The sequence below is a fragment of the Streptomyces sp. NPDC016851 genome, assembly GCF_055562795.1.
The window spans coordinates 1-343,127 of sequence record NZ_JBVHEP010000006.1; the positions used below are offsets into that span (position 1 = coordinate 1).

At 70.7% G+C, this 343,127-nt stretch carries 311 protein-coding genes, 2 tRNA genes, 5 pseudogenes and 1 riboswitch; of the genes and pseudogenes, 193 read left to right on the plus strand and 125 right to left on the minus strand.

All coding sequences use genetic code 11. The features are described 5' to 3' along the window. On the minus strand, nucleotides 1–362 hold a 362-nt coding region (locus ACZ3I3_RS11585), incomplete at its 3' end, for a biotin carboxylase N-terminal domain-containing protein (RefSeq protein WP_467364293.1). Nucleotides 363–706: 344 nt separating this feature from the next. Here ACZ3I3_RS11585 and ACZ3I3_RS11590 point away from each other — a divergent pair. After that, entirely contained in the window at nucleotides 707–1,186 is a 480-nt protein-coding gene (locus ACZ3I3_RS11590) for a hypothetical protein (RefSeq protein WP_467364541.1), read from the plus strand. Here ACZ3I3_RS11590 and ACZ3I3_RS11595 read toward each other — a convergent pair. From ACZ3I3_RS11595 to ACZ3I3_RS11610, 4 genes are all read right to left on the minus strand, one after another. Then, entirely contained in the window at nucleotides 1,155–1,775 is a 621-nt protein-coding gene (locus ACZ3I3_RS11595; RefSeq protein ID WP_436731365.1) for a Maf family protein, read from the minus strand. The two genes, ACZ3I3_RS11590 and ACZ3I3_RS11595, sit on opposite strands and share 32 nt — an antisense overlap. Nucleotides 1,776–1,807: 32 nt before the next feature. Then, complete coding sequence (gene mmpB / locus ACZ3I3_RS11600; RefSeq protein WP_010045609.1) at nucleotides 1,808–1,936, minus strand: morphogenic membrane protein MmpB; 129 nt, start codon at nucleotides 1,934–1,936, stop codon at nucleotides 1,808–1,810. 161 nt (nucleotides 1,937–2,097) lie between these two features. Next, nucleotides 2,098–2,307, minus strand: a complete 210-nt coding sequence (locus ACZ3I3_RS11605; protein ID WP_031132777.1) for an acyl-CoA carboxylase epsilon subunit — start codon at nucleotides 2,305–2,307, stop codon at nucleotides 2,098–2,100. A gap of 23 nt (nucleotides 2,308–2,330) precedes the next feature. Next, nucleotides 2,331–3,935, minus strand: coding sequence for an acyl-CoA carboxylase subunit beta (locus tag ACZ3I3_RS11610; RefSeq protein ID WP_467364294.1), 1,605 nt, complete (start codon nucleotides 3,933–3,935; stop codon nucleotides 2,331–2,333). 110 nt (nucleotides 3,936–4,045) lie between these two features. Between ACZ3I3_RS11610 and ACZ3I3_RS11615 the strand changes: the two genes are divergently transcribed. Both ACZ3I3_RS11615 and ACZ3I3_RS11620 read left to right on the plus strand, forming a co-directional pair. Then, nucleotides 4,046–4,912, plus strand: a complete 867-nt coding sequence (locus tag ACZ3I3_RS11615; RefSeq protein ID WP_467364295.1) for a biotin--[acetyl-CoA-carboxylase] ligase — start codon at nucleotides 4,046–4,048, stop codon at nucleotides 4,910–4,912. Nucleotides 4,913–5,224: 312 nt separating this feature from the next. Then, complete coding sequence (locus tag ACZ3I3_RS11620; RefSeq protein WP_467364296.1) at nucleotides 5,225–6,328, plus strand: adenylate/guanylate cyclase domain-containing protein; 1,104 nt, start codon at nucleotides 5,225–5,227, stop codon at nucleotides 6,326–6,328. A 30-nt stretch (nucleotides 6,329–6,358) separates the two neighbouring features. Here the strand turns inward: ACZ3I3_RS11620 and ACZ3I3_RS11625 are convergent, their stop codons facing one another. Continuing rightward, nucleotides 6,359–6,991, minus strand: a complete 633-nt coding sequence (locus ACZ3I3_RS11625) for a hypothetical protein (protein WP_467364297.1) — start codon at nucleotides 6,989–6,991, stop codon at nucleotides 6,359–6,361. Between the two features lie 215 nt (nucleotides 6,992–7,206). Here ACZ3I3_RS11625 and ACZ3I3_RS11630 point away from each other — a divergent pair, with 215 nt between their 5' ends. From ACZ3I3_RS11630 to hutH, 3 genes are all read left to right on the plus strand, one after another. Further along, nucleotides 7,207–8,007 carry an enoyl-CoA hydratase/isomerase family protein gene (locus tag ACZ3I3_RS11630; RefSeq protein ID WP_467364298.1) on the plus strand — a complete coding sequence of 267 codons (801 nt, stop codon included), beginning with the start codon at nucleotides 7,207–7,209 and terminating at the stop codon, nucleotides 8,005–8,007. A 234-nt stretch (nucleotides 8,008–8,241) separates the two neighbouring features. After that, complete coding sequence (locus ACZ3I3_RS11635; RefSeq protein ID WP_467364299.1) at nucleotides 8,242–9,393, plus strand: GGDEF domain-containing protein; 1,152 nt, start codon at nucleotides 8,242–8,244, stop codon at nucleotides 9,391–9,393. A gap of 98 nt (nucleotides 9,394–9,491) precedes the next feature. Continuing rightward, on the plus strand, nucleotides 9,492–11,030 hold the full coding sequence (gene hutH, locus ACZ3I3_RS11640) for a histidine ammonia-lyase (RefSeq protein ID WP_467364542.1): 1,539 nt from the start codon (nucleotides 9,492–9,494) through the stop codon (nucleotides 11,028–11,030). A 92-nt stretch (nucleotides 11,031–11,122) separates the two neighbouring features. Here the strand turns inward: hutH and ACZ3I3_RS11645 are convergent, their stop codons facing one another. Next, complete coding sequence (locus ACZ3I3_RS11645) at nucleotides 11,123–11,437, minus strand: hypothetical protein (RefSeq protein ID WP_467364300.1); 315 nt, start codon at nucleotides 11,435–11,437, stop codon at nucleotides 11,123–11,125. A gap of 109 nt (nucleotides 11,438–11,546) precedes the next feature. Here ACZ3I3_RS11645 and ACZ3I3_RS11650 point away from each other — a divergent pair, with 109 nt between their 5' ends. From ACZ3I3_RS11650 to ACZ3I3_RS11660, 3 genes are all read left to right on the plus strand, one after another. Continuing rightward, nucleotides 11,547–11,879, plus strand: a complete 333-nt coding sequence (locus ACZ3I3_RS11650; protein WP_467364301.1) for a hypothetical protein — start codon at nucleotides 11,547–11,549, stop codon at nucleotides 11,877–11,879. Between the two features lie 261 nt (nucleotides 11,880–12,140). Continuing rightward, on the plus strand, nucleotides 12,141–13,406 hold the full coding sequence (locus ACZ3I3_RS11655) for a L,D-transpeptidase (RefSeq protein WP_467364302.1): 1,266 nt from the start codon (nucleotides 12,141–12,143) through the stop codon (nucleotides 13,404–13,406). A gap of 317 nt (nucleotides 13,407–13,723) precedes the next feature. Beyond that, entirely contained in the window at nucleotides 13,724–17,038 is a 3,315-nt protein-coding gene (locus ACZ3I3_RS11660; RefSeq protein WP_467364543.1) for a S8 family peptidase, read from the plus strand. An 87-nt stretch (nucleotides 17,039–17,125) separates the two neighbouring features. Here the strand turns inward: ACZ3I3_RS11660 and ACZ3I3_RS11665 are convergent, their stop codons facing one another. Next, entirely contained in the window at nucleotides 17,126–18,046 is a 921-nt protein-coding gene (locus ACZ3I3_RS11665; RefSeq protein ID WP_467364303.1) for a helix-turn-helix domain-containing protein, read from the minus strand. 180 nt (nucleotides 18,047–18,226) lie between these two features. Here ACZ3I3_RS11665 and ACZ3I3_RS11670 point away from each other — a divergent pair, with 180 nt between their 5' ends. Together ACZ3I3_RS11670 and ACZ3I3_RS11675 are read left to right on the plus strand one after the other, a co-directional pair. Next, nucleotides 18,227–19,267 carry an NAD(P)-dependent alcohol dehydrogenase gene (locus tag ACZ3I3_RS11670; RefSeq protein WP_467364304.1) on the plus strand — a complete coding sequence of 347 codons (1,041 nt, stop codon included), beginning with the start codon at nucleotides 18,227–18,229 and terminating at the stop codon, nucleotides 19,265–19,267. Between the two features lie 181 nt (nucleotides 19,268–19,448). Continuing rightward, nucleotides 19,449–19,844, plus strand: a complete 396-nt coding sequence (locus ACZ3I3_RS11675; protein ID WP_467364305.1) for a VOC family protein — start codon at nucleotides 19,449–19,451, stop codon at nucleotides 19,842–19,844. Between the two features lie 19 nt (nucleotides 19,845–19,863). Here the strand turns inward: ACZ3I3_RS11675 and ACZ3I3_RS11680 are convergent, their stop codons facing one another. From ACZ3I3_RS11680 to ACZ3I3_RS11690, 3 genes are all read right to left on the minus strand, one after another. Continuing rightward, nucleotides 19,864–20,790, minus strand: coding sequence for a DUF5829 family protein (locus ACZ3I3_RS11680; RefSeq protein WP_467364544.1), 927 nt, complete (start codon nucleotides 20,788–20,790; stop codon nucleotides 19,864–19,866). Between the two features lie 95 nt (nucleotides 20,791–20,885). Then, complete coding sequence (locus ACZ3I3_RS11685; protein WP_467364306.1) at nucleotides 20,886–21,587, minus strand: DUF4389 domain-containing protein; 702 nt, start codon at nucleotides 21,585–21,587, stop codon at nucleotides 20,886–20,888. Between the two features lie 120 nt (nucleotides 21,588–21,707). After that, on the minus strand, nucleotides 21,708–22,835 hold the full coding sequence (locus tag ACZ3I3_RS11690; protein ID WP_467364545.1) for an AI-2E family transporter: 1,128 nt from the start codon (nucleotides 22,833–22,835) through the stop codon (nucleotides 21,708–21,710). Between the two features lie 109 nt (nucleotides 22,836–22,944). Here ACZ3I3_RS11690 and ACZ3I3_RS11695 point away from each other — a divergent pair, with 109 nt between their 5' ends. Beyond that, nucleotides 22,945–23,775, plus strand: coding sequence for a hypothetical protein (locus tag ACZ3I3_RS11695; protein ID WP_467364307.1), 831 nt, complete (start codon nucleotides 22,945–22,947; stop codon nucleotides 23,773–23,775). Further along, the gene (locus ACZ3I3_RS11700; protein WP_467364308.1) at nucleotides 23,772–25,997 is read left to right on the plus strand and encodes a UvrD-helicase domain-containing protein; all 2,226 of its coding nucleotides are present in this window, start codon (nucleotides 23,772–23,774) and stop codon (nucleotides 25,995–25,997) included. Before ACZ3I3_RS11695 ends, ACZ3I3_RS11700 begins: the two co-directional genes overlap by 4 nt. 37 nt (nucleotides 25,998–26,034) lie before the next feature. On the opposite strand, the gene msrA is transcribed toward ACZ3I3_RS11700, so the two are convergent. Next, nucleotides 26,035–26,703 carry a peptide-methionine (S)-S-oxide reductase MsrA gene (msrA, locus tag ACZ3I3_RS11705; RefSeq protein WP_467364309.1) on the minus strand — a complete coding sequence of 223 codons (669 nt, stop codon included), beginning with the start codon at nucleotides 26,701–26,703 and terminating at the stop codon, nucleotides 26,035–26,037. Between the two features lie 132 nt (nucleotides 26,704–26,835). After that, nucleotides 26,836–27,957: a hypothetical protein gene (locus ACZ3I3_RS11710; RefSeq protein ID WP_467364310.1), complete on the minus strand. Its 1,122-nt coding sequence runs from the start codon at nucleotides 27,955–27,957 to the stop codon at nucleotides 26,836–26,838. A 142-nt stretch (nucleotides 27,958–28,099) separates the two neighbouring features. On the opposite strand from ACZ3I3_RS11710, the gene ACZ3I3_RS11715 reads away from it, so the two are divergent. After that, the gene (locus tag ACZ3I3_RS11715) at nucleotides 28,100–29,257 is read left to right on the plus strand and encodes a cystathionine gamma-synthase (RefSeq protein WP_467364311.1); all 1,158 of its coding nucleotides are present in this window, start codon (nucleotides 28,100–28,102) and stop codon (nucleotides 29,255–29,257) included. Between the two features lie 13 nt (nucleotides 29,258–29,270). Here ACZ3I3_RS11715 and ACZ3I3_RS11720 read toward each other — a convergent pair whose 3' ends face one another. The 3 genes from ACZ3I3_RS11720 to ACZ3I3_RS11730 all read right to left on the minus strand — a co-directional run bounded on the left by ACZ3I3_RS11720 (nucleotide 29,271) and on the right by ACZ3I3_RS11730 (nucleotide 30,799). Beyond that, on the minus strand, nucleotides 29,271–29,522 hold the full coding sequence (locus tag ACZ3I3_RS11720) for a hypothetical protein (RefSeq protein WP_467364312.1): 252 nt from the start codon (nucleotides 29,520–29,522) through the stop codon (nucleotides 29,271–29,273). Further along, the gene (locus tag ACZ3I3_RS11725; RefSeq protein ID WP_467364313.1) at nucleotides 29,519–30,022 is read right to left on the minus strand and encodes a SigE family RNA polymerase sigma factor; all 504 of its coding nucleotides are present in this window, start codon (nucleotides 30,020–30,022) and stop codon (nucleotides 29,519–29,521) included. Before ACZ3I3_RS11725 ends, ACZ3I3_RS11720 begins: the two co-directional genes overlap by 4 nt. A 270-nt stretch (nucleotides 30,023–30,292) precedes the next feature. After that, on the minus strand, nucleotides 30,293–30,799 hold the full coding sequence (locus ACZ3I3_RS11730) for a MarR family winged helix-turn-helix transcriptional regulator (protein ID WP_356928033.1): 507 nt from the start codon (nucleotides 30,797–30,799) through the stop codon (nucleotides 30,293–30,295). Between the two features lie 163 nt (nucleotides 30,800–30,962). Between ACZ3I3_RS11730 and ilvA the strand changes: the two genes are divergently transcribed. The 3 genes from ilvA (at nucleotide 30,963) to ACZ3I3_RS11745 (ending at nucleotide 34,176) form a co-directional block, all read left to right on the plus strand. Further along, entirely contained in the window at nucleotides 30,963–32,192 is a 1,230-nt protein-coding gene (gene ilvA, locus ACZ3I3_RS11735; RefSeq protein ID WP_467364314.1) for a threonine ammonia-lyase, read from the plus strand. A gap of 152 nt (nucleotides 32,193–32,344) precedes the next feature. Continuing rightward, the gene (locus ACZ3I3_RS11740; protein WP_467364315.1) at nucleotides 32,345–33,322 is read left to right on the plus strand and encodes an ATP-binding cassette domain-containing protein; all 978 of its coding nucleotides are present in this window, start codon (nucleotides 32,345–32,347) and stop codon (nucleotides 33,320–33,322) included. Further along, nucleotides 33,319–34,176: an ABC transporter permease gene (locus tag ACZ3I3_RS11745; RefSeq protein ID WP_356927969.1), complete on the plus strand. Its 858-nt coding sequence runs from the start codon at nucleotides 33,319–33,321 to the stop codon at nucleotides 34,174–34,176. Before ACZ3I3_RS11740 ends, ACZ3I3_RS11745 begins: the two co-directional genes overlap by 4 nt. A gap of 58 nt (nucleotides 34,177–34,234) precedes the next feature. Here the strand turns inward: ACZ3I3_RS11745 and greA are convergent, their stop codons facing one another. Further along, complete coding sequence (gene greA / locus ACZ3I3_RS11750) at nucleotides 34,235–34,732, minus strand: transcription elongation factor GreA (RefSeq protein WP_086842376.1); 498 nt, start codon at nucleotides 34,730–34,732, stop codon at nucleotides 34,235–34,237. Nucleotides 34,733–34,911: 179 nt separating this feature from the next. After that, nucleotides 34,912–35,310 carry a DUF4307 domain-containing protein gene (locus ACZ3I3_RS11755; protein ID WP_467364316.1) on the minus strand — a complete coding sequence of 133 codons (399 nt, stop codon included), beginning with the start codon at nucleotides 35,308–35,310 and terminating at the stop codon, nucleotides 34,912–34,914. Nucleotides 35,311–35,458: 148 nt separating this feature from the next. On the opposite strand from ACZ3I3_RS11755, the gene mca reads away from it, so the two are divergent. Further along, nucleotides 35,459–36,340, plus strand: a complete 882-nt coding sequence (mca, locus tag ACZ3I3_RS11760; RefSeq protein ID WP_467364317.1) for a mycothiol conjugate amidase Mca — start codon at nucleotides 35,459–35,461, stop codon at nucleotides 36,338–36,340. Beyond that, nucleotides 36,333–36,620: a hypothetical protein gene (locus ACZ3I3_RS11765; RefSeq protein ID WP_467364318.1), complete on the plus strand. Its 288-nt coding sequence runs from the start codon at nucleotides 36,333–36,335 to the stop codon at nucleotides 36,618–36,620. Before mca ends, ACZ3I3_RS11765 begins: the two co-directional genes overlap by 8 nt. Nucleotides 36,621–36,722: 102 nt before the next feature. Here the strand turns inward: ACZ3I3_RS11765 and ACZ3I3_RS11770 are convergent, their stop codons facing one another. Continuing rightward, entirely contained in the window at nucleotides 36,723–39,920 is a 3,198-nt protein-coding gene (locus ACZ3I3_RS11770; protein WP_467364319.1) for a tetratricopeptide repeat protein, read from the minus strand. Between the two features lie 227 nt (nucleotides 39,921–40,147). On the opposite strand from ACZ3I3_RS11770, the gene ACZ3I3_RS11775 reads away from it, so the two are divergent. The 5 genes from ACZ3I3_RS11775 (at nucleotide 40,148) to ACZ3I3_RS11795 (ending at nucleotide 48,858) form a co-directional block, all read left to right on the plus strand. Beyond that, nucleotides 40,148–42,181 carry a thioredoxin domain-containing protein gene (locus tag ACZ3I3_RS11775; protein WP_467364320.1) on the plus strand — a complete coding sequence of 678 codons (2,034 nt, stop codon included), beginning with the start codon at nucleotides 40,148–40,150 and terminating at the stop codon, nucleotides 42,179–42,181. 137 nt (nucleotides 42,182–42,318) lie between these two features. After that, the gene (locus ACZ3I3_RS11780) at nucleotides 42,319–43,608 is read left to right on the plus strand and encodes a glycosyltransferase (protein WP_467364321.1); all 1,290 of its coding nucleotides are present in this window, start codon (nucleotides 42,319–42,321) and stop codon (nucleotides 43,606–43,608) included. Continuing rightward, on the plus strand, nucleotides 43,605–45,254 hold the full coding sequence (locus ACZ3I3_RS11785) for an ArnT family glycosyltransferase (protein ID WP_467364322.1): 1,650 nt from the start codon (nucleotides 43,605–43,607) through the stop codon (nucleotides 45,252–45,254). Before ACZ3I3_RS11780 ends, ACZ3I3_RS11785 begins: the two co-directional genes overlap by 4 nt. Further along, complete coding sequence (locus ACZ3I3_RS11790; protein ID WP_467364323.1) at nucleotides 45,251–46,444, plus strand: glycosyltransferase; 1,194 nt, start codon at nucleotides 45,251–45,253, stop codon at nucleotides 46,442–46,444. The genes ACZ3I3_RS11785 and ACZ3I3_RS11790 overlap by 4 nt, the downstream gene beginning before the upstream one ends. A 68-nt stretch (nucleotides 46,445–46,512) precedes the next feature. Further along, a complete protein-coding gene (locus ACZ3I3_RS11795; RefSeq protein ID WP_467364546.1) occupies nucleotides 46,513–48,858 on the plus strand; it encodes a galactose oxidase-like domain-containing protein in 2,346 nt (781 codons plus the stop codon). Between the two features lie 89 nt (nucleotides 48,859–48,947). On the opposite strand, the gene ACZ3I3_RS11800 is transcribed toward ACZ3I3_RS11795, so the two are convergent. From ACZ3I3_RS11800 to trhA, 4 genes are all read right to left on the minus strand, one after another. Then, the gene (locus ACZ3I3_RS11800; RefSeq protein ID WP_467364324.1) at nucleotides 48,948–49,679 is read right to left on the minus strand and encodes a Mut7-C RNAse domain-containing protein; all 732 of its coding nucleotides are present in this window, start codon (nucleotides 49,677–49,679) and stop codon (nucleotides 48,948–48,950) included. Nucleotides 49,680–49,683: 4 nt separating this feature from the next. Continuing rightward, entirely contained in the window at nucleotides 49,684–50,346 is a 663-nt protein-coding gene (locus ACZ3I3_RS11805) for a TetR/AcrR family transcriptional regulator (RefSeq protein ID WP_467364325.1), read from the minus strand. A 5-nt stretch (nucleotides 50,347–50,351) separates the two neighbouring features. Further along, complete coding sequence (locus tag ACZ3I3_RS11810) at nucleotides 50,352–51,908, minus strand: MFS transporter (RefSeq protein WP_467364326.1); 1,557 nt, start codon at nucleotides 51,906–51,908, stop codon at nucleotides 50,352–50,354. 101 nt (nucleotides 51,909–52,009) lie between these two features. Next, nucleotides 52,010–52,723: a PAQR family membrane homeostasis protein TrhA gene (gene trhA / locus ACZ3I3_RS11815; protein ID WP_467364327.1), complete on the minus strand. Its 714-nt coding sequence runs from the start codon at nucleotides 52,721–52,723 to the stop codon at nucleotides 52,010–52,012. Nucleotides 52,724–53,049: 326 nt separating this feature from the next. Between trhA and ACZ3I3_RS11820 the strand changes: the two genes are divergently transcribed. Both ACZ3I3_RS11820 and ACZ3I3_RS11825 read left to right on the plus strand, forming a co-directional pair. Beyond that, complete coding sequence (locus ACZ3I3_RS11820; RefSeq protein ID WP_467364328.1) at nucleotides 53,050–54,879, plus strand: phosphoenolpyruvate carboxykinase (GTP); 1,830 nt, start codon at nucleotides 53,050–53,052, stop codon at nucleotides 54,877–54,879. Between the two features lie 333 nt (nucleotides 54,880–55,212). Continuing rightward, nucleotides 55,213–55,413, plus strand: coding sequence for a DUF397 domain-containing protein (locus ACZ3I3_RS11825; protein ID WP_467364329.1), 201 nt, complete (start codon nucleotides 55,213–55,215; stop codon nucleotides 55,411–55,413). A 57-nt stretch (nucleotides 55,414–55,470) separates the two neighbouring features. On the opposite strand, the gene ACZ3I3_RS11830 is transcribed toward ACZ3I3_RS11825, so the two are convergent. The 4 genes from ACZ3I3_RS11830 to ACZ3I3_RS11845 all read right to left on the minus strand — a co-directional run bounded on the left by ACZ3I3_RS11830 (nucleotide 55,471) and on the right by ACZ3I3_RS11845 (nucleotide 62,018). Continuing rightward, nucleotides 55,471–55,956 (minus strand): hypothetical protein, encoded by a 486-nt coding sequence (locus ACZ3I3_RS11830; protein ID WP_467364330.1) that lies wholly within the window; start codon nucleotides 55,954–55,956, stop codon nucleotides 55,471–55,473. Then, nucleotides 55,956–59,813, minus strand: a complete 3,858-nt coding sequence (locus ACZ3I3_RS11835) for a DNRLRE domain-containing protein (RefSeq protein WP_467364331.1) — start codon at nucleotides 59,811–59,813, stop codon at nucleotides 55,956–55,958. The genes ACZ3I3_RS11830 and ACZ3I3_RS11835 overlap by 1 nt, the downstream gene beginning before the upstream one ends. A 459-nt stretch (nucleotides 59,814–60,272) precedes the next feature. Then, entirely contained in the window at nucleotides 60,273–60,695 is a 423-nt protein-coding gene (locus ACZ3I3_RS11840; protein ID WP_467364332.1) for an SCO4983 family protein, read from the minus strand. Nucleotides 60,696–60,806: 111 nt separating this feature from the next. Next, complete coding sequence (locus tag ACZ3I3_RS11845) at nucleotides 60,807–62,018, minus strand: pyridoxal phosphate-dependent aminotransferase (protein ID WP_356927985.1); 1,212 nt, start codon at nucleotides 62,016–62,018, stop codon at nucleotides 60,807–60,809. A 126-nt stretch (nucleotides 62,019–62,144) separates the two neighbouring features. Here ACZ3I3_RS11845 and ACZ3I3_RS11850 point away from each other — a divergent pair, with 126 nt between their 5' ends. The 4 genes from ACZ3I3_RS11850 to ACZ3I3_RS11865 all read left to right on the plus strand — a co-directional run bounded on the left by ACZ3I3_RS11850 (nucleotide 62,145) and on the right by ACZ3I3_RS11865 (nucleotide 65,786). Continuing rightward, a complete protein-coding gene (locus ACZ3I3_RS11850; protein ID WP_467364333.1) occupies nucleotides 62,145–62,882 on the plus strand; it encodes a hypothetical protein in 738 nt (245 codons plus the stop codon). A gap of 102 nt (nucleotides 62,883–62,984) precedes the next feature. Further along, a complete protein-coding gene (locus ACZ3I3_RS11855) occupies nucleotides 62,985–64,256 on the plus strand; it encodes an MFS transporter (RefSeq protein ID WP_467364334.1) in 1,272 nt (423 codons plus the stop codon). A gap of 61 nt (nucleotides 64,257–64,317) precedes the next feature. Continuing rightward, on the plus strand, nucleotides 64,318–64,722 hold the full coding sequence (locus ACZ3I3_RS11860; protein WP_467364335.1) for a MerR family transcriptional regulator: 405 nt from the start codon (nucleotides 64,318–64,320) through the stop codon (nucleotides 64,720–64,722). A 137-nt stretch (nucleotides 64,723–64,859) separates the two neighbouring features. Then, nucleotides 64,860–65,786, plus strand: coding sequence for a S1 family peptidase (locus ACZ3I3_RS11865; RefSeq protein ID WP_467364336.1), 927 nt, complete (start codon nucleotides 64,860–64,862; stop codon nucleotides 65,784–65,786). Between the two features lie 30 nt (nucleotides 65,787–65,816). On the opposite strand, the gene ACZ3I3_RS11870 is transcribed toward ACZ3I3_RS11865, so the two are convergent. Together ACZ3I3_RS11870 and ACZ3I3_RS11875 are read right to left on the minus strand one after the other, a co-directional pair. Further along, nucleotides 65,817–67,427 carry an N-acyl-D-amino-acid deacylase family protein gene (locus tag ACZ3I3_RS11870; protein WP_467364337.1) on the minus strand — a complete coding sequence of 537 codons (1,611 nt, stop codon included), beginning with the start codon at nucleotides 67,425–67,427 and terminating at the stop codon, nucleotides 65,817–65,819. Between the two features lie 13 nt (nucleotides 67,428–67,440). After that, nucleotides 67,441–68,718 carry an amino acid deaminase gene (locus ACZ3I3_RS11875; protein WP_467364338.1) on the minus strand — a complete coding sequence of 426 codons (1,278 nt, stop codon included), beginning with the start codon at nucleotides 68,716–68,718 and terminating at the stop codon, nucleotides 67,441–67,443. Nucleotides 68,719–68,863: 145 nt separating this feature from the next. Between ACZ3I3_RS11875 and ACZ3I3_RS11880 the strand changes: the two genes are divergently transcribed. The 5 genes from ACZ3I3_RS11880 to ACZ3I3_RS11900 all read left to right on the plus strand — a co-directional run bounded on the left by ACZ3I3_RS11880 (nucleotide 68,864) and on the right by ACZ3I3_RS11900 (nucleotide 73,223). Beyond that, nucleotides 68,864–69,898: a sugar kinase gene (locus tag ACZ3I3_RS11880; RefSeq protein ID WP_467364339.1), complete on the plus strand. Its 1,035-nt coding sequence runs from the start codon at nucleotides 68,864–68,866 to the stop codon at nucleotides 69,896–69,898. Further along, nucleotides 69,895–70,656, plus strand: a complete 762-nt coding sequence (locus tag ACZ3I3_RS11885) for an IclR family transcriptional regulator (RefSeq protein WP_436727914.1) — start codon at nucleotides 69,895–69,897, stop codon at nucleotides 70,654–70,656. The genes ACZ3I3_RS11880 and ACZ3I3_RS11885 overlap by 4 nt, the downstream gene beginning before the upstream one ends. Next, complete coding sequence (locus ACZ3I3_RS11890; RefSeq protein ID WP_467364340.1) at nucleotides 70,653–71,063, plus strand: RidA family protein; 411 nt, start codon at nucleotides 70,653–70,655, stop codon at nucleotides 71,061–71,063. The genes ACZ3I3_RS11885 and ACZ3I3_RS11890 overlap by 4 nt, the downstream gene beginning before the upstream one ends. Nucleotides 71,064–71,168: 105 nt before the next feature. Further along, complete coding sequence (locus ACZ3I3_RS11895; protein ID WP_467364341.1) at nucleotides 71,169–72,647, plus strand: GntP family permease; 1,479 nt, start codon at nucleotides 71,169–71,171, stop codon at nucleotides 72,645–72,647. A gap of 102 nt (nucleotides 72,648–72,749) precedes the next feature. Beyond that, nucleotides 72,750–73,223 carry a hypothetical protein gene (locus ACZ3I3_RS11900; RefSeq protein ID WP_467364342.1) on the plus strand — a complete coding sequence of 158 codons (474 nt, stop codon included), beginning with the start codon at nucleotides 72,750–72,752 and terminating at the stop codon, nucleotides 73,221–73,223. Between the two features lie 12 nt (nucleotides 73,224–73,235). On the opposite strand, the gene ACZ3I3_RS11905 is transcribed toward ACZ3I3_RS11900, so the two are convergent. Further along, a complete protein-coding gene (locus ACZ3I3_RS11905; protein WP_467364343.1) occupies nucleotides 73,236–74,588 on the minus strand; it encodes a M14 family metallopeptidase in 1,353 nt (450 codons plus the stop codon). A 263-nt stretch (nucleotides 74,589–74,851) separates the two neighbouring features. Between ACZ3I3_RS11905 and ACZ3I3_RS11910 the strand changes: the two are divergent. From ACZ3I3_RS11910 to ACZ3I3_RS11930, 5 genes and pseudogenes are all read left to right on the plus strand, one after another. Beyond that, nucleotides 74,852–75,763: pseudogene (locus tag ACZ3I3_RS11910) on the plus strand (ATP-binding protein); the annotation flags it as partial. 972 nt (nucleotides 75,764–76,735) lie between these two features. Continuing rightward, nucleotides 76,736–78,007, plus strand: coding sequence for a LuxR C-terminal-related transcriptional regulator (locus ACZ3I3_RS11915; protein ID WP_467364547.1), 1,272 nt, complete (start codon nucleotides 76,736–76,738; stop codon nucleotides 78,005–78,007). Beyond that, nucleotides 78,004–78,915 (plus strand): anti-sigma factor RsbA family regulatory protein, encoded by a 912-nt coding sequence (locus ACZ3I3_RS11920; protein WP_467364344.1) that lies wholly within the window; start codon nucleotides 78,004–78,006, stop codon nucleotides 78,913–78,915. Before ACZ3I3_RS11915 ends, ACZ3I3_RS11920 begins: the two co-directional genes overlap by 4 nt. Before the next feature lie 81 nt (nucleotides 78,916–78,996). Beyond that, nucleotides 78,997–79,479: an ATP-binding protein gene (locus ACZ3I3_RS11925; protein WP_467364345.1), complete on the plus strand. Its 483-nt coding sequence runs from the start codon at nucleotides 78,997–78,999 to the stop codon at nucleotides 79,477–79,479. A gap of 157 nt (nucleotides 79,480–79,636) precedes the next feature. Beyond that, nucleotides 79,637–80,953 (plus strand): Nramp family divalent metal transporter, encoded by a 1,317-nt coding sequence (locus tag ACZ3I3_RS11930; protein WP_467364346.1) that lies wholly within the window; start codon nucleotides 79,637–79,639, stop codon nucleotides 80,951–80,953. Between the two features lie 83 nt (nucleotides 80,954–81,036). On the opposite strand, the gene ACZ3I3_RS11935 is transcribed toward ACZ3I3_RS11930, so the two are convergent. From ACZ3I3_RS11935 to ACZ3I3_RS11955, 5 genes are read right to left on the minus strand one after another with little or no spacing between them, the layout of a single operon-like run. Further along, nucleotides 81,037–82,725, minus strand: coding sequence for a chitinase (locus ACZ3I3_RS11935; RefSeq protein WP_467364347.1), 1,689 nt, complete (start codon nucleotides 82,723–82,725; stop codon nucleotides 81,037–81,039). 31 nt (nucleotides 82,726–82,756) lie between these two features. Then, nucleotides 82,757–83,146: a hypothetical protein gene (locus ACZ3I3_RS11940; RefSeq protein WP_467364348.1), complete on the minus strand. Its 390-nt coding sequence runs from the start codon at nucleotides 83,144–83,146 to the stop codon at nucleotides 82,757–82,759. After that, nucleotides 83,146–83,577 (minus strand): DUF3592 domain-containing protein, encoded by a 432-nt coding sequence (locus tag ACZ3I3_RS11945; protein ID WP_356928003.1) that lies wholly within the window; start codon nucleotides 83,575–83,577, stop codon nucleotides 83,146–83,148. Before ACZ3I3_RS11945 ends, ACZ3I3_RS11940 begins: the two co-directional genes overlap by 1 nt. 2 nt (nucleotides 83,578–83,579) lie before the next feature. Then, nucleotides 83,580–84,134, minus strand: coding sequence for a hypothetical protein (locus ACZ3I3_RS11950; RefSeq protein WP_467364349.1), 555 nt, complete (start codon nucleotides 84,132–84,134; stop codon nucleotides 83,580–83,582). A 19-nt stretch (nucleotides 84,135–84,153) separates the two neighbouring features. Then, nucleotides 84,154–85,713 carry a hypothetical protein gene (locus ACZ3I3_RS11955; RefSeq protein WP_467364350.1) on the minus strand — a complete coding sequence of 520 codons (1,560 nt, stop codon included), beginning with the start codon at nucleotides 85,711–85,713 and terminating at the stop codon, nucleotides 84,154–84,156. A gap of 383 nt (nucleotides 85,714–86,096) precedes the next feature. On the opposite strand from ACZ3I3_RS11955, the gene ACZ3I3_RS11960 reads away from it, so the two are divergent. From ACZ3I3_RS11960 to ACZ3I3_RS12035, 16 genes are all read left to right on the plus strand, one after another. Continuing rightward, nucleotides 86,097–86,930: a hypothetical protein gene (locus tag ACZ3I3_RS11960; protein ID WP_467364548.1), complete on the plus strand. Its 834-nt coding sequence runs from the start codon at nucleotides 86,097–86,099 to the stop codon at nucleotides 86,928–86,930. A 124-nt stretch (nucleotides 86,931–87,054) separates the two neighbouring features. Further along, nucleotides 87,055–87,762 (plus strand): Flp pilus assembly protein CpaB, encoded by a 708-nt coding sequence (cpaB, locus tag ACZ3I3_RS11965; protein WP_467364351.1) that lies wholly within the window; start codon nucleotides 87,055–87,057, stop codon nucleotides 87,760–87,762. A gap of 9 nt (nucleotides 87,763–87,771) precedes the next feature. Beyond that, nucleotides 87,772–89,025 (plus strand): AAA family ATPase, encoded by a 1,254-nt coding sequence (locus tag ACZ3I3_RS11970; RefSeq protein ID WP_467364352.1) that lies wholly within the window; start codon nucleotides 87,772–87,774, stop codon nucleotides 89,023–89,025. Continuing rightward, nucleotides 89,022–89,426, plus strand: a complete 405-nt coding sequence (locus ACZ3I3_RS11975; RefSeq protein ID WP_467364353.1) for a TadE/TadG family type IV pilus assembly protein — start codon at nucleotides 89,022–89,024, stop codon at nucleotides 89,424–89,426. Before ACZ3I3_RS11970 ends, ACZ3I3_RS11975 begins: the two co-directional genes overlap by 4 nt. A 1-nt stretch (nucleotide 89,427) precedes the next feature. Beyond that, a complete protein-coding gene (locus ACZ3I3_RS11980; protein WP_150482778.1) occupies nucleotides 89,428–89,787 on the plus strand; it encodes a TadE/TadG family type IV pilus assembly protein in 360 nt (119 codons plus the stop codon). Nucleotides 89,788–89,843: 56 nt separating this feature from the next. Beyond that, entirely contained in the window at nucleotides 89,844–91,181 is a 1,338-nt protein-coding gene (locus ACZ3I3_RS11985; protein ID WP_399407142.1) for a CpaF family protein, read from the plus strand. Between the two features lie 11 nt (nucleotides 91,182–91,192). Then, on the plus strand, nucleotides 91,193–92,137 hold the full coding sequence (locus tag ACZ3I3_RS11990) for a type II secretion system F family protein (protein WP_467364354.1): 945 nt from the start codon (nucleotides 91,193–91,195) through the stop codon (nucleotides 92,135–92,137). A gap of 18 nt (nucleotides 92,138–92,155) precedes the next feature. Further along, a complete protein-coding gene (locus ACZ3I3_RS11995) occupies nucleotides 92,156–93,043 on the plus strand; it encodes a DUF5936 domain-containing protein (RefSeq protein WP_279544213.1) in 888 nt (295 codons plus the stop codon). Between the two features lie 12 nt (nucleotides 93,044–93,055). Beyond that, nucleotides 93,056–94,651: a sensor histidine kinase gene (locus ACZ3I3_RS12000; RefSeq protein ID WP_467364355.1), complete on the plus strand. Its 1,596-nt coding sequence runs from the start codon at nucleotides 93,056–93,058 to the stop codon at nucleotides 94,649–94,651. A gap of 61 nt (nucleotides 94,652–94,712) precedes the next feature. Beyond that, the gene (locus tag ACZ3I3_RS12005; protein ID WP_467364356.1) at nucleotides 94,713–95,690 is read left to right on the plus strand and encodes a response regulator transcription factor; all 978 of its coding nucleotides are present in this window, start codon (nucleotides 94,713–94,715) and stop codon (nucleotides 95,688–95,690) included. Between the two features lie 214 nt (nucleotides 95,691–95,904). Beyond that, complete coding sequence (locus ACZ3I3_RS12010; RefSeq protein ID WP_150482783.1) at nucleotides 95,905–96,102, plus strand: Flp family type IVb pilin; 198 nt, start codon at nucleotides 95,905–95,907, stop codon at nucleotides 96,100–96,102. Further along, nucleotides 96,102–96,710 (plus strand): pilus assembly protein TadG-related protein, encoded by a 609-nt coding sequence (locus ACZ3I3_RS12015; protein ID WP_467364357.1) that lies wholly within the window; start codon nucleotides 96,102–96,104, stop codon nucleotides 96,708–96,710. Before ACZ3I3_RS12010 ends, ACZ3I3_RS12015 begins: the two co-directional genes overlap by 1 nt. A 31-nt stretch (nucleotides 96,711–96,741) precedes the next feature. Then, nucleotides 96,742–97,317 carry a hypothetical protein gene (locus ACZ3I3_RS12020; RefSeq protein ID WP_467364358.1) on the plus strand — a complete coding sequence of 192 codons (576 nt, stop codon included), beginning with the start codon at nucleotides 96,742–96,744 and terminating at the stop codon, nucleotides 97,315–97,317. 11 nt (nucleotides 97,318–97,328) lie between these two features. Further along, nucleotides 97,329–97,970 (plus strand): OmpA family protein, encoded by a 642-nt coding sequence (locus ACZ3I3_RS12025; RefSeq protein WP_467364359.1) that lies wholly within the window; start codon nucleotides 97,329–97,331, stop codon nucleotides 97,968–97,970. A 261-nt stretch (nucleotides 97,971–98,231) separates the two neighbouring features. Next, the gene (locus tag ACZ3I3_RS12030) at nucleotides 98,232–100,784 is read left to right on the plus strand and encodes a hypothetical protein (protein ID WP_467364360.1); all 2,553 of its coding nucleotides are present in this window, start codon (nucleotides 98,232–98,234) and stop codon (nucleotides 100,782–100,784) included. Further along, on the plus strand, nucleotides 100,781–101,824 hold the full coding sequence (locus ACZ3I3_RS12035) for a hypothetical protein (RefSeq protein ID WP_467364361.1): 1,044 nt from the start codon (nucleotides 100,781–100,783) through the stop codon (nucleotides 101,822–101,824). Before ACZ3I3_RS12030 ends, ACZ3I3_RS12035 begins: the two co-directional genes overlap by 4 nt. Nucleotides 101,825–101,828: 4 nt before the next feature. Here ACZ3I3_RS12035 and ACZ3I3_RS12040 read toward each other — a convergent pair whose 3' ends face one another. Together ACZ3I3_RS12040 and ACZ3I3_RS12045 are read right to left on the minus strand one after the other, a co-directional pair. Continuing rightward, on the minus strand, nucleotides 101,829–102,023 hold the full coding sequence (locus tag ACZ3I3_RS12040; protein WP_467364362.1) for a hypothetical protein: 195 nt from the start codon (nucleotides 102,021–102,023) through the stop codon (nucleotides 101,829–101,831). 91 nt (nucleotides 102,024–102,114) lie between these two features. Beyond that, nucleotides 102,115–102,240, minus strand: a pseudogene (locus ACZ3I3_RS12045) (hypothetical protein); the annotation flags it as partial. Between ACZ3I3_RS12045 and ACZ3I3_RS12050 the strand changes: the two are divergent. From ACZ3I3_RS12050 to ACZ3I3_RS12060, 3 genes are all read left to right on the plus strand, one after another. Continuing rightward, the gene (locus tag ACZ3I3_RS12050; RefSeq protein WP_467364363.1) at nucleotides 102,193–102,528 is read left to right on the plus strand and encodes a hypothetical protein; all 336 of its coding nucleotides are present in this window, start codon (nucleotides 102,193–102,195) and stop codon (nucleotides 102,526–102,528) included. The pseudogene ACZ3I3_RS12045 and the gene ACZ3I3_RS12050 overlap by 48 nt on opposite strands. 114 nt (nucleotides 102,529–102,642) lie before the next feature. Next, complete coding sequence (locus tag ACZ3I3_RS12055) at nucleotides 102,643–103,380, plus strand: hypothetical protein (RefSeq protein ID WP_467364364.1); 738 nt, start codon at nucleotides 102,643–102,645, stop codon at nucleotides 103,378–103,380. 220 nt (nucleotides 103,381–103,600) lie between these two features. Next, nucleotides 103,601–104,215, plus strand: a complete 615-nt coding sequence (locus ACZ3I3_RS12060; RefSeq protein WP_467364365.1) for a hypothetical protein — start codon at nucleotides 103,601–103,603, stop codon at nucleotides 104,213–104,215. A gap of 41 nt (nucleotides 104,216–104,256) precedes the next feature. On the opposite strand, the pseudogene ACZ3I3_RS12065 reads toward ACZ3I3_RS12060, so the two are convergent. Then, nucleotides 104,257–104,560 (minus strand): annotated as a pseudogene (locus tag ACZ3I3_RS12065) (IS5 family transposase); the annotation flags it as partial. A gap of 486 nt (nucleotides 104,561–105,046) precedes the next feature. After that, nucleotides 105,047–105,298, minus strand: coding sequence for a hypothetical protein (locus tag ACZ3I3_RS12070; protein ID WP_467364366.1), 252 nt, complete (start codon nucleotides 105,296–105,298; stop codon nucleotides 105,047–105,049). A gap of 601 nt (nucleotides 105,299–105,899) precedes the next feature. Between ACZ3I3_RS12070 and ACZ3I3_RS12075 the strand changes: the two genes are divergently transcribed. From ACZ3I3_RS12075 to ACZ3I3_RS12085, 3 genes are all read left to right on the plus strand, one after another. Next, complete coding sequence (locus ACZ3I3_RS12075; RefSeq protein ID WP_467364367.1) at nucleotides 105,900–107,219, plus strand: hypothetical protein; 1,320 nt, start codon at nucleotides 105,900–105,902, stop codon at nucleotides 107,217–107,219. A gap of 142 nt (nucleotides 107,220–107,361) precedes the next feature. Beyond that, on the plus strand, nucleotides 107,362–108,378 hold the full coding sequence (locus tag ACZ3I3_RS12080; RefSeq protein WP_467364368.1) for a hypothetical protein: 1,017 nt from the start codon (nucleotides 107,362–107,364) through the stop codon (nucleotides 108,376–108,378). Nucleotides 108,379–108,382: 4 nt separating this feature from the next. Continuing rightward, nucleotides 108,383–109,450, plus strand: coding sequence for a hypothetical protein (locus ACZ3I3_RS12085; RefSeq protein ID WP_467364369.1), 1,068 nt, complete (start codon nucleotides 108,383–108,385; stop codon nucleotides 109,448–109,450). Here the strand turns inward: ACZ3I3_RS12085 and ACZ3I3_RS12090 are convergent. Together ACZ3I3_RS12090 and ACZ3I3_RS12095 are read right to left on the minus strand one after the other, a co-directional pair. Continuing rightward, nucleotides 109,419–109,610, minus strand: coding sequence for a hypothetical protein (locus ACZ3I3_RS12090; RefSeq protein ID WP_397617319.1), 192 nt, complete (start codon nucleotides 109,608–109,610; stop codon nucleotides 109,419–109,421). The genes ACZ3I3_RS12085 and ACZ3I3_RS12090 overlap by 32 nt on opposite strands. A 12-nt stretch (nucleotides 109,611–109,622) precedes the next feature. Continuing rightward, entirely contained in the window at nucleotides 109,623–110,474 is an 852-nt protein-coding gene (locus tag ACZ3I3_RS12095) for a helix-turn-helix domain-containing protein (protein ID WP_467364370.1), read from the minus strand. A 268-nt stretch (nucleotides 110,475–110,742) separates the two neighbouring features. On the opposite strand from ACZ3I3_RS12095, the gene ACZ3I3_RS12100 reads away from it, so the two are divergent. The 6 genes from ACZ3I3_RS12100 to ACZ3I3_RS12125 all read left to right on the plus strand — a co-directional run bounded on the left by ACZ3I3_RS12100 (nucleotide 110,743) and on the right by ACZ3I3_RS12125 (nucleotide 116,188). After that, the gene (locus tag ACZ3I3_RS12100) at nucleotides 110,743–111,246 is read left to right on the plus strand and encodes an ATP-binding protein (RefSeq protein WP_467364371.1); all 504 of its coding nucleotides are present in this window, start codon (nucleotides 110,743–110,745) and stop codon (nucleotides 111,244–111,246) included. A 168-nt stretch (nucleotides 111,247–111,414) separates the two neighbouring features. Then, nucleotides 111,415–113,730 carry a Tox-REase-5 domain-containing protein gene (locus ACZ3I3_RS12105; RefSeq protein WP_467364372.1) on the plus strand — a complete coding sequence of 772 codons (2,316 nt, stop codon included), beginning with the start codon at nucleotides 111,415–111,417 and terminating at the stop codon, nucleotides 113,728–113,730. 15 nt (nucleotides 113,731–113,745) lie between these two features. Next, the gene (locus ACZ3I3_RS12110) at nucleotides 113,746–114,486 is read left to right on the plus strand and encodes a hypothetical protein (RefSeq protein ID WP_467364373.1); all 741 of its coding nucleotides are present in this window, start codon (nucleotides 113,746–113,748) and stop codon (nucleotides 114,484–114,486) included. A 61-nt stretch (nucleotides 114,487–114,547) separates the two neighbouring features. Then, nucleotides 114,548–114,979, plus strand: coding sequence for a hypothetical protein (locus ACZ3I3_RS12115; protein WP_467364374.1), 432 nt, complete (start codon nucleotides 114,548–114,550; stop codon nucleotides 114,977–114,979). 118 nt (nucleotides 114,980–115,097) lie between these two features. After that, nucleotides 115,098–115,475: a hypothetical protein gene (locus ACZ3I3_RS12120; RefSeq protein WP_467364375.1), complete on the plus strand. Its 378-nt coding sequence runs from the start codon at nucleotides 115,098–115,100 to the stop codon at nucleotides 115,473–115,475. Between the two features lie 161 nt (nucleotides 115,476–115,636). Further along, on the plus strand, nucleotides 115,637–116,188 hold the full coding sequence (locus tag ACZ3I3_RS12125; RefSeq protein WP_467364376.1) for a hypothetical protein: 552 nt from the start codon (nucleotides 115,637–115,639) through the stop codon (nucleotides 116,186–116,188). Between the two features lie 228 nt (nucleotides 116,189–116,416). On the opposite strand, the gene ACZ3I3_RS12130 is transcribed toward ACZ3I3_RS12125, so the two are convergent. Then, the gene (locus ACZ3I3_RS12130; RefSeq protein WP_467364377.1) at nucleotides 116,417–116,785 is read right to left on the minus strand and encodes a DUF192 domain-containing protein; all 369 of its coding nucleotides are present in this window, start codon (nucleotides 116,783–116,785) and stop codon (nucleotides 116,417–116,419) included. Nucleotides 116,786–117,104: 319 nt separating this feature from the next. On the opposite strand from ACZ3I3_RS12130, the gene ACZ3I3_RS12135 reads away from it, so the two are divergent. The 9 genes from ACZ3I3_RS12135 (at nucleotide 117,105) to ACZ3I3_RS12175 (ending at nucleotide 124,218) form a co-directional block, all read left to right on the plus strand. Continuing rightward, nucleotides 117,105–117,764, plus strand: coding sequence for a hypothetical protein (locus ACZ3I3_RS12135; RefSeq protein ID WP_467364378.1), 660 nt, complete (start codon nucleotides 117,105–117,107; stop codon nucleotides 117,762–117,764). A 92-nt stretch (nucleotides 117,765–117,856) separates the two neighbouring features. Continuing rightward, entirely contained in the window at nucleotides 117,857–118,789 is a 933-nt protein-coding gene (locus ACZ3I3_RS12140) for a hypothetical protein (RefSeq protein ID WP_467364549.1), read from the plus strand. A gap of 124 nt (nucleotides 118,790–118,913) precedes the next feature. Further along, nucleotides 118,914–119,237 carry a hypothetical protein gene (locus ACZ3I3_RS12145; RefSeq protein ID WP_467364379.1) on the plus strand — a complete coding sequence of 108 codons (324 nt, stop codon included), beginning with the start codon at nucleotides 118,914–118,916 and terminating at the stop codon, nucleotides 119,235–119,237. Beyond that, nucleotides 119,234–120,610, plus strand: a complete 1,377-nt coding sequence (locus ACZ3I3_RS12150) for a hypothetical protein (protein WP_467364380.1) — start codon at nucleotides 119,234–119,236, stop codon at nucleotides 120,608–120,610. Before ACZ3I3_RS12145 ends, ACZ3I3_RS12150 begins: the two co-directional genes overlap by 4 nt. Further along, nucleotides 120,607–121,272, plus strand: a complete 666-nt coding sequence (locus tag ACZ3I3_RS12155) for a hypothetical protein (protein WP_467364381.1) — start codon at nucleotides 120,607–120,609, stop codon at nucleotides 121,270–121,272. Before ACZ3I3_RS12150 ends, ACZ3I3_RS12155 begins: the two co-directional genes overlap by 4 nt. Before the next feature lies 1 nt (nucleotide 121,273). Continuing rightward, a complete protein-coding gene (locus ACZ3I3_RS12160) occupies nucleotides 121,274–121,921 on the plus strand; it encodes a hypothetical protein (protein ID WP_467364382.1) in 648 nt (215 codons plus the stop codon). A 79-nt stretch (nucleotides 121,922–122,000) separates the two neighbouring features. Next, on the plus strand, nucleotides 122,001–122,879 hold the full coding sequence (locus tag ACZ3I3_RS12165; protein ID WP_467364383.1) for an LLM class flavin-dependent oxidoreductase: 879 nt from the start codon (nucleotides 122,001–122,003) through the stop codon (nucleotides 122,877–122,879). A gap of 86 nt (nucleotides 122,880–122,965) precedes the next feature. Further along, nucleotides 122,966–123,421 (plus strand): GNAT family N-acetyltransferase, encoded by a 456-nt coding sequence (locus ACZ3I3_RS12170; protein ID WP_467364384.1) that lies wholly within the window; start codon nucleotides 122,966–122,968, stop codon nucleotides 123,419–123,421. Beyond that, entirely contained in the window at nucleotides 123,418–124,218 is an 801-nt protein-coding gene (locus ACZ3I3_RS12175) for a class I SAM-dependent methyltransferase (protein WP_467364385.1), read from the plus strand. Before ACZ3I3_RS12170 ends, ACZ3I3_RS12175 begins: the two co-directional genes overlap by 4 nt. A 28-nt stretch (nucleotides 124,219–124,246) precedes the next feature. Here the strand turns inward: ACZ3I3_RS12175 and ACZ3I3_RS12180 are convergent, their stop codons facing one another. Further along, nucleotides 124,247–125,458 carry a winged helix DNA-binding domain-containing protein gene (locus ACZ3I3_RS12180; protein WP_467364386.1) on the minus strand — a complete coding sequence of 404 codons (1,212 nt, stop codon included), beginning with the start codon at nucleotides 125,456–125,458 and terminating at the stop codon, nucleotides 124,247–124,249. A gap of 564 nt (nucleotides 125,459–126,022) precedes the next feature. On the opposite strand from ACZ3I3_RS12180, the gene ACZ3I3_RS12185 reads away from it, so the two are divergent. From ACZ3I3_RS12185 to ACZ3I3_RS12200, 4 genes are all read left to right on the plus strand, one after another. Continuing rightward, entirely contained in the window at nucleotides 126,023–126,796 is a 774-nt protein-coding gene (locus tag ACZ3I3_RS12185; RefSeq protein ID WP_356929348.1) for an isoprenyl transferase, read from the plus strand. Between the two features lie 721 nt (nucleotides 126,797–127,517). Next, complete coding sequence (locus ACZ3I3_RS12190) at nucleotides 127,518–128,843, plus strand: PhoH family protein (RefSeq protein ID WP_356929349.1); 1,326 nt, start codon at nucleotides 127,518–127,520, stop codon at nucleotides 128,841–128,843. Nucleotides 128,844–129,259: 416 nt separating this feature from the next. Then, nucleotides 129,260–129,961: an aggregation-promoting factor C-terminal-like domain-containing protein gene (locus tag ACZ3I3_RS12195; RefSeq protein WP_467364387.1), complete on the plus strand. Its 702-nt coding sequence runs from the start codon at nucleotides 129,260–129,262 to the stop codon at nucleotides 129,959–129,961. A gap of 137 nt (nucleotides 129,962–130,098) precedes the next feature. Continuing rightward, nucleotides 130,099–131,406, plus strand: coding sequence for an AI-2E family transporter (locus ACZ3I3_RS12200; RefSeq protein WP_467364388.1), 1,308 nt, complete (start codon nucleotides 130,099–130,101; stop codon nucleotides 131,404–131,406). Nucleotides 131,407–131,561: 155 nt separating this feature from the next. On the opposite strand, the gene ACZ3I3_RS12205 is transcribed toward ACZ3I3_RS12200, so the two are convergent. Both ACZ3I3_RS12205 and ACZ3I3_RS12210 read right to left on the minus strand, forming a co-directional pair. Further along, on the minus strand, nucleotides 131,562–132,095 hold the full coding sequence (locus ACZ3I3_RS12205; protein ID WP_467364389.1) for an alkyl hydroperoxide reductase: 534 nt from the start codon (nucleotides 132,093–132,095) through the stop codon (nucleotides 131,562–131,564). A gap of 6 nt (nucleotides 132,096–132,101) precedes the next feature. Continuing rightward, nucleotides 132,102–132,656, minus strand: a complete 555-nt coding sequence (locus tag ACZ3I3_RS12210) for a peroxiredoxin (RefSeq protein ID WP_020276563.1) — start codon at nucleotides 132,654–132,656, stop codon at nucleotides 132,102–132,104. A 139-nt stretch (nucleotides 132,657–132,795) separates the two neighbouring features. Here ACZ3I3_RS12210 and ACZ3I3_RS12215 point away from each other — a divergent pair, with 139 nt between their 5' ends. Further along, nucleotides 132,796–133,740, plus strand: a complete 945-nt coding sequence (locus ACZ3I3_RS12215; protein ID WP_467364550.1) for a LysR substrate-binding domain-containing protein — start codon at nucleotides 132,796–132,798, stop codon at nucleotides 133,738–133,740. A 28-nt stretch (nucleotides 133,741–133,768) separates the two neighbouring features. Here the strand turns inward: ACZ3I3_RS12215 and ACZ3I3_RS12220 are convergent, their stop codons facing one another. The 5 genes from ACZ3I3_RS12220 to ACZ3I3_RS12240 form a co-directional block, all read right to left on the minus strand. After that, nucleotides 133,769–136,102 (minus strand): ABC transporter permease, encoded by a 2,334-nt coding sequence (locus tag ACZ3I3_RS12220; protein WP_467364390.1) that lies wholly within the window; start codon nucleotides 136,100–136,102, stop codon nucleotides 133,769–133,771. Beyond that, nucleotides 136,099–136,788: an ABC transporter ATP-binding protein gene (locus tag ACZ3I3_RS12225; RefSeq protein ID WP_467364391.1), complete on the minus strand. Its 690-nt coding sequence runs from the start codon at nucleotides 136,786–136,788 to the stop codon at nucleotides 136,099–136,101. The genes ACZ3I3_RS12220 and ACZ3I3_RS12225 overlap by 4 nt, the downstream gene beginning before the upstream one ends. Continuing rightward, on the minus strand, nucleotides 136,785–137,309 hold the full coding sequence (locus tag ACZ3I3_RS12230) for a PadR family transcriptional regulator (protein ID WP_467364392.1): 525 nt from the start codon (nucleotides 137,307–137,309) through the stop codon (nucleotides 136,785–136,787). The genes ACZ3I3_RS12225 and ACZ3I3_RS12230 overlap by 4 nt, the downstream gene beginning before the upstream one ends. A gap of 112 nt (nucleotides 137,310–137,421) precedes the next feature. Beyond that, a complete protein-coding gene (locus ACZ3I3_RS12235; RefSeq protein ID WP_467364393.1) occupies nucleotides 137,422–137,667 on the minus strand; it encodes a type II toxin-antitoxin system antitoxin in 246 nt (81 codons plus the stop codon). Then, on the minus strand, nucleotides 137,664–138,599 hold the full coding sequence (locus tag ACZ3I3_RS12240; RefSeq protein ID WP_467364394.1) for an SPFH domain-containing protein: 936 nt from the start codon (nucleotides 138,597–138,599) through the stop codon (nucleotides 137,664–137,666). The genes ACZ3I3_RS12235 and ACZ3I3_RS12240 overlap by 4 nt, the downstream gene beginning before the upstream one ends. 261 nt (nucleotides 138,600–138,860) lie before the next feature. On the opposite strand from ACZ3I3_RS12240, the gene ACZ3I3_RS12245 reads away from it, so the two are divergent. Beyond that, nucleotides 138,861–141,161, plus strand: coding sequence for a transglycosylase domain-containing protein (locus ACZ3I3_RS12245; RefSeq protein WP_467364395.1), 2,301 nt, complete (start codon nucleotides 138,861–138,863; stop codon nucleotides 141,159–141,161). A gap of 64 nt (nucleotides 141,162–141,225) precedes the next feature. Here ACZ3I3_RS12245 and ACZ3I3_RS12250 read toward each other — a convergent pair whose 3' ends face one another. The 4 genes from ACZ3I3_RS12250 to ACZ3I3_RS12265 all read right to left on the minus strand — a co-directional run bounded on the left by ACZ3I3_RS12250 (nucleotide 141,226) and on the right by ACZ3I3_RS12265 (nucleotide 148,132). Continuing rightward, nucleotides 141,226–143,370: a SpoIIE family protein phosphatase gene (locus tag ACZ3I3_RS12250; RefSeq protein ID WP_467364396.1), complete on the minus strand. Its 2,145-nt coding sequence runs from the start codon at nucleotides 143,368–143,370 to the stop codon at nucleotides 141,226–141,228. 301 nt (nucleotides 143,371–143,671) lie between these two features. After that, entirely contained in the window at nucleotides 143,672–144,364 is a 693-nt protein-coding gene (fomD, locus tag ACZ3I3_RS12255; RefSeq protein WP_467364397.1) for a cytidylyl-2-hydroxypropylphosphonate hydrolase, read from the minus strand. A gap of 83 nt (nucleotides 144,365–144,447) precedes the next feature. After that, nucleotides 144,448–145,836 (minus strand): class II fumarate hydratase, encoded by a 1,389-nt coding sequence (locus tag ACZ3I3_RS12260; RefSeq protein ID WP_467364398.1) that lies wholly within the window; start codon nucleotides 145,834–145,836, stop codon nucleotides 144,448–144,450. A gap of 601 nt (nucleotides 145,837–146,437) precedes the next feature. Beyond that, complete coding sequence (locus ACZ3I3_RS12265) at nucleotides 146,438–148,132, minus strand: fumarate hydratase (RefSeq protein ID WP_467364399.1); 1,695 nt, start codon at nucleotides 148,130–148,132, stop codon at nucleotides 146,438–146,440. A 188-nt stretch (nucleotides 148,133–148,320) separates the two neighbouring features. Between ACZ3I3_RS12265 and ACZ3I3_RS12270 the strand changes: the two genes are divergently transcribed. Further along, on the plus strand, nucleotides 148,321–149,007 hold the full coding sequence (locus tag ACZ3I3_RS12270) for a DUF1707 SHOCT-like domain-containing protein (protein ID WP_467364400.1): 687 nt from the start codon (nucleotides 148,321–148,323) through the stop codon (nucleotides 149,005–149,007). Nucleotides 149,008–149,181: 174 nt separating this feature from the next. Continuing rightward, nucleotides 149,182–149,556: a WhiB family transcriptional regulator gene (locus tag ACZ3I3_RS12275; protein ID WP_078945338.1), complete on the plus strand. Its 375-nt coding sequence runs from the start codon at nucleotides 149,182–149,184 to the stop codon at nucleotides 149,554–149,556. A gap of 89 nt (nucleotides 149,557–149,645) precedes the next feature. Here ACZ3I3_RS12275 and glpX read toward each other — a convergent pair whose 3' ends face one another. Next, a complete protein-coding gene (gene glpX, locus ACZ3I3_RS12280) occupies nucleotides 149,646–150,680 on the minus strand; it encodes a class II fructose-bisphosphatase (protein WP_175434507.1) in 1,035 nt (344 codons plus the stop codon). A 127-nt stretch (nucleotides 150,681–150,807) separates the two neighbouring features. Between glpX and ACZ3I3_RS12285 the strand changes: the two genes are divergently transcribed. After that, nucleotides 150,808–151,332 (plus strand): DUF4245 domain-containing protein, encoded by a 525-nt coding sequence (locus ACZ3I3_RS12285; RefSeq protein WP_467364401.1) that lies wholly within the window; start codon nucleotides 150,808–150,810, stop codon nucleotides 151,330–151,332. 84 nt (nucleotides 151,333–151,416) lie between these two features. Here ACZ3I3_RS12285 and ACZ3I3_RS12290 read toward each other — a convergent pair whose 3' ends face one another. From ACZ3I3_RS12290 to xseA, 3 genes are all read right to left on the minus strand, one after another. Next, nucleotides 151,417–152,007, minus strand: a complete 591-nt coding sequence (locus ACZ3I3_RS12290; protein ID WP_467364402.1) for a malonic semialdehyde reductase — start codon at nucleotides 152,005–152,007, stop codon at nucleotides 151,417–151,419. 139 nt (nucleotides 152,008–152,146) lie between these two features. After that, entirely contained in the window at nucleotides 152,147–152,392 is a 246-nt protein-coding gene (locus ACZ3I3_RS12295; protein WP_086604576.1) for an exodeoxyribonuclease VII small subunit, read from the minus strand. Between the two features lie 9 nt (nucleotides 152,393–152,401). Beyond that, complete coding sequence (gene xseA, locus ACZ3I3_RS12300; RefSeq protein ID WP_467364403.1) at nucleotides 152,402–153,610, minus strand: exodeoxyribonuclease VII large subunit; 1,209 nt, start codon at nucleotides 153,608–153,610, stop codon at nucleotides 152,402–152,404. Between the two features lie 445 nt (nucleotides 153,611–154,055). On the opposite strand from xseA, the gene ACZ3I3_RS12305 reads away from it, so the two are divergent. Together ACZ3I3_RS12305 and ppgK are read left to right on the plus strand one after the other, a co-directional pair. Further along, nucleotides 154,056–155,081 (plus strand): 4-hydroxy-3-methylbut-2-enyl diphosphate reductase, encoded by a 1,026-nt coding sequence (locus tag ACZ3I3_RS12305; protein WP_467364404.1) that lies wholly within the window; start codon nucleotides 154,056–154,058, stop codon nucleotides 155,079–155,081. Nucleotides 155,082–155,161: 80 nt separating this feature from the next. Continuing rightward, nucleotides 155,162–155,908: a polyphosphate--glucose phosphotransferase gene (gene ppgK, locus ACZ3I3_RS12310; RefSeq protein ID WP_467364405.1), complete on the plus strand. Its 747-nt coding sequence runs from the start codon at nucleotides 155,162–155,164 to the stop codon at nucleotides 155,906–155,908. A gap of 6 nt (nucleotides 155,909–155,914) precedes the next feature. Here the strand turns inward: ppgK and ACZ3I3_RS12315 are convergent, their stop codons facing one another. Next, nucleotides 155,915–156,520, minus strand: coding sequence for a DUF6542 domain-containing protein (locus ACZ3I3_RS12315; RefSeq protein WP_467364406.1), 606 nt, complete (start codon nucleotides 156,518–156,520; stop codon nucleotides 155,915–155,917). 169 nt (nucleotides 156,521–156,689) lie between these two features. Here ACZ3I3_RS12315 and ychF point away from each other — a divergent pair, with 169 nt between their 5' ends. The 3 genes from ychF to ACZ3I3_RS12330 all read left to right on the plus strand — a co-directional run bounded on the left by ychF (nucleotide 156,690) and on the right by ACZ3I3_RS12330 (nucleotide 158,485). Further along, complete coding sequence (gene ychF / locus ACZ3I3_RS12320) at nucleotides 156,690–157,778, plus strand: redox-regulated ATPase YchF (RefSeq protein WP_467364407.1); 1,089 nt, start codon at nucleotides 156,690–156,692, stop codon at nucleotides 157,776–157,778. Nucleotides 157,779–157,952: 174 nt separating this feature from the next. Then, entirely contained in the window at nucleotides 157,953–158,234 is a 282-nt protein-coding gene (locus ACZ3I3_RS12325) for a type II toxin-antitoxin system Phd/YefM family antitoxin (RefSeq protein WP_467364408.1), read from the plus strand. After that, nucleotides 158,231–158,485 (plus strand): Txe/YoeB family addiction module toxin, encoded by a 255-nt coding sequence (locus ACZ3I3_RS12330; RefSeq protein ID WP_467364409.1) that lies wholly within the window; start codon nucleotides 158,231–158,233, stop codon nucleotides 158,483–158,485. The genes ACZ3I3_RS12325 and ACZ3I3_RS12330 overlap by 4 nt, the downstream gene beginning before the upstream one ends. Before the next feature lie 156 nt (nucleotides 158,486–158,641). On the opposite strand, the gene ACZ3I3_RS12335 is transcribed toward ACZ3I3_RS12330, so the two are convergent. Both ACZ3I3_RS12335 and ACZ3I3_RS12340 read right to left on the minus strand, forming a co-directional pair. Further along, on the minus strand, nucleotides 158,642–159,838 hold the full coding sequence (locus ACZ3I3_RS12335; RefSeq protein WP_467364410.1) for a serine/threonine-protein kinase: 1,197 nt from the start codon (nucleotides 159,836–159,838) through the stop codon (nucleotides 158,642–158,644). Then, entirely contained in the window at nucleotides 159,838–161,592 is a 1,755-nt protein-coding gene (locus ACZ3I3_RS12340; RefSeq protein ID WP_467364411.1) for a hypothetical protein, read from the minus strand. The genes ACZ3I3_RS12335 and ACZ3I3_RS12340 overlap by 1 nt, the downstream gene beginning before the upstream one ends. Before the next feature lie 272 nt (nucleotides 161,593–161,864). Here ACZ3I3_RS12340 and ACZ3I3_RS12345 point away from each other — a divergent pair, with 272 nt between their 5' ends. Continuing rightward, nucleotides 161,865–163,793 carry a P-loop ATPase, Sll1717 family gene (locus tag ACZ3I3_RS12345; RefSeq protein ID WP_467364412.1) on the plus strand — a complete coding sequence of 643 codons (1,929 nt, stop codon included), beginning with the start codon at nucleotides 161,865–161,867 and terminating at the stop codon, nucleotides 163,791–163,793. Nucleotides 163,794–163,853: 60 nt separating this feature from the next. On the opposite strand, the gene ACZ3I3_RS12350 is transcribed toward ACZ3I3_RS12345, so the two are convergent. Beyond that, a complete protein-coding gene (locus ACZ3I3_RS12350; protein WP_467364413.1) occupies nucleotides 163,854–164,639 on the minus strand; it encodes a sulfite exporter TauE/SafE family protein in 786 nt (261 codons plus the stop codon). 186 nt (nucleotides 164,640–164,825) lie between these two features. Next, the gene (locus tag ACZ3I3_RS12355; RefSeq protein WP_467364414.1) at nucleotides 164,826–165,731 is read right to left on the minus strand and encodes a LysR family transcriptional regulator; all 906 of its coding nucleotides are present in this window, start codon (nucleotides 165,729–165,731) and stop codon (nucleotides 164,826–164,828) included. 104 nt (nucleotides 165,732–165,835) lie between these two features. On the opposite strand from ACZ3I3_RS12355, the gene ACZ3I3_RS12360 reads away from it, so the two are divergent. From ACZ3I3_RS12360 to ACZ3I3_RS12370, 3 genes are all read left to right on the plus strand, one after another. Next, nucleotides 165,836–166,666: an SDR family NAD(P)-dependent oxidoreductase gene (locus ACZ3I3_RS12360; RefSeq protein ID WP_467364415.1), complete on the plus strand. Its 831-nt coding sequence runs from the start codon at nucleotides 165,836–165,838 to the stop codon at nucleotides 166,664–166,666. A 125-nt stretch (nucleotides 166,667–166,791) separates the two neighbouring features. Further along, the gene (locus ACZ3I3_RS12365; RefSeq protein WP_467364416.1) at nucleotides 166,792–167,397 is read left to right on the plus strand and encodes a dihydrofolate reductase family protein; all 606 of its coding nucleotides are present in this window, start codon (nucleotides 166,792–166,794) and stop codon (nucleotides 167,395–167,397) included. A gap of 231 nt (nucleotides 167,398–167,628) precedes the next feature. Next, entirely contained in the window at nucleotides 167,629–169,209 is a 1,581-nt protein-coding gene (locus ACZ3I3_RS12370) for a S8 family peptidase (RefSeq protein WP_467364417.1), read from the plus strand. 20 nt (nucleotides 169,210–169,229) lie between these two features. On the opposite strand, the gene ACZ3I3_RS12375 is transcribed toward ACZ3I3_RS12370, so the two are convergent. Then, nucleotides 169,230–170,447, minus strand: coding sequence for a serpin family protein (locus ACZ3I3_RS12375; protein WP_467364418.1), 1,218 nt, complete (start codon nucleotides 170,445–170,447; stop codon nucleotides 169,230–169,232). Nucleotides 170,448–170,545: 98 nt separating this feature from the next. Here ACZ3I3_RS12375 and ACZ3I3_RS12380 point away from each other — a divergent pair, with 98 nt between their 5' ends. From ACZ3I3_RS12380 to ACZ3I3_RS12415, 8 genes are all read left to right on the plus strand, one after another. Continuing rightward, nucleotides 170,546–171,709, plus strand: coding sequence for a DUF4190 domain-containing protein (locus ACZ3I3_RS12380; protein WP_467364419.1), 1,164 nt, complete (start codon nucleotides 170,546–170,548; stop codon nucleotides 171,707–171,709). 147 nt (nucleotides 171,710–171,856) lie between these two features. Then, on the plus strand, nucleotides 171,857–172,609 hold the full coding sequence (locus ACZ3I3_RS12385; protein ID WP_467364420.1) for a GntR family transcriptional regulator: 753 nt from the start codon (nucleotides 171,857–171,859) through the stop codon (nucleotides 172,607–172,609). A 341-nt stretch (nucleotides 172,610–172,950) separates the two neighbouring features. Then, nucleotides 172,951–173,145, plus strand: a complete 195-nt coding sequence (locus ACZ3I3_RS12390; protein ID WP_399407027.1) for an SPOR domain-containing protein — start codon at nucleotides 172,951–172,953, stop codon at nucleotides 173,143–173,145. Between the two features lie 76 nt (nucleotides 173,146–173,221). Then, nucleotides 173,222–173,662 carry a (deoxy)nucleoside triphosphate pyrophosphohydrolase gene (locus ACZ3I3_RS12395; RefSeq protein ID WP_467364421.1) on the plus strand — a complete coding sequence of 147 codons (441 nt, stop codon included), beginning with the start codon at nucleotides 173,222–173,224 and terminating at the stop codon, nucleotides 173,660–173,662. Between the two features lie 136 nt (nucleotides 173,663–173,798). Further along, complete coding sequence (locus tag ACZ3I3_RS12400) at nucleotides 173,799–174,230, plus strand: ATP-binding protein (RefSeq protein ID WP_467364422.1); 432 nt, start codon at nucleotides 173,799–173,801, stop codon at nucleotides 174,228–174,230. 252 nt (nucleotides 174,231–174,482) lie between these two features. Then, complete coding sequence (locus ACZ3I3_RS12405) at nucleotides 174,483–177,119, plus strand: SpoIIE family protein phosphatase (protein WP_467364423.1); 2,637 nt, start codon at nucleotides 174,483–174,485, stop codon at nucleotides 177,117–177,119. Between the two features lie 67 nt (nucleotides 177,120–177,186). Continuing rightward, nucleotides 177,187–178,353: a glycosyl hydrolase family 18 protein gene (locus ACZ3I3_RS12410; protein WP_467364424.1), complete on the plus strand. Its 1,167-nt coding sequence runs from the start codon at nucleotides 177,187–177,189 to the stop codon at nucleotides 178,351–178,353. Then, nucleotides 178,350–179,345 carry a phosphotransferase family protein gene (locus tag ACZ3I3_RS12415; RefSeq protein WP_467364425.1) on the plus strand — a complete coding sequence of 332 codons (996 nt, stop codon included), beginning with the start codon at nucleotides 178,350–178,352 and terminating at the stop codon, nucleotides 179,343–179,345. The genes ACZ3I3_RS12410 and ACZ3I3_RS12415 overlap by 4 nt, the downstream gene beginning before the upstream one ends. On the opposite strand, the gene ACZ3I3_RS12420 is transcribed toward ACZ3I3_RS12415, so the two are convergent. Genes ACZ3I3_RS12420 through ACZ3I3_RS12435 form a run of 4 tightly spaced genes read right to left on the minus strand, consistent with a single transcriptional unit; the run spans nucleotide 179,320 to nucleotide 183,232 of the window. Next, nucleotides 179,320–180,096 (minus strand): succinate dehydrogenase/fumarate reductase iron-sulfur subunit, encoded by a 777-nt coding sequence (locus ACZ3I3_RS12420; RefSeq protein ID WP_467364426.1) that lies wholly within the window; start codon nucleotides 180,094–180,096, stop codon nucleotides 179,320–179,322. The genes ACZ3I3_RS12415 and ACZ3I3_RS12420 overlap by 26 nt on opposite strands. Continuing rightward, on the minus strand, nucleotides 180,093–182,033 hold the full coding sequence (locus tag ACZ3I3_RS12425; RefSeq protein ID WP_467364427.1) for a fumarate reductase/succinate dehydrogenase flavoprotein subunit: 1,941 nt from the start codon (nucleotides 182,031–182,033) through the stop codon (nucleotides 180,093–180,095). Before ACZ3I3_RS12425 ends, ACZ3I3_RS12420 begins: the two co-directional genes overlap by 4 nt. Nucleotides 182,034–182,049: 16 nt before the next feature. Beyond that, the gene (locus tag ACZ3I3_RS12430; protein WP_467364428.1) at nucleotides 182,050–182,886 is read right to left on the minus strand and encodes a hypothetical protein; all 837 of its coding nucleotides are present in this window, start codon (nucleotides 182,884–182,886) and stop codon (nucleotides 182,050–182,052) included. Between the two features lie 55 nt (nucleotides 182,887–182,941). Further along, nucleotides 182,942–183,232 carry a hypothetical protein gene (locus tag ACZ3I3_RS12435; protein WP_020277543.1) on the minus strand — a complete coding sequence of 97 codons (291 nt, stop codon included), beginning with the start codon at nucleotides 183,230–183,232 and terminating at the stop codon, nucleotides 182,942–182,944. Between the two features lie 288 nt (nucleotides 183,233–183,520). Between ACZ3I3_RS12435 and ACZ3I3_RS12440 the strand changes: the two genes are divergently transcribed. The 7 genes from ACZ3I3_RS12440 (at nucleotide 183,521) to ACZ3I3_RS12470 (ending at nucleotide 194,401) form a co-directional block, all read left to right on the plus strand. Further along, entirely contained in the window at nucleotides 183,521–185,731 is a 2,211-nt protein-coding gene (locus tag ACZ3I3_RS12440; protein ID WP_467364429.1) for an ABC transporter family substrate-binding protein, read from the plus strand. A gap of 273 nt (nucleotides 185,732–186,004) precedes the next feature. Then, a complete protein-coding gene (typA, locus tag ACZ3I3_RS12445) occupies nucleotides 186,005–187,912 on the plus strand; it encodes a translational GTPase TypA (RefSeq protein ID WP_086848907.1) in 1,908 nt (635 codons plus the stop codon). Nucleotides 187,913–188,516: 604 nt separating this feature from the next. Next, the gene (locus tag ACZ3I3_RS12450) at nucleotides 188,517–190,157 is read left to right on the plus strand and encodes a peptide ABC transporter substrate-binding protein (protein ID WP_467364430.1); all 1,641 of its coding nucleotides are present in this window, start codon (nucleotides 188,517–188,519) and stop codon (nucleotides 190,155–190,157) included. A 145-nt stretch (nucleotides 190,158–190,302) separates the two neighbouring features. Beyond that, complete coding sequence (locus ACZ3I3_RS12455; protein ID WP_356928466.1) at nucleotides 190,303–191,229, plus strand: ABC transporter permease; 927 nt, start codon at nucleotides 190,303–190,305, stop codon at nucleotides 191,227–191,229. Then, entirely contained in the window at nucleotides 191,222–192,190 is a 969-nt protein-coding gene (locus ACZ3I3_RS12460; protein ID WP_467364431.1) for an ABC transporter permease, read from the plus strand. Before ACZ3I3_RS12455 ends, ACZ3I3_RS12460 begins: the two co-directional genes overlap by 8 nt. Nucleotides 192,191–192,201: 11 nt before the next feature. Further along, nucleotides 192,202–193,260 carry an ABC transporter ATP-binding protein gene (locus tag ACZ3I3_RS12465; protein ID WP_467364432.1) on the plus strand — a complete coding sequence of 353 codons (1,059 nt, stop codon included), beginning with the start codon at nucleotides 192,202–192,204 and terminating at the stop codon, nucleotides 193,258–193,260. Beyond that, nucleotides 193,253–194,401, plus strand: coding sequence for an ABC transporter ATP-binding protein (locus tag ACZ3I3_RS12470; protein ID WP_467364433.1), 1,149 nt, complete (start codon nucleotides 193,253–193,255; stop codon nucleotides 194,399–194,401). Before ACZ3I3_RS12465 ends, ACZ3I3_RS12470 begins: the two co-directional genes overlap by 8 nt. 187 nt (nucleotides 194,402–194,588) lie before the next feature. Here the strand turns inward: ACZ3I3_RS12470 and ACZ3I3_RS12475 are convergent, their stop codons facing one another. Then, the gene (locus tag ACZ3I3_RS12475) at nucleotides 194,589–196,712 is read right to left on the minus strand and encodes a S9 family peptidase (protein WP_467364434.1); all 2,124 of its coding nucleotides are present in this window, start codon (nucleotides 196,710–196,712) and stop codon (nucleotides 194,589–194,591) included. 177 nt (nucleotides 196,713–196,889) lie between these two features. On the opposite strand from ACZ3I3_RS12475, the gene ACZ3I3_RS12480 reads away from it, so the two are divergent. The 8 genes from ACZ3I3_RS12480 to ACZ3I3_RS12515 all read left to right on the plus strand — a co-directional run bounded on the left by ACZ3I3_RS12480 (nucleotide 196,890) and on the right by ACZ3I3_RS12515 (nucleotide 204,893). Next, entirely contained in the window at nucleotides 196,890–197,084 is a 195-nt protein-coding gene (locus ACZ3I3_RS12480) for a hypothetical protein (RefSeq protein ID WP_030842840.1), read from the plus strand. A gap of 26 nt (nucleotides 197,085–197,110) precedes the next feature. Further along, nucleotides 197,111–197,971, plus strand: a complete 861-nt coding sequence (gene mshB, locus ACZ3I3_RS12485; RefSeq protein WP_467364435.1) for an N-acetyl-1-D-myo-inositol-2-amino-2-deoxy-alpha-D-glucopyranoside deacetylase — start codon at nucleotides 197,111–197,113, stop codon at nucleotides 197,969–197,971. After that, on the plus strand, nucleotides 197,968–198,378 hold the full coding sequence (locus ACZ3I3_RS12490; protein WP_467364436.1) for a DUF6113 family protein: 411 nt from the start codon (nucleotides 197,968–197,970) through the stop codon (nucleotides 198,376–198,378). Before mshB ends, ACZ3I3_RS12490 begins: the two co-directional genes overlap by 4 nt. A 156-nt stretch (nucleotides 198,379–198,534) precedes the next feature. After that, nucleotides 198,535–201,324 (plus strand): peptidoglycan binding domain-containing protein, encoded by a 2,790-nt coding sequence (locus ACZ3I3_RS12495; RefSeq protein ID WP_467364437.1) that lies wholly within the window; start codon nucleotides 198,535–198,537, stop codon nucleotides 201,322–201,324. A 146-nt stretch (nucleotides 201,325–201,470) separates the two neighbouring features. Next, entirely contained in the window at nucleotides 201,471–202,382 is a 912-nt protein-coding gene (locus ACZ3I3_RS12500) for an ABC transporter ATP-binding protein (RefSeq protein ID WP_467364438.1), read from the plus strand. Continuing rightward, a complete protein-coding gene (locus ACZ3I3_RS12505) occupies nucleotides 202,379–203,119 on the plus strand; it encodes an ABC transporter permease (RefSeq protein WP_467364439.1) in 741 nt (246 codons plus the stop codon). The genes ACZ3I3_RS12500 and ACZ3I3_RS12505 overlap by 4 nt, the downstream gene beginning before the upstream one ends. Then, nucleotides 203,116–204,282 (plus strand): sensor histidine kinase, encoded by a 1,167-nt coding sequence (locus ACZ3I3_RS12510; protein ID WP_467364440.1) that lies wholly within the window; start codon nucleotides 203,116–203,118, stop codon nucleotides 204,280–204,282. Before ACZ3I3_RS12505 ends, ACZ3I3_RS12510 begins: the two co-directional genes overlap by 4 nt. After that, nucleotides 204,279–204,893 (plus strand): response regulator, encoded by a 615-nt coding sequence (locus tag ACZ3I3_RS12515; protein WP_467364441.1) that lies wholly within the window; start codon nucleotides 204,279–204,281, stop codon nucleotides 204,891–204,893. The genes ACZ3I3_RS12510 and ACZ3I3_RS12515 overlap by 4 nt, the downstream gene beginning before the upstream one ends. 92 nt (nucleotides 204,894–204,985) lie before the next feature. On the opposite strand, the gene ACZ3I3_RS12520 is transcribed toward ACZ3I3_RS12515, so the two are convergent. Together ACZ3I3_RS12520 and ACZ3I3_RS12525 are read right to left on the minus strand one after the other, a co-directional pair. After that, nucleotides 204,986–205,837, minus strand: coding sequence for a transglutaminase family protein (locus ACZ3I3_RS12520; RefSeq protein WP_467364442.1), 852 nt, complete (start codon nucleotides 205,835–205,837; stop codon nucleotides 204,986–204,988). 30 nt (nucleotides 205,838–205,867) lie between these two features. Next, nucleotides 205,868–206,884 (minus strand): GNAT family N-acetyltransferase, encoded by a 1,017-nt coding sequence (locus ACZ3I3_RS12525; RefSeq protein WP_467364443.1) that lies wholly within the window; start codon nucleotides 206,882–206,884, stop codon nucleotides 205,868–205,870. 140 nt (nucleotides 206,885–207,024) lie between these two features. Between ACZ3I3_RS12525 and fdxA the strand changes: the two genes are divergently transcribed. Together fdxA and ACZ3I3_RS12535 are read left to right on the plus strand one after the other, a co-directional pair. Continuing rightward, nucleotides 207,025–207,342: a ferredoxin gene (fdxA, locus tag ACZ3I3_RS12530; protein ID WP_010047804.1), complete on the plus strand. Its 318-nt coding sequence runs from the start codon at nucleotides 207,025–207,027 to the stop codon at nucleotides 207,340–207,342. Between the two features lie 127 nt (nucleotides 207,343–207,469). After that, nucleotides 207,470–208,561 carry a bifunctional succinyldiaminopimelate transaminase/glutamate-prephenate aminotransferase gene (locus tag ACZ3I3_RS12535; protein WP_467364444.1) on the plus strand — a complete coding sequence of 364 codons (1,092 nt, stop codon included), beginning with the start codon at nucleotides 207,470–207,472 and terminating at the stop codon, nucleotides 208,559–208,561. Nucleotides 208,562–208,709: 148 nt separating this feature from the next. On the opposite strand, the gene ACZ3I3_RS12540 is transcribed toward ACZ3I3_RS12535, so the two are convergent. After that, complete coding sequence (locus ACZ3I3_RS12540; RefSeq protein WP_467364445.1) at nucleotides 208,710–209,156, minus strand: ATP-binding protein; 447 nt, start codon at nucleotides 209,154–209,156, stop codon at nucleotides 208,710–208,712. A 346-nt stretch (nucleotides 209,157–209,502) separates the two neighbouring features. Further along, nucleotides 209,503–210,486, minus strand: a complete 984-nt coding sequence (locus ACZ3I3_RS12545) for a VldE C-terminal domain-containing protein (RefSeq protein WP_467364446.1) — start codon at nucleotides 210,484–210,486, stop codon at nucleotides 209,503–209,505. Nucleotides 210,487–210,570: 84 nt separating this feature from the next. Here ACZ3I3_RS12545 and dapE point away from each other — a divergent pair, with 84 nt between their 5' ends. Together dapE and ACZ3I3_RS12555 are read left to right on the plus strand one after the other, a co-directional pair. Beyond that, the gene (gene dapE / locus ACZ3I3_RS12550; protein ID WP_467364447.1) at nucleotides 210,571–211,650 is read left to right on the plus strand and encodes a succinyl-diaminopimelate desuccinylase; all 1,080 of its coding nucleotides are present in this window, start codon (nucleotides 210,571–210,573) and stop codon (nucleotides 211,648–211,650) included. 118 nt (nucleotides 211,651–211,768) lie between these two features. Beyond that, nucleotides 211,769–212,527, plus strand: coding sequence for an LOG family protein (locus tag ACZ3I3_RS12555; protein WP_467364448.1), 759 nt, complete (start codon nucleotides 211,769–211,771; stop codon nucleotides 212,525–212,527). 167 nt (nucleotides 212,528–212,694) lie between these two features. Here ACZ3I3_RS12555 and folP read toward each other — a convergent pair whose 3' ends face one another. Next, a complete protein-coding gene (folP, locus tag ACZ3I3_RS12560) occupies nucleotides 212,695–213,555 on the minus strand; it encodes a dihydropteroate synthase (RefSeq protein WP_467364449.1) in 861 nt (286 codons plus the stop codon). Nucleotides 213,556–213,690: 135 nt separating this feature from the next. Here folP and ACZ3I3_RS12565 point away from each other — a divergent pair, with 135 nt between their 5' ends. Both ACZ3I3_RS12565 and ACZ3I3_RS12570 read left to right on the plus strand, forming a co-directional pair. Then, a complete protein-coding gene (locus ACZ3I3_RS12565) occupies nucleotides 213,691–214,092 on the plus strand; it encodes a DivIVA domain-containing protein (protein ID WP_467364450.1) in 402 nt (133 codons plus the stop codon). Then, nucleotides 214,089–214,673, plus strand: coding sequence for a DNA-3-methyladenine glycosylase I (locus ACZ3I3_RS12570; protein WP_467364451.1), 585 nt, complete (start codon nucleotides 214,089–214,091; stop codon nucleotides 214,671–214,673). The genes ACZ3I3_RS12565 and ACZ3I3_RS12570 overlap by 4 nt, the downstream gene beginning before the upstream one ends. 40 nt (nucleotides 214,674–214,713) lie before the next feature. On the opposite strand, the gene chcB is transcribed toward ACZ3I3_RS12570, so the two are convergent. Then, nucleotides 214,714–215,517: a 2-cyclohexenylcarbonyl CoA isomerase gene (gene chcB / locus ACZ3I3_RS12575; RefSeq protein ID WP_467364452.1), complete on the minus strand. Its 804-nt coding sequence runs from the start codon at nucleotides 215,515–215,517 to the stop codon at nucleotides 214,714–214,716. 385 nt (nucleotides 215,518–215,902) lie between these two features. Between chcB and ACZ3I3_RS12580 the strand changes: the two genes are divergently transcribed. Continuing rightward, nucleotides 215,903–216,070 carry a DUF3117 domain-containing protein gene (locus tag ACZ3I3_RS12580; protein WP_003966491.1) on the plus strand — a complete coding sequence of 56 codons (168 nt, stop codon included), beginning with the start codon at nucleotides 215,903–215,905 and terminating at the stop codon, nucleotides 216,068–216,070. Between the two features lie 118 nt (nucleotides 216,071–216,188). Here the strand turns inward: ACZ3I3_RS12580 and ACZ3I3_RS12585 are convergent, their stop codons facing one another. Continuing rightward, nucleotides 216,189–216,887 (minus strand): O-methyltransferase, encoded by a 699-nt coding sequence (locus ACZ3I3_RS12585; protein WP_280117579.1) that lies wholly within the window; start codon nucleotides 216,885–216,887, stop codon nucleotides 216,189–216,191. Nucleotides 216,888–217,049: 162 nt separating this feature from the next. Between ACZ3I3_RS12585 and sigE the strand changes: the two genes are divergently transcribed. From sigE to ACZ3I3_RS12610, 5 genes are all read left to right on the plus strand, one after another. Then, nucleotides 217,050–217,820: an RNA polymerase sigma factor SigE gene (gene sigE, locus ACZ3I3_RS12590; RefSeq protein ID WP_356928443.1), complete on the plus strand. Its 771-nt coding sequence runs from the start codon at nucleotides 217,050–217,052 to the stop codon at nucleotides 217,818–217,820. A 68-nt stretch (nucleotides 217,821–217,888) separates the two neighbouring features. Continuing rightward, nucleotides 217,889–218,866, plus strand: a complete 978-nt coding sequence (locus ACZ3I3_RS12595; protein WP_467364551.1) for an anti-sigma factor family protein — start codon at nucleotides 217,889–217,891, stop codon at nucleotides 218,864–218,866. Between the two features lie 132 nt (nucleotides 218,867–218,998). Beyond that, nucleotides 218,999–221,134 (plus strand): S1C family serine protease, encoded by a 2,136-nt coding sequence (locus tag ACZ3I3_RS12600; RefSeq protein WP_467364453.1) that lies wholly within the window; start codon nucleotides 218,999–219,001, stop codon nucleotides 221,132–221,134. 193 nt (nucleotides 221,135–221,327) lie between these two features. Next, nucleotides 221,328–221,768 (plus strand): sec-independent translocase, encoded by a 441-nt coding sequence (locus ACZ3I3_RS12605; RefSeq protein WP_467364454.1) that lies wholly within the window; start codon nucleotides 221,328–221,330, stop codon nucleotides 221,766–221,768. A gap of 234 nt (nucleotides 221,769–222,002) precedes the next feature. Then, entirely contained in the window at nucleotides 222,003–222,674 is a 672-nt protein-coding gene (locus tag ACZ3I3_RS12610) for a hypothetical protein (protein ID WP_467364455.1), read from the plus strand. Nucleotides 222,675–222,850: 176 nt separating this feature from the next. Here ACZ3I3_RS12610 and ACZ3I3_RS12615 read toward each other — a convergent pair whose 3' ends face one another. From ACZ3I3_RS12615 to ACZ3I3_RS12625, 3 genes are read right to left on the minus strand one after another with little or no spacing between them, the layout of a single operon-like run. Next, entirely contained in the window at nucleotides 222,851–223,984 is a 1,134-nt protein-coding gene (locus ACZ3I3_RS12615; RefSeq protein ID WP_467364456.1) for an Mrp/NBP35 family ATP-binding protein, read from the minus strand. 43 nt (nucleotides 223,985–224,027) lie between these two features. Further along, nucleotides 224,028–224,627: a DUF1003 domain-containing protein gene (locus ACZ3I3_RS12620; RefSeq protein WP_467364457.1), complete on the minus strand. Its 600-nt coding sequence runs from the start codon at nucleotides 224,625–224,627 to the stop codon at nucleotides 224,028–224,030. Further along, nucleotides 224,617–225,903: a magnesium transporter MgtE N-terminal domain-containing protein gene (locus ACZ3I3_RS12625; protein ID WP_467364458.1), complete on the minus strand. Its 1,287-nt coding sequence runs from the start codon at nucleotides 225,901–225,903 to the stop codon at nucleotides 224,617–224,619. Before ACZ3I3_RS12625 ends, ACZ3I3_RS12620 begins: the two co-directional genes overlap by 11 nt. Before the next feature lie 237 nt (nucleotides 225,904–226,140). Between ACZ3I3_RS12625 and ACZ3I3_RS12630 the strand changes: the two genes are divergently transcribed. Then, complete coding sequence (locus tag ACZ3I3_RS12630) at nucleotides 226,141–226,899, plus strand: hypothetical protein (RefSeq protein WP_467364459.1); 759 nt, start codon at nucleotides 226,141–226,143, stop codon at nucleotides 226,897–226,899. Nucleotides 226,900–226,912: 13 nt separating this feature from the next. On the opposite strand, the gene ACZ3I3_RS12635 is transcribed toward ACZ3I3_RS12630, so the two are convergent. After that, nucleotides 226,913–227,425, minus strand: a complete 513-nt coding sequence (locus tag ACZ3I3_RS12635) for a hypothetical protein (RefSeq protein ID WP_467364460.1) — start codon at nucleotides 227,423–227,425, stop codon at nucleotides 226,913–226,915. A 23-nt stretch (nucleotides 227,426–227,448) separates the two neighbouring features. Continuing rightward, nucleotides 227,449–228,564 (minus strand): magnesium and cobalt transport protein CorA, encoded by a 1,116-nt coding sequence (locus ACZ3I3_RS12640; RefSeq protein WP_467364461.1) that lies wholly within the window; start codon nucleotides 228,562–228,564, stop codon nucleotides 227,449–227,451. Between the two features lie 460 nt (nucleotides 228,565–229,024). Between ACZ3I3_RS12640 and ACZ3I3_RS12645 the strand changes: the two genes are divergently transcribed. Next, on the plus strand, nucleotides 229,025–229,609 hold the full coding sequence (locus ACZ3I3_RS12645) for a suppressor of fused domain protein (RefSeq protein WP_467364462.1): 585 nt from the start codon (nucleotides 229,025–229,027) through the stop codon (nucleotides 229,607–229,609). A 30-nt stretch (nucleotides 229,610–229,639) separates the two neighbouring features. Here the strand turns inward: ACZ3I3_RS12645 and ACZ3I3_RS12650 are convergent, their stop codons facing one another. After that, nucleotides 229,640–230,863, minus strand: coding sequence for an MFS transporter (locus ACZ3I3_RS12650; protein WP_467364463.1), 1,224 nt, complete (start codon nucleotides 230,861–230,863; stop codon nucleotides 229,640–229,642). A 159-nt stretch (nucleotides 230,864–231,022) separates the two neighbouring features. Between ACZ3I3_RS12650 and ACZ3I3_RS12655 the strand changes: the two genes are divergently transcribed. From ACZ3I3_RS12655 to ACZ3I3_RS12665, 3 genes are all read left to right on the plus strand, one after another. Next, complete coding sequence (locus tag ACZ3I3_RS12655) at nucleotides 231,023–231,664, plus strand: DUF6758 family protein (RefSeq protein ID WP_467364464.1); 642 nt, start codon at nucleotides 231,023–231,025, stop codon at nucleotides 231,662–231,664. Between the two features lie 196 nt (nucleotides 231,665–231,860). After that, entirely contained in the window at nucleotides 231,861–232,718 is an 858-nt protein-coding gene (locus tag ACZ3I3_RS12660) for a PHP domain-containing protein (RefSeq protein ID WP_467364465.1), read from the plus strand. A gap of 188 nt (nucleotides 232,719–232,906) precedes the next feature. Continuing rightward, a complete protein-coding gene (locus ACZ3I3_RS12665) occupies nucleotides 232,907–233,512 on the plus strand; it encodes a MarC family protein (RefSeq protein WP_467364466.1) in 606 nt (201 codons plus the stop codon). Between the two features lie 25 nt (nucleotides 233,513–233,537). Here ACZ3I3_RS12665 and ACZ3I3_RS12670 read toward each other — a convergent pair whose 3' ends face one another. Together ACZ3I3_RS12670 and ACZ3I3_RS12675 are read right to left on the minus strand one after the other, a co-directional pair. Next, entirely contained in the window at nucleotides 233,538–235,637 is a 2,100-nt protein-coding gene (locus ACZ3I3_RS12670) for a trypsin-like serine peptidase (protein ID WP_467364467.1), read from the minus strand. A 135-nt stretch (nucleotides 235,638–235,772) separates the two neighbouring features. Further along, a complete protein-coding gene (locus ACZ3I3_RS12675; protein WP_167337993.1) occupies nucleotides 235,773–235,949 on the minus strand; it encodes a hypothetical protein in 177 nt (58 codons plus the stop codon). A 204-nt stretch (nucleotides 235,950–236,153) separates the two neighbouring features. On the opposite strand from ACZ3I3_RS12675, the gene ACZ3I3_RS12680 reads away from it, so the two are divergent. After that, nucleotides 236,154–237,047 carry an NYN domain-containing protein gene (locus ACZ3I3_RS12680; RefSeq protein WP_399406929.1) on the plus strand — a complete coding sequence of 298 codons (894 nt, stop codon included), beginning with the start codon at nucleotides 236,154–236,156 and terminating at the stop codon, nucleotides 237,045–237,047. Here the strand turns inward: ACZ3I3_RS12680 and ACZ3I3_RS12685 are convergent. Next, nucleotides 237,044–237,943 carry an alpha/beta fold hydrolase gene (locus tag ACZ3I3_RS12685; RefSeq protein WP_467364468.1) on the minus strand — a complete coding sequence of 300 codons (900 nt, stop codon included), beginning with the start codon at nucleotides 237,941–237,943 and terminating at the stop codon, nucleotides 237,044–237,046. The genes ACZ3I3_RS12680 and ACZ3I3_RS12685 overlap by 4 nt on opposite strands. 147 nt (nucleotides 237,944–238,090) lie before the next feature. Further along, nucleotides 238,091–240,751 carry a DEAD/DEAH box helicase gene (locus ACZ3I3_RS12690; RefSeq protein ID WP_467364552.1) on the minus strand — a complete coding sequence of 887 codons (2,661 nt, stop codon included), beginning with the start codon at nucleotides 240,749–240,751 and terminating at the stop codon, nucleotides 238,091–238,093. A gap of 476 nt (nucleotides 240,752–241,227) precedes the next feature. Here ACZ3I3_RS12690 and ACZ3I3_RS12695 point away from each other — a divergent pair, with 476 nt between their 5' ends. After that, nucleotides 241,228–241,983 carry a ferritin-like fold-containing protein gene (locus ACZ3I3_RS12695; protein ID WP_208641468.1) on the plus strand — a complete coding sequence of 252 codons (756 nt, stop codon included), beginning with the start codon at nucleotides 241,228–241,230 and terminating at the stop codon, nucleotides 241,981–241,983. 99 nt (nucleotides 241,984–242,082) lie between these two features. On the opposite strand, the gene ACZ3I3_RS12700 is transcribed toward ACZ3I3_RS12695, so the two are convergent. The 4 genes from ACZ3I3_RS12700 to ACZ3I3_RS12715 all read right to left on the minus strand — a co-directional run bounded on the left by ACZ3I3_RS12700 (nucleotide 242,083) and on the right by ACZ3I3_RS12715 (nucleotide 244,033). After that, complete coding sequence (locus tag ACZ3I3_RS12700; protein ID WP_356928425.1) at nucleotides 242,083–242,352, minus strand: hypothetical protein; 270 nt, start codon at nucleotides 242,350–242,352, stop codon at nucleotides 242,083–242,085. A 238-nt stretch (nucleotides 242,353–242,590) separates the two neighbouring features. Then, on the minus strand, nucleotides 242,591–242,818 hold the full coding sequence (locus ACZ3I3_RS12705; protein WP_086604288.1) for a DUF3107 domain-containing protein: 228 nt from the start codon (nucleotides 242,816–242,818) through the stop codon (nucleotides 242,591–242,593). A gap of 135 nt (nucleotides 242,819–242,953) precedes the next feature. Beyond that, nucleotides 242,954–243,601, minus strand: a complete 648-nt coding sequence (locus ACZ3I3_RS12710; RefSeq protein WP_020269805.1) for a TetR/AcrR family transcriptional regulator — start codon at nucleotides 243,599–243,601, stop codon at nucleotides 242,954–242,956. 207 nt (nucleotides 243,602–243,808) lie between these two features. Further along, entirely contained in the window at nucleotides 243,809–244,033 is a 225-nt protein-coding gene (locus ACZ3I3_RS12715) for a hypothetical protein (RefSeq protein WP_467364469.1), read from the minus strand. A 301-nt stretch (nucleotides 244,034–244,334) separates the two neighbouring features. On the opposite strand from ACZ3I3_RS12715, the gene ACZ3I3_RS12720 reads away from it, so the two are divergent. The 7 genes from ACZ3I3_RS12720 (at nucleotide 244,335) to moeZ (ending at nucleotide 253,240) form a co-directional block, all read left to right on the plus strand. After that, the gene (locus ACZ3I3_RS12720) at nucleotides 244,335–245,369 is read left to right on the plus strand and encodes an alpha/beta fold hydrolase (RefSeq protein WP_467364470.1); all 1,035 of its coding nucleotides are present in this window, start codon (nucleotides 244,335–244,337) and stop codon (nucleotides 245,367–245,369) included. Between the two features lie 8 nt (nucleotides 245,370–245,377). After that, the gene (locus ACZ3I3_RS12725) at nucleotides 245,378–247,039 is read left to right on the plus strand and encodes a DUF3152 domain-containing protein (RefSeq protein ID WP_467364471.1); all 1,662 of its coding nucleotides are present in this window, start codon (nucleotides 245,378–245,380) and stop codon (nucleotides 247,037–247,039) included. A 241-nt stretch (nucleotides 247,040–247,280) separates the two neighbouring features. Then, entirely contained in the window at nucleotides 247,281–249,053 is a 1,773-nt protein-coding gene (locus ACZ3I3_RS12730; RefSeq protein WP_467364472.1) for a DUF3492 domain-containing protein, read from the plus strand. Further along, the gene (locus tag ACZ3I3_RS12735; RefSeq protein ID WP_467364473.1) at nucleotides 249,050–250,183 is read left to right on the plus strand and encodes a hypothetical protein; all 1,134 of its coding nucleotides are present in this window, start codon (nucleotides 249,050–249,052) and stop codon (nucleotides 250,181–250,183) included. The genes ACZ3I3_RS12730 and ACZ3I3_RS12735 overlap by 4 nt, the downstream gene beginning before the upstream one ends. A gap of 118 nt (nucleotides 250,184–250,301) precedes the next feature. Then, entirely contained in the window at nucleotides 250,302–251,261 is a 960-nt protein-coding gene (locus ACZ3I3_RS12740; RefSeq protein ID WP_086560583.1) for an NAD-dependent epimerase/dehydratase family protein, read from the plus strand. Next, the gene (locus tag ACZ3I3_RS12745; RefSeq protein ID WP_467364474.1) at nucleotides 251,249–251,998 is read left to right on the plus strand and encodes a spherulation-specific family 4 protein; all 750 of its coding nucleotides are present in this window, start codon (nucleotides 251,249–251,251) and stop codon (nucleotides 251,996–251,998) included. The genes ACZ3I3_RS12740 and ACZ3I3_RS12745 overlap by 13 nt, the downstream gene beginning before the upstream one ends. A gap of 63 nt (nucleotides 251,999–252,061) precedes the next feature. Next, a complete protein-coding gene (gene moeZ, locus ACZ3I3_RS12750; protein WP_467364475.1) occupies nucleotides 252,062–253,240 on the plus strand; it encodes an adenylyltransferase/sulfurtransferase MoeZ in 1,179 nt (392 codons plus the stop codon). Between the two features lie 92 nt (nucleotides 253,241–253,332). Here the strand turns inward: moeZ and ACZ3I3_RS12755 are convergent, their stop codons facing one another. The 3 genes from ACZ3I3_RS12755 to ACZ3I3_RS12765 all read right to left on the minus strand — a co-directional run bounded on the left by ACZ3I3_RS12755 (nucleotide 253,333) and on the right by ACZ3I3_RS12765 (nucleotide 259,546). Beyond that, complete coding sequence (locus tag ACZ3I3_RS12755) at nucleotides 253,333–254,802, minus strand: alpha/beta hydrolase (RefSeq protein WP_467364476.1); 1,470 nt, start codon at nucleotides 254,800–254,802, stop codon at nucleotides 253,333–253,335. Between the two features lie 134 nt (nucleotides 254,803–254,936). Further along, on the minus strand, nucleotides 254,937–256,484 hold the full coding sequence (locus tag ACZ3I3_RS12760; RefSeq protein WP_467364477.1) for an alpha/beta fold hydrolase: 1,548 nt from the start codon (nucleotides 256,482–256,484) through the stop codon (nucleotides 254,937–254,939). Nucleotides 256,485–256,591: 107 nt separating this feature from the next. Further along, complete coding sequence (locus tag ACZ3I3_RS12765) at nucleotides 256,592–259,546, minus strand: lysylphosphatidylglycerol synthase domain-containing protein (RefSeq protein WP_467364478.1); 2,955 nt, start codon at nucleotides 259,544–259,546, stop codon at nucleotides 256,592–256,594. A gap of 186 nt (nucleotides 259,547–259,732) precedes the next feature. Here ACZ3I3_RS12765 and ACZ3I3_RS12770 point away from each other — a divergent pair, with 186 nt between their 5' ends. From ACZ3I3_RS12770 to nudC, 5 genes are all read left to right on the plus strand, one after another. After that, a complete protein-coding gene (locus ACZ3I3_RS12770) occupies nucleotides 259,733–260,155 on the plus strand; it encodes an MGMT family protein (protein ID WP_467364479.1) in 423 nt (140 codons plus the stop codon). A 284-nt stretch (nucleotides 260,156–260,439) separates the two neighbouring features. Beyond that, nucleotides 260,440–263,796, plus strand: a complete 3,357-nt coding sequence (locus tag ACZ3I3_RS12775) for an ATP-dependent helicase (protein WP_467364480.1) — start codon at nucleotides 260,440–260,442, stop codon at nucleotides 263,794–263,796. Between the two features lie 91 nt (nucleotides 263,797–263,887). Then, nucleotides 263,888–267,478 carry a UvrD-helicase domain-containing protein gene (locus ACZ3I3_RS12780; RefSeq protein ID WP_467364481.1) on the plus strand — a complete coding sequence of 1,197 codons (3,591 nt, stop codon included), beginning with the start codon at nucleotides 263,888–263,890 and terminating at the stop codon, nucleotides 267,476–267,478. Between the two features lie 10 nt (nucleotides 267,479–267,488). Continuing rightward, a complete protein-coding gene (locus ACZ3I3_RS12785) occupies nucleotides 267,489–268,892 on the plus strand; it encodes a dipeptidase (RefSeq protein ID WP_467364482.1) in 1,404 nt (467 codons plus the stop codon). Between the two features lie 165 nt (nucleotides 268,893–269,057). Beyond that, nucleotides 269,058–270,002 (plus strand): NAD(+) diphosphatase, encoded by a 945-nt coding sequence (gene nudC, locus ACZ3I3_RS12790; protein ID WP_467364483.1) that lies wholly within the window; start codon nucleotides 269,058–269,060, stop codon nucleotides 270,000–270,002. A gap of 167 nt (nucleotides 270,003–270,169) precedes the next feature. Here nudC and ACZ3I3_RS12795 read toward each other — a convergent pair whose 3' ends face one another. Further along, on the minus strand, nucleotides 270,170–270,412 hold the full coding sequence (locus ACZ3I3_RS12795; protein WP_004983675.1) for a mycoredoxin: 243 nt from the start codon (nucleotides 270,410–270,412) through the stop codon (nucleotides 270,170–270,172). Nucleotides 270,413–270,597: 185 nt separating this feature from the next. On the opposite strand from ACZ3I3_RS12795, the gene ACZ3I3_RS12800 reads away from it, so the two are divergent. From ACZ3I3_RS12800 to ACZ3I3_RS12820, 5 genes are all read left to right on the plus strand, one after another. Continuing rightward, nucleotides 270,598–272,793 (plus strand): ATP-dependent DNA helicase UvrD2, encoded by a 2,196-nt coding sequence (locus tag ACZ3I3_RS12800; RefSeq protein WP_467364484.1) that lies wholly within the window; start codon nucleotides 270,598–270,600, stop codon nucleotides 272,791–272,793. A gap of 164 nt (nucleotides 272,794–272,957) precedes the next feature. Continuing rightward, the gene (locus ACZ3I3_RS12805; RefSeq protein WP_467364485.1) at nucleotides 272,958–273,284 is read left to right on the plus strand and encodes a hypothetical protein; all 327 of its coding nucleotides are present in this window, start codon (nucleotides 272,958–272,960) and stop codon (nucleotides 273,282–273,284) included. A gap of 174 nt (nucleotides 273,285–273,458) precedes the next feature. Next, the gene (locus tag ACZ3I3_RS12810) at nucleotides 273,459–273,827 is read left to right on the plus strand and encodes a WhiB family transcriptional regulator (RefSeq protein ID WP_010047663.1); all 369 of its coding nucleotides are present in this window, start codon (nucleotides 273,459–273,461) and stop codon (nucleotides 273,825–273,827) included. Next, nucleotides 273,824–274,147 carry a hypothetical protein gene (locus ACZ3I3_RS12815; protein WP_467364486.1) on the plus strand — a complete coding sequence of 108 codons (324 nt, stop codon included), beginning with the start codon at nucleotides 273,824–273,826 and terminating at the stop codon, nucleotides 274,145–274,147. Before ACZ3I3_RS12810 ends, ACZ3I3_RS12815 begins: the two co-directional genes overlap by 4 nt. Before the next feature lie 191 nt (nucleotides 274,148–274,338). Continuing rightward, the gene (locus tag ACZ3I3_RS12820) at nucleotides 274,339–274,557 is read left to right on the plus strand and encodes a hypothetical protein (RefSeq protein ID WP_467364487.1); all 219 of its coding nucleotides are present in this window, start codon (nucleotides 274,339–274,341) and stop codon (nucleotides 274,555–274,557) included. Between the two features lie 38 nt (nucleotides 274,558–274,595). On the opposite strand, the gene ACZ3I3_RS12825 is transcribed toward ACZ3I3_RS12820, so the two are convergent. Together ACZ3I3_RS12825 and ACZ3I3_RS12830 are read right to left on the minus strand one after the other, a co-directional pair. Further along, nucleotides 274,596–275,966: an ABC1 kinase family protein gene (locus tag ACZ3I3_RS12825; RefSeq protein ID WP_467364488.1), complete on the minus strand. Its 1,371-nt coding sequence runs from the start codon at nucleotides 275,964–275,966 to the stop codon at nucleotides 274,596–274,598. Next, nucleotides 275,959–277,173, minus strand: a complete 1,215-nt coding sequence (locus ACZ3I3_RS12830; protein WP_467364489.1) for a TOMM precursor leader peptide-binding protein — start codon at nucleotides 277,171–277,173, stop codon at nucleotides 275,959–275,961. Before ACZ3I3_RS12830 ends, ACZ3I3_RS12825 begins: the two co-directional genes overlap by 8 nt. 252 nt (nucleotides 277,174–277,425) lie before the next feature. Here ACZ3I3_RS12830 and ACZ3I3_RS12835 point away from each other — a divergent pair, with 252 nt between their 5' ends. From ACZ3I3_RS12835 to ACZ3I3_RS12850, 4 genes are all read left to right on the plus strand, one after another. Continuing rightward, complete coding sequence (locus ACZ3I3_RS12835) at nucleotides 277,426–278,034, plus strand: M48 metallopeptidase family protein (protein ID WP_467364490.1); 609 nt, start codon at nucleotides 277,426–277,428, stop codon at nucleotides 278,032–278,034. Between the two features lie 248 nt (nucleotides 278,035–278,282). Then, nucleotides 278,283–280,019: a TerD family protein gene (locus ACZ3I3_RS12840; protein ID WP_467364491.1), complete on the plus strand. Its 1,737-nt coding sequence runs from the start codon at nucleotides 278,283–278,285 to the stop codon at nucleotides 280,017–280,019. A gap of 11 nt (nucleotides 280,020–280,030) precedes the next feature. Then, entirely contained in the window at nucleotides 280,031–280,711 is a 681-nt protein-coding gene (locus ACZ3I3_RS12845) for an AIM24 family protein (RefSeq protein WP_467364492.1), read from the plus strand. A 17-nt stretch (nucleotides 280,712–280,728) separates the two neighbouring features. Next, nucleotides 280,729–281,484 carry an AIM24 family protein gene (locus ACZ3I3_RS12850; protein WP_467364493.1) on the plus strand — a complete coding sequence of 252 codons (756 nt, stop codon included), beginning with the start codon at nucleotides 280,729–280,731 and terminating at the stop codon, nucleotides 281,482–281,484. 167 nt (nucleotides 281,485–281,651) lie between these two features. Here ACZ3I3_RS12850 and ACZ3I3_RS12855 read toward each other — a convergent pair whose 3' ends face one another. After that, nucleotides 281,652–282,179 carry an NUDIX hydrolase gene (locus tag ACZ3I3_RS12855; protein ID WP_467364494.1) on the minus strand — a complete coding sequence of 176 codons (528 nt, stop codon included), beginning with the start codon at nucleotides 282,177–282,179 and terminating at the stop codon, nucleotides 281,652–281,654. Continuing rightward, on the minus strand, nucleotides 282,176–283,642 hold the full coding sequence (locus ACZ3I3_RS12860) for a zinc-dependent metalloprotease (RefSeq protein WP_467364495.1): 1,467 nt from the start codon (nucleotides 283,640–283,642) through the stop codon (nucleotides 282,176–282,178). The genes ACZ3I3_RS12855 and ACZ3I3_RS12860 overlap by 4 nt, the downstream gene beginning before the upstream one ends. 192 nt (nucleotides 283,643–283,834) lie before the next feature. Here ACZ3I3_RS12860 and ACZ3I3_RS12865 point away from each other — a divergent pair, with 192 nt between their 5' ends. From ACZ3I3_RS12865 to ACZ3I3_RS12880, 4 genes are all read left to right on the plus strand, one after another. Continuing rightward, nucleotides 283,835–284,956, plus strand: coding sequence for an SDR family oxidoreductase (locus ACZ3I3_RS12865; protein WP_467364496.1), 1,122 nt, complete (start codon nucleotides 283,835–283,837; stop codon nucleotides 284,954–284,956). Between the two features lie 154 nt (nucleotides 284,957–285,110). Then, complete coding sequence (locus ACZ3I3_RS12870) at nucleotides 285,111–285,572, plus strand: molybdenum cofactor biosynthesis protein MoaE (RefSeq protein ID WP_467364497.1); 462 nt, start codon at nucleotides 285,111–285,113, stop codon at nucleotides 285,570–285,572. A gap of 163 nt (nucleotides 285,573–285,735) precedes the next feature. Beyond that, on the plus strand, nucleotides 285,736–285,933 hold the full coding sequence (locus tag ACZ3I3_RS12875; RefSeq protein ID WP_467364553.1) for a hypothetical protein: 198 nt from the start codon (nucleotides 285,736–285,738) through the stop codon (nucleotides 285,931–285,933). Nucleotides 285,934–286,002: 69 nt separating this feature from the next. Then, nucleotides 286,003–287,094, plus strand: coding sequence for a YlbL family protein (locus tag ACZ3I3_RS12880; RefSeq protein WP_467364498.1), 1,092 nt, complete (start codon nucleotides 286,003–286,005; stop codon nucleotides 287,092–287,094). A 42-nt stretch (nucleotides 287,095–287,136) separates the two neighbouring features. On the opposite strand, the gene ACZ3I3_RS12885 is transcribed toward ACZ3I3_RS12880, so the two are convergent. Then, complete coding sequence (locus ACZ3I3_RS12885) at nucleotides 287,137–287,679, minus strand: PPA1309 family protein (protein ID WP_467364499.1); 543 nt, start codon at nucleotides 287,677–287,679, stop codon at nucleotides 287,137–287,139. Between the two features lie 163 nt (nucleotides 287,680–287,842). Here ACZ3I3_RS12885 and ACZ3I3_RS12890 point away from each other — a divergent pair, with 163 nt between their 5' ends. The 4 genes from ACZ3I3_RS12890 (at nucleotide 287,843) to ACZ3I3_RS12905 (ending at nucleotide 293,231) form a co-directional block, all read left to right on the plus strand. Further along, a complete protein-coding gene (locus ACZ3I3_RS12890) occupies nucleotides 287,843–290,794 on the plus strand; it encodes a UPF0182 family membrane protein (RefSeq protein WP_467364554.1) in 2,952 nt (983 codons plus the stop codon). Nucleotides 290,795–290,850: 56 nt separating this feature from the next. Next, nucleotides 290,851–290,924: transfer RNA gene (locus ACZ3I3_RS12895), tRNA-Met, on the plus strand. 234 nt (nucleotides 290,925–291,158) lie between these two features. Next, a complete protein-coding gene (locus ACZ3I3_RS12900) occupies nucleotides 291,159–292,982 on the plus strand; it encodes a tetratricopeptide repeat protein (protein WP_467364500.1) in 1,824 nt (607 codons plus the stop codon). A 175-nt stretch (nucleotides 292,983–293,157) separates the two neighbouring features. Continuing rightward, a tRNA-Met gene (locus ACZ3I3_RS12905) sits at nucleotides 293,158–293,231 on the plus strand. A gap of 49 nt (nucleotides 293,232–293,280) precedes the next feature. On the opposite strand, the gene ACZ3I3_RS12910 is transcribed toward ACZ3I3_RS12905, so the two are convergent. The 6 genes from ACZ3I3_RS12910 to hisN form a co-directional block, all read right to left on the minus strand. Continuing rightward, on the minus strand, nucleotides 293,281–294,444 hold the full coding sequence (locus ACZ3I3_RS12910) for an ABC transporter substrate-binding protein (RefSeq protein WP_467364501.1): 1,164 nt from the start codon (nucleotides 294,442–294,444) through the stop codon (nucleotides 293,281–293,283). Then, nucleotides 294,441–295,304 (minus strand): ABC transporter permease, encoded by an 864-nt coding sequence (locus ACZ3I3_RS12915; protein WP_467364502.1) that lies wholly within the window; start codon nucleotides 295,302–295,304, stop codon nucleotides 294,441–294,443. The genes ACZ3I3_RS12910 and ACZ3I3_RS12915 overlap by 4 nt, the downstream gene beginning before the upstream one ends. Beyond that, complete coding sequence (locus tag ACZ3I3_RS12920) at nucleotides 295,301–296,068, minus strand: ABC transporter ATP-binding protein (protein ID WP_467364503.1); 768 nt, start codon at nucleotides 296,066–296,068, stop codon at nucleotides 295,301–295,303. Before ACZ3I3_RS12920 ends, ACZ3I3_RS12915 begins: the two co-directional genes overlap by 4 nt. 140 nt (nucleotides 296,069–296,208) lie before the next feature. Further along, nucleotides 296,209–296,625, minus strand: a complete 417-nt coding sequence (locus tag ACZ3I3_RS12925) for a Fur family transcriptional regulator (protein WP_467364504.1) — start codon at nucleotides 296,623–296,625, stop codon at nucleotides 296,209–296,211. A gap of 153 nt (nucleotides 296,626–296,778) precedes the next feature. Beyond that, nucleotides 296,779–297,171 carry a CBS domain-containing protein gene (locus ACZ3I3_RS12930; protein WP_467364505.1) on the minus strand — a complete coding sequence of 131 codons (393 nt, stop codon included), beginning with the start codon at nucleotides 297,169–297,171 and terminating at the stop codon, nucleotides 296,779–296,781. A gap of 195 nt (nucleotides 297,172–297,366) precedes the next feature. Beyond that, nucleotides 297,367–298,167, minus strand: a complete 801-nt coding sequence (hisN, locus tag ACZ3I3_RS12935; protein ID WP_399406809.1) for a histidinol-phosphatase — start codon at nucleotides 298,165–298,167, stop codon at nucleotides 297,367–297,369. 413 nt (nucleotides 298,168–298,580) lie between these two features. Between hisN and ACZ3I3_RS12940 the strand changes: the two genes are divergently transcribed. Next, nucleotides 298,581–299,189 (plus strand): TetR/AcrR family transcriptional regulator, encoded by a 609-nt coding sequence (locus tag ACZ3I3_RS12940; protein WP_467364506.1) that lies wholly within the window; start codon nucleotides 298,581–298,583, stop codon nucleotides 299,187–299,189. A 7-nt stretch (nucleotides 299,190–299,196) separates the two neighbouring features. Here the strand turns inward: ACZ3I3_RS12940 and ACZ3I3_RS12945 are convergent, their stop codons facing one another. The 4 genes from ACZ3I3_RS12945 to ACZ3I3_RS12960 form a co-directional block, all read right to left on the minus strand. Beyond that, complete coding sequence (locus ACZ3I3_RS12945; protein ID WP_467364507.1) at nucleotides 299,197–299,520, minus strand: DMT family transporter; 324 nt, start codon at nucleotides 299,518–299,520, stop codon at nucleotides 299,197–299,199. Nucleotides 299,521–299,666: 146 nt separating this feature from the next. Beyond that, on the minus strand, nucleotides 299,667–300,677 hold the full coding sequence (rsgA, locus tag ACZ3I3_RS12950) for a ribosome small subunit-dependent GTPase A (protein WP_467364508.1): 1,011 nt from the start codon (nucleotides 300,675–300,677) through the stop codon (nucleotides 299,667–299,669). A gap of 17 nt (nucleotides 300,678–300,694) precedes the next feature. After that, entirely contained in the window at nucleotides 300,695–302,011 is a 1,317-nt protein-coding gene (aroA, locus tag ACZ3I3_RS12955) for a 3-phosphoshikimate 1-carboxyvinyltransferase (protein ID WP_467364509.1), read from the minus strand. Between the two features lie 93 nt (nucleotides 302,012–302,104). Further along, entirely contained in the window at nucleotides 302,105–302,827 is a 723-nt protein-coding gene (locus ACZ3I3_RS12960) for a M50 family metallopeptidase (RefSeq protein WP_467364510.1), read from the minus strand. A gap of 251 nt (nucleotides 302,828–303,078) precedes the next feature. Between ACZ3I3_RS12960 and ACZ3I3_RS12965 the strand changes: the two genes are divergently transcribed. After that, nucleotides 303,079–303,756, plus strand: a complete 678-nt coding sequence (locus tag ACZ3I3_RS12965; protein WP_467364511.1) for a TetR/AcrR family transcriptional regulator — start codon at nucleotides 303,079–303,081, stop codon at nucleotides 303,754–303,756. Between the two features lie 198 nt (nucleotides 303,757–303,954). On the opposite strand, the gene ACZ3I3_RS12970 is transcribed toward ACZ3I3_RS12965, so the two are convergent. The 5 genes from ACZ3I3_RS12970 to ACZ3I3_RS12990 all read right to left on the minus strand — a co-directional run bounded on the left by ACZ3I3_RS12970 (nucleotide 303,955) and on the right by ACZ3I3_RS12990 (nucleotide 307,663). Further along, on the minus strand, nucleotides 303,955–304,083 hold the full coding sequence (locus tag ACZ3I3_RS12970; protein ID WP_467364512.1) for a BBE domain-containing protein: 129 nt from the start codon (nucleotides 304,081–304,083) through the stop codon (nucleotides 303,955–303,957). Between the two features lie 325 nt (nucleotides 304,084–304,408). After that, on the minus strand, nucleotides 304,409–305,350 hold the full coding sequence (locus tag ACZ3I3_RS12975; RefSeq protein ID WP_467364555.1) for a class I SAM-dependent methyltransferase: 942 nt from the start codon (nucleotides 305,348–305,350) through the stop codon (nucleotides 304,409–304,411). Beyond that, on the minus strand, nucleotides 305,317–305,487 hold the full coding sequence (locus tag ACZ3I3_RS12980) for a hypothetical protein (protein WP_467364513.1): 171 nt from the start codon (nucleotides 305,485–305,487) through the stop codon (nucleotides 305,317–305,319). Before ACZ3I3_RS12980 ends, ACZ3I3_RS12975 begins: the two co-directional genes overlap by 34 nt. A 27-nt stretch (nucleotides 305,488–305,514) precedes the next feature. Beyond that, nucleotides 305,515–306,594, minus strand: coding sequence for an alkene reductase (locus ACZ3I3_RS12985; RefSeq protein ID WP_467364514.1), 1,080 nt, complete (start codon nucleotides 306,592–306,594; stop codon nucleotides 305,515–305,517). Nucleotides 306,595–306,892: 298 nt separating this feature from the next. Continuing rightward, nucleotides 306,893–307,663, minus strand: coding sequence for a DsbA family oxidoreductase (locus ACZ3I3_RS12990; RefSeq protein WP_467364515.1), 771 nt, complete (start codon nucleotides 307,661–307,663; stop codon nucleotides 306,893–306,895). A gap of 593 nt (nucleotides 307,664–308,256) precedes the next feature. On the opposite strand from ACZ3I3_RS12990, the gene ACZ3I3_RS12995 reads away from it, so the two are divergent. The 4 genes and pseudogenes from ACZ3I3_RS12995 to ACZ3I3_RS13010 form a co-directional block, all read left to right on the plus strand. Then, nucleotides 308,257–308,904: a ScbR family autoregulator-binding transcription factor gene (locus ACZ3I3_RS12995; RefSeq protein WP_467364516.1), complete on the plus strand. Its 648-nt coding sequence runs from the start codon at nucleotides 308,257–308,259 to the stop codon at nucleotides 308,902–308,904. A gap of 511 nt (nucleotides 308,905–309,415) precedes the next feature. After that, nucleotides 309,416–309,721 carry an AMP-binding enzyme gene (locus tag ACZ3I3_RS13000; protein WP_467364556.1) on the plus strand — a complete coding sequence of 102 codons (306 nt, stop codon included), beginning with the start codon at nucleotides 309,416–309,418 and terminating at the stop codon, nucleotides 309,719–309,721. Nucleotides 309,722–309,817: 96 nt separating this feature from the next. Then, nucleotides 309,818–311,290, plus strand: a complete 1,473-nt coding sequence (locus ACZ3I3_RS13005) for an MFS transporter (protein WP_467364517.1) — start codon at nucleotides 309,818–309,820, stop codon at nucleotides 311,288–311,290. 359 nt (nucleotides 311,291–311,649) lie between these two features. After that, a pseudogene (locus ACZ3I3_RS13010) lies at nucleotides 311,650–311,880 on the plus strand (3-oxoacyl-[acyl-carrier-protein] synthase III C-terminal domain-containing protein); the annotation flags it as partial. Here ACZ3I3_RS13010 and ACZ3I3_RS13015 read toward each other — a convergent pair. Next, on the minus strand, nucleotides 311,839–313,590 hold the full coding sequence (locus ACZ3I3_RS13015) for a response regulator (protein WP_467364518.1): 1,752 nt from the start codon (nucleotides 313,588–313,590) through the stop codon (nucleotides 311,839–311,841). The pseudogene ACZ3I3_RS13010 and the gene ACZ3I3_RS13015 overlap by 42 nt on opposite strands. A 91-nt stretch (nucleotides 313,591–313,681) precedes the next feature. After that, entirely contained in the window at nucleotides 313,682–313,888 is a 207-nt protein-coding gene (locus ACZ3I3_RS13020) for a hypothetical protein (RefSeq protein WP_467364519.1), read from the minus strand. Between the two features lie 137 nt (nucleotides 313,889–314,025). On the opposite strand from ACZ3I3_RS13020, the gene ACZ3I3_RS13025 reads away from it, so the two are divergent. Together ACZ3I3_RS13025 and thyX are read left to right on the plus strand one after the other, a co-directional pair. After that, nucleotides 314,026–314,514 carry a MarR family winged helix-turn-helix transcriptional regulator gene (locus tag ACZ3I3_RS13025; protein WP_467364520.1) on the plus strand — a complete coding sequence of 163 codons (489 nt, stop codon included), beginning with the start codon at nucleotides 314,026–314,028 and terminating at the stop codon, nucleotides 314,512–314,514. A gap of 69 nt (nucleotides 314,515–314,583) precedes the next feature. Continuing rightward, the gene (gene thyX / locus ACZ3I3_RS13030) at nucleotides 314,584–315,360 is read left to right on the plus strand and encodes an FAD-dependent thymidylate synthase (RefSeq protein ID WP_467364557.1); all 777 of its coding nucleotides are present in this window, start codon (nucleotides 314,584–314,586) and stop codon (nucleotides 315,358–315,360) included. Nucleotides 315,361–315,719: 359 nt separating this feature from the next. Here the strand turns inward: thyX and ACZ3I3_RS13035 are convergent, their stop codons facing one another. After that, on the minus strand, nucleotides 315,720–316,349 hold the full coding sequence (locus ACZ3I3_RS13035; protein WP_467364521.1) for a TetR/AcrR family transcriptional regulator: 630 nt from the start codon (nucleotides 316,347–316,349) through the stop codon (nucleotides 315,720–315,722). Nucleotides 316,350–316,453: 104 nt separating this feature from the next. On the opposite strand from ACZ3I3_RS13035, the gene ACZ3I3_RS13040 reads away from it, so the two are divergent. The 13 genes from ACZ3I3_RS13040 to ACZ3I3_RS13100 all read left to right on the plus strand — a co-directional run bounded on the left by ACZ3I3_RS13040 (nucleotide 316,454) and on the right by ACZ3I3_RS13100 (nucleotide 328,835). Then, on the plus strand, nucleotides 316,454–317,392 hold the full coding sequence (locus ACZ3I3_RS13040; protein ID WP_467364522.1) for a DMT family transporter: 939 nt from the start codon (nucleotides 316,454–316,456) through the stop codon (nucleotides 317,390–317,392). A gap of 22 nt (nucleotides 317,393–317,414) precedes the next feature. Continuing rightward, nucleotides 317,415–317,570, plus strand: coding sequence for a hypothetical protein (locus tag ACZ3I3_RS13045; RefSeq protein ID WP_467364523.1), 156 nt, complete (start codon nucleotides 317,415–317,417; stop codon nucleotides 317,568–317,570). A gap of 87 nt (nucleotides 317,571–317,657) precedes the next feature. Further along, nucleotides 317,658–318,350, plus strand: a complete 693-nt coding sequence (locus ACZ3I3_RS13050; protein WP_467364524.1) for a DsbA family oxidoreductase — start codon at nucleotides 317,658–317,660, stop codon at nucleotides 318,348–318,350. A gap of 411 nt (nucleotides 318,351–318,761) precedes the next feature. After that, nucleotides 318,762–319,577, plus strand: a complete 816-nt coding sequence (locus tag ACZ3I3_RS13055; protein WP_467364525.1) for an SOS response-associated peptidase — start codon at nucleotides 318,762–318,764, stop codon at nucleotides 319,575–319,577. 10 nt (nucleotides 319,578–319,587) lie between these two features. Then, a complete protein-coding gene (locus ACZ3I3_RS13060) occupies nucleotides 319,588–320,244 on the plus strand; it encodes an alpha/beta hydrolase family protein (protein WP_467364558.1) in 657 nt (218 codons plus the stop codon). Nucleotides 320,245–320,500: 256 nt separating this feature from the next. Beyond that, nucleotides 320,501–321,187: an RNA polymerase sigma factor SigR gene (sigR, locus tag ACZ3I3_RS13065; RefSeq protein ID WP_356926659.1), complete on the plus strand. Its 687-nt coding sequence runs from the start codon at nucleotides 320,501–320,503 to the stop codon at nucleotides 321,185–321,187. After that, nucleotides 321,184–321,495, plus strand: coding sequence for a mycothiol system anti-sigma-R factor (gene rsrA, locus ACZ3I3_RS13070; RefSeq protein ID WP_033314427.1), 312 nt, complete (start codon nucleotides 321,184–321,186; stop codon nucleotides 321,493–321,495). The genes sigR and rsrA overlap by 4 nt, the downstream gene beginning before the upstream one ends. Before the next feature lie 152 nt (nucleotides 321,496–321,647). Continuing rightward, nucleotides 321,648–322,979 carry an HD-GYP domain-containing protein gene (locus ACZ3I3_RS13075; RefSeq protein WP_467364526.1) on the plus strand — a complete coding sequence of 444 codons (1,332 nt, stop codon included), beginning with the start codon at nucleotides 321,648–321,650 and terminating at the stop codon, nucleotides 322,977–322,979. Continuing rightward, a complete protein-coding gene (locus ACZ3I3_RS13080; RefSeq protein WP_467364527.1) occupies nucleotides 322,886–324,223 on the plus strand; it encodes an HD-GYP domain-containing protein in 1,338 nt (445 codons plus the stop codon). Before ACZ3I3_RS13075 ends, ACZ3I3_RS13080 begins: the two co-directional genes overlap by 94 nt. A 117-nt stretch (nucleotides 324,224–324,340) precedes the next feature. Further along, nucleotides 324,341–325,321 carry a tetratricopeptide repeat protein gene (locus tag ACZ3I3_RS13085; protein ID WP_467364559.1) on the plus strand — a complete coding sequence of 327 codons (981 nt, stop codon included), beginning with the start codon at nucleotides 324,341–324,343 and terminating at the stop codon, nucleotides 325,319–325,321. Nucleotides 325,322–325,436: 115 nt separating this feature from the next. Continuing rightward, the gene (gene def, locus ACZ3I3_RS13090) at nucleotides 325,437–326,087 is read left to right on the plus strand and encodes a peptide deformylase (protein ID WP_467364528.1); all 651 of its coding nucleotides are present in this window, start codon (nucleotides 325,437–325,439) and stop codon (nucleotides 326,085–326,087) included. A 295-nt stretch (nucleotides 326,088–326,382) separates the two neighbouring features. Continuing rightward, nucleotides 326,383–327,468, plus strand: a complete 1,086-nt coding sequence (cyc1, locus tag ACZ3I3_RS13095; RefSeq protein ID WP_467364529.1) for an epi-isozizaene synthase — start codon at nucleotides 326,383–326,385, stop codon at nucleotides 327,466–327,468. Then, complete coding sequence (locus ACZ3I3_RS13100) at nucleotides 327,465–328,835, plus strand: bifunctional albaflavenone monooxygenase/terpene synthase (RefSeq protein WP_467364530.1); 1,371 nt, start codon at nucleotides 327,465–327,467, stop codon at nucleotides 328,833–328,835. Before cyc1 ends, ACZ3I3_RS13100 begins: the two co-directional genes overlap by 4 nt. Before the next feature lie 12 nt (nucleotides 328,836–328,847). Here the strand turns inward: ACZ3I3_RS13100 and ACZ3I3_RS13105 are convergent, their stop codons facing one another. From ACZ3I3_RS13105 to ACZ3I3_RS13135, 7 genes are all read right to left on the minus strand, one after another. Further along, on the minus strand, nucleotides 328,848–329,810 hold the full coding sequence (locus tag ACZ3I3_RS13105; RefSeq protein ID WP_467364531.1) for a GlxA family transcriptional regulator: 963 nt from the start codon (nucleotides 329,808–329,810) through the stop codon (nucleotides 328,848–328,850). Between the two features lie 248 nt (nucleotides 329,811–330,058). After that, nucleotides 330,059–331,066, minus strand: coding sequence for a ribonucleotide-diphosphate reductase subunit beta (locus tag ACZ3I3_RS13110; RefSeq protein WP_467364532.1), 1,008 nt, complete (start codon nucleotides 331,064–331,066; stop codon nucleotides 330,059–330,061). Next, on the minus strand, nucleotides 331,066–333,423 hold the full coding sequence (locus ACZ3I3_RS13115; protein WP_467364533.1) for a ribonucleoside-diphosphate reductase subunit alpha: 2,358 nt from the start codon (nucleotides 333,421–333,423) through the stop codon (nucleotides 331,066–331,068). Before ACZ3I3_RS13115 ends, ACZ3I3_RS13110 begins: the two co-directional genes overlap by 1 nt. Nucleotides 333,424–333,544: 121 nt before the next feature. Continuing rightward, nucleotides 333,545–333,673: riboswitch (cobalamin riboswitch) on the minus strand. A 52-nt stretch (nucleotides 333,674–333,725) separates the two neighbouring features. Next, nucleotides 333,726–334,232: a GNAT family N-acetyltransferase gene (locus tag ACZ3I3_RS13120; protein ID WP_467364534.1), complete on the minus strand. Its 507-nt coding sequence runs from the start codon at nucleotides 334,230–334,232 to the stop codon at nucleotides 333,726–333,728. Between the two features lie 72 nt (nucleotides 334,233–334,304). Then, nucleotides 334,305–335,933 carry a monocarboxylate uptake permease MctP gene (gene mctP / locus ACZ3I3_RS13125; protein WP_467364535.1) on the minus strand — a complete coding sequence of 543 codons (1,629 nt, stop codon included), beginning with the start codon at nucleotides 335,931–335,933 and terminating at the stop codon, nucleotides 334,305–334,307. Next, on the minus strand, nucleotides 335,930–336,196 hold the full coding sequence (locus ACZ3I3_RS13130) for a DUF3311 domain-containing protein (RefSeq protein ID WP_399406767.1): 267 nt from the start codon (nucleotides 336,194–336,196) through the stop codon (nucleotides 335,930–335,932). Before ACZ3I3_RS13130 ends, mctP begins: the two co-directional genes overlap by 4 nt. Nucleotides 336,197–336,338: 142 nt before the next feature. Then, nucleotides 336,339–337,103, minus strand: a complete 765-nt coding sequence (locus ACZ3I3_RS13135) for a GntR family transcriptional regulator (protein WP_279545326.1) — start codon at nucleotides 337,101–337,103, stop codon at nucleotides 336,339–336,341. A gap of 308 nt (nucleotides 337,104–337,411) precedes the next feature. Here ACZ3I3_RS13135 and ACZ3I3_RS13140 point away from each other — a divergent pair, with 308 nt between their 5' ends. From ACZ3I3_RS13140 to ACZ3I3_RS13165, 6 genes are all read left to right on the plus strand, one after another. Next, on the plus strand, nucleotides 337,412–338,695 hold the full coding sequence (locus tag ACZ3I3_RS13140; RefSeq protein WP_467364536.1) for an extracellular solute-binding protein: 1,284 nt from the start codon (nucleotides 337,412–337,414) through the stop codon (nucleotides 338,693–338,695). A 70-nt stretch (nucleotides 338,696–338,765) separates the two neighbouring features. Continuing rightward, nucleotides 338,766–339,752 (plus strand): carbohydrate ABC transporter permease, encoded by a 987-nt coding sequence (locus ACZ3I3_RS13145; protein WP_467364537.1) that lies wholly within the window; start codon nucleotides 338,766–338,768, stop codon nucleotides 339,750–339,752. After that, nucleotides 339,749–340,588, plus strand: a complete 840-nt coding sequence (locus ACZ3I3_RS13150; protein WP_467364538.1) for a carbohydrate ABC transporter permease — start codon at nucleotides 339,749–339,751, stop codon at nucleotides 340,586–340,588. The genes ACZ3I3_RS13145 and ACZ3I3_RS13150 overlap by 4 nt, the downstream gene beginning before the upstream one ends. A 9-nt stretch (nucleotides 340,589–340,597) precedes the next feature. Beyond that, entirely contained in the window at nucleotides 340,598–342,148 is a 1,551-nt protein-coding gene (locus ACZ3I3_RS13155) for a glycoside hydrolase family 3 protein (protein ID WP_467364539.1), read from the plus strand. 54 nt (nucleotides 342,149–342,202) lie between these two features. Further along, a complete protein-coding gene (locus ACZ3I3_RS13160; protein ID WP_397859564.1) occupies nucleotides 342,203–342,451 on the plus strand; it encodes a helix-turn-helix transcriptional regulator in 249 nt (82 codons plus the stop codon). Beyond that, nucleotides 342,448–342,972, plus strand: a complete 525-nt coding sequence (locus ACZ3I3_RS13165) for a hypothetical protein (protein WP_467364540.1) — start codon at nucleotides 342,448–342,450, stop codon at nucleotides 342,970–342,972. Before ACZ3I3_RS13160 ends, ACZ3I3_RS13165 begins: the two co-directional genes overlap by 4 nt. 7 nt (nucleotides 342,973–342,979) lie before the next feature. Here ACZ3I3_RS13165 and ACZ3I3_RS13170 read toward each other — a convergent pair. Continuing rightward, nucleotides 342,980–343,127: pseudogene (locus tag ACZ3I3_RS13170) on the minus strand (IS481 family transposase); the annotation flags it as partial.

Here is a 343,127-nt window from a genome sequence, read left to right on the forward strand (position 1 = left end):
ATGTGCCGGGCGGCGACCTTGTCACCCAGGTCGCGGATGGCCTGCGGGGGCGGGCCGATCCAGATCAGGCCCGCGTCCAGGACCGCCTGCGCGAACTCCGCGTTCTCGGAGAGGAACCCGTAGCCGGGGTGGATCGCGTCCGCGCCCGACTCTCGGGCGGCCTTCAGCACCTTCTCGATGTCGAGGTAGCTGGTGCCCGGCGTGTCACCGCCCAGGGCGAACGCCTCATCCGCGGCGCGGACATGCAGAGCGTCCCGGTCCGGGTCGGCGTAGACAGCAACGCTCGCGATGCCGGCATCCCGGCAGGCCCGGGCCACACGGACAGCGATTTCGCCACGGTTGGCGATGAGCACCTTGCGCACGATGAGGCTCCCTCCTTGAAACAAGCCGAGTTTAGGGACTGCCGACACGGCACTTCGACCCGTCCCCAGTGGTGAGCTTGCCCACACGGAGCGTGATGCGAGGCTCGCTCGACCCGCGAAATCCCTTGTCGCACCGCGGTACGCAGTACTCCTCCGGGAAACCCTAGCCCTCCCCTGTGGTCAAGGTCTCTGTCATCACGTGCTGCGGGCCACTCGGTTTCTTTGTGGAGTCCCTACGAATGGCCCAATGATTCTTTGCCCGCCGCAGAACCCTTGTCCCAGGGTTTACTCGTTAGTAGCGTTCGCGATGTCTCGAACGTACTAGGGGTAAGTGGGTGGGCCCGGTGGTGCGCAGGCCGGTGGCGTGGATCGTTGCGGTGGTGCTGTTCGGTGAGGCGATCGGCATCGCCGCGCTGAACTGGTTCCTCGGCGTCGTCGTCGACCGGCAGGACATGTCCCTGGCCGGGCTCGACCCGCACATGATGTCCGTGTCGTCGAAGATCGGCGGGATCGCCTTCGGCCTCTACTTCGCGCTGTGCGGCCTGGTCGCCCTGCTGGTGGCGCTGCGGGACCGGCCCCCGGCGGGCTTCGGGCGGGTGCTGATGATCAGTGCCGCGGTCGTGCACGGGCTGCTCGGCGCGTTCACCTGGGGGCTCGTGGGCTGGCCCGCGTTCCTGTTCATGGTGCTGGTGCTCGGCCTGATCGTGCTGCTGCTGATGACGTACGACCGTCCGGCGGCCGAGCCCGCCGGCGCCGCGCCCCAGGACGGGACGGGCGGCGACGGATCCCCGGTCACTTCCCCGCCGGCTCCCACAACTCCGTGATGCCGACGCCCAGTTCGGCGAGCAGTCGCCGGACGAGGGGCAGGCTGATGCCGATCACGTTGCCGTGGTCGCCGTCGATGCCGTCGATGAACGGGGCCGAGCGGCCGTCCAGCGTGAACGCCCCGGCGACGTAGAGGGGTTCGCCGGAGGCGACGTAGGCGGCGATCTCCTCGTCGGTGGGCTCGCCGAAGTGGACGACGGTGGACGCCGTGGCGGAGGCGTAGCGGCCGGAGAGCGTGTCGTAGACGCAGTGGCCGGTCTGCAGGGTGCCGGCGCGTCCGCGCATCGCCTTCCAGCGGGCGGTGGCCTCCTCGGCGTCCTCGGGCTTGCCGAGGGCCTGGCCGTCCAGGTCGAGCACCGAGTCGCAGCCGATGACGATCGCGCCCTTGGCCTCCGGCCGGGCCGCCACGACGGAGGCCTTCGCCTCGGCCAGGGCGAGCGCCAGCTCGGCGGGGGTGGGTGCGGTGACGGCGTCCTCGTCGACGCCGCTCACGATCACCTCGGGGGCGAGACCGGCCTGGCGGAGCAGCCCGAGCCGGGCGGGGGACTGGGAGGCGAGGACGAGTCGGCGGCGCGGCTGATCTGTCATGCGTTCAGCGTATCGGCGTCACCTGTCGCGACTCACCTCACGCCGATCACGATCATCGCCAGCACCATGGCCAACGCCATGAGAACGCCCAGCCGCCGAAGCATGTCCTGCGTGTCCCGCAGCTCTTTCGGCGGTTCGTTCTCGGGGTCGGACCACAGCATGCCTTCCATGGTCGGACGGGGGCGGGGGCGGCGCCTGAGTACGAGTACTCAAGTTGTCCGGCCCCCACCCCTAGGGGGTGTCCGCGAAGTCCCGTTGTCTGCCCGGAGGGCGTGCCGGGCGTCGCGCGGCAGGCGGGACTTTGCGGACACGCCCTAAGGGGTCAGCCCGGCCAGTACGTGCGGCCCCAGGCCGCCGGCCCCGGCTGGGGCAGGCGGTGGGCCGCGATGCGGGACGGGTCGGACCAGGAGTCGCGGGTGGCCGGCGCGCCGGGCGGCGTTGCTGCCGCCGCCGCGGCGCGGGCCCTGACCACCGCCAGGGCGGCGGCCAGCTCCTCGGGGGTCGGGTTGCCCCGTACGACCTTGATCGTCATGTGGGCCTCCTGGGCTCGCCGGTCTAGAGGGGGATGTTGCCGTGCTTCTTCGGAGGCAGGGATTCCCGCTTCGTCCGCAGTTGACGCAGACCCCGTACGACGTGCCGGCGGGTCTCGGACGGCATGATCACCGCGTCGACGTAGCCGCGCTCGGCCGCGACGTAGGGGTTGAGGAGGGCGTCCTCGTACTCCTGGATCAGCCGGGCGCGGACCGCCTCCAGGTCCTCGCCGCCCGCCTCGGCCTCGGCGATCGTGCGGCGGTGCAGGATGTTGACCGCGCCCTGGGCGCCCATGACGGCGATCTGGGCGGTGGGCCAGGCGAGGTTGAGATCGGCACCCAGGTGCTTGGAGCCCATGACGTCGTAGGCACCGCCGAAGGCCTTGCGCGTGATGACCGTGATGAGCGGAACGGTCGCCTCGGCGTAGGCGTAGATCAGCTTGGCGCCGCGCCGGATGATGCCGTCGTGCTCCTGGCCGACGCCGGGCAGGAAGCCGGGGACGTCGACGAAGGTGATGACCGGGACGTTGAAGGCGTCGCAGGTCCGCACGAAGCGGGCCGCCTTCTCGCTGGCCTTGATGTCCAGGCACCCGGCGAGCTGCGTCGGCTGGTTGGCGATGATGCCGACCGGATGACCCTCGACGCGGCCGAAGCCGGTGACGATGTTCGGCGCGTACAGCGGCTGCGTCTCGAAGAACTCGGCGTCGTCCAGGATGTGCTCGATCACCGCGTGCATGTCGTACGGCTGGTTCGCGCTGTCCGGGACGATCACGTCCAGCTCGCGGTCCTCGTCGGTGACCTCGAGGTCGGCCTCCTCCGGGAAGGCCGGCGGCTCGGAGAGGTTGTTGGACGGCAGGTACGACAGCAGCTGCTTGATGTACTCGATGGCGTCCTTCTCGTCGCCCGCCATGTGGTGGGCGACGCCGGACGTCGAGTTGTGGGTCCTGGCTCCGCCCAGCTCCTCGAAGCCGACGTCCTCGCCGGTGACGGTCTTGATGACGTCGGGTCCGGTGATGAACATGTGCGAGGTCTGGTCGACCATGACCGTGAAGTCGGTGATGGCGGGGGAGTAGACGGCCCCGCCCGCGCACGGGCCGACGACCAGGCTGATCTGCGGGATGACGCCCGACGCGTGGGTGTTGCGGCGGAAGATCTCGCCGTAGGCACCGAGGGAGGCGACGCCCTCCTGGATCCGGGCGCCGCCGGAGTCGTTGATGCCGATGACCGGGCAGCCGGTCTTCAGGGCGAAGTCCATGACCTTGACGATCTTCTGCCCGTAGACCTCGCCGAGGGCCCCGCCGAAGACGGTGAAGTCCTGGGAGAACACGGCGACGGGGCGGCCGTCGACGGTGCCGTATCCGGTGACGACCCCGTCCCCGTACGGCCGGTTCTTGTCGAGGCCGAAGTTGGTGGAGCGGTGCCGGGCGAACTCGTCGAGCTCGACGAAGGAACCCTCGTCGAGCAGGAGCTCGATCCGCTCACGGGCCGTCAGCTTGCCCTTGGCGTGCTGCTTCTCGACGGCGCGTGCGGAGCCGGCGTGCGTCGCTTCCTCGATGCGGCGCTGGAGATCCGCGAGCTTGCCCGCGGTCGTGTGAATGTCGGGCTGCTGCAACTCTTCCGGCTCGGACATCGGGATGTGGCTCCCTGCCTGCTCAAAAGGGGGGACGGTTACTCATCCGTAGACTAGTGGGGTGCCTCCGCATCGGCAGTGCGGCGTTTACCACACCTAGGGTGGCTTGCATGACGCCGCGAGATGCATCAGAGCCGAACGGAAGCCGTTGGTCCGACCTGGACCGTCCGCCCCTCAACATCACCGCCCTGCGCCGGGGCTTGGTGCACGAGGGAGGGCTGTGGTCCGAGGTGGACGTCGTGCAGCGCACCGGCTCCACGAACTCCGACCTGGTGGCCCGGGCCGCCGAGGGCAGCGCCGCCGAGGGCGCGGTGCTCGTCGCCGAGGAGCAGACGGCCGGGCGCGGGCGTCTCGACCGGCAGTGGACGGCGCCGCCCCGCTCCGGCCTGTTCTTCTCCGTGCTGCTCACGCCGGGCGAGGTGCCCGTGGAGCGGTGGGGGTGGCTGCCGCTGCTCACGGGGGTCGCGGTGGCGACGGGGCTGTCGCGGGCGGCGGGTGTCGACACGGCGCTGAAGTGGCCGAACGACCTGCTGGTCACCGTGCGGGGCGAGGAGCGCAAGGCCGGGGGGATCCTGGCCGAGCGGGCCGGTGACGGCGGGGTCGTCATCGGCGTCGGCATCAACGTCACGCTGAAGGAGGACGAGCTGCCGGTGCCCACGGCGGGGTCGCTTGAGCTGGCCGGGGCCGTGAGCACGGACCGGGATCCCTTGCTGCGGGGGGTGCTGCGGGCTCTGGAGGAGTGGTACGGGAAGTGGCGTGCGGCCGGGGGCGACGCGGGTGCGTGCGGGTTGCTGGAGGCGTACGCGGCGGGGTGCGCGACGCTCGGCCGGGAAGTGCGGGCGGAGTTGCCGGGAGATCGTTCCGTGGTGGGGGAAGCGGTTGCGGTGGACGGGGACGGGCGGCTGGTGCTGGCTACGGGGGAGGGGGTGCAGGAGCCTGTCGGCGCGGGGGACATCGTGCACCTGAGGCCGGCTTGAGGCTGAGGTCGGGGTGGGTCCGCAACCCGGCGGAGCGGGGTGCCGCTGCGCCCACCCGTGCCGCCCCTAGCGGCACGACTGCCCGCAGCTAGGTACCACCCAGCCCGTCCGGCGATTGAGGACGAGGCCGTTCAGGCCGATCGGGGGTCCAGGGGGCGGAGCCCCCTGGGGACGGTGGGGCAACGCCGGGTGCCCGTGCAACGCCGAGCACCTCACCCCCTGGCTCCACCTAACGGAGTGAGCTGGCGCACACCTGCCGTAGAGTTGAGGCCGGTCGATACATGACCGTGACAGATCGGAAGGGCAGCACGCGTGACCGTCGACGACTCGGGTTCCGGCGAGGACGCGCAGGGCGCCGACTCCGGCGAGGATCCGCTCGCCCTGCGCCTCGAAGGGCTCATCCTGGGCGCCGAGCGCCGCTACACCCCGTTCCAGGCGGCCCGCAGCGCCGGCGTCTCCATGGAACTGGCCTCCCGCTTCTGGCGGGCCATGGGCTTCGCCGACATCGGCCAGGCCAAGGCCCTCACGGAGGCGGACGTCCTCGCGCTGCGGCGCCTCGCCGGCCTCGTCGAGGCGGGGCTGCTGAGCGAGGCGATGGCCGTACAAGTGGCCCGGTCCACCGGGCAGACCACCGCGCGGCTCGCCGAATGGCAGATCGACTCCTTCCTGGAAGGGCTGACCGAGCCGCCCGAGCCGGGCATGACGCGCACCGAGGTGACGTACCCGATCGTCGAGCTGCTCCTGCCCGAGCTGGAGGAGTTCCTGGTCTACGTGTGGCGGCGGCAGCTCGCCGCCTCGGCCGGGCGGGTCGTGCAGGCCGCCGACGACGAGGAGATGGTGGACCGGCGGCTCGCGGTCGGCTTCGCCGATCTGGTCGGGTTCACGCGGCTGACCCGCCGGATGGAGGAGGAGGAGCTCGGCGAGCTGGTCGAGGCGTTCGAGACCACCGCCGCAGACCTGGTCGCCGCGAACGGCGGCCGGCTGATCAAGACCCTCGGCGACGAGGTGCTGTACGCCGCCGACGACGCGGGCGTGGCCGCCGAGATCGCCCTGCGGCTGATCGAGACCATGGCGCACGACGAGACGATGCCGGAGCTGCGCGTCGGCATGGCGTTCGGCACGGTGACCACCCGTATGGGTGATGTGTTCGGTACGACCGTGAACCTGGCCTCCCGGCTCACCTCGATAGCTCCGAAGGACGCCGTCCTCGTCGACACCGCCTTCGCCGAGGAGCTGATCCGCACGCAGGACGCCCCGTCCTCGGAGGCGGAGGCGGCCGAGGAGGCCGCGGCTGCGGAGAAGGAGGGCGAGGAGCCGCCGACGTACCGGTTCGCGTTGCAGCCGATGTGGCAGCGGCCGGTGCGTGGGCTGGGCGTCGTGGAGCCGTGGCTGCTCACGCGGCGGGACAACGGCTGACGCGGCCGGCGTGGACGGCCGCGGGGCCGCTCAGTCCAGCGGGTCCACGCACACCCCGATGACCGGCACGCACAGGCCCGGGTCCTGCGGTTTCTTCGGCTTCTCGGGCTCGGGTGCCGGGGCGGGCGTGGTCCGGTCCGGCCGTGAGGGCGGGGTCGGGGCCGGGCGTGGGGCTTCGCCCCTGGCCGTCGGTGCCGGGGGGTTCGTGGTGCCGGGGATGGTCGTGGAGCGGGGAGTCGCGGCCGTGTCCGCGCGGCGGGTGTCGACGGACGTGGACGCGGCCCGAGTGGGCGAGGCGGTGGCCGGGGCGCGCGTGCCCGGGGACGGGGGCAGACCGCCCAGGGCGGTGGGTGACGAGGGGCTCGCCTCGGGGGTGGCGGGAGCGGTGGCGGCGGTGTTCGTCGCCTCGTCCGTGCCCGTCGTGACCGGGTCCGGGCGGGGCTCGGCCTCGACCGTGCCGACGGTGTCCGTGCCGGGGCCGGAGGTCAGGCGTACGAGGCTCAGGGCGCCGGCCGCCAGGGCGAGGCCGCCGGCGGCGAGCAGGGCCTTGCGGGGGCGTGGTTTGCGGTGGCGGCCGCCTCGGGCGCGAGGTGAGAAGGAGTCGGTTTTCCCCGGTGCTCCGGTGTCCCGCTGCGGCATCGCCGGCTTGTTCGTCGTCGTCATGGTCCCTCCCCGGTACGCACGCGCCCCCAGTGCGCCGTGGCGGATGCACGCTATGCGCTGCCATGGGCGATCGGACCGGAGTTGGGGTGATGTCACTCGAACGGGTGGGCGGGATCGTGGTGCGGGAACCGGACGCGTCCGCTCTTTCGCGGGTGGGGTGGGGCTGCGATGATCGGATCGGTCATGTAGTTAACCCGCGTTAACCGGAGGGTGTCATGAGTGAGGAACGGTTCGGGGAGTTCGTGCTGGTGCGGCGGCATGAGCAGGGGCATGTCGCGGAGCTCGTCCTCGACCGGCCCAAGGCCATGAACGCGGTGTCGACTCAGATGGCGCGGTCCATCGCCGGGGCGTGTGCGGCGCTGGGGGAGGACCGGGACGTACGGGTGGTCGTACTGACCTCGTCGCACGAGCGGGCGTTCTGCGTCGGGGCCGATCTGAAGGAGCGGAACTCGTTCAGCGACGCGGAGCTGGTGCGGCAGCGGCCGGTGGCGCGGGGGGCGTACACCGGGGTGCTGGAGCTGCCGGTGCCGACGGTGGCGGCGGTGCACGGGTTCGCGCTGGGGGGCGGGTTCGAGCTGGCGCTGGCGTGTGACGTGATCGTGGCGGACCGGACCGCGGTGGTGGGACTGCCGGAGGTGTCGGTGGGGGTGATTCCCGGCGGTGGGGGGACGCAGTTGCTGCCGCGGCGGGTGGGGGCGGCGCGGGCGGCCGAGCTGATCTTCTCGGCGCGGCGGGTGGAGGCCGTCGAGGCGGGGGAGTTGGGGCTGGTCGATCAGGTGGTGGAGGAGGGGCGGGACCGGGAGGCGGCGCTGGAGCTGGCTGCCCGGATCGCCGGGAACTCGCCTGTGGGCTTGCGGGCGGCGAAGCGGGCGTTGCGGTTGGGGCAGGGGCTGGACCTGCGGGCCGGGCTCGAGGTGGAGGACGCGGCCTGGCGGGCTGTGGCGTTCTCGGGGGATCGGGCGGAAGGGGTCGCCGCGTTCAATGAGAAGCGCAAGCCGGAGTGGCCGGGGGAGTGAGGCCAGGTCGGTTGTCCCGTGCTCGGCGTTGGTGCTGGGGTCGTGGGTGGGTCCGCAGCCCGGCGGAGCGGGGTGCCGCTGCGCCCACCCGTGCCGCCCTGGGGGTACCTCCCAGGCCCTTGAGGCACTGGGGGAGGCACGATTGCCCGCAGCTAGGTCTCCGTTGCCCGCAGCTGGGTCCCCGTTCGCGCCGTCAACCGGACCAAATGGCTGGAAACTGCCTAGCCTGGGGTGATGGGTGAGGACAGACGGCTCGAAGCTGTCGTCGCGTTGGCTCAGGGGATGGCGGCCGCGCACGGGTCGCGTGAGGCGTGGCGTGCGGCGGCGGCCGGAGCGTGCCGGGCGCTGGGCGGGAGCTTTGCCGCGCTGTCGGTGTGGGAGCGGGAGCTCGGGCGGCTGAAGGTCCTCGTGAACGTCGGTGAGCTGGCCGAGGGCGAGGAGGAGTTCCCGGAGGACGAGTCCTACCCCGTGCACCAGTTCGCGGAGATCACCGAGTTCCTGCACGAGCAGTGGGCCGGTGGCGGGGAGCCGGACGCCTGGGTGGAGACCGCCGAGGGGCCCGCCGCCGGGCGGCGTCCCGGGTACTGCCATCAGCGCGTGGCCGCCCTGCGCCGCCGGGGCCGCGGCTGCTGCGTGGTCGCGCCCATCGTGCTGCACGGCCGGGCCTGGGGCGAGCTGTATGTCGCGCGGCCGGTCGGGGAGCCCGTCTTCGGGCGGGGCGACGCCGACTTCGCCACCGTCCTGGCCGCCGTCGTCGCCGCCGGCATCGCCCAGACCGAGCGGCTGGAGGAGGCCCGGCGCCTCGCGTTCACCGACGCGCTGACGGGGCTCGCCAACCGCCGTGCCGTCGACGTACACCTGGAGCAGGCGATCGAGCGGCACCGCAGGGAAGGAGCCGTCGTCAGCCTCGTCGTCTGCGATCTGAACGGGCTCAAGCGGGTCAACGACACCCACGGGCACGCCGCCGGCGACCGGCTCCTGGAGCGTTTCGGCTCGGTGCTGTCGCTGTGCGGGGCCATGCTGCCGGGAGCCCTGGCGGCACGGCTCGGCGGGGACGAGTTCTGTCTGCTCGCGGTCGGGCCGCCCGCCGACCAGGTCGTGAAGGCGGCCGGTGAACTGTGCCGCCGGGCGGCGGAGTTGGAGCTCGGGGACGGCGTGGCCTGCGGGGTGGCGTCCACCGAGGACCCGATCGGTCCGGTGCGCTCGGCCCGGCGGCTGTTCCGGCTCGCCGACGCGGCCCAGTACCGGGCGAAGGCCGAGCGGTCCACGCGGCCGGTCGTCGCCGGCCGGGCCGGGCCCGACGACCCCGTCGTGCGGCTCGCGGACGAGCCGTCCCAGGAGGCCGACGGCGAGCGCCGGCGCTTCCGGGGGCGGCACGCGCCGTAGGGACGGCGGGGGCGTGCGTGTGACGTATCGGTAAGGGGTGAACCGGTGCCCCAGTGGTGACATCATCGAATTCACTGCGTACGCTCCTGAATATGGATATGCACACTGTGGTGGTGGGGACGTCCGGGGTGACCGCGTCCGACGTGCTCGCCGTGGCGCGCGGCGGCGCCCGCGTCCAGCTCTCCGAGGAGGCGCTGGCCGCCCTCGCCGCGGCCCGCGAGATCGTGGACGCGCTGGCGGCCAAGCCCGACCCCGTGTACGGCGTGAGCACCGGTTTCGGCGCCCTGGCGACCCGGCACATCAGCCCGGAGCTGCGCGCACAGCTCCAGCGCAACATCGTCCGCTCGCACGCCGCCGGCATGGGCCCGAGGGTGGAGCGGGACGTCGTACGGGCCCTGATGTTCCTGCGGCTGAAGACCGTCTGCTCCGGGCACACCGGCGTACGGCCCGAGGTCGCGCAGACCATGGCCGACCTCCTCAACGCCGGTATCACCCCGGTCGTGCACGAGTACGGCTCCCTCGGCTGCTCCGGCGACCTCGCCCCGCTGTCCCACTGCGCGCTCGCGCTCATGGGCGAGGGCGACGCCGAGGGCCCCGACGGTGTCGTGCGCCCGGCCGCCGAACTGCTCGCCGCGCACGGCATCCAGCCGGTCGAACTGCGTGAGAAGGAAGGCCTCGCCCTCCTCAACGGCACCGACGGCATGCTCGGCATGCTGGTCATGGCCCTGGCCGACCTGGACATGCTCTACCGGTCCGCCGACGTCACGGCCGCGCTGTCGCTGGAGGCCCTGCTCGGCACCGACAAGGTCCTCGCCCCGGAGCTGCACGCCATCCGGCCGCACCCGGGGCAGGCCGCCAGTGCCGCCAACATGCTGGCCGTGCTGAGGGGTTCGGGCCTGACCGGGCACCACCAGGACGACGCGCCCCGCGTCCAGGACGCCTACTCGGTGCGTTGCGCCCCGCAGGTCGCCGGGGCCGGGCGGGACACCATGGCCCACGCCCGGCTGGTCGCCGACCGCGAGCTGGCCTCCGCGGTGGACAACCCGGTCGTGCTGCCCGACGGGCGCGTGGAGTCCAACGGCAACTTCCATGGCGCGCCGGTCGCCTACGTCCTGGACTTCCTCGCCGTCGCCGTCGCCGACCTCGGTTCCATCGCCGAGCGGCGCACCGACCGGCTGCTCGACAAGAACCGCAGCCACGGCCTGCCGCCGTTCCTCGCCGACGACGCCGGTGTGGACTCGGGCCTGATGATCGCTCAGTACACCCAGGCCGCGCTGGTGAGCGAGCTGAAGCGGCTCGCCGTGCCGGCGTCCGCCGACTCGATCCCCTCCTCCGCCATGCAGGAGGACCACGTCTCGATGGGCTGGTCGGCGGCGCGCAAGCTGCGCACGGCCGTCGACAACCTCACCCGGGTCCTGGCCGTCGAGCTGTACGCCGCCACGCGTGCGATCGAACTGCGCGAGGGGCTGACCCCGGCGCCCGCGACGCGGGCGGTCATCGACGCCCTGCGGGAAGCGGGGGTTCAGGGTCCGGGGCCGGACCGGTTCCTGGCTCCCGACCTGGCCGCGGCGGACGCGTTCGTGCGTGACGGTCGGCTGCTGGCCGCGGTGGAGACGGTCACCGGACCGCTTCAGTAGACGCCCTTGGGTGAAGAGAAGGCCGCTCGGGGGCCCGCTACGCGGCAGGGCCCCGGGCGCGCGGCCTCAGAAGCCGGTCTCAGAAACCGGCCTCAGAAACCCAGCCGTTCCCGGCGGACCGAGTACGCGACGAAGCCCGCGCCCAGCGTGAGGAAGAACGTGCCGCCGATGACGTACGGCGTGCTGTCGAAGCTGCCCGTGTCGGCGAGGCGGGTGCCGGTGACGGAGTCGCCCGCGGTCGTCGCCGCGATCCGCGCCTGCTCTGTGACCTGCGGCGACGGGCTCGCCGCGACCGCGTCTCTCACCGGCGAGTGTGACGTCGCGTTGGCGGACGGGACGAACCACAGGGCGCCCAGCAGGGTCGCCGCGGCGGTGGCGGTCAGCAACGGACGGCGAGCGGATGACACGGAATATCGATCCCCTTGTGGCGCTGGCGAATTGGCCGTGTGGGGCGATGTTAGTGAAAGTCGCGGGTCACGGGAAAGTCACGGGAGGACCTGGACGTACGCTCGCGCCATGAGCACTCCAGAGACATCACGTTTTGTCCGGCTTCGAGTGGAACTCGTTCTCGAGGTTCAGGACGCGGACGGGATCACCAAGGCCGCGCTGCGCCGGATCGCCGACGACGGTGAGATGCCGGCGGCGGAACGGACCCACGGCGAGGCCGCTGTGACGGAAGACACGGCCGAGGCCCTCGCGTACCTCGTCGACCCGTTCGACCTGGTCAGCCAGGTCCCGGGGGTGGAGCTCCAGCAGGCCTCCTGGAGCAGCGAGCGGATCGACTACGACCCCGATGCGCCGAACTGGGATCTCGACGAGGATGATGTCGAAGACGACAGTGACAACTGAGGCACTTGAGAAAATAGTGACCCCGGGCGGCAACCGTCGTCCGGGGTCACTGCGTCTCAAGCGGCGCACCGCCCTGAGCCGCACCGTCCGCGCCTGTGCGCCGAGGACGGGTGCGGACGTGGTGATCCCCACACGTGCGCGACATGGGGAACCGGACGAACCGGTCGTAGCGTTGAAAGTTCCGGACGAGGACTCACGAGTCCTGACCGGGGCACTTGGACTGCGACGGGGACACCCGGGGTTTTGGGGAAATCGGCAACGATGGAGAAGCGTGTGATGACGGTCAGTAAGCGGCGCAAGGGCCTGACGGTCGCGTCCGCACTGCTCGGCGGAGTGCTGATGCTCTCGGCCTGTTCCGGCGGCGATGACAACGCCTCTGGGAGCGACGGCGGAGACAGCTCCCAGTCGAAGGTCGACGAGGCCGCGGCCGAGAAGGCCTCCAAGGCCCAGATCAAGATCACACCTGAGGACGGCTCCGACAACGCCTCCATCAACAACTCCGCAGCCGTCACCGTCAGCAAGGGCACGCTCACGAGCGTCAAGATGACGACGTCCGACGGCGCGGAGGTCAGCGGCCAGATATCCGCCGACAAGACGAGCTGGAAGCCCAGCACGCAGCTGGAGCGCTCCACCACCTACAAGCTGGCGGCTGAGGCGAAGGACTCCGACGGGCGCGTCGCCCACGAGAACGCCTCGTTCACCACGGTCTCCCCGGCCAACAGCTTCATCGGCAACTTCACCCCGGACGACGGCACCACCGTGGGCGTCGGCATGCCGGTCTCGATCAACTTCGACAAGGCGATCACCAACAAGGCCGCCGTCCAGAAGGGCATCAAGGTCAGCACGACCAGCGGCCAGGAGGTCGCCTGCCACTGGTTCAACGCCAACCGCATGGACTGCCGCCCCGAGGACTACTGGAAGGAAGGCTCCACCGTCACGCTGAAGCTCGCGCTCGACGGTGTCGAGGGAGCCAAGGGCGTCTTCGGCGTCCAGCAGAAGACGGTCACCTTCAAGATCGGCCGCAACCAGGTCTCGTACGTCGACGCGAAGACCAAGCAGATGAAGATCACGCAGGACGGCAAGGTCGTCCGGACGATCCCCATCTCCGCCGGCTCGCCGGAGAACAAGACGTACCAGGGCATCATGGTGATGTCCGAGAAGTTCAAGGAGACGCGCATGAACGGCGCGACCGTGGGCTTCACGGACGACGACGGCAAGGGCGAGTACGACATCAAGGACGTGCCGCACGCCATCCGCCTGTCCAGCTCGGGCACGTTCATCCACGGCAACTACTGGGGCGCGAAGTCCATCTTCGGCAGCGTGAACACGAGCCACGGCTGTGTCGGCCTCCAGGACGCCAAGGGCGCGAACGACCCGAACACCCCGGGCGCGTGGTTCTACAACAACTCGATCCTCGGTGACGTGGTGGTCGTCGAGAACACCGGCGACAAGACCGTCGCGCCGGACAACGGCCTCAACGGCTGGAACATGAACTGGGCCGACTGGAAGGCCGGTTCCGCGGTCTGACGGATCGGTAGCCGCACACACAAGGCGAGCCGCCGCCCTGCCCCCGTCCCGGGGCGGGCGGAGGCTCGCCTTTGTGTGCGACCGTGTCAAGGGGAACGCGCGTGCCCAATCGTCCTTCCCTGTAACGGAGTTCCCGCGGCCTTGTAACAGCCTGCCGACGGATCTCTTACCTCCCTCTCATCTATTGAGTGACTGATCACACCTCGGCATACTGCGTAATTCCGGGGGGTGTACGCCCATGCGTACGAGACCACCCCCGGCCGGGTGAACGGGGAATTCGCCCGGTACTTCTGCAAGGGGGAAACTTGCGCAGACAAGTGAAAAGGGCGTGCGCGGCCACGGTCGCCACAGCTGCAGCCGTGGCCCTGGCGGCGGGTATGACCAGCCCGGCGTCGGCGAACGGCGAGCAGACGACCGCAGCCGCGAAGCCGGCGTCGGTCACCGCCAAGCACCGGGTCACACTGATCACCGGCGACCGGGTCGCCCTGGACGCCAAGGGCCGGGTCATCGGCCTGGAGCGGGCCAAGGGACGCGAGGACATTCCCTTCCAGGTCCGCAAGCTCGACGGCCACACGCTCGTGATCCCGGCCGACGCGGCCCGCCTGGTCGCCACCGGCAAGCTCGACCAGCGGCTCTTCGACGTCACCGAGCTCAACAAGTCCGCGACCCGCAAGGCCCAGAAGAAGGGCCTGAAGGTCATCGTCGGCTACCAGGGCAGCGCCGCGGCCACCAAGGCCGACGTGCGCGACGCCGGCCGGCTGAGCCACTCTCTGAAGACCGTGAACGCCGATGCGGTGCAGACGCCGCAGGAGGACGCGCCCGAGCTGTGGGACGCGGTCACCAACGGTGACAAGACCGCCTCCGGCATCGCGCACGTCTGGCTCGACGGCGTCCGCAAGGCCAGCCTCGACAAGTCCGTCCCGCAGATCGGCGCCCCCAAGGCGTGGGCCGCCGGCTACGACGGCAAGGGCGTGAAGATCGCCGTCCTGGACACCGGTGTCGACGCCACCCACCCCGACCTCAAGGGCCAGGTGATCGGCGCCAAGAACTTCACCACCGCGCCCGACACCACCGACAAGGTCGGCCACGGCACGCACGTCGCCTCCATCGCCGCCGGTACCGGCGCGAAGTCCGGCGGCAAGTACAAGGGCGTCGCGCCCGGCGCGAAGATCATCAACGGCAAGGTGCTCGACGACGGCGGCTTCGGCAGCGACTCCGAGGTCCTCGCCGGCATCGAGTGGGCCGCCGCGGAGGGCGCCGACGTCGTCAACATGAGCCTGGGCGGCGGCGACACGCCCGAGATCGACCCGCTGGAAGCGGCGGTGAACAAGCTGTCCGAGGAGAAGGGCATCCTGTTCGCCATCGCGGCCGGCAACGAGGGCGACTTCGGCGAGCAGACCATCGGCTCTCCGGGCAGCGCCGAGGCGGCCCTGACCGTCGGCGCCGTGGACGACAAGGACGTGCTGGCCGACTTCTCCAGCCGCGGCCCCGGCATGGACGGCGCCCTCAAGCCGGACGTGACCGCGCCCGGCGTGGACATCACCGCGGCCTCCGCCCCCGGCAACCAGATAGCCGCCGAGGTCGGCGAGAAGCCGGCCGGCTACATGACGATCTCCGGTACGTCGATGGCCACCCCGCACGTCGCGGGCGCCGCGGCCCTGCTGAAGCAGCAGCACCCGGAGTGGAAGTACCCCGAGCTGAAGGGCGCCCTCACCGGCTCCACGAAGGGCGGCAAGTACACGCCGTTCCAGCAGGGTTCGGGCCGTATCCAGGTCGACAAGGCCATCAATCAGTCCGTGATCGCCAACCCGTCCACGGTGAGCTTCGGCGTCCAGCAGTGGCCGCACACCGACGACAAGCCGGTCACCAAGGAACTGACGTACCGCAACCTCGGTACGAAGGCCGTCACGCTGAAGCTGGCGTCGACCGCCACCGACCCGAAGGGCAAGGCCGCTCCGGCCGGCTTCTTCAAGCTCGGCGCCACCTCGGTGACCGTCCCGGCCGGCGGCAAGGCCTCCGTCCCGTTCACCGTGAACACCAAGCTGGGCGGCACGGTCGACGGCGCCTACTCGTCGTACGTGACGGCGACGGGCGGCGGCCAGACCGTCCGCACGGCCGCCGCGGTGCAGCGCGAGGTCGAGTCCTACGACCTCACGCTGAAGTTCCTCGACCGTGACGGCAAGCCCTCCAAGAACTACAGCGCCGACCTGGCCGCGGTCTCGGGCCTGGGCAAGGGCAAGTTCTACGCGCCGTACGACGCGGACGGCACCGTCACCATCCGGGTGCCCAAGGGCGGTTACCTCCTCAACACCAACGTCTTCGTGGGCGACGACCCCGAGAAGTTCCAGGGCGTCGACTGGCTCGCCCAGCCCAAGCTGGACGTCACCAAGAACACGACGGTCACGATGGACGCCCGCAAGGCCAAGCCGGTGAACATCACCGTGCCGGACAAGGCCGCCAAGTCGGAGTTCGCCTCGCCCGACTACACGGTGGAGACCAAGGACTCCAGCTACGGCTTCGGCTGGTTCCTCGACTCCTACGCCGACATCCGCACCGCGCACGTCGGCCCGCAGATCACCGACGGTTCCGTGACCCAGCAGTGGGACGGCCACTGGACCAAGGGTGACAAGGAGCAGTACGACGTCACCGGCGGCGGCAAGGTCAAGCAGCTCGCCACCGGCTACACCAAGCACTACAAGGCGAGCGAGTTCGCCACGGTGAAGGCGGGCCTCGGCGCCGCGGCGAAGGGCAAGAAGGGCGCCATCAGCGCCGTCGGCTGGCTGCCGTGGAGCAACAGCGCCTCCTCGATGGGGATCCAGCAGTCCCTGCCCAGCACCCGGACACTGCACCTGTCCACCGCGGGCGATGTGAAGTGGGGGCTGGACTTCTCCCAGTCCGGCGGTGTCGACGAGGACGGCTTCCCGATCGACGAGGCCAGCTACGCGATGGGCACGCACGAGTTCGCCGCCGGCAAGACCTACTCGAAGACCGTCAACACGGCCGTCTTCGGACCGCGTCTCAACGCCGAGTTCGGCCTCTTCCGTGAGGGCGACCAGCTCTACGGCTCCCTGCCGCTGTTCGCGGACGGCAAGGGCAACGCGGGCTACTCGACCTTCTCCGCGGTCGACACGACGCTGTACCGCAACGGCAAGAAGGTCGGCAGCAACGACGACCCGCTGTTCGGCGAGAAGCAGTTCAAGGTCCCGGCCGGTGACGCCGAGTACAAGCTGACGACGTCGGTCAAGCGCAGCGTCAAGGTCGCGGCGGCCTCCACCCGCATCGACGCGAGCTGGACGTTCCGCTCGAAGAAGACCTCCGGCATCAAGCAGCTGCCCGCCTCCACGGTCCGCTTCAACGCGGTCACCGGGCTGGACAGCAAGGTCCCGGCCGGCAAGACGGTCAGCGTCCCGGTCACCGTCGAGGGCGCGGCCAAGGGCAGCAACCTGAAGTCGCTGTCGGTCTACGTGTCGTACGACTACGGCAAGACCTGGAAGAAGCTCACCGTCAAGAAGGGCAAGGTCAGCTTCAAGAACCCGGCGAAGGGGAAGGCCATCTCCTTCCACGCCAAGATCGCCGACAAGAAGGGCAACAAGTCGACGATCTCGATCTACAACGCGTACTACGGCAAGTGAGCCGTCGCCCTGCGCCGCAGGGTGAGCTGTAGTGCCTGTCAGTGAGCGGCCCGTCGGTAGCCTCGGCTTCCGGCGGGCCGTTCCCGTTCACCGGGCCGGCGTGCCGCTCCCCGCGCGGGTCGCGTCCGCGCCCCAGCTCGCCAGCAGCCGCAGGGCCTCCGCCGACGGGGAGCCCGGTTCCGCGTGGTACGTGAGCAGGGACTGTTCGCCGTCGTCGACCAGGCGGAACGTCTCGAAGGACAGGGTCAGGTCGCCGACGAGCGGGTGCCGCATCCGCTTGACGCCGTAGCTCTTCTCCTTGACGTCGTGCGCGGCCCACAGCCGGCGGAACTCCTCGCTCTTCACGGAGAGCTCACCCACCAGGGCGGACAGCCGCGGGTCGTCCGGATGGCAGCCCGCGTCCATGCGCAGATAACCGACGATGTCGGACGCCTTCTGGTCCCACTCGACGAACAGCTCGCGGTAGTCGGGCCTGAGGAACACCAGCCGTGCCCAGTTCCGCTCCGGCGCCGGCAGCTCCGCCCAGTCGCCGAAGAGGGCCGCGGCCATCCGGTTCCAGGCCAGGATGTCCGAGCGGCGCCCGACGACGTACGCCGGGACGGCGTCGATCGAGTCCAGCAGATGCTGCAATGCGGGCCGTACCTGCTGGGCCCGCGCCGCCTGCTTCTTCTTGTGCTGCTTGGGCTTCGCCAGGTGCATCAGGTGGGCGTGCTCGGCGCCGGTCAGCCGCAGGGCGCGCGCGATCGCGTCCAGCACCTCCGCCGAGACGTTGCGCCCGTTGCCCTGCTCCAGGCGGGTGTAGTACGCCACGGACACCCCGGCCAGCTGGGCGAGCTCCTCGCGGCGCAGCCCGGGCACCCGCCGCCGCCCGAAGTCGGGCAGCCCCACGTCCTCCGGCTTCAGCCGGGCCCGCCGGGTGCGCAGGAACTCACTGAGCTCGGCACGCCGGTCCAGGCCCCCGCCGGTCTGCGGTGCGGGCTCCTGTACGGGTTCGGGCTGTTCGTCCATGCCCTCCAGTATTCACGGTCGTACGCACACGAGCCTGACCCCGCCAGTGGTACGCACGCTGTGCGTACGCAAAACCGTGGCCTGGGTAGACGCTCGCGGGTTTGGCACGCTCGGGATCGTGCCCGGTCAGAACATCCAGAAGGCAGCCGGGCACGGAACCCCGCTAGGAGAACCCCCGGCATGACCACTGTTGCTGCGTACGCCGTCCCCGCGCCCAAGGCCCCGCTGGAGCGCACCACCATCGAGCGCCGCGAGGTCGGCGAGTACGACGTCCTGATCGACATCAAGTTCGCCGGAATCTGCCACTCCGACATCCACCAGGCCCAGGAGGGCTGGGGTGAGGGCATCTTCCCGATGGTCCCCGGCCACGAGATCGCCGGTGTCGTCTCCGAGGTCGGCCCGGGCGTCACGAAGTTCGCCGTCGGCGACCGTGTGGGCGTCGGCTGCATGGTCGACTCCTGCCGCGAGTGCGAGAACTGCAAGGCCGGCCGTGAGCAGTACTGCGTCAAGGGCAACGTCCCGACGTACAACGGCATAGGCAAGGACGGCGAGCCCACCTACGGCGGCTACTCGCAGAAGGTCGTCGTCGACGAGAACTTCGTCGTCCGCATCCCCGACGGCCTCTCCCTCGACGTCGCCGCGCCGCTGCTGTGCGCCGGCATCACCCTCTACTCCCCGCTCAAGCGCTTCGGCGCCGGTCCCGGCAAGAAGGTCGCGATCGTCGGTCTGGGCGGCCTCGGCCACATGGGTGTGAAGATCGCCCACGCGCTGGGTGCCGAGGTGACGGTGCTGTCGCAGTCCCTGCGCAAGCAGGAGGACGGCCTGAAGCTGGGCGCGGACCACTACTACGCCACCAGCGACCCGAAGACCTTCGAGGAGCTGGCCGGCACCTTCGACCTGATCGTCTCCACGGTCTCGGCGCCGCTGGACTTCAACGCCTACCTCTCGCTGCTGAAGACCGAGGGCACGCTGGCCAACGTGGGCGCCCCCGAGGAGCCCATCGCCCTCAACCTCTTCTCGGTGATCGGCGGTGGCAAGACCCTCGCCGGTTCCATGATCGGCGGCATCGCGGAGACCCAGGAGATGCTGGACTTCTGCGCCGAGCACGGCCTCGGTGCCGAGATCGAGCTGATCAGCGGTGACCAGATCAACGAGGCGTACGAGCGGGTGGTCGCCAGCGATGTGCGCTACCGGTTCGTGATCGACACCGCGACCATCTGAGACCGATCGGTTTTCCGTCTTCGCCCCCAGGGCGTGTCCGTGAAGTCCCGTCGTCCGCCCGGAGGGCCCCGGCAGCGCGCCGGGGCCCTCCGGGCGTTCGTGATGCACGAGGAGGTGCCCACGGGGTACACATGGGGGAGTGCTCCGGGGGGTTCGCCAGGTACGTCAGGGGAGGCCCGCCATGACCGTGCAGCTGAACCACACCATCGTCGCCGCGCGTGACAAGCGCGTCTCGGCCCGGTTCCTCGCCGACATCCTGGGGCTGGACGTGGCCCCGCCCTACGGCCCGTTCCTCCCGGTCGAGATCCCCAACGGCGTGACCCTCGACTACATGGACAGCCCCGGCGCCATCACGCCGCAGCACTACGCCTTCCTCGTCTCGGAGGAAGAGTTCGACCAGATCTTCGCCCGGATCCAGGAGGCCGGTCTGACGTACTGGGCGGATCCGTTCCACAGCCGTCCCGGCGAGATCAACCACCACGACGGCGGCCGGGGCGCCTACTTCGACGACCCAGACGGCCACCGCCTGGAGATCATCACCCGGCCGTACGGCAGCGGCGGCCGAGCCGTCGGCTGAGCCGTCGCGTCCCCCGGTGTCAGCGGGCCGCCGACTGGTCCCGCTGGTCCTGCTCGCCGAAGGTCCACACGGCGCGGGGCCCCGGGCCGACGACGAGGGCCGAGTGACCGATCCGCTCCTCGTGCCGGTACGACACCGGCGTGTTCAGCGACATCTCGACCTGCCGCAGACCCACCTGGTCGAGCGGCACGGCGTCGAACCGCAGTGTGGTGCCGCCGCCCTTCGCGACGGCGCCCCCGCCGGGCAGGGACCGGACGGCGAACCCGCCGGCCTTCAGCAGCGGCAGCGTGTTGGCGAGGTCCCGGGCGGTCACCGCGAGCCGGACGCCGGTCACGTCCCGCATCAGGTGGTCGCGGTAGCCGTCGGACAGGTAGCGCTCCCGGCCCACGTCACCGGGGCGCGCGGCGGGCTCGGTGTTGCTGCGCGGGTCGGCGAAGTACTCCGGCCGGTACTCCATGCCCCAGGCGCCGAAGAGGTCGTACTCCGCGGTGGTGAAGACGGCGTCGAACCAGGGCACGGGGACGCCGTCGCCGAAGTCGCGGGTCTGCCGGAACTCGACGGGGTCGCTGATCCCCAGCTCGCGCAGCCGCGCGGTCACCGTCGCCAGGTCGCCCTCCCGCTCGGCCGACACGCCCATGCCGGTGGCGCCGAGGGTGCCGTCCTTGCCGGGGACGTCGCCGATCCCGAACAGCTCCAGGTAGGTCTCGCGGCCCAGCAGGTAGCGGCCGGTCCAGGTCTGCCCGCCGGCCCCGGTCGTGGTGCGGACCTGGAAGTTCGCGAAGTCCCGGAGGTAGTCGGAGTGCTCGATGGCGTCGGCGGTCTCCCGGTCGAGGACACCGTAGGCGTGGTTGTAGAACAGGAGCTGCCGTCCGCCGTCCTCGGCATGCGCGGAGCTCACCCCGCCCTGGAGCGCCCCCGCGAGGGCCAGGGCGACGACCATGATCATCTGTAAGGCTCGTCCGACCGTCATGCGCAGGAGCGTAGAGCGGGAGGAATCGCTTCCGCTGAGCATTGCGGCGTTTGTCGGGTCAGTGGCCCTGCTCAGTGGTCCTTGCGCAGTGGGTCGTGGGTCAGTGGCCCTCGGTCAGGGGGCTCCTGCCCGCCCATGTCGAGGCGGAACGGCGGGTACTGGTCGGTCATCAGGGCGGCGTACGCGGTCACCCGGGCACACCAGCGGGCGAGGCCGAGCAGGAAGTCGAAGAGGTGCCGCGGATAGCGGGCGGTGAACAGCAGGACGACCACCGCGACCAGCGAGAGGAAGGGCATCAGCCCCGTGCCCCGCCAGCCGTCCCCGTCGTCCCAGCCCCAGCCCCAGCCGCCGCCCACGAACATCGCGACGACGATGTACTGCGGGATCGCCAGCAGCCACCACTTGACCAGCACCAGGCCGCGCGAGAGCCGCTCGGGGTAGGCCACGTCGAAGCGGGCCGGATAGCCGGGCACGTCGGCCAGGGTGAACGGCGGGTACCGGTCGGTGCCGAGCGCGGTGTGGGCGTAGTAGCTGACCCGCCAGTTCCACCGCAGCACGCCGACGTTGAAGTCGAAGAGGGGCCGGGGATACCGGGCGGTGAACAGGATGGCGAAGAACGCGACGACGCTCACGAGGGCGAACGCGATCCACAGGAAGAACAGCACGATGTAGTGCGGGACGGCGAGCAGCCACTTCACCAGCCACAGCCATCGGGACAACCGGTCGTCGACGGACGCCTCCAGGCGCACGGGCGACGTGGTGACAGGAACCATGGGGCGGCACTCCCTTCGCCTGCAGGCTCGCAAGCGAAGGGGAGCCCCGCGACCCGGGCGGGGCCGTTCGTGCGTTCGGGTTCTTTCCTGTGTTCGGACCGGTTCGTGCGGCCGGGACCGTTACGACGGGACGGGGGCGGCGCTGTCCGGCTCGTCGGTGCCGTCCGGTTCAGCGGCGCTGTCCCCCGGTTCCTGCGGCGGTTCGCCGAGCTGCTCGCGCACGTAGTTCCAGACCACCGCGATCAGCGCGGCGACGGGGACGGCGAGCAGGCTGCCCACGATGCCGGCCAGGCTGCCACCCAGTGTCACCGCCAGCAGCACGACGGCGGCGTGCAGGCCCAGCCCCCGGCTCTGGATCATGGGCTGGAAGACGTTGCCCTCCAGCTGCTGCACCACGACGATGATGATCAGCACGATCAGCGCGTCCGTCAGGCCGTTGGAGACGAGCGCGATCAGGACCGCGACGAAACCGGCGAACAGGGCGCCGATGATCGGCACGAACGCGGACACGAAGGTCAGCACCGCCAGCGGGAGCACCAGCGGCACGCCCAGGATCCACAGGCCCAGCCCGATCAGGACGGCGTCGAGCAGGCCGACGGCCGCCTGGGACCGTACGAAGGCGCCCAGCGTGTTCCAGCCGCGCTCGAACACCGTCGGGACGTCGGCGGCGAGCCGGCCGGGCAGCTGACGGGAGAGCCACGGCAGGAACCGCGGGCCGTCCTTGAGGAAGAAGAACATCAGGAAGAGGGCGAGGACGGCGGTGACCAAGCCGTTCACCACGGTGCTCACGCCCGTGACGACAGCGCCGACCATGCTGCCGACACCCTCCTGGGCGCGGGCGACGGCGGTGTCGAAGGCCTTGTTGATCTGGGCGTCCCCGATGTTCAACGGCGGCCCGGCGGCCCACTCGCGCATCTTCTGGATGCCCTCGACCACGCCGTCGGTCAGCTGACCGGACTGAGATGCCACGGGCACGGCGATCAGCGCCACGACACCCGCGGCGACCAGCAGGAACAGCACGGTCACCACCGACGCGGCGAGCGCGGGCGGCCACCCGCGCCGACGCAGGAAGCGGGCCGCGGGCCAGGTCAGCGTGGTCAGCAGCAACCCGACGACGAGCGGCCAGACCACCGACCACATCCGCCCCAGCAGCCACAGACCCACTGCAAGCATCACAAGCACCAGCAGCAACTCTGCGGAGACGCGGGCGGATATCCGGAGCGCGTCACGGGTTTTCGTGGAACTCAAAGGCGCAGTCACGGAGGCACTTTATTGCCACGAAGCCCTCTTGCCACGGCCGATCACTCCGATACGGTAGCGGCGCGGTGCGAACCATACGGGGTGAAGGGACGCAACGATGGCTGAGCCGTTCGCTGAGTACCGAGAGGTCAAGGCCGCCGATCCGTTGCGGCAGGGAGACGTCCTGGAGGCCGCGGACGGGGGAGCGACGATGTGGCGGCGCCACCTCCTCGTCATGACGGCCGACTGCGACTTCGCCTACGCCAAGCACCAGGGGCGTGTCACCTGTGTCCCCCTGCTCGCCGCGGACGAGTACCTCCTGGAGATGCAGATCCCCAAGATCCGCGAGCAGCTCGTCAAACAGCAACTGAAGGAACTGCGCCAGATCTTCTCGAAGACCACGGTGCCCGCCATCGGCGACCGGCGACTGAGGGAGTGGGCGAGTGAACAGGCGCCCGCGGACATCGTCAGAATGCTCGAACTGGGTCAGGCGGACGCGCAGAAGGCAAGGGCCGCCCTCGAAGCCATCGGCATCATGGACGCGCTGCCGCACAGTCTCAAGGAGAGTGTCGACCTGCTGGTGAAGGCGCAGCTCGTCGGTGCCGGCCCGCCGAAGCACGACAGCGCGGTGAAGAAGGTCGTGAACCACTTACGAGGGGTGTACGCACAGCCACCGGGCGACGCACTCTTCCTGTCGGCGATCGGACCCGGACAGGAATCCGGCTACTTCGCTTATCTCCGTCAGATCGAGCAGGTCTGGGAGCCCGATATCGCGCGCGGGCCGTCGCACACGGAGGTCGCGTACCGCCGGATCTCGCGGATGCGGGACCGGTTCACACACGCCCTCGTGCAGAGATTCGCGATGGTGTTCATGTCGATCGGTCTTCCGCAGCAGTACGAAGAGCTTCGTGATCTGCATGCAGCGATTCAGGGGGACAGTCTCGGATGAAGCCGCTGGTCACCACCGTTCGCGCGCTGAGTGAGCTTGCCACCGGGCTGTCGCCCGACGCCGTCGCGTCGTCAGCGGTGCTCTTCGAATACAGCACGGACGAACTGGACTTGCTGATCGCCGCGGACGACGACGAAGGAGTCCAGCGCATCGTCGTGATGCGCGACAAGAACGTCAAGGAGCGTTTCGTCCCGGAGCATCTCGTCGGCATGAGGAGAGACGTTCTGAGCCGCATGGCGAGTTTCGCCGAGCGGGCGCGGAGCACCGGGCCGCTCTCTTTACCGCGCCAGTGGCACCAGTACAAGTACAACAACTTCATCGCCTTCCGGTCGGCGCCGAGGTTCGACGCCCAGGCGAGCCGCTGGATCACGGAGGTGACCCCCGGCGAGCGCGCGGACATCATCTTCTGGGGAACCACCACGTCGGACAAGAAGTCGTCGCTGGAGGACTTCGGCTCCAAGCGGCCGACCCCGCCCGCGCTGGACGGCGCCTGGACAACGGCCGTCGCAGCCGCACGGGAGCACTTCTCACAGGCGCGCTCTCAACCCGCTGACGTGGAGATCAGCCTTCCGGCTCTCGAACAGTCGACGACCAAGGGCTGGACCTTCGAGCAGTGGAAGGAGGCCGTCAGCCAGGAGCAGCGTGCGTTCATCGACGCGAACACCGACAAGTCGATACGGCTGCGCGGCCCGGCGGGATCGGGCAAGACGGTCGCCCTGACGCTGAAGGCGATCCGCGAGGTCCTCAACTCCCGCGAAACCGGTGCGGATGTACGGGTCCTCGTCGTGACGCACAGCTGGGCATTGGCGGCTCAGATCTCGGACTCCATCGACTCGATGGGCCTCGGACTGCTGCAGGAGATCGATGTCTTCCCCCTGCTCGAAATAGCGAGGATGATTTCCCCTCAGTACGTCCAGGACGTCTCCTCCGGTTTCAGTCTGATCGGCGAGGACAGCCTCAGCGGAAAACAGGCTCAGCTGGACGAGATCCAGGACGTGCTGGCCGAGTTCATCACCGGGGACTGGATCACCTACAAGGCGAGCGTCAGCGAAGGGCTGCGCGAGAGATTCGACTCGCCGCAGGAGGGCGAACGGCGCGCTCTCGCCTGGGATCTGCTCATCGAGTTCGGATCCGTCATCGGCGCCGCGGCCATCTTTCCCGGGGCCGGGTCCGACCTGCGCTATTTCCAACTCCCGCGCGCTTCCTGGATGCTTCCCCTCAACACCCGGGAAGACCAGCGCGTCATCTTCGAGTTGTACACGCGCTACTGGGCGAGCCTCGACAAGCGCTCACGCACCACGTCCGACCAGGTGCTGGCGGACTTCCTGATCCATCTGTCGACCAACACCTGGAATCGTGCCCGTCGGGTGCAGGGCTACGACCTGGTGTTCGTGGACGAGTTCCATCTGTTCAGTCCGCTGGAGCGGCAAGTGCTCCACTATCTGACCCGGGACACCTCGGTCTACCCACGCGTCTTCATGGCCGTGGACCCCCGGCAGTCACCTTCCGAGGCCTTCATCGGACTGGCCGCCGACGAGACGAAGTCGTCGAGCGGGGTGCCGACGGACGACAACCTCGGTGACGTCGCGAACTTCGAGCTGACGACCGTCCACCGCTTCACCCCGCAGATCCTCGAACTCATCAAGCACGTCCATCACGAATTCCCCACGCTCGATCTCGGCGAGGAATGGGACATCGACTTCACCAGGGTGGAGTCGGCGCAGGCGGACGGCTCCCTGCCGCGCCTGGTCTCCGCGGCTTCGCGGAGCGGCGAGGACGATGACATCGTCCGTGCGGTACAGGCCCTCTACCCGTCGGGCCGGCTGGCGCTCGCGGTGGTCGACTCCCGGCAGTGGACGAGGTTCAGCGCGCTCGCTTCCCGGATCGGGCACTCCGGCAAGTTCCACGTGTCCACCGTTTCCGGGCGGTCCGACATCGAGGGACTCGGCTATCGGCGCCGTGGGCTCGTCGTCGGGACTGCGGAGTACCTCGCGGGACTGCAGTTCGACTCGGTGCTCGTGGCCGGAGTCCCGGATCTGAACGCGTCCGCCCAGAACGCGAACGAACGCATCCGGTACCTGTCGTTCCTCTACCTCGCGCTCAGCCGGGCGCAGGAAGAGGTACGCGTCTTTGTGAACGAGGACGACGGCGGGGCGCCCGAGGTCCTCCTCCGAGCAGTCACCAACGGGCTGATGCGGTCGGACCGGGGGAGTCTCGTCTAGGCGCCTGCGGAGTCTCGTCCAGGGGTGACGCCGGTCGTCACCCCTCGGCCTTGGCCACGCCGATCGGGCAGGACACGCCCGTACCGCCGATGCCGCAGTAGCCCGCCGGGTTCTTGTCCAGGTACTGCTGGTGGTAGCCCTCCGCCGGGTAGAACGGACGGCCCTCCGCCGGGACGATCTCCGTGGTGATCTCGCCGTGCCCGGACGCGGTGAGGACCCTCTGGTAGGCGTCGCGGGAGGCCTTGGCGGTGGCCGCCTGCTCCGGGGTGTGGGTGTAGATCGCCGAGCGGTACTGCGTGCCCACGTCGTTGCCCTGGCGGAAGCCCTGCGTCGGGTCGTGGGACTCCCAGAACGTCTTCAGGAGGCGCTCGTACGAGATCACCTCGGGGTCGTAGACCACGCGGACGACCTCCGTGTGGCCGGTCAGGCCCGAGCAGACCTCCTCGTACGTGGGGTTCTCCGTGTGACCGCCCTGGTAGCCGGCCAGGGTCGTCCACACCCCTGCCGGGAGCTGCCAGAACTTGCGCTCGGCGCCCCAGAAGCAGCCCAGGCCGAAATCGGCGGTCTCAAGGCCCTCGGGGTAGGGACCGAGCAGCGGGTTGCCGAGAACGGTGTGGCGGTCGGGGACCGAGAACGCCGGCTCCGGGCGGCCGGGCAGCGCCTGCTCGGGGGTCGGCAGCTGGGGCGTACGGCTGTGCAGGAACATGCGGTCTCCAATCGGCACGACACCCACGCGGGGCGACGCCCTGTTCAACGCGCGAGGGGCGGGTGGAATTCCGGCCGGAGACCCTGCCCAGGGGGCCGGGCCCACGCCCCGGGCCTTCGCCCCGCTCGCGGTTCAGTGCGGGAGGCTCGCCGGGCTGCCGCCGTTCGCCTCGTAGCCCGCCACCGCCAGAGCCCGGTACACCGCGAACTCCGCCGCCGGGTCGGCGGACAGCGTCCAGGGCAGGGCGCCGACATGGCCGTCGATGTGCACCAGCTGGCTCATGGCCTCCGACCAGCGCTCGCTGCGGACCAGGAAGAAGACCAGCATGTGCCGTACGTGCGCCAGCATCGGGTCGTCGGCGCGGGCCGAGTGCACCGCGTGCAGCGCGCCGTGGACCGCCTTCGTGACGACCTCGGTCTGCCAGAAGCTGCTGACCAGGGTCACCTCGGGGAGGTGCTCGAACACGGCGAAGAGGGGCATCGCCGCCAGGAGGGAGCCCTTGGGCGCGCGGGCCGCCGCGGCCTCCGCGAACTCGTACGCCAGCGCACGCGAGCCGTGCCACTTCTCGCACCAGAAGTGCAGCGCGGCCAGGTGCGCTCCCATGTGGGCCGGGGCGCGGTCCAGGATCTTCAGCCAGAGCTGCTCGAAGTCCTTCTGGGAGTAGCCCAGCCCGCGGGCCACCGACAGCTCCACGATGTACGGGATCGGGTCGCCGGGAGCCAGCAGCGCCGCCTCACCGCACGCCGCCTTCGCCTCCTCCATGATGATCCGGAACTCGTCCGTCCCGGGCGTCGCCGTCCGCCACGCCTGCTGCACCAGGAACTCGGCGTGCACCGCGGCCCCGCCCGCGTCCTTGGGGGCCTCGGTCCGCCACACCCGCAGCCACTGCCCGCCCGGCGCCTCGCTCACCCCGCCGGGACGCTGTTGCAGTTCCAGCGAGGCCGCGCCCGCGAAGGCCTGCACGCGCTGCCAGCGGCGCTCGCCCTCCGTCTCCGTACCGGCGAGGAGCTGCTGGGCCGCGCGGTAGTCCTGCGTGCGCTGCACCACGTCCAGCACGTCCAGCAGGTCCTGGTCGGGGCCGGGCATGCGGATGTCCAGCTCCTCCTCGCGGACGAAGCCGTAGTTCGCCGGGTCCGCGGCGTCCGGGTGGTCGGGCGAGACCAGACCGATCGCGGCCCCGCGCCTGCGCCGCAGGAAGGGGAGCAGCACGAAACCCAGCATGACCAGCGCGATCAGGACCCAGAGAATCTCCATGCAACAAGCGAACCAGACCGCGCCGACAATTGGCCAACCTGGTCCGCGAACCTGTGGAAAACCGGGCCCAGCCCGTCCCGCTGCCCTGTGGAAATCCCCGCTCCCGGGCACTCAGTGCGTCGGCGCACTACCCTCGGTGCTCATGAGCGACAGGCATATCAGTCAGCACTTCGAGACGCTCGCGATCCACGCGGGCAACACCGCCGACCCCCTGACGGGCGCGGTCGTCCCGCCGATCTACCAGGTGTCGACGTACAAGCAGGACGGCGTCGGGGGCCTGCGCGGCGGCTACGAGTACAGCCGCAGCGCCAATCCGACCAGGACCGCGCTGGAGGAGAACCTCGCCGCCCTGGAGGGCGGCCGCCGGGGTCTCGCGTTCGCGTCCGGGCTGGCGGCCGAGGACTGCCTGCTGCGTACGCTGCTCAGGCCCGGTGACCACATGGTCATTCCCAACGACGCCTACGGCGGCACGTTCCGCCTCATCGCCCAGGTCGTCGCCCGCTGGGGAGTGGAGTGGTCGGTCGCCGACACCAGCGACCCGGCCGCCGTACGGGCCGCGATCACCCCGAAGACCAAGGCCGTGTGGGTGGAGACCCCCTCCAACCCGCTCCTCGGCATCACGGACATCGCCGCCGTCGCTCAGGTCGCCCGGGACGCCGGCGCCCGCCTCGTCGTCGACAACACCTTCGCCACGCCCTACCTCCAGCAGCCGCTCGCGCTCGGCGCGGACGTCGTCGTGCACTCGCTGACCAAGTACATGGGCGGCCACTCGGACGTCGTCGGCGGCGCCCTGGTCACGGACGACCCGGAGCTGGGCGAGGAGCTGGCCTTCCACCAGAACGCGATGGGCGCGGTCGCCGGGCCCTTCGACTCCTGGCTGGTGCTGCGCGGCACCAAGACCCTCTCCGTGCGCATGGACCGGCACAGCGAGAACGCGGCGAAGATCGCCGACATGCTCACCCGGCACGCGCGCGTGTCGAGCGTCCTGTACCCGGGCCTGCCGGAGCACCCCGGTCACGAGGTCGCCGCCAAGCAGATGAAGTCGTTCGGCGGCATGGTCTCCTTCCGCGTGGCGGGTGGCGAGGAGGCGGCCGTCGAGGTCTGCAACCGCGCCAAGGTGTTCACGCTGGGCGAGTCCCTGGGCGGCGTCGAGTCGCTGATCGAGCACCCCGGCCGGATGACGCACGCCTCCGTGGCCGGCTCGCTCCTGGAGGTGCCCGGCGACCTGGTGCGGCTGTCCGTCGGCATCGAGAACGCCGACGATCTGCTGGAAGACCTCCAGCAGGCGCTCGGCCAGTAAGAACCGGGCGGGGTCACCAGCCGGTGAGGGGTGGGGTCGTGTCCGACGGCGGCTCCACCCACGGGCGGGCTGTCAGCGCCCACACCGTGAACGCCACGGCCGCCGCGAACATCAGCAGCCACAGCAGGCGCCGGGCGACCGTCCTGCGCCGCAGCATCCGGTTGCCCCGGCGCACCGCCTCCGCGTGAATCTCGGGCGGCACGGGCCGCGACGGCGCCTGCTCCAGCAGCCGCCGTACGGCCGCGTCGCGGTCGTTCCCGCTCATGACGGCACCGCCTTCGCGGCCGTCACTGCCGGGGCCGGGCCCCGCGCGCGGTGCAGCAGGGTCGTCGTCGCCCGGTGGCAGACGGCCCGTACGCGCTCCGGAGACAGGCCGAGCAGGGCCGCCGTCTGCTCCTCGGCGACGCCCTCGTAGAGCATGAGCACCACGATGAGCCGCTCCTGCGGGCCGAGCGGGGCCAGGGGGCTCGCCGGGTGCGGCCGGGAGCGGCCGGGACCGCCGTAGTGGTGCCACGCGCCGCGCGCGAAGCGGGTCGCCAGATACTGCCGGGTGCGGTCGTACGGATCCTCGCCGCGCAGCCGGTCCCAGCACGCGTACGTGTGCGCCAGCGACAGGGTCAGCAGGCGCCGCGCGCGGGGGTTGTCGTCCGGGCCCTCCGCGGTCAGCAGGGTCGCGGCGTGCAGCAGCCGCCCGGCCGCGCCCGCGACGAACGCCTCGAACTCCCGGGCCCGGCGGGTTGCCCGGGACGCGTGCCGCTCTCGCATCGCGCCTCCCGCCCGACGGCGACCTTGAGGATGCGGGCCCGGCCGGGTACACGCGCGACGGCCGCGTACGACGGGGACCCGGTCTCATATCAGGCCAGGGGTGGCCCCGAGGTCAAGAGCCGCGCACCGAGTGGGACGGCGGACGGCGGCGACAGAAGCGGGCCGGAACCCCACCCGGGCCCGACCGGCCGCCTGCCACAGGTGTGTCGCGGCCCGCCGGCGGACGGCGTCGGCGTCCCGCCCGCTGCACCGGCCACGCGCGCGTGGGGGTCAGGACGGCGACTGCGCCTCCGGCTCCGGCACTCCCTGGACCGCCATCCGGGCGGACAGCGCGCTGTTGAAGCGCGTGAGCAGCGAGCAGAACGCCTCGCGCTCCTCCGGCTGCCAGTCCTCGGTCAGCTCGGCCATCAACTGCCGCCGGGACGAGCGGACTTCCTCCAGCCGCGCCTGCCCGCGCGGGGACAGCTGGAGTACCACCGCACGCCCGTCCTCGGGGTGCGAGGTGCGCTTGACGAGGCCGGTGTCGACGAGCGGAGCCACCTGCCGGGTGACCGTCGACGAGTCGATCCCCATGCTCGCGGCGAGGGCCTTGACGCCCATGGGGCCTTCCTTGTCGAGACGGTTGAGCAGCAGGTACGCGGCGCGGTCCATGGAGTTGCGCACCTGCCCGACCCCGCCGAGCCGGGTCTGTTCGGCACGGCGCGCGAACACCGCCACCTCGTGCTGGAGGGTGTCGAGAAGACCGGTGTCACCGACGGTCGTCATGTCCATCGACATTTCAGGTGTTGTGGGCATGGCCGGGGGCTCACTTCGTGAAGGGCTGGCTGATTGGGGGACAGGGTACGCGGCCGGGAGGCGGGCCGTACCGGCGCTGCGCAAAGCGGGTCTCGGACGTTGGTCACAACGGCCGTTCCCGTTCGTGAACTGCGATGCTGGAGTCATGAGCTACAGCACGGCGGACTCCTTGCGGCCCGTCACCCTCGACGACGTGCGCGGCGCCCAGAAGATGCTCTCGGGCGTGGCGCGGGTGACCGCGATGGAGGGCAGCAGGCACCTGTCCCAGATGGTCGGCGCGCCGGTGCACCTCAAGTGCGAGAACCTCCAGCGGACCGGGTCGTTCAAGCTGCGCGGCGCCTACGTCCGGATCGCCGGTCTGCTGCCCGAGGAGCGCGCCGCCGGTGTCGTCGCCGCGAGCGCCGGCAACCACGCGCAGGGCGTGGCCCTGGCGTCCGCGCTGCTCGGCGTGCGCTCCACGGTGTTCATGCCGAAGGGCGCCCCGCTGCCCAAGGTCAGCGCCACCCGGGACTACGGGGCGGAGGTGCGGCTGCACGGCCAGGTGGTCGACGAGACGCTGACCGCCGCGCAGGAGTACGCGGCCGAGACGGGCGCGGTGTTCATCCACCCCTTCGACCACCCCGACATCATCGCGGGCCAGGGCACGGTCGGCCTGGAGATCCTGGAGCAGTGCCCCGAGGCGCGCACGATCGTGGTCGGCATCGGCGGGGGCGGGCTGGCCGCCGGGATCGCGGTGTCGGTGAAGGCGCTGCGGCCGGACCTGCGGATCGTGGGCGTCCAGGCGGAGGGCGCGGCGGCCTATCCGCCGTCGCTGGCGGCGGGCCGGCCCGTCACGGTGGAGAATCCGGCGACGATGGCCGACGGCATCAAGGTCGGGCGGCCCGGCGACGTGCCGTTCGGGATCGTCGGCGATCTGGTCGACGAGGTGCGGACGGTCAGCGAGGACGAGCTGTCCGCCGCGCTGCTGCTGTGCCTGGAGCGCGCCAAGCTGGTCGTGGAGCCGGCCGGGGCGAGCCCGGTCGCGGCGCTGCTGAGCCGGCCCGACTCCTTCGAGGGGCCGGTCGTCGCCGTGCTGTCCGGCGGCAACGTCGATCCGGTGCTGATGCAGCGGGTGCTGCGGCACGGCATGACCGCGCAGGGCCGCTACCTGGCCGTCCGGCTGCGGCTGACGGACCGGCCCGGAGCTTTGGCCACACTTCTGGGCGTGTTGTCAGTGGTCGACGCTAACGTCCTCGATGTGAGCCATGTACGGACCGACCCACGGCTCGGGCTCACGGAGGCGGAGGTCGAGCTGCACCTGGAGACGAAGGGCCCGGCGCACTGCGCCGAGGTGGGCCAGGCGCTGCGCGAGGCGGGCTACACGGTCATGAGCTGACCGCCTGCCGAGCCCGACGCGCCGGGCTCAAGATCCTTTCGTCGCAGGAGTACAACGCGGAAAGCCTCATTGTGAGACGCGATACATCGCGTTATGGTGTGTCGTGAAGCGTGATCCCCTGTCCGGCACTCCCCGAAGACGCGGAGATTCATATGCCAGCCGCCATCCATGCCGAAGGGCTGGTCAAGACCTTCGGTGACGTAAGGGCCTTGGACGGAGTCGACCTCGACGTGCCCGAGGGCACGGTCCTCGGCCTGCTCGGGCCGAACGGCGCGGGCAAGACGACCACCGTCCGCTGCCTGACCACCCTGCTGCGCCCCGACAGCGGCCGGGCGGTCGTCGCGGGCATCGACGTGCTCAAACAGCCCGACGCCGTCCGCCGCTCCATCGGCCTGTCCGGCCAGTTCGCGGCCGTCGACGAGTACCTGACCGGCCGCGAGAACCTGTACATGGTCGGCCGGCTCTACCAGATGAAGGCGAAGGCGGCGAAGGAGCGCGCGGCCGAACTGCTGGAGCAGTTCCACCTCGCGGACGCGGCCGACCGCCCCACCAAGACCTACTCCGGAGGCATGCGCCGCCGGCTCGACCTCGCGGCGGCCCTCGTCGTCTCGCCGCCCGTGATGTTCATGGACGAGCCGACGACCGGCCTCGACCCCCGCAACCGCCAGCAGCTGTGGGAGGTCATCAAGCAACTGGTCTCCGGCGGCACGACGCTGCTGCTGACCACGCAGTACCTGGAAGAGGCCGACCACCTGGCACACGACATCGCGGTGGTCGACCACGGCAAGGTCATCGCCCAGGGCACCTCCGACCAGCTCAAGGCCCGCACCGGCGGCGAGCGCGTCGAGGTCGTCGTGCACGAGCGCGAGCACATCCAGGCCGCCGCCGAGGTGCTCACCGGCTTCGGCAAGGGCGACACCACGATCGAGGAGCACATGCGCAAGCTCACCGCGCCCGTCACCGGCGGCGCCAAGCTCCTCGCCGAGGTCATCCGGGAGCTGGACACCCGGGGCATCGAGATCGACGACATCGGCCTGCGCCGGCCGACCCTCGACGACGTCTTCCTGTCGCTGACGGGACACGTCGCCGAGGCGAAGAACGAGGACGACGACGAGGAGGCCGTGAAGTGAGCGCCGTCACCGACACCGTGCGGGTCGCGCCGGCCGCGAACCCGGTCAGCCAGTCGATCCGTGACTCGCTGGTCGTCGCGCAACGCAACCTGATCCGCATGTCCCGGATCCCGGAAATGATCATCTACGGACTGATCCAGCCGATCATGTTCGTGGTGCTGTTCACCTACGTCTTCGGCGGTTCCATGCAGATCGGCAGCAGCACCAGCGCCGTCGACTACAAGAACTTCCTGATGGCGGGCATCTTCGCGCAGACCGTCACGTTCGCCACCGCCAGTTCCGGCGCCGGTATCGCGGACGACATGCACAAGGGCCTCATCGACCGCTTCCGCTCCCTGCCCATGGCGCGCGGCGCGGTGCTCACCGGGCGCACCCTCGCCGACTCCGCGCAGACGGCCCTCACCCTGGTCGTCCTCGCGGTCGTCGCCCTCCTGGTCGGCTGGCGCGTCGGGTCGGACGGCGACACCAACGCCGGCAAGGTGCTCGGCGCCTTCGGCCTGCTGCTCCTGCTCGGCTACGCGTTCACCTGGATCGGCGCCCTGATCGGCATGTCCGTGCGGACCCCGGAGGCGGCCACGTCCAGCGGGCTGATCTGGCTCTTCCCGGTCACCTTCATCTCGAACGCGTTCGTGGACACCAGCCACATGACCCCGTGGCTGCGCCACATCGCCGAGTGGAACCCCTTCAGCGCCACGGTCCAGGCCTGCCGCGTGCTGTTCGCCAACCCGGGCCAGTCCTCGTCGGACGCCTGGCCCATGCAGCACCCCGTGTGGGCCTCGCTGATCTACTCGATCCTGATCCTGGTCGTCTTCCGGACACTGGCGGTGCGCAAGTACCGGTCCGCGACGGCATGACGACGCCCCCGGCGCCGCGAGGACGCCGGGGGCGGGTCAGGCCTTCGGCAGGGGCGGTTCAGCCCTCGTACGGCTCGGCCTTGAGGATCTTCACCGAGGCCTTCTTGCCGTTCGGCAGTTCGTACTGCGCGTCCTCGCCGACCTTGTGGCCGATCACGCCGGTGCCCAGCGGGGACTGCGGGGAGTACGTCTCGATGTCGGCGCTCGCGTACTCGCGCGAGGCGAGCAGGAACGTCAGTGTGTCGTCCTCGTCACCGTCGAAGGCGATCGTGACGACCATGCCGGGCGCCACGGCACCGTCCGCCGCGGGCGCCTCGCCGACCTTGGCGCTCTCGAGGAGCTGGGTGAGCTGGCGCACACGGAGTTCCTGCTTGCCCTGCTCCTCCTTGGCTGCGTGGTACCCGCCGTTCTCACGCAGGTCGCCCTCCTCGCGCGCGGCGGCGATCTTCGCGGAGATCTCAGCCCGCGCGGGACCAGTAAGGTACTCAAGCTCAGCCTTGAGCTTGTTGTACGCCTCCTGGGTCAGCCAGGTGACGTTCTCGCTGGTCTGGGTCACAGGTGCTCCTCGTAGGTACTGGGAATACAAAGCATCGCCCTACCCAGAAGCATGTTCCTTCACGGATGGGCGAAACCACGAGCCTAACAATTCAGGGGCAGAAGGGGGAGGACATAAGCCACCAGTTTCACGTCAACGCAGGTCAGGCGCTACGTATTCCAGGTGACCCGGGCGGGGTCTCAGCCGGTGTGGCAGCCCAGCAGCTCGGCCGTCGTCCCCGGGGAGGTCGTACGGAGCGTGACGACCTTGTCGATGCGGGTGGCGTCCCCGTCGAAGCGGAAATCGGCCCGGCCGACCTCGGCGCCGTCCTCGGCCTGCGAGCGCACGGTGCAGTAGCCCTCGGCACCGGCGTCCTTGCGGACCTCCAGGTGCACCTGCACGGACTCCTTGCCGGGCTCGAAGCTGATCACCTCGGCGCTGATCTCGCTCTGGGCGACGTAGTGGTAGCCGAACCAGCCGACGAGCCCCAGCAGCGCCGCCGCGAGGACAGCGCCGACGATCTTGAGCGTGCGGTCGGCGCGCTCGTCCGAGGCACGGCCGTAACGCCCCTCGGGCAGTCGCGTGCTCGCCGTACTCATGATCGTCCTCCAGACAGGGCCGGGACGAACGCCCCGTAAAGGCGACCCGGGACCGGGGCCCGGAATTATTCGCCCCCCGGTTCGGTCACTATAGAAGCCGCTGATTGCGCCGACGCACACAGGGCGCCGACTTACTGAGGAATGAGTCTTGACTGACCAGTTGCGACTGATGGCCGTTCACGCCCACCCCGACGACGAGTCGAGCAAGGGCGCGGCGACCATGGCCAAGTACGTGTCCGAGGGGGTGGACGTGCTGGTCGTGACCTGCACGGGCGGGGAACGCGGCTCCATCCTCAATCCGAAGCTCCAGGGGGACAAGTACGTCGAGGAGCACATCCACGAGGTACGCAAGAAGGAGATGGACGAGGCCCGGGAGATCCTGGGCGTCAAGCAGGAGTGGCTCGGCTTCGTCGACTCGGGCCTGCCCGAGGGCGACCCGCTGCCGCCGCTGCCGGAGGGCTGCTTCGCCCTGCAGGACGTCGACCACGCGGCTGGTGAGCTGGTGCGGAAGATCCGCGCCTTCCGCCCCCAGGTGATCACGACCTACGACGAGAACGGCGGCTACCCGCACCCCGACCACATCATGACCCACAAGATCTCGATGGTGGCGTTCGAGGGGGCGGCGGACACCGAGAAGTACCCGGAGGCCGAGTACGGCCCCGCGTACCAGCCGCAGAAGCTCTACTACAACCAGGGCTTCAACCGCCCCCGCACCGAGGCGCTGCACCAGGCGATGCTCGACCGGGGTCTGGAGTCGCCCTACGGGGACTGGCTCAAGCGCTGGGACGAGTTCGGCATGAAGGAGCGCACGCTCACCACGCACGTCCCCTGCGGCGATTTCTACGAGATCCGTGACAAGGCGCTGATCGCGCACGCCACGCAGATCGACCCCGACGGCGGCTGGTTCAAGGTCCCGATGGACATCCAGCAGGAGGTCTGGCCGACGGAGGAGTACGAGCTGGCGAAGTCCCTCGTCGATACCTCCCTCCCCGAGGACGACCTCTTCGCGGGCGTCCGCGACAATGCCTGACATGAGCGCAAGCGCAAGCCTGGCAATGACGCACCTCGTCACCTTCGCCAAGGAGGTCGACGAGGACAAGGTCACCCCCGGCGTCCTCGGCTTCATCGTCTTCGCGGCGATGGCCCTGGCGGTGTGGGCCCTGATGAAGTCCATGAGCCGGCACATGAACAGGGTCGACTTCACACAGGTCCCGGACCCCAAGGCCGAGCAGGCGGAGCAGGCCGAGCAGACGGAGCCGGAACCCGCGGACGCGGAGGCCTCCGGCCAGGGCAAGCAGAAGCAGGACTGACGTCCCTCCCGGGGCGGGGCGATGCGCCTCTCCCCGGGAGGACACCCGTCGGCGGCCGACCGCCGCCGACGGGTGCGTCGCGCGCCCGCCCTGAGGGTGTCCCTAGGCCTTCGACTCCACGGCCACCCCCATCACCTCCCGCGCATGCCGGTTCGGCACCATGCCCAGGCGCCAGGCCTGCCAGCCCGCCTCCAGGGTCACGCCGCGTTCCAGCAGCAGGGCGTACGCGTCGAGGTAGTCGTCCAGTTTCCGGTCGCGCAGCGGATGGCTCGCGCGGGACAGCTGGGCCAGTTCCTCCTGGGCCACGGCCGTGCCGACCTCCATGCCGCCGGGGGCCGCGTACGGCAGCAGGGTGCAGCGCAGGAAGCGGGCCCAGTCCTCGCCCCGGCGGTCGCCGTACGACGCGAAGAGGCCGGCCGCCTCGTCGCACAGGGCCAGGGCCTGCTGGGTGCGGGCGTTGCCCGCGTCCACCACCGCCAGCTCCAGGCAGGTCCACGCCTCGCCGTGGGCGACGCCGATGCGCTGGAAGTCGGCGCGGGCGTCCACCAGCAGCTGGCGGGCGAAGCCGGAGTTGCGCAGGGAGCCCGTCTGGGCGGCGCGCTGGTCGCGGGTGACGCGGGCCGAGTGGTGGCGGGCGCAGGCCAGGCCGTAGACGTCCCGCATGCGGGAGAACATCGTGCGGGAGCGTTCCAGTTCGCGGACGGCCTGGTCCAGGTTGCCCGTCTCCTCCAGGGCCTGGCCCAGGTAGTAGAGGGTCCAGGCCTCGCCGCGCGCGTCCTCGTTGTCCCGGTGCCGGGCGGCCGCGCCGCGCAGTTCCTCCACGGCCGGCGACGCGTCACCGGCGACCAGCAGGGCGCGGGCCAGCTGGGTCAGGGCCCAGGCCTCGCCGCGGGCGTCGCGGGTGCGGCCGTACAGCTCCAGGGCCGCCCGCAGCTCGGCCTCGGCGCGCGGGACGTCGCCCATGCGCAGGCCCAGCTGGCCGAGCTGGAAGTGCGCCCAGGCCTGGCCGTGCACGGACTCGCCCCGCCGGTGCAGCACCAGCGACTCGGTCAGCAGGTCCAGCGCCTCCGCCACCCGGGCCCGGTCCCGCTCCACCGCAGCCAGGGCATGCATCGTCCACGCCCGGTCCGTCGCCAGCTCGAGGGAGGACTGCAGGGCCAACGCCTCGCGGAGCTTCGCCGACGCCTCCGTCAGATTGCCCTGGTGGTGCAGGGTGATGCCGAGGGAGCACAGGGCCCGGGCGGCCCCCGCGTCGTGATGGGCCTCCCGGTACAGGTCGACGACCGAGGCGAGAGTCGTCCGCGCCTTGTCCAGTTCGCCGAGCTGCCGTGCCGCGATGCCGGTGCGCCACTGCACCGAGCGGACCAGCAGGCCCTCGTCCACCGCCTGGGCCAGCTCGCTGATCTCGCCCAGGCGGTAGAGGTCGCCGCGCAGCAGGCAGTAGTCGCACAGGGCGCCCAGGAGGTTCAGGACCGCCGCCTGGTCCACGCCCTCGGCGTGCCGCAGCGCCGCCGTGATGAAGCTCGACTCGTCGTCCAGCCAGCGCAGCGCCTCGTCGAGGGAGGGGAAGCCGTACGGGCTGAAGCGGTTCGTGCGCGTCGACATGTTGCCGTCGACCATGCGCAGCACCGAGTCGGCCAGCTCGGCGTAGTTCACGATCAGCCGTTCCTGGGCCGCCGTGCGCTCGGCTGATTCCTCCTCGTCGAGGAGCCGGGCCTGGGCGAAGGCGCGGACCAGGTCGTGCAGCCGGTAGCGGTCGCCGCGGACGTGGTCGATCAGGCCCGCGCGGGTCAGGGCCTGGAGGTGGCGTTTCGCCTCCGCCTCGTCGGTGGCCAGCAGCGCGGCGGCCGCGGCGGCGCCCAGCGAGGCCCGGCCGGCCAGGGCCAGGCGGCGCAGCAGCCGCCGTACGGGCTCCGGCTGGTCGGTGTAGCGCAGCCACAGGGCGCGCTCGACCGGATCGACCGGGCCGTACGCCTCGAGGTCCGTGGCGAGCGCGCGCGGGGAGCGCGGGCCGAGGCAGGAGCCGGCGATGCGCAGCGCCAGCGGCAGCCCGCCGCACAGCTCCCGGACCCGGTCGGCGGACTCGGCGTCGTACGGCCCGGAACGGTCCTGGGCCGCCGCGCCCAGCAGTTCCTCCGCACCCGCGGCGTCCAGCGGCGCCACGGGCAGCTGGTGCACCCGCGCGGGCAGCTCGCCCAACTCCAGCGGGCCCCGCGCGGTCACCAGCACCAGGCTGTCGGACCGCTCCGGGACCAGGGCGCGGACCTGCCCGGCGTCCGAGGCGTCGTCCAGGACGACCGTGACCGGCAGGCCGGTCAGATGCTGGTGGTACAGCTCGCTCAGCCGTTTGACCTGCTGGTCGGGGGAGGAGCGCTCGCGGAACAGCAGTTGCTCGCGGGGTGCTCCGAGCCGGTTGAGCAGGTGCAGCAGGGCGTCGCGGGTGGACAGCGGGGACTCGCCCGGGCCGTCGGCGCGCAGGTCGACGACGCAGGCGCCGCGGAAGTAGTCCTTCAGTTCGTGCGTGGCGTGCACCGCGAGGGTCGTGCGGCCGCTGCCGGGCGTGCCGTGCAGGACGACCACCGTCGGCTGGGTCTCCGTGCTCGCCCGGGCCGCCTGCACCCACTGCCGGATCTGCGCCAGCTCGTGCCGCCGCCCCGCGAACGGCTCAGCCGGTTCGGGGAGCTGCGCGAAGGACTGCTCCAGCACATTGCGCCCGCGTGCCGCCGCGCTCTTGTCGGCGCCCCGCAGCCGCGGCCCGGTCTTCTTCGGCCCCGTGGAGGCGGCGAGCACCCGCTGCTGGTCCAGGAACGGCCGGATGCCCCGCACCTCCAGTGCCGTCAGCCACTGCAGCCGCAGCTGTTCGGGCCCGCCCGGCTGGCTCGCGGCCCCGGCCCGGTGGTGTGCGGCCGGCAGATGCGAGCCGACGACCTTCACGACGGTCGCCGCGGCGCCCACGACACCCACGGTCAGGCCCGCGCCCAGCGCCGTCCCGGTGTCCGTGCCGAGGGCCATGTCGGCGACGACGGCCGCGACCGCCGCGACCCCGGCCACCAGGAGCGGTGTCCCGCCGCCCTCGCGGGCGTAGCGCTGCCCGAAGGTGAGCTGACCGGCCGCCGCCTCGTCCAGGGCGCGCGTGTAGGCCTCGTACTCCTCGGCCGCGCTCTGCGCCATGGCGTCGAGCGCCCCGCGCGCCCGCGCGAGCAGCACCTTCCCGTCCGTGCGCCCGCCCGTCCGGCGCACCTCCTCCTCCACGGCCCGTGCCAACAGCCGCTCGGCATCCGCCCGATGACTGTCCCGCATGTCACGTCCCCCTCCGGCGGCACCGGCGTACCTGAGTCGTCGTACCGGTCGTTTCCTTGGTCAAGTGTGCTGCCCGCGGCGCATCGGGGCGAGGGGGCGTGCCCGGCCCGATTATGTGAAGACCCGGGCGGGTTGAGGCGCCGCGCGTCCGTCGGGCGGGCGCCCCGGACGGCGCCCGTGCGGCGCCTGACGCGTGCCGGACCGGGTACTGCGGCAGGATGGGAACCATGCCGAACCGACTGGCGCACGAGACGTCCCCCTACCTCCTTCAGCACGCCGACAACCCCGTGGACTGGTGGCCCTGGTCGGCGGAGGCCTTCGAGGAGGCCCGCAAGCGGAACGTGCCCGTGCTGCTCAGTGTCGGCTACAGCAGCTGTCACTGGTGTCACGTCATGGCACACGAGTCCTTCGAGGACCACGAGACCGCCGAGTACCTCAACGCGCACTACGTGAGCGTGAAGGTCGACCGCGAGGAGCGCCCGGACGTCGACGCGGTCTACATGGAGGCCGTGCAGGCGGCGACCGGCCAGGGCGGCTGGCCCATGACCGTCTTCCTCACCCCGGACGCCGAGCCGTTCTACTTCGGCACGTACTTCCCGCCCGCCCCGCGCCAGGGCATGCCGTCCTTCCGGCAGGTGCTCCAGGGCGTCCACCAGGCGTGGGAGGAGCGGCGGGACGAGGTCACCGAGGTCGCCGGGAAGATCGTCCGGGACCTGGCCGGGCGGGAGATCTCCTACGGCGACGCGCAGACGCCCGGCGAGCAGGAACTCGCGCAGGCGCTGCTCGCGCTCACCCGGGAGTACGACCCGCAGCGCGGCGGATTCGGCGGGGCGCCGAAGTTCCCGCCGTCCATGGTGCTGGAGTTCCTGCTGCGGCATCACGCCCGCACCGGTGCCGAGGGCGCCCTGCAGATGGCGCAGGACACCTGTGAGCGCATGGCCCGCGGCGGCATCTACGACCAGCTCGGCGGCGGCTTCTCCCGCTACTCGGTCGACCGCGACTGGATCGTGCCGCACTTCGAGAAGATGCTGTACGACAACGCGCTGCTGTGCCGGGTCTACGCCCACCTCTGGCGTGCCACCGGCTCGGAGCTCGCCCGCCGGGTCGCCCTGGAGACCGCCGACTTCATGGTGCGTGAACTGCGCACGGCCGAGGGCGGCTTCGCCTCCGCGCTGGACGCGGACAGCGACGACGGCACCGGCAAGCACGTCGAGGGCGCGTACTACGTCTGGACGCCGGAGCAACTGCGCGAGGTCCTCGGCGAGCAGGACGCCGAACTCGCCGCCCAGTACTTCGGCGTGACCGAGGAGGGCACCTTCGAGCACGGTCAGTCCGTCCTCCAACTGCCGCAGCAGGACGGCCTGTTCGACGCCGGGAAGATCGCCTCCATCCGGGAGCGGCTGCTGGCGGCGCGGGCCGGTCGTCCCGCTCCGGGCCGGGACGACAAGGTCGTCGCCGCCTGGAACGGGCTCGCGATCGCCGCGCTCGCCGAGACCGGCGCCTACTTCGACCGGCCCGACCTCGTCGAGGCCGCCCTCGCCGCCGCCGACCTCCTCGTCCGGCTGCACCTCGACGAGCAGGCCCGGCTCACCCGCACCAGCAAGGACGGTCACGCCGGCGCCAACGCGGGCGTGCTGGAGGACTACGGCGACGTGGCGGAGGGTTTCCTCGCGCTGGCGTCCGTCACCGGGGAGGGTGTCTGGCTGGAGTTCGCCGGGTTCCTGCTCGACCACGTCCTGGCGCGTTTCACCGACGAGGAGTCGGGCGCGATGTTCGACACGGCGGCCGACGCCGAGCGGCTGATCCGCCGCCCGCAGGACCCGACCGACAACGCCGCCCCGTCCGGCTGGAGCGCAGCGGCGGGCGCCTTGCTGAGCTACGCCGCGCACACCGGGTCGGAGCCCCACCGCACCGCCGCGGAGAAGGCCCTCGGCGTCGTCAAGGCGCTCGGTCCGCGCGTGCCGCGCTTCATCGGCTGGGGGCTCGCCGCCGCCGAGGCCGCGCTGGACGGGCCGCGCGAGGTCGCGATCGTGGGGCCGTCCCTCGAACAAGAAGGGACGAGGGCCCTGCACCGCACGGCACTTCTGGGTACCGCGCCGGGCGCGGTCGTCGCCGCCGGCGCCCCCGGGAGCGAGGAGTTTCCGCTGCTCGCGGACCGTCCGCTGGTCGGCGGTGAACCGACCGCGTACGTCTGCCGTAACTTCACATGTGACGCCCCGACGACCGAAGTTGAGAGGTTGCGGGCGACGTTGACCGACTGAAGTCGGGAATCAACGGAAACATGCTCTTTATCTGAACAGGCCCCAGGCTTCACAGTTCCCCCTTAATCTCTGCACAGTGCCGTGACGGATGAGGCAAGCCGTCACGGCGGGGGGTTCTGGGATCTGGGGGGATCTGTTTGCTGACGTCTGTCTTCATCGCTGCCGTTTCACTGGCCCTGTTCTGGATGGCGGCGTTCACCCTGTGGTGGCAGATGCACGCCTGGCGCACGCCGGAAGTGCTCGCCTCCACGCGGTTCAGCAGTCCGGACGGGGACGAGCACGTCTCGTTCTCGCTGCTGCTGCCCGCGCGGCACGAACAGGCGGTGCTCGACCACACGATCCAGCGGCTGCTGGAGTCGAGCCACACCGACTTCGAGATCATCGTGATCGTCGGACACGACGACCCGGAGACCACCGCCGTGGCCGAGCAGGCCGCGGCGCGTGATCCACGGGTCCGCGTCGTCGTCGACACGCACGAGAAGAAGAACAAGCCGAAGGCCATGAACACGGCGCTGCCACACTGCCGCGGTGACGTCGTCGGCGTGTTCGACGCGGAGGACCAGGTCCACCCCGAGCTCCTCGCGCACGTCGACCACGCCTTCCGCACCACCGGCGCGGACGTCGTCCAGGGCGGGGTGCAGCTGATCAACTTCCACTCCAGCTGGTACAGCCTGCGCAACTGCCTGGAGTACTTCTTCTGGTTCCGCTCGCGGCTTCACCTGCATGCGCAGAAAGGTTTCATCCCGCTCGGCGGCAACACCGTCTTCGTCCGCACCGGCGTCCTCAGGGACGCCGGCGGCTGGGACCCGGACTGCCTCGCCGAGGACTGCGACCTGGGCGTCAGGCTCTCCAGCGTCGGCAAGAAGGTCGTCGTCGCCTACGACTCCGACATGGTGACCCGGGAGGAGACCCCGGGCTCGCTGATGTCCCTGCTGAAGCAGCGCACCCGCTGGAACCAGGGGTTCCTGCAGGTGTACCGGAAGAAGGACTGGAAGCAACTGCCCACCCTCGGGCAGCGGCTGCTCGCCCGCTACACCCTGATGACCCCGTTCATGCAGGCCTTCACCGGCCTGATCATCCCGCTGAACGTGGCGATCGCGCTGTTCCTGGACGTGCCCGTCGGCATCGCCTTCATCACCTTCCTGCCGGCCGTCACCGCCCTGGTCACCTTCGTCTTCGAGATCGTCGGACTGCACGACTTCGGCAAGCAGTACGGGCTGCGCGTGCGGTTCGCGCACTACCTGAAGCTGGTCGTGGGCGGCCCCTTCTACCAGGTCCTGCTCGCCGGGGCGGCCGTCCGTGCCGTGTGGCGTGAGCAGCGCGGCCGCAACGACTGGGAGCTGACGAGCCATGTCGGCGCGCATCTCGACGAGACTGCCGTGACGCGGCAGGGCGTTCCCGTGACCCGAGAGGACGTTCCCGCGTGACCTCCACCCTTCCCGCGGTGACCACAGCGAAGGTCCCCGCGCAGCGCCGACCTGTGCCCGGCACCGGTGCGCACCGGCGAGCGGAGCCGCCGAAACGGCTGCGCTCCTCCCGGCCCGACCTGCTCCTGTGCGGTGTCCTCCTCGTGGCGATCCTCGTCGTGCAGGGCTGGAACATCGCCGACTACCCGGCCCTCAGCGACGACGAGGGCACCTACCTCGCCCAGGCCTGGTCGGTGCAGCAGGGCGACGGCCTCGCCCACTACACCTACTGGTACGACCACCCGCCGCTGGGCTGGATCCAGATCGCCGTGCTGACCTGGATCCCCGCGCTGATCAGCCCCGAGTCGATGACGGTGGGCACCATGCGCGCCACGATGCTGGTGATCAGCGGCATCAGCGCGGTCCTCGTCTACGTCCTGGGCCGCCGCCTCGCCCTGCCCCGCTGGGCGGCCGCGCTCGGCATGGTGTTCTTCGGCCTCTCGCCGCTGTCGGTCGTCCTCCAGCGGGAGATCTTCCTCGACAACCTCGCGGTGATGTGGACGCTGCTGGCCTTCACCCTGGCCGCCTCCCCGAGCCGCCACCTCTGGCACCACTTCGGCGCCGGGATGGCGGCCGCCACGGCCGTCCTCACCAAAGAGACGATGCTCATCGTCCTGCCCGCCCTGTTCCTCACCATGTGGCGGCACAGTCACAAGGACACCCGCAAGTTCGCCCTCACCGGAGCCGTCACGGCCTGCGCCCTGATCGGCTTCGCGTATCCGCTGTTCGCCCTGCTCAAGGGCGAGCTGCTGCCGGGCGCCGGGCACGTCTCCCTCTGGGACGGCGTCAAGTACCAGATGACCAGGCCCGGTTCGGGCTTCATCCTGGACCAGGGCTCCGGCTCCTGGGGCGTGCTCCAGTCGTGGCTGTACTACGACAAGATCCTGCCCCTCGGCGGCCTCGCGGGCGCCCTGCTGCTCCTCGTCACCTGGCGCTGGTCGGTCACCGCCCGCGCCCTGGCCGGACCGGCCCTCGCCGTCGCGATCTTCGCCGCGCTGGCCCTGCGCCCCAACGGCTACCTGCCCGCGATGTACGTCATCCAGGCCCTGCCGTTCCTCGCCCTCGTCCTCGCCGGAGGAACCGCCTCCGTCGCCCACGCGGTGCTGAGCCGCTGGCGCTCCGAAGCGGAGAAACGATACGTCAGCGTGGGCCGGTACGCGCTCGCGACGGTCCTCGCCCTCGCCGCCGGCGCCTACGTCCTACCGCACTGGTACGACGGCGCCCGCACCGCCGTCACCACCGACGCCAACGCCCCCTACAAGGCCGCCTCCAAGTGGCTGGCCACCGAGGTCGAGAACCCGGAGCGCACCCGCGTGCTGGTCGACGACGCCCTCTGGCTCGACCTCGTGCACCAGGGCTACCGGCCGGGGCTCGGCGTCATCTGGTTCTACAAGGCCGACCTCGACCCGGCGGTGACGAAGACGATGCCGCGGGGCTGGAAGGACCTCGACTACGTCGTCGCCTCGCCGACCGTGCGGCGGGACGCGGCCGACCTGCCCAACGTCAAGGCCGCCATGGAGCACTCGGCCCCGGTCGCCACCTTCGGCACCGGTCCGGACCGTATCGAGATACGCCAGATCCAGACCACCGCCGGAGGCACGCGATGAGCCAGGAGTCCACCGTCCCCGGAGAGGTCGTCGAGACCGCCGAGATCCCCGAACCGGGCGCCGTCACCATCGTCGTACCGACGTTCAACGAGTCGGCGAACGTACGGCAGCTGCTCCGCCAGATCACCGAGGCCGTACCGGCCCGGCTGCCCTGCGAGGTCGTCTTCGTGGACGACTCCACCGACGACACGCCCGAGGTCATCGAGAAGGTGGCGCAGGACTGTCCCTTCCCGGTGACCGTGCTGCACCGTCAGGAGCCGGTGGGCGGGCTCGGGGGCGCGGTCGTCGAGGGACTGAAGGCGGCCACGTCCGACTGGATCGTCGTCATGGACGGTGACTGCCAGCACCCGCCGTCCCTCGTGCCCGACCTGGTCGCCACCGGTGAGCGGGCGAACGCCGGGCTGGTCGTCGCCTCCCGGTACATCAAGGGCGGCAGCCGGGCCGGGCTCGCGGGCAGCTACCGCGTGGCCGTCTCACGCGGGGCGACCTGGCTGACCAAGGCGCTGTTCCCGCGCCGGCTGCACGGCATCAGCGACCCGATGAGCGGCTTCTTCGCGATCCGCCGCAGCGCGGTCACGGCCGACGTCCTCCAGCCGCTCGGCTACAAGATCCTCCTCGAACTCGCCGTCCGCAGCCGCCCCCGCACGGTCACCGAGGTGCCCTTCGTCTTCCAGGACCGGTTCGCCGGGGAGTCCAAGTCGACCGCGCAGGAGGGCCTGCGGTTCCTGCGCCACCTGGCCGGGCTGCGCGCCGCCTCGCCGGTCGCGCGCATGGTCGGCTTCGGCCTGATCGGGCTCACCGGCTTCGTACCGAACCTGCTGGGCCTGTGGGCGCTGACCGCCGCCGGCATGCACTACGTACCGGCGGAGATCCTCGCCAACCAGCTCGGCGTCGCCTGGAACTTCGTGCTCATCGAGCACCTGCTGTTCCGCGAGCGGCGCCGGCACCGGCGCTGGTGGGACCGGGCCGGGCGGTTCGCGCTGCTCGCCAACGCCGATCTGGCGCTGCGCATCCCGCTGATCGCCCTGTTCGTGCACCAGCTGCACCTGGGCGTGCTGTCCGCCACCGCGCTCGCGCTGGTGACGACGTTCGTCCTGCGCTTCGCGGCCACCGAAGCGCTGGTCTACCTGCCGCGCCGGGGCCCTGAGAAGCCCGTGCGCGAGAGCCGCACCGCGAGGAGAGCCGCGTGAACAAGTACCTGGACAAGTACCGGAGAAGAACCGCACTCGTCGGCGTGGGCGCACTCACGGCCGGCCTCATGCTGACTGCGCCCCAGCCCGCCTCCGCCGCCAACCTCATCAGGAACCCCGGCTTCGAGACCGCAGGCGCCGGCGACATGCCGTACTGCTGGGAGAAGTCCGGCTGGGGCGACAACGACTTCACCTTCACCACCACCAACGACGCGCACACCGGCGGCAAGGCCATGAAGGTCGAGCTGACCCGCCGAGCCGACGGCGACCGCAAGGCGCTGATCACCGAGTCCGCCGAGTGCGCGCCGGTGGTGACGCCGGGCAAGCAGTACGACCTCGGCCTCTGGTACAAGACGACCACGCCCGACGCCTCGGTCACCCTCTTCCGGCACGACAAGACGGCCGGCTGGCAGTACTGGACGGACCTCAAGACGCTGGACCTGGCGAACGACTGGACCGAGGCCACGGTCCGCACCCCCGAGGTCCCGGCCGGCACCGACCGCATCTCCTGGGGCGTCTCCGTCTACGGCACCGGCTCCGCCACCACCGACGACTACCGGATGGACCAGGTCCCCGACCCGGTCCTGCCGCCGAAGTGCACCGGCACGGCCGAGCAGTGCGCGAACGGCAAGTGGGACGTGCTGCCCACGAAGAACCCGGTCCGTTCCATGCACTCCGTCGTCCTCAACAACGGCAAGGTGCTGTTCATCGCGGGCTCCGGCAACGACGAGTCGATGTTCAAGGCGGGCACGTTCACCTCCGCGGTCTACGACCCGGCGAACGGTTCCTACAAGGTCGTCCCCACGCCGAAGGACATGTTCTGCGCCGGCCATGTGCAGCTCCAGGACGGGCGCGTGCTGGTGATGAGCGGCAACAAGGGCTATCCCACGGCGGACGGCCGCGTCGGCTACCAGGGCTACAAGGACTCGTACATCTTCGACCCGGAGACCGAGACCTACACCAAGACCAACGACATGAACGACGGCCACTGGTACCCGTCGGCCACGATCCTCGGCAACGGTGACGTCATCTCCTTCGGCGGCCTGAAGGAGGACTCCACCGGCTCGGTCACCGCAGAGCTGTTCTCCGAGGCCGAGCAGCGGTGGCAGCCGCTGTGGAAGGTCAACCAGACCTGGTCCTACTGGGGCCTGTACCCGTCGATGATCCTCATGCAGGACGGCCGCCTCTTCTACTCGGGCAGCCACGTCTTCGGCAACAACATCCCCGGCACCGGCTCGGCGATCTACGACTACGGCGCCAACACCACCACCCAGGTGCCGGGTCTGCAGAAGAAGGACGAGCGCGACCAGTCGGCCAGCGTGCTGCTGCCCCCGGCGCAGGACCAGAAGGTCCTCACCCTCGGCGGAGGCAACATCGACTCCAACCCGGAGGCGAACCGCCTGACCGACATCATCGACCTCAAGCAGCCGAACCCGTCCTACGTGGCCGGGCCGCCGATCCCGCAGGGCACGGTCGACCTCGGCAACGGACCCGTCCCGCAGACCGGGAACCAGGGCAAGATGTACCTCTCCGCCGTGCTCCTGCCCGACGGCAAGGTGCTGGAGACGGGCGGCGCGCTGCACAACCGCGCCAACCCGGTCTACGAGACGTCGATCTTCGACCCGGAGTCGGAGACCTTCGACCCGGTGGCCGTCGACCCCGAGGCGCGCGGCTACCACTCCTCGGCGTTCCTGCTCCCCGACGGCCGCGTGATGACCACCGGCGACAACCCGGGCAACGGCTCCTGGAACCACGACGTGTCGGTCTACAGCCCGCCCTACCTGTTCAAGGGACCGCGACCGGCGATCACCTCGGTGATCGACACCGAGTGGAACTACGGCGACACCCAGCGGATCACCGTCGACCGGCCCATCGCCAAGGCCGAGCTGATCCGCCCGGCCGCCGTCACGCACTCCTCCGACCCGAACCAGCGGTTCGTGGACCTGCCGCTGTCCGTCGACGGCAACAACGTCGACCTGAACGTGACGAGCAATCCCAACCTGGCCCCGCCCGGCTGGTACATGCTCTTCGCGGTCGACGCGAACGGGGTGCCGTCGGTGGCGAAGTGGGTGCACCTGAAGGGCCCGCAGGCCCTCAAGGCGACGGACGCCTCGGCGCACGTCCACGACTTCGCGGACGCGCCGGAGGGCAAGGTCGCGGGACCCGGCAAGAAGCGCACGTCGCAGAAGGTCAGCCCGACGATCTCCGGCTGCGACCGCCACTACGGCTCGGCCAACGTCTGCGTGCCGACCGACTTCCCGGCGGAGGTGAAGAAGACGACGGCGTCCCGCTGCGCATGGCTCAAGGCGAACGACTACGGCCGCCTGAAGGTCAACGGCAAGGACGACCCACTGGGCCTGGACCCGAACGGCGACGGAATTGCCTGCGGCAAGAGGGACCTGACCAGGCGTTGAAACCGCCCTCAGAGGGGCGCCCCTTCAGGGGCGCGGGGAACTGCGCGACCAGCCACAACGGTCCCGCAGTTCCCCACGGCGCTCACCACTCAACGGCGCTCGGAGCGAAGCGCCATCGCCCGCTCCACGATCGCTTCCAGCTGCTCGTGATGCGCGCCCTTCCAGTACGCCCGCCCGCACTGGGTGCATTGCGCGAACACGTCGTACGTCGCATGCGTCCCGTGCTTCAGCTGGTCGGCGACCTCGTCCTTGGTCGCCTTGCGCAGCAGCCCGTTGCAGGCCGTGCACCGCGTCCAGGGCCGCAGTTCGGGCTGGAACCGGTCCAGGACGTCCCGAAGCTGCTCCTCCGGCCGGGTGCTGTACACGAACGCCCCCGCCCACAGTTCGCGCCTCCGCAGCAACCCCCGGTCGCGGCTCAGCATGACCCGCTGTTCCGCCGCCGAACGAGCGGCCAGCGCCGGGTCGCCGATGTCGGTCGACTCGTACGCCGTGTCCACACCGAGCAGCCGCAGCCGGCGGGCCAGTGTGCCGAGGTGTACGTCGAGGAGGAACCGCAGGGGCGCGCCCGGCACCCGCTGGGGGCGGGCGACGGTCCGTACGGTCACGGACTCGCCGGCCGCGGGGACGTGCGAGACGGGCACTTCGCGGCCGTCCACGACCAGGGCGCCCACCTCGGTCAGCGGCACACCCAGCGACTCGACGACATGGCCCAGGCTGGAGGCGCCGTCCGTGGTGGCCCGCAGGGTGCCCGACCGCCGGGCCTGGGGGACGAACACGTGCAGCTCGGGGGCGAACTCGACGTGGATCTCGGGACCGTTCACCCGGTCAGGATGTCACGGGGGGCTCGGCAGCGGCCTGCCGTTTCGGCAGGTCCTTGAGGGTGTCGAGGGTGCGGTCGACCAGTTCCGGCAGGTCGTCGCGGAAGTCCCGTTCGACCCAGTAGATCATCGCCTCCAGCAGGGCGCCCATCAGGCCCATCGCGTAGACGCGCACTTCGAGCTCGTCCTGGTCGCGGCCGGCGCGTTCCGCCAGCGCCCGGCACAGCAGGCGGCCGGTGACGGACATGCTCTCCATCATCCGCGCGCGCAGCGCGGGGACCTCGACCATCAGCCGGACGCGAAGGATCATCTCGTCCTGTTCGACGGCAGAGCTGTCGGCGATGGCCGCGGTCAGTCCTTGGCGGATCGACCAGCGCAACGACTCCAGGACCGGTTCGTCCTGGGGCCGTGCCCGCAGCAGGTCCTCCACCAAGGGGTCGTACTCGTCCGTCAGGACGATGTCCTCCTTGGTGGGGAAGTAGCGGAAGACCGTGCTCGGCGAGACCTCGGCGCGCTCCGCGATCTGCTCGACCGTGGTGGCCTCGTACCCCTGTTCCTTGATCAAGGCGTACGTGGCGTCCCTGATCGCGATCCGGGTCTTGATCTTCTTGCGCTCCCGCAGGCTCAGATGCCGCGCGGCCTCGGGAACAGGGGTCCGTGCCGTGGTCATACGGCTCATTGTCGGTCATCCGCCTCCAGCCGGGCCACGGCCGGGGCGGAGGCCGGCTCGGCCCGCGGGTCGGGCAGCAGCAGCGCCGTCAGCGCCGCCGTCACCAGGGCCGCGATTCCGCAGACCACGAGGACTGCGGACATGCCGTCCACATACGCGGCGTCGGCGGAGCGGGCCAGCGCCGGAAGCCCCAGCTGCTCGGCCACGGCGTGGGCGCCGCTGAGCGAGTCGCGTGCCGCGTCCGCCGCCCGCGGGGGTAGTCCGGCGGTGTCGAGCCGGTCGTCGTAGGCGCCCGCGACGAGGCTGCCGAGCAGCGCGATCCCGAGGGCGCCGCCCACCTGGCGCAGCGTCATCAGCAGTCCGGAGCCGCTGCCCGCCTCCTCGGCGGGGATGCCGCCGAGCGCCGCGTCCATCGCGGGCACCATCGCCAGGCCGAAGCCCAGACCCGCGATCGTCAGCCACAGGGCGGTGAAGCCGTAGCCGGAGCCGGGCTCCGTGCGGGAGCCGAGCAGCGCGGCGAAGCACAGCACCACCAGGCCCGTGGTGATCACCGAGCGCGGTCCCATGCGCTGCGCCAGCAGAGTGCTCAGCCGCGCGGAGACCATCAACCCGCCCATCATCGGCAGCAGTCGCAGCCCGGTGCCGAAGGCGTCGCTGCCACCGACCTCCTGCAGGTACGTGGGCAGCATGAACAGCAGCCCGGAGAAGACGAACGTGCCGAGCGTCGCCGCCAGGCTGTTGAACAGGAACCCCCTGCGGCCGAGCAGTTTCAGGTCCAGCATGGGCCGCACCGCGCGGCGTTCCCGGGCGACGAGGGCGGCGAGCAGCACGGCGGACACCGCGAACGAGCCGAGCACCGGGCCGCTGCCCCAGCCGCGCTCGGGCGCCTCGATGATGCCGAAGACCAGGGCGCTGAGCCCCAGCGCGCTGGAGGCGGTCGACAGGGCGTCCACCCGGGGCGAGGAGGGGTCCCGGGACTCGGGCAGCAGGAGCAGACAGGCGGCGATGCCGAGCGCGGCCATGGGGATGTTGATCAGGAAGATCGAGCCCCACCAGTAGTGGTCGAGCAGCAGCCCGCCCACCAGCGGACCCAGCGGCATCCCCGCGGCCATGGACGCGGTGACGGCGGCGACGGCCTTGCCGCGCTCCTCCTCGCCGAACATCGACGGCAGCACGGACATGCCGAGCGGAATCACCAGCGCGGCGCCGAGCCCCATCAGGGAGCGTGCCGCGATCACCAGCTCCGGGGTGTCGGCCACCGTACCGGCCAGCGACCCGGCGAGGAACACCGCCAGGCCCGTGACCAGCATCCGGCGGCGCCCGAACCGGTCGCCGAGCAGCCCGGCGGGCAGCATCAGCGCCGCGAACACGACGACGTAGGAGTCCACGATCCACTGCAGCTCACCAGTGCTCGCGTCCAGCTGCGCGGCCATCGTCGGCAGCGCCACGTTGAGGATCGTCAGATCGAAACCGAGCGTGAGCATGCTCGCGACCAGGGCGCCGAGCGCCCACCAGCGGCGGGGGTCCCGGTGCCCGGAGCCCTGCTGAGTGACAGTAGCCATGAAATGAGAGTTACTCTCAAAAGAGTCACACTGTCAATGTCTGAAGGCATGAAAAAGGGCCACGGCTCGGAAAGCCGTGGCCCTGGGCTGCGCGGCAGCTGTCAGCCGTGCTGGTACGCCACCAGCGAGATCCCCACGTAGTGCGCGATGAAGGCCGCCAGGGTGAGGGAGTGGAACACCTCGTGGAAGCCGAACCAGCGCGGTGACGGGTTGGGCCGCTTGATCCCGTAGATCACGCCGCCCGCGCTGTAGAGCACACCGCCGACGATGACCAGGACGAGGACGGCGATGCCGCCGGTCCGCATGAAGTCCGGCAGGTAGAAGACGGCCGCCCAGCCCATCGCGATGTAGCACGGCGTGTACAGCCAGCGCGGGGCGCCGACCCAGAAGACGCGGAAGAGGATGCCGGCCGCCGCCGCGGCCCAGATGCCCCACAGCAGCCACTCGCCCTTGGCGCCGGGCAGCAGCAGCATGGCCAGCGGTGTGTAGGTGCCCGCGATGATCAGGAAGATGTTGGCGTGATCCAGACGGCGCAGCACGCCGTCCATGCGCGGACTCCAGTTGCCGCGGTGATACAGCGCGCTCACGCCGAACAGCAGGCACGCCGTCAGGGCGAAGATCCCGCAGGCGATGCGCCCTCTGGTCGAGTCGGCGAGGGCGGTCAGTACCAGGCCCGCGACGAGGACGGCCGGGAACATACCGAGGTGGAGCCAGCCGCGCAGCTTGGGCTTGACCGGGTGCGGCAGAGAGAGCGCCGTGGGACCACGGCCGTCGGCCGGCGTGTCCGAAGGCGCGTCGGGGGCGAACGCAGTCATGGCCGAATGGTAGCTACGGAACCGTAAGTGACCTATCAGTCGGGTCGATTGGCCGATGAAGAGTGGCCATCCTCTCACCGTGGCCGAACGATGGTTACGCAAACGGACGGTCAGGTGAACCCAACGTGCATGTAAAGGGGTGCGAGAAACCGTGGCGATCCTCACGTTGCTCACCTGTGCGCTCCTCTGGACAGATGGGCGCGAGCGTCGGATGATCAAATGAGTGCGGTCGGCACCGGATGAGCGCCAAGTTTCACCGTGAAGCATCCGGGTCGCAGCCCCCACGGGGCCTCCACATCAAAAAAATCCCTCATTTAGGAGCAATCGTGGCGCGCGACATCGCGGCTCCCACCGTCCCCACCACCCACCAGGGCCTGATCTCGTGGGTCAACGAGATCGCCGAGCTGACGCAGCCGGACAACGTGGTCTGGTGTGACGGGTCCGAGGCCGAGTACGAGCGACTGTGCGGGGAGCTCGTCCAGAAGGGCACCTTCCGGAAACTCGACCCGATCAAGCGCCCCCACTCCTACTACGCGGCCTCCGACCCCACCGACGTCGCCCGCGTGGAGGACCGGACGTTCATCTGCTCCGAGAAGGAGGCGGACGCGGGCCCGACCAACCACTGGAAGGCCCCCGCCGAGATGCGGGAGATCTTCCAGGGCTCCGGGGGCCAGGGCGGCCTGTTCCGCGGCTCGATGCGCGGCCGGACCATGTACGTGGTGCCGTTCTGCATGGGCCCGCTCGGCTCGCCGCTGTCCGCGCTCGGTGTCGAGATCACCGACTCGGCGTACGTCGCCGTCTCCATGCGCACGATGACCCGCATGGGCCAGGCGGTCCTGGACGAGCTCGGCTCCGACGGCTTCTTCGTCAAGGCCGTGCACACCCTGGGCGCCCCGCTGGAGCCCGGCCAGGAGGACGTCCCCTGGCCCTGCAACACGACCAAGTACATCTCGCACTTCCCCGAGGACCGCGAGATCTGGTCCTACGGCTCCGGCTACGGCGGCAACGCCCTGCTCGGCAAGAAGTGCTACGCCCTGCGCATCGCCTCCGTGATGGCCCGGGACGAGGGCTGGCTGGCCGAGCACATGCTCGTGCTGAAGCTGACCCCGCCGCGCGGCGAGGCCAAGTACGTCGCCGCCGCCTTCCCGAGCGCCTGCGGCAAGACCAACCTCGCCATGCTGGAGCCGACCATCCCCGGTTGGACGGTCGAGACCATCGGCGACGACATCGCCTGGATGCGCTTCGGCGAGGACGGCCGGCTGTACGCCATCAACCCCGAGGCGGGCTTCTTCGGTGTCGCGCCCGGCACCGGCGAGCACACCAACGCCAACGCGATGAAGACGCTGTGGGGCAACGCGGTCTTCACCAACGTCGCGCTGACGGACGACGGCGACGTCTGGTGGGAGGGCATGACAGAGGAGCCGCCCGCCCACCTCACCGACTGGAAGGGCAACGACTGGACGCCCGAGTCGCAGACGCCGGCCGCGCACCCGAACGCCCGCTTCACCGTCCCCGCCGCCCAGTGCCCGATCATCGCGCCGGAGTGGGAGGACCCCAAGGGCGTGCCGATCTCGGCGATCCTCTTCGGCGGCCGCCGCGCCACCGCCGTACCGCTGGTGACGGAGTCCTTCGACTGGAACCACGGCGTCTTCCTCGGCGCCAACGTGGCCTCCGAGAAGACCGCCGCCGCCGAGGGCAAGGTCGGCGAACTGCGCCGCGACCCCTTCGCGATGCTGCCGTTCTGCGGCTACAACATGGGCGACTACATGGCCCACTGGATCGACGTGGCCAAGGACAAGGACCAGTCCAAGCTGCCGAAGATCTACTACGTCAACTGGTTCCGCAAGGACGACGAGGGCAAGTTCGTCTGGCCCGGCTTCGGTGAGAACTCCCGCGTCCTGAAGTGGATCGTGGAGCGCCTGGAGGGCAAGGCGGAGGGCGTCGAGACCCCGATCGGCGTCCTGCCGGCCAAGGACGCCCTCGACACGAACGGCCTGGAACTGGCCGACTCCGACCTGGACTTCCTGCTCACCGTCGACAAGGAGGTCTGGCGCGAGGAGGCCGCCCTGGTCCCCGAGCACCTCAACACCTTCGGCGAGCACACGCCCAAGGAGCTGTGGGACGAGTACCGCGCGCTGGTGCAGCGCCTGGGCTGATCCCACCCCCTGTACTCCGCGGCCGGCTGGAACCGACAGTGCCCTGACCAGCAACATCGTCACGGCCGGCCGCGGAACCGACTGGCGGGGCCCGCACAACGGCGTGCGGGGTTCCGGGCCCGTCGCCGCCCTCCGTCCGCCCCGACGGAACCCTGCGGCGAAAGACCCACTCCCGCCCGCTTCGGCGCGGCCCGCCCCGCGGGCTCACGAACGTGCCGATGAATGACCGAGCGCTCCGGCCGACGGGATACGTCGACCGGGGCGCTCGGGCGTCGCGTGGGAGCGCATCGCGGAACTGGCGCGGCGCCGCCGGATCGTTCCCCAGATCCTTCCGTGGAACTGCGGGGGGCAGCGGTCTGGCGCAAGAGCACCTACAGCAACGGCGACGGCGGCAACTGCGTCGAAGTCTGCGACGCCCACACTGCCGTCGTCCCCGTCCGTGACTCCAAGGTCCCCCACGGCCCGGTCCTCACCATCACGGCCCCGGCCTGGACGTCCTTCGTCACGTCCCTCAAGTCGGTACGTGTCGCCTGACCGCCACGTGGCACAGTGACGCTCGGCTGGGACACCCCAGCCGAGCGCCTGCTGTGTCTACGGTTTCACCGGGTCGCCGTTCCCGATGGCCAGCCACCACACTCCGTCGTCGCGGGTGAGGTCGAGCGTCTGGCTGCTGTCGTTCCCGAAGCGGAGTTCGACACTGGCCAGACCCGGTGTGACAGGGTCCGCGACCACGGCCTTCACCGGACGGCCGGCCTGGGCGCCGAACTTGGAGATCAGACTCCGCGCGGCGGCCTCCCTGCCCGTGTACCACGGAGCACCGATGTCAGCCAGGTCCTCGGCGTCACCGTCCTGGAGGCGCTGGACGTACACCTTGAGAACCAGTTCGGCCTCATGGGCGACCTCCTCGGCCTCGGGATAGGTCGACGTGGCGGCTCTGACCGTCAGGTGCACCTCAGGGGTGTCCCGCAAGGCGTACGGTGCCTCATCGCGCTGTGACCACCAGACCAGGGCGCCCACGACCACGCAGAGAGCGACGACCACGGCGATGAGCCACCGCGCTTTCGCAGTCCGGGGCATCAGTACCACTCCGGAATGACTCGGTGGATGTTCGCCCACGTTCCCCTCTGACTGTTGATGTAGGTGTCGAGCCGCTGGTTCAGGCGGTTGTTGTTGTGGGCGCTCACGTAGGCCTTGCCGTTCTTCATCTTCGTGATGACGCCCGCGTGGTCCCAGCCGCCCTTGCCGCCCCAGTTGAAGAAGACCACGTCACCGACCTTGGCCTCTTTCTGCTTCGACTCGGTGTTCACGATGCCGGCGCTGTGCTTGGAGAGGAAGGTCTCCATCTTGTCGGCGACGGTCCACGTGTGGGACCACAGATAGTAGAACCCGCCCCCGGAGTGCGCTGGCGACGAGTGCTTCGTGCGCCACCAGTTGTTGGTGCTCTTCCTGTCCTTGCCCACGCCCTTCATGCGCATGCCGCCGCCGTGATACAGCGCCTTGGACACGAAGTTGGTGCAGTCCTGGCTGTACTCGTGCCGGTCGTTCCAGTGCTTCTTCGCCCACTCGGACGTGCCGCTGCGGCTGATGCTGCCGAAGGCTTCGTACTGCGCCGTTCCCAGGCCGAGTGCGGCTGGGCTGTCGGGGACCTGCCGTGTGAGCGCGGTGGGCGAGATGTCGCTCTCCACGCTGCCGTACGTCACGGTTCCGAGGGCGTCGTCCCCCTTGGACAGGCGCTGCTCGTACTGCTGCGCGTTGAGCTTGCTGCGCAGTACGGGCGCGTCCTGCCCGGAGAAGGTGTAGAGGAGGGCCGTCTCGTTGGTCTCCGGTTCCTCGGGGCTGTCGGCGAGCGTCCGCTGCTCGTTCACGGTGGCCCGGACGGCCACCGATCCGTCGGAGGAGGGCATGACCAGGACATCCGACAAGGTCGACGTCATGGCCGTGTAGACGAGGCCGTCCGCCCCCAGGGACCTACGGGTGTCGAGCAGCCAGAACTCCTCGGCCTTCAGCAACCAGGAGTACTTCGAGGCATGCGGCTTGTCCTGCGTCGCGGCACCGGCTGTGCTGTGCGCACCGGTGGTCAGAGCGGCGACGGCGGCAAGGTACTCGTCGAGCGCCGCGGTGTAGGTGGCGGTGCTCAGCAGGGCCTTCACCGGCGTGGCGGCATCGCTGGTGACGGTGGTGCTGGTGCCGTACGGGCTCGATGCCTTGACCCGGAACGTGTAGGGAGCGTCGTTGCTGAGGCCGGTGATCACGGCGTCGGTGCCGCTCGTGCTGCGTGTGGCCGCCACGCCACCGGAGGAGTCGATCGCGGACACCTCGTAGGTGAGCTCCGTGTCGTTGTAACCGCTGTCCTGGCTCGGGTTCCACGTCACCAGTGCGCCCTGGTCACCGGGCTGGGCCCGCAGATCCCTGGGCGGTGACGGTGCCGTGGCCGGCCCGTACTCGATGGTGAGTGCGGCCGAGGTGAAGCTGATGCCTGCCGTGTCGGCCGCGCCTTGCGCCCTGCGCAGGACGAGGCCGTGGTTGGCGTTGGCGCCGTCGGTCCACCCGGTGACCAGGCCGGTGACGTCGATCTTCCAGGGTGCGGTGGCATCCAGATTGACGCCTGGGGCGGTGGCGCTGTCCAGCTCCGCTCCGGTCCCACCGGTGGCCCAGGCCGCGTTGAGCGCGTGCACCGCGAGGTCCGGTGCGGTCGCGGTCGACTGCAGTTGCAGCGTGGCATCGGTGATGCGGGCCCCGGCCGGGATCTTCGACAGATCGGCCTTCAGATGGCTTCGCCAGTTCTTGCCGGAGACGTTGCCGACCTTCAGTGCCGTTGCCGTCTGGCCGACGCAGTCGGCTGTGTCGGTGCAGACCGTGGCCTTGGTGAGCGGAACACTCACCGACATGGACGGGGCCGTCTCGGCTGGCGACGTGGCGGAACCCGCGGAAATCGCCGACTTCTCCGACCACGCGGAGCACTTGCCCTCGAAACAGGCCCTCATCGACCAGTCGAAAGGCCCTGACGAGGTGAGCTTGTCGGCGGGGATCTGGAAGCCGGCCCGTTCGCCGTTGGGCACGATCTGACTGCCCAGGAGCTGGGTTCCACCCGCGTTGCCGAGCCGGAACTGCGCTTCGATCATGCCGCCGTTGGGTGAACTGACGACACCGGTCACCACAGGGGAAGCGGTGTCGGTCGCCCCGGCCTGGAGCTGCCTGGGCAGGTCGGCGGGCTGTACGGCGCTCGCGTCGACGAGGAACGTCGTCCAGCCGGACCACGCCGACGTGTCGATACCGTCACTGGTGCGTGCCCGCACTCTCAGATGGCTGCCGTCCGGCACCGCGGAGGCGGTCGGTATCTGCGTCGTGGCCGTGGTGCCCGGCGTGAACTCCACCGTCTTCCCCGTCCACGTGTACGTGGTGTCGGCGTGCGCGGGGTCAGGCTGGACCTGGAACTCGGTGGTCAGCGCAGAGCCCGCGTCGCTGTCGTCGACCTTCGCCTGAAGGGTCGGCGTAAGTGAACCGATCGTCAACGGGGTCTCTGCCTTGCGCGGGGTCACACCCAGCTGCGCGGGCACGGCCGGGGCCGCGTTGTAGGTGACGATCAGCGAGGGCTCCGTCGCGGAGTCGTGCGAGCCGTCGACGTAGTTGGCGGACCGGTAGCGCCGCCAGGTGAGCGGATCGGTCTCGTCGACGGCCGCCAGACGGACTCCGTAGTCGGGCTGACCGTCCGCCCACGCCTGGACGATGCCCGCGACGTCCCACGACACATGACCGGCCGGGCAGCTCGCGCTGTAGCCCTTCGCCGCCTTCGACACCGGGGCCGCCGTGGTCGTGGTGCTCGGCTGGGCCGACCAGGAGATCGCCGAGGGATCCCAGTCGGAAGTCACCCGCCGGACCTGGACTCCGGCGTTCTCCGTCGAACAGGTCGACGACCAGTGGGAGAACAGGCGCAGATCGGCGTCGAGGATCCGCTTGCCACTGAATCGGTCCGTATTGAACTTGAGGTAGGAGCGCGCCTTCTCCTTCCCGTCGTACGTGCCGGCCTTGAGCTCGGTGGAGCCCCGCTGTGACGACGGATACGCCGCGTCCTGCACCCAGGTGTCCGTGAGCGGGCCGAGCAGGGTGTTGGTCGGGTCCACTGTCACCGGATACTGCAAGCCCGGATCCTCGAGAAACGACTTGGCCGGCTTGAGCACCAGAGTCTGCTGGTTACCGCTGGCCTCGACCGACACGGCGACATCGGACACGTCTTCCGGTTCACGTGAACCAGCGTGTTCCTCCGCTCCCCACATGACGGGAACGGGTGCGGTGGCCACGTCTCTGCCGTCCTTGCCCTCCCAGAGCAGACGCTCGTCACTGGTCTGACGGAGCTTCACGCCCTCGGTCGACACGGGGATGCGCAGCTCCACCTGTTCGGTCGGCCGCTCCTTGAGCACGAGGAGGTGCGAGAAACCTTCCGGCAGCGCGGACACCACCAGGTCGGCGCCCGGCTGGACGTTCTCGTAGGTCGCGGTGTTGCCCCGGAGGACTGGCTCGGGAAGCTCACCTTCCCAGCCGATGCCCAGGCTCTGACTGCCCTCACTCACCTGGGCGAGCCGGCCGGAACCCCCGGCGGAGATGCTGATGTCCGCCGCGGCCTGCTTGGGCTGGACGACGCCGTCACGCAGCACGAGCGTGGTGTCCACGTCGCGCCAGGCGCCCTTCTCGTCCTTGACCCTGATCGGGCCGGTGGACGACTCCTCGGTCACCGAACCGTCGGGGTTGACGTAGACGGTCGAACTCTCCGTGCGCAGGGCGGGCACTTCCACCCTCTTGCCGAGAGCCGCGGCCCGGACGCGAGCCGCACCGACCGCCGCGTCGTCGCTGGCGGCCCCCGTCGCCGTCAGCGATGTGTCAGCGGATCCCGTGGCACCGGCGGGATGTGCCGGTGCGCCCAGCCCCGCGGCCAGCATGCCCGCAAGCAGGCATGCGCTGACCCCGAGAGTTCTTGAACTCCCGGGTCTGAAAGGTTTCTTCACTTTTCCCCCATCAAACTCACAGAAAGAAGGCGAATCTTCACAGGAGGATTCCGGGCTGTCCAGGCAGTGAGAGAAACCGCACAGTGAAGCTCTTCGGGGCCTCACAGGAGACGGCGACCGGGGGTACTGGACACCGGCCTGTGTCGGGCCGAGGCATCGTCCCGGTCGTGCCGGCACGTGGTGTGCGCCGGAAGCGCCGTCGTCCGGCAGCCCGGGGCAAAGTCGCCACCCGGGCGACAGTAGGGGGTTGGGGGAATCGCATCGCGGTCCCGACAGGCGTGAGGGCCGTCGGTACGGGTGCCCGACGGCCCTCACGGAGGGTCAGTGGCGCCCGGTCCGCGCGTCGCTGCGGGTGCGCGCGGACCGGGGCCGTCAAGGGGAGCCCGGCAGGGCTCAGCGGGACGCGAGTTCGCGGGGCTCCAGGGCCGCCGTGTGGGCGTCCATGCGCTCGGCGGCCAGGATCGCGGCCGCCGTGTCGGCGCGGGAGGCGGCGACGACCAGCGCGCGGCCCGCCAGCGCGTGCGCCCGCCGGTGCAGGGCCGTCACGCCGCGCTCGCGCCGGGTGCCGCTCATCGGTGCGCGGACCGGCGTACGTCCTCCCCGCAGCCGGCTCACCTGCTCCGCGAGCCGCTCCGCCGCGGTGTCCAGGTCGGTCGAGCTCTTCGCTGCCCGCAGCTCGTCCGTGACGGCGAGCAGGGCGGCGAGATGGCCCGCGAGCTGGATGTCCAGCTCTTCCTCGCGGGAGCGGTGGGGAAAGTCGGGGGCGGGGCCGTCCACCGTGCTGTGGACCGACTTGGTGCGGATCGGTTCGTACATGGAAGGCCTCCTGTGTGCTTACAGGAAGCCATCCTAGCTTAGATTTCGTCTAAAGTTGAGTTGTTCGCAATTCCGGACTGGCCGTACACGTACCGTGAGCGAGGTGTCCGGTCAGGCCTGGCTGTAGCCGTCCAGGAAGTGCCCGATCCGGCCCACCGCGTCCCGCAGGTCGCCGACCGTCGGCAGGGTAACCACGCGGAAGTGGTCCGGCTCCGGCCAGTTGAAGCCGGTGCCCTGGACGACCATGATCTTCTCGCGCCGGAGCAGGTCCAGGACCATCCGCCGGTCGTCCTTGATCTTGAAGACCTTGGGATCCAGGCGCGGGAAGAGATACAGCGCCCCCTTCGGCTTCACGCACGTCACGCCCGGGATCTGGGTCAGCAGCTCGTAGGCGACGTCCCGCTGCTCGCGCAGCCGGCCGCCCGGCAGCACCAGGTCGTTGATCGTCTGGCGTCCGCTGAGCGCCGCGACGACGCCGTGCTGTCCCGGCATGTTCGCGCACAGGCGCATGTTCGCCAGGATCGTCAGGCCCTCGATGTAGGAGTCGGCGTGCGCGCGGGGCCCGGAGATCGACATCCAGCCGACCCGGTAGCCGGCCACCCGGTACGCCTTCGACATGCCGTTGAAGGTGAGGGTCAGCAGGTCGGGGGCGACGGCGGCGGTCGGGGTGTGCGCGGCACCGTCGTAGAGGATCTTGTCGTAGATCTCGTCCGAGCAGATCAGCAGGTTGTGGCGGCGGGCGATGTCGGTGAGCCCCTTGATCATCGCCTCGTCGTAGACGGCCCCGGTCGGGTTGTTGGGGTTGATGATCACGAGCGCCTTGGTGCGGTCGGTGACCTTGCGCTCGATGTCGGCCAGGTCCGGCATCCAGTCGGCCTGCTCGTCGCACCGGTAGTGCACGGCGGTGCCGCCGGACAGGGAGACGGCGGCGGTCCACAGCGGATAGTCCGGGGCGGGCACGAGCACCTCGTCCCCGTCGTCCAGCAGGCCCTGCATCGCCATGACGATCAGCTCGGAGACGCCGTTGCCGATGAAGACGTGCTCGACGTCGGTCTCGATGCCGAGGGTCTGGTTGTGCATGACGACCGCGCGGCGGGCGGCCAGCAGGCCCTTGGCGTCTCCGTACCCATGTGCGGAGGACACGTTCCGGAGGATGTCCTCCAGGATCTCGGGCGGACACTCGAAGCCGAACGCGGCCGGGTTGCCGGTGTTCAGCTTGAGGATGCGGTGACCGGCGGCTTCCAGCCGCATCGCCTCCTCGAGCACCGGGCCCCGGATCTCGTAACAGACGTTGGCGAGCTTGGTCGACTGGATCACCTGCATGTCTGGGAGCTTACGGCGCGGTAATGCGCCACGGGTCGTGTTTTCCGCCACGTGAGACGCGTCGCTTTGGGTGGATATCGCCGCGCGCTGTCCCACCAGCACCTTCGGTGCCTAGAATGCGCCGCCATGTCCAGGCCATCCGAGTACGCCGACGGAGCGACGGGCGGCGCCCCCCAGGGGCCGCCGAACGTGTACCTGCCGCAGGCCGACCCGCCACCGCCCTACGACGCGTACGCCGATCCGGCGGCGGCGCACGGTTGGCAGGACGTGTACGACCCCATGGACGGCCAGGACGCCGCGCGCGGCACCGGCGAGACGCGGGACATGGGCGACACGCGCGAGCTGCCGCCGGTGCCGGGGCCGGTGCACGGCCCTGCCGGTGGGGGCCGCCACTCCCGCCGGAGACGGGCGCCGTGGCGTGCCCGCCGGGTGGCGGTCGCCGTCGGGGCCGTGGGCGCCGTGTCGGCGGTCGCGCTGATCGCCGGTCTCGGCTTCTCCGACGGGCCCTCCGGCGGGGCGCGCGAGGGCGGTGCGGACCATGGCGGGGGCGGCCGGACGGGATCGTCGGCGGGGGAGTCGCCGACGGCGCCCTCCAGCGGTGGCGGCCGGACACCGACCCCCGCGACCCCGCTCGTCGGCGCCCCGGAGGATCCTGACGAGCCGTCCGGCGCCGCGTCCGCGAGCCCATCCACGGAGGGGGACCCCACCCCGTCCGAGCCTGGGCCGGACACCGAGAGTCCCTCGGCCGGCATCTCCACGGACAGCACCCCGACCACGTCCGCTCCCGCCGCCACCGCCACGCCCCCCGGCCGGGCCGACGGAAAGCCCAGGCACGGTCCCGGCGGCACGAAGGGCCCCAAGTAGTCGGTCTCCACGGCCCTGTCACCACCGCTCTGGTCCCGCGCTCCTGTCCGCCGAAGCCGCCGGCTTGACGTTCACGCCGACGTGAACGTCGAGGGTGGCGCCATGAATCGTTCGGAACACGACGCCGGCCGTCCCGCACACAGCGGATCGGCGTGGGCGCTGACCATCCTGACCTTGTGCGCGTTCACGCTCGGGACCGGCGAGATCATGATCGCCGGAATACTGCCGGACCTCGCGGCGGCTGCCGACATCTCGTTGTCCACCGCCGGCCTGCTCGTCAGCATGTTTGCGCTGACCGTGGTCGTGGGAGGCCCGGTACTGGCTCTGACCACGACGACCGCGCGCCGCAGCCGATTGTTGGGCGTGCTGCTGCCGCTGTTCGTGCTGGGCACTGCCCTGTCCGCGCTGACCTCGTCGTTCGCCGTCATGACCATCGGGAGGATCGCGGCCGCCCTCGCACACTCGGCTCTGATGCCGCTGTTCTTCGGCCTCGCAGCCGACGCGGTGCCCGCCCACAAGCGCGGCACCGCGGTGGCCCGGGTGTCCCTGGGGCTCAGCCTCGCCATGCTCCTGGGCCTGCCGATCGGGACGGCGCTGGGCCAGTGGCTCTCCTGGCGGGCCCCCTTCGCCGCCGTAGCCCTGCTCGCCCTCGCCGCCACCGGTCCGGTGCTCACCCTGGCCAAGAGGACGCCTGCCGCCGAGGAGCCCGGCGCAGCGGCGAACCGCACCGCGGAGATCCGCGTGCTCGCCGAACGCCGGGTCCAGGCAGTCGTCGTGGTCACCACGCTGACCGCCGCCGCCGCATTCACCGCCTACACCTACATCACGCCGCTGCTCACCGGCGCCGTGGGCTTCACTCCTTCCAGCGTGACGATCCTGCTGCTGCTCTTCGGGATCGGCGGCACGGTCGGCAACCTCCTCGGCGGCAAGCTCACCGACCGGTCCGTGACCGGGGCAGCGTGCCTGGCCGTGGCGGCGCTCGCAGGCTCCTTGCTGCTCCTGGGAACGACGGTCACCGTCAAGCCGCTCGCCGTACTGTTCCTCTTCCTCTTCGGCGCCGCCTACTACGCCGTCATCCCGGCGGTGAACACCCGCATGCTGAACGTGGCTTCGCGCCGGGCACGGACTCTGGCCCTGACCGTGCAGAGCTCCGCGTTCAACCTGGGCATCGCCGCGGGCGGCTGGGCGGGCGGAGAAGCCATCGCCGGCGGCGCGGACCTGAGCCGGCTTCCTCTCCTCGGCGGGCTGATCGCAGTCCTGGCACTGGTCATCGTCTGTGCCGAACACCGGGCCGGCCGACGAGGGGAAGCACTCGGTGACACCGAGCAGGACGCCCCGCGGCGCCGCGTCGGCAGCGCTCACCCCCCGGTTTGACCTTCACGTAGACGGCAAGGTTTACGCTCCCTCCCGACCGCGTGGATCAGGAGGGAGCAGGATGCGCATCGGGGAACTCGCCCGTGTCACCGGTGTCACGACCCGGGCGCTGCGCTACTACGAGGAACAGGGCCTGCTGCGACCCGACCGTTCCCTCAATGGCTACCGCAGTTACCCGGACAGCGCCGTACGCGTCGTCGAGAACATCCGGCTGTTCCTGGCCGCCGGGCTGACCACGGACGACCTGCGTCTCCTCGACGACTGCCTGCGTGACGAGCTGGTCGGGGACCATGCCTGCGCCGACCCGACTCCCAAGATCGACGTCTTCGAGCAGCGCCTCGCCCTTCTCCAGCAGCGCATCGATGGCCTCGTCGCCGTCCGCGAGCAGCTCCTCGACCGTCTGTCCGACATCCGCCCGGCGGCACCGAGGGACCCAAGTGATCCGGCCGCCAGGGCCGTTGAGTAGGGTCGGGCCGGACGGGCAGGTCCCCCGCGCGAAACAACTCCTTGCCCCATCCGCCTTGCGGCGATCACAATGCGCATGACAACAGTGCAGGCGGCCGGAAGTTTTCCGGCCGCCTCCGTCGCAAGAGGGGACCCCCCATGAGAAAACCTCTCGCAGCCGCGTTCTGCGCCCTGGCGATAGCCGGGGCCGGCGCGGCTCCCGCGACCGCTGCCGATGCCGCCCCCACGGGCGTCGGCAAGGCCGCGGACACGGGCGCGGTCACGTCCGCCGTCTCGGACGTGGTCACGTCCGCAGCGGAGACCGTGTCCGGGCTCACCAACCCCGCGCCCAAGGGCGTGAACTTCGCCGGCACGGTCGCGCTCAGCAACTGCTCCGGCTCCGTCGTCCGCATGCCGGACTCCGAGGCCGACGACCCGGCGCTGGTGATGACGAACGGACACTGCCTGGAGTCCGGCTTCCCCGGCCCCGGCGAGGTCCAGGTCGACAAGGCGTCCAGCCGCACCTTCAGCCTGCTCAACGCCTCCGGCTCGCGCGTGGCGACCCTGCGCGCCGCCAAGCTCGCGTACGCCACGATGACCGACACGGACGTCGCGTTCTACCAACTCACCACCAGCTACGGGCAGATCAAGAGCTCGTACGGCATCAGCCCGCTGACGCTGAACGACACCCACCCGGTCGCCGGCACCGCCATCAGCATCCCCTCCGGCTATTGGAAGCGGATCTACAGCTGCGACATCGACGGGTTCGCGCACACCCTGAAGGAAGGCGACTGGACCTGGAAGGACTCGGTCCGTTACACCTCCGCCTGCAACACCATCGGCGGCACGTCCGGCTCGCCCGTCGTCGACCAGGCCACCGGCAAGGTCGTCGCCATCAACAACACCGGCAACGAGGACGGCGAGCGCTGCACGGTGAACAACCCCTGTGAGGTCGACAAGAGCGGCAACGTGACCGTCCGCAAGGGCATCAACTACGCCCAGCAGACCTACCAGATCCCGTCCTGCTTCGGCATCGACAACAAGCTCGACCTGAGCGCGAGCGGCTGCACCCTGCCCAAGCCGTAAGGCCGGGGCAGGTCCCGTCGGGTCGGGCGGTCACGCGGGAGTCCTGCGGACCGCCCGGCCCGCCAGGGCGTCCGTGCGACGCCCGTCCTCGATCACGAACCGCCCGCCGACCAGCACGTACGGGATGCCCGTCGGCAGCACGCGCGGCTCGGCGAAGCTCGACCCCGCCGCGACCGTCGCCGGGTCGAAGAGGACCAGGTCGGCGACGTACCCCTCGCGCACCAGACCCCGGTCCGGCAGCCGCAGCCGGGCCGCCGGGCGTGAGGTGAGGTGCGCGACGCACTCCTCCAGCGACAGCACTCCCAACTCCCGCACGTAATGGCCGAGGTAGTGCGGGAACGTGCCGTACGCGCGCGGGTGCGGCTTGGCGCCCTGGAGGATGCCGTCCGAGCCGCCGGTGTGCACGCGGTGGCGCATGATCGCCCGGACGTTCTCCTCGTGGCCGACGTGCTGGAGGATCGTCGGCGCCAGCCGGTCGGCCAGCAGCAGCCCGCGCGCGGTCACCCAGGGGGCCTCGCCCCGCACGTCCGCCGACTCCTGGACCGTACGGCCGACGTAATCGGCCAGGGCCGGGTCGCCCACGCCGGAGATCTCGATCGTGTCCCACTCGATGGGCACGCCGTGGCAGCCGTCCGAGCCGGTGACCTCCAGATCGTGGCGGATCCGCTCGGCCGTCTCCTCGTCCGCCAGCCGCTCGACGACCCGCTCGGGGCCGCCCTCGCTCGCCCAGCTCGGCAGCATGGCCGCCAGCGTCGTACAGCCCGGGGTGTAGGGGTAGGTGTCGAGGCTGATGTCCGCCCCGTCCGCCAGCGTCTCGTCCAGCAGGGCCAGCAGCTCGGGCGCCCGGCCCTTGTTCACGCCGAAGTTCATCGTGGCGTGGGCGAGATGCAGGGAGCAGCCCGCCTCCCGGGTCAGCGCGACCATCTCCTCGTACGCCTCCAGGGCGCCCGCGCCGTAGGAGCGGTGGTGCGGGCAGTAGTAGCCGCCGTACGCCGCCACCACCCGGCACAGCTCGGTCAGTTCGGCGTCCTTCGCGTACATGCCGGGCGTGTACGTCAGCCCCGACGACATGCCGACGGCGCCCTGTTCCATGCCCTCGGCGACCAGCTGCCGCATCCGGTCCAGCTCCCGCGGGGTCGCCTCCCGGTCCTCCCAGCCGACGGCGAGCGCGCGGACCGTGCCCTGGGGGATGAGATAGGCCGCGTTCACGGCGATCCCGCGGTCCAGGCGGTCGAGGTACTCGCCCACCGTCCGCCAGTCGAAGTCGATGTCGTCGCCGGAGCCGTTCCACCCGGCGATCGCCCGGCGCACCTCGCCGAGCGTGCGGTCGTCGACCGGCGCGTACGACAGCCCGTCCTGGCCGATGACCTCCAGCGTGACGCCCTGCGCGGCCTTGGCGCTGTGGTCGGGGTCGCGCAGCAGGGCCAGGTCGCTGTGGGCGTGCATGTCGACGAAGCCGGGCGACAGCACGAGGCCCTCGGCGTCCAGCTCCCGGCGTGCCTTCGGCCGCTGGCAGCCGGCCGCCGCGGCCTCCTTGACGATGGACACGATCCGGCCGCCGTCGACCACGACATCGGCCCGGTAGGAGTCCGCGCCGGAGCCGTCGACGACGTCCGCGTCCCGGATGACCAGCTCTTCCATCGCTTCCCGCCTCCTAGAAGAACGTACGGACGTAGTCGACGACCGTGCCGTCCGCCTCGGCGACCGGGATCAGCGGCCACTTGTCGAACGACGTGCACGGATGGGACAGCCCCAGACCGACCCAGTCGCCCACCTCCAGATCCGCCTCCGGCGTGGTGCTCAGCCAGGCGTGCTGGTCGGACAGGGCCGTCACCGACACGCCGGTCGCCGGGCGCTCGGCGCCGTCCCGGCGGATCACCTGGGCGAAGGGCAGGTCGAGGTCGTAGGCTGCGTCCCGCTTGCCCGCGTTGACGAAGGCCTGCTCGGTGGTGGGCCGCGACACCACCTGCGTCCACAGCCGGAACGCCGGCTCCAGGGCGCCCTCCTCGGGCACCCGGTTGAACGGGGTCAGCTTGCGGTAGTGGCCGTCGTCGTGCGAGACGTAGGCGCCCGAGCGCAGCAACTTCAGGACGGGCCGGGAGAGTTCGGGGATCTCCGAGAAGACGTCGGCGACCGCGTCGAACCAGGCGCTGCCGCCCGCGCTGACGACGATCTCGTCCACACCGGAGAACCGTCCGGCCTTGTCGAAGTCGGCGGCCAGCGCGACCAGCCGCCGCAGCCAGGCGGTCACCCGCTCCGTGTCGGCCTTCGGCACCTCGCCCTCGTAGCCCGCGACGCCGACGAGCCGCAGGGTCCGCGTGCCCGCCACCGCGTCCGCGACCGCCGCGCACTCCGCCTCCGTACGCACACCGGTACGGGCGCCCTCCCCGGCGGCGAGTTCGACGACGACGTCCAGCGGGCGCCGGGCCTCGCCCAGCGCGGCGTCCATCAGGTCCACCCCGCGCACCGAGTCGACGTAACAGACGAACCGGAACTCCGGATCGGCGTCGAGCTCGGCGGAGACCCAGCGCAGGGCCGCCGCGTCGACCAGCTCGTTCGCCAGGAACACGCGCCGGGTCCCGAACGCGCGCGCCACCCGCACCTGATGCGGCACCGCCAGCGTGATGCCCCACGCCCCGTGCTCGATCTGCCGTTGGAACAGCTGCGGCGCCATGGAGGTCTTGCCGTGCGGAGCGAAGGCCAGGCCGTGCCGGTCCGCGTAGGTCTCCATGAGTCTCAGGTTGTGCTCCAGGCGCTCGGCGGACAGCGCGAGCACGGGCGTGGCGAAACCGCCGGTGAACAGGTTCCGGCGCTGGGCGGCCAGCTCGCCCACGGTCAGGCCGTCGGCGTCCGGCGGGAGGCCCTTGAAGCGGTGGTCGACGCGCTCGGAGGCGAGCCGGGCGAGGGACTCGGCGGCGGTATCGGCTGTCATGGAGCCTCCCTGATCAGGGGTGTTGCACTGCATGCAACACTCATTGCGTATATCGCTCAACGCTGTCTAACATCTCGGCCACCCGGGGTCAACGAAAGCGGCCGCACCCGCCGCCCCCGCCGAGCAACCAGGAGCTACGAGCATCGTGACCCCCACCGGACCCTGCAACGCCCCCGACGTCGTGGACGTCGTCGCGCTCGGCGAGTCCATGGTCACGTTCCTGCCGTCCCGGCCGGGACGGCTCGCCGACGTCCCCTCCTTCGACCGGGGCATCGGCGGCGCCGAGTCCAACACGGCGTGCGTGCTGGCCGCCGCCGGGCACTCCGTGCGGTGGGTCAGCCGGGTGGGGGACGACCCGTTCGGCGACCACCTGGTCGAGGCCGTCGGCGGGTACGGGGTGGACGTGGCACACGTCCGGCGCGACCCCGCCCGCCCCACCGGCATCTACTTCCGCACCGCCGGGGACCGGGCCACCGACGCGCACGAGGTGGCGTACTACCGGGCCGGATCGGCGGCCTCGGCCATGTCGTCCGACAACGTGGACCTGGACGCGGTCCGCGCCGGCCGCGTGCTGCACCTGTCCGGGATCACGGCCGCGCTGTCCGGGACCTGCCTGGACCTGATGCGCGAGCTGACCGCGCGCCGGCCCGGTCGCCCCCTGGTCTCCTTCGACGTCAACCACCGGCCCGGCCTGTGGCGCGACACGGACGCCCCCGAGGTGCTGCGGGACCTCGCGCGCGGCGCGGACCTGGTGTTCGTCGGGCAGGACGAGGCCTGGGGGCTGCGCGGCGCCGAGGCCGTCCGCGCCGCCCTCCCCGAACCGGAGGTGCTGGTCGTGAAGCAGGGCGCCGCGGGAGCCACCGTCTTCGACCGGCGGGACGTCACCTTCGTGCCCGCCCCGCGGGTCGACGTGGTCGCCGCCGTCGGCGCCGGGGACGCCTTCGCCGCCGGGTTCCTCTCCGCCACCCTGCGCGGACTGCCCGTCCGGGACCGGCTGCGGCACGGGCACCTGATGGCCGCCGCCGCGCTCACCGCCCCCGGCGACCTCGCCGCGCCGCCCGCCCGGGAGCACGCCGACCGCCTCGCCGCCCTGGACGACGCCGCATGGGGGAGACTGCGACTCGGCCCCGGCTGGACCGATGACACACAGCGGGCCCCCGAGGAGGTACGTACGCCATGAGCCAGACCGTCGACCGCGCGCTCAGCATCCTGCCGCTGCTCGCCGAGGGCCCCGCCGACCTGGGGCAGGTCGCCGACCGCCTCGGCGTGCACAAGTCCACGGCCCTGCGCCTGCTGCGCACCCTCCACGAGCACGGCCTCGTCTACCGCCAGTCCGACCAGCGCTACCGCCTCGGCGCCCGCCTCTTCGCGCTCGCCCAGGAAGCGATGGAGAACCTCGACGTCCGCGAGATCGCCCATCCCCACCTGGTCCGCCTCAACGAGAGCTGCGGACACACCGTGCACCTCGCCGTGTACGAGGAGAACGAGGTCCTCTACATCGACAAGGTCGAGAGCCGCTACCCGGTGCGGATGTACTCGCGCATCGGCAAGCCCGTCGCCATCACCGTCGCCGCGGTCGCGAAGCTGCTGCTGGCCGACCTGCCCGAGCACGAGCGGCGGGCGGTGGCGGAGAAGCTCGACTACCCCGCGTACACGGCCCGTTCGACCCCCAACGCCACCGCGTTCCTGCGCGAGCTGGAGAAGGTGCGCGAACAGGGCTGGGCCACCGACCTCGGCGGCCACGAGGAGTCCATCAACTGCGTCGCGGCGCCCATCCGCGGCGCCGACGGCCGGGTCGTCGCCGCGATGTCGGTCTCCGCGCCGAATGTCGTCGTCACCGCCGACGAACTCCTCACCCTCCTGCCGCTGGTGCGCCGTACGGCGGACGCCATCAGCGGCGAATACTCCGGCAGAACACCAGTGAAGGGCACCACATGACGGACAAGACCGCGCTCACCCCCCGGACCCACACCACCCCGCCGGCGAAGTTCTCGCACGGTGTGAAGAAGGGCAACATCCTCCAGGTCGCCGGACAGGTCGGCTTCCTGCCCGCGGAGGAGGGCAAGCCGCCCACGCCCGCCGGGCCGACCCTGCGCGAGCAGACCCTCCAGACCCTGGCCAACGTCAAGTCCGTCCTCGAAGAGGGCGGCGCCGGCTGGGACGACGCGATGATGATCCGCGTCTACCTCACCGACGTGGCCCACTTCGCCGAGTTCAACGAGATCTACAACGCGTACTTCGAGGAGCAGGGCCTCACGCAGCCGCCCGCCGCGCGCACGACGGTCTACGTCGGCCTGCCCGCGGGTCTCCTCGTCGAGATCGACGCGCTGGCCGTCCTGGGCTGACCCACCCCCCACTCCCGCACGTCCGTGAGGCGCGGCGCCCCCGATGCGCCGCGTCGCGCTTCCCCCTACCCAGAAGCTGAATGCATTTACGTAGAGGACCCCCAAATGTCCCATCCGCTCGCCGCGTCCGCCCCCGCCGAGACCCCACCCCACACCGGAGGCCTGCTCCTCCTGGTCGACGGTACGGCCGGACTCCTGCTCACCGCCGCGCTCGGCATCGGGCTGCTGCTGTTCCTCATCATCAGAATGAGACTCCAGCCGTTCGTCGCCCTGCTCGCGGTCTCCATAGCCGTCGGCCTCGCGGCCGGGCTGTCGGTCACCGAACTCTTCGGCACCGTCCAGAAGTCGGACGCCGTCTCCACCATCGAGTCCGGCATGGGCGGCATCCTCGGCCATGTCGCCATCATCATCGGCCTGGGCACCATGCTCGGCGCGATCCTCGAAGTCAGCGGTGGCGCCGAGGTGCTGGCCGGTCGCCTCCTCGGCATGTTCGGCGAGAAGCGCGCCCCGCTCGCCATGGGCCTCACCGGCCTGATCTTCGGCATCCCCGTCTTCTTCGACGTCGGCATCTTCGTCCTGGCGCCCATCGTGTACGCCGCCGCCAAGCGCTCGGGCAAGTCGATCCTGCTCTACTGCCTGCCCCTGCTCGCGGGCCTCTCCGTCACCCACGCCTTCCTGCCCCCGCACCCGGGCCCGGTCGCCGCGGCCGGTCTCCTGCACGTCGACCTCGGCTGGGTCATCCTCATGGGCGTCGTCTGCGGTCTGCCGGCCGTCGTGGCCGCATGGGCGTACTCCGCGTGGATCGGCCGCCGCATCTTCGTCGCCGTGCCGCAGGACATGGTCGAGGCCGCCGAGGAGGCCAAGCAGGCCGTCGTCGACGAGCAGCGGGCGGCCGGCACGGAGCCGCGCGAGCAGCCCGTCTCCCTCGGCACGGTCCTCGGCATCATCGGCACCCCGCTCGTCCTCATCCTGGCCGCGACGTTCTCCTCGATCGCCCTGGACCCCTCCACCCTCCGCTCGGTGATCGAGTTCTTCGGCAACCCGTTCGTGGCGCTCACCCTCGCCCTGTTCCTCGCGTACTACCTGCTCGGCATCCGGCGCGGCTGGTCCCGCAAGTCCCTGGAGACGGTGTCGACCGCGTCCCTGAAGCCGGTCGGCAACATCCTGCTCGTGGTCGGCGCGGGCGGCATCTTCGGCGCCGTCCTCAAGGCCAGCGGCGTCGCCCAGGCCCTGTCGGACACGTTCAACGACGTGGGCCTGCCAGTGCTCGTCCTGTCGTACCTGATCTCCGTGGTGCTGCGCGTCGCCCAGGGCTCGGCGACGGTGGCGATCGTGACGACGGCGGGCATCGTGGCGCCCCTGCTGTCTGAGGGGAACCACTCCCAGGCCTTCGTCGCCCTGGTCATCATGGCGATCTCGGCCGGCTCCATCTTCGCCTCGCACGTCAACGACGGCGGCTTCTGGATGGTCGCCAAGTACTTCGGCATCAGCGAACGGGACACGCTCAAGTCGTGGACCGTGCTGGAGAGTGTGCTGTCGGTGGTCGGGTTCGTGGTGGCCGCGGTGTTGAGCATCTTCGTGTAACGATGCGGGGGCCGACTGTGTGCGGCACAGGTTCGTCGACCATACTGCTCCGCTGTGGAGCAGCGCATAGGTTCGAGCAGCCAGCCCCTTAAGGCAGAGCCCGTGAAGGGCGCCGGATTCGACCCGGCCTTCATCCCCGGGCTCACGTCACCCGCGTCCGGAAGGACGGAGGACGACGGGCCGGAGAAGGATCCGGAGGCCGCCGAGGCCGAGGAAGCCGAGGAGGCCGCCCCCGAGCAGGAGGAGACGGCTCAGACGTCCCCCTCCGAGCCGGAGGAGGCCGATGCCGACGGCCCCGTCTTCGAGGCCTCCGACCGCCGCGCGAGAATAGTCGCCGACCACAGAGGCGTACGCCTGTCCCTGGACGACCAGGAATGCGAGTTCCGCTGGGACGAGATCGGAGCGGTCGAGACGGAGACCGCCCGCTTCGGCAAGCGCTACACCGTCACGGTCCACACCCCTGACCGGCGCTGGTACCCGATCGAGATCGAGGCGCCGGCCAGGAGCCGTTTCACGGAGTGGGACGAGCAGTTGGACGCGGTACTGGACGCCTACTTCGACGAAGACGCCGAGTAACCGGCCGGGCGGCTACCGGCAGTACTGGGTCTCCTTCCCGATGGCCCGGTACATGCAGTCGGCGTTCTCCAGGAGTTGCAACACCGCGTCCCGGTTACGGGAGGTCTCCCGCTCGATCACCTCGTCGGGCGGGTAGAACCCGCCACCGCCGGACCTCGGATACATCTCGAACGTGTACCCGAAGATCTTGTGGGCGCCCCAGAGGTAGTCGTCGATCGAGCCGTCCGTGATGTACAGGTCGCTGGACTGCTCCGCCGTGTAGCCGTTGCTGGCGGCCATCTTCTGCCCGACCGCCTTGAACGCCGCGTGGTCGTCCGCGGTCATGCCGGTCGTCGTGTCGGAGTACGTGTAGCCGAACGGCCACAGCACCAGTTCGCTGTACGTGTGGAAGTCGATGCCGGCCTTGATCTGCTGCACCCCGCCGACGACCCGGCTGCGCACGAAGTCGGCGACGACCTTCACCTCGGGTGCCGACTCCGCCGCCCGGCCCCGGTAGGTGTCGGAGGACGGTGAGCCCGAGGAGCCGCCGCAGCAGCCCCAGCGGTAGTTCCAGTTGCGGTTGAGGTCGGTGCCGACGTACGAACTGCCGCTGTTGGGCTGGCGGTTCTTGCGCCACGAGCGGTACGACCCGGTGGCGATGTCGTACTCGCCGCCGTCCGGGTTGATGTCCGGGACGATCCAGATCTCACGGTTGTTCACCAGGCTGGTGACGCGCGAGTCCGAGCCGTAGTCGGAGGTCAGCTCGCGCAGCAGGTAGAGCGCCATCTCGACGGTGAGGTGCTCGCGGGCGTGCTGGTGGTGCGTGAACAGCACCTCCGGCTCGGACTCGTCGCTGCCGACGTTGTCGCTGATCTTGACGGCGACGATGTCCCGGCCCTGGTACGACTTGCCGATCACGCGCCGGCTCGCGATGGACGGGTTGGCCGCGACGATCGAGTTGATCTCGCTCGTCATCTCCGCGTAGTTGTGGTAGCGCGAGTCGGCGGACGGGAAGTCGAAGACCCGGACGTCGTCCTCGCCGGCGGACCGGTCGGGGACCGCGCCGAGCGGGGTGACCTCGTAGCCCAGCGCGCGCAGCTTCTTGATCTGGTCCGCGCGTCCGGAGACGACGACACCGTGGTCGTGGGCCTCGTCCACGGTCACTCCGGTGCGCTGGAGTGCCGTGCGGTCCTCGGCCGTCGCGTGCAGGTGGATCTCGTACTGCCGGACGTCGTCGGCGGAGGGGGCCTCCTTGCGGACGCTGTCGGCGGTGGCGTCCGAGGTCGTCGCGGACAAGGGTGCCGCGAGGGCGAGTGCGAGAAGGGCGGCGAGGGCGGCGGTGCGTCTGCCGGTGCCGGCACCGGAGCCTCGTATGCGAAGTCGCATGAAATCTCCTTGTGGGAGGTGGGGTTGTTCCGTGCGACGTACGTGGTGCGGGTGGCGCACATCGTTCTGCCAATGGCATGAGCAGGTCAAGACGGAAAGCGGTCGCGCATAGTACGCGGGCGGCGCGGCGGTCGAGCTGTCCTGGTCGAAGTACACCCACGGGTGTGACCCGAGCGTGCATATATGTACGCAACGGGGGAGAGTGAGGACCCGCGCTAGGGCCTGTCGGCCCTCGGACCACACCCCCAGAGGACTGGCTGATCATGGGCGGATCAGCGCCACGACGGGACCACCAACTGCCGGTCGAGACGACCAGCTTCGTCGACCGGCGTGGCGAACTGACCCAGGGCCGCGAGCTGCTGGCCCGCGCACGGCTGGTGACGCTGACCGGGCCGGGCGGCGTCGGCAAGACCCGGCTCGCCGCGCGCATCGCGGCCCGGGTGCAGCGGGCCTTCCCGGACGGCGTGCGCTTCGTGCACCTCTCCGGGCTGCACGACCCGGCGCTCGTGCCGCTCGCCGCCGCCGACGCGCTGGGGCTGCACGACCACTCCGCCCAGCCCCCGCTGGACGCCCTCGTCGAGCAGGTCCGGGACCGGCGGTTGCTGCTCGTCGTCGACAACTGCGAGCATCTGGCGGGCGCGTGTGCGCAGCTCGCCGCCGCCCTGCTGCACGGCACCGAGGGCGTCCGCGTCCTCGCCACCAGCCGGCACCGGCTCGGCCTCACCGAGGAGCACCTGCTGGAGGTGCGGCCCCTGCCGGTGCCCGACCCGGACGGCGACCTCTCCGCCGCCGAGGGCTACCCGGCCCTCACCCTCTTCGCCGACCGGGCCGCCGCGGTCGTCCCCGGCTTCCGCCTCACCCCGGACAACCGCGCCTCCGTGGCCCGCCTGTGCCACCGCCTCGACGGCCTCCCCCTCGCCATCGAACTCGCCGCCGTCCGGATGCGCGTCCTCGACGTCGACCAGCTCCTGGACCGCCTCGACGACCGCTACCGCTTCCTCACCACCGGCAGCCCCGCCGCCCTGCCCCGCCACCAGACCCTGCGCGCGGCGGTCGCCTGGAGCCACGACCTGTGCACCGGCCCCGAGCAACTCGTGTGGGCCCGGCTGTCGGTCCTGGCGGGCGGCTTCGACCTGGCGACGGCGGAGGCGGTGTGCGCGGACGACACGGCGGAGCCCGACGCCGGGCGGGGAACGGGCCCGGCACCGGCGGAGGCGCTCCTGTCGGGCGGGGCGTTCGCGGGTGGTGTCCAGGGCGGGGCACGTCTCGATGTGTCGTCGGGCGGCGCCCGGTTCACGGACGGCTCCGGTGAACGGGCCCTGCCCCTCCCGGTGTTCGCGGGGACGGCGACGCTGCCCACGCTCCACGGCGACCCGGGGAACGTGGTGCCGCCCATGCCGGCTCCGGCAGGCGGGCCCGTGCCGTTGCCCGTGATGCGCCCCGAGCCCTTGATCGTCCCGAGCCCCGGCACCGGCCCGGGCGGCGGTCCGATGCGGCCCCCGTCCTTGTCCGACCCCGGCACTGGTCCGGGCGGCGGCCCGATGCGGCCCCCGTCCTTGTCCGACCCCGGCACTGGTCCGGGCGGTGGCCCGATGCGGTCTTCGTCCGGGCCCGACCCTGGGACCGGCCCGGGCGGCGGCCAGATGCGGCCCCCGTCCGTGTCCAACTCCGGCGGCCCGGGCGGCCTGACGCGGCCCCCCTCCGTGCCCGAACCCGGGGCCATGACCTCGTTCCCGCCCTTGCCCCCGTCCGTGCAGGGCCCGGGAGATATGCCGCTATCCCGGCTCGGCGGCCTGACGTGGCCCGTGTCCGTGCCCCATCCCGGGGCCACGGCCTCGTTTCCGCCCCTGCCCTACTCCGGCAGTCCGATGCTGCCCCCGCCCCTGCCCGACCCGGCAGGCCCCGCCGCATCCCCGCCGGCCGCGGACGCGGCCGGTACCTGGCTTGCCCGGCCCGGCCAGGGCCTCCGTGCCGACGACGTGCTCGACGCCGTCGCCGGGCTCGTCGACAAGTCCGTGCTGTGCCGGGAGCCGGGGCCCGGCGGGGTGCGGTACCGGATGCTCGACACGCTGCGGCAGTACGGGCTGGAGCAGTTGCGGCGGACCGCCGGGGAGGAGGGCGCCGCCCGGCGGCGGCAGCGGGACCGGATGCTGCGGTGGGTCGAGGAGTGCGAGCGCGGCTGGTTCGGGCCCGGGCAGCCGGAGACCGTCGCCCGGCTGCGCGCCGACCGGGACAACCTGCGCGCCGCCCTCGACTTCAGCCTCTCCACCCCGGGCGAGGCCCGCGCAGGGCTGCGGCTCGCCGGCACCCTCTGGTTCTACTGGCACGCCTGCGGCGCCCCGCGCGAGGGCCTGTACTGGCTCGACCGGGCCCTGGCCGCCAACCCCGAGCCGACCCCGGAACGGGCCCGCGGCCTCTGGGTCGCCGGGCTGCTCGCCGCCGCCACCCAGGACTTCCCCCGCGGCCGCCGCCACGCCGAGGACGCCCTCGCCCTAGCCCGGGTCCTGGGCGACGGCGCCGAGGCCGCCCACGCCGAGTACGTCATCGGCGTCCTGAGGCTGTTCGGCGACGACCTGCCCGGCGCGCTGCGGCACTTCGAGACCACCGTCGCCCGCGGCCCTGTGCCCGGCCAGCACCTCAGCGTCGTAGGCCTCGACCAGGTCGAACTCGCCTGCGTGCTGAGCTTCCTGGGCGAGGCCGACCGGGCCGTCGAGGTGTGCGAGCGGGCCCTCGGGCTGTGCGAGCGGCACGGCGAGCAGTGGGTACGGTCGTACGTGCTGCGGATACTCGCCCTCGCGCACAGCGTGCGCCGCGACTGGGCCCGGGCCGAGCGGCACGCCCGCGAGGCCCTGCGCCTGAAGCTCGCCGTCCACGACGTCATCGGCATCGCCCTCACCCTCGACCTGCTCGCGTCGATCGCCACCGAACGCGGCGCCCACCGGCACGCGGCCGTGCTGCTCGGCGGCGCCGACCGGGTCTGGGCGGACATCGACGCCGCCCGCTGGGGCGCGCGCACCCTCAACGCCGCACGCCGGGACAGCGAGGAGCGGGCCTGCCGGGCCCTGGGACGGGAGGCGTTCGAACGGGCCCACCGGCGCGGCGCCGGACTCGGCCTCGCCGAACTCGTCGGCCAGGCGCTCCAGGAGCCGGTCCACCCGCACCCCCGCGAGTCCGGGGCCCCGCACGACGACACCCCGGTCCGTCTCACCCGCCGCGAGACCGAGGTCGCCCGCCTCGTCGCCGAAGGGCTCGCCAACCAGCAGATCGCCGACCGTCTGGTGATCGCCCGCCGCACCGCCGAAGGCCATGTGGAACGCATCCTCAGCAAGCTCGGCTTCAGCAACCGCAGCCAGATCGCCGCCTGGGTGACCGCCCAGCGCCGACCCGCCCGTACCGCGACCCCCGAGGGAAACCCATGACCACCCGACAGCCCCCCACACCCGCCGCGTTCGACCACCGCATGGCCGTCTTCGGCACCGACGACGACTTCGTGGCCGCCGCCCTGCCCTTCCTCGGCGAAGGCCTCGCCGCGCCAGGGGAACCACCCCCCGTGGCCATCGCCGACCCCCGCAACCTGGACCTCCTGCGGGACGCCCTCGGCGGGGACGCCAAGGACGTCACCTGCATCCCGCACACCGACTGGTACACCGGATCGGCCGCCAACGCCGTCGCCCAGGCCGCCTCCTACCTGACGGCCCACGCCGGTCCCGGGGGCAGGATCCACCTCCTCATGGAGCCCGTCTGGAGCGGCCGGGCCGGCCGCTCGGCCCGCGAGACCACCGAGTGGATCCGCTACGAGGCCCTCGCCAACCTCCTCTTCGCGCCCATGGCCACCACCGCCCTGTGCGCGTACGACACCCGCACCGCCGGCCCCGCCGTCGTCGCGGCGGCCCGCCGCGCCCACCCCGCCACGGAGGTGTACGAGGAACCGGTGCGACTCGCGGCCGAACTCGACGCCGTGCCGCTGCCGCTGCCCCCGGCGGACGCGCAGCCGCTCGCGGAGCCGCACGCCGCGGCCGTGCAGGCCTGGGCGCAGGCACGGGGGCTGCCCGCCGCCGACGCCGAGCTGTTCGCCGCGGCCGTCGCGGAGACCGCGGCGGCCCTGGCGCCCCTCGACGGCACGGCCTGGCTGTGGGGCGAGGCACCCGCCTGCGTGTGCGAACTGCGGTCGTCCCGCCCCGTCGGCGACCCGCTCGCCGGCTTCGTCCCGCCGCCGCCCACCGGCCCGGAACCCGGCCCTGGCCTGTGGTACGCGCGGCAGGTCTGCGCGTACGTCGACATCCGTGACGACGCCCAGGGAGCCACCGTCCGCCTCCAGTACGCGTAACCCGCCCACCTGCGCAAGCAGGTAGGGGATCGGGTAGTCCTCCCCCTGCGCCGAAGCGGCCCCGGGGACACCCTTGGAGCCATGCTGCAACTCTCCGGGCCCCACCTCCCGGACCCCGACGCCCGGTACGGCCCGTTCCCGCAACCACCCCTGGGAGCAGGCCACCTGAGCGTCGAGTACGACCCCGAGCCCTCCGCCGTCCCCGAGGCACGCGCGCAGGTGCGCAGGCAGCTGGAGGGCTGGGGGCTCGCGGAGCGCGGTGAGGTGGCGGACGTGGCGGAACTGCTCGTCGGCGAACTGGCCACCAACGCCTTGGTGCACGCCGAGAGCCGCTTCAGGCTCACGCTCTTCGCCGCGCACGGCGTACTGCGCTGCGAGGTGGCCGACACCGAGCGCCGCGTACCCCGGGTGCTGGACGCCGGCACCGGGGAGAACGGCCGTGGAATGTTCCTGGTGGACGCGCTGGCCCAGCGCTGGGGCTGCCACCGGGACGGGCCGGGCAAGACCGTGTGGTTCGAGCTCGGCACGTGCGGATCGGACGGCTGTGGTCGGCGACAGCCGTGACGCTCCGCTGGTCGGGCCTTGGCGGTATGCCCAGCCGCCTGGGCCCGGCTTCGGTCTGCGGGCTCGTCGTGGCCGTTCGCGCAGTTCCCCGCGCCCCTAGGGTGACTTCGCTCAGGCCCTCTTGTCGGCCCGGCCTCATTGCGGTTTCTTGACCCTCATGGCGGACACCACAGGAGACACGACGGAGAACGCGGCCCACGAGCCCCCTCCGATGCGTAAGGCGAGTTGGAAGTACATCGGTCCGGGCATCGTCGTCGCGGCGACCGGTGTCGGCGCGGGCGACCTGGTCGCCACACTGATCGCGGGCAGCAACTTCGGCTACACCCTCCTGTGGGCCGCGATCATCGGCTGCCTGGTGAAGATCTCCCTGGCCGAGGCGGCGGGCCGCTGGCATCTGTCCACGGGCCGCACGCTGTTCGACGGCTGGGCGAGCCTCGGCCGCTGGACGACCTGGTTCTTCGCCGTCTACGTCGTGGTCTGGGGCTTCGTCTACGGCGCGGCGGCGATGTCGTCGAGCGCGCTGCCGCTCCAAGCGCTGTTCCCGGACGTGATGGACCTGAAGTGGTGGGGCATCGCCTGCGGACTGGTCGGTCTGGTCTTCGTCTGGTTCAACAAGTACGCGGTGTTCGAGAAGGTCATGACCGTCCTGGTGGGTGTCATGTTCCTGGTGACCGTGTACCTGGCGATCCGGGTCACGCCCAACATCCCCGACGCCTTCGCGGGCCTCCTCCCGGTGCTGCCCGACGAGAAGGACTCGATCCTCAACACCCTGGGCCTGATCGGCGGCGTCGGCGGCACGATCACCCTCGCGGCCTACGGCTACTGGGTCAACGCCAAGGGCTGGACCGACACCGGCTGGATGAAGGTCATGCGCCTGGACAACCGCGTCGCCTACGCCACGACCGGCATCTTCGTGATCGCCATGCTCTTCGTCGGCGCGGAACTCCTGCACTCGGCGAACGTCGCGATCGCGAGCGGCGACAAGGGCCTGATCCAGCTGGGCGACATCCTGGAGGACGAGTACGGCGCGGCGACGGCCAAGTTCTTCCTGATCGGCTTCTTCGCCACGTCGTTCACCTCCCTGATCGGCGTCTGGCACGGCGTGAGCCTGATGTTCGCCGACTTCGTGACCCGGCTGTCGGGCACGGGCCAGGCCAAGGGCGAGGAGGTCGCCTCGGGGACCCGCGAACGCTCCTGGCCCTTCCGCGCCTACCTGCTCTGGCTGACCTTCCCGCCCATGATCCTCCTCTTCGAGGGCCAGCCCTTCCGCCTGATCATCATCTACGGCGTCCTCGGCGCGGCCTTCCTGCCCTTCCTCGCCGGCACGCTGATCTGGCTCCTGAACTCCTCCCGCACGCCCAGGGAGTGGCGCAACGGCCCGCTCAGCAACGTGATGCTCGCCGTCGCGGGCCTGCTGTTCCTGGTCCTGTGCGTGAAGCAGGTCTGGGACCAGCCGTGGGGGGAGTTCTTCTAGGGCACTACCGCCCGTAGGGCACTACCGCCCGGCGGGGTGAAGGGACAGGACCGCCCTCACCCCGCCGGCCAGGTCAGCGGTGACTACGGCAGCCCGTGCACATGCGGCCCCACCGCGCTGGACCACGCGTTGCCTGCCGTCGCGTCCCAGTTGGTCGACCAGGTCATCGCGCCCCTGAGGTCCGGATACGTCCGGGGCGGCTTGAACGAGCCGCAGCCCGAGCCCCTGGTCAGGCAGTCCAGGGCGCTGTTCACCACGGACGGTGCCACGTACCCGCTGCCCGCCGCCCGGGTCGAGGCCGGCACGCCCAGGCCGACCTGGGACGGGGCGAGACCGTTCTCCAGCTGGATGCAGGCCAGCGCGGTGAGGAAGTCGACCGAGCCCTGGCTGTAGACCTTGCCGTCGCAGCCGAGCATGGAACCGCTGTTGTAGTACTGCATGTTGACGACCGTGAGGATGTCCTTGATGTTCAGCGCCGTCTGGAAGTAGGAGTTCGACGTCGACTGCATGTCGATCGTCTGCGGGGCCATCGTGATGATCAGCGACGAGCCCGCCTTCGCCGAGAGCGACCGCAGCGCCTGCGTCATGTAGGTCGCGTTCAGACCGTTCTCCAGGTCGATGTCGACGCCGTCGAAGCCGTACGTCCGCATCAGTGAGTACACGGAGTTCGCGAAGTTCGCCGCGGACGCAGCGTCGTTCACCGCCACCGTGCCGCGCTCACCGCCCACCGAGATGACGACCTTCTTGCCGGCCGCCTGCTTGGCCCTGAGGTCCGCCTTGAACTGGTCGACCGTGTAGCCGTTCAGCCCGGCCGAGTCCAGGGTGAAGGTCACCGCACCCGGCGTGGAGGTCGCGTCCGCGAACGAGACGGCGATGATGTCGTAGTGGGAGGGCACGTCGGACAGCTTCTGGACCGCCGCGCCGTTGTTGAAGTTCTGCCAGTAGCCCGTCACCGCGTGCTTCGGGAGCGCGGGGCCCGGGCCGTTCGGCTTGTTCGTGGTCCCGGTCACCGCCGCCGACTTCGGCGACTCGCCCGCCGCGTTCGTGGCCGTGACCTGGAAGGAGTACGAGGTTGAGGCCGCGAGGCCGGTCACGGTCGCCGACGTGCCGGTCACCGCCGTCACCTTCGTGCCGTCGCGGTAGACGGTGTAACCCGTCGCTCCCGAGACCGCGTTCCAGGCGAGGGAGACCGAGGAGGACGTCGTGCCGGAGACGCTCAGGCCGCCCGGCGCGGACGGGACCGTCGGGCCCGGGTCCGTGCCGCCGCCCCCGTCGGGGCCGAACACCGACACGTCGTCCGCGTAGTAGGCCGCCTGCCCGTACCAGCCGTGCGTGTACACCGTCACCGACGTCGTCGACGAACCCGTGGTGAAGGTCGTCGACAGCTGCTTCCAGGAGGCGGAGTCCGGCGTCCAGGTGGACACGTCCGTCGTGCCCGTGCCCGAGACACCGAGGTAGGCGTAACCGCCCCGGACCCAGGCGCCCAGTGTGTACGTCGAGCCGGGCTTCACCCTGACGGTCTGGCTGCACCGGGCGTTGTCCTGCCCCGCCGGGGTCGCCTTCAGCGCCGCCGTGCCGCTGCGCACCGGGGAGGAGACGGTCGTCCCGCTGCCCGCGGAGCAGGTCCAGTCGCTCAGGCCCGACTCGAAGCCGGCGTTCCTGGCGTTGTTGACGTCGGCGGCGGACGCCTGGCCGACGGTCGTGACAGTGAGGGCCAGGGCCGCCGTGAGGGCGCCCGACCACAGCCGCAGGGATCGTCTGTGTCTGGACATGACAAGAAAATGGTCCAGACCAGCGGCACTGTCAAGAGGTCCAGACCAACCTGTCCAGCAGGAGCCCGACCGCACATCCCGCCAGCAGCACGCCGGTCGACATCCACAACGCCGGCCCCGCCGGGTCCAGCACACCCGGCCGCAGCGCCAGCAGCAGCACCTGCGCCGCCGCAGGAGCCGCGCACGCCGCGGCCAGGTGCCGCGCCGGCATCTCCCGCCACGGCTGCGGATGCACCCGCGCCGCCGCCCAGGTGGCGAGCACGACGCACACCAGGTTCGGCAGGTGCACCAGCGCCAGCGCGGCACCGAACGAGCCGACGCCCCGCGGGCCGACGAACGGGCCGTACACCAGCGTCATCTGGACGTACTCGCTGACGACCAGGACGACGATGCCGACGGCCCAGCAGCGTACGAGCGCCATCAACCACTCCCGAAGATCTCGACGTAGAGGAGGACCGCGAAGCCCAGCGCGGCCATGCCGCAGCCCGCGACCAGGGCGAGCGCCTGGAGCACCGGGGACCAGCTGCCCCGGCCCGCCACCGTCGCCGTGCCCTGCGGATCGCGCGGGTCGTAGGTGACGGTGACCCGGGTGCCCTCCGTCGTCGACCAGCCCGCGAGGTCCTCGAACTCGACCGGCGTGCCGTCGGCCGTACGGAAGGCGAAGAAGTGCCGCCGGGCGTCCGAGCGGTGGTACGGCTCCGTCTCCACCCGGACGCACTCGCCCTCCGCCCGCGCCCCGCGCCGCAGCACCCGCGCCACCGTCACCAGGCGCCGCGCGTACTTCCACGACAGCGCGCCGAACAGCGCCACGAGCAGCGCGAGCACGACGTAACCGGCACCCGGCACCTCCATGGCTAGTGCACCTCGACCGAGTCGATGATCCGGTCCAGGTCCCCGTCCGGCAGCGACCCCCGCTGCGCGTCGACCCGGACCGCGAAGGCGGTGTCGGCCGAGTCCAGCCCTGCCAGGATCACGCCCTCGACCGGGGTGCCCTTCGGCGGTCCGCCGTCCTCGCCGGTCGCCTTGAAGGTGAAGTCGATCCGCTTCGCCTCGTCCGCGCCGGCCAGCTCCACGTCCTTCTGGCCCTTGACGTCCGCGCCCATCTGGATGCCCGCCTCGGCGGCGATCGCGGCCTGCTCGGCGGAGTTCGCCTCGGTGAACCCGAGCTGCACGGTGATGACCGAGACCTTCCTGCCGCCCTCCGTGCGCACCGCCGCGGCCGCGTTGTGCTTGCCGCGCTCACCGGCGCTCTGCTCCTCGTACCCCTTCGGATACGAGACGTCGACGCCCTTGCTCCTCAGGGTGCCCCAGCCGTCGGGCACCGAGCCGGCGTCGGAGCTCCCGCAGCCGGTCAGGGCCACGGAGGCCGTCAGCAGGGCGGCGGCCAGGAGGGCACGGCGGGTCTTCATCGGCTTGGACTCCGTCTCGTCAGTTCGCACAGTAGCTGTAGGGAAGATAGGAGCGACCGTCCCCGCGGGGCGCCCCCAGGAACTGGGCGTCGGTCAGCGTCTCCGACTTCTTCTCCGTGCTGATCGTCATGCCCAGACTGAGCCCGAGATTCAACTCGAAGCCGTACTCGGCCGCGTTCACCTCGCCCGTGTACGTCATCCGGCTCGACCTGCCCTTGTCGAACATCAGCTGCCCGAAGGGGTCGTCGGCGCCCGGCCGGGAGGTCGGCGCGTGGTCGTCGAACATGTACTGGAAGGGCGTGGCGATCTGCTCGTTGTTGCTGTCCAGCCACCGCTCGGCGACCGCCCGGTCCGCGTCGCCCCCGGGACCGGGGTCGAAACTGACGGAGTTGGTGACGATCTCGATGCCGGTCTGCGAGTCCGTGCCCTTCACACCGGCGTTCCCGCCCCGCCTGTCGCCGTCCTGCTTGCCGTTGTCACCGCCGGCCTTGGCGCCGTCCTTCTGGCCGCCCTCCTCGACGGTGCGGGTCATGTCGACGCGGACCAGCTTGCCGGTCTTCTTGTCGTAGGTGACCGTGATGGTGCCGGTCTGCGTCGTGTTCGCCGCGTACTCGCCGCTGAGCGGGCCCGCCTCGTAGCCCACCTTGGAGCCGTACTCGATGGACGAGGAGTACGTGTACGACTTGGTGTTCTTGTAGGCGTTGTCCGTCCAGGTGACCTCGGGGGAGTACTTGAAGGTGCCGCCGAGCGCGGCGCTCAGCTTCTTCTCGTCGCCCGCCGAGATCTTCAGGCCGGCCGACGCCGAGGCCTCCAGGCCCACCTTGCCGTAGGTGATCTTCCGGTTGTCGCCCAGCTGGTCCTTGATCCGGTTCTGGGTGTCCTCCTCGTCCTTGAGCGGACCGGTCCCGAAGAGATAGGCGATGCTGTCGCCGAGACTGGCCTCCGCGCCCCCGGGCATGGTGCGCCGCATCTCGTACATCTGCAGCTTCTCCACGTCGTCCCGGAACCGCTGGGCCTCCTCCGGGCTCTGGAAGACCCAGGTGTCGCCGTTGGTCACCTTGATGCCGAGCCCGAGCTCCACCTTGTCGCTGCCGAACTTGCCGACCTTCATACCCGGTGTGAAGTCCTTCTTCGCGGCGACGGACGCGGCGTCCGTGAAGGTCAGGTAGACCAGCTGGTCCTTGCCGTCGACGGCGCCGTCACCGTTGACGTCCGTGTTCGCCTTGATGTGCTGCTCCTGGAAGCCGTACTCCTTGCCGATCTCCCAGAAGAAGATCTTCGCCTTGGAGCCCGCCTTGTCCGTGACGGAGGAGACCTGGCACAGCGCCGGCTCGAAGTCGGCGTCGGTGAGGGGCTTGCCCGGCCCGGGCCCGCCCGAGGCGCAGTCGCCGCCACCGGCCACCTTGCAGATCTGCGCGGCGATCTTGTCGTAGACGAGCTGCCCGACGCCGGTGGCCGAGACGGCCAGGACGATCGCGGCGCTGACGACGACCATGCCGAGGTACTCGGTGCCGGTCGCGCCGCGATCGTCGAAGACCGGTCTGTGCCCGTACGCCCGTATGCCACCCCCGCCGGCCATACGACACCCCTCCTTGCCCGAACCACGTGCCTTGGACGGCGAGAGTAGGTACGCGCACCGGTGGGAGGCGTGGGCCTCAGGGCCCAAACGGAGGCCCACCGTCAACACTGGGCCCTCCGGGACCACCGGCCCGGACCACCCGAGCCCTCGCCCGCGACCGGCAAGATGCTCAACCTGCCCCGTTTTGACGCATCTTGTGCAACGACAGTTGCTCTACAGCTACACAAACGCTGTTCTCCGGCCACAGAGCCGTGGATACAGTGCTGAGGTAGTCACGCAGTGAAGTCACCGAGGTGGGCCGCAGTGGCAAGGCGGCGCGCCGACGGGCATGGGGAAACGGGGAGCTGCGCGTGCCAACTGCCATTGCCGTGACCAGTGCCGACATGGCACTGCCGCCACAGGACGAACGCACCCTGCCCGCCGTCGTGCTGCGGGACGTCGACCGGCGCCCGCTGGAGCAGGCCCTCGCCGACATGCAGACCCTGGTCGAACACCACGGGCATGTGATCGTGGTCTGTTCCCAGGCCGCGCCCCTCGCCGTGCAGCGACGGCTGTACACCCTGCGCTCCCTCATGGAGACCGACCGGATCGCCCTCTTCCATCCCGATCTGCCCCCGCTCGGACTCGCCGTCCTGGCCCGCCAGTTACGACAGCTCGCGTCCTGCGACATCAGCCCCGGCGTGCTCGCCTCGGCGGGGCGACTGCTCGTGCACTACATCCACGCCGGCGCGCTGCTCAACTCCGTCGCCCGGCTCGACCGGGTCCCCGTCGGCCTGAAGTCGCACGCCAAGTCCTGGGTGCCCGGCAGCCAGTTCGGCGTCCTCGCCCACCCCGAGCCGCAGCTCGTCAGGATCACCCCCGAAGCCACCCTGCCCGGCCCCGAGTTCGGCACCTGGATGCTGGTCGCCAAGGGACAGCTCCAGTCCGACTGGGTCACCGGCACCCTCGCCCCGTCCTGGAAGGTGCAGGGCCTGCGCGAGACCCCGCTCCCGGCCGAGTCAGCGGGCTGGTGGGGCACCGGCAAGCTGATCGAGTTCTGCAGTTACCTGCCCGACCTGTCGGTCCTCTACCAACTCGTCACCTCCGTACGGCGGACCCGCTGCCACTGGTGCGGCATCGACGTCATCGGCGACCGCTGCGTGTTCTGTTCGGCCACGCCGCCCGTCCACGACCAACCCCGCCAGAGTCCGCACGAGAACCAAACCCCCGTCGGGTGAGTCCTGAACCACGGGACGCGCCACGGGACTCGTGTCCCGGGGTCCTGGTCCCGGCCCGTACGGACCACCGCTCACACCCATTCGTTTCCGCTCGACCGATATCCCCAATGAGGTTGTACGGTTCATGAACTCCCGTCAGCGCCGCGGCGTGATTCTCCTGCTCCTGTCGGTCGTCTGCGCCCTCGGCGCCTTCACCGGCGTGCTGTCCGTCATCAGCGACGTGAAGTCCAAGGTCGGCCCCGAGGTCACCGCCTACCGGCTCAAGTCGGACGTACCGCCCTACACCACCCTCAGCACGGGCCAGTTCGAGAAGATCAAGATGCCCGAACGGTGGCTGTCGGACAACGCCGTCACCGACCTGCGCGAGATCCAGGGCAAGATCGCCGTGACCACGCTGCAAGCGGGCTCCCTGCTCCAGTCCGACATGATCGTCCGCCAGCCGGCCCTCCAGCCCGGGCAGCAGGAGGTCGCCATCATGATCGACGCGGCGACCGGCGTGGCCGGCAAGATCACGCCCGGTGCCTCGGTCAACGTCTACGCCACCTTCGAGGGCAAGCGCGAGGGCGACCCCGACCAGTCGAAGATCATCGTCACCAACGCCAAGGTCCTCGACGTCGGCCGACTCACCGCGCTGAAACCGGACGAGAGCAACCGCACCCAGCAGCCCACCGACGCCGTCCCCATCACCTTCGCGCTGTCCGCCCTCGACGCCCAGCGCCTCACCTACGCCGAGTCGTTCGCCCAGCGCGTCCGGCTCGCCCTGGTCGCGCCCGGCAGCGACACCACCGTCCCCGAGCAGGACCGGACGTACGAACTCGCGAAGGACAAGTGAGAGGCTCGCATGCCCACGAGGATCCTCCCGGCAGTCGGTGACGCGGACGCGGTCCGGTCGATCACGACGCTCCTCAGCCAGCTCCCGGACGCCGAGCCGGTCGCCCCGGTGGTCGACTCCACCCAGCTCATCGACACCCTCGCGCGGCTGGCCGCCGAGTCCGTCGACGAACTGCCCGAAGTCGTGGTCGTGCACGAGCGCATCGGCCCGGTCCCCGCGCTGGAACTGATCCGCGAAGTCGCCCTGCGCTTCCCGGCCGTCGGCGTCATCCTCGTCACCTCGGACGCGAGCCCCGGCCTCATGCAGGCCGCCATGGACTACGGCGCCCGCGGCATGGTCGCCCTGCCCCTGAGCTACGAGGAACTCGCCAGCCGCGTCCAGGCGGTCGCCCAGTGGTCCGTCGGCGTACGCCGGCACCTGGGCGCCGGCGCCGACGTGTTCACCGGTGTCGGAGGCACGGTGGTCACGGTGAGCGGAGCCAAGGGCGGCGTGGGCACGACCCTGACGGCGATCCAGCTGGCCCTCGCCGCCCAGGCCTCCGGCCGCAGCACGGCGCTGGTCGACATGGACCTGCAGACCGGTGACGTGGCCTCGTACCTGGACGTCCAGTTCCGCCGGTCCGTGGTCGACCTGGCCGCCATCACGGACATCTCCCCGCGTGTCCTGGCCGACGCGGTCTTCCGCCACGACACCGGACTCGCCCTGCTCCTCGCCCCGGCCGAAGGGGAACGCGGCGAGGACGTCACCGACCGCGCCGCCCGCCAGATCGTCAGCGCCCTGCGCTCCCGCTACGAGGTCGTCGTCATCGACTGCGGCGCCCAGCTGAACGGGGCGGGGGCGGCCGCCGTGGAGATGGCCGACAGGGCCCTGCTGATCACGACGCCGGACGTGGTCGCGGTACGGGGCGCCAAGCGGGCGGTGCGGATGTGGGACCGGCTCCAGATCCGCAAGGCCGAGGAGACGACCGTCGTCGTCAACCGGCACTCGCGCGCTACGGAGATCCAGCCGCCGCTGATCCAGAAGATCACCGGCACGGCCGTCGCGGCCACCGCGGTCCCCGCCAACTTCAAGGAACTCCAGAGCGTCGTGGACGCGGGCCGCATCCACGAACTGGAGAGCAAGAGCACGGTGAAGCAGGCCCTGTGGGGCCTGGCCGGCGAACTGGGGCTGGTCAAGGTCCCCGACGGCGCCCAGAAGGCGGGCCGGTTGCGGGGGGACCGGGGGCCGGTGAACTTCCGGCGGCGGAAGGAGGGAGGGGGATGAGAATGCCCGGGTCCGCGAGACGGCGGTCCGTGAGACGGCGGGACGACGGCCAGGTCACCATCGAGTTCCTCGGCATGATGCCGACGATCATCGTGACGCTGGTGGTGCTGTGGCAGCTCGTGCTGGTGGGCTACACGTACACGCTCGCGGGTAACGCCGCGGATGAGGCGGTGCGGGCGGGGACGGCGGCGGAGCCGGGCGAGCGGGACGGCGCATGCCGGGCAGCGGGACTGGACAAGCTGTCGGACGCGTGGAGTGCCGGCGCGAAGGTGGGCTGCACCACCGGTGGCGGCTATGTCACCTCCGACGTCGCACTCGAGGTCCCCGTCCTCTTCCCGGGCACGATCTCCTTCCCGTTCACGGTCAGGGGCCACGCGGGTGCGGTCGAGGAGGCGAAGTGAGATGGCGTACGTCCGTAGAGAGCGCGACCGCGGCCAGGTCGCCATCGAATACCTCGGGTTCCTCCCGATCCTGCTGCTCGTCGCCATGGCGGCCGTACAGCTCGGGCTGATCGCGTACACGGCGCAGCAGGCGGGGACGGCGGCACGGGCGGGGGCGCGCAGTGCGTCGCTCCAGCAGGGCAGCGCCCAACAGGCCTGCACGACCGCGGTCAGCAGCTGGCTGGCCGACGGAACCGACTGTCCCGAGGCGCCGGGAGGCGACGAGGTCACGGTCACCGCCACCGTCGACATCCCGTCCATCGTCCCCGGCTGGGACTTCGACCCGGCACGGAAGACCGCCACCATGCCGCTCGACCACTGAGGCCGTCGGCAACGACCACTGAGGCTGTCGGCAACGAACGAGGAGCACGGGAGACCATGAGCCTGCGAGCACGCATCAACTCCCCGGAGGAGAACGGCAACCGGGGCGAGGACGGCCACATGGTCGCCTCCTACCGGGCCAAGCTCCTGGAGGAGATCGACCTCGCGGAGATGAGTTCGCTGGTCGCCGCCGAGCGCAGGGCGCGGCTGGAGCGGGTGCTCGGGCACATCATCAGCCGTGAGGGCCCGGTGCTGTCGACGGTGGAGCGTTCGCAGCTGATCCGCAGGGTGGTGGACGAGGCACTGGGCCTCGGCATCCTGGAGCCGCTGCTCGAGGACGCCTCCATCACCGAGATCATGGTCAACGGCCCGGACGCGATCTTCGTGGAGCGCGGCGGCCGGGTGGAGCAGCTGCCGATGCGCTTCGCCTCGAACGACCAGCTGATGCAGACGATCGAGCGGATCGTCTCGACCGTCAACCGCCGCGTGGACGAGTCGAACCCGATGGTCGACGCCCGCCTCCCCTCCGGCGAGCGCGTCAACGTCATCATCCCGCCCCTGTCCCTGACGGGCGCGACCCTCACCATCCGCCGCTTCCCGCGCTCCTTCACACTCCAGGAGCTGATCGGCCTGGGCTCGCTGGACGAGCACATGCTGTACCTGCTGGCGGGCCTGGTGCAGGCGAAGTTCAACGTCATCGTCTCGGGCGCGACGGGCACGGGAAAGACGACCCTGCTGAACGCGCTCTCCGGGCTCATCCCCGAGGGCGAGCGCATCATCACCATCGAGGACTCGGCCGAACTCCAGCTCCAGCAGGCGCACGTGATCCGCCTGGAGTCCCGCCCCGCGAACGTGGAGGGCAAGGGCCAGATCACGATCCGCGACCTGGTCCGCAACTCCCTCCGCATGCGCCCCGACCGCATCGTCGTCGGTGAGGTCCGCGGCGGCGAGTCGCTGGACATGCTCCAGGCGATGTCGACGGGCCACGACGGCTCGCTGGCCACCGTCCACGCCAACAGCGCGGAGGACGCGCTGATGCGCCTGCAGACCCTGGCCTCCATGTCGGAGGTGGAGATCCCCTTCGTGGCGCTGCACGACCAGATCAACAGCGCGGTCGACGTCATCGTCCAGCTCACCCGCTTCGCGGACGGCGCCCGCCGCATCACCGAGATCGCGCTGCTGGAGAGCCACGGCAGCGAGCCGTACCGACTGGTCACGGTCGCCCGCTTCAACGCCCGGCCCATGGCGGCGGACGGCCGTATCCACGGCGCCTTCGAGTACCACCCCCTCCCGCGCCGCACCGCCGACCGCCTCTACATGGCGAGCCAGCCCATCCCCCAGGCCTTCGGCATCGCCCAGTCCGCGGACCAGCTAGCCACCCGAGAAGCCAGGTAGGAACCGTCCCCATGGAACTGCACACGCTCATCACGCTCACGACCGGCATCACCTTGCTGACCTGCGTCCTGACGGTCATGGGCCTGCACTCCTACGCCATGGGCAAGGCGCAGCGGCAGGCGCTCGTCGACCGCCTGTCGGCCACCGGCCAGATCCAGGTCGGCGGTCGGCGCCGGAACTTCCGCGGGATCGACCGCCGCCTGCGGCGCACCAAGCTCGGCAAGAAACTGGAACTGCGCCTGGCCGCCACCGGCCTGGACATCACCCCGGGTGAGTTCTTCGTCTACATGCTCGCCACGGTGGCGGGCCTGTGGCTGATCGGCCAGGCGGCCCTGGCCCCGTTCTTCGGCCCCCTGGCCGGTCTGCTGGGCATCTGGGTGGCCCTGCAGTTCCTCAACTGGCAGCGGCAGAAACGCATCGAGAAGTTCATCAACCAGCTCCCGGAACTGGCCCGCATCCTCGCCAACGCGACCCAGGCCGGACTCGCGCTGCGCACGGCGATCGGCATGGCCGCGGAGGAACTGGAGGCCCCGGCGGGCGAGGAACTCGGCAAGGTGGCCGACCAACTGGCGATCGGCGCGTCGATGGACGACGCCCTGGGTGAACTGGCGGACCGCCTCCCCTCCCGGGAACTGGTCGTCCTGGTCACCACGCTGGTGCTGTCCAGCCGCGCGGGCGGCCAGGTGGTCAGCGCGCTGCGGAACCTGACGGAGACGCTGGAGGAGCGCAAGGAGACGCGACGGGAGGTCCGCACCCAGCTGTCGCAGGTCAGCATGACCTCGTACGCGGTGCCGGTGCTGGGCGTGGGCTCCCTGTTCCTGATGAACGGCGTGAAGGACGGGGCGCTGGAACGCATGACGGGCTCAGCGTTCGGACAGGGGGCGGTCATCATCGCCTTCTCCCTCTACGCCGTCGGCTTCATCCTCATCCGCCGCCTGTCCCGCATCGACGTCTGAGAAGGCCGGAGCAGAATCATGGGACTTCTTCTCGCACTGGTCATGGGCCTCAGCGTCTGGGGCGCCTTCGCCGGCATCCGCATGTACCGGGCCGAGGCCAAACTCCCCGGCGATCTCGCGCTCGCCCTGGAGGTCGGCTCCACCCGTACCGGCGCGGTGGACTCGCTCATCGACCGCCTGGGCATGCGCTACGCCCCCGCGGTCCTGCGCCTGATGGGCCCCAAGCAGGTCGCCAAGTACCGACGCAAGATCGACCTCGCGGGCAACCCCGGCGGCCTGACCATCGACCGCTACGCCGCCCGCCGAGCGGTCTACGGCTTCCTCGGCGGCGTCGGCTTCCTGGTCTTCCTGATGCGCGGCCAGCTCGTCGTGGCGCTGCTCCTGCTCGCCTTCGGCGCGTTCTGGACGGAGGTCGGCATCTGGGCGGCGATCCGCATCCGCAAGGACGTGATCGAGCGGACCCTGCCGGACTTCCTGGACGTGCTGGCGGTCGTGGTGAGCGCGGGCCTGGGCTTCCGCCAGGCCCTGGACCGCGTCGCCTCGAAGTACGAGGGCCCCTGGGCCGACGAACTGCGCATCACCCTGCGCCAGATGGACCTGGGCATGAGCCGCCGCCAGGCCTTCGCGGAACTGCGCCGCCGCAACGACTCCGAGCAGGTCGCCATGTTCGTCACGGCGTTGCAGCAGGGCGAGGAACTGGGCGCCCCGATCGTCGACACGCTGGTGGCCCTCGCCAAGGACATGCGCCGTACGGATGCCCAGAACGCCCGCCGCAAGGCCGCGCGCGCGGTCCCCAAGGCCACCATGATGATCACCACCTTCATGGTTCCGGCCACGATGCTCCTCCTCGGCGCCGGACTGATCCTCGGCTCGGGTACCGACTTCGGCGTTGTCACGGGCGAGTAGGGGGGCGACACCATGTCGATGACGGGAGAACGCACTGGGCGGCTGCGCCGCCGCCCGAGAACACCGGAGATCACCACCCCACCGGCAGGCACCGTCCTGCCGGCCCACGTCCGCACAGGCGCCCCCGACATCCCGGTGACGTCGGTGACACCGGCGCTGCCGCCGGGGTGGGAGCGGGCGGACGCGCCGGGTGGCAGGGCGGACACGGTCATGCCGGTACCCGTGAACGGCGGTCCGGCCGCCGACGGCGCTCAGCCCCCACCGGGGCCACCCGCACCCGGCAACGAAAGCCGCACGGGTGGTGCTGGCGGTGCCGCTGGGAAGCCGATCCCGGCCGAAGGCCGGGCCAAACCCGCACCGGCACCGGCACCTGAACACCCGGCGATACCCATCCAGATCAACGCACTCCAAGCCATGTGCCGGCAGGTCTTCGGCTTCCGGCTGGCCATGATCGCCCTGGCCACCCCCACCGCCCTCATCAACGCCAACGACGGCCTCCCCACCCGCCTGGTGGGCGCGGCCGTGGTCGTCACCTTCATGACCTCCTACGTCCTGTTCAGGGACTGGGAACGCTTCGGCCCCCTCCTCCTGCGTCATCCCACTCTCCTGGCCGCGGACACCCTCTTCGGCGCCCTCCTGCTCATCTCGGCGGGCCCGGGCAGCACCCTCGCCTACGTCAGCGTCTGCACCCCTCTGCTCGCCGGCCTGGTCTACGGCTGGCGCGGAGCAGCCGTGTTCGCCTCCCTCCAGGCCCTGCTGCTCCTCCTGATCCAGGCGGCGATGGAGGACCCCCAGCCCGGCATCGCCGAGTCGTCCCTCCTGCCCGGCCTCTGCGTCATCGCCGGAGCCGTCGGCTCCAGTCTCCGCAACCTCATGCTCCGCTTCGGCGCGGCCACCCAGGCGCTGACGACGGTCCAGGCCCGCCTGGCCGTCACGGAGGCGGTCGGCGCGGAACGGGCCCGACTGGCCCGCGAGATGCACGACTCGGTCGCCAAGACCCTGCACGGCGTCGCCCTGGCCGCGGACGGCCTGGCGGGCTCGGCGGGCGCCGCCCACATGGACGTTGCCCTGGTGAAGCAGCAGGCCGACCTGGTCGCCCGGTCGGCCCGCCGAGCCGCCGCCGAATCCCGCGAACTCCTGGCGGACCTGCGCCGCGAATCGGACCCCGGCCAGGGCACGGACGTACTGGTAGAACTGGCCGCGCGCACCCGGGACTTCAGCGCCCGCACGGGCCTCCCGGCGGTCTACCGCCCCACCGGTGACCACTCCGTACCCCCCGTGCCACCCGCCGTGGCCCGCCAGCTCCTCACCATCGCCTCGGAGGCCATGGAGAACGCCCACCGCCACGCGGGCCCGACCCGGGTCGACGTCCGCGCGGGCGTCCACGGCGACCTGCTCCGCATCAGCGTCTACGACGACGGCCGCGGCCTCCCGCCCGGAACCACCCTCGAACAACTGCGCCGAGCGGGCCACTTCGGCCTGGTCGGCATGGTCGAGAGGGCCGCCTCGGTGGGCGCCCGCATCCGCGTCGGCCGGGGCGGCCACCCCAAGGGAACGGAAGTCCGCCTGGAGCTACCGCTGGCGGCCCTGACCGCACCCCACGGCTGACCCGGCCGACCACCCATGACCACACCGCACACGTCCCCCACGACACGAGAGGAGGCAGCCGATGCCGGACCAGACGACCCCTCACCCCGGCGCCTCACAGCCGCCACCGCCACAGAACCCGTTCGACTTCCCGCAGCCCGCACAGCCGAGCCGCCTCAGGGTCGTCGTGGCCGACGACAACCCGGTGGTCCGCGCCGGCCTCACCGCCCTGCTCTCCGGCCGCGAGGACATCACGGTCGTGGCGGAGGCGGCCGACGGCCGCGAGGCCTACGAGGCCGCCCAACAGCACCGGCCCGACGTCGTCCTCCTCGACGTGCGCATGCCCGGCGTGGACGGCATCTCGGCGCTTCCGTACCTGGTGCGGATCGCCCCGGTCGTCATGCTGACCTACAGCAGGGAGTCGGAGATCGTCCAGGAGGCCCTCCGCCGAGGGGCGGGCGGCTACCTGGTCCACGGCGAGTTCACGGCCGGTCAGCTGGTCGACGCGGTCAGGGACATCAAGCAGGGCCGGGCCCACTTCACGCCCACGGCGGCGGGAGCGCTGCTGGCCCAGCTCCGGCAGGGCCAGGGCCAGGGTCAGGGCCAGGCTCCGGGGGACTCGCCGCTACCGGATGGACTGGGACAGGCGAATGCGAATGCATACGGAAATTCCGCTTCCGCATGGCCGCATAATCAATCCCAACTACCCGGTTATGCAGCGAGTATGAGCCTCCCGCACGTCCCGCCCCCACCCACTTCTCCAGAAAACCTTTCGCAAGTGCAATCGGATGTGGGACAGTCTTCGTCTGGGTGGACGAGTGGCCGTCCGGCCGCTCCCGACAGGTCGCGGTTCCAGCTGAGTACGAGGGAGGCGGAGATCATGGACCTCATTGCGTCCGGCATGAACAACCAGCAGATCGCCGCCACCTGCTTCATCAGCGAGAAGACGGTCAAGAACCACATCAACCGCATCTTCGCCAAGCTCCACAGCACCAGCCGCTCCGAGGCCGCGGCGAAGTGGCTCGGCACGGCACCGGGCTCACACCGAGGACTGGGGTGACCTTCGGTGACGGAATGGGGGGAGAGTTCGTTGGGCCCGCGCGATTGGGCCCTGGATTGGGCCCTGGGGCCCTCTGGTGGACCGGGGGTTCCGCCGTACGTTTCTGGTGTCGAAAGCGGTACCGGCAAGGAGGAAGCCGGTAACGCCAGTAGCGCCCAAGAGACTTGTACGTCGGCCGGTAGGCGGCCGGCCGGTACCGGAGGGGAACACCACCATGAGCAACTGGATCAACACCACCGTCTCGTACCTGCAGGCCCGCGCCGCTCGCAACGACAAGGGGCAGACCGCGGTCGAGTACCTGGGGATCATCGCGGTGGTCGTGGCGATCGTTCTGGCGATCACGGGTACGGACATCGGCAATTCCATCTACACCGCGATCACGGACCAGATCTCCCAGGTCACCGGCGGCTGATGAGGACCCGTAAGTTCGGCGACGCAGGGCAGGCCTTCCCCATCTACATCATGGTGGTGGTGGGCCTGCTCTTCCTTGCGTTCGCGTACCTTGCGGTCGGCCAGGCCGCGGCAACACGGAACGGCGCGCAGACGGCGGCGGACGCCGCTGCCCTTGCGGCCGCGCAGGACAAGCGGGACCAACTTACGGGCAGGTGGCTGGACAACCTCCTGAACCCGGACCTCTGGGAGGACATCCTCGAGGGCGAGGTGGACGGGCTCGAACCCTCCTGTTGGCGGGCGCAGCAGCTCGCCGACGAGAACGACGCACATGTCGTGGGAGGCGGCTGTGAGCCCGAGTGGGACCCACTGGGCTACGAGGTCGAGGTCAAGACGAACGATCCCGTCGGCGACAGCATCGTCCCCGGTACGGAAGACACGTACGCGACGGCAAAAGCCAGGGCCGTGATCGAGCCGCGCTGTTCCTTGCAACCGCCCGAGGAGGGCAACGACAACGACGAGGACCTGCCAAAGCTCAACTGCGGGGGCAAGAACTGGGACCTCGACGCAGACGATCCCTCGGATCTGCCCGGTCCCGATGACCTCTTCGACGTCCATCTGGCCGACTGACAAAGAACGACGAACAAAGGAAGCGGAACTCATGAGCATTCGGTTCACCACGACGGCCCGCAGGGGGATGGCCGCAGCGGCAGTTGCGGTCAGCCTGGCCCTCGGTGTGGCCGGCTGCAGCAGCGGGGACGACAAAGGCGGAGACGCGTCGGCGTCCGCCTCAAAGGACAGCGGATCGAAGCCGAGTGCTCAGGAAGGTCAGTCGGAGGAGCCACTGGCTGAACTCAAGGGACAAGACGGGCTGCTGCTTTCCATCACTTCGGCGGAGCGTGATTCGGGGGGCTTCGTCACTGTGAACGGTGAGCTGAAGAACGATGGTTCCCAGAATGTCACCGTGCCAGCTGCGGTGAGGGGGAATGAAACCGAGGTCCTCCAGAACGGCATGTCCTTCGGTGGCGCCACTCTTGTGGATTCCGAGGGAAAGAAGCGTTACTACGTGCTGCGCGACACCGATGGCCGGCCCCTCACGACCACGGGCTTCACGAGGGTCAAGTCGGGTGACTCGATGGCTGTCTTCATGCAGTTCCCTGCCCCTCCGGACAGCACGACCGAGGTGAGCTTCCAGCTCCCGACGTTCGCCTCCGGCACTATCAAGATCTCCGGCTGAGGCAGACCACCATGACCCACACCCGGACCCGAGCCCCACGCCTGACGGTCGTCCTCACCGCAGCCTCAGTCATGGTCGCCACGAACCTCTTCGGCGCCGTATCCGTCCATGCGGCCGACGGCCCGAGCTACCCGCCGGGCACCGAACCGAAGGCGAGCGCGCCGGTGAAAGTCGACGCGAACGACCCCGACCTGAAGCTGGTCGACGGCGCGACTCTCGCGGAGCCCAAGATCCTCGACATCAAGTCCGTCATAGAGGACCAGGGAGGCGAGGAACGCCGCGAAGACACCAACTCGGACGTGAAGTTCGCGCTGCAGGCGGAGGTGCTGTTCAGCAAGGACAGCGCGAAACTCAGCGGTCGGGCCAAGGCGCGCATCGCTGACATCGCCGAAGAGATCAAGGCGCAGAACGCGCAGAAGGTCCGCGTCTTCGGCTTCACGGACAACCTGGGTTCGTCGGCCCACGGTGACGTGCTGTCCCGCCAGCGCGCGTCGGCCGTACACGGTGTCCTGGACGACGAGCTCGCGGACTCGGGCATCACGTACGAGGTGCGCGGCTACGGTGAGCAGTACCCGATCGCGGACAACTCCACGGAAGCGGGCCGCAAGAAGAACCGCCGTGTCGAGGTCTCCTTCCCGCGCACGGAGAACTGAGTCACCAGCCCCCACTCACCCGGGGCCCGTCTCGCGCCACCGCAGGCAGGGACGGGCCCGGGCCCTGCGGTTCAAGTTGGGCCAAGGGTGGGCCCGGGGGCCCATGTGTCAGTGTTCGATTTTCCATAACCTCAGCCGGGTGCCCGTCTTGAATGCCCGCCCGCTGAACTGAGGTCACGCATGTCCGGTGCCGGTAACTCGATACCTCCGACCGGGATTTGGAGTGCACAGAACACCCCCTCCTGGGACCGGCGTTCGCCGTTGCCACGCGAACTGGGCTGGGTGCAGGTACTCCTGTGGGTGCAGTTCGCGCTGACGGCGCTGTACGTGGTCACCGTGCTGTCGGTGGTGACGTACTACTCCGGGGAGATCCTCGGGATCCTGGTGTACGACTCGCTGCCCAGCCTGGCGGGGATCTACCTGGCCCGGCGCCTGTGGCGTGGCGGGGTGTGGACGAGCCGCGCACTGATCGCCGTACAGGCGTGGATCGTGTGGCTGTCGCTCGGCACGCTGTTGCACGGTGACCTGCGGGGCTTCACGCAGGCGGCGATGCCGGTCGCGGTCATCGTGCTGTTGCGTCGGGCCCGGTCGCGAGAGTGGTTCGAAACCCCTCCCCAGGGCAGGGAGGAGCGCCGGGCGTTCAACCTGGCGAGGATGATCCGCTGGCGGCGGGACGAGGGCCAGACCGCGGTGGAGTACGCGGGGCTCATCGCGGTCGTCGCCGCGATCATCGTCGCGCTGTCGGTGGGCGGCCTCGGCGGACGCATCGCCGACGGCATCCAGTCGGCGGTCTGCTCGGTGACGGGCACGGCCTGCCCCGCTCCGCAGGGCGATGGCACCGAGACGGGTGCGGCCGGGGACAACAACGACGATGCGCAGCAAGACGGTTCGGACACCGGCACCGGCACTGGCACCGACGGCGGCAACGACGCGGACCCGGACGGCGGCGCGAACGCGAACGCGGACGATGGCGCGGGGGCGGACGGCGCCGGGGGCGCGAACGGCGAGACAGGTACGGAAGGCGACTCGGGCACCCAGGCCGGTCCCGGTGGCCAGGAAGGCACGAGCACCGGCGGTGCTACAGGCGGCAACAACACCGACGGCGGTCCGGCCTGGTCGACTCGGATCATCACCTACGAGGGCGCGGGGACGAACGACACGGTCCCCCTCGCTCCGGGGCCGTTCGACGAGAGGTCGCTCTGGGACGACGTACACGACCAGGAACGCCACGACAGGACGTTCATGGACCACGTCCGTGGCTTCTTCGTGGCCCCGACCAAGAGCTTCCTGGCCAGCACCATGGACGTCGTCAGCGACCCCGTCGGCTCGATCAAGGACAGCTGGAACGGCCTGAAGGGCTACACCACGAACTGGTGGGGCGACAAGTCCGACGAGCTGGGCAAGGAGTGGGACAAGGGGAACTACGTCTCCTCCGTATGGGGCTGGGTCAACTCGCCCGAGGACTTCGTGTCCGACCTTGCGACCGACACGTTCGTGGACAAGGAGAACTGGGAGAAGGGCAACTACGGCGCCTCCATCGGCAACACCGTCGTCGGCGTCGTCGGCATCTTCAGTCCGAAGACGATCACGAAGTTCACCAAGTTCAAGAAGCTGGCCGAGGTCGGTGAATCCCTCGACAAGGCGGCGGACGCGGCGGAGAAGGCCCGCAAGGCGGCGAAGGCGGGCGACTTCGCCGGCGCGAAGAAGGCTGCGGACGAGGCCCAGAAGCACGCCGACGAGACCAAGAAGAAGGCCGAGAAGAACGGCAGCTGCACCATCGCGTTCGGGCGCGTCCCGTACGGGGGTGGGAGCAGCCTGCGCGGAGTCCCGGGCAACGGCACCGGCGTCCTGGCGGCCCCGCAGGGCGGCCGGATCGTCGTCGCCGCAGGAGGCGGCAAGGAGTGCACAGGCGACGACGCCGACGACGCACGCCAGGCCCAGCAGGAGGCTTTGGATGCGCGGTCCGACCTGCTGCGGGAGCAGATCAAGGCCCACAAGAAGCTCCCGGGGGACGAGAAGGTCAACCTGCAGGAGGCCCAGCTCGAGAACCTGCTCAGGCGGGCCAAGGACGACGTCGACCCGAACTCCAAGGACATCAGCAAGAAGGAGGCGGCAGACGCGATTGCCGACGTCTCGGAGCTGCTGGAGCAGAAGAACATCCACAATGGCAGCCGGCAGAAGCTCGCGTCCAAGGTGCTGGGCTCACGGGACAAGGACGGGCTCGCCCAGAACCTTGCCGAGGTGCACGCCACCAAGCGGGTGGCGCAGAACGAGGCGGCGGACGGCAGCACGGTGTACTCCGACATTGGTGACGGCCCCGATCGGAAGAAGGGCGATCCGTCGGTATGGCCGGACGGCCTGGGAGGCGAGATCGACGTCAGGGGCATCCCGGACGCCGACGTGGCTTACCGTGGCAAGGACGGCAAGGTCCATGTCGTGGAGGTCAAGAACACGGGGAATGCGACGACCAAGGGCTCCATCGCCACTCAGATCGGCAGGTTGGGCAAGTGGCAGAAGGCGGAACCCGGCCGGGTCGCCCGCTACGAGATCGCCTCCACCAAGGGGTGGCAGAAGATCTTCGACGGGTTCAAGCCCGTGAAGCGGGGCGAGGAAGCTCCTACGGGAACCCCGGCCTCCCGCATGGCCCAGGACGAAGTCGGCGCCCGCATCGCCGGCCAGGAGGTGACTCCTGCGCAGCTCAGGGCGATGAATGACGCCTGGAATGCCAAGAGCGAGGCTGAGAGATACGACGCTCTGCGCTCCGGCAAGATGAAGGACCCGAAGACCGCGATGGAATACCTGGGGGCCTCATGACGGACGACGAGGAGCACGCGGAGGCTCAGGAGGACCGTACAGCTGCGCTCCTCGATGAGTTGGAGGCGGCGATCGCCGCCCTTCCGCCGAGAACGAGCGGTTGGCCGGACGAGCTGGAGGATCTCTGGGAGCGGGCCCAGGACGAACCGGGTCTCCCGCTCACCGACGGGCAGCGTCAGCACTTCGCGGCCCGGCGGGAACGTTTGGGGGCGTCGAACAAGGTCCAAGGATTGCTCTGGTCGCTGCGGGAAGCCGTGCGGCGCTGTGAGCCCTTGGATGCCGCCCGGGCCGCCGCGCTTGCCGAGCTGGGCGTACACGCCGGTATGGGCGGCCACGACAGCATCTGGCTTCTCCACGAACTCGGCCTCCCGCACGGCGAGCGGACGCTGGCGCGCCTCGTGAAGGACGAGTCCGTGGGCGAAAGCCACCGACAGGAGGCGCGCGAGTGGCTCGCGAAGCTGAGGGAGCCGGAATACGAGGCGCGGGCGGCTCGTCCTACCGACGGTGAGGAATTGCTCCTGCCCAAGGTGGTAAGGGATCTGACATCCGGGTGGTCTGGCGGCTGGGAGATCGAGAACGAACCGACGCTGGAACGCTTCGCCCAGGCGCGGGCCGTTCTCGAAGCGCTGCTGCCTGACAAACGGTTGGTGTCGGAGGAACCTCCCGTATGGGAGGGAAAGTGGCTGGAGGATGCGGAGGACCGGCCGGCGTGGCTGGAAGTCCACATGGTCCTCGTTCCCCTGATGCCCGACGCCCGACTGGTGACGCGGGAGCGTCTGATCTGGGCTTGGTACGAGTGCGAGCGGTTGGGCATCGACCTGGAGGACACGACCCCAGAGGCGTTCGCTGAGCGGTGGGTCGCCCGAATCGCCGCACACCTGGCACGGGGAATGCTCGAATGGCTGTGGCGCGAGGACTGCTTCGACCCCTGGGCCCAGGACCTCGCCATGCGCTGCATCGACCGGAACGTCGCGGTGGCCGAAGCGACGCGCCTGCTCTCCGAGGCGGCGGAGGCCGGCTACCGTAGCCCGCCGCAGTGAGGGGCTACAGCAGATGGTCGGCCTTGCCCGCCTTGATGTCCCGGATGAGGGTTCGGAGGGCATCGCGGCTGTCGGTCAGGTGGTGCTCCTCCTGTCCGGCGACGGCGATGTAGGCGTTGCCTTCGGTGTCGGTGCCTATGCGGAAGCAGTTGTTGCCTTCGCCGCAGAAAGGGTCCTCCCAGGCGATGCCGGTGGTCATGGTGTCGCCTCCAGAGTTCGCGGGCGATGTTACGGAGGAGGTCACGTGAGGCCGCCGGAGGCAGCGCCGCGTCGTCCATCCAGTCCAAGTGGGCACGGTACTTGGTGAGCTGAGTCTCGGCCCCGGTGAATTCCGGTGGGTGTGCTGAGTCCAGCTGCACGGTGTCCGGTTGGCGCACAGCAAAGACGGCACCGTGTACGTCAAGGAGGTCAAGCACGTCGGCTCGGCCACGCGCAAGGCGGAGTTCGCCAATCAGGTCGAGAGGCTCAAGGAGTGGGCGAGCGAGGAGCCGGGCCGCAAGGCCACCGTGGAGATCGAGACGGCGGACCGCTGGACGTCGGTCTTCAGCGAGGTCAAGCCCGCCCGGAACGGCAAGCCGGCGAGCGACACCAGAACGGCGGCCGGTGAGATGGCCAAGAACGGTGTGGACGTGAAGGTGGCGGGCCAGGGTCTGTCCGCCGACCAGCTCGGCAGGTGCAGCGTGCCATCGACGAGCGGACGGTGAACGGCAGGATGGACAGGAGGAAGATGAAGGACCCGGACAGCGCAAAGGCGTATCTGGGCATCGCATAAGACGAACGAGTGGACGACAGCCACGAGACGCGGCAGGACAGCGGAAATGAGCGAGTCGGACGCGGAGCTGAGTGCCGAGGAGATGTGGGATCCGCAGGTCGCGCGATGGCGTGATCCGGAGGGTGACTACGTTCTGCCCCGCGCCCTTCGAACCTTGCCACAGCCTTGGGACGAGGGCGACTGGGATCGGATCGGGGACCTGCCGCGCACCGATGAGCGGGTGGCGGAGGCTCGGCAGGTGGTGACCGAGCTGCTGGAGGCCCCGGAGTTGGCGCCGGATGTGCCTCAGCCGCCGTCTCCGGGCCTGTTGTGGCACGTGTGGGAGGAGTTCCACCAGGCGGTGGGGGAGAGGATGCCCCGCACGAGCCAGGTGACGTGGGCCGGTGTGGACGAGCTGGTGCGCGAGTGGCGGGGACGGGAGAGGCTGTACCCGCTTCAGCGGCATGTCGTTGATCACGTCGAAGCGGCGATACTCGCCATGATCCCGCGGCTGCGGGACGACACCGCCGACTCGGTGTTCCGCTGGCTGGCCCTGGACTCCGACCCCGGCCGTTTCGCCGACTGGGCGGTGGATATGGCCGAGCGCTGCGTGGTCGAGGACATCGGCGCGGACTCTGCCATCGAGCTGCTGGGCGCGATGGGGAGTCCTGAGGCCAGAGCAGCTCTGGATCGCCTGTCGGTGAAGCCGGGTGGCCCGGCGAGTTGGGACAACGCGGAGGCGGCACAGGGGAAGCTCTTCGATTTGGGGACGGAGAGGCGGAGCGGTAGTAGGCGCGGAAGCTGAAGAAACGGCATCTTCCGTGCATGCACCAAGCCCGGGAACGACGAGAAGGCCGAGCGCTGGTGGTGGTGTCGGCGTCCAAGGCATGTTCCATGGTGAGCCCGCGAGGACGAGAAGGAGCGCGGCACGCCCTTGGAGCGGAACTGCTTACTGTCCTCTCCCGACGTTATGAACCGGTGACGCTCACACCTGCGCACCTGCACTGGGCCTTAGCATCAACTCAGTGGGCGCAGACATAGATGGTGTGATCGAGACTCGCTCGGCCGACGGACACTGGGAGATGGCGGTCGACCTTCTGGACCTGCAACTGGGGCGGGACCACGAGGCGTGGGGGTGTCTTTTCAACTTCGGCGGGACGGAGAGTTTGGATCGTTCGCTCTTTGCCGACCGCGGGCTTCCGAGCGACCCCTCGGATCCGGTACGGGATACCGGAGGCGAGGACTATCAGCACAGCCACACGTATGCCACTTGGGCCGAAGTCGCCGTGGTCGACTGGGACGCCCCGCTCGCCGACGAGCCTGCTTATCACTGGGCGGGCCTGTGGCGGCCTGGTGACGACGGCGAGCTCGTCCAACACGACATCGTGTGGGCCTCAGCCACGCCCGGCCTGGATGAGGCCGCGGCCGATGCTTTCGGCGAGGATGTGTACAGCCCATCGGAATGGCCGCAGGGCGGCGAGGTCCACCTGGACGGCGCCGTGTACCGCCCTGTGATTCTCACAGCGCGGATGCTCGCTCCTCCGGACCAGGCACCCTGGTTCCGGGTCTGGAATGCGATGCGGGACCTCGCCGACAAGCACGGGGACGACAACGTACGTCTGGTCGTCTGGTTCGGTTGACAACGGCTCCGGCGTGCCCCGGGGCCTGTGTGGCCTCGTGATCAATCGGCTGCTTCCAGGAGATCTCCGAGCCAGATCATCGAGGCGCGGAGTTCGAGGCCGGCGAGGTAGTTCTCGGGCGTCTTGTCGAAGCGTGTGGCGATGCCGCGCCAGTCCTTCATCCGGTTGATCAGTCGCTCGACAGTGTTGCGACCACGGTAAAGACCGGCTTCGAAAGTGACGGGACGGCCGTTCCGGCTGCCCTTCTTCTTTTCGCGGGAACTGAGCCCGGCCGGGTGCGGGGCCGGCCCCGACCGGCAGACGAACCCGGATCTTCTTCAGCACGGGGACGAACTGAGGGCTATCCGCCCCGGCCATCGCGGGCGGCTGGGCATCGACGTGGAGGAAACGGATCCGGAGGCTTTCGCCGCATGCTGGGCAACCCGCATCGGGCAGTTTCTGGCACGGGGGCGTGCTCGAATGGCTGTGGCGTGAGGACTGCTTCGCCCCCTGGGCGCTGGGTCTGGCCATGCGCTACATCGACCGGAACGTCGCCGTCGCCGAAGCGACCCGCCTGCTGACCGAGGCGGCGGAGGCCGGCTCGCAGAGGGGGCCTACGGCAGATGGTCGGCCTGGCCCGTCTTGATGTCCCGGATGAGCGCCCGGAGGGCATCACGGCGAAGTGAAGAACACGGTGAACTTGACGTGTCAGCCGGACAATCATCGGGGAGATCAACACACTCTCCGAGTGGAAGAAGGCGAATCCGAGCACGGCTCGAGTTGAGATCGACAAGCCTGATAAATGGATAGCCGTCACACCGTGACGCACGACTGATGCCGCCAGGATTCCGTTCAGCCGCCGAACCAGACGACGAGGCGGACGTTGTCCTCACCGTGGAGTTCGGACAGCGTGCCCATCACATTCCACACAGGTTGCCATGGTCCGTCGGTCGGTACCAGGTCGCGATAAGGGGGGACGACAGGTCGGTACACCTCGTCGCCGAGCAGGAGTTCTCCGTCGGCGGGCCACCGGGCGGGGGCGATGTTGCCTTCTCCGAACTTGGCGGCGGCCGAGTCGTACAGCTCATCCGGGAGTGCGGCCAATCCGTTGGGTACGAAGGATCCTTCATGGGTGCGGGACCAGCGCCGGACCCAGTACCGAGACGGACCGTCGGTGCAGGGGGCATTCCAGTCGACAGCCGACAGCTCACGCCACGAGAACCACGAATTACTGTGGCCAGCGAAATCGTCCGCATCCCTTTGTACCGTGTCCGACATATCTACAGGGGCTCCGCGCTCAGGGAAGTGAGCTCTGACAGGCTCCACACTCCGGACGTCGAAGAGTGCTGACCACGACATGTAATCGCGGGCCCAATGAAGGTGCCGGAGTTCGGAGAAGGCCTCCCACAGCACGTGTTCAGTGCCATAGCGCCCAGGCTGGGGCCTGCATTCCAGCCATCCATACATGTTGGTACTCATAAAAGCGACTGTATCCAATGCTGCCGCTGCTGAGTGTTCTCATGGTTGCGTCCAGCGCAACACGAGCACGGCATGCTTGAAGACGCCCAGCGTGCGAGTTCCCTTGAGGCAGGCTGGGACCATGGATGGTCCAGGACGAAGACCCCGAAGGAAGCGATGGATTACCTGGACGTCTCGTGACGCCAGCGCCTCGAGAAGCTGCCGGGGCAGCGACGGAGAGCGACTTGTGGACACCTACCTGCTGCCCGCTGCCATACGCGAGCTGCCACCGCCCTGGCACGATCTGACATACCGCAAGTCTCAGGCTCTGGAGGCACTTGCTCCCACGGAGGAGAGACGTGAGCAGGCCCGGCACGTGCTGCGTGCGTGCCTGCCCGACCGACGGCAGAGTGTGCACGACTGGGACGAGGAACTACGGGACTTCTACGACGACCGTGATGACCACACCGTGGACGAGGCAGACGCCTGGTTGACCCGGATCATGCCGACCACTTCCCAGGTCACTCGGGAGCGGGTGGAGCAGGTGGTCGGAGCCTGGGCCGACATAGGGATTCCCGTGGTGCCTGAGCCACCGACTGAACAGTGGGTCGACAGGGTGGCGGCGGAGTGGGCCGCCTCGGTGCGGCAGGCGCTGGCGTACGACGCCTTCGCTTTCATCGAGCGTGCAACCACCGCCGGATTGCTGAACGATGGGGAGGCTGAAAACGCCGCGCTGCTCGCAGCGGCGTTCGTGCGGGTCGGCATGGCGGTCGAGGCGGCGGTGCGCCTGCTTGTCTCGCTCGGTCGTCCGCACGGCGAGAAGGCCCTGAGAGAACTCGTACACGACGACCAGGTCCGGGACTTCCGCCCGTATGTGCGTTCCCGGCTACTCGGGCTGCGCCGTTCGGTGTACGAGGATCGGGCCCGGGAAGTCACCCGCGACGAGGAGCCGCTGCTGCCCGAAGGGCTGCAGGGCCTTCCGCATTCCTGGCAGAACGACTTCGGCTGGGACGCGACCGCGCCCGATTCACACAGCCTCGCCCAGGCGCGTTCAGCACTGGAGGCGTGTCTGACTGTCGAACGGGTGCCGGATGACGCGCAGATGTGCAGTGACGCTCCGGCGGATTGCAGTGCCATCGCTGAGGTGGTGCGCGCCCTGATGCCGTACCCACGGCTGGTCACTCGCGAGCGAATGAACGAGGCGTGGCGCGAGTGCCAGTCGTTGGGGTTCGAGTTGGAAGGCATCGGCGCCGCGTGCTTCGCCAAGGTCTGGTGCAAGAAGATCGCTGACCGAGTCACCGCAGCCGTCTTCCGCTGGCTCGCTGACCTCCCGCAAGGCGGAGGGGCGGCAGGCGACAAGAAACCGGCTGTTCTGTCGGCGACGGCCCTCTGGGCCGCGGAATTAGCCGAGCGGTGCGCCCGGCGCGGCAGCGCGGTAGAGGAGGCCATCTGGTTCCTCCATCGCACGGATGACGTGCCGGACAGCCGGGAAGCCCTGGCGCGACTGGCCTTCGATCCGAGCCTGCCGGCCACGACGAGGAACGCCGCGCAGGAGTGGGCGCCATGAGGCCCCTACACCCGTTGCTGACCGCAGAAGGTGTACGACGGGGCGAGGGGTTGGTAATGCTCTACAGCGGCTCCTCCCAAGTGATGCCGTCGGTCATGGTGGCTCCTCCAGAGTTGACCGCGATGGAGTATCTGGGAGTCTCATGAGCGACGATCGGCAGGTGCCCAAGATCCTCGGGGAACTGGCGGCGGCGATGGCCGACGCTCCGCCGACCACAGACGGCTACTGGACGTCCGAAGAATTGCACGACCTCTACGAGCGGTTTGAGAAGGAGCCTGACCTGCCGCTCACCGACGGCCAGCGGCGACTCTTCATGGCCCGACGCGCCTGCAATGCGGCGTCGTCACGTGTCCATGGTCTGTTGCGCTCGCTGGGGAAGGTTGTGGAGCACGGCCAGGTGACCACCCTCCCAGAGGCCGCCGTTCTTGCTGAGGCGTGTGTGCGCGCCAGACTTGCGGGGTTCGATGCGATCAGCGTTCTCTACCGCCTGGGTGTGCCGTATGGCGAGCAGGCGCTGGCACGACTGGTGCCCGACATGCATGTGGGCGCCAGCGATCGACGCTGGGGCCGCTGGTGGCTGAGGCGCCTGCGGGAGCCGATGCACCGGGGGATGGCTAGCCGTCCTGTCGAAGGTGAGGAGCCGTTGCTGCCAGAGCTGGTACGGAACCTGACAGTCGGTTGGCAGGGCGGCTGGGAGGTCGAGGAAGAACCGGCGCAGGAGCGCTTCGCTCAGGCCCGCGCCATTCTCGAAGCGCTCTTGCCCAGCACGAGGCTGCCGTTTCCGGAGCCCATTCCGGAATGGGAGGGGGACTGGGACGAAGACGAGGATGAGCGCCCCGATTGGCTGGAGATCCGCATGGTGCTGCGAGATCTGATGCCGGATGTCGGGCTGGCTACCCGAGAGCGCATGGCCGAGGGCTGGTACGAGTGCAGGCAGCTGGGGCTGGATTTGCGTGAAGGGCCTGAGGAATTCGGTGCTCGGTGGGCCACGCGCATTGGTGCCTGGACCGCGGAAGGCATTCTGTCCTGGCTTTGGCGAGAGGACCAGTTCTCCCCGTGGGCCCAGGACCTCGCCAGGCGCTACATCGACCGGAATGTCGCCGTGGCCGAGGCAACTCGCCTGCTGTCCGAGGTGGCAGCGGCGGAGAGCGGCTCCTGAATCCGTGGCATACAACGAGGATCACGCGGAGGCTCCCGACGACCGCACGGCTGCGCTCCTCGGAGAGTTGGAGGTGGCGATCGCCGCTGCGCCGCCGGGAACGAGTGGTTGGCCGGAGGAACTGGAGGACCTCTGGGATCGGGCTCAGGAGGAGCCCGGTCTCGCGCTCACCGATGAGCAGCGTCGGCTCTTCGCGGCCCGGCGGGAAAGCTGGGAGGCTTCGTTCAAGGTGCAACGGTTGCTGCGTTCCCTGCAGGAAGCCGTGAGACGTGGCGAGGTACTGGACGTCGCCCGAGCTGCTGCGCTGGCCGAGACATCCGCACGCTCCGGTCTCGGTGTCAGTCAGGACATCGTATTGCTCCGCGATCTAGGCTTCCCGTACGGCGAGCAGGCGCTGGCGCGCCTGGTGCAGGACGAGTCGGTGGGCGAAAGCGACCGGCAGGATGCCCGCGAATGGCTCGCCAAGCTGCGGAGACCGGAATACGAGGCACGGGCGGCTCGTCCTACCGACGGCGAGGAGCTGCTCCCCCCCAAAGTGGTACGCGATCTGACATCCGGCTGGGCCGGCGGCTGGGAGATCGAGGACGAACCGACACCGGAACGCTTCGCCCAGGCCCGGGCCATTCTCGAAGCGCTGCTGCCTGACCAACGGCTTGCATCGGAGGAGCCCCCGCATTGGGAGGGAAAGTGGATCGAGGATGCGGAGGACCGGCCGGCGTGGCTGGAAGTCCAGATGGTCCTCGTCCCCCTGATGCCCGACGCGCGGTTGGTCACACGGGAGCGTCTGATCTGGGCCTGGCATGAGTGCGAGCGACTGGGCATCGACCTGGAGGACGCGACCCCCGAGGCTTTCGCCGAGCGGTGGGCTGCGCGCATCGCCGCAAATCTGGCACAGGGCATGCTCGAATGGCTATGGCGCGAGGACTGCTTCGCACCCTGGGCTCAGGACCTCGCCATGCGCTACATCGACCGGAATTTCGCAGTCACCGATGCGACGCGCCTGCTCACCGAGGCAGCGGAGGCCGGCACGCAGTGGCGGCCTACAGCAGATGGTCGGCCTTGCCCGCCTTGATGTCCCGGATGAGCGCTCGGAGGGCATCGCGGCTGTCGGTCAGATGGCGCTCCTCCTGCCCGGCGACGGCGATGTAGGCGTTGCCTTCGGTGTCAGTGCCTATGCGGAAGCAGTTGTTGCCTTCGGCGCAGTAGGGCTCTTCCCAGGTGATCTCGGCCATGGTGACTGCTCCTCAGAGGGCTTGGGCAATGCGGTGGATGAAGTCCCGTGATGCCTGCTGGTCCAGCGACTTGGCGTGCCACCAGTCCATGTGTGCACGGTACTTGGCCAACTGGGCCTCGGCGTGAGTGAACTCTCCGCCGTGTGCGGAGTCGAGCTGCACGGTGTCGAGTTGGGGCACAGCCGCGCTGGCGTACAGGACCGCGTGCCCCGCCCCTGGGAACACACCAACCTCGACGGGCAGGACCCGTACGTCGACGTTGTCGTGCTCGGACATCTCGCACAGGTGGTGGAGCTGCTCCCTGGCCGTGCGCCGCCCGCCGAACTGCATGCGCAGTGCCAACTCGTGGACGTACGCGACGTATTCGACAGGCCCTTCCCGCTCGAGAACCTGCTGCCTCTGCATGCGCTGGGCAACTCGCAGCTCTACCTCCGACTTGGGGAGCGGTGGCAGTGCGGAGTCGAAGACGGCGCGGGCGTACCCGCTCAGTTGCAGCAGTCCGGGTACGTGCACGGTTTGCAAGGACCGCAGCTTTTCGGCGAACCACTCCAACTCGGCGACGTCCAGCAGACCCTGGGGGAGTATGCCGCGGTACTGCTCCCACCAGCCCCGCTTGCGGGAGTCGGCCATGGCGACGAGAGCTTCGACGTAAGCCTGGTCGGCGCAGTCGTAGTTGCTGGCGAGGACCCTGATGCGCTCAGGCGAGGTGGCGCGGATCCCCGCCTCCATGTTGGAGACCTTCGTCCGGTCCAGCCCGAGCAGCCCGGCGGCGTACTCGGTGGTCCTGCCCGCGGCCAGCCGCATCTTCCGCAACTCGGCACCCAGACGCCGTTGACGTTCGGTGGGCATGGTCCGTGTCGGCATTGGCACCTTCCTCCCCTGTGGTCCGACTCATTCTGCCCCTGGTAAGCAACCGAGCCAACTCAAAGGAGGCAATGTCGAGGAACAAGTGGCACTAGTGCCGCCAACTGCTCTACCGTCAGTGACAGATCGACTACACAATTCTCCGCCGAAAACGGAAGCGCATCACGCGCGCCCGCCCACACACTCCTGCCCTGGGAGGGGTGGGCCCGCGTCAGGGAGACGAGCCACCCGGCGGAGCGCAAAAACCCCGACGACCAAGGGAGTTGCCATGCCCGCGTCCGTGACCACCTGCTCGTCCCCGGCCACCGCCCCCACACCCTCGACGCCCGAAACCCTCGCCTACAGCCTCACGCTCCCTGCCGCACTCCAAAGCCCGGCCATCGCCCGCACGGCGACGCGGACGATCCTGAGAGCTCACGGTCTGGAGGACGTCACCGATGCAGCGGTGCAAGCGGTCGGTGAACTCGCGGCCTGTGCCTGTCGGTTCACCCCCTCCACAGAGGTCTACTTCTCACTGCGCTACCGGGAGTCCGCCCTGCGCGTGATCCTCTACGACGGCCACCCGCGTCACACGAATCCCCACCTGGCGGCAGTGTGCGACACCCGGCGCCGAGCGGCCCTGCGGGTGCTCGCCTGTGTGGTCCGGGCGTGCGGCGGCAACTGGGGTTTCGGTGAGACGCGCGAGCCGGGCGGCGGTACGCGCATGTGGGCCGTGCTTCCGCACCACGGCGCCCGGGCTTACGTACGCGGCGGCGGCGTACTCAAGCGATAGTTCCCGCCATTTGGGCCCCGTTTTGGGGCCACGGGCCCATCCCGTCCCGTCGTCCCCTTCCTACCCTCGGGCCGTGTCGTAGAGCGAAGGTGGGGGGACATGGCCTCGATCGGGGGAGCGCCGGAGTTCGGGGCCGGGTGGCCGTCGGGGCCTGGCCGGCGGAGGGACATGCCGGGTTCGCTCGCGACGGCGCTGGTGCTCGTCCACACCCTCTTCGCGGTCACGGTCGTCGGTGGCCTCGGCCTCCTGCTCACCGCGGCCTCGTACGACGCCCTGGACGGCGGAGTACTCGCCCTGACCGCCTACGCCGCCGCCCCAGGAGCAGTCGGCTGGTGGTTGGCCCGGCGTACCTGGGAGGGCGGAGCGAGGATCAGGGGCGGCCTGATCGCCGTACAGATCTGGCTGATCCTCGGCTCGATATCCAACATCACCGACGGATCACCGCGCGGCTACACCCAGCTCTTCCTCCCCTCGCTGATCCTCTACTTCCTCACCCGCCGGGACAGCCGCGACTGGTACCTCCTCCCCGAGTCGGCCAGGGCCGAACGCCGCCCCTTCTCCCTGGCCCGGATGATCAGCTGGCGTCGGGACGAGGGTCAGACCGCAGTGGAGTACGCGGGGCTGGTGGCCGTGGTCGCGGCGATCATCGTCGCTCTGCTGGTCGGCGGTCTGGGAACGCAGATATTCACCGGCATTCAGTCGGCGGTGTGCAAGGTCACCGGAACGTCGTGCCCGGCGGAAACAGGAAACGGCGGCGAGGAGGTTCAGGCCGGCGACGGCGCGGACGGGACCGACGGTGAAGACGCAGCCGGCCAGAGCCAGGGCCAGGACGGTCAGGACGATGCCGGCCAAGGCGCCGAGAACGGCGGATCCGCTGACCACGGCACCGGGAACGGCGGCACAGGCAACGGCGATACCGGGAACGACGGCCCCGGCGGAAACGGGCCCGGCGGAGCCGATTCCGGAGACCAGGACACCCCCGGGTCCAGCTCGGGCGGCCAGGTAGGTGAGGAGGGCGCCGACAGCGGCTCCGCCTCGCAGGGCAGCGAGGACACCACCGTCTCGTACCCCGAGGAGACCGACGAGGAGAAGAACGACGCAGCTGAGGGCGAGCCTGGATGGGAGGAGGACGAGCAGGCCGCTGGGGACAGCGGCGACGGTGACGACGGCGACGACGGCTGCACCTCCGGCGTCGGGGCCTTCTTCGGCTGTGTGGGGGACCAGTTCAAGCAGGTGGGACAGGGCCTGTTCGTCGACGGCATCTGGGGTGACGTCACGGGAATCTGGGACACGGTCACCAACCCGGGTGAGGCGTGGGAGGGCCTGAAGGACTACGGCAGCTCGCTGGGCGACCAGTGGTCCGAGGACGCCAAGGACGCAGGCGAGAAGTGGGAGAACGGCGACTACTTCGACGCCCTCACCGACTGGGGCGGCGCGTCGTGGAACACGGGCGTCAAGGTCCTGGACGACACGTTCGTGGGCGACGAGGTCCGTGACCAGTGGAACAACGGCGAGAAGACCCGCGCGGTCACCAATGTCGTCTGGAACGTCGGCTCGCTCTTCATCCCCGGCTACGGCGAAGCCAAGATCGTTCAGAAACTCGGCAAGCTGGGCAAGCTCGGCAAAGTCGGCAAGCTCACCGAGAAAGCCGCGAAGGCGGCGGAGGACGCCAAGAAAGCGGCCAAGGCCGGTGACGCCGACGCCGCGGCGAAGGCGGCGAAGGAGGCCGACGAGGCGGCGGACGAGGCCGAGGAGAAGGCGAGAAAATCCGGCTGCACCATTGCCTCTGCTCCCGGCCGCCGTGTCCCGTACGGCGACATCCCGGGCCTGACCGGGTCCGCTGGCAGCGGCACCACGGTCCTCGCCGCCGGCGGGTCCCGCGCCCCCTATGTCGTACTGGCCGAAGGCGGCTGCGACGAGGAGGCCAAGAAACAGGCGGAGGAAGCCCGCAAGCAGGCCGAGGAGGCCGAGGCGGCCGAAAAGGAGGCGAAGAAGGAAGAAAGCCGCAAGAAGGTCGCCAAGTGGAAGAAGCCGTCCTGGTACAACGACCTGAAGAACCCGCGAAAGGGCTCCAAGGACGGCGGTGACGGCCAGTGGAAAGCCAAGAAAGCGGTGGCCTACTGGCCGAGCATGGAGCGCTGGATGCGCTACCAGGAGCAGGTCACCCATGTGAAGCGGGGCAAGGAATACGCTGTCAAGGATCCGAGGACGGGCAGGGACGTCGACTTCGATGGCTGGGACTCGTCACGGCAGACTTACATCGAGGCGAAGTTCGGATACGGCAAGAAGGTCGGCGAGGACGGGACTCTTCAGAAGGCGCAGGCGGACAAGTTCATCGAGCAGGCGCAGCGCCAGCTGCGGGCTGCGAACGGCAAGCCCGTCGAATGGAACTTCTCCAACAAACGGGTGGCCGAGGCGACACAGAAGGCGTTCGACGACGCCGACCTGGACGTAGTGGTCAAGCACATCCCGGCGGAGAAGTAGGAAAGAGGAGCGCGTATGTCGGGCGAAGTGGTCGTGAAGGTCTCCTGGGGGCCCAGGCCGGAGACGCCTGTGCAATTGGCCCAGCGGTGGCTGGAGCTCCTGACCGGGCTGTCGGAGCTGTCGGAGCTGTCGGAGGGGGCGCCGGCCGAGTGGCGCTGGGAGGAGGATTCCGGCCCGGGGCAGCCCGTACCCGTGGAATCCGAGGCTTTCGCGGCGGCACTGGAGGCGGCCAACACCCAGGACGACCGGGACATCCTCGGCTACACGGCCAACGTCGTGGCCACCCAGTCGGACGGCGCATACCTGCGGGCCAGGGTGATCGCGGGAGGCTCGAACGAATACTCCCCGTTCACGGCGGTGGTGCACCTGTTCCCCGCGTCCGGTTCGGCGGCCGTACCCCTGACGGGCCGGTTCACCGAGGTGCTGGCGCTTCTGGCGGACGTGTGGGACGCGGACCATGGGCTGACTTACGACCGGCCGCTGTACAACGAGCTCAGGTCGGCCTATGGCCTGCGGGCCTCCCATCCACGCGCGGGGTGGGCGGTGTACCTGTCGGAGAGCCGCGCCGCGCGCGTCCCGGACGACTTCTCCGCTCTCCGGCGCCTGCCCGCCAGGCACGGCGGAGTCGTGCTGGAGATCGCGGACAGCTCCGGCGGAACGCCGTCCACCCAGGCGGTGCTCGCCGCTCACAAGACGCTTGCCGGGACCGGTGCTCTGGACCCCCTGCCGGTCCCGGCCACGGAGGCGAAGCTGTGACGGTGCGGGTCGGTGAGCGGCTCAAGATCTCGGTGAACGACGAAACAGTGAGTGCCCCTCGATGAGCGTGCAGCAGTACATCGCCCGCATCGACGACCTCCTGGCCCGCCCCCTGACCCGCGGCGACGCCTACCACCTCGTGACCCTGCACGAGAGCCGGGACTTCGCCCCGCCGAACGACGACTGGGACGAACTCATGCGGACCGGCGAGGAGTTCGAGGCGGAGCTGAAAGACCTGGCAGCGGCGTTGGACGCCCGGTGGGGTCGGCACGGGTCCATGTCCATGGAGGACTACGCCAACGCCTTCCTGGACCCGGACGACGACCTCCCGCCCTTCTTCCAGGAGCTGTGCGAGAGCGGATACTTCGGTGACCTCCTGTACTGGCGGGTCGGCGACCGTCTGGTCGCGGCGAGCGTCGGCCATGAGGACAAAGAGGAGCCGGTCGTGCTGTTTGCCGGGGTGACCGGTTCCGATGAGGGGTTCCCCGACTAGGACGCCCACGGGGGCTTTTCCATCGCAGCGTTGTTCCCATCGCCGGATAGATAGCTTTGGTGCGGCAAGAGCGGGTGACGCCGTCAAGGACGCCGTACTCGCTGACAACGCCGAGCGTATGCGCTCGGTCAACGCGGCGATCGCGGGAACGGACCCCGAGGCGAAGGCGCTGAACTTCTACAACACCGGCAGGGCGTTGGAGGCGGCCGCGATCTGGGTGGACAAGTTCAAGAAGGCCGATCTCGGCATCACGGGCACCATCCGGTACTACGACCGGACCGTGACACTCGATGGCAGCAAGGCAGCCTCGGTCGTGTTCTGCGCCGATGAGAGCAAGGGCTACGCCAAGGACCTCAAGACGAACAAGCCGAAGTTCACCACGCCCTCCGATGAGGACTTCATCCTTTACAACACGCGGCTGGAGAAGAACAGCGACGGGGTCTGGCAGACCACGCGCATCGTTTCGACTGCGGGAGCGACGCAGTGCTTGAAGTGAAGCGGAGCGCGCTCGGAGGCCTGGGGGTCTGACCAGGATGTCGTTGTCCGGGACCTAGCCGCGGCTGCCGGGCGCATGACGGCAGCGACACGAGGGAATACTGCCTGCCGAACACCGGAGCCGAGGCACGCACGCCGGAGCACAGCACACGGGGGAACACCATGGCCGCGACGACAGCACGCGGACTGCGCAGAAGTGGAGTTGTCCTCGCCGCATTGATCGCCCTGACGGCGGCGGCCGGCTGCGGCAGCGACTCGGACGAGCCCGCGAAGGCGTCGTCCCCATCCGGTGAGCAGCCCTCGAAGGCCGACTCCACGAAGCAACCCAAGCCCACTCCCGAGCCCAAGCCCTCGGTGTCCGCCGCGGACGGCCGTGACATCACCGCCTGCGCGGACGGCAACTGCGAAATCGCGGTTTCGGAGCCGGTGAAAATCCCCTTCAAGGGTCCGCGCGGCCCGGCCACCCTGTCCGTCACCGAGGTCGGCCCGAACAGCATCGCGTACACGGTGAAGTCGGGCAGCGGCCAGTCCAAAGGCAGCGCGAGCGGCCCGGGGCAGGGCTGCATCACCGTCCTCCGCAGCAACGGCAGCGGCAACTCGTGCGGCGGCCTCGGGGACGCTGGTCGCCCGAGCCCGCAGCCGGACGCGGTGGTGATCCAGGCGGCGACCGGGGAGGACGGTACGGCCGTCCTCCAACTCGTGTCGGACCGATGACCGCGCGGCTTTCCGCGCTTCATGGCTTCATGCTGAAGCCCTGCCGGCCTGAGCTGCCGGGCGGCCGAACGTACGCGTCGGGCGGGCCGCCGTGCCCCAGGCGAGATCTGTCCCGGGGCCCGGGCCGTGTCGGAGCAAGCCCCGGCCAAGAAGGTTGAACTCGACATCTACGTGGAGGACGCCCTGGTCAATAGGAGAGTCCGTCCGCGCCCGGCTGGGGGTGAAGTGCTAAGTGATGACCTCGACGGACACACCTCCCCGCACCCCCCACCCCGCCATCACCCCTGCCTCCGCCTCCACTACATGCCGGGCACGCAGCCGCGGCATCCCCAACCGCCCCGGCCGCATGGTCCGCACGGTGATGACGCGAAGGTGCCGATCGAGATAGGCGACATCGATCGGCATGCGCATGCGAAAGGTGTGCACGCTGTTGGCGGGGGAGAGGAGGATCGCCCCCTCGACGGAGTCCCGCCCCAACAGCCCCTTCGTCCGGGCGTGGTAGGAGGTGGCGATCTCCAAAGGAACAGTGACAGGCGGCCCTTCACCACCCCCATGCACGACCAGCTCTCCGCGACCGTCCCGCCAACGCCGCCCCATACAGGCCCCCTCCGACTGTGCCGCCTGCCACCTGCCAACGGCTGTACGAACCCGAACGTATCCATAGGGGCGTAGGCCTCACATGGGTCTACGGGCCCATGCCCTTTGCTGGTTCGTGAGTGAAATGCCCTGCGTGCCGTCACACCTGACGGACGGATTGGCGCGTTATGCAACCGTTACGGCTTGAACTGGTCGGCGAAACGCCGATTCCTCCCCATACAGCCCCGTGAGTTGACAACCTTCACTCTGGTGCGGCTCCACACCGCTGTATAGCTTTGGTTCGCTCAAGAGAAGCCTCGCCTCTTAACGGGAGCCGACCGTGAACCGCCGCCCCACCCTCCTCGCAGCGCTCACGCTGACCGTCGCTGCGGCCTTGACGCTGTCCGCGTGCGGGAGCGATGACAGCTCCGAGGGCAAGGACAACGACAAGATCGCGGGAGCCGACACGGGAAGCGAGGCCTCGGCGTCCCCGCCCAAGTCCGACCCGGTTGCCGCCGAACGTCCGAAGATCGACCTGCCGTCAGACCTGTCCTACACCTTCGACTGGCCCAAGACCGGGGACAAGGAGAAGGACGCGGTCCTTTCGGACAGCGAGCAGTCCATCAAGGCTGTGGACTTGGCGATCGTCAACCAGAACGCGCTCGACAAGCCGTACCTCTACTACTACGAGGGCGAAGCCGCCGCTGCGACGCAGAAGTTCATTCAGAACTACGTCGATCACAAGGCCGCCATCACTGGCGCCTACCGCTTCTACGCCCCCCAAGTAGCGGTCGACAAGGACGGTACGGCGTCGCTCAGTTACTGCGAGGACCAGGGCAAGGCGTATGTGAAGTACCTCAAGACCGACAAGGTCAAGAAGACGACGGTCACTGCCAAGAGCTACGTCATCTACCACACGTCGCTCAAGAAGAACGACAAGGGTGTCTGGATGATCCAGAAGGTCGTTTCGCAGAGCGGGAGTCCCAAGTGCCAGCCCTGACACGCCCGTTGCCGACGCTCTCGACGCTGGCCGTAGCCGGCGCGTGCTGGTCCCTCCTTGCATTTCCGGGCGTCGCCCACGCTGACGACACACTGGGTGACGGCACACAGGGCGCCGAGCAGGGCGCCAACGCCGGTAAGGACGGCACCCTTTCCGTCACTGCGGGCGGCGTCGTCTTCGACCGTTCGAAGAACGGAAGCGGTAACTCCGCGGGCGCACTGACGTCGTCCACGTCCTGGACGCCCCCGCCGTGCTGGTACGCCCCGAAGTACACCCCGGAACAGCTGCAGAAGTACCTCGAGCCGACCTGGGAGGCTGGTTCGACGGGCTACGAGTGGGACGCCAAGCAGCGTGACCGCTACGTCAAGGGGCATCCCTACAAGGACTTCAACAAGGACAAGACCGGCAAGGGCTACTTCTGGGACTCCTTCGTCAACAAGGACTTCCCCCCGGGCTGGGACTCCTGCGACGAAGAAATCTTCTGGGTGGACCAGGGCGACCCCCCGCCCGCGAACATCAAGAATGCCGTCACCCCGAAGATCCTCGCCGAACTCGCCTACGCGGAGATCCGCGTCCCCAGCACCAAGGTGACCCTGGCCCCCGCCCAAGCGACCAAGGTCAACCTGCCGACCTGGGCCTGGCTGAACGGCACCGAGTTCCAGCCGGTCTCCGTGACCGCGTCCGTACCGGTGCTCGGCATCCAGGCGACCGCGACGGCGGAACCGGTGTCGCTCAGGATCGAACCGGGCACCAAGGACGCCGTGACCTACCCGGCCTCCGGCGTCTGCGACATCGACAACGGCCGCATCGGCGAGCCCTACGCCAAGGGCAAGGCGGACCAGACCCCGCCCTGCGGAGTGAAATACCTGCGCTCCTCGGGTGACGGCACCTACCCGCTCCAGGCCACCGTCACCTGGGAGATCCGGTGGACCGGCACCGGCGGAGCGGGCGGCGACCTGCCCGACGGCACCTTCGGCGCCACGCAGAACGTGGTCGTCCAGGAGGTCCAAGCCGTCAACCGCTGACCCCAGCCATGAGTCCCACTGACGGGCGGCCACTCGCGCGAGTGGCCGCCCGGCCTGCTTCACAAGCGGAACAGTTAGAGTCACTTGCTGGTGGAAGCAGGGAACGTGGAGAGGGAGCGGCTGCATGGCGGAGCGGCTGGCCGTTGACGACGATGAGCTCGCGCACTTCATGAAATTGCTGAAGAAATCGGGCAGTTCCTTGAAAGGGCTGCACAAGGCGCTGAGTGACGCGTCGGTGACCGGCCTGGGCACGGACGACCTGGACGCCGCGTGCGAGAGCTTCCAGGAGGACTGGAAGTACGGCACCGAGCAGATCGGCGAGCAGACCGAGGACCTCGCCAAGATCATCGGGCAGAGCAAGGACAGCTACAACGAGGTGGACAAGGCGCTGGAGGAGGCGCTGAAGAAGGCCCGGAAGGGCAAGGGCGGGTCGGCGGGTTCGGCATGACCTACACCGCTGGTTCCGAGCGTCCGGCTACCGCTGCCGATCCGCGGTACAACACGGACCTCGACAAGCCGCAAGGACTCCAGTCGGGCAGAAGCATCCCGAACCCCGACTACCCGCACCTGGGCTTCAATCCCGCGCCGGGCAGCACGGACACGGTCCGCGAGTTGCGCAAGAAGCTGGTGAACTGCGCCAAGGTCCTGGAGGAAAGCCATGGCCTGGTCACCGAGTTGATGGACGGCAGCTACTGGAAGGGCGACGCGGCCGTCGCCTTCCGGGAGGAGCTGGACGGCGGGACGCTGCCCCTGAACCTCAAGAACGCCGCGCACTCGATCCGCAAGGCAGCCCGGCAGCTGGATCGCTGGGAGGGCGAACTGGAGGACTTCCAGCGCCGCGCCGGGCGCCTGGAGAAGGACGCGAAGGAGGCCCAGGCGGTCCTGGACGCCGCGAAGGGCCGTGCGAGCAAGGCGGAGAACGCCCCGGGTCTGGACAAGAAGGGCGCTCGCTACGACGAGGCCCAGAAGACCCTCACCCACGCGAACACCGCGGTGGAAGAGGCCCAGGCCGAACTCGACAAGATCCTCGGCAAGGCGAAGAGCCTTGCCGAGGAGCACGAGCAAAAGGCCCGGTACCGCGCCGGCAAGATCGGCGACGCCACGACGAAGCTTGCCCCACACGAACCGGGTGCATGGGACAAGTTCACGGACTGGGTGGGTGACAACCTGCCGGATATTCTCAGTGGCATCGCGGCGGTTCTGGGGGTAATCGCCTTGTTCGCCACAGGCCCGCTCGCGGTTCCACTCCTCTTGCTGGGTGCGGGACTGCTGAGCGGCACGGCCCTCACCCTGCGCTTGCAGGACGACGAGGTGTGGGCTTCCCTGAGTGACGGAATCAAGAACGGCGAACTGGACCTGGACTTCTGGAGCAATGCCATCTCGGTCGCCGGGGACGCGCTGGGAATCGTGCCAGGGCTCGGCGCGGTGACCAAGGGGCTGATGAAGGCGCCGGAAGCCTTGAGCGCCGCTGCCCGTACCGCGGACGAGGCCCTGACCTTCGGGCAGAAGGCCGCCACTGTCGGTGCTTCGATCCGCGAGGAAGCCGTGGCCGTCTCCGCCGCGCCGAGCCTGTTCGAGCGAGTGCGGGTCTTCGGCGCCCACACGGACCAGGTGTTGCCGAAGGTGGAGGCTGGGGCGACGTGGTTGGGAGCCGGCACAGCTGCGTACGGGATCGCGGGCAGCCTCTACGACACACTGGACTCCGACGGGGCCAAAACTGTGACTGGCACGCTGGACGGAGTGAGGACCAGCGTGATCGACGGGGCGGCGACAGCCGGGGTGCTCAAGTACCTGTTCGGGGGAGTGGCTGCCGCCTCATGAGCTCGGACACCTTCGTCATCGACCCGTCCGCCAGGATGCCGGACGCGGACATCTGGTTCGCGCTGCCTGCGGGCTTCGTGCCGATCCCGCTCATGGAACTCGTCGCGGCGGAGGAAGTGCCGACGAGCGCCGAGGGCCAGGGGCGCTCACTCGAGGCGCTTGCCGAGATGCTGACCGGCCCCGAGAACAGCCGACAGCTCCTGGAACTGTTGGCACCGGTCCGACGCTTGGCTCAGGTGCTGGCCTACAGCGGTGTCATCCATTGCTCTGCGGGGATGCATCGCGACGATGAAGGGGACGGAAGTCTCCTGCTGTCCTTGTTCACCCTCGGCTGGCAGGAGACATCCTGGGCACCACGTGGCGTGCTGGCTGCTCGTGCCGCCGCGGGGATGGCAGACGCCAGTCATGTGGAGTCCCTTGATCTGCCGTGCGGCCCTGCGACGCTCGTGGAGATCCGTACCAGCCATCAGGTTGCCGATGTGTCGCAGGAACTGCTGCAGGAAGTCGCCTATGTGCCGTTTCCGGATGCCCGCAAACTGGCCATCCTGACGCTGTCGACAATTGCCGTCCACCGTTCTGGCCATTATCGGGACCTACTCCGGGAAACGGCCCGCATGGTCACTTTTGACAACCCGTTGCCGATGGAACATGGCGAGGCGTGAAATGGATACCGTGCATCACCCCACAGGTTCGGCTTCTGCCTGGGACGACTCCGCCACCCAGAGTGCTTGGAAGAAGCTGTTCACCTTCGCCGTTGTCGGTCAGATTCTCTGGCCCGCAGTGTGCGTCGGTGCCTTCGCTTTCATGATTCTCGTGGGGCGATGGTCGATGTGGGTCATGCTACCCGTCGTCGTGTATGCCCTTTATCGATCATTTCTTCAGCGCCAATACATCGTTGCGGCTGTTCAGGCGCGTCGCATCCTGCAGGTGTATCCCTGGCAGACGCACAAGACACCGGAGAGCGGGATCGGGCAGATTCCCGGAGCGAAGCTCGGCGACGTTTGGCTGGAGTTCCCCAACCCGGACCGGCCTGACGATGGTGTTCACGTCATCCTTCACGGTCATGCGCGGTCCGCATGGTGGCGCCGTCGTCTCGGGCGCGGCTATGAGACCGAGAAGACAGCCCAGGTGGCCGACATCTGGTTCGCGGGTGACCCACGATTCGCCGGTGTCATCGCGGTACCCGGTCCCAAGCGCCTCTTCGTGCTTTACCAGCTCGCCGGGCTGAACGCCCGTACCGACGGGGAGCGGAGTGCTTCTCCTGAAGCGCTGGAGCGGGCCCGCCGTGCCGGAGTTCGTCTCTCCAGCTGACATCGGCGTCCGCCGGGCCGTTTTCTCAGCTCGTGCAGGTGTTGTTCGACGTCTTTCGGACTGGGGTATGAAGGGCCCCATGACCACACTCGGCGCCGTCTTCCGACCCCAACTCGCCCCCGAGCGCCTGCGATCGGTCTGCGAAGTCGCAGACAGTGCAGGCCTCGAAGAGCTCTGGCTCTGGGAGGACTGTTTTCGGGAGGGGGGTATTTCGACCGCGGCCGCTGCCCTCGCCTGGACCGAGCGCGTGCGGATCGGTGTCGGGCTGTTGCCCGTGCCGTTGCGGAACGTTGCCATCACCGCCATGGAGGTGGCCTCGCTGCACCGGATGTTTCCGGGGCGGGCCGTCGTCGGTGTGGGGCATGGCGTGCAGGACTGGATGGGGCAGGTGGGGGCGCGGGTCGAGTCGCCGGTGACCTTGTTGCGGGAGCATCTCGTCGCGCTGCGCGCACTGCTGGGCGGGGAGCGGGTGACCACCGACGGGCGGTACGTCAGGCTCGACGACGTCGCCCTCGACTGGCCGCCGGAGGGTGGCGGGGGTGGCGTGCTGGCCGGGGCCACCGGGCCGCGTTCGCTGCGGCTCACCGGGGAGGCCGCCGACGGCACCATTCTCACCGCCTCCACCAATCCGGAGGGCGTGCGGAAGGCGCGGCAGCTCATCGAGGAGGGCAGAGAGGCGGCCGGTCGCGGGGCGGGGCGGCATCCTGTCGTCGTGTATCTGCTCACCGCCACCGGGGCCGACGCCGCCGACCGGCTGCGTGCCGAGCTGGCCGACGAAGGGCTCGAATCCGTTTCGGATCTCGGTGTCGCCGGGGACGCCGGTGCCGTGGCCAAGGCCGTCGAGCGGCTGGCCGAGGCCGGGGCCGACACGGTGGTCCTCCAGCCCACCGGTGACGAACCGGACCCCGAGGGTTTCGTGCGGTTCGCTGCGGAGGAAGTACGGCCGCTCGTTCCGTAGGCCCAATGCCCTGAGGCAAGGTGGGCCCCGGCGGTGCGACGGCTTCCGCGGGGTCGTTGTCAGTGGCCGGTGCCACACTCATCGGCATGACTACCGAAGACGTGCGGCTGCGTGATGTCGTGGAAGACGATCTCGAGGCGTTCTGCGCCTACGAGCAGGATCCCGAGGCAACCCGGCGGTCGAGGTTCACGCCCCGGCCGCGGGAGGCCTTCATGGCGCACTGGAAGCGGCGGGTCCTCGGCGACGACGCCAACTGCGTGCAGACCGTGACCGTGGACGGTGAGGTCGCCGGCAGCTTCGTCGCCTGGTGGGAGGAGGACCGCCGCTTCCTGGGGTACTGGCTCGGGCGCGCGTACTGGGGACGCGGCATCGGCACCCGGGCCCTGGAACTCTTCCTGGAGCAGGAGCAGAACCGGCCCCTGCACGCCGATCCCTTCAGCGGGAACACCGCTTCCGTACGTCTCCTCGAGAAGCACGGCTTCCGTCCCGCCGGCACCGTCAAGTACGAAGACGACGAGCACGTCCTGCTCGTTCTGACGTGACCGTGCGCCGCACCTTCGAAGACCTCGTCGCCGAAGGGGCCTGTGTCCCCACCGAAGGCTGGGACTTCTCCTGGTTCGAGGGGCGGGCCACCGAAGCCCGGCCCTCCTGGGGGTACGCGACGTCGGCGGCCGCGCGGCTGGGGCGTGCCTCGGCCGTGCTCGACATCCAGACCGGCGGCGGGGAAGTGCTGGACTTCGCTCTCGCCAGGACCCCGAAGCGGCCCCTGCTCGTCGTCGCCACCGAGGGCTGGCCGCCGAACGTGGCCAAGGCGACCGCCCTGCTCCGTCCGCGCGGAGTCGCGGTCGTCGCCGCGCCCGAGGACGCCCCGTTGCCCTTCGCCGACGGCGCCTTCGACCTGGTCGTGAGCCGGCATCCCGTCCGTCCGCACTGGGGCGAGATCGCCCGCGTCCTCCAGCCCGGAGGGACGTACTTCGCCCAGCACGTCGGACCGGCCAGTGTCTTCGAACTCGTCGAGCACTTCCTCGGGCCCCAGCCGGACGAGGCGCGCAGTGGCCGGCACCCCGAGCGCGAGCGGGCCGACGCCGAGGCCGCGGGGCTCGACGTCGTCGATCTGCGCGCGGAGCGGCTCCGCATGGAGTTCCACGACATCGGCGCGGTCGTGCACTTCCTGCGGAAGGTGGTGTGGATGGTGCCCGGCTTCACCGTCGAGGCGTACGAGCCGCAGCTGCGCGCACTGCACGAGCGGATCCAGTCCGACGGGCCCTTCGTCGCCCACAGCACCCGGCACCTCTTCGAGGCCCGCAAGCCGGGCAGTCCCAGTGCCCCACCCACCTGACCCAGCCGCGGCTCACCGCAGCCGTCCCTCACGCATGCGGGCCCACCGTCACCTGTCCCACCACCAACTCCGCCTTCGCCTCCAGCACCTCGCCCACCCGCTCCACCTGCTCACCCAGCTCCCGTTCCTGCCGTGCCGTCAGCCGGACGAGTGGCTCGACGGTGACGGTCGTACGACGGCCCTGGCGCCGCTGGTGCCAGACGCCCGCCACCACCCCGTCGACCAGCAGCACGGGATGGTTGCCCGCCTGGCCGCCCGCCAGGGCACGCTCGTAGGCCGCACCGGGGAACAGCCGCTCGCGGGGCTGCGCGGCGATGACGTACGCGTCGAAGTACGGCAGCAGCCGCACGCCCCGCGGGGGCCCGTCCGGGAAGTCGGTGTCACCCGCGGCCACCCACGCCCGCGTGCCCTCGAAGTCGACCTCCTCGATACCACCCGCGGCGGCCAGCTCCCGGAACACGTTGCCGGCCCAGCCGGCGGGCGCCGCCAGCCACTTCGCGAAGTGCTGCGGGGTCGCCGGTCCGTACGCATACAGGTAGCGGCGCACGAACGTCTCCAACGCGCCGCCTGTCCCACCGCCCGTCCCCGTGGCTGGGTCCGTGGCCGGGGCCATGGCCGGGTCCGCGGCGGGCGGGCGCGTGTACGTCGGGCGCGTGTACGTCGCCTTCCGGCCGCGGTTCGGGCCAAAACACAGCGTGCCCGCCCAGCCCGCCCGGTGCAGCACCTGCCGCCAGCGCGGCCAGAGGTCCTGGAAGGCCGGCATCACGCGGTCGCCGGCCCACGGGCCCGTCCGCGCGACGATCTCCCCGGTCAGTTCGTCGAGCGTCAGGCACGTGTCCTCGAGTGCTTCCCCGATCGCCGCCACGACCTGTGCGGACTGTTCCTCGGTGAGCCGCACGTCGGGCGGGAAAGGGCTCGGCCCGGCCGGGATCGCGGTCAGGGCGGCCGACCAGAGGGGGAGTTCCCTTGCCGGGAGGAGATGTACGGTGCCGCGCGGACCGTACGTCTTGATCAGCGACCGTTCGTCCCAGAGAGCCGTCCGTACGTCCGCCCTGGTCAGCCCGGACGTCCGCACGCCCACCGACACCTCGGCCGCGGACAGCACCTGCGCGTGCGCCCCCATCATCGCCCCGACCACGTCCGCGACCGGCGTCCCGTCCCCCGCCGGCCCGGCCAGGAACTGCCGCTCGGCCCGCCGTGCGCTCGCCGCGTCCCACGTGATCCCAGAGATCGTCGTCATGGCACGACGCTAGTCCTGCATGAGGACAGAAACTGACCTACATCGAGGTGTGGGGTCAAGGGCATGTCCGGGTGGACGTCACCCGTTGGGGGGATACGGGGACAAGTCGGCGAGTGAGCCCCAAGGTGCGGCAAATCATCCGGATCCTGCCTCAGGGCACACGATTCCCCTGCGTATGGGCAGCGTACGGGCTGTCTGGGGGCTGCGTTTCGGCCAGAGGTGAGCCGTGAGCGAGAGGTTCCGCGGGCATCAACGCGTCGTCGGGTGGCTCCGGAGAGTAGTTGTGGCACGCCGGTGCACGCAGCATCACTTACAAAGGGTTATGGTGGAAACCCCCCCTCGGGCCGGTCCGTCTCCCCCCCACGGACCGGCCCGTTTTTTTGTGCGCCGAGACCGCCCGGAACACCGGCCGGAATTCTCCGTTCCGCACCCGTGAGCGGCCCACGGCGGCAGCGGGGGTAGGCTTCGCCTCCGGGGACTGCCACACGGACAGGGACCGCCCGCGGCCACGACCGGGCCGCATGCCGCGGCCTGTCCGATCCGTACGGAGGGGCTGACGATCACGTGAACCTGCGCGACAAGCTGCGTGGCCTGCTGGTCAGGCTGTACGCACGCCGGGTGGAAGGCCACCTGGACCACGCTCAGGTGCCCAAGCACATCGGCGTCATCATGGACGGCAACCGGCGCTGGGCGAAGGCCGCCGGTTCCAGCACCGTCCACGGCCACCGGGCCGGAGCCGAGAAGATCGAGGAGTTCCTCGGCTGGTGCAGTGAGACCGACGTCGAGGTCGTGACCCTCTGGCTGCTGTCCACGGACAACTTCGACCGGCCGCAGGAGGAGCTCGTCCCCCTGCTCGGCATCATCGAGGACGTCGTGCGCACCCTGGCCGCCGACGGCCGCTGGCGCGTGCACCACGTGGGCACGCCCGATCTGCTGCCCTCCGGGATGCAGACGGTGCTGAAGGAGGCCGAGGAGGCCACCGCGCATGTCGACGGGATAGTGGTCAACGTCGCCATCGGCTACGGCGGCCGCCAGGAGATCGCCGACGCCGTGCGCTCCATGCTGCTCGACGCCCAGGACCGGGGCACCTCGATGGAGGAGCTCGCCGAGGCCGTCGACATCGACATGATCGGGCGTCACCTCTACACGAGCGACCAGCCCGACCCCGACCTGGTGATCCGCACCAGCGGTGAGCAGCGCCTGTCCGGATTCATGCTCTGGCAGACCGCGCACTCCGAGTACTACTTCTGCGACGTGTTCTGGCCGGCCTTCCGCAAGGTCGACTTCCTGCGCGCCATGCGCGACTACGCCGCCCGCCACCGCCGCTTCGGCGGCTGAACCTCGCTTCACGCCCGCTCCCGGTGGTCATGACGGCTGGACCGCGCTTCACCGCACTCTCCGGGCGGCGACGACGGCTGAACCGCTCTACGCCATTGACTGGACCTCGCTGCGCCGCCCGCCCCCGGCGGCCGCGACCGCTGGACCGCGCTTCACCGCCCGCTCCCGGTGGTCATGACGGCTGGACCGCGCTTCACCGCACTCTCCGGGCGGCGACGACGGCTGAACCGCTCTACGCCATTGACTGAACCTCGCTGTGCCGCCTGCCCCGGCGGCGGCGACCGCTGAACCGCGCTTCACCGCCCGCCCCCGGCGCCAACGCAGGCTGACCCGCACTCCGGCGCGCGCTGCCGGATGCGGGACTTCGCGGGGCCGCGCGGGCCGCCGGGTACCGCGGTCGCGGCACGTCGCAAACCTTCCCGGTACCCCTCCGAAGGCGCGCGTAACGCGGAGTTCACCGGACCGCCGTCATATGCCGTGGCATGGCGACGCCCGTTCGAGGGCATAAGCCAGTCAGGTCGACGCCCGATCCCCGGGTGTCGGATCTCAGCGGACGGCACGGGGCCGTCCGCCCGGGAGGCCCTTTGCACCAGCCCGATCGTGCGGTCACAGCACGGACGAAGAGGCGGAGGGCCGGTTCTCGGCCCGCGCAGGGCGGCCGACGACCGGTCCAGCTCCACTCCGTCGCTCCCCGACCTCATCCGAGGGGGTACGTCCTTCCGTGGTGACCAGCACAAAGCGCCACAAGCCCGACCGGCGCACCTATGTTCTCGACACCAGCGTCCTGCTGGCCGACCCGAACGCCCTGAGCCGCTTCGACGAGCACGAGGTCGTGCTTCCCATCGTCGTGGTGACGGAACTGGAGGCCAAGCGGAACCATCCCGAACTCGGCTACTTCGCCCGGCAGGCCCTGCGTCTGCTCGACGACTACCGGGTGCGGTACGGCCGCCTCGATGCCCCCATCCCCACCGGGGACCTCGGCGGAACCGTCCGTGTCGAGCTCAATCACTCGGACCCCAGTGTGCTGCCGAGCGGCTACCGCCTGGGGGACAACGACTCCCGCATCCTCGCGGTCGCCCGCAACCTCCAGGCCGAGGGGTTCGACGTCACCGTCGTGTCCAAGGACCTCCCGCTCAGGATCAAGGCGTCCTCGGTCGGGCTCCTCGCCGAGGAGTACCGCGCGGAGCTCGCCATCACGGACTCCTCCGGCTGGACCGGAATGTCCGAACTGACCCTGACCGGTGAACAGGTGGACATCCTCTTCGAGGAGGGGCATGTCTACGTCCCCGAGGCCGCCGACCTGCCGGTGCACACGGGCCTGATGATCCAGTCGGAGCGCGGCAAGGCGCTCGGGCGGGTCACGGCCGAGGGCAACGTCCGTGTCGTACGCGGGGATCGCGAGGCGTTCGGCATCAAGGGCCGCAGCGCCGAGCAGCGGATCGCGCTCGACCTGCTGCTCGATCCGGACGTCGGGATCGTGTCGATGGGCGGTCGGGCCGGCACCGGAAAGTCGGCGCTGGCGCTGTGCGCGGGTCTGGAGGCGGTGCTGGAGCGCCGTCAGCACCAGAAGGTGATGGTCTTCCGTCCGCTGTACGCGGTGGGCGGGCAGGAGCTCGGCTATCTGCCCGGCTCCGAGGCGGAGAAGATGAGCCCCTGGGCGCAGGCGGTGTTCGACACGCTGTCGGCCGTCACCAGCCGGGAGGTCATCGAGGAGGTCACCGCCCGCGGGATGCTGGAGGTGCTGCCGCTCACCCACATCCGCGGCCGCTCGCTGCACGACGCGTTCGTGATCGTCGACGAGGCACAGTCCCTGGAACGGAACGTACTTCTTACCGTTCTGTCCCGTATCGGGGCCAATTCACGGGTGGTTCTCACCCATGACGTGGCGCAGCGGGACAACCTGAGGGTCGGCCGGTACGACGGAGTCGTCGCCGTCGTCGAGAAGCTGAAGGGGCATCCGCTTTTCGCGCACGTGACCCTGACCCGGTCCGAGCGGTCGCAGATCGCTGCTCTTGTGACCGAAATGCTCGAAGACGGACACATCTGACCGTCCTGCCCCAAACGGGGGCGGTTACGCAGTAGTTGGCGCCGTCCGGAAAGGCGAAGAGCCTAGCCGGGCGGCGCCTTCGCGTGTGGCCTTTCTGTGAATCTCCCGAGCCAAACGGGATGTGAGCTTTCACACGCAACTGGGAATTGCCTTGCCCCATCGAGTTGCGGCAGAGTCTCACTCCTGTCAGGCCCCGCATACGACACACCTGTACCCCCAGCGGTACGGCACCACTAAGAGCACAGCTTCAACTTCATAGCGATGTCGTATGCCGCCCGAGCATTACGCGGCACTCCCGTGAGGGAGTTGCCCACCGGGCCCGCGCCTCCCGTGACCCGCAGTTGGGGAGGCCAGTGCCAGGGGCACGATTGCGTCCGCGAGGGTCACCGAAGCGGGCGATGCTGGAAGGAAACCGTGTGAGCCGGATCTCGGTCCGGGGATTCGCAGTGGCTTCGGCCACGGCGGTCACCGCTGTCGGAAGCGTCGTCGGAGTTGCCTCGGGCAGCACCGCGCAGAACAACGACGCCGAAGCGACGGCCAGCGGCACCACGCTGCTCGCAGACATTCCCGCGGGCCAGCAGGCCCAGGTGCAGACGGCGTCGCTGACCCAGCAGGCCGACGCACAGGCCATCGCCGCTGACGCGAGCGCCAAGAAGGACGCCGAGGAGGCCGCCCGCAAGGCTGCCGCCGAGACGGCCATCGCCAAGAAGAAGGAAGCCGCCGAGAAGGCCGCCGCGGCCGAGAAGGCCGCCAAGGAGCGCGCGGAGGCCAAGGAGGCCGCCAGCCGCTCCAAGGACGTCTCCGACTTCCCCGTCGCGACCTCCTACTCCATCGCGCAGATCCAGGCGATGGCGCGGCAGATGGTGCCGGCGGGTCAGTTCCAGTGCTTCAGCAACATCGTGGACCACGAGTCCGACTGGAACTACAAGGCGGTCAACCCTTCCTCCGGGGCCTACGGCATGTTCCAGGCGCTGCCCGGTACCAAGATGTCGTCCGCCGGTGCCGACTGGCGGACCAACCCGGCCACCCAGATCAAGTGGGGCCTGAACTACATGAATGACCGCTACGGCAGCCCGTGTGACGCCTGGTCGTTCTGGCAGGCCAACAACTGGTACTGAGCCCGCGGTCCTTCAGCCGCAGCCATCCTCAGCGCGAGCCCCTCACCGTCGTACGGTGAGGGGCTCGCGCCATGTACGGTCTTGACGGACGACTCCAGGGGGGAGTGGTGCGGAGAGACGGGGGAAAAGGACGGATCATGTCGCGAGTGCCAGGGTGGCTCGGCCGGCTCGGTGCCGGACTGACCGAGATGAGCGAGCGGTGGAACGAACGCCGCGCCGAGGCGGAACGGGAGCGGGACGAGACCGAGTCCCGGGCGTCGTCCGACGAACACGTGCCGCCGCCCCCGGACTACGCGCCCGACGTACCCGCCCGGCCCGATCCCGCGCTGGCCGTGCCGTGGGGGGTGCGGGTCGCGGCGGAGGCCGGCTGGCGGCTGCTCGTCCTCGCGGGCACGCTGTGGGTCCTGATGCGGATCATCAGCGCCGTCCAGCTGGTGGTGCTGGCGTTCGTGAGCGCGCTGCTCATCACCGCGGTCCTCCAGCCGACCGTGGCGCGGCTGCGACGGCTCGGGGTGCCGCGCGGGCCGGCCACGGCGCTGACCGCGATCCTCGGCTTCGTCGTCATGGGGCTGATCGGCTGGTTCGTGACCTGGCAGGTCATGGAGAACATCGACGACCTCTCGGGCCAGATCCAGGACGGCATCGACGAGTTGCGGAACTGGCTGCTGAACAGCCCCTTCCACGTCACGGACAAGCAGATCAACGAGATCGCCAAGAACCTGCGGGAGGCGGTCGGCGCGAACACCGACCAGATCACCTCGGCGGGACTGGAGGGCGTGACGGTCGTCGTCGAGTCGCTGACGGGGATTCTGCTGGCGGTCTTCTCGACGCTGTTCCTGCTCTACGACGGCAAGCGGATCTGGGAGTGGACGCTGAAGCTGGTGCCGGCGGCGGCGCGGCCGGGGGTGGCCGGGGCCGGGCCGGCGGCATGGCGGACGCTGACGGCGTATGTGCGGGGCACGGTGATCGTCGCGCTGATCGACGCGATCTTCATCGGGCTGGGGATCTACTTCCTCGACGTCCCGATGGCCGTGCCGCTCGCGGTGTTCATCTTCCTGTTCGCGTTCATCCCGCTGGTGGGTGCGGTGATGTCCGGGGCGCTGGCGGTGGTCGTGGCGCTGGTCACCCAGGGGGTGTTCACGGCTGTCATGACCCTGGTGGTGGTGCTGGCGGTGCAGCAGATCGAGGGCCACATCCTGCAGCCGTTCATTCTGGGGCGGGCGGTGCGGGTGCATCCGCTGGCCGTGGTGCTGTCCGTGGCGTGCGGGGGGATGGTCGCCGGGATCGGGGGTGCGGTGGTGGCCGTGCCGTTGGTGGCCGTGACCAACACGGTGGTGGGGTATCTGCGGGCGTACTCCAGGAAGTCGGCGTTGCGGCATTCCGTCCGCCCGCGGGGTGCTACGGCGATGAGTGCGGAGCCCCAACAGGAGCCACCGTCGGAGTAGCCCGGCTCCCAGGGGGCTCCGCCCCCTGGACCCCCGGGCCTATGCCCACCCGCCGCCCGACACGGTCGGACAAGAGGCTTGACTCGAAAGGCGACAGGGCCCCGCCCACCGGTCAGGTGGGCGGGGCCCTGCAATGGGGGGCGTACAGCCGAGGGTTACTCGGACAGCACAGCCTCGGCGTCCAGCGTCACGCCGACCGCCTGGATCACGGACGCGATCTTGAACGCCTCCTGGATGACCTCGCGGTCGAGGCCGGCCTTGCGCAGGACCTGCTCGTGGGAGTCCAGGCACATGCCGCAGCCGTTGATGGCGGAGACCGCGAAGGACCACAGCTCGAAGTCGACCTTGTCGACGCCCGGGTTGCCGATGACGTTCATCCGCAGGCCCGCGCGCAGGTTGCCGTACTCGTGGTCCGACAGGAGGTGCCGCGTGCGGTAGAAGACGTTGTTCATCGCCATCACCGCGGCGGCGGACTTGGCGGCCGTGTACGCCTCGGGCGACAGGTTGGCCTTCGCCTCCGGCTCCAGCTCGCGCAGCACGATCGGGGAGCGCGAGGCGATCGCGGTCGCCAGGACCGTGCCCCACAGCTGCTGGGCCGGAAGGTCCGAGTTGCCGATGACCGAGCCCAGGTTGAGCTTCAGGTCCTTGGCGTAGTCCGGTACGGCGGACTTGAGTGCGTCGAGGGACATGTCAGATCACTCTCCGGCGAGCAGCGCGACCGGGTCGAGGGTCTCGTCGCCCTTCGACCAGTTGCAGGGGCACAGCTCGTCCGTCTGGAGGGCGTCCAGGACCCGCAGGACCTCCTTCGGGTTACGGCCGACCGAACCCGCGGTCACCATCGAGAACTGGATCTCGTTGTTCTGGTCCACGATGAACACCGCGCGCTTGGCGAAGCCGTCCTCGCCCTCGATGCCGAGGTCGCGCATCAGCTCGTGCTTGGAGTCGGCCATCATCGGGAACGGCAGGTCGCGCAGGTCGTCGTGGTCCTTGCGCCAGGCGTGGTGGACGAACTCGGAGTCGCCGGAGAAGCCGAGGACCTGGGCGTCGCGGTCGGCGAACTCGTCGTTCAGCTTGCCGAAGGCGGCGATCTCGGTCGGGCACACGAAGGTGAAGTCCTTGGGCCACGCGAAGATGACCTTCCACTGACCCTCGTAGGTCTTGTGGTTGATCTGCTGGAACTCCTTGCCCTTCTCCAGCGAGACGCAGGCGGTCAGATCGAACTCGGGGAACTTGTCACCGACAGTGAGCACACGCTCTCCTTGCAGCGAAGAAACACCCGGATTGCGGGTGTTTCCCATGGGTTGGACGTTATTGATGTTGGCACAGGGTCGATTGATTACGGAAATAGCTACACTCGGTCGAGTTGATCGGAGGTAGTTATCAGTGACTGTGGGTAATAAGCGCAGGCAGCCCAGCCTCGCCCAGCTGCGGGCCTTCGCGGCGGTCGCCGAGCACCTGCACTTCCGGGACGCCGCAGGGGCCATCGGCATGAGCCAGCCCGCCCTCTCGGGCGCCGTCTCGGCGCTGGAGGAGACACTCGGAGTGACGCTCCTCGAGCGTACGACGCGCAAGGTGCTGCTCTCACCCGAGGGCGAGCGGATCGCCGTACGGGCCAAGGCGGTGCTGGCCGAGGTGGGCGCGCTCATGGAGGAGGCCGAGGCGGTCCGGGCGCCGTTCACGGGCGTGCTGCGGCTGGGGGTCATCCCGACCGTGGCGCCGTATCTGCTGCCCACCGTCCTGCGGCTCGTCCACGACCGGTATCCGCACCTCGACCTCCAGGTGCACGAGGAGCAGACTTCCAGCCTGCTCGACGGCCTCACCAACGGCCGGCTCGACCTGCTGCTGCTCGCCGTGCCGCTGGGCGTGCCGGGCGTCGCCGAACTGCCGTTGTTCGACGAGGACTTCGTGCTCGTCACCCCGCTCGACCACCCGCTCGGCGGACGCGAGGGCATCCCGCGCGAGGCGCTGCGCGAGCTGAACCTGCTGCTGCTGGACGAGGGGCACTGCCTGCGCGACCAGGCCCTCGACATCTGCCGGGAGGCCGGCCGCGAGGACGCGCCGGTCACCACGACCGCCGCCGGGCTGTCCACCCTGGTGCAGCTCGTCGCGGGCGGGCTCGGCGTCACGCTGCTGCCACGCACCGCCCTCAAGGTCGAGATCTCCCGCAGCAGCCAGCTCCTCACCGGGTACTTCACCGACCCGGCCCCCACCCGCAGGGTCGCTCTCGCGATGCGGGCAGGGGCCGCGCGCGGCGCCGAGTACGAGGAACTGGCCGCCGCCCTGCGGGAGGCACTGCGGCCGCTGCCCGTAAGGGTCCTAGCCCGGGACGCCTGACGGTCTGGCGCGGAAGAGCCTGAGGCTCCTACTCGGTCCGCAGCCCGTCCGGCCGCATCATCCTCAGCAGTGGCGGCAGGCTCAGCAGCGTCACCACCAGGACGACACCCGCGCCGATGCCGGTCATCGACAGCACACTCGGCCAGTCGACCCGGACCGCCGTGTTGGTCATCCGCAGCAGGACCGCGCCCAGGACCATGCCCACCGTCGCGGCGAGCAGCAGGCCCAGTCCGATCGGGATCGCCGTCTGCCACAGCACCGACAGGCTGAGGGTGCGGCGCCGGGTGCCGAAGGCGACCAGGGACGACAGCAGCTTGCGGCGCTCGCGCAACTGCTCCAGCTGCGAGACCAGCAGACTCGCGCCGATCAGGGCCAGCACGCACGCGGCGCCGACGAACAGGCCGGTGCGGATGGTGGCGTAGCGGCTGTTGCTCTCGACGGAGTTCCACACCATGGGGTCGACCATGGGGTCGATGCGCGCCGCCGCGTTGCGCACGTACTCGTACGCGTCCGGCTCCGAGGGGGCGAGGCTCAGGTAGAGCTCTCCCTCGGCGAACGACGCGAGCTTCGGGAGCGGCCCGCCCGGCGTGAGCAGGATGCCGCCGCGCTCGGTCCCGGTCGGGTCCTCGCGGGGCTGGGCCTGCCGGATGTCCCGCGGCACGCTCCAGGAGAACTGCTCTCCGGGCCGGCCCTCGTTCGCGCTGTCGAACCACAGCTTCTTGCCCGGCTTGGCCAGCCTGGCCGTGTCGGTGTCGTACTGCGCCCCGTGCACGGCGAAGACGTCGCCGTCGCGGCAGGAAGGCAGCGTGGCCACCTCGCGGAGCGCGGCGCAGTCGCCGATGGTGACCTGGACGAGGGAGTCGGAGTCGGTGCGCTTGTCGGCGAGGTAGGTCTCGGCCAGGGCGGTGACCTTGCGGACGCCCCGGGTGTCGCGGAACTTCTCGGCGGTGGCGGCGAGTTCGACGCCGTCCGGCACGTGCACCTGCATCTGGGCCCGCGAGACGTCGTACCGCGACGCGGCGGTGTAGGTGCCCTCCACCCCGGCGAACAGCATCTGGAGCGCGATCGCCCCGGCCACCGCCACCGCGATGCCGTTGACCATGCGAGCCGCCGCGCCACTGCTCAACTGGAGTCGGCGCACGGCCAGTTGCCAGGCGATCCCGCCGGAGCCGAGCCGGGCGACGACCCTCTCCACGATCCAGGGCAGCAGCGCGGTGACGCCGACGAGCAGGAGCATGACGCCGCCGACGACGAGGTACTGATTGAACTCTCCGCCGTCGTCGCCCTGCCCGATCATCGGAAAGAGCATCGCGAGCCCGCCCAGCGGCAGCAGCAGCCGCCACCACAGCCGGCGCCGCGCGGGCCTGGCCGTACGCACCACGCCGAGCGGCTCGATCACCACCCCGCGCAGGGCGAGGAGGGTCACCAGCACCGCGGCCGTCGGGACCGCCAGCGCGACCAGGGCGGCCAGCAGCGGAGAGGGGTCCAGATAGCTCGGGAACACACTGACGTGGTACACCTCGAAGGTGGCCGCCAGTTGGCGCCCGAGCAGGAAGAACCCGGTGCCGAGGACGAGCCCCAGCAGGGATCCGGCGAGGGCCTCGCCGGCAGCGATCCGCCTGGTCATCCGGCTGTCGGAGCCGACCAGCCGCAGTGCCGCCAGCCTGCGGTCGCGCCGCTCGCCGCCGAACCGCACGGCCGCTGCGATGAACACGGCGACCGGCATCAGCAGCACCACGAAGACGACCAGGACCAGCAGGAGCAGGACCGGGTCCCACGGGTCGGACGGTGCCAGGTCCGGATTGCCGAAGCTTTCGATCCGGGCTCCGCTGACGTGGTCGAGGCGGTCCGCGAGCCCCTTGCCGCCCGCGAAGTAGGCGAGTTCCTGGGAGCCGACGAGACCCTGCTCGCCGATCGTGCCCGTGATCCGGTAGGGCAGCCGCTCCCGCAGCAGTTTCCCGCTGCCGGAGGCGAGCAGCTCCTTCAGCGCCGGGGAGACGACCATCTCGCCCTTGGCCGGGAACTCCGAGAGCCCCGGCGGCAGCGGAGCCCGCGGGCCCTCCGCCTCCAGCATGCGCCCCCGCACGTCCCGGTCGCGGAACGTGGTGTCCGTGTCCAGCACGATCAGGGTGTTGTCGGCCTTCGGTACCACCTGCTGGCTGAAGGTGTGGTCGCTGCGCGCCGCCTCACGCCGGTCCCGTTCCGCCAGCGCGTTCGGGACGGCGGTGGTGAGCAGCAGCAGCGCCACTCCGAGCCCGACGCCGACGGCTGTCAGCAGCGCCCGGATCCACCCCTCGCGTCCGCCCGCGAAGGCGAACCGGACCCCCATGGAAAGATCGGCGGCCCACTGCCGTGCACTCATACGACGCGCTCCATGTCCCGGGACTTGCCGTCGCGTACGACGATCTCGCGGTCGGAGTACGCGGCCACCCTGGCCTCGTGGGTGACGAGCACCACGGCGGTGTTGGCGGACCGGGCGGCGTCCGTGAGCAGCTCCATCACGCGCTCGCCGTTGAAGGAGTCGAGCGCGCCGGTCGGCTCGTCGGCGAACACCACACGCGGGTTCGTCACCAGCGCGCGGGCGACGGCGACCCGCTGCCCCTGGCCGCCGGACACCTCGCCGGGCCGCTTCTTGCGCAGCTCGTCGACCTCCAGCCGCTCCATCCACGCCAGCGCGGTCCGCTCGGCCTCCTTGCGGGACGACCCGTTCAGGCGCAGCGGCAGCGCCACGTTCTCCACGCAGGTGAGTTCGGGCACGAGCTGGCCGAACTGGAACACGAACCCGAACTCGGAGCGCCTGAGCGCACTGCGCTCGGCGTCGCTCATCGACGTCACCTCACGCCCGTTGTACGTGATCGAGCCCGAGTCGGGCGGCACGATCCCGGCGAGGCAGTGCAGCAGCGTCGACTTGCCCGACCCGGACGGACCCATCACGGCGACGACCTCGCCAGGGTGGATGGAGAACTCGGCACCGTCGAGCGCGGTGGTCGGCCCGTACGCCTTGCGCAGGTCCTGGGCGGTGAGCAGCGAACCAGCGGGAATCGTCATCGGGCCACCGCCTCACGGAGCTTGTCCAGGCGGGCGGCGGTCAGTTCCAGCCAGCGCAGGTCCGCCTCCAGGTGGAACAGGGCGTGGTCGCAGATCAGCTGGTCGGCCAGGTCGCCCTTGCGCTTGCGGTCGGTGAGGATCCGCATGCTGCGCAGGTGCTCCGAGCGCTGCGTGTCGAGGATGTCGGCGGCGTCGCGGTGGGTGAGCAGCGCGAGGACGACCTTGGTGTAGAGGGTCGACTGGAGGTACGGCTCCGGCTTCTCCGGCGTCGCGAGCCACCGAGCGACGTCGGTGATGCCTGCCTCGGTGATCGCGTACCGCTTGCGCTCGGGGCCGCCGCCGGCCTCGATGCCGTCGACCTCGACGAGCCCGTTCTTCAGCAGCCGGGACATCGTCGAGTAGACCTGGCCGTAGTGCAGGGGCCGGTCGTGACCGAACTTCTCGTCGAAGGCCCGCTTCAGGTCGTAACCGTGGCGCGGGCCGGACTCCAGGAGCCCCAGGAGGGTGTGACCGATGGACATGACCAGGACTGTACACGGGGTGTATACGCGGCGTGTATACGCCGAGTGTGCAGTTCATGGCGGGCGGTACGCCCCCGCAGGTCGGGGGCTGTTGTCACGGTTCCGCAACAGGCTATTGCTCAGAGTCCCCGGGCGGCCTGCCCCGCCGGGGCATCGGCCCGGTCTCCCGCGGCAGCCGGCCCGCCTCGGCCAGCGCCTTCCGCAGGAGGAACTCGATCTGCGCGTTGGCCGACCGCAGTTCGTCCCCGGCCCACCGCGCCAGCGCCTCGTACACCGCCGGGTCCAGCCGCAGCAGCACCTGCTTGCGCTGCTGCTGCGGCCGGCGCCGGGAACCCGGACCCTCGGACGGCTCCGTCACTGGTACAGCGACCCGGTGTTGAGGACCGGCTGCGCGGCGCGGTCCCCGCACAGCACCACCATCAGGTTGGAGACCATCGCCGCCTTCCGTTCGGAGTCCAGCTCCACGATGTCCCGCTCGGTGATCCGGGCGATCGCGGCCTCGACCATGCCCACCGCCCCGTCGACGATCTGCCGCCGGGCCGCGACGACCGCTCCGGCCTGCTGCCGCTGGAGCATCGCCGAGGCGATCTCGGGGGCGTACGCGAGGTGCGTGAAGCGCGACTCGATGATCTGCACCCCGGCCGCCTCCACGCGCGCGTGCAGTTCGACGGCGAGCTTCTCGGTGATCTCCTCCGCGTTGCCGCGCAGCGAGAGGCCGTCCTCCTCGTGGGCGTCGTAGGGGTACTCGATGGCGATGTGCCGCACGGCCGCCTCGGTCTGCGTGGAGACGAACTCGACGTAGTCGTCCACCTCGAAGATGGCCTGGGCGGTGTCCTCGACGCGCCACACCACGACCGCGGCGAGCTCGATCGGGTTGCCGTAGGCGTCGTTGACCTTCAGGACGGCGGTCTCGTGGTTGCGGACACGCGTCGAGATCTTGGTGCGCGAGGTGAGGGGGTTCACCCAGCGCAGGCCGTCCTGCCGGATCGTCCCGCGGTAGCGGCCGAAGAGCTGGACGACCCGGGCCTCGCCGGGCGCCACCATGTTCAGCCCGCACATGGCCAGGAACGCCGCGAGCCCGACCAGGATGCCGCCGATGATCAGTGCGGCCTTGGCCCCGCCCCCGTCGACCGATGTGGCGGCCGCGATCAGACCGGCGCCGGCCAGCAGGCCGAGCAGACCGAGCAGCAGGGCGAGCCCGCCGCCGATGCTGTGCGCGGTGAACTCCCGCACACGGGGCGCCGGCATCTCGGGCACGTCTGCGGTCACCTGCGGTTGGTGTGTGGACATGAGTGATCCCCCGTTTCTCCCGGGAAGCGATTCCTGCATAGCTTCCATCTATCTAAGTGATATCACTTTTTCGCGTCATGGCAACCCTGCGCGTGTCTCGAACGTCGGTTCCGTTGGGATGGGTGCTGATTGTCACGCCCGCAAAGGGCCGGATCGGCAGCCCTCTCTCTTATCTCCCGGTGTTAGCTTTCTGAGCTGACCTGAGCGGCGAACCCGTGTGACATGTGAGCACACACGAACGAAGCGGAGCGGATCGGACCCATGGGACGAGCGGAAGAGAGACGCGCCAGACAGCGCGGTGGGCGCCGGGCGGCACCCAAGCGCCGCCGTTCGTCGGGCGCGGCCGGGAAGAGCGGCATACGCAGGCTCTTCACCTGGAAGAAGATCCTCGGCACCTTCTTCGGCCTGTGCCTGCTGGGCATGGGGGCCTTCATCGTGCTGTACATGATGATCGGCATCCCCGAGGGGAACGCCGACGCCAAGCGGCAGAGCAACATCTACAAGTACAGCGACGGCGCCATCATGGCCCGCGACGGCAAGGTCAACCGCGAGGTCGTCGACCTGTCCAGGGTCTCCAAAGAGGTGCGGCTCACCTTCGTCGCGGCCGAGAACAAGACCTTCTACAAGGACGCCGGCGTCGACCTCAAGGGCACCGCCCGCGGCCTGTTCAACACACTCGCGGGCAGGGGCGCGCAGGGCGGTTCGACGATCACCCAGCAGTACGTCAAGAACTACTACCTGACGCAGGAACAGACCGTCTCCCGCAAGCTGAAGGAACTGGTCATCTCCCTGAAGCTGGACCGGGAGAAGTCCAAGGACTACATCCTCGCCGGCTACATCAACACCAGCTACTACGGCCGCAACGCCTACGGCATCCAGGCCGCCGCCCAGGCCTACTACCGCACCGACGCCGAGAACCTCACGGTCGCGCAGGGCGCCTACCTCGCCGCGCTTCTCCAGGCCCCGAGCCAGTACGACTGGGCGGCCGCCTCCCCGACGGGTAAGAAGCTGGTGAAGGCCCGCTGGAACTACGTCCTGGACAACATGGTCGACGAGGGCTGGCTGAGCCAATCCGAGCGTGCGGGCATGAAGTTCCCCGTGCCGAAGGAGCCCAGGCCCGCCCCCGGCATGGAAGGCCAGAAGGGCTACCTGGTCAACGCGGCCAACGCGGCACTGGAGAAGCAGCTCGTCGCCGAGGGCACCGCGAGCAACGCCAAGGAAGCCGAGGCGATGGTCAGCGCCGGCGGCTGGACCGTCACACTCAACATCGACAAGAAGAAGCAGGCGGCGCTGGAGAAGTCCGTCAAGCAGCAGCTGACCAGCAAGCTGGACCCCCAGAAGCGCAAGGTCGACGGGGACATCCAGGCCGGTGCCGCGTCGGTGAACCCGAAGACGGGCGCCGTGGTCGCGATGTACGGCGGCGTGGACTACTTCGAGCACTACACCAACAACGCCACCCGCTCCGACTACCAGCCCGCCTCCACGTTCAAGCCGGTCATCCTCGCCGCGGCCCTGGAGGAGCAGGCCGAGACGCAGGACGGCAAGCCGATCACCGCGAACACGGTCTACGACGGCACGAGCAAGCGCCAGGTCGTGGAAGACGGCAGCGAGGTCGGCTTCGCCCCCGAGAACGAGGACGACCGGAACTACGGCCCGATCTCCGTTCAGACGGCGATGAACAAGTCCGTCAACTCCGTCTTCGCGCAGATGGGCGTCGACGTCGGCATGACCAACGTGGTCGACGTCGCCGGCAAACTCGGCATGGACACCAAGAACATGGAGGCCGTGCCCGCCCAGACCCTGGGCAGCATGGGCGCGAGCCCCCTGGAGATGGCGGGCGTCTACGCGACCCTCGCCAACCACGGCAAGAAGGTCACCCCGGCCCTCGTGAAGTCGGCGGAGCACCTGAACAAGTCGGTCACCATGCCCGACCCGGTCGGCGACCAGGCCGTCAGCCGCGAGGCCGCCGACTCGGTGACCTCGGTGCTCACCGGCGTGGTCGACGACGGTACGGCGCAGGCGTCCGTGCGCAACAACCCCAAGCGCGACGGCCAGCAGGTCGCCGGCAAGACGGGTACGTCCGACAACAACAAGTCGGCCTGGTTCACCGGCTACACACCGAACCTGGTCACCTCCGTCGGCCTGTTCGGCGAGGACCCCAAGACCCACGCCCAGGTCCCGATGTACAAGGCCGCCGGCGAGCCCCGGATCAACGGCGGTGGCTTCCCGGCGCAGATCTGGGCGTCGTACACCTTCGGCGTGATGGGTGACGTCAGCAAGTTCGACCTGGACACCCAGCAGGGCGCGGCCGTCCAGCCGACGTGGACGCCGACGCCCACGCGGGAGCCGACCAAGGAGCCCACGCAGGAGCCGACGACCGAGGAACCGTCGTCGTCACCGCCGCCGACGACGGAGGAGCCGAGCAGCTCCCCGCCGGCGAGTCCCTCGACGACACCGTCCACCATCACCCCGCCCACGTCCCCGCAGACGACACCGCCGGACGACGGTGGTGGCGACCCCTTCGACCCGGTCAAGCCGGGTGACGACCGACAGGACGAATAGCAGGAGGCACACCGAAGGGCGCCCGGCGGACACCGGGCGCCCTTCGGCTCGTTCGTACGGTGTCTCAGTTGCGGTTGAGCTCGAACCAGACGACCTTGCCCGTGCTGAGCCGGGTCGCGCCCCAGCGTCGGGCCAGGCGGTTCACCAGGTACAGCCCGCGTCCGCCCTCGTCCGTGGCGCGTGCCTGCCGCAGGCGCGGCAACTGCGGGACGTCGTCGCCCACTTCGCAGCGCAGCACGTCCGTGCGCAGCAGCCGGAGCGTGACCGGCCGGGAGGCGTACCGCACGGCGTTCGTCACGACCTCGCTGACCAGCAGCTCGACGGAGTCGCTGAGCTCCTCCAGGCCCCAGCGCTGCAGTGCGCGCCGGGCCAGGCGGCGCGCCCGGCCGGGCGCGGCGTCCTCCGGCTCCAGGAACCAGTACGCCACGTCGCTGGGCGCGATGCCGTCGAAGCGGGCGGCGAGCAGCGCGATGTCGTCGTCCCGGTCGCCCGGGCCGAGCATGTCGAGCACCTCGTCGCACAGCGCTTCCAGGGGCGGCGGATGGTCCGGCCCGGTGAGCTGCGCGGTCGCGGCGAGCTTCTCCCGTAGCTGCTCGATGCCGGTCCACACGTCCCGCAGCCGGGACTCGACCAGGCCGTCGGTGTACAGCAGCAGGGTCGCGCCGGCGGGCGCGTCCAGTTCCACGGCCTCGAAGTCGACGCCGCCGACCCCGATGGGGGCACCGGCCGGCACGCGCAGCACCTCGGCACGGCCGCCCAGGTGGAGCAGGACGGGCGGCGGGTGACCGGCGTTGGCGATGGTGATGCGGTGCGATACCGGGTCGTACACGGCGTACAGGCAGGTCGCCATGCGGTCCACGCCGAGGCGCTGGGCCTGTTCGTCGAGGTGGTGCAGGACCTCCTGCGGCGGCAGGTCGAGACCGGCCAGGGTCTGGGCGGTGGTGCGCAGCTGGCCCATGATGGCGGCCGAGGTCATGGAGTGGCCCATGACGTCGCCGACGACGAGGGCGACCCGGCTGCCCGGCAGCGGGATGGCGTCGTACCAGTCTCCGCCGACGCGCGCGGTCTCCGCGGCCGGCAGATAGCGGGAGGCGAGCCGCACGCCTGTGGGGCGGGGCAGCGTCTCGGGCAGCATCGTGCGCTGGAGCTCGTCCGCGATGTAGGCCTCGCGGCCGTACAGCACGGCCTTGTCGATGCCGAGGGCGCTGTGCGTGGCGAGCTGGGCGGCCACCAGCAGGTCGTCCGGCTCGAAGGCCATCCGCTCGGGACGGCGCAGGAACAGGGCGGCACCGATCACCCGGCGCCGGCCGCGCAGCGGCGCGAGGATCGCGCGCTGTCCGTCCGGTACGGCGAACTCGCCGCCCTCCCCGAGCAGTTCGGGCAGTGCGGCACGGGCCGCGGGCGCGTCGGTGAACACGGGGCGCACACCCCGCAGCACCTCGGCCAGCGCGCTGCCGGGCCGCACCTCGCACAGCTCGGCGCCGACCGCGTCCAGTTCGTTCGGCTCGGGCTGCGTGGCCGGCAGGAAGCCGTTCTCCGTGTCGCGTTCGGCCGGTATCCGGTCCGTGCGGCGCAGCCGCAGCACCAGCGGGCCGGTGGGCCGCTCGTCGCCGACGGGCAGCGGGTCGCGCAGGTAGACCAGGATCGCGTCGGAGAACGTGGGCACGGTGGCCCGGCACAGCCCCATCACGATCTCGTCGAGATCGATGCCGCGGGCGATCCGCCGGGTGGCGGCCCCCACGAAGCGCAGCCGGTCGCCGTCCCGCCGCATGGGCGTGGGCCGGCCGGGCGGCAGGCTCTGGCCGCTGCGGCGCTCCTGCCCGTCGGTGCCGGGCGCCGGCCGGTCCTGTTCGTCGGCCGGCTGGACCGGAATGCCCTCGGGGGCGGGCCGCGGCCGAGGGGTGTCGCGCTCGGCGGTCTGCTCGGTACCCGGCTGGGAGTGCTCGGAGGCGGGGTCGCTCACGGTGTCCTTGCCCTTGCCGAACGGCGTGGAGGTGCCCGGCTCCGACGTGCCTGGCGTGGTGTGCGCCGTCGTGAGCGGAGCGGTGACGTCGCCGCCGCAGCGGCCCTGTACGGGTAAGGCGCCCGCGCCGGGCGCACGCGCCGGTGTGGGGGTATGCAAGAGCCCCCCGCGGGGATCCGCGGGGTCGACGCCCGGTTGCGGGCGTTCGAAGGAGGTCGGCTGCTCCGTCACGCGTGTCGCATCCATCCGTCCGGGGCTGCACGCCAGAGGTGCAGTAGGTCCCGCCGAAACTCCGATACCCGGAATACGTGTCCCAGGAACGGAATTCCCGCGTGGTCAGAGGTTGTTCCTGTGCCACCGGCAGACCGTCTGCGGCCCTGACGGCCTGTGGCGCAGGCCGTCCCGGTGTTGCCCTCGTACCCCTCGCTCACGTCCTGCCGCCCCTCGGTGACGATCGGTCAAGCCCAGCGCGTGCTCCGTCAGTTGCCGCCGCGCGCCCTTGCGGAGGACGATCCTACGTTTCTTGCCCGGGGGCGCATCAAGGGTCTCATGAGGACACATGCGCGGGCGTACGGTCCCAGTCCTCCGGCAGTGACGGTACCGCCCAGGACGGATCCGGGCGCCAGTGCTGCCAGCCTTCCGAGAACGGCGGCCCCCAGGCGCGGATCACCTCCACGGCCGCCCGCCCGGCCGCCCGTACCTTCTCGGCCTGCTGATCGTCCATCAGCCCGTCCCGCAGGGCCTGGGCGAACTCGTCCTCGTCGCGCCAGTGCCACGTGCGGTCCGGGTGGACGGAGATGTCCAGGAAGTGGTCGACGGAGTCCACACCGCCTTCCCAACGGGCCAGCGGCTCCTCCAGGTTCACGTACCAGTTCTTGAACCGCCAGCCCGGCTCCCAGAACAGCCACACCGACCAGGGCTCGCCGGGCCGCGCCAGCTTCAGCACGCCCGTGCCGAACCAGCGGTCGCGCTGCACGGCCCGCGGCTTGGTGTAGCGGGACTCCAGCGGCTCCAGGTGCACGGGGGTGCCGTCGGCGAGCACGGGCCGTACGCACTCCGTGCCGGGCGCCAGCCACACGGCGAGCAGCTCCGCGTCGTCCCGTACGACGGTGACCGGACGCGCGATGTGGAAACGCGCGCCGCCGTTCTCCCGGTACCGCCACAGGATCTCGCTCCCGGGCTCCCAGAAGCCTGCCGCACCACCCGTTTCCACGCGTCTCACCGCTTCACCGTCTGCCATGCACAGATATTAGGTGCCCTGGGCATACGACGCTGCGGCGCGTGTCACGGTTCACGCGCCGGGCGCGCCAGGGCGGCGGATCGTCACGGGTGTGTCATCCGCAGGACATCCAGCGCCTCGTCGAGCTGCTCCAGGGTCAGGTCCCCGCGCTCCACGTACCCGCTGTCCAGGACGACCTGACGGATGGTCTTCCGCTCGGCCAGCGCCTTCTTGGCGACCTTGGCGGCCTCCTCGTAGCCGATGTACTTGTTGAGCGGTGTGACGACGGACGGGGAGGACTCGGCGTACTCCCGCGCCCGCTCGCGGTTCGCGGTGATGCCGTCGACGGTCCGGTCGGCGAGCAGCCGCGTGGCATGGGCGAGCAGCCGCACGGACTCCAGCACGTTCTTCGCGATGACGGGCAGCATGACGTTGAGCTCGAAGTTCCCGGCCGCGCCGGCGGTGGCGACGGTGGCGTCATTGCCCACGACCTGGGCGGCGACCATCAGCACGGCCTCCGGAATGACCGGATTCACCTTGCCCGGCATGATCGAGGAGCCGGGCTGGAGGTCGGGCAGGGCGATCTCGGCGAGGCCGGTGCGCGGCCCGGAGGACATCCACCGCAGATCGTTGGCGATCTTCGTCAGCCCGACCGCGATGGTCCGCAGCTGCCCGCTGGTCTCGACGATGCCGTCCCGCGCGCCCTGCGCCTCGAAGTGGTTCCGGGCCTCGGTGAGGGGCAGCCCGGTGGTCCGGGCGACCTCCTCGATCACGGCGGCGGAGAAACCGGGCGGGGTGTTGATCCCCGTGCCGACGGCCGTACCCCCCAGGGGCAGTTCGGCAAGCCGGGGAAGGGACGCCTCCAGCCGCTCGATCCCGTACCGCACCTGGGCGGCGTACCCGCTGAACTCCTGCCCCAGCGTCACGGGCGTGGCGTCCATGAGATGGGTCCGCCCCGACTTCACGACATCGGAGAACTCCTCGGCCTTGCGCTCCAGGGAGGCGGCGAGGTGGTCCAGGGCGGGGATCAGATCACGGGTGACGGCGGCGGTGGCGGCGATGTGGATGGAGGACGGGAACACGTCATTGGACGACTGGGAGGCGTTGACGTGGTCGTTGGGGTGAACACTGCTGCCCAGCCGCTCGGTCGCGAGCGTGGCGATGACCTCGTTGGTGTTCATGTTGGACGAGGTCCCGGACCCGGTCTGGAACACGTCGACGGGGAAGTGCTCGTCCCACTTCCCCTCGGCCACCTCGCCGGCGGCCTCCTGGATCGCGCCGGCGACGTCCTCGTCGAGCACCCCGAGCCGCGCGTTCACCTTCGCCGCGGCGCCCTTGATACGGGCGAGAGCCTCGATGTGCGCCCGCTCGATCCGCTGCCCGGAAATCGGAAAGTTCTCGACAGCACGCTGCGTCTGAGCCCGCCACTTGGCGTCGGCCGGGACACGTACTTCGCCCATGGAATCGTGCTCGATGCGGTATTCGTCGCTCATACCCGCTATAGCGAACGAGGGGGCGGTGATGTTCCTGGGTGGGGCGAATGGGGGCTGAGGACCTGCGAAGGCACCGGCGCGCTCCAGGAGGCCGCCGGTGAGGTGGCCGGGGCTGAAGACTCGCGGGGGCCTGTGCCTGTGCCTGTGCCTGTGCCTGTGCGTGTGCCTGGCCCGTTCCTGTGCCCAGGGGCGTGGAGGGGGCGAGTATCCGCGGCCCGGAGGGCGGGAGGGGTCTGACGGATCGTGGGCGGCGGGCCTGAAGACACGTAGGCGGCGGTGGCCTGCGACTCGGGAGGCGGGGCGGGTCCGAGGCCCTAAGGGATCCGGCCCGAGGCTCATGGGGAGGTCGGGCCCGAGGCTCATGGGGATGCCGGGCCCGAGGCCCATGAGGGGTCGGGGGCCCGAGGCCCCTGAGGGGTGCAGGGGACGCAGTCCCCGCCGGGGCCCGGGGCTCCTGTCCGACCGTGTCGGGCGGTGGGTGGGCAAAGGCCGGGGGTCCAGGGGGCGGAGCCCCCTGGCGGGGCCGAAGGGGCAGAGCCCCTGGGGACGGGAAGGGTAGGGGCGGCGGGGGCGAGAACCACCCCCGCCGCACCCCGGTGCACTACGCCAGCCCCGGCCCCCGCACCGGAATGCTCGTGAACGTGGGCGCCGGCGCCGGATCCTGGAAGAAGTCGTTGCCCTTGTCGTCGACGACGATGAACGCCGGGAAGTCCTCGACCTCGATCTTCCAGACGGCCTCCATGCCGAGCTCCTCGTACTCGACGACCTCGACCTTCTTGATGCAGTCCTGGGCGAGCCGGGCCGCCGGACCGCCGATGGAGCCCAGGTAGAAACCGCCGTGCGACGCGCACGCGTCCGTGACCTGCTTGCTCCGGTTGCCCTTGGCCAGCATCACCTTGGACCCGCCCGCCGCCTGGAACTGCTCGACGTAGGAGTCCATCCGCCCGGCCGTCGTCGGGCCGAACGAGCCCGACGCGTAGCCCTCGGGCGTCTTGGCCGGACCCGCGTAGTACACCGGGTGGTCCTTCAGGTACTGCGGCATCTCCTCACCCGCGTCCAGCCGCTCCTTGATCTTGGCGTGCGCGATGTCACGGGCGACGACCAGCGGACCGGTCAGCGACAGACGGGTCTTGACCGGGTACTTCGTCAGCTCGGCCAGGATCGTGTCCATCGGCTGGTTGAGGTCGATCTCGACGACGTCACCGGCCCCCGCGGCGGAGCCGCTGTTGGACTCTGTGAGGTGCTCGTCCGTGGTCTCCGGCAGGAACCGCGCCGGGTCCGTCTCAAGCTGCTCCAGGAAGACGCCCTCGGCCGTGATCTTCGCGACGGCCTGGCGGTCGGCGGAGCAGGACACGGCGATCGCGACGGGGCAGGAGGCACCGTGCCGCGGCAGCCGCACCACCCGCACGTCGTGGCAGAAGTACTTCCCGCCGAACTGCGCCCCGATCCCGATCTTCTGCGTCAGCTCGAAGACCTGCTGCTCCAGCTCCTTGTCCCGGAAGCCGTGTCCGAGCTCCGACCCCTCCGCCGGGATCTCGTCCAGGTAGTGCGCGGAGGCGTACTTCGCGGTCTTCAGCGCGTACTCGGCGCTCGTACCGCCGACCACGATCGCCAGGTGGTAGGGCGGGCACGCCGCCGTGCCCAGCGAGCGGATCTTCTCCTCCAGGAACTTCATCATGGAGGCCTCGTTCAGGACGGCCTTCGTCTCCTGGTAGAGGAACGACTTGTTGGCGGAGCCGCCGCCCTTCGCCATGAACAGGAACTTGTAGGCGCCGCCGTCGGCCGCGTACAGCTCGATCTGCGCGGGCAGGTTGGAGCCGGTGTTCTTCTCCTCCCACATGGTGAGCGGAGCCATCTGCGAGTAGCGCAGGTTGAGGTTCTGGTAGGCGTCGTAGATGCCGCGGCTCAAGGCCTCCTCGTCGCCGCCCTCGGTCAGCACGTTCTGCCCGCGCTTGCCCATCACGATCGCCGTACCGGTGTCCTGGCACATGGGGAGCACGCCCGCCGCCGCGATGTTCGCGTTCTTCAGCAGGTCCAGCGCCACGAACTTGTCGTTGCCCGACGCCTCGGGGTCGTCGATGATGCGGCGCAGCTGCGCGAGGTGGGCCGGGCGCAGGTAGTGCTGGATGTCGTGGATGGCCTCCTCGGCGAGCTTGCGCAGCGCCTCCGGCTCCACCTTGAGGAAGGTCCGCCCGTCCGGTCCCTCGACCGTGGAGACGCCCTCGGAGGTCACCAGCCGGTACGGCGTGGTGTCCTGCCCTTGGGGAAGCAGATCGGTGTACGCGAACTCAGGCATCTCAGCCCATTCCTCACTCGACAGACGGCGGCCCGCCTCCTTTGGCGAGCGCCAACAGCCTAGAACCTGCCTCCGGCACTGACCCCCTGAGGTAAGGCTCACTTCGTCACACTCGGCCGCGGCACAGAGGTGGCATAGAGGTATCACGGGGGGTGTCGCGATCTATCGTGTTTGGGTACGCTGCTGCCGTGGACCTTCAGAAGCAGACCGCGCCCGCAGTCTCCGAGCTCCGTGCCTCCGACGCCGAGCGCGACCGCGTCGCCGACATCCTGCGCGACGCCCTCGCCGAGGGCCGTCTCACCGCGGACGAGCACGCCGAGCGCGTCGAGGGGGTGCTGCGTGCCAAGACGGTCGGCGAACTGGACGTCTTCATACGGGATCTGCCCGCCGCCCACCGCCAGGGCCCCGGCCCCTCACCGGCCCCGGCCCCGTACCGCCCCACGGTCGGCGCCATCCCGATCGACCCGGACGACAATGTGGTCGCGATCTTCAGCAGCGCCGTCCGCAAGGGCCGCTGGCGCACGGGCCGCCGCATCCACGCGTACTCGATCTTCGGCAGTGTCGAGATAGACCTCAGCGAGGCGCTCTTCGACCACCAGCAGGTGATGATCAAGGCGTTCTCGGTCTTCGGCAGCGTCGAGATCCGCGTCCCGGAGAACGTGTCGCTGCGCGGCATGGGCGGCGGCGTGCTCGGCAGCTTCGAGGTGGACACGCTCGACTCGGGCGACCCGGAGGCCCCGATCGTCTACGTCGACGGCTGGGCCGTCCTGGGCAGCGTCGAGGCGCGGCCCCGGCGCGGCAAGGTCGTCGCGGACATCCTCGACCGGGTGCAGCGCAAGGTCGACAAGAGTTTGCGCAAGCACCTGAACCATTGACAGTCGCGAATCCACCGGGATCCGGAGCAAATCGGTCCACCGGTGACGCCGCTCCACGGAACCCGAAAACGGGGGCGAAACCAGCGCTTCGGAACTCAGTGCATAGGCGCGCGCACAGCGGGTAGGCCTTGCTGCATCGTCTCTCGCTCGCGAAGCCGTCGTCAGGAGTAGACCGTGCTGCAACCGCCGCATTCGTCCCTGGTAGCTGCCGTTCCGGCCCCGCGGGTGCCAGCGCGAGACAGGGACCAAGACGCCCCGTGGCACACCGAGGCGGTGTGCCGGCGCGACGAGGCGGGCCTGTTCTTCGCCCCCTCCAAGGAGCCGACCGCCGCCCGGCTCTCCCGGGAGGAGGCGGCGAAGCGGGTCTGCGCCCGCTGCCCGGTGATGGTCGAATGCCGCGAGCACGCCCTGCTCCAGCCCGAGCCCTACGGCGTCTGGGGCGGCCTCACCGCCGCCGAACGCCGCGTGGTCCTGGCCCGACGCCGCCGCCGGGACCTGGAGTTGAAGAAGGCGGCCCGCTCGGCGAGCACGATAGCCGCGGCAGGCTGACCGGCACGCACGTCGAAAAGGGCGCCCCCACCGCACCGGGGGCGCCCTTTCGTCGCGGGGTGGGCTGCCCGAGCCCACCCCTGCGCGCGCTACTTCCCCTTGTCGAAGTCGATCGCGCTGTAGGCCCGCAGCTTGCTCAGCCGGTGCTCCGAACTGATCCTGCGCACCGTCCCCGACCGCGACCGCATCACGATCGAGTCGGTCGTCGCGGTCTCGGCCCGGTACCGAACCCCCCGCAGCAGCTCCCCGTCGGTGATCCCGGTCGCCACGAAGAACACGTTCTCCCCGGTGACCAGGTCCTCGGTCGTCAGGACCCGGTCGAGATCATGGCCCGCGTCGATCGCCCGCTGCCGCTCCTCGTCGTCCTTGGGCCACAGCTTGCCCTGGATCGTGCCGCCCAGGCACTTCACGGCACACGCCGAGATGATGCCCTCCGGGGTGCCGCCGATGCCGAGCAGCAGGTCGACCCCGGTGCCCTCCCGCAGCGCCAGGATCGAGCCGGCCACGTCGCCGTCGGAGATCAGCCTGATCCGCGCACCGGTCTCCCGGATCTCGTTGATGATGCCCTCGTGCCGGGGCCGGTCCAGGATCACCACCGTCACGTCCTCGGGCGCGGACCGCTTGGCCTTGGCGACCCGGCGGATGTTCACCGACACCGGCGCGTTGATGTCGACGAAGTCGGCGGCCTCCGGCCCGGTGACGAGCTTGTCCATGTAGAAGACGGCGGACGGGTCGAACATGGACCCGCGCTCGGCGGCGGCCAGCACCGCGATCGCGTTCGTCATGCCCTTCGCGGTCAGCGTGGTGCCGTCGATCGGGTCGACGGCGATGTCGCACTCGGGCCCGGTCCCGTCGCCCACGCGCTCCCCGTTGAACAGCATCGGGGCTTCGTCCTTCTCGCCCTCGCCGATGACGACGACGCCGTTCATCGAGACGGTGGAGACGAGGGTCCGCATGGCACGCACCGCGGCACCGTCGGCGCCGTTCTTGTCACCCCGCCCGACCCAACGGCCTGCGGCCATCGCCGCTGCCTCGGTGACCCGGACCAGTTCCAGGGCGAGGTTGCGGTCGGGGGCCTCGGAGGGCACATCGAGTTCGGACGGCAAGTGATGATGCTCGGTCATCGGAGCGCACCTTTCTGTACGACGACGGCCGGATGAGGGTGTTGTTGCCCGACTCTATCGCCGAGACCTCAAAATGAGCAGGGGCCCCCACGGATGAGCGCACCGGAGACCTGCGACGATAGGGGGCGTGGCAGGCACGAACGGCAAGCAGAAGACGGCGCGGGACATGATCCTCTCCATGGGAGTCATCGTCCTCGTGGCGGGTGTCATATACCTCTTCATCCCGCACGACGACAGCGCTCCCGACCTCAAGCGCGTCGACTACCGGGTCGAGCTGCTCACGGCACGCCGCGCGGCCTCGTACCCCATCGCCGCGCCGCAGGGCCTGCCCGACGCGTGGAAGGCCACCTCCGTCCGTTTCCAGGGCGACGAGTTCGACGCCTGGCACCTCGGCTTCCACGACCCCGAAGGGGAGTACGTGGCCGTCGAGCAGTCCACTCAGCGGCGCCCCGTCTTCATCGACGAGGCCACCCAGGGCGCGCGGGAGACCGGCAGCACCGAGAAGATCGACGGCCGGACCTGGACCCGCTACGAGGGCGGCCGGTACGACGCGCTGGTCCTGGAGGACACCAAGGGCTCGACGACGGTCGTGACGGGCACCGCGTCGTTCGCGCAGCTGACGAAGATGGCGGACGCGCTGAAGACGGAGTGAGACCCCCACCCACGACGAAGGCCCCCGGCGTGCACCGGGGGCCTTTCTCGTGTCCGTGCTTGCGGCCGTTCGTGCGTCCGTCGGTCAGACGATCGTGACGACCTGGTCGAACTCCAGGCGCGGGGAACGCGGGTACCAGGCGTCCGGGCCCGGACGGCCGATGTTGACGACCATCAGCGGGGTGTGGTCGTCGTCCAGGAACTCCTTGCGCACGCCCTCGGGGTCGAAGCCGGTCATCGGGCCGGCGGCGAGACCGGCGGCGCGGACGCCGACGATGAAGTAGGCGGCCTGGAGGGCGGCGTTCAGCGTGGCGGCGTTCTCGCGGACCGGGCGCTCGGCGAAGAAGAGGTCCTTCACCTGGGGCATGGCCGGGAACAGGTGCGGCAGCTCCTCGTGGAACTCGTTGTCCGCGGAGAGGATCGCGACCAGCGGGGCGGCGGCCGTCTTGGGCCGGTTGCCCTCGGCCATGTGCCCCACCAGGCGCTCGCGGGCCTCGGGGGAGCGGACCAGGGTGATGCGCAGCGGGGTCTGGTTGAAGGCGGTCGGGCCGTACTTGACCAGGTCGTAGATCGCCTGCACCTGCTCGTCGGTCACCGGCTCGTCGGTGAAGGTGTTGGCGGTGCGGGCCTCGCGGAACAGCAGGTCCTGCGCGGCGGGGTCAAGGGCGAGAGACATGGGTGAACCTTTGGACCTTCTCGAGCGGGTACGTCTGATGTCTCCGACCGTACGGGAGCGAAGTTCAACGTTCAACCAACTGTGAGGTGTCGTGCCTCATCTCACAGTGAACCGCCCGTACTGCTCCGCGCCCGCTCCGCTACTCGGCGTCCGCTTCGTCCGAGGTCTCCTCCGCCAGCGCCGCGTCCAGCCGCGCCCGCGCCCCGTCCAGCCAGCGCCGGCACACCTTGGCCAGCTCCTCGCCGCGCTCCCAGAGCGCGAGGGACTCCTCCAGCGTCGTACCGCCCGCCTCCAGGCGGCGGACGACCTCGATCAGCTCGTCCCGCGCCTGCTCGTACCCGAGCGCCTCGGACATGCCCGGTGTCTCATCAACCTCGCTGGTCATCCACCCACCCTATGTGTCCACTCGTACGGAGAACTCACCCTCGGAGACCCGCGCGCGCAGGGCCTCGCCGGCCTCCACCTCGCCGGGGTCGCGGACGGCGTGCCCGTCCGCCTTCTGGAGCACGGCGTACCCGCGCTTCAGGGTCGCGGCGGGGGAGAGCGCCACCACGCGCGCGTGCGTGTGCGTCAGCTCCGAGTCGGCCCGGTCGAGCTGGTGCCGCAGGCAGCGCCGGCCCCGGTCGAGCAGGTCCGCCACATGGTCGGCACGCTCGTCGATCATCCGGTGCGGGTCCTCTATCGACGGCCGCGCCAGAGCGTGGGCCAGCCCGCGCTCCTCCCGCTCCACCAGCGCCGCCACACACCGCCGCGCCCGGTCCCGCAGCAGCCGCACGCGCTCGTACTCCTCGCCGACGTCCGGCACGACCTTCTTCGCGGCGTCGGTCGGCGTGGAGGCGCGCAGGTCGGCGACGAGGTCGAGGAGCGGGTTGTCGGGCTCGTGCCCGATCGCGGACACCACGGGCGTACGGCACTCGGCCACCGTCCGGATCAGCTGCTCGTCGGAGAACGGCAGCAGGTCCTCCACGCTGCCGCCGCCGCGCGCGACGATGATCACGTCCACGGCCTCGATGGTGTCGAGCTCCTTCACGGCCTGCACGACCTGCGGCACGGCGTGCACGCCCTGCACGGCGACGTTGCGCACCTCGAAGCGCACGGCCGGCCAGCGGTGCCGGGCGTTCTCCAGCACGTCCCGCTCGGCCGCCGAGGCCCGTCCGCAGACCAGCCCGACGAGCTGCGGCAGGAAGGGCAGCGGCTTCTTCCGCTCCGGCGCGAACAGGCCCTCGCGCGTGAGGGCCTTCTTCAACTGCTCAAGGCGCGCGAGCAGCTCACCGACCCCGACGGGCCTTATCTCGGCGGCCCGCAACGACAGCTGCCCCCGCGGGGCGTACCACTCGGGCTTCGCCAGGACGACGACCCGGGCACCCTCGCTCACCACGTCCGCGACGGCGTCGAACACCTGCCGGTAGCAGGTGACGCTGACCGAGATGTCGTACGACGGATCCCGCAGCGTCAGGAACACCACACCGGCCCCCGGCCGCCGCGACAACTGCGTGATCTGCCCCTCGACCCACACCGCCCCGAGCCGGTCGATCCACCCCCCGATCAGCCGCGACACCTCACCGACGGGGAGCGGGGATTCCGGAGACGTGTTCACAGCCATGCCGCGAGAGTAGTGGCCCCCACCGACAACACACCTCACCCACCCGGCGACGCGGGCGGGTGCCCTGCACCGCCTGCCCACCGCTCTCGGGCCGTTTCGGGGGCGACGCCGTCCCCGGCTGCCGGGCCCGGCCCGCACCGTCGGCCGGGGCAGCTGGTCCCGCTGCCTCCGCGCCGCGGCCAGCCCCAACGGCCGAGCGCCGCAGCGCCACTCGGGACACCCGGCGTCCGCGCGGGACGGCACGTGCGGCAGCGGCCGGTTCCCCACCATCGCGAACAGCAGCCGACGCTCCGGGGCCTGTGGGACGACTCGACGAAGACGGCCCGCGCCCCGCCCGAGGGGGAAGGCACCCGCACCATCCGGGCGTCACTCACATCGCCCCCTGTCAGTCTTCCCGGGGACTCCACACGGATGCGATCTTCGACCCGCGGGACGCGGCCTTACGATGGGACGCATGTCTGCTTCGCCTGGCCGCCGTGTCCTGCTCGCCGCCCCCCGTGGCTACTGCGCGGGTGTGGACCGCGCCGTGATCGCCGTCGAGAAAGCGCTGGAGCAGTACGGGGCTCCGGTCTACGTCCGGCACGAGATCGTCCACAACAAGTACGTCGTGCAGACCCTGGAGAAGAAGGGCGCGATCTTCGTCGAGCAGACGGAGGAAGTGCCCCCGGGGAACATCGTCATGTTCTCCGCGCACGGCGTGGCCCCGGTCGTCCACGAGGAGGCCGAGCGGGGCCGCCTCGCCACCATCGACGCCACCTGCCCGCTCGTCACCAAGGTCCACAAGGAAGCCGTCCGCTTCGCGAGCGAGGACTACGACATCCTCCTGATCGGCCACGAGGGACACGAGGAGGTCATCGGCACCTCCGGCGAGGCCCCCGACCACATCCAGCTCGTCGACGGGCCGGGCGATGTGCAGAAGGTCGAGGTCCGCGACCCGTCCAAGGTCGTCTGGCTCTCCCAGACCACGCTGTCCGTCGACGAGACCATGGAGACCGTCGACGCCCTGAAGGACAAGTTCCCGCAGCTCATCTCCCCGCCCAGCGACGACATCTGCTACGCCACGCAGAACCGCCAGCTGGCCGTGAAGCAGATGGGCGCCGAGTCCGACCTGGTCATCGTGGTCGGCTCCCGCAACTCCTCCAACTCCAAGCGGCTCGTGGAGGTCGCCAAGATCGCCGGAGCGCGCGAGGCGTACCTCGTCGACTTCGCCGACGAGATCGACGAGGCCTGGCTGGAGGGTGTCTCCACGGTCGGCGTCACCTCGGGCGCCTCCGTCCCGGAGGTCCTGGTCGAGCAGGTCCTGGAGTGGCTGTCCCAGCGCGGCTTCGAGGACGTCGAGATCGTCAAGGCGGCCGAGGAGTCCATCACCTTCTCGCTGCCCAAGGAGCTGCGCCGCGACCTGCGCGAGGAGGCGACGGCGCTGGCCGCCGAGCGTGGCGGTGCCGGAACCGGTGAGGATTCCGGGGAGTGATCGGGGAGTGATCGGGGAGTCGCCGGGCGGGGTTCGCCATCCGGCCGGTGACTGTCAGTCCCTCGTCGTAACGTAGGGCCATGCAGATCTTCGGCGTGGACATCGGCGGTTCCGGGATCAAGGGTGCCCCGGTGGACCTGGAAAAGGGCGACCTGGCGCAGGAGCGCCACAAGGTCCTCACCCCGCAGCCGGCCACGCCCGACGGGGTGGCCGACGGCGTCAAGCAGGTCGTCGACCACTTCGGCTGGACGGGCCCGGTCGGGGTCACGTTCCCGGGCGTGGTCACCGACGGAGCGACGATCCGGACAGCGGCGAACGTCGACGACAGCTGGATCGACACCGACGCGCGCGTGCTGCTCGGCGAGCGGCTGGGCGGACTGCCGGTGACGGTGGTGAACGACGCGGACGCGGCGGGCGTCGCCGAGATGAACTTCGGCGCCGGCCGCGACCGCCGGGGCACGGTGATCGTGCTCACGTTCGGCACGGGCATCGGCAGCGCGGTCTTCGTCGACGGCGTCCTGGTCCCCAACACCGAGCTGGGCCACCTGGAGCTCGACGGGCACGACGCGGAGAAGCGGGCCTCCAGCAAGGCCCGCGAGGACCACGACATGACGTGGGAGCACTGGGCGGTCCACCGCGTGCGCAAATACCTCGCCCACGTCGAGATGCTGTTCTCGCCGGAGCTGTTCATCATCGGCGGCGGCGTCAGCCGCAAGTCACAGAAGTTCCTGCCGCACATCGAGGGCATCAAGGCGGAGATCGTCCCGGCACAGCTGCAGAACAACGCGGGGATCGTGGGGGCGGCGATGCGGGCGGCAGGGCATTAGAGCCGGTCAGAGCCGGGGCGTCACACCGGCGGACGGGCGGGCCCCGGCCGCCGTCCGTCGCCGGTGCACCAGCCGGATCCGCCGGGTGATCACGATCAGCCCGGCGATGAGCGTGCCGCCGTACAGCCACCCGGCCTGCGTGGCGAGCGCCGTCACCAGGCCCATCAGCTTGCCACCGGTGCCGTCGTCGCCGTCCGCCACCGGCACCAGCCCCACGGCGAAGGCGATCGGCACGACGACGGGCGCGGTCATCAGATCCCCGCGCCGCACCCAGACGGCGGTCAGCGCGCACACCGGCAGGAACAGCACCCCGTACGCCGTCAGCGACGCCCCGAACAGCACGGCGCACAGCCCGCCGAGCAGGAACATCACCAGCGCGCAGAACAACCCGCTGCCCAGCCCGGTCAGCCGGGGGTTGGGAAACCTCGCCGCGGCGGGCGCCGGGGCGGGGGCGGGCCGCCGTACCGCCGGGTGGCGCCGCTGCGGTCCCGGCTGCCGGACCGCTCGCACCGCACCGCCGCCCGCTCCTCGTCCCGCCTGCGGCGGCAGGGACGATCTCGGCCGGTCACGTCGCGGTCCGTACTGGGCAGGTCGCGTCCTGTATTGCTCCACTGCACCAACTTAGGTCGTTCAATATGCCGAATAGGCCTTCAGACACGCCGTGGACCGAGGCTTGGCCAAGCGTTCGATACGCCGCCGGGGTGGTTTCGGGTACGCCGTAGACTGGTGGATCGGCCGGTCTCCCGGCCCCCTGCCCTCTCCACTCACGGGAAGTCGCAACGTGTCGCTCACGATCGGAATCGTCGGTCTGCCGAATGTCGGCAAGTCGACCCTGTTCAACGCCCTGACCAAGAACGACGTGCTGGCGGCCAACTACCCGTTCGCCACGATCGAGCCGAACGTCGGTGTCGTCGGCGTCCCCGACCCGCGGCTCGGCAAGCTGGCCGAGATCTTCAAGTCGGAGCGGATCCTCCCGGCCACGGTCGACTTCGTCGACATCGCGGGCATCGTGCGCGGTGCGTCCGAGGGCGAGGGCCTGGGCAACAAGTTCCTCGCGAACATCCGTGAGTCCGACGCGATCTGCCAGGTCATCCGCGCCTTCAAGGACGAGAACGTCGTGCACGTCGACGGCAAGGTCTCGCCCAAGGACGACATCGAGACGATCAACACCGAGCTGATCCTCGCCGACCTCCAGACCATCGAGAAGGTCCTGCCGCGTCTCCAGAAGGAGTCACGGATCAAGAAGGACATCCAGCCCAAGGTCAAGGCGGTCGAGGAGGCCAAGGAGATCCTGGAGAAGGGCGACACGCTCTTCGGGCACGGCATCGTCCAGGGCAGCGAGCGCGCCGAGCTCCTGCACGACCTGCACCTGCTCACGACCAAGCCCTTCCTCTACGTCTTCAACGTCGACGAGGACGAGCTGACCGACGAGGACTTCAAGAACGAGCAGCGCGCCCTGGTCGCCCCCGCCGAGGCGATCTTCCTCAACGCCAAGCTGGAGGCGGACCTCGCCGAGCTCGACGACGACGAGGCCCTCGAACTCCTCCAGTCCGTCGGCCAGGAGGAGCCCGGCCTCGCGACCCTGGCCCACGTCGGCTTCCGCACCCTCGGCCTCCAGACCTACCTGACGGCAGGCCCCAAGGAATCCCGCGCCTGGACCATCAAGAAGGGCGCCACGGCCCCCGAGGCCGCCGGCGTCATCCACACCGACTTCCAGAAGGGCTTCATCAAGGCGGAGGTCATCTCCTTCGACGACCTGGTGGAGTCCGGCTCGGTGGCCGAGGCCCGCGCGAAGGGCAAGGCCCGCATGGAGGGCAAGGACTATGTGATGCAGGACGGGGATGTGGTGGAGTTCCGGTTCAACGTGTGAGCGAGTGAAATAACACCACGTTGGCAGCCTGGCAAACTTGCAGGTCGAATGGGGTCGGCTCTTCCGGGAGGCGGCCCCTTGCTGTTTCCCGTGCTGGGATGGCGTCGGGTTTCCATTTGACTGGACTGCAAAGTGGTACGCTATCCGGTACCACTTGATGTTAGGGAGCCAGTCATGTCCATAACTGCGAGCGAAGCCCGCAAGGCTCTCTTTCCGCTGATCAAGAAGGTCAACGATGATCACGAGGCCATCGAGATCGTCTCTAAGCATGGCAACGCCGTGCTTGTCTCGGCCGAGGACTACGCGGCGCTGCGCGAGGGCTCGTATCTCCTGCGCTCGCCTGCGAACGCGCGGCGGCTGCTCAAGGCGTACGAGAACGCTCTGAGTAACATCAACGTGTCGGAGCGCGAGCTGATCGATCCGGATGCGGCGGATCCTGCTGCGGGTGCCGTGTGAGGCTTGTCTTCGAGGATCAGGGCTGGGAGGACTACACGTCCTGGCTCAAGAACGACCGCAAGGTGCTTGCTCGAATCAACAAGCTCATCGAGGACGTCAAACGTGACCCCTTCACGGGGATCGGCAAGCCCGAGCCGCTCAAGTACCACTTGCCTGGTGCGTGGTCGAGGCGGATCGACGACGAGCACCGCCTCGTTTACCTGGTCACGGACAAGGAGGTAGTCATCCTCGCAGCTCGCTATCACTACTGACCGCCGGGCTGTCTGTGCTGGGGTCGCCGCTCTCGTGCCGGAACGACCATGGGGCGCTCCAAGGGGGAACTTCGTTTCCGCAGGCGGAGGCCAGGATTCGGCAGGTAGCACTCCAGGTGCTCCGTCACGGGCCATCCTCATCACACGGCGCATGCACTACTGGGTTGACCCGCTTCGGGCGCTGACCCATCGCGCCATGCCTTCAAAGGCGTCGAGCGTGCGGCCGTGGCCCGGGCCGAACCAGGCGCTGCAGTCCCGACCGAGCCGGTCGTACAGCTCGGCGGCTCCGCGTACGTCACCGCTGTGCCCAGTGAGGTCGGCCAGCTCCATGCGTGCCGTGATGACCAGCGCATGGTCTTGGCCGTGTTTCCAGATGAGCCGCCGTACGGAGAGTTCGGCAGCGCTCAGTTGATCCGCGAAGCCGTTGTCGGACATGGATGCGCCTGGGGCCGGTGCGGGGCCGTCGGCACGCCGCTCCGCTCCGGACGCATCGAGGTCCCGTTCGATCTCCTTGATCGCGTGGACGACCGCGCGCGCGTTGTGGGGCCGCTGCTGGGGATCCTTGGCAAGGAGGGCCATGATCAGTTTTTCGACTGTCGGCGGCACTCCGGCCACCTGTGCCCGCGGCGGCGTGGGCGCCTTGTTCTGGTGGGCTTGGGCGAGGGCGACGGGATCGGCGCGGGTGTCGCCGAAGGGTGGCCATCCGGTGACCATTTCGTACATCACGCAGCCGAGTGAGTACAGGTCGCTGCGTTCGTCGCCCGGCTCGGCGCGGCAACGCTCCGGTGACATGTACAGCGGTGTGCCGGCCGCGCTCCGCGTCTCGGTGGCGTCGACGAAACGTGACAGACCGAAGTCGACAATGCGTACGTCGCTGTCGGCCTCCCGAACGAGCACATTGCCGGGTTTGATGTCACGGTGGACGACGCTCTGGTCGTGAGCGGCGGCGAGGCCCTGGGCGATCTGACTGCTCCAACGACAGGTACGTGCCAGTGGCAGGGGGGTGACGCCCACATGGGCATTCAAAGGCTCACCGTCCACGTACTCCATGACGAGGAATGGCGTCTCGTCGCCCATGTCGCAATCGTAAATCCTAGCGACGTACGGGCTATCGACCTTGGCGGCGATCAGGCTCTCGCGTGCGAACCGGTCACGTATTTGCGGGACGCGCTCTGGATCCGGCCGCGGCCCGGCCAGCCGGTCCAAGGCGAGGAACTTCAGAGCTACTTCGCGGCTGAGCATCCCGTCGCGGGCACGCCACACGTCTCCGAATCCGCCGCTACCGATGTGGTCAACCAGTTCGAAGCGGCCGCCGCGACCGACAAAGCGGCGGCCGTCCCGCGGACCCGTCATCACTCGTTCCCCCTCTTGTCGCCGCTTGCGTCCCGAGTGCCTCCTTCGAGCGCGCCCGCCTCGCCTCTCCACGCCTGGTTCGCCCAGGTTGCAAGCTGGGGAGCAACATCGAGGTTCTCGCGCCATGCCGTGAAGAACGTGATGCGCTGGGTCAGCGCCCGGTTCAGGACGGCGGTGGCGGCCTGAGCACTGTCCTGGCCTTCGCGGCTGAGTTCCTGCTTGCGCGCCGGGACTCGCCGCCACTCGGTGATCGCCAGAATGACGGCAGCGGTTGCGAGGGTGGAGGCGATGACTCGCGGTGCCCCCTGTGGTAGGAGGAACGCCATGATCGTGCTCACTCCGGTCGCTACGACGGCGGCGAGAAACCGGAACCGATTAAGTTGGACGGATTCGACCTCTTGGTGGGTGCGCTCCTCTATCAGCTCCCGTACTTCGTCAACCAGTTGCTGTTTTGGCACGGCCACGGTCGGGTCTGCGGGTAGAGGGCGATTCCACTCACCCCAGCTGACGTCGATCTGCCGGGGGAGCATTGACCGGGAGCGTTGCACATAGGCCTCTGACGCGCTCAGCACGTGAGGCCACACCGCACGGAGTGCCAACAAGCGTGCCTCTTCTCCCAGACGCACGGCTTCCGGCATGAAGACGGCGTTCACCAGCAGTGTCCGGAGGTTTACCGGCCTTGCGGCATTCCGCTGTTCCGAGTGCTCCTGGCGTGCTGTCTCCTCGTCGCCGCCGTGCTCGACGACCAGTTCGAGATAGCGGATGCGCGACGCGAGCTGAGCCTCGTCGGCGTCGTGTCGGTCGATGAGCGCGTCGAGAGCACTGTCGGCGTGTCCTGCCGGGCCGTCGTCGAGGTCGCCGGGGAAGGCGCGGCGCAGATGGGCGAGCGTGGCCTTCGGGATGGTCGCCCACTCCCAGCCGCTGCGCAGGACGCCCCAGTTGTCGGCACACAAGCTGCTTAGATCCTGGTACCGCTGCGCGGGTAGGGTCTTTCCCAAGTCACCCATGCTACGAGCGACTTGAGTCTCCAGTGTGGTCGCCTGGGCCAGGTCCAGACGGCTGAGCCACTGCCGCATCGCCTGCCGGGTGTATGCATGGGCTTGCGCTCCCAGCTCGTTGCAAGCGACGGCGTCGAGTACGACGTGGAAGTCCTCGTCCAAGGCGTAGGGGTCGAGTGACTGCAGATAGCGGTCCATCCAGCGGGCGGCTTCGTCCAGTTCGCCCAGGCGGGTACAGGTCAAGGTAAAGAAGAGGTTGGCACGGGCCGGGTCGATGGAGTAAGCCTGAGCCCGGGCCCGGTGCATCTGCGGTTCTTTGTCAAGATGGCGGGCAGCGAGAGCGACCACGGCCGGACCGAGCCAGAAGCCGCGGTCCATGAGCATGCGTTCCTGGGCACATGCGGCCATCAGGTCTTTGTCCACCATCCCTTTCTCCAGAGCGTCTTTCGTCAGCGCGTGGACGAGTCCGTGAGCCAGGGCACGGGTCTGTCGGCGCTGTTCGAACTGTGCGTGCCACTCGGTCGTCAGCCGGGTCAACTCTGCCTCGGCACGTGCCCGTGCCTGATCTTTGGCGTACCGGTCTGTGAACTCATCCCACTTTTGGCCAAGTTGGCGTATGGAGTCCTCGACCAGGTCGATGGTGTGTGACACGTCACTGAGTTCAGAAGCCATGGTCCGCAACTCGCCGCGCAGAGCCGTGACGTCGCCCTGCACTGTTGCGACCTGCGTCCCCAAGACGTCGACCTCGCCGTCCAACCGCCGTAACGCTCCTGCAACTTCACTGAGAGGTGCCTCTGCGTCCCCGTACTCGCCCACTTCGTCCCCCGAAATTGGCTGAAGCCTCCGTCGACCAGGCTTCTCACTCGGCATCACAAATAACTCGGGTCTGTCTTGCTCATTATGTGTACGCCTCCGTCATCTGGCTTCTGAACGGCTAATCTGAGCGGGCTGTTGGCGCGGATCCGTACCGCAGGGCCTGCCGAGGCACCCATCAAGGAGCCACCGACACAGGAGGAGTCGCGGACATCGTGGATCAACTGCACCAGCCGGTACGTGATCTCTTCTTCGGGCGTGATGACGCCGAGCACGACTTCGCCGACGGCCTGCTGAGGCAGGGCTTCCAGCGGACCCTCGCCTACGAAGCGGCACTCCATGGGCGCAAATCGCTGGTCATCGGCCGAAAGGGCTCGGGCAAGAGCGCCATCTGTGCTCAACTCGCCCACGGAGGGCTGTATCCCGGTCCCACAGCTGAGATCATGCCGGACAACGCTGCGGGCGATGAGATCCGCCGATTCGACCTGCAGGGCATCACGTCGGACACCGCCAAGTCGCTGATTTGGCGCTATCTGTTCGCCGTACAGGTCGCCCGTTACGTGGTCGAGCATGCGCGCGCCCAGCACAGCCGGTCGCTGCGCCAACCTGCGCCTGTCCGTGCGCTGCGCGAATTTCTGCGGACCAACGGCGAGGAGCACGAGGCACGCCTCACGGACAGGCTCAGACGTGGCACGAGTCGCCTGCAGTCGGCGACGCTGTCCGTGAAGATGTTCGGGATCGAGGCCAGTGTGGAGACTGGTGAGGGCACGGCAGGGCCCGGCTCCGAAGGTGCCCGCGCGATGCGTCAGCTCGAGGCGCTCGAAGCCGGCGTTCGGGCGGCTCAAGGAGCGCTGGACTGCGCCACCGCCGGGCACCCGCCTCTGCTCGTCCTGGTCGACCAGCTGGAACTGGTATGGGCGGCGGACCCCGACAGCCATGCCCTAGTCACGGGGCTGCTTCTGGCTTCCAAGCACCTGGCAAGGACCTTTGGCACGTCGGTGCGCTGCGTGCTGTTCATCCGCTCCGACATCTACGACACCCTCAACTTCGCGGACGGTGACAAGTTCCGCAGTGAGGAAATGCAGATCACCTGGACCCCGGAAGCCCTGCGTGACTTGGCGCTCGCCCGAGCGTCCGTTTCCTTGAGGCGACAGCTCACCCATGAGCAATTGTGGGGCGATGTTTTCCCCAGCGCCGTCGGTGGCGAGCCGACGGCCGACTATCTCGAACGCCACTGCCTGCCTCGCCCGCGCGACGCCATCCAGTTCCTCACCCTCTGCCGTGACGTCGCCTGGGAACGGGGGCACGGCACGGTGCGCGAGTCCGATGTCCTGGCCGCGACCAAGCGTTTCTCCCAGTGGAAGCTGGAGGACCTTGCCAGGGAGTACAACGTCGGATTCCCGTTTCTGCGCGAAGTCTTCGCCCTGTTCGAGAACGGCGACCACCGGGTCTCCCGGGACGAGTTCGGCGAACGTTTCTCCGCCATCCGTGCAGACCTGCACGGGGCGTACTCCGCCTACACCGAGCACCTCACCGCACAGGCCTTGGTGGCGGCCCTCTTCGCCATCGGTTTCCTTGGGGTGAGGCGGGGCGACAGCGTCGCGTACGCGGGTTCGACGTCGTTGCCTGTCCAGCTGTATGAGGACGATCTGTACGTCCATCCCTGTTTCCGCCAAGCGCTGCACTGCAGGGAGGGCACAATGGCACGATCGACGGCGTCTGGCCTGGCCCTGCAAGCCTCCCTACCGAGCGGCACACACACGAGTTTCCTGCGTAGCATCACCGTTACGGACGCAGGGTTCACTGTTGACCGCGACGTGCGCCTCCTCGAGGAGGTCGAACGTGTGATGCAGCGTCTGCTGCGCCACCTCGGGCGATCGGGGCTCCCGGCGCATGTACGCGAAGACACGAGACTCGCCCTGTCGGCACTGAACGGGCAGGACCAGGCCTTCGCAGAGGAGGGCGAAAGCGTTGAGGTGCGGGTGCGCTCCGCCATCACTCTCCTGGAGACACTCGCCGACCATCTCACCCGCGAGGGGTATGACGGCGAGGCTGTCACTCTGCGCTTGGCCGACGAAGCACGCAGGCTTGAGCGTGTGCTGGGCGGTGCAGTCGGCGGCGGAGACTCCGACTCCTCCGGGTGAGGCTACGCCTCGGAAAGTCGATCCGGGGCGTCAGGGTCGGTCTCTACGAGGCTCGGGCGGTCAGCCCAGGCTCTGGGCGGCGTACAGCGTGCCGACGGCCGTGGCGAGGGTGCCGAGGAGGAGGCGCAGGGCCCGGTCGGGCAGGCGGGGCTGGAGTCGGGCGCCGAGGTAGCCGCCGATGAGGCCGCCCGTGCCGCAGGCGAGGCCGAGCCACCAGTCGGGGGCGACCTCTCCGGAGCTCATCAGCGACAACAGCGCGTAGGCGGTGGCGCCGACGAGCGACGTGGCGAACGTGGCGGCGAGCGCGGCCGGGGCGACGCGGGCGACGGGCAGGCCGCGTCCGACGAGGACCGGGCCGAGCAGGGAGCCGCCGCCGATGCCGTAGATGCCGCCGACCACGCCGACCGCCAGCGCGAGGCCGGTCAGCGTGCGCGGGGCCAACTCAGCCGCGGGCGACGGGCGGTGGCGTGCCGGGGCGAGGGCGCGCAGGAACAGCCACAGGCCGAGCGGCAGCAGCAGGGCGGAGGCCAGGAGCCGGAAGACGCCCGGGCCGGGGAGCGCGAAGACCCGGACGGTGGCGCCGAGGAGGACGCCGGGCAGCGTGCCCAGCACCAGACGCCGGGCGAGGTCGCCGCGCAGGGCGCCGTCGTGGCGGTAGCGCCACAGGGCTCCGGGTCCGGCCACGACGTTGTACAGCAGGTTGGTCGGGGTGACCGCCGGGTTGGGCACACCGAAGACGCTCAGCTGGACCGGGAGCAGGAACACCGCGCCGGAGACTCCGACCGGGGCGGTCACGGTCGCGATCACCAGCCCGGCGGCCAGCCCTCCCCACACGGTCCAGCCCACCGTCGCCCCGCTTCCCCCGGCCCTTCGAACGTCCGGTCAGTATCAGCGGCCCGGAGGGCTACGGGGGTGGCGTGCAACGAGATGTTCATGAGCGGCGGGCGTGGGCGTCGACGGGGGGCGTCGGCCCGGCCGGAGGCGGAGCGGCTCGGCCAGGGCCGGAGCGGCTCGGCCAGGGGAGCAGCTCGGCTACTCCCGGCCCGTGACCCGCCGGCAGGCCTCCGCGTACGCCCGGACCAGCGGACGTCGCCCGTCCTCCCGGCGCCAGGCCAGGACATAGCGGCTGGGTGTGACACCCCGCACCGGGCGGGCGGTCACGCCGCCCAGGGTGAGCAGGGGGACGTTGCCCGCGGCCACGAGGCACACGCCGAGACCGGCGGTCAGCGCCTCGTACGTCTCCTCCGTGCTCGCGATCTCGGCGCCGATCCGGGGAGGGCGGCCGTCGCGGGCGTCCAGGGCCAGCCAGAAGTCGCGCAGCGGGCCCGTGCTCTCGGGCAGCGCGAGGAACGGCTCGTCGAGCAGGTCCGTGAAGTCGACCTCGGTGCGGTCGGACAGGGGGTGCGTGTCCGGGAGGGCGACCATGAGCGGTTCCTCGGCGACGACCGTCCAGTCGTAGCGCTCCTGGCCGGGCAGCGGCAGCCAGACGAAGGCCACGTCCGCGGCGCCGTCGGCGAGGCCCGCGGTCGGGTCCTCCCAGTTGACCTGCCGCAGCCGGAGGAGGGTCTCCGGGTGCGCGGCCGTGAAGCGGGAGCGGATCGCGGGCAGCAGGCCGCCGCGGACCGGGCTGGTGCTCATGCCCACGACCAGCGTGCTGCGCCGCGCCGCCCGGGCGGTGTCCATCGCGGCCGCACCCTCCTCCCACGCGTCCAGCACCCGGCGCGCGTGCGGCAGCAGTGCCGTACCGGCGTCGGTGAGGGCCACGCCGTGCCGGTCGCGCCGGAACAGCTCGATGCCCAACTGCCGCTCCAGCGCCCGGATCTGCTTGCTCAGCGCGGGCTGTGACACGTACAGGCGCTCGGCGGCGCGGGTGAAGTGCAGTTCCTCGGCCACCGCCACGAAGTAGCGCAGGTCGCGCACATGAACGTCCAGGGTCATAGCCATTGGTTATCACCAAAGGTCTTGGACCGGGCGGCGGGACGGGCGAGAGGCTGATCGGCGTGACGACACGAGCGCGTGACGACGTGAGACGGGGAGCTGTCATGAACAAGGTGTGGCTGATCACGGGTGCGAGCAGCGGTTTCGGCCGGGCGATCACCGAGGCGGCCCTCGCCGCGGGCGACGTGGTGGTCGGCGCGGCCCGGCGCCCCGAGGCGCTGGACGACCTGGTCGCCGCCCACCCCGACCGGGTGGAGGCACTGCGCCTGGACGTCGCCGACACGGGCGCCGCCGAGGCCGCCGTACGGGACGTCGTGGCGCGGCATGGACGGATCGACGTCCTGGTCAACAACGCGGGCCGGACCCATGTCGGTGCCTTCGAGGAGACCACCGAGGAGGAGCTGCGGGCGCTGTTCGAGGTGCACGTCTTCGGCCCGGCCGCCCTCACCCGGGCCGTGCTGCCGTACCTGCGCGAGCGCCGGTCGGGCGCGATCGTCCAGATGAGCAGCATGGGCGGACAGATGTCCTTCGCGGGCTTCTCGGCGTACAGCGCGACGAAGTTCGCCCTGGAGGGCATGTCCGAGGGACTCGCGGACGAGGTCGCGGAGTTCGGCGTCAAGGTGCTGATCGTCGAGCCGGGCGCCTTCCGCACGGGGCTGTTCGAGACCGGGCGGGCCGGTACCAGTGCGGACAGCGGCGTGTACGGCAAGGTGAGCCGGACCCGGGGAGCGGTCGCCGGCGGTGACGGCACCCAGCCCGGCGACCCGGCCAAGGCCGCCGCCCTCATCCTGGCCGCGCTCGACGCCGACACCACGCCGCTGCGTCTGCCCCTCGGCGACGACGGCGTCAGCGCCGTCCTCGGCCATCTCGACCAGGTACGCGACGAGGTCCTGGCGTGGGAGAAGCGGGCCCGGGCCACGGGGTTCGACGACTGACCGTCGCCCCCTCGTGCACATCCGCGACCCTCGCCCCCGGATGCTCGGGCGTGCCGCGCCGCGGACGTTCCGCCGATGATTTTCCGACGGTGGCGCGGTCTACCAGTCGACGAAGGGAGCACACCATGCGCAAGATCATCGTTTGCACGTTCCTGACGCTGGACGGCGTCATGCAGGCGCCGGGCGGTCCGGACGAGGACCCGGAGAGCGGCTTCGAGCACGGCGGCTGGCAGAAGCCGGTGGTCGACGACGAGGTCGGCTCGGCCATCGCCGGTTGGTACGAGCACTCCGACGCGATGCTGCTCGGCCGCAAGACGTACGAGATCTTCGCGTCGTACTGGCCGACCGCCGATCCCGGCAACCCGTTCACCGGCCGGATGAACAGCATGCACAAGTACGTGGCGTCCCGGACCCTGACGTCCGTCGAGTGGCAGAACTCCACGCTGCTGGAGGGCGACACCGTCGATGCCGTACGCGAGCTGAAGGAGTCCGACGGCGGCGACATCAACGTCGTCGGCAGCGGTGACCTCGCCCAGACCCTCATGCGGCACGGCCTCGTCGACGAGTACCGGCTGACCATCCACCCGGTGATCATCGGCACCGGCAAGCGGCTGTTCGCCGACGGGGCGATCCCCTCCGCGCTGGAGCCGGTCAGCGTCTCGACGACGAAGGGCGGCACCGTCGTCGGCGTCTACCGGCCGAAGGGTGAGCCCGGCTACGACAGTTACTAGGCGGTCTCGCACCATTCCCGACCAGGCCGGAGGAGTTCGGCGCCCTGGCGCAGGGCGCTGATGTCCCCGGCCTCGGCCGTGCAGGACCCTTGTGCAATTCCTGTGGAGGCCTCAATCTTTCGGCTGACGCACAGGAGTCACCCAGGTTTGACATGACCATGACTCTAGGGTGGCTTCGACGGGCGTGCACCACACCCCACAGCGCACCACCGATTGAGGAGGACCCCTCAGATGGCAGTGATGCGTACTCCCCACGGATCCACCCGGCGAAGACTGGCCGCGCTCGGCGCGACGGCCACAGCGGCGCTCGTCGCGAGCCTCGTCTCCGCCCTCCCCGCCGGCGCGGCACCGGCCGCCTCCGAAGGGCGCGTTCAGTACGAGGGCGCGGCGAACGCCGTCGCCGACAGCTACATCGTCACCCTGAAGACGCAGAAGGCCGGCTCCGCCGCGGGCCGGGCCCTGGCGGCCAAGTACGGCGCCGACATCGAGCGGACGTACACCAAGGCCCTGAACGGCTACGAGGTCGAGGCGTCCGAGACCGAGGCGAAACGTCTCGCCGCCGACCCGGCCGTCGCCTCCGTCGTCCAGAACAGGACGTTCCGCATCACCGGGACGCAGCCCAGCCCGCCGTCCTGGGGCCTGGACCGCATCGACCAGAAGAACCTGCCGCTGAACAGCTCCTACACCTACCCGGACAAGGCGGGCGAGGGCGTCACCGCGTACGTCATCGACACCGGCGTCCGCATCACGCACAGCGACTTCGGCGGCCGTGCCTCCTACGGCTACGACGCCGTCGACAACGACAACACCGCCCAGGACGGCCACGGCCACGGCACACACGTCGCCGGCACGGTCGCCGGCGGTGCCTACGGCGTCGCCAAGAAGGCCAAGGTCGTCGGCGTCCGGGTGCTCAACAACTCCGGCCAGGGCACCACCGCCCAGGTCGTCGCGGGCATCGACTGGGTCGCCCGGAACGCCGTCAAGCCGGCCGTCGCCAACATGTCCCTCGGCGGTCCGGGCGACACCGCCATCGACACGGCCGTACGCAACGCCATCACCTCCGGCGTCACCTTCGTGGTCGCGGCCGGCAACGAGTCCACCAACGCCTCCACCCGTTCGCCGGCCCGCGTCACCGAGGCCGTCACGGTCGGCGCCACGACGTCCAGTGACGCCAAGGCGAGCTACTCCAACTACGGTTCGGTCCTGGACCTGTTCGCGCCCGGCTCGTCCATCACCTCGGCCTGGAGCACGAGCGACTCGGCGACCAACACCATCTCCGGTACGTCGATGGCGAGCCCGCACGTCGCCGGAGCCGCCGCCCTCCACCTGGCCGATAACCCCGCGGCCACTCCCGCGCAGGTCTCCGCCGCGCTGACGGCCGCCGCCACCACCGGCGTCGTCACCGGCCCCGGCACCGGCTCACCCAACCGGCTCCTCAACGTCGGCGGCGGTACGACCACCCCGCCCGGCCCGCGCTTCGAGAACACCGCCGACCAGGCCATCGCCGACAACGCCACCGCCGAGTCCCCGGTGACCGTCTCGGGCGTCTCCGGCAACGCGCCCTCGGCCCTGGCCGTCGAGGTCCACGTCGTCCACACCTACATCGGCGACCTCCAGGTCCAGCTGATCGCCCCCGACGGCACGGCGTACACGCTCAAGGCGTACGGCACCGGCGGCAGCGCGGACAACATCGACACCACGTACACCGTGAACGCCTCCTCGGAGACCGCGAACGGCACGTGGAAGCTGCGGGTGAGCGACAACGCCCGCTTCGACACCGGGCGGATCGACGCCTGGGCGCTCCAGTTCTGACCTCGTACCGTGACCGGCCGTCAGTCTCCTGACGTGGCCGGCACGTAGGCGTCCTCGTCCTCCGGGAAGGGCTTCGGGTCGGCGACCCAGCCCGCCGCGAGGACGAGGCTCGTCTCGCGGTGGACGGCGAGCAGGCCGAAGGGCCGCTCGAAGACCGCCACCGCCCTGACCGTCTCGTACGGCGGTTCCTCCCGCGACCGGCCCCGGTAAAGGGCACTCATCGTGGTCACCGCCGCCGCCTTGAAGCCCTCCGCGCCGAACGTGGCCGTCATGGTCTGCCGCGCCGAGCGCAGCACGAGCGGCGTGGGGCTCACTCCCGGGAAGGGGAGGGGGCCCGGGGTGTCCCGGGCGGCCGTGGTCAGGCCGAAGAGCCCTCGCGACGCCAGCAGATCATGCTCGGCCCGCAGGGCGAACTCCACGGTGAACAGGGTCAGGGACGGCGGCTCGGCGGTGTGGGTGCGCCGCTTGTGGACGGACACGCCCGGGCCGGCGGCACCCTCCGGGAGGCGGCTTCCCGGGACCGCGTCGAGCGTGCCCGCCAGCAGGTCCGTCCCGGCCGCCAGCACCTCTCCCGGCCCCATCCGCTCCGTGCCGAGCAGCAGATGGACGTCGACGCCCATGTCCCCGCGCACGACCACCCGCGTCACGGCTCCCGGCCCGGCCCGGGCCACCGAGACGCCGTCGATGTCCGGCACCTCCCGCACGAGCCCGGCCGAGCCGTAACGGCCCAGCCAGCCGCCGAAATGCCCCTCGAACGGCACCTCCCAGTCCGTCCGCAGGACCAGCGCACTCACCAGCACCAGAGCCGTGTCCGGCCGCAGCGCCGCCGGCAGGTGCTCGATCGCCCCGCCCGTCCGCCGCGCGGCCCACGCGTCCAGGGCCCGCCGGTCGGCCTCCGGTTCGCCCGTGAGCACCCCGTGCGCTCCCACCGGGAGGTGCGCCGCCCACTCCTCCCGCAGTTCCACGGTCCGCTCGGTCCACAGCCCCAGCGCGGATTCCAGGCCGTCCACCTCCGCCAGCACCCCGAGCAACTCCCGCCCGGCCGCGCCCGCCCGGTCCGCCGGCAGGCCGAGTGCCTCGGTCAGCTCCTCGCGTGCCCGGCCCGTCGCCCCGGCCGTGAGGAAGGCCAGCAGTGGCCAGACCCCGGCCGCCGAGAACACCGTGCCCGCGCGGATCCCCGCCGCCCAGCGTGCCGTCAGGCGGTTCACCGCTCCTACCGACGTGTCGATCGTCCGCATTCCGCCCTCGTCACCGTGCCGCTTACGATGCGGCCAGCCGTACGTCGGTTTCCGCACGGCCGCTCTCTCCCACCGCCTCAGCCAGGAGCACCGTACCCGTGTCGATACCCCCGCCCCCCGGGAACCAGCAGCCCCGGGACCCGTTCGGCCCGCCGCCTGCGAACTGGCCCCAGGGAGCCCAGGGTTACAGCCCCTACGGTCCCTACGGCCCCACCGGCCGCCCGTACGGCGCCCCGGCCCCGGTCTCCGTCAACGCGCTCGCCGTCGCCGCGCTCGCGCTCGGCGTGCTCTGCTTCCTGCCCGCCGCGGGGCTCGTGCTGGGGCTGATCGCGCTGCGGCAGATCAGGCGGAACGGGCAGAGCGGCCGGGGGCTGGCGATCGCCGGGGCCGTGCTGTCGTCCGTCGGGATCGCGCTGTGGGCGGCGGCGCTGTCCACGGGCGTGCTGTCCGAGGCCTGGGAGGGGTTCAAGGACGGCGCGCAGGGCAACGAGAGCCTCTCGCTGGGGAAGGGCGACTGCTTCGACGCGCCCGGCGGTCTGGAGGGCGACACCTACGACGTCGACCGGGTGTCCTGCGCGGGCGGGCACGACGGTGAGGTGTTCGCGGTCGTGACCCTGCCGGGCGGCGCCTTCCCGGGCGACGCCGAGATCACCGACATCGCCGACGAGAGGTGCTACGCGCTCCAGGACCAGTACGCCATGGACTCCTGGGCGATGCCGGCCGACGTCGACGTGTACTTCCTCATGCCGTCCCGGGACAGCTGGCGTTACGGCGACCGCGCGATCAGCTGCGTCTTCGGCCACAGCGACGCGAAGGCGAAACTGACCGGCTCCCTGCGCGGCGACCCCACCACGCTCGACACCGACCAGGTCGTCTTCCTGTCGGCGGCCAACGCCGTCGACGCGGCGCTGTACGAGGAGCCCGAGGACACCCCCGAGGACGACCTCGCCGGACACCGGGCCTGGGCCGCCCAGGTGCACGATGTGATGGGCGAGCAGATCGAGGCACTGCGCGGGCACTCCTGGCCGTCCGGCGCCCAGAAGCCCGTCGCCGGCCTGGTGAAGGACATGGAGGACGCCCGTGAGCAGTGGGCGAAGGCGAGCACGGCCGGTGACCCGGACACGTACTACACGCACTACGACAAGGCCTACGCGTACGTCGACGGCCCGGCGACCGTCACCGCGCGCAAGGCCCTCGGGCTCGCGACGGCCCCGCCCACCCCGGGGGAGACCGAGGGCGGGGACTCCGAAGCCGAGGTGTGACGGCGGCTATAGCGGGGAGAAAGTGCCTGCGTAAAGCCCTCGGGGCCCCCATGTCATCACATCGAGTGATTCTCTGGCCTTTGCTTGCACCGCACAACCTACGGTTGCCACGCTGTTGCTGTCTGTACAACCTGATGGGAGCGGCCAGTGACATTCGGTGAGCAGCCGGCGTATCTGCGCGTCGCGGGTGATCTCCGCCAGAAGATCGTCGACGGACAGCTGCCACCGCACACCCGCCTTCCCTCCCAGGCCAGAATCCGCCAGGAGTACGGCGTCTCGGACACCGTCGCCCTGGAGGCCCGCAAGGTGCTCATGGCGGAAGGCCTGGTCGAGGGCCGCTCCGGCTCGGGGACGTATGTGCGCGAGCGGCCCGTGCCCCGGCGCATCGCCCGCTCCGGATACCGCCCGACCGGCGGGGCCACGCCGTTCCGCCAGGAACAGGCCGACGGCGAGGGGCGCGGCACCTGGGAGTCCAGCAGCGAGCAGGCCGAGGCCAGTGTCGCGGTCGCCGAGCGGCTGGGCATCGAGCCGGGCGAGCGCGTGATGTGCACGAAGTACCTCTTCCGTGAGGGCGGCGAGGCGATGATGCTCTCCACCTCCTGGGAGCCCCTCGCCCTCACGGGCCGTACGCCGGTGATGCTGCCGGAGGAGGGGCCGCTCGGCGGCATGGGGGTCGTCGAGCGCATGCGCGCGATCGACGTGATCGTGGACAACGTCACCGAGGAGGTGGGCGCCCGCCCCGGCCTCGCCGAGGAGCTGCTCGTCCTCGGGGGCGTCCCCGGCCATGTGGTCCTGGTCGTCCAGCGCACGTTCTACGCCTCCGGCCGCCCGGTCGAGACGGCCGACGTGGTCATCCCGGCCGATCGGTACCGGGTCGCCTACCACCTTCCGGTCAAGTAGCGAACGCTCACTTCAGTCCCGCGGCGCGCCCCCCGCGCGCCCCGCTCACACGATCACCGCTCCGGCCGTCCCCGGCCGGATCGGTCGTTGTCCCCGAGCCGGCCGCCGTTCTCGCAGGTCGGCGGCGGCGTATGCGGTATGCCTCCGGCCGGGTGCGTCGAGGTACACGGACGGCGCGTTCGTTGTCGTGCGCCCCCTGTGTTCTGGCCGGTTGCGTACCTCTTTGTGAAAAGCCGTATTCGCTGCGTGAAGGTTAGGCGTAGGCTCGGGCATATGCGCATTGCGGTTTCCTTATCGGGTGGGGCACGGCACAGGCCGCGAGTGGGAAGTGGAGGGGCGCGATGAACGACAGCACGATCACTCTTCCCTGGCTCGTGATACGCGAGGACGACAACGGCAACCGCTACCGCGTCGGCCGGTACGCGACCCGGGCCGAGGCCCAGAAGATCGCGGACAGCCTGGACGGCCGCGGCCACAAGCAGTTGTACTGGGTCGAGCGGCTCGGCCAGAACGGGTCGGGGGCGGCGCACGACTGACCTGGGCCCTGTCGTCCGGATCGGATCGCGGTCGGAGCGGTCGGAGCGGTTGTAGGAGTCGTCGTAGGCTCCCCGCATGAGTGAGCGGATCGTCGTCGTGGGTGCCGCGCTGGTCGACGACGGGCGGCTGCTGGCCGCCCGGCGCAGCGCGCCGGTCGAGTTGGCCGGGCGCTGGGAGCTGCCCGGCGGCAAGGTCGAGCCGGGGGAGACGGCCGACGCGGCGCTCGTGCGGGAGCTGCGCGAGGAACTCGGCGTCGACGCCGAGGCCCACGGGCGCGTCCCGGGGGAGTGGCCGCTGAAGTCGCCGTACGTACTGCAGGTGTGGACCGCGCGACTGCGGCCCGGCTCCGCCGCTCCCAAGCCCCTTCAGGACCACGACGCGCTGCGCTGGCTCGGCCCCGACGAGATCTGGGACGTGGACTGGCTCGACCAGGACGTGCCCGCGCTGCGGCAGACACTCGCACACCTGGGACCTCTCGACGGCGGCTCCCGTACCGGAGAAGTGCCCGGCGCCTGAGGCAGGCCGAGGGCGTGTGAGGTCCGAAGACGGCTGTGCTCGCGCCCTGTACGCCTTTCGTGCCACAGTGCGCTGCCCCATGCGGTACTCCGCCCTGGATATCGGGTATGTGCCCATTAACCCCATGAAACAGGACATGGGTGAGCCCGCTGCCGGGGAAGTGATCGGCGTGATCGACACCGAAGGTGACCGCGCCGAGTGGACGTTTCCCGCCGAGCCGGGCGCCGTGCGCACCGCACGCCAGGCCGTCCGCGGCCGGCTCCTCGGCTGGGGCCTCGACAGCCTGGCCGACCTCACGGCGCTGTTGGTGAGCGAGTTGGTCACCAACGCCCTGCGGCACGCCACGGGCCCCATCGGTGTCCGCCTGGTCCGCCCCTCCGAACTGAACGGCGTCCTGCTGGTGGAGGTCTCCGACCCGCTCCCCGACCCGCCCCGCGAGCGCGCCGCCAGACCCGAGGACGAGAGCGGCCGCGGGCTCCAACTCGTGGCCTCCTCCTGCCGCCGCTGGGGCACGCGGCCGGGCAGCGTGGGAAAGACCGTGTGGTTCGAACTCGCCGTTCCGGAGTGAAAAATCGGTGTACGTCCGCCCGGACGCTGTCGAGCGAATGGTTCAGGCCAGTGGCGGTTGCCGACGGACGGGATTCGACGACGTGTCCCCTGGTTAGAAGACTGGAAGTGTTGTCACGGTCCGGACCGAAAACCATCGGGACCGTGCTGTGATCGTGAACACCGTGTTGTGCGGCACCGTAGTGCTGGATACTGCGGGCAGCCGCCCCCGGTGACCGGTGCCGGACGCGGTGAGCTGGAGGGGACGGTTCGCGTGAGCGAGATACCAGCGAAGGCCACGGAGTCCGAGGACCCGTCGGAGGGCGCGAGGGCGATGGCCGCGGACGGCCTGGCCTCCGCGGTGGGAGGTGCGCTCGCGGCCGACGGGGTGCAGCCCGGGGACGCCATGTGGCAGAGCAGTCCCCCCGGATCCATCTACGACTACATCAAGGTCGCGTCCTTCTCCATCGGCCCCGACGGCCTGGTCGACCAGTGGAGCCTGCGCGCCGAGCACCTCTTCGGCATCCCCGCCGAACGCGCCGTCGGCATGGACCCCATAGCGGCGTTCATCGACCCGAGCCTGCGCGAGCGGGGCATGCGCAAGATGGCCGAGATCCTCGACGGCCGCGAGTGGACCGGCGTGGTGCCGTTCCGTATGCCCAAGGACGCCGAGGGGGAGTGCGGGCGCGAGGGACTCGCCGAGGTGTACGTCATGCCGACGCGCACCGAGGACGGCGAGAAGGCCGCCGTCTGCATCGTCGTCGACGTCCGCACCCTGCGCAGCATCGAGACCGACCTCGCCGCCTCGCAGGCCATTTTCGGTCAATCCCCGTTCGGTTTCCTGCTGATCGACTCCGATCTGCGGGTCCGCCGCGCCAACCACCGGTTCGCGTCCGTCTTCGGCGGCGAACCCGACGACCACCGCGGCAAGGGCGTCCACGACTACCTCCAGCGCGGCGAGGCCGAGCGGGTCGCCGCCACGCTGCGCCGCGTCCTGGAGACCGGCAACTCCATCACGGACATGCACGTCACGGGCTTCGTGCCGGGCTCCGACGAGCGCCGCCACTGGTCCGTCAACCTCTATCGCGTGCACAGCGGTTCGGGCCGGCCCATCGGCATCGCCTGGCTGGGCACGGACATCACCTCGCGCCGCGCCGCCGCCCGCGAGGCCGCCGCCGCCCGCCGCAACCTCGCCCTGCTGAACGAGGCCGGCGCCCGCATCGGCAACTCCCTCGACCTGGAGACCACGGCCCGTCAGCTCCTCGACGTCGTCGTGCCCGGCTTCTGCGACCTGGCCACCGTCGACCTCTACCAGGGCCTGCTGGTAGGCGACGAGACCCCGCCCGGGCTCGCCGACGGCAGCGCCGAACTGCGCCGCGTGGCCTTCGCCAGCGCCGTCTCCGACGCGCCCTTCACCGGCACCGGGGTGCCCGTCGCGGTCGGCGCCGTCCACCACTACCCGTTCAACTCGCCCTGCGCGGACGCCCTGCGCACGGCCCGCCCGCAGACCGTCCCCGGCGAGGACGGCGGACTCGTGCAGTCCACGCTCGCCGTGCCGATGGTCGCCCACGACACCGTCGTCGGGCTCGTGCAGTTCGCCCGTACGAAGGGCAGCGAGCCGTTCGGCGACCGCGACCGGGACCTGGCCGTCGAACTCGCCGCGCGCGCCGCCGTCTGCATCGACAACGCCCGCCTCTACCGGCGGGAGCACCAACGCGCGTTGATACTGCAACGGTCCCTGCTCCCGCCCGGCGACCCGGAGGCCTCCGGCCTCGACATCGCCTGCCGCTATCTGCCCGGCAACGCCAACACCGGCCGGCCCAGCGAGGTCGGCGGCGACTGGTTCGACGTCATCGAACTCCCCGGGCACCGCACCGCGCTGGTCGTCGGCGACGTCATGGGCCGCGGCCTGCGCGCCGCCGTCGCCATGGGCGAACTCCGTACGGCCGTACGCACCCTGGCGCAGCTCGACCTCGAACCGGCCGAGGTGCTCTCCCAGTTGGACGAGATCGCCCGCGGCCTCGGCGCCCCGGGCGGAGTGCAGCAGGCGACCCGGGCGGCCCGCCGCCCCCGGGAGGCGGACCTGTCGGAGGTGTACCTCGCCACCTGCGTCTACGCCGTCTACGACTCCGTCACCCGGCGCTGCACCTTCGCCAACGCGGGCCATCTGCCGCCCGTCCTGGTCGAGCCGGGTGAGCCGGCCCTGATGCTCGACGTGCCGCCGGGCCTGCCGCTGGGCGTCGGCGGCGAGCCCTTCGAGGAGGTCGAGGTCGAACTCCCCGAGGGCGCCCTGCTCGCGCTCTACACGGATGGACTGGTCGAAAGCCGCGATCACCCCCTCGACGAGGGCCTCCAGGCCTTCGTCAGCACCCTCTCCGACCCCACCCAGCCCCTGGAGGACGTGTGCGACCACGTCCTCAACACCCTCGACACCCATCACGGCGAGGACGACATCGCGCTGCTGATGGCACGTGTACAGGGTCTGCCCACCGAGTCCGTCGGCGACTGGACCCTGCCGCGCGAGCCGCGCAGCGTGGGCCGGGCCCGCGAGTACGCGCGCGCCCAGCTGCTCAGCTGGGACATGGAACCTCTGGTCGACACCACGGAGCTCCTGGTCAGCGAACTCGTCACCAACGCCCTGCGCTACGGCGAGGGCGAGATCCGGCTGCGGCTGCTGCTGGACCGCACCCTGGTCTGCGAGGTCTGGGACTCCGGCCTGGTCCAGCCCCGCCGCCGCCGCGCCCGTGACACCGACGAGGGCGGCCGGGGCCTCCAACTGGTCGGCCTCCTCAGCGCGGCATGGGGCTCCCGCCGCACGCCCCGGGGCAAGACGGTGTGGTTCGAACTGCCCCTGCCGGGTGGCGAAACGAGCCTGACGGACCCGGCGGAGGCACTGCTGAGCCTGTTCTGATCGCAACCGAACACCGGTACGGATCGTCCTCCCCACCGACACTGATCGATCACCGGGGGGAGACGGCATGGACCGCGTGGAGGGCACGACCTCGAGCGAAGCCGGAACCGAAGCCGCAGCCGCCGACGGTGAGAAGCCCCCACAGGGGCCACCCGCACCTGACGACGATGGCCGCACGGGTGGTGCGGGTGGGAACAGTCCGGCCGAAGGCGAAGCCGAGGCCGCACGCCCGCGCCGCCGCTGGATCAGACGCACCACGCTCGCCCTGCTCCTGGCCCTGTTCCTCCCCCTCCTGACCGCCGAAACAGCCCTCTACATCAACTACCAGGGCGACCCCGCACAAGGCACTCACACCAGAAACCGCGACGCCCTCTGGCTCGGCCACGCCTGGGTCGACGGCCGCAAGAAGGACGCCGACGTCACCGCCCTGGCCCGCCGCCTGCAAGGCACCGGCATCCGCGACCTGTACGTCCACTCCGGCCCGCTGGAACACGACGGCACTCTGCCCAAGTCGGTCTATCCAAGGGCCCGCTGGTTCATCGACGCCGTACACGACAAACTCCCCGGCGTCCGCGTCCAGGCCTTCCTGGGCGATGTCCTGGCCACCGAGGGACCCGACGGCATGCGCCTGGACAACGCGGACACCCGAGCCGCCGTCGTCCGCTCCTCCCGCCAGGTCCTGGACACCGGCTACGACGGCATCCACCTCGACCTGGAGCCCCTGCATTCCGACGACCGGAACTACCTCACCCTCCTCGACGCCCTGCGCCGCGAGACCCGCTCCCGGGACGCCCTGCTCTCCGTCGCCGCCCACCAGATCGACCCGCTCCCCGCCCTCCACTCCGTGGCCGGGACGTTCACCGACCACCCCAAGTGGTGGTCCCAGGAGTTCTTCGGCCAGGTCGCCCGCCGCGTCGACCAGATCGCCGTGATGTCGTACGACACCGCGCAGCCCCTGGAGAGCACCTACGGCGGGTACGTGGCCCAGCAGACCTCCCTCGCCCTGGAGGTCACCCCGCCCTCGACCGACCTGCTGATGGGCCTGCCCTTCTACTGGGAGAGCAACTTCGACCACTGGGGCCACGCCGAAACCGTGCCCGCCGCGGTCCGGGGCGTCCGCCTGGGCCTGTCCCGCACGGACGCCGACCGGGCCCGCTTCGGCGTCGCGCTGTACATCGACTTCGCCGCGACCGAGGCGGACTGGCGCGCGTACAAGGAAGACTGGGTGCGGTGACCCAGACCCGAAGGCCGCTCACCCGCACCGACCTCGCCCCCCTCGCCCGCGCGGCCCTGGGCCCCGGCCGCACCCTCACCGGTGTGGAACGGCTGCGCGGCGGCACCAAGAAGGGCGTCTACCGCCTGACCCTCGACGACGACTCCACGGCTGTCGCCTACGTGTGGTCGGCCGCCGAGGACTACTGGGACCAGCCCGAGCCCGACCCCCGTGACGTCTTCTCCCACGGCACCGGCCTCGGCCTGTTCACGGCGGCCCACGACCGCCTGGCCGCCTCCGGCGTCCGCACCCCACGCCTGCTGTACGCGGACGCCACGCACACCGACCTCCCGGCCGACGCGGCCGTGGTGGAGGACATGACCGGGGGCAGCCTGGAGGACGCTCTCGCCCGGGACCCGCACGAGGCACCCAGGCTCATGGACCGGATGGCGGAACTCCTCGCCACGCTGCACTCCCACACCGGCCCCCGCTTCGGGAAGGTCGCCGTCGTCGACAACGGCGGTTCCTCCCACGGCGCCTCCTGCGAACAGCGCATCACCGGCGGCGCCCTGCGCTGCATCGCGGAAGCGGCCCGGCGCGAACCCCGTGCCGCCGCCGTACGCCGCGAACTGGAGGACACGATCCACGCCCTGGCCGCCGAGGTCCGGCCGCGCGACCGCCAGACCCTCCTGCACGGCGAACTGGGCCCCGACCACGTCCTGCTCACCCCCGACGGGCAGCCGGCGCTCATCGACATCGAGGGCCTGATGTACTTCGACCTGGAGCACGAGCACGTCTTCCTCGAGCTCCGCTTCGGCCCCCACTACGACGCCCTGCGCGCCCCCGGCCTGGACGAAGCACGCATGCGCCTCTACCGCCTCTCGATGCACCTCGGCCTGGTCTCGGGCCCGCTGACCCTCATCGAGGGCGACTTCCCGCACCCGGAGCGGATGCGGGAGATCGCGGAACACAACCTCCAGCAGACGCTCAGCCTGCTGAAGAACGCCGTTTGATCTTCGAGCCCAGCCACACCAGAGGGTCGTACTTGCGGTCGATCGCCCGTTCCTTCAGAGGGATCAGCGCGTTGTCCGTGATCTTGATGCCCTCCGGGCAGACCTCCGTACAGCACTTGGTGATGTTGCAGTAGCCCAGGCCGTGTTCGTCCTGGGCGGTGGTCTTGCGGTCCAGGCCGGACTCCGCCGCCGCGTCCAGCGGGTGCATGTCCAGCTCCGCCACCCGCATCAGGAAACGCGGCCCGGCGAAGGCCTGCTTGTTCTCCTCGTGGTCGCGGACCACATGGCAGGTGTCCTGACACAGGAAGCACTCGATGCACTTGCGGAACTCCTGCGGACGGTCCACGTCCTCCTGCATCATCCGGTACTCGCCGGGACCGAGGTCCGCGGGCGGGACGAAGGCCGGGACCTCTCTGGCCTTGGCGTAGTTGAAGCCGACGTCGGTGACGAGATCGCGGATGACCGGGAACGCCCGCAGCGGCGTCACCGTGATCGTCTCCTCCCGGCCGAACACCGACATGCGCGTCATGCACAACAGCCGCGGCCGGCCGTTGATCTCGGCGGAGCACGAACCGCACTTGCCCGCCTTGCAGTTCCAGCGCACCGCCAGATCGGGGGCCTGGGTGGCCTGGAGGCGGTGGATGATGTCGAGCACCACCTCGCCGTCGTTGACCTCGACCTTGAAGTCCTCGAGGCCGCCGCCTCCCACGTCACCGCGCCACACCTTGAAGTGGGCCGTGTAGCTGCTCATTCGTACAGCTCCTCTTCGGCGAGGTACTTGACCAGCTCCTCCTTGTCGAAGAGGGCGAGCAGGTCGGCACGGATGGGTTCGGTGGTCTCGCGGGCGAGGGTGATCTGGCCGCGGACCGGGTCCGTGGCCGCGAGACCGCCCGTCGGGTCGGTCAGCGCGCACAGCAGGTTGATCCGGCGCCACTTGCGGTCCATCCCCGGATGGTCCTCGCGGGTGTGCCCGCCGCGCGACTCGGTGCGCTCCAGCGCGGCCCGCGCCACGCACTCGCTGACCAGCAGCATGTTCCTGAGGTCCAGGGCGAGGTGCCAGCCCGGGTTGAACTGCCGGTGCCCCTCGACGCCGGCCCGGCGGGCCCGTGCCCGCAGCTCGCCCAGCTTCTCCAGGGCCTGCTTCATCTCCGGCTCGCGGCGGATGATGCCGACCAGGTCGTTCATCGTCTGCTGGAGTTCCTGGTGCAGGGTGTAGGGGTTCTCCGGCGGGCCGCCCTTCGGCTCCTCGGTCTCGGCCTCGGCGGAGAAGGGGCGCAGGGCCTCGGCGGCGGCGGCGTCGATCTGGCCGTCGTCCACGACGGGCCGCGCCCCGGACAGCTCCGCCGCGTAGTCGGCCGCGTGCCAGCCCGCGCGGCGCCCGAACACCAGCAGGTCCGACAGGGAGTTGCCGCCGAGCCGGTTGGAGCCGTGCATGCCGCCGGCCACCTCACCGGCCGCGTACAGCCCGGGCACGCCGCGGGCCGCCGCCGTGTCGGACTCGACCGCGATGCCGCCCATCACGTAGTGACAGGTGGGCCCGACCTCCATCGCCTCGGCGGTGATGTCGACGTCGGCCAGCTCCTTGAACTGGTGATACATCGACGGCAGCCGGCGCTTGATCACCTCGGCGGGCATCCGGGTCGACACGTCGAGGAACACGCCCCCGTGCGGGGAGCCGCGCCCCTCCTTCACCTCGGAGTTGATCGCCCGCGCGACCTCGTCGCGGGGGAGCAGCTCGGGGGGACGCCGGTTGTGGTCGGGGTCGTCGTACCAGCGGTCGGCCTCGTCCTCGGTCTCGGCGTACTTGTCCTTGAAGACGTCGGGGATGTAGTCGAACATGAACCGCTTGCCGTCGGAGTTGCGCAGCACACCACCGTCGCCGCGCACCGACTCGGTGACGAGGATGCCCTTCACCGACGGCGGCCAGACCATCCCGGTCGGGTGGAACTGCACGAACTCCATGTTCAGCAGGGGCGCGCCCGCGAGGAGCGCCAGCGCGTGACCGTCGCCGGTGTACTCCCACGAGTTCGACGTCACCTTGAAGGACTTGCCGATGCCGCCCGTGGCGATGACGACGGCCGGTGCCTCCAGGACGAAGAAGCGGCCGGACTCGCGCTCGTAGCCGAAGACGCCGGAGACACGCCCGTCCTCCTTGAGGACGCGGGTGACCGTGCACTCCTGGAAGACCTTCAGCCGGGACTCGTAGTCGCCGGTCTCCTTGAAGTCCTCCTGCTGGAGCGCGACGATCTTCTGCTGGAGGGTGCGGATCAGCTCCAGGCCCGTGCGGTCGCCGACGTGCGCCAGGCGCGGGTACTCGTGGCCTCCGAAGTTGCGCTGGGAGATCCGGCCGTCCTTGGTGCGGTCGAACAGCGCCCCCCAGGTCTCCAGCTCCCACACCCGCTGCGGCGCCTCCTGCGCGTGCAGCTCGGCCATCCGCCACTGGTTGAGGAACTTGCCGCCGCGCATGGTGTCGCGGAAGTGGACCCGCCAGTTGTCGTTCTCGTTGGCGTTGGCCATCGCCGCCGCGATACCGCCCTCGGCCATCACCGTGTGCGCCTTGCCGAACAGCGACTTGCAGATCACGGCCGTACGGGCGCCCCGCTCGCGGGCCTCGATGGCGGCGCGCAGTCCGGCGCCGCCCGCCCCCACCACGACGACGTCCCACTCCTGCCGGTCGACCACGGACATCAGAACGCACCCCTCATCAGAAGAACCGCGGATCGTCGAAGGCACCGGACGCGACCAGGTAGACGTAGAAGTCGGCGAGCGCCACGCTCACCAGCGACGCCCAGGCGAGCTGCATGTGCCGGGCGTTGAGCCGGCCCGTCCACTGCCACATCCGGTAGCGCACGGGATGCTTGGAGAAGTGCTTGAGCTTGCCGCCGACGATGTGCCGGCACGAGTGGCAGGAGATCGTGTACGCCCAGATCAGCACGATGTTGACCAGGAACACGAGCGTGCCGAGGCCCATGTGGCCCCAGTCGTAGTGCTCGTCGCGGAAGGCGAGCACGGTGTCGTAGGTGAGGATCCCGGCGACGACGATCGCGGCGTAGAAGAAGTACCGGTGGATGTTCTGCAGCACCAGCGGGAAGCGGGTCTCACCGGTGTACTTCTTGTGCGGCTCCGCCACCGCGCAGGCCGGCGGTGACGCCCAGAAGCCCCGGTAGTAGGCCTTGCGGTAGTAGTAGCAGGTCAGACGGAAGCCGAGCGGGAAGATCAGGATGATGATCGCGGGGGAGATCCCCCACCAGCTGCCGAAGATCTCCCAGTTCGGCCCGGCCTTCATCGGCTCGCAGCGCTCCGCCAGGCACGGCGAGTAGAAGGGCGAGACGTACGGCGCCGCGTAGTAGTCGGTGTCGGCGAAGGCCCGCCACGTCGAGTAGACGATGAAGGCCAGCAGCCCGGCGACCGTGCCGGCCGGGGCCAGCCACCAGCGGTCGGTGCGCAGGTGCGGGGCGTCGATCGCGGCGCGCGCACCCGCCCGTACGCCGCCGCTTCGGGGTTGGGGTTCCGTGGCGGGAGGTTCCGTACCAGTGGCCACTTGACGACTCCGGTCGGGGTTCGGGGGACGTGTCGGTCGCTCGACGCCCTCCCGGTCAGGGAGCGCGCCGGTCCCGGGCGCCGAGCCCCTCGTCGTCCGAGTCGACCCACAGCGACGGGTCGTACGGCGCGTCCGAGATGGTGACGAGGTCGGGGCGCTTGGGTGCGGCCGGTGTGGCGGCGGCGTCGCGCAGCAGGGCGACGCTCTCGCGCAGGTGGTTGGCGTCGGCACGGACGCGGCGCATCTCCAGGCCACCGGTGCCGAGCTGCTTCTCCAGGCGTCCCAGCGAGCGGAACAGCTCGTCGAGGCTGCGCTGGACTGACGTCAGTTCGTCGTGAACGGACATGACTTGCCCTCACTTCCGCGGGTCCTTCGAGGCCCAAGGCGGCAACGTTCATGCGCCTGCGAGTGTTGCGCGTCACACCTTGTGCTGTGAAGGGATGTGCATCGATTGGCCGAGGCGTGCAGGTGCATCCTGCGGTGCGCTGCGCCGCACGGGTGACTTCCCGCCCGTGACCGCCGTGTCGCTCTGTGTTGCCGAACCCTTTCCTCTTCAGTGGCGGCATACATCAGATGAACTCCAAATACCGCCAAAAGTGATCATAACGCCCGCGGCTTCCCGGAGGTAGCACAGATGTCCCAGCACGGCGTCGGCCCGCGTGCGGTCACGCGCTCGGTCGCCTTCCTCACCGCGGGTGTGCTCGCGGTGCCCGCGCTCACCGGATGCGGCTCCGAGGACCCCGCGGGCAAGCCGCTCGCCGCACCGGACATCCAGCCCGCGGGCCGCGACCGGATCGCCGACGGCGGCACCCTGCGCTGGGCCGTGGACTCCGTGCCCGACACCCTGAACACCTTCCAGTCGGACGCCGACGCCACCACCCTCCGCGTCGCCCAGGCCGTCCTGCCGTCGATGTTCCGGATGAACGCCTCCGGCCGTCCCGAGCGCAACCCCGCCTACCTGGAGTCCGCCGAGGTCGTCGAGACCGAGCCCAAGCAGGTCGTCCTGTACAAGCTGAACCAGCAGGCCGTCTGGAGCGACGGCCGGGAGATCGGCGCCGCCGACTTCGCCGCCCAGTGGCGCGCCCTGTCCGGCAAGGACACCGCCTACTGGACCGCCCGCAACGCCGGCTACGACCGCATCCAGAAGATCGAGCGCGGGGACAACGCCCTGGAGGTTCGGGTCACCTTCAGCCGCCCCTACGCCGACTGGCGGTCGCTGTTCTCGCCGCTGTACCCCAAGGACGTCATGGGCACCCCGGACTCCTTCAACGACGGGGCCCGCAAGAAGCTCAAGGTCACCGCCGGTCCCTTCACGGTGAAGAAGGTCGACCGCGACGACGACGAGATCACCCTCGCCCGCAACCCGCGCTGGTGGGGCGAGCCCGCCAAACTCTCCGAGATCGTGCTGCGCACCGTGCCGCGCGACAAACGGGCCACCGAGCTGGCCGCCGGCACCCTCGACGTGGCCGAGATCGACCCCTCCGCGGCCCGCCGCATCACCGTCGCCGCCCGCCCCCAGAGCTCCAGCAGCCCGCTGATGGGCCCCGGCGCCGACCGGTCCGCCGCGGACGCCCTGCACTCCTGGGCCGTAGCCAACGGCACCGACGAGGACGCCGCCGACGAGGAGACCGTCGCCCGCAAGAAGCTGCGCAAGGCGGCCGTCAAGTACGCCCGGCAGCAGCAGGCCCTGCGCGGCTTCGAGGTGCGCAAGTCCCTGGAGCCTGCCTTCACCCAGCTCGCCCTGAACGGCGCCGAGGGCCCGCTCGCCGACGAGCGCGTCCGCAGGGCCGTCGCCCGCGCCCTCGACCGCAAGAAACTGGCCGAAACCGTACTGAAGCCCCTGGGCCTGCCCGCCGTCCCGGTCGGCAGCCACCTGGCCCTGTCCGGCCAGGCCCACTACGCCGACAACAGCGGCGCCCTCGGCGGCCAGGACACCAAGGAGGCCCAGGCCCTGCTCGCGGACGCCGGGTGGGTGCGCGGCGGCCCCCTCAAGGAGCAGAAGAAGAAGGAGAAGGAAGAGGAGAAGGCGGCCGGCGCGGAGGGCGAGAAGGCCTCCGGCTCCTCGGGCTCCTCCGGGAACGAGCCGGACGGCGACGACGGCACGTACGTCGTCGGCGAGGACAACAAGGCGCGCGGCGGACAGGACCCCGCCGACCACCTCGCCCACGACGGCACCCAGTACAAGCACCCGGCCCGGGGCGGTGCCCCCGGCGCGTACGCCCCCAAGGGCACCGCCGCCCCGGCGAACCGCGAGGCCGCCCCGCTCGCCAAGAACGGCAAGCCCCTCACGCTCCGCTTCGTGCTCCCCTCCGGACCCGGCTCCCAGACGCTGCGCGCGGTCGCCGACCGCATCTCCCGCATGCTGGAGCGCGTCGGCATCGGCACGGACATCTCCAAGGTCTCCGACGAGTCCTACTTCAAGGACCACATCGCCTCCGGCCAGTACGACCTCGCCCTCTACTCCTGGCCGGCCACCGCCTTCCCCGCCACCGACGCCCGCCCCGTCTACGCCAAGCCCGTCCCGGCCGCCGACGGCTCCCTGAACGTCGAGCAGAACTACACCCGCGTCGGCACCGACCAGGTCGACCAGCTCTTCGACGAAGCCGTGTCCACCCTCGACGAGGGCAAGTCCCGCTCCCTGATCCGCAAGGCCGACTCCCGCATCTGGGCTGCGGCCGGCTCCATCCCCCTCTTCCAGCGCCCCCAGCTCATCGCGGCCCGCAAGACGCTCGTGAACACGGGAGCCTTCGGCTTCGGCACGCCGGTCTACGAGGACATGGGCTTCCTGAAGAAGGGCGCGAAGCCGGCGGCGGGCCCGTCGGCGAAGGGATCAGCGGCCCCATAGGCGCGGGGCGGTCACTCCCAGCCCGTCCGGCGCTTGAGGACGAGGCCGTTCAGGCCGAAGCGGGGGTCTGGGGGCGTCAGCCCCCAGGAGGCCCGGGCGCTGACGCCGAGCACCAATAAACAGGACCTGACCTGCACCGACGTATCCCGGCTAACCCCAACCGTAGCGGACCCGTACCATGGGGTGAGGCCGTGGCATGTTGAGCCCGGCAGGGCCCGCGCACCACCGACGTACGCGCAGGGCATTCCTCACACTCCGGGAGTACGCCTTCTTATGGCCACGCGCCACGACATCCGCAACGTCGCCATCGTCGCCCACGTCGACCACGGCAAGACCACCATCGTCGACGGCATGCTGAAGCAGGCCGGCGCCTTCGCCGCGCACCAGCTCGAAGGCGTCGACGACCGCATGATGGATTCGAACGACCTGGAGCGTGAGAAGGGCATCACGATCCTGGCCAAGAACACGGCGGTGAAGTACCACCCGAAGGACGGGGGGGAAGTCATCACCATCAACATCATCGACACCCCCGGCCACGCCGACTTCGGCGGTGAGGTCGAGCGCGGTCTGTCGATGGTCGACGGCGTCGTCCTGCTCGTGGACGCCTCCGAGGGCCCGCTGCCGCAGACCCGCTTCGTGCTGCGCAAGGCGCTCCAGAAGCGGCTGCCCGTCATCCTGTGCATCAACAAGACGGACCGCCCTGACTCCCGGATCGACGAGGTCGTCAACGAGACCTACGACCTCTTCCTCGACCTGGACGCCGACGAGGAGCAGATCGAGTTCCCGATCGTCTACGCCTGCGGCCGCGACGGCATCGCCTCGCTGACCAAGCCGGACGACGGCACGGTCCCGGCCGACTCCACCAGCCTGGAGCCGTTCTTCTCCACGATCCTGGAGCACATCCCGGCCCCGACCTACGACGAGGCCGCCCCGCTCCAGGCGCACGTCACCAACCTGGACGCCGACAACTTCCTCGGCCGTATCGCCCTGCTCCGCGTCGAGCAGGGCGAGCTGCGCAAGGGCCAGACGGTCGCGTGGATCAAGCGCGACGGCTCCGTCAGCAACGTCCGCATCAGTGAGCTGATGATGACCGAGGCGCTGACCCGCAAGCCGGCGGAGCTGGCCGGCCCCGGTGACATCTGCGCCGTCGCCGGTATCCCGGACATCATGATCGGCGAGACCCTGGCCGACCCGGAGAACCCGGTCGCGCTGCCGCTGATCACGGTCGACGAGCCCGCGATCTCCATGGTCATCGGCACCAACACCTCCCCGCTGGTCGGCCGCGGCGCCACCGGCAAGGGCGCCGACAACAAGGCGGCCGTCAAGGACCGCAAGGTCACCGCCCGCCAGGTCAAGGACCGCCTCGACCGCGAGCTGATCGGTAACGTCAGCCTCCGGGTGCTGGACACCGAGCGGCCGGACGCCTGGGAGGTGCAGGGCCGCGGTGAGCTGGCGCTGGCCATCCTGGTCGAGACGATGCGCCGTGAGGGCTTCGAGCTGACCATCGGCAAGCCGCAGGTCGTCACCAAGGAGGTCGACGGCAAGGTCTACGAGCCCGTCGAGCGCATGACGATCGACGTGCCCGAGGAGCACATGGGCGCCGTTACGCAGCTCATGGGCGTCCGCAAGGGCCGTATGGACAACATGTCGAACCACGGCTCCGGCTGGGTCCGCATGGAGTTCGTCGTGCCCTCGCGCGGCCTCATCGGCTTCCGGACCGAGTTCCTGACGCAGACCCGCGGTACGGGTATCGGCCACTCCATCCACGAGGGCTTCGAGCCCTGGTTCGGCACGCTCCAGACCCGTAACAACGGCTCCCTGGTCGCCGACCGCGCCGGTGCGGTCACCGCGTTCGCGATGACCAACCTGCAGGAGCGCGGCGTGCTGTTCGTGGAGCCGGGCACCGAGGTGTACGAGGGCATGATCGTCGGCGAGAACTCCCGCGCCGACGACATGGACGTCAACATCACCAAGGAGAAGAAGCTCACCAACATGCGGTCGTCCACGGCCGATGTGACCGAGTCGATCGTCCCGCCGCGCAAGCTGTCGCTGGAGCAGTCCCTGGAGTTCTGCCGCGACGACGAGTGCGTCGAGGTCACCCCGGAGGCCGTGCGCATCCGCAAGGTGAACCTGGACGCCCGCGAGCGCGCCCGCGCCGCGAGCCGCGCCAAGCACGGCTGACGCCTGCCGTTCGACGACACCGGGCACCCCGCCTCGCGGGGTGCCCGGTGTCGTAGTGAAGCGGAGGTAACGCGAAGGGAAGGGGTAGGGAAAACCCTCGATTTGCCGGGGACTGCCGTCCGGAGCGCTCTGTTCGCACTACCCTGCTGCGGAAGCGCCGCGCTCTGCCCGCGCACAGGCCCGTACAACGGCCTTGCGGCGATGGCCTCTTGAGCGAGCGACAGCCATGGTCGGCAGCCTGCACGGCAGCCACGGTAGCCGCAAGCGGTTTATCTCACTCTCGCGTCCGGAATGCGGACACGCGCCACCGATAGATGTGTAACAAGTCCGTTTCGCAGGGATCTTTCACCAAACCCTTTGTCCGGATTTTGGAAGATGTAGGCGCGAGCTGTGATCGAACCGAGACCTCGAGAGTGTGGTTCGCTCCTGGCGCATGGCAGATAGTTAGGCGCGTAGAGCTCGGATGAACAGGTCACCCGCTTCAGGCGGCGCCGACTCACGAGCGCGGGGGCATTAGACGATTTCCGGCACCGGCGACGGGCTGTGGCGGTGGTCTGTCCTGTGCCCCCTTTGCGGTGAACCAATGACTTCATAGGAGGAACCCATGCGCGGTGCCAAGAGCGCCAAGTGGGTCGCGGGGGCGATAGTCGTCGCTCTGGCCGCCACCGCCTGCGGCGGCGGCGACGACAGTGCCGGCGACGACATGAACAAGGGGAAGGCCGACCCGAACGGCATCGTCACTGCGCAGCTGAGCGAGCCCCAGAACCCGCTCCAGCCGGCCAACGCCAAGGAGAGCCAGGGCAGCCGTGTCCTGCGCACGATCTTCGCCGGCCTGGTCGACTACGAGCCCGGCACCGGCAAGCTCGAGTACGTCAACGCCGAGTCGGTCACGCCGAACGACGACTCGTCCGAGTGGACCGTCAAGCTCAAGCCGGGCTGGAAGTTCCACGACGGCACGCCGGTCACCGCCAAGTCCTACGTGGACTCGTGGAACTGGTCGGCCAACATCAAGAACAACCAGACCAACTCCAGCTGGTTCTCCGACATCGTCGGCTTCGAGGACGTGCACCCGGAGAAGGGTGACCCGAAGACCGACAAGATGTCGGGCCTGAAGGTCGTCGACGACAACACCTTCACCATCAAGCTGACGCAGCCGGTCTCGTACTTCGCGTACAAGCTGGGCTACGACGTGTGGGCGCCGCTGCCCGAGGCCTTCTTCAAGGACCCGAAGGCGTTCGGCGAGAAGCCGGTCGGCAACGGCCCGTACAAGTTCGTCTCCTGGGAGCACAACAAGCTCATCAAGGTCCGCAAGTTCGCGGACTACAAGGGCCCGAACGTCGCCAAGAACGGCGGCATCGACTTCAAGAACTACACGACCGCCGACGCGGCGTACTCGGACCTGCGCTCCGACAACGTGGACTGGATCGAGCAGGTCCCGACCACCGCGCTGACGAACTACAAGACGGACCTCGGCGACCGCGCCATCGACCAGCCGTACTCGGCCGTCCAGTCGATCGTCCCGGCGTTCTACACCAAGCAGTTCAAGGACATCGACCCCAAGGTCATCCAGGGTCTGTCCATGGCGATCGACCGCCAGACGATCACCAAGACCGTCCTCCAGGGCACGCGTACCCCGGCCGACTCCTACGTCGCCCCGGGCGTCCTCGGCTACAAGAAGGGCGCGCTCGGCGACATCGTCAAGTTCGACGCGGCCCAGGCCAAGAAGCTCATCCAGGAGGGTGGCGGCGTCCCGGGCAACAAGATCCAGATCCAGTACAACGCCGACCAGGACCACAAGCCCTGGGTCGACGCGGTCTGCAACTCGATCCGCAAGTCCACCGGCGTGGAGTGCACCGGCGACCCGAAGCCGACCTTCCAGGCCGACCTCGACGCCCGTGACAACGACCAGGTCAAGTCCATGTACCGCGGTGGCTGGGTGCTCGACTACCCGGTCAACTCGAACTTCATGCGCGACCTGTACGGCACCACGGCGGCCGGCAACACCAGCGGCTACTCCAACAAGGAGTTCGACAAGCTGAGCTCCGAGGCGGACAAGGCCAGCTCGATCGACGAGACGGTGGCCAAGTACCAGGAGGCGGAGCAGCTCCTCGCCAAGGACATGCCGGCCATTCCGCTCTGGTTCTACAAGGTCAACAGCGGTCAGTCCAAGAACATCCTGGGCAAGATCGAGTACGGCCAGGACGGTGACCCGATCTTCGACACCATCCAGGTCAAGCAGAAGTAACAAGACGACCGCAGGCCGGTGCCGCCCCTCCCGGAAAAGGGGAGCGGCGGCACCGGCCCGTAGGCACAGGCCTCCACCTCACCCCCTCACCTGCGGTAGATGAGTGCGCAGGCCTCGCCGACCCCTCACGGCATGGAGGCGCAAGATGGGGCGCTACGCCGCCAGGCGACTGCTCCAGATGATCCCGATCTTCATCGGGACAACTCTGTTGATCTTCTTGATGGTCCACATCCTGCCGGGCGACCCGGTCCGGGCCATCTACGGGGACAAGGCTCCCGATCCCGCACAGATCGCGCAGATCAAGCGCGAGTACGGCTTCGACAAGCCCGTCCTCGAGCAGTACTTCCACTACATGCTGAATCTCCTCAAGGGAGACTTCGGCAGCAACCTCGCGGGGCGCCCGGTCGCCGACCTGATGGCCGACGCCTTCCCGGTGACCCTGCGCCTGACGCTGCTGGCCATCACCATCGAGATCATCATCGGTGTGGGCCTCGGCGCGTGGGCCGGTCTGCGGGCCGGTAAGGCCGCCGACACGGGCGTGCTGGTCTTCACCCTGACGGTGATCTCCATCCCGGTGTTCGTGCTGGGCTTCATCGCCCGGTTCATCTTCGCCGACGAACTCGGCTGGCTGCCGCCCAACGTCCAGGACTCCACGAGCTATTCGCAGTTGTTCCTGCCGGCGTTCGTCCTGGCCATGCTGTCCATGGCCTACGTGGCCCGGCTGACCCGGACGACGTTCGCCGAGAACCTGCGGGCCGACTACATGCGCACCGCGCTCGCCAAGGGCCTGCCCCGGCGCCGCATCATCGGTGTCCACCTGCTGCGCAACTCGCTGATCCCGGTCGTCACCTTCGTCGGCACCGACGTCGGCGGCTTCATCGGCGGCGCGGTCATCACCGAGGGCATCTTCAACATCCAGGGTGTCGGCAACCTCCTCTACAGGGCGATCCAGACGAGCGAGGGCTCGACGGTCACGGGTGTGGTGACGGTGCTCGTCCTCGTCATCCTCCTGATCAACCTGCTCATCGACCTGCTGTACGCGGTCCTGGACCCGAGGATCCGGTATGCCTGACGTGACCAAGGCCCAGACCACCGACGCCGCGACCGTGGACGCCGTGGCCCCGCCCGCCGTCGACTCGGCCGGCAAGCAGAGCGCGCAGAAGAGCGAGAAGCCCCGCTCCCTGTGGGGCGACGCCTGGTACGACCTGCGGCACCGGCCCATGTTCTGGATCTCCTCGGTGCTGCTGGTCCTGCTGCTCGTGATCGCCGCGTTCCCCGGCATGTTCACCAGCGTCGACCCGCGCGACGGCGACCTGGTCAACCACTACCTGGGCAAGCCGGAGCTGGGTCACTTCTTCCAGCCCGACTGGTTCGGCTACGACCAGCAGGGCCGCTCCATCTACGCCCGCGTCATCTACGGCACCCGCGCCTCGATCCTCGTCGGCGTGTGCGTCACCGCGGCCGTCACGCTGATCGGCGGTCTGCTCGGCATGCTGGCGGGCTACTTCGGCGGCTGGATCGACTCGGTGATCTCCCGGATCGTCGACATCTTCTTCGGCCTGCCGTTCCTGCTCGGCACCATGGTCGTCCTGAACGCCTTCACCGAGCGCAAGGTGTACGTGGTCATCCTGGCCCTGGCCTTCCTGGGCTGGACCTCGATCGCCCGCGTCACGCGCAGCTCCGTCATCACGGCCAAGCAGGCCGACTACGTGACGGCGGCCCGGGCGCTGGGCGCCGGCACCACGCGGATCCTGTTCCGCCACGTGATGCCGAACGCCGTCGCGCCGACCATCGTCGTGGCCACGATCGCCCTCGGCGGTTACATCTCGGCCGAGGCGACGCTGTCGTTCCTCGGCCTCGGCCTCAGCGACCCGACGATCTCGTGGGGCATCGACATCTCCGAGGGCAGCAAGGTGATCCGGGACAACCCGCACACGCTGCTGTTCCCGGCGGGCATGCTCAGCCTCACGGTCTTCGCGTTCATCATGCTCGGCGACGCGGTCCGCGACGCCCTTGACCCGAAGCTGCGCTGAGGAGGGCGTACGTGACCACCATCGACAAGACCAGGAACGTGCCCGAGCCGCGAGGCGCGGCCGAGGGCGATGTTCCCCTGCTCGAAGTGCGCGACCTGCACGTCGAGTTCCACACCCGTGACGGTGTGGCCAAGGCCGTCAACGGCGTCAACTACACCGTGAGCTCCGGCGAGACGCTCGCCGTGCTCGGCGAGTCCGGCTCCGGCAAGTCCGTGACCGCGCAGGCGATCATGGGCATCCTCGACATGCCGCCCGGGCGGATCCCGCAGGGCCAGATCCTGTACCGGGGCGAGGACATGCTCACCATGTCGGGCGACGCCCGGCGCAAGATCCGGGGCAGGAAGATCGCCATGATCTTCCAGGACGCGCTGTCCGCGCTGAACCCGGTGCTGTCCGTCGGCTACCAGCTCGGCGAGATGTTCCGCGTCCACCAGGGCCTGAGCAAGAAGGACGCCAAGGCCAAGGCCATCGAGCTGATGGACCGCGTGAAGATCCCGGCCGCGAAGGAACGCGTCGGCGACTATCCGCACCAGTTCTCCGGCGGTATGCGCCAGCGCATCATGATCGCGATGGCGCTCGCCCTGGAGCCGGACCTGATCATCGCCGACGAGCCCACCACGGCCCTCGACGTGACGGTCCAGGCGCAGGTCATGGACCTGCTCTCGGACCTGCAGCGCGAGTACAACATGGGCCTGATCCTGATCACCCACGACCTCGGCGTCGTCGCCGACGTCGCGGACAAGATCGCGGTGATGTACGCGGGCCGGATCGTGGAGACCGCGCCCGTGCACGAGCTGTACAAGCGGCCCGCGCACCCCTACACCAAGGGTCTGCTCGAGTCGATCCCGCGCCTGGACCAGAAGGGCCAGGACCTGTACGCCATCAAGGGTCTGCCGCCCAACCTGACGCGTATCCCGTCCGGTTGCGCCTTCAACCCGCGGTGCCCGCAGGCGCAGGACATCTGCCGTACGGACGTCCCGCCCCTGCATCCGGTCACCGAGCGGGACGGCGGCGAGCTGGTCGGCCGCGGCAGCGCGTGCCACTTCTGGAAGGAGACGATCCATGGCTGAGCAGGACAAGAAGGGCGAGTCCATGGACGCCACCCCCAACGTCACCGAGGTGGAGACGGTCGAGGCGGCCACCGACGAGGAGGCCGTCGCGGCGATCGAGGCGCCGGTCGAGCGCGGTGAGCCGATCCTGCAGGTCCGCAACCTGGTCAAGCACTTCCCGCTGACCCAGGGGATCCTGCTCAAGCGTCAGATCGGCGCGGTCAAGGCCGTGGACGGGATCTCCTTCGACCTCTACCAGGGCGAGACGCTCGGCATCGTGGGCGAGTCCGGCTGTGGCAAGTCCACGGTCGCCAAGCTGCTGATGATGCTGGAGAAGGCGACCGCGGGCGAGATCTTCTACAAGGGCCAGGACATCACCAAGCTGTCCGGCCGCGCCCTGAAGGCCGTACGCCGCAACATCCAGATGGTCTTCCAGGACCCGTACACCTCGCTCAACCCCCGTATGACGGTGGGCGACATCATCGGGGAGACCTTCGAGATCCACCCGGAGGTGGCGCCGAAGGGCGACCGCCGCCGCAAGGTCCAGGACCTGCTGGACGTGGTCGGCCTCAACCCCGAGTACATCAACCGCTACCCGCACCAGTTCTCGGGCGGTCAGCGCCAGCGCATCGGCATCGCCCGCGGCCTGGCGCTCAACCCCGAGATCATCATCTGCGACGAGCCGGTCTCCGCGCTGGACGTGTCCGTCCAGGCGCAGGTCATCAACCTGATGGAGAAGCTCCAGGACGAGTTCAACCTGTCCTACCTCTTCATCGCGCACGACCTGTCGATCGTCCGGCACATCTCGGACCGGGTGGGGGTGATGTACCTGGGCAAGATGGCCGAGATCGGTACGGACACGGAGATCTACGACCACCCGACCCACCCCTACACGCAGGCCCTGCTCTCCGCGGTTCCGGTCCCCGACCCGGAGTCCCGCGAGGGCCGCGAACGCATCATCCTCACCGGAGACGTCCCGTCCCCGGCCAACCCGCCCTCGGGCTGCCGCTTCCGCACCCGCTGCTGGAAGGCAGAGGACAAGTGCGCCCAGGAGACCCCTCTCCTGGCCATCCCCGAGCGTTTCAAGGGCGAGGACACCCCGGCGGCCCACGAGTCGGCCTGCCACTTCGCCGAGGAGAAGGACGTGGTCCACGCGGCCTGACGGCCGGCTGTGTGTGCCGCCGAGGTGGCACACACAGCCGCACAAACCCCCGCGAACCGCGTTAACACGCAGGCAACTTCGCCGACCCGATTCCGATATACGGACGCGTCAGGCTGAACAGCGTACGGCCGTGCGGGTGCCGTAAACGGGCCGGGGCAGCGCCATGTCGCCCCGGCCCGTTGCATGTTCAGGCGCCGGTGATGCCCAGGGACCGCTTCAGGAAGTCGACCTGGAGCAGGAGCAGGTTCTCCGCGACCTGTTCCTGGGGGGTGATGTGGGTGACCCCGGACAGCGGCAGCACCTCGTGCGGGCGGCCGGCGGCCAGGAGGGCCGAGGACAGGCGCAGGGCGTGGGCGACGACCACGTTGTCGTCGGCGAGGCCGTGCACGATCATCAGCGGGCGGTGCGGCTCGGCGGGGGAGGACAGGCCGTCCGCCGTGACGAGGGAGCTCCGCGCGTACGCGTCCGGCTGCTCGGCCGGGTCCCCCAGGTAGCGCTCCGTGTAGTGCGTGTCGTACAGGCGCCAGTCCGTCACCGGCGCACCCGCGATCCCCGCGTGGAAGACGTCCGGCCGGCGCAGCACCGCGAGGCCCGCCAGCCAGCCGCCGAAGGACCAGCCGCGGATCGCCACCCGGGACAGATCCAGCGGATACCTCTTCGCCAGGTCCTCCAGGGCCTCCACCTGGTCGTCCAGGGAGAGCGTGAAGTCGTGGTGGATCCCCTTCTCCCAGGCGGGGGAGCGGCCCGGGGTCCCCCGGCCGTCCGCGACGACCACCGCGAATCCCTGGTCCGCGAACCACTGCGAGGTGAGGTGCGGGTTGTGGGCCGCGAGGACCCGCTGCCCGTGCGGTCCGCCGTACGGATCCATGAGCACCGGCAGGGGGGTGTCACCGGCGTAGTCCCGAGGCATAAGCACGGCGCACGGGATGCGGCGTGCGCCCCCCTCAGTGAGCGTCACGCGGGGGGACATACCAGGATCTTCTGCGTACGAGGGGACAACAACCGTCGGTTTCCCGTCGCGCAGTACCTGCACCCGCGCACCTGGCCGATCCAGCGCCGCCGAGACCAGAACCGTCACGTCCCCGGCCCGCACCGCCGCGTGCACACCCGGCTCCCGCGACACCCGCTCCACGCCCAGCTCGTTCACCCGGTACACATGCACCTGGCCGGTCTCCGCCTCGGCGGCCTCCTCGCCCGCCGACGCCGAGATCAGCACGTCGTCGTCGGAGACGTCCAGCACGGCCCGCACATGCAGCTGCGCCCCCGTCAGCGGCCGGTCCCCGACCGCCAGCAGTCGCGCACCGCCCTCGTCCGCGATCCGCACCAGCCGCCCGGCCGGGCTCCAGCACGGCACCCCGGGGAAAAGATCAAGCCAAATCCGATCTTCGTCGGCGTGCACCATCCGGGTCGCGCCCGACTCCGGATCCACCGCGAGGATCAGCTGGCTGCGCTGGTCGCGCGCCTGGACGAGCAGCAGCGGCGCGCCCGCCGCTGACCAGTGCACACGTGCCAGATACGGGTACCGCGCCCGGTCCCAGGCGACCTCCGTGCGCGCCCCGTCCAGACCGATCACGAACAGCCGTACGTCCGCGTTGCCGGTGCCCGCCGCCGGATACGCCACCCGCTGCGGCTCGCGTTCCGGATGCGCCGGGTCGGAGATCCACCACCGGTCCACCGGCGTGTCGTCCGCGCGCGCCACGAGCAGCCGGTCCGACTCCGGTGCCCACCAGAAGCCGCGGGACCGCCCCATCTCCTCGGCCGCGATGAACTCGGCCAGCCCATATGAGACATTTTCCGACTCCGGCTCGGCGAGCGCCCGGTCGTCGTCCCCCTCCGCGCCCACGACGCGCAGCGCACCCTGCGCGACGTAGGCGACATACCGCCCGTCGGGCGACGGACGCGGGTCGATCACCGGCCCGGGCGTGGGTAGTTCACGCGCCGTCCCGGCCCGCAGCTCGGCCGCGAAAAGCCGCCCTGACAAGGCGAAAGAGGCCAACTCGACTGCCGTGTCGGTGGCGTACCCGACGATGCCGGCGCCGCCCTCCCGGCTGCGCTCACGCCGGGCGCGCTCCTCGGGCGAGAGGTCCTCCGAGGCACCGCCCAGCAGGGCGCGCGGGTCGGCGGCCACGCGCTCCCCGCCCTCCTCCGTGTCGAGGACCCACAGTGAGTTCGCCCGGTCCGTACCGGAACTCGAGCGCAGGAACACGACACGTGAACCGTCGGGCGCCACAGTGAACGAACGCGGCGCGCCGAGCGTGAAGCGCTGGGTACGGGCGTGCCGCCGGGGGAAGGAGTCAGGCTCGGTCGTCATGCCCTGACCATATTGGCCATGCGCCCCCTTGTGCGGCCGTGCGCCGATCGATGCGCACGGACGGATAGTTATGATCAATGTCGCATAGTGGGTATGAACCTGCTGGCTGCTGTACGGATTTGATGCCCCCATAGTCCGACTCCCCGCGCCCTCGTGGATCTTTGGAGGTGAGCCGCCGTGGCACTCTCGATTTCGGCGGTGGTGCTGCTGGCGATCATCGTCTTCCTGCTCATCAAGAAGTCAGGGCTGAAGGCCGGGCATGCGATCGTCTGCATGCTGCTGGGCTTCTACCTCGCCTCCTCGACCGTGGCTCCCACGATCAACGAGCTGACGACCAACATCGCGGGCATGATCGGCAGCATCAAGTTCTGACCGCGGGACCTCGTAGGCTGGGTCCCATGACGGAACTGCCCGACCGGCGTCTGCTGCTGGTGCACGCGCACCCGGACGACGAGTCGATCAACAACGGCGCGACCATGGCCAGGTACGCGGCCGAGGGTGCCCACGTCACCCTCGTCACGTGCACCCTCGGCGAACGCGGCGAGGTCATCCCGCCCGAGCTCGCGCACCTGAGCGGTCCCGCCCTGGGCCAGCACCGCCGCCGGGAGCTCACCGCCGCCATGGCCGAGCTCGGCGTCCATGACTTCCGCCTGCTCGGCGGCGCCGGACGCTACAGCGACTCCGGGATGATGGGCCTGCCCGACAACGACGACCCCGGCTGCTTCTGGCAGGCCGACGTCGACGAGGCCGCCGCACACCTCGTCGAGGTGATCCGCGAGGTACGCCCCCAGGTCCTCGTCACCTACGACGACAACGGCGGCTACGGCCACCCCGACCACATCCAGGCCCACCGCGTCGCCATGCGGGCCGTCGAACTGGCCGCCGAGTCGGGCCGGACGATCCCCAAGGTCTACTGGAACCGGGTCCCCCGGCCGGTTGTGGAGGAATCCTTCGCCCGGCTCCGCGAGGACCTGCCCGGCACGCCCTTCACCAAGGCGGCCGACGTCGACGACGTCCCGGGTGTCGTGGCCGAGGAGCGGATCACCACCGTCGTCGACGGCACCGCGCACGCCGCCGCCAAAGCCGCCGCGATGCGCGCCCACGCCACCCAGATCAGTGTGTCCGGGCCGTACTTCGCGCTGTCCAACGAACTCGCCCAGCCGATCCTCACGACCGAGTACTACGAGCTGGTGCGGGGCGAGCGGGGACCCGGCGAGCGGGAGACGGACCTGTTCGCCGGTGTCGAGGAGTCCTCATGAGCGACCGGAGTCCGATGCTCGCCCAGCCGATGCGGCCGCCCTCCGCCGGACGGGCCGCCGCCTATGCGGGGTTCTTCGTGCTCGGGGCCGTGATCGGCGCGGCCGGGGCACTCGTGCAGCCCGCGTGGTTCCCGGGCGGGCTGCTGCTCGCCCTCGCCGGTGAGGCCGGGCTCGTCCTCGGTGCCGCGCGGGTCACCCACGGGCGGGCCGGGGGCGTCGCGGCCGCCGCCGGCTGGATGCTCTCCGTGGTCCTGCTCACCGCCAGCCGCCCGGAGGGCGACTTCCTCTTCGCGGCCGGCTCGGGCTCCTATCTCTTCCTGCTCGGCGGCATCGCTGTGGCTGTGATCTGCGCCACCCTCGCCCCGAGGCGGCAACCGGACGGCGACCCCGTCCGACTTGGGAAGTGACGTACCACTTCGCCAGGACGCGCCCGTGGGGGTCCGGTGTGAGTTTCCCCAGCGGTCCTGAGATACGGGTGAGAAGTGGCCAGTATGGTGGTGCGCGCCGCCGAGCTGCCCGCGTGAGGTTGTGTCGGGCGGCGGAGCCAACCGGGAGAACCTGCCTTGAGTCGTGAAACTGACACTCCGTCCTCCGGGCCCAACGGGCGCGGCGGAGCCGCCTACCCGTCGGGTACGCCGCCGTACGGGACCCCGACGGTGTCCGACGGCGGTACGGAAGCGGGCCGTTCGGCCGCGCGGCCGGAGGAACGCAAGACCGAGACCACGCTGACGACCCGGATCCGGATCAACATCCCCGGGTCACGGCCCATTCCGCCGGTGGTGGTGCGCAAGCCCGTCGCGGACGCGGAGGGCTCCGGCGACACCAGTACCGGTTCCGGCGCGAGAGCGGGCAACGAAGCGAAGGCTCCGGGCGCCGCCACGCCCGGGGGCACCGGCACGGTCGAGCCCACCGCCGAGTCCAGCCAGTCCGGTCCGTCGGGCCAGTCCGGCGAGGACAAGCCGACCAGTGACTGGTTCGCGCCGCGCAAGTCCGGCTCGGGCAAGCCCGGTCAGGGCGGCGGCTCCACCAACGGGGCCGGTCTGCCGGGCGGTTCGGGTCCGGCCGCGGGCGGTTCCGGTGGTACCGGTTCGGGCGGCTCGGCAGCGCGCGGTTCCGGTGCCGGGCGGCCCGGTGGCGTGGTCGGTTCCATGAGCAGGCCGGGCGGCTCCCGGTCCGGCGGCACGAATGGCGCGGGGCTTCCCGGCGGGGCGACCGGCGGCCCCGTCGCGCCCGGGCACGGCGGCGGCACGGGCTCCTTCGACGTCACCGAGGCACTGGCGGCGGGCCCCCTCGGCAACGGCTCGCGTCCGGTCCCGGGCGGTGACGGCGGCGAGACGCGCCGCGACGACCTGCCGTACTTCTCGGAGAACGACCGCCTCGGCCAGAACGGCCAGGGCGGCTACGGCGGCCAGGGCGCTCCCTACGGCTACGGCGACGCGGGCGGGCCCGGCACCCAGGGCCCGGCCGGCCCGACGGGCGGCCCGGTCACCGGCGACGGCCCGATGACCCCACCGGCAGGCGGCCCCGGCGTCCCGGGCGGCTTCGACGAGCAGGGCGGCGGCCCCGGCGGGCCCGGCGCTTTCAACGATCAGGGTCGCTCGGGTGGCCCTGGGGGCTTCGACGATCCCGGTCGCTCGGGTGGCCCCGGCGGCTTCGACGAGCACGGCAGGCCCGGTGGCCCTGGCGCTTTCAACGAGCCCGGTCGCTCGGGTGGCCCCGGCAGCTTCGCTGAGCCCGGTGGTCCCGGTGGTCCCGGCGGCTTCGATGAGCCGGGCAGGCCCGGTGGTCCCGGCGGCTTCGGCGAGCCGGGTCGCTCCGGTGCCCCCGGTGGCTTCGATGAGCCGGGCAGGCCCGGTGGCCCCGGTGCCTTCGACGAGTCCGGTCGCCCCGGTACGCCCGGCCGCCCCGGCACGCACGGTGGCCCCGGTGCCCCCGGCGCCTTCAACGACCCCGGCCGACCGGGTGGCCCAGGCGCCCCTGCCGGCCCAGGCGCCCCTGCCGGTCCCGGCGCCATAGGCGGCCCCGCCGGCACGGGCGGACCCGGAGGACCTGCCGGTACGGCGGGGCCCGGAGGCCCTGGCCCCGGAAATCCTGGTGGCGCCCCCGGCCCCGCCGCTCCCACCGGCCACGGCGCCGCGGGCCACGGCCCCGGCGGCGGGATGAGCGACGACACCGCCATCCTCACTCCGCAGAAGCCGGCCCCCGAGCCGCCGGACGGCCAGGGCTACGGCCCCCGGCACGACAACGTCTCCGGGCACACCGTCACCAGCGGCATCCCGGTCGTACCGCCCGGCGCGGCCTCGTCGTTCGGTCCGGGCGCGCCCGGTGACGGCCCGGTGCCCCACACGGCCCCGAAGCTGCCCGAGCCGGTCTCCCCGCCCCCGGCGAGCTCCTCGAAGGCGCCGAAGAAGAAGGGGCGCAACAAGCTCGTGCTGCTCGCCGCAGGCCTGGTGGTCGTGGCCGGTGGCGTGTACGGCGCCGGACTGCTGATGAACCGCACCGACGTGCCCAAGGGCACCAGCGTGCTCGGCGTGGACATCGGTGGCACCACTCGCGACGGCGCGGTCAAGAAGCTCAACGACGCCTTCGACGGCCGGGTGGGCAAGCCGCTGAAGCTGTCGGTGGCCGGCAAGACCGTGTCCCTCGACCCGGACAAGGCGGGACTCCAGTTCGACATGGACGCCACGGCCGACGCGGCGGCGAAGAGCGACTACAACCCGGTCTCCGTGATCGGCTCGCTCTTCGGCAACCACCGCGTCGTCAAGCCCGTCATCCCCGTCGACGAGGAGAAGCTGCACGCGTCCCTGGAGAACGCCGCGGGCGGCTCCGGCTCGGCGACCGACGGCACGATCAAGTTCGAGGACGGCAAGGCCGTCCCCGTGTACGGCAAGACGGGCAAGGGCATCGACGTCGCCAAGTCGACCGCGGCGGTCGAGGAGGCATACCGCACCCAGGTGGAGACCGGCGCGGCCGGCACGGTGAACCTCCCGACCACGACCCGGCAGCCGACGGTCTCGAACGCCGAGGTCGACCGGGTGCTGAAGGACTTCGCGCAGCCCGCGATGTCGGCCAAGGCCATCGTCCAGACCGACGCGGCGCACAGCATCCCGTTCGGCGCGCTGTCGCTGCCGAAGATCCTCAGCTTCAAGGCCGTGGACGGCAAGCTCGTGGACACGTACAACCTCAAGGCCCTCCAGGAGGCGTACGGCACCACGTTCGAGGGCGTGAAGATCGAGGGCGCGAGCGGCAAGCGCGATGTCCTGCCGCAGGACGTCGTCACCGCGCTGCGCAAGGCCCTGCGCGGCAAGACGCCGGCGGAACGCACCGCAGTGATCGACACCACCCCGAACTGACCTCCGGCCGTCCGGCCGCGCGAAGCCCCTGCCCACACCGGACAGGGGCTTTCGTCGCTGTCACCCGAGAGGCATGACATCTGTCACGCGCCACTCCGGACGCCCGACACTGCCTCCGTCCCCACCCCGGAAGCCACGCTGTCCGTATGACAACGACAGCCCCCGTGGTCGAGTTCGACCAGGTGAGCAAGGCATACGACGCCGTCCGGGCGGTGGACGGACTGACCCTGGCCCTGCGCCCGGGGCGGACCGTGGCGCTGCTGGGCCCCAACGGCGCCGGCAAGTCCACCACCCTCGACCTGCTCCTCGGCCTCAAGAAGCCCGACAGCGGCACGGTCCGCCTCTTCGGAACCAGCCCCCGGGACGCCATCGTCGCCGGGCGCGTGGGCGCCATGCTGCAGAGCGGCGGGCTGATGGACGAGGTCACGGTCGCAGAACTGGTGCGGCTCGCCTGCGACCTGCACCCGAAGCCGTACCGGCCCTCCGAGGTCCTGTCCCGCGCGGGCATCGAGCAGATCGCCGACCGCAAGGTCAACAAGCTCTCCGGCGGCCAGGCCCAGCGGGTCCGCTTCGCCCTCGCCACCGCAGGCGACAGCGACCTCATCGTCCTGGACGAGCCCACCACCGGCATGGACGTCACCACCCGCCAGGCCTTCTGGGCCACCATGCGCGAGCAGGCCGGCCAAGGCCGGACCGTCCTCTTCGCCACGCACTACCTCGAAGAGGCCGACGCCGTCGCCGACCGGGTCCTCGTCCTGCACCGCGGCCGGCTCCTCGCCGACGGTACGGCCGCCGAGATCAAGGCCAAGGCGGGCGCCCGCCGCATCTCCTTCGACCTCGCGGACACCGTCGACGAGGCCGCCCTGCGCGGCCTGCCCTTCCTGACCTCCCTGACGGTCTCCGGCCCGACCGTCCGCATCCAGTCCACCGACGCCGACGCCACCGTCCACGCCCTGTACGGCCTCGGCGTCTACCCCCGCAACCTCGAAGTCGCCGGGCTCGGCCTGGAGCAGGCCTTCGTCGCGATCACGGCCGCCGAGGAGGCGAAGTCGAAGTGAACAGCCTGATCAAGCTGGAACTCACCCGCGCCCTGCGCAACCGCAAGTTCCTGTTCTTCTCCGTGATCTACCCGTCGGTCCTGTTCCTGATCATCGCGGGCAACGCCGACAGCACCACGAAAGTGCCCGGCAGCGCCCTGACCCTCCCGACCTACATGATGGTCTCGATGGCCTCCTTCGGCGCCCTCACCGCCGTCCTCATGGGCAACAGCGAACGCATCGCCAAGGAACGCGAGGGCGGCTGGGTACGGCAGTTGCGTCTGACGACGCTGCCGGGCCGCGGCTACGTCCTCGCCAAGACCGCGAGCGCCGCCGTCGTCAGCCTGCCGTCCATCGTCATCGTCTTCGCCGTCGCGGCGGCCGTGAAGGACGTACGCCTGGACGCCTGGCAGTGGCTCGCCCTGACCGGCGCGATCTGGGCCGGCAGCCTCGTCTTCGCCGCGCTCGGCGTCGCCCTCGGTTACCTCGCCAGCGGCGACGCGGTCCGGCCGATCACGATGATCACCTACTTCGGCCTGTCGATGCTCGGCGGCCTGTGGATGCCGACGACGACGTTCCCGGGCTGGCTTCAGGACATCGCGAAGTGGCTGCCCACGCACGCGTACGCTGCCCTCGGGCAGGCCATCGAGCAGAGCCGCGCCCCGCACGTCCAGGACCTCGTCATCCTCGTCGTGTCGTTCGCCCTGTTCGCGGGCGGCGCGGCCTGGCTGTACCGGAAGGACACCTTGAAGGCGTGAGCGGCGTCGGAGTCGGTATCGGGCAGCGCCCGGTGAACCGCTGGCAGCGGGCGGTGAAGTCGATGTGGACCGGCATCTGGCTGGTCTACCTGAGCGCACCCGTCACCGACCTGCTGCACGGCGGCCACAGCACGGGCGTGCGCGTCCTCGGCTGGATCGGCCTGGCCGCCTTCGTCACCTGGTACATGCTGCTGGTGTTCCGCACCGGCCGGGGCGAGCGCAACGGCGTGGTCCTCGGCTCGCTCGGGGTCCTCGCCGCCCAGTCCGCGCTCCTCGCCGTCACCCTGGGCCGCGAGTGGCTGGTGCTGTTCGTGTACGTGTCGATCGCGTCCGGCGCGGCCCTGCCCCTGCGCATGGCCCGCTGGACCATCCCGGCCGCGTGCGCGCTGCTGACCGCCGTCGCGCTCGCGGTGCCGGGCGGCCAGTCCTACCTGGCGAGCCTCCTCATCCCGGCCCTGCTCGGCGGCTTCGCGATGACCGGCGTACGCGAACTCGTCCGCACCACCATCGCGCTGCGTGAGGCCCGCGCCACCGTCGCCCAGCTCGCCGCCAACGAGGAGCGCCTGCGCCTCGCCAGGGACCTGCACGACCTGCTCGGCCACTCCCTCTCCCTGATCACGCTCAAGAGCGAACTGGCCGGCCGGATGCTGCCCGACCACCCCGGCAAGGCGGCCCAGCAGGTCGCCGACATCGAGCAGGTCAGCCGCCAGGCCCTGGTCGACGTGCGCGAGGCCGTCACCGGCTACCGTCGTCCCCGTCTCACCGCCGAACTCGCCGGTGCCCGGGTCGCCCTGACCACGGCCGGCGTCACCGCCGACCTGCCCGCCGAGCCCGACCTCACCGGCGTCCCCGAGGAGAGCGAGTCCGCCCTCGCCTGGGCGCTGCGCGAGGCCGTCACCAACGTCGTACGGCACAGCGGCGCCCGCCGCTGCGCGGTCGAGCTGCTGCACCGCCAGACCCTCGACGGCCCGATGCTCGAACTCGCCGTCGAGGACGACGGCTCGGGCGGCCCGGGCGACGGTCACGGCAACGGCCTCACGGGCCTCACCGAACGCCTCACCAAGGCGGGCGGCACCCTGGAGGCGGGCCCGCTCAAGCACGGCTTCCGCCTGGTCGCCCGCGTGCCCTCGGCCGGACCGGCGGACGTAGGATCCCCGGCATGAGCCGCACGATCAAGGTCCTGCTCGCCGAGGACCAGTCGATGGTCCGCGAGGCCCTGGCCGCCCTGCTCGGCCTGGAGGAGGACATCGAGGTCGTCGCCCAGGTGGCCCGCGGCGACGAGGTCCTCGGCGCGGCCCGCGAGCACGCCGTCGACGTGGCGCTCCTGGACATCGAGATGCCCGGCGCCACGGGCATCGAGGCCGCGGCCCGCCTCCACGCCGAACTCCCGCACGTCAAGCTGGTGATCCTCACCACCTTCGGCCGCCCCGGTTACCTCCGCAGCGCCATGGAGTCCGGCGCCGACGCCTTCCTGGTCAAGGACGCCCCCGCCGCGCAACTGGCCGAGGCGATCCGCAAGGTCCTGACCGGCGAACGCGTCATCGACCCCACCCTCGCGGCAGCGGCCCTGGCGGAAGGCGCCAACCCCCTCACAGACCGCGAACGAGAAGTCCTCCGAGCAGCATCGGACGGCTCCACCAACGCCGAACTGGCCCAAGCCCTGCACCTCTCCCAGGGCACGGTCCGCAACTACCTCTCCACCGCGATCCAAAAACTGGCAGTGAGAAACCGAGCGGAAGCGGTCCGAGCAGCCCATGAAAAAGGCTGGTTGTAGACCGACTCTTTTTAGGGGCGCGGCGAACTGCGCGACAAGCCACAACGCACCCGCACCCGCGCGACGACACCAACCCCTACGGCGAGAACGCCTCAGTTGAGCATCGCCCTGGCCGCGTGAGCCTCCCCCCGCACCCGCTCAGCGGCCCCCTCATCCACGGCCCGCACAACCTCCGCGTAGGCCTCCAACTCCACCGCCCCACCCAGAAAATCCCCCCGCCCCACCAGCAACTGCGCCCGCTCGTACCGCAACCGAGCCGGATGCGAGGGCAACAGCAACGACAACTCGACCGCCCACAGCGCCACATCCGACCGCTCCGGGCGAGCCGCCGCCCACGCCCGCACGTTGTTCAGGATCCGCAACACCACATCCAGCGGATCGGCCGGCCGCAGCATCGACGGATCGAGGTGCGCCCCCGTCGCCCCGGCGACCAGCAACTCCGCGTCCGCCCCCGTCAGCACCCGCCCGCCGTCGAACGGGTCGGCGAGCACCTGCCCCTCGTCGGGCCCGAACCCGACGACGAAATGCCCCGGCAGCGCCACCCCGTACACCGGCGCCCCGGCCCGCCGGGCCACCTCCATCCACACCACGGACAGCAGGATCGGCAACCCACGACGCCGCACCAGCACCTCATGCAGCAGTGAGGACTCCAGGCGCTGGTAGTCGGCCGGGGCGCCGTGAAACCCCAGCCGGTCCCCGAGCAGCTCGCGCAGGGCCACCGCCCACGCCTGCGGACGGCCGGGCCGGAACGGCAGCAGCCCGGCCAGCCGGTCCAGCTCGACCTGCGCGGCGTCCATGCCCGCCTCGTCCAGCGCGCCGTCCGCCTCCGCGCCCATCAGCAGGCACAGCGTCGACAGATCGGGCCGCTCGGACCGGGCCTCTTCGGCGAACCGCCGCCGCAGCTCGGCGGAACGCTCGGGGGACGGGGGATTCGGGGGACGCATGGCTGGCTCGTGCCCTCTCACGACGATCGGTTACCGGCCGGAGTCGCGGTCGTCCGGTTCCCGGTAGTGGTGGTAGGCGTGGTGCGCCGCGAAACCCATCCCGGCGTACAACGCCCGCGCTCCCTCATTGTCGGCCTCGACCTGGAGCCACGCGGCCGACGCGCCCTCGTCGAGTGCCCGCCGGGCCAGCGCCGCCATCACGGCCGTGCCCAGCCCCTGCCGCCGCTGCTCCGGATCGACCTCGACGGCGGCGAACCCGGCCCACCGCCCGTCGACGACGCACCGCCCTATGGCGGCCGGAGCCGCTGCCTCCGCCGCACCGGGCACGGTCGCGAACCACACCGAAGGCCCGGCCCCCAGCACCTGCAGCGCGACCTCGCTCACGCCCTTGCGCTGGTACCGGGCCAGCCACGCCTCGTCGGCCTCCCGGGACAGCACGACCCCCGACGGCTCGGCGAGGTCGGCGACCGGCGCCAGCGGCCCGACCCACAACTCGGCCGTCACCTCCCGCACCCAGCCCCGCTTCTCCAGCTCCGCGCAGAGCAGCTCCTGCGCGCCCTCGGCACCGGTCGCGGTCTGGACGTAGGCGGGCAGGCCGCGCTCGCCGTACCACCGCCGGACGGCGTCGAGAGCCTCGTCCAGGGACACGCCCGGGTCACCGAGCGGCAGCACGGAGTTCGCCCGGCGCGTGAACCCGGACGCGGCCCGCAGCTCCCAGTCCCCGAGCCGCTCGCTCTCCACGGGCGGCCAGGCCCGCGCGGCGACCCGGGCCAGTTCCTCGTAGGAGGCGGCCGGACCGCGGCGACGCGCCGGCGCGGCGGGCACGAGCTTGCCCGCGACCAGCGCGGATTCCGCGATACGGACGCTCTCGCCGCTCTTGCGTGTGATCAGCAACACACCGTTGTCCCATGATGTGAGAACTCCGACCGTGTCGGTGAACTTCTCACCCGGAGCCGCATGTTCGATCATGCTCCGTACGGAGACCCGTTTGCCCACGTCAGCAGTGGTGATACGGACCTCGAGCCGCCCGGCGGCAGAGATTTCCACTGGTCGGTTCACCCCTCCTGTTCGGATCATGCCCAGGAACGGAGATACTAGGGGCGGGCATCGACGACGCCGCGCTCCCGCGCGCCAGGCGGCGGAGCCTGAGGAGGCCCGCCAGCGCCCTATCGAGGAGGAACGACAGCGTGACCTACGTCATCGCGCAGCCTTGTGTCGACGTCAAGGACAAGGCGTGCATCGAGGAGTGCCCGGTCGACTGCATCTACGAGGGCTCCAGGTCCTTGTACATCCACCCGGACGAATGCGTCGACTGTGGTGCCTGTGAGCCGGTCTGCCCGGTCGAGGCGATCTTCTACGAGGACGACACTCCGGAGGAGTGGAAGGACTACTACAAGGCGAACGTCGAGTTCTTCGACGAGCTCGGCTCGCCCGGCGGAGCCAGCAAGCTGGGGCTGATCGAGCGCGACCACCCCTTCATCGCCGCGCTGCCGCCGCAGGCCTAGTCACCGCGAGCGGCCCGCACATCCGTGCCGCCTCGGTCCCGTACGGCCCGATCACGCCCTGGTCGCCGTGCGGGGCCGAGGCGTTTGCCGCGACGGCTCGTCCGTACCAGAAAGTGAGCCAGAAACCGTGTCCGCAGTCTCCGACCGTCTCCCCACTTTCCCCTGGGACAAGCTGACGCCGTACAAGGCCACGGCAGCCGCCCATCCGGACGGCATCGTGGACCTGTCGGTCGGCACCCCGGTCGACCCGGTACCCGAGCTGATCCAGAAGGCGCTGGTGGCCGCGGCCGACTCCCCGGGCTACCCGACCGTCTGGGGCACGCCCGAGCTGCGCGACGCGATCACCGGCTGGGTCGAGCGCCGCCTCGGCGCCCGGGACGTCACCCACCGCCACGTCCTGCCGGTCGTCGGCTCCAAGGAGCTCGTCGCCTGGCTCCCGACCCAGCTGGGTCTCGGCCCAGGCGACCGGGTGGCCTACCCGCGCCTGGCCTACCCGACGTACGAGGTGGGTGCCCGCCTGGCCCGCGCCGAGTACGAGGCCTACGACGACCCGACGGAGCTGGACCCCGAGGGCCTGAAGCTCCTCTGGCTGAACTCCCCGTCCAACCCGACGGGCAGGGTCCTGCCGAAGGAGGAGCTCACCCGGATCGTCGCCTGGGCCCGCGAACACGGCGTCCTGCTCTTCTCCGACGAGTGCTACCTGGAGCTGGGCTGGGAGGCCGACCCGGTCTCGGTGCTGCACCCGGACGTCAACGGCGGCTCGTACGAGGGCATCGTCGCCGTCCACAGCCTCTCCAAGCGCTCGAACCTGGCCGGCTACCGGGCGGCGTTCCTGGCCGGCGACCCCGCGGTCCTGGCTCCCCTGCTGGAGATCCGCAAGCACGGCGGCATGATGACGCCGGCACCGACCCAGGCGGCGGTGATCGCGGCCCTCGGCGACGACGAGCACGTCCGCGTCCAGCGTGAGCGCTACGCGGCCCGCCGCGCCCTCCTGCGCGAGGCGCTCCTCGCCCACGGCTTCCGCATCGAGCACAGCGAGGCCAGCCTCTACCTGTGGGCCACGAGGGGCGAGTCCTGCTGGGACACGGTGTCCCACCTGGCCGAACGAGGCATCCTGGTCGCCCCCGGCGACTTCTACGGCCCGGCGGGCGCCCAGTTCGTCCGAGTGGCCCTGACGGCGACGGACGAGCGCGTAGCGGCGGCGGTCCAGCGCCTGTAAGGCCTCGCTGTGGGCAGTCGTTCCGCTGGGGCGGAACGGGTGGGCACAGCCACCAGCGCCGAGCACCGGCAAACACGCTCGTGCTGAACCGACACGACCGAGGGGTCCAGGGAAACTCCCTGGACCCCTCGGCCGTCGAGACCCGGCGTCAGCCGACCGGCAGACCCTTCACCGGCAGCGAGTCGGCCGACGGCACCCCGCCCTTCGTCAGGGAGTCCGTCGGCAGACCACCCTGCGCGGAACCGGCCGTGTCACCGACCAGCTGCCCGGCGGAGCCCGCCGCGTCACCGGCGGCCTTCTGCGCGACCGGCGTGGTCTTCTTGACCGCCTTGCCGCTGGTCTTGCCCGCGGCCGGCACCGCCTTCTTGACGGTCTTGCTGCCGGTGTCACCCGCGGACTCGGTGACGTTCTGCGCCGCGCCGTCGACGGTGTTGCCGACGTTCGCCCCGTCCAGGGCGGTCAGCCCGCCGAGGTTCGGGGTGGCCGGCAGCTCGGGGGCCGCGCTGGCGGAGCCGGCCGCACCGACCCCGGCAGCCGCTCCCGCAGCGACGATCAACGCGGCACGGGCGATCCGGCGGGTCAGGGGGAGGGACATGGTGCTCCTTCGACGGGAGAGAACGGTGAGGTTGTGAAGTGTCCGGCCGGGTCCGGGAGTTGATCGACTGGCTGTTGATCTCCCCGGCTCGGACGCAGTGACTACCGCTCGAAGCCCGCGAAGGTTGCGGCGCCGCAACGTAAAGAGTTGGTAATGCGTCGCATTATCGCCTGCGGATAAAAACGGGCAAAGGGGCTCCCGCCGGAAACCCCGCCGAATCCTTCCAGCCCCTTGTTCCCAAGGGTTCTCGCGGTTTCCGGGATGAGGACACGAAAGCCCGCGCACACAGCCGCCGCCACGCCGCCCGGGTAGCCCTCAGGAGTGAAGCCCCGCACCCTTGCGCGATCTAGCCCATCGTCACGACACGGACGGCGTCCGTGTCCCGCTCCGCACCCGCCGTGCCCTTCGTCCCGGCCTCCCGCCACTCGCTGGCGGTGTTCCCGGCGACCCACTCCCGCCCCGCGTACGTGACGCGTGCGATGTGCAGCTCGGAGGCGTTGGCCACGGCCCAGTGCGCCAGCTGCCAGCCGCGCTCCTCCAGGCTCTGACCGCCGGTGGCACCCGTGCCGGCGGTCACGGGCAGCGTCATGGTCCGCCCGTCGGACCCGCCCGTACCGCTCGGGGACGGCGTCGGCGTGGCCGCCGACGAGCTGCCCACCTCCGCACCGGCCGGCTCCAGCACATCGCGCCCGAAGTCCCGCACGAGCGCCGCACGCACCCCGTCCGGGCCCGTCGCCCGGGTCGCGGCCGGGCGGCCCTCGCAGGTCAGCGTGGCCGCGGAGTGCCCGGTGAGGGCCGCGGCGAGCAGCGCCGCGTCCGGCTCGTGCTTGGCGTAGGCCTGCGGGAAGCCGCTGCGCTGCACGCGCTGCGCGGCGTCGGTGAGGGGCAGCCGCGTGTAGCCGGGCACCTTGACCAGGTGGTCGTAGAACTCGCCGGCCGAGTACGTCGGGTCCAGGATCTCCTTCGGCGTGCCCCAGCCCTGCGAGGGCCGCTGCTGGAACAGGCCGAGCGAGTCCCGGTCGCCGTGGTTGATGTTGCGCAGGGCCGACTCCTGGAGCGCGGTCGCCAGCGCGATGGTCACGGCCCGCTCCGGCAGGCCGCGTCCGTCACCCACGGCGGCGATCGTCGCCGCGTTCACCGCCTGCTCCGGCGTGAACTCGTACGACGCCCCGTCGCCCTTGCCGGAGACGACTTTGCAGCCCGGTTCGCCCGTGCCTCCGGTGACGTACTGCACCACGAGGTAACCGGCGATCGCGAGCAGGATCACGAACGCGGACCCGCATCGGAAGAGGCGGCCGCGACGCTTGGGGGGAGAGGACGGCTCTGGCACGCCGTACAAGGTACTGGAGAGTACGGAGTGCCTTGTGCCAGGTGTGGACAGTGGGGTCAGGGCTGGCGCGTTAGGGTCGACGGCATGGCCGACACCTCTCTTGACCTCACGCTGGACGCCGCAGAGCTCACCGCCCGGCTCGTCGACTTCCGCTCCGAGAGCGGCACCGAGAAGCCACTCGCGGACGCCATCGAGACCGCGCTGCGCGCGCTGCCCCACCTGACGGTCGAGCGGTTCGGCAACAACGTCGTGGCCCGGACGGACCTGGGCCGCCCGGATCGGGTGATCCTGGCCGGTCACATCGACACCGTCCCGATCGCGGACAACGTCCCCTCCCGGCTCGACGAGGACGGCGTCCTGTGGGGCTGCGGCACGTGCGACATGAAGTCGGGCGTCGCGGTGCAGCTGCGCATCGCGGCCACCGTCCCCGCCCCCAACCGCGACCTGACCTTCGTCTTCTACGACAACGAGGAGGTCGCCGCGGAGCTCAACGGCCTCAAGCACGTCTCCGAGGCGCACCCCGAGTGGCTCCAGGGCGACTTCGCGGTCCTCCTGGAGCCCTCGGACGGCCAGGTCGAGGGCGGCTGCCAGGGCACGCTGAGGGTGCTGCTGAAGACCAGGGGCGAGCGGGCCCACTCGGCGCGCGGCTGGATGGGCTCCAACGCGATCCACGCGGCGGCTCCGATCCTCGCCCGCCTGGCCTCCTACGAGCCGCGGTGGCCGGTCATCGACGGCCTGGAGTACCGCGAGGGCCTCAACGCGGTCGGCATCGCCGGGGGAGTGGCGGGCAACGTCATCCCCGACGAGTGCGTCGTCACCGTCAACTTCCGCTACGCGCCCGACCGCACGCCCGAGGAGGCCGTGGCCCACGTCCGGGAGGTCTTCGCGGACTGCGGCGTGGACGAGTTCGAGGTCGTCGACCACAGCTCGGCCGCGATGCCGGGCCTGTCCCACCCGGCGGCGAAGGCGTTCATCGAGGCGGTGGGCGGCACCCCGATGCCGAAGTACGGCTGGACGGACGTGTCCCGCTTCTCGGCCCTGGGCGTCCCCGCGGTCAACTACGGCCCGGGCAACCCCCACTTGGCGCACAAGCGGGACGAGCGCGTGGAGATCGCGAAGATCCTCGCGGGCGAGGAGCGCCTGCGGACCTGGCTGACGGCCTGACCGACCGGAACGCCATCGTGTTTACGGCGCTCGATCGCGGACATGCTCACGTCCCTCGTTCGTAACCCGCGTAGATCTACGCTGAGGTGGAAAAACAGGCACGACGGAGGGAGCGCACATGGCGACCGGCAACCCCGAGGGGAAGAAGCAGCCGCCGGAGGAGAAGCGCCTGGGCCCGGTCCTCCGGCGGCGGGACCAGGTACAGGCCAGCACCACCGACCAGCGGCTGCTGGACGCGGGCGGGCCCTCCGACTGGGTGCACACCGACCCCTGGCGCGTACTGCGCATCCAGTCGGAGTTCATCGAGGGCTTCGGCACGCTCGCCGAACTCCCTCCCGCGATCAGTGTGTTCGGCTCGGCCCGGACTCCGGCGGACTCGCCCGAGTACGAGGCGGGCGTCCGGCTGGGCCGGGGCCTGGTGGACGCGGGCTTCGCGGTCATCACGGGCGGCGGCCCGGGCGCGATGGAGGCGGCCAACAAGGGCGCCCTGGAGGCCAAGGGCATCTCGGTCGGCCTCGGCATCGAGCTGCCGTTCGAGCAGGGTCTGAACCCGTACGTCGACATCGGCCTGAACTTCCGCTACTTCTTCGTGCGGAAGATGATGTTCGTCAAGTACGCCCAGGGCTTCGTGGTCCTGCCCGGCGGCCTCGGCACCCTCGACGAACTCTTCGAGGCCCTCACCCTCGTCCAGACCCAGAAGGTCACCCGCTTCCCCATCGTCCTGTTCGGCAGCGAGTACTGGGGCGGCCTGGTCGACTGGCTCCGCAACACGGTCATCGCCCAGGGCAAGGCGGCGGAGAAGGACCTCCTGCTGTTCCACGTCACGGACGACGTGGACGAGGCGGTGGCACTGGTGTCGAAGGAGGCGGGCAGGTAGAGGCGAGCCGGGCTTCTCGTCCGACCTCTTCGGCCGGGCGAGCAGGGCTTCTTGTCGAGAGATTCGGGCGGGCGAGCCGGGCTTCTCGTCCGAGAGCTTCGGGTGGCGGGTGGGCATAGGTCCGGGGGTCCAGGGGGCGGAGCCCCCTGGTACCTCGGGTCGACGCCCTAGGCCAGCCCACGCCGGGCAACCGCAGGCTCCCGCAACCCCGCGATCGCCCCGACCATCTCCAACACCTGCCGCGTCTCCGCAACCTCGTGCACCCGGTACACCCGCGCCCCCAACCACGCGGACACCGCAGTCGTGGCCAACGTCCCCACCACCCGCTCCTTCACGGGCCGGTCCAACGTCTCCCCGACGAAGTCCTTGTTGGACAACGACACCAGCACCGGCCACCCCGTGGCGACCATCTCCCCCAGCCGCCGGGTCGCCTCCAGACTGTGCCGCGTGTTCTTCCCGAAGTCGTGCCCGGGGTCGATCATGATCGACTCCCTCCGCACGCCCAGCGCCACCGCCCGCTCCGCCAGCCCGACCGTCACGTCCAGGATGTCGGCCATGACGTCGTCGTACTCCACGCGGTGCGGCCGGGTCCGCGGCTCCGCACCACCCGCGTGCGTACACACCAGCCCCACCCCGTACCGCGCGGCGACCTCGGCAAGCCCCGGATCGACCCCGCCCCACGCGTCGTTCAGCAGGTCCGCCCCGGCCTCGCACACGGCCTCGCCGACCTCGGCCCGCCAGGTGTCCACGCTGATGACCACCTCGGGAAAGCGCCGCCGCACCTCCGCGACGAAACCGACCGTCCGCCGGGCCTCCTCCGCGGCCGTGACCTCTTCGCCAGGCCCGGCCTTCACCCCGCCGATGTCGATGATCGCGGCTCCCTCGGCGACCGCCTGTTCCACGCGCGCGAGGGCCGGCTCGTCGCGGAAGGTCGCGCCCCGGTCGTAGAAGGAGTCCGGGGTACGGTTCACGATCGCCATGATCACCGGCTCGTGCGGCCCGAATTCCCGCCTGCCCAGCCTGAGCATCCGCTGTGACCTTTCCTGGTACGTCCCCGTCTTCCGCCGCCTGCGACCCTAACTGTCAGAGTCACGTGGCACGATCGGAGCCTGACACCATGCGTGTCCGAAGACACCGACACATCCGACCGTGGGGGCTCCGCGATGGTTATGTTCCTGTTCCTGGTCGTCGCGCTAGCCGTCGTGGTCGCCGCGGTGACCCTCGCCGTGGTGGGCGGCGGCGAGAACGGCCCGCTGCCCGAGGCCGTCCCCGAGCGGCTGCGGGACCCGCTGCCCCCGGACCGCCCGGTCGACCGTGCCGACGTGGAGGGCCTGCGTTTCCCGGTGGCCGCCCGTGGCTACCGCATGGCGGACGTGGACGACGCCCTCAGCCGCCTGGGCGCCGAGCTCGCCGAGCGTGACGCCCGCATCGCCGACCTGGAGTCGGCCCTGGCGGGGGCCAGAACAGCCGTCGGCCACGGCCCGGTGTCCGGGGAGAACCACACCTCCGCGGAGAACCACGTGTCCATGGACAAGCCGGCCCCGGGCCAGGAGGACCGGCCATGAGCGATGGCACCGCCCTCGCCGGCCCGGACGGCGCGCTGCGCTGCCCCTGGGCCCTGTCCGCCCCGGAGTACGTGACGTACCACGACGAGGAGTGGGGCCGCCCGGTCCACGGCGACGACGCGCTCTACGAGCGCCTCAGCCTGGAGGCCTTCCAGTCCGGCCTGTCCTGGATCACGATCCTGCGCCGCCGCCCCGGCTTCCGCGCCGCCTTCGCCGACTTCAAGATCGCCTCGGTGGCGGCCTTCACCGACGAGGACCGCGAGCGCCTCCTGGCCGACGCCGGCATCATCCGCAACCGCGCCAAGATCGACGCGACACTCGCCAACGCGCGCGTGCTGGCCGAGTGGGCCCCGGGCGAACTGGACGAACTGATCTGGTCGCACGCCCCCGAGCCCGGCACCCGCCCGGTCCCGAAGGCGCTCTCCGACGTCCCGGCCGTCACCCCCGAGTCGACGGCCCTGTCCAAGGCACTGAAGAAGCGGGGCCTGCGCTTCGTCGGCCCGACGACGGCGTACGCGCTGATGCAGGCCTGCGGACTGGTCGACGACCACCTCCAGGCCTGCGTCGCGCGTCGCGCCTGACGCCGCCGCAGCGGGTCGGCGGCCGGGATCGGCGGGCCGGTCAGCGTCCCAGGTACCGGGGCTGCTCCTTGTTGACGAAGGCCTGCACCGCGATCGCGTGGTCCTCGGAGGAGCCCGCCCGGGTCTGGAGCTCGTCCTCCTTCTCCAGCGTCTGAGCCAGGGAGTGCGTCAGGCCGTAGGCCATCGACTCCTTCAGCGCCGCGTACGCCACCGTCGGCCCCTCGGCCAGGGCCCGCGCCACCTTCTCGGCCTCCGAGCGCAGCTCACCGGCCGGCACCAGCCGGTTGGCGATGCCGAGCTCGTAGGCCTCCTGCGCGCTGATGCTCCTGGGAAAGAGCAGCAGGTCAGCCGCCCGCCCGGGGCCGATCACCCGCGGCAGCGTCCACGAGATGCCCGAGTCGGCGGTCAGCGCCACCCCGGCGAACGAGGTGTTGAACGCGGCCGTGTCCGCCACGATCCGGTAGTCCGCCGCGAGCGCGAAGCCGAAGCCCGCCCCGGCCGCCACCCCGTTCACGGCGGCGACGACCGGCTTCGCGGCCTCGGTCAGCGCCCGCACGATCGGGTTGTAGTGCTCCCGCACCGTGCTCATGGTCTGCCCCGAACCGGTCTCCCGGTCCTCGGTCAGCAGGCCGATGTGCTCCTTGAGGTCCTGCCCCACGCAGAACGCCCGGTCACCGGCGGCCGTCAGCAGCACCGCCCGTACGGCGGTGTCGTCCGCCGCGGAGCTGACCGCGTCCCGCAGGGCGACCTTGGCCGCCACGTTCAGCGCGTTCATCGCCTCCGGGCGGTTCAGCGTGATCGTCGCGAGTCCGTCGCTCACCTCGTAGAGCACGGTGTCGGCCATGGAGTATCCCCTCCGTGTCGCTGCTCGGGGACGTACCGGCCGGTACGTCCCTGGTCTGAGGACAGCATGACCGAGATCGCCGGGGGTCGACCGGACCGGACGTGTGACCTGCGTCAAAGAATTCTCACCCGTTTTCGTTCGGCGGATGTGTGTGCGGTGGCGGAGTATCGCAGTCACATCGCCGAATTGAGTGGTTTTGCTCGCGTGCGTTGCCCAAGCGATGCCGACTGATGTTGGTCATCGGGTCCTGAGATGCGGGATAATGGCTTGGAAGCAATGTGTTCGATGCCGGTGTCGCGTGTCCTGCCTCAAGGACCGCACTGTGCCCTTCTTCAGGGGTCCGTCGGCCTTGACGATGAGCTGGGTTTCAGGAAGGGGAACGAGCATGGCGGCCATGAAGCCGCGGACGGGTGACGGCCCGCTCGAGGTGACCAAGGAGGGGCGGGGCATCGTCATGCGCGTTCCGCTCGAAGGCGGCGGTCGGCTCGTCGTCGAGCTGACCCCGGACGAGGCCGACGCCCTGGGCGACGCCCTCAAGAAGGTCGTCGGCTGACGCGCAAGCGACCATACCCTTTCAGCTGCCCCGGCATCACATGAGGTGCCGGGGTGGCTGTTTTCTCACCGATGTCTCTCGCCTGCCCCGGGTTCGGCCCGGCTAACGTGCTGCCCGGCTACCGTTTCACTGCGCACAGCAGCCCGTCGCCCACCGGCAGCAGGGACGGCACCAGCTCCTGGCTCTCGCGCACCGCGCGCAGCAGTTCCCGCAGCCGCAGCACCTCGGTGGGCTGCGGACCGGAGTCCACCGTCCGGCCGTTCGCGAAGGCGCCCTCGAAGACGACGAGCCCGCCGGTGCGCAGCAGCCGCAACGATTCAGCGAGGTAGTCCATGACCTCCAGGCGATCGCCGTCGCAGAAGACGAGGTCGTAGCCGGCGTCCGCGAGGCGGGGCAGCACGTCCAGGGCGCGGCCCGGGATGAAACGGGCCCGGTTGCTGGCGAAGCCGGAGGCGCGGAAGGCCTGGCGGGCGAACTGCTGGTGCTCCGGCTCGGGATCCACTGTGGTCAGAACACCGTCCGGGCGCATACCGTGCAGGAGGTGGATCCCGGAGACGCCGCAGCCGGTCCCGATCTCCGCGACGGCCTTGGCGTCGACGGAGGCGGCCAGCAACCGCAGCGCGGCGCCCGTGCCGGGCGACACCGAGCGCAGACCCGCCTCACGGGCCCGGTCGCGGGCCCAGCGCAGCGCGTCGTCCTCGGCGACATAGGCGTCGGCGAACGCCCAGCTCGTCTGCCGGTTGCCGGTAATGACCCTCTCCTGTCCCCGTGAATGCCTGGGCGTGACTGTATCCGTTGGGCCCGGGAACCCGCAGATGGGACCGGTCGTTTAAAGGGGGAAGCGAGTGGCGCGGGCGGTGACGGGGGGCAGGCAGTGGATCGAGGCGCCGAGCAAGTGGCGACGCAGCAGTACGAGGCGTATCAGCCCAGATCAAATTCTCGTAAAACCGCTTATCCGGTCCTAACGGGCGAGGTGGCTATGGTAGGGGCTCCACTGGACACCACCAGAGCTGACAGGGGAGGTGCGGCCGCGCCTGTGGATAGGGGAGGAGTGCTCCGGCGCTTCTTCACATCGGCGGGCAGGCCGACATCCGTGAACGACACTGCTGACCACAGCCACGCCGCTGACTTCGCCCAGACCGCGACCTTCACCACCGACGCGGACGGGCAGGCGTGGACTCCGCCCACGTGGGAGGAGATCGTCAGCACGCACAGCGGCCGGGTCTACCGGCTCGCCTACCGACTGACCGGCAACCAGCACGATGCCGAGGACCTCACGCAGGAGGTCTTCGTCCGTGTCTTCCGTTCCCTGTCGACGTACACGCCGGGCACCTTCGAGGGCTGGCTGCACCGCATCACGACGAACCTGTTCCTGGACATGGTCCGCCGCAAGCAGCGCATCCGTTTCGACGCCCTCGGCGAGGACGCGGCCGAGCGGCTGCCCAGCAAGGAGCCCTCGCCCCAGCAGGTCTTCAACGACGCGCACTTCGACGCGGACGTCCAGCAGGCCCTCGACACCCTCGCCCCCGAGTTCCGCGCCGCGGTCGTCCTGTGCGACATCGAAGGACTGTCGTACGAGGAGATCGCCGCGACCCTCGGCGTCAAGCTCGGCACGGTCCGGTCGCGGATCCACCGGGGCCGCTCGCAGCTGCGCAAGGCCCTCGCGCACCGCTCTCCGGAAGCGCGCGCCGAGCGCCGCTCCTTCATGCCGCGTGTACCCGCCCTGGGAGGAGGGGGCGCGAGCGCGTGAGCGGATCACGGCCGAAAGCTTCCGAGGGTCACCTCGCAGAGCAGCACCTTGGAGACCGACTCTCCGCCCTGGTCGACGGAGAGCTCGGTCATGACGCGCGCGAGCGCGTACTGGCGCATGTGGCCACCTGCCCGAAATGCAAGGCGGAGGTGGACGCCCAGCGCCGGCTGAAGAACGTCTTCGCGGAGGCGGCCCCGCCGCCCCCTTCCGAGAGTTTCCTGGCCCGCCTGCAGGGTCTACCCGCGGGCGGCGGCCCGGACGGTGATGCCATGCCGCCGGGCGGGGCAGCGCTGCCCGGCGGACTGTCCGGACGGTTCGGATCGTCCGGAGCCTTCGGAGCGAAGCGCGGCGACCGGTTCGAGTTCGGATACGTCCCGGCCCGGCAGCACGCCCCCGTGCTCCCGCCCTCCGCCGGGAACCAGAGCCTCCGCCCGGGCGGGCGAGGCCTGCCGTCGGACGACCGCGCCCTTCCGGCGGGCAGCCGTGGCTTCCGTATCCACGACGTCGGGCGGCAGGAGCCCGACAGATCCTCCTCGCGGCTGCGGTTCGCCTTCGCGGCCGCCGGAGCCGTGTCCCTGGCCGCGATCGCACTGGGCGGCGTCACGGCCGGCGCACCGACGGACACGGAGGCCCGCGGCGGCGCCGGCGCGGGAAGCAACGTGACCCCGATGCGCACGCAGGGCACGGGCGCCGCGACACAGCCCGAGACCCAGCGACGCCGCGGTACGGGGCCGCTGCTCGGGCAGTTGCACGGCCAGAGTGTGCTCGGCCGCACCCCGGCCGCCCCGACCGAGGTGTCCGCACCGCTGCTGCCGGGTGTGCCGCACTCCGCCGCCGGGCAGCACGCCGTACACGCCCTGGCCGCCCCGGTCATGGCGGGTGCCGCCGTCGTGTCCCCGCTGATACGTCCGCTCGAGGCGGCCCCGCCGGCCGCCCTGACCTCATGGTCGACGGTCCCCGACATCGCGGCGCCCCTGTTCGCCGTGCCCCTCCCGGACACGACCTCGTCCCCCTCTTCTCCCGCCTCCTCCCGTACGGCCCGCTGACCGGCCGCTGCGCGGCGGCGAGCGAACCTGATTGAATCCGGGGGTGGCGCCCGCGGCCGAGGCGTGGCCGTGGCGCCGATTCGACGAACTGCGGCTACCGCCGTCGAGCCGTGCCGCGGCTGTGGGGAGAGCATGAACGAGGGGAAGCCCACGAAGGCCAAGTGGTGGAGCCGTCCTCGGCCGCAGGGTCTTTCGGGGGAGCCGGAGAGTACGGGGCAGGCGCCGGCGGACCCGGCCGACACCGACGGTGACTTCGAGCTGGCGCGGCCTGCCGCGCGGCAGGACGAGGCCGACGGCGACTACGAGCTGAGGCGCCCCGAACAGCCACCGGCCGACAGCGTGCCCGCCGTGCCTGCCGGGGGCGCCGAGGAGGGCGTTCCCGCCACGTCCGCCGTACCGGCCCAGGGAGGACCGGCCGGGAGCGCTGTGGAGGCCGGTGAGGCCGTCTCCGCCGTGCCGACCCCGGGCAGGCCCGCCGGGAGTGTGGCGGAGGCCGTGAGTGCTCCCTCCGCCAGGCCGACCGTGGGCGGATCCGCCGGGAGCGTGGCGGAGGCCGGGAGCGCTCCCTCCGCCGGGCCAGCCCCGGGCGGATCTGCCGAGGGCGTGGTGGAGACGGGGAGCGCGGTGGAGACCCGGAGTGCTGTGGAGGACGGGGACGTCCCCTCCGGCGTGCCGGCCCCCGGCGGGCCCGCCGGGGGCTCTGCGGAGACCCTGGGCACTGTGGAGGTCGCGGATGCCGTTTCCGCCGGGCCGGTCGATGGCCGGCCCAAGCCCCTGCACGATCCTGACCCGTACAGCACGCCGCCCTACGGGGAGCCCGGACCCTGGGCGCCCGCGCCGCCCGTGCAGCATCCGGCGGCGACCCCGGCGCGCGGTGTGGTGACGGCGGACCAGCCGGCCGTGCCCGTCCCGCCCGTGGCGCCGCCGCAGGGGACACCGGTGGCGCCTCCCGGCATCCCCGCGCCCGCCGCGCCCCTGCCGCCCCCCAGCGCCCCCGTTCCGGTGCCTCCTGCGGCCGTCTACGCCGACGCCCAGACCCCGGCGCCCGCCGCCGACCCCTGGCAGCGCTACGACCCCTGGGCAGCCCCCGCGGCCCCCGGCGGCCACGGCCCTCTCCAGCAGAACGGGGCCGGAGTGCTCAGCACGGAACAGCGGCGCCGACGGGGCAGGAAGGCGCTGCTGGCCGGTGCCGTGCTGCTCGCGCTCGTGTCCGGAGGCGTCGGCGGCGGCATAGGGACCTATCTGGAGCGCAACGGCGGCATCGGGACCGTCGAACTGCCGCAGGCCGGGAAGGAGCCCGCCGGGCGGGACGCGGACAGTGTGGCCGGGATCGCCGGGCGGGCCCTGCCCAGCGTGGTCACACTGCATGTGAGCGGCTCCGGCGAACAGGGCACGGGCACCGGCTTCGTGCTCGACACCCAAGGGCACATCCTCACCAACAACCACGTCGTGCGGGCCGCGGGGTCCACCGGCGAGATCACGGTGACCTTCAACGGCGGGGAGACCGCCGAGGCCGAACTCGTCGGCCGGGACAGCGGCTACGACCTCGCCGTCGTGAAGGTGAAGGGCGTGCGCGGACTCACCCCGCTGGCCCTCGGCAACTCGGACAACGTGCAGGTCGGCGACCCGGTCGTGGCCATCGGCGCGCCCTTCGACCTGGCCGGCACCGTCACCTCCGGCATCATCAGCGCCAAGCAGCGGCCCATCACGGCGGGCGGCGAGAAGGGCGACGGCAGCGACGTGTCGTACGTCGACGCGCTCCAGACCGACGCCCCCATCAATCCGGGCAACTCCGGCGGGCCCCTGCTCGACGCCAAGGCCCGGGTCATCGGCATCAACTCGGCCATCCGGTCGGCGGACAGCGGCTCCGAGCTGGACGGCGGCCAGGCCGGCTCGATAGGCCTCGGCTTCGCCATACCCATCAACCAGGGCAAGCGCGTCGCCGAGGAACTGATCAACACCGGGAAGGCGACCCACCCGGTCATCGGCATCACCCTCGACATGGACTACACGGGCGACGGCGCCCGCGTCGCCGCCGAGGGCAGTGCGGGCGGACCACCGGTGACCACGGGCGGTCCGGGCGCCAAGGCCGGCATCAAGGCGGGCGACGTCATCACTCAGGTCGACGGCCAGCGCGTCCACTCCGGCGAGGAACTGATCGTCAAGACCCGTGCCCGCCGCCCCGGCGACCGGCTCGAGCTGACCGTGGAGCGCGCCGGCAAGGAGCGGACGGTCTCACTCGTCCTCGGGTCCTCCGGCGGCAGCTGAGTCGTGATGTCCGGCACATACAGGGACGAAGAAGGCAAACATTGCGGAAAGCGCTCCCACCGGCCGCACTCGGAGGTCTCGGGACGGTACCGGTCGGACAGGATCGCCGGGTACCGTGGATCCGGCCCGGACCACGGCAAGACCCCCATGACCACCGAGGGCCGAGGACCGAGGACATCGCTAGGAGCTTCAGGTGTTCAATGACATAGGACCACTCGAGCTGGTGACGCTCATCGTCCTCGCCGTGCTCGTCTTCGGTCCGGACAAGCTCCCGAAGGTCATCCAGGACGTGACGCGCACGATCCGGAAGATCCGTGAGTTCTCGGAGAGCGCCAAGAACGACATCCGGGAGGAGCTGGGCCCGGAGTTCAAGGACTTCGAGTTCGAGGATCTCAACCCCAAGACGTTCATCCGCAAGCAGCTGGACAACGAGGACCTGGGGCTCAAGGAGATCCGCAACGGCTTCGACCTGAAGAAGGAGATGGCCGAGGTCACCGACGCCGTCCACAGCCGGGACTCCGACACGTCCTCCTCGTCGTCCTCCGGCTCGTCCGGCGGCCGTATCGACATGACGAAGCGGCCCGAGACCCCGGACCGGGACGACCGGCCGCCCTTCGACGCGGACGCCACCTGAGCGACACACCGGGGCGTACGCCCCCGGCGTGCGTGACGCGTTTCATACTCCGGTCGGGCTGTGTACGGCCTGAACCAGGCGCCCGTGCGGCCCACGCGCCGGGCGGTTTCCCTGCTGCTCGCAGCGGTGTGGCTATGCTGCCGAGTTGATGGGCGGGCCGTACTGGACCAGCAACGCCGCCCGAAGGGGGGCGGGCCGTTCCGGCCCGACGAGAGCGAGGAGGCGTCCGGGCATATGGAGACGACGAGTCGGGCAGTCGCACAGGCGCCGGCCGCGGAGGGCGGACAACAGGTCCCCTCCGCGCGGCGCACGGTCGACGGCTACCTGCGCGCGCCCTTCCCGTGGTACGGCCTCGACGAGGCGTTCACGGGACCGCGCTGGCTGATGCAGGTCGGTACGGCGGCCGACGGAGCCGTGGAACACGGGTCGATCGGGCACGGAGACGAGCCCACGGTGCGCAACGAGCATGCCGCCGGGGGTGATCAGGAGGCCAAGGAGAAGTTCGCGGTCGTCGTGACCGTGGCGGCGAGTCCCTCACGGCGCAGTGCGGACGGCACGGGGCTGCTGGAGGCGACGTCGGTGTCCTCGGCGGCGTGGCTCGCGGGTGTGGGGCTGCTGTCCTTCACGTGGCCCGGGCAGATGGACCACTCCCTGCGGGACGACTGGCTGGACCAGCAGACGGAGACGGCGTGGGTGCTGGCGGATGACCTGGACGGCGCCGACTGGTCGACGTTGTCGCTGCCGGTGGACGGTGTGCCGACGGCGTTCCACTACCGGGAGTCCGAGTTCGGGTGGGTGCTCGCCGGTTCCACCACGTCCGGGGTTCATGTCGGGGCGTACGGCAGGGGCATGAGTGCGTACGGGCTCGGCTTCGCCGTGGTGAAGGACATCGCCGCTTACGCGTGAGTGCGGGGCGCCGTGAGTTTCGGCGCCCCTTCGCCGTAGGGCTTGTCGTGAGCGGACGGGTGCGGGTCGTACGTGGTTGCTCGCGCCCACGCGGCGGAGTCGCATATCGACACAGCCCCGCGCCCCTGAGGGCGCTGCCCCCAAGGGCGCTTAGATCTAGAAAAGGGCGTTTGGATCTAGAACTTGTTCCTCGGAGTGATCCCCAGGGACAGGCCCGAAAGGCCCCGCTGCCGTCCTCCCAGCTTTCCGGCGATCGCCCGCAGGGCCGAGCCCGCCGCGGAGTCCGGGTCCGTCAGGACCACCGGCTTGCCCTCGTCGCCGCCCTCGCGCAGGCGGACGTCGATGGGGATGTTGCCGAGGACCGGGACGTTCGTGCCGGTCGTGCGGGTCAGGCCGTCGGCGACGACCTGGCCGCCGCCCGTGCCGAAGACGTCGACCATCTCGCCGCAGTGGGGGCAGGGCAGGCCGGACATGTTCTCGACCACGCCGACGATCTTCTGGTGGGTCTGGACGGCGATGGAGCCCGCGCGCTCGGCGACCTCGGCAGCGGCCTGCTGCGGGGTGGTCACGACCAGGATCTCGGCGTTCGGGACCAGCTGGGCGACGGAGATCGCGATGTCGCCCGTGCCGGGCGGCAGGTCGAGCAGGAGGACGTCCAGGTCGCCCCAGTACACGTCGGCGAGGAACTGCTGGAGGGCGCGGTGGAGCATCGGGCCGCGCCAGACGACCGGGGCGTTGCCGGGGGTGAACATGCCGATGGAGATGACCTTCACGCCGTTCGCCGACGGCGGCATGATCATGTTCTCGACCTGGGTCGGACGGCCGTCGGCGCCCAGCATGCGCGGCACGCTGTGGCCGTAGATGTCGGCGTCGACGACACCGACCTTGAGGCCGTCGGCCGCCATCGCAGCCGCCAGGTTCACCGTCACCGAGGACTTGCCCACGCCGCCCTTGCCGGAAGCGACCGCGTAGACGCGGGTCAGGCTGCCCGGCTTGGCGAAGGGCACCTCGCGCTCGGTCTGGCCGCCCCGCAGGGCGGACGCCAGCTCGCGGCGCTGCTCGTCGCTCATCACGTCGAGCGTGACGTCGACGCGGGTGACGCCCTCCACGCCGGAGACCGCCTCGGTCACGCGCTGCGTGATCGTGTCCCGCATCGGGCAGCCCGAGACCGTCAGGTACACGGTGACCGCGACCGCCCCGTCCGCGCCGATCTCCACGGATTTGACCATCCCGAGTTCGGTGATGGGCTTGTGGATCTCGGGGTCGTTCACCGTCGCCAGCGCCTCGCGCACCGCGTCTTCCGTAGCCATAGGGTCGATGGTACGGCGCCGTACCGGTGCGTAGGAAAGCGTCTCACCGGTCGTCTGCGTCACGTCCCGGTGACCGTTCCGCCGGGAATACGACCGAGCCGTGACGGTGGCCGTTGTGGCGCTCCTCCAGTTCCTTGACCGTGTCCTGGAGTTCCGAGCGGATCCAGTCGCGGGTGGCGACCTCGCCGAGGCCGATGCGCAGGGCCGCGATCTCGCGGGTCAGGTACTCGGTGTCCGCGATCGACCGCTCGTTCTGCTTGCGGTCCTGCTCCAGATTGACCCGGTCGCGGTCGTCCTGCCGGTTCTGCGCGAGCAGGATCAGCGGGGCGGCGTAGGAGGCCTGGAGCGACAGCATCAGGGTCAGGAAGATGAACGGGTACTCGTCGAAGCGCAGGTCGCGCGGGGCGAGGCTGTTCCAGGCGACCCACAGGATGATGACGGCCGTCATCCAGACCAGGAACCGTCCGGTGCCGAGGAAGCGCGCGATGCGTTCCGAGAACCGTCCGAAGGCCTCCGGGTCGTACTCGGGCAGGATCCGGCGCTTGGGCACGCCCGGCTGGTCGAGGCGGGCGGCGCGCGGCCGGCCCGCGGCCGTGGAGCCGGACGGCGTGCGCTCGCGCAGGGTCTCGCGCTCAGGAACCATCGGTCGCCACCTCCTCCTCGTCCAGGTGGAACTCCGTCTCCCGCCAGTCCTCCGGGAGCATGTGGTCGAGTACGTCGTCCACGGTCACCGCGCCCAGCAGCGAGCCGGCCTCGTCGACCACGGGCGCCGCGACCATGTCGTACGTGGCGAAGAACCCGGCGATGGCGTGCAGGTCCGCGTCGGGGTCGAGCGGTTGCAGGTCGCTGTCCACGATCGAACTGACCAGGGAGGGCGGTGGCTCGCGCAGCAGGCGCTGGAAATGGACCGTACCGAGGTACTTGCCGGTCGGCGTCTCGTCCGGTGGCCGGCAGACGTAGACCTGGGCGGCCAGGGCGGGGGAGAGGTCGGGGTTGCGGACGCGGGCGAGGGCGTCGGCGACGGTGGCGTCCGGGCGCAGCACGATCGGTTCGGTGGTCATCAGACCGCCCGCCGTGCGGTCCTCGTACGACATCAGGCGCCGCATGTCCGCCGCGTCGCCGGGCTGCATCAGGCTCAGCAGCCGCTCCTGCTCGTCCGTCGGCAGCTCGCCCAGCAGGTCGGCCGCGTCGTCGGGGTCCATGGCCTCCAGGACGTCGGCGGCGCGCTCCTCCTTCAGCTTGCCGAGGATCTCGATCTGGTCGTCCTCCGGGAGCTCCTCCAGCACGTCGGCCAGCCGGTCGTCGTCGAGGGCGGCGGCGACCTCGGCCCGGCGCTTGGGGGAGAGGTGGTGCAGGACGTTGGCCAGGTCGGCGGGGCGCAGCTGCTCGAACGTGGCGAGCAGGTTCTCGGCGCCCTGTCCCTGCTCCTCCAGCGAGAAGCCGGTGACGGCGGTCCACTCGACGGTCAGCGCCTCGCCCTTGGCGCGCCGGAAGGCAGTGCCCTTGCGGCCCTTGCGGACGAAGACCCGGTCGATCTCCCACTCCCTGCGGGCCGGCAACTGATGCACCGACAGATCGAGGACGGTGACCTCCTCGCCGCTCTCGGTGAGCGTGACGCGCCGGTCCAGCAGTTCGCCGAAGACCAGCCGCTCGGTGGGCCGCTGCTCGAAACGCCGGACGTTGAGCACACCGGTGGTGATGACCTGGCCGGACTGGATGGCGGTGACCCGGGTCATCGGCAGGAAGATGCGGCGGCGCGTGGCGAGTTCGACGACGAGGCCCAGCAGCCTCGGCGGTCGCTGTGCCATCCGCAGCATGACGACCAGATCGCGGACACGCCCCACCTGGTCGCCGGCGGGGTCGAAGACGGCGACACCGGAGAGGTGCGATACGAAGATCCGGGGGGCGCCCGCTGCCATGGCCGCGGCTCCTTTTCGTGCGGGGTGTTCCGTGCTGCCTGTCTGTGTGCCTGTCTGTGTGGCTGTCCGTGTGGCTGTCTTTTCCGAATTGCCCGCTCGGGTGGGCTTCAGGCTAGCCCGTCCTGATCGGGGACGCGTCGGCGGGCACACCGGACGGACTGGCTCCGACCTGCCCGCACGTCCCCGGTACCCTGCGGTACGCCGTTCAGGTCTCCCGTCAGAGAGGCAGCCCCACCTGTGACTCCGATTCGCCAGGGCCGCAACCACCGTGCCGCACTCGCGAGCGTGATGTGCGTACTGGCCGTGACCGGAACGGTGCTCACGGGCTGTGCGGAGGAGGATCCGAACGAGGGCACCAACGGGGTCGGCAGACTGCCCGCTGAGAAGATCCAGGCCAAGACCCGTACGGCCGCCGAGTCCGCCGGGGCGGTCCGGGTGCACGGCAGCGTCGTCAGCGGCGGGCGCAGCTACGCGCTCGACATGCGGCTGAAGACCGACGGCGGCGAGGGGTCGGTCACCACGAAGGGGACGACCTTCCGGCTGCTGCGCGTCGGCGAGCAGCTCTTCGTCATGGCCGACGCGGAGTTCTGGAGTCATGGCGCGGGCCAGGGCGGGGACGGCAAGACGGACGCCGCCGCGGCCGCCAAGCTCGGCGGGAAGTTCGTGAAGGTGCCGCAGGGCGACCCTTCGTACAAGAAGTTCAGCGGTTTCACGGACAAGGGAGTCCTCCTCGACGGTCTGCTGACCCTGCACGGCAAGCTCGCGACCGAGGGCCACGACGAGCAGGCGGGCGTCCACACCATCCGCATCTCGGGCGACAAGGGCTCCGGCGGCACCCTGGAGGTGTCCCTGGAGGGCAAGCCGTATCCGCTGCGCCTGGAGCGGGCCGGTGGGGCGGGTACCCTCACGTTCTCCGCATGGGGGCAGGACTTCTCCCTGAGGGAGCCGGAGAAGAACGAGACGGTGGACTACGGCAGGCAGCTGCCGGCCTCTTAGGCCGTGCAGGCCGTCACCTGCGTTTGCGCTTCTTCAGCAGCAGGCGGGGCAGCCCCGCCGGAATCGGCCGGCGGGTGGTCGCCGGGGTCGGCAGCGGCGGCTCGGACAGGGAGTCGTCGGGCAGCGGCGCCCTCGTCCCGGTCGGCTCCAGGCGCAGCACCCGGCACTCGCGGGCCCAGCGCTCGGTCATGGCCTCGCCGTCGGGCGCGTTCAGCCGTTTGCCCTTGAGCTCGGCGACCGCCGCGTCCCAGGCCTCGGAGCCCGGCGCGAGCTGGGTGACCCGGGCCGTCCAGGAGACCAGCCGGCCCCCCTTGTCCTTGCTGCGGACCGTCACCCGGGCCTCGGACCCGTCGGGCAGGCCGGGCAGCGGCTGCTCGCCGGGCCCGTCGCCGACCAGGCACGCGGCACCCTCGTGCCACACGTGCCACAGGGCGCGCGCCGGGCCGTCGGGGCCCTGGACCCAGACGAGGCCGGACTTCTTCGTGGCCTCCTCGACGAGGGCCTGGCCGAGCAGCTCGCTTGTCATGGCCCCCAGCCTATCCACGCTGTTCACAGCCAGCCGTTCCGCTTCAGCGTGCGGTGGATGCCCAGACAGATGACCACCGTGATGCCCATGATCACCGGGTAGCCGTACCGCCAGTGCAGCTCCGGCATGTGGTCGAAGTTCATGCCGTACACCCCGCACACCATCGTCGGCACGGCGATGATCGCGGCCCACGAGGTGATCTTGCGCATGTCCTCGTTCTGCGCCACGGACGCCTGCGCGAGGTTGGCCTGGAGGATGGAGTTGAGCAGCTCGTCGAAGCCGAGGACCTGCTCCTGGACGCGGGCCAGGTGGTCGGCGACGTCCCGGAAGTACTTCTGGATGTCCGGGTCGATCAGCCGCATCGGCCGCTCGCTCAGCAGCTGCATGGGCCGCAGCAGCGGCGACACCGCCCGCTTGAACTCCAGCACCTCGCGCTTGAGTTGGTAGATCCGTCCGGCGTCCGAGCCGCGCGGCGAGCCCTTGCGCCCCGGGGAGAACACCTCGGTCTCGACCTCGTCGATGTCGTCCTGTACGGCGTCGGCGACCGCGATGTAACCGTCGACGACGTGGTCGGCGATGGCGTGCAGCACGGCCGAGGGACCCTTGGACAGCAGCTCGGGGTCGTCCTGGAGCCGGTGCCTGAGGGCCCGCAGGGAGCCCTGACCGCCGTGCCGGACGGTGATGAAGAAGTCCCGTCCGGTGAAGCACATGACCTCGCCGGTCTCGACGACCTCGCTGTTGGCGTCGAACTGGTCGTGCTCCACGTAGTGGATGGTCTTGAAGACCGTGAAGAGGGAGTCGTCGTAGCGCTCCAGCTTGGGCCGCTGGTGGGCCTGGACGGCGTCCTCCACGGCCAGCGGGTGCAGCCCGAACTCACTGGCGATGCCGGAGAATTCGGCCTCGGTCGGCTCGTGCAGGCCGATCCACACGAAGCCGCCGTCGCGGCGTGCCAGGCGCACCGCCTCGTGCGGGGTCAGCGGGGTCTCCGTCTCGATGCGGCGGCCGTCCCGGTAGACGGCGCAGTCGACGACCGCGGAGGACGTCGCGGGGCTGCGGGTGGCGTCGTACGTCCCGCCCTCCTTGCGCAGCGACACACGGGACGGACGGACGACGGCGCGCAGGTCGCGGATCATCGACATGGCGGGCTCCTTCGCGACAGGCAACGAAAGGCGCAGCACCCGACAGGTGGAACTACCCGGAATGAGGACGTTGGGACCGATGATGTTTGGCACGTCCACAAAGCGGGGAGCACCGCACCGTCGCGGTGGCGAGTCTCGTTACTGATTCAGCTACTGAGGCAGATCAGGCAAAGCGAAACGAAGCGCTCTTCCGCGGTGAGGCGAGTGCGAGAGGTGGCGACCAGCCAGAGCCAGAACAGCTACGTCAGCGGCGGGAAGAGCGTGGTGCTACTGCACGGTCGACTTCGGTCCATTGCAGTCCCACCTCCTCCGGCCGGTCCCTCGTAAGGGAGTTCCTTCGGCGTCGGGGCTTGATCGCGACGCTTCTGCGTGCTGCCCCGAACCACCGGGCAAGAGTATCAGTCGCCCGACGTGTCAAGGCGCTTGTTTGCCCGCTACTGACGAGTTCTATGCTCGCCGCATGGCACAAATTCTTCCTCTGGTCGAAGCCCGGTTGCGCAGCGCGCTGGGCGAACCGGACGGGCGCGCGGCGGTCACCTTCCTGGGCACGGACCGCGTCGAGGTGCTCCGCTTCCAGGAGGGAGAGATCGTCCGCTACGCCACGCTCGGCATGTCCGCGCACCCCATGACCGAGCCCACGGCGGTGGTCGCCGACCCGGTCAAGGGCCCGCGCGCCGAGCTGGTCCTCTCCGTGCGCGCCGGACTGGCCGACACCGACAAGGTGCTCCGCCCGCTCGCCGTACTCGCCGCGTCTCCGCAGGTGGAGGGCCTGGTCGTGGCTCCGGGAGCCTCGCTCGACGTCGGCGAACCGCTGTGGCCCGGCGCTCCCTTCACCTCGGTCCTGGTCGCCGAGCCGGGCGGCCTGGTCGAGGACCTGGAGCTCGACGAGCCCCTCGACCCCGTGCGGTTCCTGCCGCTGCTGCCGATGACCCCGAACGAGGCCGCCTGGAAGCGCGTGCACGGCGCGCAGGCGCTCCAGGAGAGGTGGCTGAACCAGGGGACGGACCTCCGGGATCCGTCCCGGAAGTCCGTCCCACTGGAGTGAGCAAGCTCACCAAACCCTGGCCGAAGAGCGTCAGTTGGCGAAGACGGCGACACCGTCCTCGGTCGCGTGCTGCGGCTCCAGCTCCTCGGCTTCGTGCGTGAGGGCCTTCCGCCGTACGACGACCACGAGCGCGCCCACGACCGCGGTGACCGCCGCCACGACGAACGGGATGTGGAGGTCGGTCCACTCCTCGATCTTCGGCGCGAAGTAGGGGGCGGCCGCCGCCGCGAACCAGCGCACGAAGTTGTAGCCCGCGCTCGCCACCGGCCGGGGCGCGTCCGAGACGCCGAGGGCCAGCTCGGTGTAGACGGTGTTGTTCACGCCGATGAAGGCGCCGGACAGGATCGTGCAGACGACGGCCGTGGTGTGGGAGCCATAGCCGAGCACGAGCACGTCGGCCGCGAGCAGCACCAGCGAACCGCCGAGCACCTTCAGCGAGCCGAACCGCTTCTGGAGCCGGGGCGCCACGATCACCGAGAAGACGGCGAGCAGCACACCCCAGGCGAAGAACACCGCCCCCGACCGGTACGGGCTCATGTTCAGCACGAACGGCGTGAAGGCCAGCACGGTGAAGAACGTGTAGTTGTAGAAGAACGCCGAGACCGCCGCCGAGGCGAGGCCGCCGTGGCCGAGGGCCTTGACCGGGTCCAGGAGCGAAGTCTTGCGGGCGGGCTTCGGCTGCTCCTTCAGGAACACCGCGATGCACAGGAAGCCGACCGCCATCAGGAACGCCGTCCCGAAGAACGGGTAGCGCCAGCTGGCGTCGCCGAGCAGGGCGCCCAGCAGCGGACCGCACGCCATGCCGAGGCCGAGGGCCGACTCGTACAGCAGGATCGCCGCCGCGCTTCCTCCGGCCGCCGCGCCGACGATGACCGCGAGGGCCGTCGAGACGAACAGCGCGTTGCCGAGACCCCAGCCGGCCCGGAAGCCGACCAGTTCGCCGACGGATCCGGAGGTGCCCGCGAGCCCGGCGAACACCACGACGAACGCGAGGCCGAGCAGCAGGGTCTTGCGGCCGCCGATCCGGCTGGAGACGAAGCCGGTCACCAGCATCGCCACGGCGGTGATGAGGAAGTACGAGGTGAAGAGCAGGGAGACCTGGCTGGCCGTGGCGTGCAGACCCTGGGCGATGGACGGCAGGATCGGGTCGACGAGTCCGATGCCCATGAAGGCGACGACCGACGCCCCCGCGGTCGCCCACACGGACTTGGGCTGCTTCAGGAGGCCGCCCGCTCCGGCGTCGAAGGGGTCCATTGCGTGCTCCCTTTCCCGAACGGAAGTAGTTGGTATATACACACACTAAGTTAGAGAGGCTAATTAATGCAAGCTACAGCTAGTGCGGGAGTGAAGGGTTCCGTCCGGTTGGGTGATCGTCCTTGACGCGGCGGGGCGCGGGTAGGACCGTGGGGCCCTATGAGGGGCGAACCCAGTTGCCCGAAGTGCGGTGGCCGGGTCAGGGCTCCCGGCCTCTTCTCCGACTCGTGGCAGTGCGATGTGCACGGCACCGTCCATCCGGTGCAGCCCGTGATACCGCCCAGCGTCGACGCCCTCAACGTCGTGGTGCACCGCACCCAGGTGCCGGTGTGGATGCCCTGGCCGCTCCCGGTCGGCTGGCTGTTCACGGGCGTCGCCTGCGCGGGGGACGACCGCACGGGTGGCCGTGCCACGGCCGTGGCCTGCACGGGGCCCGGGCCGCTCGGCGGGGTGGGCGAGCTGATCCTGGTGGCGGAGGAACTCGGCGTCGGACTCGGTGCGCGGTACGCGGGCATGGAGGGTCCGGACCCGGGGCCGTACATCGACGTCGGGAAGCCGGCGCAGGCGAAGGTTCTCGCCGCCGGGCGTCCGACGCCGCTGTGGCATGTGTCCGGTGCGCCGGACGATCGCGCGGTTTTCGCCGGTGAGGCGCTCGGGATGTGGCTGTGGGCGGTCGTGTGGCCGGAGCAGTCGGGCTTGCTGATGTACGACGAGTTGGTGCTGGCGGATCTGCGGGAGGCCGGGGCGGAGGTGGAGCTGGTGCCGTGCGGGGCTCTGTCGCCGCGATTGCTTCAGCCTTAGCGCCCCGGGGGCGTGGCGGGGCTTCGGGTGTGCGGGCGGCTGCGGGGGGTCTGAGGCTTGTCGCGCAGTTTCCCGCGCCCCCTCAGGGCGTTGGTTGTAGGGGGCGCTTGGGGGGTTCGGGTGTGACAGGGGTTGCCGAAAGTGTGGTTATCCTGGAGCAGCCCTACTCGTCCCGTCAGTGTCTGGAGTCCGCGTCGTGCGTATCGATCTGCACACCCACTCCACCGCTTCCGACGGTACGGACGCTCCCGCCGAGCTGGTGCGGAAGGCCGCCGCGACCGGACTGGACGTCGTCGCGCTGACCGATCACGACACCACCCGCGGCCACGCCGAGGCGATCACCGCGTTGCCCGAGGGGCTCACGCTGGTCACGGGGGCCGAGCTCTCCTGCCGGCTCGACGGCATCAGCATGCACATGCTGGCCTACCTCTTCGACGCCGAGGAGCCGACACTGCTCGCCGAGCGCGAGCTGGTCCGGGACGACCGCGTGCCCCGGGCGCAGGGCATGATCGCCAAGCTTCAGGAGCTGGGCGTGCCCGTGACCTGGGAGCAGGTGGCGCGGATCGCCGGTGACGGGTCCGTCGGGCGTCCGCACGTGGCGACCGCGCTCGTCGAGCTGGGCGTCGTGCCGACCGTCAGCGACGCCTTCACCCAGGACTGGCTGGCCGACGGCGGCCGGGCCTATGTGGAGAAGCACGAGACCGACCCCTTCGAGGCCATCCGGCTGATCAAGGGCGCGGGCGGGGTCGCGGTGTTCGCGCACCCCGGGGCGAGCAAACGGGGGCGTACGGTTCCGGAGGCCGCGATCGCCGAGATGGCCGCGGCCGGGCTGGACGGCGTCGAGGTCGACCACATGGACCACGACACGGACACGCGTGCGCGGCTGCGGGGGCTGGCGAAGGAGCTGGGGCTCCTGGTGACCGGGTCCAGTGACTATCACGGCAGCCGGAAGACGTGTGTGCTCGGGGAGTACACGACGGATCCCGAGGTGTACGGGGAGATCACGCGGCGGGCCTTCGGGGCGTTTCCGGTGCCCGGGGCTGGCGGGGTCTGAGGTCTCTGTCCTGTAGGTCCGTTGTCAGGCACCCGGCGTTGTCGGCTGTGCCCACCCGTTCCTCCCCCAGTGCCTTAAGGGCCTGGGGGGACCCCCAGGGGAACGCCTGCCCACAGCGGTTGCGGTAGCGATACGTCGCTGCCCTGTCCGCCGCGTTCTTTCACTCACCCCGCAAGGCCATCACGCTCATGTTCGACCTCGCCGTTTTCGGCTCCCTGTTCCTGACCCTCTTCGTCATCATGGATCCCCCCGGGATCACCCCGATCTTCCTCGCGCTCACCGCCGGACGGTCCGGCAAGGTGCAGAAGCGGATGGCCTTTCAGGCCGTCTGCGTCGCCGGTGGTGTGATCACCGTGTTCGGGCTGCTCGGGCATCAGATCCTGAACTACCTGCACGTGTCCGTGCCCGCGCTGATGATCGCGGGTGGGCTGCTGCTCCTGCTGATCGCGCTTGACCTGCTGACCGGCAAGACGGACGAGCCCAAGCAGACCAAGGACGTCAACGTCGCTCTCGTGCCCCTGGGCATGCCGCTGCTGGCGGGGCCGGGGGCGATCGTGTCGGTCATCCTCGCCGTGCAGAAGGCCCACAGCGTCGCCACGCAGGTCTCCGTGTGGACGGCGATCCTCGCCATCCACGTCGTGCTGTGGCTGGTCATGCGCTACTCGCTGGTGATCATCCGGATCATCAAGGACGGCGGTGTGGTCCTGGTGACGCGGCTCGCGGGCATGATGCTGTCCGCGATCGCCGTACAGCAGATCATCAACGGGGTCACGAAGGTGATCCAGGGGAGCTGAGGGGCCGCCGGGTCACGCCGCCGGGTCACGCCGTGCGGGTGAGGACCGTGCCGATCTCCCTGGCCGGTTTCTCGTGGGCGAGGTACTCCTCGATCTTGTGCGCGCGGTCCCGGCCGTTCTGGACGGCCAGCTGTGTGAGCTTGCCCCACCGCTCGTTCTCCAGGGGGCAGCCGACGGCCACCGCGTCGGTGGGGCACCAGACGTTGACCCAGTCGCGGACCTTCGGAGGCCGGTGCGGGCCGCGGGCAAGGAGCCGCTCGTTGACGCCGTCCAGCCCGAGCGGGCTGCCCGCGGTGACCAGCAGGACGGGGTCGAGGCCGTCCGGGAGCCGGGTCAGCAGGTCCATGCCGACGACCGTGCCCAGGCTGTGCGTGACCAGGACCAGTTCGCCCGTGGTGGGCATCGTCTCCAGGACGCTGTCCAGCACCGCCTGACGCACGGAGCCGTCTCCGAGGTACAGGTCGACGTCCCGTAGGAACGTGGCGATGGTCCACTCGTCCAGGTCGGAACGGGCGGCGAGCCAGCTCAGCGGCCGGTGCAGTGCGCCGACCAGGCCCGACCCGAAGCCCTCCGTGGCCGCCGGCCCGTTCTGGGGCATGCCGGCCCGGGCGGCCGCCTCGTAGAGCAGCTGCTCGTAGGAGCCGGTGGGTGACTCGGCGGCGAAGACCTCGGCGGCAGCGGCGGCGCTCACCTCGTCGAGTCCGACAGGCGGGGCTGTGCTCTCCCGCCCGGTCACGAGACCGGCCAGTCGCGTGCCGTAGAACGGGAACCACACGTCCTCCGGGTCGACCGTGGGCAGTGCGGCGAGCGTGAGGCCGCGGTTCAGGCCCGACGTCCATTGCCGGCGGAGGTCGTCGGGCTCCTTGCTCTGCTGGTCCCTGCCGTGCAGGAAGACCAGGTGCCGACGGCCGCCGAAGGCGGTGCCGCGGGCCGGGCGTCCCTTCTTGGGGCCCTGAGTCGGGGTCGTCCGGGCCTCGCTCCCGGGCATGGCCGCCGTCACGGGGACGTCCTGGACCGCCGGGGTCGTGACGCCGGGCAGGCCCGGGGTGCTGGTGTCCGGCCGGGGTGCGAGGGCGGCCGTGCTCTGGTCCAGGCCGGAGTCCGGACCCATCTCGGCCAGCAGCGCGCGGCGCCCGGGGTCGAGGTCCAGCCGGGCCAGGTGCTTCAGGATCGAGCTGATGCGGACGCCCTCGTTGGCGACCCAGTCGATCGCGTCGTCGCCGTCGCCCGGGGTCCAGGGCCTGCCGTCCTTCCGCAGGACGCGGCCCTGGTCGTCCTTGTTCGGTACGCCGCTGTGGTGCAGGGCCACGACCTCCCACTGGTCGTTGAAGACGGGGGAGCCCGAGTTTCCGGGGCGGGTGTCGGTCCGGTACTGGATGAAGTCGTCGAGCCGTACCAGCACCGCGTTGTCCCGCAGGACGATCTCCTTGAGGCGCCCGTCCGGGTGACCGATGATGTTCACCCTCTCGCCGAGCACCAGCTTCCCGAGCTGCACGCTGAGCCGGTTCCAGCCGAAGACCTCGCCCGGCGTACGGCCGTCCAGGGCGGGCGTGACCGCCACGAGGGCGAAGTCCAGCCGCCGGTCCGCGGCGAAGAAGCTCCCCGGGTCGAGCTCCATGCGGACGGCGGTGTCGGGGACGTTGTCGACCGTGACCTGCGCGTTGAACTCCGCGAAGCACTGGCGGGCGAAGCCCTCGTCGGGCAGCACGTGGTGGTTGGTCATCAGCAGCCGCGGCGAGACCAGGAAGCCGGTGCCGTGCGGAAGCTCGCGGCCGTCGCGGCGCAGGGTGATCCGGGCGACCGTGGCTCCGGCCCTGACCCCGCGTGGCAGGAAGCTCCAGGCCTGGAGCTCGTTCGACAGGTCGATGATGCGTTCGTTGGCCTGGGGCAGGTCCATGGCCTCGCCGCGGATGTCCGCCACCACCGCCGAGGGCGACAGACCGCCCCGGTCGAGGATCCGGTCGGCGCGCACGGCGAGCGCGTCCGGGTTGTCCGGGAACCGCACACCGGCCGCGATCCGGCCCTCGACCCGCTCACGCTCCGCGGCGGATTCCTCGTACCGCCGCGCTGCCTCGGCCGTGGCCCGCTCGTGCAGTTCCTCGTTCGACCGGCCCGTCACGGTCATGCCGTCCACCGTCCTGTTCTCGCTCTCGCCGTCCCCCTCAGCCAGTACGCCCGCCACCACGGAGGTCCGCAACAGCAAAGCCCCCGCACGGCCGATGCCGTGCGGGGGCTTGCAAGTGTGGGAGAGCGTCGCGCGTTATGAGGCCGTGGTCCCGGCCGGGCGGATCCAGAGGCGCTGCCCTGTGGCGGCGGCCTGCTGAACGATGCGGTTGACGGAGGCGGCGTCCACGACGGTCGTGTCCACGGGCGTGCCGTCGACATCGTCGAGGTGCATGATTTCGAAGCGCAAGGGCTTCTCCCTTCGTCTGGTCATCCTCCTGAGGAGAACTACTCGGTGGTCGGCCCACGAGGCAGCGGTGCCCGGTGTTCCGTATGGGTCAACAGCACGGGGCGGTTGAAACATTCCCTACGCTAAAGAAATTTTTCGACCGGCTAATTACTGAGCCGTAAGGCTGTTGTTACGGGACCGACCGGGACCAGTTGTGTTCGCAGCGTGACCGCCGGGACAATGGAGGTGATGAACGACGACCTCGCGGCCCTGAGCGCCCGCATCGACCGCACCAACGAGCTGCTCCAGCGCATGCTCGCCGAGGTGGCGAAGACACCCTCGACCCATGCGATCTTCGTCGATGCCGGGTACCTGTACGCGGCCGCGGGACGGCTCGTCGCCGGTACGGAGGACCGCCGGGCCTTCGACCTCGACGCCGAGGGCCTGATCGACGCGCTCATCGACACGGCCCGCACGATCTTCGCGGACAGCCGGCTGCTGCGGGTCTACTGGTACGACGGCGCCCGTCGCCGCATCCACACGGCGGAGCAGCAGAGCATCGCGGAACTGCCGGACGTCAAGGTGCGGCTGGGCAACCTGAACTCCAGCAACCAGCAGAAGGGCGTCGACTCGCTCATCCGCACCGACCTGGAGTCCCTCGCCCGGCACCGCGCCATCAGCGACGCGGCCCTGCTCGGCGGCGACGAGGACCTGGTGTCGGCGGTGGAGGCGGCCCAGGGGTACGGCGCCCGCGTCCACCTCTGGGGCATCGAGGCGCCGGAGGGGCGCAACCAGGCGGAGCCCCTCCTGTGGGAGGTCGACAGCCAGCGCACCTTCGACCTCGACTTCTTCAAGCCCTACGTCTCCCGCCGCGCGGCACCCGCCTACGAGGCCACCGCGGGCCGGCCCACCCGTGACGACGTGCGGTTCGTGGGCGCGCAGATCGCGGCGAAGTGGCTGGCGGCCCGCGGCCGGGACACGCTGGTCGAGCTGCTGCCCGGCCACCCCTACCTGCCCGGCTCGGTGGACCAGGACCTGCTCGTGGAGGCGGAGGGCCTGTTGCAGTACTCGCTGCGCGGCCAGGCGGAGCTACGGCGCGCACTGCGGGACGGCTTCTGGGAGCACCTCCAGACGCAGTACTAGGCCGTGTGGGTGTTGTCCTGGCGGACCCTGTCCCAGAAGTCGGCGAGGGCCTGGGCGGTCGGCAGGGGCTGGTCGGCGCCCGGGGAGTGCTCGGCGCCCGCGACGACCGTGCGGTGTGCGTTCAGCCGTACGGCCATGTCGTCGAGGATCGCCACCGGCCAGGTGTCGTCGTGCGCGCCCGACAGGACGTGGAACGGCAGTGGCACGGCGGCGAGTTCGTCGACACGGTCCGGCTCGGTGCACAACTGGCGGCCGGTCGCGAGGAGTTGGGCGGGGCTGTGGCCCAGCCAGCGACGGCGCAACTGCTCCGGATCGCCGGGGCCGCGCGCCGGCCCGCCGACCTCCTCCGGCGGACCCATCGCCTGGATGGCCTCCCACACCTCCTCCATCGACAGCACGGTGAGCGCGTCCCGCAGCAGCTTCACGCGCTGCTGCTGGGAGACGGAGATCTGCGCCGGGCCGGACGAGACGAGAGTGAGTGAGAGGAAGGGGGAGTGGTCCAGCAGCACGGCCGCCCGCGCGATCTGCCCGCCGAGCGAGTGCCCGACGAGGTGCACGGGCCCGCCGAGCGCCTCGGCCTGCGCGAGCACGTCCCGGGCCAGTTCCCGCTGGGCGTAGGCGGTTTCGTCGTCCACGGGGCCGTGCGACTCGTGCTGCCCCCGCCCGTCCACGGCGACGACCCGGTAGCCGCGCTCCGCGAGCGGCTCGTGGAGCAGCCTGAAGTCCTCCTTGCTGCCGGTGAATCCGGGCAGCATCAGGGCGACGCCCTTGGGCTCCGACCCCGACTCCGACCCCGCCTTCGGCGACGAGTCGACGACGGCGAACTCGCCGCGGGGGGTGCGCAGGGGGTATGCGCGGGCGCCCGGGGGCGGGGTGAACGTGGCTTGCCTGGTCACGGGGTGAGGGTAGCGGCTGGGGGTGGGGTGGCGGGCTGATGGCGGGTGCGCCGGTGGGTGGCGGCCGGTGGAGACGCGGGCGGGCCGCGCCCGGGAATGCCGATGGCCCGGCCCCACACGCGGTGGGGCCGGGCCATCGAGGGAGTGTCAGCCCTCCGTGGGCTCCGCGGCGGCCGTGGCCTTGCGGGTGCGGCGGGCCTTCGGCTTCGCCTCGGCCGCGTCGTCCGCGACCTCGGTGGAGGCCGTGGTGGCCGCTGCCGACTTCCGCGTGCGACGCGGCTTGGCGGCCTCCGGCTCCTGCCCGGCCTGCGCCGGGATGTCGGCGGTTTCGACGGCCTTGCGGGTGCGGCGGCGCGGCTTGGCTTCCGTGCCTTCGGCCGTGTCGACGGCGCCTTCGGCCGCTGCGGCGGTCTTCCGCGTCCGGCGGGGCTTGGCCTCGGCGGTCTCGGCATCCGCAGCAGTGGTGGCCGCTGCCGTCTTCCGCGTACGGCGCGGCTTCGCCTCGGTCGCCTCGGCCGTGTCGACGCTCGCCTCGGCCTTGGCCGTGGCCTTGCGCGTACGCCGCGGCTTGACCTCGGCGGCCTCCGGCTCCTGCCCGGCCTGCACCGGGATGTCGGCGGTCTCGACGGCCTTGCGGGTGCGGCGGCGCGGCTTGGCTTCCGTGCCTTCGGCCGTGTCGACGGCGGTCTCGGCCGCTGCGGCGGTCTTCCGCGTGCGGCGGGGCTTGGGCTCGGTGGCCTGTGCCTCGCCGGCGGTGTCCTCGGTCGCCACCGTCGCCTTGCGCGTGCGGCGGGGCTTGGCCTCGGCGGTCTCGGCCGTGTCGACGGCGTCCTGCGCGGCGGCAGCTGCCTTGCGCGTGCGGCGGGGCTTGACGTCGGCCGTCTCGGCATCCGCGGCGGCGGTCGTCTTGCGCGTGCGGCGAGGCTTGGCCTCGGCGGTCTCGGCCGTGTCGACGGCGTCCTCCGCCGCGGCTGCGGCCTTGCGGGTGCGGCGAGGCTTGGTCTCCGTCGGCTCCGGTGCGGGCTCGATGGTTCCCTCGGCCGTGTCGACCGCCTGCTCGGCCGCGGAGGCAGCCGTGCTCTTGCGGGTGCGGCGGCGCGGCGCGGCCGCAGGAGCCTCGGGCTGTTCCGTCACCGGGGCGGCCACGACCGACGCGGCATCCGCGTCCGCCTGCGCCGGGGTGTCCGCAGCAGCCGAAGGCGTCACCGCGGCTTCCGCCGCCGCCGTCTCGGACCTGCGCGTACGGCGCCGGCGCGGCTTCGCCGCCTCCGTGCTCGTGCCCTCCGCGGTCGCCACGGCGTTCTCCGCCGGTGCGGACGCGGCGGATTCGACCGACGTGACCGGCGCCGACTCGGCCGCCGGGGTGCCGCCGCGGGTGCGGCGACGGCGGCGCGGGGTGCGAGGAGCCGTGACGGCCTCCGCCTCGGCGGAGCCGCCCGTGGCCGTGGTGTCCACAGCGGCGGTGCCGGCGGACTCCGGCGTGCCGTCCAGCGGCGATCCGCCGCGCATACGGCGGCGGCGTCGCGGCGTACGGGCCGAACGCTCGCGGTCGGCCGCCGGGGACTCGTCCCGGCCGCCGCGACCGTGGCCACCGCGTCCGCGCGGCCCCCGGCCGCCCGTCTCGCCCAGGTCCTCCAGCTCCTCCGCGTCCAGCCCGGCGCGCTTGCGCTCCGAGCGCGGCAGGACGCCCTTCGTGCCCTCGGGGATGCCGAGGTCGGCGTAGAGGTGCGGGGACGTGGAGTACGTCTCCGGCGGGTCGTTGAAGCCGAGGTCCAGCGCCTTGTTGATGAGCTGCCAGCGCGGGATGTCGTCCCAGTCGACGAGCGTGATCGCGATGCCCTTGGCGCCCGCGCGGCCCGTACGGCCGATGCGGTGCAGGTACGTCTTCTCGTCTTCCGGCGACTGGTAGTTGATGACGTGCGTCACGCCTTCGACGTCGATGCCGCGGGCGGCGACGTCGGTGCAGACGAGGACGTCCACCTTGCCGTTGCGGAAGGCCCGCAGGGCCTGCTCGCGGGCGCCCTGGCCGAGGTCGCCGTGGACCGCGCCGGACGCGAAGCCGCGCTGCTTGAGCTGGTCGGCGAGATCCGCCGCCGTGCGCTTCGTACGGCAGAAGACCATGACCAGTCCCCGGCCGTCGGCCTGCAGTATCCGCGCGACCATCTCCGGCTTGTCCATGTTGTGCGCGCGGTAGATGTACTGCTTGGTGTTCGCGACCGTCTTGCCCGCGTCGTCCGGCGACGTGGCGCTGATGTGCGTGGGCTGCGACATGTAGCGGCGGGCCAGTCCGATGACCGCGCCCGGCATGGTCGCCGAGAACAGCATGGTCTGGCGGCGCACCGGCAGCATGTTGATGATCTTCTCGACGTCGGGCAGGAAGCCCAGGTCGAGCATCTCGTCGGCCTCGTCGAGGACGAGGCACCGGACGTGCTTCAGGTTGAGCTTCTTCTGCCCGGCGAGGTCGAGCAGCCGGCCCGGGGTGCCGACGACCACGTCGACGCCCTTCTTCAGGGCCTCGACCTGCGGCTCGTAGGCCCGGCCGCCGTAGATCGCGAGGACGCGCACGTTGCGCACCTTGCCCGCGGTCAGCAGGTCGTTGGTGACCTGCGTGCACAGCTCGCGCGTGGGGACGACGACGAGCGCCTGCGGGGCGTCGGTGAGGTCTTCGGGCTTGGCGCGTCCGGCCTCGACGTCGGCGGGGACGGTGACGCGCTCGAGGAGCGGGAGGCCGAAGCCCAGCGTCTTGCCGGTGCCGGTCTTGGCCTGGCCGATGACGTCCGCGCCCGAGAGGGCCACGGGGAGCGTCATCTCCTGGATGGGGAAGGCGGTGGTGATGCCGACGGCCTCCAGGGCCTCGGCTGTCTCGGGGAGGATTCCGAGCTCTCGGAACGTCGTAGTCAGGGTGCTGCCTCTTCTGTGTGGGCGGCGCGAGGCGAGCGCGGGGGTCTTGTCGGACCGTGCCGGGGACGTCGGCTGCCTACGGGCGGGCCGTAGAGCACGGGACCGCGCCGACGCTCTAGCGCTCATGCCGCTGAGGGTGTCCCTCCGGCATCCGTACGCAATCTGCCGTATGGACGGGAGGTCTGTCGGGTCGGAGCCGATCGGGCCACCGACCGGGCATCCTCATACGTGCGGCCTGTCGAGGTACGTCGACGTACCAGCAGGCGCATTACCACCATACCCCGGAATCCCGCACTCGCGACGGCCGATTTGGTCACGTAGTCGTCGTCACACTGATTGACCAGGGCCTTACGCCTCCCGGCGGGCGGGCTATTGTGCGCTTCATGACGAGCTCTGACAAGCCTGAGAACGCCTCGGACACCACCGCCACCCCGGCCGAACACACCGGAGTCGCCGCCCGGGACTGGGCGACGGCCTCCGCCGACCCTCAGTACCGCGCCGCGGTCGTGGACCTGCTCGGTGCGCTCGCGTACGGGGAGTTGGCGGCGTTCGAGCGGCTCGCGGAGGACGCCAAGCTGGCGCCGACGCTGGAGGACAAGGCGGAGCTGGCGAAGATGGCGTCGGCCGAGTTCCACCACTTCGAGAGGCTGCGCGACCGGCTCGCCGAGATCGGGGAGGAGCCGACGCGGGCGATGGAGCCGTTCGTCGCCGCCTACGACGGGTTCCACAAGCAGACGGCCCCCTCGGACTGGCTGGAGGGCCTCGTCAAGGCCTACGTCGGCGACTCCATCGCCAGTGACTTCTACCGGGAGGTCGCGGCCCGGCTGGACTCCGACTCCCGCGGTCTGGTGCTGGCCGTGCTCGACGACACCGGGCACGGCGGCTTCGCCGTGGAGAAGGTGCGTGCCGCGATCGACGCGGACCCGCGCGTGGGCGGGCGGCTCGCGCTGTGGGCGCGGCGGCTGATGGGCGAGGCCCTGTCGCAGTCCCAGCGGGTGGTCGCCGACCGGGACGCGCTGTCGACCATGCTGGTGGGCGGGGTCGCGGACGGCTTCGACCTCGCCGAGGTCGGCAAGATGTTCTCCCGCATCACCGAGGCGCACACGAAGCGGATGGCCGCACTGGGGCTGGCGGCGTAGCGCTCCGCGTCGCGTGGTTGCGGCCGCGTCGCTGCTGCGGCCGGGGTCGGCCGGGCGCGCGGGGTTCCGCGCGGCTGACGGCTCCGGCTCCGGCTCCGGCTACGCCGTCGCCGATCGTCGGCGCAGGCGGCCCGCGGGGCGTAGCAGCAGCGACAGCGAGGCGACCGAGACGATCACCGCGCCGAGCAGCACCACCAGCAGGTGCCCGGCGTCCAGCGCGCTGTGCATGACGAAGGCCCCGAAGAGAGCGCCCGCGACGCCGGTCGACAGGACCAGGGGGCGGGCTGGGAGCCGGTGCGCCAGGCGATGCGTGGCCGCCCATGACAGAGCCAGGCCGAGAATCGCGGAGCTCAGCGCTTCCAGGAGCATGTCGGGGTCCCTCCCACATGGCCGGCTGCCTAAATCGGTCGTAGCCCGTCTTACCCCTGACCTGCGGAATCCAACCTACTTCTGTGGGTGAACTGTGCTCCATCCGTGGAGGAACCCGTGTGCCGCACGGGGTGTCCGTACGGATACGGGGCGGGTATCGCACGGGTTGCCGCACGGAGGGGGGAACGCGAACGGGGCGGGACGGCCGTCAGCCGTCCCGCCCCGTCCGCACCTGCGCCTACAGAGCGCCGAAGCCCACCTTGCGCGGGGCCGGCTCACCGAGCTCGACGTACGCGAGACGGTCGGCCGGGACCAGGACCTTGCGGCCGTGCTCGTCCACGAGGGTCAGCAGCGCCGACTTCCCGGCCAGCGCCTCGGACACCGCCCGCTCGACCTCCTCGGCACTCTGACCGCTCTCCAGAACGATCTCGCGGGGCGCGTGCTGCACGCCGATCTTGACCTCCACGGCTATGTCCCTCCGACGGTCAGTGATGTGCGCGACCTTCCGCGCCGTACGCAGCACACATTAGCCCGGTGAGGGGACCGGCATGCTCCGCCCGAGAACGCCACGAGCGAACAGCGGGCGGGAACAAAGCGGCCGTCAGTGGTGCTGCTGGTCGGTTCCGTGCAGCGGGAAGCCCGCGATGCCGCGCCACGCCAGCGAGGCGAGCAGCTGTACGGCCTGGTCGCGCGGCACACTGCGGTCGCTGTGCAGCCAGGACCGGGCCACCACCTGGGCGAGGCCGCCCAGGCCCGAGGCGAGCAGCATCGACTCCGCGCGCGACAGGCCCGTGTCCTCGGCGATGACGTCGCAGATCGCCTCCGCGCACTCGTTGGTGACCTTGTCGACGCGCTCGCGCACGGCGGGCTCGTTCGTCAGGTCCGACTCGAAGACCAGGCGGAAGGCACCGCCGTCGTCCTCGACGTACGCGAAGTAGGCGTCCATGGTCGCCCGGACGCGCTGCTTGTTGTCGGTGGTCGACGCCAGCGCGTTCCGTACGGCCTGGATGAGCGACTCGCAGTGCTGGTCCAGCAGCGCGAGGTAGAGGTCGAGCTTGCCCGGGAAGTGCTGGTAGAGCACCGGCTTGCTGACGCCGGCGCGCTCCGCGATGTCGTCCATCGCGGCCGCGTGGTAGCCCTGGGCCACGAAGACCTCCTGGGCGGCGCCCAGGAGCTGGTTCCGTCGGGCACGGCGTGGCAGGCGTGTGCCCCGCGGGCGTACCGCCTCTGTCTGCTCGATGGCTGTCACGCCGCCTCCCAAAGTCGTCCAACTGCGGATCTGGCCGCGTCGCCATCGTACTTTTCGGTAACCGTGGTGTGCGCGGTGAGAGCGCAGAATTTCACGGACCGGACGGTTACGAAAGCGCTTGAGAACGTTTCAAACAGGGTCAGAGCGGGCAAAATGCAGCTCCTTTCCTGCTCGGTGCTGCTCCTCGTCGCCACCCGGCGGCATGCGTCACCGGTAGTCGTCCTCGTCGAGAGAGACGATCCGGGCCTGCTCTACCAGGTCGGCCTCATTGGCGCGGTCCGGGTCGACACCGGTCAGCGGGTCGTCGCGGTTCGGCGCGACGTCCTTGTGCTGCTCGGCCGCGTCGACCTCGGGCGCCTCGACGTCGTACTCCGGCGCCTGAGGCTCCTCCTCGGCCTCGAACGTCTCCGGGTCGGTCGGGTCTACGGCCATGCTGGGCTCCCTTCCTACGAACGTCCCTGGGAATGCAGGGGCCACACGCGGGTGCCCTCCCTACGAGCCTAGGAGACACCCGATCCGGACGCTATGCGATCCGCGTCCGGGACGTGACGCAGTGCGCATCCCGTTGACTGCTTCTGCTGTGCCCTGTCCTTCCCAGGTGCCTCCCTGTCCTCGGGGTGCCTTTCCTTCCCCGCGCCTTCCCCGTGTTCACCTCATGTGCCCCTCCCGCACGGCCGATTCTTGTGACGGCGAACACATGAGTCACTACGTGATCGTCTCGTAACATTGCCGCATGTCTTCGACCGAGCTGCCGTTCGTGCCGCCCGCCAATGTGCTGCCGAAGGTGGCGGCCGTCAGGGTCGCCGAGGGCGAGCGGCTCAGCTCGGTCGAGCTGCCCGGGTTCACGCTGGCGGTGCGGTCGAGGCGCCCGGCGCGCAAGGGGCTGGCGCCGGCGCTGTACGTGCACGGACTCGGGGGTTCCTCGCAGAACTGGTCGGCGCTGATGCCGCTGCTGGACGACACCGTCCACAACGAGGCCCTCGACCTGCCGGGCTTCGGCGACTCCCCGCCGCCGGACGACGGCGACTACTCGGTCATGGGGCACGCGCGCGCGGTCATCCGCTACCTCGACTCCACGGGGCGCGGTCCCGTGCACCTGTTCGGGAACTCGCTCGGTGGCGCCATCACCACCCGTGTCGCCGCGGTACGGCCCGATCTGGTCCGTACGCTCACGCTCGTGTCACCTGCCCTGCCCGAAATCCGCGTGCAGCGCACCGCCGTGCCCACAGCGCTGCTGGCGGTGCCCGGGGTCGCCCCGCTCTTCACCCGGCTGACCCGGGAGTGGACGGTGGAGCAGCGCGTCCGCGGCGTGATGGCACTGTGTTACGGGGATCCTGGACGGGTGACGCCGGAAGGATTCAGCAACGCCGTTCACGAGATGGAGCGGCGGCTTCGGCTGCCGTACTTCTGGGACGCCATGGCGCGTTCCGCCCGCGGGATCGTCAACGCGTACACGCTGGGTGGCCAGCACGGACTGTGGCGCCAGGCCGAACGCGTTCTCGCACCGACCCTCCTCGTCTACGGTGGTCGTGACCAACTCGTAGGCTTCCGGATGGCACAGAAGGCGGCCCGGGCGTTTCGCGACTCGCGGCTGGTGACGTTGCCGGACGCGGGACACGTGGCCATGATGGAGTACCCGGAGACGGTGGCCATGGCGTTTCGTGAACTCCTCGAAGACGCCGGGGAGTTGGGAGAACGACGAGCGAAGCGGGCTCGCGCGGACGAGGCCGTCGACGAAGTGGGCACCGACGAGAGCATGGGGGGCTGAGGCGCGACGTGGGACGCCACAGCCGCCGTGGGCCGGTCGCCAAGGGCGACACCGCGGACACAACCGACGTACCGGACGGCCGGGCCGGGCCGGGACAGGAGCCGGGCCAGGCAGCGGACATGAGCCGGGGAGGCCGGACGGCTCCGCCCCGGGCCGCGTCGCAGGGCGGCTGGCCGCCGCCGGGCGCGGGACCGCGCCGGACACCGGGGCCTCGGTCCGCGACGGTGGACGGGACGCCTGCGCACGGAACGCCTTCGTATCCGTCGTCAGCGCACGGAACGGCTTCGCCTGGGCCTGCGCACGGGACGCCTGCGCACGGGATGCCGCGGCTTCCGGACGGCTGGCTGCCGGACGGCACGCCCGTGCACGGCGCTCCGCGCCTGCCCGACGGCACGCCGGCGCGCGGGCTGCCGCGCTTTCCTGACGGCACGCCGGCACGGGGTGTTCCGCGGCTTCCGGACGGGACTCCGGCGCACGGCGTTCCGGGGCTTCCTGACGGGACCCCCGCACGCGGAGTGCCCCGGGTTTCCGACGGCACTCCCGCACACGGCTTCCCCCAAGCCCGGGGAGACCACCCCGAGCAGCGCGAAGCCGGGGGTGGCTGGGGTGAGTTGAGGGGCAGTGGTGGCGCTCCCATACCGCGGCAGCGACGGGCCCCCGGGCCCGGGCCGCGGCAGGAGTATCTCAACGCCTTCGACGAGGAGGACGACGTCTTCGCACCCCGTACGCCCGCCTCCGCACACGCGGCGGACGCCTACGCCTCCGTGTCGGACTGGAATGTCGGCGCCCCGGCCGGCATCCGCTCCGACGACGACGCCGGCGATGACGACGACATGGCGCCCACGGGCACGCCCGCCCCGGTCAAGGGCGGCAAGGGCCGTGCCTTCACCGGCATCGCGGCCGCCGCCGTCACCACCGTGCTGGCCGTGATCGTCGCTGGTCAGGTCACCGACGACTCCGGCGGCTCCGGCGTGCAGTCGCAGTCCGCCACCGACCAGGCCCGCGACCTCCGGGACTCCCCGTCCCGCGCGGACGGGCGGGCGCCCGTACCGGCCCCCGGCGCCAAGTCGCTGACGTACGACGAGAAGATGGGCAGGACGTACCCGCTCGGCGTCGAGCTCAAGGGCTCGGGGAAGTTCGACGCCGTGCCCGGCATCGCCGCGGCGCCGGGGACGGGGCAGAAGTTCACCTATCGCGTGGACGTGGAGCAGGGGCTCGGGCTCGACGCCGAACTGTTCGCCGAGGCCGTGCAGAAGACGCTCAACGACCAGCGCAGCTGGGCCCACAGCGGCGCGCGTACCTTCGAGCGGATCTACTCCGGCAAGCCCGACTTCGTGATCACGCTCGCCAGCCCCGGCACGACCGCCGACTGGTGCGCCAAGTCCGGTCTGGACACCACCGTGGACAACGTCTCCTGCGACTCGGCCGCCACCGAGCGCGTGATGATCAACGCCTACCGGTGGGCGCAGGGCTCGGAGACGTACGGCGACGAGATCCACGCCTACCGGCAGATGCTGATCAACCACGAGGTCGGCCACCGCCTCGGCTACGGCCACGTCACCTGCGACAAGGACGGCGGCCTCGCCCCGGTCATGCAGCAGCAGACCAAGTTCCTCGACCACGACGGCATCCGCTGCCGCGCCAACCCCTGGCCGTATCCCGGTAGCTGACAGGCGTCACAGGGGCGGGCCGGGCGGCCCAGTTGCCTCCTCCCTGTCCGGTTGATCTCCTAGCGCGACGAAACGCGATCCGCACGGGAAAGTTACGACCGTTCACCCCTTTTGGTGGGGGGGGGGGGCCCCCCCCCCCCCCCCCCCCCCCCCCCCCCCACCGCCTTGTCCGCATACGTTCGTCCCGCTGCGAGCCGCCGGGCAACGGCGGCTCCTGATACGGGAGATCGGGGGTGCACTCGTGCGCATCGGACTGCTTACGGAGGGTGGCTATCCGTACGTGAGCGGTGACGCCAGGCTCTGGTGCGACCGGCTGGTGCGCGGGCTCGGACAGCACGAGTTCGACGTCTACGCGCTCAGCCGCAGCCGGCACCAGGAGGACGAGGGCTGGCTCCCGCTTCCGCCGAACGTCCGCAGGGTGCGCACCGCGCCGACGTGGACGACCGAGGACGACGAGGTGGTCCTGGGCCGCCGCGCACGTCGGCGGTTCACCGAGTGCTTCGCCGAACTGGCGGCCGTGATGAGCGGGGCGTCCGGGGGCGTGCCGGGCGTCGCCCAGGGGTCTGCCGGGGGTGCGTCGGGTGCTTCCGAGGGTGCTTCGGCCGCCGCCCAGGGGATTTCCGCGGGGGTGACGAGCCCCGAGGCGGACCGTTTCGCCAACGCTCTGTACGGGCTCGCCGAACTCGCGCGTGAGACGGGCGGCCTGGCGGGAGCCCTCCGCTCCGAGACCGCCGTACGCACACTGGAACGCGCCTGTCGTGCGCCCGGCGCCCACCGCTCGGCGCGCGAGGCCCGCGTACCGGATCTGCTCGCCGTGGCCGCGCACCTGGAACGCGCCCTGCGCCCCCTCTCGCTCGACTGGTACGAGGACGACGGACTGGGCGCGGTCGACCTCTGCCACGCCGCGTCCGGCGGCCCGGCCGCCCTGCCGGGCCTGCTCGCCCGCCACTTCACCGGCGTCCCCCTGCTGGTCACCGAGTACGGCGTACGCCTGCGCACGCACTACCTCAGCGCCCCGGACGCCCCGCCCGCCGTACGGTCCCTGCTGGCGGCCTTCCACGGCAGGCTCGCGGCCGAGGCCTACGCACGGGCCGAGATCGTCACCGCCGGCAACGCGCACGCCCGCCGCTGGCAGGAGCGCTGCGGCGCCGACCGCGAGAAGCTGCGCACGGTCTACCCCGGCATGGACGCCCGGCCCTTCGCCGAGGTCGGCGAGTCCCCCGAGGGCGCCGACCCGGACACGCTCGTCTGGGTCGGACGCGTCGAGCCCGCCAAGGACCTGGTCTCCCTGCTGCACGCCTTCGCGGAGATCCGCAAGCGTCAGCCGAAGACCCGCCTGCGCATCGTCGGAGCGCCCGCCGGCGCCGAGGGCACGGCCTACCTCGGCCACTGCCGGACCCTGGCCGCCCAACTCTTCCCCGACGAAGCCGACGGCCCGCATTCCGCCGGCGACAACCCGGTGTCCTTCGAGGAGACCGGCGGGCCCGACCTCCCGGCCCTCGCCGACGCCTACGCCTCGGGCGCCGTGACCGTGCTCTCCAGCGTCGTCGAAGGCTTCCCGATCAGCCTCGTCGAGGCCATGCTCTGCGGACGCGTGACCGTGTCGACGGACGTCGGCGCGGTCGTGGAGGTCATCGGCGGCACCGGGCTCGTCGTACCGCCACGCAATCCGCGGGCGCTCGCGGAGGCGTGCGTGGCGCTGCTGCGGGACCCCGCGCGCCGCGCGCGCCTGGGTGCCGCCGCCCGCGCCCGTGCCCTCGAACTGTTCACGGTCGAGCAGAACATCGAGGCATTTCACGGCATTTACCTGGAGATCGTCTCGCGCGCGCCGATCCGCCGTGTGGTCCTCGACGAAGCGGGGGCGCCGCTGCCCTTCGCGGTACCCGCCGAGGCCCACGTCCCGATCCGCTGGGCCGCCCCGTCACCCAGCCTCGCCGTCCGCGGCCCCGGCTGGGCGACGGCCAGACCCGTACGCGCCACCACACCCGTCCCCGCCCCGGAGGGAGCCCGATGAGCGGCTTGGGTGAACTGGACCGCCCGGAGAGCCCCGCCGCCCCGCGCCGCGGTGCCGCAGACCCCGTGAAGGCGCTGATGCACCGTCACCGGGAGCTCTGCCAACGCGCGGTGGACCCCCTCGAGATCGCGGCAGGCCTGGAGGCGCACGGCATCACCGACCGGACCGCCGCCCGCTTCCGCCACCGGGACGTCTTCTCCCTCGCGGAGGAGATGTACGCGCGAGCCTCCCGGGACGGGGACGCACCCCCGCCCGCCACGCCCGCCGCTCCGCGGGTACGCGCCGACTGGGCCCTGCTGACGCTCCTGCCGGGCACGCTGTGCGCCGCCGCCGTGGCCGCCGTGCACCTCACCCACGGCCAGTCGCGCCTGATCGCTGCTGCAGCCGGCACCGTCGCCGTGGCCCTGGCCCTCCGCGCGGCACTGCGCCGAGGCCCCCTGAGCAGACCCGACCGCACAGTCCCCGGCAGAGCCACGACCTGGACCACCTGGCTCGTCGTCTACGCCCTCCTGGGCGACGGCCTGCTCGACAGTGCCGTCGCCGGAGGCCCTGACCACCTGCCCACCGGCACGGCCGACGGCCCCTGGCCCCTGACCGCCGTCCCCGTCCTGGCTCTCGCCCTGGCCTGCGCGCCCGCCGCCTGGACCGCCCACCTCTTCGCCGCGCGTGCCCGCCGCAAACTCGCGGCCAGCCGCGGCCTGGAGGACTTCGCCGCCGCCGTACGACCGCTCCTGCTCGGCACCTTCGCCCTCTTCCTGGGTGCCCTGGCGGCCCTGCTCATCCTCTGCGCCGCGGTCCTCGACGAGCCCGCCCCTTACGCCGAGACCCTCACCCTGGGCGCCCTCCTCTTCCTGGCCCGCCTCCTGACCACCCACGGTTTCGCCTACGCCCCGGCCGTGGTCCTCACCGCCACGGCGACGCTCCAAGCGGCCGCCCTCGCCGCGGTCTTCACCTCCCGCCTGCCCGGTTGCGGCTTCCTGGCCGTCCCCGTCGAAGCCCTCGTCACCACCTGGGGCGCCGGCACGGTCCCCACCCTGGCCTGCGGCGCGGCGGCCCTGGCCCTCCTGGTCCACGGGAGCCGCAAGCTGACCAGGGCCTCGGCCCACGCACCGCCGGAACCCTCACGGTGACCCCGCTGCCACCGGCCCCGTCCGCACCGGCAGTACCCGCACATCCCTCCCTTCCCGCCTCAAGGAGAACCCGCATGACCACCCGCCCAGCAGCCCCGGCCGCCCCGGGAGCCGCGCGATGAGAGTCCTGCTGATCGGAGCCAACGGCTACATCGGGCGCTTCGTCGCCGACCGCCTGCTCGCCGACCCGGCCGTACAGCTCACCGCCCTCGGCCGCGGTGACGACGCCGACGTCCGCTTCGACCTCGCGTCCGGCAGCCCCGGCGCCCTCACCCGCTTCCTCGACGCGGTCCACCCGGGCGTCGTCGTCAACTGCGCCGGCGCCACCAGGGGCGGTGCCCGCGAGCTCACCCGCCACAACACCGTCGCCGTGGCCACCGTCTGCGAGGCCCTGCGCCGCAGCGGCTGCGGTGCCCGGCTGGTGCAGATCGGATGCAGCGCCGAGTACGGCCCCAGCCAGCCCGGCTCCTCCACGGCGGAGGACGCCGTCCCCCGGCCCGGCGGCCCGTACGGCGTCAGCAAACTCGCCGCCACCGAACTCGTCCTCGGCTCCGGCCTGGACGCCGTCGTCCTGCGCGTCTTCTCACCGGCCGGACCCGGCACCCCCGCCGGCTCCCCGCTGGGCCGCCTCGCCGAGGCCATGCGCCGCGCCATGCAGTCCGGCGACGGCGAGCTGAAACTCGGCGGCCTCGGCGCGCAGCGCGACTTCGTCGACGTCCGGGACGTGGCCCGGGCCGTGCACGCCGCTTCTCTCTCCGCCGCGCAGGGCGTCATCAACATCGGCTCCGGCCGCGCCGTCCGCCTGCGCGACGCCGCCGCGGTCCTCGCCCGCGTGGCCGGATACGGCGGCGCCCTCCACGAACTCGACGGCCCTCCCGGCGCCCTGCGCCCGGCCATCGGCCACCCCCGCCCCGACCCGGACCACGCGCCCCCGGTCGCGTACCCGTACCCGGACGGCTGCGGAAGCTGGCAGCAGGCCGATGTGCGCACCGCCCGCGACCGGCTCGGCTGGCGACCCCGGATCGGCCTGGAGGAGTCCCTCGCCGACATCTGGATGGAGGCGGCATGCCGCATCTGACCAGCACCCGGCCACGCACCTCCGGCACGGAACTCCGCCCCGGCGTCGGCGTCCCCGGCTACGCGCACCCCCTCCTCGCCCCCACCGAGTGGGGTGAACTCACCCGTCCCGGCACGCCGCTGCACTGGGTGGTCCTCAACGTGGCCGACGGCCCCGGCACCCGCCCCGATCCGCACTGTCTGGAAGCGGCCGGCCGCCTGCGCAACGCGGGCATCCGCGTCCTCGGCCACCTCGACACCCGGTACGGCACCCGGAACTTCGGGGAGCTGATCTCCGACGCCCACCGGTTCGTCGACTGGTACCAGGTCGACGGCTTCCTCCTGGACCGCTGCCCGGCGGACCACGCCGGGCTGCCCGAGGTGCGCCGCACGGTCGCCACGCTCCGCGTGATCCGTGACGAGGCCCACATCGTCCTCGGCCACGGCATCCACCCGCACCCGGGCTACGCCCAGCTCGCCGACCAGCTGGTCACCTTCTCCGGCCCGTGGAGCGACTACCGCTGGTCCCAGGTGGCCGAGTGGACCGCCGACCATCCGCCCGAGCGCTTCTGCCACTTCGTCCACGGAGTGCCCCGCCCGCACCTGGAGGAGGCACTGCGCATCGCCCGCTGGCAGGGCGCCGCGACGGTCTGGTTCACCGACCACACGGACCAGGGCGGCCGCACCGACCCCTGGGAGGCCATGCCCGGCTACTGGGACGAAGTCGTCTCGCTGGTCGGAACAGGTGTCTCGGAATGAAAAAGCGCATGGCACTGTTACGGGGAGAACAACCGTAGTGATTGACCGACCAACGGAGTCCCCGTGTCGCTGCCACCCCTGGTCGAGCCGGCTTCCGAGCTCACCGTAGACGAGGTCCGCAGGTACTCCCGCCACCTGATCATCCCCGACGTCGGGATGGACGGGCAGAAGCGGCTGAAGAACGCCAAGGTGCTGTGTGTGGGCGCCGGCGGCCTGGGCTCGCCGGCGCTGATGTACCTGGCCGCCGCGGGCGTCGGCACCCTCGGCATCGTGGAGTTCGACGAGGTCGACGAGTCGAACCTGCAGCGCCAGATCATCCACAGCCAGGCCGACATCGGCCGCCCCAAGGCGGAGTCCGCCCGCGACAGCGTCAAGGGCATCAACCCGTACGTGAACGTGATCCTTCACGAGGAGCGGCTCGAGGCCGACAACGTGATGGACATCTTCAGCCAGTACGACCTGATCGTCGACGGCACGGACAACTTCGCGACCCGCTACCTGGTCAACGACGCCTGCGTGCTGCTGAACAAGCCGTACGTGTGGGGCTCGATCTACCGCTTCGACGGCCAGGCCTCCGTCTTCTGGTCCGAGCACGGTCCCTGCTACCGCTGCCTGTACCCGGAGCCCCCGCCCCCCGGCATGGTCCCCTCCTGCGCCGAGGGCGGCGTCCTGGGCGTGCTGTGCGCGTCCATCGGCTCCATCCAGGTCAACGAGGCCATCAAGCTGCTCGCCGGCATCGGTGAGCCGCTGGTCGGCCGGCTGATGATCTACGACGCCCTGGAGATGCAGTACCGCCAGGTCAAGGTCCGCAAGGACCCGGACTGCGCGGTCTGCGGCGAGAACCCGACCGTCACCGAGCTCATCGACTACGAGGCCTTCTGCGGCGTCGTGTCCGAGGAGGCCCAGGCGGCGGCCGCCGACTCCACGATCACTCCCAAGCAGCTCAAGGAGTGGATCGACGACGGCGAGAGCGTCGACATCATCGACGTCCGCGAGCCGAACGAGTACGAGATCGTCTCGATTCCGGGCGCCCGGCTGATCCCGAAGAACGAGTTCCTCATGGGCACCGCCCTGGAGAGCCTCCCGCAGGACAAGAAGATCGTCCTGCACTGCAAGACGGGTGTCCGCAGTGCGGAAGTCCTCGCGGTCCTGAAGTCCGCGGGCTTCTCGGACGCGGTCCACGTCGGCGGCGGCGTGATCGGCTGGGTCAACCAGATCGAGCCGGACAAGCCGGTGTACTGACCGGACGCGCCGGCATACCGAGCCGTATCCGGCCTCCCTTCGCGAGCGGCGGGGGCTTCGCGCACCACGGGTGCCCGGAGCCCCCGCCGTCGTCATGAGCAGACCTTGCCGTCCTTCGGCACCGAGCCGTCCAGCAGATACGCGTCCACCGTCGAGTCCACGCAGTCGCTGCCACTGCCGTACGCGCCATGCCCCTCGCCCCGCCAGGTGAGCATCACTCCGACGCCCTTGCCCAGCTCGTCGGCCATCCTCCGGGCGCCCTCGTACGGGGTGGCCGGGTCGCCGGTGTTGCCGACCACCAGGACCGGCGCCGCGCCTGGGGCGCTCACCTCCGGGGTGTCGTGCTGCCCGGGCACCGGCCAGTCGTGGCACCAGCCGGCCGTGTCCCAGCCGAGGAACGTCCCGAAGACCGGGGAGATCCTCTCGAACTGAGGCAGCAGCTTCCTGGTGGTCGCCGCGGTCGGCCGCTGCCTGTCGTCCAGGCACGATATGATCCGTTGCGCGTGGGTCGTCGTGCCGTAGCGTCCCGACAGGTCGCGTTCGTTGTAGCGGTCGGCGAGGGCCAGCAGTTCCGAGCCGTCTCCCCGCTCGGCAGCTTCGAGGGCGCTGGTCAGCGTCGGCCAGCTGTCCTTGCTGTAGAGGGGCAGGATGATGCCGGTGACCGCGAGCGTCTGTGTCAGTTTCCGCTCGGGCGTGCCCGCGGGCAGGGGCCGGGCGTCGATCCGTCGCAGCAGGTCCGCGATCTTCCGCGAGCCCTCCGCCGGGTCCTGGCCCGTGGACTTCAGGTAGCCGTCCAGCGCGCGCTGGAAGCCCCTGGCCTGGTTCCGGGCATGCCCCACCGCGTCGGCGCCGGGGTCCACGACCGCGTCCAGGGTCATCCGCCCCACGTTCTTCGGGAACAGGTGCGCATATGTGCCGCCCAGTTCGGTGCCGTAGGAGATGCCGAAGTAGTGCATCTTCTCGTCGCCCAGGACCTCCCGGATGCGGTCCATGTCGCGGGCCGAGTCGGCGGTCGACACGTGCGCCATCAGCTTCCCGGCGTCCTTCTGGCAGCCCTTGGCGAAGTCGGCGGCGTCCTGGAAGTACGCCTTCTCCTCCGCGGGTGTGTCCGGGGTGACGTCCACCGACTCGGCCGCCTGGATCTCCTTGTCGCCGCGGCAGCGCACGCCCTCGCTGGCGCCGACTCCGCGCGGGTCCCAGCTCACCAGGTCGTACCGCTCGCGCAGAGAGGAGACGGTCGGGGCGTACGACGGCATCATGGACACGCCCGAGGCGCCGGGACCGCCGAAGTTGAACAGGAGCGAGCCCTCGCGGTCGCCACCGCGGGCCTTGGCACGGATCAGCGCCAGCCCTATCGTCTCGCCGTCCGGCTTCGACCAGTCCAGCGGCACCTTCAGCGTCGCGCACTGCCAGTCACTGCTCGGCGCGGGGGCGTCGGCGGTGGCCTTGCACCGGCCCCAGGAGAGCCCGCTCTTGTCGTCGTCCGACGAGCCGCCGCTGCACCCCGCGGCGAGCAGCGCCGAGGCGACCGCGAGAGCGGTCCACCGTGCGAAACGCGTCATTGCCCATCCCCCCTCGTAGGCCGTCCGCACTGTGCCGCGGATGGCGGTCAGGCCATGGTAGGCAGATCCCGCACCGGCCGTTGCGGCCTGTGGATAACCCTCTGGCCTGCACGTTTACCGAGCCGGGCCTGAGATCAGGTGCAGACGGTCCCCGCCCGCGGCACCTTTCCGTTCAGCAAATAGCCGTCCACCGCACCCCGCACGCACTTGTTCTTGCTGTCGTACGCGCCGTGCCCCTGCCCCCGGTACGTCAGCTCGACCCCGACCCCCTTGCCCAGCGCCTCCACCATCTTCCGCGCGCCCTCGTACGGGGTGGCCGGGTCGCCGGTGTTGCCGACGACCAGGATCGGCGCCGAGCCCGGCGCGCTCACGTCCGGGTGGTCGGCGGCGCCCGGCACGGGCCAGTCGGTGCAGCTGATCATTCCCCAGGCCAGGAAGTCGCCGAACAGGTCCGAGGCCGCCCGGAACTCGGGCAGTTTCCGCTCCACGAAGGCGGTGTCGTAGCGCGGCTTGTCGTCCGCGCAGTTGATGGCGACGTTGGCCGCGGTGATGTTGCTGTACTCGCCGTTGTCCTCGCGCCCGTTCATCGTGTCGGACAGCAGCATCAGGATGCTGCCGTCGCCGTTGTACGCCTGCTGCAGGCCCTCGGTGAGGTACTCCCAGAAGTCCTTCGAGTACAGCGCCTGGAGGATGCCGCTGGTCGCCGCGGTCTGGGTCAGCTGGCGGGGGAAGACACCCGGGATCGGTGTGCGGTCGAGGTCCTTCAGCAGCCTCGCGATGCGGTCCTTCACGTCCTGCGCGCTGTCGCCGAGGGGGCACGGCTCGGTCTTCGACACGCAGTCCTCGGCGAAGTTGTCCAGGGCGAGCTGGAAGCCCTTGGTCTGCCCGAGCGAGCCCTGTTCGGCGTTCTGCGTGGGATCGACGACGGCGTCGAACACGGCGCGGCCGACCCGCTCGGGGAACAGGTGGGCGTAGACGCCACCGAGTTCGGTGCCGTAGGAGATGCCGAAGTAGTGCAGTTTCTCGTCGCCGAGGACCTGGCGCATCAGGTCCAGGTCGCGGGCCGCGTCGGTGGTGCGCACGTGCGGCAGGATCTTCTTCGAGTTCTGCTCGCAGGCGTCGTTGAACTCCTCGGTGTTCTCCAGGAGTTCGCTGCGTTCGGTCGGGTCGTCTGGCGTGGCGTCCTGCTGGAAGTACGCGTCGAGCTGCTGGTCGTTCTCACAGATGACGGGGGCGCTGCGGCCGACTCCGCGGGGGTCGAAGCTGACCAGGTCGTAGCGGGTGCGCAGGGTGCCGTAGTCCTCGGCGAAGGCCGGCAGCGAGGTGACGCCCGAGCCGCCTGGGCCGCCGAAGTTGAAGATCAGCGAGCCGATGCGGGCGCTCTCGTCGCCGCTGCTCCTGGCCCGGATCAGTTCGAGGCCGATCGTGTCGCCCTTGGGGTCGTCCCAGTCGAGCGGGGCCTTCATGGTGGCGCACTGCCACTCGCCGCCGTCCGGCAGCGGTGAGGGCGCGGCGCCTCCTCCCTGCGCGTCGGACGGGGTCGGGCAGTCCTTCCAGCTCAGCTCCTGCCGCGTCAGGTCCTCCTCCTTGGCGTCGTCGTCACCGCAGCCCGCCAGCACGGCGGACAGCAGCACGGCGGTGGCGGTCAGGGCGGCGGCACGCAGCCGGAGGAGGGTCGGCATGGTTCCATCCTGCGGCGGCGGAGGGCCGCCCGCGCGGGACGCGTGCCGTACGAGGTAAGCGGGGCGGCTGGTGCTTCGGTGGTGCTGAAGGGCCTGGACAGGCCGGGTCAGAGGGCCTGCTTGCGCGTGAGGTGGTTGAAGGCCAGCCAGCCCGGCAGCACGGGCAGCCACAGCGTCAGCAGGCGGAACAGCAGGACCGCCGGTGCCGCGACCTCCTTCGGCAGCCCGACGGCGATCAGACCGACGGTCAGGGTCGCCTCGACCGCGCCCACGCCGCCCGGGGTCGGCGCCGCGGACCCCAGGGCGTTGCCCGCGAGGAAGACGACGGCGACGCTGGCGAGGCTGATCGACGTGGACTCGTCGCCGAACGCGCGGATCGACGCGTCCAGGCACATCACGAAGCAGGCGGTCAGCAGCAACATGCCGCCGATGCCGGTGACCAGCTTCTGCGGCCGCTGGAGCACGTCCAGCATGCGCGGCACGACCCCCGCGAACAGCGACCTCACGCGCGTGACGACGAACTTCCGCAGGAACGGCACCGAGGTCACCACGAGCACGAGCACCGCGACCGTCAGCAGACCGGCGATGACCGTCCTGGACGGCGACAGGGACGGCGTCTTCTCGGTTCCGGTCAGATAGCCGAAGGACAGCAGCATCAGGATGTGACAGCCGAGCCCGAACAGCTGCGACGCTCCGACGCTCGCCACCGCGAGCCCCGGCCGCACTCCCGCGCGCTGGAGGAAGCGCGTGTTGAGGGCGACACCGCCCACCGCCGCCGGGGCGACGATCTTCACGAACGACCCGGCGACCTGCGCCGCCACGGTCCGCACGAACGGCACCCGCTCGGGCACGAACCCCAGCAGGGCCATCGCCGCCGCGATGTAGCTGCCCATCGAGAACAGCACGGCCGCGGCGACCCAGCCCCATTCGGCGTTGGCGATGAGCGGCCCGAACTCGATGTGCGTGAGCTGCGTCAGCAGGAAGTACGCGCCGATCGCGCCGGCCATGAAACTGATCAGCGTGCGCGGCCGCACCCGCTCCAGCCGGGCCGGCTCGACGGGTGCCTGCGGCCTGATCCGCAGCACCTCGTGCCGGATCTGCGTGAGCAGGTCCTCCTCGCGCGCCTCCTCCAGGGCCTCGTCGATGGCCCGCTTCTCGGCCCGCTGTTCGGCCCGTACGGCCTTCTTGTCGGGTTTCTCCAGGACCGGCACGGACTCGTCCGAGGCGTCCTCCAGGCGCGCCTGCTTGGCCTGCCGGGACGCCTCCAGGACCGCCTCGCGCTCGCGCTGTGCCCGTTCCCGGGCCAGCCTGCGCAGCGTCGCGCGCGTGGAGCGGCTGAGCGCGATGGGCTGGAGCATCGGCAGGCAGTCCGCCACCGCGTCGGGGCCGAGCACCTCCACCGCCGAGGCCACCGCCCGCTCGGCGCCCACCCTGAGGCCGAGGGTCACCAGCAGCTGGGACGTGTCCATCCGCAGCAGCAGGTCACCGGCCGCGATCTCGCCGACGCGCAGATCGGTGAGGATCACCGTGCCGGAACGATCCACCAGAATCGCGTCGCCGACCAGCCTGCGGTGCGCGATGCGCCGGGACTGGAGCGCCTTCACCTGGTGCCAGGTGTCGCTCAGCAGGTCGTCGGTGATCTCCTCGTCCGGCAGCGAGTCCAGGGTGCGGCCGCCGCTGTGCTCGTAGACGAGCATCACCGCGTCGGGACCCAGCTCGGAGGTGGCGATCAGCTTGGGCGCGTTGGCACCGGCCGCGATCGCCGCGTACGCCAGCAGCGCCTCCTGCTCCAGGGCCTGGCGCAGCGACTGGAGGCTGCTGCGGGTGGCGAAGCCGCGCAGGGTCAGGTTGCGCCACGCGCGGTAGAAGAAGCCCTGGGCCTGCTGCTCCCGGTCGACCACCGTCACGTCCAGCGGCGGGCCGTCCTCGAGGGTCACGAAGTAGCGGCGGCCACGGTCGCCGGCGTCCACGTTGTCCGAAGTGTCCTCGCGGGACGCGCTGACCGGGCGGAAGCCGACGGTCCGCAGGCCCGCCATCAGGTTCTGTCCAGTGGGCCGGACGTTGGGCGAACCGACCGCGTAGAGCGTGCCGTAGGCCACGGTCCACCCGATCAGCACCGTCAGGATGATCGAGAACGGTGTCGTGTACCCGGTGACGAGCATCGAGAAGGCGTCGAGGAGCAGCACGACCCACAGCACCGTGCGCCATCTGGGCCGGCGTGACATGCCGACGGCCGTCATGTACGCGATGACCGGCGCCAGATAGCCGTGCACCGGGTCGGTCAGCGCGTGGATGTCACCGGGGGAGGGCTGGGTGAGCGCCTCCTGGATCGAGCCGGGGGCGGCGCGGGCGACCCAGAGGTCGGTGGCGAGAGTCACACCGTGGGCGAGGACGGCCGCGAGCACGCCGTCGGCGATTCTGAGCCCGTCGCGCTTGATCAGCCGCTCGATGGCGAAGGCGACCGGCACCAGCAGGATCGCGATGCTGGAGGCCAGTCCCGCGATCTTGATGAGCAGGTCGGGTGCCTGGCCAGTGCCCTTGTTGATGTCCTGTTCGAGGCCCGAGGTGGTGCCGTGGGCGAACGCGGCGATGCCGATCAGCAGCGCGACGGCGAGCACGCCCACCAGGAGCCGCATCAGGTCGGACGGGCGGTGCACGCGCGCGGGGAGCAGCGGTTCGTCGCCCTCCACCTCGTCGATGTGCACGGTCTCCTCGTCATCCGCGGACGCCGGGGTCCTCTTGCCGGACTTCTCGGCGGACGCGGGGGCCTTCCTGCTGGATGCCGGGGCCTTCTCGCCGGACTTGGCGGCGGTCGTCGGCGCCTTGTCACCGGACTGCTGTCCCGTGGCCTTCGGTGCCTCGTCGCCTGACTGCTGCTCCGCGGCCGTAGGCGCCTCGTCGCCGGACTCCTCCGCGGCCGTCGGCGCTTTGTCGCCGGACTGCTGCGCGGCCGTCCGGGCCTGCTCACCGGCCGGTTCCGGGCCGTCGTCCGGAGTGCCCGGGCGCGACGAAGCGTCAGAGGTGCCCTCCGGGTCCTCGGGGTGCGCACCCTGCTGCTTCATCGTCTCTTCTTGGTCTCGTATCACCGGTCACCGCCCGCACGATGGTGGCATGCCGCACCGACACACGGGGGCATCAGGGTGCACATGCGGGGGCGGACAGTCTGCCCGACGTGCTCCCGCCGGGCGAGGAAAACGCTCCGGAGCACGCCCGTCCCGTTGTCGGTGGGGTGGGGCAGGATGGGGCGGATGAGCGAGGAGAGCCTTCCGCAGGACGCCGGCGCGCAGGACGCCCGCACGGGGTACGGCGACACCCGTGAGGAGCCCGGGGAAGCGCTGCCCGCGTACGCCGAGCGGGTCCTGGACGTCGCCGAAATGATCCCGCCGGGCCGTGTCATGACATACGGGGACGTCGCCGAGTGGCTGGAGGAGGGCGGTCCGCGGCAGGTCGGCCGCGTGATGGCCCTCTACGGCGGAGCCGTTCCGTGGTGGCGTGTCGTCCGCGCGGACGGCGTCCTGCTGCCGGGGCACGAGCAGCGGGCGCTCGGCCACTACCGCGCGGAGGGCACGCCCCTGAAGGAGGCGAGCCGGGCCGCCGAGGGCCATCTGCCGCGCCTCGACATGAGACGGGCGCGCTGGGACGGCGGCGAACGCGCGGAGGGTCACACCTGACAGCTTCCGGCATCGGACGCCCTCCCGTGTGACCCGTGATCCGGACGGGGGAATCGGGGCACGTCGGTGAGATGACGTACGTTCGTGAGATGAGGGACATGAGTGCCGCAAGCGCATCCAGTGCCATGAGGGCCTCGGGTGACTGGCGGGAAGAAGGGGAAGCCCTGCTTCCGCCTCACTCGTCGGCGTAGCGTCGGCTGCACGCGTCCCCGTCACCCCGCGGTCACCGCCCGCCACGCGCGGTGGCCCGCCAACCAGCACTTCCACCAGGACCGGCGAACCACGTGAGCTCCTTTTCCTCCTCCAGCGGCCTGTCGCACCCCCGGGTGCGGCAGGGGAGCCGTGGCGCTTACCGACTGGTACGTACCCCTCCTGACCGGCAGGACCCCCCTCTTTTGGACGCCGCGCAGCGTTCCGTGGTTGACCACACCACCGGCCCGCTGCTCGTCCTCGCAGGTCCGGGCACCGGCAAGACCACCACACTCGTCGAGTCCGTGGCCGAGTGCATCGCCCGGGGAGGAGACCCCGACCGCGTCCTGGTGCTCACCTTCAGCCGCAGGGCGGCCGTCGAACTGCGCGACCGCATGGCCCTGCGCAGCGGCGCGGCCCACGCGCCCCAGGCCACCACCTTCCACTCGTTCTGCTACGCCCTGGTCCGCGCCCACCAGGACAGCGACCTGTTCGTGGAGCCGCTGCGGCTGCTGTCCGGCCCCGAGCAGGACGTCTCGGTCCGGGAACTGCTCGCCGGCCAGGTGGACCTGGAGCGGCTCGGGCTGGCGCACGTGCGCTGGCCCGACGAACTGCGCGCCTGCCTGACCACCCGTGGTTTCGCCGACGAGGTCCGCGCGGTTCTCGCCCGCACCCGTGAACTGGGTCTCGGGCCGGACGCCCTGGACGCCTTCGCCCGCCGCACGGGACGCCCCGACTGGCGTGCCGCGGCCGCCTTCCTCGCCGAGTATCTGGACGTGCTCGACCTCCAGGGCGTGATCGACTACGCGGAACTCGTCCACCGCGCGGTGCTCCTCGCCCGCCGGCCCGAGGTCGCCGCGCGGCTCGCCGCCCGGTACGACGCCGTCTACGTCGACGAGTACCAGGACACGGATCCCGCTCAGGTACGACTGCTGCACGCGCTCGCCGGCGGCGGTCGCACGCTCGTCGCGTTCGGTGACCCCGACCAGTCGATCTACGCGTTCCGCGGGGCGGACGTGAACGGCATCCTCGACTTCCCGCACGCCTTCCCGCGCGCGGACGGCCGCCCGGCCCCCGTCGCGGTGCTGCGCACGTCCCGCCGCTCCGGTGCCGCCTTGCTGGCCGCCACCCGGCTGCTGACCCAGCGCATGCCGCTGACCCGCCTGCCCGCCGAGAAGGTGCGTGCCCACCGCGAACTCGCGCCCGTCCGGGACGGCGGCCGCGTCGAGACGTACACGTACCCGACGCCCGGGACGGAGCTGGACAACATCGCCGACATCCTCCGCAGGGCCCACCTGGAGGACGGCGTTCCGTGGAGCGAGATGGCCGTCCTGGTGCGCGCCGGCTCCCGCACCATCCCGACAGTCCGCCGCGCCCTCACGGCGGCCGGCGTCCCCGTCGACGTCGACGGTGACGACGTGCCCCTGCGTCACGAGCCGGCGGTGGCACCGCTGCTGACGGCGCTGCGGGCGGTGGCCGCGGCGGAGGCAGGGGCTTGTGAGACGGGACCTGCCGAGCCGCAGGACTCCGGAAGGGACGCCCCCTCCGAGGACGCCCCTTCCGCGCAGCCGGACACCTGCTGGCTCGACACCGAGACCGCCCTCACCCTCCTCACCTCCCCGCTCGCGAGCATGGACGCCGCCGACCTGCGCCGCCTCGGCCGGGCCCTGCGCGACGAGGAGCGGGCCGCGGGCAACCCGCTGCCGCCGCCCTCCGACGTGCTGCTCGCGCAGGCACTCGCCGAGCCGGAGCGCCTCGCCGTGCACGACCCCACGTACGCGCGGGGTGCCCAGCGCCTCGGCGCGCTGCTGCGCAAGGCCCGTGAGCGGCTGGCGGGCGGCGGTACGGCCGAGGAGGCGCTGTGGGACCTCTGGGAGGGCACGCCCTGGCCCACGCGGCTGGAGCGGGCCGCACGCCGGGGCGGCGCGGCCGGGCGCAACGCGGACCGCGATCTGGACGCCGTCTGCGCGCTGTTCGCGACCGCGGCCCGTGCCGAGGAGCGCACCGGCGGCCGGGGCGCCCTCAACTTCCTGGAGGAGATCGAGGCCGAGGACATCGCTGCCGACACCCTCACGCGCCGCGCCGTACGCCCCGAGGCGGTCCGCCTGATGACCGCGCACCGCTCGAAGGGCCTGGAATGGCGCCTCGTGGTGGTCGCGGGCGTCCAGGAGGGCCTGTGGCCGGATCTGCGCCGCCGCGGCTCCCTGCTGGAGGCCGACCGCATCGGCCGCGACGGACTCGCCGAACCCCTCACCCCCGGCGCGCTGCTCGCCGAGGAGCGCCGCCTGTTCTACGTGGCCGCCACGCGCGCGCGTGAACGCCTCGTCGTGACCGCCGTCAAGGCCCCGGCGGACGACGGCGACCAGCCCTCCCGCTTCCTGACCGAACTCGGCGTCGAACCCAAGGACGTCACGGGACGCCCGCGCCGCCCGCTCTCCGTCGCGGCACTCGTCGCCGAACTGCGCGCCACCACGGTCGACCCGCGTGTCTCCGACGCCCTCCGGGAAGCCGCCGCCCGCCGCCTCGCCCGGCTCGCCGCCCTCGCCGACGAGGACGGCCGCCCCTTGGTGCCGTCCGCGCACCCCTACCGCTGGTGGGGCATGTTCGAGCCGACCGAGTCCAAGGTGCCGCTGCGCGACCGCGACCAGCCCGTCGTGCTCTCCGGCAGCGCCCTCGACCAGCTCGCCAACACCTGCGCCCTGCAATGGTTCCTGGGCCGCGAGGTGAAGGCCGACGCGCCCGCGACCGCCGCCCAGGGCTTCGGCAACGTGGTGCACGTCCTCGCCGACGAGGTCGCCTCCGGGCACACCCCGGCCGACCTGTCCGTCCTCATGGAACGGCTCGACTCCGTGTGGAACGCCCTGGCCTTCGACGCGCCGTGGAAGTCGGACCAGGAGAAGGACAACGCGCGCGTGGCGCTCGAACGGTTCCTGAAGTGGCACGTCATGGACCGCACCGGGCGTACCCCGGTGGCCAGCGAGCACGACTTCGACGTCACCCTCGAAGCCGGCGACTACCAGGTGCGCATCCGCGGCCAGATGGACCGTGTGGAGGCGGACGGCGAGGGCCGTGCCTACGTCGTCGACTTCAAGACCGGCAAACAGGCGCCAACCGGCAAGGAAGTGGAGCGACACCCGCAGCTCGCGGTCTACCAACTGGCCGTCCGCGAGGGCGCCGTCGACGGCGTCTTCGACGGTGCGCGACCAGAGCCGGGCGGCGCGGAACTCGTCCAGCTGCGCCAGGGCGCCGCCCAGCGCGACGGCGGCGAGACCCTGCCCAAGGTGCAGGCCCAGGAGCCGCTGGAGGGGGAGTGGGTCGGCGATCTGCTGGCCACCGCGGCCGGCAAGGTCCTCGACGAACGGTTCACCCCGACCGCCGGCCAGCACTGCACGCACTGCGCGTTCCGGGCCTCGTGCAGCGCGCGGCAGGAGGGCCGTCATGTCGTGGAGTGACTTATCGCACCACCCGTGCTGACCTGCGCTTCTTCTGCCCCGGGAGCCGATCCGGCCACCACTGTCAGTGGCCGCCGCTAGCCTCTCTGACGTGCCCGCCCGTATCACTGATCCCGAGCAGCTCAAGGAGCTCCTCGGCATCCCGTTCACCCCTGAGCAGACGGCCTGCATCACCGCGCCACCCGCCCCGCAGGTGATCGTCGCCGGAGCCGGCTCGGGCAAGACGACGGTGATGGCGGCACGCGTGGTGTGGCTGGTCGGCACCGGCCAGGTCGCACCCGAGCAGGTGCTCGGTCTCACCTTCACCAACAAGGCCGCCGCCGAACTCGCCGAGCGCGTCCGCAAGGCGCTCGTCCGGGCCGGTGTCACCGACCCGGACGCCATCGACCCGGACAACCCGCCGGGCGAGCCGGTGATCTCCACGTACCACGCCTTCGCGGGCCGCCTGCTCGCCGACCACGGCCTGCGCATCGGCCTCGAGCCCACGTCCCGGCTGCTCGCCGACGCCACCCGCTTCCAGCTCGCCGCGCGCGTGCTGCGCGAGGCCCCGGGGACCTACCCGGCCCTGACCCGTTCCTTCCCGGACCTGGTCGGCGACCTCCTCGCCCTCGACGCAGAGCTCTCCGAGCACCTCGTCCGCCCGGAGGCGCTGCGCGCGTACGACGCCGAACTGCTGCTGACCCTGGGCGGCGCCAAGCTCACCAACGCCGACCTGCGCAAGGTGCCCGAAGCGGCCGCCGCCCGCCGGGAACTGGCGGAATTGGTCACCCGCTACCGGGCCGCCAAGCGCGAGCGGGACCTGCTCGACTTCGGTGACCAGATCGCCCTCTCGGCCCGGCTCGCGAAGAACCCCGAAGTGGGCCGCGACCTGCGCGACGAGTTCCGGGTGGTCCTGCTCGACGAGTACCAGGACACGTCGGTCGCCCAACGCGTCCTCCTGGCCGGCCTGTTCGGCGAGGGCACCAGCCACCCCGTCACCGCCGTCGGCGACCCCTGCCAGGCCATCTACGGCTGGCGCGGCGCCTCCGTCGCCAACCTCGACGACTTCCCCGAGCACTTCGCCCACGCCGACGGCCGTCCCGCGACCCGGCAGGCGCTCAGCGAGAACCGCCGCAGCGGCGGCCGTCTCCTCGACCTCGCGAACGGCCTCGCGGAGCCCCTGCGCGCCCTGCACGCGGGCGTGGAGGCCCTCCGCCCGGCCCCCGGCGCCGAACGCGACGGCATGGTCCGCTGCGCCCTGCTGCGCACCCACGCCGAGGAGATCGACTGGGCCGCCGACTCCGTCGCCCACCTCGTCCGGACCGGGACGGCACCCGGTGAGATCGCCGTGCTGTGCCGTACGGCGACCGACTTCGCCGAGATCCAGGGCGCCCTGGTGGCCCGGGACATCCCGGTCGAGGTCGTCGGCCTGTCCGGTCTGCTGCACCTGCCCGAGATCGCCGACCTCGTCGCCGTCTGCGAGGTCCTCCAGGACCCCGGCGCCAACGCCTCCCTGGTCCGGCTGCTCACCGGCCCGCGCTGGCGCATCGGCCCGCGCGACCTCGCCCTGCTGGGGCGGCGCGCCCGGCTCCTGGTGTCCCACGCGCGCGTGGAGGGCGACGACGACCCGGACCGCCGGCTCGCCGAGGCCGTCGAGGGGGTCGACCCGGCCGAGGTGATCTCGCTCGCGGACGCCCTCGACACGTTCCTGGAGACGCCGCTGGACGGCCGCGGGGACGACGACGGACTGCCCTTCTCACCCGACGCGCGCGTGCGCTTCGCCCGCCTGGCCACCGAACTGCGCGAGCTGCGCCGCTCCCTGGCCGACCCGCTGATGGACGTCCTGCACCGCGTCCTGGCCGTCACCGGCCTGGAAGTAGAACTGTCGGCGTCCCCGCACGCCCTGGCCGCGCGCCGCCGCGAGACCCTCTCCAACTTCCTCGACGTCGCCGCCTCCTTCGCCGCCGGAGACAACGAGGCCACCCTGCTCGCCTTCCTCGGCTTCCTGCGCACCGCCGCCCAGTACGAGAAAGGCCTCGACAACGCCCTCCCCGGCGGCGAGAACACCGTCAAGGTGCTCACCGCCCACAAGTCCAAGGGCCTGGAGTGGGACGTCGTGGTCGTCCCCGGGCTGGTCACCGGCACCTTCCCCAGCAGCCAGGGCCGCGAGAAGTGGACCTCCCAGGGCAAGGTCCTGCCGCACCGGCTGCGCGGCGACGCCGACACCCTGCCCGAGGTGGAGTCCTGGGACGCCAGGGGCCTGAAGGCCTTCCACGAGGCCATGAAGGACCACCAGCACACCGAGGAACTCCGCCTCGGCTACGTCACCTTCACCCGCCCCCGCTCGCTGCTCCTCGGCTCCGGCCACTGGTGGGGTCCCACCCAGAAGAAGCGCCGCGGACCGTCCGCGTTCCTCCAGGCCCTCCACGACCACTGCGCGGCCGGGTACGGCGAGATCGAGGCCTGGGCGGACGAACCCGCCGAGGACGAGGAGAACCCGGCCCTGCACCAGGACACCGCCGACCAGGTGTGGCCCCTGCCCCTGGACGAGACGGCCCTGGCCCGCCGCCGCGCGGCCGCGGCGACCGTCCTGGCCCACCTGGAGGACCTGGCGTCCCACGAGGACGGGCACCCTGCGGCCGCGCACGACCCGGACAGGGTCGACGACCCGGAGTGGCCGCCGCCCCCCGAGGACGACGAGCCTCCGTACGACGAACCGGACCCGTTCGACGACGATCCCTTCGACGACGACCCCATCGAGGACGACGCCGTCGCGAAAGACCCGGCGGACCGGGAGGAGCGGTCGGGCGACCGGGAGGAGTGGCCGGCCAGCCGGGGAGAGCGGCCGGGGAACCGCCCCACCGTCCCGCACCAGGCGACCTCACCCGAACTCCCCGCTGCGCGCCCACACCCGACGACGCCGGAACACCCCCACCTCACTCCCGAGGAAGCCCGCACCGTCGCCTCCTGGGACCGCGACCTCGACGCCCTCGCCGGAGAGCTCCTGCGCGCCCGCGACAGCGTCACCGAGGTCCCCCTGCCCGCGTCGCTCACCGCGTCCCAGCTGCTGAGCCTGGCCGCCGACCCGGACGGCTTCGCGCAGGAGCTGGCCCGTCCCATGCCCCGCCCGCCGCAGCCCGCCGCCCGCCGCGGCACCCGCTTCCACGCCTGGGTCGAGGCCCGCTTCGAAGCGCTGACGCTGCCGTTCCTGGAGCCCGGCGAACTGCCCGGCGGCGACGCCGAGATCGCCGACGAACAGGACCTGGAAGCCCTCAAGGACGCTTTCGAGCGCACCGGGTACGCGCACCGCACGCCCTACCGGGTGGAGGCCCCCTTCCAGCTCGAGATCGCCGGCCGCGTCGTACGGGGCCGCATCGACGCCGTCTACAAGGAGGGCGACGGCCAGGAGACGACGTACGAGATCGTCGACTGGAAGACGAACCGCACCCGCACCGCCGACCCGCTCCAGCTCGCCGTCTACCGCCTCGCCTGGGCCGAGCAGCAGGGCGTCCCGCCGGAGTCGGTCACGGCCGCGTTCCTCTACGTGCGCAGCGGCGAGGTTGTACGGCCGGACGACCTGCCGGACCGGGCCGCGCTGGAGCGGCTGCTGCTCGGGGAGCCGTCCGGTATCGGGGAGCCGTCGGGTCTCGGGGAGTCGTCCGGTGAGGAACCGCACTCCGAGGACGTCAGTGCGGGCCGATAGGCTCGTGACCATGAGCCAGACCCCGGACAGTGTCGTCCGTACGTACATCGAGCAGCATCGCGCCGCCTTCCTCGACGACCTCGCCGAGTGGCTGCGCATCCCCTCGGTGTCGGCTCAGCCGGACCACGCGCCCGACGTACGACGCAGCGCCGACTGGCTCGCCGCCAAGCTGAAGGAGACCGGGTTCCCGACGGCCGAGGTCTGGCAGACCCCGGGCGCGCCCGCCGTCTTCGCCGAGTGGCCCTGTGACGACCCGCAGGCGCCCACGGTGCTGGTCTACGGCCATCACGACGTGCAGCCCGCCGCCCGGGAGGACGGCTGGGACAGCGAGCCCTTCGAGCCGGTCGTCCGCGGCAACCGCCTCTACGCGCGCGGAGCGGCCGACGACAAGGGCCAGGTGTTCTTCCACACCCTCGGCGTGCGCGCCCACCTCGCCGCCACCGGCCGCACCACCCCGGCGGTGCACCTGAAGCTGCTGATCGAGGGCGAGGAGGAGTCCGGCTCGCCGCACTTCCGGGCCCTCGTCGAACAGCACGCCGAGCGGCTCGCCGCCGACGCGGTGATCGTCTCCGACACCGGCATGTGGAACGAGGACACCCCCACTGTGTGCACCGGCATGCGCGGCCTCGCCGAGTGCGAGATACGGCTGCACGGCCCCGACCAGGACATCCACTCCGGCTCCTTCGGCGGCGCGGTGCCCAACCCGGCGACCGCCGCCGCCCGCCTCGTCGCCGCCCTGCACGACGAGCACGCGCGCGTGGCGATCCCCGGCTTCTACGACGGCGTGATCGAACTCACCGACCGCGAGCGGGAACTCTTCGCCGAACTGCCCTTCGACGAGCGCCAGTGGCTGCGCGCGGCCAAGTCGTACGCCACCCACGGCGAGGCCGGGTACACGACCCTGGAGCGCGTCTGGGCCCGCCCGACCGCGGAGGTCAACGGCATCGGAGGCGGCTACCAGGGCCCCGGCAGCAAGACCGTCGTGCCGTCCTCCGCCATGGTGAAGCTGTCTTTCCGGCTGGTGGCGGGCCAGGACCCCGGCCAGGTGGAGAAGGCCGTCCGGACCTGGGCCGAGCAGCAGGTGCCCGCCGGGATCCGCTGCGAGATCACCTTCAGCGGGGCCACGCGCCCGTGCCTGACGCCGCTGGACCACCCGGCCCTGAAGTCGGTCGCCCGCGCCATGGGCCGGGCCTTCGGCAAGCCGGTCCGCTTCACACGCGAGGGCGGCTCCGGACCGGCGGCGGACCTCCAGGACGTACTCGGCGCTCCGGTGCTCTTCCTCGGCATCTCCGTCCCGTCCGACGGCTGGCACGCCCCGAACGAGAAAGTGGAACTCGATCTGCTTCTCAAAGGCGTCGAGACCACCGCGTACCTGTGGGGCGATCTCGCCGAGCACTGGCGCCATGCGCCCTGAGAGTCCCGCGCCGTCCGGACCGGCAGGGTGCGCGGGGCACACTGGGAGGGCTGCCCCGTACCGCCCCGCCCCGCACACCCCCGCCGGACCCGGTCGCCTCCCGCCGTACGTTCCGCTGATCAGCCCGCCGAACCCGACAGTTCCCCCGGGGAGTTGGAAGCACCCGTGACCACCTGGACCGACCAGAACGCCGACCGACCCATCTCGCTCACCGCTCCGAGCGGCATCGACCGGGCCGCGCACCACCGGCTCGACGAGGCCTGGCTCGCGGCGGCGTGGAGCCATCCCTCCACGCGCTGTTTCGTGGTCTCCGGCGGCCAGGTCCTCATCGACGAGACGCCGGACGGGCGCACCGAACTCGTCATGACGCCCTCCTTCGAAGCCCCCCTCACCGAGGCCCACCGCTACTTCCTCGGCAACGACGAGGACGGCGTCAGCTACTTCGCCCTCCAGAAGGACTCCCTGCCCGGGCGCATGGACCAGTCCGCGCGGCCGGCGGGTCTGCGTGAGGCGGGCCTGCTCCTGTCGGCCCGGGACGTGGGCCTGATGGTGCACGCGGTCGGCCTGGAGAACTGGCAGCGCACCCACCGCTTCTGCTCCCGCTGCGGCGAGCGCACCGTCATCGCCGCGGCCGGTCACATCCGCCGCTGCCAGGCCTGCGGCGCGGAGCACTACCCGCGTACGGACCCGGCCGTGATCATGGCTGTGACCGACGAGGAGGACCGCATCCTGCTGGGCCGCCAGGTGCACTGGCCCGAAGGCCGCTTCTCGACGCTCGCCGGTTTCGTCGAGCCCGGCGAGTCCATCGAGCAGTCGGTGCGCCGCGAGGTCCACGAGGAGGTCGGCATCACCGTCGGCCAGGTCGAGTACGTCGCCAGCCAGCCCTGGCCCTTCCCGTCCAGCCTCATGCTGGGCTTCCTGGCCCGCGCCACCTCGACCGAGATAGACGTCGACGGGGACGAGATCCACGAGGCCCGCTGGTTCTCCCGCGACGAACTGCGCGCCGCCTTCGAGTCCGGTGAAGTGCTCCCGCCGTACGGCATCTCGATCGCGGCCCGCCTGATAGAGCTCTGGTACGGCAAGCCGCTGCCGACGAGAAGCGTCGCCTGACGAGGGCGCCCGACTTCGGCAAGCGGGGACCGGCCGGGATGCCCATGGAAGACGTGCACATGTCCTGGGGAGAGATCCGGCGTGTGGGACAAACCGGGGGACACACGACGAGAAGGCGGCCCCTGAGACACCTCAGGAACCGCCTTCCCGGCACAACGGCACGGCGACTAGGCGCCGATCTTCTGCTTCACCTGAGCCAGCGACGGGTTGGTGAGGGTGGAGCCGTCCGGGAACAGAACGGTGGGCACCGTCTGGTTTCCGCCATTCGCCTTCTCCACGAACGCGGCGGACTCCGGGTCCTGCTCGATGTTGATCTCGGTGTACGCGATGCCCTCGCGGTCCATCTGGCTCTTCAGCCGACGGCAGTAGCCGCACCACGTGGTGCTGTACATCGTCACAGTGCCCGGCATGTCGCTCGTGCTCCTTCGGTGGCTCGGGGACGGGTGGTTCGCAGAGGTGGAACGTACGCGCAAGGGCCACCATTCCCGCGGCCCGCACCCCGTCGGACGTGACGCCTGCCGCATTCGTACGACTATCAGCGGCCGCCTGTGGACAACCGGCACAGCCGTTTCGCGCGACCTGGCAGCATGGCCATGTGACAGCAGCAACGCACTCCACCCTGTTCCCGCAGGTACCGGACACCCCCGACGCGGTTCTCGAAGGGCTCGACCCCGAGCAGCGCGAGGTGGCCACGGCCCTGCACGGTCCGGTGTGCGTCCTGGCGGGCGCCGGTACGGGCAAGACCCGGGCGATCACCCACCGCATCGCCTACGGAGTGCGCGCCGGTCTCCTCCAGCCCTCCAGCGTGCTCGCCGTCACCTTCACCAACCGCGCCGCCGGAGAGATGCGTGGCCGGCTCCGCCAGCTCGGCGCCGCCGGCGTCCAGGCGCGCACGTTCCACTCGGCGGCACTGCGCCAGCTCCAGTACTTCTGGCCGAAAGCGATCGGCGGCTCCATGCCCCGGCTCGTCGACCGCAAGGTCCAGCTCGTCGCCGACGCGGCCGCCGCCTGCCGCATCCGCCTCGACCGGGGCGAGCTGCGGGACGTCACCGCCGAGATCGAGTGGTCCAAGGTCACCCAGACCGTCCCCTCCGACTACGCGGCCGCCGCCGCCAAGGCCGGCCGCGAGACGCCCCGCGACCCCGCCGAGATCGCCCAGCTCTACGCAGCCTACGAGGACGTCAAGCGCGAGCGCTCCGTCATCGACTTCGAGGACGTGCTGCTGCTGACCGTGGCCGTCCTGCAGGACCGGCACGACATCGCCGAGCAGGTCCGCGCCCAGTACCAGCACTTCGTGGTCGACGAGTACCAGGACGTCAGCCCCCTCCAGCAGCGCCTGCTGGAACTGTGGCTGGGCGACCGGGACAGCCTGTGCGTCGTCGGCGACGCCAGCCAGACGATCTACTCCTTCACGGGAGCGACACCGGACCATCTGCTCGACTTCCGCAGCCGCCACCCGGGCGCCACGGTCGTCAAGCTGGTCCGCGACTACCGCTCCACGCCCCAGGTCGTCCACCTCGCCAACGGACTGCTCGCCCAGGCGAAGGGCCGCGCCGCCGACCACCGCCTGGAACTCGTCTCCCAGCGCGCCCCGGGGCCCGAGCCGGTCTACACCGAGTACACGGACGAGCCCGCCGAGGCCGAGGGCGCGGCCCGGCGCATCCGCGAACTCATCGACGCGGGGGTCCCGGCCGCCGAGATCGCCATCCTGTTCCGGACGAACGCCCAGTCCGAGACCTACGAGCAGGCCCTCGCCGACGCCGGGGTGCCCTACCAGCTGCGCGGCGCCGAGCGGTTCTTCGACCGCGCTGAGGTGCGCAAGGCGAGCGTCGCCCTGCGCGGCGCGGCCCGCTTCGGCGGCAACGACTCCCTTCTGGACGACGCCGTCGACCTGCCCTCCCAGGTGCGCGCCGTGCTGTCGGGGGAGGGCTGGACACCACGGCCACCGGCCGGCTCCGGCGCCGTGAGGGAACGCTGGGAGTCCCTGGCCGCCCTGGTGAACCTCGCCCAGGACTTCGCCGCCGCCAAACCCGGTGCCACCCTCGCGGACCTCGTCGCCGAACTGGACGAACGGGCGAACGCCCAGCACGCCCCCACCGTGCAGGGCGTCACCCTCGCCTCCCTGCACTCGGCCAAGGGACTGGAGTGGGACGTCGTGTTCCTGGTCGGTGTCGCCGAGGGCATGATGCCGATCACCTACGCCAAGACCGACGACCAGATCGAGGAGGAGCGCCGCCTCCTGTACGTCGGCGTGACCCGCGCGCGCGAACGCCTCCATGTCTCCTGGGCCCTGTCCCGTTCCCCCGGAGGCCGCCCCAACCGCCGCCCCAGCCGCTTCCTCGACGGGCTGCGCCCTGGTTCGACGGCCACCACCGCCCGTTCCGCCGTCGGCAGTACGGGCGGCATCGAGCGCGGAATCCCCGGAACCAGGGGTTCCGCCCCGAGGAGAGTTCAGCGAACGCCCGCCCGCTGCCGAGTCTGCGGCCGCACGCTGACCGACGCGGGCGAGATGAAGCTGATGCGCTGCGACGACTGCCCCTCCGACATGAACGAGGGCCTCTACGAGCAGCTGCGCGAGTGGCGAGCCGACCAGGCGCGACGCAGTGGTCAGCCCGCCTTCTGCGTCTTCACCGACAGGACCCTGATGGCCATTGCCGAGACCGCGCCGGACGACGAGCACCAGTTGGCGCGCATCCCGGGCGTGGGGATGCGCAAGCTCAATCGCTACGGAGCCGACGTACTGGCCATCTGCGCAGGCCAGTACGCCGGAGGGGACGCAGATCAGGGCTGACGCGAACTCGTCGAAAAAATAGTTTGCGCATGCCCCAGCAATCCCCATAGGTTCTTAGGCACGAGAGCAGCGGCCTTCTCGGAGGCCCTGATTCCGTGTTGTACTTGCATATCCGCAGGACTGGTTCATCCAGTCCCCCGAGACGCCGAGAGGAGGCGAGTCCAGTGATCAGCATCAACACCAGCTCCGTCAGCATCGTGAAAATGACCGATCGCTCGGCCGTCTCCGCGTGCATGCTCGCCGTTTCGAACCTGGGCACCGGTCTGTCCGGCATTCGTGCCGCGCGTCCGGCGTCCGCCTCCGTTGCTCCCGCGGGCCTTCCCGTCCGTGAGCGCAATGAGCGACCGACCAAGGCACTGGAAGTGGCAGTAGTGGCACAGGCGCAGGCCTATGCCTTTACGGCGACCGGTGCCGGATTCCGGAAGCAGACGACGCAGCACCACCAGATGTGGGCCTTCCGTGGGCCAGAACCCTGGAGTGATCCAGCCTGATCGCCGATCAGGCCGGCGCCTTCAGGGCCGCGGAACCCCATCCGGGATCCGCGGCCCTTCTGTTTGTCCCCGACCAGGGACGACGGACCGAAGGAGCCTCGGGACAAGAAAAGAACCCGGTACCAGCCGCCCCCCGGCCAACAGGCCGGAACGACCAGACGAGGAAGACGAACCGTGCAACTCGAAGCGCACGCCCCGTCCGTACCGCCTTCCGAAACGATCCCCAAGCCCGGCTCCACGGAGGACTCCGCCTTGACCCCGCTCACCGCGCTCACCGCGCTCGACGACGCCATCGAGAACCTCGGCGTGCCCGTCCCGTGCCGTTCCTACGACCCGGAGGTCTTCTTCGCCGAGTCGCCCGCGGACGTCGAGTACGCCAAGTCCCTCTGCCGCACCTGCCCGTTGGTCGAGGCCTGCCTCGCCGGCGCCAAGGAGCGGCGTGAGCCCTGGGGCGTCTGGGGTGGCGAGCTGTTCGTGCAGGGTGTCGTCGTCGCCCGGAAGCGGCCGCGTGGCCGCCCGCGCAAGAACCCGGTTACGGCATGAACACCGCAGGAACGATCGACCGCCCCCTCACGAACGACCCCCAGAAGCAGGCCCCGATGAAGCCGTCCACTGACGAGCCCGCAGGCTCCGCGACCCAAGACTTCACCACCACCGGCGCGAAGGACTCGCGTCAGAACAGGACCCGAGAGATGCAACTCATCCCAGAAGCCATGGCCCGTGCGCATATGCACGAGCGACTGCAAGAGGCGGAGCGGGATCGCCCGGCCGTGCGCCTGGCGACCGCCCGCCGGATGCAGCGCAGGGCGGAGCGCGCCTCACGGCGTGCCCGCCGGGCGCTCGCCATGGCGGTCATGCAGTAACCGACCTCACCAGAAGCGGTGGCCTCCCGAGCCCGGGAGGCCGAGCTCTCCCCGCGGGGGCCGGTCCGTGCCTAACGGACCGGCCCCCGCGGTGCGTTGTACACCGCACGAACCGGCCGGGCCGTGCGCGGACGGCGGACGAACCCCGCGTCACGCAACGCGGCCGTCGGGCACGGCGATATCGTCGCCCCGTGACGAGTCCTCCCGGCGACGGTGACGACAGCCCCGCAGCGGAGCCCCAGCCGCTCGCGTGTGACCGCTGCGGCAGGGCGGCCGGCACCCTGGCCGACGGCCCGCCACTGACCTGGACCCACTCCGTCGAGAACGGCGCCCGCCGCTACTTCTGCGAGACCTGCTCGCGGGAGAACCTCAGGTCGATCGAAGGGCGCCTGGACTCGGACTGGTGGTGAGGCGCGGGCCGCCGGTCACCCGTGGTGCCCGCTGAGGCTCATGCCTCCGCCACCGACTCCTCGCTGTCCGCCGGGTCGTCCAGGATGAACCCCGGCAGCCACTCCTCCAACTCCTCGCGCAGCCGCACCGTAGCCCCCAGCTGGCACAGGACGCCGATCGTGCTCAGTGTCACCCGGTGGATCAGCAGATACGACGGCGGCAGATTGAGCTGCTTGCCCAGCTGGTAGGCGGGGGAGCGCGGGTCCGCGATGCGGGCCGCCTGGCTGCGCATCCAGCCGCGCGTGAAGGTGAACTCCTCGACCTCGGCGGGTTCGATGATCGGCAGCAGATAGTCCAGGACCGCGTCGGGATCCAGCTCTATGGTCTCCTTCACGAACCCCTCCGCACACAGGAGCTCGTAGACCGCCTCGGCCTCCCCGTCGAGGGTCATCCGCAGGGACTCGCCGATGGTCGCCGGCAGACCGCCAGGGAGACGGTCGACCGTTCCGAAGTCCAGGACGCCCAGGCGCCAGTCGTCCTCACCGTCCGGGCCGCCGGGCAGCAGCCGGAAGTTGCCCGGGTGCGGATCGGCGTGCAGCAGGCCGGTGCGGGCGGGGCCGGAGAACAGGAAGCGGGCGAGGAGCTGGCCGGCCCGGTCGCGCTGCTCCTGGGTGCCGTCCGAGATGATCTCCGACAGCGGGATGCCGTCGATCCACTCCGTGATCAGGACCTGGTCCGACTGGTGCACCACCTGCGGCACGATCACGTCCGGGTCGTCCGCGAACTCTTCGGCGTGAGCCTGCTGGGCCTGGGCCTCCAGGCCGTAGTCCAGCTCCTCCGAGACGCGGTCCTTCAGCTCCGTGATCAGCGGCTTGATGTCCATGCCGGGGATCAGGGGGCCGAGCAGGCGGGAGAAGCGGCTCAGCTGGTTCAGATCGGACAGCAGGGCCTCGCCGGCGCCCGGGTACTGCACCTTGACCGCCACCTCGCGGCCGTCATGCCACACCCCGCGGTGCACCTGTCCGATCGAGGCCGCCGCGGCGGGCTTGTCCTCGAACTCCAGGAACAACTCGTGCCAGCCCTCGCCCAGCCGCTCCTCGAGCACCGCATGCACCGTGCGCGTCGGCATCGGCGGCGCCGCCTCCTGGAGCTTGGTCAGCGCGGCCCGGTAGGGGCCGGCCACCTCCTCCGGCAGCGCGGACTCGAAGACGGACAGGGCCTGGCCGAACTTCATCGCGCCGCCCTTGAGCTCGCCGAGCACCTTGAACAGCTGGTCGGCCGTGCGCTGTTGGAGTTCGCGGCCGACGAGCTCCGCGGACTCGCCGACGATTCGCTTGCCGAATCCCCAGGTCGCCCGCCCGGCGATGCCGAGCGGGAGCGCGGCGAGCTTGGCGGTCCGGGTGACCGCCTTCCGGGGAAGATCAGACATGCGCCCTCCAAGTCCCAGCCGGCCGCTTCGCCGCTGCCTTACGGCACTGCGCCGACGGCCGTTGCACCGCCATTGTCTCGTGTGACTCCCCATCCTCCGAGGGGTGCTCCCCCTTTCCTCTCTCCGCCGCCCCGCACGGGCATGCCGGATGCGCCCGGACCGGCCGCGCATGCCAGTGGAGACCGGGCACCGAGACCTCCCAGCGCGCCCCGGCGCTCGACGGAACCCGGCCGTCCAGGAAGGCGAGCGCGTGAGCGGCGGCCAGTCCGGCCACCGTAGTGGCCAGCGTCAGGTCGCAGGGCCGCACCTGTCGCTGCCTGCCGGAGCGCCACTGGGCGAACAGACGAGGCCAGGCCGGATCCTGGTCCGTGCGGCTCTCGTGCAGACACCCCGCGCAGCCCGTCTCCCCGGGCAGGACCAGGGGGCCGACCACCCCGGTCCCCTCCACGACCCCCGCGTACAGATGGGGCGTCCCGGAGGACATCAGGGGTTCGGCCGCCGACGGGTCGGGCGCGTGCACGGCGACGTCGTCGCGCGGGGCGACGATCACCAGCGAGAAGCCCGGGTCGCTTTCCTCCGGGGAGGTCCGGGCTGCCGCGCGGCGCGGCGGCCGGTCCGGGGCCGCCCGGCGCACGGCCCGGCGGGCCGACTCGTCCCTGCGGTCGCCGACGGCCTCCGCGGGAAGCCCGCCCGGGGCGACATCCCACGGTTCCACACGGCCACCGTCGCGCACGTCGACCTCGGCCACGCCCGCGCCCGACAGCAGCGACGCCAGCACGGCACCGACCCGGCCCGCGCCCCGCACCTGCACACGCTGTGAGCGCCGGGCGGCCAGCTGCCGCATCGCGTCGCCCGGTGCCGAGGTGGTCAGGGACAGGGAAGCGAGGTCGGGACGCAGCCGGTCGAGGACCTCCCTCTTCTGCCGCAGGGCGTCGGCGGCCGGCCCGCCGCCCCGCGCGTCGTCGAGGAGCCCGGCCCGGGCGAGCCGCCGCACCAGCCCGTCGACATGGCCGTCGGGCAGATCCATCCGGCGCCCCTCCTCGCGCAGCAGCTCCATCCCCCGTGTGCCGTTCAGCAGATCCAGAAAGCTGCCCGTCGCCAGGTCCATCGGACCGAGCGTCATCGCATGCGCCGGTGTCATCCCGAACTGCACGGTGTTGAGGTCGCGCCAGCCGCGCCTGAGCGCGGGTTTCACCATCGGATGCATGACAGGCCCCCGTATGCCATAGATCGTCCCCGTATGCCGCGCGCCGACCCGGTCACAGGCCCGCCTGGTCCCGGGCCGGGCCTGTCCGGCGCTTCGCCGACAACAGCCAGCATGCCCAAACCCGTCACCGGCTGCAGAAAGTTGTCCACAGGTGCCGGTATTCGTCGTACAAATCCGGCGGTCGGCGGGGGCATCGCCATCCAACCCTCTCGGAGCCGGGACTTCCCCGGGTACAGCGGGTAACGTCGGGGCGTGCCCGCCGACCCACTGCACCGCGCCGGAAAGCCACAGCGCAGCACGACGAGCCAGCCGCCGAGCGGCTCGGGGGCGAGCGCGATCGAGGTCCGCAGGAGCGCCCGCCGCCGCAGAACGGTCTCCGCGTACCGCGAGGGCGATCGCACCGTGGTGCTCATCCCCGCCCGGATGTCCGAGGCGGAGGAGCAGCGCTGGGTGAACGTCATGCTCGACAAGCTGGCCGCCCAGGAGAGCAAGCGGGCCCTCGGCGACGCCGAGCTTTGCGAGCGAGCCCGGCGCCTTTCGGACCAGTACTTCGACGGGCGGGCGCGGCCCGCTTCGGTGCGCTGGGTGACCAACCAGAACACCCGCTGGGGATCCTGCACCCCGTCCGAGGGCAGCATCCGCCTGTCCCACCGTCTCCAGGGCATGCCCGAGTACGTCGTCGACTACGTCCTCGTCCACGAACTCGCCCATCTGCTGGTCCCCGGACACGGCCCCCGCTTCTGGGCGCTGCTGGAGGCCTATCCGCGCACGGAGCGGGCCCGGGGCTACCTCGAAGGCGTGGTCGCGGCCGAGCGGTTGCCCCATGTGCCCGGTGCGCGGGGTGAGAGCCCCGCGGGCTGAGCGTCCCGCGGGCCGAGCGCCGTCGCGGCCCTGCGGCTGAGTGCCCCGTGAGCCGAGTGGCGGGATGTGCATCCGCGATGAGCACCCACCGTGAGCTCCGGGGTAAGTGACCGCTTTCCGCGAGAGAGCAGCCGATACGGCCGGGCACGGGTTCTGTACCGGGTCTGTACCGACTGACTCCGGTGTCCGAGTTTGCCGTTAGCCTGGCGCGACGCAATCACGTTCTGGATGGGGGACGGTCGTTACGCATGGCCAGGGAATTCCAACGCGGCCACAAGGCCAGGATCAGTGACCTCACCGCGGGCACGGATCTGTACGTAGGTGTACAGATCGCCGGCCCCGGGCTGACCTTCGACATCAGCTGCTTCGGCCTCGACGCCGACGAACGGCTCTCGGACGACCGGTACTTCGTCTTCTTCAATCAGCCGAAGTCCCCCGAGGAGTCCGTTCAGCTCCTGGGCGCCCAGGCGGGCGACACGGAGTCCTTCCGGGTGACGCTCGACCGGATCCCGCCGCAGATCCAGAAGCTGTCCTTCACGGCGACGATCGACGGCGCCGGCCAGATGTCGCAGATCGCCTCCGGCTACATCCGTATCGTCGCGGGCGGCGAGGAGGTGGCGCGCTACTCCTTCAACGGCTCGGAGTTCTCCACCGAACGGGCCGTGATGCTCGGCGACTTCTACCTGAAGGACGTCTGGCGGTTCGCCGCCGTCGGGCAGGGCTTCGACGGTGGTCTCGACGCGCTGCTGAAGAACTTCGGCGGCGAGGTGGCCGAGGAGGAGACGACCGCCCCGCCCGCGCCCGCCGCGCAGCAGCCGCAGACCGGCGCCGCCCCGGGCTTCGCACCGCCCGCGTTCGGCGTCCCCGGCACTCCGGAACCCGCCCCGGCTCCCGCACCGGCAGCACCCCCGGCCCCGGCGCCCGCTCCCCAGCCCGCCGCGCAGGGCTTCGCGCCCCCGTCCGGCGCAACTCCGCCTCCGGCCCCGGCGCCCGCACCTCAGGTGCACGCCGCCCCGACCATCGTCGCGCCCATGAACACCCCGCCCGGCGGCTCCCCGGTGCCGCCCCCGGCCCCGGCGCCCGCGCCGTACGGCCAGCCGGGCCAGCAGCCGCCGCCTTACGGCCAGGTCCCCGGCCAGACGGCCCCGCCGCCGCCCGGCTACGGCCAGCCCCAGGCACCCCAGGCACCCCATGCCCCGGCCCCGCCCCCGGGATACGGCCAGCCCACACCGCCCCCGGGCTACGGCCAGCAGCCGCCCGGGCAGGCCCCCTACGGAGTGCCGCAAGGAGCGCCTCAGGGAACTCCCCAGGGAGCACCGCAGGGCCCCGGTGTCGCCGCCGCGCTCCAGAAATTCAAGGAGACCCCCACCGGGCAGCGCTGGACGCAGCAGAACAAGAAGCTCGTCCGCGTCGACCTCGGCATCGGCGGACAGCCCGTACTGGCCCGCCAGGGCAGCATGGTGCTCTACCAGGGCAAGGTCGACTTCAGCTACAAGGGCGCCGGCTTCTCCGGCCGGATCGTGGGCAACGCGACCGGCCAGGAGATGCAGCTGATGCGCTGCACCGGCCAGGGACAGGTGTTCCTCGCCGAGGACTCGACGATGCTGCACCCCATCGAGCTCCAGGGCGACGGCATCTGCGTCTCCGCCGAGAACGTCCTCGCCTTCGACGAGGGCCTCCAGTACGAAGTGCGCCGCATCGAGGGGCACGGCATCCCCGGGGGCGCGCTGTTCACGATGCAGTTCACGGGCACCGGCACGATCGTCGTGAAGACCCACGGCACGCCCGTGGTCCTGCCGGTCACGCCCACCACGTTCGCCGACTGCAACGCCGTGGTCGCCTGGTCGGCCGCCGCCCAGGTCGTCGTCTCCAGCCAGGTGCGCATGCGCCGCAACGCCTACCCGGGTGACAGCGGGGAGAGCGTCAACCTCCAGTTCCGGGGAGCGCCCGGGAACTTCATCGTCGTCCAGCCGTACGAGGTCTGAGGGAGCCCGTCATGACACAGCAGCTCGCGGGCTACGCCCCCGCACCCGTCACCGCCCGCATGGAGAACCACGGCAACCACATGCTGAAGGTCGCCATGCAGACCGGACACGACCTCCTCGCGCGCGTGGGATCGATGGTCGCCTACGAGGGCTTCGTGCAGTACGAGCCCAACCCGCCGGCCGTGCGCCAGATCGCGAAGGACTGGATGACCGGCGAGGGCGCGCCCCTGATGAAGTGCTCCGGCGACGGCCTGCTCTATCTCGCCGACTACGGGGCGAACGTCGTCGTGATCAACCTCAACGGCGACGGCATCTCCGTCAACGCCACCAACCTGCTCGCCTTCGACGCCCACCTCACCTGGGGGGTCGAGCGGGTCAAGGGGCTGGCGAAGTTCGCCGGACAGGGCCTGTGGAACACCAGGATCTCCGGGCAGGGCTGGGTCGCGCTGACCTCCCGGGGCAAGCCCATCGTCGTCGACTGCGGAGGCGGCGAGGACGAGACCTACGTCGACCCCGACGCCCTGGTCGCCTGGTCCCCGAACCTCAAGGTGAAGGGCAAGCGCAGTTTCCGGGCGCAGTCGCTGATCGGCCGCGGCAGCGGCGAGGCCTACCAGATGGCCTTCTCCGGTCAGGGCATCGTCGTCGTCCAGCCCAGCGAGGACAGCACCGACCGCCTCCGGGCCCGGGGCTGAGGGGGAGCCAGAGAGCCATGCAGAGCCCGATTTTCGCCTACAACGAGCAGCAGACCCAGGACCGCTGGAGTCTGCAGAACAAGCAGATGCTGCGCGTCGCCCTGGAGGGCCACGACGACATCCTGGCCCGCAAGGGCACCATGGTCGCCTACCAGGGTCTCGTCGAGTTCGACGCCGAGTACCAGAGCAATGACCAGGCACGCTCGCGTGCGCACACCGGTGAGGGACTCGACCTGATGCGCTGCCACGGGCAGGGCACGGTCTACCTCGCCAACCTCAAGCAGCACGTCCACGTCATGGAGGTGGAGCAGGACGGTCTGACCGTCGACAGCAGCTATGTGCTGGCGATGGACTCCTCCCTGCACCACGAGGTCATCGCCGTCGACAGCCTCTACGGCATCTCCGGCTCCGGGAAGTACCAGCTCAACATCACCGGCCGGGGCAAGATCGCCCTGATGACCTCGGGCATGCCGCTGCTGATGCAGGTGACGCCCGACAAGTACGTCAACTGCGACGCCGACGCGATCGTCGCCTGGTCGACGAGCCTGCGGGTGCAGATGCAGGCCCAGACGCACTCCTCCGGGGTGTGGCGGCGCCGCGGCAGCACCGGCGAGGGCTGGGAGCTGAGCTTCATGGGCACCGGCTTCGCGCTCGTCCAGCCCAGCGAACTGCTGCCACCGCAGAACGCCCAGGTCGGCTCGGGCCTCGCCGCGCAGTACGGCATGGGCCAGCAGGGAGCGCGCGGGCAGAACCAGGGCAACGTCTGGAACTGATCGCTCCGCGGGTTGGGCCGATCGGGGCCCGGGGCTGTGCGGTCCGGCCCAGGCTGCGGGCCGTCTGTGGCCGGTCGCGCAGTTCCCCGCGCCCCTGAGGGCGCGCAACCCACCGTCAGGACCGAATGTAAGGGGCGGCCGCAGTCGCGGCCGCCCCTTACACATGCTCAGACCGCGAGTCTCGCGCGCGTGGCCTCCAGCAGGCGGACGACCGACTCGTCGGCCACCTCCGCCACCTCGTCGTACCCGAACCAGCGCACGTCGAGCGACTCGTCGCTGATCGCGTGCGCGGCGTCCGGCGGCGCCAGGACCGCGTACTGGACGTCGAAGTGGCAGTGGCACGGCGGCGGGATCGGGTGCCGGTCCAGGCGCACCGGGCCGCCCGGCAGCAGTGAGAGGCCCGAGACGCCGGATTCCTCCGTCGCCTCCCGCAACGCCGCGGCCGCGAGGGAGCTGTCGCCCGGCTCGCAGTGGCCGCCCATCTGGAGCCACATCCGCAGCTTTCTGTGCAGGGTCAGCAGGACCCGGCCGGCCTCGGGGTCGATCACCAGGGCGCTCGCCGTGATGTGTCCCGCGGGGCAGGCCTTCCACAGGCCGTCCTGATGTTCGGCCAGATGGTCGAGGTAGGCCTGGCGCAGCTCCGGCTGGTCCTCGTACTCCTTGAGCACGAGGACCGCGTCGTCGTACAGGCTCACTCGGCGTCGTCGCCCTTGTTCTCGCCCCCGCCCTCGTCCTTCTTCTTCGGGTCGGGCTTCTTCAGGTCGGGCTTGTCCGCCGCCTCGCCGAGCATCTTGTCCAGCTCGGAGAAGTCGATCTGCTCGCGGTGTACGAAGCCGTCCGGGTCGTCCAGGTCGGTGGCCGTCGGCAGCATGTCCGGGTGGTGCCACAGGGCGTCCCGGCCGTCGACACCGCGCGCGTCGGTGAGCGAGGCCCACAGACGGGAGGCGTCACGCAGGCGGCGCGGGCGCAGCTCCAGGCCGATCAGCGTGGCGAACGTCTGCTCGGCCGGGCCGCCCGAGGCGCGGCGGCGGCGCAGCGTCTCACGCAGGGCGTCGGCGGACGCCAGTCGGGGCTTCGCGGCGGCGTGGACCACCGCGTCGACCCAGCCCTCCACGAGCGCCAGAGCCGTCTCCAGACGTGCCAGGGCCGTCTTCTGCTCGGGCGTGTCCTCGGGCTGGAACATGCCCTGCTGGAGGGCTTCCTGGAGCTGCTCGGGGTTCTGCGGGTCGAACTGGCCGACGACGTCCTCCAGCTTGGCCGTGTCGACCTTGATCCCGCGGGCGTACCCGTCGACCGCGCCGAACAGATGCGAGCGCAGCCACGGCACGTGCGCGAAGAGCCGCTGGTGGGCGGCTTCGCGCAGGGCGAGATACAGCCGCACCTCCTCCTGCGGGACGCTCAGGTCCTTGCCGAACGTCTCGATGTTCACCGGCAGCAGCGCGGCCTTTCCGGCCGGGCCCAGCGGCAGGCCGATGTCGGACGAGCCGACGACCTCACCGGCGAGCACGCCGACGGCCTGCCCGATCTGCGTACCGAACATGGCGCCGCCCATCGAGCGCATCATGCCGATCAGCGGGCCGGCCATGGCCTGCATCTCCTCCGGCAGGACGTCGCCCATGGCGGTGCCGACGCGCTCGGCGACCGGGTCGACGAGCTCCTTCCAGGCGGGCAGGGTCGCCTCGACCCACTCGGCGCGGCTCCAGGCCACGGCCGAGCCGGCACCGGACGGCAGCGACGTGGCGTCGTCGAGCCACAGGTCGGCGAGGCGGACGGCCTCCTCGACGGCCTTGCGCTCGGCGGGGCCGACGCTGGTGTCCTTGGTGCCGTCGGGACTGCCCTGGGAGACCGTCTGGCGGGCGATCTGCTTGGCCATGTCCCAGTTCACCGGGCCGCCCTCGTAGGAGAGCATCTGGCCCAGCTGCTGGAACGCGGCGCCCAGGTCGTTGGGGTTCAGGGAGCCGAACATGGCTGCGAACGGATTGTCCGCACCGGGGCCGCCGGGGCCGCCGCCAAATCCTCCGGCTCCGGGCAGGCCGCCGAAACCGAACGGATTGGCCGGTCCCTGACCACCACCGCTCTCCTGGTCCTTCTTCTTGCCCTCGTCGCCGTCGTCCGGCTCCTCCGGCGGAAGGCCGAATCCGAATGGGGTGTCACTCACGGGATTCCTCGGCTGGTAGGGCCGCCGGTTCTTTCCGGCGGCACGGCTGCCCGACAACACCACCCAGCGTAGACACCTGGGGCGGATCGGGCCTCGGTGCTTCGCCGACTGACAGCCTGCGGCAGGATGGATGCCACCTGGTACGCACGCGTCGCTCGCGCTCGTACTGAAGACAACCGCTGGAGACGCCCGGTGAGTTCCCCAGATCCGCAGGTTCGCGCAGCGCGAAACCAGTCAACCAGTTCCGCGGGCCCCGCGGGGCGCGGACCCGTCGTCGCGGTCACCGGTGCCGCGTACGGCGTCGGCGCCCTGCTCACCGAGCGGCTCGCCGCGTCCGACGAGGTCAAGCAGGTCGTCGCCATCGACGAGCGGCGCGGCGAGTGCGACGCGGCGCAGTGGCACATCCTGGACGTGCGGGATCCGGCCATCGCGGAGAAGCTGCGGGGTGCCGACGTGGTGGTGCACCTGGCCCTGGACCTCGACCTGGAGACGGACGCCGCCGCCCGAACGGCCTACAACGTACGGGGGACGCAGACCGTTCTGACGGCGGCCGCAGCGGCCGGAGTGCACCGGGTGGTGCTGTGCACCTCGGCGATGGTCTACGGGGCACTGCCGGACAACGAGCTGCCGCTCTCCGAGGACGCGGAGCTGCGGGCCACGGCCGAGGCGACGGGCGTCGGCGACCTGCTGGAGATCGAGCGGCTGGCGCGTCGGGCGCCGAGAGCACACCCGGGGCTGAATGTCACCGTGGTGCGGCCGGCGATCCTGGTGGGAGGCACGGACACCGCGCTGACCAGGTATTTCGAGTCTCCCCGGCTGCTCGTCGTCGCCGGGTCGCGGCCCGCGTGGCAGTTCTGCCACGTCGAGGACCTGTGCAGCGCGCTGGAGTACGCCGTCCTGGAGAAGGTCGACGGGGAACTGACCGTCGGGTGCGACGGGTGGCTGGAGCAGGAGGAGGTCGAGGAGCTCAGCGGCATCCGGCGGATGGAGCTGCCGTCGGCGGTCGCGCTGGGTGCGGCCCAGCGGCTGCACCGCATCGGGCTCACGCCGTCCCCGGCCGGGGACCTGGCGTACACGATGTACCCCTGGGTGGTCAGCGGCAGCCGGCTGCACGACGCGGGGTGGCGGCCGCGGTACACCAACGAGGAGGTGCTGGCGGAGCTCCTGGAGGAGGTCTCCGGCCGGCACACGGTGGCCGGGCGGCGACTGGGCCGCAAGGACGCGACGGCCGCGGGTGCCGCGGGAGCGACGGTGGCGCTGCTGGGCGCCGCCGCGGTGGTGCGGCGGGCGCGCAAGGCCCGGCGCCGCATCTGACCCGCCCGCCGGCCCCGTCTCCACGGTCCCGCCGTGGGAGAGCCGCCTCTCCTGTCCCGCCGTACGAGAGTCGTAGGACAGTCCAACGCGCACGCGCGCGTGCCGGTCGATAGCTCTATTCCGCGCTGTCGGTCGCGTACGGCACGATGGAGGCATGGCATCCACGAGCGATCACCCGGGTGAGCAGGCCGCGCAGGATCCGATCAGGCTGATCGGGATCCGGGACACGGCCCTTACGGTGGACGAGGTGTTCCGGGCCGTCGGGGACGACGCGGCCGGCGGCACGGCGCTCTTCGTGGGCACCGTGCGGAACCACGACGGGGGTGCCGACGTGGCGGAGCTGGGGTATTCCTGCCACCCCAGTGCGGAGGCCGAGATGAGGCGGATCGCCGAGAAGGTCGTCGCCGAGTTCCCGGTGCGGGCGCTGGCGGCCGTGCACCGCGTGGGGGATCTCCGGGTCGGTGACCTCGCCGTGGTCGTCGCCGTCTCGTGCCCGCACAGAGGAGAGGCCTTCGAGGCCTGCCGGAAACTGATCGACGACCTCAAGCACGAAGTGCCCATCTGGAAGCACCAGAAGTTCTCCGACGGCACCGAGGAGTGGGTGGGCGCCTGCTGAATCCGGGACGCAGCCTTACGGTGAATCCGGGGCGCGGCCTTCCGGTGAATCCGGGACCCGGCCTTCCGGTTGCGTAACCGGACCCCTGGCGTGAGCGTTGTCACTGCGGATGGTTAATCTGCTGATCAGTCAGTTGCGGACGCTCAAGGGGTTGGAGGTCGGCATGGCGGCGCTCGCCTGGTTGCTGATTCCGCTTGTGGCTGCGATCGGCGCGGGCCTCTGGGGCAGTTGGGCCAACCGGACCCGCAAGGTCCGTGGGGACGGCCCGGAACTCATCGGTTACGCCCGCTTCCGCGAGGCCATGGAGAGGCCCCGGCCGGGCCCTGAAGGCCAGGGAAAAGAGCAGGTCACAAGCGTGTGAGACCACAGGGCCGCCTCGGACGGGCGGCCCTGACGGTGCGCTGACAGGACCGTCCCGTACTGTCGAGTCATGCCACGCCGCACCGCGACGATGCTCGCCTCCACCCTGATGCTGATCGCGCTCCTGTGCGCGGGAGTGTTCATCCCCGTGCCGTATGCGGAGATGTCCCCGGGGCCGACGGTGAACACGCTGGGCGATCACGGCGGAGAGCCGGTGCTCCGGGTCTCCGGGCGGAAGACATATCCGACCAGCGGCCATCTGAACATGACGACGGTCCGGGTCACCAGCGCCGACTACCGGATGAACCTGGTCGAGGCCGTCTACGGCTGGCTCGCGCACGACAACAAGGTCGTGCCGCACGAGACGCTCTACCCGGACGGCAAGACCGAGGAGCAGTCCACCCAGGAGAACGCCGAGGAGTTCAGCCAGTCCCAGGAGAGCGCCAAGGTCGCCGCGCTCAAGGAACTCGACGTTCCGGTGAAGTCCTGGGTCATCGTCTCGACGGTCGTCAAGGGATCCCCGGCCGAGGGCAAGCTGCACGCCGGGGACGTGATCAAGGCCGTCGACGGCACGGTGGTGAAGGAGCCGGCCGACGTCGCGAAGCTCGTCACGAAGCACAAGCCGGGCCAGGACGTCCGCTTCACGATCGTGCCCGCCAAGGAGCAGGTCGCCGCGGAGAAGGAGAAGCGGACGCCGACGAAGACACAGGACATCACCATCACGACGACGACGTCGGACGACGCCGGCGAGAAGCGGGCCATCGTGGGGATCTCCGCGGGGACCGACCACACGTTCCCGTTCTCCATCGACATCAAGCTGGCCGACGTCGGCGGGCCGAGCGCCGGTCTGATGTTCGCGCTCGGCATCTACGACAAGCTCACGCCGGGCAGTCTGACCGGGGGCAAGTTCGTGGCGGGTACGGGGACGATCGACGACGAGGGCAAGGTCGGTCCGATCGGCGGCATCGAGATGAAGACGGTGGGCGCGCGGGCCAAGGGCGCGCAGTACTTCATGACGCCCGCGGACAACTGCGAGGCCGCCGCCAAGGACACCCCCGAGGGCCTCACCCTCATCAAGGTCAAGACCATCGACGACGCCCTCGGCGCTCTCAAGGACATCCGCAGCGGTGACACCGCCGGTCTGCCGACGTGCGGTAAGTAGTCCGCCGGGCCGGACGACCGGCCCGGGCCGCGCAGCCGCCGGCTACTCCTCGAACGTCGCCGCCAGTGCCGCCGCCAGACCCGGTACCAGATCGGATCCGGTGAGGACCTCCGTCGGGGAGTCCTTCTCGCGCAGGCGCAGGGCCGACTCACGGGTGCCGTCCCGCAGCACCGCGACCGTCATACGGACCTCCTGGCGGTCCGGGTGGTCCGCCACCCACTTCGTCAGCGCGGCCTCGTCCAGACCCTGCGGAACCTGGGCCTCCGCGGACGGCGGCAGCATCAGGCGCTCCACGGCGAGGGCGCAGCCGGTCACCGCGTCGGGCCAGGCGATGGTGGCGAGGAACTCGTCGAGCGGCTTGCCCGTTGGAACTTCGTCCTGCTCGATCGGGGTGAGGCCGGGGTTCTCCGCCGCGTCGTCCAGACCGAGCCGGTCCGCGAGCGAGGGCTGTTCGGCCCGGAGCCGGGCGGTGTCGACGAGTGCGAAAAGGCGGGCGGGCTGGTCCCAGCCGAGGCCGGAGACGTACTCGTCGATCTCGAGTACGGCCCGGGTGAGCGGGCTCGCCGCCATGGGAGTGTTGGACATGGTCACAATCCTGCCTCGTTCCCGGCCGGAATCGGGAACCGAGTAAACGGTGAGTAAGTTGCATAGGTGGGGGCCCGCGATCACGGGGGCCACGGACGGTCCGTGAAGACGCGGACCTTACGAATCAACAGCGAACTTCGAGGTGCGCACCTTGGCTTTCCAGATGCCGGACCGCGGCGGAGGCCCGACAGGGCCGCGGATCAGAGTGGGCCGCCCGTCCCGGCGTGTCCGGACCCTGCTCATGACGCTGGGCGTCCTGGCCGTCCTCGGCATGGTGTTCACCATGTTCGCGGGCTTTTGGACGGACTGGCTCTGGTACCGGTCGGTGAACTACTCGTCGGTCTTCACCACCACGCTGTGGACCAAGATCGGGCTCTTCTTCGTCTTCGGCCTGCTCATGGCCGTCGCGGTCGGAGTCAACATCTGGCTGGCGCACCGGCTGCGGCCGCCGCTGAGCGCCATGTCCATGGAGCAGCAGAACCTCGACCGCTACCGGATGGGCATCGCGCCCTACAAGAAGTGGCTGCTGCTCGGGATCACGGCCCTGGTGGGCCTGATCGCCGGAGCCTCCGCGTCCGGCCAGTGGCGGACGTGGCTGATGTGGGTCAACGGCGTGCCCTTCGGCCAGAAGGACCCCCAGTTCAAGCTGGACGTCTCCTTCTACGCCTTCGACCTGCCCTGGTACCGCTTCCTGCTCGGCTTCGGCTTCGCCGCCGCGATCCTTTCCGTGATCGCCGCCGCGCTCACGCACTACCTGTACGGCGGCCTGCGCGTCACCAGCCCCGGCGCCCGCGCCACGGCGGCGGCCACCGGCCACCTGTCGGTGCTCATCGGCGTCTTCGTGGCCCTCAAGGCGGTCGCCTACTGGCTCGACCGGTACGGACTCGCCGTGAAGTCCAGCGACTTCAGGGCGACCGACAACTGGACGGGCCTGAGGTACGTCGACGCCAACGCCTACCTGCCGGCCAAGACGATCCTGTTCTGCATCGCCGTCATCTGCGCGCTGCTGTTCTTCGCCACCCTGTGGCGGCGCACCTGGCAGCTGCCCGTGATCGGCTTCGGCCTGATGGTGCTCTCCGCCATCCTCATCGGCGGCCTCTACCCGGCGATCGTGCAGAAGTTCCAGGTCCAGCCGAACGAGCAGGCCAAGGAAGCGCCGTACGTCGAGAAGAACCTCGAGGCGACGCGCAAGGCCTACGGCATCGACGGCACCAAGGTCACCGACTACTCGGGCACGAGCAAGACCGAGGACAAGACCACGCTCCGCGATGACGTCGGCTCCACGGCGAGCATCCGGATCATGGACCCGAACATCGTCTCGCCGACGTTCCAGCAGCTCCAGCAGATCAGGAACTACTACGCGTTCCCGAACAACCTGGATGTCGACCGGTACACCAAGGACGGCAAGGACCAGGACACGGTCATCGGCCTGCGTGAGCTGAACCTGGCGGGCATCCCGAAGAAGAACTGGATCAACAACCACTTCCGTTACACCCACGGCTACGGAGTGGTCGCCGCCCAGGGCACCAGCGCCGACGCCCAGGGCCGGCCGAACTTCACGGAGTCCGACCTGCCCTCCGAGGGTGACCTCGGCACGTACGAACAGCGGGTCTACTACGGCGAGAAGACCACCACGTACTCGATCGTCGGCGGTCCCCAGAAGGAGATCGACTACTCCGACGACAACGGCGAGAAGACCACCAGCTACAAGGGCGACAGCGGGGTCAACCTCTCCAACCCGGTCAACCGGGCCGCGTACGCGGTGGCGTTCGGCGAGCCGCAGATCCTGTACTCCGGCGCCATCGGCGACGGTTCGCGGATCCTGTACAACCGCACGCCCAAGGAGCGCGTCGAGGCGGTCGCCCCCTGGCTGACCATCGACGGCGACGCCTACCCGGCGGTGGTGAACGGCCGTATCGAGTGGATCGTCGACGCGTACACGACGACGAACGGATACCCGTACTCCTCGCGTACGACCCTCGGCGACACCACGGCCGACTCGCTGACCGCGACCAACGACAACCGCGCGGTGGTGGCCCAGCAGAACCAGGTCAACTACATCCGCAACTCGGTGAAGGCGACCGTCGACGCGTACACCGGCGAGGTCAAGCTCTACCAGTGGGACACCAAGGACCCGGTCCTGAAGACCTGGATGAAGGCCTTCCCGGACACGGTGAAGCCCAAGGGCGAGATCTCCAAGGACCTGATGGACCACCTGCGCTACCCGCAGGACCTGTTCAAGGTCCAGCGGGAGCTGCTCACGCGCTACCACGTGAAGGACGCGACGACGTTCCTCAGCGGCAGCGAGGTGTGGCAGGTGCCGGACGACCCGACGAACCGGTCGGGCAACGCGGTGCCGCCGTACTACCTGAGCATGAAGATGCCCGACCAGAAGGCACAGTCGTTCTCGCTGACGACGACCTTCACGCCCAACGGCCGGGACAACCTCAGCGCCTTCATGGCGGTCGACGCCGAGGCGGGCGCCAGTGACTACGGCAGGATCAGAATCCTGAAACTGCCGACGAACACGACGGTCAACGGCCCCAAGCAGGTCCAGAGCCAGTTCAACTCCCAAGAGGAGATCGCCGAGTCGATCAGGCTCCTGAGAGGCGGCGACTCCGAAGTCGAGTACGGCAACCTGCTGACGGTGCCGCTCGACGGCGGACTGCTCTACGTGGAGCCGGTCTACGTACGCGGTGGTGGACTGAAGTACCCGCTGCTGCGCAAGGTGCTGGTCACCTACGGAGGCCAGACCGCCTTCGAGAACACGCTCGACGAGGCCCTCAACAAGATCTTCGGAACCGAGGGGCAGGCCCCCGAGCCACCGGACGAGGGTGACGACACCACGACGCCACCGCCGACGTCCGACAACCCGACGGTCCAACAGGCCCTGGAGGACGCCCAGAAGGCGTTCGACGCGGGCCAGGAGGCCCTGAAGGACAACGACTGGGAGGCGTACGGCCGGGCGCAGAAGGACCTCGAGGACGCTCTGAAGCGGGCCGAGGACGCGCAGGCCGGGGCCGGTCGCGGGGGCGCCGGGGGCGGCGAGAGCAAGCCCAGCGCGAGCCCGAGCGCCAAGCCGAGCGGCAGCCCGAGCCCGAAGCCGAGCAGCTAGGCCCTGGCCTGGTCAGATGCCCACTCCGCGCCGTGATACGGTTGTGAACACAACGGCGCGGGGTGGAGCAGCTCGGTAGCTCGCTGGGCTCATAACCCAGAGGTCGCAGGTTCAAATCCTGTCCCCGCTACTGAAATCGCGAAGTCCGAGTGACGGAGCGACCACGAAGGCCCGGATTCCACACAGGAATCCGGGCCTTCGTGATGTGTGAACGCATGTGCTGGCCTGGCCTGCGGCCGCGCCGCCGTGGGGAGTTGGGCGATCTGTGTTTGACTTGTCTCTCTGTGGGCATGTCGACAAAACGCTGTAGTGACCTCACTGGCTGCGGTATACCAGGTGTACCCAGGTTGCAGGTGGTGCGACGATGGACGTTATGGGGGACAAGGCAACTCTGTTCGAGACAGGGCGTTTTGTGCAGCCTTCCAGCCGGGAGGACACCGACACCCCGGACGAGACCGGGGAGATCGCCGACGAGGCGGCCGAGGAGCTGCGTCAGCGGCTCGCCGCTGAGGCCGGCGACGTCGAGGCGATGAGTGTCCTCGGGGCCATGCTGCTGCGCCGTGGTGATCTCGACGGTGCCGAACCCCATCTGCGTGCCGCGACCGCCGCGGGCGACCGGGCCGCCGCCAACAACCTCGGAGTCCTCCTCCACCAGCGCGGATACGCCGACGAGGCCGCCGGCTGGTGGCGGATCGCCGCCGTCGCCGGATCCGCGGCGGCCGCGCACGCCCTCGGACGACACCACCGCGAGCGCGGCGACGAGCCGGCGGCCGAGTACTGGCTGCGCCAGGCCGCGGAACAGGGGCACACCCTGGGCGCCTACGCGCTCGCCGACCTGCTGGAGCACCGCGGCGACGCAGGGGCCGAGAAGTGGATGCGGGTCGCGGCCGAGCGCGGGCACCGGGAGGCGGCCTACCGCCTGGCCCGGGCGCTGGACCGGAAGGCGACGCGCGACACCGACGGCGACAACGGTGTCCAGCTGCCGGACGAGGTCGAGCAGTGGTACCGGCAGGCCGCCGCACGCGGCCACCGGCGGGCCGCCCTGCACCTCGGGACGATCCTGGAGAAGCGCGGCGAGCTCAAGGAGGCCGGACGCTGGTACCTGACGTCCGCCAAGGACGGCGAGGCGCGCGCCGCCTGCGCGCTCGGCTTCCTGCTGCGCGACGCGGGCGACACCGAGAACGCCGCCGTGTGGTGGCTGCGGGCCGCCCAGGACGGCGACGGCAACGCGGCGAACGCACTGGGCGCGCTGCACGCCGAGCGGGGCGAGACCCAGACCGCCGAGCGCTGGTACCGGGCCGCCATGGACGCGGGCGACGTGAACGGCGCCTACAACCTGGGGCTGCTCTGCGCCGAGCAGGGGCGCACCGCGCAGGCCGAGCAGTGGTACCGGCGCGCGGCCTATGCCGGGCACCGGGAAGCCGCGAACGCGCTGGCCATCCTGTTGCTGCGGGCCGGGGACGAGGCGGGTGCCGAGCCGTGGTTCTCCAAGGCGGCGGAGGCCGGGAGTGTGGACGCCGCCTTCAACCTGGGCATCCTGCACGCCGGCCGGGGCGAGGAGCAGGCCGCGCTGCGCTGGTACGAGCGTGCCGCGGCCGCCGGACACACCGAGGCGGCGCTGCAGGTCGGCATGGCCCGGCTGCGGGACGGCGACGAGCAGGAGGCCGAGCGGCATCTGCGGTGCGCGGCCGGGGGCGGCAGCGCCGAGGCCGCGTACCGGCTGGCGACCGTGCTCGACGCGCGCCGGCCGCCGGAGCCGGCGCACGAACTCGGGGAGCCGGTGCACCGGCGGAGCGAGTGCGAGGAGTGGTACGAGAGGGCGGCCTCCCAGGGGCACCGGCGGGCGCAGGTGCGGGTGGGCATGCTCGCCGCCGCCCGGGGGGACGTCGTCGAGGCGGCCCGGTGGTACCGGGAGGCGGCCGAGGCCGGGTCCCGCAACGGGGCCTTCAACCTCGGGCTGCTGCTGGCCCGGGAGGGGAGTGAGCCCGAGGCGGCGGTGTGGTGGACGCGGGCGGCTGACGCCGGGCACGGGCGGGCGGCGTTGCGGCTGGCCCTGGTCTACGCGCGTCGGGGGGAGCTGGCGGAGGGGCAGCGGTGGGCTGACCGGGCGGTGTCCCTGGGGCCGGAGTCCGTGGCGGAGCGGGCGGCTCGGTTGCGAGATGCGTTGCGGCAGGAGTTGTCGGCGTGACCCTGCCGTGTACTGCAGGGGTGCTCGGCATTGTGGCTGGAGTCGGGTGGGTGCGCAGCCCGGCGGAGCGGGGAGCCGCTGCGCCCACCCGTGCCGCCCCAGCGGCACGACTGCCCGCAGCTGGGTAAGCGATTTGCATCCGTCCTGCGCGTTGACGTAACGTTGCATTCACCGACGCGGGGTGGAGCAGCTCGGTAGCTCGCTGGGCTCATAACCCAGAGGTCGCAGGTTCAAATCCTGTCCCCGCTACTGAAGGCCGAGGGCCGGAATCCGAAAAGGGTTCCGGCCCTCGGTGTGTTTACCGGCGGTGGCCTACCGCCTCCTCGTAAAGGGAGCGGGTCACCGTCCGCGACTCGGGGAGCGCATCGCCGTCCGCCACGCCCTGGGCGCGATAGGCGGACTGGAGGCGGTCGGTCGTGCCGGTGCGGATTTCCCAGTCCATGCGGAGCGACGGTGTCGAGCGCAGGATCGCCTCGTCCGTCTTCAGGAGCTTCGCCAGGTATGTGACGAAGGTCTCGTCCTTCTTGTAGTCGGCCGCGAAGTACGTGTTCACCGTGCGGATGTACGCCCGTAGCAGGGCCACGCCCGCGTCCACGTCGTCGTTCAGCAGGCTCGGGCCGTAGAGCATGCCGCCCAGGGGCTCGCCGGGCGGCTGGCCGCCCAGGAAGGCGTAGCCGGGTTCGCCGTCGACCCGGCGCCACACCGGGTCGAGCAGCCACGCGGAGTCGACGCCGCCGTTCTCCAGGGCCGTGAGGACGTCGGCCGAGCCCAGCTGCTGGTAGCGGATCCGGTCGAGGCCGCCGCCGTGCTGCTCCAGGGCCTGCTCCATGGGGTAGGCGATGACGGAGCCCTTGCCGATCATCGTGCCGAGCTTCCGGCCGGCCATCCGGACAGCGGTCGCCGTCTCGCCGTCCTTCAGGCGGACCCACAGGCCGCTCTTGGACTTCGGGTCGGGTGAGAAGTTCCCCGCGACCCAGCGGATGGTGAAGCCGCCGCGGATGCCGTTCATGACGGCTGCCTCCGGGGCCGCCCACAGCGCGTCGACCTCGCCCTTCGCCAGGAGCGGGAGTGCCTCGGGCGTCGGCAGCACCTTCAGCGTGACGTCCAGGCCCTCCTTGGCGAACTCGCCCTTGTCGAGGGCGACGCGCAGGGGTGCCACGTACTCGGCGCCGAGTGTGCCCGTCGCGATGGTCAGCTCGCGGGGCTCGGGGAGCCGCTGGGCCGGCGGGGAGCCGGGGCGGCAGCGGGCGGGGGCGCGGTCGGGGGCCAGGTCGGTGGGGTCCGTCCAGGAGCCGGTGCCGCAGCCCTCGACGGGGCGGACGGCGCGCGTTGCGGCGTCCGCCTTGGGCGTTGCGCTCCCGGAGGACGGCGACGAGCAGGCCGCCGAGGCCAGCAGCGCGGTCGCGAGCAGGGCGAGGCCGTAGGCCTGTCCCTTCGTGACCGCACCCGTACGTCCCCTCATGACTGCCCCCGCCCGCGGTCGCGCGGGGCCCACGGGGTGAGCAGCCGGCCTGTGAAGCGGACCAGCTCGGAGAAGAGCACGCCCAGGATGGCGACGCAGACGATGCCGACGAACATCACGTCGTTCTGGAAGAGGGCACGGGAGTCGAAGATCAGGTGGCCGAGGCCGTCGGTCGCGGCGATCTGTTCCGAGGCGACGATGACCAGGACCGCCACGCCCGCCGCGATCCGCGCGCCGACCAGGACGGCGGGCAGGGAGGCCGGGAGCAGGACGTGGCGGAACATCTGCCACGGGGAGGCGCCGAAGACCCGCCCGGCGTCGCGGTGGCCGTCGGGGACCGCCATGACCGCCGACATCGTGGAGATCCAGACGAAGAAGAAGACGGTGGCGGCGACCAGGGCGACCTGCGGACCCTCGCCCAGGCCGAACATGTTCAGGAAGACCGGGAGCAGGGCCAGCTTCGGTACGACGTACAGGGCGTCCAGGAGTGGTTCCAGGGCGGCCCGGACCAGCGACAGCGAACCCATCAGCAGGCCCAGGAGGTAGCCCGCCGCCGTGCCGACGGCGTAGCCGGCCAGGACGCGCCTGAGCGTCGCCCACACGTCCGGCCACAGATCACCGGCCGCGGCCCGGTCCCAGCCGTCGGCGAGGATCGTGGACGGCGCCGGGTAGACGCGGTCGTCGATCCAGCCCCGGACCGCCGCCAGCTGCCAGAGCAGCACCAGAAGGAGGGGTACGGCCGCCGCGAGCGACAGTTCCAGGACGCGGCGGCGGCGATGGGTGCGTGCGGGGTGCAGTTCGCCGGGGCCGGGGCGGCGGACCAGGACCGAGGGTTTCGTCCCGGGAGCGACCGTGGTCATGCCGGCACCGCCTCCTTGCGCAGCAGGTCCCACAGCTCGCTCTTCAGCGCGGTGAACTCGGGGGTGGCGCGGACGTCGCCGGTGCGCGGGCGCGGGAAGGGCGGGCGGTGCTCGGCGATGATCCGGCCCGGGCGGGCGGACATCACCAGGACGCGGTCGCCGAGGACGATCGCCTCCTCCAGGCTGTGGGTGATGAACAGGGTCGTCGTGCGCAGCGCCTGGGTGATCTCCAGCAGCTCGTCCTGGAGGATCGTGCGGAGCTGGGCATCCAGGGCGGCGAAGGGCTCGTCCATCAGCAGCAATTCGGGCTCGACCGCCAGGGCGCGGGCGAGGGCGACGCGTTGCCGCATCCCGCCGGAGAGGGCCGCCGGGTAGGCGTGCGCGAAGTCGGCGAGGCCCGTGCGGGCCAGCCAGTCGGCGGCCCGGGCGTTCGCCTCCCGGCGTGGGACGCGCTGGACGTCGAGACCGAAACGGACATTGGCCTGCACGGTCTTCCAGTCGTAGATGCCGTAGTCCTGGAAGATCATGGCCGCCGGACGCGGACTGGACGTGCGGATCTCCAGCGTGCCGGTGCTGGGCCGGAGCAGCCCGGCGGCGATGCGCAGCAGGGTGGATTTGCCGCAGCCCGAGGGGCCGACGAGGCAGACGAACTCGCCCGGCGCGACGGTCAGGTCGAGGGGGCCGAGGGCGTCGACCGCGCGAGGGCCCCGGCCGAAGGTGCGCGTCAGGTCATGGGCGATGACTTTCGGATACGGCTCTCCCACTTCGGTCTCCTCGCGGAGTGCGGAACGGACTGGTGGGTGCCGTTGACCATATGACGGACCGTCAGATACGGGAAGTCCGCGGACAGCGCGAAGCCCCGGCGCTCATCGGTGCCGGGGCTTGGCGTGAGAAGGCGGGGAGGCTAGGTGGCCGCGCAGTTCGGGCAGACGCCGCGGTACGTCACCTCGACGTCGGAGACCGTGAAGCCGAAGCGCTCCGAGTCGGGGAGGTCCGCCAGTGGGTTGCCGACCGGGTGCACGTCGCGGATCGCGCCGCACTGGGCGCAGACGAGGTGGTGGTGCGGCTGGTGGGCGTTCGGGTCGTACCGCTTGGCGCGCTGGTCCGTGGAGACCTCGAGCACCTCGCCGAGGGACACGAGCTCACCGAGCGTGTTGTAGACGGTCGCCCGGGAGATCTCGGGCAGCTTGGCGACGGCCCGGGCGTGGACCTCGTCGGCCGTCAGGTGGACGTGTTCGCCGTCGAGGACCTCGGCCACGACGCGCCGCTGCGCGGTCATCCGCCATCCGCGTCCGCGCAGCCGTTCCAGAAGGTCACTCATGGCTACCAGCCTAACAGCAAAAGGGACCAGGTCGCGAACAGGTGTGGAGTTAGAGCCCTGCTTGCTTTAGACGCTATCTAACTCTGGGCTGGGATGCGGTGGAGGCGGCCCGGGCTCCGTCGGGGGCCCGGGCCGTTCGGGCTGTTCGGGCTGTCAGGCGGGCACCTGCTGACGTGCCGGGGCCCAGCAGCGGATGATGTCGCGGACCGAGACGACGCCGGCCGGCTCGTCGCGGTCCAGCACGATGAGATGACGGAAACCGCCGTGCGCCATGGCGGCGGCCGCCTCCTCCAGGGTCCAGGCGGGAGCGGCGAACACCACGTCGGTGGTGGTGTGGGCGTGGACGAGCTCCGTGTCCGGGTCCTGTCCCTGGCCCACGGAGATGAGGATGTCACGTTCGGTGAGGATGCCGATGCCGCCGGCGTCAGGGTCGTGGACGATAGCCGCGCCTACCTTGCGGGCGGCCATCAGGGCGGCGGCCTGACGGAGTGTGTGGGCCGGGCCGATGGTGAGGACGACGGTGCTCATGGCGTCACGGACGAGCATGGATGGGCCTCCTGGGGGTGTCCCCGCCGTTTGTTCATGTTTTCACAAGTTCACAAGCGGGTGGACTCTCAGGGTGGCAGGCAAAGGGAGGGTCAACAAGGGGGCGCTCGGTAACAGGGGGCGCGCTCAGCCGTGGTCGCTCGGGGGCGGTGGTGGTCGCGGTGGCGGTGGTGGTCGCGCGGTGGCGATGGTCGTTCAGTAGCGCTGGTTGAGGTAGCCCAGCAGCTCGTCGTGGAGCAGGCCGTTCGACGCGGCCGCGTTGCCGCTGTGCGGGCCCGGGCGGGAGTCGAGTCCGGTGAAGGTGCCGCCGGCCTCGGTGACGATGATCGCGTTGGCGGCCATGTCCCAGAGCGACAGCTCCGGCTCGGCGCACATGTCGACGGCGCCCTCGGCGACCATCATGTACGGCCAGAAGTCGCCGTACGCCCGCGTGCGCCACACCTCGCGGGTGAGGTCCAGGAAGCCGTCCAGGCGGCCCTGCTCCTCCCAGCCGCTGAGCGAGGAGTACGCGAAGGAGGCGTCGGCGAGCTTTCCGACGCGGGAGACCTGGAGGCGGGACGCCTTCGTGAGGCTGCGGCCCGAGAACGCGCCGTAGCCCTTCGCGGCCCACCAGCGGCGGCCGAGGGCGGGGGCGGAGACGACGCCGACGACGGGCTGGAAGCCGCCCTCTCCGGCTTCCATCAGGGAGATGAGGGTGGCCCAGACGGGGACGCCGCGCACGTAGTTCTTGGTGCCGTCGATGGGGTCGATCACCCAGCGGCGGGGGCCGGTGCCCTCGACGCCGTACTCCTCGCCGAGGATCGCGTCGCGGGGGCGGGCGCGGGCGAGTTGGCCGCGGATGAGTTCTTCGGCGGCCTTGTCCGCTTCGCTCACCGGGGTCATGTCCGGTTTGGTCTCGACCTTGAGGTCGAGGGCCTTGAACCGGTCCGTCGTCGCGGCGTCGGCGGCGTCGGCGAGGACGTGGGCGAGACGCAGGTCGTCGAGGTAGTCGGGCATATAACGAACCTATCTGCCGAGGTGGGGATGGGGCTACAGGGGGTTTGGGGGTGGGGGTGGGGGTGGGGGTGTTGTGGGGGCTCGGCGTCCCTGCGAGCTGCCTGCGGCGTTGGTGCTGGGGCCGGGGCGTTGCGCAGCCCGGCGCTGCGGGGTGCCGCTGCGCCCACCCGTGCCGCCCCCAGCGGCACGACTGCCCGCAGTGCGGTCGGGGGCGGGGTGTTGTGCAGCCCGGTGTGGCGGGGTGCCGCCTCGGTGGGGCGGGTGCCGCCCCTAGCGGCACGACTGCCGCAGGTGGGTGGGTCGCGGCCGCGCAGGTCGGCTCAAAGGCGCCCCCGTGTGCGCCCGCGGGCCCTTGACAGTGGTTGCGGGCGCGTCAAATCTGGGCGCAGAGCCGCTCGCCCCAAGGGGAGGCGATGATGCCTGCAGCGCGGGAATCTCTACTGGACGCCGCCTACGCGGCGCTGGCGCGTCGGCCGTGGTCCGCCGTGCGGATGGTGGACGTGGCCGCGGCTGCGGGAGTGTCCCGGCAGACGCTGTACAACGAGTTCGGCAGCAAGGACGGGCTCGCCCGTGCGCTCGTGAGGCGCGAGGCCGACGGGTACCTCGCCGGGGTGGACCGCGCGCTCACCGGGCACAGCGACCCGCGTGAGCGGCTCACCGCCACCGCCGAATGGGTCACGTCGGCGGCCCGGGAGAACGCCCTCGTCCGTGCCATGCTCACCGGCTGCTGGAGCGAACGCCTGCCGTCCCCGGCCCTGTCGGCCGTGCGCTCCACCTCCGCCGTACCGGCCCAGCGCCGTGCCGACGGCCCGCTGCCCTCGCCCGGCGACTTCGTCGCCCTCGTCCGCGACCGTGCCGTCACCGCGCTGGCGGGACCCGGCACACCCAAGTCCGACACCGCCGACCTGGTCCGCTCCTGTGAACTCGCCGTCCGGCTCGCCCTGTCCTACGTGGCGGCGCCCCCGGGCGAGGGCGGCGTCGCCGAGCTCGTCCGCAGCGCACTTCAGCGGCAGGCCGGATGACGGGACGTCAGTGCGCCGAGCCCGACAACTGAAGCCCGATCACGCCGATGATGACGAGGCTGATCGACACGATCTTCAGCGTCGACACCAGGTCGCCCAGGAACACCATGCCGTAGATCGCCGTGCCCGCCGCGCCGATGCCGGTCCACACGGCGTAGGCGGGGCCCACGTCGAGTTTCTTCAGCGCCAGGGTCAGAAGACCGAAGCTGCCGAGGGCGAAGATGCAGAACGCGACCGTCGGCCAGAGCCGGGTGAAACCGTGGGACAACTTCAGGCACACGGCGAAGCCGGTCTCCAGCAACCCCGCCACAATGACCAGCAGCCACGCCATGAGTCGTTCCTCCCGTATCCCACGTTCAGCGACCGCTTAGTCAGTTCGAGCATTTCGCCAGATTCTTCGGCGTCTGGTCGGTCTTGCATCCGGCTTGGTGCGATTATGCACTTACCGTCCGCACGCCATGACAAACAACGCGGAGGTCAGTCGCCTTCCTTGCGCTCCCGCGTGGCCAGCAGCCGCCGCAGCGAGTACAGCCGCGCCGGATCCGCGTGCCCCTCGGCCACCCACGCGTCCAGCGCGCAGTCGGGCTCGTCGTGGCTGCAGGCGCGCGGGCACCCCTCGGTGCCCGGTTCCAGGTCGGGGAAGGCGTGGATGACCTGGGACGGGTCCACGTGGTGCAGGCCGAAGGACCGCAGGCCCGGCGTGTCGATCACCCAGCCGTCACTGCCCGACAGCGGCAGCGCCAGCGCCGAGGTGGTGGTGTGGCGTCCGCGGCCCGTCACCGCGTTCACATGCCCGGTCGTACGCCGCTGATCTTCCGGCACCAGCGAGTTGACCAGGGTGGTCTTGCCGACCCCGGAGTGGCCGACGAACGCGGTGATCTTGCCGTCGAGCTGCTCGCGCACGCGGGCGAGGGCGGTTCCGTTCTGCAGTTCCTCGCGGCTGGTGACGACGTGGGGGATGTCGAGGTGGCCGTACAGCTCCAGCAGCTCGTCGGGCGGGGCGAGGTCCGACTTGGTCAGGACCAGCAGCGGGTCCAGGCCGCCGGCGTAGGCCGCGACCAGACAGCGGTCGATCAGCCGCGGGCGGGGCTCCGGGTCGGCCAGGGCGGTGACGACGGCCAGCTGGTCGGCGTTGGCGACGACCACACGCTCGTACGGGTCGTCGTCGTCCGCCGTGCGGCGGAGCACGGATGTGCGCTCCTGGATGCGGACGATCCTCGCGAGCGAGTCCTTCTTGCCCGACAGGTCGCCCACGAGGGCCACCCGGTCTCCGACCACGGCCGCCTTGCGGCCCAGCTCGCGGGCCTTCATCGCCATGACCACGCGGTCCTCGACCAGGCAGGTCAGGCGGCCCCGGTCGACGGTGAGGACGAGGCCCTCGGCGGCGTCCTCGTGCTTGGGCCGGATGTTCGTCCGGGGCCGGGTGTTCCGGCGGCCGGGACGGGTGCGGATGTCGTCCTCGTCGGTGTGCTTGCCGTAGCGGCGCATGACCTGATCCCCGCGTCCTACGCCTCGAGCATCCCGGTCCACAGGTCGGGGAAGTCGGGCAGGGTCTTGGCCGTCGTCGCCACGTTCTCGATCTGCACGCCCTCCACCGCGAGGCCGATGATCGCGCCGGCCGTGGCCATGCGGTGGTCGTCGTACGTGTGGAAGATCCCGCCGTGCAGCCGGCGGGGGCGGATGTGCAGGCCGTCGGCGGTCTCCGTGACGTCACCGCCGAGTTCGTTGATCTCCTTGGTCAGCGCGGCCAGGCGGTCCGTCTCGTGCAGCCGCAGGTGCGCCACGCCGCGCAGGGTCGACGGGGAGTCCGCGAGGGCCGCGACCGCCGCGACGCCCGGCGTCAGCTCGCCGACCTCGCTCAGGTCGACGTCGATGCCGTGCACCGAGCCGGAGCCGCTGAACACGAGCCCGAACTCGGTCAGTTCGCAGGAACCGCCCATCTCGGTGAAGATCTCGCGCAGCCGGTCACCGGGCTGGGTGGTGCGGGCCGGCCAGTCCGGGATGACGACCTTGCCGCCGGTCACCAGCGCCGCCGCCAGGAACGGCTGGGCGTTGGACAGGTCCGGCTCGATGACCAGGTCCCGGCCGAGCAGGGCGCCCGGCGTGACCCGCCAGACGTTCGGCTCGCCGCCCGACTCGGGCGTGTCCACCTGGGCGCCGACCGCGCGCAGCATGTCGACGGTCATGCGGATGTGCGGCATGGAGGGCAGCGTGGCGCCGGTGTGGCGGACCTCGACGCCCTGGTTGAAGCGGGGGCCGGACAGCAGCAGGGCGCTCACGAACTGCGACGAGGAGGACGCGTCGATCTCCACCGGACCGCCGTCCAGGGCGCCGCTGCCCTGCACGGTCAACGGCAGCGCGCCACGGCCGTCGTCGTCGATCCGGGCACCGAGCAGACGCAGCGCGTCGATGACTCCGTTCAGGGGACGCTCGTAGGAGCGGGGATCGCCGTCGAAGCGGACGGGACCGTCGGCGAGCGCGGCGACCGGCGGCAGGAACCGCATCACCGTGCCGGCGTTGCCGACGTCGACCGTGGCCGGGCCGCGCAGGCCCGTGGGGAGTACCCGCCAGGCCTCGCCCGTGCCGTCCGGGCCCACGCCCTCCTCGATCTCGATGCCCATGGCGCGCAGTGCGCCGGCCATCAGCAGGGTGTCGCGGGAGCGCAGGGGGCGGCGCAGCCAGCCCGGTTCGGAGGCGAGGGAGGCGAGGACCAGGGCGCGGTTCGTGACCGACTTGGACCCGGGCACGTGGACCGTCGCGTCGACGGCTCCGCTCGCGTGCGGGGCGGGCCAAAGGGCGGTGTCTGCGGTGTTCGGGGCCATGGCTTCACTTTATAAGGAGGCGGTGGCTCGGGTGCGGCGCCGTGGGGGCCGGTCGCGCCATGCGGCCCGGCCTCGGGCTCCGCGAGGCGAGCGTCACATCTCCAGGAGCCACCTGCCCCCGCCGATCAGCGAGCACAGCGACACCGCGTGGAAGAGGAACAGCCACAACCCCGCCGGTACATGCGTCAGCCGCGACAGCTGGTCCGCGTCCGAGTCGCCCGCCCCGCCGCGCGACCGCTTGGCCTGGAGCTCGAACGCCGGACGCACCCCGCCGACCAGCAGGAACCACACGACCACGTACGCGAACGCCGCCTGGACCTGTGGGCCGGCCAGCCAGGACACCAGGACGAACAGGCCGCCGGTGACGATCATGGTGAGGGCACCGTACGCGTTGCGGATCATCACGAGCATGGCCAGCAGCAGGGCCGTGGCCAGCCACAGCAGCAGCGTGATGCGGCCGGCGCCCAGCAGGGCCGCGCCGCCGAGGCCCAGCAGGGGAGGGGCCGTGTAGCCGGAGGCCGCGGTGAGGATCATGCCGATGCCGTACGGCTTGCCGCGGCTGACGGTCAGGCCGCTGGTGTCCGAGTGCAGACGTATGCCGGTGAGGGTGCGGCCGCTGAGCAGGGCCACGAGCCCGTGGCCGCCCTCGTGGGCGATGGTGATGGCGTTGCGGGAGATGCGCCACAGGCCGTGCGGGATCACCACGGCGAGCGCGGCCCCCAGGGTCGCGAGCACGACCCACAGGTCGGGGTCGGGCTGGGTGCCGGAGACCTCGTCCCAGAGGGAGGCGAGCGAGGCGGTTGCGGTGCTGTCCATGTGCGGCGGTGGCTCCCTGTGGTCGGCTGGAATCCGGCAGTGTGGCACGTCCGTGCGGACGGTATGTGAGACGCGGACGTGGCAGCGATCGTTCCTCTCGGAGAAGGCGCAGGTCACAGGGGTGGAGCGGCCGTCCGCACGCGGGGTGACCGGGGCGGCCGCGGCGCCGCCGGCCGGCTCGGTGTCAGGCGATGCCCCACGGTCTCGCCACGCGGCACCCGAGATCGGGGCCTTCAATAAGGTGAGGTTCCATGACACGTTCCTTACCGGGGCCGCCCTGCGCCCCCGAACCAGCCGTTCTCCGTGACCCTACGGCCACCGACGCGCTTCTCGGCGGCGCGTGCTCGGCCGACCGACGGGAGTCGGTACGCGCCGACGCCGTCCGCAACAGGGCCAAGCTCCTCCAGGCCGCTTCCGAGCTGGTGGCCGAGGGCGGAGTGGGCGCCCTGACCATGGAGGCGGTCGCCACCCGGGCGCAGGTCGGCAAAGGCACCGTCTTCCGCCGTTTCGGCAACCGCTCCGGCCTGATCATGGCGCTGCTCGAAGAGAGAGAAGAGACCTTCCAGCGGTCGTTCCGCGAAGGCCCGCCGCCGCTCGGTCCCGGCGCGCCCGCCGTCGAGCGGATCGAAGCCCTGGGGCTTGCCGCCTTCGACCATTGGGACAGCCACGGGGAGCTGTACCTGGCCGCGCAGCCTGACCCCCTGCTGTGCCACGGTGCGTCCCCGCAGCAGTTCAAGCGCGAACAGCTCCTCGCGCTGCTCGACGAGGCCGTCCCCGGCGCCGACACGGAACTGCTCGCCGAAACGCTTCTCAGCTATCTCGACGTCGCGCTGTACTCGTACCTGGTCCACCACCGCGGTCTCTCGCCGGAACGGGTGGGGGCCGGCTGGCGGAATCTCGTCGCTCGCCTGGTCGCGCCCGCGGTCTGAGACCGGCAGGTTCCGGACGAGGCCGGTGAAGGCGGCGGCGACCGCTGCTCCACAGGCATCCGGGGCCGATGAACAGGAGCAGCGATCCCGTAGCAGCAGCGGCCGCTGCCGGTCGGCCCGCAGTGCGGCAGCGCCACCGGTGGTCGCGGACTCGTGATCAAGCAGCCCGCTGCGGCTGCGGCGGCTCTGTCTCGACGATCATCGGGCGTGCGGGAAGGTGAAGAAGCGGTGCGGGTCGTACTTCCGCTTGATCTCGCTCAGCCGTGTCAGGTTGGTGCCGCAGCAGGCGTGCGCGTAGTCGGTGAGCTCGATGTCGGGGAAGTGCACGTAGGTGCGCCGTTGGAGTACGGGTCGATGGCAGCGTGCAGGAGGTTGAGCCGGTTCTCGACGGCCGCATTCTCTCGGCGGGCGGGACGGCCGAGCCCAGACTGACCGTGGTCGCGGTGCGGCCATGCCCGGCGCCGACTGCGGGGAGGTTGGCGTTCTTGCCCAGGCCGAGCATGCTGACGACCCAGTTTCTGCCGCGGCGGCCCGGTCTCGGGCTTGCTGCGGCCGTGTGGCAGGCGTCGACCGGTTTGCCCTCGCATGGCCTCTGCACCGGGGCGTACGGCCGGGCGACCGCGCCCCGCGCGGCTGCCCGGCCCGAGGGCTGTCAGAGGATCGAGCGCAGCAGCGCCGTGACCGCGCGCGACGTCTCGGCGGCTTCCTCGCCACCGGCCTCCAGCACCGGCAGCAGGTCGGCGAGCAGCGCTGCCAGCCGGCCGTCGTTCTCCCTGAGGAAGGCTTCCGAGCCCTCCCAGAACACGCTCCGTACGATCGCCGGGGTGAGGTCCCCGTCGCCCGGTGCGGAGATCAGCAGCTGCCGGCTGAGGACCCGCTCGAGTGTGACGGGGGACCAGCGGCCCGCGGCAAGGTCGTCGGCGAGTGTCCCGGCCGCCCTGCGCACCTCGGCAGCGGACTGCGACCGGCCGGCCGGGGCCGGCCCCTGCGCGGGGCGGGTGCCGATGAGGAAGCCCGGGACCGGGTTGGCGCGGTAGTTGTCCCAGAAGGAGTCCCCGAACCGTGCCACGGACTCGGCCGGCACCTCCGGCACCTGCCAGCTGTACGACTCGAAGCCGGCCGCGGCCAGGCACTGGGCGAACGCCTCGCGGCTCCAGCGCGAGGTGGTGATGGTCGACGTCTCCGTGCCGATCAGGTCGGTGACGAGGATGCCCCGGTCATCGGCCGGAGTCTCGGAGACCACGCGCAGCCCGTAGTCGTCCCACTTCGGCCCGGACGGATCGAAGTCCGGCCAGACGGCGACGGCCACGAACCTGCCGCCCGGCACCAGGTTGTCGTGGATGCCGCGCAGCATCGCCGTCAACTCGTCCTTGGTGGTGGCGTAGTTGAGCAGCCAGACGGCGCTCACCAGGTCGAAGGCGCCGAGTCGGGGAAGACGGGCGGCGTCGCCCACGTGATAGGTGATGCCCTGCGGCTGCTCCTGCTCCGACTTGCGCGCCAGTTCCACCATGACGGGCGACCGGTCGACGCCCACCACCTCGGCGGCTCCGGCGGCCTTGATCAGCCGGCTGTAGTGGCCGTGTCCGCAGGCCAGGTCGAGGACCCGGCACCGGTGAGGTCGCCCAGGTGCTTCAGCACGTTGTACTGCTCGAGACCGGCCAGCGGGGCCGTGTCCTTGAAGTCGGAGTACCGGTCGCCGATCTCGGCGTACTGGTCGTCCTGCTCGGTCATGATGGCGAACTCCCTGTGTACGGGCCGTCAGACGACTGCGGGGCGGTGGACGGCGTAGTCGGTGTAGCCCTCGGCATCCCCGTCGTGGAACGTGTCCGGGTCCGGCTCGGTGAGCGGAGCGCCGACGCGGATCCGCTCGGGCAGGTCGGGGTTGGCGGCGAAGTACCGCGCGAAGCTGACCGCGTCGGCGCGCCCGGAGTCGAGCACGTCACGGGCGGTGTCGGGGTCCGTGGGGTCGTCGCCGGTGAACGGGCTGCTGATGATCACACCGGTCCAGCGTTCCCGCAGCAGTCGCGGCAGCGCCTGGTTAGGGCCCTCCACCACGTGCAGATAGGCGAGGTTCTCGGGCTCCAGCGCCTTCGCGAGCAAGCCGTAGGTGAGCGCGGGATCGTGCTCGGCCGTGTCGTTGTACCCGGTGCCCGGGGAGATCCGCAGACCCGTCCGGTCCGCACCGATCACACCGGCCACCGCACGGACGGCCTCGACCGCGAACCTGACCCGGCCGGCTGCGTCGCCGCCGTAGGCGTCGTCGCGCAGGTTGGTGCCCTCCGAGAGGAACTGATGGATCAGATACCCGTTGCCGCCCTGCAGTTCGACGCCGTCGAAGCCCGCGGCGACCGCCGCCTTGGCGGCCGCCGCGAAGTCGGTGAGGGTTTCGGAGACCTCCGCGACCTCCATCGCGCGCGGCCGCACCGTCGGCACCAGTCCTTTCGCGGTACGGGCTTCGCTCTGCGCGGTCACGGCCGACGCTGCCACCGGCTGCACGCCCTCCGGCAACAGGTCGGGATGGGCGATGCGCCCGTGGTGGGTCAGTTGCGCCACGATGCGGCCGCCCGCCCGGTGCACCGCGTCGGTCACCCGCGACCAGCCTTCGATCTGGGCCCGGGTGTGCAGCCCGGGCTGACCGACCGGCCCATGCCCGGCGGCACTCACGCGAACCCCCTCGGTGATGATCAGACCGGCGGAGGCACGCTGGGCGTAGTACTCGGCCATCAGCGGGCCGGGCACGCCGTCGGCACCCGCTCGGTTGCGCGTCATGGGCGCCATGACCACACGATTGGGCAGCGACAGAGCACCTGCGGAGAGTGGGCCGAACAGAGAAGACATGGGATCTCCGGGGGAGTGGAACGATGGATCGGACAGGGCTGTCGGAGAACGGCGGGTCGTCGGTGGTCAGAGCGTGGTCGACGGGGACCGTGCGGCCCCGTGTGTCGGACGGGGTCGGTCGAGAGGCCGGCTTCGGTGAGCGGGGTTGCGGCACGGGGTGCACCGCGGTGTGTCCGGCCGCGGCGGTCGACGGCAGGCGGGACCCAGCAGTGGCACTCAGCCCTGCCGGGCTCCGGCCGTGGAGGCCAGGGCGCCGGTGAGGTCCTGGCTCAGCCCCGTCAGGGACGGGAAGCGGACCTCAGTTGGCCCCGCACACGCCTGACTGCTCGACCGGCTTGCCGAGAGTGCGGTCGCCGCGTCCGATGAACTCGGGAATGTCGCCGTCGACTGCCCCGACTGCCCCGACTGCCCCGACTGCCCCGACGGCGGCGCACCACGCCGGGCCTGCCTTTCGGGACCGCGTGTCCGCGGTCCGATCGGCTGCCGCCTGGGGAAAATCCACGCTCGCCCGCGACGTCGCGGACGCGGCTACCAGCTTCGCCAGTTGGGCGTCGTTGGGGACGCCCTCTATCCGGTAACCGCCGCACATCACGGTCGGCGTCATCTGGACCGTCGGTGACTGGGTGACCGCCGCGCGGTGCCGTTCGGCGTAGTGTGCCGAGGTGGCGGCGGAGCGAAAACGTTCCGGATCGAGGCCGGCCCTGTGGGCCGCCACCCCGAGTACCTGTGGCTCACCGATTTCCGCACGCTGCACGAAGTAGGCGTGGAAGACCTGATCGCTGTAGGCCTCCGCGAGGCCTTGGTCCAGCGCGTACTGATAGCCCTGAAGGGCGAGCCGGGCGGAGGTCGGCCGAGGTGGCACCGCGTTCACCCGCACGCCCAGCCGTTCGGCCAGTGGCCGCACGCTGCGGTGCCAGGCCTGCGTGAACCAGACGGGATCCAAGGCCTCGTCCCCGCTGTCGGCGGGATGCCACCGGACCCGTGTCCCGGAGTTCGCGAGCGTCGCGCTCAGGAGGTGCCGGGTCAGCATGCTGAGCGGAGAGCTGTAGTCGAACCAGGCGTCGATCATCGCAAGGAGTCCCCCCATCTGTGCCAAGCGTTCATGCGCACGCGAGTTGCCCCCTCGCTCGCGGCATGTCGCGCCCTGGCGCTCTCGGACAGTGACACGTCATCGCAGGGTGTCGGGTCCGTCGCACATGTGGGACAGGGAGACGCGCGAAGACCGCCGATGTCGCCTCTGAGAGAGCACATTCCCCGACCCGCAAGAACGCGCCCATAAAAACATACCTACTCAGCGGTTTTCAATCGCTCTCGGCTGAAGCCTCAAAGTCGCAGGTCGCATGGTTCGCTCACCCGTGACTCCTGTGTCTCAAATGGGCCTATTAGGGGTGTACGCGTCCAGGTGTCGGGCTGTCCGGGAGGGTTGTAACCTCGTAAAAATACCGTGAGGCCTCTTTTGGGCTGCCGGGCCTCAGGGTGCAGGGGTCATACTCGGTTCGATCGACCGTTCGGGACAAGCCGTCGGATGCTGCACCGTTCCCGCCCAGGTGCCCTTTCGTGCCCTTTCGTGTTTCGGCGTGGACGGAGCCAGCGGTTCTGCGGTGCGGCGCTGGTAACATACTGGTGTGCCGGTTTTTCTCTCAAGGTTGGGGCGCAAAGCGGATGGCGATCCAGGAACGTGCGATTCGCACCCGTCGGAAGATCCTGGAAGCCGCGGCCACGGTCTTTGAACAACAGGGCTACCAAGCCGCGACGATCACCGAGATCCTCACCCTGGTCGGCCTCACCAAGGGGTCGCTCTACTTTCACTTCAAGTCCAAGGAAGAGCTCGCCCAGGCCATCCTGGACGCACAGACCGACATCGCCGTGCCGTCGCATCGCATCAAGCTCCAGGAGCTGGCCGACAGCGGCCTGCTGCTCGCCCGCCTCCTGCAGACCGACCCCCTGGTCCGGGCCGGGGTCCACCTCACGCTCCAGCAGCACGCCGTGCAGCTGAACCACCACCTGTCCTTCCACACCTGGAGCCGGCAGAACCGGCAGGTGCTGCAACTGGCCCAGGAACGGGGCGAGGTCCTGCCCCACGTCGACATCGACGAGGTGGGACAGCTCCTGGTCGGAGCCTTCGCCGGGATACAGGCCATGTCCCATGCCGTGAGCGACTACAGCGACCTTCCGCAGCGCGTCAGCGTGCTGCTCCGCCATGTCTTCCCGAGCATCGCCACGCCCTCGGTCCTGGGCCAGCTCGAACTCGGCCCCGACCGCAGCGCACGGCTGGCCGAAGGACGCCGGGGCGCCGACGGCCCGGCCTGATCGCTGCGCGTCCGGACCTGCGGCCGCGGTGACGGCCGCCCTCCCGAGAACTCCATGACCCGCGCCCCGGGCGAAGCCCGAGCCGGCGGTCGCTGCTGCCTGCCCTTTCCTCCTCCTCGGAGGCGCCCCCCGTACCTCCTATGAGGCATGGACGGGTACCTCTCGACCCGCCTTATGGTTTCAGCGATCTTGCGGCGTGTCCGGTCCTCTGCGACGCGCTGCCGGCCGTCTTCGGCGTCGGGGGAGGCATACGTTCCTATGCGAAGCGAATGGGTCTCGCAGCCCAAAGCCGCACCAGCGCCACCCCTCCTGGACAGCGGTTCCCCGCCCACCGCCATCGTCGGTCACGGGCGGGCCGACAGGGAACTGCACCACCAGGCGGTCGAGAAACCGGGGCGCCTGCTGCTGAACGTCTACGGGCTCACGGAGGCGGGCGGTCCCGTCATCACCAGCCGCTCCGACGGCCCCGCCACGCCCTCGCGCCACCCCGGGGCCGGTCTACCCGGCCGAGATCGAGCGCGTCCTGCGGACGTCACCGAACGTCGCCGACGTCGCCGTGGTTGCCGCTCCCTCCGAGGCCTGGGGGCACACCCCCTGGGCGTTCGTGCAGCCGGCCGATCCGGAGGCCTACGACGAGCGGGAGCTCCTCGACCTGGCCGTGCGCGAACTCGCCAGCTACAAGCGGCCCAGCCGCTTCCTGACCGTCGAGCGCATTCCGCGCAACCCGGCGGGCAAGCTGCTGCGGCGTCAGCTGCGCGACCGGGCCGCGCAGATCCTCGCCGAGGACGAGGGGCGAAGGGCGGGGACGCCCGTGTAACAGCCCGACCACCCGCGGTCCCTCAGGGGCTTCCGCTCCGCACAGCTCTCCGCGAGCACTCCCGCTCCACGCACATTCGCTCCACGAGGAGAATCCATGTCCGAAAGGGTTACCTCCCCCACACCGGTGCCCTCACCGCCAACAGACGCGGCCAAGTCCGCGAGCCGTGCCGTGGCTCTCGTGCTGACCGCGGCCTTCATGGTGCTGGCCGACGTGTCCATCGTGAACACCGCCGCCCCCGCCATCCAGGACGACCTGGGCGCGAACCTCGCCGACATCCAGCTCGTCGTCGCCGGCTACCAGATCGGTTACGCGACGCTCCTCGTGACCGGCGGCAGGCTCGGCGACATCGCCGGACGCCGGGCGATGTTCATGACCGGCCTGCTCCTGTTCACCCTGAGCTCGCTGGCCTGCGGCCTCGCCCCCTCACCGGAGCTGCTGATCGGTGCGCGCATCGTGCAGGGGCTCAGCGCCGGGGTGCTGTACCCGCAGGTGATCGCCACGATCCAGACCGTACTGACACCGGAGCGGCGGCCGGGCGGATTCGCCGCGCTGGGCGCCGTGATCAGCATGGCCACGATCGTCGGGCCCACCCTCTCCGGTCTGCTGGTCGCTCTGGACATCGCGGGAACGAGCTGGCGTGCGGTGTTCCTGATCAACGTGCCGGTCGGGCTGGTCGCTCTGCTGCTCGCCCCGAAGCTGGTACCGGTCGCCCGCAACGCCGACGCCGGCCGGGTCAGCGTCTCGAGCATCGTCCTGCTCAGCGCGCTGCTCGTGGCGCTGATGACGCCGCTGACCGTGGGACAGGACCACGGCTGGCCGGCGTGGGCCTGGGTGCTCCTCGCCGCGACCGTGCCGCTGGGCTGGGCCTTCCTGGTCCAGCAGGGCCGGATCGCGGGCCGCGGGGGAACGCCCCTGCTGCCGCCGGAGCTGTGGCGGGACCGTGTCTTCCGGCTGGGCGTGACGCTGTACTTCGTCTTCTTCAGCGCCCTGTACTCGTTCTTCCTCTACTTCTCCTACCTGCTGCAGTACGGGATCGGGGAGTCCGCGCTGTACACGGGGCTGACCATGGTGACGTACTCCGTCGGCTCCTTCCTCACCTCGACCCGGTCCAAGGGCCTGATCGCGCGGCACGGAGGCCGCAGGGTCGCCCTGTACGGAGCGCTGGCGTCCGCCGCCGGCAGCGCCCTCATGATCATTCCGGTGCTGCTGGTCCACGACTGGACGCTGTCGCTGTGGATCATCCCGCCGCTGTTCGTCACGGGCTGCGGCCTCGGTCTCGTACTGGCGCCGCTGCTGTCGACCGTGCTGGCCGGCATCCGTTCCTCCCAGGCCGGGGCCGCCTCGGGGCTGCTGTCCACGGGCCAGCAGATCGGCGGTGCCGTCGGCATCGCGGTGATCGGCCTGGCCATGCTGGCCGCGGTCCCCGGGGACTCCCTGGAGGAGGCGACCACCGAGCAGCTCGCCAACGGCTTCTCGATCGGCCTGGTGGTCATGGTCGTCGTGTTCCTGGTGTCGGCCGGCCTGATCGCCAAGCTGCCCAAGCCCGAGCCGGCCAAGGCCGGATGAGCCCGTGAGCGCGGGGCCCCGCCGGAGCCGAGGACCTGGCGTGCGGGTGTGCGAGCTCGCAGGGGGACGGCTCGCCGTCTGCGTCCTCCCCTTCGGCGGGCCCCCGCTGAAGGCACCGGCGGGCAGCCGTGCGGAGGCCTTCCCCACCTGGCCCCGCGCCACCGAACGGGCAGGCGGCCGCAGGGCGTTGAGTACTGCCCCACGGTGGTGTCTCTCACGCACCGCGGCCGGTACGCCGTCGGCGTCGCGTGGCGCGGGGAGCCACCGCCCCCGGCTCGCGGGCCTGGGGGCGGACCTGGAGCTCCACGATCAGCTGCCGTCCGGGCGATGCGGTTGCTGTGCACCGGGCACGGGCGCCGCCGCCTTCCGCGAACCTGCGGATCATCGACACGGTCGCGTCCGCGCTGGAACTGCCCGCCCATGTCGCGGTCGCCCGCGACGTGGTGGACATGGGCAATACCAGCGCGGCCTCCATTCCGCTGGCCCTCGAACGGCTGCGAGCGGAGGGAGCGGAGGGTGGTGGGCCTGCCCTGCTGCTGGGCTTCGGATCAGGCCTCAGCTACGCGGCCCAGGTGATCCGGCTGCCGTGAACGCGCGGCGCGGAGCCCGCCCGGAGAGGGGGGCCGCAACAGCCCCCTCTCCGTGGCCCGGTTGACCGCCTCGATCCGGGAGGTGACATCGAGTTTCTTGAAGATGTTGCGCAAGTGGCGTTTCACGGTTCCCTCGGTGATGCCGAGCCGATGCGCGATCTGGCGGTTGGTCAGGCCGGATGCCACGCGGGTGAGCAGCTCGATCTCCCGCGGCGACAGGCTCCCGGACGCCGGGGGTTCGGTGGGCGGGAACAGGCTGAGGCCCTGACTGGGAACCGCCACGGTCACGAGGGTGGGGTGAGCGACCGCGTCCTGGATCGCCGACACCAGTGACTGGTTGCGCACTCCCTTGTGCAGATAGCCGTGTGCGCCGAGGCCGAGCAGCTCCTGAATCAGGTGCGGGTCGTCGTTCATGCTCAGGATGAGAACCCGCAGTTCGGGCATGCGCCCGCGCAGCCGGGCGATGACGGAGGGAGCGTGGCAGTCCGGCATGTCGACGTCCAGCAGGAGCACCTGCGGCCGGTGACGTTCCGCCAGGTCGACGATGTGCCGTCCCGAACCGGTCTCCGCGACCACGGAGATCCCGTCGGCGGAACTGAGGATCTTGCCGATCGCCGCCCGGAGGAGGGTGTGGTCGTCCGCCAGCATCACGCGGGTGAGACCCCGTTCGCCGGGGGCCGCCGAGGCGATCCTGTTGGGCAGGCGGAAGCTGGTCCGCGTGCCGCCACCGGGGGTGCTGTTGACCAGCAGGCGCCCGCCGAGGCGCTTGACCCGCTCCGTGACGGAGGCCAGGCCGTTCGCATCCCCGTCGGCCAGGACGTGCTCCACGTCGAAGCCCATCCCGTCGTCCTCGACGTGTCCCCCGATCTCCAGCGGAGCGATGTCGATCGAGATGACGAGGGTGCGCGCCTTGGCGTGCAGCAGCGAATTGCGCAGGCACTCGCGGACGACCAGAAGGGTCTCGTCCAGCGCCGTGGACGAGGCCCATGTCTCATCGCCGGTGATCTGTACGCGGACCGTGGCGTGAGTGAGCTCCATGGCCTGGACCAGCGCGTTGATGGCGCTCTCGAGCGAGGCCGTGGCCGGCTGCCGCAGCCCGGTGGCCATGTGGCGCACGGAGTCGAGGGTCTCGCTGAGGGCCTTCTGCACCAGTGACAACTCCGCCTGCAGACCGTACGACCCCTCCCTGGCCATGGCGGCGCACACCTCCACCTGCCGCAGTGCGGCGCTGAGGTGATCGTCGAGCCGGTCGTGTATCTCGCGGGCCAGCGCGCGCCGGGACGCGGAGTCGACCGTGCGCACTTCCCTCAGGAGATAGCTGTCGTAGCCGGCGGAGCTGACCTCGATCCGCTCCCAGACCGCGTCCTCCAGAGCCGTCATGCATCTGATGACCCAGACGGCGTCCGCCTCCTCGTCGGAGACGGCCTGCGTCAGGGTGCGCAGCACCAGGCCGACAAGGATCCGGCCCGCTCGCAGGGAATGGATGGGGTGGATCGCCTGCCGGACGCGGAGTGCGCCGACATCCCGCGGGTCCGCGGTCTCGGTGCGCACCGCGCCCTCGTCCCCGGACAGCGCCCGGACGCACTCCGAGATGATGCTGCGCGCCTGTGCGGCGCACATCTCCCACGCGTCGTCGTCCGCCAGGGGGTTCTGGGAGCGGTAGAGCATCTCCCAGTACCTGGACAGGATGCCCGTCGTATGGACCTGCAAGTACTCACCGAGTGCACTCCCGCGACTCCGTGGCTTGGTGATCGATTTCAATGGAGATCCCCCCTCGGTGCCTGAGCATGCGGTGTTCGGGTCAAGCCACACGCTCGCCCTGGACGGCGAGGACGAGCGCCGCGGTGTGTGCCGCGTGCTGGACGATCATGAAGACCTGGTTTGGGCGGCGCGTGCTGCCCTTCTCGCCGTACGCCGGCGTGGGCGTGCCCCACCAGCCCCATCCAGGCGTCATCGCCGCGGCGAACACCAGTACCGGCACCCTGCTCGACGCCTCCTGGGCGACCACAGCAGATAGCTTTCTTTAAAGCTTTCTTGTGAGAGAGTAGCCGCTAGGCGTTGAGTGCTCAACCGAACCGCCTCCTGCATCCTGGCGGCACGGTTCACAGGCGCGACTGCGCTGCCTCGCGGCGCGGAAGGAGAGAGATGAAGAACCTCGCCTCGGCCGGACACACGGTCTCGCTGGCACGGATCGCCCAGAAGGCGGCTCGTCTGGCGCAGGTGGTGAACGCCGCCACGCGGACCGCCGCGTCCGGCGCGGGCCTGACGAACGCCGACGCGGACGTGCTGCTGGCCCTGTCCGGCGCTCCGGACCACCGGCTCAGGCCGACCAGCCTCTCCTCGGCCTGCGGGCTCTCCTCCGGTGGCACCAGCAACGTCGTCCTCCGGCTGGCCCAGGCGGGGTACGTCAACCGGGAGGCGAACATCCACGACGGCCGCAGCACCTGGGTGCAGCTCACCGAGGAAGGCGAGGCCCTCACGCGGTCGGTCCTGGACTCGGCCGCAGCCGAGCACGCCAGGCTGCGCGAGAGGCTGCCCGACGACACCGCGCTCGCCTTCGAGGAACTCCTGGACACCGTCCTCGACCACCTCGAAGGCCGGGGCCGGCGGCCCGGGTCGACGCCCCCGCCGTGAGGCGCCGAGACAAGCGTCCACGACACGTCAGCACCAGACCGACCAGTACGGAGAATCGCGTTGCGCCGTGTGGAGCCCGAGGTTCGGATCATCGCCCGCCCGCAGATCGACTACGAAGAAGTGGCCGCCTACCTTGCCGAGGTGGGAGGAGAGAGCTGGCTCGAGCGCCTGGACCGTGGTGAGTTGGACGACGCGCAGAACCTGGCGGAGTTCGCCGGGCGTATCTGCTACCGGTCCTGGGAGCCCGGCCTCAATCCCAACGTGCGGCGCGTGCGCACCGACCAGGACGCCTATCTGCGCAACATCCTGGCCTCCGCGCACGGTTCCGTGCTGGAGCACGTGAACTTCACCTTCGTGCTGCACGGGGTGAGCCGGGTCGTCACCCACGAGCTCGTCAGGCACCGGGCCGGCACCGCCGTCTCCCAGGAGTCGCTGCGCTTCGTGCGCCTCGACGATCTGCCGTTCTGGTTCCCCGACTGGGCGCAGGAGGACGCCGAGCTGATGGAACGGGCCACGGCGCTGCTGGAACAGATGGAAGCGTTCCAGCACTGGATGGCCGAGCGCTTCCGCCTGGACGATCAGGGTGTGTCCTTCGGCGAGAAGAAGGCCAAGACCTCCTTCATGCGCCGCTTCGCTCCCGAGGGTGTGGCCACGGGGCTGGTGTGGACGGCCAACGTGCGCACCCTGCGCCACGTCATCGAGAGTCGTACGGCATCCGGCGCCGAGGAGGAGATCCGTCTGCTGTTCGGCAAGGTGGCCGACCTCCTGGCCAAGGAGGCCCCCGCGCTGTTCGGGGACTACGTGGTCGAGGACGGCGCCTGGGCCCCGGCCTGGCGGAAGGTCTGAGCGGAGCCGAGGAGGTCATGCGGCGGGCCCGGTCGGTGACCCGCAGAGCCATCGAGCCGGCGACGAGCGGCAGTCCGAGCACCGTGGGCAAGCTGATGGCCGTCACCGCACGCTCATCGACCTCCTGGAGAACGATGAGGTGGTGCGGGCCGCCGAGCGGCTCGCACGGGAGCTGACACCGCAGGGCGTCCAGGAGCGGATCCGGCACCTCTTGCTTCCCGCTCTGGAACCCGTGGGCTAGGGCGGTGGGCGGCCGCGCTCGGGGATCGGCTCACCCTCGGTCTAGGCGCCTCCGGCGCATCCCCGCCGCCGGCGTGCGGGGGAGTGGGTGCCAGGCGTCGCGGAGCGGGCGGGTTCGGTCAGGCGGCCCCTAGGAGGCGCCGGGCCAGCAGGGACAGGGCCTGGGCGATGCGCTCGTGCGGGATGCCCAGGGTGTGCCGCTGGTGGTGGTACAGCTCCGGCGCCAGCGGCCCCAGCGCGATGTCGGCGAGCGCGTCCGGGTCCTTGACCCCGCCGGCTTCCAGCAGGGTGCGCACATGGAGGCGCCAGAAGGCGTAGGCGCCGGTGGTGTAGCGCGCCGGGCCGGTTTCCGCGCCGAGGGCGAGCGGCAGGTGCCGCTGGAGCAGGTCCAGGACGGCGAAGTAGAAGGCCACAAGGCGTTCGGCGGGGGGTCCCCCCGGCCCCAGCGGCGGGGGGCCGTAGATCATCTGCCCCTGCAGACGGCGTTCGTGCTCGTCGAGGAGTGCCGTGGCGACGGCGGACGGGTCGGGGAAGCTCCGGTAGAGGGTCGCGCGGCCGACACCTGCGGCTTTGGCGATCTGATCCATGGTGACGGTGCGCGGGTCGTGCTCGCTGAAGAGCCGTTCGGCGGCGGAGAGGATGCGGGCACGGTTGCGCACCGCGTCGGCGCGCTGCCTGGGGGGCGCGGTGGCCTGGAGGTCACCGAGGGGGACGACGGGCGGTGCCGGGATCTCGTCGCCGTTGCTCATGGAGTTCACCTTACTTCGATCCCTTAAGTGGACAGCTTGTCCATTTGGCTGCCCTGGCGCTATGTTAAATGAGACAAGCGTCCACTTGAAGAGCGGGAGAGACCATGAACGCCGCGCTGCTCGCCGCAGCCCTCCTGATCGGGTGCCTACTGGCCGTCCAGGCGTCGGTGAACCTGCAACTGAACAAGGCCGTGGGTACGCCCTACGGCGCCTCCACGATCCAACTGGCCGTGGCCACCGGCCTGCTGGTGGTGCTGGCGGCGGTGACGGGCACGCTCGGCGCGCTCGGGAAACTCCCCGACGTCGAGTGGTGGCACCTGCTCGGCGGCCTGGCCAGCCCCCTGTACATCACCAGCGGCATCCTGCTCTTCCCTCGCCTGGGAGCGCTGGCAGCCGTAGGACTGTTCGTCACCGGGCAGATGTTCGCCTCCCTGGTCCTGGACCTGGGCGGACTGTTCGGTCTGGAGAAGCGCAGCCTGAGCCCCGGAATCGCCCTGGGCGCCCTCGCCGTGCTCGTCGGCATCGTCGTGATCATCAGGGGACAGAAGGCGAGCGCTCCCCCCGGTGCCCCGAAGATGTCCGGCGCCGGCCGGACCGGGTGGATCGCGCTCGGCATCGTCGCCGGCGGCGTGCTGCCCGTGCAGGGCGCCGTCAACGCCGAGCTGCGCAACGGGCTCGACGCCCCCATCACCGTCGCGGCGTTCAGCTTCGCGGTGGCCACGCTCACCATCGCCGTCGTCCTGCTGGTGCTGCGCATCACGGGGAAGACGCCCGAGCCGCAGCTGGCGCCGCTGAAGACGATGCCGTGGTGGGGCTGGCTCGGAGGAGCCTGCGCCGCCGGTTACGTCACCGGCACCTTCCTGCTCATTCCCGAGATCGGCGCCGCGGTGACGGTCGCGCTGACCGTGACCGGACAGCAGCTGACCTCCGCCCTGATCGACCACCGCGGCCTGTTCCGGCTCCCCGCCCGGCTGATGACCGCCCCCCGCCTGTCGGGACTCGGCCTGCTGCTCGCCGGCTCGCTGGCCATCCAGCTCGTGTGACCGAGACAGGAGGCTGCTCCTGATGCTGGAGACCTACACCGCAGGACCCGAGCTGCATGTCCTGCCCTCCGAGTTGCCCATACCCGACCTCGGCCTGCAGCCCCACGCGCGGCCGCTCGCCCAGAGGTTCCAGCGAACGGAAGCCGTCCTGGACGCGCACGAAGCATCGAGCGCCTGAGGTGTCCCCGTCCCTCTCGGCACGGCCTTGCGACCTGCACCGGCACGGCCCCGCCTCGCCCCCGCTGACCACACACTGGAGCAACTCATGACCGACGCGTCCCTGACCCCGCCTCCCGGCGTCATCATCGTCTTCTCCGACATCTGGTGTTCCTTCGCGCACATCGCGATCCACCGCCTGCACGCGACCCGCAAGCGCCTCGGCCTCGAGCACCAGGTCAGCTTCGACCTGCGTGCCTTCCCGCTGGAGCTCCTCAACGACGCCCCCAGCCCGCGCCCGGGGACCGACAGCGAAGTGGGCCGGATGGCGAGCATGGAACCCGAGGCCGGCTGGCAGCTCTGGCAGGACAAGGACTGGCTGTATCCGTCCACCATGCTGCCCGCGCTGGAGGCGATCCAGGCGGCCAAGGAACAGTCCCTGTCGGCCTCGGAGCAGCTCGACCTCGGCCTCCGCAAGGCGTTCTGGGCGCAGTCGCGGTGTGTCAGCCACCGCAAGGTCATCCTGGACGTCGCCGCCGAGACCGGCAGCGTCGACGTGACCGCGCTGGCCGCCGCCCTGGACGACGGCCGTGCCCGCAGCGTCCTCATGGAGCAGGCCGCCGTCTCCCGTACGGACCGGGTCAACTGCAGCCCGCACCTGTTCCTGTCCGATGGCGCCGACTACCCGAACCCGGGGATCGAAGTGCGCTGGGAAGGTGCTTACGGCATCGGGTTCCCCGTGATCGAGTCCGACGACTCCAAGATCTACGAGGACATTCTCCTGAAGGCTGCCACCGAGTAGCACAAGGAACCCGGCAAATATCACGATGGGGCTGCCGGATTCGAAGAAGCAGGCAGAGACGATCGTCAAGGCGGCGCGACGGAACAGGGCGCCCCCGCCCTCCCGGACGGCCGGTTCACCGACACGGCGGTGGTGGCGCAGCGCACCCTGTCCCTGCTGACGTCCATGGCCTACGGGAACGAACTCACGGCCCTCGGCGGGCGGAACGTCACCATCGTTCCGCAGGACAGCCATGGGCTGGATCTGTGTCGGCTGCTCCAGCACCAGCCGCCTGGTCCTCGACCTGTGAGCTTCACCCGCGGGGCACGGCGCCGGCGACGACCGCCCTTCCGGAGAGAAGAGCGGGAGTCGGTTTCGTCGACGCGCCGCTGAAGGTAGCGTCGGTGCCGCAGGCAGGAGGGGCGGTTACAGATGTGCGGACGGTACGCGTCGAGTCGTAGGCCGGAGGATCTCGCAGGGATCTTCGAGATCGAGAAGTGGGAGCCCGAGGAGACCCTGGAGCCCGACTACAACGTGGCGCCCACCAAAGAGGTCTACGCCGTCCTCGACCGCCCGCTGAAGGACGCGGACGAGCCGCGCCCGGTCCGGCAGCTGCGCACGCTGAAGTGGGGGCTCGTCCCCTCCTGGTCGAAGACCCCCGAGGGCGGCGCCCGGATGATCAACGCCCGCGCGGAGACCGTCCACGAGAAGCCGTCCTACCGCCGCGCCTTCACCTCCCGGCGTTGCATCCTGCCCGCCGACGGTTACTACGAGTGGGTCACCGGCAAGCAGGAGCGCGACCTGGAGGTCGAGGGCAAGAAGAAGCGGCCCCGCAAGCAGCCCTACTTCGTGACCCCGGCGGACGGGTCGGTCTTCGCGATGGCCGGCCTGTACGAGTTCTGGCGGGACAAGACGCTGCCCGACGACCACCCGCAGGCCTGGTGGGTGACGTGTTCCGTCATCACCACCGAGGCCGAGGCGAGCCCCCTGGCGGTATCCCCGGCGGACGGTCCCCGGGCCCTGGCCGAGATCCACCCCCGGATGCCGCTGATGCTGACGCCCGACCGCTGGGACGCCTGGCTCGATCCGTCCCGCACGGACCCCGACGAGCTGCGCGAGCTGCTCGCCCCGCCGCCCGCCGGGCTGATGCGCGCCTACCCCGTCACCACGGCCGTCAGCAACGTCCGCAACAACGGGCCGGAGCTGCTGAAGGAGCTGGAAGGGCCGGAAGAGGGCACACTCTTCTGACGTGACCGATGTGACGAAAGGGTCCGACGCGACCAGCGAGACAGTCGAGACCGTCGAGACCGAAGCCGGCCCCGCTCGCATCACCTGGCACCCGGCGAAGAAGGCCCGGCTCGTGCTCGCCGTCAGCCACGGCGCGGGCGGCGGCATCGATGCCCGTGACCTGAAGGCCCTGGCCGCCGTCCTGCCCGCCCACGGCGTCACCGTGGCCCGGGTGGAGCAGCCCTGGCGCGTGGCCGGGAAGAAGGTCGCGCCCGCGCCCAGGACCCTGGACCTCGGCTGGCGGGGCATCTGGCCCGCGCTGGCCGAGCCCGGCCCGCCGGTCGTCTCCGGCGGCCGCAGCGCCGGGGCCCGGGTCGCCTGCCGCACCGCCACGGAACTCGGCGCCCACGCGGTCCTCGCCCTGAGCTTCCCCCTCCACCCGCCCGGCAAGCCCGAGAAGTCCCGCGCCGCCGAGCTGCTGGGTTCCGGGGTGCCCACCCTGGTCATCCAGGGCGGGAACGACCCCTTCGGCAGGCCCGGGGAGTTCCCCGAGGGGCCGTACGAGCTCGTCGAGGTGCCGTACGGCGATCACGGCTTCGCCGTCCCCAAGCGGGCGGAGATCACGCAGGAGGAGGCAGTGGCGCTCATCACGGACGCGGTCGTGGAGTGGACCGGGTCACTCGGGTAAAGCTCAGGGAATGCCGGGGCGGCGAGCACTGTTGTGCGGGACGTACGTGCTGGAGACCAGCACCGACGCCGTAGGAGAGGGAGTCCGCCGCATGGGTTCGATCTACTGCCCGAGTCGCAGCAACCGTGCCGACCTGGACTGGACGGTGCTGCACGCGGCCAAGACCGCCCCTATTCGGGCGGCGGGCGGACCGGATCGTCGTCTATCCTCCGATTCGGGTGAGACCGGTCTCGGTCTCACGAGAACACTGGAGGAGGTGGGTCCGGTCACAGGGACCGACGCAGGGACCGAACACGGCCAGGCGGAGCAGCCCGAGGGCCAGGGTGGCACGGGTGCGGAGACGGCCACGGAGCGCAACGCGCGCTTCGAGCGGGACGCGCTCGAGTTCCTCGACCAGATGTACTCGGCCGCGCTGCGCATGACGCGCAACCCGGCCGACGCCGAGGACCTGGTGCAGGAGACGTACGCGAAGGCGTACGCGTCCTTCCACCAGTTCCGCGAGGGCACCAATCTCAAGGCGTGGCTGTACCGGATCCTCACGAACACCTTCATCAACTCGTACCGCAAGAAGCAGCGGGAACCGCAGCGCTCGGCGGCCGAGGAGATCGAGGACTGGCAGCTCGCCCGCGCCGAGTCGCACATGTCGACGGGACTGCGCTCCGCGGAGTCGCAGGCGCTCGACCACCTGCCCGACTCGGACGTGAAGGAAGCACTCCAGGCGATCCCCGAGGAGTTCCGCATCGCCGTCTATCTGGCGGATGTCGAGGGCTTTGCCTACAAGGAGATCGCCGACATCATGGGGACACCCATCGGTACGGTGATGTCCCGGCTGCACCGGGGCCGCCGTCAGCTGCGCGGCATGCTGGAGGACTACGCCCGTGACCGCGGGATGGTCCCGGCCGGCGCCGGAGAGTCGAACGAAGCGAAAGGCTCGGGGTCATGAGCTGCGGAGAGCCGCACGAGACGGATTGCAGCGAAATCCTCGATCATCTCTACGAGTTCCTCGACCGTGAGATGCCGGACTCGGACTGCGTGAAGTTCGAGCACCACTTCGAGGAGTGCTCGCCCTGTCTCGAGAAGTACGGGCTCGAGCAGGCCGTGAAGAAGCTGGTCAAGCGCTGCTGCGGGCATGACGACGTGCCGGGCGATCTGCGCGACAAGGTCATGGGGCGGATCGAGCTGATCCGCTCCGGCCAGGCCGTCCCCGAGCAGGACGTCACGGCCTCGCCGGCCACGCCGCAGGAGTCCTGAGACTCCCACGCGTTTCAACTACCCCTTCTCCGAGGGGGTAGTCATCCTCGAACGCATCACTCGAACGTGCTAATCCGCGGGTTATCGGCCCGCGGAGCCCCCCACCGCCGTCCTAGGCTCCGGGCCTGATGGACATGGCCGGGGGAGGGCTCATGGAAGCGGTACCGGTGCGGGCACGTGCGTACGTCGCCTGTGTCGTCCTCGCCGCCCTCGTCTGTCTGCTGCCGCTGCCGGGCGTCCGTACGCCCTGGTGGGCCGTGCTGCTGCTCGCCGCGCTGTACGCGGGCTGCGAGCGCGTCGCCCGGTCCCGGTTCGTCGGGATCTCCCATCCGGCCGGGACCTTCTATCCCGTGCTGCTCGCCGGTGCCTTCCTGCTGCCCGCGCCCGCCGCCGCCCTGGTGGCCGTGCCCGGTGCGCTGCTCTCGCACGTCGAACAGCGGCCCGTGGCGCTGCGGCGCGTCTGGCGGGCCGCCCAGCTCGTCCTCGGCGTGTGGGCCGCGGCCCGGGTGCACTGGGCGCTCGGCGGGCGGGACGCGGTCGTCGCGGGCGACATGCCCTACGCGCTCGGGCCGGCCGGGGCGGCCGTGCTGGCGTTCTGCCTGGTGCTCGCGCTGCTGGACGGCGGGATCCTGGCCATGGCCGAGCGGGTGCCGGTGCGGCGGGCCTGGCGGGGACTGGTGCCGCGCTCCCTCGCGCCCATCGCCGTGCACGGGCTGGCCGGGCTGATGATGGCCGTGCTGTGGCGCAGCCCCTACGGTCCGGTGGCCGCGCTGCTCGTGTTGCTGCCGATGTGCGTCTCCTGGTGGGCCTTCGCGCAGTACCACCGGGAACGGGCCGCCCACCAGGCGACCATCCGGGCGCTGGTTCAGGCCGTCGACATCAAGGACGGGTACACGCGCGGGCACAGCGAGCGCGTCGGACAGGCCTCCATGATGATCGCGCGCGAGCTGGGCATGGACGACGAGCGCGTGGAGGTGCTCCGGTTCGCCGGGATCCTGCACGACGTCGGCAAGCTGGGCGTCCCCACCCGGCTGCTCAGGAAGGACGGGCCGCTGACGCCCGAGGAGCGGCGGGTGATCGAGCTGCACCCCGAGTACGGGCACGAGATGGTGCGCGGCATCGGCTTCCTCGGAGAGGCCCGCGCCGCCGTGCTGCACCACCACGAACGGCTGGACGGCACCGGGTACCCCTACGGCCTGGTGGGCGGTCAGATCCCGGAATCCGCCCGGGTCGTGGCCGTCGCGGACGCATTCGACGCCATGACCTCCACCCGCAGCTACAGCAGGGCCCGGCCCGTCCCGGTCGCCCTGGCGGAGCTGAAGCGGTGCTCCGGCAGCCACTTCGACCCGGTGATGGTCGCGGCCCTCGTGGAGGCCGTCGGCCGGTCGGGATGGCGCCCCGCCGTGACCGCCGACGACGTCCGCCCGCCCCGGGTTCCGCCGCCCGGCGCCCCCCTGTCCAGTCGGCCGGGAGCCCACCGGTGAGCGCGTACCGCCCGCCGCCGCTGTTCACCCTCGTCCACGCCTGCGCCGCCCTCCTCGCCGTCGGCTCCCTCGCCGTCACCCTCCACGACGGGCTGGAGGAACGCCGGGTCGCCCTCGCCTTCGGCGTCCTCGTCACCGTCGGGGAGCTCGCCCGGCGCAACGGGGCGCAGGTCAGGGAGCCGGCGCCGCTCGGAGCCGCCGCGGCCCTGTCGTACGCGCTGCTCGGCGAGGCCGGCGGGCGGGCCACGCACCACGGCCCGGCCCAGGTCGTCGCCGTCGTGCTGGCCGGCTCGCTGCTCGGCAGCGTGCCGCACGTGGCGCGCGGGCAGGGGCCCACGCTCGACCACCTGGCGCGCCGGGTGCTCACCGTCGGGTTCGTCGCCGTCTGCTTCCAGCCCCCGTACAACCGGGGCATGTTCGACGACTGGGGCGGCCACGCCTACGCGCTGCTGCTGCTCGCGCTGCTGTCCCTGACCGCGCTGTGCGACGCGGTGCTCGCCGCCGCGCTGGCCCACTCCCGCACCGGCTGGCCCTTCGGGCCGGTGCTGCGGGACGAGCTGCGGGCCGTGCTCGGCATCGGCTCCGCCGTCATCGCGACCGGCGCGGTGATGGCCCTGGCGGTCGCCGTCGTGGGGCTGTGGGCGCTGCCCGTCTTCTCCGTGCCGCTGCTGCTCGCGCAGATGTCGTTCCGCCGCTACGCCGCCGTCCGGGCGACCTACCGGCAGACCATCGCCTCCCTCGCCCGGGCCACCGAGGTCGCCGGGTACACCCCTTGCGGGCACGCCCGCCGCGTCGCCGCGCTCAGCCAGGCGGTGGGGCGTGACCTGGGCCTCACCGAGCCCGAGCTGGCCGTGCTGGAGTACGCCGCGCTCATGCACGACATCGGCCAGCTGAGCCTCGTCGACCCGGTGCCGGCGGGCGCCACCGCGGGCCTGCCCGCCGCGGAACAGCGGCGGATCGCGCTGCTCGGCGGAGCCGTCGTACGGCAGACGGGTGTCGACGAGGCGGTCGCAGTGGTCGTGGAGCGGCAGGCCGACCCCGCGGCGGAGCAGCCGCTCGCCGCGCGGATCGTCCGGGCCGTGAACGCGTACGAGGAGAAGTCCCGGGAAGGTGGCCTGGGCGGACCGCTGAGGGCGCTGGAGGAACTCCGGCTCGCCACCGCCGGGGAGTACGCCCCGGAGGTGGTGGAATCGCTGGCCCGGGTACTGGCAAGAAGCAGTCTGACCTTGCCGGTGACTGGGTAACCCATGGGTAATGAGCGCCCCGGAGGCCGTACGTGGTTGGATGCGAAGAAGAAGGTGTCCGGGGGCTCGAAACACAGCTACGGCCAGCCCACCGCACGGAACTGGCAGGCGGGAATCGTGAGGATCTTCGGCAAGGGACGGAACCGGCCCTCCGCCTCCTGGCGGCAGGCCACAGACCGGGCGTTCACTCTCATCGGCGACGGCCGGTACGAGGACGCCGGCGCGTTGTTGACACGTGCCGCCGATCTGGAGCCCTGGCTGTCCGAGTCCTGGTTCAACCTCGCCCTGCTGCACAAGTTCCGGCACGACTGGGAGCAGGCGCGGGCGGCGGGCCTGAGGGCCGTGGCGCTGCTCGACCGGGACACCGGCGCGCCCGACTGGTGGAACGTCGGCATCGCCGCGACCGCCCTGCAGGACTGGCCACTGGCCCGGCGCGCCTGGCAGGCCTACGGGCTGCGGGTGCCGGGACCGCCCAACGACTCCGGCGAGCCCGTCGGCATGGACCTCGGCAGCGCGGCCGTACGGCTGTCCCCGGAGGGGGAGGCCGAGGTCGTGTGGGGGCGGCGGCTGGATCCCGCGCGGATCGAGGTGCTGTCCATTCCGCTGCCGTCTTCGGGGCGGCGCTGGGGTGAGGTCGTCCTGCACGACGGTGTGCCGCACGGGGAGCGGACCACGGCGGCCGGGCACACGTACCCGGTGTTCGACGAGATCGAGCTGTGGGCGCCGTCGCCGGTGCCGACCTGGGTGGTGCTGCTGGAGGCCGCGACCGAGGCGGACCGGGACGCGCTGGAGCAGCTCGCCGGCGACGCCGGGTTCGCCGCGGAGGACTGGTCTTCCTCGGTGCGGTTGCTGTGCCGGATGTGTTCCGAGTCACGGATGCCGTCGGACGAGGGTGACGGGGAGCATCTCGATCCGCATGATCACAGTGAGCCGGGACATCCCGGGCCGCTGGGGCACCGGACGGACGGGCAGCTGTGGGTTCCCGAGCGGGAGTGCGGGTTGGCTGCGCCGGCTTCGCTGGTTCGGGGGTTGCTGGACGGGTGGGTTGCTGACAGTCCGGATTCCCGGGACTGGCGGGATCTCGAAGAGGTTTGCTAGGTGCGGCGCCGTTGGGGCTGGTCGCGCAGTTCCCCGCGCCCCCAAAGGCCTGCTTCCCCCGTACCCTGTATGAGCATCCCAGCTTGGATTTGTTCAGGAAGGCGTACGTAACGTCATGGCTCAGCAGGACACCGATCAGCAGCGCGCGGGCGTGCTCCCCGTCGACGACGAGGGGTATGTGGTCGACACGGAGGACTGCGAGGAGCGCGAGGCGGCCTGGCGGGAGCGGGGGACCTCACGGCCGATCACGGTGGTCGGGAACCCGGTGCTGCACAAGGAGTGCAAGGACGTCACCGACTTCGGCGACGAGCTCCAGCAGCTGGTGGCGGACATGTTCGCCTCGCAGCGCACCGCCGAGGGCGTGGGCCTGGCCGCCAACCAGATCGGCGTCGACCTGAAGGTCTTCGTCTACGACTGCCCGGACGACGAGGGCGTCCGGCACACCGGCGTCGTCTGCAACCCCAGGCTGGTCGAACTGCCCGCCGAGAAGCGCCGGCTGGACGACAGCAACGAGGGCTGCCTGTCGGTGCCGACCGCGTACGCGCCGCTCGCCCGGCCGGACTACGCCGAGGTGACCGGGCAGGACGAGCAGGGCAACCCGATCCGGGTGCGCGGCACCGGATACTTCGCTCGGTGTTTGCAGCACGAGACCGACCACCTGTACGGCTACCTGTACATCGACCGCCTCTCGAAGCGCGAGCGCAAGGACGCGCTGCGCCAGATGGCCGAGAACGAGCCCCGGTACCCGGTCGTCGCGAACGACTGAGACCCCACGATCACCAGGCGAACGGCGTCTGTTCGGGCTTCCCGCCCTGAACAGACGCCGTTCGTCCGTGTCGTTCGCCTGTCCGTCGCACGTTCGATCGCTTCTGCTCTCCTGGTGATCCGGCACCAGTCACACAACGGGAGGTTCCCGGCACTGTGGGGTAGTGAATGAAGCAAATGCGTTCCCAGAACGGTCAGTTGTAGTGCTGAATGGGAGGAGCGGGGTATGCAACGGCGCACGCCCGGCACGGAAGGAGGGGCGCCCGCGCCAACTGGCGGCTGAGAGGGGTTAGTTCGTGCATGCTTTGTCACACGGCACCACATCGACACCGACCACCATCGCAGTTCCACCGTCGCTCTCCCTTCCGGTGATCGAGGCGGCGTTTCCCCGGCAACTCCACCCGTATTGGCCGAAGTGCCAGGAGAAGACCCGGGCGTGGCTGCTCGAAAAGCGGCTCATGCCCGCGGACAAGGTGGAGGAATATGCCGACGGTCTGTGCTACACGGACCTCATGGCCGGGTACTACATCGGCGCCTCCGACGAGGTGATGCAGGCGATCGCGGACTACAGCGCCTGGTTCTTCGTCTGGGACGACCGTCACGACCGCGACATCGTGCACGGCCGCCCGACCGCCTGGCGGCGGCTGCGCGACCGGCTGCACTCGGCCCTCGACTCACCCGGGGAGCACCTGCACCACGAGGACCCACTGGTCGCCGGGTTCGCGGACAGCGTGCTGCGGCTGTACGCCTTCCTGCCGACGACGTGGAACCTCCGGTTCGCCCGGCACTTCCACGCGGTGATCGACGCGTACGACCGGGAGTTCCACAATCGCACCCACGGCATCGTCCCCACGGTCGAGGAGTATCTCCGGCTGCGCCGGCTCACCTTCGCCCACTGGATCTGGACGGACCTGCTGGAGCCGACCGCGGGATGCGAACTCCCCGACGCCGTGCGGAAACACCCGGCATATCGTCGGGCCGCGCTGCTGAGTCAGGAGTTCGCCGCCTGGTACAACGACCTCTGCTCGCTTCCGAAGGAAATAGCGGGCGACGAGGTGCACAATCTGGGAATCAGTCTCATCACCCATGAGGGGCTGACGCTGGAACAGGCGGTCACGGAAGTCAGGAGCCGTGTCGAGAACTCCATCACGGAATTCCTCGACGTCGAACAGGAAGCATTACGGTTCGCCGATTCCCTCGCCGACGGCACCGTGCGGGGAAAGGAACTCAGCGCCGCCGTGCGGGCCTGTCTGAGCAATATGCGGAACTGGTTCAGTTCCGTCTACTGGTTCCACCACGAGTCCGGCCGGTACATGGTCGACAGCTGGGACGACCGGTCCACGCCCCCGTACGTCAACAACGAAGCGGCAGGTGAGAAATGACCGTCGAGTCTGTGAAGCCTGAAGCCCCTCTGGTTCCGGAGCTGCGTGAACCGCCCCGGGCGGGCGGTGGTGTCCCCGTCCTGGGGCACGGCTGGAAGCTGGTGCGCGACCCGCTGGCGTTCATGTCCCGGCTGCGCGACCACGGTGACGTGGTCCGGCTGAAGCTCGGGCCGAAGACGGTGTACGCCGTCACCACCCCGGCGCTCACCGGCGCGCTCGCGCTGAGCAACGACTTCATCATCGCCGGCCCGCTGTGGGAGTCCCTGGAGGGACTGCTCGGCAAGGAGGGCGTGGCCACGGCGAACGGCCCGCGCCACCGCCGCCAGCGGCGCACCATCCAGCCCGCCTTCCGGCTCGACGCCATCCCCGCCTACGGGCCGATCATGGAGGAGGAGGCCCACGCGCTCACCGAGCGCTGGAAGCCGGGCGAGACCATCGACTGCACCTCCGAGTCCTTCCGGGTGGCCGTGCGCATCGCGGCCCGCTGCCTGCTGCGCGGCGACTACATGGACGAGCGGGCGGAGCGGCTGTGCGTCGCGCTGGCCACCGTCTTCCGCGGGATGTACCGGCGGATGGTGGTGCCGCTCGGACCGCTCTACAAGCTGCCGCTCCCGGCCAACCGCGAATTCAACCGGGCCCTGGCCGATTTGCATCTCCTGGTGGACGAGATCGTCGACGAGCGCCGCGCATCCGGTCAAAAGCCGGACGATTTGCTGACGGCATTGCTGGAGGCGACGGACGAGAATGGCGACCCCATCGGGGAACAGGAGATCCACGACCAGGTCGTCGCGATCCTCACCCCCGGCAGCGAAACCGTCGCCTCCACGATCATGTGGCTGCTGCATATGCTCGCGGAACACCCTGAACACGCGGACCGGGTGCGCGACGAAGTAGAAGCCGTCACCGGTGGGAGGCCGGTGGCATTCGCAGACGTCCGAGGACTCAGGCACACCAACAATGTCGTCGTCGAGTCCATGCGTTTGAGCCCGGCCGTGTGGATTCTGACGCGGCGGGCGGTGCGGGACACGGAACTCGGCGGATACCGGATTCCGGCCGGAGCGGACATCGTCTACAGCCCGTACGCGATCCAGCGCGATCCGAAGTCGTACGCGCGGCACCTGGAGTTCGACCCCGACCGCTGGCTTCCGGACCGGGTGAAGGACATCCCGAAGCACGCCATGAGCCCGTTCAGCACGGGCAACCGCAAGTGCCCGAGCGACCACTTCTCGATGGCCCAGCTGACGCTGATCACGGCGGCGCTGGCCACCAAGTACCGCTTCGAGCAGGTCGCCGGCTCGAACGACGGCACGCGCGTCGGCATCACGCTGCGGCCGCACGACCTGCGGGTGCGGCCGGTGGCAAGGTGAGAGCCGCCGGCCTCAGGCCGCCTCCGGGCCCCTGAACGTGCGCCGGTAGGCGTTCGGCGTCGTCCCGACCGCCCGGACGAAGTGGTGGCGCAGCGCGGCCGCGTTGCCGAACCCCGTTCGACCGGCGATCGCGTCCATCGTCTCGTCCGTCGCCTCCAGCAGCCGCTGGGCCAGCAGCACGCGCTGGCGCAGGATCCAGCGGTAGGGAGTCGTCCCGGTCTCCTGCTGGAAGCGACGGGCGAAGGTGCGCGGGGACATGTGGGCGCGGGCGGCCAGCTGCTCGACGGTGACCTCCTCGTCGAGGTGCCGCTCCATCCACGTCAGCAGCTCGCCGATCGTGTCGGCCTCGGAGTGCGGCAGCGGGCGCTCGATGTACTGGGCCTGGCCGCCGTCGCGGTGCGGCGGCACCACCATCCGCCGGGCGATCTTGTTGGCGACCTCGGAGCCCTGCTCCTTGCGCACCAGGTGCAGGCAGGCGTCGATGCCGGCGGCCGTGCCGGCGGAGGTGATCACCGGGTCCTCGTCGACGTAGAGCACGTCCGGCTCCACGACCGCCCGGGGGTACTTCCGGGCGAGGTCCTGCGCGTGCTTCCAGTGCACGGCACAGCGGCGGTCGTCCAGCAGCCCGGCAGCGGCGAGCACGAAGGCGCCGGAGCAGACGCTGAGCACCCGGGCGCCGCGGGCGACCCCACGCCGCAGGGCGTCCAGGAGCTCCGGCGGGAACTCACGGGACGCGTAGCTGTGCCCGGCCGGCACGGCGATCAGATCGGCCGTCTCCAGCCGCTCCAAGCCGTGCTCCACCTGGAGTGAGACGCCGGAGTTCATGCGCAGGGCCGGGCCCTCGGCCGAGGCCACGGCGAAGTCGTACACCGGCAGGCCGTCGTCGCTGCGGTCGGTGCCGAACACCTCGCACACCACACCGAGTTCGAAGGGGTTCACGCCGTCGAGGAGGACGACCGCCACGTTCTGGAGCATGTCTCCAGTGTGCCTCGTCAGTGGCAGTAATTCGAGGGTCTCCGGCAGTACTGCCACTCACGGTAAGGAGTCATCGGCGCGACAGTGGTGTCCATGGACACGAACCAGGTACAGACACTCATCGCAATGATCTTCGTACTCGGGATGCTGGTCCTCCTGGTCCTCCCGTCAGTGATCGGTATCGTCCGCGACCGGCGCGTCGACCGTCAGATCAGGGAGGCCCAGGAGGCCCGCGAAGGCGAGCTGCCTCAGAAGTCCTCGTCCAGGTCGACGGTGCCCTCCACCGCCACCTGGTACGCGGAGGGCCGCCGCTCGAAGAAGTTGGTCAGCTCCTGAACCCCCTGGAGCTCCATGAAGGAGAAGGGGTTCTCGGAGCCGTAGACCGGAGCGAAGCCCAGGCGGGTGAGCCGCTGGTCGGCGACGCACTCCAGGTACTGCCGCATCGACTCGGTGTTCATGCCCGGGAGGCCGTCCCCGCACAGGTCGCGCGCGAACTGCAGCTCGGCCTCGACGGCCTCGCGGAGCATGTCCGTCACCTCCTGCTGGAGCCGGTCGTCGAACAGCTCCGGCTCCTCCTTGCGGACGGTGTCGACCACGTCGAAGGCGAACGACATGTGCATCGTCTCGTCGCGGAACACCCAGTTGGTGCCGGTGGCCAGACCGTGCAGCAGGCCCCGGCTGCGGAACCAGTACACGTACGCGAAGGCACCGTAGAAGAACAGGCCCTCGATGCAGGCCGCGAAGCAGATCAGGTTCAGCAGGAAACGGCGGCGGTCGGCCTGCGTCTCCAGCCGGTCCAGCTGGTCCACCGAGTCCATCCACTTGAAGCAGAACCCGGCCTTCTCGCGGATGGAGGGGATGTTCTCCACGGCCGCGAAGGCCGCCGCCCGGTCGTCGTGGTCGGGGAGATAGGTGTCCAGGAGCGTCAGGTAGAACTGGACGTGCACGGCCTCCTCGAAGAGCTGGCGGCTCAGATACAGCCGCGCCTCGGGGGAGTTGATGTGCTTGTACAGCGTCAGCACCAGGTTGTTGGCGACGATCGAGTCGCCCGTGGCGAAGAACGCGACCAGCCGGCCGATCAGGTGCTGCTCCGCGGGGGAGAGCTTGGCGAGGTCGGCGACGTCCGAGTGGAGGTCGACCTCCTCCACGGTCCAGGTGTTCTTGATGGCGTCCCGGTAGCGCTCGTAGAAGTCCGGGTAGCGCATGGGGCGGAGGGTCAGCTCGAAGCCGGGGTCGAGAAGGTTCTGGGTGCTCATTACTGGCAGGCCTCGCAGGACTCGGGGTTTTCCAGGGAGCAGGCGACCGCGTCGGGGTCCGGGGTGGCCTGCCCGGGGACAGCGGCCTGGGCCGCGCGGGCGATGCGGGTCGCCGGGCGCGAACGCAGGTAGTACGTCGTCTTCAGCCCGGACTTCCAGGCGTAGGCGTACATCGAGGAGAGCTTGCCGATGGTCGGCGTCTCCATGAAGAGGTTCAGGGACTGTGACTGGTCCAGGAACGGGGTCCTGGCCGCCGCCATGTCGATCAGGCCGCGCTGCGGGATCTCCCACGCCGTGCGGTAGAGGGCGCGCACGTCCTCGGGGATCCAGGCGAAGTCCTGCACCGAGCCGTTGGCCTCGCGCAGGGCCTCCCGGCTGCGTGCGTCCCACACGCCGAGCCGCTTGAGCTCCTGCACCAGGTAGGAGTTGACCTGGAGGAACTCACCGGACAGCGTCTCGCGCTTGAACAGGTTGGACACCTGCGGCTCGATGCACTCGTACACGCCCGCGATCGAGGCGATCGTGGCCGTCGGCGCGATGGCGAGGAGCAGGGAGTTGCGCATGCCGGTCGCGGCGACGCGCTCGCGCAGGGCCGCCCAGCGCTCCGGCCAGGTCAGCTCCACGTCGTAGTGGTCGGGGTGGAGCACCCCCTTGGCCGTGCGGGTCTTCTCCCAGGCCGGCAACGGGCCGTTGCGCTCGGCGAGATCGGCGGAGACCTCGTAGGCGGCGAGCATGATGCGCTCGGCGATGCGGGTGGAGAGCGCCTTGGCCTCGGGCGAGTCGAAGGGCAGGCGCAGCTTGAAGAAGACGTCCTGGAGGCCCATGACTCCGAGGCCGACGGGGCGCCACCTGGCGTTGGAACGGCCCGCCTGCTCGGTCGGGTAGAAGTTGATGTCCACGACCCGGTCGAGGAACGTCACGGCGGTGCGGACGGTTTCGTCCAGCCGCTCCCAGTCGATGTCCCCGCCGGCCTGGTCGACGAGCGCGCCGAGGTTGACCGACCCCAGGTTGCAGACCGCCGTCTCGCCGTCGCTGGTGACCTCCAGGATCTCCGTGCAGAGGTTGGAGGAGTGGACGACGTGGCCCGGCTCGGCCGTCTGGTTGGCGGTGCGGTTGGCGGCGTCCTTGAAGGTCATCCAGCCGTTGCCGGTCTGCGCGAGAGTGCGCATCATGCGGCCGTACAGCTCGCGGGCCGGCAGGGTCTTCTTCGCCAGGCCCTTCGCCTCGGCCGCCCGGTACGCGGCGTCGAACTCCTCGCCCCACAGGTCGGCCAGCTCGGGCACGTCCGACGGGGAGAACAGCGACCACGGCGCGTCGGCGTTCACCCGCCGCATGAACTCGTCGGGCACCCAGTGCGCGAGGTTCAGGTTGTGGGTGCGGCGGGCGTCCTCGCCGGTGTTGTCGCGCAGCTCCAGGAACTCCTCGATGTCGGAGTGCCAGGTCTCCAGGTAGACCGCGGCTGCGCCCTTGCGGCGGCCGCCCTGGTTCACGGCGGCGACCGAGGCGTCGAGGGTCTTCAGGAACGGGACGATGCCGTTGGAGTGGCCGTTGGTGCCGCGGATCAGCGAACCGCGCGCACGGATGCGGGAGTACGCGATGCCGATGCCGCCGGCGTGCTTCGACAGCCGCGCCACCTGGTGGTAGCGGTCGTAGATCGAGTCCAGCTCGTCCTTGGGGGAGTCGAGGAGGTAGCAGGACGACATCTGGGGGTGCCGCGTGCCGGAGTTGAAGAGGGTGGGGGAGGAGGGGAGGTAGTCGAGGCGGCTCATCAGCCCGTAGAGCGCGGCTACTTCGTCGACGGAGCGGCGGGTGTTGTCCTCGGCGAGACCGGCGGCGACGCGCAGCATGAAGTGCTGGGGCGTCTCGATCACCTTGCGGGTGATCGGGTGGCGGAGCAGGTAGCGGCTGTGCAGCGTGCGCAGGCCGAAGTAGCCGAAGCGGTCGTCGGCGGCCGTGTCGATCAGGGCGTCGAGACGGGCGGCGTGGACGCGCACGAACTCGGCGGTCCGGTCGGCGATGAGGCCCTCCCGGTGCCCCACCGCGACGGACTCGGTGAAGCACGTGACGCCCTGCGAGGCGGCCTCGGCGCGGATGCCGATCGTCAGCAGGCGCGCGGCCAGCCGGGAGTAGGCGGGATCCTCGGAGATGAGGCCGGCGGCCGCCTCGGTCGCCAGCTCGCGCAACTCCGACTCGTCGGCCCGCGCGGACCGGCCGCGCAGCGCGGCGGCGGCGACCCGGCCGGGGTCGGCGTCGGGCAGGTCGGCGGTCAGCTCGGTCAGGGTCCGCAGCAGCGCGGCACCAGGACCGTCGTGCTCTTCTTCGGCGGCTGAGACCGGATCGGCTGGCGCGATGGTCACGTGGGGCTCTCCCTCGCTCGGCACGGGGGCCTCGCAGGGCAGGGGGCAGCACGCGAGCGCACGCGGCGTCGCGTCCACCGGCCCATTCCACGAGGCCCGGACGTCAGGCACACCGGCCGGACGGCCGGGCGCGCTGTCGGCAGGTCCTCGGACTGACTCCCATGCAGGCATAAAAAGGCATGGGTACACCGTTGCGGGACAGTTCCGGATTCGCACCGGATTCCCCTGCGGCGACAGCGAGCACGAGCATACATCTTGTGCCGGGTGGCAAAAGCACCCCTAGATGTAGTGTCGCGACGGTTTCACAGTGTCAACTCGTAGGTGAGGAGAGTGATGTCGGCGAGCTCCGGAATCGGGTTCCAGTCGCGCTCCGGGGTACGGACGAAGCCGAGGCGTTCGTAGATGCGGTGAGCGGAGTGCATGGTGCGCTGTGTGGACAGGACGACGCGGACACAGCCGTCCGTCGCACGGGCGCGGTCGACGCAGGCGCGGACGAGGGCTTGTCCGGCGCCGCGCCCGCGGGCCTCGTGGGCGACGGCGAGCATCCGTATCTCGGCTTCCGAGGGCCGGGCGATGTCGGCCATGGGACCGCCGGAGGGGACGAAGGTGACGCCACCGAGGAGGTGTTCGCCTTGGGTGGCCACCAGGACGTCCGCGGCGGTGGCCCGCTTGGCCACGTCCCTGAGTTCGCCGAGGTATTCGTCGCTCTCCCCGAAGTCGAGGAGGCCGTCCTTCAGGTAGGCCTGGGCGGTGATCTCGCCGAGGGCGGCGTGTTCGGCGGGCTTCACCCGCCGGATGAGGATGTCCATGGTCCGAGTGTGCGGGACGGGTACGACAACGGGCCGCCGGTTTCTCACCGACGGCCCGCTGTCACCTGCGAGTCAGTGCGAGGTGCCCGCCGTCGCCGGCGGAAGCTCCACCTGGACGCCGGGGTCGCCCGCGTCCGCCGTGTAGTCCTCCGGCTTGGTCTCGTCGATGCCGTCGGGGGCCTTCAGGGCCCTGAGGACGAAGGTCAGGACGACGGTGACGACGACGTTCAGGACGAACGCCGTGAGGCCGATGTAGCCGATCTCGCCGATGCCCGGGATCTCCTTCGACGAGCCGCCGAAGTGCTTCTGGGTCGGCGAGGCGACGCCGTACGCCGCGGCCGTGCCGTAGACCATGCCGACCGCCCAGCCCGCGAGCAGCGCCCAGCGGTGGAACCAGCGGGTGAACAGGCCACCCACCAGGGCCGGGAAGGTCTGCAGGATCCAGATGCCGCCCAGCAGCTGGAAGTTGATGGCGACCGTCTTGTCCATGGTGAGGACGAAGGCCAGCGCGCCCACCTTCACCAGCAGCGACACCAGCTTGGAGACCTTGGTCTCCTGGGCCGGCGTGGCGTCCGGCTTGATGAAGTCCTTGTAGATGTTGCGGGTGAAGAGGTTCGCGGCCGCGATGGACATGATGGCCGCCGGGACCAGGGCCCCGATGCCGATCGCCGCGAAGGCCACGCCCGCGAACCAGTCCGGGAACATGGTCTCGAACAGCTGCGGGATGGCCAGCTGCCCGTTCTGCACCTTGATCCCGGCCGCGATCGCCATGAAGCCGAGCAGGGCGAGCAGGCCCAGCATCAGCGAGTACAGCGGCAGGATCGTGGTGTTGCGGCGGATCACCTCACGGCTCTTCGAGGACAGCGTCGCCGTGATCGAGTGCGGGTACATGAAGAGCGCGAGCGCGGAGCCCAGCGCCAGCGTGGCGTACGTCCACTGCCCCGCTTCCGCCGGCACCAGCGCACCGCGCGGAGCGCCCGTCGCCGGGTTGGTCTGACCGTACGCCTCGCCGGCCTTGGCGAAGATCTCGTCGAAGCCGCCCAGCTTGATCGGGATGTAGATGATCGCCACCGCGATGACGATGTAGATCAGGGTGTCCTTCACGAACGCGATCAGCGCCGGTGCACGCAGACCTGACGAGTACGTGTACGCCGCCAGCACACCGAAGGCGATCAGCAGGGGCAGGTCCTTGATGAACCAGTTGGTGTCCTCACCGCCGCCGACGCCCATGACGTCCAGCACGGCCTGGATGCCGACCAGTTGGAGCGCGATGTACGGCATCGTGGCCAGGATGCCGGTCACGGCCACCGCCAGCGACAGGCCCTTCGAGCCGAACCGGCCGCGCACGAAGTCGGACGTCGTCACGTACCCGTGCTTGTGCGAGACCGACCACAGGCGGGGCAGAAACGTGAAGATCAGCGGGTAGACGAGGATCGTGTAGGGCACCGCGAAGAAGCCGGCCGCGCCCGCCGCGTAGATCGCCGCCGGTACGGCCACGAAGGTGTACGCCGTGTACAGGTCGCCGCCCAGCAGGAACCAGGTGACCCAGGTGCCGAACGAGCGGCCGCCCAGGCCCCATTCGTCGAGGCTGTGCTCGTTCTCGGCCTTGCGCCAGCGCGCGGCCAGGAAGCCCATGACCGTGACGGCCAGGAAGAAGAAGATGAAGACGGCGAGTGCGACGCCGTTCACGCCGTCCTTCACTGCGACGCACCGCCCTTCGCGGCAGAGCGGGCGCGCTGGTCACGCTGCCACAGCTTGTAGGCGATCATCGTCAGCGCCGTGGAGATCAGCACCCACGCCATCTGGTACCAGTAGAAGAACGGGATCCCGATGAAGGCCGGGTCGGTCTTGGCGTACGAGCCGACCCACAACATGGCCACGAAGGGCGCTATGAGGCAGAGAGCGATGACGACGCGCATCGGCGTCACCGTCGCCCCTCTGCCGGCTTCTGGGGCTTGCGACATCAGGCGGCTCCGTCCCCTCAGTGATCACCTGTGCAATGCGCAGGCAATCTAGGTCAGGGTGCGGCGGGAACGGAACCCCTCGTCCGTAATGCGGTACCCAAAAGAAACCGAGCTCAGCAGCAGTCGCACCGCCCCGCGCGCGCTACTCCTGGGGACGCTTCAGACGCGCCACGAACTTGTACCGGTCCCCCCGGTACACCGACCGCACCCACTCCACCGGCTGGCCGTCCCGGTCCAGTGAGTGCCGGGAGAGCATCAGCATCGGCAGGCCGACGTCCGTGCCGAGCAGGCCGGCCTCGCGCGGTGTGGCCAGCGAAGTCTCGATGGTCTCCTCGGCCTCCGCGAGATGGACGTCGTAGACCTCCGCGAGCGCGGTGTAGAGGGACGTGTACTTCACCAGGGACCGGCGCAGGGCCGGGAAGCGCTTCGCGCTGAGGTGGGTGGTCTCGATGGCCATCGGCTCGCCGTTGGCCATGCGCAGCCGCTCGATGCGCAGCACCCGCCCGCCGGTCGTGATGTCGAGCAGCCCGGCGAGGCGGTCGTCGGCGGTGATGTAGCCGATGTCCAGGAGCTGCGAGGTGGGTTCGAGGCCCTGGGCGCGCATGTCCTCGGTGTAGGAGGTCAGTTGCAGCGCCTGCGAGACCTTCGGCTTGGCGACGAACGTGCCCTTGCCCTGGATGCGCTCCAGCCGGCCCTCGACGACCAGTTCCTGGAGCGCCTGGCGCACGGTCGTGCGCGAGGTGTCGAACTCCGCCGCCAGGGTGCGCTCGGGCGGGACCGGCGTGCCGGGCGCCTGCGTCTCGGTCATGTCGAGCAGGTGCTTCTTCAGGCGGTAGTACTTGGGCACGCGTGCGGTACGGACGGGTGCCCCGCTCTCGTTCTCCGCACTGCTGATGTCGGTGCTCATGGTCCGCCTTCCCGGCTCCTGTGCCGACACGATCTCACTTGTATACCGTCGGCGGCGCTTTTGGTCTAGTCCACAACTCCAAGTGGTCTACCTGGAGTATGCCGTGTCCGGCCGGGTTTTCGCCGGGTTCTTACTTAAAGGTTCCTGCATATGTAGGTCGCATAACGGCTGGTCAGAGCTTATTCCGGACCCTTGACAGGCCTGCTGGTCTGGTCCAAGCTCCCCCTACTGGTCTACACCATTGGTCCAGGGTCCTGGCCCCACGTTCGGGGAGCAGGGGGGTCGGTGGCATCCCTGAGGAGGGTGGCGTGAAGCGCAAGCTGATATCCGCGATCGGTATCGCGGGCATGGTGGTCTCCATCGCGGCGTGCGGGGGCGAGGGCGGCAGCGGGGGCTCGGACAAGGGCGCGGACGCCAAGGAGCTGACCGTCTGGCTCACCGTCGACGCGCAGAACAACTGGCCGGACCTGGTGAAGGCCGCCGACGCGGCGGTGAAGAAGAAGCACCCCGGTCTCAAGATCAACCACGAGTACTACGGCTGGCCCGACAAGAACGCCAAGCTCGACGCCGTCCTCGCCACCGACAAGGCCCCCGACGTGGTCGAGATGGGCAACACCGAGATGCTCGGCTACATGGTCAAGGGCGCCTTCGCCCCCCTCGACGCCGGCACGTTCGACAACTCGGACGCCTGGCTGGACGGCCTCAAGGCCTCGGTGACCTACGAGGGCAAGACCTACGGCGTCCCGTACTACGCCGGCGGCCGCGTCGCCAACTGGCGGGGGGACATGGCGGGCTCGGTCGGGGTGAAGACGCCCCCGAAGACCTACAAGGAGCTCACCGCCGCCCTGGACAAGATCCAGAAGAAGCAGGGCGACAAGTTCAGCGCCTGGTACCAGCCCACCCGCGACTGGTACGCGGCCATGTCCTTCGTCTACGACGCCGGCGGCGCCATCGCCACCGAGTCGGGCGGCCAGTGGAAGGCCTCCCTCTCCTCGCCCGAGTCCCTCAAGGGCCTCAAGGAGTTCAAGAACGTCATCGACTCCTACATGCACGGCGACAAGACCAAGGACGAGTCCGACCGCTACATCGTCTACGGCCAGGGCAAGTCCGCCATGATCTTCGCCGCCGCGTGGGAGGGCGCGACCGCCGAGGACCCGAAGAACGACAAGTCCGGCAAGCTCAAGGGCAACCTCGAGAACTTCGTGATGCCCGGCCCGTCCGGCAAGAACATGCCCGTCTTCCTGGGCGGCTCCGACCTCGCCGTCCCGGTGAAGTCCGACGCGCAGGCCCTGGCCGCCGAGTGGATCAACGCGTTCACCGGCTCCTCCGGCCAGAAGGGCCTGATGGCCAAGGGCAACCTGCCCAACAACAAGACCGACCTCGCGACGCTGAAGAACGACCCGAAGACGGCGGTCCCCGCCACCGCGGCCGAGTCCAACTGGTTCGTCCCGATGGCCCCCGGCTGGGGTCAGGTCGAGAAGGCGCAGATCCTCCAGACCATGCTCCAGAGCATCGGCACCGGCAAGAAGTCGGTCGAGGCCGCCGCCAAGGACGCGGACGCCGCGATCGACAAGGTCATCAACACGAAGTGATCTTCGCGCGGGGCTCCTGACCGGGAGCCCCGCCGTCGTCCAGACCTGAGGGACCGCCGAGGAGCGCGCGATGAGTGCCGCAGACACCACCACACCCGTCAAGGTGCCGCCACCGCGGCAGGCACCGCCACCTCCCGCCGCCGAGCGGCCACGGGCGAACCGGCCGTCGGGCGCGACCTCGGTCCCCTGGCTGCTGCTCGCGCCCTGCCTGCTGATCCTCGCCCTGGTCATGGGCTATCCGCTGGCCCGTCTGGTCACCCTGTCCTTCCAGAAGTTCGGGCAGTCCCAGCTGTGGGGCTTCCAGCCGGCCGAGTCGGTCGGGTTCGACAACTTCGCGAAGGTGCTGGGCGACGGCGAGTTCTGGACCGTCGTGGTCCGCACGATCGTCTTCGCCGCCGGGGCCGTCGTCTTCACGATGGTGATCGGCATGGCGATCGCCCTGCTGCTCCAGCGGGTCTCCGGCTGGCTGAAGGTGCTCATCAACATCGTGCTGGTGGCCAGCTGGGGCATGCCCGTCATCGTGGCCACCACGGTCTTCAAGTGGCTCTTCGACTCGGACTACGGCGTCTTCAACGCGCTGCTCAGCAAGCTGCCCGGCGTCGAGATGATCGGCCACAACTGGTTCGCGAGCGGGCCCGAGGGACTGGCCGTGATCATGCTGCTGGTGGTCTGGGGCGCCGTGCCGTTCGTGGTCATCACGCTCAGCGCGGGTCTCACCCAGGTGCCGAAGGAACTGGAGGAGGCGGCCCGCCTCGACGGCGCCGGCGCCTGGGGCGTCTTCCGCTACGTCACCCTGCCCGTCCTCAAGCCGATCATCGTGATGCTCACGACCCTGTCGGTCATCTGGGACATGGGCGTCTTCCCCCAGGTGTTCGTGATGCGCAACGGCCACCCCGAGCCGGAGTTCCAGGTCCTCAACACCTACTCCTACGACCGGGCGTTCGTGGTCAACGACTACGCCCAGGGCTCGGCCATCGCGCTGGTCACCGTCGTGCTGCTGCTCGGCGTGGTCGCCGTCTACATGCGGCAGATGCTGAAGATCGGAGAGGTCGAATGAGCAGCACGCTGACCGGCCGCCGGGCGCCGAAGCTCTGGTGGAACGTCCTCGGCCTCCTGGTCTTCGTCACCGCGGGCTTCCCGCTGTACTGGATGCTCAACACGGCGTTCAAGCCCGCCAAGGACGCCATCGACCCGGACCCGGGCCTGCTGCCGACCGGCATCACCTTCGCCAACTTCGGCCGGGCGCTGGACATCGCCGACTTCTGGGGTCCGGTGGGCCGCAGCATGGTGGTGTCGCTGGCGGTGGTCGTCATCGGCATGGTCGTGGGGCTGCTGGCCGCGCTCGCCATCTCCCGCTTCGCCTTCCGCGGCCGCAAGATCGTGATCGTGGGCATTCTCGCGGTCCAGATGGTCCCGCTGGTCGCCATGATCATCCCGGTGTTCCTGCTGCTCAACGACCTGGGCCAGTACGACCGGCTCACCGGCCTCATCATCACGTACCTGACCTTCATCCTCCCGTTCACCGTGTGGACGCTGCGGGGCTTCATCGTCAACATCCCGAAGGAGCTGGAGGAGGCGGCCATGGTCGACGGGTGCTCCCGCACCGGTGCCTTCCTGCGGGTCGTCTTCCCGCTCCTGGCCCCCGGCATGGTCGCCACCTCGGTCTACGGCTTCATCCAGGCCTGGAACGAGTACCTGTACGCCCTGATGCTGCTCAGCCAGAAGAACCAGACGGCGACCGTCTGGCTCGGCAACTTCACCACCAAACACGGCACCGAATACGCCCCGATGATGGCCGGCGCCACGATGATGGCCGTGCCGATCGTCGCCCTCTTCCTCCTCGTCCAGCGCAAGATGGCCGCGGGCCTGACCGCGGGCGCCGTGAAGGGATGACCCCGCCCCATGACGACACTCGCCAGCGCCACCGACACGCTCACCCGTGACGCCCTGACGGTCCTCCAGCCCGGCTTCACCGGAACCACCGCCCCCGACTGGCTGCTGCGCCGGCTCGGCGAGGGCCTCGCCTCCGTCGGCCTGTTCGGCCGCAACATCGCCTCGCCGGGCCAACTGGCCGCGCTGACCGCACAACTGCGGGCCGAGCGCGACGACGTCCTGGTCGCGATCGACGAGGAAGGCGGTGACGTGACGCGCCTGGAGGTGCGGACCGGCTCCTCCTTCCCGGGCAACCACGCCCTCGGCGCGGTGGACGACGTGGAGCTGACACGAGAGGTCGCCCACGAACTGGGCCGCCGTCTCGCCGCCTGCGGCGTGAACCTCAACTGGGCCCCGTCAGCCGACGTCAACTCCGACCCGCGCAACCCGGTGATCGGCGTCCGCTCCTTCGGCGCCGACACCGAACTGGCCGCCCGGCACACCGCGGCCTATGTGACGGGCCTCCAGTCCGCCGGAGTCGCCGCCTGCACCAAGCACTTCCCCGGCCACGGCGACACGGCCGTCGACTCCCACCACGCCCTCCCGCGCATCGACGTCCCCGAAGACGTGCTGAGCGGCCGCGAACTGACCCCGTTCCGCGCGGCCATCGCCGCCGGCAGCCGGGCCGTGATGAGCGCCCACATCCTCGTCCCGGCCCTGGACCCCGACCGCCCGGCCACCCTCTCCCGCCGCATCCTGACCGGCCTGCTGCGCGGCGAACTCGGCTACGACGGCCTGATCGTCACCGACGGCATGGAGATGCGGGCCATCGCGGGCACCTACGGCATCGAACGCGGCAGCGTCCTCGCCGTCGCCGCCGGTGCCGACGCGATCTGCGTGGGCGGCGGCCTGTCCGACGACGCGACCGTACGGCGCCTGCGCGACGCCCTCGTCGCGGCGGTCCGCACGGGCGAACTGCCCGAGGAACGCCTGGCCGAGGCCGCGCACCGGGTCCGGGCGCTGACCCGCTGGGCGAGCACGGCGAACCGCGCACCCGAGGACACCCACGGCAGCGAGATCGGCCTGCACGCCGCCCGCCGCGCCCTCACGGTCACCGTCGCCCCGGGACTGGGGACTCCGGAGACCTTCGAGCCCGTCACCGAACCGCCCTACGTCGCCGCCCTCACCCCCGTCGCCAACATCGCGGTGGGCGACGAGACTCCCTGGGGCATCGCCGCCGAACTCGTCCACCTCCTGCCGGGCACGGTGACGGGCAGCTTCTCTGCGGAGGACGGCAAGGTGGAGGACGGCCACGAGAGCGATGCCGGTGCCGGTGAGAGCGCCGGACGGGCGGCACTCCAGGCGGCGGGCCCGCGGCGCATCGTCGCCGTCGTCCGCGACGAACACCGCCACCCCTGGATGGCCTCGGCCCTCGACACCCTGCTGGCGGCCCGCCCCGACACCATCGTCGTCGAGATGGGCGTCCCCCAGGCCGCACCCCGCGGCGCCCTGCACATCGCCACCCACGGCGCGGCCCGCGTCTGCGGCCGGGCTGCGGCCGAGGTGATCGCCGGGTTGTAAAGCCAGTTGTAAAGCAGGTTGTAAAGCTACCTCCGAATGTAGTACTTCTTATACATGAGCGAGCAGGTGCACAACAGGTTGGCCATGGTGCGCGCCGAACGGAAGGTGTCGCGCCAGAGCCTGGCCGAGGCAGTGGGAGCCCACTACCAGACCATCGGCTACATCGAGCGAGGGCAGTACAACCCGAGCCTCGACCTGGCGTTGAAGATCTCGAAGTTCTTCGATCTGCCGGTCGAGGCCCTGTTCTCCCTCGAACCATTCCGGCCGCTCACGGACGAGATCTACGGGAGGAACCAGCCATGACGACGACACGCCTGACCCGCTACGACCGGACCATGCTGCGGCTGATGAACGACCGCCGCGGCCAGGCCTGGTACGCCACGGCCGCACGCCGGCGTCTGGTCGTCACCGCGCACATCACCCTCACCGTGGCCATCGGCGCACTGATGACCCACTTCTTCCTCGCGAAGGGCGAGCCCCTGTGGCCCGTCGCCGCGATGGCGGTGCTGCTGCTTCCCTGGATGATCGCGACCGGCGTCATCAACAGCGCCACCCGGGGCCTGCTGGAGCTGCGCGAACGCGTACTGGACGAGCGGCAGTCGGCCGAACGCACCCGCGTCCTGGCCAGGGCTCACCGCATGACCACGCTGCTCCTGGCCGCGACGGCGGCCGCTCTGCTGATCACGGGCGGTGTCGACGGCAACGCCCCGAAGGCCTACGCGGCACCCCTCCTCATCGCCGTCCTCGTCGTCCACTGGGTCATGCCGCTGTGGGTGGCCGGCCTACGGGCCGAGGACGAGCCGACCGACGACGAGGCCCTGTAAGCGGGGCCTAGATGTATTGACCCGGAGCGTTGTTCACGCGGGTGATGGGTGGGTGGCCGCCGAGTGCGGTGTGGCCGCGGTGGTGGTTGTAGGTGTGCAGGAAGTCTGCCAGGGCGGCGGTGCGTTCGGTGTTGCTGGTGTAGGGCCGCTGGTAG

Bases quoted from the DNA above. Each gene is read 5' to 3' on its own strand.
- ACZ3I3_RS11595 (WP_436731365.1), bottom strand. From the start codon at position 1,775: ATGACAGATCAGCCGCGCCGCCGACTCGTCCTCGCCTCCCAGTCCCCC.
- mmpB (WP_010045609.1), bottom strand. From the start codon at position 1,936: ATGCTGTGGTCCGACCCCGAGAACGAACCGCCGAAAGAGCTGCGGGAC.
- ACZ3I3_RS11605 (WP_031132777.1), bottom strand. From the start codon at position 2,307: ATGACGATCAAGGTCGTACGGGGCAACCCGACCCCCGAGGAGCTGGCC.
- ACZ3I3_RS11610 (WP_467364294.1), bottom strand. From the start codon at position 3,935: ATGTCCGAGCCGGAAGAGTTGCAGCAGCCCGACATTCACACGACCGCG.
- ACZ3I3_RS11615 (WP_467364295.1), top strand. From the start codon at position 4,046: ATGACGCCGCGAGATGCATCAGAGCCGAACGGAAGCCGTTGGTCCGAC.
- ACZ3I3_RS11625 (WP_467364297.1), bottom strand. From the start codon at position 6,991: ATGACGACGACGAACAAGCCGGCGATGCCGCAGCGGGACACCGGAGCA.
- ACZ3I3_RS11630 (WP_467364298.1), top strand. From the start codon at position 7,207: ATGAGTGAGGAACGGTTCGGGGAGTTCGTGCTGGTGCGGCGGCATGAG.
- ACZ3I3_RS11635 (WP_467364299.1), top strand. From the start codon at position 8,242: ATGGGTGAGGACAGACGGCTCGAAGCTGTCGTCGCGTTGGCTCAGGGG.
- hutH (WP_467364542.1), top strand. From the start codon at position 9,492: ATGCACACTGTGGTGGTGGGGACGTCCGGGGTGACCGCGTCCGACGTG.
- ACZ3I3_RS11650 (WP_467364301.1), top strand. From the start codon at position 11,547: ATGAGCACTCCAGAGACATCACGTTTTGTCCGGCTTCGAGTGGAACTC.
- ACZ3I3_RS11655 (WP_467364302.1), top strand. From the start codon at position 12,141: ATGGAGAAGCGTGTGATGACGGTCAGTAAGCGGCGCAAGGGCCTGACG.
- ACZ3I3_RS11665 (WP_467364303.1), bottom strand. From the start codon at position 18,046: ATGGACGAACAGCCCGAACCCGTACAGGAGCCCGCACCGCAGACCGGC.
- ACZ3I3_RS11670 (WP_467364304.1), top strand. From the start codon at position 18,227: ATGACCACTGTTGCTGCGTACGCCGTCCCCGCGCCCAAGGCCCCGCTG.
- ACZ3I3_RS11675 (WP_467364305.1), top strand. From the start codon at position 19,449: ATGACCGTGCAGCTGAACCACACCATCGTCGCCGCGCGTGACAAGCGC.
- ACZ3I3_RS11680 (WP_467364544.1), bottom strand. From the start codon at position 20,790: ATGATCATGGTCGTCGCCCTGGCCCTCGCGGGGGCGCTCCAGGGCGGG.
- ACZ3I3_RS11685 (WP_467364306.1), bottom strand. From the start codon at position 21,587: ATGGTTCCTGTCACCACGTCGCCCGTGCGCCTGGAGGCGTCCGTCGAC.
- ACZ3I3_RS11695 (WP_467364307.1), top strand. From the start codon at position 22,945: ATGGCTGAGCCGTTCGCTGAGTACCGAGAGGTCAAGGCCGCCGATCCG.
- ACZ3I3_RS11700 (WP_467364308.1), top strand. From the start codon at position 23,772: ATGAAGCCGCTGGTCACCACCGTTCGCGCGCTGAGTGAGCTTGCCACC.
- msrA (WP_467364309.1), bottom strand. From the start codon at position 26,703: ATGTTCCTGCACAGCCGTACGCCCCAGCTGCCGACCCCCGAGCAGGCG.
- ACZ3I3_RS11710 (WP_467364310.1), bottom strand. From the start codon at position 27,957: ATGGAGATTCTCTGGGTCCTGATCGCGCTGGTCATGCTGGGTTTCGTG.
- ACZ3I3_RS11715 (WP_467364311.1), top strand. From the start codon at position 28,100: ATGAGCGACAGGCATATCAGTCAGCACTTCGAGACGCTCGCGATCCAC.
- ACZ3I3_RS11720 (WP_467364312.1), bottom strand. From the start codon at position 29,522: ATGAGCGGGAACGACCGCGACGCGGCCGTACGGCGGCTGCTGGAGCAG.
- ACZ3I3_RS11725 (WP_467364313.1), bottom strand. From the start codon at position 30,022: ATGCGAGAGCGGCACGCGTCCCGGGCAACCCGCCGGGCCCGGGAGTTC.
- ACZ3I3_RS11730 (WP_356928033.1), bottom strand. From the start codon at position 30,799: ATGTCGATGGACATGACGACCGTCGGTGACACCGGTCTTCTCGACACC.
- ilvA (WP_467364314.1), top strand. From the start codon at position 30,963: ATGAGCTACAGCACGGCGGACTCCTTGCGGCCCGTCACCCTCGACGAC.
- ACZ3I3_RS11740 (WP_467364315.1), top strand. From the start codon at position 32,345: ATGCCAGCCGCCATCCATGCCGAAGGGCTGGTCAAGACCTTCGGTGAC.
- ACZ3I3_RS11755 (WP_467364316.1), bottom strand. From the start codon at position 35,310: ATGAGTACGGCGAGCACGCGACTGCCCGAGGGGCGTTACGGCCGTGCC.
- ACZ3I3_RS11765 (WP_467364318.1), top strand. From the start codon at position 36,333: ATGCCTGACATGAGCGCAAGCGCAAGCCTGGCAATGACGCACCTCGTC.
- ACZ3I3_RS11770 (WP_467364319.1), bottom strand. From the start codon at position 39,920: ATGCGGGACAGTCATCGGGCGGATGCCGAGCGGCTGTTGGCACGGGCC.
- ACZ3I3_RS11775 (WP_467364320.1), top strand. From the start codon at position 40,148: ATGCCGAACCGACTGGCGCACGAGACGTCCCCCTACCTCCTTCAGCAC.
- ACZ3I3_RS11790 (WP_467364323.1), top strand. From the start codon at position 45,251: ATGAGCCAGGAGTCCACCGTCCCCGGAGAGGTCGTCGAGACCGCCGAG.
- ACZ3I3_RS11795 (WP_467364546.1), top strand. From the start codon at position 46,513: ATGCTGACTGCGCCCCAGCCCGCCTCCGCCGCCAACCTCATCAGGAAC.
- ACZ3I3_RS11805 (WP_467364325.1), bottom strand. From the start codon at position 50,346: ATGACCACGGCACGGACCCCTGTTCCCGAGGCCGCGCGGCATCTGAGC.
- ACZ3I3_RS11810 (WP_467364326.1), bottom strand. From the start codon at position 51,908: ATGGCTACTGTCACTCAGCAGGGCTCCGGGCACCGGGACCCCCGCCGC.
- trhA (WP_467364327.1), bottom strand. From the start codon at position 52,723: ATGACTGCGTTCGCCCCCGACGCGCCTTCGGACACGCCGGCCGACGGC.
- ACZ3I3_RS11830 (WP_467364330.1), bottom strand. From the start codon at position 55,956: ATGCCCCGGACTGCGAAAGCGCGGTGGCTCATCGCCGTGGTCGTCGCT.
- ACZ3I3_RS11835 (WP_467364331.1), bottom strand. From the start codon at position 59,813: ATGCTGGCCGCGGGGCTGGGCGCACCGGCACATCCCGCCGGTGCCACG.
- ACZ3I3_RS11840 (WP_467364332.1), bottom strand. From the start codon at position 60,695: ATGTACGAACCGATCCGCACCAAGTCGGTCCACAGCACGGTGGACGGC.
- ACZ3I3_RS11845 (WP_356927985.1), bottom strand. From the start codon at position 62,018: ATGCAGGTGATCCAGTCGACCAAGCTCGCCAACGTCTGTTACGAGATC.
- ACZ3I3_RS11850 (WP_467364333.1), top strand. From the start codon at position 62,145: ATGTCCAGGCCATCCGAGTACGCCGACGGAGCGACGGGCGGCGCCCCC.
- ACZ3I3_RS11855 (WP_467364334.1), top strand. From the start codon at position 62,985: ATGAATCGTTCGGAACACGACGCCGGCCGTCCCGCACACAGCGGATCG.
- ACZ3I3_RS11860 (WP_467364335.1), top strand. From the start codon at position 64,318: ATGCGCATCGGGGAACTCGCCCGTGTCACCGGTGTCACGACCCGGGCG.
- ACZ3I3_RS11865 (WP_467364336.1), top strand. From the start codon at position 64,860: ATGAGAAAACCTCTCGCAGCCGCGTTCTGCGCCCTGGCGATAGCCGGG.
- ACZ3I3_RS11870 (WP_467364337.1), bottom strand. From the start codon at position 67,427: ATGGAAGAGCTGGTCATCCGGGACGCGGACGTCGTCGACGGCTCCGGC.
- ACZ3I3_RS11875 (WP_467364338.1), bottom strand. From the start codon at position 68,718: ATGACAGCCGATACCGCCGCCGAGTCCCTCGCCCGGCTCGCCTCCGAG.
- ACZ3I3_RS11885 (WP_436727914.1), top strand. From the start codon at position 69,895: ATGAGCCAGACCGTCGACCGCGCGCTCAGCATCCTGCCGCTGCTCGCC.
- ACZ3I3_RS11890 (WP_467364340.1), top strand. From the start codon at position 70,653: ATGACGGACAAGACCGCGCTCACCCCCCGGACCCACACCACCCCGCCG.
- ACZ3I3_RS11895 (WP_467364341.1), top strand. From the start codon at position 71,169: ATGTCCCATCCGCTCGCCGCGTCCGCCCCCGCCGAGACCCCACCCCAC.
- ACZ3I3_RS11905 (WP_467364343.1), bottom strand. From the start codon at position 74,588: ATGCGACTTCGCATACGAGGCTCCGGTGCCGGCACCGGCAGACGCACC.
- ACZ3I3_RS11915 (WP_467364547.1), top strand. From the start codon at position 76,736: ATGCTGCGGTGGGTCGAGGAGTGCGAGCGCGGCTGGTTCGGGCCCGGG.
- ACZ3I3_RS11920 (WP_467364344.1), top strand. From the start codon at position 78,004: ATGACCACCCGACAGCCCCCCACACCCGCCGCGTTCGACCACCGCATG.
- ACZ3I3_RS11925 (WP_467364345.1), top strand. From the start codon at position 78,997: ATGCTGCAACTCTCCGGGCCCCACCTCCCGGACCCCGACGCCCGGTAC.
- ACZ3I3_RS11930 (WP_467364346.1), top strand. From the start codon at position 79,637: ATGGCGGACACCACAGGAGACACGACGGAGAACGCGGCCCACGAGCCC.
- ACZ3I3_RS11935 (WP_467364347.1), bottom strand. From the start codon at position 82,725: ATGTCCAGACACAGACGATCCCTGCGGCTGTGGTCGGGCGCCCTCACG.
- ACZ3I3_RS11940 (WP_467364348.1), bottom strand. From the start codon at position 83,146: ATGGCGCTCGTACGCTGCTGGGCCGTCGGCATCGTCGTCCTGGTCGTC.
- ACZ3I3_RS11945 (WP_356928003.1), bottom strand. From the start codon at position 83,577: ATGGAGGTGCCGGGTGCCGGTTACGTCGTGCTCGCGCTGCTCGTGGCG.
- ACZ3I3_RS11950 (WP_467364349.1), bottom strand. From the start codon at position 84,134: ATGAAGACCCGCCGTGCCCTCCTGGCCGCCGCCCTGCTGACGGCCTCC.
- ACZ3I3_RS11955 (WP_467364350.1), bottom strand. From the start codon at position 85,713: ATGGCCGGCGGGGGTGGCATACGGGCGTACGGGCACAGACCGGTCTTC.
- ACZ3I3_RS11960 (WP_467364548.1), top strand. From the start codon at position 86,097: ATGGCACTGCCGCCACAGGACGAACGCACCCTGCCCGCCGTCGTGCTG.
- cpaB (WP_467364351.1), top strand. From the start codon at position 87,055: ATGAACTCCCGTCAGCGCCGCGGCGTGATTCTCCTGCTCCTGTCGGTC.
- ACZ3I3_RS11970 (WP_467364352.1), top strand. From the start codon at position 87,772: ATGCCCACGAGGATCCTCCCGGCAGTCGGTGACGCGGACGCGGTCCGG.
- ACZ3I3_RS11975 (WP_467364353.1), top strand. From the start codon at position 89,022: ATGAGAATGCCCGGGTCCGCGAGACGGCGGTCCGTGAGACGGCGGGAC.
- ACZ3I3_RS11980 (WP_150482778.1), top strand. From the start codon at position 89,428: ATGGCGTACGTCCGTAGAGAGCGCGACCGCGGCCAGGTCGCCATCGAA.
- ACZ3I3_RS11985 (WP_399407142.1), top strand. From the start codon at position 89,844: ATGAGCCTGCGAGCACGCATCAACTCCCCGGAGGAGAACGGCAACCGG.
- ACZ3I3_RS11990 (WP_467364354.1), top strand. From the start codon at position 91,193: ATGGAACTGCACACGCTCATCACGCTCACGACCGGCATCACCTTGCTG.
- ACZ3I3_RS11995 (WP_279544213.1), top strand. From the start codon at position 92,156: ATGGGACTTCTTCTCGCACTGGTCATGGGCCTCAGCGTCTGGGGCGCC.
- ACZ3I3_RS12000 (WP_467364355.1), top strand. From the start codon at position 93,056: ATGTCGATGACGGGAGAACGCACTGGGCGGCTGCGCCGCCGCCCGAGA.
- ACZ3I3_RS12005 (WP_467364356.1), top strand. From the start codon at position 94,713: ATGCCGGACCAGACGACCCCTCACCCCGGCGCCTCACAGCCGCCACCG.
- ACZ3I3_RS12010 (WP_150482783.1), top strand. From the start codon at position 95,905: ATGAGCAACTGGATCAACACCACCGTCTCGTACCTGCAGGCCCGCGCC.
- ACZ3I3_RS12015 (WP_467364357.1), top strand. From the start codon at position 96,102: ATGAGGACCCGTAAGTTCGGCGACGCAGGGCAGGCCTTCCCCATCTAC.
- ACZ3I3_RS12020 (WP_467364358.1), top strand. From the start codon at position 96,742: ATGAGCATTCGGTTCACCACGACGGCCCGCAGGGGGATGGCCGCAGCG.
- ACZ3I3_RS12025 (WP_467364359.1), top strand. From the start codon at position 97,329: ATGACCCACACCCGGACCCGAGCCCCACGCCTGACGGTCGTCCTCACC.
- ACZ3I3_RS12035 (WP_467364361.1), top strand. From the start codon at position 100,781: ATGACGGACGACGAGGAGCACGCGGAGGCTCAGGAGGACCGTACAGCT.
- ACZ3I3_RS12040 (WP_467364362.1), bottom strand. From the start codon at position 102,023: ATGACCACCGGCATCGCCTGGGAGGACCCTTTCTGCGGCGAAGGCAAC.
- ACZ3I3_RS12055 (WP_467364364.1), top strand. From the start codon at position 102,643: ATGAGCGAGTCGGACGCGGAGCTGAGTGCCGAGGAGATGTGGGATCCG.
- ACZ3I3_RS12080 (WP_467364368.1), top strand. From the start codon at position 107,362: ATGAGCGACGATCGGCAGGTGCCCAAGATCCTCGGGGAACTGGCGGCG.
- ACZ3I3_RS12090 (WP_397617319.1), bottom strand. From the start codon at position 109,610: ATGGCCGAGATCACCTGGGAAGAGCCCTACTGCGCCGAAGGCAACAAC.
- ACZ3I3_RS12095 (WP_467364370.1), bottom strand. From the start codon at position 110,474: ATGCCGACACGGACCATGCCCACCGAACGTCAACGGCGTCTGGGTGCC.
- ACZ3I3_RS12100 (WP_467364371.1), top strand. From the start codon at position 110,743: ATGCCCGCGTCCGTGACCACCTGCTCGTCCCCGGCCACCGCCCCCACA.
- ACZ3I3_RS12105 (WP_467364372.1), top strand. From the start codon at position 111,415: ATGCCGGGTTCGCTCGCGACGGCGCTGGTGCTCGTCCACACCCTCTTC.
- ACZ3I3_RS12110 (WP_467364373.1), top strand. From the start codon at position 113,746: ATGTCGGGCGAAGTGGTCGTGAAGGTCTCCTGGGGGCCCAGGCCGGAG.
- ACZ3I3_RS12115 (WP_467364374.1), top strand. From the start codon at position 114,548: ATGAGCGTGCAGCAGTACATCGCCCGCATCGACGACCTCCTGGCCCGC.
- ACZ3I3_RS12120 (WP_467364375.1), top strand. From the start codon at position 115,098: ATGCGCTCGGTCAACGCGGCGATCGCGGGAACGGACCCCGAGGCGAAG.
- ACZ3I3_RS12125 (WP_467364376.1), top strand. From the start codon at position 115,637: ATGGCCGCGACGACAGCACGCGGACTGCGCAGAAGTGGAGTTGTCCTC.
- ACZ3I3_RS12130 (WP_467364377.1), bottom strand. From the start codon at position 116,785: ATGGGGCGGCGTTGGCGGGACGGTCGCGGAGAGCTGGTCGTGCATGGG.
- ACZ3I3_RS12145 (WP_467364379.1), top strand. From the start codon at position 118,914: ATGGCGGAGCGGCTGGCCGTTGACGACGATGAGCTCGCGCACTTCATG.
- ACZ3I3_RS12150 (WP_467364380.1), top strand. From the start codon at position 119,234: ATGACCTACACCGCTGGTTCCGAGCGTCCGGCTACCGCTGCCGATCCG.
- ACZ3I3_RS12155 (WP_467364381.1), top strand. From the start codon at position 120,607: ATGAGCTCGGACACCTTCGTCATCGACCCGTCCGCCAGGATGCCGGAC.
- ACZ3I3_RS12160 (WP_467364382.1), top strand. From the start codon at position 121,274: ATGGATACCGTGCATCACCCCACAGGTTCGGCTTCTGCCTGGGACGAC.
- ACZ3I3_RS12165 (WP_467364383.1), top strand. From the start codon at position 122,001: ATGACCACACTCGGCGCCGTCTTCCGACCCCAACTCGCCCCCGAGCGC.
- ACZ3I3_RS12170 (WP_467364384.1), top strand. From the start codon at position 122,966: ATGACTACCGAAGACGTGCGGCTGCGTGATGTCGTGGAAGACGATCTC.
- ACZ3I3_RS12180 (WP_467364386.1), bottom strand. From the start codon at position 125,458: ATGACGACGATCTCTGGGATCACGTGGGACGCGGCGAGCGCACGGCGG.
- ACZ3I3_RS12200 (WP_467364388.1), top strand. From the start codon at position 130,099: ATGTCGCGAGTGCCAGGGTGGCTCGGCCGGCTCGGTGCCGGACTGACC.
- ACZ3I3_RS12205 (WP_467364389.1), bottom strand. From the start codon at position 132,095: ATGTCCCTCGACGCACTCAAGTCCGCCGTACCGGACTACGCCAAGGAC.
- ACZ3I3_RS12220 (WP_467364390.1), bottom strand. From the start codon at position 136,102: ATGAGTGCACGGCAGTGGGCCGCCGATCTTTCCATGGGGGTCCGGTTC.
- ACZ3I3_RS12225 (WP_467364391.1), bottom strand. From the start codon at position 136,788: ATGACGATTCCCGCTGGTTCGCTGCTCACCGCCCAGGACCTGCGCAAG.
- ACZ3I3_RS12230 (WP_467364392.1), bottom strand. From the start codon at position 137,309: ATGTCCATCGGTCACACCCTCCTGGGGCTCCTGGAGTCCGGCCCGCGC.
- ACZ3I3_RS12240 (WP_467364394.1), bottom strand. From the start codon at position 138,599: ATGTCCACACACCAACCGCAGGTGACCGCAGACGTGCCCGAGATGCCG.
- ACZ3I3_RS12245 (WP_467364395.1), top strand. From the start codon at position 138,861: ATGGGACGAGCGGAAGAGAGACGCGCCAGACAGCGCGGTGGGCGCCGG.
- ACZ3I3_RS12250 (WP_467364396.1), bottom strand. From the start codon at position 143,370: ATGGATGCGACACGCGTGACGGAGCAGCCGACCTCCTTCGAACGCCCG.
- fomD (WP_467364397.1), bottom strand. From the start codon at position 144,364: ATGGCAGACGGTGAAGCGGTGAGACGCGTGGAAACGGGTGGTGCGGCA.
- ACZ3I3_RS12260 (WP_467364398.1), bottom strand. From the start codon at position 145,836: ATGAGCGACGAATACCGCATCGAGCACGATTCCATGGGCGAAGTACGT.
- ACZ3I3_RS12265 (WP_467364399.1), bottom strand. From the start codon at position 148,132: ATGCCTGAGTTCGCGTACACCGATCTGCTTCCCCAAGGGCAGGACACC.
- glpX (WP_175434507.1), bottom strand. From the start codon at position 150,680: ATGACCGAGCATCATCACTTGCCGTCCGAACTCGATGTGCCCTCCGAG.
- ACZ3I3_RS12290 (WP_467364402.1), bottom strand. From the start codon at position 152,007: ATGTCTCTCGCCCTTGACCCCGCCGCGCAGGACCTGCTGTTCCGCGAG.
- ACZ3I3_RS12295 (WP_086604576.1), bottom strand. From the start codon at position 152,392: ATGACCAGCGAGGTTGATGAGACACCGGGCATGTCCGAGGCGCTCGGG.
- xseA (WP_467364403.1), bottom strand. From the start codon at position 153,610: ATGGCTGTGAACACGTCTCCGGAATCCCCGCTCCCCGTCGGTGAGGTG.
- ACZ3I3_RS12305 (WP_467364404.1), top strand. From the start codon at position 154,056: ATGGGACGCATGTCTGCTTCGCCTGGCCGCCGTGTCCTGCTCGCCGCC.
- ppgK (WP_467364405.1), top strand. From the start codon at position 155,162: ATGCAGATCTTCGGCGTGGACATCGGCGGTTCCGGGATCAAGGGTGCC.
- ACZ3I3_RS12325 (WP_467364408.1), top strand. From the start codon at position 157,953: ATGTCCATAACTGCGAGCGAAGCCCGCAAGGCTCTCTTTCCGCTGATC.
- ACZ3I3_RS12335 (WP_467364410.1), bottom strand. From the start codon at position 159,838: ATGACGGGTCCGCGGGACGGCCGCCGCTTTGTCGGTCGCGGCGGCCGC.
- ACZ3I3_RS12355 (WP_467364414.1), bottom strand. From the start codon at position 165,731: ATGACCCTGGACGTTCATGTGCGCGACCTGCGCTACTTCGTGGCGGTG.
- ACZ3I3_RS12360 (WP_467364415.1), top strand. From the start codon at position 165,836: ATGAACAAGGTGTGGCTGATCACGGGTGCGAGCAGCGGTTTCGGCCGG.
- ACZ3I3_RS12365 (WP_467364416.1), top strand. From the start codon at position 166,792: ATGCGCAAGATCATCGTTTGCACGTTCCTGACGCTGGACGGCGTCATG.
- ACZ3I3_RS12370 (WP_467364417.1), top strand. From the start codon at position 167,629: ATGGCAGTGATGCGTACTCCCCACGGATCCACCCGGCGAAGACTGGCC.
- ACZ3I3_RS12375 (WP_467364418.1), bottom strand. From the start codon at position 170,447: ATGCGGACGATCGACACGTCGGTAGGAGCGGTGAACCGCCTGACGGCA.
- ACZ3I3_RS12390 (WP_399407027.1), top strand. From the start codon at position 172,951: ATGAACGACAGCACGATCACTCTTCCCTGGCTCGTGATACGCGAGGAC.
- ACZ3I3_RS12395 (WP_467364421.1), top strand. From the start codon at position 173,222: ATGAGTGAGCGGATCGTCGTCGTGGGTGCCGCGCTGGTCGACGACGGG.
- ACZ3I3_RS12400 (WP_467364422.1), top strand. From the start codon at position 173,799: ATGGGTGAGCCCGCTGCCGGGGAAGTGATCGGCGTGATCGACACCGAA.
- ACZ3I3_RS12410 (WP_467364424.1), top strand. From the start codon at position 177,187: ATGGACCGCGTGGAGGGCACGACCTCGAGCGAAGCCGGAACCGAAGCC.
- ACZ3I3_RS12420 (WP_467364426.1), bottom strand. From the start codon at position 180,096: ATGAGCAGCTACACGGCCCACTTCAAGGTGTGGCGCGGTGACGTGGGA.
- ACZ3I3_RS12425 (WP_467364427.1), bottom strand. From the start codon at position 182,033: ATGTCCGTGGTCGACCGGCAGGAGTGGGACGTCGTCGTGGTGGGGGCG.
- ACZ3I3_RS12435 (WP_020277543.1), bottom strand. From the start codon at position 183,232: ATGTCCGTTCACGACGAACTGACGTCAGTCCAGCGCAGCCTCGACGAG.
- ACZ3I3_RS12440 (WP_467364429.1), top strand. From the start codon at position 183,521: ATGTCCCAGCACGGCGTCGGCCCGCGTGCGGTCACGCGCTCGGTCGCC.
- typA (WP_086848907.1), top strand. From the start codon at position 186,005: ATGGCCACGCGCCACGACATCCGCAACGTCGCCATCGTCGCCCACGTC.
- ACZ3I3_RS12450 (WP_467364430.1), top strand. From the start codon at position 188,517: ATGCGCGGTGCCAAGAGCGCCAAGTGGGTCGCGGGGGCGATAGTCGTC.
- ACZ3I3_RS12455 (WP_356928466.1), top strand. From the start codon at position 190,303: ATGGGGCGCTACGCCGCCAGGCGACTGCTCCAGATGATCCCGATCTTC.
- ACZ3I3_RS12460 (WP_467364431.1), top strand. From the start codon at position 191,222: ATGCCTGACGTGACCAAGGCCCAGACCACCGACGCCGCGACCGTGGAC.
- ACZ3I3_RS12470 (WP_467364433.1), top strand. From the start codon at position 193,253: ATGGCTGAGCAGGACAAGAAGGGCGAGTCCATGGACGCCACCCCCAAC.
- ACZ3I3_RS12475 (WP_467364434.1), bottom strand. From the start codon at position 196,712: ATGACGACCGAGCCTGACTCCTTCCCCCGGCGGCACGCCCGTACCCAG.
- mshB (WP_467364435.1), top strand. From the start codon at position 197,111: ATGACGGAACTGCCCGACCGGCGTCTGCTGCTGGTGCACGCGCACCCG.
- ACZ3I3_RS12490 (WP_467364436.1), top strand. From the start codon at position 197,968: ATGAGCGACCGGAGTCCGATGCTCGCCCAGCCGATGCGGCCGCCCTCC.
- ACZ3I3_RS12500 (WP_467364438.1), top strand. From the start codon at position 201,471: ATGACAACGACAGCCCCCGTGGTCGAGTTCGACCAGGTGAGCAAGGCA.
- ACZ3I3_RS12515 (WP_467364441.1), top strand. From the start codon at position 204,279: ATGAGCCGCACGATCAAGGTCCTGCTCGCCGAGGACCAGTCGATGGTC.
- ACZ3I3_RS12520 (WP_467364442.1), bottom strand. From the start codon at position 205,837: ATGCGTCCCCCGAATCCCCCGTCCCCCGAGCGTTCCGCCGAGCTGCGG.
- ACZ3I3_RS12540 (WP_467364445.1), bottom strand. From the start codon at position 209,156: ATGTCCCTCCCCCTGACCCGCCGGATCGCCCGTGCCGCGTTGATCGTC.
- dapE (WP_467364447.1), top strand. From the start codon at position 210,571: ATGGCCGACACCTCTCTTGACCTCACGCTGGACGCCGCAGAGCTCACC.
- ACZ3I3_RS12555 (WP_467364448.1), top strand. From the start codon at position 211,769: ATGGCGACCGGCAACCCCGAGGGGAAGAAGCAGCCGCCGGAGGAGAAG.
- folP (WP_467364449.1), bottom strand. From the start codon at position 213,555: ATGCTCAGGCTGGGCAGGCGGGAATTCGGGCCGCACGAGCCGGTGATC.
- ACZ3I3_RS12565 (WP_467364450.1), top strand. From the start codon at position 213,691: ATGGTTATGTTCCTGTTCCTGGTCGTCGCGCTAGCCGTCGTGGTCGCC.
- ACZ3I3_RS12570 (WP_467364451.1), top strand. From the start codon at position 214,089: ATGAGCGATGGCACCGCCCTCGCCGGCCCGGACGGCGCGCTGCGCTGC.
- chcB (WP_467364452.1), bottom strand. From the start codon at position 215,517: ATGGCCGACACCGTGCTCTACGAGGTGAGCGACGGACTCGCGACGATC.
- ACZ3I3_RS12580 (WP_003966491.1), top strand. From the start codon at position 215,903: ATGGCGGCCATGAAGCCGCGGACGGGTGACGGCCCGCTCGAGGTGACC.
- sigE (WP_356928443.1), top strand. From the start codon at position 217,050: ATGGTAGGGGCTCCACTGGACACCACCAGAGCTGACAGGGGAGGTGCG.
- ACZ3I3_RS12600 (WP_467364453.1), top strand. From the start codon at position 218,999: ATGAACGAGGGGAAGCCCACGAAGGCCAAGTGGTGGAGCCGTCCTCGG.
- ACZ3I3_RS12610 (WP_467364455.1), top strand. From the start codon at position 222,003: ATGGAGACGACGAGTCGGGCAGTCGCACAGGCGCCGGCCGCGGAGGGC.
- ACZ3I3_RS12615 (WP_467364456.1), bottom strand. From the start codon at position 223,984: ATGGCTACGGAAGACGCGGTGCGCGAGGCGCTGGCGACGGTGAACGAC.
- ACZ3I3_RS12620 (WP_467364457.1), bottom strand. From the start codon at position 224,627: ATGGTTCCTGAGCGCGAGACCCTGCGCGAGCGCACGCCGTCCGGCTCC.
- ACZ3I3_RS12625 (WP_467364458.1), bottom strand. From the start codon at position 225,903: ATGGCAGCGGGCGCCCCCCGGATCTTCGTATCGCACCTCTCCGGTGTC.
- ACZ3I3_RS12635 (WP_467364460.1), bottom strand. From the start codon at position 227,425: ATGACAAGCGAGCTGCTCGGCCAGGCCCTCGTCGAGGAGGCCACGAAG.
- ACZ3I3_RS12640 (WP_467364461.1), bottom strand. From the start codon at position 228,564: ATGTCGATGATCCGCGACCTGCGCGCCGTCGTCCGTCCGTCCCGTGTG.
- ACZ3I3_RS12645 (WP_467364462.1), top strand. From the start codon at position 229,025: ATGGCACAAATTCTTCCTCTGGTCGAAGCCCGGTTGCGCAGCGCGCTG.
- ACZ3I3_RS12650 (WP_467364463.1), bottom strand. From the start codon at position 230,863: ATGGACCCCTTCGACGCCGGAGCGGGCGGCCTCCTGAAGCAGCCCAAG.
- ACZ3I3_RS12655 (WP_467364464.1), top strand. From the start codon at position 231,023: ATGAGGGGCGAACCCAGTTGCCCGAAGTGCGGTGGCCGGGTCAGGGCT.
- ACZ3I3_RS12665 (WP_467364466.1), top strand. From the start codon at position 232,907: ATGTTCGACCTCGCCGTTTTCGGCTCCCTGTTCCTGACCCTCTTCGTC.
- ACZ3I3_RS12670 (WP_467364467.1), bottom strand. From the start codon at position 235,637: ATGACCGTGACGGGCCGGTCGAACGAGGAACTGCACGAGCGGGCCACG.
- ACZ3I3_RS12675 (WP_167337993.1), bottom strand. From the start codon at position 235,949: ATGACCAGACGAAGGGAGAAGCCCTTGCGCTTCGAAATCATGCACCTC.
- ACZ3I3_RS12680 (WP_399406929.1), top strand. From the start codon at position 236,154: ATGAACGACGACCTCGCGGCCCTGAGCGCCCGCATCGACCGCACCAAC.
- ACZ3I3_RS12690 (WP_467364552.1), bottom strand. From the start codon at position 240,751: ATGACGCTCCCCGTGGCCCTCTCGGGCGCGGACGTCATCGGCCAGGCC.
- ACZ3I3_RS12695 (WP_208641468.1), top strand. From the start codon at position 241,228: ATGACGAGCTCTGACAAGCCTGAGAACGCCTCGGACACCACCGCCACC.
- ACZ3I3_RS12700 (WP_356928425.1), bottom strand. From the start codon at position 242,352: ATGCTCCTGGAAGCGCTGAGCTCCGCGATTCTCGGCCTGGCTCTGTCA.
- ACZ3I3_RS12715 (WP_467364469.1), bottom strand. From the start codon at position 244,033: ATGGCCGTAGACCCGACCGACCCGGAGACGTTCGAGGCCGAGGAGGAG.
- ACZ3I3_RS12720 (WP_467364470.1), top strand. From the start codon at position 244,335: ATGTCTTCGACCGAGCTGCCGTTCGTGCCGCCCGCCAATGTGCTGCCG.
- ACZ3I3_RS12735 (WP_467364473.1), top strand. From the start codon at position 249,050: ATGAGCGGCTTGGGTGAACTGGACCGCCCGGAGAGCCCCGCCGCCCCG.
- ACZ3I3_RS12740 (WP_086560583.1), top strand. From the start codon at position 250,302: ATGAGAGTCCTGCTGATCGGAGCCAACGGCTACATCGGGCGCTTCGTC.
- ACZ3I3_RS12745 (WP_467364474.1), top strand. From the start codon at position 251,249: ATGCCGCATCTGACCAGCACCCGGCCACGCACCTCCGGCACGGAACTC.
- ACZ3I3_RS12755 (WP_467364476.1), bottom strand. From the start codon at position 254,802: ATGACGCGTTTCGCACGGTGGACCGCTCTCGCGGTCGCCTCGGCGCTG.
- ACZ3I3_RS12760 (WP_467364477.1), bottom strand. From the start codon at position 256,484: ATGCCGACCCTCCTCCGGCTGCGTGCCGCCGCCCTGACCGCCACCGCC.
- ACZ3I3_RS12765 (WP_467364478.1), bottom strand. From the start codon at position 259,546: ATGAAGCAGCAGGGTGCGCACCCCGAGGACCCGGAGGGCACCTCTGAC.
- ACZ3I3_RS12770 (WP_467364479.1), top strand. From the start codon at position 259,733: ATGAGCGAGGAGAGCCTTCCGCAGGACGCCGGCGCGCAGGACGCCCGC.
- ACZ3I3_RS12785 (WP_467364482.1), top strand. From the start codon at position 267,489: ATGAGCCAGACCCCGGACAGTGTCGTCCGTACGTACATCGAGCAGCAT.
- ACZ3I3_RS12795 (WP_004983675.1), bottom strand. From the start codon at position 270,412: ATGCCGGGCACTGTGACGATGTACAGCACCACGTGGTGCGGCTACTGC.
- ACZ3I3_RS12815 (WP_467364486.1), top strand. From the start codon at position 273,824: ATGAACACCGCAGGAACGATCGACCGCCCCCTCACGAACGACCCCCAG.
- ACZ3I3_RS12825 (WP_467364488.1), bottom strand. From the start codon at position 275,966: ATGTCTGATCTTCCCCGGAAGGCGGTCACCCGGACCGCCAAGCTCGCC.
- ACZ3I3_RS12830 (WP_467364489.1), bottom strand. From the start codon at position 277,173: ATGCATCCGATGGTGAAACCCGCGCTCAGGCGCGGCTGGCGCGACCTC.
- ACZ3I3_RS12840 (WP_467364491.1), top strand. From the start codon at position 278,283: ATGGCCAGGGAATTCCAACGCGGCCACAAGGCCAGGATCAGTGACCTC.
- ACZ3I3_RS12845 (WP_467364492.1), top strand. From the start codon at position 280,031: ATGACACAGCAGCTCGCGGGCTACGCCCCCGCACCCGTCACCGCCCGC.
- ACZ3I3_RS12850 (WP_467364493.1), top strand. From the start codon at position 280,729: ATGCAGAGCCCGATTTTCGCCTACAACGAGCAGCAGACCCAGGACCGC.
- ACZ3I3_RS12870 (WP_467364497.1), top strand. From the start codon at position 285,111: ATGGCATCCACGAGCGATCACCCGGGTGAGCAGGCCGCGCAGGATCCG.
- ACZ3I3_RS12875 (WP_467364553.1), top strand. From the start codon at position 285,736: ATGGCGGCGCTCGCCTGGTTGCTGATTCCGCTTGTGGCTGCGATCGGC.
- ACZ3I3_RS12880 (WP_467364498.1), top strand. From the start codon at position 286,003: ATGCCACGCCGCACCGCGACGATGCTCGCCTCCACCCTGATGCTGATC.
- ACZ3I3_RS12885 (WP_467364499.1), bottom strand. From the start codon at position 287,679: ATGTCCAACACTCCCATGGCGGCGAGCCCGCTCACCCGGGCCGTACTC.
- ACZ3I3_RS12890 (WP_467364554.1), top strand. From the start codon at position 287,843: ATGCCGGACCGCGGCGGAGGCCCGACAGGGCCGCGGATCAGAGTGGGC.
- ACZ3I3_RS12900 (WP_467364500.1), top strand. From the start codon at position 291,159: ATGGACGTTATGGGGGACAAGGCAACTCTGTTCGAGACAGGGCGTTTT.
- ACZ3I3_RS12910 (WP_467364501.1), bottom strand. From the start codon at position 294,444: ATGAGGGGACGTACGGGTGCGGTCACGAAGGGACAGGCCTACGGCCTC.
- ACZ3I3_RS12915 (WP_467364502.1), bottom strand. From the start codon at position 295,304: ATGACCACGGTCGCTCCCGGGACGAAACCCTCGGTCCTGGTCCGCCGC.
- ACZ3I3_RS12925 (WP_467364504.1), bottom strand. From the start codon at position 296,625: ATGAGTGACCTTCTGGAACGGCTGCGCGGACGCGGATGGCGGATGACC.
- ACZ3I3_RS12930 (WP_467364505.1), bottom strand. From the start codon at position 297,171: ATGCTCGTCCGTGACGCCATGAGCACCGTCGTCCTCACCATCGGCCCG.
- hisN (WP_399406809.1), bottom strand. From the start codon at position 298,167: ATGCCCGACTACCTCGACGACCTGCGTCTCGCCCACGTCCTCGCCGAC.
- ACZ3I3_RS12940 (WP_467364506.1), top strand. From the start codon at position 298,581: ATGATGCCTGCAGCGCGGGAATCTCTACTGGACGCCGCCTACGCGGCG.
- ACZ3I3_RS12945 (WP_467364507.1), bottom strand. From the start codon at position 299,520: ATGGCGTGGCTGCTGGTCATTGTGGCGGGGTTGCTGGAGACCGGCTTC.
- rsgA (WP_467364508.1), bottom strand. From the start codon at position 300,677: ATGCGCCGCTACGGCAAGCACACCGACGAGGACGACATCCGCACCCGT.
- aroA (WP_467364509.1), bottom strand. From the start codon at position 302,011: ATGGCCCCGAACACCGCAGACACCGCCCTTTGGCCCGCCCCGCACGCG.
- ACZ3I3_RS12960 (WP_467364510.1), bottom strand. From the start codon at position 302,827: ATGGACAGCACCGCAACCGCCTCGCTCGCCTCCCTCTGGGACGAGGTC.
- ACZ3I3_RS12965 (WP_467364511.1), top strand. From the start codon at position 303,079: ATGACACGTTCCTTACCGGGGCCGCCCTGCGCCCCCGAACCAGCCGTT.
- ACZ3I3_RS12980 (WP_467364513.1), bottom strand. From the start codon at position 305,487: ATGACCGAGCAGGACGACCAGTACGCCGAGATCGGCGACCGGTACTCC.
- ACZ3I3_RS12985 (WP_467364514.1), bottom strand. From the start codon at position 306,594: ATGTCTTCTCTGTTCGGCCCACTCTCCGCAGGTGCTCTGTCGCTGCCC.
- ACZ3I3_RS12990 (WP_467364515.1), bottom strand. From the start codon at position 307,663: ATGATCGACGCCTGGTTCGACTACAGCTCTCCGCTCAGCATGCTGACC.
- ACZ3I3_RS12995 (WP_467364516.1), top strand. From the start codon at position 308,257: ATGGCGATCCAGGAACGTGCGATTCGCACCCGTCGGAAGATCCTGGAA.
- ACZ3I3_RS13005 (WP_467364517.1), top strand. From the start codon at position 309,818: ATGTCCGAAAGGGTTACCTCCCCCACACCGGTGCCCTCACCGCCAACA.
- ACZ3I3_RS13025 (WP_467364520.1), top strand. From the start codon at position 314,026: ATGAAGAACCTCGCCTCGGCCGGACACACGGTCTCGCTGGCACGGATC.
- ACZ3I3_RS13035 (WP_467364521.1), bottom strand. From the start codon at position 316,349: ATGAGCAACGGCGACGAGATCCCGGCACCGCCCGTCGTCCCCCTCGGT.
- ACZ3I3_RS13040 (WP_467364522.1), top strand. From the start codon at position 316,454: ATGAACGCCGCGCTGCTCGCCGCAGCCCTCCTGATCGGGTGCCTACTG.
- ACZ3I3_RS13045 (WP_467364523.1), top strand. From the start codon at position 317,415: ATGCTGGAGACCTACACCGCAGGACCCGAGCTGCATGTCCTGCCCTCC.
- ACZ3I3_RS13050 (WP_467364524.1), top strand. From the start codon at position 317,658: ATGACCGACGCGTCCCTGACCCCGCCTCCCGGCGTCATCATCGTCTTC.
- ACZ3I3_RS13055 (WP_467364525.1), top strand. From the start codon at position 318,762: ATGTGCGGACGGTACGCGTCGAGTCGTAGGCCGGAGGATCTCGCAGGG.
- rsrA (WP_033314427.1), top strand. From the start codon at position 321,184: ATGAGCTGCGGAGAGCCGCACGAGACGGATTGCAGCGAAATCCTCGAT.
- ACZ3I3_RS13075 (WP_467364526.1), top strand. From the start codon at position 321,648: ATGGAAGCGGTACCGGTGCGGGCACGTGCGTACGTCGCCTGTGTCGTC.
- ACZ3I3_RS13080 (WP_467364527.1), top strand. From the start codon at position 322,886: ATGGCGCCCCGCCGTGACCGCCGACGACGTCCGCCCGCCCCGGGTTCC.
- def (WP_467364528.1), top strand. From the start codon at position 325,437: ATGGCTCAGCAGGACACCGATCAGCAGCGCGCGGGCGTGCTCCCCGTC.
- ACZ3I3_RS13100 (WP_467364530.1), top strand. From the start codon at position 327,465: ATGACCGTCGAGTCTGTGAAGCCTGAAGCCCCTCTGGTTCCGGAGCTG.
- ACZ3I3_RS13105 (WP_467364531.1), bottom strand. From the start codon at position 329,810: ATGCTCCAGAACGTGGCGGTCGTCCTCCTCGACGGCGTGAACCCCTTC.
- ACZ3I3_RS13110 (WP_467364532.1), bottom strand. From the start codon at position 331,066: ATGAGCACCCAGAACCTTCTCGACCCCGGCTTCGAGCTGACCCTCCGC.
- ACZ3I3_RS13120 (WP_467364534.1), bottom strand. From the start codon at position 334,232: ATGGACATCCTCATCCGGCGGGTGAAGCCCGCCGAACACGCCGCCCTC.
- ACZ3I3_RS13130 (WP_399406767.1), bottom strand. From the start codon at position 336,196: ATGTCGCAAGCCCCAGAAGCCGGCAGAGGGGCGACGGTGACGCCGATG.
- ACZ3I3_RS13135 (WP_279545326.1), bottom strand. From the start codon at position 337,103: ATGAGCACCGACATCAGCAGTGCGGAGAACGAGAGCGGGGCACCCGTC.
- ACZ3I3_RS13145 (WP_467364537.1), top strand. From the start codon at position 338,766: ATGAGTGCCGCAGACACCACCACACCCGTCAAGGTGCCGCCACCGCGG.
- ACZ3I3_RS13150 (WP_467364538.1), top strand. From the start codon at position 339,749: ATGAGCAGCACGCTGACCGGCCGCCGGGCGCCGAAGCTCTGGTGGAAC.
- ACZ3I3_RS13155 (WP_467364539.1), top strand. From the start codon at position 340,598: ATGACGACACTCGCCAGCGCCACCGACACGCTCACCCGTGACGCCCTG.
- ACZ3I3_RS13160 (WP_397859564.1), top strand. From the start codon at position 342,203: ATGAGCGAGCAGGTGCACAACAGGTTGGCCATGGTGCGCGCCGAACGG.
- ACZ3I3_RS13165 (WP_467364540.1), top strand. From the start codon at position 342,448: ATGACGACGACACGCCTGACCCGCTACGACCGGACCATGCTGCGGCTG.